The organism is Maribacter aurantiacus (assembly GCF_005780245.1).
GTDB classification, from domain to species: Bacteria; Bacteroidota; Bacteroidia; order Flavobacteriales; family Flavobacteriaceae; genus Maribacter; species Maribacter flavus.
This window is the reverse complement of the sequence record NZ_VBUK01000001.1, coordinates 57,672-519,044: the sequence shown is the minus strand read 5'-3', so window position 1 is coordinate 519,044 and position 461,373 is coordinate 57,672. Positions and strand designations below refer to the sequence as shown.

Annotated in this window: 392 protein-coding genes, 4 tRNA genes and 1 pseudogene (2 of these 397 running past the window's edge); 213 read left to right on the top strand and 184 right to left on the bottom strand. The window is 42.2% G+C overall.

Features of this window, described 5'->3' with window-relative positions; genetic code table 11:
* The 4 genes from FEK29_RS02210 to FEK29_RS02195 form a co-directional block, all read right to left on the bottom strand.
* Nucleotides 1-485, bottom strand: the 5' end (the start) of a protein-coding gene (locus FEK29_RS02210) for a DUF819 family protein (RefSeq protein WP_138256760.1). Its footprint begins 643 nt before the window's first position; only the first 485 of its 1,128 coding nucleotides appear in the window; it begins with the start codon at nt 483-485; its stop codon lies off the left edge, out of view.
* Nucleotides 486-518: 33 nt separating this feature from the next.
* On the bottom strand, nt 519-2,417 hold the full coding sequence (locus tag FEK29_RS02205; protein WP_161595301.1) for an AAA family ATPase: 1,899 nt from the start codon (nt 2,415-2,417) through the stop codon (nt 519-521).
* Between the two features lie 60 nt (nt 2,418-2,477).
* A complete protein-coding gene (rsmI, locus tag FEK29_RS02200) occupies nt 2,478-3,158 on the bottom strand; it encodes a 16S rRNA (cytidine(1402)-2'-O)-methyltransferase (protein ID WP_138256758.1) in 681 nt (226 codons plus the stop codon).
* A gap of 63 nt (nt 3,159-3,221) precedes the next feature.
* On the bottom strand, nt 3,222-3,905 hold the full coding sequence (locus tag FEK29_RS02195) for a hypothetical protein (protein ID WP_138256757.1): 684 nt from the start codon (nt 3,903-3,905) through the stop codon (nt 3,222-3,224).
* Nucleotides 3,906-4,011: 106 nt separating this feature from the next.
* Here FEK29_RS02195 and FEK29_RS02190 point away from each other — a divergent pair, with 106 nt between their 5' ends.
* The 7 genes from FEK29_RS02190 (at nt 4,012) to arfB (ending at nt 11,458) form a co-directional block, all read left to right on the top strand.
* A complete protein-coding gene (locus FEK29_RS02190; RefSeq protein ID WP_138256756.1) occupies nt 4,012-4,656 on the top strand; it encodes a thymidine kinase in 645 nt (214 codons plus the stop codon).
* The gene (gene alr / locus FEK29_RS02185; RefSeq protein WP_138256755.1) at nt 4,649-5,755 is read left to right on the top strand and encodes an alanine racemase; all 1,107 of its coding nucleotides are present in this window, start codon (nt 4,649-4,651) and stop codon (nt 5,753-5,755) included. Before FEK29_RS02190 ends, alr begins: the two co-directional genes overlap by 8 nt.
* A 78-nt stretch (nt 5,756-5,833) precedes the next feature.
* Complete coding sequence (gene mscL / locus FEK29_RS02180; RefSeq protein ID WP_125221951.1) at nt 5,834-6,241, top strand: large conductance mechanosensitive channel protein MscL; 408 nt, start codon at nt 5,834-5,836, stop codon at nt 6,239-6,241.
* Between the two features lie 285 nt (nt 6,242-6,526).
* A complete protein-coding gene (locus FEK29_RS02175; protein ID WP_138256754.1) occupies nt 6,527-7,516 on the top strand; it encodes an aspartate-semialdehyde dehydrogenase in 990 nt (329 codons plus the stop codon).
* An 89-nt stretch (nt 7,517-7,605) separates the two neighbouring features.
* The gene (locus FEK29_RS02170; protein WP_138256753.1) at nt 7,606-9,762 is read left to right on the top strand and encodes a prolyl oligopeptidase family serine peptidase; all 2,157 of its coding nucleotides are present in this window, start codon (nt 7,606-7,608) and stop codon (nt 9,760-9,762) included.
* Nucleotides 9,763-9,782: 20 nt separating this feature from the next.
* Nucleotides 9,783-10,835, top strand: a complete 1,053-nt coding sequence (locus FEK29_RS02165; RefSeq protein ID WP_317129158.1) for an ABC transporter ATP-binding protein — start codon at nt 9,783-9,785, stop codon at nt 10,833-10,835.
* Nucleotides 10,836-11,056: 221 nt separating this feature from the next.
* Nucleotides 11,057-11,458 (top strand): alternative ribosome rescue aminoacyl-tRNA hydrolase ArfB, encoded by a 402-nt coding sequence (arfB, locus tag FEK29_RS02160; protein WP_138256752.1) that lies wholly within the window; start codon nt 11,057-11,059, stop codon nt 11,456-11,458.
* A gap of 43 nt (nt 11,459-11,501) precedes the next feature.
* Here the strand turns inward: arfB and FEK29_RS02155 are convergent, their stop codons facing one another.
* The 15 genes from FEK29_RS02155 to pdxA all read right to left on the bottom strand — a co-directional run bounded on the left by FEK29_RS02155 (nt 11,502) and on the right by pdxA (nt 25,530).
* The gene (locus FEK29_RS02155; protein ID WP_138256751.1) at nt 11,502-12,830 is read right to left on the bottom strand and encodes a GntP family permease; all 1,329 of its coding nucleotides are present in this window, start codon (nt 12,828-12,830) and stop codon (nt 11,502-11,504) included.
* 1 nt (nt 12,831) lies between these two features.
* On the bottom strand, nt 12,832-14,553 hold the full coding sequence (locus tag FEK29_RS02150; RefSeq protein WP_138256750.1) for an IlvD/Edd family dehydratase: 1,722 nt from the start codon (nt 14,551-14,553) through the stop codon (nt 12,832-12,834).
* 59 nt (nt 14,554-14,612) lie between these two features.
* Nucleotides 14,613-15,008: a GreA/GreB family elongation factor gene (locus FEK29_RS02145; RefSeq protein WP_138256749.1), complete on the bottom strand. Its 396-nt coding sequence runs from the start codon at nt 15,006-15,008 to the stop codon at nt 14,613-14,615.
* A gap of 43 nt (nt 15,009-15,051) precedes the next feature.
* Nucleotides 15,052-15,648, bottom strand: coding sequence for a hypothetical protein (locus FEK29_RS02140; protein WP_138256748.1), 597 nt, complete (start codon nt 15,646-15,648; stop codon nt 15,052-15,054).
* 169 nt (nt 15,649-15,817) lie between these two features.
* Nucleotides 15,818-16,930, bottom strand: coding sequence for an NAD(P)/FAD-dependent oxidoreductase (locus tag FEK29_RS02135; RefSeq protein WP_138257324.1), 1,113 nt, complete (start codon nt 16,928-16,930; stop codon nt 15,818-15,820).
* Nucleotides 16,927-18,318: an alpha/beta hydrolase family protein gene (locus tag FEK29_RS02130; RefSeq protein ID WP_138256747.1), complete on the bottom strand. Its 1,392-nt coding sequence runs from the start codon at nt 18,316-18,318 to the stop codon at nt 16,927-16,929. The genes FEK29_RS02135 and FEK29_RS02130 overlap by 4 nt, the downstream gene beginning before the upstream one ends.
* A 63-nt stretch (nt 18,319-18,381) precedes the next feature.
* A complete protein-coding gene (locus FEK29_RS02125; RefSeq protein WP_161595300.1) occupies nt 18,382-18,786 on the bottom strand; it encodes a DUF3592 domain-containing protein in 405 nt (134 codons plus the stop codon).
* Nucleotides 18,787-18,873: 87 nt separating this feature from the next.
* Nucleotides 18,874-19,197 carry an HNH endonuclease gene (locus tag FEK29_RS02120; protein ID WP_125221941.1) on the bottom strand — a complete coding sequence of 108 codons (324 nt, stop codon included), beginning with the start codon at nt 19,195-19,197 and terminating at the stop codon, nt 18,874-18,876.
* 2 nt (nt 19,198-19,199) lie between these two features.
* On the bottom strand, nt 19,200-20,096 hold the full coding sequence (locus tag FEK29_RS02115) for a restriction endonuclease (protein WP_125221940.1): 897 nt from the start codon (nt 20,094-20,096) through the stop codon (nt 19,200-19,202).
* 328 nt (nt 20,097-20,424) lie between these two features.
* The gene (accC, locus tag FEK29_RS02110) at nt 20,425-21,777 is read right to left on the bottom strand and encodes an acetyl-CoA carboxylase biotin carboxylase subunit (RefSeq protein ID WP_138256746.1); all 1,353 of its coding nucleotides are present in this window, start codon (nt 21,775-21,777) and stop codon (nt 20,425-20,427) included.
* Nucleotides 21,778-21,860: 83 nt separating this feature from the next.
* Nucleotides 21,861-22,358 carry an acetyl-CoA carboxylase biotin carboxyl carrier protein gene (gene accB, locus FEK29_RS02105; protein ID WP_138256745.1) on the bottom strand — a complete coding sequence of 166 codons (498 nt, stop codon included), beginning with the start codon at nt 22,356-22,358 and terminating at the stop codon, nt 21,861-21,863.
* A gap of 32 nt (nt 22,359-22,390) precedes the next feature.
* Nucleotides 22,391-23,383 (bottom strand): beta-ketoacyl-ACP synthase III, encoded by a 993-nt coding sequence (locus tag FEK29_RS02100; protein WP_138256744.1) that lies wholly within the window; start codon nt 23,381-23,383, stop codon nt 22,391-22,393.
* 238 nt (nt 23,384-23,621) lie between these two features.
* Nucleotides 23,622-23,819, bottom strand: coding sequence for a 50S ribosomal protein L32 (gene rpmF / locus FEK29_RS02095; protein WP_125221936.1), 198 nt, complete (start codon nt 23,817-23,819; stop codon nt 23,622-23,624).
* Between the two features lie 8 nt (nt 23,820-23,827).
* Nucleotides 23,828-24,358 (bottom strand): YceD family protein, encoded by a 531-nt coding sequence (locus FEK29_RS02090; RefSeq protein ID WP_138256743.1) that lies wholly within the window; start codon nt 24,356-24,358, stop codon nt 23,828-23,830.
* A 119-nt stretch (nt 24,359-24,477) separates the two neighbouring features.
* Nucleotides 24,478-25,530, bottom strand: a complete 1,053-nt coding sequence (gene pdxA / locus FEK29_RS02085) for a 4-hydroxythreonine-4-phosphate dehydrogenase PdxA (protein WP_138257323.1) — start codon at nt 25,528-25,530, stop codon at nt 24,478-24,480.
* A gap of 58 nt (nt 25,531-25,588) precedes the next feature.
* Here pdxA and FEK29_RS02080 point away from each other — a divergent pair, with 58 nt between their 5' ends.
* Entirely contained in the window at nt 25,589-26,179 is a 591-nt protein-coding gene (locus tag FEK29_RS02080) for a riboflavin synthase (RefSeq protein ID WP_138256742.1), read from the top strand.
* Between the two features lie 58 nt (nt 26,180-26,237).
* Here the strand turns inward: FEK29_RS02080 and FEK29_RS02075 are convergent, their stop codons facing one another.
* From FEK29_RS02075 to FEK29_RS02060, 4 genes are read right to left on the bottom strand one after another with little or no spacing between them, the layout of a single operon-like run.
* On the bottom strand, nt 26,238-26,612 hold the full coding sequence (locus FEK29_RS02075; RefSeq protein WP_138256741.1) for a DUF2237 family protein: 375 nt from the start codon (nt 26,610-26,612) through the stop codon (nt 26,238-26,240).
* A complete protein-coding gene (locus FEK29_RS02070) occupies nt 26,597-27,166 on the bottom strand; it encodes a hypothetical protein (RefSeq protein ID WP_138256740.1) in 570 nt (189 codons plus the stop codon). Before FEK29_RS02070 ends, FEK29_RS02075 begins: the two co-directional genes overlap by 16 nt.
* Complete coding sequence (locus FEK29_RS02065; protein ID WP_138256739.1) at nt 27,163-28,248, bottom strand: acyltransferase family protein; 1,086 nt, start codon at nt 28,246-28,248, stop codon at nt 27,163-27,165. The genes FEK29_RS02070 and FEK29_RS02065 overlap by 4 nt, the downstream gene beginning before the upstream one ends.
* A gap of 10 nt (nt 28,249-28,258) precedes the next feature.
* The gene (locus FEK29_RS02060) at nt 28,259-30,067 is read right to left on the bottom strand and encodes a sodium:solute symporter family protein (protein WP_138256738.1); all 1,809 of its coding nucleotides are present in this window, start codon (nt 30,065-30,067) and stop codon (nt 28,259-28,261) included.
* 69 nt (nt 30,068-30,136) lie between these two features.
* Between FEK29_RS02060 and FEK29_RS02055 the strand changes: the two genes are divergently transcribed.
* Nucleotides 30,137-30,874 carry a sulfite exporter TauE/SafE family protein gene (locus FEK29_RS02055; protein WP_138256737.1) on the top strand — a complete coding sequence of 246 codons (738 nt, stop codon included), beginning with the start codon at nt 30,137-30,139 and terminating at the stop codon, nt 30,872-30,874.
* Between the two features lie 129 nt (nt 30,875-31,003).
* On the opposite strand, the gene FEK29_RS02050 is transcribed toward FEK29_RS02055, so the two are convergent.
* The 3 genes from FEK29_RS02050 to FEK29_RS02040 all read right to left on the bottom strand — a co-directional run bounded on the left by FEK29_RS02050 (nt 31,004) and on the right by FEK29_RS02040 (nt 36,121).
* Complete coding sequence (locus FEK29_RS02050; protein WP_138256736.1) at nt 31,004-33,619, bottom strand: M14 family metallopeptidase; 2,616 nt, start codon at nt 33,617-33,619, stop codon at nt 31,004-31,006.
* A gap of 196 nt (nt 33,620-33,815) precedes the next feature.
* Entirely contained in the window at nt 33,816-35,129 is a 1,314-nt protein-coding gene (locus tag FEK29_RS02045) for a Gfo/Idh/MocA family protein (protein WP_138256735.1), read from the bottom strand.
* 68 nt (nt 35,130-35,197) lie between these two features.
* Nucleotides 35,198-36,121: a formylglycine-generating enzyme family protein gene (locus FEK29_RS02040; protein ID WP_138256734.1), complete on the bottom strand. Its 924-nt coding sequence runs from the start codon at nt 36,119-36,121 to the stop codon at nt 35,198-35,200.
* A 188-nt stretch (nt 36,122-36,309) separates the two neighbouring features.
* Between FEK29_RS02040 and FEK29_RS02035 the strand changes: the two genes are divergently transcribed.
* The 12 genes from FEK29_RS02035 to FEK29_RS01980 all read left to right on the top strand — a co-directional run bounded on the left by FEK29_RS02035 (nt 36,310) and on the right by FEK29_RS01980 (nt 51,644).
* Nucleotides 36,310-37,611 carry a TolC family protein gene (locus tag FEK29_RS02035; RefSeq protein WP_138256733.1) on the top strand — a complete coding sequence of 434 codons (1,302 nt, stop codon included), beginning with the start codon at nt 36,310-36,312 and terminating at the stop codon, nt 37,609-37,611.
* A gap of 63 nt (nt 37,612-37,674) precedes the next feature.
* Nucleotides 37,675-38,757, top strand: coding sequence for an efflux RND transporter periplasmic adaptor subunit (locus FEK29_RS02030; protein WP_138256732.1), 1,083 nt, complete (start codon nt 37,675-37,677; stop codon nt 38,755-38,757).
* 123 nt (nt 38,758-38,880) lie between these two features.
* The gene (locus FEK29_RS02025) at nt 38,881-42,129 is read left to right on the top strand and encodes an efflux RND transporter permease subunit (RefSeq protein ID WP_138256731.1); all 3,249 of its coding nucleotides are present in this window, start codon (nt 38,881-38,883) and stop codon (nt 42,127-42,129) included.
* Between the two features lie 239 nt (nt 42,130-42,368).
* The gene (locus tag FEK29_RS02020) at nt 42,369-42,674 is read left to right on the top strand and encodes a hypothetical protein (protein ID WP_138256730.1); all 306 of its coding nucleotides are present in this window, start codon (nt 42,369-42,371) and stop codon (nt 42,672-42,674) included.
* A 188-nt stretch (nt 42,675-42,862) separates the two neighbouring features.
* Nucleotides 42,863-43,069, top strand: a complete 207-nt coding sequence (locus FEK29_RS02015; RefSeq protein ID WP_138256729.1) for a YgaP family membrane protein — start codon at nt 42,863-42,865, stop codon at nt 43,067-43,069.
* Between the two features lie 164 nt (nt 43,070-43,233).
* Nucleotides 43,234-44,790, top strand: coding sequence for an arylsulfatase (locus tag FEK29_RS02010; RefSeq protein WP_138256728.1), 1,557 nt, complete (start codon nt 43,234-43,236; stop codon nt 44,788-44,790).
* Between the two features lie 208 nt (nt 44,791-44,998).
* Nucleotides 44,999-45,802 (top strand): SH3 domain-containing protein, encoded by an 804-nt coding sequence (locus FEK29_RS02005; RefSeq protein ID WP_138256727.1) that lies wholly within the window; start codon nt 44,999-45,001, stop codon nt 45,800-45,802.
* Nucleotides 45,803-46,717: 915 nt separating this feature from the next.
* Entirely contained in the window at nt 46,718-48,124 is a 1,407-nt protein-coding gene (locus tag FEK29_RS02000) for an AGE family epimerase/isomerase (protein ID WP_138256726.1), read from the top strand.
* An 82-nt stretch (nt 48,125-48,206) separates the two neighbouring features.
* The gene (locus FEK29_RS01995) at nt 48,207-48,680 is read left to right on the top strand and encodes a (2Fe-2S)-binding protein (protein ID WP_138256725.1); all 474 of its coding nucleotides are present in this window, start codon (nt 48,207-48,209) and stop codon (nt 48,678-48,680) included.
* A 4-nt stretch (nt 48,681-48,684) separates the two neighbouring features.
* Nucleotides 48,685-50,871 (top strand): xanthine dehydrogenase family protein molybdopterin-binding subunit, encoded by a 2,187-nt coding sequence (locus FEK29_RS01990; protein ID WP_138256724.1) that lies wholly within the window; start codon nt 48,685-48,687, stop codon nt 50,869-50,871.
* A gap of 72 nt (nt 50,872-50,943) precedes the next feature.
* On the top strand, nt 50,944-51,255 hold the full coding sequence (locus tag FEK29_RS01985) for a hypothetical protein (protein ID WP_138256723.1): 312 nt from the start codon (nt 50,944-50,946) through the stop codon (nt 51,253-51,255).
* Between the two features lie 17 nt (nt 51,256-51,272).
* A complete protein-coding gene (locus FEK29_RS01980; protein ID WP_138256722.1) occupies nt 51,273-51,644 on the top strand; it encodes a hypothetical protein in 372 nt (123 codons plus the stop codon).
* 367 nt (nt 51,645-52,011) lie between these two features.
* Here the strand turns inward: FEK29_RS01980 and FEK29_RS01975 are convergent, their stop codons facing one another.
* Nucleotides 52,012-52,467: a nucleoside deaminase gene (locus FEK29_RS01975; protein ID WP_138256721.1), complete on the bottom strand. Its 456-nt coding sequence runs from the start codon at nt 52,465-52,467 to the stop codon at nt 52,012-52,014.
* Nucleotides 52,468-53,106: 639 nt separating this feature from the next.
* Here FEK29_RS01975 and FEK29_RS01970 point away from each other — a divergent pair.
* Nucleotides 53,107-54,402 carry an alpha/beta hydrolase family protein gene (locus FEK29_RS01970; protein WP_240042639.1) on the top strand — a complete coding sequence of 432 codons (1,296 nt, stop codon included), beginning with the start codon at nt 53,107-53,109 and terminating at the stop codon, nt 54,400-54,402.
* 348 nt (nt 54,403-54,750) lie between these two features.
* Here the strand turns inward: FEK29_RS01970 and FEK29_RS01965 are convergent, their stop codons facing one another.
* The 3 genes from FEK29_RS01965 to FEK29_RS01955 are packed head-to-tail and all read right to left on the bottom strand — an operon-like array spanning nt 54,751 to nt 59,993.
* Complete coding sequence (locus FEK29_RS01965) at nt 54,751-56,190, bottom strand: c-type cytochrome domain-containing protein (RefSeq protein ID WP_138256720.1); 1,440 nt, start codon at nt 56,188-56,190, stop codon at nt 54,751-54,753.
* Between the two features lie 4 nt (nt 56,191-56,194).
* Nucleotides 56,195-57,649 (bottom strand): DUF1501 domain-containing protein, encoded by a 1,455-nt coding sequence (locus tag FEK29_RS01960; protein WP_138256719.1) that lies wholly within the window; start codon nt 57,647-57,649, stop codon nt 56,195-56,197.
* Nucleotides 57,650-57,653: 4 nt separating this feature from the next.
* Nucleotides 57,654-59,993, bottom strand: a complete 2,340-nt coding sequence (locus FEK29_RS01955) for a PSD1 and planctomycete cytochrome C domain-containing protein (RefSeq protein WP_138256718.1) — start codon at nt 59,991-59,993, stop codon at nt 57,654-57,656.
* A 137-nt stretch (nt 59,994-60,130) separates the two neighbouring features.
* Here FEK29_RS01955 and FEK29_RS01950 point away from each other — a divergent pair, with 137 nt between their 5' ends.
* Both FEK29_RS01950 and FEK29_RS01945 read left to right on the top strand, forming a co-directional pair.
* A complete protein-coding gene (locus tag FEK29_RS01950) occupies nt 60,131-61,378 on the top strand; it encodes a mechanosensitive ion channel family protein (protein ID WP_138256717.1) in 1,248 nt (415 codons plus the stop codon).
* 479 nt (nt 61,379-61,857) lie between these two features.
* Nucleotides 61,858-63,171 (top strand): tyrosine-type recombinase/integrase, encoded by a 1,314-nt coding sequence (locus tag FEK29_RS01945; protein WP_138256716.1) that lies wholly within the window; start codon nt 61,858-61,860, stop codon nt 63,169-63,171.
* 150 nt (nt 63,172-63,321) lie between these two features.
* Here FEK29_RS01945 and FEK29_RS01940 read toward each other — a convergent pair whose 3' ends face one another.
* The 8 genes from FEK29_RS01940 to FEK29_RS01905 all read right to left on the bottom strand — a co-directional run bounded on the left by FEK29_RS01940 (nt 63,322) and on the right by FEK29_RS01905 (nt 78,563).
* Complete coding sequence (locus FEK29_RS01940) at nt 63,322-65,625, bottom strand: relaxase/mobilization nuclease domain-containing protein (protein ID WP_138256715.1); 2,304 nt, start codon at nt 65,623-65,625, stop codon at nt 63,322-63,324.
* A 5-nt stretch (nt 65,626-65,630) separates the two neighbouring features.
* Nucleotides 65,631-66,008 (bottom strand): plasmid mobilization protein, encoded by a 378-nt coding sequence (locus tag FEK29_RS01935; protein WP_138256714.1) that lies wholly within the window; start codon nt 66,006-66,008, stop codon nt 65,631-65,633.
* Nucleotides 66,009-66,642: 634 nt separating this feature from the next.
* Nucleotides 66,643-67,542: a carbohydrate kinase family protein gene (locus FEK29_RS01930; RefSeq protein WP_138256713.1), complete on the bottom strand. Its 900-nt coding sequence runs from the start codon at nt 67,540-67,542 to the stop codon at nt 66,643-66,645.
* A 98-nt stretch (nt 67,543-67,640) separates the two neighbouring features.
* Nucleotides 67,641-69,383 carry a RagB/SusD family nutrient uptake outer membrane protein gene (locus FEK29_RS01925; RefSeq protein ID WP_138256712.1) on the bottom strand — a complete coding sequence of 581 codons (1,743 nt, stop codon included), beginning with the start codon at nt 69,381-69,383 and terminating at the stop codon, nt 67,641-67,643.
* Nucleotides 69,384-69,398: 15 nt separating this feature from the next.
* Nucleotides 69,399-72,554 (bottom strand): SusC/RagA family TonB-linked outer membrane protein, encoded by a 3,156-nt coding sequence (locus FEK29_RS01920; RefSeq protein WP_138256711.1) that lies wholly within the window; start codon nt 72,552-72,554, stop codon nt 69,399-69,401.
* A 6-nt stretch (nt 72,555-72,560) separates the two neighbouring features.
* Nucleotides 72,561-74,180, bottom strand: a complete 1,620-nt coding sequence (locus FEK29_RS01915) for a glycoside hydrolase family 32 protein (protein ID WP_138256710.1) — start codon at nt 74,178-74,180, stop codon at nt 72,561-72,563.
* A gap of 20 nt (nt 74,181-74,200) precedes the next feature.
* The gene (locus FEK29_RS01910; protein ID WP_138256709.1) at nt 74,201-75,568 is read right to left on the bottom strand and encodes a sugar porter family MFS transporter; all 1,368 of its coding nucleotides are present in this window, start codon (nt 75,566-75,568) and stop codon (nt 74,201-74,203) included.
* Nucleotides 75,569-75,812: 244 nt separating this feature from the next.
* Nucleotides 75,813-78,563 carry a substrate-binding domain-containing protein gene (locus FEK29_RS01905; RefSeq protein WP_138256708.1) on the bottom strand — a complete coding sequence of 917 codons (2,751 nt, stop codon included), beginning with the start codon at nt 78,561-78,563 and terminating at the stop codon, nt 75,813-75,815.
* Between the two features lie 475 nt (nt 78,564-79,038).
* On the opposite strand from FEK29_RS01905, the gene FEK29_RS01900 reads away from it, so the two are divergent.
* Nucleotides 79,039-79,281: a hypothetical protein gene (locus FEK29_RS01900; RefSeq protein WP_138256707.1), complete on the top strand. Its 243-nt coding sequence runs from the start codon at nt 79,039-79,041 to the stop codon at nt 79,279-79,281.
* A gap of 309 nt (nt 79,282-79,590) precedes the next feature.
* On the opposite strand, the gene FEK29_RS01895 is transcribed toward FEK29_RS01900, so the two are convergent.
* From FEK29_RS01895 to mce, 4 genes are all read right to left on the bottom strand, one after another.
* Complete coding sequence (locus FEK29_RS01895) at nt 79,591-79,836, bottom strand: hypothetical protein (RefSeq protein ID WP_138256706.1); 246 nt, start codon at nt 79,834-79,836, stop codon at nt 79,591-79,593.
* 2 nt (nt 79,837-79,838) lie between these two features.
* Nucleotides 79,839-80,108, bottom strand: a complete 270-nt coding sequence (locus FEK29_RS18185) for a helix-turn-helix domain-containing protein (protein ID WP_138256705.1) — start codon at nt 80,106-80,108, stop codon at nt 79,839-79,841.
* 306 nt (nt 80,109-80,414) lie between these two features.
* Nucleotides 80,415-80,491, bottom strand: a tRNA-Ile gene (locus FEK29_RS01885).
* An 89-nt stretch (nt 80,492-80,580) separates the two neighbouring features.
* The gene (mce, locus tag FEK29_RS01880; RefSeq protein ID WP_138256704.1) at nt 80,581-80,982 is read right to left on the bottom strand and encodes a methylmalonyl-CoA epimerase; all 402 of its coding nucleotides are present in this window, start codon (nt 80,980-80,982) and stop codon (nt 80,581-80,583) included.
* 64 nt (nt 80,983-81,046) lie between these two features.
* Between mce and rbfA the strand changes: the two genes are divergently transcribed.
* Both rbfA and FEK29_RS01870 read left to right on the top strand, forming a co-directional pair.
* Entirely contained in the window at nt 81,047-81,439 is a 393-nt protein-coding gene (gene rbfA / locus FEK29_RS01875; RefSeq protein WP_138256703.1) for a 30S ribosome-binding factor RbfA, read from the top strand.
* A 3-nt stretch (nt 81,440-81,442) separates the two neighbouring features.
* Nucleotides 81,443-82,654 carry an ABC transporter permease gene (locus FEK29_RS01870; RefSeq protein WP_138256702.1) on the top strand — a complete coding sequence of 404 codons (1,212 nt, stop codon included), beginning with the start codon at nt 81,443-81,445 and terminating at the stop codon, nt 82,652-82,654.
* A 333-nt stretch (nt 82,655-82,987) separates the two neighbouring features.
* Here FEK29_RS01870 and dusB read toward each other — a convergent pair whose 3' ends face one another.
* Both dusB and FEK29_RS01860 read right to left on the bottom strand, forming a co-directional pair.
* Nucleotides 82,988-83,992 (bottom strand): tRNA dihydrouridine synthase DusB, encoded by a 1,005-nt coding sequence (gene dusB, locus FEK29_RS01865; protein ID WP_138256701.1) that lies wholly within the window; start codon nt 83,990-83,992, stop codon nt 82,988-82,990.
* Nucleotides 83,993-84,442: 450 nt separating this feature from the next.
* Complete coding sequence (locus tag FEK29_RS01860) at nt 84,443-85,669, bottom strand: M28 family peptidase (protein WP_138256700.1); 1,227 nt, start codon at nt 85,667-85,669, stop codon at nt 84,443-84,445.
* A 32-nt stretch (nt 85,670-85,701) separates the two neighbouring features.
* On the opposite strand from FEK29_RS01860, the gene FEK29_RS01855 reads away from it, so the two are divergent.
* From FEK29_RS01855 to FEK29_RS01840, 4 genes are read left to right on the top strand one after another with little or no spacing between them, the layout of a single operon-like run.
* A complete protein-coding gene (locus tag FEK29_RS01855) occupies nt 85,702-86,808 on the top strand; it encodes a TolB family protein (protein ID WP_138256699.1) in 1,107 nt (368 codons plus the stop codon).
* 17 nt (nt 86,809-86,825) lie between these two features.
* Complete coding sequence (locus FEK29_RS01850; RefSeq protein ID WP_138256698.1) at nt 86,826-87,587, top strand: prolipoprotein diacylglyceryl transferase; 762 nt, start codon at nt 86,826-86,828, stop codon at nt 87,585-87,587.
* Complete coding sequence (locus FEK29_RS01845; protein WP_138256697.1) at nt 87,559-88,953, top strand: radical SAM protein; 1,395 nt, start codon at nt 87,559-87,561, stop codon at nt 88,951-88,953. Before FEK29_RS01850 ends, FEK29_RS01845 begins: the two co-directional genes overlap by 29 nt.
* A complete protein-coding gene (locus tag FEK29_RS01840) occupies nt 88,950-89,162 on the top strand; it encodes a hypothetical protein (protein ID WP_138256696.1) in 213 nt (70 codons plus the stop codon). Before FEK29_RS01845 ends, FEK29_RS01840 begins: the two co-directional genes overlap by 4 nt.
* 1 nt (nt 89,163) lies before the next feature.
* Here the strand turns inward: FEK29_RS01840 and FEK29_RS01835 are convergent, their stop codons facing one another.
* Nucleotides 89,164-91,569 carry an outer membrane beta-barrel family protein gene (locus tag FEK29_RS01835; RefSeq protein ID WP_138256695.1) on the bottom strand — a complete coding sequence of 802 codons (2,406 nt, stop codon included), beginning with the start codon at nt 91,567-91,569 and terminating at the stop codon, nt 89,164-89,166.
* A gap of 102 nt (nt 91,570-91,671) precedes the next feature.
* Complete coding sequence (locus FEK29_RS01830) at nt 91,672-94,080, bottom strand: outer membrane beta-barrel family protein (RefSeq protein ID WP_240042638.1); 2,409 nt, start codon at nt 94,078-94,080, stop codon at nt 91,672-91,674.
* 207 nt (nt 94,081-94,287) lie between these two features.
* Between FEK29_RS01830 and lepA the strand changes: the two genes are divergently transcribed.
* Nucleotides 94,288-96,084 (top strand): translation elongation factor 4, encoded by a 1,797-nt coding sequence (gene lepA, locus FEK29_RS01825; RefSeq protein ID WP_138256694.1) that lies wholly within the window; start codon nt 94,288-94,290, stop codon nt 96,082-96,084.
* Here the strand turns inward: lepA and FEK29_RS01820 are convergent.
* A complete protein-coding gene (locus FEK29_RS01820) occupies nt 96,081-97,961 on the bottom strand; it encodes a cation:proton antiporter (RefSeq protein WP_138256693.1) in 1,881 nt (626 codons plus the stop codon). The two genes, lepA and FEK29_RS01820, sit on opposite strands and share 4 nt — an antisense overlap.
* 352 nt (nt 97,962-98,313) lie before the next feature.
* On the opposite strand from FEK29_RS01820, the gene FEK29_RS01815 reads away from it, so the two are divergent.
* From FEK29_RS01815 to FEK29_RS01780, 8 genes are all read left to right on the top strand, one after another.
* Nucleotides 98,314-99,738 (top strand): PAS domain S-box protein, encoded by a 1,425-nt coding sequence (locus FEK29_RS01815; RefSeq protein ID WP_138256692.1) that lies wholly within the window; start codon nt 98,314-98,316, stop codon nt 99,736-99,738.
* The gene (locus FEK29_RS01810; protein WP_205123384.1) at nt 99,698-101,752 is read left to right on the top strand and encodes a PAS domain-containing sensor histidine kinase; all 2,055 of its coding nucleotides are present in this window, start codon (nt 99,698-99,700) and stop codon (nt 101,750-101,752) included. The genes FEK29_RS01815 and FEK29_RS01810 overlap by 41 nt, the downstream gene beginning before the upstream one ends.
* An 11-nt stretch (nt 101,753-101,763) precedes the next feature.
* A complete protein-coding gene (locus FEK29_RS01805) occupies nt 101,764-102,144 on the top strand; it encodes a response regulator (RefSeq protein WP_138256690.1) in 381 nt (126 codons plus the stop codon).
* A 157-nt stretch (nt 102,145-102,301) separates the two neighbouring features.
* Nucleotides 102,302-103,165, top strand: coding sequence for an MBL fold metallo-hydrolase (locus FEK29_RS01800; protein ID WP_138256689.1), 864 nt, complete (start codon nt 102,302-102,304; stop codon nt 103,163-103,165).
* Between the two features lie 31 nt (nt 103,166-103,196).
* The gene (locus FEK29_RS01795; protein WP_138256688.1) at nt 103,197-104,828 is read left to right on the top strand and encodes a S8 family peptidase; all 1,632 of its coding nucleotides are present in this window, start codon (nt 103,197-103,199) and stop codon (nt 104,826-104,828) included.
* Between the two features lie 17 nt (nt 104,829-104,845).
* The gene (locus FEK29_RS01790) at nt 104,846-106,702 is read left to right on the top strand and encodes a M1 family metallopeptidase (RefSeq protein WP_138256687.1); all 1,857 of its coding nucleotides are present in this window, start codon (nt 104,846-104,848) and stop codon (nt 106,700-106,702) included.
* 16 nt (nt 106,703-106,718) lie between these two features.
* Nucleotides 106,719-107,123: a ribonuclease P protein component gene (gene rnpA, locus FEK29_RS01785; protein WP_138256686.1), complete on the top strand. Its 405-nt coding sequence runs from the start codon at nt 106,719-106,721 to the stop codon at nt 107,121-107,123.
* Nucleotides 107,104-108,738, top strand: a complete 1,635-nt coding sequence (locus FEK29_RS01780; RefSeq protein ID WP_138256685.1) for a S41 family peptidase — start codon at nt 107,104-107,106, stop codon at nt 108,736-108,738. Before rnpA ends, FEK29_RS01780 begins: the two co-directional genes overlap by 20 nt.
* On the opposite strand, the gene FEK29_RS01775 is transcribed toward FEK29_RS01780, so the two are convergent.
* Genes FEK29_RS01775 through FEK29_RS01765 form a run of 3 tightly spaced genes read right to left on the bottom strand, consistent with a single transcriptional unit; the run spans nt 108,739 to nt 111,623 of the window.
* A complete protein-coding gene (locus FEK29_RS01775; RefSeq protein ID WP_138256684.1) occupies nt 108,739-109,641 on the bottom strand; it encodes a 3-keto-disaccharide hydrolase in 903 nt (300 codons plus the stop codon).
* Nucleotides 109,642-109,659: 18 nt separating this feature from the next.
* Entirely contained in the window at nt 109,660-110,487 is an 828-nt protein-coding gene (locus FEK29_RS01770; RefSeq protein WP_161595299.1) for a PIG-L deacetylase family protein, read from the bottom strand.
* A 29-nt stretch (nt 110,488-110,516) separates the two neighbouring features.
* Nucleotides 110,517-111,623, bottom strand: coding sequence for an acyltransferase family protein (locus FEK29_RS01765; RefSeq protein ID WP_240042637.1), 1,107 nt, complete (start codon nt 111,621-111,623; stop codon nt 110,517-110,519).
* Nucleotides 111,624-111,714: 91 nt separating this feature from the next.
* On the opposite strand from FEK29_RS01765, the gene FEK29_RS01760 reads away from it, so the two are divergent.
* From FEK29_RS01760 to FEK29_RS01745, 4 genes are read left to right on the top strand one after another with little or no spacing between them, the layout of a single operon-like run.
* Nucleotides 111,715-113,217 (top strand): S10 family peptidase, encoded by a 1,503-nt coding sequence (locus FEK29_RS01760; protein ID WP_138256682.1) that lies wholly within the window; start codon nt 111,715-111,717, stop codon nt 113,215-113,217.
* A 4-nt stretch (nt 113,218-113,221) separates the two neighbouring features.
* A complete protein-coding gene (locus FEK29_RS01755) occupies nt 113,222-114,175 on the top strand; it encodes an MBL fold metallo-hydrolase (protein ID WP_138256681.1) in 954 nt (317 codons plus the stop codon).
* 6 nt (nt 114,176-114,181) lie between these two features.
* Entirely contained in the window at nt 114,182-115,045 is an 864-nt protein-coding gene (locus FEK29_RS01750; protein ID WP_138256680.1) for a fructosamine kinase family protein, read from the top strand.
* A gap of 33 nt (nt 115,046-115,078) precedes the next feature.
* Nucleotides 115,079-117,202, top strand: a complete 2,124-nt coding sequence (locus tag FEK29_RS01745) for a c-type cytochrome (protein ID WP_138256679.1) — start codon at nt 115,079-115,081, stop codon at nt 117,200-117,202.
* A 71-nt stretch (nt 117,203-117,273) separates the two neighbouring features.
* Here FEK29_RS01745 and FEK29_RS01740 read toward each other — a convergent pair whose 3' ends face one another.
* The 3 genes from FEK29_RS01740 to FEK29_RS01730 all read right to left on the bottom strand — a co-directional run bounded on the left by FEK29_RS01740 (nt 117,274) and on the right by FEK29_RS01730 (nt 120,507).
* Nucleotides 117,274-117,534, bottom strand: a complete 261-nt coding sequence (locus tag FEK29_RS01740; RefSeq protein ID WP_138256678.1) for a hypothetical protein — start codon at nt 117,532-117,534, stop codon at nt 117,274-117,276.
* A 112-nt stretch (nt 117,535-117,646) separates the two neighbouring features.
* Nucleotides 117,647-119,185, bottom strand: a complete 1,539-nt coding sequence (locus FEK29_RS01735) for a sulfatase family protein (protein WP_138256677.1) — start codon at nt 119,183-119,185, stop codon at nt 117,647-117,649.
* A 158-nt stretch (nt 119,186-119,343) separates the two neighbouring features.
* Nucleotides 119,344-120,507, bottom strand: a complete 1,164-nt coding sequence (locus FEK29_RS01730; protein WP_240042636.1) for a C40 family peptidase — start codon at nt 120,505-120,507, stop codon at nt 119,344-119,346.
* Nucleotides 120,508-120,903: 396 nt separating this feature from the next.
* Here FEK29_RS01730 and dcm point away from each other — a divergent pair, with 396 nt between their 5' ends.
* From dcm to FEK29_RS01715, 3 genes are read left to right on the top strand one after another with little or no spacing between them, the layout of a single operon-like run.
* Nucleotides 120,904-122,130: a DNA (cytosine-5-)-methyltransferase gene (gene dcm, locus FEK29_RS01725; protein ID WP_138256675.1), complete on the top strand. Its 1,227-nt coding sequence runs from the start codon at nt 120,904-120,906 to the stop codon at nt 122,128-122,130.
* A gap of 9 nt (nt 122,131-122,139) precedes the next feature.
* Nucleotides 122,140-122,757, top strand: coding sequence for a hypothetical protein (locus tag FEK29_RS01720; protein WP_138256674.1), 618 nt, complete (start codon nt 122,140-122,142; stop codon nt 122,755-122,757).
* Between the two features lie 60 nt (nt 122,758-122,817).
* Entirely contained in the window at nt 122,818-123,192 is a 375-nt protein-coding gene (locus tag FEK29_RS01715) for a hypothetical protein (protein WP_138256673.1), read from the top strand.
* Nucleotides 123,193-123,240: 48 nt separating this feature from the next.
* On the opposite strand, the gene FEK29_RS01710 is transcribed toward FEK29_RS01715, so the two are convergent.
* From FEK29_RS01710 to rpiB, 4 genes are all read right to left on the bottom strand, one after another.
* Nucleotides 123,241-123,681 (bottom strand): GNAT family N-acetyltransferase, encoded by a 441-nt coding sequence (locus FEK29_RS01710; protein WP_138256672.1) that lies wholly within the window; start codon nt 123,679-123,681, stop codon nt 123,241-123,243.
* The gene (locus tag FEK29_RS01705; protein ID WP_138256671.1) at nt 123,678-124,103 is read right to left on the bottom strand and encodes a PH domain-containing protein; all 426 of its coding nucleotides are present in this window, start codon (nt 124,101-124,103) and stop codon (nt 123,678-123,680) included. The genes FEK29_RS01710 and FEK29_RS01705 overlap by 4 nt, the downstream gene beginning before the upstream one ends.
* Before the next feature lie 140 nt (nt 124,104-124,243).
* A complete protein-coding gene (locus FEK29_RS01700; protein WP_138256670.1) occupies nt 124,244-125,164 on the bottom strand; it encodes a cation diffusion facilitator family transporter in 921 nt (306 codons plus the stop codon).
* Nucleotides 125,165-125,176: 12 nt separating this feature from the next.
* Complete coding sequence (rpiB, locus tag FEK29_RS01695; protein ID WP_138256669.1) at nt 125,177-125,608, bottom strand: ribose 5-phosphate isomerase B; 432 nt, start codon at nt 125,606-125,608, stop codon at nt 125,177-125,179.
* A gap of 710 nt (nt 125,609-126,318) precedes the next feature.
* Between rpiB and rnr the strand changes: the two genes are divergently transcribed.
* The 3 genes from rnr to FEK29_RS01680 all read left to right on the top strand — a co-directional run bounded on the left by rnr (nt 126,319) and on the right by FEK29_RS01680 (nt 129,935).
* Complete coding sequence (rnr, locus tag FEK29_RS01690; protein ID WP_138256668.1) at nt 126,319-128,508, top strand: ribonuclease R; 2,190 nt, start codon at nt 126,319-126,321, stop codon at nt 128,506-128,508.
* A gap of 73 nt (nt 128,509-128,581) precedes the next feature.
* Nucleotides 128,582-129,259, top strand: coding sequence for a head GIN domain-containing protein (locus tag FEK29_RS01685; protein WP_138256667.1), 678 nt, complete (start codon nt 128,582-128,584; stop codon nt 129,257-129,259).
* 7 nt (nt 129,260-129,266) lie between these two features.
* Nucleotides 129,267-129,935 (top strand): LysE family translocator, encoded by a 669-nt coding sequence (locus tag FEK29_RS01680; protein WP_138256666.1) that lies wholly within the window; start codon nt 129,267-129,269, stop codon nt 129,933-129,935.
* A gap of 44 nt (nt 129,936-129,979) precedes the next feature.
* On the opposite strand, the gene FEK29_RS01675 is transcribed toward FEK29_RS01680, so the two are convergent.
* The 5 genes from FEK29_RS01675 to FEK29_RS01655 form a co-directional block, all read right to left on the bottom strand.
* Complete coding sequence (locus FEK29_RS01675; protein WP_138256665.1) at nt 129,980-130,486, bottom strand: OmpH family outer membrane protein; 507 nt, start codon at nt 130,484-130,486, stop codon at nt 129,980-129,982.
* Between the two features lie 202 nt (nt 130,487-130,688).
* A complete protein-coding gene (locus FEK29_RS01670; protein WP_138256664.1) occupies nt 130,689-131,519 on the bottom strand; it encodes a class I SAM-dependent methyltransferase in 831 nt (276 codons plus the stop codon).
* 47 nt (nt 131,520-131,566) lie between these two features.
* On the bottom strand, nt 131,567-133,435 hold the full coding sequence (gene mnmG / locus FEK29_RS01665; protein WP_138256663.1) for a tRNA uridine-5-carboxymethylaminomethyl(34) synthesis enzyme MnmG: 1,869 nt from the start codon (nt 133,433-133,435) through the stop codon (nt 131,567-131,569).
* A 5-nt stretch (nt 133,436-133,440) separates the two neighbouring features.
* The gene (gene ybeY, locus FEK29_RS01660) at nt 133,441-133,860 is read right to left on the bottom strand and encodes an rRNA maturation RNase YbeY (protein WP_138256662.1); all 420 of its coding nucleotides are present in this window, start codon (nt 133,858-133,860) and stop codon (nt 133,441-133,443) included.
* Complete coding sequence (locus tag FEK29_RS01655) at nt 133,853-137,338, bottom strand: DUF4175 family protein (protein WP_138256661.1); 3,486 nt, start codon at nt 137,336-137,338, stop codon at nt 133,853-133,855. Before FEK29_RS01655 ends, ybeY begins: the two co-directional genes overlap by 8 nt.
* Before the next feature lie 182 nt (nt 137,339-137,520).
* Here FEK29_RS01655 and gltX point away from each other — a divergent pair, with 182 nt between their 5' ends.
* Nucleotides 137,521-139,044 carry a glutamate--tRNA ligase gene (gene gltX / locus FEK29_RS01650; protein WP_138256660.1) on the top strand — a complete coding sequence of 508 codons (1,524 nt, stop codon included), beginning with the start codon at nt 137,521-137,523 and terminating at the stop codon, nt 139,042-139,044.
* Between the two features lie 12 nt (nt 139,045-139,056).
* Here the strand turns inward: gltX and FEK29_RS01645 are convergent, their stop codons facing one another.
* The 4 genes from FEK29_RS01645 to FEK29_RS01630 form a co-directional block, all read right to left on the bottom strand.
* A complete protein-coding gene (locus tag FEK29_RS01645; protein ID WP_138256659.1) occupies nt 139,057-140,334 on the bottom strand; it encodes an alkaline phosphatase family protein in 1,278 nt (425 codons plus the stop codon).
* Nucleotides 140,335-140,418: 84 nt separating this feature from the next.
* Nucleotides 140,419-141,132 carry a sulfite exporter TauE/SafE family protein gene (locus tag FEK29_RS01640; RefSeq protein WP_240042635.1) on the bottom strand — a complete coding sequence of 238 codons (714 nt, stop codon included), beginning with the start codon at nt 141,130-141,132 and terminating at the stop codon, nt 140,419-140,421.
* A gap of 106 nt (nt 141,133-141,238) precedes the next feature.
* Nucleotides 141,239-141,874, bottom strand: coding sequence for a DUF1801 domain-containing protein (locus tag FEK29_RS01635; protein ID WP_138256657.1), 636 nt, complete (start codon nt 141,872-141,874; stop codon nt 141,239-141,241).
* 76 nt (nt 141,875-141,950) lie between these two features.
* On the bottom strand, nt 141,951-142,466 hold the full coding sequence (locus FEK29_RS01630) for a Cif family virulence factor (protein ID WP_138256656.1): 516 nt from the start codon (nt 142,464-142,466) through the stop codon (nt 141,951-141,953).
* A 303-nt stretch (nt 142,467-142,769) separates the two neighbouring features.
* On the opposite strand from FEK29_RS01630, the gene FEK29_RS01625 reads away from it, so the two are divergent.
* The gene (locus FEK29_RS01625; RefSeq protein ID WP_138256655.1) at nt 142,770-143,717 is read left to right on the top strand and encodes an SPFH domain-containing protein; all 948 of its coding nucleotides are present in this window, start codon (nt 142,770-142,772) and stop codon (nt 143,715-143,717) included.
* Nucleotides 143,718-143,869: 152 nt separating this feature from the next.
* Here FEK29_RS01625 and FEK29_RS01620 read toward each other — a convergent pair whose 3' ends face one another.
* On the bottom strand, nt 143,870-145,558 hold the full coding sequence (locus FEK29_RS01620) for a glutamine--tRNA ligase/YqeY domain fusion protein (protein WP_138256654.1): 1,689 nt from the start codon (nt 145,556-145,558) through the stop codon (nt 143,870-143,872).
* 222 nt (nt 145,559-145,780) lie between these two features.
* Between FEK29_RS01620 and FEK29_RS01615 the strand changes: the two genes are divergently transcribed.
* From FEK29_RS01615 to FEK29_RS01585, 7 genes are all read left to right on the top strand, one after another.
* Nucleotides 145,781-148,027, top strand: a complete 2,247-nt coding sequence (locus FEK29_RS01615; protein ID WP_138256653.1) for a T9SS type B sorting domain-containing protein — start codon at nt 145,781-145,783, stop codon at nt 148,025-148,027.
* 8 nt (nt 148,028-148,035) lie between these two features.
* Nucleotides 148,036-150,258 (top strand): PorP/SprF family type IX secretion system membrane protein, encoded by a 2,223-nt coding sequence (locus tag FEK29_RS01610; RefSeq protein ID WP_138256652.1) that lies wholly within the window; start codon nt 148,036-148,038, stop codon nt 150,256-150,258.
* Between the two features lie 402 nt (nt 150,259-150,660).
* Nucleotides 150,661-165,213: a T9SS type B sorting domain-containing protein gene (locus FEK29_RS01605; RefSeq protein ID WP_138256651.1), complete on the top strand. Its 14,553-nt coding sequence runs from the start codon at nt 150,661-150,663 to the stop codon at nt 165,211-165,213.
* Nucleotides 165,214-165,230: 17 nt separating this feature from the next.
* On the top strand, nt 165,231-166,187 hold the full coding sequence (locus FEK29_RS01600) for a PorP/SprF family type IX secretion system membrane protein (RefSeq protein ID WP_138256650.1): 957 nt from the start codon (nt 165,231-165,233) through the stop codon (nt 166,185-166,187).
* Between the two features lie 47 nt (nt 166,188-166,234).
* Nucleotides 166,235-166,597 (top strand): dihydroneopterin aldolase, encoded by a 363-nt coding sequence (gene folB, locus FEK29_RS01595; RefSeq protein ID WP_138256649.1) that lies wholly within the window; start codon nt 166,235-166,237, stop codon nt 166,595-166,597.
* Between the two features lie 6 nt (nt 166,598-166,603).
* Nucleotides 166,604-166,674: transfer RNA gene (locus FEK29_RS01590), tRNA-Tyr, on the top strand.
* 125 nt (nt 166,675-166,799) lie between these two features.
* Nucleotides 166,800-166,873: transfer RNA gene (locus FEK29_RS01585), tRNA-Cys, on the top strand.
* A gap of 26 nt (nt 166,874-166,899) precedes the next feature.
* On the opposite strand, the gene FEK29_RS01580 is transcribed toward FEK29_RS01585, so the two are convergent.
* Nucleotides 166,900-167,298: a DoxX family protein gene (locus FEK29_RS01580; RefSeq protein ID WP_138256648.1), complete on the bottom strand. Its 399-nt coding sequence runs from the start codon at nt 167,296-167,298 to the stop codon at nt 166,900-166,902.
* Complete coding sequence (locus tag FEK29_RS01575) at nt 167,298-168,461, bottom strand: DNA polymerase III subunit (protein ID WP_138256647.1); 1,164 nt, start codon at nt 168,459-168,461, stop codon at nt 167,298-167,300. Before FEK29_RS01575 ends, FEK29_RS01580 begins: the two co-directional genes overlap by 1 nt.
* A 114-nt stretch (nt 168,462-168,575) precedes the next feature.
* Here FEK29_RS01575 and FEK29_RS01570 point away from each other — a divergent pair, with 114 nt between their 5' ends.
* From FEK29_RS01570 to FEK29_RS01560, 3 genes are all read left to right on the top strand, one after another.
* On the top strand, nt 168,576-169,766 hold the full coding sequence (locus FEK29_RS01570; protein ID WP_138256646.1) for a phosphoglycerate kinase: 1,191 nt from the start codon (nt 168,576-168,578) through the stop codon (nt 169,764-169,766).
* Nucleotides 169,767-169,884: 118 nt separating this feature from the next.
* On the top strand, nt 169,885-171,516 hold the full coding sequence (locus FEK29_RS01565; protein WP_240042634.1) for a LysM peptidoglycan-binding domain-containing protein: 1,632 nt from the start codon (nt 169,885-169,887) through the stop codon (nt 171,514-171,516).
* A 14-nt stretch (nt 171,517-171,530) separates the two neighbouring features.
* Entirely contained in the window at nt 171,531-172,517 is a 987-nt protein-coding gene (locus FEK29_RS01560; RefSeq protein ID WP_138256645.1) for a DUF4837 family protein, read from the top strand.
* Between the two features lie 71 nt (nt 172,518-172,588).
* Here the strand turns inward: FEK29_RS01560 and FEK29_RS18035 are convergent, their stop codons facing one another.
* From FEK29_RS18035 to tatA, 3 genes are all read right to left on the bottom strand, one after another.
* The gene (locus FEK29_RS18035) at nt 172,589-172,765 is read right to left on the bottom strand and encodes a DUF6747 family protein (RefSeq protein ID WP_162850204.1); all 177 of its coding nucleotides are present in this window, start codon (nt 172,763-172,765) and stop codon (nt 172,589-172,591) included.
* Between the two features lie 241 nt (nt 172,766-173,006).
* Nucleotides 173,007-175,763 (bottom strand): OmpA family protein, encoded by a 2,757-nt coding sequence (locus tag FEK29_RS01555; protein WP_240042633.1) that lies wholly within the window; start codon nt 175,761-175,763, stop codon nt 173,007-173,009.
* A 259-nt stretch (nt 175,764-176,022) separates the two neighbouring features.
* The gene (gene tatA, locus FEK29_RS01550) at nt 176,023-176,208 is read right to left on the bottom strand and encodes a twin-arginine translocase TatA/TatE family subunit (RefSeq protein WP_138256644.1); all 186 of its coding nucleotides are present in this window, start codon (nt 176,206-176,208) and stop codon (nt 176,023-176,025) included.
* Between the two features lie 188 nt (nt 176,209-176,396).
* On the opposite strand from tatA, the gene FEK29_RS01545 reads away from it, so the two are divergent.
* The 12 genes from FEK29_RS01545 to FEK29_RS01490 all read left to right on the top strand — a co-directional run bounded on the left by FEK29_RS01545 (nt 176,397) and on the right by FEK29_RS01490 (nt 188,150).
* Nucleotides 176,397-177,266 carry a M23 family metallopeptidase gene (locus FEK29_RS01545; protein WP_138256643.1) on the top strand — a complete coding sequence of 290 codons (870 nt, stop codon included), beginning with the start codon at nt 176,397-176,399 and terminating at the stop codon, nt 177,264-177,266.
* Between the two features lie 5 nt (nt 177,267-177,271).
* Nucleotides 177,272-178,768: a GH3 auxin-responsive promoter family protein gene (locus FEK29_RS01540; protein ID WP_138256642.1), complete on the top strand. Its 1,497-nt coding sequence runs from the start codon at nt 177,272-177,274 to the stop codon at nt 178,766-178,768.
* 54 nt (nt 178,769-178,822) lie between these two features.
* A complete protein-coding gene (locus FEK29_RS01535; protein ID WP_138256641.1) occupies nt 178,823-180,502 on the top strand; it encodes a DUF6909 family protein in 1,680 nt (559 codons plus the stop codon).
* A gap of 19 nt (nt 180,503-180,521) precedes the next feature.
* Nucleotides 180,522-181,502 (top strand): hypothetical protein, encoded by a 981-nt coding sequence (locus tag FEK29_RS01530; protein WP_240042632.1) that lies wholly within the window; start codon nt 180,522-180,524, stop codon nt 181,500-181,502.
* Nucleotide 181,503: 1 nt separating this feature from the next.
* The gene (gene rfbB, locus FEK29_RS01525; RefSeq protein WP_138256639.1) at nt 181,504-182,574 is read left to right on the top strand and encodes a dTDP-glucose 4,6-dehydratase; all 1,071 of its coding nucleotides are present in this window, start codon (nt 181,504-181,506) and stop codon (nt 182,572-182,574) included.
* Nucleotides 182,575-182,583: 9 nt separating this feature from the next.
* Nucleotides 182,584-183,444 carry a glucose-1-phosphate thymidylyltransferase RfbA gene (gene rfbA, locus FEK29_RS01520; RefSeq protein ID WP_138256638.1) on the top strand — a complete coding sequence of 287 codons (861 nt, stop codon included), beginning with the start codon at nt 182,584-182,586 and terminating at the stop codon, nt 183,442-183,444.
* A gap of 324 nt (nt 183,445-183,768) precedes the next feature.
* Entirely contained in the window at nt 183,769-184,437 is a 669-nt protein-coding gene (locus FEK29_RS01515) for an acylneuraminate cytidylyltransferase family protein (protein WP_138256637.1), read from the top strand.
* The gene (locus tag FEK29_RS01510) at nt 184,434-184,901 is read left to right on the top strand and encodes a YhcH/YjgK/YiaL family protein (RefSeq protein ID WP_138256636.1); all 468 of its coding nucleotides are present in this window, start codon (nt 184,434-184,436) and stop codon (nt 184,899-184,901) included. Before FEK29_RS01515 ends, FEK29_RS01510 begins: the two co-directional genes overlap by 4 nt.
* Nucleotides 184,879-185,664 (top strand): HpcH/HpaI aldolase family protein, encoded by a 786-nt coding sequence (locus tag FEK29_RS01505; protein ID WP_138256635.1) that lies wholly within the window; start codon nt 184,879-184,881, stop codon nt 185,662-185,664. The genes FEK29_RS01510 and FEK29_RS01505 overlap by 23 nt, the downstream gene beginning before the upstream one ends.
* 1 nt (nt 185,665) lies before the next feature.
* A complete protein-coding gene (locus FEK29_RS01500; protein ID WP_138256634.1) occupies nt 185,666-186,541 on the top strand; it encodes an NAD-dependent epimerase/dehydratase family protein in 876 nt (291 codons plus the stop codon).
* 5 nt (nt 186,542-186,546) lie between these two features.
* Nucleotides 186,547-187,203 (top strand): HAD family hydrolase, encoded by a 657-nt coding sequence (locus FEK29_RS01495; RefSeq protein ID WP_138256633.1) that lies wholly within the window; start codon nt 186,547-186,549, stop codon nt 187,201-187,203.
* A 2-nt stretch (nt 187,204-187,205) separates the two neighbouring features.
* Nucleotides 187,206-188,150 carry a phosphoglycerate dehydrogenase gene (locus FEK29_RS01490; RefSeq protein WP_138256632.1) on the top strand — a complete coding sequence of 315 codons (945 nt, stop codon included), beginning with the start codon at nt 187,206-187,208 and terminating at the stop codon, nt 188,148-188,150.
* On the opposite strand, the gene FEK29_RS01485 is transcribed toward FEK29_RS01490, so the two are convergent.
* Nucleotides 188,147-189,898 carry a glycosyl hydrolase family 28-related protein gene (locus FEK29_RS01485; protein ID WP_138256631.1) on the bottom strand — a complete coding sequence of 584 codons (1,752 nt, stop codon included), beginning with the start codon at nt 189,896-189,898 and terminating at the stop codon, nt 188,147-188,149. The two genes, FEK29_RS01490 and FEK29_RS01485, sit on opposite strands and share 4 nt — an antisense overlap.
* Nucleotides 189,899-190,064: 166 nt before the next feature.
* Here FEK29_RS01485 and FEK29_RS01480 point away from each other — a divergent pair, with 166 nt between their 5' ends.
* From FEK29_RS01480 to purD, 9 genes are all read left to right on the top strand, one after another.
* Nucleotides 190,065-192,413 carry an acyltransferase family protein gene (locus FEK29_RS01480; protein WP_138256630.1) on the top strand — a complete coding sequence of 783 codons (2,349 nt, stop codon included), beginning with the start codon at nt 190,065-190,067 and terminating at the stop codon, nt 192,411-192,413.
* A gap of 30 nt (nt 192,414-192,443) precedes the next feature.
* Nucleotides 192,444-193,766, top strand: coding sequence for an MATE family efflux transporter (locus FEK29_RS01475; RefSeq protein WP_138256629.1), 1,323 nt, complete (start codon nt 192,444-192,446; stop codon nt 193,764-193,766).
* A complete protein-coding gene (locus tag FEK29_RS01470) occupies nt 193,763-194,902 on the top strand; it encodes a hypothetical protein (protein ID WP_138256628.1) in 1,140 nt (379 codons plus the stop codon). The genes FEK29_RS01475 and FEK29_RS01470 overlap by 4 nt, the downstream gene beginning before the upstream one ends.
* 5 nt (nt 194,903-194,907) lie before the next feature.
* Nucleotides 194,908-195,990 carry an EpsG family protein gene (locus FEK29_RS01465; RefSeq protein WP_138256627.1) on the top strand — a complete coding sequence of 361 codons (1,083 nt, stop codon included), beginning with the start codon at nt 194,908-194,910 and terminating at the stop codon, nt 195,988-195,990.
* Between the two features lie 5 nt (nt 195,991-195,995).
* On the top strand, nt 195,996-196,859 hold the full coding sequence (locus FEK29_RS01460; RefSeq protein ID WP_138256626.1) for a hypothetical protein: 864 nt from the start codon (nt 195,996-195,998) through the stop codon (nt 196,857-196,859).
* Between the two features lie 28 nt (nt 196,860-196,887).
* Nucleotides 196,888-198,189 (top strand): O-antigen ligase family protein, encoded by a 1,302-nt coding sequence (locus tag FEK29_RS01455; RefSeq protein WP_138256625.1) that lies wholly within the window; start codon nt 196,888-196,890, stop codon nt 198,187-198,189.
* 128 nt (nt 198,190-198,317) lie between these two features.
* Nucleotides 198,318-199,685 (top strand): sugar transferase, encoded by a 1,368-nt coding sequence (locus FEK29_RS01450; RefSeq protein WP_138256624.1) that lies wholly within the window; start codon nt 198,318-198,320, stop codon nt 199,683-199,685.
* Between the two features lie 9 nt (nt 199,686-199,694).
* Entirely contained in the window at nt 199,695-200,672 is a 978-nt protein-coding gene (locus FEK29_RS01445; protein ID WP_138256623.1) for a UDP-glucuronic acid decarboxylase family protein, read from the top strand.
* Between the two features lie 42 nt (nt 200,673-200,714).
* The gene (gene purD / locus FEK29_RS01440; RefSeq protein ID WP_138256622.1) at nt 200,715-201,986 is read left to right on the top strand and encodes a phosphoribosylamine--glycine ligase; all 1,272 of its coding nucleotides are present in this window, start codon (nt 200,715-200,717) and stop codon (nt 201,984-201,986) included.
* Nucleotides 201,987-202,039: 53 nt separating this feature from the next.
* Here the strand turns inward: purD and FEK29_RS01435 are convergent, their stop codons facing one another.
* Nucleotides 202,040-202,261, bottom strand: coding sequence for a DUF6341 family protein (locus tag FEK29_RS01435; RefSeq protein WP_138256621.1), 222 nt, complete (start codon nt 202,259-202,261; stop codon nt 202,040-202,042).
* A gap of 41 nt (nt 202,262-202,302) precedes the next feature.
* Between FEK29_RS01435 and FEK29_RS01430 the strand changes: the two genes are divergently transcribed.
* Genes FEK29_RS01430 through FEK29_RS01420 form a run of 3 tightly spaced genes read left to right on the top strand, consistent with a single transcriptional unit; the run spans nt 202,303 to nt 204,909 of the window.
* Entirely contained in the window at nt 202,303-203,241 is a 939-nt protein-coding gene (locus FEK29_RS01430) for a hypothetical protein (RefSeq protein WP_138256620.1), read from the top strand.
* A 29-nt stretch (nt 203,242-203,270) separates the two neighbouring features.
* Nucleotides 203,271-203,873 (top strand): DUF4254 domain-containing protein, encoded by a 603-nt coding sequence (locus FEK29_RS01425; RefSeq protein WP_138256619.1) that lies wholly within the window; start codon nt 203,271-203,273, stop codon nt 203,871-203,873.
* Entirely contained in the window at nt 203,860-204,909 is a 1,050-nt protein-coding gene (locus tag FEK29_RS01420; protein WP_240042631.1) for a glycosyltransferase family 9 protein, read from the top strand. Before FEK29_RS01425 ends, FEK29_RS01420 begins: the two co-directional genes overlap by 14 nt.
* On the opposite strand, the gene FEK29_RS01415 is transcribed toward FEK29_RS01420, so the two are convergent.
* The 8 genes and pseudogenes from FEK29_RS01415 to FEK29_RS01380 form a co-directional block, all read right to left on the bottom strand.
* On the bottom strand, nt 204,906-205,523 hold the full coding sequence (locus tag FEK29_RS01415) for a TetR/AcrR family transcriptional regulator (protein ID WP_138256618.1): 618 nt from the start codon (nt 205,521-205,523) through the stop codon (nt 204,906-204,908). The two genes, FEK29_RS01420 and FEK29_RS01415, sit on opposite strands and share 4 nt — an antisense overlap.
* Before the next feature lie 273 nt (nt 205,524-205,796).
* A complete protein-coding gene (gene arsS, locus FEK29_RS01410; protein WP_138256617.1) occupies nt 205,797-206,852 on the bottom strand; it encodes an arsenosugar biosynthesis radical SAM (seleno)protein ArsS in 1,056 nt (351 codons plus the stop codon).
* A 123-nt stretch (nt 206,853-206,975) separates the two neighbouring features.
* Nucleotides 206,976-207,311 carry an arsenosugar biosynthesis-associated peroxidase-like protein gene (locus FEK29_RS01405; RefSeq protein WP_138257316.1) on the bottom strand — a complete coding sequence of 112 codons (336 nt, stop codon included), beginning with the start codon at nt 207,309-207,311 and terminating at the stop codon, nt 206,976-206,978.
* Nucleotides 207,312-207,575: 264 nt separating this feature from the next.
* Nucleotides 207,576-208,184, bottom strand: a pseudogene (locus tag FEK29_RS01400) (metallophosphoesterase family protein); the annotation flags it as partial.
* The gene (locus FEK29_RS01395; RefSeq protein WP_138256616.1) at nt 208,169-209,509 is read right to left on the bottom strand and encodes a sodium:solute symporter family transporter; all 1,341 of its coding nucleotides are present in this window, start codon (nt 209,507-209,509) and stop codon (nt 208,169-208,171) included. The gene FEK29_RS01395 and the pseudogene FEK29_RS01400, both read right to left, overlap by 16 nt.
* 6 nt (nt 209,510-209,515) lie before the next feature.
* Nucleotides 209,516-210,946 (bottom strand): SusD/RagB family nutrient-binding outer membrane lipoprotein, encoded by a 1,431-nt coding sequence (locus FEK29_RS01390; RefSeq protein ID WP_240042630.1) that lies wholly within the window; start codon nt 210,944-210,946, stop codon nt 209,516-209,518.
* A gap of 148 nt (nt 210,947-211,094) precedes the next feature.
* The gene (locus FEK29_RS01385; protein ID WP_138256614.1) at nt 211,095-214,298 is read right to left on the bottom strand and encodes a SusC/RagA family TonB-linked outer membrane protein; all 3,204 of its coding nucleotides are present in this window, start codon (nt 214,296-214,298) and stop codon (nt 211,095-211,097) included.
* 59 nt (nt 214,299-214,357) lie between these two features.
* Nucleotides 214,358-215,059 carry a TIGR04282 family arsenosugar biosynthesis glycosyltransferase gene (locus FEK29_RS01380; protein ID WP_138256613.1) on the bottom strand — a complete coding sequence of 234 codons (702 nt, stop codon included), beginning with the start codon at nt 215,057-215,059 and terminating at the stop codon, nt 214,358-214,360.
* Between the two features lie 352 nt (nt 215,060-215,411).
* Here FEK29_RS01380 and FEK29_RS01375 point away from each other — a divergent pair, with 352 nt between their 5' ends.
* Both FEK29_RS01375 and FEK29_RS01370 read left to right on the top strand, forming a co-directional pair.
* Nucleotides 215,412-216,926 carry a Do family serine endopeptidase gene (locus FEK29_RS01375; RefSeq protein WP_138256612.1) on the top strand — a complete coding sequence of 505 codons (1,515 nt, stop codon included), beginning with the start codon at nt 215,412-215,414 and terminating at the stop codon, nt 216,924-216,926.
* 71 nt (nt 216,927-216,997) lie between these two features.
* Complete coding sequence (locus FEK29_RS01370) at nt 216,998-217,771, top strand: patatin-like phospholipase family protein (protein WP_138256611.1); 774 nt, start codon at nt 216,998-217,000, stop codon at nt 217,769-217,771.
* A gap of 5 nt (nt 217,772-217,776) precedes the next feature.
* Here the strand turns inward: FEK29_RS01370 and FEK29_RS01365 are convergent, their stop codons facing one another.
* Nucleotides 217,777-219,618 (bottom strand): SLC13 family permease, encoded by a 1,842-nt coding sequence (locus FEK29_RS01365; protein WP_138256610.1) that lies wholly within the window; start codon nt 219,616-219,618, stop codon nt 217,777-217,779.
* Nucleotides 219,619-219,917: 299 nt separating this feature from the next.
* Nucleotides 219,918-220,967 carry a ferredoxin--NADP reductase gene (locus tag FEK29_RS01360; RefSeq protein WP_138256609.1) on the bottom strand — a complete coding sequence of 350 codons (1,050 nt, stop codon included), beginning with the start codon at nt 220,965-220,967 and terminating at the stop codon, nt 219,918-219,920.
* 234 nt (nt 220,968-221,201) lie between these two features.
* Here FEK29_RS01360 and FEK29_RS01355 point away from each other — a divergent pair, with 234 nt between their 5' ends.
* The 23 genes from FEK29_RS01355 (at nt 221,202) to FEK29_RS01245 (ending at nt 243,409) form a co-directional block, all read left to right on the top strand.
* Complete coding sequence (locus FEK29_RS01355) at nt 221,202-221,771, top strand: outer membrane beta-barrel protein (RefSeq protein ID WP_138256608.1); 570 nt, start codon at nt 221,202-221,204, stop codon at nt 221,769-221,771.
* Between the two features lie 112 nt (nt 221,772-221,883).
* Nucleotides 221,884-222,453 (top strand): outer membrane protein, encoded by a 570-nt coding sequence (locus FEK29_RS01350; RefSeq protein ID WP_138256607.1) that lies wholly within the window; start codon nt 221,884-221,886, stop codon nt 222,451-222,453.
* Between the two features lie 298 nt (nt 222,454-222,751).
* A complete protein-coding gene (locus FEK29_RS01345; protein WP_138256606.1) occupies nt 222,752-224,221 on the top strand; it encodes a DUF5687 family protein in 1,470 nt (489 codons plus the stop codon).
* Between the two features lie 62 nt (nt 224,222-224,283).
* A complete protein-coding gene (locus tag FEK29_RS01340) occupies nt 224,284-224,979 on the top strand; it encodes an ABC transporter ATP-binding protein (protein ID WP_138256605.1) in 696 nt (231 codons plus the stop codon).
* A gap of 295 nt (nt 224,980-225,274) precedes the next feature.
* Nucleotides 225,275-227,830, top strand: a complete 2,556-nt coding sequence (porW, locus tag FEK29_RS01335) for a type IX secretion system periplasmic lipoprotein PorW/SprE (RefSeq protein ID WP_138257315.1) — start codon at nt 225,275-225,277, stop codon at nt 227,828-227,830.
* Between the two features lie 3 nt (nt 227,831-227,833).
* The gene (locus FEK29_RS01330; protein WP_138256604.1) at nt 227,834-228,268 is read left to right on the top strand and encodes a bactofilin family protein; all 435 of its coding nucleotides are present in this window, start codon (nt 227,834-227,836) and stop codon (nt 228,266-228,268) included.
* The gene (locus tag FEK29_RS01325; protein WP_138256603.1) at nt 228,246-228,470 is read left to right on the top strand and encodes an AtpZ/AtpI family protein; all 225 of its coding nucleotides are present in this window, start codon (nt 228,246-228,248) and stop codon (nt 228,468-228,470) included. Before FEK29_RS01330 ends, FEK29_RS01325 begins: the two co-directional genes overlap by 23 nt.
* Before the next feature lie 4 nt (nt 228,471-228,474).
* The gene (locus FEK29_RS01320) at nt 228,475-228,858 is read left to right on the top strand and encodes a DUF6168 family protein (protein ID WP_138256602.1); all 384 of its coding nucleotides are present in this window, start codon (nt 228,475-228,477) and stop codon (nt 228,856-228,858) included.
* Between the two features lie 94 nt (nt 228,859-228,952).
* Complete coding sequence (gene atpB, locus FEK29_RS01315; RefSeq protein WP_138256601.1) at nt 228,953-230,131, top strand: F0F1 ATP synthase subunit A; 1,179 nt, start codon at nt 228,953-228,955, stop codon at nt 230,129-230,131.
* A gap of 35 nt (nt 230,132-230,166) precedes the next feature.
* Nucleotides 230,167-230,355: an ATP synthase F0 subunit C gene (atpE, locus tag FEK29_RS01310; RefSeq protein ID WP_013993139.1), complete on the top strand. Its 189-nt coding sequence runs from the start codon at nt 230,167-230,169 to the stop codon at nt 230,353-230,355.
* 87 nt (nt 230,356-230,442) lie between these two features.
* Nucleotides 230,443-230,943 (top strand): F0F1 ATP synthase subunit B, encoded by a 501-nt coding sequence (locus FEK29_RS01305; protein ID WP_138256600.1) that lies wholly within the window; start codon nt 230,443-230,445, stop codon nt 230,941-230,943.
* A 1-nt stretch (nt 230,944) separates the two neighbouring features.
* Nucleotides 230,945-231,484 (top strand): ATP synthase F1 subunit delta, encoded by a 540-nt coding sequence (atpH, locus tag FEK29_RS01300; RefSeq protein WP_138256599.1) that lies wholly within the window; start codon nt 230,945-230,947, stop codon nt 231,482-231,484.
* 65 nt (nt 231,485-231,549) lie between these two features.
* Nucleotides 231,550-233,130 (top strand): F0F1 ATP synthase subunit alpha, encoded by a 1,581-nt coding sequence (gene atpA / locus FEK29_RS01295; RefSeq protein WP_138256598.1) that lies wholly within the window; start codon nt 231,550-231,552, stop codon nt 233,128-233,130.
* Between the two features lie 91 nt (nt 233,131-233,221).
* On the top strand, nt 233,222-234,082 hold the full coding sequence (gene atpG, locus FEK29_RS01290; protein ID WP_138256597.1) for an ATP synthase F1 subunit gamma: 861 nt from the start codon (nt 233,222-233,224) through the stop codon (nt 234,080-234,082).
* A gap of 92 nt (nt 234,083-234,174) precedes the next feature.
* The gene (locus tag FEK29_RS01285) at nt 234,175-235,419 is read left to right on the top strand and encodes a TCR/Tet family MFS transporter (protein ID WP_138256596.1); all 1,245 of its coding nucleotides are present in this window, start codon (nt 234,175-234,177) and stop codon (nt 235,417-235,419) included.
* A gap of 80 nt (nt 235,420-235,499) precedes the next feature.
* Nucleotides 235,500-236,957 (top strand): lipopolysaccharide biosynthesis protein, encoded by a 1,458-nt coding sequence (locus tag FEK29_RS01280; protein ID WP_138256595.1) that lies wholly within the window; start codon nt 235,500-235,502, stop codon nt 236,955-236,957.
* 18 nt (nt 236,958-236,975) lie between these two features.
* Nucleotides 236,976-237,410, top strand: a complete 435-nt coding sequence (gene dut, locus FEK29_RS01275) for a dUTP diphosphatase (RefSeq protein ID WP_138256594.1) — start codon at nt 236,976-236,978, stop codon at nt 237,408-237,410.
* 156 nt (nt 237,411-237,566) lie between these two features.
* A complete protein-coding gene (locus FEK29_RS01270; RefSeq protein ID WP_138256593.1) occupies nt 237,567-238,505 on the top strand; it encodes a tetratricopeptide repeat protein in 939 nt (312 codons plus the stop codon).
* Nucleotides 238,505-239,293, top strand: a complete 789-nt coding sequence (locus tag FEK29_RS01265; protein ID WP_240042628.1) for a DUF4292 domain-containing protein — start codon at nt 238,505-238,507, stop codon at nt 239,291-239,293. The genes FEK29_RS01270 and FEK29_RS01265 overlap by 1 nt, the downstream gene beginning before the upstream one ends.
* A gap of 4 nt (nt 239,294-239,297) precedes the next feature.
* Nucleotides 239,298-240,524 carry a murein hydrolase activator EnvC family protein gene (locus FEK29_RS01260; RefSeq protein WP_138256592.1) on the top strand — a complete coding sequence of 409 codons (1,227 nt, stop codon included), beginning with the start codon at nt 239,298-239,300 and terminating at the stop codon, nt 240,522-240,524.
* A 57-nt stretch (nt 240,525-240,581) separates the two neighbouring features.
* Nucleotides 240,582-240,926, top strand: coding sequence for a hypothetical protein (locus FEK29_RS01255; RefSeq protein ID WP_138256591.1), 345 nt, complete (start codon nt 240,582-240,584; stop codon nt 240,924-240,926).
* A gap of 128 nt (nt 240,927-241,054) precedes the next feature.
* The gene (locus tag FEK29_RS01250) at nt 241,055-241,888 is read left to right on the top strand and encodes an aldo/keto reductase (RefSeq protein WP_138256590.1); all 834 of its coding nucleotides are present in this window, start codon (nt 241,055-241,057) and stop codon (nt 241,886-241,888) included.
* A gap of 240 nt (nt 241,889-242,128) precedes the next feature.
* Entirely contained in the window at nt 242,129-243,409 is a 1,281-nt protein-coding gene (locus tag FEK29_RS01245) for a metal-dependent hydrolase family protein (protein ID WP_205123383.1), read from the top strand.
* 37 nt (nt 243,410-243,446) lie between these two features.
* Here the strand turns inward: FEK29_RS01245 and FEK29_RS17865 are convergent, their stop codons facing one another.
* The 3 genes from FEK29_RS17865 to FEK29_RS01235 form a co-directional block, all read right to left on the bottom strand.
* A complete protein-coding gene (locus FEK29_RS17865) occupies nt 243,447-243,620 on the bottom strand; it encodes a DUF4448 domain-containing protein (protein WP_161595297.1) in 174 nt (57 codons plus the stop codon).
* Between the two features lie 2 nt (nt 243,621-243,622).
* Nucleotides 243,623-244,393 carry an exodeoxyribonuclease III gene (locus tag FEK29_RS01240; protein ID WP_138256589.1) on the bottom strand — a complete coding sequence of 257 codons (771 nt, stop codon included), beginning with the start codon at nt 244,391-244,393 and terminating at the stop codon, nt 243,623-243,625.
* A 113-nt stretch (nt 244,394-244,506) separates the two neighbouring features.
* Nucleotides 244,507-245,805, bottom strand: a complete 1,299-nt coding sequence (locus FEK29_RS01235) for an aminopeptidase P family protein (RefSeq protein WP_138256588.1) — start codon at nt 245,803-245,805, stop codon at nt 244,507-244,509.
* 150 nt (nt 245,806-245,955) lie between these two features.
* Between FEK29_RS01235 and FEK29_RS01230 the strand changes: the two genes are divergently transcribed.
* The 8 genes from FEK29_RS01230 (at nt 245,956) to FEK29_RS01195 (ending at nt 258,327) form a co-directional block, all read left to right on the top strand.
* A complete protein-coding gene (locus tag FEK29_RS01230) occupies nt 245,956-249,117 on the top strand; it encodes a WD40/YVTN/BNR-like repeat-containing protein (RefSeq protein ID WP_138256587.1) in 3,162 nt (1,053 codons plus the stop codon).
* Nucleotides 249,118-249,139: 22 nt separating this feature from the next.
* Nucleotides 249,140-250,591, top strand: coding sequence for a M20/M25/M40 family metallo-hydrolase (locus FEK29_RS01225; RefSeq protein WP_138256586.1), 1,452 nt, complete (start codon nt 249,140-249,142; stop codon nt 250,589-250,591).
* A gap of 103 nt (nt 250,592-250,694) precedes the next feature.
* Nucleotides 250,695-252,254, top strand: coding sequence for a sulfatase family protein (locus FEK29_RS01220; protein WP_138256585.1), 1,560 nt, complete (start codon nt 250,695-250,697; stop codon nt 252,252-252,254).
* A gap of 12 nt (nt 252,255-252,266) precedes the next feature.
* Entirely contained in the window at nt 252,267-254,003 is a 1,737-nt protein-coding gene (locus FEK29_RS01215; RefSeq protein WP_138256584.1) for a M28 family peptidase, read from the top strand.
* A 75-nt stretch (nt 254,004-254,078) separates the two neighbouring features.
* Nucleotides 254,079-256,925 (top strand): VPS10 domain-containing protein, encoded by a 2,847-nt coding sequence (locus FEK29_RS01210; protein ID WP_138256583.1) that lies wholly within the window; start codon nt 254,079-254,081, stop codon nt 256,923-256,925.
* Between the two features lie 19 nt (nt 256,926-256,944).
* Entirely contained in the window at nt 256,945-257,283 is a 339-nt protein-coding gene (locus tag FEK29_RS01205) for a cupin domain-containing protein (RefSeq protein WP_138256582.1), read from the top strand.
* Nucleotides 257,284-257,296: 13 nt separating this feature from the next.
* Nucleotides 257,297-257,686, top strand: a complete 390-nt coding sequence (locus FEK29_RS01200; RefSeq protein ID WP_138256581.1) for a DUF2721 domain-containing protein — start codon at nt 257,297-257,299, stop codon at nt 257,684-257,686.
* Nucleotides 257,687-257,898: 212 nt separating this feature from the next.
* Nucleotides 257,899-258,327 carry a hypothetical protein gene (locus FEK29_RS01195; protein WP_138256580.1) on the top strand — a complete coding sequence of 143 codons (429 nt, stop codon included), beginning with the start codon at nt 257,899-257,901 and terminating at the stop codon, nt 258,325-258,327.
* A 58-nt stretch (nt 258,328-258,385) separates the two neighbouring features.
* Here the strand turns inward: FEK29_RS01195 and FEK29_RS01190 are convergent, their stop codons facing one another.
* Complete coding sequence (locus tag FEK29_RS01190; RefSeq protein WP_138256579.1) at nt 258,386-262,231, bottom strand: Ig-like domain-containing protein; 3,846 nt, start codon at nt 262,229-262,231, stop codon at nt 258,386-258,388.
* A 442-nt stretch (nt 262,232-262,673) separates the two neighbouring features.
* On the opposite strand from FEK29_RS01190, the gene FEK29_RS01185 reads away from it, so the two are divergent.
* From FEK29_RS01185 to FEK29_RS01160, 6 genes are all read left to right on the top strand, one after another.
* The gene (locus tag FEK29_RS01185) at nt 262,674-263,351 is read left to right on the top strand and encodes a succinate dehydrogenase cytochrome b subunit (RefSeq protein ID WP_138256578.1); all 678 of its coding nucleotides are present in this window, start codon (nt 262,674-262,676) and stop codon (nt 263,349-263,351) included.
* 11 nt (nt 263,352-263,362) lie between these two features.
* Nucleotides 263,363-265,360: a fumarate reductase/succinate dehydrogenase flavoprotein subunit gene (locus FEK29_RS01180; RefSeq protein WP_138256577.1), complete on the top strand. Its 1,998-nt coding sequence runs from the start codon at nt 263,363-263,365 to the stop codon at nt 265,358-265,360.
* 9 nt (nt 265,361-265,369) lie between these two features.
* Nucleotides 265,370-266,116, top strand: a complete 747-nt coding sequence (locus FEK29_RS01175) for a succinate dehydrogenase/fumarate reductase iron-sulfur subunit (RefSeq protein ID WP_138256576.1) — start codon at nt 265,370-265,372, stop codon at nt 266,114-266,116.
* 65 nt (nt 266,117-266,181) lie between these two features.
* A complete protein-coding gene (locus tag FEK29_RS01170; RefSeq protein WP_138256575.1) occupies nt 266,182-266,652 on the top strand; it encodes a very short patch repair endonuclease in 471 nt (156 codons plus the stop codon).
* Nucleotides 266,653-266,786: 134 nt separating this feature from the next.
* Nucleotides 266,787-267,332 (top strand): type 1 glutamine amidotransferase domain-containing protein, encoded by a 546-nt coding sequence (locus FEK29_RS01165; protein WP_138256574.1) that lies wholly within the window; start codon nt 266,787-266,789, stop codon nt 267,330-267,332.
* Nucleotides 267,333-267,400: 68 nt separating this feature from the next.
* Nucleotides 267,401-268,555 carry a methionine aminotransferase gene (locus FEK29_RS01160; RefSeq protein ID WP_138256573.1) on the top strand — a complete coding sequence of 385 codons (1,155 nt, stop codon included), beginning with the start codon at nt 267,401-267,403 and terminating at the stop codon, nt 268,553-268,555.
* Here the strand turns inward: FEK29_RS01160 and FEK29_RS01155 are convergent.
* The 9 genes from FEK29_RS01155 to trhO all read right to left on the bottom strand — a co-directional run bounded on the left by FEK29_RS01155 (nt 268,552) and on the right by trhO (nt 279,874).
* A complete protein-coding gene (locus FEK29_RS01155) occupies nt 268,552-269,703 on the bottom strand; it encodes a serine hydrolase domain-containing protein (protein ID WP_138256572.1) in 1,152 nt (383 codons plus the stop codon). The two genes, FEK29_RS01160 and FEK29_RS01155, sit on opposite strands and share 4 nt — an antisense overlap.
* A 111-nt stretch (nt 269,704-269,814) precedes the next feature.
* Nucleotides 269,815-270,315, bottom strand: coding sequence for a GNAT family N-acetyltransferase (locus tag FEK29_RS01150; protein WP_240042627.1), 501 nt, complete (start codon nt 270,313-270,315; stop codon nt 269,815-269,817).
* 29 nt (nt 270,316-270,344) lie between these two features.
* Entirely contained in the window at nt 270,345-272,717 is a 2,373-nt protein-coding gene (locus tag FEK29_RS01145; protein ID WP_138256570.1) for a S9 family peptidase, read from the bottom strand.
* Nucleotides 272,718-273,211: 494 nt separating this feature from the next.
* Entirely contained in the window at nt 273,212-273,868 is a 657-nt protein-coding gene (locus FEK29_RS01140; protein ID WP_138257312.1) for a CoA transferase subunit B, read from the bottom strand.
* 1 nt (nt 273,869) lies between these two features.
* Nucleotides 273,870-274,571: a CoA transferase subunit A gene (locus FEK29_RS01135; protein ID WP_138256569.1), complete on the bottom strand. Its 702-nt coding sequence runs from the start codon at nt 274,569-274,571 to the stop codon at nt 273,870-273,872.
* Nucleotides 274,572-274,683: 112 nt separating this feature from the next.
* Nucleotides 274,684-277,026 (bottom strand): penicillin-binding protein 1A, encoded by a 2,343-nt coding sequence (locus FEK29_RS01130; RefSeq protein WP_138256568.1) that lies wholly within the window; start codon nt 277,024-277,026, stop codon nt 274,684-274,686.
* 4 nt (nt 277,027-277,030) lie between these two features.
* Nucleotides 277,031-277,516: a gliding motility lipoprotein GldH gene (locus FEK29_RS01125; protein WP_138256567.1), complete on the bottom strand. Its 486-nt coding sequence runs from the start codon at nt 277,514-277,516 to the stop codon at nt 277,031-277,033.
* On the bottom strand, nt 277,509-278,690 hold the full coding sequence (locus tag FEK29_RS01120) for a PSP1 domain-containing protein (RefSeq protein WP_138256566.1): 1,182 nt from the start codon (nt 278,688-278,690) through the stop codon (nt 277,509-277,511). Before FEK29_RS01120 ends, FEK29_RS01125 begins: the two co-directional genes overlap by 8 nt.
* 143 nt (nt 278,691-278,833) lie before the next feature.
* Nucleotides 278,834-279,874 carry an oxygen-dependent tRNA uridine(34) hydroxylase TrhO gene (gene trhO, locus FEK29_RS01115; RefSeq protein WP_138256565.1) on the bottom strand — a complete coding sequence of 347 codons (1,041 nt, stop codon included), beginning with the start codon at nt 279,872-279,874 and terminating at the stop codon, nt 278,834-278,836.
* 331 nt (nt 279,875-280,205) lie between these two features.
* Between trhO and recA the strand changes: the two genes are divergently transcribed.
* From recA to FEK29_RS01095, 4 genes are all read left to right on the top strand, one after another.
* Entirely contained in the window at nt 280,206-281,213 is a 1,008-nt protein-coding gene (gene recA, locus FEK29_RS01110) for a recombinase RecA (protein ID WP_138256564.1), read from the top strand.
* 204 nt (nt 281,214-281,417) lie between these two features.
* On the top strand, nt 281,418-281,834 hold the full coding sequence (locus tag FEK29_RS01105; RefSeq protein ID WP_138256563.1) for a hypothetical protein: 417 nt from the start codon (nt 281,418-281,420) through the stop codon (nt 281,832-281,834).
* Between the two features lie 70 nt (nt 281,835-281,904).
* Nucleotides 281,905-282,468 (top strand): RNA polymerase sigma factor, encoded by a 564-nt coding sequence (locus tag FEK29_RS01100; RefSeq protein WP_138256562.1) that lies wholly within the window; start codon nt 281,905-281,907, stop codon nt 282,466-282,468.
* Nucleotides 282,469-282,505: 37 nt separating this feature from the next.
* Nucleotides 282,506-284,008, top strand: a complete 1,503-nt coding sequence (locus FEK29_RS01095; RefSeq protein ID WP_138256561.1) for a RodZ family helix-turn-helix domain-containing protein — start codon at nt 282,506-282,508, stop codon at nt 284,006-284,008.
* Nucleotides 284,009-284,019: 11 nt separating this feature from the next.
* Here the strand turns inward: FEK29_RS01095 and FEK29_RS01090 are convergent, their stop codons facing one another.
* Nucleotides 284,020-284,760: a lysophospholipid acyltransferase family protein gene (locus FEK29_RS01090; RefSeq protein ID WP_138256560.1), complete on the bottom strand. Its 741-nt coding sequence runs from the start codon at nt 284,758-284,760 to the stop codon at nt 284,020-284,022.
* A gap of 73 nt (nt 284,761-284,833) precedes the next feature.
* Between FEK29_RS01090 and trpS the strand changes: the two genes are divergently transcribed.
* A complete protein-coding gene (trpS, locus tag FEK29_RS01085; RefSeq protein WP_138256559.1) occupies nt 284,834-285,802 on the top strand; it encodes a tryptophan--tRNA ligase in 969 nt (322 codons plus the stop codon).
* Nucleotides 285,803-286,075: 273 nt separating this feature from the next.
* Here the strand turns inward: trpS and dprA are convergent, their stop codons facing one another.
* Nucleotides 286,076-287,194 carry a DNA-processing protein DprA gene (gene dprA / locus FEK29_RS01080; RefSeq protein WP_138256558.1) on the bottom strand — a complete coding sequence of 373 codons (1,119 nt, stop codon included), beginning with the start codon at nt 287,192-287,194 and terminating at the stop codon, nt 286,076-286,078.
* Between the two features lie 91 nt (nt 287,195-287,285).
* Here dprA and FEK29_RS01075 point away from each other — a divergent pair, with 91 nt between their 5' ends.
* Both FEK29_RS01075 and FEK29_RS01070 read left to right on the top strand, forming a co-directional pair.
* Nucleotides 287,286-288,248 carry an HU domain-containing protein gene (locus FEK29_RS01075; protein ID WP_138256557.1) on the top strand — a complete coding sequence of 321 codons (963 nt, stop codon included), beginning with the start codon at nt 287,286-287,288 and terminating at the stop codon, nt 288,246-288,248.
* A 58-nt stretch (nt 288,249-288,306) separates the two neighbouring features.
* A complete protein-coding gene (locus FEK29_RS01070) occupies nt 288,307-288,822 on the top strand; it encodes an acyl-CoA thioesterase (protein WP_138256556.1) in 516 nt (171 codons plus the stop codon).
* An 80-nt stretch (nt 288,823-288,902) separates the two neighbouring features.
* Here FEK29_RS01070 and FEK29_RS01065 read toward each other — a convergent pair whose 3' ends face one another.
* Nucleotides 288,903-289,328: a hypothetical protein gene (locus FEK29_RS01065; protein WP_138256555.1), complete on the bottom strand. Its 426-nt coding sequence runs from the start codon at nt 289,326-289,328 to the stop codon at nt 288,903-288,905.
* A gap of 37 nt (nt 289,329-289,365) precedes the next feature.
* Nucleotides 289,366-290,673, bottom strand: coding sequence for a branched-chain amino acid transport system II carrier protein (brnQ, locus tag FEK29_RS01060; protein ID WP_138256554.1), 1,308 nt, complete (start codon nt 290,671-290,673; stop codon nt 289,366-289,368).
* 247 nt (nt 290,674-290,920) lie between these two features.
* On the opposite strand from brnQ, the gene FEK29_RS01055 reads away from it, so the two are divergent.
* Nucleotides 290,921-291,136 (top strand): hypothetical protein, encoded by a 216-nt coding sequence (locus FEK29_RS01055; RefSeq protein WP_138256553.1) that lies wholly within the window; start codon nt 290,921-290,923, stop codon nt 291,134-291,136.
* Between the two features lie 147 nt (nt 291,137-291,283).
* On the opposite strand, the gene thiL is transcribed toward FEK29_RS01055, so the two are convergent.
* The gene (gene thiL, locus FEK29_RS01050; RefSeq protein ID WP_138256552.1) at nt 291,284-292,333 is read right to left on the bottom strand and encodes a thiamine-phosphate kinase; all 1,050 of its coding nucleotides are present in this window, start codon (nt 292,331-292,333) and stop codon (nt 291,284-291,286) included.
* A 61-nt stretch (nt 292,334-292,394) separates the two neighbouring features.
* Here thiL and FEK29_RS01045 point away from each other — a divergent pair, with 61 nt between their 5' ends.
* The 13 genes from FEK29_RS01045 to FEK29_RS00985 all read left to right on the top strand — a co-directional run bounded on the left by FEK29_RS01045 (nt 292,395) and on the right by FEK29_RS00985 (nt 304,529).
* Nucleotides 292,395-293,624 carry a choice-of-anchor B family protein gene (locus tag FEK29_RS01045; RefSeq protein ID WP_138256551.1) on the top strand — a complete coding sequence of 410 codons (1,230 nt, stop codon included), beginning with the start codon at nt 292,395-292,397 and terminating at the stop codon, nt 293,622-293,624.
* Nucleotides 293,625-293,627: 3 nt separating this feature from the next.
* A complete protein-coding gene (locus FEK29_RS01040; protein WP_138256550.1) occupies nt 293,628-294,971 on the top strand; it encodes a hypothetical protein in 1,344 nt (447 codons plus the stop codon).
* Between the two features lie 125 nt (nt 294,972-295,096).
* Nucleotides 295,097-295,426: a HesB/IscA family protein gene (locus FEK29_RS01035; RefSeq protein ID WP_138256549.1), complete on the top strand. Its 330-nt coding sequence runs from the start codon at nt 295,097-295,099 to the stop codon at nt 295,424-295,426.
* A gap of 59 nt (nt 295,427-295,485) precedes the next feature.
* Nucleotides 295,486-296,931: a Fe-S cluster assembly protein SufB gene (sufB, locus tag FEK29_RS01030; protein WP_138256548.1), complete on the top strand. Its 1,446-nt coding sequence runs from the start codon at nt 295,486-295,488 to the stop codon at nt 296,929-296,931.
* Between the two features lie 121 nt (nt 296,932-297,052).
* On the top strand, nt 297,053-297,919 hold the full coding sequence (locus FEK29_RS01025) for an N-acyl homoserine lactonase family protein (protein ID WP_138256547.1): 867 nt from the start codon (nt 297,053-297,055) through the stop codon (nt 297,917-297,919).
* 6 nt (nt 297,920-297,925) lie between these two features.
* Nucleotides 297,926-298,678 (top strand): Fe-S cluster assembly ATPase SufC, encoded by a 753-nt coding sequence (sufC, locus tag FEK29_RS01020; RefSeq protein WP_138256546.1) that lies wholly within the window; start codon nt 297,926-297,928, stop codon nt 298,676-298,678.
* Nucleotides 298,679-298,761: 83 nt separating this feature from the next.
* Entirely contained in the window at nt 298,762-300,078 is a 1,317-nt protein-coding gene (gene sufD, locus FEK29_RS01015; RefSeq protein ID WP_138256545.1) for a Fe-S cluster assembly protein SufD, read from the top strand.
* Nucleotides 300,079-300,085: 7 nt separating this feature from the next.
* On the top strand, nt 300,086-300,742 hold the full coding sequence (locus tag FEK29_RS01010; RefSeq protein ID WP_138256544.1) for a porin family protein: 657 nt from the start codon (nt 300,086-300,088) through the stop codon (nt 300,740-300,742).
* 212 nt (nt 300,743-300,954) lie between these two features.
* On the top strand, nt 300,955-302,169 hold the full coding sequence (locus FEK29_RS01005) for an aminotransferase class V-fold PLP-dependent enzyme (RefSeq protein ID WP_138257311.1): 1,215 nt from the start codon (nt 300,955-300,957) through the stop codon (nt 302,167-302,169).
* A 72-nt stretch (nt 302,170-302,241) separates the two neighbouring features.
* Nucleotides 302,242-302,664: a SufE family protein gene (locus FEK29_RS01000; RefSeq protein WP_138256543.1), complete on the top strand. Its 423-nt coding sequence runs from the start codon at nt 302,242-302,244 to the stop codon at nt 302,662-302,664.
* Between the two features lie 5 nt (nt 302,665-302,669).
* Nucleotides 302,670-303,002: an SUF system Fe-S cluster assembly protein gene (locus FEK29_RS00995; protein WP_138256542.1), complete on the top strand. Its 333-nt coding sequence runs from the start codon at nt 302,670-302,672 to the stop codon at nt 303,000-303,002.
* A gap of 23 nt (nt 303,003-303,025) precedes the next feature.
* A complete protein-coding gene (locus tag FEK29_RS00990) occupies nt 303,026-303,532 on the top strand; it encodes a DUF2480 family protein (protein WP_138256541.1) in 507 nt (168 codons plus the stop codon).
* 70 nt (nt 303,533-303,602) lie between these two features.
* Entirely contained in the window at nt 303,603-304,529 is a 927-nt protein-coding gene (locus FEK29_RS00985) for a DUF3078 domain-containing protein (RefSeq protein ID WP_138256540.1), read from the top strand.
* Nucleotides 304,530-304,794: 265 nt separating this feature from the next.
* On the opposite strand, the gene hflX is transcribed toward FEK29_RS00985, so the two are convergent.
* Nucleotides 304,795-306,009, bottom strand: coding sequence for a GTPase HflX (gene hflX, locus FEK29_RS00980; protein ID WP_138256539.1), 1,215 nt, complete (start codon nt 306,007-306,009; stop codon nt 304,795-304,797).
* 75 nt (nt 306,010-306,084) lie between these two features.
* Here hflX and FEK29_RS00975 point away from each other — a divergent pair, with 75 nt between their 5' ends.
* The 3 genes from FEK29_RS00975 to katG all read left to right on the top strand — a co-directional run bounded on the left by FEK29_RS00975 (nt 306,085) and on the right by katG (nt 311,903).
* On the top strand, nt 306,085-307,062 hold the full coding sequence (locus FEK29_RS00975) for an endonuclease/exonuclease/phosphatase family protein (protein ID WP_138256538.1): 978 nt from the start codon (nt 306,085-306,087) through the stop codon (nt 307,060-307,062).
* A gap of 158 nt (nt 307,063-307,220) precedes the next feature.
* Nucleotides 307,221-309,431, top strand: coding sequence for a S8 family serine peptidase (locus tag FEK29_RS00970; protein WP_138256537.1), 2,211 nt, complete (start codon nt 307,221-307,223; stop codon nt 309,429-309,431).
* A 219-nt stretch (nt 309,432-309,650) separates the two neighbouring features.
* Nucleotides 309,651-311,903 (top strand): catalase/peroxidase HPI, encoded by a 2,253-nt coding sequence (gene katG, locus FEK29_RS00965; protein WP_138256536.1) that lies wholly within the window; start codon nt 309,651-309,653, stop codon nt 311,901-311,903.
* Nucleotides 311,904-312,137: 234 nt separating this feature from the next.
* Here the strand turns inward: katG and FEK29_RS00960 are convergent, their stop codons facing one another.
* From FEK29_RS00960 to FEK29_RS00940, 5 genes are all read right to left on the bottom strand, one after another.
* Nucleotides 312,138-312,851, bottom strand: coding sequence for a 3'-5' exonuclease (locus FEK29_RS00960; protein WP_138256535.1), 714 nt, complete (start codon nt 312,849-312,851; stop codon nt 312,138-312,140).
* 235 nt (nt 312,852-313,086) lie between these two features.
* Entirely contained in the window at nt 313,087-313,560 is a 474-nt protein-coding gene (locus tag FEK29_RS00955) for a methylated-DNA--[protein]-cysteine S-methyltransferase (RefSeq protein WP_138256534.1), read from the bottom strand.
* A gap of 6 nt (nt 313,561-313,566) precedes the next feature.
* The gene (locus FEK29_RS00950; RefSeq protein ID WP_138256533.1) at nt 313,567-314,712 is read right to left on the bottom strand and encodes a CNNM domain-containing protein; all 1,146 of its coding nucleotides are present in this window, start codon (nt 314,710-314,712) and stop codon (nt 313,567-313,569) included.
* A gap of 88 nt (nt 314,713-314,800) precedes the next feature.
* Complete coding sequence (locus tag FEK29_RS00945; protein ID WP_138256532.1) at nt 314,801-316,096, bottom strand: serine hydrolase domain-containing protein; 1,296 nt, start codon at nt 316,094-316,096, stop codon at nt 314,801-314,803.
* Nucleotides 316,097-316,159: 63 nt separating this feature from the next.
* Nucleotides 316,160-317,119 carry a helix-turn-helix transcriptional regulator gene (locus FEK29_RS00940; protein ID WP_138257310.1) on the bottom strand — a complete coding sequence of 320 codons (960 nt, stop codon included), beginning with the start codon at nt 317,117-317,119 and terminating at the stop codon, nt 316,160-316,162.
* Between the two features lie 223 nt (nt 317,120-317,342).
* On the opposite strand from FEK29_RS00940, the gene FEK29_RS00935 reads away from it, so the two are divergent.
* Together FEK29_RS00935 and FEK29_RS00930 are read left to right on the top strand one after the other, a co-directional pair.
* Entirely contained in the window at nt 317,343-317,834 is a 492-nt protein-coding gene (locus FEK29_RS00935; protein WP_138256531.1) for a DinB family protein, read from the top strand.
* 3 nt (nt 317,835-317,837) lie between these two features.
* Complete coding sequence (locus FEK29_RS00930; RefSeq protein WP_138256530.1) at nt 317,838-318,056, top strand: hypothetical protein; 219 nt, start codon at nt 317,838-317,840, stop codon at nt 318,054-318,056.
* Nucleotides 318,057-318,191: 135 nt separating this feature from the next.
* On the opposite strand, the gene hemB is transcribed toward FEK29_RS00930, so the two are convergent.
* The 7 genes from hemB to hemA all read right to left on the bottom strand — a co-directional run bounded on the left by hemB (nt 318,192) and on the right by hemA (nt 325,518).
* Nucleotides 318,192-319,184 carry a porphobilinogen synthase gene (gene hemB, locus FEK29_RS00925; RefSeq protein ID WP_138256529.1) on the bottom strand — a complete coding sequence of 331 codons (993 nt, stop codon included), beginning with the start codon at nt 319,182-319,184 and terminating at the stop codon, nt 318,192-318,194.
* A 29-nt stretch (nt 319,185-319,213) separates the two neighbouring features.
* Nucleotides 319,214-320,002 (bottom strand): PhzF family phenazine biosynthesis protein, encoded by a 789-nt coding sequence (locus FEK29_RS00920; protein ID WP_138256528.1) that lies wholly within the window; start codon nt 320,000-320,002, stop codon nt 319,214-319,216.
* 13 nt (nt 320,003-320,015) lie between these two features.
* On the bottom strand, nt 320,016-320,921 hold the full coding sequence (gene hemF / locus FEK29_RS00915) for an oxygen-dependent coproporphyrinogen oxidase (protein WP_138256527.1): 906 nt from the start codon (nt 320,919-320,921) through the stop codon (nt 320,016-320,018).
* Nucleotides 320,911-321,453 carry a GNAT family N-acetyltransferase gene (locus tag FEK29_RS00910; protein WP_138256526.1) on the bottom strand — a complete coding sequence of 181 codons (543 nt, stop codon included), beginning with the start codon at nt 321,451-321,453 and terminating at the stop codon, nt 320,911-320,913. Before FEK29_RS00910 ends, hemF begins: the two co-directional genes overlap by 11 nt.
* A 68-nt stretch (nt 321,454-321,521) precedes the next feature.
* Nucleotides 321,522-322,553 (bottom strand): uroporphyrinogen decarboxylase, encoded by a 1,032-nt coding sequence (gene hemE / locus FEK29_RS00905; RefSeq protein ID WP_138256525.1) that lies wholly within the window; start codon nt 322,551-322,553, stop codon nt 321,522-321,524.
* 128 nt (nt 322,554-322,681) lie between these two features.
* A complete protein-coding gene (gene hemC / locus FEK29_RS00900) occupies nt 322,682-324,265 on the bottom strand; it encodes a hydroxymethylbilane synthase (RefSeq protein ID WP_138256524.1) in 1,584 nt (527 codons plus the stop codon).
* The gene (gene hemA / locus FEK29_RS00895) at nt 324,262-325,518 is read right to left on the bottom strand and encodes a glutamyl-tRNA reductase (RefSeq protein WP_138256523.1); all 1,257 of its coding nucleotides are present in this window, start codon (nt 325,516-325,518) and stop codon (nt 324,262-324,264) included. The genes hemC and hemA overlap by 4 nt, the downstream gene beginning before the upstream one ends.
* A gap of 195 nt (nt 325,519-325,713) precedes the next feature.
* On the opposite strand from hemA, the gene FEK29_RS00890 reads away from it, so the two are divergent.
* Nucleotides 325,714-326,607: a helix-turn-helix transcriptional regulator gene (locus FEK29_RS00890; RefSeq protein ID WP_138256522.1), complete on the top strand. Its 894-nt coding sequence runs from the start codon at nt 325,714-325,716 to the stop codon at nt 326,605-326,607.
* A 173-nt stretch (nt 326,608-326,780) separates the two neighbouring features.
* On the opposite strand, the gene FEK29_RS00885 is transcribed toward FEK29_RS00890, so the two are convergent.
* On the bottom strand, nt 326,781-327,620 hold the full coding sequence (locus FEK29_RS00885; RefSeq protein WP_138256521.1) for an N-acetylmuramoyl-L-alanine amidase-like domain-containing protein: 840 nt from the start codon (nt 327,618-327,620) through the stop codon (nt 326,781-326,783).
* A gap of 11 nt (nt 327,621-327,631) precedes the next feature.
* A complete protein-coding gene (locus tag FEK29_RS00880; RefSeq protein ID WP_138256520.1) occupies nt 327,632-328,699 on the bottom strand; it encodes a mechanosensitive ion channel family protein in 1,068 nt (355 codons plus the stop codon).
* Between the two features lie 162 nt (nt 328,700-328,861).
* Between FEK29_RS00880 and hemH the strand changes: the two genes are divergently transcribed.
* The 8 genes from hemH to FEK29_RS00840 all read left to right on the top strand — a co-directional run bounded on the left by hemH (nt 328,862) and on the right by FEK29_RS00840 (nt 337,430).
* Complete coding sequence (gene hemH, locus FEK29_RS00875; protein ID WP_138256519.1) at nt 328,862-329,896, top strand: ferrochelatase; 1,035 nt, start codon at nt 328,862-328,864, stop codon at nt 329,894-329,896.
* 15 nt (nt 329,897-329,911) lie between these two features.
* Nucleotides 329,912-330,706 (top strand): DUF3050 domain-containing protein, encoded by a 795-nt coding sequence (locus FEK29_RS00870; RefSeq protein ID WP_138256518.1) that lies wholly within the window; start codon nt 329,912-329,914, stop codon nt 330,704-330,706.
* A gap of 30 nt (nt 330,707-330,736) precedes the next feature.
* Complete coding sequence (locus FEK29_RS00865) at nt 330,737-332,113, top strand: MATE family efflux transporter (RefSeq protein WP_138256517.1); 1,377 nt, start codon at nt 330,737-330,739, stop codon at nt 332,111-332,113.
* 143 nt (nt 332,114-332,256) lie between these two features.
* Nucleotides 332,257-333,702 carry a C1 family peptidase gene (locus FEK29_RS00860; protein ID WP_138256516.1) on the top strand — a complete coding sequence of 482 codons (1,446 nt, stop codon included), beginning with the start codon at nt 332,257-332,259 and terminating at the stop codon, nt 333,700-333,702.
* Nucleotide 333,703: 1 nt separating this feature from the next.
* Nucleotides 333,704-334,198 (top strand): hypothetical protein, encoded by a 495-nt coding sequence (locus tag FEK29_RS00855; protein WP_138256515.1) that lies wholly within the window; start codon nt 333,704-333,706, stop codon nt 334,196-334,198.
* An 83-nt stretch (nt 334,199-334,281) separates the two neighbouring features.
* Nucleotides 334,282-335,457: a CHASE2 domain-containing protein gene (locus tag FEK29_RS00850; protein ID WP_161595296.1), complete on the top strand. Its 1,176-nt coding sequence runs from the start codon at nt 334,282-334,284 to the stop codon at nt 335,455-335,457.
* Nucleotides 335,430-336,221, top strand: a complete 792-nt coding sequence (locus tag FEK29_RS00845; RefSeq protein WP_138256513.1) for a hypothetical protein — start codon at nt 335,430-335,432, stop codon at nt 336,219-336,221. The genes FEK29_RS00850 and FEK29_RS00845 overlap by 28 nt, the downstream gene beginning before the upstream one ends.
* 12 nt (nt 336,222-336,233) lie before the next feature.
* Nucleotides 336,234-337,430 carry a CHASE2 domain-containing protein gene (locus tag FEK29_RS00840; RefSeq protein ID WP_138256512.1) on the top strand — a complete coding sequence of 399 codons (1,197 nt, stop codon included), beginning with the start codon at nt 336,234-336,236 and terminating at the stop codon, nt 337,428-337,430.
* A gap of 7 nt (nt 337,431-337,437) precedes the next feature.
* Here the strand turns inward: FEK29_RS00840 and FEK29_RS00835 are convergent, their stop codons facing one another.
* The 10 genes from FEK29_RS00835 to FEK29_RS00790 form a co-directional block, all read right to left on the bottom strand.
* Nucleotides 337,438-338,562 carry a hypothetical protein gene (locus FEK29_RS00835; RefSeq protein ID WP_240042626.1) on the bottom strand — a complete coding sequence of 375 codons (1,125 nt, stop codon included), beginning with the start codon at nt 338,560-338,562 and terminating at the stop codon, nt 337,438-337,440.
* A 20-nt stretch (nt 338,563-338,582) separates the two neighbouring features.
* A complete protein-coding gene (locus FEK29_RS00830) occupies nt 338,583-339,299 on the bottom strand; it encodes a hypothetical protein (RefSeq protein WP_138256511.1) in 717 nt (238 codons plus the stop codon).
* Nucleotides 339,300-339,303: 4 nt separating this feature from the next.
* On the bottom strand, nt 339,304-344,358 hold the full coding sequence (locus tag FEK29_RS00825; protein ID WP_138256510.1) for a T9SS type A sorting domain-containing protein: 5,055 nt from the start codon (nt 344,356-344,358) through the stop codon (nt 339,304-339,306).
* Between the two features lie 10 nt (nt 344,359-344,368).
* Nucleotides 344,369-345,769, bottom strand: a complete 1,401-nt coding sequence (locus FEK29_RS00820) for a DUF5723 family protein (RefSeq protein WP_138256509.1) — start codon at nt 345,767-345,769, stop codon at nt 344,369-344,371.
* Between the two features lie 273 nt (nt 345,770-346,042).
* A complete protein-coding gene (locus tag FEK29_RS00815; RefSeq protein ID WP_138256508.1) occupies nt 346,043-347,431 on the bottom strand; it encodes a M48 family metalloprotease in 1,389 nt (462 codons plus the stop codon).
* 196 nt (nt 347,432-347,627) lie between these two features.
* Nucleotides 347,628-348,983, bottom strand: a complete 1,356-nt coding sequence (locus FEK29_RS00810; RefSeq protein ID WP_138256507.1) for a DUF5723 family protein — start codon at nt 348,981-348,983, stop codon at nt 347,628-347,630.
* Nucleotides 348,984-349,129: 146 nt separating this feature from the next.
* Nucleotides 349,130-349,924, bottom strand: coding sequence for a hypothetical protein (locus FEK29_RS00805; RefSeq protein ID WP_138256506.1), 795 nt, complete (start codon nt 349,922-349,924; stop codon nt 349,130-349,132).
* A gap of 43 nt (nt 349,925-349,967) precedes the next feature.
* Nucleotides 349,968-350,591: a response regulator gene (locus FEK29_RS00800; RefSeq protein WP_138256505.1), complete on the bottom strand. Its 624-nt coding sequence runs from the start codon at nt 350,589-350,591 to the stop codon at nt 349,968-349,970.
* Nucleotides 350,588-352,438 (bottom strand): sensor histidine kinase, encoded by a 1,851-nt coding sequence (locus FEK29_RS00795; RefSeq protein ID WP_138256504.1) that lies wholly within the window; start codon nt 352,436-352,438, stop codon nt 350,588-350,590. Before FEK29_RS00795 ends, FEK29_RS00800 begins: the two co-directional genes overlap by 4 nt.
* 93 nt (nt 352,439-352,531) lie before the next feature.
* The gene (locus FEK29_RS00790) at nt 352,532-353,257 is read right to left on the bottom strand and encodes a hypothetical protein (protein ID WP_138256503.1); all 726 of its coding nucleotides are present in this window, start codon (nt 353,255-353,257) and stop codon (nt 352,532-352,534) included.
* Between the two features lie 227 nt (nt 353,258-353,484).
* On the opposite strand from FEK29_RS00790, the gene FEK29_RS17860 reads away from it, so the two are divergent.
* The 5 genes from FEK29_RS17860 to FEK29_RS00770 all read left to right on the top strand — a co-directional run bounded on the left by FEK29_RS17860 (nt 353,485) and on the right by FEK29_RS00770 (nt 362,225).
* The gene (locus FEK29_RS17860; protein ID WP_161595295.1) at nt 353,485-353,622 is read left to right on the top strand and encodes a hypothetical protein; all 138 of its coding nucleotides are present in this window, start codon (nt 353,485-353,487) and stop codon (nt 353,620-353,622) included.
* 240 nt (nt 353,623-353,862) lie between these two features.
* Nucleotides 353,863-354,963, top strand: coding sequence for a lactonase family protein (locus tag FEK29_RS00785; protein WP_138256502.1), 1,101 nt, complete (start codon nt 353,863-353,865; stop codon nt 354,961-354,963).
* 163 nt (nt 354,964-355,126) lie between these two features.
* Complete coding sequence (locus FEK29_RS00780) at nt 355,127-358,261, top strand: WD40/YVTN/BNR-like repeat-containing protein (RefSeq protein WP_138256501.1); 3,135 nt, start codon at nt 355,127-355,129, stop codon at nt 358,259-358,261.
* A gap of 104 nt (nt 358,262-358,365) precedes the next feature.
* Complete coding sequence (locus tag FEK29_RS00775) at nt 358,366-361,491, top strand: WD40/YVTN/BNR-like repeat-containing protein (RefSeq protein ID WP_138256500.1); 3,126 nt, start codon at nt 358,366-358,368, stop codon at nt 361,489-361,491.
* A gap of 194 nt (nt 361,492-361,685) precedes the next feature.
* On the top strand, nt 361,686-362,225 hold the full coding sequence (locus FEK29_RS00770; protein WP_138256499.1) for a CopD family protein: 540 nt from the start codon (nt 361,686-361,688) through the stop codon (nt 362,223-362,225).
* Nucleotides 362,226-362,327: 102 nt separating this feature from the next.
* Here the strand turns inward: FEK29_RS00770 and FEK29_RS00765 are convergent, their stop codons facing one another.
* Entirely contained in the window at nt 362,328-362,813 is a 486-nt protein-coding gene (locus FEK29_RS00765; RefSeq protein ID WP_138256498.1) for a YybH family protein, read from the bottom strand.
* Between the two features lie 386 nt (nt 362,814-363,199).
* Here FEK29_RS00765 and FEK29_RS00760 point away from each other — a divergent pair, with 386 nt between their 5' ends.
* From FEK29_RS00760 to FEK29_RS00745, 4 genes are read left to right on the top strand one after another with little or no spacing between them, the layout of a single operon-like run.
* Nucleotides 363,200-364,630 carry a sensor histidine kinase gene (locus FEK29_RS00760; protein ID WP_138256497.1) on the top strand — a complete coding sequence of 477 codons (1,431 nt, stop codon included), beginning with the start codon at nt 363,200-363,202 and terminating at the stop codon, nt 364,628-364,630.
* 12 nt (nt 364,631-364,642) lie between these two features.
* Nucleotides 364,643-365,425, top strand: coding sequence for an enoyl-CoA hydratase/isomerase family protein (locus FEK29_RS00755; protein ID WP_138256496.1), 783 nt, complete (start codon nt 364,643-364,645; stop codon nt 365,423-365,425).
* 16 nt (nt 365,426-365,441) lie between these two features.
* Complete coding sequence (locus FEK29_RS00750) at nt 365,442-366,992, top strand: hypothetical protein (RefSeq protein ID WP_138256495.1); 1,551 nt, start codon at nt 365,442-365,444, stop codon at nt 366,990-366,992.
* Between the two features lie 47 nt (nt 366,993-367,039).
* Complete coding sequence (locus tag FEK29_RS00745; RefSeq protein ID WP_138256494.1) at nt 367,040-368,110, top strand: PA0069 family radical SAM protein; 1,071 nt, start codon at nt 367,040-367,042, stop codon at nt 368,108-368,110.
* Between the two features lie 62 nt (nt 368,111-368,172).
* Here the strand turns inward: FEK29_RS00745 and FEK29_RS00740 are convergent, their stop codons facing one another.
* Nucleotides 368,173-368,565, bottom strand: a complete 393-nt coding sequence (locus tag FEK29_RS00740; RefSeq protein WP_138256493.1) for a winged helix-turn-helix transcriptional regulator — start codon at nt 368,563-368,565, stop codon at nt 368,173-368,175.
* Between the two features lie 105 nt (nt 368,566-368,670).
* Between FEK29_RS00740 and FEK29_RS00735 the strand changes: the two genes are divergently transcribed.
* Genes FEK29_RS00735 through FEK29_RS00720 form a run of 4 tightly spaced genes read left to right on the top strand, consistent with a single transcriptional unit; the run spans nt 368,671 to nt 371,356 of the window.
* Entirely contained in the window at nt 368,671-369,252 is a 582-nt protein-coding gene (locus FEK29_RS00735) for an NAD(P)H-dependent oxidoreductase (RefSeq protein WP_138256492.1), read from the top strand.
* 10 nt (nt 369,253-369,262) lie between these two features.
* Nucleotides 369,263-369,781: a peroxiredoxin-like family protein gene (locus tag FEK29_RS00730; protein ID WP_138256491.1), complete on the top strand. Its 519-nt coding sequence runs from the start codon at nt 369,263-369,265 to the stop codon at nt 369,779-369,781.
* Nucleotides 369,782-369,790: 9 nt separating this feature from the next.
* A complete protein-coding gene (locus FEK29_RS00725) occupies nt 369,791-370,216 on the top strand; it encodes a hotdog fold thioesterase (RefSeq protein WP_138256490.1) in 426 nt (141 codons plus the stop codon).
* Between the two features lie 6 nt (nt 370,217-370,222).
* Nucleotides 370,223-371,356: a low temperature requirement protein A gene (locus tag FEK29_RS00720; protein WP_138256489.1), complete on the top strand. Its 1,134-nt coding sequence runs from the start codon at nt 370,223-370,225 to the stop codon at nt 371,354-371,356.
* A gap of 101 nt (nt 371,357-371,457) precedes the next feature.
* Here the strand turns inward: FEK29_RS00720 and FEK29_RS00715 are convergent, their stop codons facing one another.
* The 6 genes from FEK29_RS00715 to FEK29_RS00690 form a co-directional block, all read right to left on the bottom strand.
* On the bottom strand, nt 371,458-373,209 hold the full coding sequence (locus FEK29_RS00715) for an amidohydrolase (protein WP_138256488.1): 1,752 nt from the start codon (nt 373,207-373,209) through the stop codon (nt 371,458-371,460).
* Nucleotides 373,210-373,252: 43 nt separating this feature from the next.
* A complete protein-coding gene (locus tag FEK29_RS00710) occupies nt 373,253-374,281 on the bottom strand; it encodes an alpha/beta hydrolase (RefSeq protein WP_138256487.1) in 1,029 nt (342 codons plus the stop codon).
* Between the two features lie 10 nt (nt 374,282-374,291).
* Complete coding sequence (locus FEK29_RS00705; protein ID WP_138256486.1) at nt 374,292-374,591, bottom strand: AtuA-related protein; 300 nt, start codon at nt 374,589-374,591, stop codon at nt 374,292-374,294.
* A 2-nt stretch (nt 374,592-374,593) separates the two neighbouring features.
* The gene (locus FEK29_RS00700) at nt 374,594-375,931 is read right to left on the bottom strand and encodes an acyclic terpene utilization AtuA family protein (protein WP_138256485.1); all 1,338 of its coding nucleotides are present in this window, start codon (nt 375,929-375,931) and stop codon (nt 374,594-374,596) included.
* Between the two features lies 1 nt (nt 375,932).
* A complete protein-coding gene (locus FEK29_RS00695; RefSeq protein WP_138256484.1) occupies nt 375,933-377,216 on the bottom strand; it encodes a CitMHS family transporter in 1,284 nt (427 codons plus the stop codon).
* 118 nt (nt 377,217-377,334) lie between these two features.
* A complete protein-coding gene (locus tag FEK29_RS00690) occupies nt 377,335-378,759 on the bottom strand; it encodes a Gfo/Idh/MocA family protein (RefSeq protein WP_138256483.1) in 1,425 nt (474 codons plus the stop codon).
* Between the two features lie 282 nt (nt 378,760-379,041).
* Here FEK29_RS00690 and FEK29_RS00685 point away from each other — a divergent pair, with 282 nt between their 5' ends.
* Complete coding sequence (locus tag FEK29_RS00685; protein WP_138256482.1) at nt 379,042-380,487, top strand: glycosyltransferase; 1,446 nt, start codon at nt 379,042-379,044, stop codon at nt 380,485-380,487.
* A 55-nt stretch (nt 380,488-380,542) separates the two neighbouring features.
* Here the strand turns inward: FEK29_RS00685 and FEK29_RS00680 are convergent, their stop codons facing one another.
* From FEK29_RS00680 to FEK29_RS00670, 3 genes are all read right to left on the bottom strand, one after another.
* Nucleotides 380,543-381,220: an HD domain-containing protein gene (locus tag FEK29_RS00680; protein WP_138256481.1), complete on the bottom strand. Its 678-nt coding sequence runs from the start codon at nt 381,218-381,220 to the stop codon at nt 380,543-380,545.
* 23 nt (nt 381,221-381,243) lie between these two features.
* Nucleotides 381,244-381,990 (bottom strand): lysophospholipid acyltransferase family protein, encoded by a 747-nt coding sequence (locus tag FEK29_RS00675; protein ID WP_138256480.1) that lies wholly within the window; start codon nt 381,988-381,990, stop codon nt 381,244-381,246.
* A 76-nt stretch (nt 381,991-382,066) separates the two neighbouring features.
* A complete protein-coding gene (locus FEK29_RS00670) occupies nt 382,067-382,477 on the bottom strand; it encodes a BrxA/BrxB family bacilliredoxin (RefSeq protein ID WP_138256479.1) in 411 nt (136 codons plus the stop codon).
* 131 nt (nt 382,478-382,608) lie between these two features.
* Between FEK29_RS00670 and FEK29_RS00665 the strand changes: the two genes are divergently transcribed.
* The 4 genes from FEK29_RS00665 to FEK29_RS00650 all read left to right on the top strand — a co-directional run bounded on the left by FEK29_RS00665 (nt 382,609) and on the right by FEK29_RS00650 (nt 386,165).
* Complete coding sequence (locus tag FEK29_RS00665) at nt 382,609-383,349, top strand: TerB family tellurite resistance protein (protein ID WP_138256478.1); 741 nt, start codon at nt 382,609-382,611, stop codon at nt 383,347-383,349.
* An 11-nt stretch (nt 383,350-383,360) separates the two neighbouring features.
* Entirely contained in the window at nt 383,361-383,945 is a 585-nt protein-coding gene (locus FEK29_RS00660) for a HupE/UreJ family protein (RefSeq protein ID WP_138256477.1), read from the top strand.
* A gap of 157 nt (nt 383,946-384,102) precedes the next feature.
* Nucleotides 384,103-384,534 carry a deoxycytidylate deaminase gene (locus tag FEK29_RS00655; protein ID WP_138256476.1) on the top strand — a complete coding sequence of 144 codons (432 nt, stop codon included), beginning with the start codon at nt 384,103-384,105 and terminating at the stop codon, nt 384,532-384,534.
* 5 nt (nt 384,535-384,539) lie between these two features.
* On the top strand, nt 384,540-386,165 hold the full coding sequence (locus tag FEK29_RS00650; RefSeq protein ID WP_138256475.1) for a S41 family peptidase: 1,626 nt from the start codon (nt 384,540-384,542) through the stop codon (nt 386,163-386,165).
* Here the strand turns inward: FEK29_RS00650 and FEK29_RS00645 are convergent.
* The gene (locus FEK29_RS00645; RefSeq protein WP_138256474.1) at nt 386,162-386,365 is read right to left on the bottom strand and encodes a hypothetical protein; all 204 of its coding nucleotides are present in this window, start codon (nt 386,363-386,365) and stop codon (nt 386,162-386,164) included. The two genes, FEK29_RS00650 and FEK29_RS00645, sit on opposite strands and share 4 nt — an antisense overlap.
* Before the next feature lie 35 nt (nt 386,366-386,400).
* Nucleotides 386,401-386,985, bottom strand: a complete 585-nt coding sequence (locus tag FEK29_RS00640; protein ID WP_138256473.1) for a MarC family protein — start codon at nt 386,983-386,985, stop codon at nt 386,401-386,403.
* A gap of 112 nt (nt 386,986-387,097) precedes the next feature.
* On the opposite strand from FEK29_RS00640, the gene FEK29_RS00635 reads away from it, so the two are divergent.
* Nucleotides 387,098-387,667 carry a DUF3109 family protein gene (locus FEK29_RS00635; RefSeq protein ID WP_138257308.1) on the top strand — a complete coding sequence of 190 codons (570 nt, stop codon included), beginning with the start codon at nt 387,098-387,100 and terminating at the stop codon, nt 387,665-387,667.
* Here the strand turns inward: FEK29_RS00635 and FEK29_RS00630 are convergent.
* Together FEK29_RS00630 and FEK29_RS00625 are read right to left on the bottom strand one after the other, a co-directional pair.
* Entirely contained in the window at nt 387,660-389,492 is a 1,833-nt protein-coding gene (locus FEK29_RS00630; RefSeq protein ID WP_240042625.1) for a tetratricopeptide repeat protein, read from the bottom strand. The genes FEK29_RS00635 and FEK29_RS00630 overlap by 8 nt on opposite strands.
* Before the next feature lie 162 nt (nt 389,493-389,654).
* A complete protein-coding gene (locus tag FEK29_RS00625; protein WP_138256471.1) occupies nt 389,655-390,389 on the bottom strand; it encodes a LytR/AlgR family response regulator transcription factor in 735 nt (244 codons plus the stop codon).
* A gap of 307 nt (nt 390,390-390,696) precedes the next feature.
* On the opposite strand from FEK29_RS00625, the gene FEK29_RS17855 reads away from it, so the two are divergent.
* Nucleotides 390,697-390,846, top strand: coding sequence for a hypothetical protein (locus tag FEK29_RS17855; protein WP_161595294.1), 150 nt, complete (start codon nt 390,697-390,699; stop codon nt 390,844-390,846).
* A 38-nt stretch (nt 390,847-390,884) separates the two neighbouring features.
* Nucleotides 390,885-391,361 carry a hypothetical protein gene (locus tag FEK29_RS00620; RefSeq protein WP_138256470.1) on the top strand — a complete coding sequence of 159 codons (477 nt, stop codon included), beginning with the start codon at nt 390,885-390,887 and terminating at the stop codon, nt 391,359-391,361.
* 483 nt (nt 391,362-391,844) lie between these two features.
* On the opposite strand, the gene FEK29_RS00615 is transcribed toward FEK29_RS00620, so the two are convergent.
* The 3 genes from FEK29_RS00615 to FEK29_RS00605 all read right to left on the bottom strand — a co-directional run bounded on the left by FEK29_RS00615 (nt 391,845) and on the right by FEK29_RS00605 (nt 395,357).
* The gene (locus tag FEK29_RS00615) at nt 391,845-392,762 is read right to left on the bottom strand and encodes a hydroxypyruvate isomerase family protein (protein WP_138256469.1); all 918 of its coding nucleotides are present in this window, start codon (nt 392,760-392,762) and stop codon (nt 391,845-391,847) included.
* 229 nt (nt 392,763-392,991) lie between these two features.
* Nucleotides 392,992-393,639 carry a gluconate 2-dehydrogenase subunit 3 family protein gene (locus FEK29_RS00610; RefSeq protein ID WP_138256468.1) on the bottom strand — a complete coding sequence of 216 codons (648 nt, stop codon included), beginning with the start codon at nt 393,637-393,639 and terminating at the stop codon, nt 392,992-392,994.
* Nucleotides 393,639-395,357, bottom strand: a complete 1,719-nt coding sequence (locus FEK29_RS00605) for a GMC oxidoreductase (protein ID WP_138256467.1) — start codon at nt 395,355-395,357, stop codon at nt 393,639-393,641. The genes FEK29_RS00610 and FEK29_RS00605 overlap by 1 nt, the downstream gene beginning before the upstream one ends.
* A 173-nt stretch (nt 395,358-395,530) precedes the next feature.
* Here FEK29_RS00605 and FEK29_RS00600 point away from each other — a divergent pair, with 173 nt between their 5' ends.
* Genes FEK29_RS00600 through FEK29_RS00585 form a run of 4 tightly spaced genes read left to right on the top strand, consistent with a single transcriptional unit; the run spans nt 395,531 to nt 399,408 of the window.
* The gene (locus FEK29_RS00600) at nt 395,531-396,520 is read left to right on the top strand and encodes a sugar phosphate isomerase/epimerase family protein (protein WP_138256466.1); all 990 of its coding nucleotides are present in this window, start codon (nt 395,531-395,533) and stop codon (nt 396,518-396,520) included.
* A 17-nt stretch (nt 396,521-396,537) separates the two neighbouring features.
* Nucleotides 396,538-396,981 carry a DinB family protein gene (locus FEK29_RS00595; protein ID WP_138256465.1) on the top strand — a complete coding sequence of 148 codons (444 nt, stop codon included), beginning with the start codon at nt 396,538-396,540 and terminating at the stop codon, nt 396,979-396,981.
* A gap of 6 nt (nt 396,982-396,987) precedes the next feature.
* Nucleotides 396,988-398,220, top strand: a complete 1,233-nt coding sequence (locus FEK29_RS00590; protein WP_138256464.1) for a nucleoside permease — start codon at nt 396,988-396,990, stop codon at nt 398,218-398,220.
* Nucleotides 398,221-398,268: 48 nt separating this feature from the next.
* Nucleotides 398,269-399,408: a Gfo/Idh/MocA family protein gene (locus FEK29_RS00585; RefSeq protein ID WP_138256463.1), complete on the top strand. Its 1,140-nt coding sequence runs from the start codon at nt 398,269-398,271 to the stop codon at nt 399,406-399,408.
* Between the two features lie 50 nt (nt 399,409-399,458).
* On the opposite strand, the gene FEK29_RS00580 is transcribed toward FEK29_RS00585, so the two are convergent.
* Nucleotides 399,459-399,917 carry an ASCH domain-containing protein gene (locus tag FEK29_RS00580; RefSeq protein ID WP_138256462.1) on the bottom strand — a complete coding sequence of 153 codons (459 nt, stop codon included), beginning with the start codon at nt 399,915-399,917 and terminating at the stop codon, nt 399,459-399,461.
* 108 nt (nt 399,918-400,025) lie between these two features.
* Complete coding sequence (locus tag FEK29_RS00575) at nt 400,026-401,729, bottom strand: GMC oxidoreductase (RefSeq protein WP_138256461.1); 1,704 nt, start codon at nt 401,727-401,729, stop codon at nt 400,026-400,028.
* 294 nt (nt 401,730-402,023) lie between these two features.
* Here FEK29_RS00575 and FEK29_RS00570 point away from each other — a divergent pair, with 294 nt between their 5' ends.
* The 6 genes from FEK29_RS00570 to nadD all read left to right on the top strand — a co-directional run bounded on the left by FEK29_RS00570 (nt 402,024) and on the right by nadD (nt 406,846).
* Entirely contained in the window at nt 402,024-403,076 is a 1,053-nt protein-coding gene (locus FEK29_RS00570) for a sugar phosphate isomerase/epimerase family protein (RefSeq protein WP_138256460.1), read from the top strand.
* A 17-nt stretch (nt 403,077-403,093) separates the two neighbouring features.
* Nucleotides 403,094-403,843 carry a 3-keto-disaccharide hydrolase gene (locus FEK29_RS00565; RefSeq protein WP_138256459.1) on the top strand — a complete coding sequence of 250 codons (750 nt, stop codon included), beginning with the start codon at nt 403,094-403,096 and terminating at the stop codon, nt 403,841-403,843.
* Between the two features lie 17 nt (nt 403,844-403,860).
* Complete coding sequence (locus FEK29_RS00560; RefSeq protein WP_138256458.1) at nt 403,861-404,682, top strand: 3-keto-disaccharide hydrolase; 822 nt, start codon at nt 403,861-403,863, stop codon at nt 404,680-404,682.
* A gap of 87 nt (nt 404,683-404,769) precedes the next feature.
* Entirely contained in the window at nt 404,770-405,627 is an 858-nt protein-coding gene (locus tag FEK29_RS00555; protein WP_138256457.1) for a YicC/YloC family endoribonuclease, read from the top strand.
* Nucleotides 405,627-406,211 carry a guanylate kinase gene (gene gmk / locus FEK29_RS00550; protein WP_138256456.1) on the top strand — a complete coding sequence of 195 codons (585 nt, stop codon included), beginning with the start codon at nt 405,627-405,629 and terminating at the stop codon, nt 406,209-406,211. Before FEK29_RS00555 ends, gmk begins: the two co-directional genes overlap by 1 nt.
* A gap of 50 nt (nt 406,212-406,261) precedes the next feature.
* The gene (gene nadD, locus FEK29_RS00545) at nt 406,262-406,846 is read left to right on the top strand and encodes a nicotinate (nicotinamide) nucleotide adenylyltransferase (protein WP_138256455.1); all 585 of its coding nucleotides are present in this window, start codon (nt 406,262-406,264) and stop codon (nt 406,844-406,846) included.
* Nucleotides 406,847-406,852: 6 nt separating this feature from the next.
* Here nadD and FEK29_RS00540 read toward each other — a convergent pair whose 3' ends face one another.
* The 3 genes from FEK29_RS00540 to FEK29_RS00530 all read right to left on the bottom strand — a co-directional run bounded on the left by FEK29_RS00540 (nt 406,853) and on the right by FEK29_RS00530 (nt 410,375).
* The gene (locus FEK29_RS00540; protein ID WP_240042624.1) at nt 406,853-407,590 is read right to left on the bottom strand and encodes a DUF6503 family protein; all 738 of its coding nucleotides are present in this window, start codon (nt 407,588-407,590) and stop codon (nt 406,853-406,855) included.
* Nucleotides 407,541-409,811, bottom strand: a complete 2,271-nt coding sequence (locus FEK29_RS00535; RefSeq protein ID WP_138256454.1) for an inorganic phosphate transporter — start codon at nt 409,809-409,811, stop codon at nt 407,541-407,543. Before FEK29_RS00535 ends, FEK29_RS00540 begins: the two co-directional genes overlap by 50 nt.
* Nucleotides 409,812-409,991: 180 nt before the next feature.
* Nucleotides 409,992-410,375: a carboxypeptidase-like regulatory domain-containing protein gene (locus tag FEK29_RS00530; protein WP_138256453.1), complete on the bottom strand. Its 384-nt coding sequence runs from the start codon at nt 410,373-410,375 to the stop codon at nt 409,992-409,994.
* Between the two features lie 176 nt (nt 410,376-410,551).
* On the opposite strand from FEK29_RS00530, the gene dgt reads away from it, so the two are divergent.
* Nucleotides 410,552-411,895, top strand: coding sequence for a dGTP triphosphohydrolase (gene dgt, locus FEK29_RS00525; protein ID WP_138256452.1), 1,344 nt, complete (start codon nt 410,552-410,554; stop codon nt 411,893-411,895).
* Here the strand turns inward: dgt and FEK29_RS00520 are convergent.
* Nucleotides 411,892-413,019 carry a DUF3078 domain-containing protein gene (locus FEK29_RS00520; RefSeq protein ID WP_138256451.1) on the bottom strand — a complete coding sequence of 376 codons (1,128 nt, stop codon included), beginning with the start codon at nt 413,017-413,019 and terminating at the stop codon, nt 411,892-411,894. The genes dgt and FEK29_RS00520 overlap by 4 nt on opposite strands.
* A complete protein-coding gene (locus tag FEK29_RS00515) occupies nt 413,016-414,803 on the bottom strand; it encodes a 1-deoxy-D-xylulose-5-phosphate synthase (RefSeq protein ID WP_240042623.1) in 1,788 nt (595 codons plus the stop codon). Before FEK29_RS00515 ends, FEK29_RS00520 begins: the two co-directional genes overlap by 4 nt.
* A 76-nt stretch (nt 414,804-414,879) precedes the next feature.
* Between FEK29_RS00515 and FEK29_RS00510 the strand changes: the two genes are divergently transcribed.
* Nucleotides 414,880-415,323, top strand: coding sequence for a nucleoside deaminase (locus FEK29_RS00510; RefSeq protein WP_138256450.1), 444 nt, complete (start codon nt 414,880-414,882; stop codon nt 415,321-415,323).
* A gap of 68 nt (nt 415,324-415,391) precedes the next feature.
* On the opposite strand, the gene FEK29_RS00505 is transcribed toward FEK29_RS00510, so the two are convergent.
* The 10 genes from FEK29_RS00505 to aspS all read right to left on the bottom strand — a co-directional run bounded on the left by FEK29_RS00505 (nt 415,392) and on the right by aspS (nt 423,881).
* Entirely contained in the window at nt 415,392-415,583 is a 192-nt protein-coding gene (locus FEK29_RS00505; RefSeq protein ID WP_138256449.1) for a cold-shock protein, read from the bottom strand.
* A 63-nt stretch (nt 415,584-415,646) separates the two neighbouring features.
* Nucleotides 415,647-415,922, bottom strand: a complete 276-nt coding sequence (locus FEK29_RS00500; RefSeq protein WP_138256448.1) for a hypothetical protein — start codon at nt 415,920-415,922, stop codon at nt 415,647-415,649.
* A gap of 130 nt (nt 415,923-416,052) precedes the next feature.
* Nucleotides 416,053-417,477, bottom strand: coding sequence for a M20 family peptidase (locus FEK29_RS00495; RefSeq protein ID WP_138256447.1), 1,425 nt, complete (start codon nt 417,475-417,477; stop codon nt 416,053-416,055).
* Nucleotides 417,478-417,639: 162 nt separating this feature from the next.
* Nucleotides 417,640-418,023: a nuclear transport factor 2 family protein gene (locus tag FEK29_RS00490; RefSeq protein WP_138256446.1), complete on the bottom strand. Its 384-nt coding sequence runs from the start codon at nt 418,021-418,023 to the stop codon at nt 417,640-417,642.
* A gap of 195 nt (nt 418,024-418,218) precedes the next feature.
* The gene (locus FEK29_RS00485; protein ID WP_138256445.1) at nt 418,219-418,614 is read right to left on the bottom strand and encodes a DUF1398 domain-containing protein; all 396 of its coding nucleotides are present in this window, start codon (nt 418,612-418,614) and stop codon (nt 418,219-418,221) included.
* A gap of 81 nt (nt 418,615-418,695) precedes the next feature.
* Nucleotides 418,696-419,001, bottom strand: a complete 306-nt coding sequence (locus FEK29_RS00480) for a type II toxin-antitoxin system RelE/ParE family toxin (RefSeq protein ID WP_138256444.1) — start codon at nt 418,999-419,001, stop codon at nt 418,696-418,698.
* Nucleotides 419,001-419,219 (bottom strand): hypothetical protein, encoded by a 219-nt coding sequence (locus FEK29_RS00475; protein WP_138256443.1) that lies wholly within the window; start codon nt 419,217-419,219, stop codon nt 419,001-419,003. Before FEK29_RS00475 ends, FEK29_RS00480 begins: the two co-directional genes overlap by 1 nt.
* A 254-nt stretch (nt 419,220-419,473) precedes the next feature.
* Nucleotides 419,474-419,989 carry a hypothetical protein gene (locus tag FEK29_RS00470; RefSeq protein WP_161595293.1) on the bottom strand — a complete coding sequence of 172 codons (516 nt, stop codon included), beginning with the start codon at nt 419,987-419,989 and terminating at the stop codon, nt 419,474-419,476.
* A 146-nt stretch (nt 419,990-420,135) separates the two neighbouring features.
* Entirely contained in the window at nt 420,136-421,923 is a 1,788-nt protein-coding gene (locus FEK29_RS00465) for a chloride channel protein (RefSeq protein WP_138256441.1), read from the bottom strand.
* Nucleotides 421,924-422,132: 209 nt separating this feature from the next.
* Nucleotides 422,133-423,881 (bottom strand): aspartate--tRNA ligase, encoded by a 1,749-nt coding sequence (gene aspS, locus FEK29_RS00460; RefSeq protein WP_138256440.1) that lies wholly within the window; start codon nt 423,879-423,881, stop codon nt 422,133-422,135.
* A gap of 262 nt (nt 423,882-424,143) precedes the next feature.
* Between aspS and FEK29_RS00455 the strand changes: the two genes are divergently transcribed.
* Nucleotides 424,144-424,491: a toxin-antitoxin system YwqK family antitoxin gene (locus FEK29_RS00455; RefSeq protein ID WP_138256439.1), complete on the top strand. Its 348-nt coding sequence runs from the start codon at nt 424,144-424,146 to the stop codon at nt 424,489-424,491.
* A 72-nt stretch (nt 424,492-424,563) separates the two neighbouring features.
* On the opposite strand, the gene FEK29_RS00450 is transcribed toward FEK29_RS00455, so the two are convergent.
* The 7 genes from FEK29_RS00450 to FEK29_RS00425 form a co-directional block, all read right to left on the bottom strand.
* Nucleotides 424,564-428,058: an efflux RND transporter permease subunit gene (locus tag FEK29_RS00450; RefSeq protein WP_138256438.1), complete on the bottom strand. Its 3,495-nt coding sequence runs from the start codon at nt 428,056-428,058 to the stop codon at nt 424,564-424,566.
* A gap of 6 nt (nt 428,059-428,064) precedes the next feature.
* The gene (locus FEK29_RS00445) at nt 428,065-429,228 is read right to left on the bottom strand and encodes an efflux RND transporter periplasmic adaptor subunit (protein ID WP_138256437.1); all 1,164 of its coding nucleotides are present in this window, start codon (nt 429,226-429,228) and stop codon (nt 428,065-428,067) included.
* Nucleotides 429,229-429,254: 26 nt separating this feature from the next.
* Nucleotides 429,255-430,595 (bottom strand): TolC family protein, encoded by a 1,341-nt coding sequence (locus FEK29_RS00440; RefSeq protein WP_138256436.1) that lies wholly within the window; start codon nt 430,593-430,595, stop codon nt 429,255-429,257.
* Nucleotides 430,596-431,201, bottom strand: coding sequence for a TetR/AcrR family transcriptional regulator (locus FEK29_RS00435; RefSeq protein ID WP_138256435.1), 606 nt, complete (start codon nt 431,199-431,201; stop codon nt 430,596-430,598). It lies immediately after the preceding gene.
* 82 nt (nt 431,202-431,283) lie between these two features.
* Nucleotides 431,284-431,427: a hypothetical protein gene (locus FEK29_RS17850; protein WP_161595292.1), complete on the bottom strand. Its 144-nt coding sequence runs from the start codon at nt 431,425-431,427 to the stop codon at nt 431,284-431,286.
* Nucleotides 431,405-431,839, bottom strand: coding sequence for a hypothetical protein (locus FEK29_RS00430; RefSeq protein ID WP_138256434.1), 435 nt, complete (start codon nt 431,837-431,839; stop codon nt 431,405-431,407). The genes FEK29_RS17850 and FEK29_RS00430 overlap by 23 nt, the downstream gene beginning before the upstream one ends.
* Before the next feature lie 3 nt (nt 431,840-431,842).
* Nucleotides 431,843-432,382, bottom strand: a complete 540-nt coding sequence (locus FEK29_RS00425; RefSeq protein WP_138256433.1) for an RNA polymerase sigma factor — start codon at nt 432,380-432,382, stop codon at nt 431,843-431,845.
* A 139-nt stretch (nt 432,383-432,521) separates the two neighbouring features.
* Here FEK29_RS00425 and FEK29_RS00420 point away from each other — a divergent pair, with 139 nt between their 5' ends.
* A complete protein-coding gene (locus tag FEK29_RS00420) occupies nt 432,522-433,496 on the top strand; it encodes a polyprenyl synthetase family protein (protein ID WP_138256432.1) in 975 nt (324 codons plus the stop codon).
* Between the two features lie 29 nt (nt 433,497-433,525).
* Here FEK29_RS00420 and FEK29_RS00415 read toward each other — a convergent pair whose 3' ends face one another.
* Together FEK29_RS00415 and FEK29_RS00410 are read right to left on the bottom strand one after the other, a co-directional pair.
* Nucleotides 433,526-434,674: a lycopene cyclase family protein gene (locus FEK29_RS00415; RefSeq protein WP_138256431.1), complete on the bottom strand. Its 1,149-nt coding sequence runs from the start codon at nt 434,672-434,674 to the stop codon at nt 433,526-433,528.
* A 49-nt stretch (nt 434,675-434,723) separates the two neighbouring features.
* Nucleotides 434,724-436,988: a TonB-dependent receptor gene (locus FEK29_RS00410; RefSeq protein ID WP_138256430.1), complete on the bottom strand. Its 2,265-nt coding sequence runs from the start codon at nt 436,986-436,988 to the stop codon at nt 434,724-434,726.
* Between the two features lie 102 nt (nt 436,989-437,090).
* Between FEK29_RS00410 and FEK29_RS00405 the strand changes: the two genes are divergently transcribed.
* From FEK29_RS00405 to FEK29_RS00385, 5 genes are all read left to right on the top strand, one after another.
* A complete protein-coding gene (locus FEK29_RS00405; protein ID WP_138256429.1) occupies nt 437,091-437,753 on the top strand; it encodes a metal-dependent transcriptional regulator in 663 nt (220 codons plus the stop codon).
* Nucleotides 437,754-437,763: 10 nt separating this feature from the next.
* On the top strand, nt 437,764-438,585 hold the full coding sequence (locus FEK29_RS00400; RefSeq protein WP_138256428.1) for a ZIP family metal transporter: 822 nt from the start codon (nt 437,764-437,766) through the stop codon (nt 438,583-438,585).
* Nucleotides 438,586-438,698: 113 nt separating this feature from the next.
* Nucleotides 438,699-439,142, top strand: coding sequence for a hypothetical protein (locus FEK29_RS00395; protein ID WP_138256427.1), 444 nt, complete (start codon nt 438,699-438,701; stop codon nt 439,140-439,142).
* Between the two features lie 698 nt (nt 439,143-439,840).
* Complete coding sequence (locus FEK29_RS00390) at nt 439,841-440,203, top strand: nuclear transport factor 2 family protein (RefSeq protein ID WP_138256426.1); 363 nt, start codon at nt 439,841-439,843, stop codon at nt 440,201-440,203.
* Between the two features lie 21 nt (nt 440,204-440,224).
* The gene (locus tag FEK29_RS00385) at nt 440,225-440,611 is read left to right on the top strand and encodes a DUF423 domain-containing protein (RefSeq protein ID WP_138256425.1); all 387 of its coding nucleotides are present in this window, start codon (nt 440,225-440,227) and stop codon (nt 440,609-440,611) included.
* Between the two features lie 110 nt (nt 440,612-440,721).
* On the opposite strand, the gene FEK29_RS00380 is transcribed toward FEK29_RS00385, so the two are convergent.
* The 5 genes from FEK29_RS00380 to FEK29_RS00365 form a co-directional block, all read right to left on the bottom strand.
* Nucleotides 440,722-442,239 carry a carboxypeptidase-like regulatory domain-containing protein gene (locus FEK29_RS00380; protein WP_138256424.1) on the bottom strand — a complete coding sequence of 506 codons (1,518 nt, stop codon included), beginning with the start codon at nt 442,237-442,239 and terminating at the stop codon, nt 440,722-440,724.
* Nucleotides 442,240-442,359: 120 nt separating this feature from the next.
* Nucleotides 442,360-442,509: a hypothetical protein gene (locus tag FEK29_RS18030; protein WP_162850203.1), complete on the bottom strand. Its 150-nt coding sequence runs from the start codon at nt 442,507-442,509 to the stop codon at nt 442,360-442,362.
* Nucleotides 442,509-444,728: a ferrous iron transport protein B gene (feoB, locus tag FEK29_RS00375; RefSeq protein ID WP_138256423.1), complete on the bottom strand. Its 2,220-nt coding sequence runs from the start codon at nt 444,726-444,728 to the stop codon at nt 442,509-442,511. The genes FEK29_RS18030 and feoB overlap by 1 nt, the downstream gene beginning before the upstream one ends.
* Entirely contained in the window at nt 444,725-444,970 is a 246-nt protein-coding gene (locus FEK29_RS00370; protein WP_138256422.1) for a FeoA family protein, read from the bottom strand. The genes feoB and FEK29_RS00370 overlap by 4 nt, the downstream gene beginning before the upstream one ends.
* A 271-nt stretch (nt 444,971-445,241) precedes the next feature.
* Complete coding sequence (locus FEK29_RS00365) at nt 445,242-445,910, bottom strand: SCO family protein (protein WP_138256421.1); 669 nt, start codon at nt 445,908-445,910, stop codon at nt 445,242-445,244.
* 159 nt (nt 445,911-446,069) lie between these two features.
* On the opposite strand from FEK29_RS00365, the gene rseP reads away from it, so the two are divergent.
* The 13 genes from rseP (at nt 446,070) to FEK29_RS00300 (ending at nt 455,669) form a co-directional block, all read left to right on the top strand.
* Nucleotides 446,070-447,422, top strand: a complete 1,353-nt coding sequence (rseP, locus tag FEK29_RS00360; RefSeq protein WP_138256420.1) for an RIP metalloprotease RseP — start codon at nt 446,070-446,072, stop codon at nt 447,420-447,422.
* 80 nt (nt 447,423-447,502) lie between these two features.
* Nucleotides 447,503-447,576, top strand: a tRNA-Asn gene (locus FEK29_RS00355).
* A 987-nt stretch (nt 447,577-448,563) separates the two neighbouring features.
* Nucleotides 448,564-449,235: a DUF6617 family protein gene (locus FEK29_RS00350; protein ID WP_138256419.1), complete on the top strand. Its 672-nt coding sequence runs from the start codon at nt 448,564-448,566 to the stop codon at nt 449,233-449,235.
* A gap of 113 nt (nt 449,236-449,348) precedes the next feature.
* Complete coding sequence (locus tag FEK29_RS00345; protein ID WP_138256418.1) at nt 449,349-449,639, top strand: helix-turn-helix transcriptional regulator; 291 nt, start codon at nt 449,349-449,351, stop codon at nt 449,637-449,639.
* A gap of 266 nt (nt 449,640-449,905) precedes the next feature.
* Nucleotides 449,906-450,202, top strand: a complete 297-nt coding sequence (gene mbpA / locus FEK29_RS00340) for a mobilization protein MbpA (protein ID WP_138256417.1) — start codon at nt 449,906-449,908, stop codon at nt 450,200-450,202.
* Complete coding sequence (locus FEK29_RS00335) at nt 450,199-451,062, top strand: relaxase/mobilization nuclease domain-containing protein (protein WP_138256416.1); 864 nt, start codon at nt 450,199-450,201, stop codon at nt 451,060-451,062. Before mbpA ends, FEK29_RS00335 begins: the two co-directional genes overlap by 4 nt.
* Before the next feature lie 4 nt (nt 451,063-451,066).
* Nucleotides 451,067-451,534, top strand: coding sequence for a DUF6730 family protein (locus FEK29_RS00330; RefSeq protein ID WP_138256415.1), 468 nt, complete (start codon nt 451,067-451,069; stop codon nt 451,532-451,534).
* A gap of 372 nt (nt 451,535-451,906) precedes the next feature.
* Nucleotides 451,907-453,046, top strand: a complete 1,140-nt coding sequence (locus FEK29_RS00325) for a Fic family protein (RefSeq protein WP_138256414.1) — start codon at nt 451,907-451,909, stop codon at nt 453,044-453,046.
* Between the two features lie 260 nt (nt 453,047-453,306).
* Entirely contained in the window at nt 453,307-453,741 is a 435-nt protein-coding gene (locus FEK29_RS00320) for an RrF2 family transcriptional regulator (RefSeq protein ID WP_138256413.1), read from the top strand.
* Between the two features lie 110 nt (nt 453,742-453,851).
* Nucleotides 453,852-454,145 (top strand): cupin domain-containing protein, encoded by a 294-nt coding sequence (locus tag FEK29_RS00315; protein WP_138256412.1) that lies wholly within the window; start codon nt 453,852-453,854, stop codon nt 454,143-454,145.
* A gap of 8 nt (nt 454,146-454,153) precedes the next feature.
* Nucleotides 454,154-454,891 (top strand): iron-sulfur cluster repair di-iron protein, encoded by a 738-nt coding sequence (ric, locus tag FEK29_RS00310; protein WP_193554873.1) that lies wholly within the window; start codon nt 454,154-454,156, stop codon nt 454,889-454,891.
* A 6-nt stretch (nt 454,892-454,897) separates the two neighbouring features.
* Nucleotides 454,898-455,359, top strand: coding sequence for a hemerythrin domain-containing protein (locus tag FEK29_RS00305; protein WP_138256411.1), 462 nt, complete (start codon nt 454,898-454,900; stop codon nt 455,357-455,359).
* Nucleotides 455,316-455,669 (top strand): hypothetical protein, encoded by a 354-nt coding sequence (locus tag FEK29_RS00300; protein ID WP_138256410.1) that lies wholly within the window; start codon nt 455,316-455,318, stop codon nt 455,667-455,669. The genes FEK29_RS00305 and FEK29_RS00300 overlap by 44 nt, the downstream gene beginning before the upstream one ends.
* 198 nt (nt 455,670-455,867) lie before the next feature.
* Here the strand turns inward: FEK29_RS00300 and FEK29_RS00295 are convergent, their stop codons facing one another.
* The 8 genes from FEK29_RS00295 to FEK29_RS00260 form a co-directional block, all read right to left on the bottom strand.
* Entirely contained in the window at nt 455,868-457,097 is a 1,230-nt protein-coding gene (locus tag FEK29_RS00295) for a hypothetical protein (RefSeq protein WP_138256409.1), read from the bottom strand.
* A gap of 25 nt (nt 457,098-457,122) precedes the next feature.
* On the bottom strand, nt 457,123-457,905 hold the full coding sequence (locus FEK29_RS00290) for an ABC transporter permease (protein WP_138256408.1): 783 nt from the start codon (nt 457,903-457,905) through the stop codon (nt 457,123-457,125).
* Entirely contained in the window at nt 457,898-458,608 is a 711-nt protein-coding gene (locus FEK29_RS00285; protein WP_138256407.1) for an ABC transporter ATP-binding protein, read from the bottom strand. Before FEK29_RS00285 ends, FEK29_RS00290 begins: the two co-directional genes overlap by 8 nt.
* Nucleotides 458,595-459,848: a nitrous oxide reductase family maturation protein NosD gene (locus tag FEK29_RS00280; RefSeq protein WP_138256406.1), complete on the bottom strand. Its 1,254-nt coding sequence runs from the start codon at nt 459,846-459,848 to the stop codon at nt 458,595-458,597. Before FEK29_RS00280 ends, FEK29_RS00285 begins: the two co-directional genes overlap by 14 nt.
* Before the next feature lie 99 nt (nt 459,849-459,947).
* Entirely contained in the window at nt 459,948-460,256 is a 309-nt protein-coding gene (locus FEK29_RS00275) for a cupin domain-containing protein (RefSeq protein WP_138256405.1), read from the bottom strand.
* 14 nt (nt 460,257-460,270) lie between these two features.
* Nucleotides 460,271-460,738 carry a pyridoxamine 5'-phosphate oxidase family protein gene (locus FEK29_RS00270; RefSeq protein ID WP_138256404.1) on the bottom strand — a complete coding sequence of 156 codons (468 nt, stop codon included), beginning with the start codon at nt 460,736-460,738 and terminating at the stop codon, nt 460,271-460,273.
* A gap of 2 nt (nt 460,739-460,740) precedes the next feature.
* Nucleotides 460,741-461,175: a nitrous oxide reductase accessory protein NosL gene (locus FEK29_RS00265; RefSeq protein WP_138256403.1), complete on the bottom strand. Its 435-nt coding sequence runs from the start codon at nt 461,173-461,175 to the stop codon at nt 460,741-460,743.
* Nucleotides 461,172-461,373: the end of a hypothetical protein gene (locus FEK29_RS00260; RefSeq protein ID WP_138256402.1), read on the bottom strand. 443 nt of this gene lie beyond the right edge of the window; only the last 202 of its 645 coding nucleotides appear in the window; its start codon lies off the right edge, out of view — the gene reads right to left on this strand; its stop codon occupies nt 461,172-461,174. Before FEK29_RS00260 ends, FEK29_RS00265 begins: the two co-directional genes overlap by 4 nt.

Below are 461,373 nucleotides of genomic sequence, written 5' to 3'. Positions count from 1 at the left end.
GTCAAAAAGATATTCTCCGGGCATTCCACCAACTCCTTTAATACGAGCTGACTCGTACTTCCCCCGATCCAACTGCCCACAATGGGCGGAATGCCCATCCAATAGTTTTCCGTTACCAAGGTCTTTGAAATCAACTCGGACTCTGAAAAAAGTAGCATAAGGACTATCGGGAAAACCGCTATAAAAAAAGAGCCGGCCACAAAAACAAGTATCGGCTTATAGCCTATGGACTTCAACTGACCCAAGGACAAACTGCTCATAACAGCTATGATGGCCAAGGGAATAAAATAATCCCGACTGAAATTATGGATTTCGGCTTGGGAATAGTCTACGTTAAAGGCATACGAAATAATGGCAGGGATAATGTAAGCAAGCAAAATGGCAGGAATCCAATCGAACAGTGACTTAATGTGCCTATTTTCCCATCGGTCCAAATAATAGACAGCGATTACCGTAAATCCGGAAATGACCCATGGTGCCCACATGGGTTCAATTTAAGCTATTAAATCCAACTTATTTTATTTCAAAATAAAATTATATAAGTCCGTAATTAATTTGTCCAATATTGGATTATTTAGCGTTAAATCTTCATAGCTCAAATTGCTATTAATTGTGAATTCACATAGCTTAATTTTATAGTCATTTTTTAGCGTTCCAGAATCAGCTAGAAATGCTTTTTGATTCTTTTTTTCAATACCATTTGCTTTGAATAAATTTTCATAAAAACTGCCTAAACCTAGTTTGTCATAATCAGATTTCCTAAAATCAATACTCTCCAATTTTGAGCCGCTAGCAATTTCTTTCATAAATTCTTTAATTACTTTTTTTGGAAGAAGATTCTCTATTTCTCTTAGTTCCGTATTCTGATATAAAAAGTTATTTGATTTTTCTGATAGGTTTTCTAGAGCAATTCTTCTTTGTCCTTTTTTAGTATTTCCCTTAGAATTGTCCTCATCTGCTAATAAGAATATCTTATTGGATAGTGCGAAAGAGTTTATTTTACTTCTTATTTCAGTTTCATCAGCTTCAAATTCTGCTTTGTCAAACAAATAATGTGCTATTAAATTCCCTCCATATTCAAAAAAAGCGAAGTCAATATCTTCTTTTAAATATTGTTTTTTTCTTCCTTCACAATATTTTTTTAAAAAAAATGAAAGATACTTTCGATCAGTAGGGCCCTCAACCCATAAAGAAGTATTAGCCAGAAAAACTGACGAGTTGCTTACACCTAAGAGGTCAAGGACTTCCCTATCGGGTTTTACATTATTTTTTATTTTAAATTTTTCCTTATTTTCTTTTTCGAACTGGAAAATAGAAATATTGTCAGAGTTAATAGTCAAATCTAAAAAGTGATTTGAGTGTGTTGTGAAAAAGTAAATCAAATTTTTAGAAAGTAAATATTCATCATAAAGTAAGGTTTCCAAAAATACTTTTTGCAATCCTGGATGTAAATGCGTCTCTGGCTCATCAATAAAAACCCATGTGTTTTCTTGTGCCGTGAATATTGGGAACATTAATAAGATTATAGACTGGATACCATCACCAATATCATGTATTTTCTTTTCATCATCTCCTACGTAAAAAATTAAATGCTCCTCCTTATCTAGGCTCGATATAATTTCTACATCATCTCCATGGAAAAAATATTTTGATAAGAATTTTTCAAACTTTTCAAATCCCCTGCGTTCCTCCTTTACGTTATTTCGAATTCTTAAAACTTTGTTATATAAGTCGAGACCGCTAAATATCAAATCTTCCTTAACTCCATAAAGCTTGGATACCGCTAACCGAAATATTGATGGTTCAATATTAGCACTCCTTTTGATGCTTCTCATTATTGGAAGATAGACCCTGTGTGAACCATATTTTTTTATTACGAAATCTAGTTCATCACTAAACGAACATACCAGTTCCAAAAATTCTAATTTCAAAACTAATCCTTGAAAAAAAGGATTAAGGTTTTCTAAGTTTTTACCTTCTAATTCTTTTGAAATATTTAATTTAGTCCTTTTCGCTTCTTTAAATAATTCGCCTTTGTTTCCGTAATTGTTAGTAAAGTCCCGATAAGGGTCTTTACTTAGTTGCAAGCCTTGAAAAATGCTATCAACCTCTCTGCATAATTGATTATCTAAATTAAATAAGCGCTTTCTTTTGCTATTATAAAATTCAACAATATTATCTGCGATACTTTCTAAATGTACGTGACTTTCTTTAGATGATATTTTAATAAAACTACTTTCGATTTTCAGCAGCCCTCTTAAAAAACGGCTTTTCCCCGAATTATTGGTCCCAATGAATAGGTTTATTGTAGAAAGCTTTCCGAAATTCTTTGGGTTTTCATCTAGAAGTTGATTCTCTTTGAAATAATAAACACATTCCCTATTATTGGGAGCAAACTCGGAATTTATAGCTGCCAATGTGGAGTTAAATTTAATGTACATAATGATTATTAATTGAGTAGGGAGAACTTTTGAAAGTTAGTCTTTTGATTTTTTACCCCCAACCACAATCACTATTTCTCCTTTTGGAGGCTTTTCGGTATAGTGCTTTAGTACTTCCTCGGCGGTGCCACGGACGGTTTCCTCGTACATTTTGGTAAGTTCCCTAGAAACGGAAACGGGCCTATCCGCACCAAAATATTCCACAAAATTGGTCAAGGTCTTAAGCAGTTTGTGCGGGGATTCGTAAAAAATCATCGTTCTGGTTTCTTCGGACAAAAGAGTCAGTCGGGTTTGTCTTCCTTTTTTCACGGGCAAAAAACCTTCAAAAACAAATTTATCATTGGGCAGGCCACTGTTGACCAATGCGGGCACAAAGGCCGTGGCCCCAGGCAGGCATTCCACTTCCACACCCGCTTCCACACAGGCGCGGGTCAATAAAAACCCAGGATCGGAAATGGCTGGCGTCCCCGCATCTGAAATCAAGGCAATTGTACTACCTGCCTGGATGCGCTCCACAAGTCCGGATACGGTTTTGTGCTCATTGTGCATGTGGTGACTCTGCATGGGCGTAGATACCTCCAAATGTTGTAAAAGCTTTCCGCTGGTACGGGTATCTTCGGCCAAAATCAAATCGGCCTCCTTTAAGACCCGAATGGCCCTTAAGGTGATATCCTCCAAATTGCCAATGGGCGTAGGCACAATATATAGTTTTCCCATGGTTACAAAAGTAAAGACCCAACACCAAGTGCTGGGCCTTATTGCTATAAAAATACCGTCGCTTTATAAAAATCTACGTTCTATGAGTTCCATAAACCGTATCTCATACTCTTCCTTTCCTTCCCAATTATCATAATCCGGTTTTACCATATTCTTAATGAAGGATACGGAACGCTCATGACTGTCTATCGTAGTCAATTGAGACAATACCCTGTTGTAATCCTCTGCACTGCCGTTAAAAAGATGTTTTATAAAACCGAGCTTGTTGTTAAGATCTACTTGAAGTTCCCTTGTTGCCAATCGCTCGTTCAAGGATTTAGGGGTCTCCTGTTTTTTGGAAGTTGGCGGGGGCATGAACAACTCCTTGTCGTTCTTCATCAAATCCGGTTTGGACATGAACTCCGTCAAGACTTCTTCCAAATTTTCAGTATTGGGCATTTCTGAAACCATATCCTTTATCGTTTCCATACCCGGTGTCATGATATCCTCCTCATGTGGATTGCTTTCAGGAACGGAGGTATTGGCGCGCATTACGGCATTCGCCATTTTTTCGAACTTTTCGGCAATGACGTTTTTGGAAACGTCCACCTGAATGTCGTTCAGTTCCTCTTCTATAAACTTAAGTACCGCAATCTTCTCGTAAAGTTTCTTGGCAGCTTCGTACAAGTCCGTAATATCATTTATCTCCCTGGAAGTAATGATGTCTGTGGACATTTTAATCAAATCTGCCCTTAATTTTTCCTTCATAACTACAAATTAGTTTATTCCGCGCGAAAGCCGCACCTTTTTTTAATAACTTTAAGATTCTATAAATAGAACGGAAAAACCCCTTATTTTCGTTTAAAAATACAAAATGTTTCTCGAAAATACCGTTAATCACCAGGAACAATTCGGCTGGATAGAAGTCATTGCCGGGTCCATGTTTTCGGGCAAGACCGAGGAATTGATACGCAGGCTAAAACGGGCACAGTTCGCCAAACTCAAAGTGGAGATTTTTAAGCCCATGGTGGATACCCGATACGATGACGATATGGTGGTTTCCCATGATGCCAATGAAATACGCTCCACTCCTGTACCGGCAGCCGCGAACATTCGTATTTTGGCCGACACTTGCGATGTTATTGGCATAGACGAGGCACAGTTTTTTGATGATGAAATCGTTACCGTTTGCAACGAGCTTGCAAATAAAGGGGTTCGGGTAATCGTTGCTGGGTTGGACATGGACTTCAAGGGCAACCCATTTGGACCAATGCCGGCGCTTATGGCCACGGCAGAATATGTGACCAAAGTACATGCCATCTGTACGAGAACCGGGAATTTGGCCAATTACAGTTTTCGAAAATCCAACAACGACAAGCTTGTCCTGTTAGGTGAAACGAACGAATATGAACCCCTAAGCCGTGGTGCCTTTTACAAGGCCATGTTAAAGGAAAAAGTGAAGCATATGAAGGTAGATTCTGTGGAAATCGAAAATCCCAATAGAAAACCAAATGCCTAAGGCCCTGGAGACCGTTCTGGAAATAGACTTGAAGTCCCTGGAACATAATTATCGTTTTCTTCGGTCCAAATTAAATCCGGGCACCAAATTTCTTTCGGTCGTCAAGGCCTTTGCCTATGGTAGCGATGCGGACCAAATTGCCTTGAAACTACAGGAACTGGGAACCGACTATTTTGCCGTGGCCTATGTAAAAGAAGGCGTTGCCCTGCGTAAAGCTGGGATTACGAAACCCATTTTGGTACTCCATCCCCAACCCGTTAATTTAGAAATCCTCATCGAGTTCCAGTTGGAACCCAGTATGTATTCCTTTGGGATCCTGAACCAATTCACTGCGTTATTGAATCGGAAAGAAATCAACCGATATCCGGTACATATCAAGTTCAATACCGGATTGAACCGATTGGGATTTGCGGAAAAGGACGTTGAATCCCTTTTGGAGCTATTGGAAAATAAGGATACTTTGAAAATTGTTTCCCTATTTTCCCATTTAGCCGCCACCGAAGACCCAAAGGAAGAAGCGTTCACCAGAAAGCAGATTGCCAAATTTGAAAAAATTAGTGTTGAAGTAACCAATCGGTTAAAAATTCAACCCATAAGGCATATTCTCAACACTTCTGGAATCCTGAATTATCAGGAAGCACAATACGATATGGTACGAAGCGGAATAGGCTTGTACGGTTATGGAAATGAAGCCAGATATGACGCGGAACTAAAACCCATCGCCACGCTAAAAACCATCATATCACAAATACACCATTTGAGTCCAAGCGATACCGTAGGCTATAACAGGGCTTATGTTTCAAGGTCTTCCCGTGTTTCGGCTACCTTGCCCATTGGCCATGCAGATGGTATTGGAAGACAATATGGCAAGGGCAAAACCTTTGTGTTGGTCAACGGTAAAATGGCGCCAATTATTGGAAACGTCTGTATGGATATGATTATGATCGATATTACGGATATCCCCAGTAAGGAAGGGGATGAGGTGATTCTATATGGCCCTGAGCTATCCGCCCATGAAGTGGCAAAAACCGCGAACACCATTTCCTATGAGTTGATTACAGGGATTTCACAACGGGTAAGAAGAATATATTCCAGTTAAAATTTGATTTATTTCACATTTTATTAAGAATTATTTTTTCTTACATTGCATCCTTATAAACCAATAAAACACTAAATCATGCTAAAAGAATTTAAGAATTTTATTATGACCGGAAATGTCATTGACCTGGCAGTTGCGGTTATACTTGCCGGGGCCGTTGGTCTTGTTGTCAACGGGTTTGTTTCAGATATAATGATGCCGATCGTAGGACACTTTGCCGGTGGTCTGGACTTTGCCGACATGAAAATCGTATTGGACGAAGCTGTTGTAGGTGCCGATGGAGAGGTTACAAAACCAGAAAATGCCATTATGTACGGAAAATGGGTCAACGCCATCATCAACTTGATTACCGTAGGCTTTGTACTGTTTATGATCGTTAAGGCCTACAACAAGACCAAAAAGAAAGAGGAGCCTGCTCCGGAAGCACCAAAAGGCCCAACAGCCGAGGAGTTGCTTATGGAAATTAGGGACGCCTTGAAAAAGTAATTATCCCTTTACAGGATAAACCGCTGCACCGCAGTCTAACTTTAAAAACCGTCAACATTGCTTCGCTAGCAGTTTGGCGGTATTTTTTTATCCGATAGTCAGATTTAAAAACACTCTAAAAGCTAGGGAGACAATCAATTTAGGACTTTACAAGGCTGGATTATAGGTTTTGCACAAAATGTTATTTTTGAAACTTTTTGTTATATTTTAATTATTAATTCCGAATTCCCTTGTCCAAGTTAGGGTAATACCTATTTTTGCGCGAGAATTTTAAACTAAAGAATTATGAAGGTAGCTGTAGTTGGCGCCACGGGCATGGTAGGTGAGGTGATGTTGAAGGTATTGGCCGAACGCAATTTTCCCATTAGTGAACTTTTGTTGGTCGCCTCGGAACGATCTGTAGGCAAAAAAATGCCCTATAAAGGTGAGGAATACTCCATTATTGGATTGGCTGATGCCGTGGCGGCCAAGCCGCACATCGCCATTTTCTCCGCAGGTGGGGATACCTCATTGGAATGGGCACCAAAATTCGCGGAAGCTGGAACGACCGTTGTTGACAACTCATCCGCTTGGCGTATGGACCCGGATAAAAAATTAGTGGTTCCGGAAATCAATGCCAATGTTTTAACTAGCAATGACAAAATAATTGCCAACCCAAACTGCTCTACCATACAATTGGTCATGGCACTTGCACCGCTTCACAAAAAATATAAAATGAGACGGGTCATTGTATCCACGTACCAATCGGTTTCAGGTACGGGGGTGAAGGCCGTTCAACAATTGGAGAATGAAATCGCAGGGGTAAGCGGCGAAATGGCCTACCCGTATCCCATTGGTAGAAATGCCCTTCCCCATTGTGATGTATTCCTAGAAAACGGGTATACGAAAGAGGAAATGAAGTTGGCCCGAGAGCCCCAGAAAATATTGGATGACAGAACCTTTTCGGTTACTGCGACCGCCGTACGTATTCCAACTTCCGGAGGACATTCAGAATCCGTCAATGTGGAGTTCCACAATGATTTCGATTTGAACGAAGTCAGACAAATCCTAAACGACACGCCAGGCGTTACGGTCCAGGACAACCCGGACACCAACACCTACCCCATGCCCATCTACGCGCATAATAAGGACGAAGTTTTCGTGGGTAGGATCCGTAGGGACGAAACAAATCCCAACACTTTAAACATGTGGATCGTTGCGGACAACCTTAGAAAGGGTGCGGCCACGAATGCGGTCCAAATTGCGGAATATTTGGTGGAGAAAGGTTTGGTTTAAACTCACACTATAGAATGTTAAAACCTTCAAAACACGCCCGTTTTGGAGGTTTTTTTGTGGTATTTTTAATCCAACTAATTTTAAAAACCATGCGAAAGATCCTTTTCTTTTCCTGCGCTGCCCTAGCTTTGCAAGCCTGCAAGACAGAAACAAAAAAAGAACCGATTGTTGTGAACTATCCAGAAACTGCCAAAGTCGACACCGTAGACACCTATTTTGGAACCGAGGTTAAAGACCCCTTCCGTTGGTTGGAGGATGACCGAAGTCCGGAAACCGAAGCTTGGGTCAAAAAACAGAACGAAACCACTTTTGGGTATTTGGAAAACATCCCTTACAGGAACGACCTAAAAAAACGGTTGGAAAAGCTTTGGAACTATGAAAAAGTAAGTGCCCCATTTACGGAAGGCGACTATACGTACTTCTATAAAAATAACGGGCTGCAGAACCAATATGTGGTCTATAGGAAAAAAGGGGATGCCGAAGCCGAGGTGTTCCTAGATCCCAACACCTTTTCGGAGGATGGTACCACCTCCTTGGCCGGACTGGAGTTCACCAAGGACGGATCCCTGGCAGCCTACCTTATCTCGGAAGGGGGAAGTGATTGGCGCAAGGCCATCGTGCTGCGTACGGAAACCAAGGAGGTTGTTGAGGATACTTTGGTCGATATCAAGTTCAGCGGAATTTCATGGAAAGGAAATGATGGATTTTATTATTCCAGTTACGATAAGCCCGAAGGCAGTGAGCTTTCCGCCAAAACGGACCAACACAAGGTCTACTACCATAAATTGGGAACCCCACAATCGCAGGACGAACTTATTTATGGCGGTATCCCCACGGAAAAACACCGCTATGTTGGGGCCAGTGTTACCGAAGACGAAAAATACCTGGTCATTTCAGCGTCTATTTCCACCTCGGGAAACAAATTGTTCATTCGCGATTTACAGGACCCCAACGGACTCCTGATCCCCATTGTGGATGATACGGATTCTGACAATTATATCATTGAGAATGTAGGTTCCAAACTCTACATCGTAACCAATAGAAATGCACCCAATCAAAAAATCGTTACCGTGGATGCCAAAAATCCTTCCCCGGAGAATTGGGAGGATTTTATTCCCGAAACGGAAAATGTATTGAGTCCCAATACGGGAGGCGGCTACTTCTTTGCCGAGTATATGGTAGATGCCATATCCAAAGTATTTCAGTACGATTACGAGGGTAATTTGGTGCGAGAGGTACAGCTTCCGGGTGTGGGAAGCGCCAGTGGTTTTGGCGGGAAAAAAGACGAAAAGGAATTCTATTTTTCCTTTACCAATTATAACACTCCGGGTTCATCCTATAGATACAATGTAGACACCGGGGAGTACGAGCAATATTGGAAACCGGAAATCGATTTCGATCCAGATGATTATGAATCCAAACAAGTTTTCTACGCTTCCAAGGACGGGACCAAAATCCCCATGATCATCACCCATAAAAAAGGCATCGAATTGAACGGAAAAAACCCGACCATCCTTTACGGGTATGGCGGTTTTAATGTAAGCCTTACCCCTTCGTTCAGTATCGTAAACGCCGTTTGGATGGAACAGGGCGGTGTGTATGCCGTTCCCAACCTACGAGGTGGTGGGGAATATGGCAAGAAATGGCACAATGCGGGTATCAAGACCAAAAAACAAAATGTTTTTGACGACTTCATCGCCGCTGCGGAATACCTCATCGACAACCAATATACCTCCAAGGAATATCTGGCCATCCGCGGGGGTTCCAATGGCGGACTTTTAGTAGGCGCCACCATGACCCAGCGTCCCGATTTGATGCAAGTGGCCCTGCCTGCCGTAGGGGTCATGGATATGCTTCGCTATCACACCTTTACCGCCGGAGCCGGTTGGGCCTATGACTATGGTACCTCAGAGGACAATGAGGAAATGTTCAACTATCTCAAGGGCTACTCCCCCGTTCATAATGTAAAGGAAGGAACGGCGTATCCTGCAACCTTGGTCACTACGGGCGACCATGATGACCGCGTGGTGCCTGCCCACAGCTTTAAGTTTGCCGCGGAGCTACAGGAAAAACAGGCCGGGGACAATCCAACCTTGATTAGAATCGAGACCAATGCCGGCCACGGTGCGGGAACTCCTGTGAGTAAGACCATAGAACAATATGCCGATATTTTTGGGTTTACCCTTTTCAATATGGGCTTTGAGGAACTGCCCAACCAATCCGTATTGAAGGAATTCAAGGAATAAGGGTTTAAATCAATAATTAAATGGAAAATCCGTTCTTATTTTTGGAACGGATTTTTTGTGCCCAACAGAACAGCACACTGGTTATGCTACGAATAGAAAATGTTTCTTTTGGTTATAATGCCGATACCGTACTGGAAAACATAGACCTTAGGGTCCAGCGCAGGGAACATGTGGCCCTCATAGGGGAGAGCGGGTGCGGGAAAAGCACCCTTTTAAAAATTCTATATGGCCTGATGGATTTGGAACAGGGCCAGATCTTTTGGGAAGACGAACCTGTTCTGGGACCGGCCTACAATCTGGTGCCTGGTGCCCCGTTTATGAAATACCTTTCCCAGGATTTTGACCTGATGCCCTTTACAACCGTATCGGAAAATATCAGTCAATATCTTTCCGTTTTCTATCCGAAGGAATTAAAGGAGCGTACCCAGAAACTTTTGGAGATGATCGAGCTTACCGATTTTGCCCATACCAAAGTCAAAAACCTGAGCGGGGGGCAGCAGCAGAGAGTAGCACTGGCGCGTGTATTGGCCCAAAAACCGGAAATTCTTCTTTTGGACGAACCTTTTAGCCATATAGACAACTTCTTGAAAAACAGCTTACGAAGAAACATTTTTAAGTATTTAAGGGACCACGGTATTACCTGCATTCTGGCTACCCATGATTATCAGGATGTGCTTCCTTTTACGGACAGGATAGTGGTACTAAAGGACAAGACTGTTTTGGCCAAAGGAAAACCCATGGACCTGTATGCAAACCCCAAAAGCCTATATATTGCCTCCCTGTTTGGCGAGGCCAACAGTATTTCTATCGATGTGCTCAAATCCTACGCCAACACCAAGCGAAAAATCATCGTGTATGCCCATGAGTTCCGGCTATCGGAAAATTCCGGTATCACTGTTTTCGCCAAAGAATCGTATCCTATGGGCCCTTATTATTTGATCAAAGGAGCATCCGAAGAAGGGGATACCCTATTCTTTCATTCCCCCTTTCCATTGGAACCGGAAAAGAAAGTGTATCTCAACGTTTCCATCGAAACCATAAACCAACGATTGCAAGGAGGAACGACAGTTTAACGATAAAATAGGGAAATGGGCCAATTCTCAGCAAAATTTTGCCCTTCAATAAACTAATCCGCACTTTGGACCGTTATTGGGTTCATTTACAATTAATACGAATTATGAAAAGAGTACATCTTATCCTGACCCTAGTCGTTTTTACCTTACTACTAGCACCCCTTTTTATCAACTAAGAACTCACTCCAAAGCAGTTTCTTACCTTTGTTCAAAACAGCTGATTGGACAAGGAAGGAATTTTAAAGGAACTCCAATTTAAGGCCATCCGCAGTAGCGGGCCAGGTGGACAACATGCCAATAAGGTGTCCTCCAAGGTGGAGCTGTCCTTTGATGTAGTAAATTCATCGGTTCTTTCCGAAACCGAGAAATCACGTATTTCCAAAAAACTGGGTTCCAAATTGACGAATGAAGGGGCCTTGTTATTGCAATGCGACGAATCCCGCAGTCAGCATAAGAACAAGGATTTGGTCGTTGAGCGGTTTTTTGCACTTTTGGAAGCCGCACTTAAAATTCCCAAAAAAAGAAAAGCCAGTAAGCCCTCCAAATCGGCCATAGAAAAGCGGTTGAAATCTAAGAAAGCTAATGCCGAAAAAAAAGCGAATCGGTCCAAACCGGAATTCTAGAAAACGGTTCCTAAACATATAAGAACATGTCTTTTTTTGGATGTTATGCAAACAGCATATACAAAACAAACACGGCCAACGCCCCGGTTAAGCCGAGTATTCCGCTTCCCAAGCTAAATAATCGATAGCCATTTTTTACGTTCATACCGCTCATTTGGGTAACCACCCAGAAAAAACTATCATTGGCGTGGGACACTACGGCCGATCCTGCACCGATCACAATCACCACCAAGGCTTTTTGTATCTCCGTTTCAAATCCTAGGGACGTCATCATGGGAAAAATAATCGAGGCCGAGGTCACCAACGCCACGGTGGAAGATCCCTGCGCCGATTTTATGGCAGCGGCAATGACAAAGGGCAGAAAAATACCCAAATTATATCCGCTGAGCAAATCGCCCAAGGTTTCGGCAATACCGGAATTTTGAAGAATCTTTCCAAAAATACCGCCCGCTCCTGTTATCAAGATGATAGATGCCGCATCCATAATGGCCTTACCGATCCATCCCGAGGAGGAGACCATATCGTACTCCAGCTTTTTCGGCAATAGTAAACACAGAAAAACACCTATAAGCAAAGCAATAACCGGCTCCCCGACAAAATTCAGGAAGTCGACAAAACCATTATCGATTCCTGTTCGTTCCGGGTTCAATATCGATCGTAAAACGATCAGTAAAATGGGTATAATGATGGGAATGGACGATTTCAAGGCACTTGGCTGTTCCTTGTATATCCTTTCAGAATCCGCACCCCCGATCAAGTCGGGTTCAATATAGGTTTTGGAGGCATACTTCGATGCAAATACGAGCCCTGCAATCAAAGCAATGATACTCACTGGAAAGCCAAAGGCAATGACCAAGCCCAAATCGGCCCCCAAAATACCTGCCGCCGCTATGGGACCCGGTGTTGGTGGCACCATGGTATGCGATGCCATAAGTCCCAATCCCAAGGCAATGGCCGGACCTGCAATGGAAATTTTTGCTTTTTTGGAAAGACTTTTGGATAATGGGTGCAACAATAGAAATCCACTATCCGCGAAAACGGGAATGGAAACAATATAGCCCAAGACACCCATGGCCGTGATGATTCTTTTTTTGCCGATGAACTTTAAGACCTTTTCGGCAATGGCAAAGGCGCCTCCGGTATTTTCCAAAAAAGCTCCAATGATTACGCCCAGAACGATAATCAACCCGATTTTCCCCAACGTTCCCCCAAAACCATCGTTAATGGATGTAATGATTTCTGAATAGGACATACCTGAAAACAGGCCGTAGGCCAAGGAAACGATCAAGAGTGCCATAAAGGCATGGACCTTCAATCGGGTCGTTAGGAAAATGATGGCCACAATGGCCAAAAGCAAATAAATCAGTACCATATCAGTGTAAATCCCTTTCTACCTTGGAACCGGAACCGCCGACCAGAAAATCAAGGTCGGCACCCAAATCGGCCTGCTCCACATGGTCAATATATAGTTTCACATAGCCCCTATCCGCAACAGGTTTTGGTGGAATCCATGCTTTCTTTCGTTTCGCTAATTCGGCATCGTCAATATCCAAATGCAAGGTTCTTTTGTGTACATCCAATTCTATCCAATCCCCGTTCTGTACCACGGCCAACGTTCCTCCCACTGTCGATTCCGGTGAAACGTGAAGCACTACGGTTCCGGCTGCGGTGCCGCTCATACGGCCATCGGAAATACGGACCATATCCGTAATGCCCTTGGCCAACAATTTTTTGGGCAAATCCACATTCCCCACTTCCGGCATGCCGGGATAGCCCTTGGGCCCTACTCCTTTCAGGACGATAACACTATTCTCGTCGATATCCAAATTAGGGTCATCGATACGTTCGTGGTAATCTTCCATCGTTTCAAAGACCACGGCCCTGCCACGGTGTTTCATCAGTTTGGGCGAAGCAGCCGAAGGTTTGATCACCGCGCCATTCTCACAAAGATTTCCTTTGAGTACGGCAATGCCCGATTTCTCCTGAAAAGGTTTTTCAAGCTTCGCAATAACATCGGTATCATAACAAATGGTGTCTTCATAATTTTTCGTCAGTGTTTTTCCGTTGACCGTAACCGTCTCCGGATGTAACAATGGCGTCAATTCCTTCATTACCACGGGGAGACCTCCGGCATAATAGAAATCCTCCATCAAGTATTTCCCGGAAGGTTTCATATTCACCAATAGTGGAATCTTGCTTCCAATGGTATCAAAATCCTCCAATTTTAAATCGACACCGATCCTGCGGGCTATGGCGGTAAGGTGAATTATCAAGTTAGTGGATCCTCCAACCGCTGCGTTCACAATGATGGCGTTTTCAAAGGCATTGCGCGTCAAGACTTTGGATAGGGTCAAATCCTCTTTCACCATCTCCACGATCCTGCGACCAGAAAGTTGTGCATACATTTTCTTTCTGGAATCCGCTGCGGGAATGGAGGAATACCCCGGAAGGGTCAATCCCAAGGCTTCGGTCATAGTGGCCATCGTTGATGCGGTACCCATCGTGTTACAGTGACCGATGCTCCGTGCCACACAGACTTCGGCTTCCCGAATATCGGCAGCTGAATATCCTTGGTTTTCCTGCCGTTCCTTGATCATCCAGTTCATTGATCCGGAACCTACCTTTTCTCCTCTAAAACGACCGCTTAACATGGGGCCGCCGGGTACTACAAGCGTGGGAAGATCCACACTGCAGGCTCCCATTATGGTGGACGGGGTGGTCTTGTCACAACCCGTCAACAGCACGATGCCATCCAAGGGATTGGCCCGGATGGATTCCTCTGTATCCATACTTGCCAAGTTGCGAAAGAGCATGGTTGTAGGTTTCATAATCGTTTCCCCTAGGGACATCACGGGAAACTCCATAGGCACGCCCCCAGCTTCCAAAATCCCCTTTTTAACCACTTCGGCGAAATCACGAAGTTGTCCATTACAAGGAGTTAATTCCGACCAGGTATTGCAAATACCAATGACGGGCCTACCCTCAAAATAATCATCGGGATATCCTTGGTTTCGCAACCAAGAACGGTGTACAAAACCCATCTTACCGTCATCCCCGAACCATTCAGAACTTCGAAGCTTTTTCTTTTTATCCATAGGAAAGTCGCAACAAATATTAATTTGGTGTCAAGATAGGCAAAAAATCCACGGATTATTTAGGATATCGATAAAACGGAAAAAGCGTTCCCGTTAAATAAAAAACTCTCCCCGGTAGTTTTTCCCAATAACAATTTGCCGATGGGTGTCGCCGGGGAAATACAGTAAATAGGAAGGCCTTCGGTAGTAATCGCCCCTGCGGAAATTGCAATAAAGTAATACCGATCTTCCGTTTCTACCAAGGCCCCCAAGCCTCCCATGGAGTTCAGGGAATCTAGCTGTACCCTATGGAGCAGTTCCTGCATTTTTTCACATTCGGCCAGTTGATTGCCCAGTTTTTCCCGTTCCAACTGCAACATGGCCCTTCCGGTTTCATGCTTGTCCCCGGCACTACTTTTGGTCTCAGAAGTCAAGGATTCCTGAACTTCCTGAATTTGCTTGGATATTCTGGACATACGATTGGATACAAATTCCTTGCAGTGTTCGTAGGCCCGTTTTTTAATTTCCCGATGCTTCTTCAACGTGATATAAATCGGCTAATTTATAGATCAGGAAGTTAATCATTTGGTCCGAACCTTTGCCCTCCTGCATCATTTCTTGGATGGCTTCCCTGTTTTCCCTTTTAAAATAATCCAAATCCCCGGATCTGTCGTCACTGAAGATATTCCAGGACCGTAAACCACTCAGCATGGCCCTGTGTGCCTGAAACTTGCGCTCAACCTCCTCCCTTTCCTTCTTTGAAAAATTTTCGGGGTTGTTCTGTATCTGTTTATATTCGGCAGTAATACGGGTGTCCAATTTCTCTGCTTCGGTAATGATTTTAAAGTAGGCCCTTGAAACAAGGGATTGATATTGGCTCTCGAAAGCCATTTCGTAATTTGTAGTAGATTCGTCCAAGACTTCCTCGTCATCCAAACTCGCGTAAAGTCCCACTGCTGGATCAACATTCTTGCCCTTTAGCGATTCCATCCAGGCCTGGGATTGTATCATCTCCTGCCAAACCTCATTATACCTGCGCTGATATTTGGTCTGGTTCACCGCACAGGACGAAAGCAGACAAACAAAAATTAATGCAATAAGGAAACTTCTTCCCATATAACGGAGTTCTCTTTTAAACATAAAAAAGCAAAAAGGTAGGAAGACATTATAAAGGCTTGGGGCACTTTATTCCCAGAAACGGGAACATGCAATATAGGAAGAAAATAGCATCTGCAATAGGGTGAGGGATAAGATGGATTAAAAATAGGTGTACGGTATATTTTCCTTAAAACAGGTCGCCCAATTGCCTTCCTACAGAGGTTCCAATGGCGATGCCCATACCTCCTAAGCGTACGCCACAGGCCACGTTTTCAGAAAGTGGTTTGATGATAGGCCGTTTTTGGGAACCTACGCCCATGATGCCGCTCCAACCATAATCGATCTCAACCTCTTGATGAGGCAAAATCACCGTTTGTAAGAGGTCTTTCAATTTATCCTGAACGACTTGTGTGGAACCGAATTCCATTGTTTCCTCCATATTGAAATCGAGGTTTCTTCCGCCACCAAAGAGGATTCGGTTATCGATGTTACGGAAGTAATAATAGCCCTCATCAAAATGGAAGGTACCCTTGATGGCCAGACCTGGAATAGGCTTGGTGATGATTACTTGGGCTCGGGCGGGTTGTACTTCTTCGTGCAACAATTGATTGGCAAAACCGTTCGTGGCAATCAAAAGTTTATTTGTTTTAAAGTCAAAATGTGCACAAGAAACCAAAACCGATCTTCCCAAATCTTCGATTTTTTCAACCTCGGTGGCATTCAAGATCTGTATTCCCGTTGTTTGTACTATCTGAAGCAGGGACCGCATCATATTCCCCGTATCTATTTGCCCTTCCAGCCGATGGGTGATATAGTTCTCCTGGATACCTTTGAAACGAAACCTATTGTCCGAAACTTCAAAAGGAGCTTGCTTAAAAATAGGCCTCAGCAAGGCATTGATATACTCCAATTTATCCAAGCATTGTTCGTATAAGTCGGCATCCTTTTCCAAAAACACTTCATGCCCCCCATACTTGTAATACCCGATGTTATCATCGCCCAAAAGTTCCCGAAGGGATTGGATGCCCCAATAGCGCTGTCCCACCAAGGACAATAGTTCCTCCTCGGAATGGGATTTTAGGTCGGACAGGATTTCCGAAATACTTCCAAAACAAGCAAAACCGGCGTTTTTGGTGCTGGCGCCCTGGGGCAAAACGCCCCGTTCCAAAACCAAAATGTTCGCTTTAGGATGTTTTTCGCGAAGTCGTAACGCGCAGGTCAGCCCTACGATTCCACTACCGATGATGGTGAAATCTACCTCGGACAACCACGATTTTCGTTCCCAATAGCTCAGGTTCATGGCCGTACCTGTTTTTGGATCCATAACAGCATTGTATTAAGTGCTTCCGGGGCCAGGGTCTGGGAAATCTGCCCATATTCGGTTGGAGAACCCGTAGTACTTTCCTGGAACAAATGGTTCAGCGTTGGGAGTTCCTTGATGGTCACCTGCGTATTTCCTCCACCTTCCAAGGCTTCTTGGATAGCGGTCAGATTTTCCCGTGGTGGCACCTGTACGTCCATTTCCCCGTTAATGGCCAGTACAGGACATGCCACTTCCCCTAACGTACCCGCCGGGTCATAACGGATAAAATGCAGCCACCATGGATTCAGCAACTGATCTACCCGTAATTGGGCATACGTATCTACATCAACCCCTGGGGGTTTGCTTGGTCCCGGATGTTCTTTAAAGTATTGGGTAAGGTCCGCACTTAATTGCGTCAGGTCCGTGGATTCCTTGATCATGGTAAAGACAGTCCTGTTGGCCGTTTCTATGTCCATGAGCATATTTTCACTGAGTCCGGACACTTTTCCAACGGCACGTTGCTGTAGCAAAAGCAGCTCATCACCGGGAATCCCTACCCCTGCCATGAGTACGATAAAGGCGATGTCCTTATCCCGACTCGCCACCATGGGCGCGATCATGCCCCCTTCGCTGTGGCCGACAAGCCCTATATTATTTTTATCGATTTCCTTTCTCGTCTGTAAATAGGCTATGGCAGCTTCCACGTCCTCTGAAAAATCTTCACTGGTGGCCGATTCAAAATTCCCGGTGGACAGGGCCGTGCCGCGGTCATCATAGCGGAGGACGGCAATGCCGTTACGCGTTAAATGGTCTGCCAAGACCAAAAAAGGCCGATGCCCGAACAATTCCTCGTCCCGATTTTGGGGCCCGCTGCCACTGATCAAGACCACCACGGGAAAAACGCCCTCTTTTTGGGGCAGGCTCAAGGTCCCGGCCAGCTCTATATCCGCCTTTTCGTTTCTAAAGGTGACTTCTTCCGTGTAATAGGGATAAGGCTTTACAGGTTCTTGGGGGCGCAAAACCGTTTCCTTTTGTGCAATTTCCCGGCTCAGTTCCAAAGGCATGATTTGCCCAAATTGATTAAAATCTCCGGATATAGTGCCCGCCTCGTTTAAAGTACCTTCGTAGACAATCCCCAGATTGGGCATGTTTATTTTTAATACTTGATTTTCAAAAGACGTGGAAGTCACCGGAATATCCTTCGCCCCCTGTTCTGGGCTGTCCATGGTAGCGGTATAGCCCTCGCCCTCCTCTTGAATATGAAAGACCAACCGCAATTGTATGCCCTGTACTTTTAACGTCCCATGCCAATCGCCAGTGATGTCTTGGGCGGTTATCGTGAGTGCCGAAAGGAATGAAAGTAAAAGTAAAGGGAGGGTTTTCATTAATTGATGGCCTTCTTATTTAAAGATAAATGATTGAAATAGTTTAAAAGTGAACACTGTTATCTATCCTCTTGAATATAGTAAATATCCACCTCCAATAATTAATAGAGGTGAAGCGAAAGATAGAAGTATTATAGTCCATCGATACAATCCCCAAAATGATATGATTCTTCTGTGATCACTGGTCTTGGAGTAAACTATTTTAACCTTATCCCCAACCTTGTACGGGGCTGGATTGGAACTTACTTCACTTTCAAAGGTAATTCTCTTATTAGTTCTATCTATATATTCAAAAACAGGTTTATAGGTATAACCGTCATCACTGCTGACCCTTAGTAGATCAATAACGGTGGCATTGGTTTTAATTCCATCGGCCATCAATTCTTTAGAAACACTGTATTGTTTAAAGGCAAAATAGATGAGTACAACTGAAATCAATAACAGACTTGCATATAAATATTCTATCATTTTCATGTTAGTTTAACAAAAGTTAAAACAATGGTTAGAGGTGCCTTTCCGATAACTTTCATCGGCTATAAGATTAATTATATATGTTTATTTTAATTCTGATCGTTTCTTGACAGCCTCCTTTACCACTAATGCTACTGAATTCACGTTAATATTATTTCGATTGCAGTAATCACTTTGAAACCATTCTTCCAAAGACTTGGCTCCCTTACTTGCATTACAGGACAAGCAACAAAGGGAAATATTATCTGTTCCGGTAATTCTGACATCATTTACAATATGTTCCCAAGATGGTTTATGTTTCCTTGATTCAGGTTGCTCTAAAAATTCCTGACCACAATAAACACAATTTTTATCTCTTTGCTTAACGAAATCCTCAACGTCTTTCGGTATTCCCCAACGATTTGCCATGACTAATTCTCTTCAAAAAAATCGTTATCAATTTCTTTAACTTCATAAACTGTTTTGACTTGAACTCCAACATTATATTGATGCATTAAGTCAACCAACTTTGCTCCATCAATTAAAATTATAGAATGGTGAGCTTCTCTTGCTTTTTTAATTGCCGAATCGTCAAATGTGGAAGTTGTAATAAAAACTCCTTTACTAGTGTCACCACTCATGGCACCTATAAAATTTCTTATGTCCTTTTCTCTTACCTTATTTTCATTATAGCGTTTTGCTTGGGTGTAAATTTTTTCAAGCCCTAATTTGTCTTCATTTATTATTCCGTCAATACCCCCATCATTTGATTTAGTAGTTTCAACGAAATCTCCATAACCCATTTTCTTCAGTAATATAAGTATGACCTTCTCAAAATAATAAGGATCAATTTCTTTAAGTCTTTCCAGAAGATTGGTTTTTACTTCTGTTTCAATTGAAGAAAATCCCGAATCAATTAAATCTTGAGGTGAGGCATTTTCTACGTTGACAGCGTCCAGTTCAATTTCGTTTTCTTTTTCGCTTATTACAGACTCTCGGTGATTTATAAAATCTTTATCATTTTGAAGGTCATGCAATGGTAAATTACCTTTTGCTAGTCTAGACTTACCTTTTTCGGTTATTTGAACAAATCCCCGTTGAGGATAGGAAACAAATTTGGCCATCTTCAAATATGATTTGCCCCATAGGATTCTATCAAGTAGAACATTAGCGCCAGAACTAGTCTTTTGATTAAGTAGTTCTACTGGTAAATAAGAATAATAAGTATCACGTACCCTTGATGCTAATTCACGGCTTTTTAGTGAATCGACTGAGTTTAGAATTTCTAGTATAGGAATAAAGGTTTCATGATATTTTGGTAGTTCCATATTCAAAACTTATCAAAGTGGATTACAATTCTAAGTAATAATTGATTTTATATACTTGCACCTAAGATAACCAAATCCCTATTAGAAATAGGATTACAGGTTTATGGGTAGCGGTTTTTGACGATGGTTTGACACAAATCGATTATCGATGATTCTTTAAGAGGTTGGCATTTCGCCTCCCTTCGGCTATCTCTCGACTCCCTTCGGCTACGCTCAGGGCAAGCTTCTCGGGACAAGCTTCTATTAGACCTTTTTTGTCGTTTCGACTCCGCTCAACGTCCAAAAGGTTCAAAAAAAAACTCCAACATCGCTGTTGGAGTTTTTTAATTTAATTTTCCTTGGGGGGGTCCATCTTAAAATCGTTCATAAAGGCGGTGGTATAGTTCCCCGCCAAATAATCTGGGTGGTCCATCAACTGCCTATGGAAAGGTATCGTGGTCTTTATCCCCTCGATCACAAACTCGTCCAGGGCCCTTTTCATCTTATTGATTGCCTCTTCCCGCGTCTGTGCCGTGGTAATCAATTTGGCGATCATGGAATCGTAGTTGGGCGGTATGCTATACCCACTATATACGTGGGTATCCATACGCACGCCATGGCCTCCCGGGGTGTGCAATGTTGTAATTTTTCCAGGGGAAGGCCTAAAGTTGTTATAGGGATCTTCCGCATTGATCCTACACTCAATGGAGTGTAGTTTTGGAATGTAGTTTTTACCAGAGATAGGAACTCCGGCCGCAACCAAAATCTGCTCACGGATCAAATCGTAATCGATGACCTGTTCCGTAATAGGGTGCTCCACCTGTATACGGGTGTTCATCTCCATAAAGTAGAACTTTCGGTGTTTGTCCACCAAAAACTCTACCGTACCGGCTCCTTCGTATTTGATATATTCCGCTGCCTTTACGGCCGCTTTTCCCATTTCGTCCCGGAGTTTGTCCGTCATAAAAGGAGATGGGGTTTCCTCCGTTAATTTTTGATGGCGACGCTGTACGGAACAGTCACGCTCGGACAGGTGACAGGCCTTCCCATATTGGTCGCCCACCACTTGGATTTCAATGTGTCTAGGCTCCTCGATCAGCTTTTCCATATACATCCCTCCGTTCCCAAAAGCCGCCTTGGCCTCTTTTACGGCACTTTCAAAGTGGGCCTCCATTTCGTCCTCGCTCCAAACGGCCCGCATTCCCTTACCACCACCTCCGGCAGTAGCCTTGATCATGACGGGATAGCCCATTTTCTTGGCGGTCTTCTTAGCATCGGCCAAATCCTTTAAGAGTCCGTCAGAACCAGGTACACAGGGAACCCCGGCCGCTTTCATGGTCGCCTTGGCCGTGGCCTTATCGCCCATACGGTCTATCTGTTCAGCGGAAGCCCCAATGAACTTGATATCGTGCTCCGCACATATCTTGGAGAACTTGGAGTTTTCCGAAAGGAAACCGTAGCCCGGGTGAATCGCGTCCGCATTGGTAATCTCGGCCGCTGCAATGATATTCGGTATCTTTAAATAGGATTCGCTACTGGGTGCAGGTCCTATACATACGGCCTCATCCGCAAAACGCACATGAAGGCTTTCCTCATCGGCCTTACTATAGACCGCTACCGTTTTTATACCCATTTCCTTACAGGTACGGATAACGCGCAGCGCAATTTCTCCCCTATTTGCAATCAGTATTTTTTTAAACATAACAGTTTCGAATTCCAAACTTCAAATTCCAAATTCCAAAATAGCATTTTTGGTATTTGGCACTCGATGCTTGCGGTTTAACCTTATGATGGATCTACTAAGAACAATGGTTGATCAAACTCCACTGGTGAGGAGTCATCTACCAATACCTTAACAATGGTACCGGCCACTTCAGATTCGATATCGTTGAACAACTTCATGGCCTCTATAACGCAAAGAACGTCACCGGCAGCAATCTTGTCCCCAACTTCCACAAAGGCAGGTTTGTCCGGAGATGGCTTTCTGTAGAAGGTTCCAATAATGGGCGATTTGATCGTGATGTATTTGGAATCGTCCTCTTTCTTTTCCGTTTCCTTGGCAGGGGTCGCAGGAGTAGTAGGTGCTTCTGGCTGCGTTTGTTGGGCAGCGGTAGGTGCTACGGGCGGTTGGGCCATAGGAATGGATTGTACAAACGTGGTTTCGCCACTGCCTGGGCTTCCGGTACGGATGGTGATCTTGATGTCATCCGTCTCCAATTTCACTTCACTAGCTCCCGATTTAGCTACGAACTTAATAAGGCTTTGAATTTCTTTAATATCCATAGTTGTAAATATATGTTAGTTTGGTCTCCCAATTAATAGGCCCACTTCAAATAAATGGATCCCCATGTAAATCCACCACCAAAGGCGGCAAAAACTAAATTATCTCCTTTTTTTAATTTATCCTCGTAATCACTTAACAGCAAAGGCAGCGTTGCCGATGTGGTGTTCCCGTACCGTTGAATATTCATCAATACCTTGGATTGGTCCAGCCCCATTCTATTGGCCGTGGCATCGATGATACGTTTATTGGCCTGATGCGGTACCAACCAGGATACATCGGTATCGGTTAGGTCATTGCGTTTCATGATGCGCTCCGCTACATCGGCCATATTGGAGACCGCAAACTTGAATACGGTCTTCCCGTCCTGAAAAATAAAATGCTTTCCATCCTTTACGGTCTGTTCCGTTGCGGGCATTAAGGAGCCTCCCCCTTCCATGCCCAAAAACTGACGACCAGAGCCATCGGCCCTAAGATATTCGTCCTTTAGTCCCAATCCCTCCTCATTGGGTTCGAACAGTACGGCACCCGCACCATCCCCAAAGATGATACAAGTCGTACGATCGGTGTAATCTATGATGGAGGACATTTTATCGGCCCCGATCAACAATACTTTTTTATATCGGCCAGATTCTATATACCTGGCGGCAGTGGACATCCCGAACAAAAAGCTGGAACATGCCGCCAAAAGATCATAGGCAAAAGCGTTCTTCGCACCAATTTCCGATGCTACAAAGGCCGCAGTAGAGGCGACCATACTATCCGGTGTGGCGGTGGCCACGATGACCAAATCTATTTCTGCCGGGTCCAGGTTTTTCTTTTGAAGGATCTGTTTAGCCGCCTGGATGGCCAAATAGGAAGAACCTTCCCCTTCCTCTTTTTTTAATATGCGTCGTTCCTTGATTCCCGTTCTGGTAGTAATCCACTCATCATTGGTTTCTACCATTTCTTCCAACATTTTATTGGTGAGGATAAATTGGGGAACATAGCCTCCCACAGCGGTTATGGCTGCTGTAATTTTGGTCATATTTTAATTGCTTTCGTGTGAAAAACTTTCAAAAACACGTCAAAAGTTGTGAAAATTAGTGATTTTCGCCGACTTTTTGTGGCAAAACAACCTGTTTTTGAAAAAATTAATGTGTTTGATACCGATGCACTCTTAAAAAGCCTAAAGCGGATTATTTCGGTAAACATTTGGATTATGGCTAAAAAAAACTCCCGCTTCATATGAAGTGGGAGTCGATAGTCCGTTTATAAAAGGCGCATTATGCCTCTACTTCCTCTGCTTTGTCAATCAAAACCTGGCCTCTGTAGTACAATTTACCCTCGTGCCAGTGGGCCCTATGGTACAAATGCATTTCTCCAGTGGTAGAATCTGTAGCCAATGTAGGTGCAACCGCTTTGTAATGTGTTCTTCTTTTGTCTCTCCTGGTTTTGGATGTCTTTCTTTTAGGATGTGCCATTTGTAACCTTATTTATCCGTTAATAGTTTTTTTAATTCGTCCCAACGGGGATCACTTGCCTCGTTTTCGTTTTTCTTGTCTTTTGGCTGAAGTTCCTGGAGTCGCTCCAAGGCTTCGGATTTCAACGTACCGTCCTCAATACCCGGATGCACCCTTTTTTGGGGTACGGCCAAGATAATCATCTCATAGATATACTGTGCAACGTTCACCTGATGCTCTCCGTGCGGTAAAATGAGGATTTCGTCGTCTTCATCGTCGTATTCCTCACCAAATTTTACCACGAGCTCCAAGCTCCCTTCTATAGGCTGATCGTAGGGTTCGCTGGTCATATCACAGTCAACGTTTACCGTTCCCGTCGCTTCAAAATCAAGTTCCAACATGGTACTTGTTTTGTTGAGAACAATCGTGAGGTCAACAGCTACTTCATTAAATTCGTCGTAACCAAAAGATTCAAAGAACTTGTTGTTGATTTCATACTTAAAGTCGTGTTTTCCCTGTTTCAACCCTGAAAAAGGAATAGTATACTCCTTTTGCTTCATCACGTACAACTCTTAATATTAAATCCTTACCTTAAAAGGCGGGTGCAAAGATACTATTATTTTGATAACGGGCAATAGTTATCAACTATTTATCTTCATAACTTTTTGGGTGCCAAAAACTAACGTTCGCGTTTGATGCGCTGTTTTTTCAAAACGTTTTCCGTAAGCTTCAAATACTCTGTTCTGTTCCTAAAAATCTTGATGGCCATAAATACGGCTTCCTTGAAGGAACTATGGTCTGCCTGTCCTTTGCCGGCAATTTCATACGCTGTACCGTGATCCGGAGAAGTGCGCACCTTATTGAGTCCCGCCGTAAAATTAACGCCCCTTCCAAAGGAAAGGGTCTTAAAGGGAATCAGTCCCTGGTCGTGATAGGCCGCCAATACGGCATCAAAATTCTTGTAATTATCCGAACCGAAAAAGCTGTCCGCGGAGTAGGGCCCAAAGACCAAATGTCCGTTATTGGCCATTTCTTTTATAACGGGTTTCAATACCTCCTCGTCTTCATTGCCTATCACCCCGTTGTCCCCACTATGCGGATTGATGCCCAAAAGCGCGATTTTGGGTTTCTGGATACCAAAATCCATTTTCAGGGATTTCTCGATCGTATTTACCTTATCCCGAATCAATCTGGGTATAATGGCCGATGCCACATCCTTAACAGCTACATGGTCCGTCAACAGCCCTATCTTGAGGTCGTCCGTAACCATGAACATCAAACTTTCCCCTTCCAGCTCCTGCGCGAGATAATCAGTATGACCGGGAAACTTAAAATCCTCCGCCTGAATGTTGTTCTTGTTGATGGGCGCCGTAACCAGGACATCGATATCGCCATTTTTTAAGGCGGCCACAGCGGCCTTTAGGGACTGGAGGGCGAAATCACCCCCTTCCTTGGTAGCCTGGCCAAATTGTATCTCAGGAACTTGTTTCCATACATTGACAATGTTCAGTTTTCCGTCCACGGCCTTGGAAGCCTCATGAACCCCGTTAAAGGGAATGGAAATGTTCAAAGCCTTTTGCTGGCCCGAAATGGTTTTGTTGGATGCAAAAATGATGGGAGTACAAAAATCGAGCATACGGCTGTCCTCAAAAGTCTTTAGGACCACCTCGCAGCCAATTCCGTTTAAATCCCCAATGGATATCCCCAACTTAATGTTCCCGTTTTCCTCCATTATATCTGTATCTTTGTGAGCTGATTTAGACTTCAAAATTACTTAAATTAAACGACACATGTTTACCGGAATCATTGAAACATTGGGAACAGTAACACATTTGGAATCCAAGGGTGGAAACCTTGATATCACGGTATCTTCCGGCATTACCTCTGAATTAAAAATAGACCAAAGTGTGGCGCATAATGGCGTTTGTTTGACCGTTGTGGAAATATCAGGCAATGCATATAGGGTAACCGCCATTGCAGAGACCTTGAAAAAGACCAATTTAGGCGATTTAAAGGTAGGCGACAGAGTGAATATGGAACGTGCCATGATTATGGGTTCCAGATTGGACGGGCATATCGTCCAGGGACATGTGGACCAAACTGGCGTTTGCACGAACATCCAAGAAGAAAACGGAAGTTGGATATTCTCCTTTGAATATGACCCGGCCACCGGAAACCCTACCATAGAAAAAGGATCCATTACTATTGATGGCACAAGTCTGACAGTAGTGAATTCAGGAACAAACACTTTTAATGTGGCGATAATTCCCTACACCTACGAGCATACGAGATTCAATACCTATAAAGTGGGCACGGTAGTTAATCTTGAATTTGATGTTATAGGGAAGTACGTGGCCAAGTTGATGGGGCAATCGAAGTAACAGGAATCAATTTAGGTAAATTGAAGGAAAACCTATTCAATTGGAAAACTTCATTTCGTTATTGACTTTCTACAGCGTATGCACTAAGAATTTCAAGCGAGGTAAATTTTAGTGCCTTAATATGTGTGGCTTCCAATAGTACCTTGGGTGCCTTTCCTACTTTCTCCGCCTGTAGCCAACGAGAAATGCACAGGCACCATTTATCACCTTCTTGAAGTCCGGGAAAATTCCATTGGGGAATTGGTGTAGATAGATCATTGCCCATGGACTTCGTATATTCCAAAAATTCCTTGGACATTATGGCACAAACCACATGGGTACCCACGTCCTCAACACCTGTTTTACAGAATCCGTCCCTGTAAAAACCGGTCTTGGGTTTATGGCAACAGGCAATCAGTGTTGTACCCAAAACATTTTTTAGCGAGCTTTCCATTCGTTATAAAAATTTACTACCTGATAGGGGAATTTAAATTCCTTGCTTCGGATTTTGTCGGCCAGAGGTGGACAATCGCTAAAAAATTGAATCAACAGGTTCCGTTTTAATCCTAAGAGTCCTTGGTCTGCCCTTACCAATGTAGGGTTATCCCGCTTTTTTAGATACGCGATATCCATTACCATCCCTTCACCTTGTTCCTGCAATTCAAACTTATACAGAGAAACTACTCCCTCTACTTCCAAACGAAGAAACCTGTCCTCTCCGTCCAAATTAAACGATCTGTAAATGGAATCGCCTTTTCTATAGGATTGGATGTTATCTGCTGAATATCGCTTCTTACGCCCGTTGCCCTTAAATTTGATTTTAGTAAAAATGCCTCCAAACGGACCCATTTTTCGGTCACTAACATTGCCGATCAAAGTGTCTCCTTTCAAGGTGACAACATAACCAGGGAGATACACTTCCTGCGCCTGGATTTCATTTATATTAACTGAAAAAATGAACAGAAACGATAAAAAGTAAGTTTGTCGAACCGGAAGCCGTGAAATCATACTTTGAAAAAAATCTTCCGTTGGTACAACACATATCCCAAAAAGGCGTAAAAGGCCAGAACGGTAAGTCCATATAACAAGGAAGACATTTCCATCGAAATAGCATCGTGCACATAGATTTTCTGGAACAACCAACCATGTAGGGACGTGTCGCCCACCTGAATTTGACCCATCACTTTCGCAATGAAGCTGGACAGAAAATAGATGATAATGGCATTGGCCCCGGCATATCTAAAAATACTCCCAAACTTGATTTGTTTAACATCGGTCAAATAATAAATCAAGGCCAAAATCAAATTGGCCCAACCTGCGGTAACCAACACAAAACTACTGGTCCATAAGGCCTTGTTGATAGGAAATACTAAATCCCATAAGTGCCCAATGATCAAAAGACTGCCTCCAATACCCATTAAGAGCGTTGCTTTCTTCTCCTGCTTGGAAACCAGTATCAATCCGGTAAAAATCCCCAGTAGGGAACTGACTATGGAAGGAATGGTGCTCAAAAGTCCTTCGGGGTCATAATCCGGCTTGTAATTATGCGACCCGAATACTTTAACATCCAACCAATTGGCAAAATTGTTAGGAGCCCTTTCCAAGGTTGAGGCAACGCCGTCCACAGGCACCAAGGTCATTAACAACCAATATCCTACCAAAAGTCCAATAGCGATACCAACCAAAGTTTTCCATTTAAAATTGATGAAAAGAATAGACGCGAAAAAGAAAACCACACCAATCCGTTGCAATACCCCTGGAAAACGAATATTCTCCCAAGCTTTAAAAAAAGGAAACTCGATGATAAAGGCCCCCAGAAATAGCCCCAAACCTATAAGTTTAAGGGTCCGAACGATAATTTTTTTATAGGTGTTGGAATTCACCTCTTTGTTCCGATATGAAAACACAATGCTTGTTCCCACAATAAACAAAAAGAAGGGAAATACCAGATCGGTTGGGGTATACCCGTGCCACTCGGCATGTCTAAAGGGGGCATATACGTTCGTCCAAGTACCTGGTGTGTTTACTAAAACCATTAACAAGATGGTCGCACCCCTAAAAATATCAACGGAAAGAATTCTGTTTTGCATAAGACTAAAATTAAAGGATGTTATCTTTCATTCTATTCCAAGCCTTTACCAACAGAAAGCCCGTAACCAAGGCAATACCCGTTAAGATGAGGGCACTTGTACTCCTCCCATAAATCCAATAGCCCGTTGCAAACATGATGGAATAGATAAGGACGCAACCTAAAAGCATTGCCGTAATTCCTTGGGGTACGCTCCATTTTTCGTCCTTCGCGATTTGGACTCCGTCCGTTTCTGCTTCCTGGACAATTTTTGCCCAGCCCGGACCCCCAGGCTGAATTTTCTTATAAAAAGAGCGTAGCGTTTCCTTGGATTCCGGTTTGGTCATAAATGTAGTGGCAAGCCAAATGGCCGTGGTAAGCAGTACTACAAATACATACTCGCTCCAACTTGGAAAAACTCCCGTTTCTTCGGCAAAAAGAAATGGTCCGATAACGGTTGTCTTTAAAAGAATGGAAATAATTCCAGATGCGAACATGGCAGCGATTTCGCTCCATGCATTGATACGCCACCAAAACCATCGTAATATGAATATGAGCCCGGTCCCGGCACCAAATGTCAAAAGGATGTCAAAAATCTGAAGGGCGTTTTCAAGAGCAAGTGCCAAGGCGGCGCTCAATACCATTAAGATGACCGTTGAAATTCGGCCCACGGCCACCATTTGTTTTTCGGTGGCGTTGGGATTCAATTGTTGTTTGTAAAAATCAAAAACGATGTAAGAAGAACCCCAGTTCAATTGGGTTGAAATGGTACTCATGTACGCGGCGATCAAGGAGGCCAAAACGACCCCCAAAAGACCACTTGGCAACTTCGTCAACATGGCCGAATAGGCCAAATCCTGTCCCAATTTACCTTCATCGATATTGGGAAAGGCCTCTTGGATGCTTGCAATGTCCGGGAAAACGACTAAAGAAGCCAAGGCGACCAAAATCCAAGGCCAAGGTCGTAAGGCATAGTGCATAATGTTAAAGAAGAACGTAGCTCCTATCGCATGATTCTCGTTCTTGGAAGCCAACATTCGTTGTGCGATATACCCGCCTCCACCAGGTTCGGCCCCGGGATACCAGGCGCTCCACCATTGCACCGCCAAGGGTATGATGAGCAACATTATGAGCGCTTTTTTATCGCTAAAATTCGGGAGAATATCAAGTTTCGTTTTTACCAAGTCGTTTGCCATTAAGGCCTCCACACCACCTACTTCGGGGATGTTTACCAAATAATACGCCGCTCCAATGGCACCGGACATGGCAACGAAAAACAAAAGGAAATCGGTATACACTACACCCTTAAAACCTCCAAGGGCACTAAAGGTCACGGTAATCAAGCCCGCTCCTACAACGGTTTCCCATGGTTCAAGTCCCAACATAATACCTCCAATTTTAATGGCGGCCAACGTAACGGAGGCCATGGTAATAATGTTGAACAAGGCACCTAAATATACCGCCCTGAATTTGCGCAGGAAACTTGCCGGTTTACCTCCATACCGCATTTCATAAAACTCCAAGTCTGTATTTACATTGGAACGTCTCCATAATTTGGCATACACAAAGACCGTAAGCAAACCGGTTAATAAGAAGGCCCACCATACCCAGTTTCCTGAAACACCATTGGTACGTACGATATCGGTCACGAGGTTCGGCGTATCGGTTGAAAACGTCGTGGCTACCATGGAAAGCCCAAGTAACCACCAAGGCATGGTACGCCCTGAAAGGAAAAATTCCGAAGAGTCCTTCCCTGATTTTTTGGAGACATAAATTCCTATTCCTAAAACGATAGAGAAGAAGACCACTATAAAACTGTAGTCGAGGGTGCTTAATTCCATAGTTTGGTTGTTAGTTAGCTACTAAAGATAAAATAATTTAAGATACTTTTGTGATTTGCCCGATAAACCATGGAAATCTCTTTAACGTCTTGGATTTTGGCCACGCTTGCCGCCTTTGTAATAGGCATGTCCAAGGCAGGGATTAAGGGAATCGCGGTCATCAATGTTACCTTTATGGCCTTGGCTTTTGGGGCCAAGGAATCCACGGGTATGGTAGTACCGCTCCTTATTTTGGCCGATATTTTCGCGGTCATCTACTACAACAGGCATACCCAATGGAGTTATGTCTTCAAGGTATTGCCATGGATGGTATTTGGACTGCTTATTGGGGTTATATTAGGTAAGGACCTTCCCGAAAACCTGTTTAGGATTGGCATGGCGATCATTATCATCATCACCGTAATTATGATGTATTGGTGGGATCGGAAAAAAGTGAAGACGGTTCCCACCCATTGGGCCTTTTCAGGCACTATTGGCACCCTGGCCGGTATCACCACCATGGTAGGGAATTTGGCGGGAGCCTTTTCCAATATTTATTTTTTGGCGATGCGCCTGCCCAAAAATCATTTTATAGGGACGGCAGCTTGGTTGTTTTTGATCGTTAATGTTTTAAAGTTGCCCTTTCACTTTTTTGTCTGGAAAACCATTACGTGGGAATCCCTGATACTCAATGTAAAACTATTGCCCGGCATATTCCTGGGTTTCTTTGTTGGGATTCGCATTATTAAATTGATCAATGAGGAGTTTTTCCGTAAAATGATTTTGGTGCTTACCGCACTAGGGGCGCTCTTAATTATGGTGGGATAGAATATAGAAAATCCAATTATAAAATTCCAAACCCCAAATTCAAGATTACATAAATCAAATCGGAATTCAGCTATAAAAAAGCCTGTCGAAATATCGACAGGCCTTTAAAGTTAATTTTTATAGTGTTGCCTATTCTGATGCTCCCTCGTACAAGGCATTGAAAATAAGCTTATAGGTGCCCCTGGGTTGCGCACGAAATTGGGGCCTGAATGCGAACAAAATTACATTGCCGTCACCATAGCCTACTTTCACCATGGCCGGTTTTTTAGCGATGTATTTTTCCTCGCCCATGGCCCAACCGCTCATCAACAGGTTCTTGGATGCATAGGTCGCTATTACCTCAACATTTGGGGCTGGGGCATCGGCAATTTTTTCCTCGCCACCTTCTCCTTTTTTACTTTGCTTGTCTATGGTAAACGCCCTGCTTTTATTAAAGGAAACGGACACCGTATCCTGCATGCCGAATGCCAAGGGGTGTTTGGTGTCTATGCTTGTTTTAATCAAAGATCCGGGAATAAAGAAATCCTTACTGTCCGCACCTGCGGTAGCGTCCTTAAGCGGTAATCCAAACTGTTCGATGACATAATTGCTCGCTTCGTCAAAGGCCAACAAGATGCCCCCGTTCTTTACATATTTACTAAGAGCGACCGTGCCTTCCAAACCGATACCTCCCGTAAACTTTTCCGGCATTTCCAAATTGGAATGTCCGTGTAAAATAGAACTAGGTCTTTGAGAAGGAATGATCAGCGCGTCATATTGGGATAGGTCGGCTGTTTGGATATCCCTATCGTGTAAGGTATCCATTTCAAATTCATATTCATCCATGACAAATCGTGTCCAACCCTCATCCATGTTGGCCACCCATGATTTGTAAAGTCCGATTTTAGGCAGGTGGATTTTTGTCAATCCGATTTCCGGTCTATCCGCAATTCCGATAACTTCCAAACCGTACTGGCCTGCCAATTCGGCAACGGATGCACTGCCCCCAGAAACGATATAGGAACCTGCGGGCAAGGTCGCTTTACCAATCTTTAATTCCTCCTTGGTCTTATAGGCCGTGCCACCGGCTTTTAATATTTTGTTGGTGGCCACAACAGAGGCGTTACTGTTTGCACTGAACGCAAAACCAAAGGAACCCTTACCATCCACATCGCCCTCCTTATAAGTTGCCCTATCGGCTACTTTTTCCGTGGAAGCTTCAAAAGAGTCCTTGATTTTGTCCACGGTCACACCCATTTGCATGGGCAATGTCCAACCTGCCAAATCGTATGGGGTGTCCGGTGGTCCACCTGGATATTGGAAGCGGGTAGGGTAGTTTTGTTTTTCCATCAAGTCCAACAAATAAGGCCTAAAGGCCTGTCCCCCGTAAATAATATAAGAGCCCTTTTCATATTTCTTATCGCCGATGGTAAAATTTTTGGTAGCCTTTTGGATTTCAATCCCACCCTTAAGTAGGACGTTCACCAAGTTGACAGCTTCAAAATGGTCCCATTGGTCGGTTCCAATGACATAGGCATAAGGGCCTTCTGTCTTGGCCTTTTCAATGGCCGAAGCACCCATCTTATAGATGTTGTATAGATAATTGCTTTTTCTGTCCGCAGCTAAGTCCAGCGTGGCCCAAGTAGCCGTCAACATATAATCCACAGCATCCCTAAAGTGGGACTCTCCACCCTTCCAAGGGTCTGGATACATGATGTCCGTGCCATCGGTAGGGGTTGTTCCCGCAACGGTTTTGGGTAATTTTTCTGGGTCGTAAAACCTAGGCGTAGGGGTGGTATGGCCGGTTTCGGTTAAAATACCGATCATATTGTGATAATATGGAACGGTTCTACCTCCTCCGTTCCAGAACATCGTGTAGAAATTATCTGCAATGGCACCTGGCATGTTTTCCAAGGAGAAACGTTTGGACATGGCCGAACCCACTTCACTTACCCCTGCGGTTACGGCAGGATGGATCTTTGGGTTTACCGGGTCCGCATAGGGCGGAATGGAAATCTTCGTCCATGAAGGGGAAGATTGGTGGTGGTTGTACACAATCTGTGGATACCATTCATTATATAGGATTTTGGTCACATTATAGGTTTCCGGCATGGTGTTCATGAACCAATCCCTATTGTTGTCATGACCCATATAATAATGGTATAGAATGGGAGGACGTGAGGTTTCATACGGTGTGCCCATATTCTTTCTATACCAATCAACGACAATATCCAATCCATCAGGATTCATTACGGGCATTAAAATGGTGACGACGTTCTCCCTGATTTTTTTCATTTCCGTAGTTTCTGAGGTAGCCAAGGTATAAGCCAGCTCTGAGGTCATTTGACCATGGGCCAGTTCCGTGGAATGCATACCTCCATCGACCCAAACAACCGCTTTGCCTGATTCCGATAACTGCAAGGCTTCTTCATCAGAAACGCTTACTCGGGCCAGTTTTGCACTGATATCCTTCCATTTGTCCAATTGGGAAAGGTTTTCTTCGCTGGATATGAATAGGATGTACATTTTTCTGCCCAGCACCGTAGTGCCTATTTCCTTCATTTGAACCCTATTGGAGGCAGCGGCCAATTTTCCCAGATAATCCTCTATTTGGTTATAATCCGCCAGTTTATAATCATCCCCTACCCGAAATCCATAAACATCTTCAGGGGAGGGAACATTTTGGGCCATGCTTTGGGAAATGCATGACATTAAGAGTACAATGGTCATTAAGATACCTTTGTATAAACGTGTTTTTGAAGTCATTTTTTGAATTAGTTTGATTTGAGTCAGGAATTTAAGCATTCCTCTGGAAGTATTAAAACCGAAACGCTTGGTTTGCCCTTGTTCTTCCGACTTTTTCCAAATTGGCAATTTATCATTGCGGTTTTTATCGATTTATATATAAAGAAAAACCCAAGTTTCATAAGAATCTGGGTTTGGCAAAAAGCTTTTTAAATGATTACAAAACCTTTGTCTTGCCTGGTGTCGGGATTTCATAGAATCCATCCGCTTTTGGTAGTACCGGTGGTGGGGTATCCCAGGTCATGTCATCGGGCACCAGTTGGAGCGTGGATTGCATGGCATCCTCCCACTTGATAACCTCTCCACTGTAGGTGGCCATACGGCCCATAATGGCCGTCAAGGTACTTTTTGCACCATATTCGGCATTATTAAGTTTGGTATTTTCACGAATCGCCTTGAACAATCTATTATGCTCTTCCTGATAGGGATTATGCCCAGATGAGTTTTCAAACTTCCCTATTTCGTTCCCTTCCAGATCATATAAAAAGGCAGCAGCGGCATCGTTGGTGCTTACAAAGCCCTTGGTGCCCTGAAATTGTTCCGCTACCCTATTGTAGGTGCCGGGCTGATGCCTGCACTGACTTGAAATGACAGCACCGCTGGGATAGGTAAATTCTACGAAGTGATGGTCAAAGATTTCCCCATGGTCCTTCCCCGTGCGGACTTGCCTACCGCCCATGCCCTGCGCCGAAACAGGGAATTCATCCAAAAACCAGTTGGCCACATCGATATTGTGAATGTGCTGCTCCAAAATATGATCCCCACAGAGCCAATTAAAATAGTACCAGTTGCGCATTTGGTACTCCAGCTCCGTATATTCCGGTTTTCTTGGCCGTACCCATACCCCGGCACTGTTCCAATACACCTGTCCTCCCACTAACTTACCAACCGCGCCTTTTTTAATTTCCTCCAATGCGGCCAAATAGTTTTCCTGATACCTGCGCTGCAGCCCTACTACCACTTTTAGGTTTTTGTCCTTGGCTTCCCGAGCATATTTTAGTACCTTTTGAATGCCGGGAACATCAGTAGCCACTGGTTTTTCCATAAATACATGCTTCCCATTTTCTACGGCATAGGCGAAATGGGCGGGCCTAAATCCCGGCGGTGTTGCCAAAATGACGACATCCGCAATGTCAATGGCTCTTTTATAGCCATCAAATCCTACAAATTTGTTTTTCTCCTTTACGCTGAACTTACCGGTATCCTTGTACTTCTCATACAAGTTGTTGTAACTTTCGGTGAGTCTGTCCTCAAAAGCATCGGCCATGGCCACCAGCTCAATATTATCATCTGCCTGAAGTGCTTGGTTCGCTGCACCGGAACCCCTGCCGCCACAACCTACCAGGGCTACTTTCAGTTTCTTTTCGTTAAAAATGTTGAACATTCCTCGTGTTTCCAGCGAAGGTGTCAATACCAATCCCGCGGAGGCCATGGTACTCCTTTTTACAAAATCTCTTCGTGTGTTTTGCATTTTGTTTTGTTGTTTTTATTGATGGTTCTGTTGTTACTTTATCGTGTTATACTTTGGATATGTAAAAATCAGTTGGCTTTTATCCAAAACGTATTGTCCTCTTCTATTTCGGGAACATTCATTGGTCTTACAATTCTAAACCCGACAAAGGCGGCATCCGTATTCCACCATTTGCTTTGGGGAAACTGGGGGTCGCGTACCTTCCATACCAAATCAGACCCCGTACGGACCGTTGAACCAACTTCTTTGGCCGTATCCTTAAAAGACCCTCCCCGTACAACTGTGGGATAGGGTTTTGTAATAGGATGAAATACCTGGTCCTTTGTATAGGCATCCTCAACATATTGGTCCAAGGTCCACTCGGCCACATTGCCATACATGTCATAGAGGCCCCATGGGTTGGGTCTCTTTTGTCCTACTTCGTGATAGCTCTCCCCACTATTTTCATCGAACCACGCATATTCCCCTAGATTTCCGTCATCCTCAAAAAAATAGGGTCCAGAACTTCCGGCCCTTGCGGCATATTCCCATTCGGCCTCTGTAGGCAATCGGTAATACACCCCGGTCAAGGCGGTAAGCCATTTACAGAACTGTGATGCGCCTAGCACGGTTACATTTGCCACTGGCAAGGAACCTTCGGAACCCATGCCCAATCCCATATCCACATAGGGAATCGTTGCTCCGGTAACGGCATCGATTTCAATAGTTTCGTTCTTCATGGCAGCGCCATCCAATTCCCGTTTTAAGAACTCGCGGTAAAGCTCCCAGGTAACCTCCTTGGAGGACATCCAAAAACCATTCACAGAAACCTTCCTTTGTGGATACGCATTTTTGTCTTCCGGATCGGTACTTCCCATTTGGAACGAACCGGAGGGTATCGCTACCATTTCAATTTCCAATTCACTTCCAGGCAGCCTCTGCGTATAGGCTTTTGGTTCCTGATCTACGGATACCAGCAGCATCATGGCGATAATAAGGGTGGTGATTTTCATATTTGAAGTTCCTTCCGGAGTTGGTACCTAGTAAATATATGAAATCATACTAATTCTTGATAACCATAGAAATGTCCGATTTATAAAACCACAATTGGCATCCATTTTCCTGCCATAGGGGTTCGGTAACAAATGTTACTGCACAGCTTGTTTCCCCAATCTAATTTTGTCCAAAATATATTACAACAATGAAATACCTACTAGGATATATTATTCTTTTCTCCTGCTATTTTGGGATAGGTCAAAATACCACGCCCATTACGAAGGAAGAAGTTATGACAAAAGTAATGCAGGCCAATAATACTCTTAAAATTGCCGCGCAAGATGCCCTTGCCGCCAAAGGGGATTACTTGCAGACCAATGCAGTTTTATTGCCGAACATAAGCGTTTCCCATACGGGAATCGCCACTACAAATCCCCTGATGGCCTTTGGTTCCAAATTGAACCAGCAGATCCTTACGGCGGCGGACTTCGACCCAACCCTATTGAACGACCCCAGGCAAATAGAGGACTATGCCACCAGAGTAGAAGTACAACAGCCCTTGATCAACCTGGACGGTATGTTTCAACGAAAGGCTGCCAAGGCGAAGTGGACGGCAACCGAACTACAATCGGAACGCACCGGCGATTACATGGCTCTTGAAGTCGAAAAAGCCTTTATGCAATTACAACTTGCCTATAAAACGGTGGACGTGCTGGAAAAAGCGAAGGAAACGGCTTTGGAAAACCAGCGTATTGCGGAAAACAGCTTTGCCCAGGGATACCTACAGAAGTCGGACGTATTGGCCGTTCAGGTACGGGTCACGGAAATAGACAACCAATTGCACTATGCCCAGAGCAATATCCTCAATGCCAGCAACTATTTGTCGGTTCTCATGAACGAGACCGGTACCACGGTTCTGAAACCGACGGACTCCCTCTCCGTGTCCTATTCGGACATCGATGCGGTATCGCTTTCCGAAAACCGAAAGGATATTTTGGCTATGGATTCCGCTACGGAGGCCTACAAACAAATGCACAAGGCGGACCAAATGTCCTTTCTGCCCAGATTGAATGCCTTTGGCACTTACGAAATGCATGACGATGAAGTCTTTCAGGGCGATGCCGATGGATATTTGTTCGGGGCAGAACTCAAATGGAATCTTTTTGAGGGAAGCAAACGGTTTGGAAAATCACAGAAAAGCAAGGCCGAATACGACAAGGCTAAACTACAATTGGAGCAATACAAATCTGAAAGTGCGCTGGAACTGAACAGGGCAAAACGAAATTTGGAGAACGCCCAGAATAAGTTAAGGCTTACCAAACTGGCCTTGGAACAGTCCCAAGAATCGCTACGGATCCGTACGAACCGATTTGAACAGGGCTTGGAAAAAACGACCGACCTATTAATGGCCGAAACCCAATATTCCCAAAAAACACTGGAATACTATAGGACCATTTTTGAACACAACTATGCCTTGGCATACGTGCAGTTCCTGACAAAAGAATAGGTCCCTTGCCCCCAAAGGCGAATACTAATAAAATAACACAAAACGACTAAATCATAGTTTCAAATGAAAAACAGAATATACATACAGAGCATCGTTATAACCGTGACCCTGCTATTGACCGGTTGTGGTAATGATGAAAAAACAACTGCGGCAACCAAAGGTCCTGCCATTTCGGTTACCACAAGTACCGTTACACAAAACAGCAATGACCCGTTCCTTACCGTAAGCGGCAAGGTGGAAGCGGCCAGAAGTGCGAACATCAGTACGCGTATGATGGGGTATGTGGATAAAATATACGTACAGGTTGGTGAAAAAGTGACCAACGGGCAGCTCTTGTTGAGCGTGAACAATGCGGATGTATCCGCCAAGTTGGCCCAAGTGAATGCCCATATTGCCGAGGCAACCGCCGCTTATACCTATGCCGAAAAGGATTATAACCGATTTTCCACCCTTTTTAAGGAGAACAGTGCCTCCCAAAAGGAACTGGATGACGTTACGGCCCATTACACTATGGCCAAGGCCCGATTGGAGTCGGCCAAACAAATGAAGAACGAGGTCAATGCACAAATGGGCTATGCGAACATTCGCGCTCCCTTTGGCGGCGTGGTGACCAATAAATTTATCAATGCCGGGGATATGGCAAACCCCGGAATGCCCCTTTTGGAAATAGAGGCGCCAGGAACCTACCAAGTGTTGGCCATGGTTCCGGAATCCGAAATCACTGAAATAAAAAATGATACCCCGGTAAACGTCCTTATCAAATCCTTGGGGCAAAATGTAAAGGGTAAAGTGACCGAAGTAAGTTCCTCCTCTAAAAATACGGGAGGTCAATATTTGGTAAAGGTGGTTTTGGAAAAAACGGACATTCCCATACTATCCGGAATGTATGCCACCGTACAGTTCCCTGTTACCAAAAAAACGAACAATACCGCGATTATGATACCCACCGATGCCTTGGTGATGAACGGAAGTCTCACCGGTGTCTATACCGTAAGCGAAAGTAATACGGCCCTCTTGCGATGGTTGCGATTGGGGCGCACTTTTGGCGATCAGGTAGAGGTGTTATCCGGTCTTGCGCAGGATGAAAAATACATTGTTTCAGCGGAAGGAAAACTGTACAACGGAGCAACATTGGCGATACAATAAAAGGAAACGCGTTAGGGATTGCAGTGGTTACCCCGCACCTGCCTTGGCAGGGAGGAGTAAAAACGGAAAGCCCGCCCGCCTGCCCCATTGGCAGGTGAAAACGCCCAACTAATAAAAAATAAAATGAAGGAAGGTTTAGCTGGCAAGATTGCCAAAATGTTCATAGGCAGTAAGTTAACGGTGCTACTGATGATCGTATTTATGGTCATTGGGGTATATAGCTCCTTTTTGATCCCACGGGAGGAGGAACCACAGATCGATGTGCCCATGGCCGATATTTTTGTGGGATACCCTGGGGCGAGCCCGACCGAAGTGGAGTCCAGGGTCATAAAACCCTTGGAGCAACTCATCAGTAACATTAAGGGGGTGGAATATGTGTATTCCACATCCATGAAGGAACAGGGCATGGTCATCGTGCAGTTCTATGTGGGCGAGGATATTGAGCGCTCTTTCGTAAAACTATACAACGAGATCAACAAGCACATGGACCAGATGCCACAGGGGGTGACCTTTCCCTTGGTAAAGACCCGTGCCATAGACGATGTTCCCATGTTGGGATTGACCCTTTGGAGCGAAAACTACAGCGGCTATCAATTGGGGCAAATGGCCCAGGAGCTGGAAGCGGAAATCAAAAAAGTCAACGATGTGGCGGTGACCCATAAAATTGGGGGGCAAAACCGACAATTACGCGTGGTTTTGGACAAGGACAAATTGGCCGCCAGTGGACTGGATTTCCTAAGTGTTTCCGAAATGATTAAAGGCAACAACGCCCAACTAAATTCGGGTAGTTTTGACCGAAACGATACCGAATTTTTAGTGAGCGCCGGAAAGTTTTTGGAATCGGTCACCGATGTAGAAAATTTGGTCGTGGGCGTACAACAAAATAGACCAGTCTACCTAAAACAGGTGGCAGAAATCATCGATGGTCCGGAGATACCCCAAAATTACGTGAGTCTGGGCTTTGGCCAGGCCAGTGAAAAAGCTACGGAATATCCATCTGAATATCCTGCCGTAACCATATCCGTAGCCAAAAGGAAAGGAGCGGATGCCATGAAAATTGCGGAAGTGATCGTGGATAAGGTGGACCATTTAAGGACCACCCTAATTCCCGATGATGTGCATGTGGAAATCACCCGAAACTACGGGGAAACGGCTTCCCATAAGGTGTCTGAACTCCTCTTGCACCTTATCGGATCCATCATTGCCGTGACCTTTGTGGTCATGTTGGCCATGGGATGGCGCGGTGGCTTGGTGGTATTCCTTTCGGTGCCCATTACCTTCGCCTTGACCTTGTTGAGCTATTACATGCTGGATTATACCTTGAACCGAATCACCCTTTTCGCCTTGGTGTTCGTAACAGGTATCGTGGTGGACGACTCCATCATCATTGCGGAGAATATGCACCGTCATTTTAAGATGAAGCGGCTACCCTTTAAACAGGCCGCCCTATATGCCATCAATGAAGTTGGTAACCCAACCATTTTGGCAACGTTCACCGTAATTGCCTCGGTATTGCCCATGGCCTTCGTATCTGGATTGATGGGTCCTTATATGGCGCCAATGCCTATAGGTGCATCCATCGCCATGATCTTGTCGCTCTTTGTGGCCTTGACCATCACCCCGTATTTGGGATATATCTTCCTACGTGAAAAGGACAAAAAGGAGACCGTGGAGAAAGAGGAAAAACCCTTGGAGGATACATTGATCTATAAATTTTATGACAAGTTTGAGCGCCCCTTGATCGAGCACAAGGGAAAACGTTGGATGTTCCTTGGATTCACCTTCTTTTTGCTCATAGGGTCTATGTTGCTGTTCTTTACAAAATCGGTAGCGGTAAAAATGTTGCCTTTTGACAACAAGAATGAATTTCAGGTGGTCATCGATATGCCAGAAGGTACTACTTTGGAACGTACCGGAGTCGTAGCCCAGGAAATTTCCCAATACTTGGCCACCAGGCCAGAAGTGGTAAACTATCAAAATTATGTAGGTACTTCCGCCCCCATTACCTTCAACGGTTTGGTACGGCACTACGATCTTCGTGGCGGTAGTAATATGGCGGATATTCAGGTAAACCTTATCGACAAGGGCGAACGAAGTGCCCAAAGCCATGATATTGCCAAATTGCTACGACCTGAAATACAACGCATCGCCTCAAAATACAATGCCAATGTAAAGGTGGTAGAGGTACCACCAGGACCCCCTGTACTTTCCACCATCGTGGCGGAAGTATACGGTCCGGACTACGATACCCAAATGCAAATTGCGGATAATGTTCAGGATATCTTGAAAAACACTCAAGATGTGGTAGATATCGATTGGATGGTAGAATCGGATCAAACAGAGTATCAGTTTGTCATAGATCGGGAAAAAGCCATGTTGTATGGGGTGGCCCCACAACAGATAGCCTATACCATGAATATGGCATTGAGCAATAGACCTATTGCGAATCTATATGATGAGAACGCCGTTCAGCAGGTGGGATTGGTATTGGCCTTGGATGAAAAGGAGAAATCTACCATAACGGACATTGCCCAATTGAAGGTAAAGTCGCAACAAGGGAATATGGTTCCCATTGCCGATTTGGTCGATATACAGCCCGTCACCAGTGCTAAAAGTATCTACCGTAAGAACCAGAAACGAGTGGTGTATGTCATAGCGGATATGGCCGGAGCATTGGAGAGTCCCGCCTATGCCATTTTGGGTATGGACGAGAAGTTAAAGGAAATTCCTTTGCCACAAGGCTATGAAATGAACGAGCTATACTTGGGCCAGCCCGAATATGAAGATGATTATACCGTGAAATGGGACGGTGAATGGCAGATTACCTTGGAAGTGTTCCGTGATTTGGGCATTGCCTTTATGGGGGCCATTATTCTCATCTATATTTTGATCGTGGGATGGTTCCAGAACTTTAAAGCGCCCGTGGTCATGATGGTGGCCATTCCATTGTCCTTAATCGGGATTATCCTAGGGCATTGGTTGATGGGTGCCTTCTTTACTGCGACTTCTTTTATTGGGATGATTGCCTTGGCAGGTATCATGGTGCGGAACTCGGTCTTGTTAATCGATTTTATCAACCTGCGTTTGGCCGAGGGCGTATCCTTAAAACAGGCGGCCATTGAAGCGGGCGCCGTACGTACGACCCCCATCCTATTGACAGCAGGAACGGTGGTTATCGGGGCATTCGTCATCCTTTTTGACCCTATTTTCCAAGGCCTGGCTATCTCCCTCATGGGAGGAACCATTGTCTCTACCGTATTGACATTATTGGTAGTGCCCTTGGTGTATTATATGATCGAAAAGAAGAATTATCCGGAAAGCTCCCTTACCCCCGAAGGAGGAACAACGGATGATGAGATTGACAGTATTTGATTTTCAGGGATTGGATGGTGCTTCAACTTCCAGAACGAGTGAAACCATGTAGCTGATATAAATTGGTTATAGGAAGCTGAAATGAAAACAATTGGACTTGAACTTGACATTTGAGCTTGAACTTGAAATTTGAACTTGAATTTTAACCGTATGAAATGAGCCATAACAAGTCTTGATACCAACCTTGATGGTTATTGGCGAATTGCATCTGACCTTTTATTATTATTAAATATAAACAGATGAAACTATTGATCGTCACCGTAGTGGAGGAGTTCGATACAGAAATCCTTCAAATGTTTAAAAAAGCACATATCGATAGCTATAGCGGCTCCGATATTGACGGCTATAAAAATGTTGCGCCCATGGTACGAACCGCCAGTTGGTTCCCCAGCGAAAAAGGCGGTGTGGAGTCCAGCCTTTTCTTCTCCTTTACGGAGGATGAAAATATCGACCAGCTTTTCGGCCTCATTAAGGAATTCAACAGTAAGATGGAAACCAATAACCCAATTAAAGCTGTTGTGGTCCCCATTGAAAAATCAATTTAACCCAGAATATGCATTAGGGGAGCGTCGTGAAGGTAAAAAGCGCAATAAAATAAAGTGGTTTGGAAATTTTGGCATAGCACCGCTATGGTGAAATTGAAAATACAGCGTAGCGTTTTATTTTGAAGCGATTTTTAGCTGTAACAGCTTTTCTAAAGCATAATCGGGGTTTAACCCTAAATCCAAAAAATATGATCAACAGATATATTCGTGCAATTGCCGGTACTTTTATCATCATTAGCGTACTATTGGCTCTCTATGTTAACATTAATTGGTTATGGTTCACCGTATTCGTTGGAGCCAACTTGTTGCAATCCTCTTTTACCAAATGGTGCTTGATGGAAGATATCCTTAGAAAAATTGGTATCAAGGATGCCGATAAAGGATGTGAGGCCTAAACAAAATAGTTGCCCACTAACTTCTTCTACACAAAAAAAGCTCCCCTACCTGGTCAGGGAGGGGCGTTCCGCGAGAGCGGAACGGGGAGGGTCGTTCGGCATTAATCTCCATCCAAAACAAATCCGCCAATTTTTAGTAGCTTGTAGGAAGAAAATCGAACACCATGAAACCGACCTTTTCCCTGCTTTTATGCTCCCTTTTGATACTTGGCTGTAAAGAGGAACAAACAACCGAAGCTCCCAAACCACAAAAACCAAACATAATTTACATTCTTGCCGATGACCTAGGGTACGGTGAACTAGGCGTCTATGGACAGGAAAAAATAGAAACCCCAAACATAGATGCCCTCGCCAAAAGCGGTATGCTTTTTACCCAACATTATACCAGTGCGCCGGTCTGTGCCCCGGCCCGGTACATGTTATTGACCGGAAAACATTCCGGGCATGCCTATATAAGAGGCAATGATGAGTGGGGTGTACGGGGCGATGTATGGGATTATCGGGCAATGGCCAAAGATTCTACCCTAGAGGGGCAGCGGCCCATTCCTTCCGGCACAGTCCTATTACCACAAAAACTCAAGGAAGAAGGCTATGCCACGGGCATGGTGGGGAAATGGGGCTTGGGAGCCCCGCATACGGAGTCCATTCCCACGAAAATGGGGTTCGATTTTTTCTTTGGCTATAATTGCCAAAGGCAGGCACATACATATTATCCCCTTCATTTGTATCACAATGAAAATAGGGTACATCTGCAGAACGATACCATTGCACCGTCCACCAGATTTCCAGACGGAACGGACCCCAATGACCCCGCAAGCTATGCGGATTATACCCTAAAGGACTACGCCCCTGATTTGATGTTCGACCAAATGATCAACTTTATTTCCAACCAACAGAAAGACCCGTTCTTTTTTTATTGGGCCACCCCCATTCCCCATAACCCTATTCAGGCCCCACAACGCTGGGTGGACTATTACAAGAAAAAGTTTGGTCCGGAAGAACCCTATTTGGGCGACAAGGGGTATTTTCCCCATCAAAATCCACGCGCAGGCTATGCAGCCATGATTTCCTATCTCGATGAGAATGTAGGCAAACTTATCGATCACCTTAAAAAAGAAGGTCTCTACGAGAATACACTTATTCTTTTTAGTTCCGATAATGGGGTCACCTTCACTGGAGGAACCGATGGCACTTTCTTCAACAGCTCCGGACCTTTTGGTGAGGAACGGGGCAAGGGAAAAGGCTTTGTGTATGAGGGAGGTATCCGCGTTCCAATGATCGCCAGTTGGCCGGGCCATATTCAAGCAGGTTCCAAGACGGACCATATTTCGGTACAGTATGATGTGATGGCTATGCTATCCGATTTAATCGGCTATGAAAAACCTTCGGACACGGATGGTATCAGTTTTTTACCCACGTTGTTACAGCATGAAGGACAGGAGGAGCATGAATTCCTTTTTTGGGAATTCCCGGAATACGGGGGTCAGGTCGCCATTCGGATGGGCGATTGGAAAGTGGTCCGTCAACATTTAAAGGATGACGAAAGTCCCACTTTGGAACTTTATAATCTACAAACAGACCCCGCCGAAACCGAAAATGTCGCTGCCCAGCACCCCGAAATTTTGGAAAAGGCCGCTGCCATTTTTGCTAGGGAACATACCAATGCGGAAACGGAACGGTTTCGGATTCCATTGATAGAATCGGGATTATTGGGTTCTTGATCTTGAGGGATGTGTTCATTATTTAGCCATGATCTACCCTAAAATCACTGTTAATGGTTTTATAAATACCGTAGTTCATCCACAAAACAACACGTTTCATCGATATTGTCGGCTCTTGATATTTAGCATCACGTAGGTATAAGGAACCGGGTTCATACAGACCATTAGCTAGGTCAACGTTCTTTATTTACTATTAAATTTCTTTACGATGAAAGCAAAACAGATATTGTCCATCCTTACCATACTAACCATCTGTTTGTCTACCAAGGCCCAAGAAAAAGTGCACTGTATCTATGAAGATTGTGGCTTTGAACCCGGGCAGACCGTGTACCTATTTGGCGACCAGGTACAACTACGGGAAGCGCCTACCACAAATTCCAAAGTGCTGAAAACCCTTTCCATAGGTTCGCCTTTGGTTATCCAAGAAAAGCACGAAAACTCATGGCCCTATAAAGGCGTTGACCACCCATTTTACAGGGTAACCTATAAGGGCGTAGCGGGCTATGTCCTTGGCGGACTCATTTCCTTGGAAAAAAAGGTGATAAATGATGTGGTCCATCTTTTCGGGCGGAGCAAAACGGGCGATGAGGATTATCTCTTGATACGCTCCTTAAAGAACGATGGCAGTTTTATCGAAAAATCCACCCGGTTGGCCAATGGCCAGTTCTATTTAAGTGCTTTGGGAAATAAGGGTCTCCCGAATATTGAGGGAATCCTATTTATAGATTATCTGACTGAAGCCTGTGGGGTCGAAGGCGGTGGCATTTACCTTTTTCAACAGGAAGGCGCCCTGCACCAAGTGGCCCGACTTTCCCAAACTTCCGATGCAGGGGTCTATTATTACTGGGAGGAATTCATTTTCCCCGAAGACCAATATGGCGTACCTGGAAAAATCCGCTATAAAAAGGAAATAGGGGAAAACTTTAATGAAGCGGCCGAGTGGGAAAAGATGAGCAAAGAGACCAAAATACTGGTCTGGAACAATCTTAATCTGGAGCTGGCACAGCGATAATAGCAATGATTTCGATCTAAACCTGTCATCAAGAGTGACAGGTTTTTGTTTTGTAATACCACGGTCTGTTCGTCACTTCGAGTGAATTTTTGAGGTACGAGTAAATTTGTATCGAGAAGCTTTTGGGCCCACAAGGAGCCAGTCCTGAGCGAAGGGGATGGGTTCTCGATACAACGTCTCTTACAGGACGCCACTCGAACTGACAGTAAATAATAATTGGCACCTTTCACAAATACACCGACCCTCCCCGTTTCGCTGTCGCGAAACACCCCTCCCTACTCAGGGAGGGGAGCTTTTTTTTCATGTTAAAATAGTGGAGGTATCGAGTATGAGAAATCTTTAATAATAGAAAGAGATTTCTCGTCGTCCCGATTACTATCGGGACTCTGTCGAAATGACTAACTTGAACCAAATGTCATTTCGAACCGAAACAGAGTGGAGCGTGAGAAATCTAAAATTCAAATCTATTCTTTTTGAAACCTTTTTTCGGCGATGGAAAAAGTATCGGAAAACCAATCCACTAAGTTTTACTAAAACGAAACAACGCTTCTTGGACAGAAAAGATAGTTTTTTTGGATTTCTCTTAGTCCCGACTCCTATCAAAACTCAGTGGAAATGACTAGTTAAACACAGTATGTCATTTCGAACTGAATGTAATGAATGTGAAAAATCTAGGCTTATGAAATGAGATTTCTCAGTCGCAAGCTCCTTAGAAATGACTAAAGTGAACCAAATACCGTTTCGAGCCTGTCAGACTGAGCGGCTCGCCCTGAGCGCAGCCGAAGGGAGTCGAAGTCGACTGAAAAGACCGTGAGAAACCAATAGAAAAACCTTCCATTATCTCCTGAAAAGCTACCTCCTATTTCTTTGAAAATTAATCTGTAGCTTTAGGTATAATCATTCTTGGCCTGACATATGAGTTTAAAAAACACTTTATTTCTACATAGTTCCTATGGATTTCTGATTGTATACTTTTCATTGCTATGCTTTTCCTGTAGAGAAATTCCTAGTGAGAATAAAGACCCTAAAAAAGAACTCCTCACGGCATTGGAAGCTTCATTGGATACCTTAGCGAAGGTCTGGTATCCAAAGACTGTCGATAGCACCCATGGGGGATTCTGGTCGGACTTTGATTATAAATGGGACAAGATTGGAAAGCAAAACAAGATGTTGGTGAGTCAGGCTCGGCATGTTTGGACCGCCTCCACCTTGGCAAGGTATTACAATGACCCCAAATATCAGCAAATCGCCAAACACGGATATCAGTTCTTAAGAGATCATATGTGGGATTCCCAGCACGGTGGTTTCCATACCCTGTTAGGTGTAGAAGGGGATTCCCTGAAGCTATTATCCACTGGGAAAAGCGCCTATAGCAATTCTTTCGCCATTTACGGACTGGCCACATATTACAAGGTCTCAAAAGATACAACAGCTTTGAATTTGGCAAAAAAAACCTTCCATTGGTTGGAAGAACATGCCCATGATCCAGAATATGGAGGCTATTTTGATGTGTTGCAAATGGATGGTTCCTGGATGTTAGATGTTACTGAAAATGATCTTAATTATGACAATTATATCCGGAAGAACTGGAAGGATCAAAACTCGTCGATACATCTATTGGAGAGTTTTACAGCTTTATATGAGGTATGGCCCGATGCCTTGGTAAAAGAACGGCTGGAAGAACTTTTGGTGCTGATTAGGGATACCATCACCACGGAAAAAGGCTATCTCACCCTGCACTTGCAACGGGACTGGACACCCGTTTCCTATAAAGATTCTACGGAAAGTGTCCGCAAAGAAAACTTCTTCTTGGACCATGTCTCCTTCGGTCATGATGTAGAAACCGCCTTTTTACTCTTGGAAGCCTCCCATGTGCTGGGCAAGAAAAACGATACGCTTACCATGGGGAAGGCAAAAACCATGGTAGACCATGCCTTGGATTGGGGCTGGGACAGCTCAAAAGGTGGATTTTACGAAGGGGGTTACTATTGGGGCGAAACCAATACAAGAACCATTGAAGACACCCGGAAGGTATGGTGGACGCAGGCAGAATGTCTGAACACGCTGTTGCTCATGTCCAAACTGTATCCTGAAGAACCTCGTTATTACGAGTTGTTTGAGAAACAATGGCACTATATTAACACCTATCTGATAGACCATACCTATAACGGTTGGTTTGACGCTGGTTTAGATAAAAGTCCAGAAGCGGAAAAAAAGGCCAAGGCCCAGATTTGGAAGGTAAACTATCACAATGTCAGGTCGTTGATGAACGTCATAAAAATGATGAAGGGCGAATTTGAATTGACCGATTCCCACCAATAAATGCTTTTGGAATCCTTAAAGTTTCCAGCTACCGGCCAAACGGCTTTTCTTTTTTTGCTAACTTAACGGAAACTAAATGATTATGGCTACCTATTCACTGAATATTAATGGAACCTCATATGAGGTCGATGTAGCCCAAGGCACTTCTTTACTTTGGGTATTGCGGGAACACTTGGGACTTACGGGTACTAAATATAGTTGCGGTATCGCGCAATGTGGTAGTTGCACCATCCATTTGGATGGGAATCCGGTCAGGGCCTGTGTCCTTCAAGTGGACAATGTGGCCAATGGACAGAAAATCAAGACTATAGAAGGTCTGTCTGAAAATGGTGACCATCCCTTGCAAAAGGCGTGGGTAAAAGCGCAGGCACCTCAATGTGGCTACTGCCAATCGGGGCAAATCATGCAGGCGGCCGCACTCTTGGAAAAAAATCCGAATCCGTCACGAGAAGAAATCAAAAGCCATATGAACGGGGTGCTTTGCCGTTGTGGCACCTATTTACGCATCCTAGAGGCCATAGAAATGGCCAAGGAACAAACCACTACAACTTCCTAAGGCCATGAAAAATATCAGCAAAAAAACAATAGCACCGGTAGGCCGCAGGCAGTTTCTAAAATCCTCTGGAGGAGCGGCCCTTTTTATTGGAGTTTCGGGACTATTGCCCAATTTAATCTCCTGTACGGATGCCAAAGGCATGCAAGGCCAATTCGCAAAACACGACGTCACGGCTTGGGTACGCATCACCGAAGATGGCCAGATAACCATCTACAATCCCGCGGCAGAAATGGGCCAGGGATCCATGACGGCACTTCCGGTCATTTTTGCCGAAGAAATGGATGCGGATTGGTCCAACGTGAACGTAGAATTTTCTCCCCAGGAATCGGACATTTACGGTTCCCCGGGATGGCAACCCGGCACCAAGCTTATGTTCACTGTGGGCAGCCGCACCACGAATAGCTATTATACCGTAATGCGCAAAGCGGGGGCTCAGGCCCGTTATGTGTTGCTACATTCCGCGGCAACTCATTGGAAGGTGCCCATCGAAGAATTGACTACGGGTTCCAGTACGATCATTCACGAAAAAAGCGGGCAAAAAATATCCTATGGTGACTTGGTAGCCTATTTGACCATGCCCGAAACCTTGCCCGATTTTAATGATGGGGGATTAAAGGATCCTAAAGATTTTAAATTAATCGGAAGTCAAATACCCCGTACGGAAATCCCACAAAAAGTGGACGGCAGTGCCCAGTTCGCCATCGACCTTCGTTTACCCGATATGGTCTATGGTGTTTTGGAACGGGGTGCCTTACATGGGGCCAAACCCACCCTGAACAACGAATCGGACATCCTGGCCATGGATGGTGTTTTAAAAGTTGTGCCTTTTGACTATGCTATTGGTATTGTAGCAAGTACTTTGGAGGCTGCCTTGGCAGCTAAAAAAGTTCTTGACATCACATGGAGCGATGCGCAGGCCTCCGGATTCAACTCTCAGGAAATTTACGATGTGTATGCCCAAATGGCCAGTGCCCCAAAAAAAGGAAATACCGTTAATGAAGTGGGAGATGTAAGTCAGGCGTTTCGGACGGCGGCCAAAACCTATGAAGCCGACTTCAAGAACGACTATGTCTACCACGCCCAAATGGAACCACTCAACGCGGTGGTTCAAGTAGCTGCTGATGGCCAAAGTGCCGAAGTCTGGGTAGGCAGTCAGCAGGGTCCGGATACCAAATTGGGAATCCCTGATCTGTTGGGCATTCCCCACGAAGCTGTTAACGTTCACCTGCAATATTTAGGCGGAGGCTTTGGAAGACGCAGTATGAACGATTTTGTCCTGGAATGTGGCCGCCTAGCACAGCAAATGGCACCGAAGCCTGTAAAATTGCTATGGACCCGAGAGGATGATGTCCGTTATGGAGCCTATAGACCCTTGACGTTGCAGCGGCTCAAAGTAAGTGCCGATGCCCAAGGAAACCTAAGCGGTTTCTCGCACTGTGTGGTGGGCGATGGTGGCAATCTGGTGGCCGGCGGAACCCGAAACGACCATTATGCCATCCCCAACCAATGGGTGGAATGGCGGGAAGCCTCGCATGGGGTACGTCTAAAACATTGGCGTTCCGTGGGGCATGGCCCAAATAAGTTTGCTATTGAGGCCATGATGGATGAGGTGGCCCAGGACCAGAACATAGATCCCGTGGCATTGCGAAAAAAACTGATGGCCGATTCCCCGCGCGCTCTGGCTACCTTGGAAAAAGTGGCCGAAATTTCGGAATGGGAAGCTCCCTTGCCCGAAGGTCGGGCCAAAGGCGTCGCCTTTGTGGAACATGGTTCCTTGGGAACCGGCGTATGTGAAATTTCGGTGGACCGCAACACGGGAAAAATCAACGTGCACCATTTTTGGATCGCCCTGGATGCCGGTGTGGTGGTACAACCGGACAATGTAAAGGCCCAGATGGAAGGGGGCATTATTATGGGCATCAGCTCCGTACTCAAAGAACAGATTACCTTGGTGGATGGCCAAGTACAACAAAGCAACTACGACAATTATCCACTCTTGCGCATGCAGGAAGTACCCGATAGTATTGAAACGGTGATTATTCCCACAGCAGAACATCCGGAAGGTGTGGGCGAGACCGCTACCCCCATGGTGGCCGGGGCTATTGCCAATGCCTTTTTAAAATTGACGGGCAAACGCTTGCGGCACCTACCTTTTACCCCAGACCGGGTGTTGGCGGTGTTGAATAGTTAGAGTAATGGTCTATAATATCAATAAAAGAATTTCGGAGTCAATACATATAAACCCGAAAACAACTAAAAATAAATGTCCGTAGACACCTATAGAACCTGTCAAAATTGTGGAACCGAAAATTTAAATCGGGATTATTGTAAAAACTGTGGGGAAATAATCAATATTAATTTAAAAAGAAAGCTTGAACGCCAGCAAAAGGCAAAGGAAAAGAGAGAAACCCAAAAGATAAAGAAAAAAAATAAAATAACCCTCTTTTTTGAAGACGCAAAGCAACATGAGAATATAGTCATCCGGTATACCGCCCGCTTTTTTTACTCGATTTGGATTGTGGTACTGGCCATAGGTTCTTTTTTAGCGTTGGTTTTTGGATATATTGCGGCTTAGGATTTGAAACCATTCCGATGAAGCAGGTCTTTCTAACATTTCAAAAACACTATTTTCAGGTATTTTCACTCTTTGCGGTGTTGATCTATTTGGCGCAACGCTTGGAGATATCCCTTCCAGCACTAGCAAATAATTATCTGAACGATTTCTTGTGTATGCCCATTGTGCTGAAAATTTGTTTGGAAGGGGCGCGATTTATAAAATCGGACAATAGATTGCAATTGCCCCCTATGTTGTGCTTCACAGTCACCCTGCTATTCGCTGGCTACTTCGAAGGATATCTGCCCATTATAAATGCGCGCTATACACAAGACCCTTGGGACTTACTTTGCTACGCCGCAGGAATGTGCTTGTTTTTTTGGTTAGAGCGAAGAATACGTACAGAATGATCATCATTTTGTAGACCATAGCTTGCAGGTGTCGAACGGTTACCTGATACACAAATTGACCAATATGTCATTTCGAATCGAGTATAGAAATCCAAAAAATATCGAATAAACATTCTGTCACTTCGAGTGTTTTCAAACGAACGGTAGTGAAGTCGAAAATGTATCGAGAAGCTTTCTAGTAAAAAAACTGCCTTGAGCGGCCAGTCCACAGCTTGTTCACTGAGCTGAGTCAAAATGACCCAATCACTCCCGATGTCATTTTGAACTGAATATAATGAACGTGAAAAATCTAAAATTCCATTCTATCGTTTTTGAAACCTTTATCGGCGATGGAAAAAGTATCGAACTCTAACCCTTCCCATTTCACTTAACGAGAAACACCCTTTTCCTCCCAAACCGATATGGCCTCCTTAGCCAATAGCTGCGTCATTCTAAATTCCTTGTGTCGCTGGTCGCTATCCATTTCGTAGTAACAATTGGAATACACATATCCATAATCCTTGGCATCCTGCGCAGAGGCCCCAAAATAAACGGCTTTAAACTGCGCCCAATAACAGGCTCCCAAACACATCATACAAGGTTCGCAACTGGTATATAGCACACAATCTTGTAAGCCATCCTTACCCAGTTTTTTAGCCGCAATTTGAATGGCGTGTAGCTCCGCATGCTGCGTAATGTCCTGTTCCTTTTTTACTTGGTTGTGTACGGCGCACACCACTTGATCTTTTAATACGATTACCGCCCCAAAAGCACCTCCGGTAGAAGCGCTTTTCCCCTCTTTGGCCTTTGTGATGGCCATTTGCATATAGGTCTCGTGTGTCATGGTGTTTTGTTGTTAATGATAAGTCGATTGATTGCGACTACCGTGCTCGTTCACCCGAACATGGGATATAATCTTTATTTGGAACTATCTTTCTCAGTTGATGACCAATACCTTTTTTAAGGTTTATAGAAAATATCATTTCGAATGGAAGCTGAGCCAAAAACAGGAAAGTGTGAAAAATATTAAAATATGCCGTGGGATTTCTGATTTGTCAATATTTTCAATTCTTAAGCATTTGCCTATAATATTAAACTTTACTTCTTATATCCAACGAAAATATCCCCATAATTGGGTATTTTTTAGTTTGATTCCGCATCCTTTCTTTGTTCCCGTAAAAATAGGCCCATTTCTGGATAGCAGCAATAACATATTTCGGGGGAACATTGAAATTGCGAACAGGGTGGGCCTTTACAAGATACGTGATTATCCTATAATATACCAAAGTACTTTCCTGAAGGCATCGAACCTACTAGGCCCAACATTCAAAAGCGCATCCTAAAAGCGTGCGGCTATACCGGCCATTTTAACGAAATAGCCTTATGGAATATCGTAATGTCCCAAATGCCTTGTAAATTTTGACTTGGCTGTTAGGAAACAATCAAATTTAAGTATCTTGATTACCTAACGTAAAACGCGATCATGAAAGGTAAAAAAATCTGCTCCATGCCATTTTTGGCCATATTCTTTCTTGCACTGTGTGCTGGAAAAACGCTTAACGCCCAACAAGAATTTCTATACGGTGATCTCTTACCGGATGCACCGAAACTTGCCGCACGGGGCAAACACACCGTAGGGGTCCAAACCATGGAGCTCTTCCATAAAGATCAAATTGACATCCTAAATTCTAAAGGAGGAAAGGACGTGCTTTACGATCGACCTCTGACCGTTGAAGTTTGGTATCCTGCAGCAGTAGCATCAGCCAACAACGTATTGACGACATATGAAGAAGTAATGGGCACGCGTGGGGATAGCCTGCGCCCATTGATTCCCTTTACTTTTAAAGGCAGGGCCGTTAGAGACGCAGCACCAAAAACAACGGAAGGTGCTTTTCCCTTGGTAATAGTTTCGCATGGCTATGTAGGTTCGCGCTATTTGATGACCTATCTCACAGAAAATTTAGCATCCAAAGGGTATGTAGTTGTTGCCATTGACCATACCGATTCTACTTTTAGGGACGCCAATGCGTTTTACAGTACCTTGCTGAACAGGGCCAAGGACATCACATTTGTTTTAAATGAAATGGCTGCTTTGACCAATACCCCCTTTGGGAAAATTACGGATGTAGACCGTACGGGCATAATTGGTTATTCCATGGGCGGCTATGGTGTTTTAAATGTGGGTGGTGCGGGTTATAGTGATGGTGCTGCTGGTTTCTTCGGACAAATGACAGGGGGCAGCACGGCTATCCAATCCCTTGTAGCTAGCAATCCCGATTATCAAGAATCCATTGATCCACGCATAAAGGCGGTCGTAGCCTTTGCCCCTTGGGGTATGGCGCGGGGGATTTGGCATGCTGAAGGGTTAAAAGGGTTAAAAAAACCCACTTTTTTCATTGCCGGCAGTCAGGATGATATATCCGGCTATGAAAATGGTATCAAGGCCCTATATGAAGGAGCTATCAATGCAGACCGATACCTGCTTACCTATATGAATGCAAGGCATAATGTGGCCCCAAATCCACCACCGACCGAATCCTTGGCGCCCGGACTCCACATGGATGAATATTATCGCTATGCAGATTCCTCATGGGACCAGCGTAAAATAAATAATGTTAATCAACACTTTGTCACCGCATTTCTGGGTACCCATCTAAAGGGAGAGGACCATTCCCTACTCTTGGACATTCCTAAAAACTCCAATGAGAAGGATTGGCCCGGTTTTAAACCACGCTCATCCACCGGCATGGAATTGTTACATGCACAGGGAATGGAATAGAAAAAATAGATAGTTCAATCTGATGCAAATTATAAGGTCTTGGTTTGGCTTTTTGGTCCAAAACCATTCAAGACAGTGTTCTTTACAGGTCCATTTATTGACCTAAAGTTTTGCTTAAGGGCATTTATCGCTAAAGTCGTTGATGTACCTTGACAAATAATACTCATTTTGATAAACAAAAAGAGGCTAGTTAAAGATAGGTAGACCACCTCACTTGGTGCAACAACAAAAACCTACCCTTGGTTAGCATTTTTGTTTGGTGGACTCTTCTCTTGACCAATGGCATTTGTGATGGAACATTAAAACGGGAAAGCATTTTGGTAAACAGTTTCTTATTAAAGGGCAAACTTATTGGAGACTGCTGGTATCCGTGGAATCGGTCGTTACAAAAAAGTCCTTGATCTTGGGGTCTATGCCCTTGTATACCTGAAGCGCAGGGCGCTCTTTTTGAAGGGCTTCCAGAGCCGCTTCGGAGATATTCGTATCCCAAATATAGAGTTTGGAGAGCTTCGGCAATTGCTTAAAAAATTCTACGCTCCGGTCCGTTATTCCCGTTTGGTATACCTTGAGGAGGGTCAGGTTCTGCAAATTCGTAAGCGATTGTAACTCCTCGTCCGTCAACGGGGTTCCATCAATTTCCAACCATTCCAGATTCGTACAGGAGGCGATTGTGGCCATCTCCGCAGTGCCAACAGGCAGGCCGCTCACATCCAGTTCCACGAGGTTGTTCGCTACCCGTTTTAAATCCGTTATCGGTTTGGGGTCATAGGTTGGTGGCGCATAGACGTCCACACTAAGGGCGTTGGAGTTGGCCGCCATTCTTTCAATGGTGAGATAGTCCGAGGACAGGTTCTGCAAGGTACTATCCACAACCGAGGCAAAACTCCGCCATTTTTCTTCCGGGTCCAGCGTCCTCAATTCCTGTATGAGCCCTACCAGCGGTTCCGAGGGTTCTAGCTGGTCCAGTCGTACCGTATCGGGAGCGCCCAGGGCGATCCAACGTTCCAAGATATTGATTTCGAGTTCGCTCAATGGGGTCTTCCCCTCCGGTGGCATATGGTCCTCGTCCTCTTTGGGCAGCCGTACGCGCCGTACCAACAAACTCTTTTCCAAATCTCCGGGTACCACGGCCGGGCCGTGTTCTCCCCCTTTAAAAAGTTCGTCAAGGCTTGTCATCCAGAGTTCGCCTTTTTGTTTGTTGGGATTGTGGCAGGATACGCAGGTATTGTCCAAAATACGCATCACGACATCCGAATAAATATTCGGGTTTTCGGGCATTTTATCCTGTCTTTTGCTTTGTGGAAAGGCCAAAAAATCGGCGCCATGGGTGACCATTCCCCCATAGTGGCCCGTAAACCCTATAAGTCCTATGAGTACGACCTGAACAGCTTTCTGATACACTGCACGGGATGGAAACATATTTACAAAGGCATACCATACAGCCGATAGCAAGGCCAGGGCCCCGCCCAACCATTGATGCCAAACGAGGAGATCCCCTTTTACCAAGGTGTCCTTCCCTAGAAAAAAGCCTGATATGGCCGTAATCAAGGCCGATACTACCGCAACTATTAGCAACCTTTTCGGCACATTTTTACCCGTTAGGCCCAAGAAAATGGCGATGAGCAGCAGCACAATGGGGAAATGCAGCACCAAGGGATGCCACCGTCCCAACCAGGATACCCACGCCGGCAATTCCATGTAGGATTCAAACAGCAGGCAGAAAACCAAAAAGACGGAAAGCCCCAAAATGAGGTAGTCCACCCAGCGTTTTTGCGTAGACTTTGTCATCGGGTTATGCTAAAAGGTCTTTGATGACATTCCCGGCCACGTCCGTCAGTCGAAAACGACGTCCCTGATATTTGTACGTAAGCTGTTCATGGTCCAGTCCCAAGGCATACATCAAGGTTGCATGAAAATCGTTGATATGTACCGGATTTTCAATGACATTGTACCCAAATTCATCGGTCTGACCGTAATTCAAGCCTTGCTTTATGCCCCCACCGGCCATCCAGATACTGAAGGCTCTGGGGTGGTGGTCCCTGCCATAATTGGCCGGGTCGAACTTTCCTTGGCAGTAATTGCCCCTTCCGAATTCTCCTCCCCAGATTACCAAGGTATCCTCCAACATGCCCCGTTGTTTCAGATCCAAAACCAAAGCGGCCGAGGCTTGGTCAACATCCTTCGCCTGACCCGCCATTTCGTTGGGCAGATTGCCGTGCTGGTCCCAGCCCTGATGGTATAATTGTATGAACCTCACCCCGTTCTCCGCCAATCTTCTTGCTTGAAGCGCATTGGCCGCATAGGTTCCGGGTACCTGGCAATCCTCGCCATATAGGTCGATAATGGATTTGGGTTCCTTGGAAATGTCCATGACATCGGGAACCGACATCTGCATGCGATACGCCATTTCATATTGGGCAATACGCGATTCTATCTCGTCATCGCCCGTCTCCACATGATGTAGCTTGTTCAATATGGATACCTCGTTCAAGAGGTCTCGTTTTTCCGATCGGGAAATACCCTCCGGGTCATTGAGATAGAGTACGGGGTCCTTTCCGGAACGCAACAGCACCCCTTGGTGCTTGGAATCCAAAAACCCGCTGGACCAAAGTTTTGAATAGAGCCCTTGGCTATTGCCATCTCCCCTAGAGGTCAGAACCACAAAAGAAGGCAGGTTCTTATTTTCGCTGCCCAGGCCATAACTCATCCAAGAACCCATACTGGGCCTACCGGATATCTGGCTTCCGGTCTGAAAAAAGGTGATGGCGGGATCGTGGTTGATTGCTTCGGTATGCATACTGCGGATGACCGTGATCTCATCGGCAATTTTAGCCGTATACGGAAAAAAATCACTGATCCAGGTACCACTTTGTCCATGTTGCCTGAAGTTGACGGCCGGCGGCATCAACGGAAACTTTTCCTGATTCGCCGTCATGCCCGTTAACCGTTGCCCGTTTCGGATGGATTCCGGCAAATCTTCACCCATGCGCTTGCGCAACATCGGTTTATAATCAAAGGTTTCCAATTGCGAGGGCGCCCCGGCCTGAAACAGATAGATGACCCGTTTTGCCTTGGGGGCAAAATGGGGGATGCCCAAAGGTTGTTGGGCCAACTCTTTGGAGCCGTTCTTGAACAGATCGGGAATTAATAGGGAGCCTAAGGCCAAGGAACCTATGCCCACGCTCAACTGTGAAAAAAAGTGGCGTCTATTGACCTTTAAAGGGTTTTCGTTTTTATGTTCTTCCATACGCTTACTCTTTGGTGATGGTTTCGTCCAAATTATAGATTACCTGTGCGGTGAGCATGAGTGCGGCCGTCTTTGCGGCATCGGTTTCCAGCCTGGGATATTCCCCTGCCGCAATCAATTTTTCCGCCTCTGCCTGTCGCTCCCTATATCCTTTTAAGGCATCCTGGTAATAATTGGTGAGTGCCGCCAATTCCTGCGCTTTGGGAGACCGGACTAGGATGCGCCTGAAGACATCGGTCACATATTCTTTTCCATTTGGGTCTTCATAGACCAAGTTTTGGGCTAATACCCGGGCCGCTTCCAAGATCTGCACATCGTTCTGGAGCACCAAGGCCTGTAAAGGGGTATTGGTCTTTTGCCGTCGAACTTCCGAAAAATCGCGGGTGGGCGCATCAAAAATGGTCATGTTGGGCGGTGGCAGGGTCCTTTTCCAAAAGGTGTACAGGGAGCGTCTGTAGAGGTCGGCACCCTCGTCCTGAATATAATTTGTTAGGACACCCCTGTTTCCGCCGGCATTCGTTTCCTCCCAAAGACCGGGAGGTTGGTAGGGCTTTACGCTGGGTCCCCCAATTTCCTGATTTAATAGTCCACTGGTGGCAAGGATGTAATCGCGAATCATTTCCCCGCTCATTCGAAACCTAGGGGCTCGTGCCCACCATATATTTTCGGGGTCCGAAAGTTTCAAGTCGGACCTTAACTCCGATTTTTGTTGGTAGGTAGTCGAAAGCATTATTTTTTTGAGCAGGTACTTGATGTCCCAACCGTGTTCCATGAAATCCACTGCCAGCCAGTCCAATAGTTCCGGATGCGTAGGTAGGCTCCCCTGAACCCCAAAATCCTCTACGGTTTCCACAAGGCCCTTTCCAAAAAGCATGGCCCAGATGCGGTTCACGAATACCCTGGCCGTTAATGGATGCTTTTGGTCCGTGAGCCATTGCGCGAGTCCCAGGCGGTTTTTGGGAAGGTTATCGGGAAAAGCGAATATCGATTTTGGTGTGTTTGGAAGGACGGAATCGGTGGGTTGGTCGTATTCCCCTCGGTTTAAAATATAGGTGGTCTTGGGTGCGGAATCGTTCATGACCATTACGTTGATCTTGGGGGTATCCTTCATATTGATAAAGGAAAGCACGCCATTGGTCTCCGCTGCCGAAATCTGGATAAACGGGGGGTCGGCAAAAAAAGCTTGGTTCTTGGCCTGCACGGCATCCATCTGAAGTCCCTTCTCATCCACTTGGTTGAAAAAGGCGAACATTTCAAAATAGTCCTTCTGGGAAATGGCGTCGTATTTATGGTCATGGCAACGTGCACATTCCAGCGTAAGCCCTAAAACCCCTTTTCCCAAGGTGTTGGTACGGTCCAGCACGTAATTGACCCTGTATTCCTCCTGAATGACCCCTCCCTCTTGGGTTATGGGATGATTTCTGTTGAATCCCGTCGCCAAGATCTGTTCCTTGGTGGGATTGGGCAGGAGGTCGCCCGCCAACTGCCAGGTTAAAAAGGTATCGTACGGAAGGTTCTTGTTAAAGGCATGGATGACCCAATCGCGCCACGGCCACATGGTACGATAGCTATCGTCCTGATAGCCATGGGAATCCGCATAACGTGCAACATCCAACCAGGATTGGGTCATACGCTCGCCATAGGCCGGGGAGGCCAAAAAAGTATCGATGATATGCGCTATGGTATCTTGGGAAGTCGGGGCCAAAAGTTGGGAAACCGTTTCGGGATTAGGGGGCAATCCGGTTAAATCCAAACTGATTCTCCGTAGCAAGGTCTCATTGGAAGCTTTATGGGAAGGAACCAAGTTGTGCTCTTCCAATTTTTTGAGAACAAAGGCATCGATCTCATTGTTCCCCCAAGTGCTTTTGGTTTCGGGAAGGGACGATTTTTCAGGCGGGATGTACGCCCAATGCTTTTCAAATGGAGCCCCTTGCTCGATCCATTTTTTGATGAGTTTTTTTTCATAGGCCGATAGGGACAATTTGGAATCGGCGGGAGGCATCTGTGTTGTGGGGTCCTCAGAAAGTATAGCTTGATAGGCCTTGCTCTCCCTAAGGTTTTTAGGCACAATCGCAAAGTGACCGGGCGATTCCGGTAGTTCCGATAAAGCGGATTCCTGAACGTCCAATCGCAGTCCGGCCTTGCGTTTATTGGCATCGGGACCGTGACAGGTATAGCAATTATCGGAGAGAATCGGTTTTATATGAAAATTATAATCTACCGTTTCCGGTAACGACAGGCTGGCATATTCTTCGTTTTCGAATTCAAAAAGGCCCGCTTTATAGGCATACAATCCGCCAATAATAGCTGCCAAAACCAGGGCCGTAATAACTTTGTAATTCATTTGGGATGGGTTGAAATCCGGTCGCCCTCTAAATGTAATCAATTTACCCTTAATTTCAATTACTTAGCAAGCCTCCAACAAAGGTATCGGTAGTTGATGCCCAAAAAAATAATAGGAATAATTGATACTTTTGCAGCATGGAAAAAGAAACAACCAGGCTACTATACGACTACCTGCTAAAAACCGGAATCAGCGAAACGCTTGCCGCATATCTAAACCTGATCATCCTGATGGCCGCGGTACTCGTTTTGGCATGGATTCTGGACTGGGTCATTTGGAAGTTTTTAAGGGCCTTTTCCATACGAATTGCCAGGCAATCAAAGACCAATTTCGATAATTTTTTGGTTGCCAACAGGGTGCCTAGGTACTTTGCCCATCTAGCACCAATGTTTCTCCTGTTCAAAACGGTGCCCGTCGCTTTTATAGATTTTGACTTCGCCCGAGGCATCGCCATGAAAACCCTGCAAGTAGTGTTGGTGCTCTTGGCCTTGTCGATCATCAAACGTGTGTTCAGGAGTATCAATGATTACCTAAAGACCAAACCAAGGTTTAGGGACAAGCCCCTAGATAGCTACATACAGGTATTTATGATTTTTGGCTGGTCCGTAGGTATTTTGGCGATCCTGGCAATAGTGACCAACGTACAGGTCTGGAAATTCTTTACGGCCTTGGGTGCAGGTTCGGCCATAATCCTTTTGATATTCAAGGATTCCATTTTGGGTCTTGTGGCAAGTATCCAGGTAAGTGCCAACGATATGGTACGCATAGGCGACTGGATCACTTTTGATAAATATGGAGCCGACGGGGATGTGATAGAGATCAACCTTGCCACGGTAAAGGTCCAGAATTTTGATAAGACCATTACCACGATTCCCACTTATGCCTTGATATCCGACTCGTTCAAAAACTGGCGGGGCATGCAGGAATCGGGAGGAAGACGGATCAAAAGGGCCTTGATCATCAGTCAAAAAAGTATTCGTTTTCTCTCCGATAAGGATGTGGAAGCGCTAAAAAAAATCCAATTGATACAACCGTATTTGTCCGACAGAAACGAAAAAATAATGGCCTTCAATATTGAAAATGGCCGGAACAAGGAACTGGCGATCAACGGTAGAAACCTCACCAACATTGGCGTCTTTCGCAAGTATATTACGGATTATCTGGAAACCCACTCTGCCGTAAACAAGGGCATGACCCTCATGGTAAGGCAATTGGCCCCCTCGCCTCAGGGCATCCCTTTGGAAATCTATGCCTTTAGTGCGGACAAGCGTTGGGAAAACTATGAATATGTTATGGCAGACATCTTCGATCACCTAATGGCGGCCCTTCCCTTTTTCGATTTAAAGGTTTTTGAGCTCCCGATGGATTTTGGACAGGACGTTTGAGAATCTTAACGAATTGAAGACCCAATAATACCATTCTCACCAAAAGTTCATTCCACAAAAAAAGTCCCAGCTTACGCTAAGACTTTTTGACCACTTAGTGGTCCCACCTGGGTTAGTTCGCCTTGCTCATGGACCAGAGGGAGACCACTTATGCAAATAGAAAACCTAGGGTCGCAAAACGACCCTAACTGTTTTTTCAATTTCTCAATAATGCCAAATCCCATTTGGATATTTCCAAATTGAAAAAACCCACACCTTTCGGTATGGGTTTTCTGCTTGATGTGGTCCCACCTGGGCTCGAACCAGGGACCCCCTGATTATGAGTCAGTCTCTTTATGGTCTCAAATGATTTTATATGGTCTGAAACGCCCATTTTATGGGGTTTTTAATTATCTTTAAATTCGTTTTAGACCATTCAAAACCAAAAAAAGCACGCTGAAAGCACGCTGAAAAAAATTATATGAAAATCTCTTTTTCTTATGGCAACAATTAAGGTAACCTTCGATAGACGCGCCTCTAACACGATTAAAGGTAAAAAATTTCCCTTGGTCCTACGCATCAGCCATAACCGAAAAACACGCGACATTCCTTTCAATTTGCACTTAAAGGAGAATCAATATGATTTTACCACAGGTAAAATTAAAGGTGTTATAAACGCTGTGCGCCACACTAAAAGAACAATTAAGATATATTCAGATGTGGATTTATGGCTGGATGAGCACGCTGGAGAAATAAAAAATTGGGAAATGAATCGCCTAAAATCAGAAATCGAACAACGATTCTTTAAAAAATCGCAATCCCGCACCATTTTGAATCATGGCGCAAAATATTTGAACCGACTGCGTATTGAAGGAAGGTTTTCGACTGCAAGTTCTTATGAGGATGCCTTAAAATCTTTAATTAAATATAGGCGACATTTAAAAGGTTTGGAGGATTCCAAAATCAAATCCTTATTTGAAATCAAGGATGACAAAATGATACCTTTAGAAGAATTCAAGAATTTCGATATGGAGATTAAGGCCATCGATTATGGTTTCTCGAAAGACTTCAAAGCTTACCTATTAAATCGTTACACCTCAAAAAATACTCCGGCCATATTTCTTAGAAGTCTGCAGGCCATTATGAACGATGCAAGGAAAACCTATGAAGATTTGAAAGACCACAAACCCTTGTCGAACATTAAAAAGAAAAGCCACGCAAATGCACCAACACCAATCGATTTACAGGATATCCAAAAAATCCGAAAATTAGAGTTGACACCGTATACCCCTATCTGGGACAATCGCAACTATCTACTTTTCATGTTCAATAACATGGGTATGAATTTTTTCGATATGGCCATTTTAAAACGCTTTCAATTTGTGGATAATCGTATCAAATATTTTCGCAAAAAAACACACTATGAGGGTGATTATTTCAGTGTACTTCAGAACGATGAGTCTTTGGAAATCATCAACCACTATTTAAACGGTCAAGATGATAATGAGTATCTTTTTCCAATTATCCCAAATAGTACTTCGACTGAACGTCTTTATAAGGTCAATAAAGGAAAAATTAAAATTTTCAATAAGTACGCTGGTCAAATTGCAGCTCTTGCTGGCATTGATAAAAAAATCACTACCTACACATTACGGGATACTTGGACAAACATTGGCTTGGATATGGGTATTGATATCCGAAAGATTTCATCGGGGTTGGGACATTCCAGTGTACAGGTAACGGAAAAGCACTATGGCAGAAGCGTTTCGGAAAAAATTCTGGACGAAATAAATGCCAAAATCACTTCATCATAGAGAATAACTAAACTCAAATATTATACTTTCTAACTATTAAGGTTTTAAAATCATTGTAACTGTTTGATGTTCTTTTTTATGCACCTGTATTTTTCCCCCTAACCACAAAAAATCCTGAAGCAGATTCCGTGCCATTAGTCCCTTTTGCCCCTAAAATGAAATTCCCCTATTCTTTTTTCGCTTACTGTAGTCTGTAAGTTCGTCCTTAAATCCGTTGTAACCTTCCTCCTGGTTCCCTGTCGGTTTGTCCAATAGTGAGCCGATTGCATGAACGCCCTTTCTCAATAGTCGGTTTTGCTGGATAGCGGATTTCTTTGTTGTTCTCTCTTGTATGGTTTTACGGAGTCCCTTGTCCATGTGATATCGCACTATTTCTGGATAAAGGTTGGGGTAAGCGCTTTCATCTGTCAGCATATAAGCGACCCTATCGTACTGGCCCAGTTCCATCAAATGGCCGGCCCAAAGGTTTTTCAGATTATTTCTTCTTGTTTTGATGAGATTTTCCAAAACCAGATGCTGTTGCTTTAAGGTCGTTCCCAAGTCGGGAATGGAACTTAAATAAAGACTTGTCCGCTTCGGTATCGGGTAACTTGAGTTTATGCCGGTGTAAATGGATTTGACGATAAATCCGTTCTCTCCTTTCTCAAAATAGAATCCTTTGGCATTGAAAAATGTGATATAGTCCTTTGAGGATTTCTCGAAGGATGCATGCATCCGTTCGGCATGTTTGAGGTACGCACCTAGAGCGAGGCTTTCATATCGTTGTTTATAATCTGTATTCATGCGTTCGAACAGTCCGGGAAAGACCATCGGAAGAAAAAAGGAAATCGCCGTTTGCTTGGATTTGTTGTCAGCTTCCTGCTTTATCAGCATTTCCATCATCAGATGGTTCTGGCGGACAAAGCCATCCAAAACATGCTCCTCCATGTTTTTCGGTAAGGGCAAATGCCCTAAGGGTACAGGAACGGAATATTTGTCGGAATCGGCGAACAGCAGTTTGTTATTTTGGTACCTGACCCCAAGAGCTTGGAACAGGTGCCTAACGCTCCCATCCGTTGTTCCTACATCGAAAACACCTTTTCTTACTATATCCCCTATCAAATCGAACTTGCCCTGTAGGGCTTCCTTTTCTCTTCTGGTTTCTGTTTCATGTATCCGTTGTTGGATTTGGGGAAAGTTTTCTTTTAGGTTTTTCCTAAATGTATGTATCTGCTCCCCTGACATATATTTTTCAAGGAAGCGATGTTCTTTTGATTCCATCAGGATTGGAACGATGTCCGTAAACCTGAGGGTCCCGATATGTTCCGATAGCAGTCCTTTTTGCCGTCTTGATTTCAAATGTGAATTTTGAATCGCTTCCCTTATCAGCTTTTCCTTTTCAAGTTGGAACTGTTTGCTATGAATGTTTATTTCGGTCCATGCATCGCCATTGCCGAAAATATCCAACCGCTCCTGCATCATCAGATGTTTGCCAAGCTCCCTTTCCCTGAGTACATATCCTGACTTATCATAGATGGTATACCCATCAATGGTATCCAGCTTTATATCCAGTGCGATATCCATGCCCTGATATTCCTTGAGCACTTCCTTGAGGTCGTGTGGACGGATGGTCCTAAATAAATTGTAGGTCGTCTCTATCTGTTTCAACAGCCGCTTTCGGTGCATCGGCAGCAGCTTAGACCTTTTATGGCCGTCAAAGACCTTTTGGAGTTTCGGGCCGCTCATTTGTCGGTGTACCTGGGAACCGTTGATAAACCTTGTTCGGTATCCCTGTCGGTTGTCCAGTCCAAAGGCTACCCCTACCCTTCCCGATGTGCTTTGGGTCTTGCGTATTTCAATGTGATAAGGCTTGACGAGTCTGGCAAGTTCCCCAAAACTCCTGACCTTATGTTTCTGTAGGATGCGGTTCAATACGTCCTGTATATAATATCTTGTCCCTTGGGTGTCGTCGTTTTCGGTCTTTAGTTCCGGTAATCTGAATATTGGGAGTTCATTCTCCTTTTTCGTCCTTGGGGTAGGTTCAAGGCCGTATTTCGATTCAAGATAACTGGTGGTGGCCATGCTCCTTCTCTTGCTATTGTAGAGACTCAGCAATTGTCCCTTGTCATTGACATTGGTGGTTACGATATGTACGTGCTCATGTTTGGTGTCGCTATGTCTTGTTACCATGTAGGGCTGTTCCCCGTAACCCATCTTTTCCATGTACTCCTTCGAGATTTCAAAAAAGGTTTTGTCGTCGACATGTTCGTTGTGGGGCAGGTTCAGGCTGATATGGGCATAGCGGTTCTTGGTCGCGTTGCGCTGTCCCTGAAAATGGAGCAGGCTCCCGAAAAACTTCGGGGTGATGTCCTGGGAAAAGGTGTTGCCGTAGCCGAGTACCTGCATGCCTTCTTTACCGAGGACATAGTTCATTGTTCCCCTGCAGGTTCGGCCGTAAATTATCTTGGCTATCATATCTTTTATGCTTTCATCGTAATCTCCAATAGTTCGCAGAGAAGTTCGTTGGTCCTTTTGATTTCCGCTCCCAAGTTCCCATTAGGGTTTCTTAGGTTCTTATGGTGCGCCGACTTTACCAATTGGTTGATATTGTTCCCTATCCTGTTGATATGGTATGCAAGCTCCAAAGTATCGGGTAACCTTTCCTTTTCTTCTGTTTTGCCGTTCAGGACCATTCTTCTCAGCAATGGGCTTATGACCCCTCTTTGGGTTATGTCCAGATGATAGCTTTCGCAAATGGCCGTCAACCTTTCATATTCGGCATCGTTGAACCTGAGCATTACGTTATGGTAACGCTTCTTGTTCCCCAATCGTTTTCGGCCTCTTTTCCTTTGTTCCATTTTCCATGCTCTTTTTAGCAAAACACTTCGCCAGAAGTAGCCGATTCTAAGTTACTTAGAATACACCTCGCTATCCGTTTCACGGATAAATATAACAGAAGAATTTATATTATAACTAATTTATTATCAGTTATTTATGTTGCTAAACCATATGGTTTCATATAGGAACAAATGGGGCCAAACCGATATTTTATTTGGCCTAATCTGGGATTTTGAAATCTTCGAATAATCCGTTGATGACGGTTTTGTGGGTAGGGGAAGGAAAGGTCAAGGGGCGTTGAACGCCGCTTGTTCTTTCTAGCGGACCGAGGGGGTCGGTCGACCTGTAGCGGAAGGACGACCGTTGCGGACCGGCGAAGCGTGTCCGCATGGGAGAATCGGAGCGGAAGGTCTGGCCGACTTCCGCAGGGGAGGATATAATTTAGTAAACCCGTATAAGCTCCAATAATCTATTATTGATGTTAACCAAATTGCAATAATTATTTTTAAATATAAGACATTTTGAAGGATACTAGAATAGGATGATTAGCTAAACCTATAAAAAGACCACGAATACAAAGCTTTGTTCAAAGAAATACCTTCTAGATTATAGTATAACTTAAAGGGCCTGTTTTTCAATACTAGAATTACATTCTTAAGGATTCATAAACAAAGTAATCTTTTCTTTTGAAAGAAAAGGGTTTGCTCCCTCACAACTAGCTACCATTGCACCAACTGCACATCCATAATCCAACGCCTTTTGCGGTCCTTGTTCACTGAAAAGTTTAAACAAGAGAGATGCCAAGAAAGAATCCCCGGAACCAACTGTATCAACTACCTTTATTCTATAGCCACTATTGTAATAAAAGCATTTATTTTGATATAATGTTGCACCATAAGCGCCTTTTGTTACACATATAGTTTTCGTATTAGTCTTAGTCGCAACATAAACTATGGTTTGTTCCAAAGAGTTGTATTTTGACCCTAATAAAGTTGCAATTTCGAAAAGCTCATCATCGTTAAACTTAATGAAATTAGCTTCCATCATTAAATCAACCAACAGCCTGGGATTATAATGGGGAAACCTAAGATTTGCATCCAGTACTTTATACCGAGCTTGTTTTAATAATCCTTTCAGAGTAGACCTAGAAACATTATCTCTACATACCAGTGTTCCGAATACAAAGAAATTAGAATCCCTAACCAATTTAGCATATTTATCTAAAAAAGGAATTTTATCCCAAGCTACAGGATAGGGGATATCATAAGAAGCCACTCCCTTATCATTCAAGCCCACATTTACCACCCCAGTCGGAAAATCCCCATGCTTGTAAATACAACTAGTATCTATTCCCGAATTGTTTAGATGGTTCATAATTTTTTTTCCTCTTTCGTCGTCACCAATACTACTTACAATCGATACATCCACCCCAAAAGATTGTAACCTTAGAGAAACATTTAAGGGAGCTCCCCCAATTTTAGAATAAGTTGGAAAACTATCAAAAAGGACTTCACCAAAACATACTGCTTTCATTTTGTGCACTGATTTTTTCATTTATTTTCAATTATTCTGTAATAAAAAGGCACGGGAAAGATTTTCCCGTGCCTTTCAAACTAACAAAACTAACTCAACTTATTATTGTCCTTGAAAATTTAATACCCGGGATTTTGAACATATAATCCACCAGTAAAATCAATTTCTCTTTGTGGTATTGGGTAATATTCATCTCTACCTGCTGTAAAACTAGCGTTTGCGAGAAAATCTCTTTTAGTCTTTTCTTCTGCCAAATATGCATTTAGTGTTTCCTCCGCAATTCCCCATCTTACTAAATCATACCACCTATGTCCTTCCATGGCAAACTCCAATCTTCTTTCAAACATTAAGGCCTGCCATGCATATTCCTTCGATGGAAAAGAAGCGTAAGTACCTATGTTATAAATATCAGTTGCCCCTGCATCCAAAGGCCTTTGAGTACTAGCAGCAGCACGATTTCTAACTTGATTAATTATAGGTAAGGCCTCATCCCATCGGTCTAATTGAATTAAAGCTTCTGCCTTCCAGAGGAGAACATCCGCATACCTAATAAAATCAACGTTTTTGGAAGTGCCCACAAATGGTCCTTCCTTAACATAGCACGAACAATCAGGCGCTTGCTGCTCTTTCATATTCCCGAAAAAGCCATATACTCCCGGATCTCTTGCCCAACTAAAATTATATACCATGTCTCCTGTATCATTTACCGTATTTCTATATTTATAAGGCCTTCCAGGTATTCCCACCGTATGATCAATTCTTGGGTCAACACTTAATCCACTGTCGGGGGGGGTAATTCCATTTGCATCTACGTTGGTGAAAATGTCGGAGTCATTAAACGTTTCCAATAAGGGAAGTCCGTTTCCATCAGTCCTAAATGCATTTACCATATTCTGACTGGCCAAATGAAATCCACAACAGCCATAAAGCCCTGTACCATGTGGCGAATTTAACCCAGTTACAAAACTCACCCTTCCCACAGTTGTACCATCATTAATTGAAAACTGGGCAGCCCAGATAGATTCTGGTCCATTGTCAAATCCATCCAAGAAATTTTCCCCAAAATCCGGTTGTAGACTACCGGTAACTTCATCCGCATAATCAATCACCTCCTGTAAACGTGAGGTATTTATATTCGTTACTTGATGTTGATCATTTTGCTCATAAGCTTGAAACAACCTTAATTTGGCTAAATATGCAGCAGCAGCATTTCGGTCTGCCCTGCCAACTTGATCTTGAGCTTGTGGTAGATTGTCATAGGCAAAAAGAAAATCATCAGCGATTGTATTCCATAAAGCATCATTATCTACATCATTTGAGGTCTGTGCAATTTCTTCTTGGGTTAAATTCTCGGTGATATATGGTATTTTTTTAAAAATCAACTTTAACATAAAATGCGAATGAGCTCTTAAAAAGCGTAATTCTGCTTGTCTAGTTGTTTTTTGTGCATATTCACTGTCCGGTATATCATTGATGACAGATAGTGCAAAGTTTGCCCTAGAAATCGCCTTGTAATAATCGGTCCACGTTCTAGGCGCCATCCAATCTCCCATATCTGCAATAGTGAGATTGTATTGCTCATATTTATCTACAACGTCAACATCACCTCGGCCGCCACCGCCTTTATAAGCATCGTCCGAACGTACACTACCATAAACCCATTGATGTGTTAATGGTCCAATCATTTCATCATTGGCAATTCCTGCATATGCTGCAATGACCAAAGATTCTGCATTCTCGGCGGTTGCCACGTTTTCGCTGGACAATACCCCCTCAGGTTCGTACTCTAAATAATTATCTGAACAGGCAGTGAGCGAAAGGGTTGCGCATATCACCGTTGTTATTATTTTATTATATTTCATGATTATCGCTATTTGTTAAAAGTTAATGTTCAAGCCTAGTGAATACACGGTTGGTACCGGAATACGGTTCACATCTATTCTCTCTGGATCAGCTCCAATATATCCTTTGGGGGTAAACCAAAATAAATTTTCTCCTTGCAGGTAAACTCTTAAACCGGTCATTCCTGCCATTTTTCCTATCACATCAGTTGGCAATGAGTATCCCACTTGCATATTCCTTATTTTAAAGTAAGAGTTGTTTCTAAAAATATAGTCTGAAGTATCCGTAAAGTTGTTTACCAAGGAAAGTGAAGGTATCGAAGAATCTGTATTTTGAGGGGTCCATGCATTTAACACGCCAAGACCCGCATTATCTCTACCCTGTACAAAGTTGTTCCAAAAAATATAGGAGTCAACACCTATACGACCGGCAACCCCTGAACCAAAAACAGAGAAATCAAAATTCTTGTATCCTAAATCAAGACGTATACCATATTCTAAGTCAGGTAAGGTATTACCAATAAAATCACGGTCATTGCTGTCGATTACACCATTGTTGTCAAGGTCCACAATTTTTATACCTCCCGGTCTAGCATTGCCTGTTTGCACCCCTCCGGTAGGATGGGAATCAACATCTGCCTGGCTTTGAAAAAGACCATCTGTGCGATAGCCAAAAATTGCCGTTTGTGATTGTCCAAGAATTGAATTTTGGGCCGTCCCAGGAAAGGCTGCTCTCACCTCCTCTGGTAGAAATGTAATTTCGTCCTTAAAAGCACCAAAATTAGTGGAAACACCAAGAGAGAATCCGCTTTCCCATACATTAGAATATCCTAAGTTAAATTCCCAACCTCTAGCAGCAGTTGCGGCACCGTTCAATACTCTTTGTTGACCTTCTCCAATTACAGATGCAATGGGAGGAGTAGTCAAGATATCCGTGGTCTCCCTAGTAAAATAATCAAAGGATCCGTTTATTTTATTGTTTAAAAACCCAAAATCAATACCATAGTTCCATTCTTTGGTTGTTTCCCATTTCAAATTAGGGTTAGGAGCCTGAGTTGAGACGAACCCTGAAGGCAGCGTGCCTGTATTGTTTCCATTTATATCATATGCCGTACCCACATTATAGTAAATTTCAAAAAATCCTCCTGTCAACTGAGCTTGATTTTGACCGTAACGAGACTCATATAAACCAAACCGAGCCGTATTACCAATCTCTTGGTTACCTACTTCTCCATAACCTGCCCTTAGTTTTAAATTGGAAAGTATTTCACTGTCTTTGAGAAATTCTTCCTGACTAATTCTCCAACCCAGTGTAGCTGCTGGAAAAATACCATATCTATTGTTAGCTCCAAACCTTGAGGAACCGTCTCTACGGATTGTAAAGGATGCCAAGTATTTATCATCAAATGAATAGTTTAATTTCCCAAATTGTGAAGCGAGGCTGTATTGGGTAGATATACCATTATTTGTTCTCGCACCAGTTGCGGCGGAAAGCACAAAATAAGATTCTTGTTCTACTGCAAAATCATCTGCTTGCGCAAAAATAGTATCAAAATCTTCTCTTATAGACTCAATACCCAATAGCGCTCCAAATCTGTGTTTCCCAACTTCTAAATTATAATTCAAAGTGTTTGAAAAAGTTAATGTTCTCAATTTATTGGTGTCAAAAATTAACCTGTTATTACTTCGAGTGACAAAACCGTTAAATACTTTTGGCTCTATATTTTTACGTTTGAAATCACTAAAGTCTATTCCTAAACTAGAGCGGAACTTAAGATTATCAAGTATGCTCAATTCTGCAAAAACATTGCCGAAGAAATTGTTTTTTATAGCATTGTCCCACCTGTTTAAATATTGCATTAATAGTGGGTTGTTTCTATCCGAATACCCAGCCCCCAAAGGACCTGCAAACTCTCCATTTGCATCATAAACAGGAATGGTAGGTGCAAGGGTAATGGACAAACCGGTTGTAGGCGCTCCACCAACATCACTTGCTACCAATGTTTCATTTGAAGTTGATATTTGTGTATTAACTCCAAATTTTAATCTGTCGTTAAATAAATTTGTAGTACCATTAATTTTACCAGTATATCTATCATAACCTGTAAACTTCAGCATACCTGTATTCTTTAAGTATCCAAGGTTTATTAATAAAGAAGATTTTTCTGAACCTGTGGTAACAGTAACCTCATTGTTAAATACATATCCTGTCTCGTAAACTTCGTCTTGCCAATTGGTATTACCTGAAGGTACATTTGGGTCTCCTCCTACAAAGGGCTGAACAGTAACGCTGTTTAGTATGGGATTGTTAAAGTCATTATTCCAATCGAAATTGTATATTTCACCATAACCTGCATTTGGATCTGCTCCATCATTTACGGATGCCCTCCACAAAGCTTCACCACGTTGTTGGGAACTCAACATATCATAGCGCTGTTTTCGCTCTGATTGGACAGATAAATTGGAATTGATACTAACCGTAAGTCGTTCTCCTTTAAGACCTCCTTTAGTACTTACAACGATGACCCCGTTTGCGGCTCTTGACCCATATATTGAAGAGGCCGACGCATCTTTCAATACTTGAATGGATTCGATAGTTGCAGGATTTAAACTTGCGAATACCTCTTGCCTTTTTGTTGGAACACCATCTATAATGTAAAGCGGATCATTATTCCCCAAAGTAGTAAGTCCTCTAATCAGTATCCTGCTGTTCAACCCTGTAGGGTCACCGGATTTTTCAATAAAAAGACCTCCCACCCTTCCTTGTAGTGCTTGCATGGCATTACCGGAACTTAAACTTTGACCTTCTATTGGGGCAATATCAACTACTGTAACCGCTCCGGTCAAATCTACCTTACGCTCCGTGGAATATCCTGTCAATACTACTTCATCAAGTTGTTGGGCATCTTCTTTTAGGGCAACATTTATTAGTGACTGCCCGTTCACAGGAACTTCCTGGGTGGTAAATCCAATATAGCTAAATACAAGGGTTGCATCGTCGGCTACATTGTTCAATTCATAATTACCATCAAAGTCAGTGGTTGTTCCAATTGTTGTTCCTTTAATAATTACCGAGGTTCCAGGTAAAGGAGTACCGTCATCTGAGGAAGTAACAGTACCTGTAATCCGACCTTGGGCGGACAGACCTATTGGAACAAATACCATTAAAAATAGCAAGAGTTTTAATTTCATAATTTTCTAGTTTAAGTTAAATTTAAGTTGATGTATTTCAATGTATTCGAGTTTAGATTCATCTAACGGAGCTTCAAAATAGAAACTATCGAGAGGTGCTTGTGGAAAGAATATTTCTGTCATAACGGTTTGGCCGTCGTCAAAAAACAATTCTATGGAAGTTTTATCCAGAACAATTGTACCTGACCAATCCTTTTGTGTAGAAATCCTTGGAGCTATGGCAATCCGGTCACTAAATCTGTCCGAAAAATCAGTTATCCCAGCCTTATTTCTATCTACAAAATAATTTCCCTCTGTGACGTCGTAACCAAATCGTAACTTATCCCCTTTGCTATTCGTCAATTCAAAAGTGTAAATCCCATCAACCAAATCTTCAACTTTAAAGTTAATCCGAGCACGAGTAAAATCGATAGCCTTAGAAGTAGTTAGCAAAGTCTTTCCTTCAAGTGGGACATCTGAATTTTTTAGCTTCTCAACCTCAAATTCATTTAGTTCTGGAACAGGATTCGAGACTAATCGAAACGTATTTTCACCCTTTGTCAATTCCAATGTGCGGGCTATTGTCATTGCACTTCGCCATTTTTCAGTAGGGACCTCGTTGGCATACAACCAATTGGACATCCATCCCATAAATAGCTTGCTGCCATCCTTGTTTTCAATATTGGAAAAGGTAACGCCCGCATAATCGTCACGACCATAGTCTACCCAGAAACTATGCTCTTTTTCCATCTCCTGTTTGAATGATTCGTCCAAAATAAAATCTGAACCATCAAAATCTCCTACAAAATATTGGGTAGCAGAGCCTGTATTAGGCCCTCCAGGATTAATACTCACCAACAAAACCCATTTTTTTTCTGACTTGCCAATAACAGGTAATTGAAAGAAATCCGGACATTCCCATACTCCGTCATGATTACCGATACCCTCTCCAAAACTTGTAAGTTTCTCCCATGACTTTAGGTCTTTTGAGGTGTAGAATTGTATCTCTTGGCCTGCGGCCAAAACCATTGTCCATCTTTTCCTCTCATTATCCCAGCTAACTTTTGGGTCTCTAAAATCTCTGAAACCTGGATTTTTTAAAACAGGATTATCTTCATATTTTGTCCATGTAAGTCCTTCGTCCAGCGAATAAGCGATACTTTGATTTTCCACATCTATTTCACCCGTTTTCTCTTTTTTAGGGTCGTGGCTGGTGAAAATTGCAACTATAGGTATTTTGCCATCTACTCCAAATCCTGATGTATTTTCGTGGTCTACAACAGCACTACCGGAAAAAATATAGCCCAAATCATCTGGATACAGCGCTATTGGTTGCTCTTTCCAATTGAACAAATCACTACTAACCGCATGTCCCCAATGCATAGGCCCCCATTTAGTACCATCTGGATAGTGTTGAAAATATAGGTGGTAATACCCGTTATAAAAAAACATTCCATTTGGATCGTTCATCCAACCTGTATCTGGTGAAAAATGGAAATTTGGACGGTATAACAATTCATTGGAACTGACAAGTGTATCTTGCTTATCTTCAACATTGTCGTTTCTCCTTTCCATAGAATTTTTACAAGAAGCTATCATTGAAAAAATTCCTATTACGATAGTTAATTTTAATGCTTTATTTTTCATTTTTATGGTCTTTATAATTTTCAGTTAGATTTCCCTTCATTAAAACCAATAATATTTTCGATTTTGTCCTTCCTTCCCCTTGTTAGGGTATTACTTAACTCTTCTAGCGATATACCCTTTGTTTCCGGCATTACAAAAGCCACAAACAACAATTGCAGTACCATCATAAAAGCAAAAAAAGCAAACACCGTACCTGCACCAATTGCTGTGAATAATACAGGCACCAACGAGGGAATAATGGCTGCCAAAATCCAGTGCACCGAACTACCGAACGACTGACCCGAGCCTCTTAAATGATTTGGAAAAATTTCAGAAATGAACACCCAGATTACGGTTCCCTGTCCTACAGCATGTGCAGCAATAAAGAGAAATAGAAAAATAGGCACTGCAATACTTTCCCAGTGTAGGAAAAAAGCACAAGCTACTAGTGATAGGGAAATAATGTACCCGACAGAACCTATGTACATTAGTTGTTTTCTTCCTAGCCGATCAATTAGCAAGACTCCTATAAGGGTAAAAATCATATTGGTTACCCCTATCCCAATACTGCTTAATAGAGCGGTACTTTCGCCTAAGCCTGCCTCTTCGAATATTCTAGGGGCATAATAAAGAAATGCATTGATGCCAGAAAATTGATTGAACATTGCAATTAAAAAAGCCAACATCAGTGGAAACCTATATTTCTTTATAAGTATATTTTCGTCGGAAACGTTGTTTTTGCTTTCTGTCCTAATTTCTAGCAACAATACTTCTGGATCTTGTTCAGGATTGATAAGTTGTAATACCTTTTTCGCCTCATCAGTACGCATTTTGGTCAACAACCACCTTGGACTTTTTGGAACCGTAAGTACGAACAGGGTATAAACAAATGCAGGTATGGCCTCTACGCCTATCATCCATCGCCATGCATTTTCTCCAACACCGCTTAACAAGTAATTCGATAAGAAAGCTATTAAAATGCCGAAAACTATATTAAATTGGTAAAGTCCTACCAACTTCCCACGGTCCTTTGGTGGAGCTATTTCAGAAATGTAGGCAGGAGCTGCTATGGTTGATGCACCTACTCCCAGACCACCAATAAATCTGAATATTGCGAAAGTTATAGGGTCATTTGCAAAAGCCGAACCTAATGCAGATACTGTATAGAGTATACCTATCCATAATAAAGTTTTCTTTCTCCCAATCTTATTCGTAGGAATACCACCCAAAATTGCCCCAACTACGGTTCCCCACAAGGCCATCGCCATTACAACTGTACCATGGAACATATCGGAAGATTGCCATAATGCTTGTAGTTTTTTATCGGCTCCTGAGATGACTACTGTGTCAAAGCCAAAAAGAAAACCAGCCAATGCAGCGGTAATCGACCAAATCCATATTTTTCTCATAATCGTAATTCTCTAGTGATGTCACTAAAGTATTCGCAAAAATGAAGTGTGTAATTTGATAATGTGTCAATGTGTTATGCTTTGGTTAAGAAACATATCACAAAATGTTAAGTAATTGATAATCAGTATTTTAAAATAATTTTTTAACATTATCGAGCATGTAGCAAGTATATTCATGTTACATTATGTTCGATATTGTTACTTCTAAGATGAAAAGTGTTGGAAGGAATGGTTGAACTGTAACTCAAACAGACTTACGAAACGCCGCAGGGGAAATACCGTATTTGTTTTTAAAGGCAGTAGAGAAGTAATTTGGAGAAGAAAAACCATTGGAATAAGCAATTTCTGAAACTGTTAATGAGCCATTTTCGAGCATGGTTTTAGCCTTTTCCAAGCGGATATTGCCTATGTAATCACTAATGCTTATACCCATAATTGCCTTGACCTTTCTGTATAACTGGACACGTGAGATAGTAAGATTTTCAGCCAGATTTTCAACTGAATAATCAGAATTGCCCAAATTATCATTTATCAATGTATTTAATTGGCTAATAAATTTTTGTTCTATATCCCCAAAGGAATTTATTTCTTCAATTTTATGGATGTTACTGGTAAAATAATACCTGAGTTTTTCTCTATTATAGAGCAAAGACTTAATTGACTGAATCAAAATAGAATAGCTGAATGGTTTCGTAAGATACAAATCTGCTCCGGATTGAAGTCCTTTGATATAGGATTCCTTATTGCCTAGTGCAGTTAGTATTACAGTAGGTATGTGCGATGTACGCAAATCCTTTTTTAAAATCTCGCAAATTTCGAAGCCATCTTTATCCGGAAGATTAATGTCACAAAGTATAATGTCCGGAATAGTCTCAAAAGCTTTCTCAATTGCATCCGTACCTTCTGATAAATGAATATCATACTCCAACTGTAGTTTATTTTTAAGGAACAAAGAAAGATCTTTATTGTCCTCAATTATCAAAACTGAATATTTCTCTTTGTTTTTGCTAGGAGCCTGAATTAAATAATTATCATCTATTAATTGGTCAGAAGAAAAATCGATTATATTGGAATCAACCAAATCTTGTTCCGATATGATTTCTGATTCATCTAGATGTGCTTGACCTTTGTAAAGTGATACAATAAACTCCGTACCGTGTAGAGATTCAACTTCAATATTACCTTTGTGCATCTCCACAAATTCCTTGCTCAAATGTAAACCTACGCCGGAGCTGTTTTTTCTATTATTAGAACCTTTAAAAAATGCTTGAAAAACACCATCTATTTCGTTCGAAGGTATACCAATTCCTGTGTCCTTAAAGTGAATTTTCACAATATTGGCACTTTCATCATCTTTTATATATACACCTATTTTACCATTGTCTGGTGTGAACTTAAATGCATTGGAAAGAAGATTGAAATATACCTTATCCATTAAATTTCTATCTATAAAAATATCCAAGGATTCATTATTGGAAGTTAATTTGAAATCAATATTTCTTTTCATGGCTTCCCTTTCAAAATCTTGGAATATTAATTTTGAAAAGTTGTATAAATTAGTTTTGGATGCCTTTAGATTAAAATTACGGTCTTCGATTTTTCTAAAATCAAGTAATTGATTAATTAATCTCAATAACCTATTGGAGTTATTATGTATTAACTCTATTTCGTTCCCCATTCTGGAGCCTTTTTCTTTAGCATAGTCGCTTATCGACTCTATAGAACTTAAAATTAACGTGAGGGGCGTTTTAAATTCATGAGAAAGCCCTGTGAAAAAATTTAGCTTTGCTTCATTGCTTATTTTGATCTCCTTCGCAATTTTTTCGATTTGATTCCGCTGCACGGTAACCTTTTCGTTAGTCAATTCCAGTTGCCTATTTTTCTTTCGAATTGCAAAGATGGAATAAACGCTATATACTGTAAGGCTTAGAATAATTGCCAACAATGCCATTGTAATTTTAAGAAGGTTGTTTTGCGAATAATAAAGTTCCTCTTGTAATTTTATCGCAGCCAACTGTTCTTCCATTTGATCTTGTTGATCATTTATCTTTTCAAATTGGTTGTTCATAATGTCAGCGTTCAACTCGTTGATAATAGTAGTCGAGAGAATGTTATTTTTAGGTATAGATTCGTTATCTAGGATTTTCAAAGCCAATTTAATTGCTTCATCTCCACCAGTAGGATAGAGAACCGTTGCCTTTAAAATTCCATCTTTTACCGCCTGAATTCCTCCATTAGTTCCAGCTAGACCATCTACTCCAATAAAACTAATTTCATTTTCTATTCCCAACTCGCGTGCTACCTCCCATGCACCAACTGCCATTCTATCATTATGGGCAAATACATAATCAACTTTAATATCGTTATTTAGCAGTTGTCTCAGCGATTCCTGAATAGACTCCTTCTCCCAGTCCCCTTCTATTTTCGCAACTATCTTTGCATTTTTGAATTGATTTATTACCTGTTGAAAACCCATCGTCCTTTCTTCTGCAGGAGAAGATCCGGCCATACCTCTTATTTCAATAATTCGAATTGAGTCTTTTCTATTTGAAGCGATAATTTCCTTAGCCGCATTTCTTCCTATTTCGATATTATCAGCTCCCAAATAGGCTGTATATTGTTGACCTTCAGTTTTTCTGTCTACAACCAGAACAGGAATACTGGCATTAATTGCTTTCCTAACAACCGCCGTAATGGGTTTAGATTGAATAGGCGATACAATTAGAACATCTACGCTATCTGCAATCAGCTCATCTATCTGTTTTATTTGTGTAAGCACATCATAATTAGCATCTTTAATTTGCAAATCAATTTCAGGGTTCATTGAAGCCTGCAATTCCATGGAGTTATTCATGGAACGCCTCCAATCGTCATTCGTCATAGCCTGGGAAAAACCAATATGTATTTTTTCAACGTCTTTACTTCTGTCACATGACAAAATGGAAAAAGCCAATGAAATATTGATTAAGATGAAAATATACCTGATACGTTTCATGAATTTGTGACGAGCATAAGTTTAATTAAATTGAAATTTATCCATCCTTTTCTATTAAAAGTTGAAAAAAATATTTGAAAAATTACAAATTTGGGTAAATATTCCCAATTGAATACTCTTTTAAAGTAGTGTATTTTTGAATAGTTTTATGATTAAAACTACTTCACTTCTTACAATCCCTTCTTTTTACGGTGTTAGAACTTCCGCCTGTAGATTTTTCACTAATGAGGTTTTTTAATTGTAACAATTGGTAGGTTTAAATAAACCTGTTTAACCTAAAAGAATTGTAGCAAATTGTTATAATCTTAAAGAAAAGTAATAGCAAAATTGCTATGGCCAAATACCATAAACTTTTCTATCATGAAGTACTAAAAATGTTTAAAGAACTATTTTTTAAAGTTCAAAGTAAATGATTTCCTGCAAACATAGATTTTTAGTTGCCCGATTTTTGTATTTTTATTTTTATAGAATTGATATGAGCACTTCTGAACTAAATACTACAAAAAAGGAACTCGTTAATTGGATTGAGTCTTTAAAGGATGATACGCTTGTTGGGTTGCTCAATTCTGTAAAGCTTTCCAGTGAGGGTAAATCGGGGGATTGGTGGGATGAACTGACCGAAAGTGACAGGGTCAATATTCTTGCCGGTATCAGGGATTTTGAACAAGGAGGTACAATGAGTTCAAAAGATTTTTGGAACGGTCTGGCCAATGGATAATTTTGTTCAGGTAAAGTGGACAGAAAGATCACTTTCAAATGCACTTGACATTAAGGAATTTCTTAGGGTCAAATTCAATAAAAAAGAAGTCCTTAAATTTGAGAACCTGCTAAAACAATTTGAAAATACGGTTTCGAATTTCCCGACCCTTTACCCCGAATCTAAAAGTAAAAAACTAATAAGGAGGGCCGTCATACACAAAAGAACGACAGTGTATTATGTGTTCAAAGGGAATATTGTCACTATAATCGCCATGAAAGACAATAGACAACTTAAACCAAAGTATTAAAAATCAGTAAAATTAGGTTTCTATAACCCTAAACCTTTGTTCCTTGTTTTTTTAAAACTGTTTTCTACCGATTTTTCCTGTTTCTTATCTTTTAAAAGTTTGGCTTCATCAATAAAGCACTGCATTCCCAAATGCATTGGATTATCGGGCATGATTTTTTCTTGATTCTGAATCAAAGGAGTTTTAAGGTTCAACTCTTCAGCCAAACGATAGCCTAAATTAAAGGCGCTTTTAAACTTTTCGTCAACTTTAATCTCTTCTTCCATAGTTAAAAAGTTTCACGTGCGTGTTTTTCAATGTATTCCATAATAGACACTCTGTCGTATAGAATAATCTTCTTTTGAGGCTGTGAAAACCTGACCTTTCCTTCATCCCTTAGTTTTTGAAGGGTGGTAGTCGACTTAATTTTCAAAATCGACATAGCCTCCTCACCATCAATCCATCTCTCTGGTGTGTTTGGTCTTTTCGATTCTACATGTTCAATTACTTTCCGAAACAATGCATAAAATGCTTCCTCTTGTAGACAAACAACTTGCATAATTGAAAATCGGTTGGTTTAATTATTGCTTAAGGAATATATTAAAATATATCCTAGTGGATTGAATAATTAGATAAACTGTCTAAAAAAGTCAATAAGTGGGACTGAATAATGAATGTCAATTATATTTAAACTAAGAGAGTATTGAATATGGCAAACCCGAGCCATATTGTGTTCAATATGTAAACGAAATAGTTTTAAATAAAAAGTGAAAACACCAAATCCTACATTCCAAAAAAGCACGCTGAAAGCACGCTGATGAAACAAATAAGGCAGTCACAAAGTATTGTGACTGCCTTATTTTACTGGTGGTCCCACATGGGCTCGAACCATGGACCCCCTGATTATGAGTCAGGTGCTCTAACCAGCTGAGCTATAGGACCCGCAAATTGCGGATGCAATATTACCATTTATTTTTATATGCCACAACATTTTAGGTTGCCAATTCAACCGGCCCGCAATGACCAATTGCCTATTTGATTTCTTGGCATAATTCTATCAATACACCATTTGTGGACTTAGGATGCACAAAGACTACCCACTTATTATCGGCGCCTCTTTTTGGTTCATCGCCCAAGACTTCAAAACCCTCTTGTTTTAACCGCGCTATTTCTGCACGAATATCGGCTACTTCAAAAGCCACATGGTGAATACCCTCGCCCTTTTTTGCCAAAAACTTGGCAATAGGGCCGTTATCGTTCAATGACTCCAAAAGCTCTATTTTGTTGGGGCCATTTTTAAAAAATGAGGTTCTAACACCTTCAGAGGCAACCACCTCTTCCTTATAAGGTGCTTCTCCCAACAATTTTTCGAACAGCGCATTGGAAACTTCCAAATTTTTTACGGCAATTCCTAAATGTTCAATTTTTTTCATCACTTACGGTATCTGTACCCTATAGAATAATAACAAGATACATTATTCTATGTATTTTTGCCGTATGGAAACACAAAGACAACGAAAGATCGCCGGGGTCATTCAAAAGGATATTGTAGCTATCCTTCAAAAAGCCGCTATTGAAGGGGGGCTTAGGGGTACCTTGATTTCCGTCTCCAAGGTTTCCGTTACTACGGACCTTTCCATTGCCAAGGTTTACATCAGTATATTTCCCACTGAACAGGCCAAGGAACTCTTGGAGGGTATAAAGTCCAACCAGCCATTAATCAAACATGAGCTTTCGCAACGAACCCGAAACCAATTGCGCAGGGTTCCTGAACTGTTGTTCTACTTGGACGATTCCCTGGATTATATAGAGAAAATAGAAAAGTCCTTGAAAGGGGAAGAAAACCCTATTGAAAACAGGGACTTATTACCTAGAAGAAAAAAGTCCTGATTCTTGAACTTTCCGCTCTATATAGCCAAAAGATATGTGCGCTCAAAGAGCACACAAAATGCGGTGAACATCATTAATTTTATCACTTTTCTGGTCATCGTTATTGGTTCGGCGGCACTTTTTATTGTACTTTCAGGCTTTGCTGGACTCAAAACTTTCAGCCTTTCCTTCACCAATTCCTTTGACCCGGAGCTGAAAGCACAACCCACATTCGGGAAATTTTTTTCCATTACCCCAGAACAAGAACAACGCTTGGCCGGCATCAATGGCCTGGCCCACTATTCCAAGGAAATTGAGGAAAAGGTATACCTGGAACATAAAGGAAAAAATCACATTGCCTACATTAAGGGCATCGATTCCAACTACACCAAGGTGGTAAATACAGATAGCATATTGTATTTAGGAAACTGGACCATCAACGACCAACAGGTGGTTTCAGGAATTGGTATCGCGAATATCCTTAGCGTTACCATCAATCAATTCAGAAGTCCTATGCAGATCTATGCCTTTAAGCCAGGCAAGGGATCTCTTTCCCAAGGAGGCGTTGGTGTGAGTTCTTTGTATAACCGACTTCCCGTTATCATTGGAGGTGTATATGCCGTAGAGGCCGATTTGGACAATAAATATGTTTTTGCTGACCTTTCCCTGTCCCAAGCCTTATTGGAAAAAACCGAAAACGATATTTCCGGTATCAATTTTAAATTGGAGGATGGGGCGGATGAGCAAACCGTTCGTTCCGAAATTGAGGAGGTTTTAGGGAATTCTGTCCTATTAAGGAATCGGCAGGAATTGAATAGTACCCTCTATAAAATGCTGAATACTGAAAATATGGCCACCTACCTCATCTTTACGCTGGTGTTGATCATTGCACTGTTCAATGTGGTGGGGGCAATTATCATGATGATCTTGGACAAACAACAGAATTCCAAAACCTTGTACAGTTTGGGAACTACAATAAAGGAATTGCGCAACATTTATTTTGTTCAAGGAATCTTGGTTACTGGATTTGGAGGATTGATAGGGGTGTTTCTGGGGTCGCTATTGGTATGGTCCCAGATTTTCTTTGGATGGCTTAAGATTACACCCTCTCTGGCCTATCCGGTTGAATTTCAATTGATCAATGTTTTGATCGTGTTAGCGACTATTCTGGTATTGGGCGTTATCGCTTCCAAAATAGCCAGTAGCCGAATCAATAAAAAGCTTATTTCCTCTTAGCTCCAAAAGAGAACGGCCGTAATCTTGCATTGATGGCGATATTTACAAGTATTAAAACTGACTTCTAGCCCTTTTGTTCCTGGAACTTCTGAAATTCCTTCCTTTCCCATTAAAGGAAATGGCAAAGGTCCAAAAAACACAAAGCGCTATGATGCAAACTATAAGCACATTTGTCTGATTTATGTATTCTAGCAAATCCATGTAAATAAGATGCAAAAATTTGATTTACATATACTTATATTTCGAAATGAATTGAAATCCCAGACATAAAAGTTGTTTTGAGTATGACAAACAATAAATACGGGGCCGTTCTATCCGTTCCCCCTTTGGGGGCTAGGGGGCTTGTAGTTCAAATTCGTAGTCTCCAAATTTTTCAAGCACCTCATCAAAAGTGTCAAAAACATCCACCGCATCGTCACTGGTGACCATTTTCATGCGATATTCCTTAAAATTGGGAATCCCTTTGAAATAATTGGTATAGTGCCTTCTGGTTTCAAAAACCCCTAATTTTTCACCCTTCCAGTCTATGGACATCTGCAAATGTCTTCTTGCCGCCTCTACGCGCTCCTGCATGGTGGGTGGGGCCATGTGCTCCCCCGTTCTAAAAAAGTGCTTTACCTCCCTAAAAAACCAAGGATATCCTATACTGGCCCTGCCAATCATGGCACCGTCAAGTCCGTATTCATCGCGCATTTTCATAGCGGCTTCGGGAGTGTCCACATCCCCATTTCCAAAAACGGGTATATGCATTCTTGGATTGTTCTTTACTTCCGCAATAGGTTCCCATTTTGCGTAGCCCTTATACATTTGGGCACGGGTACGCCCATGAATGGAAATGGCCTTACAGCCAACATCCTGTAAACGTTCCGCCACCTCAACGATTTTTATGGAATCCTCGTCCCAGCCTAAACGGGTTTTAACGGTAATGGGGAGTTTGGTATGTTTTACCATGGCATCCGTGAGGGAAACCATCAAGTCGATATCCTTTAAAATACCTGCTCCAGCACCTTTGGAAACTACTTTTTTGACCGGACAACCAAAATTGATGTCTATTATATCCGGATTTGATTTTTCCACAATCTCCACGGATTGCAGCATACTATCCAGGTTGGCCCCAAAAATCTGAATGCCCACAGGTCGTTCCTTTTCGTAAATGTCCAGCTTCATGACACTTTTTGCCGCGTCACGAATTAAGCCTTCCGAAGAAATGAATTCAGTAAACACAACATCGGCTCCTTGTTCTTTGCATAGAGCACGGAAAGGCGGGTCACTCACATCTTCCATGGGGGCGAGCAGTAGCGGAAAATCAGGCAGTTCTATATCGCCAATCTTGGGCATAACCAATTCATTTGAAGTGCAAAAATAGTAAAAACGGTCTTTACAAAGTATCCTAACTCGACCCTCCCCGTTCCGCTGTAGCGGAACACCCCTCCCTAACCAGGGAGGGAAGCCTATGTTAGGAATTAAACAAAATCTCATTCAACTTCGAAAAATCAAATTGAAAACCTGCAGTTGAATATGCGGTTGCCTTTCCAGAAGAATACATCGAGAAAGCTCGGGATGGAACCTGTTCCGTGAAACGGAACGGCCGAGTTTCGAGATGGGTTTTACGAAGTAAAAATTCCTGCTGGAAAGTCTTCTTTCTTTTGCTTCGTTTTCTTTGAAGAACCAAAGAAAATGAAGGTGGAAACTACTGCCATAAACCCGACCCTACCCGTTTTGCTATCGCAAAACACCCATCCCTAATAAGGAAAAGAAACTTTGAAGCAAAGACCTTTTAATTTCAACCTAAAACGAAATAGTTGCTTTGATTTTCTCGCCATTGCGATTAACGATAACTTCCGTGGCATGGCCCTTCTCAAAAATGGAAAGTGCGCGCATGTAGCTCATCATATCCGTTACGGTACTATCGCCCAATTGAATGACCACGTCTCCCTTTTGGAGTCCGGCCACGGCTGCAGGCCTGCCATCAGTAACGCCGTCTATGCGCATCCCGTTTCCATCAAATAAATAATCGGGCATTACACCCAGCGCTACTTTAAATCTTGGGGTTTCCTCACTTTCGTTTTTCGTTTTCCTAAAAGCCAGCTTTGCGTCATTGTCCAAATCATAAATGACGGAAAGGATGTAATCCGTGATCATTTCCATCCCTTCATAATTCAGTTTGTCAAAATCGTCCGAAGGCTTATGGTAATCCTCGTGTTGCCCCGTGAAAAAATGCAGTACTGGAATATCCTGTAAATAAAAAGAAGTATGGTCACTGGGGCCCACACCGGATTCGCTCAACACCAATTTGAATCCGGGGTTGTTACTGTTTAATACCTGACCCCAAATGGGGGCCGTTCCGGTGCCGCTAATGGAAAGGGTCTTGTCCTCCCGCATGCGCCCTACCATATCCATGTTGAGCATGTAATTCGCCTTTGACAAATCGATCGTGGGGTTTTTTGAGAAATAATTACTCCCCAAAAGGCCCATTTCCTCTCCGGAAAAGGCCATGATAAGGTAGTTGTGCTGGGTAATGGTATCCTTGAGTTTAGCCGCCAATTGCAACAATACGGCCACACCGCTGGCATTATCGTCCGCACCGTTATGAATGGCCTCGCCATCGGCATACAAAGAGCCTTCCCCGCCCATCCCCAAATGGTCGTAATGAGCGCCAATGATAACGGTCTTATCGGCCTTATTGTCAATATACCCTATGACATTGGTTCCGGTAATGGTGCTATCGCCATCCACAAATTGTACTTCGGCATGCGGGTCATTTTTCGGCTTGAAGCTAAAGGTCTGGAAATAGGTGCCTGCGTTGCCTTTGGGCAACAATCCTATACTCCGCATACGTTCTTCCAAATAGCGGGCCGCCTCTTTTTCGTACGGAGTACCTGTCTCACGCCCTTGTAGGCTATCGTTCGCCAAAAAGGCTACATCTTCACGTAGGGTGACCTTCTTTTGTACTTCTTGTTTGCAGGAAGTCAATACGATAAAAAAAACGGACAAAAGTAGTAGATTGCGCGACATAGCTTTTATTTTTGACAAAAATACGCATCTCCATGAGAATTTTATTTCTTTTAGGGCTTATCTGCCTTGTTTTCAGCTGTAAAAACGAAACCAAAAAGACCGAAACAACTCCCGAGCCAACCACCTCCTTAATGGCGGGAAAGGACACCTTGATCTATCCGGAAGAAAAGTATTTTAAAAGCATCCGGCAGATCACTTTTGGCGGGGACAATGCGGAAGCATATTGGAGTTGGGACGACAAACAGATGATCTTTCAATCCAACAATACGAACTGGGGACTTAATTGCGATCAAATGTTCTTGATGAACGTGGCCGATGGTATTACAGATTCCATTCCTCCCATGGTCAGCACTGGGTACGGACGTACCACCTGTGCCTATTTTTTACCGGACAACAAACATTTTGTATACGGTTCCACCCATTTGGCGGATAAGGAATGTCCTGAAGTACCGCTTCGCAAAAATGGGAACTACGTCTGGCCCGTCTATGATTCCTTTGATATTTTTGTGGCGGACCTGGAGGGAAATATCACGGCGCAATTGACGGATGAGCCCGGATATGATGCCGAGGCGACCGTTTCCCCAAAAGGCGATAAAATCGTATTTACTTCCACCCGAAGCGGCGATTTGGAACTATACACCATGAACTTGGACGGAACGGACGTAAAACAGATTACCAACGAACTGGGCTATGACGGTGGGGCTTTTTTCTCTCCGGACGGTACCAAGCTTATTTTTAGGGCATCCAGACCCAAAACCCCTGAAGCTATTAAAAAATATAAGGACCTACTGGCAGAAGGTTTGGTAGAACCAACGGAAATGGAGCTCTTTATTTGTAATGCCGATGGAAGCGATTTGAAACAATTGACCTTTTTGGGCAATGCCAACTGGAGCCCGTTCTTTCATCCTTCGGGGAAAAAGGTATTGTTCTCCAGTAACTTTGAGGCCGAAAAGGGGTTTCCTTTTAACCTCTATTTCATCGATATAGACGGTAAGAATTTGGAACGAGTAACCCATGGGGAAACGTTTGATGCCTTCCCTGTTTTTTCCAACGACGGTAAATACTTGGCCTTTTCCAGCAACCGAAATAATGGTGGCACCAGGGATACGAATCTCTTTATTGCGGAGTGGCAAGAGTAGCATTTAATTGCTTTTAAATGACCATCCCCTTTGAGCCCGTCATTTTTGGTATACATCTGAACATGCACCTCATATTGGAGTATGTTGCCTTCTTTGTAGGATTTCGTTATTATCTTTTCCTAAGGAAAAATTCCACGGACAATATATCCTCCAACAACCGACTTTCCATTATTATCGGAGCCATTTTTGGCGCCCTTTTATTCTCACGAGTGGTCGCCTTTTTGGAAAACCCCTTGCTACATTGGGAACAAGGGTGGGTTGCTATTTTGAACAATAAAACCATTATGGGCGGACTTTTTTGGGGGGTGCTTGGAGTTGAAATGGTCAAAAAAATAATCGGGGAAAAACAGTCGTCCGGCGATCTATTTACCCTCCCCATTATTTTAGGAATCATTATTGGTAGGATAGGCTGCTTTGTATCGGGTATCAAGGAGTTTACCTATGGGAAGGAAACCTCATTTTTTCTAGGAATGGATTTGGGCGATGGTGTCTATAGACATCCCATAGCCCTGTATGAAATCGTATTCCTAACAGTCCTTTTTATACTCATAAAAAAGTTCCGGAAACGACGGGAGCAATTTGAAAGTGGCATGCATTTCAAGATTTTTATGATTTGTTATTTTTCTTTTCGCTTCGGCATCGAATTTTTTAAACCGAACACCTTTTTGGTTTTGGGGTTGAGCAGCATCCAAATTTTATGTCTAATTTGCCTATTATATTACTGGAAAACTATCCGCCAATTCTTCACACATGCCCGAAGCAAAATACACCTATTATGACTATACGATAAGCCTTTGTCCAGACTGTCTTCGCAGGATCGATGCTAAAATCGTCTTTGAGGATGAAAAGGTGTATATGTTGAAAAACTGTCCGGAGCATGGGCGTTCCAAGGTGTTGATTGCCGATGACATTCCCTATTATAAGAATATAAGGAACTACAATAAAGCTTCGGAGTATCCTAAGACTTTCAATACAAAGACCCTTTACGGATGCCCCTATGATTGTGGGCTTTGTCCTGATCACGAACAACACTCCTGCTTAACGGTCATTGAGGTAACGGACCGATGCAACCTAACTTGCCCCACCTGTTACGCGGGCTCTTCCCCTAACTATGGCAGGCACAGGACCTTGGACGAGGTTAAAGCCATGTTGGACGCGATTGTAAAAAACGAAGGGGAACCGGATGTGGTTCAGCTTAGTGGCGGCGAACCTACCTTACATCCTCAGTTTTTTGAGATTTTGGATTATGCGAAAACACTGCCCATTCGGCATTTAATGGTCAACACAAACGGCATACGCATCGCCAAGGAATTTGATTTTGCGGAGCGACTTGCCACCTACATGCCGGATTTTGAAATCTACCTACAGTTCGATTCCCTGGACAATCACGTTTTACGAACTTTGAGAGGGGCAGACCTGGCGGATATCCGCCTTAAGGCATTGGAACATTTGAACCAACTCAACCTATCGACCACTTTGGTTGTTACCCTTCAAAAGGGGTTGAACGACCACGAAATGGGAAAGACCATAGATTTTGCCCTACAACAAAAATGTGTGCGCGGGGTTACCTTTCAACCCACACAGATTGCTGGGCGATTGGAAAATTTTGAGGTGGACGAAAACAGGATTACGCTTACGGAGGTTCGTAGAAAGATTTTGGAACAATCCCCTATTTTTGAGCCGTACGATCTTATCCCGGTTCCCTGCAACCCAGATGCTTTGGTCATGGCCTATGCCTTAAAAATGGGAAATGAAGTTAGTCCTTTAACACGCTACATCAACCCGGACGATTTGTTGAACGAAGGAAAAAACACCATCATCTATGAACAGGATGAACAACTACATGGAAAAATAATCGAACTGTTCAGTACGGGAAATTCTGTGGAAAAGGCATCGGAGAACCTAAAAAGCATCATGTGCTGCCTCCCGGAAATCGATGCGCCGGAACTTGGTTATGACAACCTTTTCAGAATAATCATCATGCAATTCATAGATGCCCATAACTTTGACATAAGGGCCATAAAAAAATCCTGTGTGCATATTGTGAACAAGGACAATAAAATAATCCCCTTTGAAACGATGAATCTTTTCTATAGGGACGATAAAATAAATCGGTTACAAGAACTACAAAAAGAAACACTATGAGTTTAATTCCAATGGAGGTAGGGAATTTGGATGGTTTGTTCGTGCTGATACTTCTCATCATGTTCGGTCCTGCCATACTTTTGGGCATCATTGGCGTTGTTTTGATGGGTAAAAACAAAAAGAAGTCGGGCAAAGTGTTTCTGATCTTGGCAGGTGTCTACATGTTGATCAGTCTTGGGGTTTGCGGGTCGATGATTATAGGGCTGTGATTTAGATCCTATCCCCTTCGTCCGTACTTTTTCGCTTTTGGTTGTCCCTAATTTTGTTGTTCCCAAACCTATATCTGAACCCAATATAAAATAATCGCGTCTCCCTTCTGGAAAAAGTGCTGTTGTCCTGGTTGAGATAATTACGGGTGTAGAAGAAATTTCCATCGTTAAAAACATCGTCAAAGGAAAAGGACAAAACCGCCCTTCGCTGCCAAAACGTCTTGCTAAGTGAAAGTATAAGTTGGCTTGTGGATTCCCTTCTGGAATTACCAAGTACCATTGGCGAGGAGTACCTGAAAAGAACATCCGCATATAGGGAACGATTCTTTAAGAGCGTAAAATAATTGTTGAACCTAACGTTTCCCGTCCATAAACCATTGCTTACGATCGCTCCGCTATCTATATCCCTAAAACTAGTCTGTTTATTGTAATAGGTAAGTAACAGGTAGGTATCCCAAAAACCCGTCCAACGCTTATTCATTCTAAACTCGGCACCATAAGTGACATTGGATTCCAAATTGACGCTCAAAAAACGGAGCAAATTGCTTTCATTGTCTTGGACCACTTGCTCAAAGAAATCATTGTTATCATTAAAATAATAGACTTCCAATGAATAATCCCTTTTGATGCCGTACTCCAAGGAAACATAGTTCCTAATGGCGGGCCTTAGATTTGGGTTGCCCTCTACCACCGTATTGTTGCTCTGAAAAAATTGGAATGGGTTTAAATCACTATATCTAGGCCTAGTAATCCTTCTGTAGTAACGCAAGGCCAAATTGTGCTTGTTTTTGAAATCATGTTGGGCCGAAACAGAGGGAAAAAGCTCCAAATAGGAATTTTTATTAGGCTCACTTGCCGTGTCCAGGTCTCCTATAGTCTCCGTGTATTCAGACCTAAGCCCCATGTTCAATTGCCAAGTGTCCCAATTGTTGTTGAGACTTGCATAGCCCGCCATAATCTTCTCGTCATAGTCAAAAACACCCGCCTCTGTTGGGTCAATACCCGGTTGGGTCCTATCAAAACCTGTTTGGCCAATGGTCGATTGGGAGTTAATACCGGAATACCGCATACCTGTTTCCAAGGTGGTGGTTTTTTTTATAGGGTTGTTGTAATCTACTTGGGCGCTGTAGATGGCCGTCTTTTGGTTGGATTGTGTGGTAAAATCATTATCCCCGGTAAGAATCCCGTCGCTGTCAAAAAAATCAGTATCCAAATCCTGTCCCCTGTTATATTGATAATAGGTATAATTGGAGGCCAGGGAAATTTGTTCGCCTTTCTTATTGAACTTATGGGTCCAGTCCAGATAATATGCCGAGTTAAGGGCGTCATAATCGGAATCGTTTACCGTTAGAAAACTGGATAGTAAATCACCTGAAGTATCTTCAATGAGGGTGCTGGAATCGATAAACCTATTGGCGGGAGCCGTAAACGAATTGATCGTAGAAAAACTAAGGCTGTTTTTGTCATTGACCTGATAATCGAAAAACCCATTAATATTATGTTCATTGCTCCTGGTAACGGTCCTTTGTTCGGTCGTCCATACATCCGTAATAGCTCCGGAATCGAAAAAATTGGTAATGTCCGTAAACCTTCTTAAATCCTTGCTTTTTCTAAAACTGTAGGAAAGTGAAAAATCGGTTTTCTTGCCCTTAAAAAAGTGATCGGTACCGATTATATGTTTTGGGAATACCGCCTGTGTGTATCTATTGTAGACGGACCCATTATATCCGGCAATGAGGTTTTTCTTCATTTTTATGTCTAACAAAAGTCCGCCCTCAGCACTGTATTTGGCCGGAGGATTCAAGATTACCTCCACGGATTCCACATTGTCGCCGGAACTACCCGAAAGCAGATTAACGATATCGGCTTGCGGGATGTTCACCAACCTGCCATTGATCATGACCCCAATATTGGAACTCCCTTTGATGTTGATCTTATCGTTCAGGATGATAACACCCGGGGTCTGTTTTAAAATATTCCAGATATTCCCTTGGGACAAGGAAGTATTTTCAACGTTAAAAATGAGTCGGTCCGCCAATTGCTCTATAGTAGGTTTTTTATACACGACCTCAACCTCATCCAATTGGGTCTCGGTCTGTAGAATGATCAAATCCTCTGTTCTCAAATCCGTGGAAACCTGTATGGAACGGGTTTCACTTGTATTGTCTAAATAACTCGCAGATATTAGATAGATTCCTTTCTCAACGTTGTTCAGGATAAATAGGCCCGACTCGTCCGTAGCGGCACCTTGAATCAATATCGAATCCTGATTCTTCAATAAAACGTTTGCAAAGACAAGCGGGTCTCCGTTTTGGTCCTTTACACTACCCGAAATTTCAAACTCTTGGCCGTTTATTGATATGGAAATAAGTAACATGAAGAAAAGGAGTGGTAAGGCTGGCTTCATTGGCTAATGGTAGTCGCAAGCGAATATAAAAAAGTTATTCGGAAATATCTTACAGCAAATGTTTCTATGTAAGAATATTGTATGAACAGTCGATTTTGGCACTTATTCGGAGCCAATTCGGTCCCTTTCCGCTTTTTCTATTTGGCGCTGATTATCCTCTAGACGGAAGTTTCCAAAATTATAGGTGAAAGATAGACGTACGTTTTGGGTTTCCTCTACCGCGATGTATGAATTGTCCTGATTTAAATATTTTGAGGAAAACCATGGGTTTGCCTTGCCCAGGATATCGTTGAAGTTGAGACTAAGTTCCGCCCTTCTGTTCCATAGGGATTTTTGGAGGCCCATGGTAAGGTTTGTTGTTTCGGACATGGTATAGGAACCTGCTAAAAATCCAGATAAATAGGCCAGTCCCAATTCACCCTTAAAAGTACCGTCCTTGGAAAGGGTCAAATAATTGGTTACATCTATATAATAACCGTTTATTTCATTGGTGGCAGAGAAAGCATCGCTCTCCAAGGCCAAGAAGGTTTCATCCTCATGAAAGAATGATAGATAGCTGTACACGTACCAGTTGTTGGTAATGGATTTGCCGTAATTAAAATCCAACCCGTAGGAAGTACTTTCCAATACGTTCTGTGTGATATCTCTAAGTGCTTGGTTTTCATTGTCTTGAAAGGAAAGTGTGGAGATATAATTGCCATTGTCCCGGTAATAAAAATCAAAGAAAAACTCCTGGTTCAAGGTATAGTTCAGGTTAAAGTTATTGCTGAAGTTGGGAACAAGAGTGGGGTTTCCTTCGTAAAAAATATTTTCATTGATAAAGGTTCGAAAGGGGTTCAAATCCTCATACCTGGGCCTTTGCAGTTTTCGGGAATAATCAAAGGCAAGGCTATGGGTTTCGTTAATGGTATGGAGCAGGTAAACCGACGGAAAAAGTTCAAAATACTCTAATTCGTTCACCGTGGAAAGTGCTAGTGAGTTTCCGGAACTTTGGGTATGCTCCGCCCTAAGTCCTGCCTTGAGGCTCCATTTTTCCCAATCCTTGGAAGCGCTTACGTATGCGGCATATACATTTTCATCGTACAAAAAGTTATCAGAAAGATTAGGCACAAAAACGCGTCCGTTATTTTCCGTAAAGAACTGTAAGCGACTTTCAGAATTGATCAAGGAAAGCTTCGCCCCGGTTTCAAAACTCACCGTACCCAAAAGGGTACTGTAATCCAATTGGACCGTTATGATTTCGATATCCTGATCGGCATCGGTAAAGAAGCTATAGTTTCTTATAAAATCGCCAGTAGGCAGAAAATAGTCGGAACTGGCACGTTGTGTTCTGCTTAGGTCAAAGGCGGTGTAATGTCCGTTCACCTGTAAAGTACCGTTTTCCTTAAAGGTGTGCTTGTAGGTTACATCCCCGGAAATATTGTTCTTGGTCTCGTCCAAAAAACTGGCCGTGGTAAAGGTCGAATCCAAAACGCCAATTCCATTGGTAATAACGGTGCTCTGAAAATTGTCGTATTCCCTTTTGGGGGAAAGTTGCATATTGGAGGTTAGGTTGATTTCGTTGCGGTCGTCGATCGTATAATCCAACGTAAGCCCTCCTATGTGGGTTTCAAATCTATTGGTCTTGTCAAAATCCGTATCCCAGCGGGAAAATACACCCGTATCGTTGATAAAATTGGTCCTGTTTTGCACATCCTTAAAATCCTTCCTTGGGGCATAGGCGTAGGAAGCATTTAAATTTAGCTTGTTGGTCTTGTAAAAATGAGAGGTGCCAAAATTGTATTTGGGAAAGATTCCTTGGGTGTAAATTGAACTAAAATTGCCTTTATAGCCCAATGAAATGTTTTTATTAGTAATAATGTTCAAAACTGCACCTCCTTCCGCATCGTACCGGGCCGGGGGATTGTTGATGACCTCTACGGATTTAATGTGCTGCCCTTGATAATTTTCGAGCAGGCTTCTTACTTCAGATGGTGATAATTGGACTTTCCGGTCGTTGATGTAAACCACGGCGGGCTGGTTTCGAATCTGTAGCTCGTCCTGCATGAGTATTACGCCTGGGGTCTGTTTTAGGATGTCCCAGGAATTGCTTTGGGACAATACGGTATTTTCCACATTAAAAACCAACCGGTCCACTTTTCGCTCTACCCGGGGCCGTGCCGATACAACGACAACCTCATCCAATTGCTCTGCTTGTTGTGGAATAATCAAAGCGCCAATTTTGATGTCGGACCGAATGTCCAGGGGAAGCCCTTCCGAACTTTTTCCAATATAGGAACACTGCACGATATAAAGTCCCGGGGTGATATCAGAAATCAAGAAAATGCCCGTCTCATCTGCCGAAGTGCCTTTTACCATGGTAGAATCAGTGGCCTGTAACAAAAAAACCGACGCAAAAGGGATGGTTTCGCCCAGCTCGTCCTTTACCGTTCCGGTGAGTTGGTGGGTCTGGCTTTGCGCCGCTTGGGAACCTCCTAGTAGCGCCAGGAAAAATAGCAGTAGCGGTCTCAATATTAGTTTGGGTTGAACATCAAATCTAACAAAATAATACTGTATATTTTTACGATTGGCTCTTTCCGCTTTGTTTTTAGCACAATATTGCCTATTTATTTAGTCGAAGCTTCCTAAAATCTAGATGCTATTTAGACTATATTTGCAATTACTTTTTAAACGGGTAGATTCCAAAGTTTAAAAGGAGCTATTTTTTCAATTGACGCTATGAAAAACATTCGAAATTTCTGCATCATTGCCCATATTGACCACGGTAAAAGTACCTTGGCGGACCGTCTTTTGGATTTCACGGGTTCCGTCACCGAAAGGGAAAAAAAGGAACAGCTGTTGGACAACATGGATTTGGAGCGTGAGCGTGGAATTACCATAAAAAGCCATGCCATTCAAATGGACTATGTATACAATGGAGAAAAATATGTTTTGAACCTCATAGACACCCCTGGGCATGTAGATTTCTCCTATGAAGTTTCAAGATCCATTGCGGCCTGTGAAGGCGCGCTTTTGGTGGTAGATGCCGCACAGAGCATTCAGGCCCAGACCATATCGAACCTGTATCTGGCCCTGGAAAACGATTTGGAAATCATACCGGTTTTAAACAAGGTGGACCTTCCCAGCGCAAATCCAGAGGAGGTTACGGACGATATTGTGGACCTCTTGGGCTGCGATGCGGAGGACGTAATCCCTGCCAGTGCCAAAACGGGAATTGGTATCGAGGAAATTCTAAAGGCCATCATAGAACGTATTCCGGCGCCAAAAGGAAATCCGGACGAGCCCCTTCAGGCCTTGGTGTTCGATTCTGTCTACAATCCGTTTAGGGGGGTGGAAACCTATTTTAGGATTATCAACGGGACTATCCGAAAAAATCAGAAGATAAAATTCGTGGCAACAGGTAAAAGTTATGATGCCGATGAAATTGGCACCTTAAAACTGACCCAGCATCCAAAACCCATGATAAGCGCCGGTGACGTGGGATATTTGATTACAGGTATAAAAGATGCCAGAGAGGTAAAGGTAGGCGATACTATTACCGATGCCGCCACGCCCACTAAAAATGCCATTGCCGGTTTTGAGGATGTAAAACCCATGGTTTTTGCCGGAATTTATCCGGTGGATACGGAAGATTTTGAAGAACTGCGTTCCTCCATGGAAAAGCTGCAGCTGAACGATGCATCCCTAGTTTTTACGCCGGAAAGTAGTGCGGCCCTGGGTTTCGGTTTTAGATGTGGTTTCTTGGGGATGCTTCATATGGAGATCATTCAGGAGCGACTTGAACGGGAATTTGACATGACCGTCATTACCACCGTGCCAAACGTTAGTTACCATGCCTATACCCGTAAGGACCCGGAAACCGCCATCATCGTTAACAATCCCAGTGACCTTCCCGATCCCTCTACCATAGACCGTGTGGAGGAACCTTATATTAAGGCAACCATCATTACAAAGGCGGATTTTGTAGGCAACGTAATGTCACTCTGTATTGAAAAACGAGGCCAGATTACCAACCAGACCTATTTGACGACGGAACGGGTGGAACTGAACTTCGATATGCCCTTGGCGGAAATTGTTTTCGACTTCTACGATCGTCTAAAAACGGTTTCCAAGGGATATGCCTCCTTTGATTATGCCCCCATTGGAATGCGTGCATCAAAACTGGTCCGCGTGGATATCTTACTGAACGCCCAGCCCGTAGATGCCTTGTCCGCTTTGATTCATTTTGACAATGCCGCCAACATTGGTAAAAAAATGTGCGAAAAGTTGAAGGAACTTATTCCTAGACAACAATTTGACATTCCTATACAAGCGGCCATAGGTTCCAAGATTATTTCCAGGGAAACGATCAAGGCCCTTCGTAAGGACGTAACTGCAAAATGCTATGGTGGGGATATTTCCAGAAAACGAAAGCTGTTGGAAAAACAGAAAAAGGGCAAAAAACGGATGCGCCAAGTTGGAAACGTAGAAATACCGCAACAAGCATTTATGGCCGTACTGAAACTGAACGATTAAGTTTTTATTTGTTTGTTAGGTGAATTCATTTCTTCCTCTTTTTGGAGCTCCTCTTCAACAGGAAGGGCTTTTCCAAGATATACCAGTTTTGAGCCTTCCTCGATATCCGTAAAATCTTTACTGAACGAGGAGATTATTTTGATATCGTCATCCGGAGTTTTTAGGAATAAAGGAATTATGTCAGGATCGGCCTTGGTAATTTCAATAAGTCCTTCATAATGTTCCGTGTCCTTCAATTCTATTTCGCGAATAACAGGGTTTTTTCTGGCGGTTTCGGTCAGTTTGATGAAATCGTCCGTATGGGAAAAAAGACCTTCCTTGGGGTTGTTTTCAGGGTCGTTCATTTCTTCCGAATCGACCAAGCGGAAGGAGCCATTTTCACCAAACTCACCTTTAAACTTATCAATGGCATACTTGTTTATATCAGAGTTTCCTGTTAAGGCCATAAGATAGCCCACATCGTTAAGCTCAATATAATCTCCCAAGGAATCCGAATAAATATTGGCACTAAAAGCCTCTAATCCCGCCTTACGCGCCTTGGCAACGTTCGTATCGTTATTGTCCACCAAAACCACATGCCTGTTGTTCTTCTGTAGATACTCCGCTATAAGCCTGGAAACCCGTGAGGCGCCAATGACCAAAATGCCTTCTGATTTGTAAAGGAATACACCTACCAACTTGGCAAATAATCTGGCGGTAGTCGCATTCAATAAGACCGTTCCCAAAACGATCATGAACACCAATGGCGTAATATATTCTGAGCCAGGTTCCCCTTTGGCGAGAAGCTTTGATCCAAATAAAGACGCGATACCTGCAGCCACGATACCCCTAGGACCTACCCAACTAACAAAGAGTTTTTCGTTGAACTTAAGGTTGGAACCCATGGCACTTAGGAACACCCCTAAGGGCCTGATTATAAAGACTATGGTCGCAAACAAAATCACGGTATTCCAGTTATAAATCAATTCCATATCTGAAATATTAATATTGGCAGCCAAAAGAATAAAAAGGATGGAAATTAGAAGTACACTGAGCGATTCCTTAAAATATAATAGTTCTTTTATGTTGGGCAGATTCATGTTTCCCATGACCATCCCCATGACCACTACTGCCAATAGACCGGATTCATGTGCGAACAGATCGGACTCCACAAAGACCAGCAGAACTACGGAAAGCGACACCACGTTCAATAGGTAATGTGGTATGAAATTCTTTTTTATGGCAAATGCCAAACCATGGGCAAAGGTAAAGCCAAAGGTAAAGCCAAAGAGCAAAATCTTACCGAATTCCACGAGTGCGGTCAATGTATAGGCCTGACCCTCGCCTACACTAATAAACTCAAACACCAAAACGGCCGCAAGCGCACCAATGGGGTCGATCAATATCCCCTCCCATTTTAAAACAGCGCTAACATCCTTTTTTAACGGTATATTTCTTAAAATAGGGGTGATTACCGTAGGGCCAGTAACAATAATCAAAGCCGCAAAGAGAAAAGAAATCTGCCAGCTAAGGTCAAAGATAAAATGGGCCGCCAAAGCACCCACGAAAAAGGTTACCAAACTTCCCAAGGTGATTAGCTTTGTAATAACTGGAGCCGTATTTCGTATTTCTGACCGCCTTAGCGTTAACCCTCCTTCAAATAAGATGATACTTATTGCCAAGGACACAAAGTAATAAAGCCCCTCCCCTGGGAACAACCCCTTCTGCCCATTCCAAATAGGTTCTATAAGCTTGGACCCATCTTCCGTATATAAAGTTGATAACGGGCCCACTATCAAACCGATCAAAATTAGGGGAAGAATAGCCGGTAATTTGAAGCGCCATGCTACCCACTGCGCTATAATGCCTAAGATGATAATACCTGCAAGTTCTAGCATGGAATACTTTTTTGTTAAAAATAAGAATTATACGGCAGTTGTAACAAAATGAAAATCCAATACCACAATTAAAAAAACTCAAATTTTGTTACATGAAGATATTTTTCCAAAACAAGGTAATGTATCCTTTTCGCGCAAGGAAAAAATCTTTTTGTAACATTTTACTTACGTTTTTTGATTGAAAATACAAGAATTGGAAAATGCTTTTCTATTTTTGTCCCATTGCCCCTCTCCAAAAATGATGAAAGTTCGTAAAGACCATCCCTAAATCTTACCCTTGGCCGCCTTACCGTCGCAAAGTGAATCTGTGTAAAGTTATAGTTAGTTGATGATACGTAAGTAATAGGTGCAAATGAAGTTGATATTAAAACCCTTAAAATATATTAAACTAGGGATGTCCCAGTTTTCTGGGCTTTTGGTATTTGTTTTTGTTTTTGGACTCACCACTTATTTGAGCTATCAAAGGTATCTTATTCTAAAAAGCTCCGAAGAGAATGAATTGAGAAGACAGGCTTCCCAAGTTGAAAATGAAATAAAAAGGGTATTGGAACAAGGTTTTTCAAGCACTCAAAATTTGGCATTTTTAACTGAAAACTATGGAGTTCCAGAAGATTTTCCAAAAGTTGCCAAATTGATTCTTGGGACAAATAGTAACATAGATGCGCTTGAGCTGGTTGACAGTACCGGTCTTATTACCAATGTTTATCCTTTTGAAGGAAACGAAGTTTTGGGATTTAATATTTTAAAGGACTCCATAGGTAAAGAAGGCGCTTTAAAAACAATGGAAAAAGGGGGGTACTATGTTACCGGGCCCATTAATTTAAAGCAGGGAGGTTCAGGTTTTGTTTGCCGTACCCCTATTTATGTCGAAAACCAATTTGCCGGTTTTGCCGCAGCCGTAATTAAACTTGAGTCCTTGTTGTCGGAAGTTTCCTTGAAATCTTTAGAAAATAATCCGTTTTCATATCAACTTTATAAAACTAATACGGACGGTTCCGAACAAATATTTTATGCCACAAAAGAAGTGTTTTCAAATAACGCAATGAAACACTTCATAAGTGATTACAATGGTGAATGGAAGCTATATGTGATTTCTGAAAAAAAACTGGCACTATATGGTTTTTATGTTTTAGGGGGACTTGGCCTTATTCTTTCTATTATTGCCGGCGTTTTTACCACATTTCTACTGGAGCAGCCTAGAACTTTACGAAAAATGGTTAATGAAAAAACCCACTTGCTTCAAGAAAATGAACAGAAACTTAGGGCTTTTATAGCGCAAGCTTCAGATGGTATATTTTTGGCTGATTTCCATGGAAATCTTTTGGAAGCCAACATTAAGGGCGTGGAATTATTTGGTTATCCAAAAGAGGAGCTACTTACTAAAAACCTTGTTGAATTAGCAACAAAATCCGACTTAAAAAAGGCTCCCTTGAGATTCAAAGAAATAAATAAAGGACATTCCGTTCTTACCGAAAGAAAGCTTCTTAGAAAGGACGGCTCTAGTTTCTATGGAGAAGTAAGTGCAAAAAAATTGAATGATGGCACCATCTTGGGCATCGTTAGGGACGTTACGGCCAGAAAAAAATTGGAGCATGCCGCAAATGAAAACCTCAAAAAATTTCAAAAAGCATTTAATAGCCAGACCATAGGCATGGCCATCTTTGATAATGAATTAAAATTTGCCGATGCCAATCAGTACTTTTTGGAATTGCTAGGTTTTCAGTTGAAAGAAGTAATTGGTAAAAAAATTCGAAGAACTAGGAATCATAATCGATGAGGAATCAAAGCGAAAGGAAGCCCTAGAGTCACTAAATAGTAGTGGAAAAGTATTATCAATGGAACTCATAGCCCGGCCAAAGGAAAAGGAGAAAATTTTTATTACGGCCTCAGCGGAAACGTACGAAGTAAATAAAAAAAAGTACATTCTAGCAACCTATTTGGACAGGACTGATGAAAGGAAGGCACAGAAAAAAATTGTTGCAAGTGAAAAAAAATATCGAGAGTTGACCGAGCGAATTTCTGATGCGTTCATTTCCATTGATAATCATTGGAACCTAACCTATGTTAATGCTAAGGCACAAGAGTTAATTCAAAAAAAGAAAGAGGAGCTTATAGGCAAAAATATATGGGATGTTTTTAAAAACACTATAAGTTCAAGTACGAGGGGCAAAATTGAGGGCGCTTTAAAAAAGCAGGAATATGTTCATTTGGAGCAGTTCCATCCCAGAAACAATATTTGGATTGAAAGCCATGTATATCCTTCTCCAGAGGGTCTTACTGTCTATTTTAGAGACATTACGCAACGAAAGGTTAGTGAAGAGGAAAATCAAAAACTATTGGCAGTAATTGAAAAAAGCCCTGGTTTTATAGGGTTGTCCGGTATGGATGGTGGTGGTATCTATCTTAATGAATCCGGAAGGGAACTTGTGGGCCTATCCAATGAAGACGCAATTTCCAATTATTCCATTTTGGATTTTTTTCCTGAGGACTCAAGACAGGTAATCAAAGAGGAGTACATGCCTATAATTTTCAAAAATGGTTCTTGGAGCGGGGAAGGTTACCTTAAAAGCTTTAAGGAAAACAGGAATATTCCAGCAGCACTTTCTGCCTTTCTCATTAACGACAAAAATAATAACAAGCCAATAGGCATAGGTTCCGTGGCCTTTGATCTTACAGATCAAAAGAAAACGGAACGGGAAATTCTTGAGCTCCAAAATAAAATGAACGCTGCCATTCGCATTGGAAAGATTGGGTATTGGAACTGGAATTTTGAAAAGGATATTATCGATTGGTCTGAGAGGATGTACGAAATATATGATGTTGAACCCGGAAGAAAAATAGATGTTGCCTTTACTAAAACATTAATACATCCAGATGACCTTGTCATGCATGATACAATTATTGACACCAAAATTTCGCAAAGGGATAATAGTTCTTTCTCCTACAGAATAATACATAGGGATAAATCCATAAAATATGTAAAAGTCCAAATGGAAGTGACAACGGACGCTAGTGGCAAAGTTATAGCTTCTCAAGGAACCGCGGTGGACATTACTGAGGCCAAGGAATTCGAAAAAAGGCTTGAAAACCAAAATGCAGAACTGAAAAAGACCAACTCTGAGTTGGATAGTTTTGTCTATAGTGCCTCACATGAACTTCGTGCTCCTCTCGCTTCCATAATGGGCCTACTGGACATAATAAAAAAAGAAAAGGGGGAACCGGAAACAATTAATAGATTGGAGATGATGGAGAACTCCGTAATGCGTCTAGATGCGTTTATTGAAGATATAATTTCCTATTCCAGAAATAAACATATGTCATTGAAATGTGAAAAAGTGAATTTTAAGGAAATTATTGACAAAGCTTTGCAAGATTTATGGTATCTTAAAAACACTAAAAAAATTCACATATCTACCAATTTAAAGACTGATTGTGAGTTTTTTTCAGACCGTAGAAGTATAGCCGTATTGATCAGTAATTTCTTGTCGAATGCCATAAAGTACCATGACAAAACAAAAACCACACCGTCTATTTGGATTGACGTGAATACTAACGAAGAAAAGGCGGTAATTGAAATTAAGGATAACGGGATAGGTATAAAGAAAAAGAGCCAAGAAAAAATATATGATATGTTTTACAGGGACTCAACCGATGAAATGGGCTCGGGAATAGGGCTATTCATTGTAAAGGAAATTATAAACAAGTTGGATGGAACCATTGAACTGGATTCCAAACCTAAGATTGGAACGACTTTCACCCTTACCTTGCCAAATACATATCCTAATAACTAAATTCTACCGCCATGAAGGTATTATTGATAGATGATTCTGAAATAGACAACTATATAAACAAAGCGATAATATCAAAATCCAAACTTATAACAGAGGTTGAGGTCAAAACTTCGGGTTTAAAGGCGCTTAATTATTTAAAGGAATTGGAGGGTAATCTGGAGGAATTTCCAGACGTGATTTTTTTGGACATCAGAATGCCGGAAATGGACGGTTTTGAGTTCATAGAACAATATAAAAACTTGCCTACAGAAACCAAGGGCAAATGCCGGGTGTTCATGTTGAGCTCTTCTATAAACCCTAAGGATCTGGAAAGATCACAAAGTTTTCTAGAAATTGAAAAGCACTTGGCCAAACCTTTGGCACATCATTCCTTGGAGGATTTGTTGCTCTAATTGTATGTAGCATTAAAAAAATCGACTTTTTACTGTCCACAAATACCTCCATAATAATCCAAGATTTGGAAATTTTGCGTTAAAAACTCTTAAACAAAATGCTTTTCCACAGCATTTTGACTATTTTTCGAGATTTATTCCGTTACCTGAAACGTTCATGAGTCTATACCCTGTTGAGACTGGAAATTTTAAGTTGGACGGTGGTGCCATGTTTGGAGTGGTACCAAAAACCCTGTGGCAAAGAACAAACCCTGCAGACGCGAACAATCTGATTGACATGGCCGCAAGAAGCCTTCTGATTCAAAATGGGGAACGAATTATTCTTGTCGATACAGGTCTTGGCAACAAACAATCCGAAAAGTTTTTTGGCCACTACCACCTTTGGGGCGATTTTACCTTGGATAAATCACTGCGTGATATTGGTCTTTCCAAAGAGGATATTACCGATGTTTTCCTAACCCATTTGCATTTTGATCATTGTGGCGGATGTATTCAATGGAACAAGGACAGGACAGGGTATGAACCGGCATTTAAGAACGCCAAGTTTTGGACCAATAAGGAACATTGGGAGTGGGCCGTAAAGCCAAATGCCCGGGAAAAGGCATCTTTTTTGGCCGAAAACCTAATGCCCATGGAAGAAAGCGGGCAATTGAGCTTCATAGAAACCTCAAGGGATTCGGTCTTTCATGAAAATTCAGAATTAGGTTTTGGCATCTATTTTGTAAATGGGCACACAGAAAAGCAAATGTTGCCAAAAATCGAGTATAAAGAAAAAACAATTGTGTTTGTGGCGGATTTACTGCCTACCATAGGCCATATCCCTTTGCCCTATGTTATGGGTTATGATACAAGGCCTTTACTTACACTCACCGAAAAAGAAAAATTCCTCAATGAGGCTGCGGAAAAAAACTATTTTCTTTTCTTTGAACACGATGCGCATAACCAGCTCTGTACGGTCAAAAAAACCGAAAAAGGCGTTAGGTTAGATCAAGCCTTTACTTTCAAGGAAATTTTCAATTAAAGAACCAAAATTAAATTAACAACTATTTTATATGATACGTACAATCACTAAATCGCTCTTGGTATTTTCTTTTGTCGCACTATTGGGTTGCGGTGGTACGGGAGGCCTTATTTTAACTCCTGTGGAGAACATTGATGCCGTTCCCTTAAAGATTTCGGAACTGACCGAAGCGGAGAAGAAAAATTGGGGCCATTTGGACCTTGCAAGTGATACCATTCCCGGGATGAGCGTAGACAAAGCGTATGCTGAAATCATCAAAAACAAAAAAGGGAAAAAAATCATAGTGGCCGTTCTGGACTCTGGTATCGATTTGGACCACGAAGACCTGGATGGGGTACTATGGACAAATTCCGATGAAAAACCCGGCAACAACAAGGACGATGACAATAATGGATATGTGGATGATATCCACGGATATAATTTCTTGGGAGAATCCTACAACGAGCAATTGGAATATGTGCGAATGTTGCGCCTGAACATTGGCGACCAAACAACCTTGGTCAAGGCAAAAGCCAAATTGGACGAGGAATATTCCTCCGCACAACAGAACAAGGATCGATATGAACAAATCCTTCAGGCCGTTAAAAATGCTGACAAGGAGGTTAAGGCCTTTTTGGGCAAGGAATCCTATACAAAAGAGGATGTTATGGGTATGGAGGCATCCACGGAGGCCATGCAGCGTAACAAATCGGTTTTATTACAAATGTACTCTTTCAAGGAATCCATTCCAGAAGTGATAGAGGAATTGGAGGATGGCATCACCTATTTTACGGAGCAACTGAACTACAACCTTAACAAGGATTTTGATGGCAGGAAAATTGTGGGCGACAACCCCTATGATTACAATGACACGGATTATGGAAATGGAAACCCCAACAATCGTGTAGACGATGAAAGCCATGGTACCCATGTTGCCGGAATTATCGCCGCGGAAAGAAACAATGGCCTTGGTGCGAACGGAGTTGCCAACAATGTGGAAATAATGAGCATTAGGGCCGTCCCTAATGGGGATGAGTATGACAAGGATATCGCAAGGGGCATACGTTATGCCGTGGATAACGGAGCCAAAATCATTAACGGAAGCTTTGGAAAATCCTTCTCGCCAAATGCACAATGGGTCTATGACGCCATTAAATACGCTGCGGACAACGATGTGCTTTTCGTGCATGCCGCAGGAAACGATGGGGCCAACTTGGACGATCCCGCCAATCCAAACTATCCCAACGATCAGATAAACAATGGGGCGGAATTTGCCGACAATGTGATTACGGTAGGCGCCTTGGATCCTAAATATGGGTCGGAATTGGTCGCCTCCTACTCCAACTATGGCAAAATTAATGTGGATATCTTTGCCCCTGGTACGGATGTCTATTCTACCTATCCTAACAACGAATACGAATATTCACCAGGCACCTCCATGGCGGCACCAGCAGTTTCAGGGGTGGCGGCCTTGGTCTGGTCACAATATCCCGATCTAAGCGCAAAACAGGTGAAGAAAATTATTTTAAATTCCGGGCTTCCCGTAAAGACCAAAGTCGTTCTAGGGGGAGACAACACCAAAAGTGCCAGCTTGGCGGAGATATCCACTTCGGGAAAGATGGTAAACGCCTATAATGCCCTGATTATGGCCAGCAAGGTGAGCAATGGTCAACTACAACTATAAAATTGAATTTTAGTAAAATGAAGAAAATAATTCTAGCCGTTTTAATTGGAGGGTTTTTGAGCTCCTCATATGCCCAAAACCGCACAAATTATTGGCAGCAACATGTAGACTATACCATGGATGTAAACATGGACGTTGAAAATTACCAATATACTGGAACCCAAAAACTCGTGTATACCAACAACTCCCCAGATGCCCTGGACCGTGTGTTTTACCACTTGTATTTCAACGCGTTCCAACCGGGTAGCGAAATGGACATACGACTTCAAAACATCCAAGATCCGGATAGAAGAATGATAACAGAGGACAAGAAAAGTAGGATTGCCGGTCTTTCCGAAAGTGAAATTGGATACCTACATGTTGAATCCTTGACCCAAGACGGGGCGAACGTAAGTTTCCAGGAAGAAGGTACCGTTCTGGTCGTGGACTTGGCAAAGCCGATTCCCTCCGGAGGTAAAACAACATTCGAAATGACATTTAAAGGTCAGGTTCCGGTTCAGATCAGAAGGTCGGGGCGCAATAATGCCGATGGAGTTGCCCTATCCATGAGCCAATGGTATCCAAAACTTGCGGAATACGATTTTGAGGGATGGCATGCCGATCCCTATATCGCAAGGGAGTTCCACGGTGTTTGGGGCGATTTTGATGTAAAGCTCACTTTGGACAAGGACTATGTAGTAGGGGGAACGGGATATTTACAAAATCCGCAGGAAATAGGACATGGCTATGAAGCACCTGGGAGTTCCGTAAAAAAACAAAAGGGAAAGACCCTTACCTGGCATTTTAAGGCGCCCATGGTCCATGATTTTATGTGGGCGGCGGATCCAGAGTATGTGCACGACACGTTACAAATGGTAGATGGTCCAACCCTTCATTTTTTCTATAAAAACGACCCTAAATTTTTGGAGACATGGAAAGCGGTACAGCCCATGACAGAAAAAGCCATGAACTTCTTCAACAGGAATATAGGCGAATACCCATACGAGCAATACTCGGTCATCCAAGGCGGGGATGGGGGCATGGAATACGCCATGGCCACCTTGATTACAGGTGGCGACAAGCCAGGAAGTGTCATAGGAACCATGATCCATGAATTGGCACACTCATGGTTTCAGCATGTGCTGGCCACCAATGAGTCAAAACATGAATGGATGGACGAAGGTTTCACATCGTTTATTTCTGCGTTATGCAGTAATGAGATCAGGGAACAAAACAAGGAAAACCCGTTCGAAAACTCATACAAAGGTTATTACAATCTAGCTCTTTCGGGCAAGGAACAGCCAATGAGCACACATGCGGACCGCTATGACCTTAATTTCGCCTACGGGATATCGGCCTATAGTAAAGGGGCCGTTTTTCTTGCCCAATTGGGGTATGTTATGGGTCAGGATAAGTTAATGGAAACCCTTCGGAAGTATTATGAGGAATTTAAATTCAAGCATCCGGTGCCCAACGACATCAAAAGAACCGCGGAAAAGGTATCGGGGATGGAATTGGATTGGTACCTGACGGATTGGACGCAGACCACCAATACCATAGATTACGGTATCAAGACCGTAGAACCGGAAGGTGAAGGCACTAAAATCATCATGGAAAGAATTGGATTGATGCCAATGCCCATCGATGTTTTATTGGTCTACAACGATGGTAGTAGGGAAACGTTCTACGCACCCTTGCGCATGATGCGAGGCGAAAAGGAAAATCCATATCCACAAATTGAAAGAACTGTGTTGCCAGATTGGCCATGGGCGTTTCCCACTTATGATTTTACCATCAACAGACCTATTTCAGACATTCAAGCGGTGGTGATAGATCCTTCCCAGCTTATGGCGGATATAAACGAGGAAAACAATGTCTGGCAAGCTGAAGAATAAGGCTCAGTGTTAAAAAATGGACCTACCCCAACAAAAAAAAGACCTTTCCTTTGGTAAAAGAGAAAAGCTAAAGAGCCAAAAGCGCATAGGCCAACTCTTTACCGAAGGAAAAAGTCTCTCCTCTTTCCCGCTAAAACTTATTTTTCTGGAAGATGCACATCAAGAAGTTCCTATAAAAGCTGCCGTGACCGTTCCAAAAAAAAACTTCAAAAGTGCCGTTCATCGAAATAAAATCAAAAGACTGCTACGAGAATCCTACAGATTGAACAAAGGCCTTGTTTTTAACAATACACAAGGAAACTTTGCGTTCTTATTTTTATACCTTGGAAAGGAAATGCCCGCTTTTGTGGACATAGAGTCCAAAATGAAGTCATTATTGGAGAAATTTAATGCCCGGATTCATGCAAAAACTAGTACGTAAAAAAGTTATAGTTCCCGTTCTAGCCCTTACTTTTCTTATCGTTGGAAGTAGTTTTAAAAGCGATTTTTTTGAAATAGCGAAGCAAATAGAAATTTTCACCACGCTTTTCAAGGAACTTAATATGAACTATGTGGACGAGACAAATCCTGCGGAACTTATGGACACCGCCATCAAGAACATGTTGGAGGATTTGGACCCCTACACCAAATTTTTAAACGAACAGGACGTAGAATCCTACCGGATCAATAATGCTGGCGAATATTCCGGCATTGGTGCATTGGTACGTACGTACAAGGATAGGCTGTTGATTGTTGAACCGCATCAGGGATATCCTGCGGACAAGGCCGGTTTAAAGGCCGGGGACCAGATCATTCAAATTGGGGACATAAAGGTGGCAGATTTTGAGGACAACGCTAGCGAGCTTCTTAAAGGTTCCGAAGGTTCCACCGTTGACATTATTTACAAGCGACAAGGAAAAATAAACAGCACCACCATAGTACGTGGTGGCATTGAAGTAGATGCCGTACCGTTCTACAAAATGATCAATAAAAAGACCGGGTACATCGTTTTATCAAAATTCAACGCCAAGGCCACGGACCAAACAAAAAGTGCCTTGCTCGACCTCAAAGGAAAAGGGGCCGAAAAAATAGTATTGGACTTGCGCGACAATCCGGGAGGGCTGCTGTCAGAGGCCATAAACGTAACGAATTTATTTGTCCCCAAAGGCGAATTGGTGGTGACCACAAAATCCAAAGTAAAGAAATTCAATAGGGAATACCGCACAAGCAACCAACCCGTGGATACCGAAATTCCCTTGGTGGTCTTGGTAAATGGGAGCAGTGCCTCTGCCAGTGAGATCGTTTCAGGTAGCTTACAGGATCTGGACCGTGCTGTGATCATGGGGGCCCGTAGTTTTGGGAAAGGATTGGTGCAAAGACCCTTAAAACTGACCTATGGCACCCAGTTAAAGGTGACCATTTCCAGGTACTACACGGCATCCGGACGTTGTATCCAGTCCTTGGATTATTGGAACCGTGACGAAAACGGCAATGCCATCAGAAATACCCAATTCAACGATTTCACGACCAGGAACGGAAGAAAGGTTCAGGACGGAGGTGGCGTCCTGCCCGATGTTGAAATCGCAGCGGTAAAAACGAACGACCTAACCATGGCCTTGCTGCAAAACAATGTCATTTTCGACTATGCTACGGATTACTATTTTAGCAATAAAGTAGCAGATGTAGCGGATTTTCAATTCTCAAATTCAGATTTTAACGACTTTAAGGCCTTTGTAAGGGAAAGCGATTTTTCCTTTGAGACCAAAGCGGAAAAGGCAATTACCGAAGCGCTTTCCGGTCCGGAAAACGATTTCTTGGGTCAAGAAGTAAAGGATAGTTACAAGACCTTATTGGCCAATATTCAAAAGGGCAAGATCAATGCCCTGGACAAGTATCAAAAAGAAATCCAGAAAAATTTAGAGGACGAAATTATCAAGCGCTATTTTTATCGTGATGGGCTATATCAATACTATCTGTCCCATGACGACGCCATATTAGCGGCATCGGAACTACTGGAAAATTCCTCAAAATACAACAGCATCCTAGGAAATAGGTAATTATCGGAATTCACAACTATTCGGGTCCGGCTCAATATAGTACGGCTTATAGTTGACGGCCTTAGGGTTCATACAGCCCTTTAAGCTCCTGATTTTTATGTTGCGGAAATCTATCGGCTGACCTTCACTTTGTAAGGCTATAAAACCTTCCTTCAAGGGTGTTCCCGGTTTAAAGATATCCGGGTCGTACCGATTGACGACACCTCCACCCATTTGCGGTTTTGAATATTCCAATACGGTTTTGCCATTGATGATATGCCTCACCAATGAATCACCAAAGACCATTAGTTCCGCTTTCACCCATTGGTCCCCAAAATAGGTGTCAGATGACGAATCAACGCAATGGTTGGGGTCTAGGGCTCCCTGGTAAAAAATATCGGTTCCTGGAGAGCACATATTACCCGTAGGCCGCACTTTTCCTTTCTCCACGCCCGCTAAAAATTGCATTTCTACGGAAATGGGCCAATCCTGTTCCTTGGGCATGGTCCTAGGGTCTTGGGAGTGGAACATGACACCACTGTTCAAAAGGGTATAGTCCGGAGCACCCGGAAATAGGTCTCCCACAAAACGATATTCCATGGATAGGTGAAAATAGGAATATGGTTGGTCATAATATAGGTGTCCAAAGCGATCATTGAACAAACCTTCATATTGGTCGTATCTGACCTTTATGATGCTATCCTCCACCCTAAAAGTATCCCCATAGTTGTCAAAAACGTCATAATGGTGGATTTTGGTGGTCCAACCGGTCAAATCTTTTCCATTAAAAAGGGTAGTCCATCCGGTTTCGGTAGTTTCTTGTGAAATAACACCGGTATTAACTGTCAACAAAATAGCCAAAACCAGTTTCGTTTCCCAGTCTATAAAATAAGTAAACAACCGTTCTATCTTGGAAATATCCATTTCTTGGATTTTGGTTCGTTATTCAAAAACCGAGTCGGAATCGGATTTTGGGGCTTCAAACTTTCGTAGGTAAACGAATTTTCCGTTTTTTGACTTACGGTCCATAAAATCGGCTTCCGTCAGCATGGGGTCGATTTGGCTGTAATGGCATCGGTAGGATTTAGCGGCCATTTCCAGATCTTCATCGGTGTAGGAAACTTTCGTTCTTAAATATTTGCTTGCCTGCCCTCTCAGGACTTTTCCATCGGCATCATCGATGTTGTTCAACGGTGTTCCATAAAAGTACAGGGACATGGGCCTTTGCCAATCCTTGCTTAAATACACCTGTGTAACAGAAGCGCCTACAAGTCTGTGGTCCATGTGCGTGGAACCGCCATCAGGGCCCCATGTGATGATGGCGTCGGGCTTGGTTTTTTCTACAATATCGCTTAATTGTTTCACCATTTCCCGGGCATGGGGAACGTGCCCGTCATATCCTTCGCTTGCCTTAAGTTGATCATGAAAATTCAAGTGCGTCAGTTCAACACCTAGCAATTCCGCGGCGCATCTCATCTCTTCCCTTCGTGTAACCACCAGTTCGTCCCCGGCCTTATGGTCATGGAAATCATTGGTGCCGTACCTCCCGTCAGTAACCACCACCAAATGCACCTTGGCACCTTCCCTGGCATATTTTGCCAATATGGGGGATATGGTACTTTCATCGTCAGGGTGGGCAAAAACCGCCAAAAGGGTCTTTCCTTCATAAGGATTTTGTGCCCAAGAACTAGTCCCCGCCAGTAAAATGACAAGCAACACATATAGCCTTTGTCTTAGCATTTGAATTGTGGATAGTTGATGCTTTTGCATGATAGATGTTTTTTGGTTCCTGCCCGTTTCTAAACTTTGAAATAAATCCTTCGCTTGTCCAGATAATACGTGATATACCATAAAAATAGGAGAATTAACAATGATTCCAAAACCAATATCCAATCCTTATACGCCTCTAGGGCATGAAAAAGACCTGTGTTCCAAAGAATATCGAACTCCCGGAATATCAAATGACCAAAGGTCTCGGCGAACAGATAGATGAAAATGGAGTTGGTGCCAACGACCGCAAAAAATCGAAGCCAGTTTTTCTTATACCCTTTCACATCAATGGTCCAATAAAAAAAGGCAAGTGCTAAAATTGAAATTCCGCCAGATGCCAAGGTAAACGATGAGGTCGCAATACGTTTGATAATCGGTGTAATTTCAAAAAAGCCGAGTGCAAAACCTAGAACGGTAGCCAACACCCCCCAAAGAACAAAGTTCCTGACTTTCTTGGTTTGGGCAGTAGGGTTTAGCAATAGTTGACCACACACAACGCCCCAGATGGTATGGGCGGCAGTTGGAAGAAAATTTATGAACACCCAATATCCGCCGTTCACCTTTCCCATCACCAATAGGTCGACCCAAGAGCCGAATGTTTCATGACCTTGGGCATAGGGAGCATTTGGGTTATAAGATCTGTATAAAATTTCCGTCAGCACTAATAGAAAAATTGAAAACCCTATTTGAAAGGTGGCGCTTTTACGCATAATGGCGTAGGCAATCAGGATAGTAAACGCCAACTGTACCAAAACATTCCATAGTTCCCATACCGGACCATGGCTGTAGACACAGTGCAACAACACCCCAAATAAGAACAGCTTTAGGCATCGCATGGCGATGTGCCTATTCAATTCGGGACGGTTTCCGGATACCAATCGCTTTTTAAAGGAAAATGGCATGGCCACCCCAACGATAAACATAAAAAAGGGTTGTACAAGGTCCCAAAAACGAAGGCCGTTCCAAGGATGATGCTGTAATTGAAGTGCTAATGGATACAAGGTGGACCCCTCCGTTAAACGGGCGAAGCTTTCATGGAAACCCGCAGCTTCGGCAATCAAAAGGAACATGATAAGCCCTCTGTAAACATCCAAGGAGTACAGCCGATGTGACAAAGGTTTGGCGAATTGCAACATACAATTCAGTGGTTAGGTTTGGCCCGGAAATGTACAACAATTTTTAAATGAAATGATTACCTTTCAAATACCATTTAAGAGCCCGACATTTATGCATAAAATAGTACTTTTTCTCTTGTTTTTTATTTCAGGTCCCACCCTTCATTCCCAATCCGATGGCCAAGAACAAGACCAGAAACCCATTCCGGATGCCAAGAGTTTTGAAACCCTCCATCAAGGGGTGTTTGGAGGAAAGACCATCAATTATACAGCAACGGCCAAGGAAACCTTTTTGACCAACAAAGCAGGCGACTCCATAGCCACATTTTGGTCCGTAGCCTATACCAAAAACCCAATTGGTGATGTAACAAAGAGACCGGTTACCTTTATCTTCAATGGTGGGCCAGGTTCCGCTTCCCTATGGCTACACATGGGCCTTTTTGGGCCCAAAATCATAAAAGTGGATTCAGAAGCCAAGAAGGACGATGGTGCCGCTCCTTATAATCTTGTGGCCAATGAACATGGCCTTTTGGACCTAACCGATCTTGTATTTATAGATCCCGTAGGCACGGGGTTTAGCAGGATTGTAGGCAAAGGCAAGGGTAAGGACTTTTACGGACTCAACGAGGATGTTGCCTCATTTGCCCAATTTATTAGAAAATGGGTCACGGATAACGGGCGCTGGTTCTCTCCCAAATATTTGGCAGGTGAAAGTTACGGTACCACCAGGGCGGCCTATTTGGGAAAGGCCCTGGAGGGATCTGGACAGAACATGGCCCTTAATGGTATGATCCTTATTTCCCAGGCTTTGGATTATGCGGGCTCTACTTCTATCCATTATAACATCACCTCCTACATCACCTATTTGCCGAGTATGGCCGCCACCGCTTGGTACCATAAAAAAGCAGGAGAAGGTAAAACTTTGGAAGCCTTTATTGAGGAGTGTAGGGAATTTACCTATGGCGATTATACCAAGGCCCTGTACAAGGGAAATCTGTTGAACAATGCCGAAAAGGATAAAATCGCCGAAAAGCTCAGTTATTTTACAGGGCTGGACAAAGACTACATCCTTAGGTCCAACCTGCGCGTTCTTGTGGAACGATTTCAGAAAAAACTTTTGGAGGACCAAGGTTTGGCGATTGGACGTTTGGACGGAAGGTTCATGGGCGACGAGGCTGACGATGTTGCCGAAAGGCCTCATTTAGGTGATCCGGCAAGCTACCAAATTAGTGCGGCCTATACCGCAGGTATCAACCATTATTTTTCGACCGATTTAAAAATTGACATGGACCGGCCTTATATTACCTCCGGAGGTGGCGAAGGATGGCGATGGCGCACCGCACCCGATGATGCCTATTGGGAGCCAATGCCCGTGAACACGGCCCCCTTTCTAGGAGAAACGATGAGGCGCAACCCAGAAATGAAGGTAATGGTCGCCAATGGTTACTATGACCTTATCACACCATTTTTTGATGCCGAATATACCTTTGCCCGAAACGGCATTGTGACAGAAAGGGTTTCCATGAACTATTATGAGGCCGGCCATATGATGTACACCCATGAGCCCGATCTAAAAAAACTGTCGGAGGATATTCGGGCATTTTTAACCCAATAAAAGGTTGAAATTTGGTTTTTTTCATATCGCCCTGTTTATTCTTCTGCCCCAACTGAACTTAGGGCAGCATTCGTTTGTCACCAATGACAAGGAAGGCGTGGAAGTATTCGTTTTGGGAACGGCCCAGGACGGGGGAAGTCCGCACATAGGCTGTGAAAAAGAATGTTGTGCGCAACTTTTTGATAAAGGTGGTCATTCCAGAAAAGTCGTTTCCCTGGGTATCATCGATTTTGAATATAACAAAACGGTTCTTATCGAGGCCACTCCAGACCTGCCTGTCCAAATAAAGGCATTGCGCGAAATGGCGCCTTTCAGGCAAAACGATTACCCAGACGGTATCTTTCTCACCCATGCCCATATTGGGCATTACGGCGGTCTCATGTATTTGGGCAAGGAAGCAGCAAACACCACCAATATTACGGTATATGCCATGCCCAGAATGCATCGGTTTTTGACAGAAAATGGGCCTTGGGGACAATTGGTCGCAAATAACAACATAAGACTTGTTCCAACAGAAAATGAAAAACCGGTTCAAATATCCGAGCAATTGACTATCGTTCCTTTTGTAGTTCCGCATCGGGACGAGTATTCAGAGACCGTAGGATATAAGGTTATCGGTCCGAACAGAACCTTGTTGTTTATTCCGGATGTAGACAAATGGGAAAAGTGGGAAAAGGACATTCGGGAAGAAATCAAAGCTGTGGACTATGCCTTTATAGACGCCACATTTTTTGATGCCGAAGAAATCGATTACAGGGACATTTCAGAAATTCCCCATCCCTTTGTCATTGAAAGCATGGAGGCATTCAAGGATTTTTCCCGGTCCGAAAGAAACAAGATCTACTTCATTCATTTCAACCATACGAACCCTTTGTTGATACCCGATGCTCCGCAAACAAAAAAAGTGTTGCGGGAAGGTTTTCAAATAGCAAGAAAGGGCATGGCCCTAAAATTATAAACGGGTTTGGACAAGGAATTGATTGCATATCTAAACTACTTACTTTGCACAAAAATAGAGCGGGTTTCCCCCATTTCGGGAGGGGACATCTCTAGGGCCTTTCTTTTGGAATCCGAAACCGAAAAATTCTTCTGCAAAATAAACGGGCAAAACAAGGCCCTTGCAATGTTCCATGCCGAAAAAAATGGGCTCCAGGAACTCTTGAAAACCAATACGATCGCCGCCCCACGTTGCTTTCATGTAGAACCCTATGAAGCAGGTGCTTTTTTCATGATGGAATATGTGGAAAGTAGAAACCCCAAAGTTGAAGATATGTCCGTTTTTGGCCGCCAACTGGCCCAATTACATCAATTATCCAATAGCCGGACATTTGGGTGGGAGGAAAACAATTTCATCGGCAGTTTGGATCAATCCAACAGTAGACATTTGGATTGGACTTCGTTTTATGTGCAAGAAAGACTCCTTCCTCAGCTACATTTGGCGTTTGAGAAGGGACGCTTGGCGAAAACCGATATCCCTTCAAGAGAAAAAATGGTTGCGGTGTGCAACAACTTGTTTCCCAACGTAAAACCCTCTTTGTTACATGGCGATTTGTGGAGCGGCAATTTTTTGATTTCAAAGGAAGGTATTCCGTTTTTAATAGACCCGGCCATCTATTATGGCCATCATGAGGTGGATATTGCCATGACCCGTCTTTTTGGCGGTTTTGGGGATTCCTTTTACAATTCGTATCGTGAAATCATTCCTCCCGAACCTGGTGAAGAAGAACGAACGGATTTGTATCAATTGTACTATCTCCTTGTCCACCTCAACTTTTTTGGCGCTTCCTATAAGCCTCCTGTAAAAAGAATTTTGTCCGCCTATTTTTAGGATTTGGCTACCTTTAAAACAAACATTTATATTATGAAGTCGCTCAAAATAATCGGTCTATTGCTTCTGATATTGGGAATAGGTTCCTGTGAAGAAAATAAAAAGGAAGCACCTGCTCAAAAAGAGTATACTACTTGGTCCTCCTATTTGGGCGATGCGGGAAGGACCCATTTTTCCACATTGTCGCAGATTACCAAAGAAAATGTTGCATCCCTCAAAGTGGCTTGGACGTATGAATCTGAAGATTGGGGGCAAATGCAGATGAATCCTATCGTTGTAGATTCCATGCTCTATGGGGTTACGGCCGCACTTCGGGTAGTGGCGCTCCATGCCGGGACGGGAGAAGAAATCTGGCAGTTTGGGGATTCCGTTAAAGTGTGGCATTCCACAAGCAGGGGCGTATCCTATTGGTCAAAAGGTGAGGATAAACGAATACTGTGTACTCGAGGTGCTTTCCTTTTCGCTCTGGATGCCTTGACCGGCAAACCCATCCCGACTTTTGGTTCGGGCGGAAAGGTGGATTTACGTTCCGGAATGCCTAAAAGCGCCGAAAACAAGTTCGTCATTTCCAATGCCCCGGGCACTGTTTTTAAGGATTTGATCGTCATGCCGCTTCGGGTATCCGAAGGGGTAGGAGCCGCTCCCGGGGATATTATGGCCTTTAATGTAATTACGGGCAAACTTGAATGGTCCTTTCACACCATTCCATATCCCGGGGAATTTGGCCACGAAACATGGGAAGATTCCACGGCTTACAAGAGTTCCATTGTGGGCGGTGCCAACAACTGGGCAGGTATGGCGGTGGACGAGGAAGCCGAAATCATTTATGTGCCCACGGGCTCCGCTGCTCCCGACTTTTACGGAGGTGTCCGGCTTGGACAGAACTTGTTTTCCAACTCGCTCTTGGCCTTAAATGCCAATACGGGAGAAAGGCTTTGGCACTTTCAGTTTACCCGTCACGATATTTGGGACCGTGACCCGCCCGCTCCGCCCAACCTGTTGATGGTGGAACGGGAGGGTAAAAAAATTCCCGCTGTGGCCCAAGTGACCAAACAAGGGTATGTGTATGTCTTTAACCGAATGACCGGAGAGCCCTTTTTTGACATTGAAGAAGTGCCCGTGCCCAAATCAATGTTGGAGGGCGAAGAAGCCTGGCCCACCCAACCGATACCCGTGCGTCCAAAACCCTTTGCACGGCAATCCCAAGACCTAACGGAAGCGGACATCAGCCCTTTTGCCGAAAACAAGGAAGTGTTGGCTTCAAAATTTAAATCTGCAAACAAAAGTCAGTATGCACCTCCAAATACAGAACCCGTTTTATTACTGCCCGGTTACGATGGGGCGGCAGAATGGGGCGGGGCCTCCGCGGATCCCGAAGACGGAATTCTATACGTGAACTCCAATGAGATGGCCTGGATACTACTTATGAACAAAAATACCGGCGATGGTACTGGGGGCCCTTTGGGCGAGGCCACTTATCAAAAATACTGTGTTACCTGTCACCAACCCGACAGAAAAGGATATGCCGCAAGTGGTTTTCCCAGTTTGCTCGACCTGCAGCTCCGAAAAAACAAAAACGAAGTGGCCGAGATAATTACCAACGGAAAGGGCATGATGACAGGTTTTCCCCAGCTTTCAAAAGAGGAAATGGAGGCCCTGCTCGCCTTTCTATTCGATGAGGAAATAAAACATTCCGTTGCTTCGGAAAATGTGCCCCAAGATACCGTTCAGGAACGTTACAAACATGCCGGATACACCAAGTTTTTGGACAGCAAAGGACTGCCGGGGATTTCACCGCCCTGGGGTACGATGCATGCCATCGATTTGAATACCGGCAACTTTAAATGGTCCATCCCCTTTGGCAATACCCCGGAGTTGGGGGAAGAGGGTATAGGAACCGGGACTGAAAATTATGGCGGTGCCGTGGTGACCAAAAACGGACTGCTGTTCATTGCGGCAACACGGGATGGTTATTTTAGGGTTTTCGATAAAGAAAATGGGGGGCTTCTTTGGGAATATGAATTACCCGCGCCAGCATTCGCCACACCGGCCATGTATGCATTTAAAGGAAAACAGTACATTGCCATCGCTTGTGGCGGAGAGAAATTGGGAACCAAAAAGGGGAATAAAATAATCGCTTTTGCCTTGCCTGAGTAGGTTGAAGAACAATGGCCCCACAAATCTTTTCATATCTGTTCGTCCGTTATATGATAATACCAATTCAACATTCAATCCCATCCAATAAAATGTTTCTTTTCCCGCATTACTTCAAAATAAAAAAGTTCCGCAACTAAGGCTGCGCAACGTTTTTCTTTATTGTAATCCAAAAAAATATTCCATTTTCTTTGGCAGGTTTTAAAAATTGAATTGGTATAAAGTATTCCTAGAACTAATAAAGTATGCCCCGTGCTTTTGCGCAAGACCGCCTTTCGTGAACTTGCAAGCACTATGCCGCCTTTTCCAATTTTTTGAAAAGCGACAAAGCCCATTACATTATCAGAGGTTCCTGTAAAAGATTCTCAGACGATTGCCAGGATAAGGTGTTCGCAACAGGTGGTAAGGGTGGTTTATAGAGAAAAAATTGGATGTCGGCCACTTTTTCTATTCCAGGCAGCTTCTATCCTTAAAGCCTCCGCCGTCTCGTACAAGTTGTTTATACGCTTGGATTTCTGCGGATATATCCTTGTTTTCCATTTGATAATTTGGGGTATACAGGACCTCGTCCCAGTAATTGGTTTGGGGTTCCCTGGCGCGTAGGTCACCCGTGTTTTCCATCCATCCTATCAAATGTTTTCGCAGGAGGTTCAGTGCCGAGGCGTACTTTGGGTTATTGGCTTCGTTCCTTAGATTGTAAGGGTCCTTTTCAAGGATATAAAGTTCTTCCGGTGGTCGTTTCCCAAAAGCCAATTCAAAATAAGTATCCTTTTCTGGATTCCCACCGCCTTGCATGATTAAATATTTGGTGATGGAATTGTCCACATCGCCATACTGCCCTACGGATTGATGTACTGTGGGATCCCCGGCCGGCCATCGGTCCGGTTCAAAATTTTGGATATATAAATATTCATGGGTGCGCACGGCTCTCGACGGATAACTTAGATTGCCCTTGCGCACATTGGCGTGTCGCTCTCGTTCCAAGAAGACCATATCTCTGCCAGCCTTCGTAGCTTCCGTATCAAATAACGGCAACAGTGAATTCCCGCTGAATTCAGCCTGTTGGGGCAATCCTGCGGCTTGTACAAAGGTGGGCGCAAAATCTACGAAGTTGACAAACTCCTTGATACGCAAACCTCCCTCTATGTGCCCTTTCCAGTACATGGCCAAGGGCATACGGGTGCCATAGTCGTACAGGTTGGCCTTGGCCCTGGGAAAAGGCATACCATTATCGCTGGTCATGACAATAAGGGTGTTTTTCAGAAGCCCCTCTCGTTCAAGTTTGGTGAGTATATTGCCGCACTCCCTATCAAAACGCTCCACTTCGTAATAATAATCCAAGATATCGTTCCGCACGCAGGAAACATCCGGCAAAAACTCGGGCACGGACACCCTGTTTACGTCCATCCCTGTTTTTGCCCCTGCATTGGTTTCATAGTCCCGGTGCGGGTCTTGGCTTCCAAACCAAAAGGCAAAGGGCCTGTCCTTGCCTTTAACCTCCAAAAATGCATCAAAATCTTCATAATCCTTTCCCGCCGGGTTATTGCTGTAACCCCCGGCCTCGAAGTCTCCGGGACCCCACCCTTTTCTGCTTTTTCCCGTATGGTAGCCAGAATCCTCCAACATACGCATCCAGTTGGTGAACTTGGACGGTATCACCGACCAAAGATTTCCGGCACTTTCCAGTTGGTGGGGATATTTTCCCAACAAAATGCTTGCCCGCGATGGGGAGCAGGAAGGTGCCGCGCAATAGGCATTTTCAAAAACGGCCCCGTTTTTTGCCAATCCATCAAAGGTAGGGGTACGCACCACGGCATCACCGTAAACCCCGGCATGGGGATAAGACCAATCATCGGCAATCATAAAGACAATATTGGGCGGTTTCGCCTCTACGGATTTCTGGGAATAACCCAAAAAAAGTGTGAAAAACAAGATTGCGTACAATACAATTGAACATCTGTTGGATTTCGTTTGCGAAGGATTCATTGGTCTACAGTTTTGAACAGTTATCGGTCAACAAGGCTAACTATTAATGTTTCAAGGGGAATCATCTCCTCTGGTCGTTCCACTAAATATACAAAACCTAGAACCCATTTCTCCGTAATGTTCTTCGGTCTAGAAAAATATTGTTTAAAAATATTCTCTCAATCCTTGAACAGCGGTGTTTGGGCCAAATCTATCAATAGGGCGTCCTGTTCCTTAAAAACACGTTTCGTTCGTAGATACCTGTTTAGGTTATATTCGTCATAGTTGTCTGCGTCCCTGTCAATACTGCTGATTCGGATTCTGTCCGAAGCATGGATAAATTCATTGTTACCGATCCACATGCCCACATGTACCACTTTTTCGGCCGTGGAATCCGTGGCTTTCCTTCCAAAAAACAACAAATCCCCTTTTTGAAGCTGGTCAAAGCTTTTTGTAGAATCAATAGGAAACCCCGCATGCACTTGCTGTGAGGCGTCCCTTGGGATGATTACCCCGTTCAAAAAATAGATGGTTTTGGTAAAGCCGCTGCAATCCATACCCTTGGTAGACGTACCGCCCCAAAGATAAGGTACGCCCATGAGGGTTTTGGAAGTGGCCACAAGGGATTCCTCACTCCTGTCCAGAGTGCCCAACCAAGTATCATAAGGTGATGCCTCTTCCTTTTTTACGAAGCCTTCCCGGCCATCGGGGAAACGAACCGAATAAAAATCAAGTCCTTCTCCAGTTGCTTCCAAAATGCTGCCAGCGACCAGATCGGACACCCGTGTTTGGGCATCGATGCCCGAAAAAACATGCCCATAGGTATTCGTATAAATAATCTTTTTCAGGTCTGTCCAAGCCTCCAATTCGGCATCGGTCATTACCGAAATTTCGCCGGAATTTACCCAGGCCAAGTATTTATCAGGGGTTTGAATATAGTACCATCCTCCTTCCTTTTTCCAAACTTTTACCGGGGTTCCCAAAGTGGCCTGTGTGGAAAGCTCCGCCGAGTGCTTGGGCTCGCTTCGAAGGTTGGCGACGGAATTTGTCACCAAGGCAACGTATTTGCCCTCCAAACTAGCGTCCGGTAGGATTTTTATGCTATCGGTATATACCACACCCGCTTCGTTCAATTTTTCTTTAAGCGCAAGAACCGCATCGGGAAGGTTGCTTTCGCCAATGAGCCTCCATCCATCCGCAGAATGCTTGCCTTCAATGTTGAAAAGGGCAACCCTTTTATCGGGTGCATATTCCTTTTGGATTGCTTTGACGTAAACGGATAAATCGTCGTTTATGGCTTCTTTTCTGTTGCATGCAATGGTCAGCAGAAAAAAAATTATCAAGAATTTAGGGAAGTGATGCATCTGTTTTTTTTGTAAAAGTAAAGAATCCCGTCTTTTTTACTTGAAATAGTACTTGGATCTCATGGTATAATTTGGTTACATTAGCCCAAACAAAGCGTGAAAGAAGTTTTTATATTAGAAATGTCCGCTTAAAGACGTAAGACCGCTTCGCTATTAGACGTAAGATACCAGACTCTTTTATGGTAACACGAAAATTAAATACTAATATGGTTAGCTTGACGGTATCCTATAAAAAAATTTGGCTTGTGGGAAAAGTAAGGGTACGGCGTTGACAGAAACGCAAAGTTGCGAAATAAAAAAGGTTGTTGAGGTTGCTGGTCTTTTTTTTCGGGCAACAGTGTTTTTAAATATAAATGTTTGACAAAAGGTAATGGTGTGAACAAATTACGAGTAATAGAGCTTTTTGCCGGGGTTGGCGGCTTTCGTCTGGGATTGGAGCAAACCGGAAATTTTGAGGTTGTATGGAGCAATCAGTGGGAGCCTAGCACCAAGACCCAGCATGCCTCCTTGGTGTACGAAGCCAAGTTTGGAACTGAAAATCATGTAAACTCGGATATTTCTGAAGTGCCAACGGATACTATTCCCGATGCCGATGTATTGGTAGGCGGATTTCCTTGTCAGGATTATTCCGTAGCGACCACCTTACAAAACTCCAAGGGGTTAATCGGAAAAAAAGGGGTGTTGTGGTGGAGCATCCATCGGATTTTATCCGAAAAAAAACGCCCGCCCAAATACCTGTTTTTAGAGAATGTGGACCGTTTGCTGAAATCTCCCTCCAACCAACGAGGGCGGGATTTTGCCATCATGCTCAAGAGTTTGGAGGAACTGGGCTATGCAGTAGAATGGCGCGTTATCAATGCGGCGGATTATGGAATGCCCCAGCGGCGAAGGCGCATTTTTTTTCTGGGCTATCATAAAAGCAGTGAAATGTATAAAAAACTGAAAAAATCGGGTGTCGAAACATGGATGCTTCAGGAAGGTGTTTTGGCCGATGCCTTTCCTGCCCACGTGGACTCGGCCAAGTCCCAAGAGTTTCTTATTGAAGGTGATTTGGTCTCGCTGTCCGAAAACTTTAACAAGGACCAAAAACTGTCGCCTTTTGAAAATACAGGGGTCTTTGTGGAAGGAAAAGTCACCACCTCAAAGACCAAGGCGGATTACGATGGTGTAAAAATGGTCCTTGGGGATGTCCTTCAAAAAGACGCTGTTCCAAGGGAATATTATATTGATGAGCATGATTTGGACAAATGGGCCTATTTAAAAGGGGCCAAAAAAGAGGTTCGTACCGCTAAAAACGGGTTTAGCTATAATTACAGTGAAGGCGCCATGGTGTTCCCCGATGCCTTGGACAATGCCTCCAGAACCATCATTACCGGGGAGGGAGGAAAAAGTCCGTCGCGATTTAAACATGTGGTTCAAACCTCCAAAGGCCTGCGCCGTCTGACGCCCATGGAATTGGAACGCTTGAACATGTTCCCGGACAATCATACCCTATTGAAGGGTATTAGCGACACGAAACGCGCCTTCTTTATGGGGAACGCCTTGGTGGTTGGGATAGTCTCCAAAATAGGTGCGGTCCTTTTTGAAAAAATAAATCCGTAAATCCTTTTTGTGAAGAGTACTTTTACATATGATCTAAGAAAAGAAAAAAGACTCTCGGAATTGTTGGACACCTATTATTCAAAAGGGTTGAGACACTACGATTTTGAACGCATCCAAAACCTACGGGAACAATTACGGGGCGTTGATGTAATCTTAAAACATAGAAAAACCCAAGAAACCTTTCTGGTGGATGAAAAGGCCCAATTGGATTATATCAACGAGGACCTACCCACCTTTGCCTTTGAACTCCATTATCTTAAAAACGGTACACTAAAAGATGGGTGGCTTTTTGATTCTAGCAAAAAAACCGATTTCTATACTTTGGTGACTGCCATTTACGAAGACGAACCCGCCAAGTATACCTCGTGCAAGGTCACCTTTGTGAACCGAAGCAAATTGGTGGCATTTTTGGAGGCAAAGGGTGTGACAAGACATTCATTGTTGGATTATTATCAAAATGGTACGGTTCCTCATGGAAAGATGGAGATACAGGAATTAAACCCAAAAACGGCCGGTTATTTGTACCATTCCAAAAACAATAAGGCGGAACAACCCTTCAACCTGATTCTAAAGTTGGATTACCTGCTTTCCAACGGAATTGCCAAAAATCTGTCCCGAATTGGTTAAAAACCTGTTAATCAGCTTTTAATATTTGGATTTCTGCCCTATTTTATTATTTTAGAAGGTATGATAAAATTAGATAAGTCAGAGAACACGGAATTTCTAGAGAAATCCATACATCATTTGGAGGCCACGGGCTTCGAGAACATCAAGGCAGATTTGGAAGGCTACGAAAAGCCTAAATCCTATAGTAGAAAGGGTGCCGACGAAAAAATTACGCCAGACATCGTTGCCATTAAAAACGGGCGAAAGTACTTTTTCGACATCAGCCTAAAATCCGAAAAGCCAAGACTTTTAAAAACCAAATGGTTGTTCTTGGATACTTTGAGCAGGATGAAATCCAACCGATTTAGAATCATTACAACTAGGGGTCATTATAAGTTTACAGACACCATGTTGGAAGATATAAACCTTAGTAATAAGGAACCGATCAAGATTTAAACATCAAAATACGGTACTTAGAAAATATCGGCACGTGTTTGCGTGCCTTTAATTTTTAACCATAGAAACATGCGGAATGCCATCTTCCAAATACTCGGGTCCTTCCGCTTTAAAGCCCAATGAATTGTAAAATTTCAACAAGTAGGTCTGTGCAGAAATTCGAATGGTTTTTGTGCCCAATTCTTCCTCTACAGCCTTTATGGACGCTTCCATGATAAGCTTGCCATACCCATATTTTCGTTGATCCTGTTTGACCACTACCCTACCAATGCTTGCCTCGGCAAAGTAATCGCCCGGTGCGAATACACGGGTATAGGCAACGATTTCACCATCCTTTTTTCCTATCACGTGAATGGCCTTTGCATCCTTCCCATCCAAATCTTGGTACACGCAGTCCTGTTCCACGACAAACACCTCACTACGCAGCTGTAATATTGCATAGAGTTCAGACGTATCCAATTCGTTGAATCTTTTTATGGATGTGTTCATGGGTTTACGTAGTCTTTTATAGTTGGATTTATTACCACCAAATCTTTTACGAAATTTTCCTTTTCCTTGGGAGATAGCACTAAAACTCCAAATTTATCATAGGTAAGTTGTATTCTATCCAAAGATGCCGCAGGGGCGGAAAAAATGTTTTTTGTCTTTTTTACAGATGTTATTCTTGAAATATCTAGGTGCTTTCTATACACGAAACCGCTTTTTACATACAATATATCGGCATCAATGGCATATTCCGTATGCAGCAGCAGATACGAAATAAACAGGCATACAGCGAGAAAGATACCGGAAGTCGTCAGTATGCCGGACGTATCTTCGCCCTTCACGATCATGGATACTATAATACCTAGAAAAAGGAGCATCGGAACAGCTAAAAGCCCCCAGCTAATTTTGGATTTATAGATTTTCATTAAAAAGAAAGTTTATAGTAAACCATTGTACAAACCTATAAAAATCAGAAAATTACTCTTTAAATTCTTAAAAATAGCTGATTTAAGTAAGTCAAGGATAATTAAACACATTGACAATGCCAATATCCCAAATTATCGAGTCAATCCTGAACGATTACATGTTTCGAATCGCATTTACCAAATTCTGGTTGGATGTTGATATGGTTGATGCCGTGGGTATGGTAGAGTTCTTCCTCTATCTCCTCAAGAATCGTGTCGAACTCCGATAATTTTATATCCTCCAAAAAATCGATATGGGCTTCCAAATGCACTTCATCTTCGTTCAACTGCCAAATATGCACGTGGTGCACATTTTTTACAGGTTTAATTTTCAATATGGTATCAACAATATGCTGTACCTGTATGGTGTTGGGCGTGAACAGCATCAATACCCGGGTAGAATCCTTTAAAAGGTCAAAGCCCATAAATATGAGATACACAGCGATGATAAATGTCAACAATGGGTCCACCCAATAGATTTCGTAGAACTTCATCAACAGACCACCGATTAGCACCGCTACGGAAGCCAACATATCCGTAAGCAAATGCAAATAGGCGGATTTCATGTTCATATTTTTATCCGAATCCTTTTTTATGAGCAGCACACTGAAACCATTGGCGGCGATACCCAACAAAGACAGCCAAATGACCAGACTGGATTCCACTTCTTCCGGATTTATAAATCGCTCGATAGCTTCCTTTATCAACAGAACCGCAACAACGATCAATGTGGCGGAATTTACAAAAGCGGCAATGATTTCGGCCCTTTTATAGCCAAATGTCTTCGTGGTCGATGCTTTTTTTTTGGAAAGAACGTTCGCTATATAACTAACGATGAGCGATAATACATCACTAAAGTTGTGCAGCGCATCGGATAATAAAGCAAGACTTCCCGATATAATTCCCCCTACCACTTGTGAAGCGGTAATGAGAATATTCAGTAAAATTGAAATTATGAGGTTCCTGCCTTCCACCTTTGGATGGGAATGTCCGTGTGCGTGATGATGGTGACCGTGGCCCATAAAAGTAAGCTACTAAATACAAGGAATCTTTTCGATCCTTCGTTCGTGACGACCACCGGCGAAAGGCGTTTTTAGAAAAACTTCCACCATTTCCAACGCTTGTTGTAAGGCTATATACCGTGCAGGTAGGCTTAAGACGTTCGCATTATTGTGTTCCCTGGCCAATTCCACAATTTCCTTGTTCCAGCACAACGCGGCCCTGACCTTTTGATGTTTGTTCGCGGTCATGGAAGCCCCGTTGCCACTACCGCAGATAATAATTCCATAATCCACGTTGCCATCTTCCACCTCTTGGGCGACCGGATGTACGAAATCTGGATAATCTACGCTATCGGAACCATCTGTTCCAAAATTGACGACTTCAATATCCATCGAACGCAGTAGACCTATGACGGCAAGTTTATAATCGGTACCTGCATGGTCGTTTCCTATAGCTATTTTCATGTGTTTATAATTAGGTTAATAGCTTGATTTTTAAAAATTTACCTTGGAAGAGGTATTTAACTTACCATAAAAAATCCCTAGATGAGGGTTTCGCGTGTAAGTCTTATATGTTTTTAAGCGTTGGGGGAACGTTAAAACGCTTCTAAAGGTACAACTTCCACATGGTGACCACAAAAAATGATCCGTTTACAACATAGATTTTCAAAAATTGTCAGAAGGGTGTTCATTCGTGTGTATATTTCACAATTTAGACACTCATAAGTTGTTGAAAAAAAAGCAAATTAAAATTTGTATGGAATTTTAATAATGCACAATACAATCATTCCTAAGAAAACGCGAAAAAAACTATTAGAAAGTATTCCCCGTTTTTCAAAACTATCCGTCTTGTAATTAACATTAAATTTACATTAACTTATCAAAAAATGAATGTTGAAATGGGTTATAAACTCATTTTAATAACTTTTTTAATAGCCTGATTTTTAGATTTCTTGAGTACTCATTATATGTCAATAACTATTCGTATCTAATAAAGTCAAGTATTTTTAAAAATAGTTTTACCCCTTATTAACACCCTATCATAATCATCATTTTATTTTTAAAAGATTAAAGAAAAAGATAATTATATACTTAATGTTGATAACAACTATGATTGTGATATAACACGTGCTAGTGGATTATAATTCGTAATTTTCCAACAAACAGAAACTTTAATGTCGAAAAAAAATAAGAAGAGTAGAAATCACAGGAAGAACGAAATTACCAAAGGGATTTTTACTGTTTTGGAGAATGAACCAAGCAAAAGTTTCAACTACAAACAAATTGCCGCAAAAATAGGAATTACCGATGCCCATGATAGGAATACATTGATTCAGAGATTAGCCCAATTAAAGGAAAAAAAACGCATTCGGGAAGTTGCTAGGGGTAGTTATCAAGTATTGGAAGATGTTAAGACCTATCATACCGGCACCGTGGATGTAACCGGACGAGGGAACGCCTATATTGTTGTGGAAGGGATGGACGACGATGTTTTTGTCCCTTTTAATAAGTTGAACAAGGCTTTTCATAAAGATGTGGTGGAAGTGTATATCTATCCAAGGAAGAAAAGCAAAAAACTGGAAGGTGAGATCGTTCGTGTTTTGGAGCGTCATAAAAGCACCTTTGTAGGTGTGGTGGACATGCAAAAAACCTTTGCCTTTGTGCGTCCCTCCGATTTTAGAATGTATACGGATATCTTCATTACCAAAGAAAATCTTAATGGATCCAAGGATGGGGAGAAGGTAATTGTGGAACTTTTGGATTGGCCTGATGGTGTGGATTCTCCCTATGGTAAGATTACCGAAATTTTGGGGATTCCCGGTGAGCACAATACGGAAATACATTCCATCTTGGCGGAATACGGGCTACCCTATGAATTTCCTATAGAGGTACAACGTTTTGCCGATGGACTGGATACTACCATCAAAAAAGAGGAGATTGCCAAACGAAGGGATATGCGAGACGTATTGACCTTTACGATAGACCCTAAGGATGCCAAAGATTTTGATGACGCACTTTCTTTTACCGTTTTGGAAAACGGGAACTATGAAATTGGGATTCATATAGCCGATGTTTCTCATTACCTGGAGGTGGATACTATTCTTGATGATGAGGCATATGATAGGGCCACTTCGGTCTACTTGGTGGATCGCGTGGTGCCTATGTTGCCTGAGGTGCTCTCTAATAATGCCTGTTCGTTGCGTCCCAATGAGGAAAAATATACGTTTTCTGCAATTTTTGAATTGGATAATACTGCTGTTATCAAAAATCAATGGTTTGGCCGTACCGTAATCAATTCGAACGAACGTTTTGCGTACGAGGAAGCCCAACATATTATTGAAAGCGGTTCAGGACACATTCCAGAACATGTGTCAATTCGTGGTAAGGCCTATCAGGTTGGTGAGGATGTGGTTAAGGCTACGTTGACCATGGACAAACTGGCAAGGATCATGCGAAAGAAGCGCATGAAACAAGGGGCCATTTCTTTTGATAAGGTAGAGGTTCGCTTTAATTTGAATGAAAATAATGAACCTATTGGGGTATATTTTAAGGAAGCCAAGGATGCCAATAAACTCATTGAGGAATTTATGTTATTGGCAAATAGAAAGGTAGCGGAGTTCATTGGAAAACAGAAACCCAAGAAAACATTTGTGTATAGGGTACATGATGACCCGGATGAGGACAAGCTGATTGCGTTGAACGGTATTATCTCCAGGTTTGGTCATAAGCTAAATTTTAAGGATAAGAAATCCATTAGTGCGTCGTTGAACCAATTATTGGAAGATGTAAAAGGTCAAAAGGAGCAGAATTTAGTCGATACACTTGCTATTCGTAGCATGAGTAAAGCGGTTTATACGGTTGATAATATAGGACATTACGGATTGGCCTTTGATTATTATACCCATTTTACCTCACCTATCAGAAGATATCCGGATGTTATGGTGCACCGCTTATTGCAGCATTATTTGGATGGAGGGAATACGGTTAAGGCCGATATATATGAGCAGAAGTGTAAACATTCTTCCGATATGGAGGCACTGGCGGCCAATGCAGAAAGGGATTCCATAAAGTACATGCAGATCAAGTTCATGGAAGACCATAAGGACCAAGAATTTTTAGGTGTCATCAGTGGTGTGACGGAGTGGGGAATTTATGTGGAGATTATCGAGAACAAATGTGAAGGTATGGTGCGCATCAGGGACATAAAAGGAGATTATTATATCTTTGATGAGAAGCAATATGCCATAATTGGAGAACGGACCAAGAAAATGTATCAATTGGGAGACGAGGTCGTTGTTATGGTAAAGAGTACCGATTTGATTAAGAGACACTTGGATTTTTCTTTATTAGGGAAGAATGGATAGCTTTTTGGAATGAATTTTGTTTCATGGAATTGCTTAAAATCAATTTCCGTTTATCGGGTATGAAACCTTAAAAATGAAGCACTTAATTTTAATCTTAAGTATTTTTCTGGGTAACGCCTTAGGGGCACAGGATAGCAAGGTATCTGTTGGCCTGGGTAAGTTCGCCGAGGTGAAGGGTTTTGACGGGATTTCTATTAAGCTTATTCGGTCTTCTGAAAACAAGGCCGTTATTTCAGGTGAGAATACGGAGAAAGTAGCTATTGTAAATAATGATGGTATTCTGAAGATTCGCATGCAGATTACCAAGTTCTTTAGTGGTTATAAGACTTTTGTCGATTTGTATTACACAGAAGATATTATGGTCATCGATGTCAACGAGGATGCTAGGATTATTTCAGAGGGTACGATTGTTCAGGATGTTTTGGAATTGAAGTCCCAAGAAGGAGGAGAGGTGAATGTTTCAACAGAGGTGGAGCAACTTTTGATAAAATCGGTTTCAGGAGGTATTGTCAAAGCAACAGGTGTTGCAAATTTGCAGGATGTTCAAATTAACACAGGAGGCGTTTACGAAGGTAAAGCTCTTAAGACCAAATTCTCTACTGTCAATGTGAATGCAGGTTCTAGAGCAGAAATTTATGCGAGCGATTATGTTAAGGCTGCTGTGAAGGCTGGCGGCGAAGTACTCGTATATGGGAATCCACCTAAATTAGAAGAGAAGACTGTTTTTGGTGGAAGTATAAAAAGGATGTAATATTTATATGTGGGAAGATATACAGGCAGCTATTCCATTGGGCTTTATTTTAAGCTTTATGATTGGACCTGTATTCTTTGTACTGCTTGAGACAAGTGCCATCAAGGGCTTTCGTGCTGCTCTGGTATTCGATTTGGGAGTAATAGTAGCGGACATTCTTTTCATCACCATAGCCTATTTCAGTAGTTACCAATTGCTTGAGAATCTAAGCAATCAACCAGGTCTTTACGTTTTTGGCGGTGTTATCCTTTTGGTATATGGGATAACTATTTTTTTTAAACACGGTTCAAGGAATAGTTCGAAAATTCCGATTAAATCTAAGCGAAGTGACTATCTAGGTCTCATTGTGAAAGGCTTTCTTTTAAATTTTATAAATATTGGTGTACTTGTATTTTGGTTGGGAGTTATAATAATCGTGGGACCAAGCTTGGATAATGAACCTTCCCGAATTAGAGTATTTTTTACCACAATGATACTTTCCTATTTTATTACGGATTTATTTAAAATTTTGTTGGCCAAGCAGTTAAAAAGGAAATTAACGGGTACTCGTATTCGCTTGATCAAGAAAGGTATTGGAATTATACTTATTGTTTGCGGAATCGTATTGATAATAAAGGGTTTCCTTCCAAACGATAGATTTAATATTGAATCAAGGATAGAGAATATTAGCTATTAAAAAGGCCACATATTAGTGGCCTTTTTAATTGGTTTTCTAATGAATTATTTTTTGTACTTGTTATTTAGGATGGTTATGATTTCAGTTGTGATGTCATGGGTTTCTTTTCCATAGAGAACACTACCCCCTTCTCCGCCTCCTAGTATATAGCTGTAACCATTTGCTTTACCATAAGCCTGTATTTCCTTTTTTACTTTGGAAACAATGCTATCCATTTCTGTTTGTCCCTGAATTTGTAATTGTTGGTCTTCCATTTGGAGTTGTTGTCCCATTTGTTGACCTCTTTGTTGAAATTGGGCATATTCTTGTTGTGCAGCGTTTTGTGTCATGCTTTGGGCTCTTGTTTGAAATTCCGTAGCTTCTGCTTGAAATTTTTGGGATATACTATCACGCTTTTTACCAAGAGCTTCTGCTTTTTCTTTGTATTTTGTTTCTATATCAATTTTTTCTTGATATTCATTCATAAGTTTTACGTTGTCTACAAACGCAATTTTTTCTTGTGTACAGGAAAGGATGGTAAGGAGTGTTATTCCAAGGATTAATTTTTTCATTTTTGTTTTTATTAATTTGTGGCAAAAGTAAGAAAGCTTTGTTAATATATTGAGTATAGTTATTTCTTATGAAAATCTTACTTTTTATTGGTTTATATTATTGTATACACCACATTTTAAGCTATTTTAAGACCTTTTTTAATATAGGGTATGGTATAATCCTTATTTACTTTTATTTCTCCTTGTGCGAATCGCTATTTAGTTATTTAGCTTTTTTAAGAATATATATATGGGAAGAATATTCTTTACTTAGTAAACCTTTGATGTTTGATACCAATCCTATTAAAAAAGCCATTAAATAATTATTATTACCGCTTTTGTACTTTTCGGAAAGTAGGGACACATAAAAGGAATCGAAAAGCATTGGTTTTGTTTGAACTAGTTTCAGTTTGTATGGTTTAAAAAGTCTTTTTATTGATTCCTTGGAGAAGTGCCATAAATGTCTTGGAGTGTCGTATGCTGCCCAGAATTGTTTGTAGTGTTTGGCGTCATAGGATTTGTAATTTGGTACCGCTATTACTAAGTATCCATTCTGTTTTACTTTTTTTTGAATATTGTTTATTTCGTTTTCTAAATCCGGAAGATGTTCAAGTACATGCCATAATGTGATAACATCAAATTTTTCCTCTGGTATATCCGCTAGTGATTCCTTTAGGGTTACTTCTTTTGTGAGTGCTTTTAGTCTTGCTTGCTGGTTTGGTTCTACCCCGTAGATTTTCCAACCATTTTTTTTGGCGGATTTTAAAAAGTCACCTGTACCTGCTCCAATATCTAGGATTGTTTTTTCAGTAGTGCTTAGTTTTTCGATTAAACCAACTTTTTTATTTAAACTATAATGTTTTATAAATTGATAGATTTTATCTATTATATTTTTCTTTTGATCAGTATGTGAAATATAGTCTGGATGGTCGTAATAAGTATCTAGATTTTTGGGTACTGGATATGTTTGGAGCATATCCAGTTCGGTTATGTATTCTAAATGAAATTCCTCCTGGGTATTAAAGTAATCCTTTGTGGTGAGATATCTTGACATATATTTTTAAGGATTTTATGGATCGTTCCACGTGGAACAATTGGACTTTACCTACCAAGGTATACTAATAGAACACTAATATCACTCGGTGTAACACCACTGATTCTGGATGCTTGTGATATAGTGACTGGTTTTATGGCTGATAGTTTTTCCCGGGCTTCAAAGGATAAGGATTTTAATTTCTTATAATCAAAATTATCAGGAATTTTTACAGATTCAAGTCGGTTTAGTTTATCGGCATTTACTTTTTCCTTTTCAATATAACCCGAGTACTTAACTTGAATTTCTGCCTGTTCGAGTACTTCATTGTCCAAGTTATTAGAACTAACAAATTCTGACACAGATTCCAGTGTAAGCATATGTTGCATGGTTACTTTTGGTCGTGAGAACAATTTGAACATTTTATCTGATTGTTTTATTGGAGCCGATTGCACCTCCTCAAGAATGGGATTCATTTGTTCTGGTAGTACACTGGTATTTTTAAAAAAACTAACAAAAGCTTCCGATTTCTCTAGTTTTTCTTCCATTCTTTTTAACCTATCTTCTTTTGCCAATCCTAATTCATATCCTTTAGGGGTCAGTCTTAAATCGGCATTATCTTGTCTTAATAAGGTCCTGTATTCTGCTCGCGAAGTGAACATTCTATAAGGTTCTTCCGTTCCTTTTGTGATAAGGTCGTCTATCAACACCCCTATGTACGCCTCATCGCGTTGTAGTGTAAAAGTGTCTTTTTCGTTTATTTTCAAATGTGCATTGATACCTGCCATTAGGCCTTGCGAGGCAGCTTCCTCATACCCTGTGGTGCCATTGATCTGACCTGCAAAATAAAGGTTCTCTATCAATTTTGTTTCCAAGGTGTGCTTTAATTGCGTTGGTGGAAAATAATCATATTCTATGGCATAACCTGGACGGAAGAATTTGACATTTTCAAAACCTTTGACGGACCGTAATGCTTTAAATTGTACATCTTCCGGTAATGAGGTTGAAAATCCATTTACATATATTTCAACAGTGTCCCATCCTTCAGGCTCTATAAACATTTGATGTGATTCCTTATCGGCAAATCTATTTATCTTATCCTCTATGGACGGACAGTATCTCGGGCCAATACTCTTTATCCTTCCATTGAACATGGGAGATCTATCAAAACCTTCACGTAGCAAGTCGTGAACTAGGGCACTGGTATGGGTCATGTGACAGTCTCTTTGTTTTTTTAATACAGGTGTGTTTAAATAGGAGAACTTTTCGGGTTTGTCGTCACCGGGTTGGGGAATCATTTTTGAATAGTCCAAGGACCTTCCATCTACTCTTGGAGGGGTACCGGTCTTCATGCGCCCGCTGTCAAATCCCAAATCTACCAATTGCTCGGTAATGCCTGTTGCAGCCTTTTCTCCGGCCCTTCCACCTCCAAACTGTTTTTCCCCAATATGGATCAATCCGTTTAAAAACGTACCATTGGTAAGTATGACGGATTTTCCCCTTATTTCGATACCAAGGGATGTTTTAACGCCAACTACTTTGTTTTTTTCTAGAAGGAGTCCTGTAACCATTTCTTGATAAAAGTCGACATTGGGTGTTCTTTCAAGTGCTAGGCGCCATTCTTCTGCAAACCGCATCCTGTCGCTTTGGGCCCGAGGACTCCACATGGCCGGACCTTTGGATTTGTTCAACATTTTAAATTGAATGGCCGATTTATCCGTTATAATTCCGGAATAACCTCCCAAAGCATCTATTTCTCGAACAATTTGGCCTTTGGCGATTCCGCCCATGGCAGGGTTGCAGGACATTTGTCCAATTGTTTGTAGGTTCATGGTAACTAGGAGTGTTTTTGAACCCATATTCGCCGCCGCGGCAGTTGCCTCTGCTCCTGCATGGCCTCCTCCTACTACAATAACGTCGTAAATTTCTCCAAACATAATTTCTACTGTTCCACGTGGAACATTTTTATTTTTTCCTCTTCTTTTAAGCGCATTTCTTTTTTGTGCTCCTCTTTCTTGTCCTTGTATCCGGCTAAATGAAGTATACCATGGGACATTACACGTAAAAGTTCGTTTTCAAAAGTTACTTGGTAGCTTACAGCATTTTCCTGGACACGTTCTGTAGATATGTATATATCTGCCGACATGGTTTTCCCCGTGGTATAATCAAAGGTTATAATATCGGTAAGGGTGTCGTGCCGTAAATATTTTTGATTGATTTCCAACAAATAGCTGTCGTCGCAAAAAATATAATTAAGGTCGCCTATAGAATACCCTTCAGTCGTAACAATCTTTGAAACCCAGTTCCTGTATTTTTCTGTATTGGAAAGTCTAAATTCCGTCTCAAAATGAAATTCAATCATTGCCCTTGAAATACTCTTTTACCTTGTTTTGAAAATTTTGGCGCAAAGGTAAGGCTTGTCTATTTAAAATTTCTATCTCGTTACGATAATTATCTAGTAATGAGGGTTTGGTGGTTATGGGATTGGTGAAGTCCTTTTTGTTGCTGTTACTTTCCCGCTCTGTTTTTTTTCCTTGTTTTAAAGAAGCGTTTTCTAGTTTCAACAATTCGTATTGTATGGTGTTGGCTTTGCTTAGAGTACGTTGCGTAATACCATTTTCGAGAAGATCGTTCTGAAAATCTTCCATTTGGCGAATAAGTTTTTCCCCCAATATGCGATCGCCTTCATAAATGAGGTTTTCCAACTGGCGTTCCAATTCTTGTTTGATGCGTTGTTGCTCCTGATAAATTTCATAGATTTCCTTTAGCTCGCTTTCGCTCAAACCACCGTTGCCTTGAGAATTTCCGGACCCTTGGTTTTGCCCATTGGTACCGTTTTCACCCTCCCCGGACTGACCACCTTCTCCTTGCCCACTTCCCTCCTTTCCATTATTCCCTTGTTCTCCTTGCTCTCCATTTTGTCCCTGATTGCCCTGTTCTCCTCCTTGGTTTCCTTCCTTACCTTGATTACCCTGTTGATTCCCTTCCTGTCCTGATTGACCCTGGCTACCAGACTCCCCCATTTTTTCCCCAAGGGACTGTTGTTGTTTAATGATGTCCGGAAGCTGAAATCCTCCCTGGCTTTGACCGCTTCCCTGGCCCATTTGCATGCTTTGCTGCATGTTTTCAAGCACATGTGCCAAAAAATCAGCGAGACTGTTCGATGCTGTAAGCACGTATTTCTGATAGGATACTCCTTGGTATATTTGTCCTTCCGCGACGCTTTCCAAGGACTTGTCAATGTTGTAATAGACCTCTGTAATTTGCTCGTTCACAAATTCCGAAAGCTCTGCTTGGCGCAACGAAAGCGCAAACAAACTATCATCCACATGTTCAAAAAGACTGCGTAGCTCGTTTTGGCTACGAACAGTTTCGGAATAATGGGAAATATCTTCCCTGTCCTGTTCGCTCAGTTTATCATAGAGACTTTCCTGTTTGAACGAGAAAATGATGAGGTTGTCCAAAATCTGGCGCAGCATTTCAGCATCCTCTGCCACGGAATCACTGCCGGAAGACCCACTCATGGACGACTGTCCGAGCTCTTCACTCATTTCCTTCATTTTTTGTGCAGCCGATTTTTGATTTAGCTTGGTTTTATTGGCACTTTGTTCCATGCCTTCGTTATCCGACTTTTCTTTCGACTCTTCGTGGTTTTGAATTTCCTCCAACGCCTTATTTTGGTTTTCTTGGATTCCCGATTCCTTCGCCTTGTCGATTTTGAGTTCTATTGGTTTTTTCAGATCGGCATTGTCCTTTTTCAGTTCGTCGAATTCTTTTGCGATTCTATCAAATTCCTCGTTCAATATTTCCTGTTCCTGTTTTGGGGATTCCTTGGCAATTTCTTCTTCGGCAAGCGCCTGCTGTCTTTCTGAAAGTTTTTCCAAATCGCTTGCCAATTGTGCGGCCTTTTCGGTAACGTAGTAGCGTTTTGTCAGCTCCACCAATTGTTCAAGGCTACGCTCGGAGTTTTGCTGTTTTTTGCCCAGTTCCTCCAAACGTTGTGTCAATTCCTCTTTGTTGATTTTATCCGCAATCTTATTGAGTTCTTCCAGAAGTTTTTGGTTCTTCTTGGCCTCCATTTCCTGCCGCTCCAAACGCTCCTGCAATAACTGGTTCAATTTATCTTCCTTCGCCCCTTTTTCCAGATTTTCCTTTAGTTCCCGGCTAAATTTCTCCATCAATTGCTCCTGTCGCTCCTGTTTTTCCAAAAAATCGGATACCTGACGTTGGTCATTAAAATCCAATCGGTTTTTTTCTTTCTGTAAAGCGTTGATTTCCTTTAGGTTGTCACGCTGCTCGGCCGCCTTTTCCAAGGATTTGTCCAAGTTGTTAATCAGTGACTGTTGAGACTCCAACTCTTTGTTTTTCAGTTGGTTATCGTCTAAAATTTCTTGGGAGAACACAGTGCTTTTAACCGATTTTCCACCATGGATGGCATCATTGTCCGTAACCTTAAAATAGAATGCATATTTCTTGCCCTTCTCCAAATTCAGCCCAGAGGGGAACGTATAGTAGAATGGATGAAAACTGGATTGTGGTCCGCTCAGCTCAAGAATGTTCTCCTCTTGCTCGCTTCCTTGTTCATAGTAGACCAGTTCAATCTTTCTAAGTCCATAATCATCCGTGGCCTCCCCGGAGTAGTAGGAGATATTCGGTTCAAGGGAGTCCAAGACCTGCTCCACTTTCACCGTTGGATACGCATCCTTGATCACCTGAAAGGAATAATTTAGGGTCTCATATTCCCGTATGTTGGCATTGGATGTGGCCAATTGATAGTCCCAATTCGCATAGATTCTTTTGGAAAGGCTGAAATCGTCCCCGTTATTGTTAAACAGCAAAGAAGTATCCTTTGCAACCAGTTTAATTTCCTCGGTGTCCTGGCCTTTAATCTCCCAGGTTATTTTGGTTCCTTCGGGTATTATGGCGGTTCCGGTACTTTTTATGACCTCTGGAAGTTTATTGATGTATGCAGGATACTCCAATCGCATGTTAAAATCCGATATGGCCGGCGCCTTCAAGGCTACCAAATCATATTCCCTGGATTGTATTCCACTACCTTTGAACATGAATCGCCCCGATGTGATGGGCGGCGACAAGGTATACTGAAATACCCCATTTTCCTCCTGTAACAGGATTTCCTTGCCTTGAAAAACAACATACACATTTTCCGGTTTTAGCGAGCCTTCCGTTGCCACTTGGAAGGTGAAGGGCATACTTTCTATGACCTGTAATTGTGTATTCAACAATTCGAACCTAAAAGGCGCGGGAGGTTCATAGGCCATATTGTAATTGACTACACGGGAATAACTTCCAAAAAAGGAACTCCAATTGCCTGAAATCCACAACAGCCCAATAATCAACAAGGGCAACAGGGCAAACTTTACATATTTCAAAGGTTCCTTGGTGTTAATGGCCCTTTGAAAGGGAATCGTTTTCAGTTGTTCAGAACGCTGTTCGATACTTGCCAACAAAAGTTCGGATTTTTCCGTATTATCGGCCAAATCCAAAAGGTTGTACAATTTGTCGCCCACTTCCGGGAAATGTTTTCCGATCATGAGGGAGGCGTCCTTTGGCGCGATGCCCTTTTTTAGTTTGAAAAGATAGAACAGGGGAATTCCAATATATCGGTATAAAAGGAAAAGCTCTACGGCCAAAAAGATAAGAAACAAGGCGAGCCGCCAGGTCGAATTCAACCACAGGGCAAACTCAACACCTACTACCGCTAAAAAAAACAGCAGCCCAAAAGCAAAAAAGAGGATAACCCCCTTGATCAATTTTTGGGTATAATGGGCTTTAATGAAATCGTTTAATTTTCCTAATATGAGATCGTAAAACTGCAATGGCAAAGGATTTTTATACCAAGATATACCCTTTTGGTTTTTAAGGACAGAAAAAATATGTTAAAAGGCACTTAATCCGAGACTTAACGATACTAAATCGAGAACGGGAAGCCTCCATAAAATTATTTCCACCATCAAAATGAGCCCTTTCCCTTCAGCATCCCTTTTTATACCTTTGTCAAATGACACAGAAAGTTAGAGTACGATTTGCGCCAAGTCCCACGGGACCTTTGCATATAGGCGGGGTTAGGACCGCTTTGTTCAATTACCTGTTTGCCAAAAAACACAAAGGCGATTTTATCCTCCGTATTGAGGACACGGACCAGAACAGGTTCGTAGAAGGTGCGGAGCAATATATTGTAGATTCGCTGAACTGGTGCGGCATTCCTTTTGACGAGGGACCGTCTTCCCCAACCGCCAAGGGCAATACCTTTGGGAAATATGGTCCATACAGGCAGAGCGAACGTAAACATTTATACAAAAAATTCGCCCAGGACCTCATTGAAAAGGGCATGGCCTATTATGCCTTTGATACGGCCGAGAAGTTGGATTTTCACCGAAAGGACCATGAGGAAAAAGGCAAGACCTTCATCTACAATTGGCATAACCGACTCAAATTGGACAATTCCCTCTCCATGATGCCCGAAGACGTACAAAGAAGAATAGATGCCGGGGAAGACTACGTCATACGCTTTTTGACCCCGCCCGATGAGAAACTACATTTGACGGACATCATCCGTGGTGATATAGAAATCGACACAAACACCCTTGACGATAAGGTGCTTTTTAAAAGCGATGGGATGCCTACCTACCATTTGGCCAATATTGTGGACGACCATCTCATGGAAATCAGCCATGTGATACGGGGCGAGGAATGGCTACCCTCTTTGGCGCTGCACCAACAATTGTACGATGCTTTTGGTTGGAAGGCACCTCAATTTGCGCATTTGCCTCTCATCATGAAACCTGTTGGAAAGGGCAAATTGAGCAAGCGGGATGGTGAGAAGGGAGGTTTTCCCGTTTTTCCGCTGTCTTGGAACGAATCTGTGGGATACAGGGAGGCAGGCTATTTTCCGGAAGCCGTGGTGAATTTTTTGGTCTTACTGGGCTGGAACCCAGGAACGGAACAGGAGTTGTTTACGTTGGAAGAATTGGTGGATTCCTTCTCCTTGGAAAGGGTGAACAAATCGGGAGCACGGTTCGACCCGGACAAAACCAAATGGTATAATCAGCAGTATATGCATCAAAAAGACGATGCAACATTGGCCGAAGCCTTTCTATTACATTTAAAAGAAAAGGGAATCACATCAACAACCAATGATTATGTCCAGAAAGTAGTTTCCCTGATCAAGGATCGCGCCACGTTTGTTTCGGATTTCTGGGAATTGGGCGATTACTTTTTCGTTGCGCCTACCAACTACGATGAAAAGGCGGTTAAAAAGCAATGGAAGAACGACACCCAAGAAATCATGCAAAACTTGGCAAGTTTTATGAATGGCATAGCCGATTTTTCTTCAGAGAATGTGGAATTGGAGGTGAAAAAATGGATTTCTGAAAAGGAACTATCCTTTGGAAAGGTGATGCCTCCGTTACGCCTGGTTTTGGTTGGGGACATGAAAGGCCCGCATATTTTCGACATCATGGCGTTGATCGGCAAAGAAGAAAGCATGGAGCGGATAAACAAGGCGATTTCGGCACTCGCCTAGCCTATTTTTAAGCTATTTCAGAACCTCCTGAACTGCAGTTAGGTTTCCGTTTATATCTTTAGGAACGGGCAAACCAAGGATTTTGCATACCAAAGGGTATATGTGAATGTTCTTAAAAGAAGCGATTTCCAATCCGCTTTTAAAACTAGGGCCTTGCGCATAGAATATCCCGTGCATTTCCTTATGTGCTGGGTCGTAGCCATGTACTCCAAAGGACGTTTTGGATTTGGAAATGACGTTGTCTATTTTTTCCCGTTTCGCAAAATAATAGCCAAAATTGGGCACAACCTGAATTTCTCCCCAATCGGGATTTTTGGGAACATATTCAAACCCCGGGGTTTCCGTTGTTTTGTATACCTTAAAATGGTTTTCTTTCTGGCTCAGATCCGCTAGTATATTTTCAAGATTGTTGGGGTCTTTCAGATGAAGATTGCCAATGGCCCCGTTATCCACCACCGTGTATAGGGAATCGTTTACAATTGGCTCTATTGGAATGTATCGCTCTTTGGTCACTTCCGCCATACCATGGTCGGACACAATGATCAGGTCCACGGGCAGACCCGTTGCTTGAATGCCTTCATAAAGCTTTCGTAGGTTTAAATCCAAGGCCATCAAGACAGGTTCCAGTTCATCATCGGCATTGGGTCCAAACGAATGGCCCACATCGTCCATATCGGAAAAATACATCGTGATCAAATGGGGCCGTTGGGCATCGGGCAAGGAGAGCCAATCAAGCACTTGGGATACCCGCTCCTCGTTTTTTATGGACGCATCGTACTTTTTGTAGTAGGTAGGCCAGATACCTTGTATATTGGCTTCCGAACCCACAAAAAAATAGCTGGCGGAAACCATTCCTGATTTTGCCGCCTGTACCCAAAGCGGTGTGCCGTTATAAAACGACCCGTCTTCCACAAATTCCCGTTTACCAATGCGGTACGTTTTGTCCTTTTTATGGCTGTAAAAGGAATTTCCAAGCAGCCCGTGCTTATCGGGGTACATCCCGGTGGCTATGGTATAATGGTTTGGGAAGGTCTTTGTGGGAAATGATGGAATCAACGAAGAGGCCTTGACACCATTTTCTATGAATTTATGTAAGAACGGAGGGCGAAATCGTTCCACATAGTCCCACCGAAAACCATCCAGGGAAACCAGGACCACATAGGGCCGTTCCACGGATGAACTGGAATTTTCCGTTGGTGCCGATATAGTTTTTGAACCGCTTTTACAAGCCGACAACAATAAAAAGCCAAGGCAAAGCAGGATGCTCAGAATCCGTTTTAATTGGGACATTCGTGCAAGATTAAAGATATGCGTCGCCTAAAATAGTCCATCCGCAAAGCGGGACAAAAAGAAAAATGTTTTTGTTTTTAACGATTAGTTCGTTTTGACCAAAACGTTCACCAAGGTAACCACACCTATCAACAAGATTAAGAGCAAGGAAATGGTCTTGAACTTATCCTGTTCTATAAAATGAAGAATACGTTTTCCCAAATACGTGCCCGATATCCCAATGACCAACAAGAAAGGCAGGTATATGAGATGTTCCTTTTGAATGTACCCATTGTTGAAGTAGACAAAGGTTCTTGTAAAATCGATAAAAAAATCAATAAATGCAGAGGTCGCTATAAAGACACTTTTCTCCAGATTGAAAGCCGCCATGGTAAGCCCTCTGATGGCCCCCCCGGTTCCCAATAGCCCGGCCGAAAATCCGGATAGAACACCACCGGTAATGGCATTTTTCCTATTCGGATTGATTACCAAATCCTTTTTGACCAGAAACAAAAGGCTCAAACCAACCAGGAACAGGGCGAGTACAATTTCCAAGATGAAACTATCCACTATTTTGGTCATGTAGCCACCAATAATGACAAAGATTACCGATGGAACCCCTATGTTTATCAGCAGTTTTTTGTCCAGTCCCTTTTTGAACAGCACGATTTTACTAACGTTACTGAACAAATGGAACAGGGCCGTGAGCCCCAGCACAAAATGAAAATCGAAAAAGAAATTGCCCATGGGCACAAAAAAGACGGAAGACCCAAAGCCACCAATGGTGCCCACAATTTCGGCGACTAGGGTGAGGAGCAAAAAGAGATAGTTTAATTTATTCACGACTAAGACTGCGAGTTCCTACAAAAGCCTACAATTTAATGGATTATGTAGAATATCTAATAAGAAGCGAAACAACTTTTTCTCAAAGATACTTATGTGACCCATCACAGGAAGGCATTTTTTTGGAATGGCCGCAAACACAATCGTGCAGGCCCTTACCATCAAAGATGCGTGAACGGTATTTTTCGATTCTGGAAGTTCTGGTGGCCGATTGCTTTGCGCCTGAAAAGAACAACATATATCCCTTTTGCCTACCGGGTGTGAGGCTTTGAAAGGCATTTTGGAATTCGGCATCCTGTTGAAAGGCGACTTCCAATTCGTCGGGAAGCTCCAGTTCGTCGGGGGTGTTGAATTCGACCTTCTGTCCCGACTTTTCAACTTCGATCGCCTCAAAAACATAGGCTTTTATAACGGGTTTTAACCGATGGATTTCGGCCGTATCGGTAAATGGGACTATTCTTCCGGATTGCGTGTTTTCGCCTTGTTGTTTCAAAATACCTTCGGAATCTTTGAGGAGCACACCCTTGAAAAAACTCAAACAACAAAAGTCCTTGAACGCACCCAGAATAACTACATTTTTGCCCTTAATGGTATAGCAGGGTGCACGCCACTTAAAGGTTTCTTCAAGACCACAGGAAAGCACCATTTCCCGTAATAATTGAAGTTCATGGGACCATTTTTCTTGTTTTGAAATAAATTCAGAAACGTTGTTATCCAAAATATTAATGGCTTAAAGGCATGTACAAATAGTTCTGGTTTCCGTTGCAAACCGTATTGAAAGTACAAAATTTAGATTACTCTACCTGCGAAGACGCCAATTCCCGGTACAATTTCCATTCTCCGTTAACCTTTTTCAGAAGTACCAGAAAGGTATCGCCCATTTCATGAACGGTACCGGTTTCATCCGTGTAAAAAGTTCGGCTAACCCCAAAATCATAGGCCATGGTATCGGATAGGATGACGGTTTCCTTTGGGCTCATGATGATACTGTCATAACGGAACTTGTTACCGTGTTGTTCCCTAAGTTTTCTATAGGCGTTCCAATCTTCACTCCCCGGCCCTATGGAAATAAGGTCCTTGGTCACGAAACTTCCTAGATCGCCATAGCGCTTTTCTCGTACGGTCTTTTGAAAGGAATCCCGCATATCCTCGATCTTATCAAGCTCGGCTTGTACATCGATTTTAGGAACGGCTTGATCCGTTTCCGCAATAGCTGAAGTACTGTCCTTACAAGACCCTAAGAGAATAAAAACGGTGGTCAACAGAAGAAGGAACGCAGCGAGTGGGGCTTGGAACGGGCAATTTTTCATTTTGTCGGTTTTTAAATACTTAATAAGATAAGAAAACAAGAATGATATGAATAGAATACTTTACAAACCGCTAGGATTTCCGTGTAACCGGTCCAGAAACAAAACGCACCACAATTATAAAACGAAGGGTATTTTTTAAGGTTCTCCCCATGTCTTTTATGGGAACTGGTCTATAAAGCGATGAAAGCAAGGCTGCGCAAAAAAGTACTGCCGAATGAAATTTGTAACAAAACGAACACTAAGGGTACTCATAAAAAGATACGATTTCGTACATTCATCCAAATTAACTTTAAACAGGGAATCATGGGAAACTTTATTTTAATACCGATTGTAATAATTATTGGGCTGGTACTATTTTCTCTAGCTTTTATCGTAAAACAACAAACGGCCGCAGTTATTGAAACCTTTGGAAGGTTTAGCAGCATCAGGCATTCTGGGTTACAATTTAAAATACCCTTCGTGCAGCGCATTGCCGGAAGATTGAGCTTAAAAATCCAGCAATTGGACGTTATCATAGAAACGAAAACCTTGGACGACGTTTTTGTACGGCTAAAGGTTTCCGTGCAATACATGGTCATCAAGGACAAGGTCTATGACGCGTTCTACAAATTGGATTACCCGCATGAACAGATAACTTCCTATGTTTTTGATGTGGTACGTGCCGAAGTGCCCAAAATGAAACTGGACGATGTCTTTGTAAAAAAGGACGATATAGCACTTGCGGTAAAGGCAGAACTTAACGACGCCATGCTTGAATATGGATTTGACATCATAAAGACTTTGGTAACGGATATTGACCCAGACCCACAGGTGAAAGCAGCCATGAACCGAATCAACGCTTCCGAACGGGAAAAAATCGCAGCCCAATTTGAGGGTGATGCCGCCCGAATCCTTATCGTTGAAAAGGCCAAGGCAGAAGCGGAGAGCAAGCGATTACAAGGGCAGGGTATTGCAGACCAGCGACGTGAAATTGCACGGGGTCTAGAGGAATCTGTGGAGGTGTTGAACAAGGTGGGCATCAACTCCCAAGAAGCCTCCGCTTTGATTGTGGTGACTCAACATTACGACACATTGCAAAGCATCGGGGAAGAAACGAATACCAATTTGATATTATTGCCCAATTCGCCTCAAGCCGGTAGCGATATGTTGAACAACATGGTCGCTTCCTTTACGGCCAGTAATATGATCGGGGAGCAGATGAAAAAAAGTAAGGACACCAAGACTATTGATAAGGGCAGAGCAAAAGAGTAAATCTAAAAGGCGCGGTAGATTAATCACCGCGCCTTTTAATTTAAATATACCACTTGATTTAATCTTATTCATACACGCTTTGGACCAGTATTGGAATTATTGGTGCACTGGATTTGGAATTTTTAATTCTTACGTGTTTGTGTGTGGTTGATTTACTCCGCTTTCTGCTGGATCTTGGCCCAAGAATCCCGAAGCCCAACAGTCCTATTAAACACAAGTTCTTCTTCAGTAGAATCTTTGTCCACACAAAAATAACCCATACGCTGAAACTGAAAGCGATCACCAATCTTCGCCTCTTTCAAACTTGGCTCCACAAATCCCGTAATGACCTCTAGGGAATTTGGATTTATAAAATCCATAAAATCCTTGTCCTTTTGGGTATCTGGACTTTCATGCGTAAACAAGCGGTCATACAATCGTATTTCAGACGGAACGGCATGCGGTATGGACACCCAATGCAAGGTTCCCTTGACCTTTCTTAGGCTTTCTGGGTTGGCGCTTCCACTTTTGCTTTTGGGGTCATACGTACATTGCACCTCAACAATATTCCCATCGGTATCTTTGGTGCAACTTTCGGCCTTTATAATATAGGCGTTTTTCAAGCGCACTTCGCCGCCCAACTTCAAGCGGAAAAACTTTTTGTTGGCCTCCTCCTTAAAGTCGTCCTTCTCAATATATAATTCCCTTGAAAAAGGAACTTGCCTAAAGCCTAACGATTCGTCCTCCGGACTGTTTTCTGCCTCCAGCCATTCTTCGGGGCCCTCTGGATAATTGGTGATGACCACCTTTAAGGGGTCTAGAACACCCATGACCCTGGGGGTCGTTCTGTTTAGGTCTTCGCGTACATGGAATTCCAAGAGGGAAACATCGATTAGATTGTCCCTTTTTGCGATTCCTATGGTATCGGCAAAATTTCGGATGGACTCAGGCGTATACCCCCTTCTTCGCATCCCGGAGATGGTAGGCATTCTGGGGTCGTCCCATCCTGTGACTACTTTTTCGGCGACCAATTGTGCTAGCTTTCGCTTACTTACTACAGTATGGCTTAGGTTTCTTCTGGCGAATTCACGCTGTTTTGGTCGTAACATTTTGGGATCGTACACTTGGTCCAAAAACCAATCATATAGCTCTCTATGGGGCAAAAATTCCAAGGTGCAAAGGGAATGGGAAACTTGCTCTATGTAGTCGCTTTCACCATGCGTCCAGTCATACATGGGATAAATACACCAATCGGTATTCGTTCTGTGGTGCGCTCTGTGCAGGATTCTGTACATGATTGGATCCCGCATAAGCATATTGGTATGGGCCATATCGATTTTCGCCCTCAGCACATGCGAACCTTCCTTGTGTGCCCCGCTTTTCATCTCTTCAAACAGGGATAGGTTTTCGGCAACGCTTCTGTTTCGAAAGGGACTATTTGTTCCGGGTTGTGTTGGGGTGCCCTTTTGCACCGCCATTTCTTCGGAAGTCTGACTGTCCACATAGGCCTTGCCATCCTTGATGAGCTGAACCGCCCAATCATACAACTGCTGGAAATAATCGGAAGCATACCGTTCGGTATCCCATTCAAAACCAAGCCAGGAAACATCCTTTTTGATGGCGTCTACGAACTCTTGCTCCTCCTTGGCCGGATTGGTATCGTCAAACCTAAGGTTTACAGGGGATTGATACCGAAGGCCTAAACCAAAATTTAGACAAATGGAACTCGCGTGGCCTATGTGTAGGTAGCCATTGGGTTCGGGAGGAAACCGAAAGCGTAAATCGCTCTTGGAGTAACCATTTTCCAGATCTTCCTCTATGATCTGTTCAATAAAATTCAAAGACTTCGATGTCTCGCTCATGTTGTATTTTTTCAAGCTACAAAAGTAGCAAAATTGCCGCAAAACCTAAGATTAAAAAAGGTTCACCTTGTACAAAATGCGTTTCACAACAAAAATGAATCGGCCTACAACAATAAATACCCTACGCGCGTTATTTGTGTCATATTTGTTTTGAGTACCAAAGGTTTAAAGTGTTTGACCTACAACATCACTATCATTTGGGGCACAAAACCACACATCACTATGAAACAAAATTACAAATCTTACTACTTGACCACCCTCCTTGTGTTCTTGGGTTTCCTACAGCTTTCTGCCCAGGCCATTATCATCAATGCACCTGAACCTGCGGACAATCCCAATCTTGCCGGTAATTCCGTTTGGGGGTATATCTGCGCAGGTAATGGGGGCTTTAACGAATACTTTGTGAACGTTACTTGGGCAGGCACGGCCAATGCCGGCAACGAGTTCATCTTGGAACTATCAGATGCCAGCGGCAGCTTTTCAGCACCTACTGAATTGGTTACGGTAACGGATAAAAATACCGTGAACGACTTTGATGTAAGTTTTTCCATTCCTACGGACACTCGAGGTCTTAACTATAAAATGCGGGTTCGAAGTACCGATCCGGTAAAGATTGGAACAGAATCCCCTGCTTACAACATGTTCTACATGGACATCACCAACAACCTGAACATTAGCGAACTTGGGGACGGTGTACCCCCGGGAAGTGTTTGTGCTACAGGGCCAATTACACTTCAGGTAGATAATATTCCGAATCCTGAAACCTACCAGTATATTTGGTATAGAAGCGGAACCTTACTTACAGGAGAAACTGGCCATACCTTGACCGTTTCCCAAAGTGGTATGTACAACGCCTATGTGGATTATGGCCCCAATTGTACGGGTTCCGGAAATACGGATTCCAACATTGTGGATGTTACCATTGGTGGTACAGGTTCTGGTATTGCAATTAATCCACCAAGCAAAACGATACTCTGTCCAACGGATTCCGAAATATTGTCCATTGACCAAACCGATGCGGCTTGGAGCTATCAGTGGTATAAGAACGATGTTGCCATTATGGGCGCCATCGGAACTACCTATACCGTTAATGGAGGTGTTGCGGGATTTGAAGGGGATTATGCGGTTGAGATTTCAGGGACAGGTATCTGTACCGAGCGTTCCGCTCCTGTTACGATGAGCAATCCGGGCTCATATTCAATTACTAGGGTCAACCCGGAAAACGTGGTCTTGCTTCCAACGATACCTCAGACCTTATCCGTCGTTACCGATGCAAGTTCACCAACCTACAAATGGTTTAAAAACGGCGGTGAGATCGCGGGTGAAACTACCAGCACATTGAACGTTACCGAGGGAGGCAACTACTATGCCCAGGTTACCGAAACAGGGGGAAGTTGCGGCAGCACTAGCAAAAACTCGGAAACTACGGTGGTGGTTACACCGGCGTCTTTTGAATTGGTATTGGATTATGCAGGAAATTATACTTCCTGTGTTTCTACAAGTATAGTGCTGGAGGTCGCGACGATTAATGCGGTTGCTTCGGATGGAACAAAAACAGACGTCACGGAAGATCTTAGGAATGCCTTTGCCTATCAGTGGCAAAAGGACGGGTCTACCATATCCGGTCAGACAGGGAATTCCATCAGCATCGCCTCCAATTTGGAAAATGGAAGTTATACAGTGAACGCAACTATCGATACATACAACGAAACATCAAATGCCTTAGCCGTGCAATTATTGACCGGTGATACAGTTACTATTAGTAGTACAGGCACGGTCTATTGTAGCGCTAGTGATTTGATAACCTTGAGTGCTTCCTTGGATTTGGCCACTGAATCGTTTGAATGGCAATTGGACGGGAGTATGATAAGCACTACGAATACGAACCTAAATGTTAGCGCAACGGGAACATACCGTTTGGTTTTGAATCGTGACGGATGTGAATTGATTTCTAATGAAGTTACGATATCTCCTTTGGACGAAAACCTAATCAGTTTGGAGCCGGCCGGTAACATGGTCATTCCAGAGGGAACTACCAGGACGATTACTGCTTCCGGCGGAACAGCCTATAGATGGATGGATCCCAACAACACGGAAATTAGTACTTCGGACAGCGCTGCCATTACCGAACCAGGAACGTACACGCTGATTGCAAGTATTGGGAATTGTGATATTGTGAGGCAGTTTGAAGTGTCCATATTGGATACGTTCAAAGTACCCAATGTCATTACCGTAAACGGTGACGGAATCAATGACCAATGGGTAATACCCAATTCCTACTCCAATAGGCCCGATGTAAACGTAATCATATACAATGGCCAAGGAGAAGAGGTGTTAAATGAGTTTGACTATAAAAATAATTGGCCCCAGACCTCAACGGCATTTACCAAGCAGAACATGGTGTTTTATTATAAGATTCGAAATGCCAACGAGGTGCTGAAACAGGGCACAATCACTGTAATACGCTAAAACCAAACATGCTACCTAAAACACGTATACTACTATTATTTGTACTTCTTGCCCTTGGGTTTTCTAAGGCCCAAGCGCAGGAAGACAATCCTTATTTTGGGTACGAGGTACCTTCCCAAAACCTGTTGAAATACAATCGGTTTTTGATAAACCCAACATTTTCTACGGTACGGGAAGACAAATCGTACATCAATTTATTGCACAGGAACCAATCGGTACAATTTGACGATAACAACCAAAACTATTTCTTGAGTTATAGTGGTAGGATCAGCGACCGTACCGGTTTAGGATTGAGTTTGTATACCCAGCGTTTGGGGGCATTGAGTAACTATGGTGTTTTGGCAAACTACGCCTACGGAGTAAAACTGAGCGATAAAAGCAATTTTACCTTTGGGGCCAATCTTTCCTATTACAATAGTGGTTTTGACGAAGGCCGTGCAACAACGGTAGAGGAAGATCCATTTTTGGCGGGATTCCAGGACCAGAACCTCTTATCCTTTCAACCGGGATTTAACCTATCCTACGGAAATTTTGATATTGGTGCCTTTGCAGAAAACCTATTCGATTATAATTTAAAAACAAGTGAATCCCTTACGGATTTTAGTGAGAAAACCTATTCCGGACACCTGCAATATACCCATCAGTTTAAAAATAGTTCTGGAATTCTGGAAGCGGGGCGTTTGATGCCGTTGGCAAGGGTTCGAATGGATGGAGAAGAGGATAACATCACCTTAGGGGGAAGCTTAATTTTGGACCTTCCAAAAATAGGTTGGATCCAAGGTGGTTATGATAGTTTTTATGGAGCTGCGGCCGGGGTAGGGTTTAATCTGAACCAACGGATTTCTTTGGGGTATACCATGGAAAAAGGCTTGTCCAACAACTTTGACAATTTTGGACTTACCCATGAAATTTCCTTTGCCTATTCCTTCACACCGAACCTTACGGAGGATAGGGTCATGTTGGAAGATGATTTTGAAGACGAATTGGTTAAAAATGATTTAGAACCGGAGAACATTGCTACGAATGATGAGATTGAGGAGCTGAAAAGGAAATTGGCCGAAAACGATGCCATTATTGAAGAGTTGATGTTTCGGCAGGATTCCTTGGAGGCTAATAGACAGGCAGACCTGGAACGAAGGTTCAATATGGTTATGAAAATGGTTAGGAACGAAACCAATGGCGAACGTCCCGATTTGGAACGCAGGGCCGAAGAAATCTTCAGGGGTGACGAATCCGATGTAAAATTGGCATCGGCACAAAATACTCGGGAGCGAGAAATAAAACCAGCAGAAAATACCAATCGGAATACATCGGCCCAAAACGCCTTGGCCACCAATGTAAATGCCGCTTCAAAAGCCATGGATGATGTGACAAAAAGCAACAATTCGTTAGAAGAGAAAAGTACATCCAATGCCATAGCGAATACCGAGGTGTCCAGAACAAACCGACCAAAGCAGGAAATCAGTCGGGAAGAAACCAAAAAAGACGTGCTGGCATATACCCCTCCACAGAAAAATAGGGTAAACCAGGAACAGGAAAAAACAGTGGTTCTGGAACGGGTGAAAAGCAGAAAGTTCAATGACCTGCCCAATGTAACCGATGGTTACTATGTGGTGGCAAATGTTTACAAGGGTGGTCAGTATCTGGACAAATTCTTGAATAGTTTGGATGCCAAAGGAATAAAGTCGGATTATATTGACAACCCCAACAATGGATTGAAATACGTGTATTTACAGCGCTATGACACTTTTGAGGAAGCAGTTGCCGCCCACGATTCAAATTTCAACGGAGCCTATGACGGCAAGACTTGGATCATGAACGTTGAGAACAGGTACACCAACGAAGCCTATGTGAACAATGTAAACAAGTTAAGGGAGAAATCTTCCAAATACGATAAGGACGTACTTCGTAAAAATGTAGTACAACAGGATAGATTGGCTGCCAACGGTACGGAACCTGAAAACTACGAAATTGATGGTATCGGGTCCGGTTACTATATCATCGCCAATGTTTTTGCAAATCCAAAAAACGCCAATAGGTTTGTGGCGCTTTTAAATTCCTACGGACTCAGCGCCAGCTATTTTATCAATCCCAAAAATAATTGGAGGTATGTTTACTTAAAAAAACATGACTCCTGGACAAATGCCCTAATATCCTATTATTCTAAATTGAACGATGCCTATGATGAAAAAATGTGGATTATGAGGGTTACCCCCGGGCAAGTGGCATAGTTAAAAGAAAAACACAATTAAATGGACCAAGAAATTTTTCTTGGTCTTTTTTTTGGAACAAAATTTAACGGCGAAAGCCATCTGTTTTCAGTAAAGGAGAATTCTCAATCGGAAGGATTTAAACCATTCCTAAACTAAGAATAGTTTTTTTCTATACCCACCAAAGAAACCTCGTTTAAACCTGATTTTTCTTAAAATTTCTAGATGTTCCATGGGTCATAAATACCATAAAACAGGGAGATCTCATTTCACATACCCTCTGCAAACCACTTTTCACAACATATAGCTTTCAGACCACAACAATAAATTTCAAACCTTCCTAGTATGGACAATCTTTGTTATTGGCATATTCTGTAGTGATTTGTAATTGAATCCCTCGAAGTGCTTTTAGAACATAGTGCTATGACCAAACAAACTACCTTTTTGGAGTTTACCGTTCCAAATATTAATATTAGAATCTCTTTATTGAGGGTTTCATTGTTTCTGATTTTTTTGGTAATCGGAACTTTTTCAACTTTTGCACAGGTAAAGAACAATTTTGAGGTAAGGTATTCCGCGGATATTAGGGGTGAACTAACCTTTGCAGGCAACAATATTGTCAATAGACAAACCCAAGAGGAAACAAGACAGGAGTGGCAATTCATTAATGGAAGATGGAGAAGGGTAACGGTTACGATACCCGCTACTTCCCCAAACGACCCGTATAATTTGACTGGTAGTTCGTCTGAGTACAATGATAACTTAGACATGCAATACATTGACGTGGATAGCGACCCTAGTACATTTAGTTCTAGTAGTGCAATTTTAACGGTTCCAGATCCTACATGTTCCTTAATTCGATATGCAGGTTTATATTGGTCCGCTGTATATGTAAATCCAGATCGTAGTAATATTGATCAGATTAGGTTTAGGGTACCGGGCGGTGCTTACCAAGACATTACCGCCGATGAAATTTTATTCGACGGGAACGGTGATGCAGATTTTGGTTATTACAGTCCATATGCAGCATACAGGGATGTAACGAGTATACTTACTGCATTACCGGATCCAAACGGAGAATATACGGTGGCAAATGTTAGGGCCAGTTTGGGAGGTGGTATTTCTGGCGGTATTTCTGGTGGTTGGAAATTGGTTGTAGTTTATGAGAATCCAAATCTTCCCGGCAGTAGATATATCACCACTTTTGATGGATACGCAGGAATTGCATCTGGACAAACTGTTGATATACCGGTAAGTGGGTTCACCAGTTTACCGGCTCCTTTTCCTGTAAACGCCAAAATTGGTGTTGCTGCTTTGGAAGGGGATAATAGGATATCAGGCGATGGATTGGCTATCGATGCCTTTGGTGGTGGCGTCTTTACACCTTTATCCAATACATTAAACCCAGCTACAAACTTTTTCAACTCAAATATTACTCGTTACGACGCATTGGTTACAGATAGAACCCCCAATAGTATCAATACCTTGGGTTGGGACATAGATCTTTTTGAGATAAACAATCAATTCAACAATGTCATACCAAACGATGCCACTAGTGCCGTATTGAGGGCAAGTTCCTCTCAGGACAAATATGATATCTTTTTTACGTCGTTCGATATAGAAATTATCGCTCCAAATATTGTTTTGGAAAAACGGGTTAACACTCCTGGCGGTGTGGACATTACCGGTCAGGGAGTTAATTTGGGCCAAGTTTTGGATTATGTACTATCCTTTCAAAATATTGGGAATGATGATGCGGACAATTATACCATTCGAGATGTCCTACCAATAAATGTTTCTCCGCCTGACGGCAGAACAGACTTTATACCATCTGATTTTGCGTTACCTCCAGGGGTAACTTACGTATATACACCTGCTTCAAGAGAAGTTATTTTTTCGATTCCAAATAATCTGGTAGAAGAGGATGGACCTGAATATTCTATTAGAATGCGGGTTCAGGTTGCAGAAAACTGTTTCGATTTTATTGATGCATGTTCGGATTTGATTCAGAATTTGGCCTACTCCTCGTATCAAGGAGTTGAAAATACCGCTATGGTTACAGATGACCCCAGTGTAACGGACTTCAATGCTTGTGGTTTTGTGGTTCCTGGAGCCACAAACTTCCTATTGGATGACCTTTCGGACTGTAATTTTCAACGCACCGTAGAACTATGTGGAAGTTCGGCCATATTGAATGCCGGAGATGGCTTTGACGAATATGTATGGGTAAGGGACGATAACGGAAACAATCAATTTGACGCGACCGATACGGTCATTACCGATGGTGACCCGGATAATGACCCAAGCACTATCGTTGTTACGCAGGTGGGTACTTATATTGTGGACAAGATAGTAGCAGACCCTTGTAAGGGGTTCAAGGAAATCATTACGGTCACTCCCTATGGAGCAGGTTTGATACCCAACCCTATAATTGAGTTGATGAACGCCGTCAATAATGATACGGATCCTTACAACGATATCGCCGGTGAAATTGTTCAATGCAGTGTGGACAATGCCATGTTGCCCAAGTTGTTTCTATGTGGCGCTGCGGACACAAAGGAGTTACAAATTAACATTATTGATGCACAATCCATTGTTTGGGAACAGCTGGACGAAGGAAGCTGCAGCCCTTCTGGGGACGATTGTGCCAATAGGGCCTTGACCTGTACCTGGAACCAAGTGGCAACCGGCAATACCTATACGGCGAATACGGAAGGCCAGTTCAGGCTTTCTGTCACCTATCAAAATGGGTGTACCAGTCGCTTCTACTTCAACGTATTTAGAAACAACTTGGACATCCAGTATACCAAGGAAGACATCATCTGTGCCAATCCCGGAAACATCACGATCACCAATTTGGGGAATGGCTATGGATACCAATTGGTAAATGACGATACAGATACCGTCGTGATTCCTTTCAGTGCCAACAATGGGCCTAGTTTTGATTTCAACGCGGGTGAAAATGGCAGTTATGTGGTGGAGGTTACCCAGTTGGACCTAAATGGAGATCCTATTGACAATGCCTGTATTTTTAGGACTCCGGTCATTGGAGTTTTGGATAGGGACGTAACTTTTGATGTATCCCATACGGACCCCAATTGTATATCACAGGGAAGTATCAACATTCAAATTAACAATGCCGAGCCCAATTATGAATATGAACTTCGTTTGGACGATGGTTCCAACGGTGGTCTAGGGACCTTGATCGATGATGAAACCGCGCAGATAGACAATGATTTTACCTTTTCCGGCCTGAATGCAGGAAACTATATTGTTATTGCCCGTACCCAAGATGGTTGTACCCATTCGGAGCAGGTAACCCTTGTCGACGGCAATGATTTGGAAATAGAGGCGCGGGTCTCACAACACATCACCTGTAGGGAAGGAAATATTCTCATGAGCTCCACTGGGGGCCAAACACCCCATAGATACGCTATTTGGTCCTATGAGGACGAAACGGGTACTATGGTTACCTCCTACCCAACACCCCAGGATATACCTGCGACCGAATTCCAGTCCAGCCAAATCTTCGATATCTACAATCCCGGTGATTACACCTTCGTGGTGGTAGATCGAAACAATTGTTTTGCATTTTCTAACACGGTTACTATTGAATTTAGACCGGCAGCCGAATTTTCAGGCACTACCATAGAAGATCAAGCTTGTTTTGGCGACGCTTCGGGGTCCATACAGATGAATCTTTTGGACGATAATGGCTACCAACTTACATATTATCTTTTTGATTTTGATATTCCACAAATTGACGTAATCAACGATAATTTTGACATTAATGATGCGATTGCCGCCAATGCTTCGGGCTATTTTGGAAATTTGATGCCAGGCGATTATACCATTGTGGTCAATATGCGTAAAGGAAGCGCTGCCTGTAACTATCCGTATTACCATACGATTAGTGGTCCCGCAAATGCTTTATACGCCGAATCGGCATTGGTACAAGATTATAGCTGTTTACTGGATGGCATTATAGAGGCCCAGAATGTATCCGGAGGAACGGCACCTTACAGCTATAGCATCGATGGAATAAACTTTATTCCGGATACGACACCAAACGCACATCGGTTTGAAAATTTAACCGCCGGTACCTATACCGTATCGGTTAGGGATGCTGCGGGATGTGTATATGCCACAACTCCAATAATCATCGACCCAACGGACCCTCCAACGGATATTACGGTTGTTGAATCCCAAATAACCTGTCCAAGTGGTACGGTAGATTTACAGGTTACCTCAATTGGGGGGACCGCTCCTTTGACCATTCAGATTGTTGCCCCTTCAACGATAGCACCGGATGCCACACTAGGAAATACAGCCGACTTTAACGGTTTGGCCCCGGATACGTATACCATTAGGGTAACGGATGCCGATGGTTGCTTTTACGAAGAAAACCATACCATAGCACCTATTGTACCCATTACCATGAGCGGTATCACGGTAACTCCTGTTTCCTGTTTTGGTGCGACCGATGGAACGGTACAGTTCAACGTCAATTATCAAACCGGACAAAATTTCACCTATACCGTAACCGGACCTTCCGGAACTGTTGCTACGGGAGGGGTTCAGGCCACAATAAACCTTCCTAACCTGGGCTCGGGCAATTACACCTTGGACATTTTGGATACGGATACCAATTGTACGTACAATACGACCCATACCTTGGAAGGACCTCCATCGGCATTGACGGTAGCTGCACCTATGGTAACGCAACCCACGTGTTTGGACGATGGTAGTGTAATCGTTGCTGCATCGGGTGGATGGGGAAGCTATGAATATACCCTTTATAATCCGGATACCTCGCTATTCGGCACCAATACGAATGGCGTATTTAATGGATTGACCCAAGGAGGCACCTATACGGGCACCGTTACGGATGCCAACAATTGTGCGGTACCCTTTACTTTTGATATAAACCCGGCAACCGCTCCTGTACTGGCAGTAACGCCCAATGATTTCTGTTATGACGATGCGGTTGGATTGACGTTAACAGCCAATGTTACATCAGGAGGCGATGGTAATTTTGAATATAACATCAACGGAGGTGGTTATAGCACATCAAATCTGTTTACAGGCCTTGCTCCTGGAACGTACACCATCAATGTTAGGGATGGAAATAGCTGTACGGATACCCAAACGATAACAATCGATCCAGAACTAAGTGTGATTGCAAGCGCAGGGAATATTGCTGCTTGTGCTACGGACACAGAAATTGATATTACGGCCGCCGGGGGCGACGGAAATTATGTATATGCCGTTGTTGTTGATGGGGTAACCCCAACTGACGGAGATTTCGCAGCTATAAATCCTGTAACAGTAAATGCACCAGGGGATTATGATGTGTATGTTCGAGATAACAACGGAATCACAGGATACTGTGAAGCCAGCTATGACATCAATATTGTTCAAGATGCTCCATTGACCCTTTCAGTATCCAACACACCAATTCTTTGTAGTGGAGAAAACCAAGCAACCATAACCATTGTGGCAAGTGGTGGGGAAGCTCCTTATCGTTATAGTATAAATAACGGAGCAACCTATCAAACAACCAATACCTTTAATAACCTGGGCACGGGGAATTACACGGTTCGGGTACGGGATGCCAATAATTGCGAGGTAAGTCAGTTATATTCGATTACGGAACCTTTTACCTTGTCCGCTTCCGCTGCCGTTACCCAGTTGATCGAATGTAATCCAAGTGCCGGTGCTGAGGTAAGGATTACCAATGTACTAGGAGGAACGGCACCATATTCCTACAGTTTTGACGGAGGATTGTCCTATGGGGCGAATGCCATTGATTATTTATTGGCAGGTACACATACGCTATACGTGCAAGATGCCAACGGTTGTACTTACCCAATGTCCGTAACAATTGATCCGGCACCAACACCTCCCAATGTTACCTTGACCCCAACGGTCGATTACTCCTGTGATGGAACGGGTATCGTAACCATAGGAACGGACGATCCTAGCTTGGATTACACGTATAGCTTGAATGGGACGCCAAATACACCTGCAGATTCGAATATTTTCACCAATGTTCCTGTCGGCACCCATACGATTTCGGTAGATTATATCAGTAATGTGGCTCCTTCTCCGAGTGTTTTATTACGTGAGGATTTTGGTGTTGGTGCGCCAACCAGCATTACGGAAATAGACCCATTATTCTGTTTTGAACCTCAAGACGGAAGCCCAAGTAGTTGTCCTAGCTTTGGTACGGACACCCATATACAGGACGGGGAGTATTCTGTGGCAAATACCATTGTGAACCCTTATACATGGTTGGTACCCAACGAACAATCCGGAAACCCAAATGGTAGATACCTTGCTATAAATATTGGTGGGGTCGCCGGTGTAAATGGTATTGTTTATGCCAAAAGGGGAATCGAAGTGGTTCCAAATAGGGACATTACCATTTCCATTGATGTTTTTAATCTCAAATTTGTTGGTTCTACAGGGGCTGATGCCAATCTGGATGTTCAACTGGTAAACTCATCGGGCACGGTCATAGCAAGCATACCCACAGGTAATATTCCAAAGAGTACGGATCCCGATATCTGGGAAAATTACAACATCACATTAAATCCAGGTGCGGAGACAAATTTGGATATAGTAATAAGGACCATTGGAACTGCAACTGCAGGAAACGATGTTGTTATCGATAATATCGTCGCGACACAACTTCCGGAACAATGTCCACAAACGGTAACCATAGATGTAACCGTTGAACCGGGCAACGCATTTGAGGCCTCCATTGTTTCTGCCATGAATGTTACCTGTAATGGCGATACGGATGGCTCCATTACTTTTGACGTAGATAATTTTGGTACTGGTGGTTTTGAATATAGTTTGGATAACTTCACTACGATATTGGGAAGCTCCACAACCTCTCCACAGATCATTTCCGGTCTTTCCGCGGGGAATTATACAATTTCTATCAGGGATGTGGATAACCCCATTGCAGGTTGTACGGTTATTTTAAATCAGGCCATCAACGAACCGACCCCTGTGATAGCTTCGGCAACGATAAATAGTCAGGCTACTTGTACGGATGGCGGAGTGATCATTGCATCGGCTACGGGTGGCACCCCCAACTACAGCTATCAACTGGAAGATGGTGTCGGAGGCATTATTGCAGGTTTTGATTTTGCCACCAATGGCAGCAATACCACTTTCAGCGGACTTATCCCGGGCGATTATTTGGTGCGTGTGCGTGATATAAACAATTGCGAGGATGTAATCGATGCCCCGCTCACCATAAACCCAACGGACCCAATCGTGTTTACGGCAGAACCCACAACCTGTTATAGCGGAAACAACGATGGTGAAATTGTTGTGAACGTTACCAGTGGAAATGGCGGATATCAGTTTAGGATAAACGGCGGCCCCTGGTTGGCTCCAACACCAACAACCGCCACTACATATACTTTTGGCAATCTTTCCGCAGGTTCTTTTGATATTGAAGTAAGGGATGCCCTAGGATGTCCTTTGGCACCCAATACCCAAACGTTAACGATAAATCCCCAATTAACTGCCAATGCGGTTCTAACGAGCGATTTAACATGTTTGATGGATGCATCCGTTACGATAAATGCTAATGGAGGTTCAGGAACATACGTATATGAATGGTCCAATGATGGGGGAACCACCTATTCCAATTCGAACTTTGCCGGGAACGTATTTACGACCAACCTATTTGGGAACTTTGTATTTAGGGTCACGGATACCTCTGCGCCCGTAAATTGTGTGGTGGTAACCAATCCTATTACGATTACGGAAGCGCAAACTCCTGTAATTGCCAATGTAGTTCCAACGGATATATTATGTAATGGTGAAAGCACGGGCTCCTTGGATGTTCAAATAGATACTTCCGTGGGCGTACCTCCTTATGTAGTCAATGTAGAGGAAACTTCTGGCCCTACCAATTATGGAACCCAGACCACAGGTTTACCAGCGGGCAATTATGAGGTGACCATTACGGACAGTAAAGGTTGTGTTTCCGCTCCATTTCCGGTAACCATTTCTGAACCTAGCCCTATTGTTTATACTACCTCAGACGTGCCAATTACTTGTGATGCTGGTTTGGGAACCACAAATCCCGGTGAAATTTCCATTTCAGGGGTTTCGGGTGGAACGGCGGAGTATACCTATATTTTAACGGGTAATAATGGGATTCCTACACAAACCCATATCACAACACCGGGTACAAGAGACCATACTTTTACGGTATTGGAATTCGGTATTTATCAAATTGATGTAGTGGATGCCAACGGTTGTGCTTCCTACACGACCGAAATCATAGCCTCACCACCCAATGACCTGGATATTGATGTATCTACGGCCACGGTTGATTGTTTGGTAGGGGGAACGGCCGTAGTATCTGTTGGTGCTGCCGTAGGAAGTGGGAACTACGAATTTGCCATTTTGGAAACGTATTCGGCTCCTTATTCCAGTAGCTATCAGGCTCCGGATGTTCTTGGAGGCTTTACTTCAACGTTTACCGGACTTACACCTGGCATCACGTATACTTTTGTGGTTTTCGATTTGACCACCAATTGTTATTATTTTGAGGAGGCCGCTGCACCCATCAACACGCCATCATCCATGGTGGCTACGCTTGACGCTGTTAATAACGTAAGTTGTACAGGTTCCGCAGATGGTAACATATCCTTTACTTTTTCTGGGTTTGATGTTGCTGCTACCGATGTACAATATGAAGTTTTCAACAGGCAATCCAACATAACAACCGGGTATATGGGTACATCCAGTGTAAACCCACCCAGTTCCGTTACGGTAAGCAATTTTGCGACCTTGCCTCCAGGGGAATACTATTTATTGCTTACGGAAGTGGGCGGACCCAACAACGGTTGTTCCGTAGATGGAGGTACTTTTACGATACGAGAATCCGCCTTTGCGCTGGATTTGGATGTCGCCTCTCCACAAAACGACAATTGTAACCTCAACGCGGGCATCATTACCGCAGCGGGACGAAACGGAACGGCTCCGTATGAATATCAATATTTACTGGATACCGCCCCTGCTCCTTTGGCAACTGATGCGGGATGGATAAATAACACCACAGCAAATGTAGAAGCCGGTGATTATATCGTGTATGTTAAGGATGCTTATGGTTGTATTTTCCAAAGGCCTATCACGGTATTGGAAGATCCAAGTCCAATAATTAGTTTGAGTATTGTTGATGAATGTGCCGATGAGGGAATGTTCCAAGTAAGTGTAACCTTGGATAATCCATTGGTAGCTTCGGCCCCTTTCCAGATAAGGGTGAATGGAAATGCCTTCCAAAACTTTACCTTTGATGTCAGCAACCAATACTTGGTAACAGGCCTTAGCTCTGGTTTGGCACAAACTATAGAGGTTAGGGATGTAAATGGATGTTCAGTAACTGAAACATTTGATATTCAACCACCCTTACAGTTCAATGCTACGTTGACAACCTTATTGGATTGTGAGGTAGTTCCTGCCAACAATGCGGAAATCACGATCAATGTGACCGCGGGATCTGGTTCCTACGATTATGAAATTGATGGCCCCGGAGCAGTGGACCAATCAAGAACAGCAATGGGCGGTTCAAGTATCACATGGACAGGTGCCAGTATTGACGGCAACTATACTGTAACGGTATATGATACAAGTACGGCGATACCCAATTGTTTGGGCAGCATCGTGGTCAATGTTCCGCCAGCGGTACTACCAAACATTAGTGTTTCCAGTTTTACGGATGTTACTTGTAACGGGGCCCATGACGGATCCATAACCGTAACGAGTACGGATGTGGGCACCGGACCTTATTCCTATGAAATAATTTCCGGACCTGGAAGCAGTGCCACATTCCCTATTGCACCAACGACCAGTACGGCCACAAGGGCCACGTTCCAAGGGTTGGAAGGTTTGATTGCTCCAGGAATCACCTACACCATTAGGGTTACTGCAGCCAATGGTTGTTCAATGGACATCACTCAGGCAATTACAGAGCCTGAAATCATCACCAATGTGAATGCATCGGTGGTTGAATTTGCCTGTACGGTTGGAAACAACGAAAACAACGCAACGATTACCATAGATACTTCGGCAATTACAGGTGGTTCAGGAACTTACGTGAGGTATGAATTTATAGAAGAGGACGACCCGAACACGGCACCCATAGAGGCTCCGGTAGTTGTTCAATCTGGAACGAATCCCGTGTACACTGAAACCGATTTTGCTGGTGGAAGCTATACCATTAATGTGTACGATAGCAACGGCTGTTTAGGCTCCACGACTGCCATTGTAAATCCGTTTGACGAATTGATATCCGCTTCGGTCAGCATCACGAATACGGTTACATGTACCCCAGGAAACGATGGTGAGTTGACCATGAGCGTGGCATCTACCTTGGGCGACCCATCGAGATTTGAATATAGTATAGACAACGGTTTAAACTATCAAGCATCCAATGTTTTTGGAGGTTTGGCAGCAGGGCCCTACACCATTTTGGCAAGGCATATAGATACAGGATGTATCATCTCTTCATCTGAAACCTTGTTGGAACCTAATACTTTTACAATTAATGTTGCCAAGACAAGCGATGTGGTTTGTTATGGAACATCAACAGGTGCGGTCAACTTTGAATTGGTAGATGCAACTTATCCGGGAGGCTTTACTTGGACAGTTTACGATACCAACGGAACCTTGGCAAATACAGCCGATGATATTTCCGTGGTAACGGGTAATGAGGCCACGAACGGTCCAACAGCCGACATCAATTTACCGGCAGGAAGTTATTACGTATCCATTTCACAGGACAACAATCCATTCTGTGTAAACACAGAAGCTTTTACCATTGCAGGGCCTAGCATGGCCATTAGCGGAGCAATTGCCACTACGGACATTACGTGTGTTCCAGGTAATGATGGCATCATAGAAATCATAAATGTTGCTGGGGGATGGGGAGGTTATGCCTATTACATTGGTGTAGCAGCTCCAAGTGCTCCATCAGACTATTTGGTATCTCCTTCTTTAGGAGGTCTATCTGCAGGAACGTACCAGGCTTGGGTAAGGGATGCCCAAGGTTGTGAGCAATTGATAGACAACACTATTGTGTTGGTAGATCCTACCCCAATAACTGCCAGCTTACAGGTAAATCAGGAAAACTGTACCAATTTGGAAGGTGAGATTGAAGTATTGGCATCAGGAGGCCAAGGGTCCAACTTTACCTATCAGTTGGTATTGAACGGTTCTAACTTCCGTGCTTCCCAGAATACGCCTATATTCTCTGGATTGGGCGCCGGCAACTACGAGGTAATGGTTACCGATCAGTGGGGATGTAGCGCGACAACCCCGGCCGTTTTACTGTACGAGGAAATGAATTTGTCAACGACCGTAGACAAGCCAATCGACTGTACCCTTAATCCAGGTGGCGAAATCACAGTTGGTGTAACGGGGGGTTCCACAAACCTAGAGTTTGTTATGACCACACCATCAGGTACAATAGTCACCCAATCAACAGGTATTTTTACAAATCTAACTGAAATTGGAATTTACAATTTTGTAGTTAGGGACTTGGATACTACGAATCCCGTATGTCAGAAAAGTATCTCACAAGCGCTAGTTGCTCCAATAACGCCCGTTTTATTGGATGCTACCATAATCGACGTAAGCTGTGAAGGAGGTAGTGACGGTAGTTTAAGGGCTATTTTAGACCCAACTACCGATGGAAATCCTAACTATCAATATGAATTGATTGGGGTAAGTGCTGGAGCTCCAAATAGACCATTACAAAGCAGCCCTTTGTTTGATAACCTACCGGCAGGAGACTACCAAGTGAGAGTGGTGTCCGGACTAGGTTGTGAAGACATCAAGAACGAAACGATAACGGAACCACAACCTTTGGTCATTAGTGCTTCTGCTACCACATTTGATTGTGCTCCGGATAACAGCATCAATACGGCTGTGGTAACTATTACTGTGGAAGATGGTGCCGCGACCCCTGGGGTTCTTTCGGGAACGGGGCCATACTTATACAGCTTAAATGGTATTACCTATCAATCAGCCAATACATTCAATATCGCTGATAACGGGACGGTGCAAAATATCACGGTCTATGTTAGGGATGCCAATGGATGTATCGCAACGGATATCGTCACCATTCAGCCAATCAATAGATTTACGGCATCGGTTTCTACAGATGTGGACATCACGTGTACAAATGATGAAACGGTTACCATTACGGTTTCGGACAATGGATTGGCGCATACGTATACGTACGAGTTATTGCCTATTGGCAATACAAATGCAGTACAAACAGGATCTACGGCCACATCGGCTACTTTTGATCTATTGACAACGGGTTCATACACATTTAGGGTAACCGATGTGGACACAGGATGTTATTTTGATACGCCCGCCTATAATGTAGAACCGTATGACTTCATTAGGGCTACAGCCACTGCAGTTACTCCGGTTACATGTTTTGGGGATTCCAATGGTGAATTGGAAATAAACATCACAGGGTATACTGGGAACTATAATTATCGAATATTCGATGCTGCAGGTAACCCTGTTGGTGGAGTGGTGAGTACGGATACGTCCGTTAACCCTAGGGTTGTAGGAGGTCTTTCCGGTGGTAATTATTACGTCACCATTACAGAAACGGATGTTCCTTTCTGTTCTGAAGACACCAATATGGTCACCATCGCTTCTCCAGATATGGCACTTACGGCTGCCGTGGACATACTAGCGCAGCCAACATGTACCAACGATAGGGGCGAAATTCGTGTAGTTCCAGAAGGTGGGTTTGGACCATATACCATTTCCATCACCAATGGAACCGATACGTTTACTGAAAACAATGTGTATGCAAATGTGTTCAACGGTCTTTCCGCGGGTACCTATGACATTACGGTAACGGACCAAGCAGGTTGTCCTTACACGGACTCTGTGGTACTTGACCCTGCCACACCCATAGTTGCAAATGCCACTCCATTAGTGACCAATTTGGCATGTTATGGCGATATGGGCGCTACGGTTACCGCAAATATAACGGTTGCCGGAGGAAGCGGTTCTTATGAATATATCTTGAACTATATTGATGAGGACGGAACGACGATTCTTTTCTCTACGGCGTCGCAACTAAGCCCCAATTTCAACGATTTGGGAGCAGGCATCTATAGTATAACGGTTACTGATGGCTGGGAATGTGACGTGACTACCAACACGGTAGAAATCATAGAACCTACTCCGGTAAGAGCTCAATTGATACGGACCGATCCATTGACCTGTGCTACCGGTGCGGAGTTTGAACTTACCGCTACAGGAGGAAGTGGAAGCTACGAGTACAGTGCGGACGGTATCACATTTATGCCTATGACAAGCAATCCAATGGGATTACCTGCAACTGGAACACTAGGAGCGGGCACCTACCAGTACTTTGTAAGGGATGCTATCAACGGTTGTGATGCAGTTCAATCGAATGCAATTACGGAAGACATGATCGACCCATTGGTGCTGTTGGTGGACCAATCTGCTGCCTATATCAATTGTACGGGCGAAAGTACAGCCATTATCTATGCCGATGCTTTTGGAGGGCTTGGCAACTATCAGTTCGAGTTGTTTACCGATGCTTCCTTAAGCGTTGCCTCAAGAATTGCCGGTCCAACATCCATTCGCGAATTTAGAAATCTGCCTGCAGGCACGTATTATGTCTCTGTGACAAGTGAGGATTGTACCACGTTGCCAGAGGAGGTTATCATTACGGAACCTGTTCCATTGACCTATGTTGATGAGGTAATCAATGTAACTTGTGAAGGGGAAGGAAATGGTAGTATAACGGTAACGCTTTCCGGGGGTGCTGGAGGATATCAATACGCGATTTCCCCCAACTTGAACCAGTTCGACACCGTGAATACGTTTACAGATTTGGAACCGGGAGATTACATCATAATCGCCCAAGATCAGAATGGATGTTTCGAGTATTTGGAGTATACGATTACCGAACCATCTATGTTAATGGTGAATGCTACCACTACTCCTGAAATTTGCGTGGACAGTCAGGATGGAACGATTTCATTGAACATCACGGGAGGTACAGCTCCATATAGCACGGCGTTGAATTCCAACGATGATGCGGATTTTGTTCAGGGCAGAATCGACTTTACGGATATGGCCGCCGGCAACTATTTGATTTTCGTTAGGGATGCCAATGGCTGTGAAACCAATGTGGTCGTGGATATAGAACCAGGTGTAAATCTTAACGCCACGGTTGAACCTGTTTATGTGTGTACGGGAGACCTTCCGGACAATTACGTGAACATCACCTTGGAGGATGAAAGCCTCATTGGGGATGTGATGTACGCATTGGATAGTACGGATGCTTCTGCGCTGCAACTCAACCCAGACTTTAGGAACATTGCTCCAGGAAACCACTATATCACCATTGCGCATTCAAATGGCTGTTTGGTTACGGTAGACTTCACCATTGAAAGTTTTGAACCTTTGACCCTGCTACTTGAACAACGAAGCCTAAACGAGATAACGGCAATTGCCGAGGGAGGTAGTCCAGAATACACCTATTATTTTGATGGTGTTGACAATGGAAACGACAATACGTTCTACATTATGAGGACGGATACCTACGAGGTTAGGGTAGTGGACCAAAACGGATGTGAGATGATTGCCAGCATCTTCATGGAATTCATTGACGTCGATATTCCTAACTTCTTTACTCCGGATGGTGATGGTGAAAACGACTTCTGGATTCCAAAAAATATTCAGCAATTCCCGGATATACTAATAAAGATTTATGACCGTTATGGTAGAGTGGTTTCCAGACAGGCCCATGATGCCAAGGGATGGGATGGAAGATACGAAGGCAAGGAATTACCAACCGGAGATTACTGGTACGTCATTCAATTGAACGGGGAGGAAGATAGTAGGGAATTTGTTGGCCATTTCACTTTATATAGATAAAACTTAACCTAAATACTATGTTTAAGAGATTATTGACCTTAGCACTTATCACAAGCGCCTTATATGTAAGAGGTCAAGAACTTAATTCCCCACAGCTCTCCCAGTATCTGGCGGATAACCCGTTTGTATTGGCCCCCACCTATGCAGGGATTGGAGACCATGTTAAGATACGGCTCAATGGTTTGGCACAATGGGTAGGCATAAAGGATGCTCCCAGGACACAATCCTTGGCCGCTGATATGCGGATTGGGGAAAAATCCGGGGTGGGCGTGTTTCTATATAACGATTCAAACGGATATACCAAGCAAAGGGGCGCCAGGGTTTCTTTTGCCCATCACCTAACTTTGGACAGGTATGAGGACGAGTTTCTATCCTTTGGCCTTTCCTATAATTTCAACCAGTTCAACATCGATATCGATCAGTTCAATCTTATCGACTTTCCCGATAATGGAATCGTAAACAACAGGCAAACGACCAACCACAATTTTGATGTGGGCGTTTTGTATCGATATGACAAGTTTTACTTTGCGGCGAATGCCTCCAACCTATTGGACAAGGATCCAAGAGACCTTACGTTTGATATAGACGAGCCCAATGAATTGAGAAACTATTATGTGTATACAGGCTACAGATATACCAAAAGTAGGACAAGTAATTTGGAAATTGAGCCCTCTATGTTGTTCAAGATTTTTGAAAGTGATGGCAGGTCCGAAACGGATTTGAACGTAAAGTTCAGATGGTACGATTTTGAGGATTACTACTACGCAGGGGTTACATACAGGTTCTTGAACGACCAGATAGGAAACCCGCTCTATATAGCCCCGATACTAGGGTTAAAGAAAAGCAACTTTTATTTTGGATACTCCTATCAGATAATCTTGAACGAGATTTTGGGCTATAGTACAGGTACCCATGTCGTTACCATAGGTGTGGATCTATTCCAAGGTATCAGCAATTGCAGGTGTACCTATTGATTTACCCATCTTTGTTTTAAGTTTGTAATCTAATCAATAATTGGATCATGGGGATTATTAGGGTAGATAACATTAGAGTGTATTCATACCATGGATGTCTTTCGGAAGAAACAAAAATCGGAAGTGATTATTTGGTAAATGTTGAGGTCAAGGCAGACCTTTCCAAAGCCATCGTATCCGATGCACTGAAGGACACCGTGGATTACGTTCATATAAACCGTATAGTGGTGGAGGAAATGGGCATTCCCTCCAAACTTCTGGAACATGTGGCCAAAAGAATAGGGGGCCGTATTTTTAAGGAACTCCCAATGGTCAAAAAATCGAGAATTTCAGTTGCCAAGGTAAACCCGCCCATAAACGGCGATGTGCAAAAGGTGCTGGTAGAATTATCGCTGAAGAGAGGAAAGTAGGATAATGGCATTGTGGCCGAACGGGAAGGCGAAACTCCTGTAAGGGTTTTATAGAGGTTCGAATCCATTCGATGCCTCAAAAGCTGAATAAATTCTGATAGAACCATGATAGAGCGGCAATGGGTCTATTATTTCAAACAAACTTCGTTTCCTTTAAAACAAAAGGATTATTTTTTACTAAATTTGCAATCATTTTAAAAAGGGCATCGTGGCCGAGTGGCTAGGCAGAGCTCTGCAAAAGCTTGTACAGCGGTTCGAATCCGCTCGATGCCTCCAAAACCTCCTATTCTTGGGAGGTTTTTTTAGTTCTGGAGCAGAAACAACAGAAAAACGGTGGGCATGAGATATATCACTATCGTCCTGGCACCGTCATAGTCCTTTGCCACCCGTTGCCCTAACAGCAGCATCAAAAGGGTGATACAGCCCAAAAGAGCCCCCCAAAAAGCCATGGATGTATTTTGGGAACTTAGGATTCCATAAATGCCCATTAATGAGGCAATCCCCGTAATTAGTTCCAGCGCTAGGATAAACCCCACTAGTAAAGGAACGGAATTCCTGAACGGCGTTTTTAAAAAGTGACCTTTTAACCATCCTATATTGCCCTTCCAATCGAATATTTTATCGGCCCCGCTTTGTAAAAAGGTCAAGGCCAAAAAAAGAAGCAAAATGAGCTCAGAAGCGTATTCCTGTATCGTTTCCATCAAGAAGGTATTTTAGTCGGTTTTTTATGAAGTAGCCTTGTAAGGCGAATGGATAGGTCCGTAAATATAATCTTCGCATTGCCATTTCTTTCCACGTGAAATATGGCATCTTCCAGTTCTTTGGTTATTTCCAGGATATTGTTTTCATGCACAAAGGGCGCGAATTTTTCCAACTGGAAGCCATCGGCATGAATCTTCATATAGGCCAGTTCGTGCACCCCGTAATTCAATAGCAGCGCCTGGCGCATTACCATAATGCAATAGTGTAGGAACTTTTTTTGGGTCTCCCTTCCGGTTTTCGCCAATTCATCGCTCCATAATAGTAATTCGTGTATTGCGGCTTTGTTTCCTTTCGCTTTAAAGGCACTGCGCACCCATTGCACGAACCACTTTTCGAACACCAGATCTTCCGAGTCCTTGTTCAAAAGGTCAAGTGCCTTGTTGAAGTTTCCATTGGCTTCGTGGGCGATTTGCATCGCCTCTTGTTGGGATGCCCCTTTTTTGAGAAGCGCATCGGCGATAACGTCCTCTGCCAAAGGTGGAAAATGCAAAATCTGGCATCTGGAACGTATTGTCTGTAGAATTTGCTCCTCATCCTGGCAAAGTAAAAGAAAGACCGTTTTTTCCGGTGGTTCCTCTACCAACTTCAAAAGTTTGTTCGATGCGGCGGTGTTCAATTTTTCGGCCATCCAAACGATCATGACCTTAAAACCGCCTTCATAGGATTTGAGGGATAGCTTTTTTACGATTTCCTTGGCCTCGTCCACCCCGATCTGGCCCTGCTTTTTTTCAATATCTATCAATCGGTACCAATCAAATAGGTTTCCATAGGGTTGCTCGGCCAAAAACTCCCGCCACTCCTTGCTAAAATTGTCACTTACGGCATGTTTTTTAGCCTGCTCCGTATTGGCAACGGGATAGACGAAATGTACATCTGGGTGGGCAAAGGAACTGAACTTTAGATTGCAGGCGGCGTTGCCGCCCTCATTTTCGCCATTTTGGTTGCCACATATCAAATATTGGGCATAGGCCAAAGCCATGGGCAAGGTGCCGGACCCCTCGGGGCCTACGAACAATTGCGCATGGGGAATCCTTCCGGCATCAGCACTAGATGTGAGATGGTTCTTTATATGGGGGAGCCCTAAAACGTCCTTGAATAGCATGGCTTCAAATATAATTGTTTTTGGAGCAGGAAAGAATAGCCATAATTTCTTGGGGAAGGTTTTAACGATACCTATTAATGGTTACATTTGCCTTTCAATTTAAAGTACCATTCAATGAAAGTATTAGACGGCCACAATTTTGAGAATAAAAAGGCTTTGATCAGGGTTGACTTTAATGTACCCTTGAACGAAAAGTTTGAAGTAACGGATGCCAACAGGATCGAAGCGGCCAAACCAACCATCATTAAGGTATTGGAAGATGGAGGCAGCGCGATTCTTATGAGCCATCTTGGTCGGCCCGATGGCAAAAGAAATCCGGACATGTCCTTGAAGCATATTTGTGCCAAGGTTTCCGAAGTAATTGGAGTTTCAGTTAAGTTTGTGGACGACTGTATTGGTGAAAAAGCGGAAAAGGCCGCCCAAGAACTAAAAAGCGGGGAGGTGCTGTTGTTGGAGAACCTCAGGTATTACAGTGAAGAGGAGAAGGGTGACGAGGCTTTTGCGGAAAAACTTTCAAAATTGGGCGATGTCTACATAAACGATGCCTTTGGTACTGCCCATAGGGCACACGCCTCAACAACGATTGTTGCCAAGTTCTTTCCAGGGGCAAAATGTTTTGGGTACTTATTGGCCAAGGAAATCGACGCCATCGAAAAAGTAATGCAGACGGGTGAAAAGCCTGTATTGGCGATTTTGGGAGGGGCCAAGGTTTCGTCCAAAATCACGATCATAGAGAACATATTGGATAAGGTGGATGACCTTATCATAGGCGGGGGTATGACCTATACCTTCGTAAAGGCACAAGGTGGCAGCGTTGGCGATTCCATTTGCGAGGACGATAAAATGGAACTGGCCATGGATATCCTAAAGCAGGCAAAGGAAAAGGGCGTAAACGTGCATTTGCCTGTAGACGTAATCGCTGCGGATGATTTCAGTCCAAACGCGAAAACCAAGGTTCTGGATGTAGACAACATACCCAATGGTTGGCAAGGTTTGGATGCCGGTCCCAAAACGCTGGAAAACTTCAAAAAAGTGATTTTGGGCGCTAAAACGATTCTATGGAACGGTCCCGTAGGTGTTTTTGAAATGGATGCCTTTGCCAAGGGAACCATAGCTGTTGGAAATTTCATTGATGAGGCTACCCAAAATGGTGCATTTTCACTTGTGGGAGGGGGCGATTCCGTTGCCGCAGTCAAGCAATTTGGCTTTGAGGAAAAGGTAAGCTACGTTTCCACGGGAGGAGGGGCCATGTTGGAAAGCCTGGAAGGAAGGACATTGCCAGGAATCGCTGCAATAAACGAGTAGACAGGGCGTTATCGATTAACGGAGTTTAACGGGTTAATCTACATTTTAAGAAAGAAAATTTTATTCTAAAGGAAAAATGTACGATTTTCGTTAGTCCCGCTAAGAAAATTTTCGCTCTATGAACAAGTTGCACATCCGTAGTTTTTTTCTTGTTGGTTTTTTTGCGTTTCCAATGTTTTTATTGGCACAGCAAAAAGATTCCGTAAACCTTCAAAACAAGAAGGCAATTGTCACAAACCAGATTGAAAATGATTCCGCCACGTTACAGGCGGAACAGGTTATAGACCTTTCGGCGGTGGATTCCATCCCGGATAATGACTTTATCTTGGTGAAGTCAGACCAAACCCAGAGGTATGACCTCAAGGACCAATCCGAGGCTGCAAAGTACGATAGTCTTTGGATGAAGGAACTTATTGCCAATGCCCCTCTGTTTGAGGCCATCTATGAGGACGTAACGACTTTGGAGCCGGATTCGACCTATGTGCTGGATTTGAATACGGATACATTAAAACTCAGGTTGGAAAAATTAAACCAAAAAACCCCTTTTAATGTTGCTTACAATCCCTCCCTTGAAAATGTAATCAAATCATTTTTGACAAGAAGAAGAGGGCTTATGCAGCGAATGTTGACCGCGAGCCAGTTTTACTTTCCCTTATTCGAGCAAGAAATGGACAATCACAATATTCCTTTAGAAATGAAGTATTTGTCCATTGTTGAATCTGCCTTGAACCCAAAAGCAAGGTCCAGGGTGGGTGCCACGGGTTTATGGCAATTTATGTACGGAACGGGAAAAATGTACAATTTGGACGTAACAAGTTATGTAGACGAACGCAGTGACCCTATTAAATCTACTAAGGCAGCTTGTCAATATTTGTCCAAACTCTATGAAATTTTTCAGGATTGGGATTTGGCGCTCGCCGCCTATAATTCGGGACCAGGGAATGTCAACAAGGCCATAAGAAGATCTGGCGGATATAAGAATTATTGGAACATTCGAAGCTATTTGCCCAGGGAGACAGCGGGCTATGTACCGGCATTCTTGGCCACCATGTATATTTTTGAATATGCGAAAGAGCATGGTCTAAAGGGGCAAAAGGTGGACAGGCCGTATTTTGAGACCGACACAGTACACGTAAAAAGCCTCATTACGTTCGACCAGATAGCTGAGTTGGTAGGTATTGACAAAGAAGAACTAAAGATTTTAAATCCGTCCTATAAATTGAATGCCATTCCTTATGTGGAAGGAAAGAACTACACCCTTCGTTTGCCCAGAAGCCATATGGGCAAGTTTGTGGCCAATGAGGAGGCTATTTATGCCCATGTGGAAAAGGAGCTTAACAGCAAGGAAAGTCCATTGCAGGAGCTTGTAAAGCAGGCCGAGGAGGGAGAAGTGGTCTATAGGGTACGGAGTGGTGATTATCTTGGTAAGATCGCGGAGCGTTATGGCGTTGGTGTGAGCCAAATAAAAAGATGGAACGGCTTAAGGAGCAATAATCTTAGGATTGGCCAGCGATTGATCATTTTTCCCAAAAAACAGCCCGTTGCCGCTGTAAAACCAAAGAACACCCCTTCAAAAGGTTCAATATCGAGCAACATAAAAGTACACGAAGTTCGCAGTGGGGATTCCCTATGGACGATTTCCAAAAAATATCCTGGAGTTAGTATCGAAAATTTACGAGAATGGAACGGTATTAGTGGTAATAATCTAAAACCGGGCACAAAATTGAAACTGTGCGATTGTTCATCGTAAATTAGATATGTAAAATGAAGAAAATCAGAACACTATTTTTATTGACCATCTTGATCTTTGCTTCCTGCAAGGAGAATAAGCAACAGGATTATTTACCGGAATCCATTGGCGCCTATAATACCCTTACGGTCGTAATCAATAACGATCTTTGGAAAAGTGAGGTAGGGGACAATATCAGAAGACATTTTGCCGCTCCCGCATTGGGCTTATCTTGGGACGAAGCCCAATTCAGCATCACACAAATACCCCATCAGATATTCTCGGGTTCTGTACGGAACACAAGGTCCGTTTTATATGTCATGGAAGACTCCCTGGACCTTGCCCACATGAAGAGTAACATGTATGCCAAACCGCAGTTGATTGGTGTGGTCAAAGGAAGAAACCACCAAGAGATCATTGATAATTTAAATGAAAAGGCCCCCGAATTTATAACCGATTATAAAGCGTTAGAAATAGCGGAAGCACAAAAGAAATTTTTGAAGTCCTTAAGCAAGGAAAAGGCCTTGCAGGAAAAGTTGGGCATCAACTTGAATGTACCCTCCGTTTATAAAGTTGGAAGGGAAGAGGAGAATTTTGTATGGATCGATAGGCAAATTCAAAAAGGGAACATGAACATTATTGCCTACAGCGTTCCCTGGGATACATTTTCAAACGACTCGACCTTTGTCCAGGACATTGTACGCATGCGCGATTCCATTGGAAACCTGTTTATTCCAGGTGAGGATATCCCCGGAAAAAACAATCATATGATTACGGAAAAGGCGTTTTCACCCTATGTTTTTCCCGCGGAAGTCGCCGGAAGGAAAGCCGCAGAGGTTAGGGGGAGGTGGGAAATGTCCGCATATCCTATGGCAGGCCCGTTCCTGACCTATATCATAAACGACAAGCCAAACAACAGAAAACTGGTATTGGAAGGCTTTACCTTTGCCCCGGCGACCGAAAAACGGGATTATATGTTCGAGCTGGAGGCGATTTTAAAGACCGTAAAATTCAATGAGTAGAAAACATTCTTGATGCATAAAAAAGGGCCCACATTTTGCGGGCCCTTTTTTGCTTAAATATTTATTCTCACTTAAAGATTACTAAACGAAAAACCTGTAGATATTCTAAATATCAATGCATACAACGCCAATGCAATTAGGATAAAACATGCCCAAGAAAACACCTTAAAATAGTGTTCCAGAATATAACTTTTCCAGTTTCTAAAGGCTTCAATATAAATTTCCTTGATAAGTAAAAGATTCCCCATAATCATAGTTTTTTTAAGTTACAGAGCTAAAGTTCTAAAACCGTAGGCATATTTCTAAAAAGATCAGACTAAGGGATAAAAAAGTCTGCAAACAAAAAGGGATATTTTAAAAAATCTATGAATTACCTGTATTATCGTTCAATTGAAATGTATTCGTTTGAGGTAGCAATACGCTTCGACACATTAAAAAAGGCATAAACCCTCAGGTTTCTGCCTTTTTTATTCTTTATGTAAATGGATTTTACAAATCTACAATGATGAATTCAGATCTACGGTTCAAGTAGTGCCTTTCTTCCGTACAACGGACACTGCCGTTACATTCGTTCAACAGTCTTTCCTCGCCGTACCCTATGGCACTTTGGATTCTTTCCGGAGCAATACCTTTGGATATGATATATTCCCGCGTGGATTTGGCCCTTCTATCCGAGAGATACTTGTTGTAGACATCGCTACCCCTTGAGTCGGTATGTGATTCTATCTTGATGACCATTTGGGGATACTCGTTCATCACGCTAACAAGCTTGTCCAATTCTTTGGCGGCATCGGGGCGTATGTAAGATTTGTCAAAATCGAAATGGATCATTTCCGTCTTAAGTTTTCGAATACCGTCCTCAACGGCAATCATTTCCTTAAGTTTTCTCATTTGAATATTGACATTTATGGTGTCGTTATTTGCCGTGGCAACTTCCCTTTCATCATTAAAATAGGAATTGCGCGTGGTCTTGAGGGTGTATTTGGTGTTGGCATCCAAATCCTCGAACATAAAACTCCCATCCTCGCCGGCCTCAACCTCCTTCAGTTTCAAATTGTTCTCGTCCAGTAATTCTACCAACGCCCTAGGCATAACATCGCCGGTTACGAGTTCTGTCACTACTCCGGCGATGGCATTTTTCACCACGGGAACCTCCTCTATTTTTAGAGTCTTAAAGGAATAGATGTCGTCAAATCCTTTGCCTCCGTCCCTATTGGATGCAAAATAACCCATTTGTTTTTCCTCATTTACGATAAACGAGAAATCGTCCTTATTACTGTTGATGGGTTTGCCCAAGTTCTTGACCTCCGCAAATCCACCATCCTCGTCAAAAGCCGCCTCATATACATCTAAACCGCCCATTCCTACATAGCCATCTGAAGAAAAATATAGTTTTTCCCCGTTCGCGAAGGGGAACATCTCCCTTTTTGCCGTATTAATGCCTGGACCTAAGTTTCTAGGCTCCGAGAAGGAACCGTCCTCCATGAGGTCCACTACGAATATATCTGTTTCACCAATGCTTCCGGGCATATCGGAAACGAAGTACATTTTCCTGCCATCCGGACTAAGCACGGGGTGACCTGTTGAATAGGAGTCGCTGTTGAAAGGTACTTCGGTAGCTTCGGCCCATTGACCATCGACCTTAACCGATTTATAGATTTTCAAGTGGTTGATTCCCTTACTGTCTCTACGCAGCTTTTTGCCATAATTGTTCCTCGTAAAGAACATGGTGTTGTTATCTGGGGTAAAGGTAACTGCCGCCTCATGGTATTTGGTGTTGATTTTCTTGTTGAACTTTATGGCATCACGAAGTTCTTGCGTTTCCTCGTTCAATTTGGCGGTATAGAGGTCCAAATAGGGTTGGTTGTCCCATTTATACCGTCTGGTCGTAAATACGGACGAATCCTTTGCAGAGGCGAATACAACCTTGTCCTGCTCTAAAAATGCAGGGGAGAAGTCGCTATACTCAGAATTGATGCCAAGGTTCTTTATATCAAATTTTGGTTCAGCATTTATTAGTCGGTCCAAAATTTGCTCCCTTTGGTTAGCTGAAACGGTGGCGTTGCCAAGTTGGGCCTCATATTTTTTATTGTAAAGTCGCATCAATCTTTTGGACCTGGCATAGTTTCCGGTACCTTTTAGGGAGTGTGCATACCTAAAAATATTATCGGCGGACATTTGATCCCCATAAGTCTCATACATGGTATTGTACCATTTGTAGGCCTGCTCCATATTTGTGTTGAAATAATGGGCATCGGCAATCTTCTGAAGTACCTCGTAAGATTGCTCGGTTTTATTGTTTTCGAGAGCCGTTTCGTAGAGTTTGGCAGCTTCGGCATACCACATTTTATCGAAATAGGCATCGGCCCTTTTTATAATCATGCTTTTATTAGGGTCCGATTCAATGGATTTGGAGCCGGGGTTGTCCTGGAATTCCTCTTCCATGACGGCCAAATCGGATTTCGTAGCCTGTTCCTGTATCATATCATAGGTCACGTCTTCCGGTTCAAGGGGTCTCACCAAAATCTCCTTCTTAGATTCCCTTAATTGAGAAGTGTTCGTTTTGGATTGGTTGGTATTGGTCTCGGCACTTGCAACACTACTTTCCTGCAATCCAGAAACGGCTTCCTTATACTCGTCAATTTTATCCTGATTGGTATAATATACGGCAGCGGTTTTAGTCGCCGCTCCGTTGGAGCTAACAGCATCGGAGTAAATGATGTTACCGCCCTCTGGCAACCTTTTTTCCAAAAGGTCTTTTTCACTGGCAATGACGCTATTGTCAAAGGAGTTATCGATTACCATGTTAAGTATCCAAACATTATCGTCGTATTTTCCATCAAAATCCGACTTACAATCCGCAATTGCTTTTTGCCAGGAGCTATAATGATTTAGGTATAAATAGTAAAGCTTGTTCTTGGGATTTTTGATATAGCCGGCATTGAATCCCTTTTTATTAAGTTTCTTTACCTGTTTGTCCAATTTGTTATCCTTGCTGAAAACACCTGCAATCACATAATAGCCATTCGAGAATCCATCGATATCCGTCAGGGTTCTTTGAGGAATATTGTTTGCCCTTGCGGCATTGAAAAACCTCTCATCGTCAGTTCTGTCTATCGTATAGAATTTTTGATCTGTAGTATTGTTTGAAGCCCCGGTATTGGATGATGCCAGTCCTGTCTGAAAGTCCTGTGCTCCCATAGAAAGGGAAAATAGAAATACACAAATGGATAAAATATATTTCATGCTTTAAAAATCATTTTCGAAAATCGTTCACAAACCAGTTGTCTAATAACAGGTTTTGGACGGATTTATTTTCGAAAATACTTTTAAAGGCAATAATGGATTATTTTTTGTTGTGAAAGGGGTGTTTTTTGTCGTGTAGCCTAAATAAATGCGTGGGTCCAAAGAAGTTTCAACAACATATTTAATGATTAAAGATCCAACAAAAAAAGGGCGTTAACCGCAATTGGATAACGCCCTTTCAGTGTATTCGAATGTATGTTTATTCCTTTTTTTCTTTTTCAGGGGACTCGTCCTCTTTGGAAGCATCCTTAAATTCCTTGATTCCGCTGCCAAGGCCACGCATAAGCTCGGGAATTTTTTTACCACCGAAAAGCAAAAGAACTACCAAAACAACTATTGCTATCTGCCATGGGCCTATTGCCAAGAATATATTCGCTACTGTCATAATACAAAGTCTTTAATGGATAACAAATGTAGTAAAAACTAGTTTACCTAACTAGAATATTAACGTTAAGCAATGAAAGGTTGAAATCAGTATCAAATAATCTTACGGAAATTGCATAGCGACTTTAGGCGTTGCTTATTTTTAGGTTTAACGTACTAGTTTACATTTCTAAGTTTATCTTTGTTCAGATGGCCAAAAAAGTAAAAAGAAGAAAGGAAATAAAGCGCAAGCTGCTCCACAAGTACCGTTTGGTAATACTGAACGAAAGTACTTTTGAGGAAAAAATATCTTTCAAGTTGAGCCGATTGAACGTTTTTGTAACGGCATCCATCTTCATGATTGCCCTTATTGGCCTTACCATCCTCCTCATTGCATTTACCCCTTTAAGGGAATATATACCAGGATACTCCTCCACCGCCCTAAAAAGACAGGCCACAGAGCTTACCTATAAGACGGACTCCCTTGTAAGAACCCTTAATTATACCAATAGGTATTTAGATAATATCCGTATGGTTTTGAAGGGCGATATTGAGAACAATGAAATCAACAGGGATTCCTTGTACGAACAATATAAGCTGGACCCCGCATCCGTAGACCTTTCGCCCATTAAGGAGGATTCCCTTTTAAGGGCTGAAGTTGCCCTTGAGGACAAATACAATCTATTTGAAAGGGACACCAATAGGAAAAATCTAGTCCTTTTTCCTCCTGTTACAGGAACAGTCTCCATGGGATATGATTTGGAAAGTAAGCATTACGCCGTGGATATTGTCGCACCCATTGATACCCCTGTAAAGGCCGTGGCCAATGGCACCGTTATATTTTCGGAATGGACGGCGGATACGGGTTATGTTATAATCCTGGAACACCAGGATGGTCTTTTGAGCGTTTATAAGCACAATGGATCGCTGGCCAAATTCCAAGGAACGGTAGTGCGCGGGGGTGAGGTGATCGCATCTGTTGGGAATACGGGTGAATTGACCACGGGCCCACATTTGCATTTTGAGCTTTGGGATGACGGAAATCCTGTTGACCCCCAGAATTTTATCGACTTTAATTAGTTATCATGTCCTTAAAAGCCTTTGCCGCCAAGATTTTCGCCAAAAGAATTGTGGCCAAGACCCAAAAATGGGTCCAAAATCCGCACAAAACCCAGCAAAGGGTCTTTAAGGAACTGGTAGCCAAAGGGGCAGGCACAAAATTTGGGCAGGACCATGATTTTAATAGTATCAGCACGCATCAGGACTTTGTTCAAAGGGTGCCCGTTAGGGACTATGAAGAACTAAAATCCTATGTACATGGGGTTGTGGATGGAGAGCCGGACATTTTGTGGTCCGGGAAACCGCTTTATTTTGCGAAGACTTCGGGAACCACTTCTGGCGCTAAATACATACCCATCACCAAAGAATCCATAAAGCACCAAGTAGAGGCATCCAGAAATGCCATTCTCAGTTATATCGATGAAACGGGCAGGGCCGATTTTGTGGACGGAAAAATGATTTTCTTACAGGGAAGCCCGGAGCTTACCGAAAAGAACGGTATCAAATTAGGCAGGCTTTCCGGGATTTCCGCGCATTATGTACCCAATTATCTTCAGAAAAACCGATTACCAAGCTGGGAGACCAACTGCATCGAGGATTGGGAGACCAAAGTGAATACCATAGTTGAGGAAACAAAGGACGAGGATATGACCGTAATTGCGGGTATTCCTTCCTGGGTACAAATGTATTTCGAGAAACTGAAGGAAAAAACCAATCGGAATATTGGAGACCTGTTTCCCAATTTTGAACTCTTTATTTATGGCGGGGTCAACTACGAACCCTATAGAAAAAAGTTTGAGGAGCTCATTGGCAGGAAGGTGGCCAGTATAGAATTGTTTCCGGCCAGTGAAGGTTTTTTTGCCTATCAGGAATCCCAAAAAGATAAGGGCATGTTGTTGCTCCTGGATTCCGGGATATTCTACGAGTTTATCAGGGTTGATGATTTCCATAAAGAGGAGGGCAAACGATTGACCATAGAACAAGTTGAAAAAGATGTGGATTATGTAATGATTATATCCACCAATGCAGGGCTTTGGGCATACAACCTTGGAGATACCGTTCGGTTTGTTTCATTGAGGCCATACAAGGTCATTGTTTCCGGAAGGGTCAAGCATTTTATTTCGGCCTTTGGGGAACATGTTATCGCTAAGGAGGTTGAGGAAGCGATGCAAAAGGCAATGAATGCTACGGATGCCAAAATGAACGAGTTTACTGTTGCGCCCCAAATTACCCCAGAGAACGAAGAACTACCCTATCATGAATGGTTCGTGGAATTTGAAAAGGAACCTTCGGACATAAATACCTTCAAGAGAATTCTGGACGAATCCTTACAGCAACAGAACAGCTATTATTTCGATCTGATAGAAGGGAAGGTCCTTCAGCCTTTAAAAATAACGCCAATCAAGAAAAATGGGTTCAAGGAATACATGAAGTCCATGGGGAAACTGGGAGGTCAGAACAAGGTGCAGCGTTTGGCGAACGACCGAAGCGTAGCCGATAAATTGAAGGAATTCATCGCCTGAAAATACGGCGATATCAATACCAAATAATAATTGTAGTTTTGCGGGAAATCTCTTATGGGCAAAACAGTCACAACAACCAGGGCACAGGAATCCACCAATGCCATTGAGCGCATGTACATCACCATGCGCCACCTTTTTAACAGGGGCTTTTATAAACCGACCGGTGTTTCGGGCGAAGCCTTAAAAAATGCCCTTTTACTCATTCGTCCAGAAATATATGGAACACTAGGGGAGGAAAAGGCGGAACTCAACGGTCTTCTGTACGTTCTGGAAAGACTTCCCGAAGGAATTGAACAATGTAGGTTCATCAACTTGACTTCAGACGAAGGATATGGAATTTCGCACATAGACCCAATAATCCCCCCAAAAAGAAGACGAAACTGCTACCGAATAGACGATGAGCAGATGAATGTTGAGATTACCCGGGGCAGATCGGATATCTATGACATTCTTACCCATTTAACTTTTTTGTTCATTGAGTCCGAAAAAATATGCAAGAAGGTCCTGATACCGGAATCCAATAAGACCATCAGGGATTGGACAAAACTGGAAGCCTTTCTTAAAAAGGAAGCGTTGGAACAATCTGAAAAGGAGATTGCCCTGATACATACGGCCAATATTTTGGGAAGGTCCTTTGGAGAAGTATTGCATGTTTACAATAAATTGTCAACTGAAACCGACCCAGAGCGATTTTTGCGTATAATATATTGGTTGGGAAAATTGGCCATAGAGGAGGAACTTACGGGAGAGAAGCGTTCCATAACCTTTAGCGCGCTACTGAGGGAGCGATTGGGACATCACATCCATGGGGAACGATGGGCCAACCACATTAAAGGAATCCTAGAAGAACATGGTCTCTTGGAAAGGCCGATACATATTATCTCCGCCAACATGCATAGTGTCATGAACTCCTTCTTCGCGACCAACGCCCTTAAAGAGGAGTTTCCCAATGCCAGCAAACTGGAAATTTATGAAGCCTTGAGCGCTTCGGGTAACGAGGCCTTACGCTTGAAGGTACGTGAATTTGCAGAGGCCAATGGCATGATATCCATTGCGGATTCATCGGGCACCAATATTGACGTTCAAATATTTGATACGGGGATGTTCAATAAGAACGTCTGTTGCTATAATTTTCCAAGTACAGGTGAAGAAGAAAAACCTGTTATATTTGTGATGGACTATGCCTTTGGAGAACAGGCTTTTGAAACCATAGATGAGTTTCTGAAACCTTATGAAATGAATGAGAAAGAAGTTTTTTTGAATGTGGTTTCCGTCTCTATAATGGGTAAGGCCGGAATTTTGGAAGGGGGCAAGGGAGATATCATGATACCTTCTGCACATATTTTTGAAGGAACGGCGGACAATTATCCTTTTAACAATGAATTGTGCAGCGAGGACTTTAAGGGGAACGGTCTAAAAGTGTTTGAAGGGGCCATGGTAACCGTTTTAGGGACTTCGCTCCAGAACAAGGACATCCTGAAGTTTTTTCATGAGTCCACGTGGAACGTTATAGGATTGGAAATGGAAGGGGTACATTATCAAAAGGCGATACAATCGGCCTCGAAAATTAGAAAGAGCATACGGGAAGATGTAAAGGTGCGCTATGCCTATTATGCTTCGGACAATCCTTTGGAGACAGGAAGTACTTTGGCTTCGGGTGGATTGGGAACGACCGGTGTTAAGCCTACCTATTTGATTACAGATCGTATTTTAAAGCAAATATTCAACACATAACATGGCGGAAAATCAATCAATGAAAAATCAGGACAGTTCCGATGAAATCGACTTGGGGCAGTTATTCCAGCTTATAGGAAAAGGGTTTGATTCTTTATTTAAATTAATTCTACGGGTATTTGTCTATTTAAAAAGAAATATTTTTATACTGATTGGTTTAGCTGCTGTAGGTTTTGCGGTTGGATATGGACTGAACCAAATAGTATCCAAAAGGCAGAAAACCGATGTTATCGTAAAACCACAGTTGGAAAGTAAAAATTATCTATATGATGTCATTGATGAAATACAAGCAAATATAGATGCAAAGGATAGCAGTTTTTTTGAGTCAATAGGAATCGAAGAAGTTGATTTTGCAGGATTGGAAATTACCGTGAATAGGGTTATTGAAGAGGGTGCTTCTGATAGGGACATGCAATATCTTGAACTATTGCAAAGTTTTGAAAATACCGACGCCATTGCTGATATCGTTAGGGCAGAACTGGAAAATAAAAGTTCGTTTAACCATCGTATAACCTTTTATTACAAAAACGAAGAGTTAGGGGTTCAATTTGCAAAAAAAGTGATGGAATATATAAATTCCAGCACGTATTTTGATGAGGTTCTTACGATATCCAGAAATAATGCTAGAGGAAGGATAGAGCAGAATGAACTTTTGTTGGACCAGGTTGATAAAATCATTACAAATTATACCAACAACTTAGCCTCCAGGAACAATGCTGTTTCCAGTGAACGCATAATTTTGGACAATCAGGAACAAGTAAATATTGCCGATCTTTTTGAATACAAGAATCTTCTAATAAGGGATATTGAAATAAAAAAGTTGGAATTGGCAGAGCAGACGGAACCTATAAGTATTATCAATTTTGGAAAATCCCATGAGGTTCAAAAATCTTTTTTCGGAAAAAATCTTGTCCTCATTCCTTCAATTCTGATCGTTGTCTTCCTTTTTGTTTCATTCTTAGTTTACCTGAACCAGAAATCAAAAACCTTAATTTTATGAAATGCCTATAAGCCATGGACAAAATCACACTGTTTTAATTACGGGGGGGGCAGGTTTTATTGGTTCCCACGTTGTAAGAAAAATGGTTATGGCTTATCCTGGCTACCTGATTGTCAATTTGGATAAGTTAACGTATGCAGGCAATCTTGAAAACCTAAAGGATGTTGAAAACTATCCCAATTATAGATTTATCAAGGGAGATATAGCTGATGGGTACTTTATTAATGACCTTTTCTCAAATTGGAATTTTGACGGGGTTATTCACCTTGCGGCAGAATCTCATGTGGATAGGTCTATAGAAGAACCATTGGAATTTGTAAAAACAAATGTTCTTGGGACCGTAAATCTTTTGAATGCGTCCATACAGAATTGGAAAAAAAATTATGAAAGAAAACGATTTTATCATATCAGCACTGATGAAGTATACGGATCATTAGGTGATACTGGATTTTTCTCTGAAAAAACCTCATATAAACCTAATTCTCCCTACTCGGCTTCTAAAGCAAGTTCTGATCATTTTGTAAGATCATATGGGGAAACCTATGGGCTGCCATATGTAATTTCAAATTGTTCCAATAATTACGGACCTTATCAATTTCCCGAAAAACTGATACCACTTTTTATTAATAACATTATCCAAAACAAACCTTTGCCAGTCTACGGAAATGGAAAAAACACAAGGGATTGGCTTTTCGTAGAAGACCATGCAAACGCTATTGACCTGGTATACCACAAGGGAATAAATAAAGAATCTTACAACATTGGAGGTTTTAATGAACGGCAAAATATAGATTTGGTAAAATTGCTTTGCAGTTTGATGGACAAAAGACTTTTTAGAAATGAAGGGGAGTCTGAAAAATTAATAACTTTTGTAAAGGATAGGCCGGGGCATGATTTGAGATATGCAATTGATGCAACAAAAATCAATAAAAAATTGGGCTGGAAATCCTCCGTAACATTGGAAGAAGGACTAGAAATGACTATAGATTGGTATTTGGCAAATGATGATTGGCTTAATCATGTAAACTCTGGAGAATACCAAGATTACTACAAAATGCGCTATAAGCAATAGAAAGTTGCAATGAAAGGAATTATTTTAGCAGGTGGTTCAGGTACAAGACTTTATCCTTTGACTTTGTCCGTTAGCAAGCAATTGATGCCTGTGTACAACAAACCCATGATTTATTATCCTCTTTCAACCTTGATCAGTTCTGGTATTAGGGAAATACTGATTATTACGACCCATAAAGATTTACACCTGCTCCAAAACTTGTTGGGTAACGGTTCTAATCTTGGTTGTTCTTTTAAATATGCAGTTCAAGAGAAACCCAATGGAATAGCCGAGGCATTCATATTAGGGGCTGATTTTATAGGGAATGAAAAGGTAGCGCTTATTTTGGGAGACAATATTTTTTATGGCACAGGATTATCAACTCTTCTCAAAGCAAATAACAATCCCGAAGGAGGTATTATTTTCGCGTATCAGGTGGGCGATCCAGAACGATACGGGGTAATCGAATTCGACATAGAAGGAAAAGCTATAAGTATTGAGGAAAAGCCAAACAAACCTAAATCAAATTATGCGGTTCCTGGAATTTATTTTTATGATAATGAGGTTGTTAAAATTGCTAAAAGTGTTACACCAAGCAATAGGGGGGAGTTGGAGATTACAGATATAAATAAGGAATATCTAAAAAAAGGGAGGTTACATGTGATTGTCATGGACCGAGGCACGGCATGGTTGGACACCGGGACCTTTACATCTTTAATGCAGGCTTCACAGTTTGTTCAGGTGATTGAAAATAGACAGGGTTTAAAAATAGGGTGTATCGAGGAGGAAGCTTATAAACAAGGTTTTATTAGTGCGGAACAATTGAAAAAATTAGCAATACCTCTGCTTAAAAGCGGATACGGTCAATATTTAATGAGTTTGATACCATAATGTATTAAAAAAATACTACAAAGTGTATTTTCAATGTTTTCGCAAGATTTTCATGGATTTTGGTAATAAAGCATAGGAATTTAAGTCACCATAGTATCAAAAATAAGTCGTTTAAGTGTTTATAATAGGTAATCCTTGTAATTGATATTTCATTTCTGAAACCCTCAACTATTTTAATTTTCATCATACATAAAACAATATGATTAAGAACTTTATGAATCCCCAAATTTTAATATGGATATTAAAAGGGCCAAGATGTTGATAAGATAAGCCTATGAAATAAAGAATAATAGTATTTTTGAACAAAGCTAATACTAATAAGAAATGAAAGTAGTCGCATTATTGCCAATGAAAGGAAACTCTGAAAGGGTTCCCAACAAAAACCTCAAAAATTTTAGCGGAGCTCCATTATACCACAAAATACTTAATAGCTTATTAGCTTCCAATTATATTGAGCAAGTTGTGATAAATACGGACAGTGAGGATATCAAAAAGGATATTGAATACAATTATTCGAACAAAGTATTGGTGCTGGATAGGCCAGAAGAGCTTATTGGAGATATGGTTTCGATGAACAAGATAATTGAGTATGATATTAATAAGGTAGATGCTGATTATTACCTACAGACTCACAGTACCAACCCATTATTAAAGACTGAGACAATTGATGATGCCATCGAGACTATGATGAGAAGGAAAGATGGATTCGATTCTATTTTTTCCGTCACAAGGATACAAACAAGGCTTTATGGTTCTGATGGAACACCATTGAACCACGACCCAGTGGAGTTAATTAGAACACAAGATTTGCCGCCTATATATGAAGAAAATTCCAATATGTATATTTTTTCAAAGGAATCTTTTGAAAATGCAGGAGGGAAGCGTATTGGTAAATCCCCTATTATGTTCGAAATTGATAAGATAGAGGCAATTGATATTGATGAACTACATGATTTTATCATGGCAGAAACCTTATATAAAACACTTAGATGATTTTTGGAAACATTGAGGACTGGAGGTATTATTTTGGAAAATCCGAAGTTTTTAATGAGATTTTCCAAGAATTACCAAAAATATCAACAAGTACGGGTAATGGGGAATATAGACTAAACAACCAAATCTATTACAAAGTCATGAGTTATGACACGCATGTGAGCCCATCCGTTATAGAATCGCATAAGAGGGAAGTGGATGTTCAGATAATACTAATGGGCAAGGAGCGTATCAAAGTCTTTGATGAAGATGCCGTTAAAGTAACGGTACCCTATAAGGAGGAAAACGACTGTCAGTTTTATTCCATTGAAAAACAGTCTTTTACTGAGTTTGACTTAGTGCCTGGAAAAATGGCTGTCTTTTTCCCGAAAGACATCCATGCATGCCAATATGCGGTGGAAGATAAGGTTGAAACTATAAAGAAAATCGTATTTAAAGTAGATGAAGAACTTTTTACACACTAAGAGTAATTTAAAGGAAAAACTTAAAAAAAGGCAGGTTTCATTTGGTTCATGGCTTACCATACCACACCCTTCCATAGTGGAAATCATGTCATCTGCGGGTTTTGAATGGCTTACCATAGACATAGAACATTCTGCTATTGACATCTCCACATTACAAAATTTAGTCGCCCATGTCCAGGCTAATAAAATGGAAGCTTTGGTTAGGGTAAGCAAGAATGAGGAGGTTATTATTAAACGGGTTATGGATGCGGGTGCAAATGGGGTAATTGTGCCTATGGTAAAAAATGCTGAAGAGGCAAGACAAGCAGTTTCTTGGGTAAAATACCCACCCTTGGGGTCTCGTGGAGTAGGGCTTTCAAGGGCACAGCATTATGGACTTGCTTTTAATGAATACAATAAGTGGGTACAAGAGGAAGCTGTAGTAATAGCTCAAATAGAACATATTGAGGGTGTTAATAATCTTTCAGAAATTCTAGATGTTGAAGGAATAGATGGGATAATTGTTGGGCCATATGATTTGTCTGCGTCTATGGGTAAACCTGGAATGTTCTACGATGATGACGTCAAAGAGGTCCTTGCCAGAATAGACAAGATAACCTTGGAAAAATCGCGGAGTCTTGGTTTCCATGTTATCGAATCCGATTATAAAAAGGTAATGGATAAAATAAAGATGCAATATAACTTTCTTGCCTTTAGTCTTGATTTCTTTTTTCTTGGCGACAAGGCTAGGGAACAAATGGATTTATTAAGGGATAAATTATAGAATGAAAGAAATTCTTGTTTTTGGCGGGTTTGGGTTTCTTGGTCACTACTTGGTCAAAGAACTTTTAAGGAGACAGTATAGTGTTACGGTCGCGGATATTGCTGAAAATGAAGAATTAATTGATCAGGTTACGCATCATTACTGTGATATTTCAGACCGGAACCAAGTTTCCAGTATTTTTAAAGGGCAGCAATTCGATATTGTTTACAACTTGGCCGGTTTTGCCAATCTAGACAATGCCATAAAGCACCCAATCAAAACAATGAATCTTAATGTACTTGGAAACATGTACATATTGGAGGAGTGTGTTAAACAGAAAGTAGGCAGATTTATTTATGCAAGTAGTGCTTATGCCATGAGCAATAAGGGGTCATTCTATGGAGTTAGTAAATTGGCATCGGAAAAAATAATTGAGGAATACCATAAGAAATACAATTTGCCTTTTGTCATATTACGTTACGGTTCCGTGTATTCGGAGAGGCCGTATGATAATAATTATATATACAATTTGGTCAAAAAGGCAGTTAAGGAAAAACGCATAGACCACCATGGAGACGGTAATGAAATAAGGGAATACATTCATGCAGCTGATGCCGCTAAACTATCAGTGGACGTTATTGAATCCGATTCCTTTTCAAACCTACATGTAATTCTTACTGGAACGGAACGCATGAAGCGTTTGGAACTTTTTCAAATGATCAATGAAATTCTAAATAACCAAGTAGAGGTGAATTGTAACGACTCCGGCTATCAAAATCACTACAAATTTACTCCGTACTCCTTTGAACCCAGTGTTAGTAAAAAGCTTACTGCCAATCCTCACATTGACATGGGCCAGGGCCTATTGGAATGTATAAGGGCGGTTCACAATGAATAGGGAAAATGGCGCTTAAGAATATTTTTTTTGATTTTGATGGAGTACTTGCAGAGTCAGTTGGTGCCAAAACAGAAGCTTTTAAGGAAATGTATTTGCCGCACGGTGAGGATATTGCCAACATGGTAGTCGATTATCATATACATCATGGTGGTATTTCCAGGTTTGAAAAGTTCAAGTATTGGGAAAAGACCTTTTTCGGAAAAGAACTTAGTGAAGAAGATGTCCATAAAATGGCCCAAAAATTCTCAAGTTTGGTTTTGGAAAAGGTGGTCATGTCCAAACCGGTTCAGGATTCTATTTGGTTTTTGGAGAAATACTACCAAAAATTAAGCTTTTGGGTAATTACAGGCACTCCTTCAAATGAAATCGAAATTATCGCATCAAGAAGGAATATGTTACATTTTTTTGAAGGATTGCATGGGTCTCCAGAAAACAAAAGACATTGGACGGAATATTTAATTAAAAAACACGGGCTAAACAGAGAAGAGACCCTTTTCTTGGGCGATGCAACTACGGATTTGGATGCGGCCCAATATTCCAAGCTTCACTTTGCTCTGAGGGACAATGAAGAAAACGAAGGCATGTTCAAGGATTATAACGGGCCTCGTTTTAGTAACTTTAGGGAATTGGAACAACTTTTGGTAGATAAAAATTTGTTGTAAGAATGAAAGTACTGCTTACCTCCACATCATTTCAGGATACTCCTGGAAAGCATCAGGAACTATTGAAAGAACAAGGTTATGATTTGGACACCCTGCGTGGACCTATTTCAGAAGGGCAATTGTTGCCCATCATAGGTAATTACGATGCCGTGATATGTGGGGACGATGAGTATACCGAGGCTGTCATTAAAAAAGGGGTGGAGGGAAACCTAAAATATATTTCAAAGTATGGGGTTGGACTTGACCGAATAGATTTGGAAGCGGCAAAGAAATATGGTATTCCGGTTACCAATTGTCCCGGTGTGAATCAAGTTTCCGTGTCGGAGCATGTATTGGCACTCCTTTTTACATTCGAGAAAAATGTGCATTTACAATATAATTCTACCAATACAGGTAGCTGGAAGCGTTGGGTTGGTCATGAAATCCAGGGCAAGACCATAGGGATAGTAGGTCTGGGCGCCATTGGCAAGGAACTCTCGAAAAAGGCGAATGCCTTGGGAATGAAAGTCGTGGCATGCGATCTTTATAGAAATCAGGAGTTTTTAGATCAAAATCCGTACATCTCCTTTGAAAAGGATATCAACGAAATTTATAAAAATGCGGATATCATCAGTCTTCATTTGCCGCATACCCCACAATCGGAACACCTTATTAGCGAAGAAGTCGTTCAGAACAAATTTAAAAGAAAACCGATATTGATTAATACCTCTAGAGGAATGTTGGTAGATTCAAAGGCGATTCTAAAGGGCTTAAAAGAAGGCAAATTGAGAGGATACCTCACTGATGTATTGGCACACGAACCTATGTTGGACAACGAGATTTTAAAAGGGGCCGAAAATGTAATAATAACTCCTCACGTAGGGTCCAGAACCTTTCAAAGCGTGGAAAGGCAGGGAACAATGGCCGTTCAAAACCTGATGAAATTAATCGATTCAGGAAAGGATTAGTTTCCTGTTGGAGTATATTTTGATATGATTTGCCATTGCGCCCCGTCATAAAGAAGGGTAACCGTTTCACCATCCTTCAAATTCAGGACTTTTTTATTTTCAATGTTAGAGGTACTGGAATTTATCTCCAATAAATTTCCAGTGGTACCGGAATTTTTGATCAGCAGTTCTCTTCTAATTTCTTCCTCCGAAGGGCTTATTGCAACCAAACGTTTACCATCATTAGTATTTACAATAATATTCCTGGATTTTTTGTCAGTTTTTACATTCGATGAGGTTATAGTTGTTCCAAATTTTATTCCTGAGATTTCCGTAATACCATTAGGAGCTGAAATGTGGTCTCCAATTTTTGGATTTGTTGTCATACTGTAGGAACTCCCGTTACCAAAACCTTGAATACTGGGCTTTCCGTTAAATGTTCCAATACCAATTTTCCCCTCTTTAAGGTTGCCAAATATGCCTTGGTAACTTTCCATGTAATGCCTATTGTTGGCTTTTCCACTTTCTGAACCCAATCCTAAAAATTGCCTGCCATAACCTCTACCTTCCCTTAACTTAGGGTCCAGCACCAAGTTGGTGGCCGGATCTTCAACAATGAAATTTTGTTTGACCCCACTATATTTGGAATTTAAAATCTCCGCATTGATAACATTTTTTCCAACTTTTATACCAGTAAGTATTCTGTCGTTCGCACGAATAAAGCTTTCGTTGAAAATGAAGGTATAAGTGTTTTCAACTTCTACTGCATTTTGATCTTTATGTGCACTATGCCCTCCCGTGATAAAGGGACTGTAGAAGGCGATAATATCATTGTCGAACTTTTCATTTAAGTCACTAGTTATTTTTATTTGTGGCTTGTCCTCATTTCTTCCATTTCCCTCTAGAAAAGTGGAAAAGGAGGTAAAATTGGTCAGGTCTTCCAAGATAAGCCCTTCGTCATAGCACCCCTGGATGACTCCACCAAAAAATTTCAACCCCGTAGATGAATTTATATCGCTATTGGTAAACTTGGCGCCCACCTTACAGTTCTCGACCTTAAAATTTCTGAAGTCCGTGTTTGTGGCATTCCTGCCCAAGATTCCAAATTTAGAGGCATTGTAAATAAAGAAGGAGTCAAAACTTGGGGTATAGCAATTAAGAAGACTTAACCCTATTCCTCCACCCTCAATAATTATGTTTGAAATACCGCTATTTCGATTTACCTGATTTAAATGGATAGCAGTAGCCTCTGAATGAAATTGATTGATGAAAAGATCTTTGATCTTTAGGTCGAATTTTTCATTTTCAGACCCAAAATCCATGAATGTCCCACTTCCTGTAAAGTCTAAATAGGTTTTTCCTACGCCGTCCCCAATAATTTCCACGCCTATATCGGAGGATATACCCCGCTCAAATCTCCAATGTCCCGCAGGAATATAGACTTTGCCAACATAGATATCCCATTTATCATCAGTCCTTAATTCCGTACTGGTGACAATGGCGGCATCTATAGCAGCCTGGAGCGCATTTGAGTTGTCATCAGACTCCAAGGAGGCCCCAAAGTCTTCAATATTAAATAATGCGGGCCTAATAAGGTCTTTGTGCTCCTGTGACGTGCTGTTTATCTTTTCATAAGGGATGCTGCTTAGACCTAGGACTCTTTTTAGACTTTCGTACCGAAAAACAAAAAGCGCCAATAAAAAACCTACGATTACCGATAACAGGATTATAACACCATATTTACCAAACTTACCAGACATTATTGCCATATAAAATTCATTTTAAAAACGGGGAAAGTACGAAAATTAGGATTAAAATAAATAAAGGCATCAAAGGAAGCCTGTAAGGTTTTCTCTACCTTTGCTCACAAAATGCTAACCACTTCATATCTAGGGCTACTTTCCATAAAGAACATAAAATTTCAATTAATATTTAATGAATTATAGAAAGGATATCGATGGTCTAAGGGCCATAGCTGTTTTAGTCGTCATTTTTTGTCATCTTGGAATGGGACTTTTTAAGGGGGGATTTTTAGGGGTGGATGTTTTCTTCGTGATTTCTGGCTTTCTAATAACCTATAATATCACTCAAAAGCTCAATGAGAATAAATTTTCGTTTAAAAAGTTCTATTTGAACAGAGTAAAAAGGATTGCCCCCGTTCTCATTGTCATTTTGGTTTTGTTGACCGTATTCAATCTTTTGGTGTTGCTTCCTCAGCCTCTAAAGAACTATTTGGAGTTTTTACCATATGCTTCCATAGGTTTGGGAAATTATGCCGCGGCAAATCTTAATTCTGGATATTTTGATGCTGTTTCAGAGCGATATCAACTGCTTCATACTTGGTCCCTGGGAGTTGAGGAACAATTTTATCTTTTTGTTCCCTTATTGTTTTTCTTGTTGTGGAAAATTAGAAACCAAAAGTATCGGAATGGGGTAATCGTTCTTATTTACATACTATCCATAGCTGTAAGTGTGTATTTTGTGCGGTTCACGGAACAAAGTAAAAGCAACTATTATCTATTGCATACCCGTTTTTTTGAAATATTCACAGGTTCAATGCTGGCGGTGTTTTATCACAAGGGGCTGCCGGTCATAAATTCCAAAAAAGGACTTGGACTTCTATATATCATTTCATTAGGTGGCATGCTTCTCTTTTCATACGTTTTTGATGGCACCAGCCTTTGGCCCGGTCTAAATGCCTTTTGGATTTCCTTGTTAACAATTTTAATTATTTTTTTGGGAAAGGAAGAAAACGCAACTTCTTGGGGAAAGCAATTCTTGGAATATCCTGCTATGCGTTTTATAGGCAAAATATCTTACAGTCTTTATCTATGGCATTGGATAATTATTGCTACTCTTGTTGAAATTGGATATGATGTCAATCATTTTAGCCTATTGACAAAGCTTTTGCTCTTGTGCGTTATCATGATTCCACTCTCATATCTCAGTTGGAAATATATTGAAAACGTATTTAGGTACCGATTGGTTTTTAATTTTTCCGCCTCTTTAGTTTCCTGGGTATTGGTGCCTTTACTCCTAGCTGTGGGGTTGTATAAATATCAAGAACTGCATCCGGATACTTTCTATCCTAAATCTGAAATTGATGCCACCACCTATCAATTTAGTTCCAAAATTACGCCACACCTTAAAGTCGACAACCCAATGACAAAGGAAGTGCGGGCGAAACATGCTGGAGTAGAATATCTATTAGGAGATTATAATATGAGAAGGAGGCAATTAGAAAGAGATTTAACGATTTCAGATGCAGAGGTGTTGGTTCTAGCGAATTCCCATTTTCATGCATTTAAGAACTTTATAAATAATCAATTAAAAGACAAGGGACTTATTGGTCATGTAATGCACGAAAACACGGGTTTCGTTTATGCTTTTGAGGATGCCAAGAGACGCTATCAAGCTTTACTAAAAGGCAAACGTTTTGTAGTTATTTGGGTTAAATTGGATAATATCAAACTAAACGGTACCAAAATGAAATGGGAAAAATGGATTTTAGAAGAGGCTCTTGCTCATGGAGTACAACCTATTTTTTATGTTCCCGGTATTGAAATGGCCTCCGAAAACGAAGCAAGAAAAAACATATATCAAAATATATTGTTTGGAAAATCCGCAAACGACGGTGACAATTTAAATAAGTTATTTGGAGACATACCCACCCTGGAGTACACTTCAACTTTATTTGAAGATTATGGGGATTCGGTTAGGTGGGTAGATTTTAAACCGCTTATGTGTTATGACAGCACTTGCAAGCTTTGGCTGAATGACACCTTTGCCCTTTTTGACAAGCATCATATAACTAGGCAATTTGGCTATGAGCTAGGCCGTGAATTCGATTTTAAATACGATAACATCTTTGAAGAAGATTGGAAACAACCCCCTCTCATGTTCAATGAAGAGTTATTGGAATATGATTGGGTCAGGGAAGAAAACAATAATGAAATATACCATCAAGAGCAGGGTTACACTATAAAAATTGACCTTGCCGATAGGACATATCAAATAAATAAAGAGTATAGTGAACAGGATTTTGGAAGCATGTTTTTTGTCCATGTTTATCCTGAAGATATTAATATGCTTCCGGAGCATCGAAAAAGACACAAGTTTGATAATCTAGATGCAAAAGGAGAGGCAATAATTTCCTTTATTGAAAAGGATACATTTTTCTATGGAAAAAACAAATTACCGGATTACAAAATCAAAAGCATACATTTGGGTCATTTTAAACCTAAAGGGGATAGGTTTTTTGACAAGACTTTTGATATTCCCTAAAAAAACCAAAATTTTAAAAGGTAGAATCTGATGTCCAATGTCGCCTATTCTTCGAAAAAAGTATTCAAAAAGGCACTCTTCAACATAGGTTTTCAGGTAGTTCCAATTGCGGCCGCATTAATACTTACTCCCTATTTGATTGAAAACATGGGTAAGGACTTTTGGGCGAAGTATTCAACTGGAATAAGTCTTGTATTTTTGTCCAATTATTTTTCTTTTGGTATAGGCCCTACATTGAATAGACGGGTTTCAAAGATAATTGGGTTGAAACAAAACTATAGAATTCAGGCGGAACTTAGAGAATGCGTGTCCTTTTCATACCTTCTTGGACTTGCCTTTTTCATACTGCTTCAAGCTGTTTTGTATGCCTCCTACATTTCTGAAAGCTTTAGTATTTTGAGAACTGACCAGGATTACGTTTTTTATAGTATCGTACTCTGTGTATTTTTTCTGTCCTTTCTTATTATACCCTATAAATCCTTGTTGGAGTCGTTCAGTGATTTTTATTTTTTGGCGATAGCAAGGGCCATCACTGCTGCGATGTTGTTCCTAGTGCCTTTCTTATACATTTCTTTGTTTGATGTTTCTCTTACAGGTATTTCCACCACCTTGCTTTTCATATATGTCATTTTGTATCTACTCTATTTTGTAAGGGCCAAAAGTTATGAAGGCAAACTCTCGTTTAAAATGATATCCCCGGTAAACTGGGAAATGGCCAAAGGTCTATTTAGGTTTGAGCTAGGCTTTCTTAAAGAGACCATCTGGTTCAGTATTTTTTTTGCAACCTCAGCCATAGTCCTTTTTTTTGACAGGTTTTATTACCCCTTATTTTTTGATACCCGTACGATTTCTGACCATGTTACCTTACTGGACCTTTTCAATAGGGTTGCGATAGTAACGGGGACCATTTCACTGGTTTATTTTTCGGCAATTTCTGTCTGGTATCAAGAAAATAATTTACGTAGGGTCACAGCGAACTTAAAGTTACAGTTAATTGGGGTAGGGTTGTTATTTTTTGTAATTGCCTTGGTTTCATATTTCTTTTTGGATACAATTTTGCTTTGGTGGCTGAAATCTAGTTATTCAAATTTCATTGAATCCAATGGTTTCCGTTTACTTATTGGGACATTACTTGTAAACTATACCATATTGCTGATAAGGCCATTACAGGCAATAGGTGAAATTAAGCAGGTCAGTGTCTGGTTAATGAGCTCAACCCTTTTGTATTTAATAATAGTTTTGTTTTTGGGCGCTTTTTATTTGATAGATTATCATTTCGTGGCATTCATTACCAAGGCTTTGATAGATGTAATTATTCTTGTAACATTGTTGAGGAGAAAAAAGATATTATGAAGGACAAGGCATTTATATATGAAGTCCATTATTCCAATTTCAACAGATATGTTATTCCATTAGCGGAATACCTGGTTCATAATTCCATAGCCAAGGAAGTTATATTGGTATATGATACGTTTACCAAAAGCGAAAAGATTCAAATATCACAGGATTCAAGAATCAGCCTTTCACCAGTTAAAAATGTTTACAGGGAGAATAAGGGTAAGGATAATACCAACACCTTTTTTTTCAACTATAGTTATAGGATAACCGACCTTTATTGGACCTATAAATTCAAGAAAATAGGAGTTTGTACGTATCAGTTGCAACATGGTATGTATGCTGAATTTCTAGAGCGAAGCTTTCTGGGATACTTCTCGGCAATCAACAGAAAAATGACCTATTTGCGATATCTTTTTAGTTTTTTGGTCAAAGGAAGATTTTCCATTTTTCTGTATTTGTTCAATAAGGACTTCACAAAGTCTTTTAAAATCAATGAATATATTGAGAACAATAAGAGAAACAAGATAAGCCCCTTGTTATCAGACCATGTTTTTGTGTGGGGCGATTATTGGAAGGAGTGGTTTATTAAGAATCACTATTATGTGGCCCTTGACAGTTTTACCACTGTTGGAAACCCTGATTTCCATACCTTCATAAAAGGAAAAAATCAAACAAAACAACCGGAAAAAATCTGCTATATCGCCCAAACTTTTGTGGAGGACGGGCGTATGGAAAAATCTGTCTATAAGGGAATTATAGACAAACTTTCCAATGCAGTGAAAGACAGATTGATAATAAAGTTGCACCCAAGGTCCGATAGGACTATTTTCGAAACGGTGGTGCGCAATAAAGGTGTTTTAACCTATGATTTTCCCATTACTGGATTTTATGTAGGACACTATTCCTCCTTATTGGCATTGGCCATCAATGAGGACAGCAAAGTATACCTGTTGGAGGTTAATGGAGAAGAAATACCCCATTATTTTAGGAATACCGTGGATCATGTTTTTACCTCTATGGAGGACTTGTCCCGTGCAATTCTTGAAAATAATAAAAGCGAAAGGACTTCAAACATCTCATATTACTTTAAGAATATGGAGGAGCATCCATTTTCCATAATTGGGAACAAGCTGACCGAAAGAGTTAAATAGTTTCTATGGAAATATATAAACCTATAGTATTACAATCTATTTCGTTATTGTGCCTATTGGTTTTTTTGCTTTTTTCTAAGCTTAAGCGCTCAACCTCCTTAAAAGCCATTTCGCTTCTTTTAATTTTACTCTGTGTTTTGGCGATCTTCATAAATAGGGATTACGGAGCAAATATAGATTTGCCTCTTTACATGGATTTTTATAAATATAATGTCGTTTTTGCTGATATTTTTATCTCTAAAACGGCATGGAAGGGAGATTTCCTCTTTTTTGCATTGATGCCCTTATCACATTTGATGGGCTTTTCCAAGGAAGATTACATTACATTTCAGCTCGTATTGAGCATAGGACTTACGTTTTTGGCCTATTTTTATTTTTTTAAGGATACCAGGGCTATGATGTTTTTGGCACTCTTCTTTATGCTGAATAGTTCCTCCTTTTACTTGATTCAGGGAAATGTAATTAGACAGGGATTATCTTCTTCCCTGCTTCTTTTAAGTCTTTGCGTGCTGCCCGGTATTCGAACAAACCTTTTTAAGATTATGGCATTTTTTAGCCATAAAGGAAGTGTGTTTTCTTTTCTGACAGGTTTTTTGAATTTTAAAACTAATATTAGGGCAGTTATTTTGATTATTGGGGTTTTGGCTGGCTATTTTTCCATTTTTGTTCATCTCTTGAAGTTGTTTCCCTTGCCACAATTTGTAATTACAAAACTGGAGTTTTATTCCACTTTTGAAAGGGCCTCTTCAAATTCTATTATAAAACTTGGCCTTTTAGTACTTTTTAATATTTTATTTTTATTCTTACGGAATAGGAAAGGGAATTATGAAAAAGCATATACACTTTTTTTTTCCTTTTCATTGGCCGCATTATTGCTCTTTCGGTTTGACGGGATGTTCTCAAGGTTAATCCTGTATACTGACATTTTTGTGCCGATATTAACGGTTGGGGTAATCCAAAGATTCAGTTCCAAAAAAAATAGAGCCATAGCGACAGTAATTTGTGTTGTATTAAGTCTGGCGTACTCCGTTTATGTATTCAACCACGAATCCATTCTCTTTAATATAGGTAAATACTTTTCGGTGTAAATAAGATGAGAATAAAGATTTCACAAATAGTATTTCTTGTATTGGTATTTGGATTCTTCATTGGTTGCCAACGGAGGATGGATTCAAAAAATAAATTCATAAACGATTTCTTAATCGAAAACGGGAAACAACTATATAAGAGCGAAATGAAGAGAACCAAGTTGGACTATTTACCATCATCTCAACAACTCGTTTATAGTTTTTGGAAAAAAGAGGTTTTTGAGGATAATGGCGAGTTATTTCTTCATCTATACCCAGAGGACTCGCTGGCTCTGCCAGAGAGCAGATATAAATATGGTTTTTTGAATATCGCCATAGGGGAAGGCGATATTCAAAATGTGGATTCGGCTTATTTCTATATTTTAAAAGACCTTTCCGTATATGGCAAAATTAATAGGGTGGTAACGGGCCAATATATTGGAAATAAAAGAACGTGGGAGGTAGATGAAATAGTTAATTTAAATAGTTCGAATAGTAGTATAAAGCTGAATGGAATAAAAAGCCCAAAGGTTGAAAATTCAGGTTCCGGATTCATGGAAAGATTATTAAGCGAAAACTCCTTCATTCGGCATGTGGACAGCGAGACAAAAGTAAACTGTTTCATAAGCTCCAACAAAGACATACTCTATTTGAGTAACTTGAATCCAAGTTTTTTAGAGGGTAATTTTGAATTTAGGTTCTATAAGTTTGACAGGGCTGTTGAAAACATAGTGGACAGGAAAAGTGTAAGCAAAATCAGAACATATTGTCCTGAAAAAATGCCATGTTTTGCTTCCTTAACACTTCCAAAAAATATTGACAAAATAAGTTTTGTCAGTTTGGAAAATATTGAAAGCAAGGCACTATTCAGTATAGGACTGGAACAATAAAACATTTAAAACACCACAAAGGTCTTAAATGGTCAACTATCTGGGTCATATAAAGAAAATAGATATATATAGTCTTGCTTTAGGACTTTGTATAGGCATACTGCCTTGGAGCGAAAAATGGAATACTGTATCTATTATTCTCTTAGCCTTACTGTTGTTTTTCAATCTTTTTTGGTTAAAGACAAAAGTCAACTTTAATATCGGGAAATTTTTAGCGGCAAGTGCACTTTTCTGGATTTCTTTGATCTGGCTACTTAATACCGATGATAATATTACCGGATGGAAGTATATGGAACGGATATCCTCATCCTTGGTTTTTCCAGTGGTTTTTTCATTGACCCTAGCGGGATTAAAAATTGGAATTCGTAGAGTATTGTTCATCTTTATGGGGTCATGTATGTTACGATACTTATTTTTCTTGGCCCAATTTATAGATTGGGAATTGGTTTATATATTGGATTATTGGAAAGAAGTCCTTATTCAGTTCAACCAAATTGCTTTGACCGAAGCACTTCATCCTTCATATTTCACCTTGTATTTGGGTTTTTGCGTGCTTGCCTCCTTTTATTTCCTAAGCAAGGCACCAAGTTTCAAAAGGCGCACAGGGTGGTTCATTCTTCTATTGATTTATTTTTTGATGGTTGTGTCATTAGGGGCCAAAATGCCTTTAGTGGCCTGTGTTTTCGCAATTTTGACCGGAGTATTGTACAATTTGTATCGAATTAAAAGCGGGCGGATCAAGTATGTGGCACTGGTGTTCTCAAGCTTATTGATAGTGGCTCTCTTTCTGCTAAAAGTGCCCAATGGCATCCTACAGGATGTGGACAACTATTACAGGTTCTACAAAGGAGAAGAAATGGACAGGACATTGGATTATGAACAATATGGCACAAGCTACTCCTTTGAGACTTGGTCCAAGACCAATAGAATATATATTTGGAAGTCTTCAGCAGAGTTATTCAAAAACAATTTTTTGTTTGGGGTGGGGACCGGGGATATTCAGAATGAACTGAACAATCAATATTTGATGGACGGACAGGAGTATTTGGCAAAACGAAATACCAATACACACAATCAATTTTTGGATTTTTTGATCAAGTTTGGAATTTTGGGTTTTTTGGGGGTTATAATTTTCTTATGGTATTTTATAAAATATGCTTTGTCAGGTACGGACGGTTTTTACCTTATGTTTCTCGTTTTTGTTTTATTATGTATGCTCACGGAAAATATTCTTAATAGGCAACTTGGAATCGTTTTTTTCTTTTTCTTCAACAGTCTTTTTTTGTTCAGGAAGGAAAAGCCTGTATGCATTTCCAATTCAAAAAACTAAAGAGGCTTTTTTCGATTTTAACACACTTGGATTACCTGTTTGGAAACCATTTAAAAGTTATAAAAATAGACTTAACTTTGAGCAGGTTACCAAATAAGGGGACAAAGACTAGAAAGTAACGTACAACCATGCCAAAGCCACTTATATTTAATACCAAGGAAAGGAAAACTATACTTGTTTTAGGGGATCTTTTTATTATTGGCTCGGCATTGAACGTTTTCATGAACGATGCCCTTGATGTCAAGGTAGAAAATATTTTATTCAGGATCATTTTTTACATTTCGGGCACTCTGTTTTTCTTCTTGTTGTCCTATGTGTTGAACTTCTATAATCTTGAACGGCCCTTCAAGACAAGATTGATTCTATCCCAATCTTTTTTCATAGTAGGCTCTTTTGTCTTAACAATATTTATAGGGACCGTTCTTTTTTTTGATGCGAGCTTTTGGAGGATTCCCTTGATAATATTTCTATTCCTCACCCCTTTGGAAATATTTTTGTGGAGGTATTTCTTTGGGAATTTATTCAAGGTAATTCCCGCTATTAGGAATGTCATGTACGTATTTGATAAAGAAATCGATGATGACCATCAGAAATACATAGATCAGATAGATGGTGACGGAATGGAAAGCTATTATAAAACCAGGCTTACCTATTCCATAGACAACGTAACTATTTTAGAAAGAAAGAAGTTTATGGATGCCATGGACAAGATAGACTCTTTTATTCTTAATATTCCTAGCTATGATCAGCTATCACCGAGGTTTGAAAAAATGTTGATTGAGGCTATATTAAAAGGTAAGGAAGTGCTATCATTTACAACCTTCTATGAGAATATTTACGAAGCGCTACCCTTAAAATCACATAATGATAGCTTTTATGAGTTACTTCAATTGAAAAACGGTAAGATAAGATACCTTGAAGCCCTGTTCACCTTTATAGTGAATTGGCTATTTATACTCGTAGTAGGAGCAATTTTCATATTCTTTCTTCCTATTGTATTTGTACTTAATCTCTTTTTTAATCGGGGACCTTTATTCTACACACAAAAGAGAGTAGGCCAATACGGAAAGGAATTCAGTATATTCAAGTTTCGGTCTATGGTGGTAGATGCCGAATCTACCGGTGCTAAGATGGCTGCCAAAAATGATGCAAGAATTACTCCTTTCGGAAAGATTTTAAGAATGTTCAGGATAGACGAATTACCACAACTAATTTCTATTATAAAGGGTGACATGCAATTAATAGGCCCTAGGCCTGAGCGTAAAATTTTTGTTGATAAACTCAATGAGATTACGCCATTTTATAGTGCTAGGCACCTCATAAAGCCTGGTATTACTGGTTGGGCCCAAGTAAAATACAAGTATGGAGAAAATTTGGAAGATTCAATAAGAAAACTAGAATACGACATGTATTATATTAAAAACAAGTCAATAACTCTGGACATCAGGATAATTTTTAAAACGATTACTACAGTATTGTTTTCAAGAGGTATTTAATAGCTTTCAATGAATAAAATCCTAATAACGGGCGCGGCCGGATTTCTTGGTTCACATTTATGTGACAGATTTATTAATGAAGGTTTTCATGTCATTGGCATGGATAACTTGATTACGGGAGATCTGGATAACATAAAGCACTTATTTCCATTGGAGAATTTTGAGTTCCATCACCATGATGTTACCAAGTTCGTGCATGTTTCGGGCAAATTGGATTATATTTTGCATTTTGCCTCGCCCGCCAGTCCTATCGACTATCTTAAAATCCCTATCAAAACCTTAAAGGTAGGTTCGTTGGGTACGCTGAACCTATTGGGCCTTGCCAAGGAGAAAGGGGCAAGAATATTGGTGGCTTCCACTTCGGAGGTGTACGGGGATCCATTGGTGCATCCACAGACCGAGGAATACAATGGCAATGTGAGTCCGGTAGGCCCTAGGGGAGTTTACGATGAGGCCAAGCGCTTCATGGAGTCCATTACCATGGCTTACCACAGACACCACGGATTGGAAACAAGGATTGTCCGTATTTTTAATACCTACGGTTCCAGAATGCGGTTGAATGATGGTAGGGTGGTACCGGCATTTATGGGTCAGGCCTTGCGAGGGGAAGATTTGACCGTATTTGGTGATGGTTCGCAAACTCGGTCCTTCTGTTATATCGATGATCAGGTTGAAGGAATATACCGATTGTTATTCAGCGATTATCCGGACCCTGTGAATATTGGGAATCCACACGAAACAACCATTAAGGAGTTTGCTGAGGAAATTATTGCCCTGACGGGAACAAATCAGAAGATTATTTATAAACCACTTCCAAAGGATGACCCCACCCAACGCCAGCCGGATATCACAAAAGCAAAGGAGATTTTGGGCTGGGAGCCTAAGGTAAGTCGGTCTGAAGGCCTAAAAATCGTATATGATTATTTTAAATCCCTTTCTCCTAAGGAGTTGCAGAAAAAGGAGCATCGGGATTTTTCTTCCAAATAGTTTATTTACGCATCAAAGCTTACTTTTGCCAAAAGCATACTCATGAACATTTTAATTCTTGGATCTGGGGGCCGTGAACACGCATTCGCTTGGAAGTTGTCCCAAAGCGATCATTTATCAAAGCTCTACATTGCCCCTGGAAATGCGGGCACCTCCAATTTAGGTGAAAACATACCAATTGGTGTAAACGGTTTTGATAAAATCAAAGAGGTCGTGCTGGAAAAGGAAATCGACTTGGTGATTGTTGGACCGGAAGACCCCTTGGTAAATGGGGTCCATGATTTCTTTTTGGAGGATGCCCAATTGAGGCATGTGCCCGTTATCGGGCCACAAAAAATGGCCGCCCAACTAGAGGGTAGTAAAGAGTTTGCCAAGGAGTTTATGATGCGTCATAATATTCCAACGGCCAAATACCAAAGTTTTACTTCGGAGACCTTGAACGAGGGATATGAATTTTTGGAGCGACTTGCCCCTCCCTATGTTTTAAAGGCCGATGGTCTCGCTGCCGGAAAGGGAGTGGTCATTCTTAAGGATTTGGAAGAAGCAAAATTGGAATTGAAATCCATGTTGGTCGATGCCAAATTTGGAAGCGCCAGCACCACCGTTGTCATAGAGGAGTTCTTGGACGGCATAGAATTAAGTGTTTTTGTACTTACCGATGGATCAAACTACAAGGTGTTGCCCACGGCCAAGGATTATAAAAGAATCGGTGAAGGCGATACAGGACTCAATACAGGCGGTATGGGTGCAATTTCCCCCGTTCCTTTCGCCGATGATACTTTTATGGGCAAGATACACGACCAAATTGTTAAACCTACCGTAGAAGGCCTTAAAATGGACAAGCTTCCTTACAAGGGTTTTATTTTTATCGGTTTGATAAAAGTTGGCGATGATCCCAAGGTAATCGAATACAACGTTCGTATGGGTGATCCGGAAACCGAAGTTGTATTGCCTCGAATCCAAAATGATTTTGTGGAGTTGATGGATGCCGTGGCAAAAGGAAAATTAAACGATGTAGCGCTTAAAATCGATGCACGTGCCGCCACTACGGTGATGACGGTTTCGGGCGGATATCCTGGTGCTTACGAAAAAGGAAAAGAGATAAGCGGGATTGACGCGATTGAGGAATCCATTGTTTTCCATGCGGGCACCACCCTTAAAGAGGGTAAAATACTTACAAATGGCGGAAGGGTCTTGGCGGTAACTTCCTATGGAGAGTCGTTTAAGGAAGCTTTGGCGATTTCCTACAAAAACGTTCAAAAGATACAATTTGAGGGAATGAATTACCGGCGGGATATAGGGTTTGACCTATAAAAAAATCGGCGTTTTCCAATTTGGAAAACGCCGATTTTTTTAAGTGTTTATCTTTAAAGATACGAGTGGGAAGAAATCGACTTATCCTCTTCACCGTTATCGTTGTACTTTTTCAGCTCCAACATCCAATACACAAATGCCGCGAATCCTATCAACATAAATATCCAGTTTAAAATATTGGATAGGGTCCAGCTTTCCATAAAACGCAATGCATCGAATGGTGCAAAAAGTACATTGACGAACAAATCCTCGATACCGTAAAAAAATGACTTCATCTTATTCCTATATTTACAGGGCAAAAGTATAAAAATCATCCATGATTTCAAGCATTTTTGGTAAAACAAAACCGGTAAACTTTGTCATACTGTTCAGTTTTATCTTTTTGTTGTATCCCATTACGCTATTTTTTATACTAAATCGGGATTTAACCACCTTACAACCGATTAAGGAACTTATCGTATTGGCCGTCTTGATATTCAGCGTTTTCATTATAGATTTCATAGTAAAACGCAACAAGCTAACGAAGAACAATTCGTATGCCATCCTATTTTTTACCTTATTGCTAATGCTCTTCCCAAATACCCTAGGGGATTCAAACGCCATATTTTGCAACTTTTTTTTGCTTTTGGCCATGCGTCGAATCCTTAGCATCAAATCCCTTAAGAACATTAAACTGAAGATTTTTGATGCAAGCTTATGGATATTGATCGGTAGTCTTTTTTATGAATGGGCCATAGTCTATTTGGCCCTAGTGCTTTCGGCCATATTTATCTATGAGCCTAAAAACCTAAGAAACTGGCTCGTAATTCTTTCCTCGGTAGTTTGTTTCGTTTTAATACTGGGTGGTTTTTTATCGGTTTTTGAACGCTTGGATTGGCTTCAGGAACATTATAGATTTCATATAGACTTTAAGAACATGTTTGCTTTTGATTTAGGGTCAAGCGTAAAAATCGGTTTGTACATTTTAACGAATTTGGTACTCATTATTTGGGCCTTCTTAAAATTGGGAAAGGCGGGAGTTGGACGGATCATCATGATCAGGTTGGTAGTACAATCCTTCGTGTTGGGTTTGTTGGTAAACCTTTTGGTCCTTTCAAAGGACAACTATGCATTGTTAATTACGTTCTTCCCATCGGTTATTTTGATTACAAATTATGTGCAATCCATTAAGCGCGAAAAATTCAGGGAGATCTTTCTTATAGCCAGCTTCTTAATTCCTATTTCATTTTTTTTGGGTAGGCTTCTGATTTCCTGATATAAGGTATCTTTGTCAAAAATTCAATTATGTTCAGTGACTTTGCCATAAAGGTATTCGAGGAAAGTATTGAGAAGTATCATGAAAAGGACGATGTGTATCAGGTCTTTGAAAACCCCTATCCAAAAAACGATATAGCACATTTGCTGTACCGAAAGAATTGGATCGATACCGTACAATGGCATTATGAGGATATCATCCGTGACCCACAAATAGAACCGCTCCAAGCTTTGGATCTGAAGCGAAAAATCGATGCCAGCAATCAGGACAGAACGGACCTTGTTGAATATATTGACAGTTATTTCCTAGATAAATACCGTTCGGTAGAAATTAAGAGAAACGCCACGATCAATACGGAAAGTCCGGCGTGGGCCGTGGACAGGCTCTCCATTCTCGCCTTGAAAATTTACCACATGCAGGAGGAGGTGAACAGGGAGGATGCATCCAAGGAACATCTAAAAAAGTGTCAGGATAAATTGGACATTCTATTGGAGCAGCGCAGAGATCTTTCCACGGCCATAGACCAGTTATTGAAAGATATAGAGGAAGGTAACAAATATATGAAAGTGTACAAGCAGATGAAGATGTACAATGATGAGGAACTAAATCCCATCCTACGTGGCCAAAAGTAAGATACGTCATATGCTGGTGATCAGGCTATCAGCCATGGGTGATGTAGCCATGACGGTTCCTGTACTTCTTGCTTTGACCGAAAAATACCCCGATGTAAAAATCACCTTCCTTACCAAACCATTTTTTGCGCCCATTGTTTCTGAAATTCCCAATATAAAAGTTTTCATTGCCGATGTGAAAGGAGCACACAAAGGAGTTTTAGGACTCTGGAAACTTTTTAAACAATTAAAAAGTTTGGATGTGGATGCCGTGGCCGATATACATAACGTCCTGCGGAGTTATGTACTAAAAGTTTTTTTTAGGTTTTCTGGAGTACCATTTGAGCAGCTGGATAAGGGTAGAAAGGAGAAAAGGGAATTGACATCGGGAAAAAACAAGGAATTAAAGCCCCTAAAACCGATGTATCAACGCTATCAATCGGTTTTCGAAAGACTCGGCTTTCACTTCCCCATATACAAAGACCATGTTCTAAAGAGCCGAAACATTACCGCTGAATTTGCCTGTGATATTTTTTCCGAGGCAAAAAAGGTAATTGGTATAGCACCCTTTGCCGCATTCCCGGGTAAAATCTATCCGCTCGATTTTATGGAGACCTTAATAGCCGATTTAAGTGCCATTGAGGATGTAAAAATTGTCCTTTTTGGAGGCGGTCAAAACGAACGGACAATTTTGGAGGGTTGGGAAGGAAAATTTGCCAATTGTATTTCCGCCGCAGGAAAAATATCATTTAAAGAAGAGCTGGAACTCATCAGTAACTTGGATGTAATGATTTCCATGGACAGCGGTAACGGACATCTGGCTGCCATGTATGGGGTTTCCGTTATTACACTTTGGGGGGTAACACACCCTGTCGCAGGTTTTGTGCCATTTGGTCAACCGGAAGAAAATCAAATCACTTCAGATAGAAAAAAATATCCGTTGATACCTACCTCCGTGTATGGAAATAAAATACCGCCAGGCTACGAACTGGTAATGGAAACACTAGCACCTGAACAAATAGTTACGAGAGCCCTACAAATACTTGAAAAGGTCTAAACCGCTACCTTCTTAGGCTCCAATGATTTTAAGTACATTTTCAATTGACTCATAAAACGGTATTTTCTGGCACTAGGTGCTGCGCCTACCATCAATGTTCTTATACCAAAATAAGAACTCATCAAATACGTAGCGGCGGCTTCACAATCCACATGCCGGTCAATATGACCGTTGAACTTTCCTTTTTGAAGGGTAGAGACCAAATTTACCTCCCAAATTGATAGGATTTCGTTTAAATGCTTCATAATTACCTCGTTCCTACCGCGAAACTCCGTAAGGAAGTTATTGAGGACGCAGCCAAAGTCCATTTCATTGTGAACGGCCGTTTCAAGAGCTTCTTCAAAACATGAATTGATGGATTGCAGTGGGTTGCTAAAACCTTCTATGGGCTCTATAAGGCAACTATATACTTTTCTAGAAAGTAAATTCTGTATGATTTGAACAAAAAAGTCCTCTTTGGATTCAAAATGATAATAAAAGGCCCCTTTGGAAAGCGAAAGTTTATTTAAGATGTCGTCAACACTGGTAGCATAATATCCATTTGCATAAAAAAGTTCTAATCCAGCAGCTTGCATTCGGTGCATCGTAGCCATGCGTTTTAATGTTTTGTCCATGATTTCAAGATTTGGGTTTATCCGACCGTTTGGTCTGTACAAAGAACCGACCGATACTTGGAGAAATTCGATTCTTTGGATATGATGAAGAAAAAAATCGGCGAAAGTTCAAAATCCCGATGAATTACTACTTTTCTGAAAATGAAAACCGACCACTTGGTCGGTTTATGTGTACACTTTTAAGGATTAACAACGTGTTCCATGACATAGTTCATGTCTGATACCACCAAAGTAGAATAAAAATTCCCCTCCTTTGGAGGGGTTAGGGGAGGCTTAAGCCACAGTTCCCTGACAGCTACTACCGGCACCGGCCGTACAGCCATAACAGTGTTGGGAAATGATGATGTTTCTATCGTTAAGAATATCCTCATTATAGTCCTTAATGTGTTTGACTTTACTGGCTACCTTTAAATTTAACATTTGGTTAAAATCGCAGTCATACAACCAACCGTCCCAACTTACGGATATGGTGTTCCTACACATAACATTGGTCACCGCAACGGGATTGTAAGCCTCCACAAGGGCGTACATATAATCCTCATAGTTTTCCGAAGCAATCAAATAATCCAAAAATCGGGCGATAGGAAGATTGGTGATAGCAAAAAGATTATGGAACTGTATACCAAAGTCCTCTTTCAGCGCTTTTTTAAAGTCCTTCTCCATTGCGGCCTGGTCTCCTGGCAGGTAGGCTCCGGATGGATTATAGACCAAGTCCAAGCGCAAGTCACTATCTGGCATCCCATAGCCTCGTTCGTTCAACTCCTGAAGCGCTTTTATCGATTTATCAAAAACACCGTCCCCGCGTTGTTTATCCGTTTTTCCGCGGGACCAGTGCGGCATGGAGGAAATGACGTGTACATTGTGCTTTTTAAAGAAATCGGGCAGGTCATGATATTTTTTGTTGGCCCTAATAATCGTCAAATTGGAACGTACAATAAAATCCTTGATTCCTGCTTTTGCGGCCTCCTCTACAAACCACCTGAAATCAGGATTCATTTCAGGCGCGCCACCTGTTAAATCCAACGTATGTGCCCCCGTATTTTTAATCACTTCCAAACATTGTTGCATGGTCTCGCGTGTCATGATTTCCTTGCGGTCCGGACCTGCATCCACATGGCAGTGCTCACAGACCTGGTTACACATATATCCAACATTGATCTGCAGTATTTCCAATTTCTTGGGGCGTAGAGGAAACTGACCAATTTGATCGATTTTATCCTTAAAATAGGGGAGTTCCCCATCGGCAAAAATACCTCCGTTAAGGATTTCCAGTTGGCGATTGTTCTGCGCCAGTTCGTTTCCTGTAGCTTTTAATGATTTTGTAGCCATTTCTTTAGAAATTAGTATTTAGTATCAAGTATTCAGGATTGTCCACATAATAATGCTCAATCCCAAATAAGTATTTTTTAGTAGGTTTTGTATCAATACTTCCCCCTTTGGTGGACAGGGGGATTACATCGATAACTTGTTGTATTTGTTCATCATTTGCACTCCATGCACCAAGGTAGCACCACTTTCTATAGCTGCTCCAACATGTACGGCTTCCATCATCTCTTCTTTGGTAATTCCTTTTTGAAGGCCATCCTTGGTATAGGCATCTATACAATAGGGACATTTTACGACATGGGAAACGGCCAAGGCAATCAGGGATTTTTCCCTGGCGCTCAAGGCCCCTTCATCAAATACCTTTCCATAGTAATCAAAGAACTTGGTTCCTAGTTCTTCGCTCCATTCGGTTATTTTACCAAACTTTCTTAAATCTTTTGGGTCATAATACGAGTCTGCCATTTTATGCTGTGTTTTGGATTGAATGTTTTGTTTATTTAAATCGATAGTAAATGAAATGGGAATTCCTTGTCCCATTTTCTCTATTTCCGGAAGAATTTCCATATTATCCCATATTCCGGATGCTAAGGTGTCCGCATATTCCTCTGGCAAATGGTTTTGATACATAAGCCGTTGAGCGGTCTGGAAATCATATTCAAAGGATTCATGGGAGAAAGACATAGTACCATCAATATCCTCCATAAGAACATACCAAACCCTTGGGGTGCCATCATTCGCGGGCATCCCTATAACCCCGGGATTAATCCATAATTTTCCTTTTATGCTTTGATAAAAAGGAAGCCCACAATGTCCTGCAATTATCACTTGACTGTTGGTGGCTTCAAAACACCTTTCCTTACTTACCTGTGCGTTGGATTTAAATATGAATTCTGAAACATCGCCATAATTGCCGTGGACTACCGTTACTTTTTTACCCGCATATTCAAAGCTAATATTTTCGGGTATCGTGCCGATCCATTTCAGGGATTCTTCGGACAACTTCATTTTTGTATATGGAAACCACATTTTGGAAAAACTGTCACAGCGTCCACCTGCCTTAAAATCGCAACCGCAGTCCTCACTGTCGTTGGCCAGCTGTAGTTCTACATTACCGGCAATACTCAAAGCCCCCCAATTTTTGAAGGCTTGTACCGTTTCTTCGGGTTGGGCACAGTATCCCGTAATGTCACCCGTACATATACAGTTCTGTGGGGGTATACCTTCTTTTTTGGCTATTGAAATTAGCTTTTCCAAGGCTTGTAGGTTGCTATAAACGCCGCCAAACAGCAGTAGTTTACCTTCCTTATTTCCTATGTCCCTTATTTTTTGATCCATGAGGGTATAAAATATAAAAATGTACAACAAAGAATGCCCCAGACGTTGATCCAAAGCAAATCGGCATAGTTCCCTTCCGTTAAAATTAATTGCTCAGGAAAGCGTTGAAAAACAAGCAATAAACCAAAAAGCAATCCGCAGATAACGCTCAGGTGAAAACTAATTTTAGGGGCCTTTCCTTTCCAAAAGATAAATACGGGCGTCAATCCTATGACCATGGTGCCGCTTATGGTGGTAGCCGATAAAATTTCGGCATCCAAAAAAACGGGTATCGTACCCAAAAAGGCGATAAAAACCATTGACCACCTTCCTATACTAAGCGTTTTCCCGAGTTTTAGGTCTACAGCAATCAGTTTTGAGAAGGAAGAAAAGGTAGAATCCAATGTAGAAGCCGCTGAAGTGATCATGATGAAATTGATGACCAACAAGGTAATTATCCCAAAGGCTTTGCCCACTTCAACAGCGGCCTGTCCAACTAGGCCTTCGGACTGCGCATATATCCCAATAAAACTAAAAAGGACTATGCATAGGGCGCCAAGAAAACTGGCTCCTAGAAAACTTCTTAAAGTCACCTTAGGCTCGCTAATGAACCCCCTGTCCGTTAGAACAGGATCGTGAAAGGGATAACTAAAGGATTGAATTATCGCGGCAAACAATAGGTTTAGTCCCGTTTCAAAGGACCATATACCTGAACTGACTGTGTCCTTTACTGTAAAATCGGTCTTAGGTCCGTATATGGTAAGAAGTATTATCCCTAGTAATAGGGTGAACAAGGCCATTTGTACGACATCGGTAAAAATGGAACTGCTCATGCCACCCTTGATAACATAGGCCAATGTTAGCAAGGTAAAAATCAGGATACTCCAGTAATACGGACTCGACCCAGCTTCCCCAAAATAGGACCCAATGACCATGGTATTGCTCCAAACTTCATTGAACAATCGAATGGCAATCAACATAGAAAACAGGGAAACCGCTCTTTTTCCAAACTTGGAGGTCAAGAAATGATGGATACTGGTATATTTTGCTTTTACCCTCATTTGGTATATAATGAAACCCGCAACGGCAAAGGACACATAGTAACCCGCATAGGCAATCCCACCAACGATACCAAATTCCAAACCTAGGTTAGCGGCATTGGTTATGCTTTTGGCAAAAATCCATGAGATGATCAAACTGCCCATAAGGACAAATGTATTGGGCGTGCCCCTTTTTTGAAACGCATTAAAAAACTGATTGGTATCTTTTGCGTATGGGGAAAGAAGAAACAGTACCAAACTAGATACTAGAATCAATCCCCACTGCCAAAATACTAGGTCGCTCATTTTAGATTATTCTTGGTCCCACCACACATTTACATTGATACTATTGCCATCCGTGTTGTTGGCGGCCGTGGTATAATTTTGGTTGTTCAACGCTTCTTCCTCCGCCGGGTAGGGCATTCTTACGGGAATTAGGTCATCGTTTAAACTGGCCGATATCGTTTTGAGTTGGGGAAAACCGGTTCTTCTATATTCGATCCAACCCTCATAGCCGTTGACCATATTGGCGATCCATTTTTGGGTGATGATATTCTCCAAGGGGTCGCCATTTTCCATTGCCCCGGTTCCTGAAAGATAATCGCTTGGCAACTCCACCTGCCAATAGTCGAATGCTTGGGACACACCAATTTCATACAGGTTCTGGGCATCGGCAGAAATTAAACCCTTTTGTGCCGCTTCCGCCAATAGGAAATACGTTTCCATACTGGTCATAAAATTGGCATCCAATAAGCCTGTATTTTCCCGGAATATGGTACCCGCCAAAGAGTAATCGGCCAAGGTAACCGTAGTGGAGGACGCATCGATACCATTCAATAGACCATTATATTCATTACCCGTTTCACTACTGGCAAAGGGTCTGAACAGCCTTGATATACGAGCATCTTCCAAATCGATAAGGATTTCCTCCATGGTTTCGGACATGACAATATTGTTGAAGTCGCCAATTCGCAACCTTGCCAACCTAAAATTGTTGGGTTCCCCATCGGTAAAACTAAAAATGGCATTTAGGCTATTTTCGCTGATGAAATTTCCTTCGGAAAACAGGGTTTGTAATTCGTTTGAAACATCCATTTTTGAGGAGACGCGCATGAGATATTTAATCTTTAGTGAATTGGCAAAACGCACCCAGCTATCCAAGTCTCCGCTGAACAGGATATCACCCTCCAGAGCGATATTTCCATCATACGCCTGGATAGCCGCTATTCCCTTGGTTAGATTATCGAAAATTCCATTTTCCGCCATATAAATATCCTGCTGTGCATCGTAGACGGGCGTGACGGTACCTTGATTTCCCTTAAAAGCTTCAGAATAAGGAACATCCCCAAAAAGATCTGTCAAGGCAGCGGCCATGTAGGCCTTCATGATACGTGCCGGCCCTTCGTAAACCCTAAAGGAAGGATTTTCAAGGGAGTGGTTTAAAATCAGTTCATTATCCCTTAGATTTTGATAGAATATGGGCCAGGGATTACCCCCTAGTTGGGGCGATTTTAAGTTATGCCTATCAAAAAGGTTAAAATCCAAGGCCGTAGTATATTGCCCTAAAAGATTGCCCGCCGTAAAGCCTTCGTAGGACATTTGCTCCCCGTAATCATAAATTACCTGCCTCAACAATAAACTGGGCTGTACATTTACGGGTGCATTTGGATTTGTATTGATATCCTCAAAATCTTGGGTACAGGAGGTGGTAAATACAAGTGCTAATACACCTATCAAGCTCAAGAAAAAACCCCGACTGTTCCTTTTTTTGTCAACTTTGCTTGAATTAAAAGGAAGGGAAATAGCCTTATTACTTGTCCAAACGTCGAAAAGTATGACATGGAGGCCAAATAAGTTGTTAACTAGTATGTTAAATATAATTTTCATTTTTTTAAAAATTAAATCCTGCTTTTATTCCAATACTTCTTGAAGTGGCATAGGACATATCCTCTACACCACTAATAAATCCCTGTCCTTGTAAGGCGAATTGCTCGGGGTCGAAGTGCGGATTCTCGGTTAGGGCAAAAAGGTTTCTTCCGATTAAGGATAGGTTTAGGGTTGCGTTTTGGTTAAAAAGGGAAAGGTCGGTAAATGTATAGCCCAAAGAAAACTGCCGTAGTTTTAGAAAAGAGGCATCATAGGTATTATTTTCCTCGTGGTTTCGGTCGTAAAATTGGCGATAGTAACTCTCAGCCGAAACCGCTACCGTATTAGCTTCATAGACAGGGTTTTCAGACGTTCCAATATTTACGACCCCTTGGGGCACGATTCCTTCTTCTGGCCGAAAGGCGGTCTCTACCAATTGACCTCCCACATTTCCCAGGGCCCTGGTTCTCGATACGATGATACCACCCTGGCGCCAGTCGAATAGAAAGCCAAGGTTCCAATTTTTGTATTGGAACTGGTTATTAAACCCTAGCATGAAATCCGGATTATAGTTTCCCAGTTTTTGAAGTTCATTATCAGGGATGTAACGTCCTTCATCCGTAAGAATAAAATCTCCGTTTTCATTTTTTAAATAACCGGTACCATAAAGGTCCCCAATGCGTCCCCCTTCTTCAACCTGCAAAAATACCGTTTGGTTTTGACTGTCATAGATTCTTGAGTAGGCCAATGTCAAACGCCCTTCATCTTGGGGCAAGTCCTCTACAATGGCGCGGTTGGTGCTAAAATTCAAAGTGCTGTTCCACTTGAAATTATTGGATAGGACGGGTGAAATTCCCCCGATAATTTCCACCCCAGTGGACCGAACACTTCCCGCATTTACAACCTGTTGAGTATATCCAGAGGATATGCCAATAGGCAAGGAAAGAATTTGGTCTTCGGTTAAGGAAATGTAGTAGGATATATCCATACTTAGCCGATCACCAAAAAATCGAATATCGGCACCAACCTCCCAAGAAGAGGTACGTTCCGGTTGTAGATTGGGATTGGCAATTGTATTTTGATCGCTAAAGGTAGGTTGACCATTGAAAGGCGTCTGGGCAACGAAGGCCCCAGTCGTTTGATAGGGGTTTGTGTCATTACCTACTTGGGCCCAACTGGCCCTCAATTTTGCAAAGGATACTAAATTGGGCAGTTGCACTACTTCAGAAATAATAAAACTGGAAGATACGGAAGGATAGAAAAACGAGGTGTTCTCTACCGAAAATGGAGTGGCCAAGGCACTGGACCAGTCGTTTCTTCCGGTGAAGTTCAAAAAGAGGAAATCCCTATACCCCAACTTCATCAAGCCATAAAAACTGTTAATTCGCTTGTTCGATTCAAATTCAAAGACTTCTACTGGGGAGGCCGCGTTCGATAGCCTAAAAATTCCCGGTTGCGCCAAACTAGTGGTCTGTGATTGAGAAGTAAAGGCCTTTTGGTCCAACCGGTTTCCACCTACACTAACATTAAGGCTTACATCTTTAAAACGATTGGTATAATTTAAAAGAAAATCAGTGTTTATCTCCCTAAACAACACATCGTGTTCTGCATACCCACCATTTTGAAATCGGTTAGAGCTAAAGGCACGTCGTAACTGTCTTAGTTCGCTTGAATAATCCATGCCCGAACGAATCGAAGCGGTCAAATGCTCCGTGATATCATAACTTGCCGAAATATTCCCGAACACTCGGTCTCTATTGAAAGAGTTTCTATTTTCGGACATAGTAAAAAATGGATTATCAAAATAGGTATAGTTGAAAGAGTATTGCTGAACGTCTTCTAATCCGGGTTGCCAATAATTTCGTAAGCTATCCATGTTCAGGGATCTTGGCCCCCAACCTACCAAGGAATAATTAACGTTTTCGGAACCGTAACCATTTGATGGTCGGTTATCACTTTTAGAATTCACATAATTGATGGTCGAGTTAACCCTTATTTTATCCGTAGGTCTAAATGTCAAACGCGTATTTATTGTCTGCCTATCCAGGTTTACCCCAGGAATAATCGATTCACTACGTAAATCGGTAAAGGAAAGTCGGTAGCTACCTTTTTGAAAGGTTGAACCAACCGCTATGTTATTGATAAAGGTAGTTCCCGTTCTGTAAAAATCCTTAAGGTTATCTGGATGTGAAACAAATGGGGTGGGCGTAATAGGCAGACCACTATAAAGTGCAGTGTCGCCACCTCGCACCACGGTTCCATCGGGCAAAGTAACTGGGCTATCAAATTGGGGAATAAGGTTGCCTACGTCCAAACGAGGTCCCCAACTATAGGATATTAAATCATTGGTGCCACCTCCAAGTCCATCTACAAAGGCAAATTGTCCCGCATTGCCCTGTCCATACTCATTTTGAAAATCGGGCAATTGAAAGGCTGTATCCACGAAAAAGCTGGTATTATAGCTAATACCAAGACCTGTACTGTTTCTACCTCTTTTGGTTTCTATGACAATGACCCCATTGGAAGCCCGGGTGCCATATAATGCAGCTGCACTCGGACCCTTCAGCACGGATACTTCTGCAATATCGTCCGGATTGACTTCCATGGCACCATTTCCAAAATCGATTTCCTGAAAGCCCGCAGCCGCTTCGTTGGTAAAGTTAAAAACCGAGTTATTGTTAATGGGTACTCCGTCTACGATGAAAAGTGGGTTGTTATTGGAGAAGGAAGCTTCTCCCCGTATGGTAATTTTTGAGGTGGAACCTACTCCTGTAGGTCCTTGGCTAATGGTAACTCCTGCCAATTTACCTGTAAGGTTATCCAAAAAATTGACCGATTTAACTTCGGTAACGCCCTTAGCGTCCAAACTTTGGACCACATAACCCAATTCCTTGGTCTCTCTTTTTAATCCAAGTGCCGTTAGGACCACTTCGTCCAATTGTTCGGAGGATTCCAATAAGGCAATATCAATGACCAAGGCACCATCTATGGGAACTATTTGCGTTTCATATCCAATAGCTGAAAATTCCAGGATGGCATTTTCGTTCAATTTGGAAAGTTCGTAGAAACCTTTTTCATTTGTCGTAGTTCCTTTGTTGGTACCAGATATCAGAACATTCACATAAGGAATGGGTGCTCCTGACACATCAGATACAGTGCCCGATACGCTCTCTTGGGCAAAGTTTATGGCGGTCATGAAAAATAGCATGACCCACAATATATATTTCATGTTTTGTTGGTGGTGTTAGTTTAACTTTTCACAAAGGTTTTAGACCTTTCGTGTACATATTATTGGATATGTACTAACACTGGGGACCCCTTATTATATGGGTTTTGGAGTAAGACCGAGACATAACACTTTTCCGCTAGAAGTAAAAATTGTTGTTTGACCGAAAGACAAAGGGCAAAAAGTTTTTGTATTGAAACGGAGATGGACCTGATGTAGTTGACCAAGGAAAGAACATCCTTAACGGTATCGATGTCCCTAAAGGTCGGTAATTGAAATATGGGACAAGAGGTTTCCTGTAGGGTGTCCAAAAGCGACTTTAGCAGGTTACATTTTTGCCACGGCATACTCTGGAACTTCTCCTTGTTAAAATCTGCTTTATGTATGCCCATTAGATAGAAACCACCGTCCAAGGAAGGACCAATTACGGTCTTGCCATCGGCCAAGGCCTTGGCCGCGGTCGTAATGTGTGCCGTTTGTAGATGGGGAGTGTCGTTTCCTACCGTAATTACCTTGTCAAACCCTTTGTCAAAGACATTTTGAACCGCGTTGGAAAATCGTTCCCCAAATGAAAAGCCATTTTGATGTTTTTCCGATATATGGAAGTAGGTCAATTTTGATTGCTTGACTTTCTGGATAACCGTATTGGTCAAGGAGTCGAACAGTACCTCGCCCCTTTGAAGGGGTTTGTATCGCATTTCTTCCTGGGAAGAGTTGGCAAAAATAAGAACGGCGGTACTGCGCATTAAGGATTCGGTTATCATTCTTTTTTAAACATACGACAAAAAAATCCAAGGGTTTTGTTTTGTCTAACATTTTACTGAAATTAAATCAAGTCAAAATGTCAGATACCGACCCTTTAGTCGGTAATAACCAATTTACAACTCAATTTGGAATAGATGGCAGCCTTCAAACTTTAATAAAGAGTCGACGAAAAGTACGTTCCTTTCAATTTTTTTGATGCTTTTTCCTAAAATCAGACTAAACAGTCTAAAAAAGAACTTAAAAGGCATTCAAATTTTAAAAATTTTTTAGCAATCACAGGGTTTTAAATGGCACGGGAATTGAACATATAGGGACGTACTAAAAAATAATATAATTATAATCAGAAATAATATGGATACAAACAAATCAAACAAAGGCAGTTTAAAAGTATACCTCTTTTCTGCCGCTATCGCCTTGGCAGTGAGCCTAGGTGTTATAGGAATCAACAAGTTAAATGACAAAGAGGAAATTAAGGGTGTGACTACGGTAGAAACGGTACAAGGAAAGCATGTGCTTTATACCGCTGACGACGAAGGCAACATTAAACCGTTGGATTTTACGGATACTTCCAAAAAAGTATTGGATGCGGTAGTGCACATCAAATCCACCCAGTCCTCTCCCAGTTATGGAAATCAAGGCAGGGAACTTCCAGATCCCTTTAAGGAATTTTTCGGCGATATGTTCAAAGGACAAAGTCCCGAAGGGATGCGCTCCCAACCTAGAATCGGGACCGGATCTGGAGTTATCATAAACGATCAGGGCTATATCATTACGAACAACCATGTAATCGATAATGCCGATGAGGTTGAGGTTACCCTTTATAATAATGAATCCTATAAGGCAACGGTTATTGGAACCGACCCAACTACAGATTTGGCCTTGTTACAGATCGATGCCGATAATTTGAGTACCATGTCTTTGGTAAATTCCGACGATGTTGAGGTTGGTGAATGGGTTTTGGCCGTTGGTAACCCAATGGGTCTTAATTCTACCGTAACTGCCGGTATCGTTAGTGCCAAGGCAAGAAGTATCAATATCAATCAAGACAAGTTTGCCGTAGAAAGTTTTATCCAGACCGATGCTGCCATCAACCCTGGAAACAGTGGTGGGGCCTTGGTAAATCTAGATGGTAATCTTGTTGGGATAAATACGGCAATCGCCAGTAGAACCGGAACCTATACCGGATATGGTTTTGCGGTACCTAGTAATATTGTCACAAAAGTAGTGGAGGACCTTTTGAAATATGGAGCGGTGCAACGAGGTATGTTGGGCGTGACCATAAGGACTATGGATAGCAACCTGGCCAAGGAAAAGAAGGTAGACTTCACTAAAGGGGTATGGATTGAGCAGGTTGGTGAGAACAGTGCCGCGGATAAGGCCGGAATCGAGTCAGGTGACATTATTCTAGAAGTGAACGGGGAGGAAACTACTACATCCCCCAGATTGCAGGAAATCATTGCCAGTAAAAGACCAGGAGATGAAGTAAATCTACTTGTCAATAGAGATGGTACCGAAAAGGAATTCAAAGTAATCCTTGAAAATGTCAACGGAACAACCAAGCTTGTGAAAAAGGAGAAAAAGGAAATATTGAACCTCCTTGGAGCCGATTTTGAAAACTTGGATAAGGATTTGGCCGAGAAACTCGACTTGGATGGCGGTGTACAGGTGAACAAGCTGTATCCAGGAAAAATCAAGAAGGAAACCCAAATGCGGGAAGGTTTTATAATAACCCATATAGATGGCAAACGTGTTCGCAATGTTGAAGATGTTGCCGAAATTTTGGAAAACAAAAAAGGCGGGGTAATGATTGAAGGCGTCTATGAAGATGGAAGTAAATATTATTATGCCTTTGGATTGGATTCGTAAACTAGTGGTATTTGGTTAACTTTAATGCCGTATGATACAATTTGCTTCATACGGCATTTTTTTGAAATAATATGAAATCCCTTTCAACGAAGAAAATCGGTTTGGTGCTCTCTGGCGGTGGGGTACGGGGAATGGCCCATATTGGTGTCATTAAGGCCATGCAGGAGTTTGGTCTGGAGGCCCAATTGGTAGCGGGAAGTAGTGTAGGGGCCCTAGTAGGCGCCTTATATGCCAATGGAACCCCTATTATGGACATGTTGCGTTTCTTTAAGGAAACTCCGCTGTTCAAATATAACTTTATTTCTATAGGTAAACCGGGCCTATTGGATACCGATAGGTATGAATCCGTTTTTAAGACCTATTTTCCGCACAATACCTTTGAAAGGCTGAAAAAGGAGTTGCACGTAGTGGCCACCAACCTGGAAAAAGGAGAGGAACTTTTTATTAGTCAAGGGGAACTGATCAAGCCTTTGTTGGCTTCGGCGGCCTTGCCACCCGTTTTTAGTCCGGTGTCCTATAAAGGAAGTTTGTATGCAGATGGAGGCATTATGAACAATTTTCCCTTGGAACCGGTTCGGGATAAGGTAGATTTTGTCATAGGTAGCAATGTATCCATCGTAGCGGAGCTGAATAAGAAGAATCTCACCAATTCCTTGCAATTGACGGGTAGGGTCACCGGATTGATGATCTATGCCATCAATCGGGAGAAAATAAAAAAATGCGACCTGGTAATCGAACCGAAATCCTTGGAACATATAGGTATTCTGGACCGTAAAGGAATCGAAAAGGCCTATGCCATAGGATATGAAAGTGCTTGTAAACAATTGGAAACCCTTGGTTCTTAAACCACTTACAGCATAGCACTTAAGAGCAAGGTGCCCAGGACAAGTAGCACCAAGGAAATGATTCCTCCCAGAATTAGAAAGTGCTTAAACTTATAAATTCCCATGCTATAGATCAAGGCGTTGGTTTGATACCCTAAAGGCGTAAAAAAGCTAAAATTAGCTGCAAACATCACACAAAGAATAAAGGGTTTTACATCCAGTTCCAGTCCCTTGGCCAAGGAAATGGCAATGGGGGCCATTATAATGGCCGTGGCATTGTTGGAGACTACGCCGCTCAACAACATGGTTGTCAAAAACAACATTCCTATAATTATCATTGGCTTTTGTCCTTCCATTAAGTTCAGGAGGCCTTCGGTCAACCATGCATCCGCCCCGGAGTTGGTCATTGCAATTCCCAAGGGAATCATACCCGCCAACAGAAAGATGATCTGCCAATTTATTTTTTCATAGATTTTGTTCAATTCAATGCATTTGAATAGTAGCATGGCGATGGTGCCGGCTATAACACTGGTCATGATTTCGAATACGCCGGTTGCAGCTAGAATTATGGTAATTATTAATATAAAGAGCGAGAGATTCCGTTTAAGGGGTGTGGAAGGCATACCTCCATCAAACTGATTTAAGACTGCAAGATTATTGCTGTTTTCAAAATTTTGGATGTAGGATGTATCGGTTTGAATCAGTAATCGGTCACCAACCTTGAGCTTTGTAATCGTTTTGTTACTAAGATGCAGCTTATTTTTAAGATTCGTAAGGGATTTTCTTTTGTTCACGGCGATGGGGATGGCTCTTGGAAAGATCATTTTTTTAAGTGATTCAAGGGTATTCCCCAAAAATCGTGAGCCCGGTAGCAGCAGCAATTCCAGCAAGACGGTATTGGAGACTTTCTCTTCAGGATCTTGTTTTTGATCATCGACCTTTTCTATGGACGTCCCTTTTGAGAAGCTACTCGTTAGGTTTTCATCGACTTCCAGGTCAAAATAGCCTTCGCCCCGCATCTTTTGGAGGTTCTCCAAACTGCAATGCAACAAAATCACATCCCCTTGCTGAATCTCAAATTCTGGATTGGAAAGGTTCATTTCATAATTTTTCCTGGATACCCGAAGCACCGTAATTTCTGGCTCCTTGTACATAAAGGATTCTTTTAATGGAGTGCCTATAAGCGGTGAATCCGTATCCACTTTTAGGGTGAGCAGGTATTTGTTGAGATTAAATTTTTGGGAAAGTCCATCTTTTTCCCCTTCGGGTAGAAAGGAATAAAAAAGGACGATAATGCCGATCGATGTGCCCAAAAAAATGAGGCCAATCTTGGAAAACTCAAAAAAACCCAAGGTTTCGCCCGTATAGCGCATAAAGATGTTGTTGACGATTAGGTTTGTGGAAGTCCCCATGAGCGTACAGCTTCCACCAAGAATACTTGCGAAGGAAATAGGCAAAAGCAATTTGCCCGGCATTAACCCGTACTTGTCCTTTAGTTCGGCGACTATTTTAATGAAAACGATGACCACGGCCGTTGAGCTTATAAAGGCCGATACGCCGCCAGATAATATCATGATGACCATCAACACGAGCAAGGCCGGCCAGTTTTTTAAAACTTTTAGTCCTTTGGCAAACCAAGAAATGACCCCATTCTCCTCTAGACCTATGGCCAATATCATAAGACAAAGAATGGTGATTACCGCTTTGTTGGAAAATCCGCTGACCGCCTCCTCCGGACTCACCAAACCTGTTAACAAAAGGGCCCCAATGATAAAAAAGGAGATTTTATCCATGGGGAAAACCTCAAGGGCAAAGAGAATGATCAATGCACCTATAATTACAAATACCGTAATGATTTCCCAAGTCATATTTAAAGGTAGAAATTGATTAAAGGTAACGCAAGGGTACGTGCAAATTAGCTCGAACCATAGTATTACGAATTCAATTGAAAAAAAATAGAAAGAGAAACTGGATTATAGAAAACAAATTTTGGGCTACCTAGGTATTTTGCATCGAAAGGAATTCATTATACATAGGGTATTCATTGCGATTTGGAAACTGCTCAACTACTGCCTAAAGGCAGATCTAGATACTATTGAAATAGATAATTGACCTAAACGGGGAGTACTGTTTTTATTCTCTCACTTTGTGTAGCTAGTTAAGGCTCCTATACATCATCATAATCTACATTAAGAGTAGGTGTGGTAGGATGTGCCTGACAGGTAAGTATAAAGCCTTCGGCAATTTCACTGTCCGTTAAAATTTGGTTCATGGCCATTTCTGCCTTACCCTCTTTGATTTTGGCGATGCAACTACTGCAGACGCCCCCTTGACAGGAATAGGGAGCATCGATGTTTTCCTTTAGGACCGCATCCAACACGGTCATTTTTTTGTCCATTGTAAGTTGAAATTCCTCATCATCCAAGGTAACTGTCAACGCGGTTTGCCCATCGGGAAGACTGGGCAGTTCCTCCTTTATTTCCGTTGCCGTGAATAGCTCAAAGTGGATTTTCTCATTTGGGATATCATTGTCCAACAAGGTATCCTTTACGTTCTCAATCATTTCATGCGGTCCACATAGATAGTAGCTGTCGAAATCCAAATTGGCGTGTTTGTTTTTAAGGGCATAATTGACCGTGGAGGTATCGATTCGTCCAAAAAGCGCCCTATCCTCGCGGGTCTGACTGTTGATAAAATATACAAAAAACCGATTGGAATAATCCAATTGGAGTTTTACCAAATCCGTGTAAAACATGGTTTCCTCGTAGGATTTATTACCATATACCAATACAAAAGTATTTTTTGGATTTCCATCCAATACGGATTTGGCAATGCTCATGATAGGGGTAATACCACTACCCGCGGCAAAGGCCGCCACATTTTGAGGATTTCCGGAAGGTTTATAGGAAAACCTACCTTCGGGCGGCATGACTTCCAAGGTGTCGCCTACCTTTAATTTCGTATTGGCATAATGTGAAAAACCGCCATTATCCACCTTTTTTATACCGATGGTAATATGGTCTTTCTTGGGGGAAGAACTGATGGAGTAGGCCCTACGCAGCTCCTTGCCCTTAATTTCCTTTTTTATGGTTATGTATTGTCCGGCGGTGAATAGGAAGGTCTGCACCAAGTCCTTTGGGATTTCAAATGTGACGGCCACGGAATTGGGGGTTAGTTTTTTGATGTTTTTAACGGTCAATGCATAAAAATCTGCCATAATTATCCAATCTAGAAATAAAATGCAAAATTACGGAAAGACAGGGCGATATAAAATTGGAAAGTGAAAAAAGTACTTATTTCGAATACCCAGGGGAATAAGATAGGTTAAAGAATTATGGTTTATGAAATTTTACAAAAAACCTTATGTCGAATTTTCTTACTTTTTAAGGTGTAGTTGTTGTGAACAAAACTCAAAGCTTATATATTCACAGGATTTAAATATTTTAATTCTATGAAACTTAAACCAGCCTTTTATCTGTTTATTCTATGTTTAGGGGTCTTTGCCCATGCTCAAGATCGCAAATTCAGTACTACTTTGGGTTATCCCATAGCGGTAGGGGACAATTTTTTAAAATCCTATACAGGAATTATTGACGTTGGGGCACAAGTTCGTTTTTTAAAAGCAGGGCCGGTTCATATTGGAATTTCAGGTAACGCTAATTTTTTTAATAGAAATAATACATTGAGCACTTTTTCGTACAAAGAACAGGTGATACTGGTACAGCCAAGGGTATTTGGTGAGTTGAATTCGAAAGTTTTGCTGGGTTTTCGTCCATTTTTGGGTGCTGGCTATTCGTTTATGACCTCCAAGTTTAAGGCAAACAGTAACCAAACCCCAGATTCTAGCGATAATACCGGAGGGGTGAATATAAACATAGGCTCCGCCTATGATATTACCAATAGGTTCTTTGTATTTGTGTCCTTTGACTATATAAATGTATCAAGGGACAATCCAAACATCGATAACAGTTTTTTTAATATCGCGAACATATTAAAATTCGGAGCAGGGATTAGGTTTTAGTATAACGTTTAAAATATACCTTAGCTCCACCTATATTAGGCTCAGTAGTAGTCAAACCGCCGAGATAAATACAAAAAAAATAACGAAAATAATCAACTTTAATCAACCTCTCATGAGACAACAAGCAACCCTTTTTCTAATCATGTTTTTTGCAAGTCTATCTACCAGTGCCCAAGACGGAGAATTCAGTGCAACTTTGGGATACCCTATACCATTTGGAGAAAATTTTGTGAGCCAAAATTATACAGGAGTTGTAGATTTAGGCCTTCAATACCGTTTTGCAAATCTGGAAGTATTGAGGCTTGGAGGGTCCATTAATGGGAGTTACTATGTTTTTCCTGGTAACCCTGCACCTCGGACTGATAAGGTAAATGCTATTTTCATTCAACCAAGGATTTTTGGTGAATTAAAACTTCCAGGGTTGCAGAAATTTAGGCCGGACCTGGGAATTGGCTACTCCTTTACAACCTTTAGCGCCAAACTTGATGGTTCCAATGGCGAGAATTTTAAGGAAAAGTATGGGGGTATAAATGCAAATGCAGGGTTTAATTATTTTATTACTGATAGATTTTTCACTCATGCGCACTATGACTTTTTAAAACTTTCAAGGGATGATGTTCCGGAGACCAGACAAAATACCACAATACATCAAATTAAATTTGGTATAGGACTAAGCTTTTAACGTTGTATTGAATAGCTCTGCGAAGTATGTTGCTTTATGGATAAATGAAAAGCTACAGTAGGTTGCTACAACAATTACCCTATAATACATAGGGCCGGGACGGCGCCTACAAAGGGCAACCCTTGCCTTCTTCGGATTACTGGTTTCGATTCGTTTACAACCAAGACTAGGTCTATACGGGAAATTTTACCTTGAAAGGGTGATATTGTTATTTGAATTAAGCTATAAAATATTCCGTTTTTTGTAACATTTTCCTTTTTTGGTTTACTTATGAACCAAACAACAACATCCAACCCTTATGTTTAAACGATTTGCTTCCCTGCAATGGAAATCCTTTTTTAGGTCGGCCAATTTTGGCAAAAGCCTTGCCGTAAAGATTCTCATGGGCTTTTTCGCAGTCTACATGCTTGTTGTATTGGCAGCTTCTGGTGCTGGGATGTATTTTATACTCAGAAAAGCCGTACCGGACCAAAGTCCTATGTGGACCTTGAGTCAGTATCTGATTTACTGGGTACTGATTGAACTGTTTTTGCGGTATTTCATGCAGAAACTTCCCGTGATGGACATTAAGCCCTTTTTGACCACACCCGTTAAAAAGAGCTCCATAGCGCACTATATTTTAGGTCGTTCTGCGGCCTCCATGTACAATTTATTGTCGCTTTTCTTCTTTGTGCCATTTTGCATTGTTCTTCTATTTCAAGGATATTCTGGAATCAATGTATTCCTTTGGCTGATAGCCATTATGGCGATTGTGTTGAGCATCAATTACCTAAACCTTCTTATAAACAAAAGTGATAAAGCACTAGCTGTTATAGGAGGTATCATTGTAATATCTTATGCCTTGGATTATTTTGGGATTTTCTCTGTGAAGGAGGTGTTTGGCCCTATATTTCATGGGTTGTACGCGTATCCTATAACAGTTTTGGTTCCGTTGGTCTTAGCGGTTTTCATCTATTACATCAACTATAAGTTTCTCCATGATAAGATATACTTGGACTCCACTTTAAAACCTAAAAAGGTACAGGCCAATACCAGTGATTTGGCCTGGACAAAGCGTTTTGGGGATTTGGGAACCTTTCTTCAACTGGATTTAAAAATGATTTGGCGGAACAAACGAACAAAATCCCAGGTTTGGATATCCCTTTTGTTTGTGTTTTATGGCCTCATATTCTATACCCAGGAAATTTATGCCAACATGATGCCCATGAAAGCCTTTTTGGGCGTTTTTATGACCGGTATTTTCCTGAGTAATTTCGGACAGTTTATCCCAGCTTGGGACAGTAGTTATTACAGCATGATGATGTCCCAAAATATACCGTTGCGAAAGTACTTGGAGTCGAAGGCATTGTTGATTTCGGTCAGTGTGATTTTTATGTTCTTGCTTACCATACCCTATGCTTATTTTGGGTGGGAGGCCTTGGCCATCAACTTTGGATGCGCGCTATACAATTTAGGCGTAAATATCCCTGTCATTTTATTTTTTGGATCGTTCAATAAAAAAAGAATCGAATTGGATCAGAGTCCGTTTGGGAACATGCAAGGGACGAGCGCCAATCAGTTTTTGATTATGGTTCCCGTGCTTATTGTTCCAATACTCATATTCAGTCTTTTCTATTACCTCTTTTCGGTGACAGTGGGTGTCACAGTGCTGTGCGTCCTCGGACTCATCGGTTTGGTCCTTAAAAATACCCTTATGGATAAGGTCACAGTACAGTACCGAAAAAAGAAATATGGCATGATTGCCGGATTTAAGGAGAAAAATAGTTAGTCTTTTGGACGCTGGACGCTGGATGTGAAACCTGAAACTTGAAACTTGAAACCAAAAAACCCATGATAACAGTACAAAATTTAAGCAAGAAATACGGCACTCAGACCGTTTTGAACATAGAAAATCTCGAAATCCCAACAGGACAAAGCTTTGGATTGGTTGGAAACAATGGTGCGGGTAAAACCACCTTTTTCAGCTTGTTGTTGGATTTGATACAACCTACTACAGGACATATTGAGAACAATGGGATACAGGTAAACGTAAGTGAAGATTGGAAACCTATCACTTCCTCTTTTATCGATGAGACTTTTTTGATAGGGTATTTGACGCCGGAAGAGTATTTCTACTTTATCGGGGATTTACGCGGACAGAACAAGGCCGATGTCGATGCATTGTTGGCACAGTTCGAGGATTTTTTCCATGGAGAAATCTTGGGGCAAAAGAAGTACCTACGGGACCTTTCCAAGGGTAACCAAAAAAAAGCGGGTATTGTAGCTTCTTTTATTGGAAATCCGCAAGTGGTTATCTTGGACGAGCCTTTTGCCAATCTCGACCCTACCACGCAAATCCGTTTGAAGGGCATCATCAAGGACTTGGCCGCCAAGGAGGACGTTACGGTCTTGGTGTCCAGCCATGATTTGATCCATGTGACCGAAGTCTGCGAGCGTATTGTGGTATTGAACAAGGGCCAAGTGGTCAAGGACATCAAAACCTCTACAGAAACCTTAAGGGAATTGGAGGCGTTTTTTGCGGGATAATCTAAACCTGACAGGTCTAAAGAGTAAAACCGACGCTTCAGTCGGTTTTTTGTTTTTATCGAGTCCCTATTCTTGAAACGGATTCCGATATTGTTCCAAATAGCATCGGCAAAAGACCTTTTTTCCTTTTAAAATCGGTATAAAATTCTAAGAAACAAACTGGATAGTCGGTAAATCATCGGCCCCTGAAATTAATATCGGCCCATAATCTCCAAAACAAAGTGGCCATTTGTCGATGAAGCGTATAATAATATGGATGTTTTTCAGTTATGCATACATACGTAGACCGTCTATCTTGAACTACAGAAACAAACTTTTTTTATCGCTTATTCTAGGAACCGTACTCTTCAATGCCTGTTCCACGAAAAAGGACGCCTTTATAAATCGCAATTGGCACGCCTTGAATACCAAGTACAATACTCTGTACAACGGCAATATCGCTTTTGAAGAGGGTAGGGCCACGTTGAACGATTCCTACAAGGACGATTATTGGGAAATACTGCCCATAGAGCGTTTGGAGGTATCGGGAGAGGTTAAATTGGATTCGGAGGATAACAACCCAAATTTTATCATTGCCGAGGAAAAGGCGACCAAGGCCATCCAGAAGCATAGCATGGACATCAAGGACGAGGAACGCAATCCGCAGACCGATGAGGCCTTTTTGTTGTTGGGCAAGGCCCGCTATTTTGATGAACGTTACATCCCGGCATTGGAATCCTTTAATTATATCCTCAACAAATACACGGAAAGCAATAAGCTGAACGAAGCCAGTATTTGGAGGGAAAAGGTAAATATCAGGCTCGAAAATGAGGAGCTGGCCATCAAGAACCTAAAGCGGTTGATGAAGTTTGAGACCCTAAAGGACCAGGAATATGCGGATGCCCGGGCCATGCTCGCACAGGCCTACATCAACCTGAACGCGCCGGATACGGCCATTCAACAATTAAAGGTGGCCTCCTATTACACCAAAAAGAATCCGGAGAAAGGCCGGTATTATTACATCATTGGGCAATTGTACAATCAGTTGGGCTATAAGGACAGTGCCAATTACGCATTTGATAAGGTGATCGACCTCAATAGAAAATCGCCTAGGGTGTATATGATCAATGCCGAAATCCAAAAAATAAGGAATACGGCCATCACTTCCGAAAATCAGGAGGAAATGCTGGAGTATTTGTCGGAATTGGAGGAGAACCGGGAAAACAGGCCATTTCTGGACAAAATCTACCGGCAAATTGCCGAATTCCATTTGGAACAAGGCTCCGATAGTCTGGCGTTGGCCTATTTCAACAAATCGCTCCGGGCTACGCAGAACGAGCCAAAACTGAACGCTCTCAACTATGAGAATTTGGCAGAATACAATTTCGACAAAAATCAGTACAAAAATGCCGGGGACTATTATGATAGTGTGCTTGTGAATTTGGATGAAAACACCAAAAAGTACCGCACCATCAAAAAGAAATTGGACAACCTTGAGGACGTGATAAAATATGAGGATATTGTTCAGTATACCGATAGTGTCATAACCATCTACGAAATGCCCATAGAAGACCGAATCGCCTATTTTGAAAAGCATATAGCCGATTTACAAGCGGCCAAGGAAGCGGCACAGAAAAAGGAACGGGACAAGTTGACCGATGGTTTTGCGACCTTCGCCAAATCTAAGGGAGGCAAGGAGAACCAAGGTAAATTTTACTTTTACAATATTACCAGTCTGGGATACGGCCAGAACGATTTTAAGAACCGATGGGGCAATAGGGAACTGGCCGATGACTGGCGTTGGTCCAACAAGGCGGTTTCCAATATATCCGAAGCTACGGGAGAGGCCATAGCGGCAAATAACGACCCTGATGCTGCCGTTACAGAGGATGAAAAGTTCTCGTTGGACTTTTATATGGATAGGGTTCCCAAGGAGGAAACGGTAATAGATAGCCTTAAAACGGAACGAAATTTTGCCAATTATCAGTTAGGGCTTATTTATAAGGAAAAGTTCAATGAAAACCTGTTGGCTGCAGAAAAGCTTGAAAATGTGCTGGCGTCCAATCCGGAAGAGCGTTTGATACTTCCCTCCAAATACAATTTGTATAAAATCTACGAGGCTGAGAACAGTCCGTTGATGGCTTCCATGAAGGCGGATATCATTGCAAACCATGCCGGTTCCCGTTATGCGGAGATATTATTGAACCCACAGGCAGAGCTTGCCGATGATAGTGACAGTCCGGAAAACAGGTACCAACTTTTGTTCAAAAAATTTCAGGACCAACAGTTTTTACAGGTCATTACCGGTTCGGAGGAGAATATAAATCGGTTTACTGGAGACCCCATCGTGCCAAAGTTCGAAATGTTGAAGGCCAATGCCATTGGTAGGTTGCAGGGATTTGAAGAATTTAAGGAAGCCCTCAACTATGTGGCGCTTACCTATCCAAACAGCCCCGAAGGCAAAAAGGCGGAACAGATGGTGGCGGAGCAACTTCCCAAACTGGAACCCACGGAATTTTCGCCTGAAACGGGCTCCACGGGAACATCGAACTGGAAAGTGGTCTTTCCGTTCAAGAGGAGCAATAATGACAAGGCGTTGAAATTGATGGTGCTCTTGGAAAAGTCCATTGTAGATTTAAAATACAAGAACATCGTATCCAAGGACATATACAATCTGGAAGACCAATTTGTGGTGGTCCACGGTTTCAAATCCAAGGACTTTGCATTGGGCTATTCGGAACTTTTAAAAAACAATAAGGATTACCGGGTGGCTGATGAGAATTTCGTAATTTTATCGGACAACTATAAAATAATCCAAGTACATAAGAATTTAGAGGCATACAGAAATACACTTTTAACCCCAAAACCTTGAACAATGTTTTCAGATAAACAAAAACCTAGAACTATGAGCGAAATAGGAGGACAACCAAACAGAATCGAAAAGAATACGAAAATAAAAGGGGATATCATCTCCGAAGCGGATTTCCGGATTGACGGCAAGCTGGATGGCAATGTGAAGACTTCCGGCAAGGTGGTCATTGGAAAGGATGGGTATATCCATGGTAAGGTGGAATGTGTAAATGCCGATATAGAAGGCAGTTTCAATGGGGAGCTTTTGGTGTCCGACCTACTTTCCCTAAAATCTTCCGCAGTAATTGAAGGAACGGTATCCGTTTCCAAATTGGCCGTAGAGCCCGGGGCTACTTTCAACGCTTCCTGTACCATGGGCGGAGGAAAGGCCGGAGCTAGCAATTCTGGAAGTTTTAAACCTTCCATGAACACAAAAAATGAGCCAGCAAAAGCCTCGTAACGATTCCAATTTATTGCGCACCGCGGCAAGTCTTTCCGGGATTGCCATACAAATGGGCGCAACCATATATTTGGGGAATTTATTGGGCGCCTGGCTGGATGAAAAATTTCAAAAAACCTTTTTAGAGGACACCATTACCTTACTTGCCGTATTTTTGTCCATATATCTGGTCATTAAAAAGGTGATGTCCTTAAATAAATAGGCAATTGTTCAGAAAGATTCTTTTATATACGATCGTGTTCACTATGGTGGGCACGATTTCTTTTTTGGGCCAAACGGTTTTGATGGATTTGGAAACTGACTTTTTACAGTTGTTGGAACAGTCCTATATATTCCATTTTTTCTTCTCTTTACTGTTGGTAATTGCCTTTCAAATCCTTTCAAAAAATCAAAAAGTCTTTGAACAATTGGGTTTTTTGTATATAGGGATGTTAGTTTTCAAGATTGTGGTTTTTACCGCTATGTTCTTTCCGCAACTCATGGGAGATCAACCACTTCCCCATTTTTACAGGGCTATGATGCTACTTCCTATTATTATATTCTTGACTTTGGAAGTGATTTTTGTTTCAAAAATCATGCGTGAAAAATAAGGTCGAATTTTAAGCCTTTAAAATTCTTTGTATTACATCTAGATTGACTACTTTTGCGCAAATTTTCAGGAGCATAATTTTTGATAAAGAAATAATGAAGGAAGTTTCCAAAGTGATAAGAAATCTAGTATTGTTTACGGCAATAGTAAGTTCACTCCAAAGTTTTGCGTTCTCCGAAGGTCAAGATGAAGGTGCTGTTGACACGAAAGAGGAAGTATCGGAATATATAAATCACCACATCAAGGACTCCCACGACTTCCATTTGTTCTCCTATACAAACGCTGAAGGCGAAAGAAAACACGTAGGTTTTCCGTTACCCGTAATCGTTTGGTCCAGTAATGGCTTGGCTACTTTTATGTCCTCTGAATTTCATCACGATGACAATGGCGAGGTAATCGTGGAAAAAAACGGTTCCAAATTTGTAAAACTGCACAGTAAAATTTACGAGTTGGAAGCTGGTGCCACATCGGTAAACCTGGATGAGAGCCATCACGCGACCAATGCACACAAGGTGTTGGATTTTTCCATTACTAAAAGTGTTGTTGGAATTCTATTGGTTGGGTTGTTCATGTTGTGGGCCTTCTCCTCTTTGGCTAGACAGTATAAAAACAAAAGCGTACCCACAGGTTTTGGCCGTGTATTGGAACCTTTGGTCATTTATGTTAGGGACGAGATTGCCAAGCCAAACATCGGTGAAAAAAAATACAGACAGTTTACGGGGTATCTACTTACCGTATTCTTTTTTATATGGATATTGAACCTATTGGGGCTTACGCCTTTTGGGTTTAATGTTACGGGACAGTTGGCAGTTACTGCAGCTTTGGCTATTCTCACGTTAATAATATATACATTTAGTGGAAACAAGGACTACTGGATGCACATGTTGTGGATGCCCGGGGTTCCGGTTTTGATTAGACCGGTTCTGGCCATCATCGAATTGGCAGGTGCCTTTTTGATCAAACCTTTTTCATTATTGGTCCGATTGTTTGCGAATATATCTGCCGGGCACATTGTGGTAATGAGCTTGATAGCCATTATGTTCACCCTTAAGGATAGTTTGGGAGTGGCAGGTGCTACCGGACTTTCATTGATACTGTCGTTTTTCATAACCCTTATCGAGGTATTGGTCGCCTTTTTACAGGCCTATATTTTTACGATGCTTTCTGCATTGTTCATTGGGATGGCGGTGGCCGAACATGATCATGAACACCATCATGACGCTAACGGCCATGAAATTCCGGACGAGGAAGATGTAAGGGCGGATTTTATTTAAGAGTGTTTTTAATTTAATATATAAATCAGTTTACTATGTACAATTTAATTGGAGCAGGTTTGATCGTAATTGGAGCAGGTATTGGACTTGGTCAGATTGGTGGTAAGGCAATGGAAGGTATTGCCCGTCAACCAGAAGCGACCGGTAAAATCCAAACTGCGATGATCATCATCGCTGCACTTTTGGAAGGTTTGGCATTCGGTGCCTTGTTCTTAGGAAAATAAGAACGTTAAGCCAAAAAGCATTTTCCTGCAACGGTTGGTTGCAGGAAGTGTTTTTTAATCATTGATTCGTATAAAAATTCAAAATAAATGGAAACATTAATAAACGATTTTTCACCAGGTCTATTTGTCGTACAGACCATTTTATTGTTAGGACTGATATTCCTATTGGTGAGATTTGCTTGGAAACCTATTCTTAACTCGCTTAATGAAAGAGAGAATGGTATCCAAGAAGCATTGGCTGCTGCAGAAAGGGCCAAGGCAGAAATGCAAAATCTTCAAGCCGATAACGATAGAATGTTACAGGAGGCCCGTGCGGAGCGTGAGGCGATGTTGAAGGAGGCCCGTGAAATTAAGGAAAAAATGATCTCGGATTCCAAGGAGCAGGCGAAGGTTGAGGGCGATAAAATGATCAAGCAGGCGCAGGAGACCATTGAAAGCGAAAAGAAGGCGGCAGTGGCGGAGCTAAAAAGTCAGGTGGCTGAACTTTCGGTTTCCATAGCGGAAAAAGTAATCAAGGAGGAGCTATCCGGTAAGGATAAGCAATTGCAGTTGGTTGAGAAGATGCTGGGTGACATCAAATTGAATTAAAATGAGTGATTCTAGAGCGGCGGTACGATACGCCAAGGCCATATTGGATTTAGCGGTAGAGAACAAGGCTACGGATGCCGTGGAAAAGGACATGCGTTCCGTGGTTAGTACTGTTTCCGATAGTAAAGAGCTTCGGGATATGCTTTCCAATCCGGTGATTTCCGGTTCGGCCAAAAAGGACGTTCTCAAGGAAGTTTTCAAAGGTTGCCATGCCATTTCCCAAGGGCTGATGAACATGTTGGTGGAGAACAAAAGGGTTTCCTTGTTGAACGAAGTCGCATTAAAGTATATCATTCTAAACGAATCGCTGAAAGGAAAGGACGTGGCCTATGTAACCACGACGGTTCCAATGACGGCAGATTTGGAAAAGCAGTTGTTGAAACAGGTGGCGTCCATTACAGGTAAGGAAGTGACCTTAGAAAATAAAATCGATGAGAGTATCATTGGTGGTTTTATTTTAAGGGTAGGGGATTTGCAATACGACGCAAGCGTTTCCAACAAACTAAACAATCTAAAAAGAGAATTTACAAACAGTCTATAATTATATTCCAGCAATGGAATTTACCCGGAGTCTAGTCGACGGGATTATCTTAAACAGGAACAAAAATGGCAGGAGTAAAAGCCGCTGAAGTATCGGCAATTTTAAAGAAACAATTATCAGGATTTGATGCAACCGCTACTTTGGACGAAGTAGGAACCGTATTGCAAGTTGGTGATGGTATCGCTAGGGTCTATGGTTTGGCAAACGCCCAATATGGGGAATTGGTGGAGTTTGAAGGCGGTTTGGAAGGAATCGTTTTGAACTTGGAAGAGGATAATGTGGGTGTTGTATTGCTAGGGCCTTCCAAAGCCGTAGGTGAAGGAGCGACCGTAAAGAGAACACAACGTATCGCCTCCATCAATGTAGGTGAAGGCATTGTGGGCCGTGTGGTGGACACCTTGGGAAATCCGATCGATGGTAAAGGACCTATTTCTGGAGAAACCTATGAAATGCCATTGGAGCGTAAGGCACCCGGGGTTATCTATAGGGAGCCCGTAACGGAACCGATGCAATCCGGTATCAAGGCCATCGACGCGATGATTCCAGTGGGTAGAGGTCAGCGTGAGTTGGTAATCGGTGACCGTCAGACCGGTAAGACTACGGTTTGTATCGATACCATTTTGAACCAGAAAGAGTTTTACGACGCTGGTGAGCCTGTTTATTGTATCTACGTAGCTGTGGGCCAAAAAGCTTCTACTGTAGCTGGAATTGCCCAGACATTGGAGGATAGAGGTGCCATGGCGTATACTACGATTGTTGCCGCGAATGCCTCAGATCCTGCACCTATGCAGGTATATGCTCCCTTTGCAGGTGCATCCATCGGGGAATATTTTAGGGATACAGGTCGTCCTGCTTTGATTATTTATGATGATTTGTCCAAGCAAGCTGTCGCCTATCGTGAAGTTTCCTTGTTGTTGAGAAGACCACCGGGACGTGAGGCCTATCCAGGGGACGTTTTCTACCTGCACTCAAGGTTGCTGGAGCGTGCCGCTAAGATTATAAATGACGATAGCATTGCCAAGAATATGAACGATTTACCGGAGGTATTAAAACCGATGGTAAAGGGAGGTGGTTCTTTAACGGCCTTACCGATTATCGAAACACAGGCGGGTGACGTATCGGCCTATATTCCAACCAACGTAATTTCCATTACGGACGGACAGATATTCTTGGAGCAGGATTTGTTCAACCAAGGGGTTAGACCAGCGATCAACGTGGGTATTTCCGTATCGCGTGTGGGTGGTAACGCACAGATCAAATCCATGAAAAAAGTGGCCGGTACCTTGAAATTGGACCAGGCACAGTTCCGTGAATTGGAAGCGTTTGCCAAGTTTGGTTCCGATTTGGATGCGGCTACGTTGAACGTAATCGAAAAAGGACGTAGGAACGTGGAGATATTGAAGCAAGCCCAGAACGATCCTTTTACCGTTGAAGATCAAATTGCGATTATTTACGCCGGTTCCAAGAACTTGCTACGCGATGTTCCCGTTGATAAGGTAAAGGAGTTTGAGCGTGACTATTTGGAGTTCTTGAACGCCAAGCATAGGGACGTATTGGATACCTTAAAAGCAGGTAAACTGACCGATGAGGTTACGGATACGCTTGCAACGGTTTGTAAAGAGCTTTCAGCGAAATATAAGAAGTAAATTAAGAATGCTGAATGGTGAGTAAATACGAATTTTGGTTGCAATAGTCAAAAACTCATAACTCTGAATTCAGAATTTAGAACTTTAAGGAATGGCCAATTTAAAGGAAATACGTAACAGGATTACATCGGTGTCTTCAACGATGCAGATAACCAGTGCCATGAAAATGGTATCTGCCGCAAAGTTGAAAAAGGCACAGGATGCAATTACCGCCATGAGACCCTATGCGGATAAACTAACGGAGCTGCTTCAGAATCTTAGTGCTAGCTTGGAAGGTGACTCTGGTAGTGTATATGCGAGCAATAGGGCGGTCAATAAGGTCTTGGTGGTTTCCATTACATCCAACCGTGGTCTTTGTGGTGCCTTTAACTCGAATATCTTAAAACAGAGCGTTAATCTTGTAGAAAACGTTTATATAGGTAAGCAAGTCGACTTTGTTGCAATCGGAAAAAAGGCGAATGATTATCTAAAAAAGCGTTACAATGTGATTTCAAATCACAATGGGATATTTGACGATTTGACCTTTGATAATGTTTCGGAAATCGCCGAGGATTTAATGGAAAAGTTTGCCAAAGGGGAGTATGACCGCATGGATATCGTGTACAACAAATTCAAGAATGCGGCTACCCAGTTGGTCATGACGGAACAATTCTTACCGATTATTCCTGCGGAAGGTGAGGAAGGAAGTAATTCAGACTATATGTTCGAACCTTCCAAAGCCGAAATCGTGGAGCAATTGATTCCTAAATCCCTGAAAACACAGTTGTACAAAGCGATAAGGGATTCCTTTGCCAGTGAGCACGGTGCTCGAATGACGGCCATGCACAAGGCGACCGACAATGCCAAGGAATTGCGGGACCAATTGAAATTGACGTATAACAAGGCAAGACAAGCGGCTATTACCAATGAAATCCTTGAAATTGTTGGTGGGGCCGAGGCTTTGAACAACTAATTAGACATATCCAGTATATTTAAAACCCCTTCGGAAACGTAGGGGTTTTTATTTGCCATCAGGAAGACTTTTTTCCGACTTTTGTTCCTTCTATGAAATCAAGAAAATCGGCCCTACTCTTTATTTTCGTCACCATTTTGGTGGATGTTATAGGAATTGGCATCATTCTCCCCATTATCCCAGATTTGATCATGGAATTAACTGGCGAGGGGACGGCCATGGCCGTAATCTATGGGATGTGGTTGACCACGGCATTCGCAGGGATGCAATTTTTGTTTTCGCCCGTTTTAGGCGAGATTTCGGACAAGTTTGGAAGGCGCCCCATTCTTTTGCTGGCATTGCTAGGTTTAAGTATCGATTACCTGATCCATGCCTGGGCACCAAGTATTACCTGGTTGTTCTTGGGAAGGTTTTTGGCCGGTATTACCGGTGCTAGTTTTACGGTGGCATCGGCCTATATTGCAGATGTCAGTACCAAGGAGAACAAGGCTAAGAACTTTGGATTGATCGGTGCCGCTTTTGGTCTGGGTTTTATCATTGGTCCGGGCGTGGGCGGCTTTTTCGGGGAGATCGACATCCGCCTACCCTTTTACATCGCCGCGGGACTGACCTTTGCGAATTTTCTGTTCGGATTGTTTTTTGTGCCCGAATCCCTAACACCGGAAAATAGAAGGGCTATCAATCTTACAAAGATGATTCCCGGGGTCTCCTTATTTGCCCTTCGGAAGTATAAAGGGGTACTTCTGCTCATTTTTGCTTTCTTTCTGGCGAATTTGGCCGGTCAGGCCCTACCCTCCACATGGTCTTACTACGGAATTGAACGCTATAATTGGAGTCCCAAGGAAATAGGGGTATCCTTGATGGTAGTAGGGCTTTTGGTGGCCATCGTTCAAGGTGTATTGGTAGGTGTCCTGGTCAAAAAGTTTGGAAAGCGATTTGTGGTCACGGTCGGTTTTTTACTTTGGACCGTAGGCATGTTCTTCTTTTCCCTGGCATCGGAACCATGGATGTTATATGCCTTTTTAATCCCGTATGCCTTGGGCGGGGTTGCCGGTCCAACGGTACAAGGAATCATTTCCAACCAAGTTTCCGAAAAGGAACAGGGAAACCTCCAAGGTTCCATCACAGGTCTTGTGAGCATTACCGCCATTCTTGGTCAGTTGGTTTTCTCGCCCGTATTCTACTTTTTTATCCGTCCCGGCGGAGGAATCTACTATCCCGGTGCACCCTATACATTGGCCGCCTTTTTCTTGTTGGTGGCGTTTTTAATGGCATTTATTGCCATGAAACGACTGGAACTCTCGGACGAGCAGGCCCCGGTTCAAGTTGAGGATTGAACAAATGTGTTGATTGGGGGGAAATCCAACTTTGTATAACGAAGGTAAATAGGTACATTTAACACTTCAATCTAAGTTGCTTGAATCCGCTTAAAAAACTTTTTAAACAAACGGCGATTTATGGCTTGGCAACCGTGCTCCCGCGGATGTTGTCCTTCCTTTTGGTTCCCATTTATACCTCGGTCATGCCACCGGGAACGTATGGAGAAGTGACCCTTATTTTTACTTGGTTTGCCATCTTCAATATTTTCTTGGCCTATGGTATGGAAACCGCTTTTTTTAGGTTTTACAAGGATTCAGAGAACAAAAAGAAGGTTGTCTCAACGTCCTTGCTATCGTTGGGGGGTTCCTCGTTCTTATTTCTTTTGATCGGTCTGTTATTTAAAAAGACAATTGCCGCTGCCATCAATATAGAGGCCCAGTACATGAACTACGTGCTATGTATCCTAGTATTGGATGCCCTGGTAATCATTCCCTTTGCTTGGTTGAGGGCGAATGAAAAACCCATGCGATATGCCATGGTAAAGACGCTTAACGTAGCGCTGAACTTGGGGTTAAATCTGTTTTTTCTTTTAGTTCTCCCATCGTTGGCAGTTGAGAATGGGGCCGGTTTCTTCAACAAATTGTACGTGCAGGATTATGAGATATCCTACATACTGATTTCCAATCTACTTGCCAGCGCGGTTACACTGTTGCTTATGATACGGGTATACCTTAGAAGGCCGTATATTTTTGATGTGGATTTATGGAAACGGATGTTGATCTATGCTATGCCGGTAATGGTCGCTGGTATTGCCTTTACAATAAATGAGGTTTTTGATAAGTATTTGTTATCGGAATTATTACCGCCCGATATTGCCAAAAGTGAAATGGGAAAATATGCGGCCTGCTATAAATTGGCCTTGTTCATGACGCTTTTTGCTACCGCATTTCGATTAGGAATAGAGCCCTTTTTCTTTAGCCATTCGGACACTAAAAATCCTCAGAAGGCCTATGCACAGATTACCAACTACTTTGTGGTATTGGGGAGTATTATTCTGTTGACCGTAGTTGTATTTGCCGATGTTTTAAAACAACTCTTTATCCAGGACACTTCATATTGGGATGCCATGTCCGTAGTGCCGATCATAATCCTGGCCAGTTTTTTCTTGGGTATTTACCACAACCTCTCTGTCTGGTACAAAGTAACGGATCGAACCAAGTTTGGGGCCTATATTTCAATGATCGGAGCCGTTCTCACCATCATCATAAATGTTGCCTTGATACAATACTTTAGCTATGTGGCTTCTGCCGTGGCGACTTTGGTCGCATATGCATCTATGATGTTAATGTCCTTTTATTTTGGGCGTATGTACTATCCCATACCCTATAATTTCAGAAAAATTATATTTTACTTAGGAGTTTCCATACTGTTTTCAATTATATCCTTCTATATCTTTGATAGAAATTTATTTGTAGGGATTCCTTTATTGTTGATTTTCTTGGGATTGGTGTACAAAATGGAAATCGAGAATTTGAAAAAGGTATTTGTCAAATAAGAGTAGCGAACAATAAAAATGAAGATTAGGATAATCAACAAATCAGAACATGAGCTGCCCCATTACGAAACCGAGGCTTCGGCAGGAATGGACCTCAGGGCCAATATCGCAGAACCAATTACCCTAAAACCGTTGGATAGGGCCATTATTAAAACAGGCCTGTTTATAGAGTTGCCCATAGGTTATGAGGCCCAAGTACGCCCAAGAAGCGGTTTGGCGGCCAAAAAGGGAATTACCGTGTTGAATGCCCCTGGCACGATAGATGCGGATTATAGGGGGGAAGTCGGTGTTATTTTGGTGAATTTATCAAACACAGATTTTACCATTGAAAACGGGGAGCGTATTGCCCAGATGGTTATCGCCAAACATGAGCGCGCCGAATGGGAGGTAGTAGAAGAACTATCCGAAACCCTTAGGGGAGCCGGTGGCTTTGGCAGTACCGGAGTAAAATAGAACTACGAATGAAACGAGCATTAAAAAATTTTAAAAATTTCTTCATAAAAGGGAATTTTTAAAATTTTTAATGAGAGAACGAGTACAGCGAGTGGTTGCACACGTTCTTAATTTTATAATTCATTTATTATCAAATAATTATTAAAATTTAAACGTTTGAAAAAGACAGTCCCAATGCTACTACTTTTTTTAGGAGCAACGCTTTCCCCAGGGATTGTTTTGTCCCAAGAGGAAGGTCCCATCACCGAGGAGGAGAGTGCGGAAGTATCAATTGAGGAGTATTCAGATGAATTTCAGCAATATTTTTTTGAAGGTCTAAAACAAAAGGGCATTCAAAATTACGATAAGGCCATAAACGCATTTTTAAAGTGCAAGAATTTGGAACCGGAAAAGGAAGTTGTTTCCTTTGAACTCGCCAAATCCTATTTGTTGGACAAGCAGTATATCAATGCCCAGGAATATGCGCAGGAAGCCGTTTTGGAGGATCCGGAAAATTATTGGTATGCCAACACCTTGGCAGAGAGTTTGCAGGCCCAAAACACTACCGTGAGCACCATAAAAGAACAGATTCCTTGGAATAATCGGGAATTAAAATCGAACCTGGCCACTATTTATTATGAACTGGGAAACTATCAAGAAGCCAAGAGCATATTGATGGAATTGGAGAAAACGGTAAAAACCGAGTACCTTCAATCCAAAATAAACGATTCCATTGCAAAGCAGCGAACTATAACGAACAAGATTGACATATCTGAAAACAAGAACGGGGATGCCGGCGATTTGGGTACGTTTGAAAAGCGGATACAGGACTTGATAAACGCATCCAGGGATGCCAAAACACTGCTAGAGCTTACGGAGGAGGCTCTTGAAAAGTATCCCCTACAGCCCTTTTTATACTATGCGAATGGAGTAGCCCTTAAAATGGGCAACACCCTCAACGAGGCAAAGGAAGCCTTGGAGACGGCCTTGGATTATCTAATAGACGACCCGGTATTGGAGAATAAAATCTACAAGGAGCTTTCAGAGGTGTACGGTGCCATGGGGAATACGGAAAAGGCAGACGAATATTTGAACAAGGTGAAACCCGGATTTTAATGATGCAATTGAGTTTACGAACATATTTAAGAATGGCTACGGTATGTAGTTTCGCGCTTATTGTCTTTTCTTGTAAAAGTGCCAAGGTAATTTCCGATGGTTCCATGGATGATCGGCTATCGGCAAAGTCCGTCGTAAAGGCCCACTACCAAAATAAGTTGGAATTCAGGACCCTTACGGGAAGGGTCAAAATCGATTATTCCGATGGGGAGGATGAACAAAGCGTATCCGTAAGTCTACGGATGGAAAAGGATAAGGGCATATGGATCAGCGCTCCCTTAGGAATCGTAAAGGCATATATCACTCCGGATAGGGTATCCTTTTACAACAAAATGGACAATGAATATTTTGATGGTGATTTCTCCTATTTGAGCAAGCTTTTGGGAACCGAGGTGGATTACTCCATCCTTCAAAACATGTTGTTGGGACAGGCCCTTTTTGACTTAAGAAATGACAAGTTTGACCTTTCAATAGGTAAGGATAACTATCGTTTGACCCCAAAAACTGCCGGTGCGCTTTACAAGACCCTGTTCCAAATCGAGCCCAAGAACTTTAAGATGGACCTACAGCAATTGTCACAGCCCCTGAAAAAGCGCTTGTTGGAAATCAAATATGAAAACTACCAACTTGTGGGGAAGGTAGCCATACCCAATGAGGTATCCATTTTGGCGATAGAAGAAAACAACGAGAACCGGATTCTTTTGGAATATAGAAACATAGAATTGAATCGTGACGTCAATTTTCCTTATAATATACCGAAAGGTTTTAAAGAAATCGTCTTGGAGTAGCGTAATGGTAGCAAAACAACATTGCAGTATCTTTTTTCTTCTTTTGCTATGGGGAGCACCTCTTTTATGGTCGCAAACCACCGAGCAAAAGGCCTTGGAGGAAAAGCGGGAACAACTACAGAACGAAATCCGGGAAATCAATAGATTATTGTTATCCGAAAAAAAGGAAAGGGGCACGGTCCTGGACCAGATGGAGGCCCTCGATAAAAAAATTACCGTCCGTCAACAATTGATTCGGGTTACGAACCAACAGGCCAATTTACTGAATAGACAGATCAACACCAACATACGGAACATCAGTAAGCTCAAGGGAGAGCTACAGGAAATAAAGGAGGAATATGCCAGGATGATCCAAAAATCCTATCAGAACAAATCCAAGCAGAACAGATTGATGTTCCTATTGTCCTCAGAAAGCTTTTATCAGGCATTTAAAAGGCTTCAATACATGAAGCAGTACACGGACTATAGAAAGGAGCAGGGAGCACAGATTTTGGCCAAAACGGAGGAGTTAACGCGTTTGAACATGGATCTGAACGAGGAGCGCAAGGTTAAGGAGGTACTGTTGGCCCAGAACACCAAGGCCAAAGACCAATTGTTCGCGGAGATACAGGAGCAGAAAGAACTATTGGGAACCATCCGACAGAACGAAAGCAAATATGCCAAGGCGATTGATGAGAAAAAAAGGGAGGCCCGCAAAATAGACCAACAGATAGAAAATCTGATACGGTCGGCCATCGCCGCCTCCAACAAAGAAGCTGGTAAAACCACTACCAGTGCCAGTAAATTCGTGTTGACACCGGAGGCGACCCTAGTGGCCAACAATTTTTCGGCGAATAAAGGAAAATTAATTTGGCCCGTTGAGAAGGGCATTAAAAGTCAGGGTTTTGGTATATACAACGATGCCGTATACCCTGGAATAAAACACCAAAGCAACGGGGTCATCATAGCCACAGATCCTGGATCTAAGGCAAGGGCCATATTTGAAGGCGAGGTTATCGCCATTTTGGCAGTGCCTGGCGGAAACAAGGGAGTTCAGGTAAAGCACGGTAATTTTATAAGTACGTACTATAATTTGTCCGAACTTTATGTAAAAAAAGGAGATAAGGTGAAAATAAAGGATGAATTGGGAACCATATATACCAATCGGTCAAATGGCCAGACCCGACTAAAATTTTACCTCTACCAAGACACGGATAGGTTGAATCCAGAGGAATGGGTATACCGGTTGTAAGTGTTGGGTATCTAGTACTATGTAGATAAAAATTAGCATCTATTAGTTGGATAAAGAATGAAAAAATTACTTGTCAACGTATTCGCGCTAATCGGACTTATGAGTTTGATTTTAAACGCTTTTAAATTCTTTCAAGCAGAAAGGCTGACTAATCAATATTGGAAGAACTGTGAAAAAATAGAAGTCGGAATGACTTTAAATCAGGCTCGAGAAATTATTGGGGATTTAAAATATCAATATTGGACCCAAGATAAAAAATCAGCGGAAATAATTGTTATAGAATATGATGACAAATTAAAATACACCTTGGAATATGATATGGTGTTCGCTGGATCGGATAATATGCGATTAGAGTTTGACCCAAATACGTTAATTGTGACCGACATATTTTGCGGGGAGTAAAAAAAACTTTGTTCAATACAAGATTAGGTTAGCAAAATGTTGTTTTATTGATTTTTATTCTAAAAATTGAACAACCAACAACTCCTGCCCTGAGCGGAGTCGAAGGGAACAACCAAAAAACGAATCATATGAAAATTACGGACATTTCAGGGGGAGTTGAATTACGAAACGGGGTTTTTATGCCTTATTTAGGTTTGGGAACTTACCAAGCCGATAACGACCAAGAGGTCATAGATTCGGTAAAGGATGCCTTGGATTTGGGGTACAGGCATATCGATACGGCTTCGGTGTACAAGAATGAAGAAGGTGTGGGCAGGGGAATCAAGGAAAGTTCCGTAGCCAGGGAGGATATTTTTCTGGTGACCAAAGTTTGGAACAGCGAGCAGGGGTATAACACTACGCTACAGTCGTTTGAAGATAGTATCAACCGCTTGCAGGTGGATTATCTCGACCTATTTCTGGTGCATTGGCCGGTTCAGGGGAAATACAAGGATACTTGGAGGGCTTTGGAGTATTTATACGAAACTAAAAAGGTTAGGGCGATCGGGGTCAGTAACTTTTTGCGGCATCACTTGGATGACTTATTAACTGACTGCAACATTGTACCTATGGTGAATCAAATGGAATTTCACCCGTATTTGGTGCAGCAAGAGCTTTTGGATTTTTGTGCTGAAAATACCATTCAGTATGAAGCATGGTCTCCCTTCATGCAAGGGAAACTATTCCAATTGGATTTTTATAAGGAATTGAGCGACAAGTATAACAAATCGGCTGCCCAAATCATCCTGCGATGGAACCTACAGAAAGGGGTGGTCACCATACCAAAATCGGTACATAAAAAGCGTATCGCCTCCAATGCGGATATTTTCGACTTTGAACTTTCCAATGAGGACATGGCCTTTTTGGATAGTCTGGACAGGGATGAACGCAGTGGCCCACATCCGGATCATTTTGATTTTTAAGCCATAATAGTGTAGGATTTTTACACTTTGTTTCATTTTCATTTATTAGCCCGATTCGTGCAAATCGGAAGTTTTTGTATTCCAAGCAATAGGGAAGTGTATTTGCTGAGCTTTCTATTTTTCATAGCTACCCACCCAAACTTCGAAATATGACCTTATTGTAGCATTACGCGTATTTAATTTAAAAATAGGGATGATGAAAATTGTATCTTTCTTACCTGTACCAACATTACGAGAATAATGAATAGTATCCGTCTATCTTTCGTTTTTATCTTTTTATGTTTCACCATTGCCTGGGCACAGGAAACAACGGCCTTAATTTGTGGAAATCTTATCACGGCAAAAGATACACATGTTCAAGCCGATGCCGTAATTCTTATAAAGGGGGATCGAATAGTTGAAGTGGGCACCATGGACTTGCTAAAAGCGGGATATACCGTTATAGATTTAAGTGAATATACCGTATTACCAGGAATGATAGATGCCCACACCCACCCTTTAATTTACGGCAGTGAATACCAAACCAATCACTTAAAGGGTTCCTCGGCTTTTAACGCATTAAGGGGATTAAAGACGGTACAGGAATGGCTGGAAGCTGGTTGGACCACGATAAGGATTGCCGGTGATGCCGATACCAAATATGCACATTTTGAGATCCGCAATGCTATAAATGCCGGCCTGTTCAAAGGACCACGCATTTTTGGTGCCGGACACTATATTTCAGTAACCGGAGGGGGAGGGGATATAAATTATATTTCCAACGAACAATCCGTTATCCCTGATGGTCTCATTGTGGATGGCAAGGATGAAATGCGGAAGGCCATTAGACAAGAAATCAAGAATGGGAGCGACTGGATCAAACTTTTGGTCACGGGAGCTTTTATGTCTACAGGAGACAACCCAAGGAACGTACATTTTAGTGATGAGGAACTTAAAACGGCGGTAGAGGAAGCCGGCCAAAGGGATGTTCCGGTCATGATGCACGCACATGCCAAAGAGGGGATTGTTAAAGCAATAAAATTTGGGGCAAGATCCATAGAGCATGGGACCTTTTTGGATGCTGAAACGATAGACTTGTTTTTGGAGTACGACACCTATCTAGTACCAACTTTGACGGTTGGCACCTATTTTCGCTTAAAGGACCCCGGGAATGTGGCACTGACAAAAACGCAACGTTCCCAAAAGGAATTTAGGGAAGCCAGAATGAAGGTACTTGGGGAGGCCCATAAGAGAGGGGTAAAGCTGGGTATTGGTTCGGACAATGTGGGATTTCCCGGTAACTTTGCGGCCAATGAGTTTCACGAATTTGTAAAGTTTGGCATGACTCCTATGGAAGCCATTATTGCCGGGACCAAAGTAAATGCGGAGCTTTTGAAAATGGACGATAGTATAGGAACTATTGAGGTAGGTAAATACGCCGATATTATTGCTACCAAAAAGAATCCGCTGGAAGATATTACAGAATTACAGCGTGTACAATTTGTAATGAAAGGCGGCGAGATAATAAAGTCTACCGAGTAAATAAGTCGCACTTTTTTTAAATCATCCTGTACATATATCAAGAATCTCTCCGCTTTTTGGAGTAGTAATAAAACAAATAGGCCACCAAAATTAGGATGACAAAAGGTAGATAGGTGCCAATGGCCACACCAATCTCATACGAGCGATCAGGGGCCTCCTGGATTTTCTTTTCGATTTCCGAAACGTCCTGTAAAAACAATAGGAGTCCCATATCTATAGTGCTATTTCCAAACTAATCGGGCAGTGATCGCTTCCCATGATCTGGTCATGTATTTCGGCCGAGGTTACCTTGGACCATAAAGATTCACTGACCAAAAAATAATCGATACGCCAACCCACGTTTCTGCTTCTGGCTCCGCCGCGCATGCTCCAGAACGTATATTTGTCAAACGTATCCGGGTGCAAAGCCCTAAAACTGTCAACTAGGTTCAAGGTTTTGAGCATGTGGTCAAACCCATCGATTTCCACTTGGGTAAAACCTGCCGTTTTGTTGTAATTGGATTTGGGATTGGCCAAATCATTTTCAGTGTGGGCCACGTTAAAATCGCCCGTAATGATCAAAGGTTTCTTTTCTGACAGGTTTTGAAGGTATTCCGTGAAATCAGTATCCCAGCCTGACCGATAATCCAGCCGTTTGAGTCCATTACCGCTGTTTGGCACATAGACATTGACCAAATAGAAGTCGGGGTACTCCGCATAGGAAATCCTGCCTTCCATATCATGGTCCGCAATACCCATATTGCTGCCAAAAGAAATGGGCTCTTGTTTTGATAGTATCCCTGTGCCTGAATATCCTTTCTTTTCGGCACTATTGGTGTATAAAGTATAGTCGGTAATTTCGGCCAAGGCCTCTGCCACTTGGTCATCCTGGGCCTTGGTTTCCTGGATACAAAAAACATCGGCATTAAAACTGGACACAACATCCTCAAAGCCTTTTTTTACGGAAGCCCTTATGCCATTGACGTTCCACGATACTAATTTCATAATCTTTACTTATTAAATTCTTTCTAGTTTTTGAGGAATTAAAAACCTCTTATTTTAAATCATTTTGAAACAAATCATCCTACATGCAAATGGGTACTACCATTTTTGGGAAGTTAGAGAGGGCTATTCATCAACTCCTCAATTTCCTCAATTTCAATAGGAATATTGCGCATTAAATTAAAGGGATCCCCTTTTTCTTGGATGACCACATCGTCCTCCAAACGAATGCCCATTTTTTCATCGGGGATATAAATTCCCGGTTCTACGGTAAATACCATATTGGCCTTCATGGGAGTCTTCAGTTCCCCATAGTCATGCGTATTCAACCCAATATGGTGACTGGTGCCGTGCATAAAGTATTTTTTATAGGCGGGCCAATCCGGATTTTCATTTTGAACATCGGCTTTATCCAAAAGACCCAAGCCCAAAAGTTCAGAAGTCATCAATTTACCGCATTCCTTATGGTATTCCGCCCAAAGGGTTCCGGGAACCAACATTTTGGTCGCATCGTTTTTCACCCTTAGTACGGCGTTGTAGACCTCCTTTTGCCGTTTCGTGAAACGGCCGTTAACGGGGATGGTCCGGGTAAGGTCGCTGGAGTAGTTGGCATACTCCGCCGCTACGTCCATCAACAACATATCGCCATCCTTACAGGCTTTATTATTTTCCAAATAGTGAAGTACGTTGGCATTGTTGCCCGAGGCGATGATCGGCGGATAGGCAAATCCTTTGGAACGGTTCCGTATAAATTCGTGCAATAGCTCCGCCTCCACTTCATACTCCATAACCCCAGGCTTTACAAAGCCCAACAACCTACGGAAGCCTTTTTCGGTGATGTTGCAGGCCATTTGTATCAGTTCCAATTCCTCCGGTTCCTTGATCCCACGGATTTCCTGAAGAATCGGGTTGCTCTTTGCCACTTGGTGCGCAGGGAATTTTTGCTGGCAGGCCAGTATAAATCGGTCTTCCCTGGTCTGCGTTTCAACTGCCTGCCTGTAGTGTTCGTTGGTGTTGAAATAGATAGTATCTGCTTCGGTCATCAGATCAAAAAAAACTTTGTCAAATTCCTTTAGCCAGTAAATGGTTTCTATCCCCGATACGTCGGTTGCCTTTTCCTTGGTCAACTTTGCACCTTCCCAAATGGCGATGTGCTCATTGGTTTCCCTTACGAATAGAATTTCCCGGTGTTTTTTGTCCATGGCATCCGGAAATAATAACAAAATAGTTTCCTCTTGATCGGCCCCGCTCAGATAAAAAATATCCCGATGTTGCTCAAAGGGCATGACACTATCGGCACTTATGGGGTAAATGTCGTTGGAATTAAAGACCGCAATGCTCTTGGGACGCATGCGGGCCATAAATTTCTCTCGGTTTTTTATAAATAGGGCGTTGGGAATTTGTTCGTATTTCATGAAGTCTATGATTTTGCCATAAAATTAAGCAATAGCCACTGTTTTCTTAAGAAATGAACCACATATTTACCACAATTACACCCTTTTTAAAGGGCTATTTTAGACAACAATTGGCTAACTTGTACACCATACCATAACAAACCAATTGTCATGAAAATCCGGTATTTTTTGCTTGTATTACTTCTTTTAAATTTTGTTTCGATTTTTCCCCAAACAGACCCCGCTGTTTTTGGGAACCTACGGTTTCGTTTTATAGGACCGGAAGGCAACCGTACCATTGCCATGGCGGGGGTGGCGGGAGACCCCATGACCACCTATATCGGTGCGGCCTCCGGCGGATTATGGAAAACCTCCGATGGCGGTATTAGCTGGAACCCCATTTTTGATGCTCAGAACGTTTCATCCATTGGCTCGGTGGCCATTACCCCAACAAATCCAGATATCATTTGGGTGGGCACGGGTGAAACCTTTGTGATTCGGCCCGCCCATGCCATGGGTGATGGCATCTATAAATCCGAGGATGGTGGAAAGACCTGGATAAACATGGGCCTTGAGAAAACGGGGCGCATTGGGCGCATTCTTGTGCATCCTACCAATCCGGACATTGTATATGCAGCTGCCCTTGGACATACCTACGGACCACAGCAGGAACGAGGGGTATTTAAAACCACGGATGGCGGTAAGACTTGGGAACGCATCTTTTTTGTGGACGAAAACACCGGGGCTGCCGAACTGGCCATGGACCCGAAAAATCCAGACCGACTCCTAGTAGGCATGTGGTCCATACATATCAATACTTGGGGCTTGAACAGCGGTGGGCCGGGAGGAGGAGTTTACAGGACCTTGAATGGCGGGGATACTTGGGAGGCCTTGTCCAAAAACGGTTTGCCCGGAGGTGAAGACCATCCCGTTGGTAAAACGGCGGTGGCCATTTCACATTCCAGTCCGAATATTGTGTATGCCCTTTTTGAAATCGAGAGTCCGGCACTTTATCGCTCCGAAGACTTTGGTGACTCTTGGACCCTACAGACCCGAAACCATGACATTGCAGAACGTGCCCCTTATTATACGCGTATGGCCGTTTCAACTGCAGACCCTAATGAACTCTATTTTGCCAGTGTTAAATTCAGCATTTCCAAGGATGGCGGTAAGACCATTGAAAGTGGTTACAGTGCCGGAGGCGATAACCATGATATCTGGGTGGACCCCACCAATGCGGACCGACTCATGGTGGCCCATGATGGGGGTGCCAGTATCAGTATGAATCATGGAAAAACCTTTCAGCGGATCGTGCTTCCAATAGCTCAAATGTACCATGTAGCCGTTGATGATAAAATTCCATACAATGTCTATGGAAACCGCCAGGATGGATATTCCTATATGGGGCCCAGCAATAGCAAACAGGGGTATATACCTCTGGGCCTTTGGAAGGGCGTAGGCGGTTGCGAAAGCGGTTTTGCCCAACCCGATCCTTTTGACAACGACATTGTTTGGTCCGGTTGTTATGATGGGGGACTGCAACGTTACAATGTTAAAACAGGACACGCCCGTGATGTACGGGTTTGGCCAGAGGCAGGCTACGGTTGGGAACCGGGAAAATTGAAATACCGCTGGCATTGGAATTTTCCATTGGCCTTTTCGCCCCATACAAAACATAGGGTCTACGTGGGCAGCCAATATGTACATAAAAGTGATGACGGCGGACAAAGTTGGCAAGTGATCAGTCCGGACCTTACCTTGAACGATAAGACCCATCAACAAAATTCAGGGGGTATCGCCGTTGACAACCTTATGACCTTTGATGGGTCGGTTTTGTTCAGCATTGTGGAGTCAACATTGGAACCTGGCCTTATTTGGACCGGTAGCAATGACGGACAGGTACAGCTCACCAAAGATGGAGGAACCACTTGGACCAATGTAACCTCCAATATTCCTGACCTTCCCAAATGGGGCACCATTGCCAACATAGAAGCATCCCGATATAAAAAGGGAAGTGCTTATATCACGGTAGACCTGCATCAAATGGGGGACTTTGACCCGTATGTTTACAAAACCGAGGATTATGGGCAGACCTGGAAGTTAATAAGCGATACAGTGCCAAAATCTGTCCATAGCTTTGCCCATGTTATCAAAGAAGACCCCAAAAGGGAAGGAATGCTCTACTTGGGAGTTGATAACGGACTTTATATAAGCCATGATGATGGTGAACATTGGATGCGTTTGCGCAACAATCTGCCACCTGCACCCGTGTATTGGTTGGAAATCCAAGAACGGTTTGATGATCTTGTGGTGGGTACGTATGGAAGAGGCTATTATATCATGGACAATATTTCCCCTTTACGGGAATACGATATGGATGCAAAGGATAAGGAGGCCCATCTTTTCAGTCTTAGACCGGTATATCGTTTCCAAGATGTTCAAAGCATCAAAACCGATGGTCCTAGCTTAAATTCCGGTACTAACCCTGCCTATGGTGCGGAAATCAATTACTTCTTAAAGGATAGTACCGATCAAAAAATCGAAATACAGATTTTGACCATGGAAGATGAAGTAGTCCGCACCTTGGAAGGAAAAAACAAACCAGGCGTCAATAGGGTCATGTGGAACCTACGCTATGAACCCACATATAAACCAAAACTTCAGACCTCCCCACCAGGAAGGCCATGGGTCCAGCTCAATGGTGAAGGATGGCGCCCCTTGGTCACTTGGGACCTTGATTTAATGCGTGGACAATACGGTCCCAAAGTAGTACCCGATAACTATAAGGTAAAACTGGTTATTGGCAACAAAGAATATAGTAGGGAACTGGAGGTTTTAAAAGACCCGAGTACTGAAGGTAATCTCAAAGACATTCAAAAACAAGTAGCCTTTTCCTTGGAACTTCGCGATGCGATGAACTTGGCCGTAACCATGATCAATGATATTGAAGCGATACGGGCAGAGCTCAATGATATCATCCCAAAGTTAAGCCGCTCAGCGGACCGAAAAAAAGCCGAGGAACTACGCGCCATGGCCATTGCCATAGCTGGCAGCCTTTATGACATCCATCTGACAGGGGCCCGTGAAGATGCCTTTAGATCTCCCATAAAGCTTTATGGTAGGCTGAGTGCTTTGGCCAGTGACATCGGTGGGTTTGGTGCAGATTTTAAACCTACGGACCAACAACAGGAAGTGTATGCCATTTTTAATGAACGTCTTAAAGAGGTAGATGCCAAGTTTAAGAAATTCATAACCGTGGAAGTGGAGCAATTGAATTCCCGATTGAAACAAAGCGAACTACAAATACAACATACCCAAAAGATAAAATCATAAATTAAATTCAACTAGCAGACCTATGAAAAAACAACTCTTTATTGTTTTAACAGCCATTTTAGCCGTCTCTTGCGGCGAAACGAAAAAAGCAGAAACACAGGCAGAACTATTTGCCCGCATAGATTCCGAAATCAAGCAAAACGCAAAAGGCTACAGTACGTTAAAGGAAGCTTCCGAAACTATTGGTCACCGACTTACAGGTTCCGAAAACGGTGCCAAGGCAGAGGAATACACCTATAATAAGTTCAAGGAATATGGTTTTGAGGATGTGGAATATCAATCTTTTGAAGTAGAGGCTTGGTCCAGGGGAACCGTATCCGTCACTATAAATGAAGAACCTGTCAAGGCGGTGACGCTAGGACATTCACCCGTGGAAGCCATGGTATCGGGAGAAATCGTGGACATGGGCAACGGCCTAGAAGTAGATTATGCGGCAAAACCCGATGCCGTAAAGGACAAAATTGCCTTGGTGTATATTAGTATTTTGGAAGGAAGTCCGGAGGGATTGAGCAATCTGCACCGAAGTGAAAAAACTGCCTTAGCAATTAAATACGGTGCCAAGGGAATTATCATCATCAACCAAGTGGACAATGGGGTGCTATTAACTGGAACCGCCTCCGTAACCGGGGAACTGATTCCCATTCCGGCCGTTTGTATCGGCAAGGAAGATGGTATGGCCTTAAAAGAAACGCTGAAAGAAGGAACCGCGTCCGCCACAATTGAAATGACGAATAACAGCGACATGATCAGTGCCAGGAACGTGGTAGCTACCCTCCCGGGAAGTGAGATACCCAATGAAATCATCGTCATTGGCGGCCATTTGGATTCGTGGGATTTGGCCACAGGAGCCATAGATAACGGCATTGGATCCTTTGCGGTATTGGATATTGCCCGTGCGTTTAAGGCCAATAACCTTCAGCCAAAAAGAACGGTAAAATTCGTCATGTTCATGGGTGAGGAACAAGGCCTTTTTGGTTCCAGACACATGGTGGCAGAAGCCCTGAAAGAAGGCACTATGGACCAAATAAAGTATATGATGAACTTGGACATGGCAGGCAATCCCATTGGTATGAATGCTGGTGGAAAGTTAGATAACGAGGCTTTTTTCACCAATCTAGGTGCCGCAATCCAACAACAGGACAGCATCTATAAAAATGAATTTTCAAACCGTTCCGGATTGCATAGCGACCACCAACCTTTCATGTTGGAAGGGGTGCCTATTTTGTCCGTCCACAGCAACTTGGACCGTTCTATTTATGGCTGTTACCATTCCGATTGCGACGATTTTGACCTAGTAAACGAGGAACATATGACCAATACTTCCCGTTTTGGCACCATGATGTTATATGGCTTGGCCAATGCGGAAACGCTGCCCGCCACCAAAATGGACAGTGAGACCACCAAGGAGTTTATGATCAAAAACGACCTAAAGGAAAAATTGATCATTGGAGGCGATTGGAAATGGGAGGAGTAGCATAGAATAAGCCCAAGTTCAATTTTCAAATTCAAATTCAAATTCAATTCATCTGACAGCTGGGCATGAATTTAAGAGGAGAAAAAAACAAAATCACCTAAGCATGAAAAATCGACAACTTCTTATAGTTGCAATTTTGGTAATGAGCCTTTTCTCCTGCAAAGACGATGCTGCTACCACCAGTGAAATGACGAGTGCTGATGGTTCAAAACCCAATATCGTTATTATTTATATGGACGATTTGGGCTTTGGTGAGCTTAGTGCCTATGGGGCTACGGAATTGAAAACTCCAAATATGGATGCATTGGCCAATGGCGGACTACGATTTACGAATGGTTATGCCACCTCGGCTACCTGTACGCCCAGTAGATATGCCTTGTTGACCGGGGTGTATCCTTGGCGGAATAAAAATGCAAAAATCCTTCCGGGGTCCGCTTCCTTGATTATTGATACGGCCCAAACCACACTACCAAAGCTTTTGAGAAACGAGGGCTATGCTACTGGGATTGTTGGTAAGTGGCACCTTGGCCTAGGTGCCGCGGAAATCAACTGGAACGAGACCATACGTCCGGGGCCTAATGAGGTAGGTTTTGACTACAGTAATATTTTGGCCGCCACCCAAGATAGGGTACCTACGGTCTATATCAAAAACGGGAATGTCGTGAATCTGGACCCCAATGACCCCATTCAAGTCAGTTATGAAAAGAATTTTGAGGGTGAACCTACTGGGTTGGACAATCCCGAAAGGCTAAAAATGAAATGGCACCATGGGCATAATAACAGCATTGTTAATGACATTCCGCGAATAGGCTTTATGAAGGGTGGGGAAGCCGCCAAATGGGTCGATGAGGATATGGCCGATTATTTTCTGGCGGATGCCCAAACCTATGTCAAAAAAAATAAGGACCGACCCTTTTTTCTATACTACGCCCTACAACAGCCCCACGTTCCAAGAACGCCCCACCCAAGGTTCGTTGGAAAATCAGGAATGGGACCTAGAGGCGATGTGATTTTGGAAGCGGATTGGGTCATAGGGGAGTTCATAAAAACCTTGGAAAAGGAAGGTTTGTTGGAAAATACCCTGATCGTTTTTTCCAGTGATAACGGCCCCGTGGTAAACGACGGTTATTACGACGAAGCTGTTGAAAAATTGGGTCATCATAAACCTGCCGGTCCCCTGCGTGGCGGAAAATATAGTTTGTTCGAAGCGGGAACCCGAGTACCGTTCATTACCTACTGGAAGGGAACCATAGCTCCGGGTGTTTCCAATGCTATGGTATCCCAATTGGATCTTTTTGCTTCGTTGGCCTCTTTAGTAAATAGTGATACCACAACGGAGGATAGCAAAAACCTGATGGCCGTATTGTTGGGAAAGAGCGAATCTGGCCGGGACGAGTTGGTACTGGAGGCTACTTCCAGAACGGCTTTTCGAAAAGGGGATTGGGCGATGATTCCCCCATACAATGGTCCAGTAATAAATGATTTGGTGGATATTGAATTGGGAAATGACAGTGTATATCAGTTGTATAATTTACAGGACGATATAGGGCAACAAAATAATTTGGCAGAAAGCCATCCAGAGAAACTACAGGAACTTATCGATTCCTATCGGGCCATCCTTAAAAATAGCGATACAGATACAGAAAAACTTCAGTTGGATTAAAGGTCTCCTCATATGTCACAGTTCCTAGAAAAAACGTGCATCCTCCGTTTCTTTTATGCACTATTGCTGGTGATACCCTTACATCTACACTCACAGAACAAGGAGGGTGAAAAATATGAATATTTTGATTTGGTCCGACCAAAGTTCGATGGGAAATTGGCCTATGAAACTACGGACTATGTAGCGCAATACTGGAGGGTCCCTGGAAATACCGGGTTCAACAATAGTGTGAAATGGATAGCCAAGGAACTTGAAAAAGCCGGATATGTACTGGAATCCAAAGCCGATGCCAATGACCGATTGACCTACAGGATCGAATCCCGCCCCATGAAAGACCCAACTTGGGAACCTGTTTCCGCACTTTTGGAAATTTTGGGCCAAACCGATCCAATTTTGGTCTCCACTTTAAACAGGAACATGACCTATCTCAACTCCGTTTCTACACCAAAGGAAGGCATAACGGCGGAAGTGGTCCCAATTGGAGCCAAGGAGGATATACCTAACCTCGACTTGAAAAGCAAGGTTGTTTTTATGGAATTCGGACTCAATTGTATCTACCAGGAGTTATTGGACAAAGGGGTTTTGGGCGTTTTGACCTATAACAATCCAACCTACCTACAACCGGAAAAGAATATCACCTCCATACAGTTTAGAAGCCTACCTCCGCAAGCCGATACCAAATTCTGGGGAATCGCCCTGTCCTTTGAAGCCAAGGAAAGACTAAAGTCAGCGTTTAAAAGAGGGGAAACGATGGTCAAGGTAAACATTCAAACTAAAATATATGAAGCTGAGGAGCTTACAGTAATCGCCAATATAAAAGGAAGTAAAAAACCTTCCGAACGACTGGTTTTCAGTGCCCATATCCAGGAACCGGGCGCCAATGACAATGCCAGCGGTGTTGGGGCGCAGCTAGAAATGGCTTCCGTTGCGGCGAACCTTATCGATTCTGGTCCAATCGACTACGAGCGTACCATGACCTTTCTTTGGGGCGATGAAATATCGTCCACCCACCGATACATTCAAGAGGACAAAACAAGGGCGCAAGGAATCAAATGGGGCATAAGTCTGGACATGGTAGGCGAAAATACGAATATCACAGGAGGCTCCTTTTTAATAGAAAAAATGCCGGATCCAAGTGCTATCTGGACGCGCGGAAATGACAAGCACACAGAATGGGGTGGCGAAGTTCTTTCTCTAAAGGACATGAGACCCCATTATCTCAATGATTTTATCATCCATAATTTTCGACAGCAAGGAGAATTCGCAAACTGGGAAGTGAATACCAATCCTTTTGAAGGAGGGAGTGACCATACTCCCTTTTTAAAAGCCAACATTCCAGGACTATTATTATGGCATTTTACGGATCAGTTTTATCATACCGATAATGACAGAATAGACAAAGTATCCCAAAAGACCTTACAAAATGTGGGCACGGCGGCACTGGCCAGCAGTCTACAATTGGTCAATGCCGATGAAAAAACCGCACTGTGGATTTTAAGCATATTGGAAAAAGAATCCTTTGAGCGATTGGAAAACGAGTTTGAACAAAGTCAAGTGGCGATTGAAAAAGGTTCCAATTTCAAGTTTGAGAAACAGATTTTATCGGCATGGGAGGAATGGTATAACAAAGCCTATGGTTCCGTAATCGATATAGATGATTCCCCAAAAACAAAATCGGCAATAGCCCAAAAACAGTCGAATTTGAAATCATATTACAACAAACTGATCGGAAGGCTTAAGAATCAATAAATACTTCTGTTGGTCCAACGGGACTTTGAACAAAGTTTTAGTAACTTTCCAAAACCCTATAATTTATAATCTACCATGAAAATAGTACCCTTCTTTCTTCTATTGGGATTCAGGATGCTAACGGCCCAGATTTCCCCCTCCGATCAAACCGAGGTTTTGAAATCCTTGGAAAAAAAGGCCCAAATGGGTCAAGCTTCCTTGGTAAAAAACATCCCTTTGAAGAATATTGGACCTTCCATTATGAGTGGGCGTGTGGTGGACGTGGCAGTAAATCCAAAATCGCCTATTGAATTTTATGTGGCCTATGCTTCGGGTGGACTTTGGTATACGAACAATAACGGGACGACCTTTACCCCAATTATGGACAATACCCCAACACAGAACATTGGGGACATTGCCGTGCATTGGGAATCGGGGACAATCTATGTCGGGACCGGCGAGAACAACGCCTCTCGCTCGACCTATGCCGGCATCGGTATTTTAAAATCAACGGACCAAGGAAAAACTTGGTCGAATATGGGATTGCCAGATTCGCATCATATCGGTCGCATCCTAATAAATCCCGATAATCCAAACGACGTAGTGGTTGGCGTGGTAGGGCATTTATATTCCACCAATGCGGAAAGGGGTCTTTATAAATCTGCCGATGGAGGCAAAACATGGAAAAAAACCTTATTTGTGGGCGATGACACGGGTATTATTGATGTGGCCCATGCTCCCAAAAACTTTAATATCATGTATGCGGCCGCGTGGCAAAAAGATCGCAAGGCTTGGGATTTTTTGAGCAACGGCAATTTATCGGGCATTTATAAAAGTACCGATGCCGGAACGAGTTGGAAAAAAATAACCACGCCCCAAAGTGGGTTTCCTACCGGTGAGGGAGTGGGTAGAATCGGCCTTGCCGTATACGATGACAACACCGTTTATGCCGTGCATGACAATCAGTTCAGGAGAGCAAAACAGGATAACGATGTCAAGGAAAAGGAAGGACTTCAAAAGGAAGATTTCAAGGCTATGGATACGGAGGCGTTTTTGAAATTATCGGACAAACAACTCAACGATTTTCTAAAAACAAATAATTTTCAGGAAAAATACCGTGCCGAAAACGTAAAACAAATGGTGCGCAGTGGTGCCGTAAAACCGGCAGACCTTGCTTCCTACTTGGAAGATGCCAATGCATTGCTCTTTGATACGCCCGTCATTGGAGCGGAGGTATATAAGAGCATGGACGGCGGTGTTAGTTGGAAAAAACAGAACCAGGATTACATTGACGGACTATACTACAGTTACGGGTATTACTTTGCCCAAATCAATGTGGACCCATCCAATGTGGATAAAATCTATTTGGCGGGTGTACCCCTTTTAAAATCGAACGACGGCGGAAAAACCTACATGGCGGTCAATGAGGATAACGTACATTCAGACCATCACGCTTTGTGGATAAACCCAGATAGGTCCGGGCATCTGATCAATGGGAATGATGGCGGCCTCAACATTTCCTACGATGATGGGGAGAGCTGGATAAAGAACAACTCCCCGATCGTGGGTCAGTTCTATGCCATAAATGTGGATAATCAAGAACCGTACAATGTATATGGCGGTCTTCAGGACAACGGCGTTTGGATGGGGCCCCATAATGCGGAGGAGAATAGGGAATGGTACCAGTCCGGGCAATACCCTTGGAAATCCATTTTGGGCGGTGACGGTATGCAGGTGCAAATAGACAGTAGGAACCCAAATATCGTGTATACGGGATTTCAGTTTGGTAATTACTTCCGATTGGATTTGGAGACCGGAAAAAGGAACTATATCCAACCAAAGCACGAATTGGGAGAATCGCCCTACCGATTCAATTGGCAAACACCAATACTACTTTCCTCGCACAACCAGGATATTCTGTATTTGGGCGGAAACAAGTTGCACCGGTCTTTAGATCAAGGCGATACTTGGGAAACCATTTCACCGGACCTGACAATGGGAGGAAAAAGGGGGAACGTGGCCTATGGTACCTTGACCACCATTTCTGAATCGCCATTTAAGTTTGGACTGATATATACCGGCAGCGATGATGGATTGGTGCAGGTAAGTACGAACGGAGGCGGTAGCTGGGATTTGATTTCAGGGTCTTTTCCCAAGGATTTGTGGGTGAGTAGGGTAGCGGCATCAAAACATAAAAAGGAACGCGTTTATGTTACATTGAACGGATATCGTTGGGATGATTTTACACCCTATATCTATGTGAGCGAGGACTACGGAAAAACATGGAAATCCATCGCCAATACTATTCCAACTTCTTCGGTTAACGTCATTTTGGAAGATCCGGAAAATGAAAATCTGCTTTTTGTTGGAACGGATAATGGCCTGTATGTTTCGTTTGACAGGGGCGGTTCCTGGGAGGTTTTCGATAACGGACTTCCCTACGTGGCGGTGCATGATCTGGTCATACAGGAAAAGGCAAAACACCTATTGGTGGGTACGCACGGGCGAAGTATTTATAAGGCCAATATTTCAACCTTACAGCAAATGACACCCCGGGCCTTGGAGAGTAAATTGAAACTTTTTGAACTTACCGATATCAAACATTCCAGCAGATGGGGCAACCCTAGAAGCTCCTGGTCAAGAGCGCAAACCCCAGGCTTGGACATCACCTTTTATACCACAAAGAAAGGCCCTTTTAAGGCCATCGTCCTGAGCGAGGACGATATTGTGGTAAGCGAGACCGAGATAAACGGGGATAAGGGTTTCAATATTCTGTCCTTTGATGTAGCCTTCTCTAAAATCGGAAAAGACAATTACTTGAAACAACATAAAACAAAGCTATCGGAAGCAGAAGATGGAAAAACATATCTGCCCAAAGGAACTTACGTGGTTAAGATTTCCGGCAATGGCATTACAGAATCAACCACATTTAAGATAGACTAACTTTTATTCAATTAAACCTGTGAAAATAGTAGATTGGAATACACTGCCAGAACTAGGGTTGAGCCATAATCAACATATCAAGAAAAAGACCTTGGTTTCAAAAGGGGAAATACCTCACCTCATGATGTTTGGTACTGCAGTTTTTAAACCAGGAGACAAAGTGGATTTTCATCTACACGAAACCATGTTCGAGGTGTTCTTCATTCAAATTGGTAAAGTCATTTTTGAGGTAAATGGCGAAAAACATATTTTAACAAAAGGAAAGTGTATCATCATTGAGCCCGGTGAACTTCATGCACAATCAAACCCCTTTGATGAGGACGTTAGTTGGTCATATTTTGGAATATCGATTGATTAAAACAAAATACTAAATGGAACTAACTTTAGGAATTCCCGCATTACTTTTTCCGGCCATATCTTTGACCATGTTGGCCTATAACGCCCGTTATTTGGCCATTGCGGCGCTGATACGTCAATTGCACCAAAAGTTCGAGGAGACGGGGTCAAAATCCGTAGGCTTACAGGTTAAAAAGCTACAAAAACGACTGACAATAATCAAGAACATGCAGGCTACGGCCATCTTTAGCTTTTTGCTGGCCGTCATTACCATGTCTTTGATCTACGTCCAGCTCACGTTTTGGGCAAATCTTGTCTTCGGCATCAGTCTGCTTGCACTCATGATTTCCTTGATACTTTCCTTTATTGAGGTGCAACTTTCTACCAAGGCTTTGGAGATTCAGCTCAAGAACATGGAAAACTGAATATCACCCTATTTGCAGGGCATTTCTGACCTTTTATTTCAATTATAAACCGTACATTTAGAGGTGTTTGTCCAAATGATACACTGATTAAAATAAGTTAAGGTTACAATGGCTGCCTGCCGAGATTTCCCGATAACTATCATGTTGGTTAATTTTCTACCCTGCGCTGCGATAAGTCCAGACTTGACCTATAAAACAAAAAACTTGAAAGTATGAAACGTGTTAAGGATCTTCCATACTTCAAAAAAATACGGGAGGTAAGGGAGTTTGAATTCGGGGTTTTCTATTATTTTGATGGTCTGGTCATTTCGGAAATAAAGGAAGGAGTTGTTTTTGACTGGAATATGGCCAAGAGGGCAGTAGCGGCCGCCAAGGAAATTTTCGGGGAGGAGACCCCTATTGCCTACATCTCCAATCGTATAAACAGTTATACGGTGGTTCCTACGGAATGGTTAAAATTTTACAAGAACAGACATCAGTTGTCCTATTACAGTGTGGTGGGTTCCACACAAGGTAGTTTTGCGAGCATCGTTTTGGAGAAAATGTTCTTTAAGGAATCACTACGGCAATTCAATGATTTGGAAGCCGCCGTTGCGTGGAGTTTGGACCGAATTAAAGAGAAAAAGGAGACTTTGTCCTAAAACCCAATAAAAAAGGCCTTTAACATGTAAAGGCCTTATGAGTTCACTTTGTTGTTTTTTAATTGATAATCAGTGTTTTACCCTCATAACCGTCCGCGGATTCGAACAAGAGGTAATATACCCCTGATGGATATTCCGATACGGAAAACTGATTTACAGCAGGATGGTTCGCAGGGTAGCTTACCGTTTTCAATAACTGGTTACCGGGCCCATAAAGACTGACTACCACAGCTTTGCCCATATATCCGGATAGGTCTATGTTGAAAGTATCCGTCACTGGCATAGGGTACAGCTTTATAGAACTGGTATTTGGAGCTATTACCTTGACAAGCATCGTGGCGTGATAGCCACCGTCCTCGGTAACAACGGATACATCCATCTCACCTACGGCATTGGCCGTCACCAATCCTGAATCGGGATCAACAGAAACAATGGATGGGTCATTCGAGAACCAACGTACATTTTTGTTCGTTGCATTATCCGGTTCAACGATGGCGCTCAGCAAGAACGTCTCCCCTTCATTTAAGGTCAATGTCTTTGGCGACACCAACACATTGTAAACTGCAATGTTGGGAGCGGTACCTCCGGTAACCTTTATCAAGGCACTGGCTTTGAAACCACCATCGTTCGTAGTAACTGTGACATCGATCTCACCCGCCCCATTGGCGATTACCAGACCTGTTGTGGCATCAATTGAGGCAATACTAGGGTCGTTGGAAATCCAACTAACGCTTTGGTCCGTCGCATTGGCAGGTTCTGTAATCGCATTCAACTGAAAGGTCTCCCCAACCTTTAGGCTGACTTGACTGGGTGATGTCAATACGTTATAAACGGAAATTGGGTTTTGGGGAGTGCCGGCCACCTTAACCAAGGCACTGGCCTTGTACCCGCCATCATTGGTCGTCACGGTTACATCTATTTCACCGGGACCCACTGCGGTTACCATACCTGTTGTGGCATCAATGGATGCAATACTAGGGTCGTTTGAAATCCAACTAACGCCTTGGTCCGTTGCATTGGCCGGTTCCGTAATGGCGTTCAATTGGAAGGTTTCACCAACCTGTAGGTTGACAACGTTTGGTGATGTCAGTACATTGTATACTGGAATGTTGATTGTCACCTCTCCAAAGACTTCTACCTCCGCTAAGGAAAGAATTTTATTGTTTCCCGGTAAATATACCATTAGATATCTACCACTGGTGTTGACATTGGTAAAGAATTGCGAGGGTTCAGCATTGGCCGTTCCCACTTCGGTATAGTCGGCTGGATTGTTGCTCGGCGTGTTTCCAACCAAGAGTTTGGCACCGCTCAGACGCTCGTAACAGCAATCGGTTCGATTGTACATATTGATTTTGTTGATGGTATATTCCCTACCTAAGTCTACCCTCCACCATGGATTGTTGGAAGTGGCCGTATGCGTTACGGAACCATTGGAATAGAGGCCGCTTCTGTTTCCGTCAACCGCCTTTGCAGCATCCCCTCCAAAATCGTTACTTGACTGTACTGCTGGTTTGTTCAAGGCCAGATTCAATTCGTTAGGTCCCGTATTCGAACCCAATTGGCGTATCCAAGCTTCCAATAGGGCAACGCCATTCGCATCAATTTTGTTTTTGGCAATGGGAGGCATGGCAATGCCTTCCTGTAGGCTATTGGCTCGCAGGTAAATTATGGATTTCTCCGGAGAACCTTGTCGCAAAATGGCTTCATCGGGGATGCCCAAGGAATTGAAAATTCCCGCATCCAAAAGACCTGTTTGTTCCAGGTTCAGTACCATCCTCATATCAAAATCCGCCCGAACATCGGAACCGGCCTGGTGGCAATAGGCGCAATTAAGGTCCAGGTAGGAACGTGCCTTTTCATCCAAGGAGGCGTTTGCATCGGTCAAAGCTTTATATGTTAAAAGGTAGTTTGTATTGGCATCCGTGATCGTTTGGTCCAATATGCCCAAATGGCTCAAGGTGACCAATTGATTGGCGGTTCTACCCGTTCTTGGATATCTTAAATCCTTGTTGAGGTATCTCGTACGTGTGCCAATGGTCCCACCGGTGCTCGGATTATGGCAGGTAACGCAGTCGCTTCTTCTGGGGTAGGTCCAGACTTGGGCTTCTGTTGTTCCATCGGCCCTTTTCATGTTCAAGGTTTCATCCAAACCGGATGTCAATAGCACCGCATCGGTCTGGGCCTCGTTCCATTTATAGGTAACATAATAAAACTGACCGTTGGCCGCCTTGACCGAAAAACGGGTCTCCAAACGTTTGGTAACCAATGGGTTATTTTCATCCAAGGGCATTTCAAAATGCTTTATCAGCACAGATCCAATGGGGAAATCCCAATTTCCGTTTTCGGAATAATTGATCTGTTCCTCTTGTGTATCGTGCGTGCCGTCATTAGGGATTCCCAACCATCTTTTTTTGAGGGCACCATCGGACCAAAAAGACTCGATCAATTCATAGGGGAAGATTCCTTGTGAGGGTGACAGCGTGGATAGATCGCTGAAGGCTCCCGTTGCGCTCAAAGTCTGGGGCAAGGTCTCTTCGAATGATTTTTTGGTGGAAAGTTTAAAAAGCGTGGACACGCCCTGTTTCAGGATATACAGTTCTCCCTGTTTGTCCTCCCCAAAGGATATGATGTTGGTGGAACTAAAATTACCCAACTGTTCATAGGTTCCGTTGGAAGTATTCACGGCCCAGATTTCCTCGCCAACACCATAATCGGCACAAATATACTTACCCTTTAGTTCCGGGATTTCCTCGCCCCTATACACGAATCCGCCAATAACGGCATTCGCCTGGGATCTGGGGAAAGCTACCAAGGGTTCTTCATGCGGCATGTTCCCGTAAAGACCGGATACACAAAAAGTGCTCCTGAAAAGACCCTCGTATAGTGGCCAGCCATAATTTTTTCCTTTTTTGACCACATTGATTTCCTCGTGGCGGCCTCCGCCTATTTCGCCCATGTACAAATCCCCCGTAGCCCTGTCCTTTGTCATCCTGTGGGGATTACGATGCCCCATGGAATAGTATTCCTCAAAGCGTGCACCGTTGGGGCTTAGAAAGGGATTGTCATTGGGTATCCAATATCCTACCCCGGTAATCTCATCTGAAAATCCATGGTCTTGGGGCATGGTCCTAATGGGCGCATGGCTGCGGGCAGGGTTCCTATCCACATCCAAGCGGAGTACGCCCCCGTCCAAGTTGTTTACAATGTCCTGCGACTTTTTAAAGGCAGTTTGATCCCCGGTGGTGAGATATAAATAGCCATCGTCCCCAAAGAGAAGTCCGCCCCCTCTGTGTGTGGTTCCGTACATTCTAAGCTTCAACATAACCTGTTCCGAACTTTCATTCACGGTCATGGTAGTAGGATTCATGGTATATCTGGATAGAATCAAAAAATTGCCCCAATACTCCTCGCTATTGCAGCTTTGGGTGGTATACATATTTGGGAAATTATTCCCATTACGGTCCTTAGTGGTGTAATATGTATAGAAGTAATTGTTCCCTGCGGTACCAAATTGCGGGTGAAAAGTAAAGCCTAAAAAGCCTCCGTCCCAAACTACACCTACCTTATTACTTAAATCCAGAAGTATGTTTTTTTGGGATACTTCAGGGTCCTTGTCAAACCAAAATATCTTTCCGTCCCTTTGCCCGACTACAATTTTAGCCGATGTTGGGAGTTCATTAAAAGTCAAGGGCGAGTCAAAGGTCAGATTGGTGTACACTGGTGCATACGGCAAACCGTTCGAGTTGGGTACGGCCGCTGGAAAATTGAAGTTTAGGTAACGTCCAAGAGGTTCGGGAGCATCTAGCCCTGATCCGATAAAAAAGGGAGCCGCACTTAATAGTAAAAGTGCTAAGGCGGCAAGTATGGTAATTTTTCTTTTGGTAGATCGTAAAGCTATTTTCATATAGTGATTGGTCTGGATGAACTGTCGAAATAAAAGAAAGCAGCTAAAAACACAACTTGTTTTTCGACTAAGCGATGGTATTTTAGACCAATTCAAAGTGTTGTTGGTAATTCTTACACGAAGGGATAGGGTTTACATATAGTTCTGATTATCAATATTTTTAAAGACTTTATCGATTGGTTGTTCTTCAAGTCTTCTAAAATCGATAATTATTCAAATCAAGTATCTGGTAGTTTGATTATACTAGATTTTTAGGTGAACCGTTATAAAAAACCATCAATCTGTTTAAGTTATAAACCCATATAAACCCTGTTTTTTAGATCGTACTTAAACAGTCTATAAAACATTCTTAAAATGGGTCTAAATAAGCACACTTAGACTCTTGAAAACTTGTTAATAACTGCCCCGTGCAGTAAATTTGTACAAATTAAAAAAGCAACCAATGAGCGGATTTTTTAAATCTTCAATCGGTAGAAAATATGCGATGGCGCTTTCGGCCCTTTTCCTTATGGTTTTTCTACTACAGCATTTTGCCATCAATATTTTATCGGTTTTTAGTCCGGATGTCTTTAACGAAGCTTCCCATTTTATGGGCACCTTTTGGGCGGTTCAATTCGTTCTTCAGCCCATACTTATTTTTGGCGTAATCTTCCATTTTGTAATGGGATTCATCTTGGAAATCAAAAACAACAAGGCAAGGCAAAAGAGCTACGTCAAGAATAACGGCAATGCAAACTCCACTTGGATGAGTAGAAACATGTTGTTGAGCGGTGCGGTCGTATTGGCATTTTTGGTGTTACACTTTATAGATTTCTGGATTCCCGAAATAAACGTTAAATACGTTCAAGGAGACATGTCCGGTCTTTTACCAAGCGGGGAAGGTTTTAGATATTACGAGGAATTGGTCCATAAATTTGAAAATCCATTGCGCGTTGGAGCCTATGTATTGGCCTTTGTGCTATTGAGCCTGCATCTGCTTCACGGGTTTAGTTCGGCATTCCAATCCATTGGCGCCAATTCCATTTACAAGAAAAGTATGAAAGGTTTGGCTCAGGTGTATGCTATAGGTCTACCTGTAGGATTTATTTTCATTGCACTTTACCATCATTTCACCCATTAAAAACAGCTAATATGGCATTAGATTCAAAAATACCTGAAGGCCCATTGGCCGATAAATGGACCAACCATAAAAACAAAATAAACCTTGTCAACCCTGCGAACAAACGTAATATCGATGTTATCGTAGTGGGTACAGGCTTGGCGGGAGGATCCGCCGCGGCAACTTTGGCGGAATTGGGATACAACGTAAAGGCATTCTGCTTTCAAGATTCACCACGTAGGGCACATTCCATTGCCGCACAGGGCGGGATCAACGCCGCGAAAAATTATCAGGGCGATGGCGACTCTACTTACCGACTGTTTTACGACACGGTTAAAGGCGGGGATTACCGCTCGCGCGAGGCAAACGTTTATCGTCTGGCCGAAGTATCCGCAAATATCATTGATCAATGTGTGGCCCAAGGGGTGCCATTTGCCAGGGAGTATGGAGGTTTATTGGACAACCGTTCTTTTGGGGGCGTTTTGGTATCGCGAACGTTTTATGCTGCGGGCCAAACCGGACAGCAATTGTTGTTAGGGGCGTATTCCGCTATGAACCGACAAATTGGTAGGGGGAAGATAAAGATGTACAACCGGCATGAAATGTTGGATGTAGTCATCGTTGATGGTAAGGCCAGGGGTATCATTGCCAGGGATTTGGTTTCCGGCAAGATAGAAAGGCATTCCGCCCATGCAGTGGTTTTGGGTACTGGCGGTTATGGAAATGTATTTTATTTATCAACCAATGCCATGGGCAGTAATGTTACCGCTGCTTGGAAGGCGCATAAGCGAGGGGCCTTTTTTGCAAACCCATGTTATACCCAAATACACCCAACTTGTATCCCTGTTTCAGGAGACCATCAATCCAAGCTTACCTTGATGTCAGAATCATTACGAAATGACGGTAGGATCTGGGTGCCCAAGAAATTGGAGGATGCCGAAGCGATACGAGCTGGGAAACTTAAACCAACGAAGATTGCAGAGGAGGACCGTGACTACTATCTGGAAAGACGTTACCCGGCTTTCGGTAATTTGGTACCTAGGGATGTAGCATCTAGGGCGGCCAAAGAACGTTGCGATGCCGGATACGGTGTAAATGCCACCGGTGAGGCCGTGTATTTGGATTTTGCCGATGCCTTCATGCGCTATGGTAGGGAACAGGCCTTGGTGAAAGGATTGGACGTAAATGATGATGTCCTCGTTAAGAAATTGGGTCAGGAAGTCGTGAAGACCAAATATGGAAACCTGTTCCAGATGTACGAAAAAATCGTGGATGAAAACCCATACGAGACCCCAATGATGATCTATCCCGCGGTGCATTATACCATGGGCGGTATTTGGGTGGACTATAACCTGATGACGACCATACCCGGTTGTTATGCAATTGGGGAGGCGAACTTCTCCGATCATGGTGCCAATAGATTGGGAGCGTCCGCATTGATGCAGGGTCTGGCAGACGGTTATTTTGTACTACCATATACCATTGGCGATTATTTGGCAAATGACATCCGTACAGGACCTATCCCAACGGACACGAAGGAGTTTGATGAAGCTGAGAAATCGGTTCGGGATAACATCGATCACTTGATCAACAACAAGGGAAAATATCCAGTAGATTACTTCCATAAGAAACTGGGTAAAATCATGTGGAACAAATGTGGTATGTCCAGAAATGAAGCCGATTTAAAATCGGCCATCAATGAAATTGCGGAACTACGTGCCGAATTCTGGAAAGATGTTTTGGTACCCGGTTCTGCGGACGAATACAACGAGGAACTTGCCAAGGCGGGACGCGTTGCGGATTTCTTGGAGTTGGGAGAATTGTTCGCTAAGGACGCCCTGCAAAGGGAAGAGTCCGCAGGGGGTCACTTTAGGGAGGAATATCAGACTCCGGAAGGTGAGGCCAAAAGAAGAAAGGAGTTCCAGTATGTTTCCGCTTGGGAATATAAAGGAGAACCAAAAGACGCCGTTTTACACAAGGAAGATTTGGTGTACGAGAATATTGAAGTTAAGGAACGAAGTTATAAATAAAGAAAAGCTATGAATTTAACATTGAAAATTTGGCGTCAAAAAAACGCTAATGATAAAGGAAAGATGGTTGATTATAAAATCAGCGATGTTTCCCCCGATATGTCCTTTTTGGAAATGCTGGACGTGTTAAATAGCCAGCTAATTTCAAAGGGAGAGGAGCCCGTAGCTTTTGACCATGATTGTAGGGAAGGAATCTGTGGGTCATGTTCCTTGTACATTAACGGCGAGGCCCACGGACCGGATAGAGGAATTACCACGTGCCAATTGCATATGCGCAAATTCAAGGATGGTGATACCATTTATATTGAACCGTTCAGGGCGACGGCCTTTCCGGTCATCAAGGATTTGATCGTTGACAGAAGTGCCTTTGACCGTATCCAAAATGCGGGCGGATTTATATCCGTAAACACCTCCGGTAATACCATAGATGCCAACGCCATTCCTATAAACAAACACGATGCGGACGATGCCTTTAGTGCCGCCACATGTATTGGGTGCGGTGCCTGTGTTGCAAGCTGCAAAAATTCCTCCGCCATGTTGTTCGTTGGTGCCAAGGTTTCCCAATATGCCCTGTTGCCGCAAGGTAGGGTGGAGGCCGTTGACCGGGTAAAGAACATGGTCGCACAAATGGATTTGGAAGGTTTTGGAAACTGTACCAATACGGGTGCATGTGAAGTAGAATGTCCGAAAGGAATATCCCTGGAGAATATTGCCCGTATGAACCGTGAGTACTTGTTCGCGAACGTTAAGGGTTAATTTCCAGATCATAAAGTTTTTGTAAATCCCATTTCATTCGAAATGGGATTTTTTATTTTTAATGGATGTCCAAAAAATATTCCGAAGAAAGAATTAAAGTCCCCAGATTTAACGAGGAATCCGGATTCTACACCACCCCCCAACGCTCGAAGATTATGAGTAAGATCAGGGGAAAGGACACAAAACCAGAAATGGCCTTTAGAAGGGCCTTGTATGCGGCCGGATATCGATATAGGGTAGACTACAAAAAACTCATTGGAAAGCCGGATATCGCCCTAAAAAAATATAAAACGGTCATTTTCATAGATGGGGAATATTGGCATGGCGAAAACTGGGAGGAACGCAAACCCAAGATCAAGACCAACCGCGATTTTTGGATAGCTAAAATAGAACGCAATATGCAGCGTGACCAAGAGGTAAATCAGGAATTGGACCGCTTGGGCTATACCGTATTTAGGTTTTGGGAACGCGAGGTCAAAAAGGAGCTGGACCGATGCCTTCAAGAAGTCCTTCAACATCTTGCATCAGTTCACTAAAAATCCTAGCCTTTGTCCGTTTAAGAGAGCTTTAACCTTCAGCAGTCCTAATTTAATAAGGCATTAACGGAGATTTTCCTTTCCTATTATTATATTCTTCTAGTGATAGATTATTAACTTAAAAAATGAATATAATGAAGAGGATAGCAATTTTAGCAACACATGGATTTGAAGAAAGTGAATTGAAATCACCTAAAGAAGCCATGGAAAAAGAAGGCTTTAAAGTGGACATCATAAGTCCGGAAAACGGAAAAATAAAAAGCTGGGCCAATGGCAACTGGTCAAACAGTTACGATGTGGACAGAAATCTTTCCGAGGTAAAAGCATCGGATTATAATGCTTTGGTATTGCCCGGAGGTGTAATGAATCCAGATACCCTAAGAAGAAACGAAGATGCCTTGGTTTTGGTTAGGGATTTCTTTAGCATGAAAAAGCCAGTGGCGGCAATATGCCATGCCCCCCAAATTTTGATCAGTGCCGATGTCGTAAAAGGAAGAACCTTGACTTCTTTCAGTTCCATAAAGGATGATCTCATCAACGCTGGAGCCAAATGGGAAGATAAAGAAGTTGTTGTGGATGAAGGTTTTGTAACCAGTAGAAATCCACAGGATTTACCTGCCTTTAACTCAAAAGTAATTGAGGAAATAAAGGAAGGTAAACATGAAGCGCAACATGCTTAATTTTTTAGTTTAGTTGTTTGGAAAGGCCCGGGTTTCTTCTCGGGCTTTTTTGGTTTATTTTTATGATTATGAATATCGATACGAAAAACAGTTCCAAACTGCCCAATGTAAAAACTACCATATTTACGACCGTAGGGAATTTGGCTCGAAAACATAAGGCCCTTGACCTGTCCCAAGGGTTTCCAAATTTTGAGGCGGACCCGAATCTTATTTCCTTGGTGAACAATGCCATGATGGAGGGACACAACCAATATGCCCCCATGCAAGGGTATTTTGGCCTTAGGGAGGTTATTTCTGAAAAAATTCAAACACTTCATGGTCATCAATACCATCCGGAAAATGAGTTGACCATTACGGTGGGCGCTACCCAGGCCATTTATACGGCCATATCGGCATTTGTGCATGTAGGAGATGAGGTAATCGTACTAAAACCTGCCTATGACTGCTATGAACCGGCCATTCTCGTCAATGGGGGCAAACCGGTCTTCCTCCAATTGGATGCCCCGGATTATAGCATAGACTGGGAAGCCTTCAAAGCCAAAATCACCAAAAAAACTAAAATGTTGATAATCAATACACCGCATAATCCCAGTGGAAAAATACTTTCCCAAAACGATATGCTATGTTTACAGGAAATTCTTAAGGATACGAATATTTTGGTATTGAGCGATGAGGTGTACGAACATATTGTATTTGACGGACAACAGCACCAGAGCGTATCCAGATTTCCGGATTTGGTGCAGCGTAGCTTTGTCTGCGCCTCCTTTGGCAAGACCTTTCATGTTACCGGCTGGAAAATGGGTTATTGTGCCGCTCCAAAAGCCCTGATGGAAGAATTTAGAAAAGTGCACCAATTTGCCGTCTTCTGTGTTGACCATCCCGTACAGCGGGCTTTTGCAGAATACTTAAAAACCCCCGAACACTATCTTGGGCTCAATGATTTTTATCAAAGGAAGCGAGATCTATTCCTAAAGGGTCTTGCCGATAGCAAATTTAAGTTCATCCCCTCGCAAGGCACCTATTTCCAACTGTTGGACTATACCCAAATTACCCAAGAATCGGACGAGGACTTTGCCAAAAAACTGATTCTCGAGCATAAATTGGCAAGTATTCCCATATCCTCGTTTAACGTAAACGACAGGGATGATAAAGTACTCCGATTTTGCTTTGCGAAAAAGGAGGAAACGTTGGAAAGGGCTGTGGAAATTTTGTCCTCACTTTAGTTTATTGCCTGATTTAATTTGGACATGAATTCCCCGATTTTATTGGGCTCCAACCAACGGGTGACGACGACCATATCATTTTCAGGGTCTATGACGATAAAATTTCCGCCAAAACCAGCGGCGTAGTATATGTTTTGCGACAATCCCTCCCAATGCCTATCCCCTTTTTTATTCAACCACCACAAATAGCCGTAATTGCTATTTGGAACGGAGGGTGTTATGGCTTTCTCGATCCACTCCTTACTAATCAATTGTTCGTTTTTCCATTTGCCATTGTTCAGGAACAGCAAGCCAAAACGGGCCATATCTTCCGTATTGATGAACATTCCTCCTCCTGAATGGCCACCGCCTGTCACGGATTTCATATTAATACCATCGATTTCCGTCCACGCATGGTCGTATCCATGCCATCTCCAGGTTGTGCTCGCCTCAATCGCATCCATGATATTTTCCTTCAAAACTTGGGGAAGCGGTTTTCGCCATACATGGGTAAGGGCATAGGCTAGTACGTTGACACGTACATCGTTATATTCCATGAACGTACCGGGCTCCTTGGGTTTTTCAAATTTCCAGTCATCGATATCACCTTCTCGCGGTGGCCGGTCCGCCCAATCCTTTCCACCCCATAATTCACCGGACCAAGCCGAATTCTGTTGTAATAGATGTTCCCAGGTGATTTTGGAATTGTGTTCCCCTTCAAAGGTACCGTCCCAAATATAATCACCGGCCTTATCCTGTGTTGTGGAGATCAATCCTTGGTCCCATGCAAGTCCGGCCATGGTACTTAAAAAGCTTTTGGTGACGCTAAAGGTCATATCCACCCTTTTTACATCGCCCCACTGTGCTATTACATAGCCATTCTTAAGAATCATTCCCGCAGGACCGCCCCGTTTTTTGGTAGGACCCGATATCTCATGGAAAGGCTCCCTTTCAAAACCCTTTAATATAGCGATCCTTAAATCTCGGGAACCGGTATATTCGTTCGCTTCGGCAAAGTCTACGACCGCTTTTAGTCTTTTGGTATTGACTTTATATTCCGTTGGATTTTTTTGTTCCCAAAGGGCATTTCGCTCCGGAAAGTAATATTCCTGGGCGTTTAACATACCGCATAATGATAGGGTGAGCAAGGTGTACAATAATTTTTTCATACGCTTAAGTTAAGGTAACATATGGATTTTTAAACATTTCCTTTTGTGAATGTATTTAGTTAATGATAGTAAATACCTTAATGAGGTTTTCATCTTACATTAACTTTGTTTTTAAAAGTCGAAACGCATGAGCCAATCCGTTTGCTCGTCCTGTCCAATAAAGTAGGGATGTGTCCCAAATTTATAGAATCCATGACGTTCATAAAAAGCGATGGCACGGGGGTTTTTCTCCCAAACGCCCAACCACAAAAATGATTTTTCGTTTCCTTTGACCCAATCCTTTATCCAATCCAAAATCCGCTTCCCCAATTGTTTTCCCTGGAAGGCTTTAAGGACATAGATACGTTCCAGTTCCATTGAACCCTCTTGTTTTATATCCGTTTGGGCATCGCCTTCGTTCAATTTAAAATAGGCCGCCAAAACACCCTCGAAATACACAAAATAAAAATTCATTTTAGGGTTGTCAAGTTCCTTCCCAAGCTGTGTTCTTGAAAAGGCCTTGTCCAAATATACATTGAAATCCTCGGGATTGTTCTGAGCTTGAAAAGCATCGGAAAAAGTAGTTCTGGAAATGGTCATTAATTCCTTTAATTCCGAAGGTCGACACGGCATAAATTCTATTTTGGGAATATTCGGCATTTCTAATCCGTTAAAGTTTCCTCGAACAATTTGAATATGCGTTTATACTCATCGGTCCAGCTACTAGGTTCCACAAAACCGTGGCGTTCCACAGGATATACGGCCATTTCCCAGTTTTCCTTGCCCAGTTCTATGAGCCGTTGGGATAATCGGACCATATCTTGAAAATGCACGTTGTCATCCACCATTCCGTGTAAAATAAGCAATTTACCTTCTAGACCTTCCGCAAAATAGATAGGGGAACTCCGTTTATAGGCCAGACTGTCCGCTACCGGCGTATTCAGAATATGCGCGGTATACGAGTGGTTATAGGCCGCCCAATCGCCCACAGAGCGTATGGCCGCTCCGGCACTAAAGGTTTCCGGTGCGTTGAACATGCCCATTAAGGTTATAAATCCGCCGTAGGAGCCACCATAGATACCGATTTTATCCGGATCAACCCCGTAATTCTTTACCAAGTAGTTGGCGCCATCCACTTGGTCTGACAGGTCCTTGCCACCCATGTGACGGTATATGCCCGTCCGCCAATCCCTACCGTAACCGGCACTGCCGCGGTAATCGATGTCCAAGACGGTATAGCCATTGTCCACCAATAGATTGTGGAACATATATTCACGGTAATAGGAGCTCCACCATTTATGGGCATTCTGTAAATAGCCTGCACCGTGCACGAAAATTACGGCCGCGTTATTCTTGACTTCCAACTTGGGGGTGTACAACCTTGCGTGAACCATGGCACCGTCAGAGGCCGAAAACGTAATAACCTTTGGATCCTTCCAATCATAGGAATTGAATGCTTTCGTATTGGAATTTGTGATGGTCGTAGGTTCGCTTGTATCTCCAAACAGCGGATTGCCTTGGAGGTACAGCTCTGTGGGCTTGTTGGAGTAGGAATGTAGAATGGCCATCTGTGTTTCATCTGGTGAAAGCGTTACGTCGTTTCTGCCTTCCCATTGGGTCAATTGTTCCATTCTGCCCCCTTTTAGGGGCATGGTATAAAACTGGCGGTCGCCTGGATGGTTCTTATTTACCGTAAAATACCAGCGTTTTTTATCCTTGGAGATAAAGGGGTCATAAACTTCAAAATTGCCCGAGGTCAAGGCCTTTTTGTTCTTGCCGTTCATATCCATGGTATACAGGTGGGAATAGCCTGTTTTTTCGGATTTATACCAAATACTTTTTCCGTCGGGCATCCAACCCAGGTCGCCCCCATCAAACCACCCAGTAATGCCGGGGCCCGCAATCCAAGCCTCGTCATGTTGCCGGTCAAGGAGTTCTATTTTTCCCGTTTTGGCATCCAAAAGCACCAACCATCGGTTTTTATAATTGCTGGCCTGAATGTCCAAAATGGCCTTTTCACCCTCAGGATGCCATGTAGGACTGGGTATCCTTCCAATGGGGTTTTCGTTTTGATATGTCTTGTCCGGGTAATCCTGCATGAATTCCGGAACATCGTTCAGCCCTTCCAGGCTATCCAAAACAACGTTATATTGGGTACGTTTCTTAGTGTCGTACACGAACATTTCATAGGTTGGAAGTTCGTCGCCTACCTTGGTCCGGGTGGTTTGTTCTTCCGTATACCCGGATTCCGTCACAAAATGGGGTACCATCGTGCTTTTGTTTTTAGGGGAATCCATCAGCACAAAGCTAATATAGCGCCCATTAGGGGAAATGGTTTGGTTGATGACCTGTTTCTTTCCTGTTGCTATGGGCAGGGGTTCAAGGGCTTCCATTTTTTTGGTAATTTGCTCGCCTAACTCCTTTTTTTCCTTCCGTTGGCGTAAAACACCAAAAAGCTCCAATTGATCTTGGTACAGCCATTCATCCTTCTCGCTCCGTTTGGAGTCTTCCGCAACTTGTTCCACAAAATCAGTAAGCTGTTCCAAAACCCCATTGTCCATATCCCAAGAAAAAACATTGGACCCGTTGACAAAAGCCACTTTTTTGCCATTTTCTGTAAAGTGCGGATTGGATTCCCTTTCCTTGGTTTTGGTGATGGCCAAGGATTTGCCCGTGGCATTATCCAATAGGAAAATGTTCCCGTTTTTAGTATAGACCGATTTATTTAGCGTGGGATGGTCCACCTTTTGTGTTGCGGGAAGTTTTTGCGCTTCAAGGAAACCGACTTTTTCAATGTTTTTGGAATTTAAATTATAGCTATAAAGCGAATCGCTATAGGCCATTTCTGGATTCCAATCGAAATAGATGGCGGATTGGTCGGTCGCCCATAAGACATTGGAAGGCCGGTGCCCGATAAAGTCATCGCCTTTCATGATATCCTCAATTTTTAATCTGGAGGTATTCGAAGCTTGCGCGGCTACGTCCACTAAGTGCCCTAGAAATAGGGTGCAAAAGACAAAAAAGTACTTTGTCATAGAAACTGAATTTAATTCTCAAAGAAGAGTAAGATGATAAAGCAATAAAAATAGGAATAATTAGCAGGGTAGGGCTGGCAATTTATAATTAAGATTTGGATGTAAATTGTCCAATACTATTTCCAATTCAAAAGTGAGCTAATTTAATGGTTCATTTTTCAATTAGAAACAAAAAAAAAGCAACCTGGGGGAGTTGCTCTTTACAGTTAATTTCATTTGCTTTTGACCTAAAGCATGAAAAGCTTTTTCGTCAAACGTACAAAACCACTAAAAAAATCATTATGGTATACTTGCACTTTTTCTTCTCTCGGAATGTAATTCTGGGTATCCATCTTCGGTTAAGTTTTACTTTTACTTTGGGTTAAAAAATATCAGTGACGTAAATATAGGTACAAAGAGAAGCTGTTTGTGAATTATTGTTGTGAAGTTATCCAAGAATGTTGTGAATAAATCAAGGTATTTGATTTATCCGATGAAATGCAATGGTTGTAGTGTTAGTCCAATTTCATTTCAGGAATGTCCCCGGACACGATAAGTGTACCTTCCGTAGCCTGTTTTATTTCTTCCACGGATACTCCTGGCGCACGTTCCAACAGGATAAAACCTTCTGGGCCTATTTCCAGTACCGCAAGGTTCGTCACAATTTTTTTTACACACTTTACGCCCGTGAGCGGTAGGGTGCATCTTTTTAATAATTTGGATTCCCCGGCCCTATTTGTATGCATCATCGCCACGATAATATCTTCTGCGGATGACACCAAATCCATCGCTCCTCCCATTCCTTTGACCATTTTACCCGGTATTTTCCAATTGGCAATATCCCCGTTTTCAGCAACTTCCATAGCCCCTAAAATGGTAAGGTCTACATGTTTGCCCCGTATCATGGAAAAACTGGTGGCCGAATCGAAAAAGGAGGCACCGGGCAAGGTTGTAATGGTTTGTTTACCTGCATTTATAATATCTGCATCCTCTTCACCTTCAAAAGGAAACGGGCCCATTCCCAATACGCCATTTTCGCTCTGAAATTCTACACTAATATCGTCACGTACAAAGTTTGCCACCAGTGTAGGTATACCGATACCGAGGTTCACGTAATAACCGTCCTTTACTTCTTTGGCGATACGTTTTGCAATTCCGTTTTTATCTAACATTTTAATTTCTTTTTCGTACGGTTCGTTGTTCGATTCTTTTCTCATAACCTTCTCCTTTGAAGATTCTTTGGACAAAAATCCCCGGAACATGTATTTGATTGGGGTCCAAAGACCCGGCGGGTACCAGTTCCTCTACTTCGGCTACTGTGATTTTTGCCGCACCACACATAACCGGATTAAAATTTCGGGCCGTTCCCTTAAAAATGAGGTTGCCGGCCTCATCGCCCTTCCATGCCTTGACGAAGGAAAAATCGGCTTTGAAAGCTTCCTCAAGCACATACATTTTTCCATTGAACTCCCTAGTTTCTTTGCCTTCCGCGACTTCGGTGCCGTAGCCTGCCGGAGTGAAAAAAGCTGGAAATCCACCTTGTGCGGCCCTACATTTTTCTGCCAAGGTCCCTTGGGGGGTCAGTTCCACCTCCAATTCCCCACTAAGCATTTGCCGTTCAAATTCGTCGTTTTCGCCCACGTAGGAGGAAATCATTTTTTTTATCTGACGCTTTTGAAGTAAAAGCCCTAAACCAAAGTCATCTACACCTGCGTTGTTTGAAATGCAGGTGATGTCCTTTATGCCCAATCGAACCAATTCTTCTATGGCCTTCTCCGGAATTCCGCATAATCCGAATCCGCCGAGCATAAATGTCATGCCATTTTGAACCCCGGCAAGCGCGTCCGATACTTTTGAAACCGTTTTTCTAATCATATCTGTACATTAAATGTCATATTACTAAAATAACGCTTTTAGATTGAACAAAATAAAAAAGCCTCGGTGTATACCGAAGCTTTTTTTAAAATTTTGCAATATTTGACGTATATCAAAAATCCAAATCTTCAAGATCATCCTCAATCTCAATATCCTTCTGTTGGTCTTCAATAAATTGGGTACAATCTGTGACAATGGTCATATCTTCCGGTTTTTCAAAATCTTCCTTCGATACGCCCAATTCCTCGTTCGCATAATTCTTTTTCATATACAATCCCCAAATGGGCAATGCCATGGAGGCTCCTTGGCCATAAAGTATATTTTTAAAATGGATGGAACGCTCTTCACCACCTACCCAAACACCGGTAACCAAATTAGGCACCATACCCATAAACCACCCGTCACTGTTGTTTTGGGTGGTACCCGTTTTCCCGGCAATGGGGTTGGTGAGCTCATATGGGTATCCCGTAATAATCTCTTTATACACCGTATTATTCTTGTTGTAAGCATGTCTCAGGCGCGTACCTGAACCACCTTGGGTTACCCCTTTCATCAAATCGATCATGGCATAGGAAACTTCCTTGCTCAGCACATCTTTCGTCTCTGGAACATACTCATACAATACGGTCCCGTTTTTATCCTCGATTCGGGTTACCATAACTGGTTTTACATAGACCCCTTGATTGGCAAAGGCTCCATACGCCCCAACCATATCATAAATATTGGCATCCAAGGTACCCAGGGCGATGGAAGGAACTTCCGGAACTTCTCCGGACATTCCTAGGTTTTTGGCAATGGACACGACCGATTTTGGCCCCACCTTATCTATTAATTGTGCGGTTACGGTATTAACGGAATTTGCCAAAGCGTGCTTTAAGGTCATTTCCTTACCCGTGTACTTAAAATCGGAATTTCTTGGGCACCAAGCCTCCATGTTTCCATGTTTGCCCGCCTCAATGCAATATTGTGTATCCGGTAGTTTTTCACAGGGTGAAAGTCGGAGTTGATCTATAGCGGCGGCATAGACAAATGGCTTGAACGTAGAACCTACCTGCCGGGCGCCTTGTATTACGTTATCGTATTGAAAATGCTTGTAATTTATACCCCCAACCCAAGCCTTCACATGGCCTGTCTGAGGCTCCATGGACATCATCGCCGCCCTTAAAAAGGTTTTATAATACCTGATGGAATCCAAAGGGGTCATGACGGTATCCTTTTCGCGGGTATCGCTCTTCCAATCAAATACGGTCATTTCGGTTTTTTTGGTGAAGGAATTCCTGATTTCCTCTTCTGATTTGCCCGCTGCCTTCATCTCTCTCCAGCGATCGGAATTTTTCATGGCACGCTCCATGATTGACTCCGTTTCCTCTGGGGTGATATCGGAGAAAGGCGTAGTTGTATTTCGTTCCTTGGTGTTTTGATTGAAAAACTCGGCCTGAAGGTTCGCCATATGGGCGTATACGGCCTCTTCCGCATTGGCCTGCATCTTGGAATCGATCGTGGTGTATATTTTCAATCCATCCAGATAGATGTTCCATTTATCACGTTCACCGGCCAAGGCAGGTTTGGGATTTTCATCGATCCAATCTTTCATAAAACGCTGCAAGTACATCCTGAAATATGTGGCCAAACCTTCCCTATGGTTCTCCGGATTGTAGTTGATGTCCATTTTTAGGGCCTGCAAGGAATCCTTTTCCTGCTCGGTGATATAATCGTATTTGGCCATCTGGGCCAGGACAACGTTTCTTCGGGTTTTGACCATTTCCTCCCTTCGAAGTGGATTGAAAAGCGAAGAATTTTTGAACATACCAACCAACATGGCAGATTCCTCTATTTTCAGATCCTTGGGCTCCTTTCCAAAATAGATACGTGCTGCGGAACGAATACCATCGGCATTGTTTCCAAAATCATAAATGTTGAAGTACATGCTTATGATTTCCTCCTTGGTATAGCTTCTCTCCAACCGTGTGGCCAATACCCATTCCTTTATTTTTTGTTTGATTGCGTCCAGTTTACTTCTGGAGCGGACCCCCACAAAAAGCTGCCGCGCCAATTGTTGGCTAATGGTACTTGCGCCACCTTTGGTTCCCAAAAAGAAGAAGGCACGTACGGTGCCCCTAAAATCGATTCCGGAATGGTCCTGAAACCTGGCATCCTCCGTGGCTACCAAGGCGTTGACCAAATTCTCCGGCAGATCCTTATATTTTACATCGGTACGGTTATCGTCCAAATAAAATTTCCCCAACAACTCGCCATCTGAAGAAATTATCTGGGATGCTAGATTAGTTTGCGGGTTTTCCAAATATTCGTAGGGCGGTAGTTCTCCAAAAAATCCCCATGCGGCGGAAAGAAAAATAAGTGCGACAAATGCCACACCAGAAACGAACAGTATCCAGAACCATTTGATATATTTTGAAAAACCGGAGTTGCCTTTCTTTTCTGTCGCTTTTGCCATGAGCTTAGGGATTACTTTTTGTTATTTCAAAACCTACGTCTGTAATGCCTTCCAGGGAAATCACCCCTTGAACATTTCCGTTTTTTCGCATCGCGTGCGAAACTTCTAAAGTATATACGCCAGAATTGGGAAAAACGATGTTTTCCTTATACCATAATTTGTTCTCCTTCAAACTCCCGGAACCTTTTCCGAGCCAAGTACCGTCCGGCAGTGCCATGGTATATTCGAGGGTGTCCTGTAGCACCTCGCCTTCCGGGGTGTTCAATGCCGTAATTAAAAAAAGATTGCTATAGGGAAAGGTATCGTCGTTACGAACATTGATGAAGATATCGTATTGCTGTAGGGTTTCCAATTCAGAAAACCTGAACTCCAAAACATCATCTTTGTTCCAAACGGCCCCATTGAGACTTTTATACTCGGTTGCGACCACATTGGTATTGCATGAATGGAGTAGGAATATGGCAAACACCAAAAAAAGACAGTTACGCATTTTTTTTGCTCCTATTTCGTTTTCTATTTTTATTCGTGTTCTTTTTTCTGCTCCTGTTTCTGTTGCCTTTTGAATTTTTCTTCGGTCTATCAAAACGGGTAAGGCTATCTTGCCCCACTACATTTTCAAAAACTACCTTATCCTCCACAATATTGTCCGCCGCATAAATTTCAAGGCTAGGAACTTTTTCTTTTTTCTTGTTTTTTTCGATGATCTCGTTCACCTGGTCCTTGGAGAGGACATGCCAATTGGCCGGTTCATCCTTGTATGAAAACCAAAGCAGTTCCTTGAAAATATCCGTTTTTTGACAGAAGGCCAATCCCTTTTCCGTAATCAGTTTGGTGTCCTGTGGCGGAAAGTCCTTTAGGGCATCTAGGTAGACGTCCAGCTCATAATTAAGGCAGCATTTCAGTTTACCGCATTGTCCCGCCAATTTTTGGGGATTTAACGAGAGCTGTTGATAACGTGCGGCAGAGGTACTTACCGACCTGAAATCCGTTAACCAGGTGGAACAGCACAATTCCCTTCCGCAAGACCCGATACCCCCCAAACGTTGGGCTTCTTGCCTATAGCCTATTTGCCGCATTTCGATACGGATACCAAAGGCCTTGGCCATATCCTTGATCAATTGACGAAAATCAACCCGGTCCTCTGCGGTATAATAAAAAGTTGCTTTGGACCCATCGCCTTGAAATTCCACGTCTGAAATCTTCATCTGCAGTTTTAGGATGATCGCGATTTCCCTAGACCGTTTTTTTATTTCCTCTTCCCGGTTACGGCACTTCTGCCAGATATCGATGTCCTTTTGCGTGGCCTTTCTGTATACTTTGGGAATTTCCTCTTTGGAAGGGTCTATTTTTTTACGTTTCATTTGCACACGGACCAGTTCGCCCGTGAGGGTCACCATGCCAACGTCATGACCCGACTGTGCCTGAGTGGCCACCACATCCCCAATGGATAAGGATAGGTTTTCCGTATTTCTAAAGAATTCCTTTCTACTGTTTTTAAATCGTACCTCCACATACTCAAATTGACGCTCTCCGTTGGGAAGCGACATGTTTGAAAGCCAATCAAAAACAGTTAATTTATTGCAACCATCTGTACCGCAAGTACCGTTATTCTTGCATCCCTTTGGTTGTCCATCCTTGCCGGTAGAACAACTACTACAACCCATATTTTATATATTGATTTGGCCCAATCCCAAAAGATTTGCCAAACTAGGTTCATAAAAAATCTTCTTGTAAAGATAATGAAAATCTATGCGAAAAAAAGAGCACTTAATTTACCCTGATCTTGATATGTGGATTTTCAGTAGACCTAAACAGATTGCTTTTTAAACTTGAGAACCTCTGAGCGCCCTTTTTTAAAGATTTTGTTACTTACCACTTTCCCTTTTCTCAGCGCCTTTTGTTCTTCGTAAGGCAATGCATGTATCTCCTTACAATGGTCCGAACAACAATCGTTCATTTTTTCGGCACATTTTTTACATTGAATGAACAGAAGGTGACAGGCCTCATTGGCACAGTTTACATGGTCATCGCAGGGTTCCCCACATTGATGGCATTGGGAAATGATATCATCGCTGATGCGTTCGCCCCTTCTATGGTCGAACACAAAGTTTTTGCCCAAAAATTTGTTCTCCAGTTTCAGTTGTTCTACTTGTCTGGTGTACTCGATTATACCCCCTTCCAGTTGGTAGACCTGTTTGAAACCTTTGTGTTTGTAATAGGCACTGGCCTTTTCGCAACGGATGCCTCCGGTACAGTACATGACCAATTTCTTGTCTTCTTTGTGGTCCTGAAGGTCCTTTTCGATGATATCCAAGGAATCCCTAAACGTATCCACATCTGGCGTGATGGCATTCTTAAAATGACCTATTTCGCTTTCATAATGATTTCTCATGTCTACCAAGACGGTATCGGGGTCTTCTATGAGCTCATTGAATTTCTCCGCATTCACGTGAACTCCTTTGTTGGTTACATCGAAGGTGGCGTCGTTAAGGCCATCGGCCAGGATCTTATGCCGTACCTTGACCTTTAATTTCAAAAAGGACATATTGTCCTGTTCTATTGCGATGTTCAATCGCACATTTTCCAAAAAGGTAATACTATCCAAAAAATCCTTGAATCGCCCAAAGTTCTCTGCGGGAACGGACAATTGGGCGTTGATGCCTTCATGGGCTACGTAAATTCGGCCCAAGACATCCATTTCGTTCCAATGAATGAACAAATGATTTCTAAAAATGACAGGATTGCCAATGTGTGCATATTTATAGAAAGAAATGGTCAGGCGATCCTGACCGGCCTCTTCAATGAGGGCCGCCCTTTCCTTTGCACTTAAGGTATTGTACAGTTGCATGCTATACGAATAGTTAAGTTAACAAATTTTGAAGGGCAAAGATATAAAATCCTGTAGGAAGGTCGGTTACCTATTCCGCATAAAAAAAGCCCCGAATAATTCGAGGCTCTTCGTTCGGCCATCCCTGCTTTTCCTCTTCACAGCATTGTTTGAGTTAGTTTCTATCAAGAAATGGCCATCAAAACCAGTGACACTAAAACCAACCAACAAAACATGTTTTGCCAGTTTGCTTTTTAACTAGATAAGAAAAGTTGCAAATGGTTGCGTTCAAAAACCGAATATTCTTTTTTAAGAAAAGAAACACTAATTTAGCGTTCCTAAAAAACACACAATGAGTTCCGAAAAAGAAGCCAAATTAAAAGCCCTGAAACTGACCCTTGATAAACTGGATAAGACCTATGGAAAAGGCGCCGTAATGAAAATGGGTGACAGTGTTGTTGAAGATGTAGAGGTAATTCCGTCAGGATCCCTGGGACTTGACATTGCCCTGGGGGTTGGAGGTTATCCCCGCGGAAGGGTTATTGAGATATATGGGCCTGAATCTTCGGGAAAGACCACCTTGACATTACATGCCATTGCCGAGGCACAGAAAAAAGGTGGAATTGCGGCCTTTATTGATGCGGAACACGCGTTCGACCGTTTTTATGCCAAAAAGCTGGGGGTGGATATCGATAATCTCATCATATCCCAACCGGACAACGGTGAGCAGGCCTTGGAAATCGCCGATAATTTGATTCGTTCCGGAGCGATTGATATTGTAATCGTGGATTCCGTGGCAGCTTTGACGCCCAAGAGCGAGATCGAAGGCGAAATGGGCGATTCAAAAATGGGATTGCATGCGAGATTGATGTCACAGGCACTACGTAAATTAACAAGTTCGATAAGCAAGACCCATTGTACGGTGATTTTCATCAACCAGCTACGGGAGAAAATTGGGGTGATGTTCGGTAACCCTGAAACAACAACAGGGGGTAATGCCCTAAAATTCTATGCTTCGGTCCGATTGGACATTAGACGTTCTACACAGATAAAAGATACGGACGGAAACATTCAAGGTAACAAGACCAGGGTAAAAGTGGTCAAGAACAAGGTAGCGCCTCCATTCAGGACCACCGAGTTCGACATCATGTACGGCGAGGGAATCTCCAAGGTAGGAGAAATCATTGACCTTGGCGTGGAGTACGAAATCATTAAGAAAAGTGGTTCCTGGTTCAGTTACGGCGATACCAAACTAGGGCAGGGTAGGGATGCAGTCAAAACACTTTTAATGGACAATCCTGAATTACTGGATGAATTGGACGGCAAAATTCGTGAAGCCCTCAACGCGGTCAACAACTAAACTCGGTTGTAAGGTATCTATGGGGTTTTAGATCCGAAAAGAGTTTCTCGATTTACTGTAGGATTTCAAAAATATTGCCAGAACCAACAAGTTCAATCCTTTTGTCCCATTATCTTATTAAATCAAATCCCTCATTAATTAGTGGGGGATACTACGCAACCTTTAGGGGGTATTTTCATCTTTCTTATAAAAGAAATTGTAACGATGATTAAAAAATATACCCTAGTGGTTGCGTTTTTCGCTTTGGTATTGGGAAGTTGTTCCCTAGAAGATGATGAACCCAACTTTAATTTTAAGGCATTGCGCATAGAAAGTGCGGAATTACCGGAATCCTTCAATTTGAACGAAACCTATCAGATAAAGGTAACCTATTTATTGCCAGATGGTTGTACGCAATATGAAGGTTTTGATGTGACCAGGGAAGATACGACCGTAAGAAATGTAGTTGCCATAGGTGTTGCAATGACAGATTTGGTATCTTGTACCCAAGCGGTTATCCAAGAGGAGGCATCCTTTAACTTTATAGTTAAATATGACCAACCCTATACTTTTAGGTTCTATCAGGGGGAGAATAGTGATGGCGAACCTGAGTTTTTGGAGGTAGAGGTACCCGTCAACTAAAAGAACATTTTCGGAGTACCCTTAGGTGCCAATAAATCTCGGATTTCGAGTAAAAATACAACCAACTAATTTGTCGCAGGAAGAACTGGTACATAGATGTAAGAAAGGCGAACGCAAGGCCCAAGAGCTATTGTATAGGCAATACGCTGGAGTACTCTTTGGTATCTGTTTGAAGTATTCCCGCAATAAAACGGAAGCAGAGGACAACCTGCATGATAGTTTTATGACCATTTACGATAAAATTGGACAGTACGAATCCAAAGGGTCTTTTGAAGGTTGGATAAAGCGAATTACGATAAATACGGTATTGCAGAAATACAGACAGCAGGAGTATTTAAGCGTAGTCAATGAGAATATTCCAGACGAGGTAATCGTAGAGTCCAATTATGCGGATATAGGGCTTCCATCCTTATTGGGTTATATACAGGAACTGCCCAATAAATATAGGACAACCTTCAACTTGTATGTGCTGGACGGTTATAGCCATAAAGAAATCAGTCAGATGTTGGGAACCACAGTGGGCACCTCCAAGTCCAATTTGGCCCGCGCTAGACTGTTGTTGAAGGAAAAGATAGAAAGTAAACTGTCACAATCCATTATTGGGTTGGTGATTATTATAGGTAATTGTTTTTGATTCCATAGGGAATCCGTAGAAATATGAGTTTTGAAAAATGAGTAAGAAGCATTTAGACGAATTGTTCCAGGAAAGATTCAAAGGATTTGAGGAAACACCTGATGAAAAGGTCTGGTCTGCCATAGAAGCGTCTTTGGACAAAAAAAGGAAAAAGAGGATATTTCCCTTGTGGTGGCAACTGGCCGGAGTAGCGGCAGTCCTTATCGTTGGACTGCTACTGTTTAATTCGTTTAACAACGAGGTTTCTCCGGACACCCATACCATAACAGATACGGAACAAACGGATGAAACCCCTCAATTATCAAAAGACCCTATACAGACAAAAAACGAAAATGGGCGTGAAACCGAAATGAATAGAAGTGCCGAATCCAAAGATGGTTCTAACACTATAGATGAAACTTCCGTGGCGGACACGGATACTGAATTGAATGGTACTATCTCAACCAATAAAGTCGTTAATTCTGCGGACGCCCAATCCAACATTCACTCCGGCCGATCCTATAGTGAAGCCACAAAACAGGATGGCCAGCAGATTACAAAGAATACAGGTATTGCCGAGCAATCTTTGACTAAAAAGGACGGGCAAAATACGAAAGTCGCTTCGGTTTATACTACGCAATCCAACGATACTGAAGAAAATGGTACCAGCGAAGATGCTGTTAGTGGAACGGGTGAAGTAGTTTTGAGAAATGAAACTATAGTCGCCGCGGAGGAAAATGAGAACCCTGAAACCAAGGGTGTTGACGAAAAAAAATCCCTTTATGAAGAAATTCAGGCCATGGAGGAGGAAGAAAAAGTCGCGTCCAGAACATCGGGGAATAGATGGTCTGCGGGACCTAGTATCGCTCCCGTGTATTTTGATGCTATTGGAACGGGGTCTCCAGTAAGTCCCATGTTCAGTACAAATTCCAAATCCGGTAATGTCAATATGAGCTATGGGCTATCGGTAGCGTATGAAATCAGTCCAAAACTATCGGTACGTTCCGGGGTACATAAGGTGGATTATGGGTATAATACCAACGATGTGTTTTTTACATCTTCCCTTTCGGCCTTTAGCGAAAACCGCATCGCGAATATAAATTATGCGGAAACCGCTGAAAACATTGTGGTCTCGGCGAGCAACGCCACCTTGAACGTGGATAGCAAATCCTTTGACGTATCTGCTCGTTCTGCCAATAGATCCGGTGTCATGGCACAACAATTAGGCTATTTGGAAGTTCCCGTGGAGGTAAGTTATGCGTTGGTAAATAATAAATTCGGTGTACATGTGATCGGCGGGGTGAGTTCCCTGTTTCTTGTGGACAACGACGTAGATTTGACTTCTGGTAATCTTACCACCCAGATCGGGGAGGCCAACAATGTCAACGACCTTAACTTCAGTGCCAATTTTGGAATTGGTTTGGGGTATCAATTTTCACAAAGATTGAAATTGAACGTAGAGCCGGTGTTTAAGTATCAGCTAAACACTTTTTCCAATGTGGATGGTACCTTTAACCCATATACGATTGGGGTGTATAGTGGCATCAGCTTTAAGTTTTAAAAGAAAACATATCACATTGAGGAAAGTAGGTCTTGATAAATAACATTCCTAACCTCCTCCCGCAAGGTTCCCTTGTCCTCTTCGGATAAAATACCTGTTTCAAAGAACTCGTGGACCCTGGCCCTTACCAAGCCCGGCCCTCCACTAAAAAAGGTGAAGGAAAAACGCTTTTTATTGTCATGAAAGGTAATGGGTACCAAAGGTATTTTATGGGCAATGGCCATTTTAAAGGCCCCGTCCTTAAAGGTATCCAGGATGATGCTTTCGTCATCTGGCACACCGCCTTCCGGAAAAATACAGATGCTAAGGCCTTGATTAAGTCGCCGCTGTGCCCTTCTGTAGACGCCCGTCCTACTTTGGGTACTGTCGCGATCCACCATAATGCAGACTCTTTTATAAAAAAAGCCGAAAACAGGGATTTTTACCAATTCCTTTTTTCCTACGAATACAAAAGGGTTTTTGCTCACGTAAAGCATCAGCATGATATCCAACATACTGGTATGGTTGGCAACCAGCATGTAGCTTTTCCCTAGCTTCATTTTTTGGTCATAGGTGACCATTGGAGGGCATCCCATGCCATATAAGATGGGTTTCGCCCAAAGGTTTCTGGCCATCCAAAAGAATTTTGGGTACCATTCCTCCTTGGAGGCGAACAAAAGCAAGAAAGGGAAAAACAAAAATATTGGAACGGCCACAAGCACGTAAAACCAACTCCGGTAGAGCGTTTGACCAATGCGCACGAATAGTACCATGCATCAAAAATAGCGATTCTACCCTTGTTTTTTTCTATTTGTTTTACCTTTGTCGCCTTATAGAATTTAGCAAATGGCAAGAATTTTAACAGGTATCCAAAGTACCGGCACGCCCCATTTAGGAAATATCCTTGGGGCCATTATACCGGCCATAGAAATGGCGAGCGACCCAAAGAATGAATCGTTTTTGTTTATTGCAGATATGCATTCCCTTACCCAGATTAAGAATGCCGAGGTCCTGCGTGAAAATACCTATGCCATAGCCGCTGCCTGGTTGTCTTTTGGCCTAGATATCAATAAAACCGTTTTTTATAGACAGAGCGATGTTCCCCAGGTTACCGAGCTATCTTGGTACCTGAGCTGTTTTTTCCCCTATCAAAGACTTACACTGGCACATTCCTTTAAGGACAAGGCCGATAGGTTGGAGGACGTAAATGCCGGATTGTTCACGTATCCGATGCTCATGGCTGCGGATATTTTGCTGTATGACGCCCACATCGTCCCAGTTGGAAAGGACCAATTACAGCATATTGAAATGACACGGGACGTAGCGCACCGATTTCACGCGCAGTTGGGAGAGACCTTTGTGGTTCCCGAAGGAAAAGTACAGGAAGAGACCATGTACGTTCCGGGGACCGATGGTGCCAAAATGAGTAAAAGCAGGGGGAATCTTATCAATTTGTTTCAGCCCGATAAAAAACTGCGCAAACAAATAATGGGCATCCAAACCGATAGTACCCCTATGGAAGATCCAAAGGACCCAACTAGGGACAATGTGTTCGCCCTCTATAAATTAATGGCTTCCAAGTCCCAAATTGAAGAGATGACCGCGAACTATCTGGGAGGCAATTATGGATATGGGCATGCCAAACAGGCCTTGTACGAACTGCTTCTGAACAAGTTTGAGGAACCCCGGGAAAAATTCGAGTACTTTATGAACCATTTGAACGAAGTTGACGAAGCTTTAGCCTTGGGAGCCGAAAAGGCCAAAAAAGTGGCGGACGGCGTTTTGGCCAGGGTTCGGGAAAAGTTGGGGTATTAGGTCCACTTACTCCCCTCGATACATTAACAGTGCTCAGCACGGGCGGAGGAGAATTTGTTCCTTACTTTTTGTAATTGGGCCTCCCGAACTTTTAAAAGATAAAAGCACCAAAAATTTAAGTAAACCGACCAGCTGGTCGGTTTTGTGTTTTATGAAGCATTAAATTTTTTGGAATAGAACGGTAAGGCTCCGTTCTTTATCGGTGAATGGCGTAAAGCCCGTCCATTTTAATTTGGGTCCCAATGCAGACAAACCGTGTGGTCTGTAAAAATCCTACACCGCCTCGAACAATTTACCCGGCAAGGGCCGTATGACCCCTTTCATTTCCATGGAAAGTAAGGTTGCAGAGGTCTTAAAAATGGGCAATTGGCAATCGAACGCGATGCTGTCCAGCAATTGTTTTCCCTCCTGTTGTAAGTAGGAATAAATTCTTTGTTCTATTTCGTCCAGATCAATGAATAATTGCTTTTGAACGGCTTTGGCATGGGTTTCCTGGAGGTCCCAGTTCAAAAGATAGATCAAATCTGCCGCTGAGGTCAACATCTGGGCCTTTTGTTGCTTGATGAGGTTGTTGCAGCCAACGCTGTATTTATCCGTACTTCTTCCCGGAAGGGCGAACACGTCGCGGTTATAACTGTTCGCGATATCTGCTGTGACCAGACTTCCTCCTTTTTCGGCAGATTCCACCACAACGGTCGCTTCGCTCATCCCGGCGATAATCCTGTTGCGTTTTAGGAAATTTTCCCGTTCCGGAATGCTGGTGCTCCAGAATTCCGTAAAGAACCCACCATTATGCAGGACATCGGCTTGATATTTCTTGTGCACTTTTGGGTAAATCTGGTTTAGGCCATGTGCCAAACAGCCTATGGTCTGCAAGCCTTGATTAATGGCTTCGCGCTGAATGCAGATGTCCACACCGTAGGCGAACCCGCTTACGATTACGGGATTTAGCGGCATCAAATCGGCAATGAACTGTTCGCAAAAGGCGGTACCGTAACTGGTAATGTTCCGCGTCCCCACCACACTAATGATTTTTCGGCCTTCCAAATCGATATTTCCCTGCTTGAATAGAAGTATCGGGCTATCGATACAATTGCGCAGATGCCTGGGATATTCGGTATCTTCAAAATAGGCGACCTCTATTTCATTATCCAGGATAAACTGGTATTCCTTTTCGGCATCGGAATGGTTCGCGGCATCGTACAGGTGTTTTAGGGTGTAGGTGCCAATACCATCGATCTTTAATAGCTGGTTTTGTTTCTGCCTGAAAATTTCCTGCGGACTTCCGCAATGGGCAATCAATCTTTTGGCAATGACATCGCCAATATTGGGTACGTTCTGCAAGCGTAATATTGCAATCAACTCATCCGCAGTATGTTGTATAAAGCTCATTTTTTATCCACCAGGGATTACAAATATAATGTTAATAAAAAGTTATGTCCGTAATTTTGTGAAGCCCTATTTTTTTTGATATTTGCCAACGATGGTCGTAGAGCACTATATAAGCGAATTACTATATCGATACAATTGTGTGGTGGTGCCCAACTTTGGGGCCTTCCTTACACAGCATACCTCCGCGCGTATCAACGACATTACCAATACCTTTTTTGCCCCCGCCAAGTCCATATCTTTCAACGAGCAATTGATTTCGAACGACGGTCTGCTGGTTTCGTACATCGCCGAAGCTGAAAAATCCTCTTTTGAGGATATTCTGTCCAAAATAGAAACGATTACTAAACAGTGGAAAAGTACTTTGAACGCCGGGGAAAAACTGAGTCTTAAGAATATTGGCCTATTGTGGAACAATGCCGAAAACAGGATTCAGTTCCAACCTTATTACGAAGTCAATTACCTTACCTCTTCCTTTGGATTGTCATCGTTTAAGTCGATTCCCGTGACACGGGAAGTACTTAAAGAGGAGGTAGAAGCCATTGAAGAAAAGATTCCCTTTATCATTAGCCCGGAAAAAAGGGAAAAAACCCGTTTTAGGCCGTATTTGAAATATGCCGCAATTTTGTTGTTGGCCATTTCCGCCGGGTTTACGGGCTATCAGGTGTTCAACAACGGATTCCAATCCCAGCAGGTAGTTAGGGAAGATGCGAAAAAGGAAGTTGAAAGACAGATACAGGAAGCTACTTTTTTCAACACCGCTCCTTTGGAACTTCCCACGGTGAGCGTAGATGCCGTTTCCACGGCCGCCGTTAAGGTAGATGAAACCGCCAAACACCATATTGTGGCCGGAGCCTTTCGGGTCAAGGCGAATGCCGACAGAAAAATCGCTTCCCTACAGAGCAAAGGGTACAAGGCCGCATATTACGGTACCAATGCCTATGGACTTCACGTGGTTACCTATGATCGATTTACAGATCCCAAGGAGGCCCTGACCGAATTACGTCGCATCAAGCGTACCGAGTCCAAGGATGCCTGGCTGCTTTCCGAAAAATAACCGGCTTATTTTCCCTTAGAATTTTTGTTGCTCGTATCTTTGCGGAAAATTTTCGTCTATGACACCGAAAACGCCTTCAGAATCGAGAACAACCATGACCGATATGGTCCTGCCCAGTGAGACCAATGCCCTCCAGAACCTTTTTGGCGGGGAACTGTTGGCACGTATGGACCGTGCGGCAAGTATTGCCGCTGGCAGGCATAGTAGGAGGATTACGGTAACCGCCTCGGTCAACCATGTCGCCTTTAATTTGGCGGTGCCCTTGGGGAGCGTTGTTACGGTGGAAGCGGCCGTTTCACGGGCCTATACGACATCCATGGAAGTCTATATAGATGTATGGATCGAGGACCGTTACAACGGAAAGAGAACCAAGGCCAATGAGGCCATTTATACCTTTGTGGCGGTGGATGAAACCGGAAAACCTACCGAAGTACCGCCCTTACAACCGGAAACCGATCTGGAAAAGGAACGCTATGCCGGCGCACTGCGTAGAAAACAGTTGAGCTTGGTCTTGGCAGGCAAAATGAAGCCCAACGAGGCTACGGAGCTAAAGGCACTGTTTATTCAGGGGTAGCATCAAATAGCGATAGTTGTGGTTGCTGAAGGGAATTAATAGAACTGGTTTTAAGATTAGTTCTTTGTCGTCGGTAGTTTTTATTTTTTATTTAGTTTCTCGAAGTATTTTTTGCGTAATAGCTTATTGAGGTCTCTTTTTATCGTGTCAGTCTTTGAAATGAGAACAAAATAATCAAAATCCGATTCAGGTTCCTTGAACAAAGAATCTCCAACAGTTAGCTTTTCATGAATGAAAAAAGGGACCTCTTTTTCCCATTTGTTGTCAATTAATATAGGTCTTGTCCGTCCTTTAGTTCTTTCCAAGAGTAAACTCGTTATATTACCTGAATATGAGTCGTTATGGCATTTATAATACTCTTTTTCTAAATAGCTAAGAGAGTTTTGTTGAATTAGTGCAATTGAAATTATCATTAGGAAAATCGGTATAAAAACAATGGCCAGACTTTTTCTTATTGTTCTTTCCTGTTTTTCCAACTCTTTTGATTTTCTATTTTCATATTTCAAATCACCCAAACCGTTTTTATGTGTATAACTTACTTACTTATTCTTCGTTTATTTTTGATTCTCCCCAAAACCCAATAGCGTTTACTATCAGAAAAACCACCAAAGCTGGCAACACCCAACCTAGGCTATACTGTTGTAGGGGTATCCATTCGAGTATTACCCCTTTGGGGGCCAGGGGGCTTCCAATAGAGGCTAGAAAATCCGGGATACTACAAACAATGGTCGTCCACACGACCGCTTTAAATACTTTTGGAGATGCATATTTTTCGGGAAGGACGTTCAGTAAAATGAGTACAATGGTATTGGGATAGATGATCATCAAGGCCGGTAAGGCCACGGCAATAATGTAGGAAACATCGAACTGCCCCATGACAACTCCCAACAGGCACCCGGTAATGGCGGTTATGAGATAGGCTTTTTGGGAATTGTGAAATCGGGAGCGGATAAAATCCGAGGTTCCCGTAACGATGCCCACGGCCGTAGTGAAGCACGCTAAGGCCACAAGGATACTTAGAAACAGATTGCCAATGGAACCCAAGGACAAGGTGGCCATCCCGGATAAAAGTCCGGTGCGGGAGATATCGTCCTCAAAAGCATTATGTACTAGGGCACCTGAAAGGATAAGGCCAGTGTATATCAAAAACAATCCTAGTCCTGCCAGCCAACCGGCGCTACCGATCAGGGCTTTTTTTTCCGCATAGGAAGCCTGCTTTTGGTTGATGTTGATGGAAACGATGATAACCCCTCCCACCACTACGGCCCCAATGGCATCAAAGGTCTGGTAGCCTTCCAGAATGCTGTTCGTGAAAGGGTTCCCAAAAGCGGTATCCGGGAATTGGTATTCAAATGAAAACGTAATAACACCAATAATGGCAATCAGGATCAGTAGGATGGCGGGAGTTAGCAGTTTTCCCACGATGTCCAATATTTTGGAGCGGTTCATTACAAAAACGAATACTAGGGCAAAATAGAGGATGCTGGTAAGCAAGGGTGGAGTCTCAAAGAACGGGGCAATGGCCATTTCATGGGTCACGGAGGCCGTTCTGGGAGAGGGTAGGCTGATGGATATCGCATAGACCACCAAGGAATAGCCCAGGCTAAAGGCGGGCGATACCTTTTTGCCAAAGTCGAAAATAGTGCCTTGCAACCTGGCGTGGGCCAGAATTCCAAGCAAGGGAATCAACACGGCCGAAGCACAAAAACCCAGTGTAACCAACCCCCATAAATCCCCGGATTTAAAACCCAGTTGCGGGGGCAAAATGAGATTGCCCGCACCAAAAAATAGGGAGAACAGGGCAAAGGCCGTGACCCAAGTGGCCTTTGTTCGAAATGTTTTTGGAATCATGATGGGAAGATAGGCCAAAAACGGGAATCACCTTTCCAAAAAACAAGACCTATAAAATTTTAAGGTTGACCACATTTTTGGGCAGGCTCACAACAAATTATGGTTCAGGCGATTAAAAAGTCATACCTTGACAATAATTATTGAAAACAGGACGTTTTCTTAAGGCAACAAACAAAACGACATATAAAACCAGCATTGTTTCCGATTCCCCAAATCGAACCAAATGTGAACCTAAAAATCCTACGGCATGAAAAAACTTTTCTGCATCATTTTTGGACATCACTACGCAGTTTCCAAAAAAGTGACATCCCATATCAAGGAGTACAAATGTATCCACTGCAACAAAGAGGTCACCACGGACGTAAGTGGTAACTTATCTATATTAACCCCAGAATTGCAGGATATTAATAAAACCTTGGAACGTATTTACCAATATAGACACAGCGAACATCAGGTAGCCTAATCCTGAAGCGAAAATATACCCGGTTTTGGAACCTTAGTTTTCAAAACCCCACAGAATTCCTGGAAATTAAGTACGCATTTTTAATCTTACCTGTCGTATGCCCCACAACGGTTAAGGAAAGAACAGCGCTTTTTTTTCAGGATTTTTTTATTGGGATTGAAACGAATTCCAACCCTGTGCCTTCAAAGGAATCAACGTTTCCGCACGGGTTACGAGATTCGCTCCTTGCGATTTGTCCGTCATATGGCCAATGACCGTTAGGTGGGGATTTCCCTTTATTTTTGGAAAATCGGCCTGGTCAATGGTAAACAGAAGTTCATAGTCCTCACCCCCGCTCAAGGCGATCATGGTACCGTCCATCTTAAATTCCTCACAGGTAGAAATGACCGTAGGGTCCAGTGGAATTTTATTTTCGTAGAGGGCACATCCTACACCGCTATTTTTACATAAATGCAATATTTCCGAGGAAAGGCCATCGCTTATGTCGATCATGGAGGTAGGTTTTACCTTCAATTTGGCCAATAGTTCCACGATATCCTTTCGGGCCTCTGGTTTTAGTTGGCGTTCCACGATATAGGAATACGGCTCCAGATCCGGCTGGTTGTTCGGGTTTACCTTAAAGACTTCCTTCTCTCGTTCCAAAACTTGCAGTCCCATGTAGGCACCGCCCAGATCGCCGGTAACCACCAATAGGTCGTTTTCCTTGGCCCCGGAGCGGTAGGCTATGCTTTCTTTCGATGCTTCGCCAAGGGCCGTCACACTGATCAACATGCCCGTTTTGGACGAAGTGGTATCGCCACCGATCATATCCACGCCATAGGTCTCACAGGCCAATTGGATGCCAGCGTAGAATTCTTCCAAGGCTTCCAAGGGAAATCTGTTTGAGACCGCTAGGGAAACCGTAATCTGGGTTGCTTTGGCGTTCATGGCATAGATGTCGGACAGGTTTACCATGACCGATTTATATCCCAAATGTTTCAAGGGCATGTAGCTAAGGTCAAAGTGCACGCCTTCCACCAGTAAATCCGTAGAAAGCACCACTTTTTTATCCTTAAAATCAAGTACTGCGGCATCGTCGCCAACGCCTTTGATCGTTGAAGGATGTTTTATTGTAAAATGTTGGGTCAGGTGATCGATCAGGCCAAACTCGCCCAATTTTTCCAAGGAGGTTCTTTCTTTGTTCTTGTCTTCTAGCATTTTGCAAAAGTAAACAGGATATTTTATATCGTATATTTACGAATGGAATAATTTTATACCTATGAGGTTTGCACTATTGATCATTGCGATTACGGTATTGTCCGCCTGTTCCAAGGAGGACGAAGGGCCCGTGGACGGACAAGGAAACATCCAGCAGCCTGTGGAAACCTCTTTCACACCTTGCGAAAACGGATTGGCCGGGGAGTATCCTTGCAAGGGGTACGATTTGTTGGGACACATGGCCGTGGCCGATTTTAACGCTCAGGAAGCCAACGATATTTGGGGCTGGACGGATGCTTCCACAGGTAAGGAATACGCCTTGATGGGACTGGACAATGGAACCGCTTTTATCGATATTACCGATACCGAAAGCCTGGTTTATTTGGGCAAGTTGCCCACCGCTACCGTTGCAAGTCCCTGGAGGGATATCAAAGTCATGGGGAATTTCGCCTACATTGTGGCGGAAGCATCGGGGCACGGCGTACAGGTTTTTGACCTTACCAAATTGCGCGATACGGGAGGAATTCCCAAGGTGTTTGAAGCTGATGGCCGTTACACTGGTATCGGAAATGCCCATAATATCGTCATCAATGAAAATTCAGGATTTGCCTACCCTGTAGGTACGGATCGAAACGATGCCTTTAACGGAGGCGTCCACTTTCTGGACCTTACAACCCCAACGGAGCCCTTGGCTGCCGGAGGCTGGGGGACGAATGGCTATACCCATGATGCCCAGGTGGTTACCTATAACGGTCCAGATACCGATTACTCCGGTGCGGAACTATTTGTTGGGGCCAATGAGACGCAGATTGTGTTGGTTGATATAACGGACAAAGGGAATCCCGTGGAAATCGCTACGCTTCCCTATCCGAATATCGGCTATACCCACCAGGGCTGGTTTACGGAAGACCAGCGTTATTTTATTTTGGGCGATGAGCTGGATGAGATCAATTCGGGTTTTAGGTCCCGCACCTTGATTTTTGACATGTCGGACCTGGACAATCCCGTGTTGCATGATACATATCTGGGACCAACAAGTGCCATTGACCATAACGGTTATGTGATGGGGGATGAATTCTTTTTGGCCAACTACACGGCCGGGGTGCGGGTTTTGGATATTTCAGATGTGGATGCCAGAAATATTTCAGAGGTGGGTTTCTTTGACACTTATCCTCTGGACGATGAAACTAAATTTGACGGGGTTTGGAGTGTATACCCCTACTTTGAAAGCGGTAAAATTGTGGTAAGCGATATCAGTAATGGCTTTTTCGTTATCAAAAAATCCGAGTAGTCTATGTCCAGATACCTTTGGTACATAGGTGCCCTTTTGATTTTTTCCTGTTCCACGGATCTGGGCAACGAACCGTTGTCCGTATCTGAAAGCAATTTTGAGGGGAAAGTGGAATACATTAAAAATTTTGGCGGAAGTGGCGAGGATACCGGTCAGGCCATCATACAGACTTCCGATGGTGGTTATGCCATTTTGGGCTTTACCAATAGCGTGGATGGCGGTATTTTGGACAAGGAATTGGAGGTAAACGATTATTGGCTTTTGAAGTTGGATGCCAATGGAAACCTGCAATGGAACAAGACCTATGGCGGTTCCAAGGATGACCGGGGCCAAAGCTTGGTCCAGACTTTTGATGGAGGCTTTGCCCTCACCGGATACGCCATGAGCGATGACGGGGACGGTTCCGTAAACAAGGGTTTTCATGATAATTGGATTTTGAAGCTCAATGCTTCGGGTGAAGTTGAATGGGAAAAAAGTTTCGGATTTTCGGGGCATGACCATTCCTACGATATTCTACAAACCGCTGATGGAGGCTTCTTTTTTACCGGTTTTTTGGATATCACTTCCGCCCGGGCGGATGGAAATACCGAAAAGTTCAATACCCTTACCCGTCATGGTGTGGGCGAGTTCTGGGGTACCAAAATTGATGATAAAGGCTCGTTGCAATGGCGGGGATACTTTGGGGGCACCAACAATGATAGGTCCCACGCGGTTGTGCCTTCGGAGGATGGCGGATTTGTAATGGCCGGTTTTTCTGAAAGTGATGATTTTGACATCAGCAGTACCCGGGGGAGTTATGATTTTTGGCTGGTGAAGGTGGACGCTTTGGGGAATTTTGTTTGGGAACGCTCTTTTGGGGGAACGGGTATAGAAATTTCCTATGACATTGCCAATACCATGGATGGGGGCTATGTAGTTGCCGGGAATACCTTTAGTACCGATGGCGACATTGGAGAGAATAAAGGCGAATCAGATATTTGGTTGGTCAAGGTCGATGCTTCAGGAAAACTGGTTTGGGAACGTACCTACGGCGGCAGCGGTTTTGATGCGGCGCAGGCCGTAATTGCCAGTAAGGATGGAGGTTATTATGTATTGGGCAACTCCAAAAGCACCGATCAGGACGCGACGGAAAACGCAGGGGAGAACGATATTTGGCTTATCAAGACCGATGGGTCCGGTAATTTGGTTTGGCAAAAATCCTTTGGAGGGTCCAGTATCGATTTTGGTTTCGATTTGGTAGAAAGTGCGGACGGGAGCATTGTGTTGGTGGGGGAGACCATCAGTCCGGATTTTCTTGAAATTTCCAACAAGGGAAAATCGGATTTGGTCCTTGTCAAACTTCGATAATCCAGGACCTTGAACACATAGAGAATACCTATAGTTTTATACGTTATAATAATGTTATGCTCTATTGTAAATAGGTGGCAATGAAGTATATTTGTAGACTATTTATAATTAATCCATTTTAAGATATGATACAAGTATCGGAAACGGCAAAAAAGAAGGTGATTACCCTCATGGAAGAAGAGGGTTTTGACGCTTCTAAGGATTTTGTTAGGGTGGGTGTGAAGAGCGGTGGCTGCAGTGGACTGTCCTACGAGCTCAATTTTGACAACAAAATGGATGAAACGGACAAGGTTTTTGAGGATAACGATGTCCGTATCATTGTGGACAAAAAGAGTTTCCTATATTTAGTGGGTACAACCTTGGAATACTCCGGGGGTCTCAATGGTAAGGGCTTCGTCTTTAACAACCCCAATGCGCAACGTACCTGCGGTTGTGGCGAAAGCTTTTCACTGTGATTTGAAAATTTGATAATTAGCCAATTGAATGAATTTTCAAATTGGCAAATTGAAAGGATATGGCATATACTGAAGAAGAATTAAAAAAGGAACTTGAAACCAAGGAATACGAATATGGTTTCTATACGGATATAGAATCGGATACCCTTCCCGTGGGTCTTAATGAGGAAATTATTATTGCGATTTCCAAAAAGAAGGACGAGCCGGACTGGATGACCCAATGGCGTTTGGACGCCTATAGGGCATGGCTAGAGATGGAGGAGCCGGAATGGGCGAACGTCCGTTATAAAAAACCTGATTTCCAAGCTATTTCCTACTATTCGGCCCCCAACAAAAAGCCTAAATACAATAGTTTGGACGAGGTAGATCCAGAGTTGTTGGAAACCTTCAAAAAGTTGGGGATTTCCATTGACGAACAGAAGAAATTGGCCGGTGTGGCTGTGGATATCGTGATGGATTCCGTATCCGTAGCGACAACCTTCAAAAAGACCTTGGCCGAAAAAGGTATAATTTTTTGCTCCATTTCAGAAGCGATACAAGAGCATCCAGAATTGGTCAAGAAGTACATGGGAACCGTGGTTCCAAAGAAAGATAATTTCTACGCCGCTTTGAATTCTGCCGTGTTTTCGGATGGTAGCTTTTGTTATATCCCCAAAGGGGTTAAATGCCCCATGGAACTTTCCACCTATTTCAGGATCAATCAAGCCGGTACGGGTCAGTTCGAAAGGACTTTGGTCATCGCCGATGAGGGAAGTTATGTTAGTTATCTGGAAGGTTGTACCGCGCCATCAAGGGATGAAAATCAATTGCACGCGGCCGTGGTGGAGCTTATCGCTTTGGACAACGCCGAAATTAAATACTCAACGGTACAAAACTGGTTCCCTGGAGACAAGGAAGGTAAGGGGGGTGTTTTCAACTTCGTTACAAAACGAGGACTTTGCGAGAAGAACGCCAAGATTTCCTGGACCCAAGTGGAAACGGGGTCGGCAGTTACTTGGAAATATCCATCCTGTGTATTGAAAGGGGATAACTCCATAGGGGAATTTTATTCCATTGCGGTCACCAACAACTTTCAACAGGCGGATACAGGTACCAAAATGGTCCATTTGGGCAAGAATACTAAGAGTACCATCATTTCCAAAGGGATTTCCGCAGGTAAATCACAGAATAGTTATAGAGGTCTGGTACAGATCAACAGCCGTGCGGACAATGCTCGGAATTTTTCGCAGTGCGATTCCCTGTTGATGGGCAACGAGTGTGGGGCACATACGTTCCCCTACATCGAGGCGAAGAACAAGTCGGCCCAAATTGAGCATGAGGCAACCACTAGTAAAATTGGGGAAGACCAGATTTTTTATTGTAACCAAAGGGGAATCGATACGGAAAAGGCAATTGCCCTGATTGTAAACGGATTCAGTAAGGAAGTTCTTAACAAATTACCTATGGAGTTTGCGGTAGAGGCACAAAAATTATTGGAAATAAGTTTGGAAGGTTCCGTTGGTTAGAATCGTACGCATTCCATCCATTCCGACTTTTCTGCGATGGAATAAGTCTATTTAATAGATGTGTACAGTTTATTTGAAATCGAATTGAACAATAGAAATACACTAATCAAATTACATTAAAATGAAGAGATACATACTTCTTTCCTTGGTCGCCATGGTGGCATTTTCATGCAAGGAGATAAAAAAGGAAGAAAAAACGGAGGTTGTTGAAGAAGTAGCCCCAGAAATAAAGCTGTATACCTTGGATGGAGGTACCATCATGGTAAACAATCTTCAATTATTTTCACAGGATACTACCTACCAGGGCCAAACAAAGGAGTTCGCGGATCCCTTCTATGTTGTGGTACATCCCAAAGGAACCTTGATGTGGGATGCCGGCCTTCCGGAAATGTTGGTAGGACAACCTGCTTATACAGACGATGCCGGGGCATTTACCGTATCTAGACAGGATAGTGTTGTAAACCAATTGAAGAAAATTGGATTAACACCAGATGACATCGATTATATAGCACTTTCCCATACCCATTTTGATCATAGCGGTCATGCCAATGCCATTAAAAATGCCACATGGTTGGTACAAGGTCCGGAATATGATTTTGTCACCAGCGAAGATGTCAAGAATAGTGGTGAAGGCATCTATGAGGCGATACAGCAATTGGATAAGATTAAGAAACTAGAAGGTGATTATGATGTTTTCGGCGATGGAAGTGTCATTATAAAATCCATGCCCGGCCATACACCAGGGCATCAGGTCCTGTTTCTGGACCTGCCGGAAAACGGACCCACACTATTGTCTGGAGATTTATATCATCTATACGAAAATAGGGAGCACAGACGAGTCCCTAGCTTTAACTATGATGTGGAAGAAACACTGGCAAGCATGGAAGATTTTGAAACATTTGTAAAGGAAATGGGCGCTAAGGTGTACGTACAACATCAAAAGGACGATTTTAATAAAATGCCAAAGGCACCTGAATTTTTAAAGTAACAGACTATGTTGAAAATTAAAAACCTGCATGCGCAGGTAGATGACAAGGAGATATTAAAGGGAATAAACCTGGAAATAAAGGCCGGCGAGGTCCATGCGATCATGGGGCCCAATGGTTCTGGGAAAAGTACCTTGGCAGAAGTAATAGCCGGTAAGGAAGAGTTTGAGGTCACTGAAGGATTCGTGGAATTGGACGGTGAGGATTTGGAGGATGTGGCTCCGGAGGAAAGGGCGCATAAGGGAATCTTTCTTTCCTTTCAATATCCCGTGGAAATTCCTGGCGTATCGGTTACCAATTTCATGAAGACTGCTATTAACGAATCCAGAAAGGCAAAGGGCTTGGAAGATATGCCAGCGAACGAGATGCTGAAATTGATCCGTGAGAAATCGGAATTGTTGGAAATAGACCGCAAGTTTTTGTCCCGCTCCTTGAACGAAGGATTTTCAGGAGGGGAGAAGAAACGAAATGAGATTTTTCAAATGGCCATGTTGGAGCCAAAAGTGGCAATTTTGGACGAAACCGATTCCGGATTGGACATTGATGCGTTGCGAATAGTGGCAAACGGGGTTAACAAATTAAAAAGTAAGGACAACGCGGTATTGGTTATCACCCATTATCAAAGATTGTTGGATTACATCGTGCCCGATTTTGTCCATGTTTTGCACGATGGTAAAATCGTAAAGTCCGGAGGCAAGGAATTGGCCTTGGAACTGGAGGAAAAGGGATACGATTGGTTAAAGCAGGAAGCTGCCATTTAAGGTAAAAAGTACAAGGTATTAAGTACGAGGTGGAAAATATCAAAAACTAACCACTTTATACTAACTACTCAATACTAAAAAATATGGATTTAAAAGATAAATTGATTTCTTCCTTTATGGCGTTCGAGAATAACGTGGATGTGGAGCATCCCGTTCACGACGTACGTACGGAAGCTATAAAGAATTTTGAAAAAAAAGGTTTTCCCACCAAAAAGGAGGAAGCGTGGAAGTACACATCCTTGAATAGTCTTCAGAAAATAGACTTTAGCATCTTCCCAAAAGAGGAGAATGCCTTGGAGTATAAGGATGTCAAAAAATATTTTCTACACGAGATAGATACCTATAAAATCGTTTTTATAGATGGTATCTATAGTTCCTACCTTTCGGAGACCACCCATGACGGTGTGGACATCTGTTTAATGAGCGCAGCGTTGACAAAACCCATGTACCAGCCCGTAATCGATGTTTACTTTAATAAAGTAGCGTCCAAGGATGAGTCCTTGACGACCTTGAACACTGCGTTCAGTAGGGAAGGGGCGTATATCTATATCCCTAAGAACAAGATGCCTAGGAAACCTATTGAAATCCTACATTTTGCCACAGGTAACGAAGCCTCTTTGATGTTGCAGCCAAGAAATCTGATCATTGTGGAGGAGAATGCCGAGGTGCAGATTATTGAACGGCACCAAAGCTTAACAGGCAATGAAGTATTGACCAATTCCGTGACTGAAATTTTTGCAGCGGAAAACGGTATAGTGGACTATTATAAAATTCAGAACGATGCACCTACGGCTTCTTTAATAGATAATACCTATATCGACCAAAAGGATAAGAGTGTGGTAAGGGTGCATACCTTTTCTTTCGGAGGGAAATTGACACGAAATAACCTGAATTTCTATCAGAATGGGGAGTACATAGACTCCACTATGAAAGGCGTTACCATTTTGGGCGATAAACAACATGTGGACCACCATACTTTGGTACACCATATAGAGCCCAATTGCGAAAGCCATCAGGATTATAAAGGAATTTATGGTGACAGTTCCACTGGGGTCTTCAATGGTAAGATTATAGTGGATAAAATAGCCCAGAAGACCAATGCCTTCCAACAGAACAACAATATTTTGGTCAGTGATAAGGCGACCATCAATACCAAGCCGCAATTGGAGATTTTTGCCGATGACGTAAAATGCTCCCACGGATGTACCATTGGGCAATTGGATGAAGATGCCTTGTTCTATCTACAGACTCGTGGAATACCCCAAAAAGAGGCACGTGCCCTATTGATGTACGCCTTTGCGAACAACGTATTGGCAACGGTTCGGATTCCGGAACTCAAAACACGGATCAATAAATTAATAGCGAATAAATTAGGGGTGAACCTAGGGTTCGACTTATAGAAGTGCTATGAAACATACTAATAGATATTTAAGGGCCATTATTACAATGGCCCTTTTTTTATTGTCAGACCTAGGTGTAAAGGCACAAGAGGCACATTTTGGGTTAAAAGGGGGACTCAATTATTCTTCCATTGTAGGTGACCTTACGGATGGGCTAAAGTTTAGATTTTCAGGTCACGGTGGCATTTTTATGGAAATTGATTTCTCCGATACATTTAAGTTGCAGCCAGAGCTTATGTATTCATCCCAGGGATTTCAATATAGTACGGATCTGGCCGCCATCCAGACAAATGGTGCTGTTGGCGAAGAGAACGATTTTAGAACCAACGTTCAATTAAACTTCATTACGATACCTATTTTGGGAAAGTTTGCGCTAAATGACCGTATAGACCTGGAGTTTGGACCTCAATTTGGATTTTTGCTCAATCAGGTAACAAAAATCAAGGATTTGGACCAGAATATAAATGCAGAAAGAAGGGCTGTGATTTCTGGGGATTTTCAATTGGATTATGGCGCGGCCGTGGGACTAGGACTTATATTAAACGACAATTTCTCCATATCCCCAAGGTTTTATATCGGGCTTCGAAATAGGTTGAATGCCTTGCAAGGAGCACAGAACTATAACGCTTCCATACAATTATCGTTGAATTATTTATTTAAGTGATTTGCACTATAAAATTGGAGTTTTTCTAGTAATCTAAGGTTAATGTGAAATAGTCTTTAATCAAAATGTAAAGTTTTATCTGCATGATTGCAAAGGGGATAAACATATTTATAAGTCCGAATGGGTTTTAGCTTTTTATTAATAAACTTTCAAATCTTCAAATACCCTATATGTCTTGGCTATCGGGTATCTTTGTATATCAATACATCGATATGTTGGATATAAATAAGATACGCGAAGATTTTCCCATCCTAAAGAGAAAGGTCAATGACAGGCCTTTGGTGTATTTGGACAATGCGGCGACCTCCCAGACCCCAAAACAGGTCATTGAAGCCATCGTGGATTATTATGAAAACTACAATGCCAACATCCACAGAGGCGTTCACACCCTTTCACAGGAGGCAACGGATAAGTACGAGCAGGCCAGAATAAAAATCCAGAAGCATTTTAATGCGGCCAAACCCTATGAAATAATTTTTACCTCGGGAACAACGCATAGCATCAACTTGGTCGCCAACGGGTTTGCTGCGTTATTGGAAGACGGCGATGAAATCATAGTCTCTGCCATGGAGCATCATTCCAACATTGTGCCATGGCAAATGTTGTGCGAGCGAACAGGGACCATTTTGAAGGTTATTCCAATGAACATGGAAGGGGATTTGATGATGGAGGAATATGAAAAAATGTTGTCCAACAAAACCAAAGTGGTCTTTTGTAACCATGTATCGAATGCCTTGGGAACCATTAATCCTATAGATGAAATAATTAAGAAGGCCCATGGTGTGGGTGCCGCAGTATTGATAGACGGGGCCCAGGCCGCACCCCATATTGTCGCCGATATGCAAGCGTTGGATGTGGATTTTTACACATGTTCCGCCCACAAAATATGCGGCCCTACCGGAGTAGGTATGCTTTATGGTAAAGAGGAATGGTTGAATAAACTACCGCCCTATCAAGGGGGTGGGGAAATGATTGCCGAAGTGACCTTCGAAAAAACCACCTACGCCGATCTCCCCCATAAGTTTGAAGCGGGCACCCCAAATATTTGTGGAGGCATCGCTTTTGGTGCGGCACTGGATTACATGCACCAAATAGGATTTAAGAATATAGAGGAATATGAGGCCGAATTACTGGCTTATGCCACCAGTGAGCTTCTGAAAATAGAGGGACTCAAAATATATGGTACGGCACAACGCAAGACCTCGGTCATCTCCTTCAATATCGAGGGGGTACATCCCTATGATATTGGCACTATTTTGGACAAATTGGGCATCGCCGTACGAACCGGCCATCATTGTGCCCAACCCATCATGGATTTTTATAAAATTCCGGGTACGGTAAGGGCCAGCTTTAGTTTTTATAATACTATGGCCGAAGTAGATACTTTGGTCGAAGGTGTACAAAGGGCCCGAAACATGTTGTTGTAAGGCAATTTGTTAGAGTAAGACTAAACTTTTGATTACCAAGAATTCCTATTGTATTTTTGTAGAAAACAATACATGCAGGTAAAAGAAATACAGGAAGAAATTATAGACGAGTTTTCCATGTTTGATGACTGGATGCAGCGTTATGAATATATGATAGAATTGGGCAAGTCGTTACCTTTGATTGAAGATGCCTATAAGACCGATGACAATATCATCAAAGGTTGCCAGAGTAAGGTGTGGGTGCATGCAGAATTGCAGGATGATAAATTGGTGTTCACAGCGGACAGCGATGCCATTATCACCAAAGGAATCATCGCCATTTTGATACGTGCATTCAGCAACCAAAAACCTAAGGATATCATTGAGGCTGACACCGATTTTATAGATAAAATAGGACTTAAGGAACATTTATCGCCCACAAGGGCCAACGGACTGGTGAGTATGATCAAGCAGTTGAAACTCTATGCAGTGGCCTATCAAACCCAAATAAAGTAATAGATATGAACGAAGAAGTAGTAGGAACGGATACCTCAGAATTGGGGGAGAAAATCGTAAAGGTGCTCAAGACCATTTACGATCCTGAGATTCCTGTGGATATATATGAATTGGGACTAATTTATGATGTACTGGTCAATGAGGACAACGAGGTTAAAATATTGATGACCTTGACTTCCCCCAACTGTCCGGTCGCCGAAACACTTCCAGTGGAGGTGGAGGAAAAGGTAAAATCCTTGGATGCCATCAAGGACGCCGAGGTAGAGATTACCTTCGACCCTCCATGGACCCAAGATTTGATGAGCGAAGAGGCTAAGTTGGAACTGGGATTGTTATAAATTTCGGCCAAATAAGGAATGGTATGGCAGAGGAAATCATCAATCGGGTCGCTAACAGCAAACTGTTCACTTTCAACCTGGAAGACCATTATCCTACCGGTGAACGGAAACTTTTGGACATAAAGTACTGGTTGTACGAAGGCATTATTCTGAGGGAAAAAGAGTTTAGGACAGCTCTGGAGGAGTATGATTGGAGCCAATACCAGGACTGTTATGTGGCGCTAACTTGTTCCAGTGATGCCATTGTGCCCGGATGGGCGTTTATGTTGATTACGACCAAATTACAACCGATCGCCAAAAGAATTGTACAGGGTTCACTGGAGGATTTGGAGACCGCACTTTACTACGATGTCATAAATACTTTGGACCTTTCCCCATACCAAGATATGCCTATAATTGTAAAGGGTTGTAGTAAAAGACCGGTTCCCCCGAACGCCTACATTTTTTTGACACAAAAACTGCAGAAAGTGGCCAAGTCCATCATGTACGGGGAAGCCTGTTCTTCTGTACCCCTTTTCAAGCGTAAATAATCAGTCAATTTCTATATCTAAAAAGTGACTATTCGTAAATTTGGTGTCTAATTGAAATAAACACTAAATCATGAAAAACACTTTCTTAGTTACATTCCTTCTTTTGGGATGCGCTTTTGGATTTGCACAGACCGAAGCGGAATTAAAAGCGGAGATGGCCCCTAAAAAGGATTCCATTGCCGCTATTCAGGGTAGGGTAGACGCCATTCAGGCAAAAATTGACGCACTTCCGGGCTGGAAAAAAGGTGCTTTTGGTACCATAGGAGCCAACTTGACCAATTTCAACAACTGGTATGCCCAAGGTTCTCCCAACAACTCTTCCGGAAATATTGGTGTTACCGTAAACGGATTCGCAAACCTAAAGCAGGAGAAGTTTTTTTGGAGAAACTCCATGAACGTAAATCTTGCCTGGGTTAAGTTCGATGACAAGGATGACCCCAGCGATGATGACAGCTTCAGACAGGCATCGGACGTATTTACAATCTCCTCCTTGTACGGTCAAAAATTGAGCGAAAAATTCGCCATATCCGGTTTGGGCGAGTACAGAACCACCTTATTGAGCAATTTCAACGATCCTGGATATTTGGATTTGGGAGTTGGTGCTACATGGACCCCAATTACGGATTTGGTAGTGGTCATCCATCCCTTGAACTACAACTTTGTGTTTAGCAAGAACGACGCTGTTTTTGAGTCTTCTTTGGGAGCCAAGATCGTGGCGGATTACACCAGAAAAATAGGTGCCGTTAACTTTAAGACCAATCTTTCTATGTTCCAAAGCTACAAAAGCGGTGACTTGTCCAATTACACATGGATCAATTCCTTTGGCTATACGCTTTGGAATGGCATTGGACTCGGTTTTGAGTTCGGTCTAAGGAATAACAAGCAAGAGGCCCTAAACTATGCCTTGAACCAAACACCGGCAACGGCTACTTCCTTTGATGACGTGGAGAACGATCTACAGACGTATGTGCTGTTTGGTCTTAACTACGCTTTCTAAGAAAAGACTAGTATTATTAAAATAAAAAGCCCTCCTTTTTAGGAGGGCTTTTTGGTTAAGTAGGTATCGTAAAACTTGGGGTTTTTACTTTTAGCTTAAGAAGTTAAATACTGATTTGGGGTCAACACTATCACTTAAACACAGAGTAAAGGTACGGCCTAGATTCAATTTGTACCGCATTTATGTTGTGAACCCAATCCAAAATGTGGTGTAAAATATGAGAGGTTTGATTTGATCGATGAACGACACCAAAGTCTTTAAATGGCTATTGGTATTCGTCCAAATTCTCCGGATAAAGGAAATTATTGTAGGGAAAACGTGTCACATGTATGTCCCTGACCTCCTGGTACACCCGTTTTCTGAATTCATCCAGATTTTCTTTATTTAAGGCGGAAATGAACAAGGCCCTATCGCCCACTTTTTCCATCCAAGTGCGTTTCCATTCCTCAATGGTAAAATGTCTGGAGGTTTTTTCGGTCATGAGATCATCTTCGGCAATAACCTCATTCGTATATTGATCAATTTTATTAAAGACCATAATGGTCTTTTTCTCGGAGCTTTTGATATCCGTAAGGATTTCGTTGACCGAATGGATATGTTCCTCAAATTGGGGATGGGAAATGTCAACGATATGCAGTAGAAGGTCGGCCTCACGTACCTCGTCCAAAGTACTTTTAAAGCTTTCTACCAGTTGGGTAGGGAGTTTGCGAATGAACCCTACGGTGTCGCTTAGTAAAAAGGGAAGATTGCCCAATACCACTTTTCTAACTGTGGTATCCAACGTGGCAAAAAGTTTATTTTCCGCAAAAACCTCGCTTTTGCTGATGACGTTCATTAGGGTGGATTTGCCTACATTGGTATATCCTACCAAAGCGACACGCACCAAGGAGCCTCGGTTCCCTCGTTGGGTCTCCATTTGTCGGTCAATCTTTTCGAGTTTCTTTTTGAGCAAGGTGATTCGGTCGCGGACGATACGTCTATCCGTCTCAATTTCCGTTTCACCCGGACCTCGCATCCCGATACCCCCTTTTTGCCTTTCCAAGTGGGTCCACAGACCGGTGAGGCGGGGCAATAGATATTCATACTGTGCCAACTCTACCTGCGTTCTTGCATAACTGGTTTGAGCCCGTTGGGCAAAGATGTCCAAAATAAGGCTGGTACGGTCTATAATTTTGCACCGCAATTGTTTTTCTATGTTCCGCTGTTGGGCAGGGCTAAGCTCATCGTCAAAAATGACGGAACCAATTTCGTTTTCTTCCACAAAACGTTCTACCTCTTCCATTTTCCCGCTGCCAATAAGTGTTTTTGGATTGGGGACGTCCACTTTTTGGACAAAACGTTTTATGACCTCCCCACCCGCCGTGTAGGTAAGGAACTCCAATTCATCTAGATACTCCGTTACTTTCTCTTCGTTTTGTTCCCTATTGATGATTCCAATAAGGACTGCCTTTTCGTACTCTATGGTCTTCTTCTCTAACATATATATGCAAAGTGCAAAATTACGGAAAACCGCCTATGCTATTTTAGTAATTTTATGGCCCCTTAAAAAAAGGACATGCGATTTCCATTCTTCAAAAAGAAAACTTCCAAACATTTATATACCATTGCCTTCTACAATTTGGAGAATCTTTTTGACCCTAAGAACAATGTCCGTACGTTGGATGAAGATTTTACCCCGGACGGATATAAGAACTGGACCCAGAAGAAGTATCGCAAGAAATTATCCGGTCTAGCCAAGACCATATTTGGCATAGGACAATTCGCAAATCCATATCCACCCGTAATAGTAGGCGTTGCCGAAGTTGAGAATCGCTCTGTCTTAAAGGACCTGATTGAAACGGAGCCTCTAGAGGATGTGGATTATGATTTTGTACACTATGAATCTCCCGATGAACGGGGAATCGACACAGGGCTCATTTACCGCAAAAAATATTTTAAGGTGCTCACCTCCGGAGCAATTCCACTTATAATCAGCAATCCAGATGGAGAACGTGATACTACCAGAGATATACTCTATGTCTGCGGACTACTGAACGGCGAGAAAATACACCTGTTCGTAAACCATTGGCCTTCAAGAAGGGAGGGTGTGGAAAGCACCGAATATAAGAGAATTGCCGCAGCCGAGGTTATAAAAAGAAAGATGGTCGCTATTCAAAGGGATGAAACCGACCCTAAGTATATCGTAATGGGCGATTTCAATGACGACCCCTCGTCCAGTAGCATCCAGTCCCTTTTACAAAATACGGGGTTGCACAACCCGATGGAAAGCCTTCATATACCCAAATCCCGGGGTAGCGCCAGTTATAAAAAAACCTGGAGTCTTTTTGACCAAATACTACTCTCCCATAGATTCTATAAATATGAAAAGGGAAGCCATAGTTTTGACACCGCCAATATCTTTGACCAGGATTTTCTAAAGGAACTAAAGGGAAAATATAAGGGTAATCCTTTTAGGACCTTTGTAGGAAGGAAATACCTGGGCGGTTATAGCGATCATTTTCCCGTATATATCGTTTTAAAGTTGAACAAGTAAAAAGAAGGAATAACCTTACAAACATCAAAAAAAGATACTTTCACAACACCCTTTTTAAAACTACTATGTAGTTCATCGAATTTATGGATGTACCGAATTTCCCGATTCGAGTCATTCAATAATATTGTAGTCCAAATCTTACATAATTTATTTATGTTATGGACTATAGATATTATTTTTTCCATAGGGGCGTAAAGATTTCGCTTCTCTTTTTTCTTGTTTTTGGAAGCCTACGAATGGCTGCGCAATCAAAGGAATTTAAGTCCTTAATTAAGCAGGAATATGATTTTTCCAAATTTGGTTCCATGCAAGTTGACCTTGAATTCGATTATGAAGCCAATAGGTCCAAGATTTTGGCTATGGCCAAAGCGAATAAACTGAAAATAAAAGAGGTTTTGCCCGACGGTAAAAAGGTGGAATTACAGGAAATTGGTCAGGATGGAAGCCCCATTTATTATGAAACTTATGCAGATAATGCCAGCCAAGCTTCCAGGGCTTCTGCACTGCATAGCAATGGACTATTAAATTTGGATCTGGACGGTTTGGGAATGCAGGTAGGGGTTTGGGATGCGGGAGTTGCGCTGACCTCCCACCAAGAATTTGATGATCGGGCAATTATTTATGACGAAAGCACCGAAATCGATGCGCATGCTACCATGGTCACGGGAAGTTTGATTTCCTCAGGGATAAAGAGGGATGCCCAGGGAGTTGCCTATAGGGCACATGTGCTTTCCCATGATTGGACTCGGGACAAGATCGAGGTTGCGGCCGCCGCTGCAAACGGTCTATTGTTATCCAATCATTCCTACGGCATAAAATCGGACCGAGTACCGGATTGGTATTTTGGTTCCTATATCAAGGTAGCCCAGGACTGGGACAATATCATGTTCAACGCCCCCTACTATCTTATGGTAACGGCGGCGGGGAATGCACGGCATAGTGGGGATAACGAATTCCCTATTTTTGGAAATAGTGAAGATGGTTTCGATTTGCTCTTGGGATTTACCGTGGCCAAAAACGGGATTACTGTGGCGGGATCCAATACTAGAATCGATACAAGGGGAAACTTAAAAGAAGCATCGGTATCGTCCTATAGCAGCTATGGCCCAGTAGACGATGGAAGAATAAAACCGGATTTGGCCGGAGACGGATCTTCCATTGTTTCAACCGATGCGAAAGGAGATACCAGCTATGATGTATCCTCGGGTACTTCCATGGCAACACCAGGCGTCACAGGTGCCCTATTGTTACTGCAACAGTATAACGAACAACTTTATGGCTCTTATTTAAAGGCCGCCACCCTAAAAGGCTTGGCTTTGCATACCGCGGATGACGTGGATGCTCCGGGTCCGGATTATAAGATGGGATGGGGCGTGATGAATGCAAAAAAGGCTGCAGAGCTATTGTTTCAAAAGGATTTTAGTACCCATGTTTCGGAAAGTACCTTGGCATCGGGAGAAACATTTGAATTTACGATTAAGGCAACTGCTGGCGAGACACTTACGGCTTCCATTTCATGGACCGATCCTGCATCGGAATATATAAATCGGGGAACGTTGAACGATGGCACACCCGCACTCGTGAACGATTTGGACATCAGAATAACCCAAAACGGAAGAACCTTTCTTCCTTGGAAGTTGAATCCCAAAAACCCAAATGCTCCAGCTGAACAAGGCGATAATGCGGTAGATCCATTTGAGAAAATTGAAATACCCAATGCTCAAGGCACGTATACCATAGTTGTTTCCCATAAAGGAGGGTTATTGCAGGATGAGCAGGACTTTTCCTTGATAGTTTCGGGGGCTTCCTTTACAGAATGTAGTTTGGAGGCACCCGTGGGATTGGCACTGGCAAACGCACTTGAAAAAGAAATTTCCTTGGAATGGGACGAAATTGCGGATGGTCTCTATGAAATCCAGTACAGAAACGAAAAGGATGATGCGTGGATTTCAGACTTTACCACGACCCATTCAAAGGCCCTATCAGGTTTGGTTCAGAACGAAGCCTACATAGTGCGGGTTAGGACCTTTTGCTCCCAAAATATGGCCTCGGAATTTGGCATGGAATACAGGTTTACCTTCGAAGGAAGCAACACCATGGTAGGGCCCTTGGATGTATTCCAGACTCATAGTACGGACCAAGGCATCAACTTTTCCGTATATCCCAATCCTGCAATAAACCAAATAAGCCTTCTGACCGAATTAGGTGATTCAGCGATGTATCGAATTATCTCTTCTGCCGGAATAGAATTAAAAGTAGGTCAGGTAAACACCGGGCCTATTCAGGTGGCCGACCTTGCCACAGGAATGTACATCCTTCAAGTTAAGGATGGTGACACATACAAAAGTACCAAATTCTATAAAAATTAAGTTTTTAATTCGTCCGGTATTCCCCCGGAACCAATTCATTTTTCCTATTATTCGGACCCGACATGCCAAATGCATGTCGGGTCTTTTTTCTAGATATCTGGAGGACCTCCTGCATAGACAAAATCGATATTGAAATAAGTCAAAACAAGAAAATAGCTATTCATTTCAGGCCCTAATTTGGTACCTTTACGGTTACTGGAACTTAAAAACTTAGAGACAATGGATACTAGTAAAAATCCCCATGGAGAAGCATGGGACGTGAACGATTCAGAAGCCGCCGCTTGCCCATTTTTGAACGGGCAAATGAACCAATCTGCAGGCGGAGGAACCACTAACAGGGATTGGTGGCCCAATATGTTGAACCTGAACATTTTGAGGTTGCATTCTTCCAAGTCGGACCCCATGGATCCTGACTTCAACTATGCCGAGGAATTCAAAAAATTGGATTTGGCGGCCATCAAAAAGGATTTGACCGATCTAATGACCGACAGTCAGGATTGGTGGCCAGCGGATTATGGACACTATGGCCCCTTCTTCATTAGGATGACCTGGCATGCCGCGGGAACTTACAGAATATCCGATGGACGAGGGGGCGGAAGTACCGGTAATCAACGTTTTGCACCTTTGAACAGTTGGCCGGATAACGCAAACTTGGACAAGGCCAGATTGTTATTATGGCCCATCAAACAAAAATACGGGAAACAGATTTCCTGGGCAGATTTGTTGATATTGGCCGGAAACGTGGCCCACGAGTCCATGGGACTTAAGATGTTCGGTTTTGGCGGTGGCCGTGAGGATATCTGGCAGCCTGAAGAGGACATTTATTGGGGTTCCGAGACCGAATGGTTGGGCAATAAGGAGCGGTATGATTCTGATGGCAACAAACTGGAAAATCCCTTGGGAGCTGCCCACATGGGGCTTATTTATGTGAATCCGGAAGGGCACAATGCCAATCCAGATCCGATGGAAGCGGCACATTATATCCGTGAAACCTTTGGTAGAATGGCGATGGACGATTATGAGACTGTAGCCTTGATTGCCGGGGGACATACATTTGGTAAAACGCACGGTGCTGCCAAGGATTCCGAATTTTTGGAGCCAGAACCAGCTGGTGCGGACATCACCATGCAGAGTATGGGATGGAAAAACAACTTCAATAGTGGTGTAGGTGCGGATACGATTACTAGTGGACTGGAAGGTGCTTGGAGCCAGACTCCTACAAAGTGGAGCCATAATTACTTTAAAAACCTATTTGGGTTTGAGTGGGAATTGACAAAAAGTCCCGCAGGGGCATGGCAGTACAAGCCCGTAGGCGATGCTGGTGCAGGTACCGTTCCAGATGCGCATATTGAAGGGAAGACCCATCAACCTTTTATGTTGGTGACGGATATGTCCTTACGTATGGACCCTGCTTACGAAAAGATATCCAGACACTTTTTGGAAAATCCGGATGAGTTTGCGGATGCCTATGCAAGAGCGTGGTTTAAATTAACGCACAGGGACATGGGGCCGTTGGATAGATATTTAGGGCCCGAAGTTCCAGAAGAGGTTCTTTTATGGCAAGATCCCGTTCCTGCGGTAGACCATGAGTTGGTAAATGATTCCGATATCGCTGAATTGAAGAAAAACATTTTGGCTTCTGGATTGTCATTGTCCAGTATGGTTTCAGCCGCGTGGGGAGCAGCTTCTATTTACAGGGATTCTGATAAAAGAGGTGGTGCCAATGGCGGACGTATCCGTTTGGCTCCACAGAAGAACTGGAAAGCCAACAATCCAACCCAACTGGCAGAGGTCATCGATACCTTGGAGCGTATCCAAAAAGAATTCAACGATGCCCAATCTGGAAACAAAAAAGTTTCCTTTGCAGACTTGGTTGTATTGGCTGGAACCGCTGCCGTAGAAAAGGCGGCGCACAATGCCGGTCATGAAGTAACCGTGCCATTCGCTCCAGGAAGAACGGATGCATCCCAAGAAAATACCGATGTTGAGGCATTCGAAGCCTTGGAACCATTGGCTGATGGATTCAGGAACTTTACCAAAGGAAAGTATTCCGTTAAAGGCGAGGAATTGTTGGTGGACAGGGCGAATCTATTAACCCTTACACCGCCCGAAATGACGGTATTGGTAGGAGGTATGCGTGCTTTAGGTGCAAATTCTGACGGTTCCAATCACGGTATTTTTACCGATAAGAAGGACCAGCTGACCAATGATTTCTTCGTAAACCTATTGAATATGGGAACTACTTGGAAGTCTATTTCGGATGATGATTCCCTGTTTGAAGGAACCGACCGTAAAACGGGTGCCAAGAAGTGGACAGGTACGCGTGTGGATTTGATTTTTGGATCTAACTCGGAATTGAGGGCCCTAGCTGAGGTATATGCCACCTCCGATGCCAAAGAGAAGTTTGTAAAGGACTTTGTAAAGGCATGGACCAAAGTGATGAACTTGGACAGGTTTGACTTGAAAAAGTAATTCAGACTAACTCAATTATTTATTTAATAGGGCAGCCGATCGGCTGCCCTGTTTTATTTGCAAAAGTTAGAATTTAATAAATTACACCCATATCAATCCAACCGATGTTTACTGATTTAAATATCGTTCGTAAGCCAGATTACGGTGTCTTATTTTGACATTGAGAAGGATTTAAAAAATAAGCAAACCACCAAATACCAACAAGCAACTTTCCTCTTTGGAGGTTAGGGGGCCTTACACCTTCCTTATCTGATAATCCTCCAACAGCGGCTCGTTTCGTAATCTTAAGAAGACTTGGGCGGTGGTAACCACATCCAACTCACAATATTCAATGATGCGGTCCAGGTTTTTCTCTTCGTAGAAGACGTCCCGCACCATACTGCCATCAATGTCTTCCTTAGGTGAGGAGATTCCTAAAATATTGGCCATTAGTTTTAAGGAGGTATAATGTTTGTAATCCCCAAATTTCCAAAGGTCCATGGTATCCAAATGGGGCACTTCCCAGGGTTTCTTTCCAAAAAGGTCCAGTTTCCAAGGTAGGGAGATACCATTAATGATCATCCGGCGGGCGATATAGGGAAAATCGAACTCCTTACCATTGTGGGCGCAGAGGAGGTGTTTGGCTTCGCTGAAATGCCCGTTCAAAAGGTTTTTGAAATCCTTTAAAAGTTTGGATTCATCCCCGTGAAACGTGGTAACCCTAAATTGGAGGGTTTCGCCCTGCATTTTAAAATACCCTACGGAAATACAGATGATTTTGCCAAACTCTGCCCAAATACCGGCCCGATCATAAAATTCCTCGGCGGTAAACTCTTCCTTTCGTTGGTATTTGGATTTTTGCTCCCAGAGTTCTTGTTTCGCGTCGTCCAATTCTTGGAACTGTTCTTTTTCCGGGACGGTTTCGATATCCAAAAATAGGATGTGTTCCAAATTCAGTTTGTGTAACATACTCAGGCATAACGGTTAGCCCTTCCAAGTTAGGATAATATTTTAATTTCAATAAGATTAATCTTATCAAAGAGGTAAAATTTAGGGAACCGACCAAGTAGTCTTTTTTAGGTTTAGAAAAAATTAATACGATATGGTAAAAATAGATTTACATCCAATTCAATCGGTGTTTTACCTTGAAATAGAAATTATTACTTGAATGAAAATAGCTAATAGACCGATTGGTTTGTAAAATTTAAAAAAGTGTCTGCTGTTTAACAGGGTTTTCATGTTCCAGTAGCCATTTTTTACGGTGTAGGCCGCCGGCGTAGCCGGTAAGGGAACCATCACTACCAATGACCCTATGACATGGAACCACGATCCACAAGGGATTTTTTCCATTTGCTGAGGCCACGGCCCTAATGGCCTTTACATCGCCCAAGGTTTTGCTCAAGTCCAAGTAGGTAACCGTCTTACCATAGGGAATATCCTGCAAGGCCTTCCAAACGGATTTTTGAAAATCGGTTCCGGATGGGTTCAGGGACAAATCGAATTGTGTTCTTGAGCCTTCAAAGTATTCCTTTAATTGATAGGCGGCTTCTTCCAGGTCTGGAGGAATGATATCGGTAAGTGTTTCATCGGTATCCAAAACAGTGATGGAGGTGAGTCCGTTTGTATCTCCTTCCAACTTTGCAATTCCCAAAGGTGTTTGGATAAAGGCAGTTTCCATGTATGGTTATTCTTCTTTTTCTTTGGTAGCGTCCTCCGCAACGGGATTCTTTTCAATGACACCACTTTGTTTGGCCCTATTTTCCCAATTTTTACGGGCCAGCAATTGTAGGTCTGCCACATTATCGCTCTCGTCCATAATTTCGAGCCCTAGAAGCGTCTCAATAACGTCTTCCATGGTCACAAGTCCACTTACGGAGCCGTATTCGTCCATTACTAGGGCAATGTGTTCCCTTTTGTTTACGAACGTGTCGAAGAGTTTTGGAATGGGTGTATCACGCTTTGTCAATAGGATATCACGCTTTATCTCTACCAGGGGCAATTCCCCGTTTTTATGGATGATTTCCTCGTAGACATTGTCCTTTAGGACAAAACCGGTAATGTTGTCCACCTTTTCCTCAAAAATTGGAATTCTGGAAAAGCGCAACTTTGGATTTTCCTCAAAAAAGGATTGAATGGTTTGATTGGAGGAAGCAATTTTCATTACGGCCCTGGGTGTCATAATATCCTTCACCTGAACTTCTTCAAAACGTAACAGGTTTTTTATGATGGTCGATTCCGACTTCTGGAAGACACCTTCCTCATGGGCCATATCCGTCATAGCGGTAAAATCCTCCCTGCTCAGCACACTGCCGTGATGGCCCTTGCCACCAACCAATTTGGTAAAGAGTTGTAACAACCAAAGCAAACCGGTGTATTTTAGAACAAGCACCATGGCCTTTAACGCTTTTGCGGTAAAATTTGCCAGTTGCTTCCAATAGGTAGCGCCAATGGTCTTGGGTATAATTTCTGAGGCGACTAATATCAAAATGGTCATAATCGTAGAGACTACCCCCACCATAAGATCCTCGGTAAATTCAATTCCAGCTATGGAACGCGTGGTACTTCCATACATTTCCGCATAGGCTACTTTTGCCTGTACCCCCACCAAAATGGCACCAACCGTATGGGCAATGGTGTTAAGGGTAAGTATGGCTATGAGGGGTTTGTCCACATCCTGTTTCAGTTCTTCTAGCGTAATGGCATAGGTTTTTCCTTCCCTCTTTTTTACGTTCACAAAAGTTGGGGTGATACTCAACAGTACAGCTTCCAGAATGGAGCACAGAAATGAGAAAAAAATGGATATAACAGCGTAAAAAATGAGCAATCCCATACAATAGTTTTGAGAGCCTAAGATACCAATTTAATCCTGTTGCACATAGCTCAAAAGGAAAGGAACATTGTTTTTAAGTTGGCTGATGTTATAGTTGTAGGGTCTTGTAAAAAACCTGTTGTACGGCCGATCTTATGTTTAAGTCGTACAGTGCCCTATGTTCCCTGGTAGGGTATACCCTGTTTGAAAGAAAAATATATACCAGTTTGTTTACGGGGTCCGCCCAGACAAAAGCTCCTGTAAACCCGCTATGTCCAAAGCTTTCCGCACTTACTTCAGGCGCAGGGTAGGCATCCTTTAGGGCCAAGGTATCGTTTCCTAACAAGGGTTTGTCAAACCCCAAACCCCGTCTGTTTTCATTTTCAGGATATTGTACTTTGATAAATTCCTTGACCACGGCTTCGGGTAAAATTTGGTTTCCTCCGTATTCGCCATACCGCGCATAAAGCAGCATAATTTTGGCCAAATCCTCTGCGGTTCCAAACAATCCGGCGTTTCCTGAAATGCCTCCCAATAAAGATGCGTTTTCATCATGCACCCATCCTTGGGTCAAAGTGTGTCGGTATAGGGTGTCCATTTCGGTAGGAACGATGCGATTCGGAAAATTTTTAGTGGAAGGCAAAAAACCCATGGTGCTGGCCCCAATGGGTCTATAGAAATTATCCTCGATATATTTATCATAGGGAACACCGGTCAAATCTGTGATTATTTTCGGAAAAATAAGGAAGGTCAGTCCAGAATACCGATACCTTTTTTCTTCCGACACCTTGGAGCGGTTTATCATCCGATACATTTTTCGGTTGAACCTACTTTTTACATAGATATCCCCAAAGGCTTGTTTGTCAAATCGGTGACTTCTGGATTTCCGTAGGAACCTACTTTTAAACCGACCGTTCTTTTTCAATGTTTCGTTCAAAAAGACGATATAGGGTTCCAGTCCTGCCTGATGTGCCAATATTTCCCTAAGGGTGATATCTTTCTTATCTTTCCGTCGCTTCCAAGGTTTCCAATAAGTGCCAAAAGGCACATCCAAATCCAATTTTCCTTCCCCCACCAATTTCATGATGGCCGGAAGCGGGCCGGATAATTTGGTAACCGAGGCCAGATCGTACAAATCATCCAAAGCCACAGGTTGAAGGCTGTCATAGGTGTGAAATCCAAAGGCTTCATGAAATAGGACAGTGTCATTCTTGGCAACCAAGACTTGAGCTCCCGGAAAGGCCTTGTTTTTTATACCGTTGGTTATAATCGAATCTACTTGCTTGTAAACCAGTTGATAATCAAATGGATTCGTATCTGCTTTGAGATTGCCAACGGGTTGATTTTGTCCAAAACCCAGCTTTGGGCAAATCGCAATAAAAAGAAAGAAAACGGTTTTAGACATAATGGTTTTGTTGGTATTTCAAATATAACCTTTGGATTCCATAGGATATTTGTTTGGAGAAATTTATTTCAGTCCTTCCTGTGTTCGGAAAAGAATTTCAGAAACTCTTTTTTTTAGGGAATCAGGCTCCAATATCTGGGCAAAGTCTCCAAAGGATAGAAACCATCGGGAAAAATAATTCTGTACATCATCCACCATAAAGGTCATCTCCACGTGATTTCCCTTGATGGTTTCCGAAACAAAACCTTGATGTTTTTTACTGGCTCCTAAGTATTTACTTATTTTCTTGTCTACAAGAATCCGTACCTTGGTTTTATCTCTGATTTCGCTTTGCTTCCGCAATTCTTCCAGTGTTTTGTGCTGTAAATCAAATGGATTAGGGGTCCGGCTGATTTTGAGTATTCTATCGGTCCTAAATTGCCTGTAGTCTTTTCGTAGATGGCAATACCCCGTTACATACCAATAAGTATTTTCGTTGAAAACACCAATCGGTTCTATGGTGCGCTCCGATGGCAACTCAGCTTCCAAGGCCGTATACTTTAAAAAAACCTTTTTCTTTTCAGCAATACTTTCAAAGAGAATTTCAAGGGCATCCGGTATGTTAGCATTGAACAAGGGTTGGTTCGGAAATATGGCCACTTGCGATTCCAAGGCTTCTACCCACTTTTTTTCACGTCCACGAAGGACCGATTTTACCTTGAACATGGCAGATTCGTAATAGGCACCCAAGGATTTATCGGTAAACTGCTGCATCAACTTTTCAGCGGCCACAAAACTGCCGGCCTCCTCTCGTGTAAACATGACAGGGGGCAAACTATAGCCCTCCATGATGGAATAGCCTACACCCGCTTCGCTTGCAATTGGCACTCCCGAAGCTTCCAGGGTGCGAATATCCCTATAGATGGTCCGTTGGCTTACCCCAAATCGGTCTGCAAGGTCCTGTGCCCTTACAATACGTTTGGATTGCAGCTGGATGAATATCGCCACAATCCTATCAAAACGTTTTACGGTGTCCATTCCCATAAGCAATAGGCCTTTCCTCCAAATATAGGACAAGATTTTATTGTCAAAAGCCATTTATCGTCCATTTTTAGCATTCTTTTGAATCGAAATTAGGCCTTGGGAGTGACAGCGGTTTGTCAGGAATGAAATATTTTTTCATTTTGAAATTCCTACTGACAAAGGGTTGTCATTCGCCCCATTTACTTTTGTTGTCAATATCAATAATCATTAAATATCAGACAGTATGGAAAACATTAAGGAAAGAACAGCGAATGTTATTACACCCAATCAGTTTTTGGAGCACTGGCAAGGACACAGAATACTTACCCGAAAGGTAATCGAAGCGTTTCCTGAAGACCAATTGTTCAATTATAGTATAGGGGGAATGCGTCCCTTTGCCGATATGGTCATGGAACTTTTAGGTATTGCGGAACCTGGCCTACGGGAGATAGTCACAGGGGAAACCACACAGCTAACGGAACATTTTGAACATGGTCACAGTAAAAACAACCTATTGAAGGCATGGGACAGCGCGACGGAGAATATAGATACCTTGTGGACAAAAATGGAGGATGTCGATTTTCATAAAGAAATACTCTCATTCGGGCAATTTCCAGGAACCGTACAATCTTCCTTGTTCTATTTTCTGGAGAATGAAATACATCACAGAGCCCAGGGATATGTGTATTTGCGTTCCTTGGGAATAGAACCACCTATGTTTTACGACAGAAACTAGAAAATGCATAGGGTGTTGGTTTTTAGGACATCGGTTCGAAAGCGGGGCAAGGTTCGGTACCTTGCTCCTTACCTGAACAATTTGATTAATGACCACGGACGATGGAACTTTGACCTGGAGGATTGCGATAACATTTTAAGGGTCGAGACCCAAAATCCCAAAGCGGTGGATGTGAGCGGATTATTGCAAAAGCACGGATTCTTATGCGAGGAACTCAATTGAAAAAAATGGACCTGTCTGGTTTACAAAACCGGACAGGTCTAAATCATTAAAGTACCCTGACCACACCGTTGCAAGCCTTCGATTCCCAGGTCGAAAGAAGCTTTCTTTCTGGTAGGCGCTCAGTGTAAGGGCTGCTTATTTGTTCAATAGTTTCACAACATCTTTGGCAAAATAACTGGCAATGATGTTGGCACCGGCGCGTTTGATGGCTGTCAATTGTTCCATCATCACGGCATCATGGTCCAGCCAGCCTTTTTCTGCCGCAGCCTTTACCATGGCATATTCGCCAGAGACCTGATATACTGCTACGGGCACCTCCACTTCATTTTTTATTTCACGAACGATATCCAAATAGCAAAGTCCGGGTTTTACCATAACGATGTCCGCACCTTCATCAATATCTTGTTGGGTTTCCTTGATGGCTTCAAACCGATTGGCATAATCCATCTGATAGGTCTTTTTATCCTTGGGTACATTCTGGATGTCGACGGGTGCGGAATCCAAGGCATCCCTAAACGGACCGTAAAAGGCACTGGCGTATTTGGCACTGTAGCTCATAATGCCCGTGTTGATGTAGCCCTCATCATCCAACGCTTCCCGGATGCTTAGAATCCTGCCATCCATCATATCACTGGGAGCGACAAAGTCGGCACCGGCTTTGGCATGGGAAACACTCATTTCGGCAAGCACTTCCACGGTTTCATCGTTCAAAATCTGCCCGATGGCGACAATTCCGTCATGCCCATAGGCGGAGTACGGATCAAGGGCCACATCGGTCATGACCAACATGTCCGGACAGGCACTTTTGACGGTTTTAATGGCCAACTGCATAAGGCCGTTGTCGCTTACCGCTTCAGTCCCGGCATTGTCCTTGAGATTATCAGGCACCTTTACGAACAACAGTACGGAACAAAGTCCTAGATTCCATAGTTCTTTCACCTCTTTTTCAAGGTTGTCCAAACTCAACCGAAAGTAATTGGGCATCGATGGAATTTCCTCTTTAATGCTGTTTCCTTCCACTACGAATAGCGGGACCAAAAAATCATCCGGACTAATAATAGTCTCCCTGACCAATCTTCTTATGGCTTCATTCGTGCGTAATCTTCTGTTTCTAATGAGTGGGTACATGGTCTATTTTTTGTTGTGATAAATATAAGTTAAAAGGTGATTTCACCGATTAGATAACAAACCGCCTGTCCCGAAATTTTCAACCGGTCTCCTAAATATTCGCAGGTTAAATCGCCACCGCGGGCAGAAAGCTGTTTCGCCGTCATCAATGTTTTTCCGAGACGAGGGGACCAATAAGGCGTAAGCGTTGTATGCGCCGATCCGGTGACGGGATCTTCCGGTATACCACATTGAGGAGCAAAGAAACGTGATACAAAATCGACCGAATCTCCTTTGGCCGACGCAATGACACCCCTGCAATCCAATTGGTCCAATAAATGGAAGTTTGGTTTCAGTGCCTCGATGTCCTCTTGGGTTTCATAAATCAATAAATAGTCCGTTTTGCCTTTAAAGGTTTCCAAGGGTTCTTTACCTATGGCTGTATTGATCTGGTCATTATTGGCTACGGATACCAAATCGTCCGTTGGAAAGTCCATCGTCATCCATCCATCAAGGCCTTTAGTGACGGTTAGCTCGCCACTTCTAGGAGATAAAAACCGAATGGTATTTTCTTTGTGATTGTAAAAGTTAAAAAGCACAAAAGCGGTTGCCAAGGTAGCGTGTCCGCATAGGTCCACCTCCAATTCTGGGGTAAACCAGCGCAATTCATATCCTTTTTCGATGGTAACGGCAAAAGCCGTTTCGGCGAGATTGTTTTCTGCAGCAATATTTTGCATGGTTTCATCCGGCAACCATTTTTCCAAAATGCAAACGGCCGCAGGATTACCACCAAACAGTTTATTGGTAAATGCATCGATTTGATATAACTTCTGTTTCATGGTCTATTCTTTTTTAGGAAACCCAGTCTCTTGGTTGCTTCAAAACGTTGATCAACTTTTCTTCTTCACTCCCAGCTTCCGGATGATGATCGTACCTCCATTGCACATGTGGTGGAAGACTCATCAAGATACTTTCTATACGACCGTTGGTGCGTAATCCAAACAAGGTTCCTTTGTCATGGACCAAATTGAATTCCACATAACGGCCCCGTCTAATTTCCTGCCAATCCCTTTGTTCTTTGGTGTAAGGAAGGTCTTTTCGTTTTGTAACAATCGGTATATAACCGTCCAAAAAACTTTTTCCTACTTCGGTGACGAAATTGTACCAGTCTTCCATGGACCTACTTTCGGTCTTCTTACAATAGTCAAAAAACAATCCTCCTATACCGCGGGCTTCATCCCTGTGGGAATTCCAGAAATATTCATCGCATTTCTTTTTATAAGTTGGATAGAACGAAGGGTCGTGTTTGTCGCATGCGGCTTTACAAACCTTATGAAAGTGTTCCGCATCCTCTTCAAATACATAATAGGGTGTCAAATCTTGTCCCCCTCCAAACCACTGGTCCACAATCTTACCGTCTTTGTCGTACATTTCAAAGTAGCGCCAATTGGCATGAACGGTGGGCACCATTGGGTTTTTGGGGTGTAGTACGAGGCTAAGTCCACAGGCGAAGAAATCGGCCTCCTGTACCCCAAAATACGCTTGCATGCTTTTGGGTAATTCGCCATGAACGCCCGAAATATTGACGCCGCCTTTTTCGAAGACATCCCCATTTTCGATGACACGTGTCCGTCCGCCTCCGCCTTCGGGCCGTTCCCAGTTATCTTCATGAAACTTGGCCTTCCCTTCAATGGATTCCAAGGCATGCGTTATGGTATCCTGTAGATGGTGTATATACTCAAAAAATTTATCCTTCATAAGCTTTCACATATAATTCCATATCCATAGGTTGCATGGCTGGTGGCTGATGTTCTTTGGGCAAGGTTTCCTTCCACGTATACCCACACTTTTCTGCGATGCGTATACTTGCGGGATTCGACTTATGTACAATGATGCGTAATGTTCTTAGGCCGTGTTCCTTGAATGCCCAAGCCGTTATCTCTTTGACGGCCATGGTGGTTATTCCAATACCTTCGTGCTGATACCCGATACAATAGGCAATTTCGGCCTCCTTTTTATCAAAATCCAGATTTTTTACAAAGAGCAAACCCGCTAGGCTTCTATCGATGGTATTTTTTATCACGAACACAAATTCGGTCTTGTTATTAAAATCCTTAATTTTTTGGTCGACGAATAATTTGGAAAGCTCCGGGGTCAGATTTTCGGTCAGGGTTTGAGGGAAATAGGTTTTAAGTCTTGAAGTATTTACGGTTACAAAATCACAGATTCTCCATGCGTATTTTTCATGGATGGGCGTTATTTCAAAAGTACCGTTCGCGATGGGAATCATTCCTTAAAAGTACGAAGTCTTTGGCCCTTTGAAAAGGTAAAGCGCAAGGTTTGGAAAAATTAAATGGTTCAGTGCGCCAATTTATATTCTTTTACGGCATCTATGAAAGCCTTTGCATTTTCCACCGGAACATTGGGAAGGATTCCGTGTCCTAAATTCACAACATACCTGTCCTTGCCAAATTCATTGATCATTTGCGTGACCATTTTTTTGATTTCCGATGGTGGGGATAACAATCTGGCAGGGTCGAAATTCCCTTGTAAGGTTATTTTTCCTCCCGTAAGATATCGGGCATTTTGCGCGGAACAGGTCCAATCCACACCAAGGGCCGATGCACCCGATTGTGACATTTCCTTAAGTGCGAACCAGCATCCTTTACCAAAAACGATTACGGGAGTATCTTCTTTAAGCGCATCTACGATTTGTTGAATGTATTTCCAAGAAAACTCCTGATAGTCCGTGGGGGAAAGCATACCGCCCCAGGAGTCGAACACCTGTACGACATTTACTCCGGCCTTTACCTTAGCCTTTAAATAGGCAATGGTTGTATCCGTTATCTTTTGAAGCAATTCATGGGCGGCCACGGGTTGCGTAAAACAGAACTCCTTGGCCTTGTCAAAGGTCTTACTACCTTGTCCCTGTACACAATAGCAGAGGATGGTCCAGGGAGAACCGGCAAAACCGATTAGGGGCACTTCGTCGTTCAATTTTTCTTTGGTGGCGGTAATGGCCTGCATCACATAATCCAGGGCGTCTTCAACATCCGGTACGATTACCTCGTTTACATCCTTTTGGTTCCTAATGGGATTTGGCAGATAAGGTCCAAAATTGGGCTTCATCTGAACCTCGATGTTCATTGCCTGTGGAATCACTAAGATATCGCTAAAAAGAATGGCGGCATCCATCCCAAACCTTCGTATGGGCTGCACGGTAATTTCAGAAGCCAGTTCCGGGGTCTGGCATCTAGTGAAAAAATCGTATTTCTCCTTGATTTCCATAAATTCCGGTAAGTACCTTCCTGCTTGGCGCATCATCCAAACCGGCGGTCTTTCTACCGTTTCCCCTTTTAGGGCCCTAAGGAATAAATCGTTCTTTATCATATGTGGGTTTTGGCTGTTAGTTGTTGGTTGTTCGTTTTTCGTTGTTGGTTGATGGTTAATGGTTGTTCCTTATTGCTAAGCAATTTTTTTTTGAGCTTGTTTCTTGCTCTTGAACTTGTATTTTCTAACTACAAACCACTATAATCGCCATTCACCAACTCAATAACACTTTCTACATCTGGGATATTGGCAACTTTCACTTCCTTGAAATGTTTCCGGGCTTCGGTTGCCGTGGTTTCCCCGATACAATAAGCAACATGATGTGGTTTGTTTTTTAAAAGATAGCTTTCTATGGTTGAAGGACTGTAAAAAAGAATTCCCTCAACGGATTCAGGGATAGCCTTGCCTGCTAGTTTGGTTTTATAGGCCTCCACTTTGTTTACAATGATGTTGTTTTCTTCTAAAATAGAAGGCAGGTCCTCCAAGCTAAGGTTTCCATGAAAATAGGTCACTTGGGTGCCATCCATATATTCAACAAGGTAGTTGGCCAAATCGGTGGCGCTGTTCTCCACATGGACCACGGGTCCTATTTTTCTCTCAATCAACCTTTTTGTCTTTCTGCCTACGCAGTAAATGGAATCAAATTGAAGTTCAGCCGGACTGCAATTTGTAAGTAGGCTCTCCACGGCATTCTTACTGGTGAAGACGATGTTCCCTAGGTTCTTTTTTAGAGTAATCGGCGATATTCTATTGGGGCTTATTTTGATAAAATCCTCGGAATCTACCCGTATGCCCGAATTGAATTTCTGCAGTTGCGCTTCCGTCAATTTTTTGGTAGAAAACACGTTGGTTTTTAGGTGAGCTCCCTGCAATTCGTTCATTAAACGCCTTCCTCCGCGGCTCAAAATACTTTTGGCTGCATCAATACCCAAATTCTCATGCTTTCCGAGTGGGGCCGTTAAGGCAGCTTCCAATTTTTGGGAGCCATCAATGGTCAGAAGGACCCCTTTTAGGTTTACTTTTTCTTCTTTGTCAATATAGGCCAGGGCCCCGATGGGTGCTGAACAGCCACCTTCCAATTCCCGAAGGAAATCGCGTTCCAATTTGGTACATATTTCGGTCTCCCTATGGTTGAGTTCGGCACATATTTCACGAACCTCCAAATCATTTTCCATGGCTACCACCATAATGGCGCCCTGTGCTGGGGCCGGCACCATCCATGTGAGTCCGATCGTGTTTTTAGGTTCCAAGCCAATGCGTTCCAATCCCGCGGCGGCAAAAATGGCTCCGTTCCAGTCGTTTTTGTTCAGTTTTTCCAAACGGCTATTGACATTTCCCCGTAAATCCACTACCGTATGGGTTGGGTATCGGTTCAACCATTGAGCTTTTCTTCGTAAGCTTCCGGTAGCGATAATGCCATCGGGAGAACCCAAAAATTCCTCATTGTTCTTGAAGGCCAAAATGTCCATATAGTTGGCTCTTTTAAGAACGGCAGCCTGGACGATGCCTTTTGGGAGCATAGTAGGTACATCCTTCATGGAATGTACCGCAATGTCGATTTCACCGTTCAGCATGGCCACGTCCAAAGTCTTGGTGAAGATGCCCGTAATGCCCAATTCGTACAATGGCTTGTCTAGAACAAGGTCGCCCGTGGATTTTACGGGGACCAGTTTTACGGTATGTCCTAAAGCTTCCAATTGATCTTTTACGGTAGTGGCTTGCCATAGTGCCAATTCACTATCGCGTGTGCCTATGCGGATTGTTCTACTCATTCTGTCTCCAGCTCTAATTGAAACACTTTTTGGATAAGGGCTAGGCTAGAATCGGAATCGATAGTGTCGTCCTTAAGGTGGTTTGCGAATTGCTTGGTGATTTTTTGGATTATCCTATTGGATATCATATCGGCCTGTACGGCATCAAAATTCGATGTCTTTTTGGATTGATAGTCCAGTTCCTCATCCTTCATGGTCTTTAGTTTCATTTTTAGGGCCTTTATGACCGGCGCAAATTTACGGGTCTCCAGCCATTGGATGAAATCCTCCTTAACATCCTCAATGATTGCTTCGGCCTCTGGTATAAAAAGTTTACGCTTTTCCAAGGTTTCGTCCGTCATCTGTGACAGCTGGTCCAAATGCACCAAGGAGACGTTATCCAGTTCCATGACATTGTCATCCACGTTTTTGGGAACGGACAGGTCAAGGATCAATAATGGATTTTTGGTATAGATGAGTTCCTTGCAAACGGTGGGTTTTTGGGCTCCCGTAGCAACTACAAGGACGTCTGTTTTTCTGATTTCGGCCTGCAGTTCGCCATAATCCTTTACCGTGAGGTTGAATTTCCCACCTACTTTATCCGCTGTTTCCTTGGTTCTGTTGATCAAGGTAATATGCGGATTTTTGGTATGCTTGATGAGGTTTTCGCAGGTATTCCTACCAATTTTGCCGGTGCCGAAAAGTAGGATGTTCTTTTCCGAAATATTCTCAACGTTGTTCAAAATATATTGTACCGATGCAAACGCCACCGAAGTCGCCCCGGACGATATTTCCGTTTCGTTTTTTATACGCTTACTGGCTTGGATGACCGAGTTGACCAACCGTTCCAGGAACGGATTGGCAATATCCACTTTTTTGGAGCGGTTAAAACTTTGCTTTAATTGGCTAATTATCTCAAAATCCCCTAAAATCTGGCTGTCCAGTCCCGTACCTACACGAAAAAGATGGGAAATGGCCTCCTTGTTCTTATAGACATAGGCTACTTCTTGAAATTCCTCCACACTTCCCTTGGAAAAACTGCACAACAATTTTATCAATTGGTAGGGGTGCTGGGCGAAACCGTGAAGTTCCGTCCTATTGCAGGTAGAAGTTACCAACAGGCCATCAATGCCTTCTTCCTTCGCCTTTACCAATAGCGCGGTCATGGATGCATCGTCCAAACTGAATTTTCCCCTAACCTCGGCATCGGCCTTTTTGTAGTTTAGGCCAATGGTATAGAATGAGCTATGTTTTGAAATATGGTATGCCTTCATAGTTGCGGGGACAAAAATAGAACCATAGGATAAATAAAAATAACGCTAGAGGAACTATAAGCATCGGCAGAAGTGATTTTAGATAAAATACAACATAAATCGGCCCAAAACCCTTAATTTTACAACGTCTAACGGAAACCCTACGACGATATTGTTTAGATAGATTCTAAATAAAGTAAATTGATAAGCCGTACTATGGAAAGTAAAAACATCGCCAAAGGTTCATTTGAGGAACTGTTGATAGAGAATAGCTTTTACGTACTTAAAATCCAGAATAATACTTCTGAAAGTAAGCAAGTTACGCGGGAAATAAATAGGAGTTATATTCAGTTCCATTTCTGTTTGAAGGGCGGCGGTAAGTTCGTTTTCAATCAAGGGAACTATGCTTTGGAGGTATCTGAAGAGAACTCGTTATTGTTGTACAATACCCAATTGGATTTGCCTTTGAACCTTATGTTGGCACCAAATTCCTGGATGGTTTCTGTGGTGATGAGCATACGAAAGTTCCACTCCCTTTTTTCCGATGAGGCGAGTTACATTCCCTTCCTTAGTGAGGAGAACCAGGAAAAAAAATATTACGCCCAAGAGCCGGTATCGCCCCCTATTGCCGTGGTTCTAAGTCAGATAATTAACTACAATCTGCACCCTACTATTAAAAACCTGTATCTGAAAGGAAAAATTTACGAGTTGATAGCCTTGTACTTCAATAAGAATACCGATGCCGATGTAGAACAGTGTCCATTCCTGATAGACGAGGACAACGTAAAACGCATTAGAAAGGCGAAGGAAATCATCATCTCCAACATGGCGGAACCTCCCACCTTGACAGAGCTTGCCAAGGAAATAGGATTGAGCCTAAAACGATTGAAGGAAGGTTTTAAACAGATTTATGGGGACTCGGTATATAGTTTCCTGTTCGATTATAAAATGGAGCACGCCAGAAAACTCCTGGAATCCGGTCAGTACAATGTAAACGAAATCGGGCTAAAAATTGGGTACAGTACCTCCAGCCATTTTATCGCCGCTTTTAAGAAAAAGTATGGTACTACACCCAAGAAATATGTGATGGCGTTGGCGAGTAGTTCGTAGTTATTTAAGTCATTCTGACGAAGTACATAGTACTGAGGAAGAATCTCTTCTAGAAACGGATGCTTCGTTTTTCTCAGCATGACAAGTTGTTGTGTCGGTAATTTTCAGGGTTGATTGATGGAGACTTAGTATAGGAATTACTGATTTTAAACCGAAAGGTATTTATGAGAAAGCTATAACGGCCTCGCCACCATAATACCTGTATTCCCCTTGACTTTTTTCAAATATTCCGCCAACGGTTTTTCCGAAACTTCCACTTCCATAGAACCTGTAGAGGCGTGGAGAAGATGGATTCTGCCATCCGCTTCCCGCGTGGTAATTCCGGTATGGGTAACGTCCAGGCCATTGATTGACGTTGCAAGGGCAATGATATCCCCGGATTGTATCAAATGCTCGTTTTTCGCAATCTGGTCTTGGGCCAGGACACAAATGGGCCGACTATTCAGAAACTTTTCGGAAGCCTTTATCTTTTCGAAATTGCTATCGTCTGCCAAAAAGGGATAGAGATCGCGATGTTCGCTCATAAAGTTGATGTCCTTGGTAATTTCTGCGCCTCCAATTTCACCGGTGATATCCTGTAGTAGGCCTTTTTTGGCATTGTTGGCGATCCACTCGGAAAAATAGTGGAGACGGGAAGCGTATCCGTCCAAATAGCCATCTTTATACCGAATGGTTTCTAGGGTTTCTATGAAATTCTCAAATGAGGTTTTGTCCTCTTTCAACATCAACGAAAATGCAAGCACATTTTCCACAAAAGTGGTGCAATCCAGCCCTTGTAAGTTGACCACCAAGGTTTCCGTTTCCCCAATTTCAAGGGTTTTGGCCACATAGGGAGTTTTAAGGAAGGTTTTGCCTATGGCTACCATGGTCTGTCCAAAATCAGGTTTTTCCAAATCTTGAACCTGTTCAATCTTGGAAATCACGGCCTCTTTGTCCAATGGGGAACAGGTAACGGTTTGTGCCTCCGTATGGAAGCATATAAGAAGTAGGCTTAACAATAAGATGTTTCTCATGATGCTTTAATTTACTTTGAAGAATCCGACTCAAGATTTCCCATCAAAACTCTATTATGTACAATACTCTCTGGATACTTCTCCTGAAGGAAAGTTATTAATTTTTCCCGTACATGTACCCTCAAATCCCATGCCGTTGGCGAATCCTTGGCACTCATCAGCGCCCTAATCTCTACATAATTCGCTTTGCTGTCGGTTACCTGTAGTACGTTTACTTCCTTATCCCATAAATCGGTATTTTCCAAAATGCGCGTCAGCTCTGCACGCAATGCATCAAAAGGGACCTTGTAATCCGTGTATAAAAAAACGGTTCCCAAAATATCTGAAGAAGTTTTGGTCCAGTTTTGGAAAGGTTTTTCAATGAAATAGGGGGTGGGAACTATGAGTCGGCGTTTATTCCAGATTTTCACCACTACATAGGTCAGGGTTATTTCCTCAATACGTCCCCATTCGCCTTCTACAATGACCACATCGTCCAATTTTATAGGTTGTGCAATGGCGATTTGTATGCCCGCCAAAACAGTGCCGATCAATTTTTGGGCGGAAAAACCAATAATGATTCCGGCCACTCCTGCCGATGCAAAAATACTAAGCCCCAATTCCCTGATTTCCTGAAAACTCATAAGGGCGGCACCAACGGCCAGAATGATGACTATGAAAATGACGATGCGCTCCAGAATATTGAATTGGGTATAGATTTTTCGGGCCTTAAGATTATCGGTCGTGTTTACATCATAATTGTGGATGATGAGTTGTTTCATCACTTTTAATATCCCAATGATTAACCAGGTCATGGCAAAGATGAACAACAGGGTACTGGCCTTTTTGAACCAATATGCTTCATCGGTCAAACCAAAAAGTTGTCGGAAGGAATGCATCCGAATAATGATGGAAATAAATATTAGGAAAATAGGAAGGGCGACACGCTTCATAACACCTTCGGGCAATAGATATTTGGGGTCTTTTCCTAACCTTCGAAGTACGAAAAGTGTACTCCAATAAAGTATAACAAAGGTGGCCAGCGCTATCCCCAAATACATCATCGACTCCCTAGGAATATCCTTAAAAAGTGTATCCATTCGTTCTTTGTTTACTTACAACATACTAAATTTTGATGGGCTATGAAATTAATTGAATGGAAATTGATTGGGTTTATGGTAGAATAGAAAACTATTGGCGTAAATTAAAATAGCATCGGTTTCCAAGTCGTATTTTTGCAATTAAAAAAAATAATGAGAAGCATGAAAGGAGTATTATTGGTTAATCTGGGTTCTCCAGATAGTCCAACCCCCAAGGATGTAAAACCCTATTTGGACGAGTTTCTTATGGACGAACGCGTCATAGATGTTCCAAAAGTGTTGCGGAATATCATCGTGCGGGGAATCATTTTGCAAACCCGACCTAAAAAATCGGCCGAGGCCTATTCAAAAATTTGGTGGGAAGAAGGTTCCCCATTGATCGTACTCTCGGAACGCTTTACGGAAAAAGTGCGTCAACAATCCCAGATACCCGTAGCACTGGGTATGCGCTATGGAAGCATGACCATTAAAAACGCGCTTCAAGAGCTTAAGAACAAGGGTGTGGACGAGGTTTTGTTGGTGCCCTTATATCCACATTATGCTATGTCTTCCTATGAAACCGTGGTAGTAAAGGCGTTGGAAGTAAAGGATGCCTTTTTTCCTGAACTAAAAATTACCACCTTACCGGCATTTTATAAAAATACCGACTATATCCGAGTCCTTTCGGATTCCATTAAGGAAGGTTTGAAGGATTTTGAGTACGACCATATTCTGTTTTCCTACCATGGGATACCGGAGCGGCACATCCGAAAATCAGACCCGACAAAGTTTCATTGTAAAATTGACGGTTCTTGCTGCCATACCAATTCCGTGGCCCATCATACCTGTTACAGGCATCAATGTTATAAAATGACCGAGTTGGTACGTACCCAAATGAACCTTCCGGAGGAAAAGGTGAGCGTATCCTTCCAATCGCGTTTACCCAACGATCCTTGGTTAAAACCCTACACGGATTTTGAGTTTGAACGATTTGCAAAGGAAGGCAAGAAGAAACTGGCCGTGGTTACACCTGCCTTTGTGGCGGATTGTTTGGAAACCTTGGAGGAAATAGCCATGGAAGGGAAACATCAATTTATGGAAGCCGGGGGAGAAAGCTACAAGCACATCCCATGCTTAAATGACAACGATGCTTGGGTTTCCTTGATGGCACAATGGATTGAAACATGGGAAAAGGATGGGGTACTCCCACACCATTAAATTAGTTAAAAAGGTATGAGCAAAATAAACATAGAAAAAATAGAAAAGGCCTTGGAACCTTTAAGGACTGCCTTAAAAAATCATCAGTTATATAATGAGTTGACTACCATAGCGGACGTACGGATTTTCATGGATGGACATGTGTATGCGGTATGGGATTTCATGTCCCTTCTAAAGGCCCTACAAATAAATCTAACGTGCGTGACCACCCCTTGGATTCCATCAAAGAATACGAATACGGCCCGGTTTATCAACGAAATCGTCTTGGAGGAAGAGACCGATAGGGACCAGGCCGGAAATTACAAGAGCCATTTTGAGATGTACCTGGAAGCCATGCAGGAAGTGGATGCCGATACGAACACTGTTGAAGCCTTTATTGATACGGTTAAAAAATCGGGCGATATCCAAACAAGTATCTTTCAATCAGAATTGCCGGATGCCGTCAAGGAATTTATGCAATTTACTTTTGATGTAATAGCGGAAGGCAAAGCCCACAAAATTGCGGCGGCCTTCACCTTTGGAAGGGAGGAACTTATACCAGATATGTTCCTAAAGATCATCGAGTCTAACGAAAAGGCACCTCTATTCCCCAAGTTGGAGTATTATCTAAAAAGACATATAGAACTGGATGGCGATGAACACGGTCCGCTTTCGTTGAAGATGATCATGGAACTTTGCGGAAATGACCCTCATAAATGGGATGAGGTACTGGAAGTTTCCCAAAGGGCCCTGGAGCGAAGGATTCAGTTATGGGATGGCATAACGGATGGAATTCTGAGCGAAAGGACCTCCACAGCTACGGTGGTTTAATACCATTTTTAATTCAAAAGACATCGGCCTATGGCCAAATTCACTTCGGAAGAATTGGGCAAGCAGCCTATTGGAAAGCTATTGGTTGGGCAGGCAGTGCCGGCCAGTATAGGAATTCTTGTGATGTCCTTGAACGTTTTGGTCGATTCCATTTTCGTGGGCAACTGGATCGGCTCCATTGCCATTGCGGCCATTAATGTCGTTCTTCCGGTTTCGTTCTTTATAGGGGCCTTGGGAATGGCCATTGGGGTTGGAGGTTCCAGTATCATCTCTAGGGCCCTTGGCGCCGAAAATAAGGAAAAGGCCTTTACGACTTTCGGAAACCAAATCACCCTTACCCTGATTATAACCATTACCATGGTCATTGTCGGCCTCACTTTTATTGAGTCCATCATTCCCGCTTTTGGGGGAAAAGGAGCAATATACGATCCGGCCAAGGTGTATTATACCATTGTGCTGTACGGAGTTCCTTTTTTGGCACTTTGCATGATGGGGAATACCGTTATTAGGGCCGAAGGCAAACCCAAATTTGCCATGATCGCCATGATTATTCCTTCCGTAGGTAACCTCTTGATGGACTATGTCTTTATCTATGTTTTTGATTGGGGGATGGCAGGCGCTGCCTGGGCCACTACGGTCGGCTACATACTGTGCTTTCTATATGTTGGCTACTTTTTCTTTTCCCGGCATTCCGAAATGAAAATCCAATGGAAACATTTGGGATTGGATGTACCGGTGGTAAGCGAAATAGGATCCTTAGGCTTTGTAACCTTGGCAAGGCAGGCTGTGGTGAGTATTATTTATCTGATAATGAACAATATATTGTTCGCATTGGGCGGTGAGGCGATGGTGGCGGTGTATGCCATTATTGGCAGAATGTTGATGTTTGCCTTATTTCCGGTATTTGGGGTTACCCAAGCATTTTTGCCCATTGCAGGATTTAATTATGGTGCCAGAAAATACCATAGGGTACGAAAGACCATCAATACGGCAATTACCTACGCCTCTCTTTTAGCGACCGTAGTTTTCATAGGGCTCATGATTTTTCCCGAAGCAATTACGGCACTTTTCCTGAGCGATAACCCGGACATGTCCGCCCAAGATTTGGAAACCAATGCCTTTGTTTTGGAAAATGCCCCAAATGCAATGCGTTGGGTATTTGCGGCAACCCCGATCATAGCCTTGCAGCTTATTGGTGCAGCCTATTTTCAGGCTATAGGCAAGGCCGTTCCCGCCTTATTATTGACACTTTCCAGACAAGGTTTTTTCTTCATTCCCTTGATTCTGGTTCTTCCAAAATTGTATGGCGAACTAGGCGTTTGGATTTCTTTTCCCATCGCCGATGTGCTGGCGACCTTCGTTACCGGTTATTTTTTGAGAAGGGAAATCAAGAGGACCTTGGTGTAGGTGATGTCTTTACACCAGTATACTAAAGAATTATACTACAAAGGCGTTCAAACTATCCAATTTATCTATAAATACCCAATAAACGGTACTTAGGGCTTCTTAAAAAAATAGTATATTGTCCTCATAACCAATTAGATATTGAAATGAGAAATCTCACCTTGCTCTTATTTTTTATTTCTGTATTAGGGTACTCACAAACCCAACGTAGTACAGGACTCTTATTTGATGATGAAGCTTATGAAAATACACCCGTAAAAGCAAAAAATGTTGCTTTCCAAGATGTGGTAACTGAATTCACTTCCTCTACTTTAAAAAGCTTTGTCCCTCCCATAAAAAACCAAGGAGGATATAGTACTTGTGTAGGATGGGCAACGGCATACTATGGAAGGACAATCTTGGAATCCCGATTGTATGATGTACAAGATTCCCTTTCAATTGCCAAAGGTACTTTTGCACCTGTATTCACCTACCTACATTCAAATGTTGAAAATGATTATAACTGTCAGGGAGGTGCCTATATAGGTAAAGCCATGGAAGCCATGGTGGAAAAGGGTGTGCCGTACTACGAGGATTATAGTGTTATGTGTGATACGGAGATACCGGAAAATCTGTATGGCTCTGCCGAGCGATTCAAGATAAAGGATTTTGCAAGAATATTTGGTTCCGATGAGTCGGAGGAGTTTAAAGTAGATGGTGTAAAACGTTCACTTCTAAATGGAAATCCCGTGGTTATCGGGTTTATGGTAGATAATGCATTTCAAAGTGCCAAGAATGTTTATGTCCCTGATAATTTGGGGACAACCGGGGGGCATGCCATGTGTGTAATTGGATATGACGATGATAAGTATGGCGGTTCTTTTGAAATCGTGAATAGTTGGGGGCCTACATGGGGAAATGATGGATTCATGTGGATCAGGTATTCAGATTTTGCCGAGTATACAAGATATGCCTTTGAAATGATACCCTTAAAGGTCAAAAAAGAGGAAAAACAGATTTTGGCGGGAGAGGTCGACTTTATCCTTAGAAGTAACGAACCTATGAACGTACGCAATGAAAAGGGCGAATATACCGGATCCGTATTTGGTGCTCAGGATGTGGTCATTGAAAAAGAGGATGAAAGTATTGGAGATTATATTACGGAAGATGTTTATAGTACCGGAACTAGGTATCGTATGGTAACTAAAGTAAATCAACCCGCTTATGTATATGTTTTTGGGATGGATTCAGATAATGAGTTTTCCCCTTTATTTCCCCATAAGGATTCAATAAGCCCCTTTATAAATTCCGATAAGTCCGAAGTTATATTGCCTGCGGCGCCAAAAGGAGCTAAGGCCTATGCGAGATTAAGCAAGGATGTGGAAAAGGAATATACCATAGTTGTTTTTTCTTTGGAAAAAATAGACATGAAGGAGGTGCAATCCAAACTTCAAGAATTGGATGGTACGTTATTAGATCGATTGTACGTGATTTTTGATGACAAGCTAATCAAAAAAGAAGCGATGAAGTTGAGTAAGGATAAAATGAGTTTTAAAGCGGAATTCGATAAAGGTTCATTGGCGATGATGATATTGGATATTAAAAGGTCCTAGAATGCAAAAACTAGCTCTTTTGATGGTCGTTCTATTGATGTATTCCTGTATGTCTTCGCAGAAGTCGGAGAAAAGCAAGGGCTCCGGTACGATAGAAAGTACAAAAATAAAGGCCTTGATCAACCCGGAAAGATTCGGTAAAATTGAAAATGCCAATACAGTCATTAGAATTGATTTGGTCAAAACGCTTATCGAAGGAACTGAAAATGAATATTACAATCAGCTAAAAGTACTGGACACTTTGAATGTCAACAGTGCTCAGGAATTAAAACAAGTGCTCATTGACGATACCAACTATGTTTGGGACCTACAGAATTCAAATTCATCTTTTGATCCTCAGCAGCAGTTCATATTAAAAAACAATGATGAACAGTTGACCATACTGCTTGATGAAAATGAAAATAAAATCGCCTTTATGGACCTTTTTGGAAGAAAGGTAATCAGCGTTACCTCGGGTTTTCCTTTTTTTCGTAAAAATTTATCGGATAAAAAATAAATCAAAGGAGTCCATAAAGAAACCTCTTAATTGTTTTCTACATGAAGGATTCAAATAAAAAAAGGTATTTCTATAACTTTTTTATGAGGAACAAGAGTTTGTTCAAAGAGGCATTTTTGTGTATGATTTTCGCCTTTACCGTGTTGGGCATAGTCTCTTGGATAGGTGTTAGCCTTAATTTTTTTAGTCCATTTAAAAATGCGTTTAAGGATTTTAGTTATTTGGATATGTACTATGCTGAAAAGCTAGAAACGAATGATCCAAATATAAATGAGAACATCATTTTGGTCAATGTTGATAGGCGCAATAGAAAGGAGCTGGCAGGGATGCTACAAAAGATACAGGAATCCCAACCAAGAGTAATCGGTGTCGACGTCATATTCAAAGATTTGGAAGATCCCGTATGGGATCGTTTTCTTTCGGAATTTCTTAAAAGTGAAAACATAGTCGCAGCCTATGTTCTAAATGATGATAAAAGAATAGTCTCAAATAAAAACATACTTGAAGAAGGAGTTGCATCAGGATACTCGAATTTCAATTTTGATGATGAATCCGCAGTAATAAGAAATTTTAGGGGTGTCTATAAAAAAAACGATACCATCTTGGAAGCTTTTGGAACGGCGGTATCGAAGAAATTTAGGGCGCCTGATTGGGACATAGGGATGGATAACTTTCTCTCAATCGACAGGCCCATCAATTATACCGGAAACAGGGATTTCTTTCTCGTATTGGAATATGATGAAATAATGAACGATGAGTTTTCTCATTTGATGAAGGACAAAATAGTTATGGTAGGATACTTGGGTAATCCCATTCAACATCGATTTGATTTGGAGGACAAACATTTTACCCCGATGAATCCCAGATTTGTGGGGAAAAGTCCGCCAGATACCTTTGGGCTGGTCATTCACGCGAATATTGTCCAAATGATTATTGAAGGTAATTTTATAAAAGTAGTTCCCAATTGGATACGTATCCTGTTAACGGTCCTGTTGACGTACATGGCCCTTTGTTACTTTATTTGGCTGAATAAAAGACAGTTGGCCAGTTATATACTTAGGTTGAATATAGTTCAACTATTTTTTATCGTATTTTTTGTCTGGGTGGCCTTGTTGCTTTTCAGGCAAAAACTACTATTTAAAACAGCTTCCATAACCGCGGTCATTGTTTTTAGTATTGGTCTGATAGGATTTTACAAAAAGTTGGCACATTATTTATATAAACGATTTAAATGGCAAGGATTCTTTTTTCACGATTGATTTTCATCATTTTTTGCGTAGTATATACTGCCGAAGGCTTTGGGCAGGAAAGCTATTATATATATCAAAAAACGGGAGAACCTTTGTTTTCTTCGGATAAAAAGGCCATTAGGGGCGTATATTTTGAGACTTTGGATACCTTGAGACTTTCGGATGATGAAAAGGTTACCCTTGTAAACCAAACAGGGGAGATTTTTGCTTTGTCAGGCCCAAATGCGTATGTTTTTCAGGATATTTCGAAAAACAAGGTGCAATTAGACCAAACTTCGTTTACAAGAAAGTATTTTACGTATGTGTGGACGCAGTTCACAAACCGCCGAAAAAGTAAGCAGGAAGCCGGGGTAGTGTATAGGGAAGATAGAACGATCATCAAACATTTTCCAGTGGATAGTGCCAAATTATATCAGCCCAGTATATTTTTCCGGTGGGAGAACAATTCAGAAGCCGATTTGGTTTATCTTTTTCTAAAACAGCGTGATGGCCACCATATTACCAAAATAGGAACCGCTTCAGATTCTATGCTACTTTATGTGGACAATAATCTTTTGAAAAAGGGAAGACAATATGAATGGGCCATTAGTCTGGAGCCATTTCCCAGTTTGAAGGACATAAAATACAACACACTTACTTTGTTGGATGATGAGACTTTTCAGGAATTGAAAAAGGAAATGGATGTCTTGATTAAAACGTTTACCTTATTGGGATATCCAGAGGCCAAGATTAAGGAAGCTATCTGTGCGGATTATAAATTTTGCCCCTATTAAACAAAGGCCTACATGGATTCCGAACTTGTACCGAAACGTTCTAAAAGAAAATTATTATGGAGGGATGCCTTTTTAAGCACCCTTCTTTCCTTGATAACCTGTATTTTGTTATCACTACTCTTTGTAAACCTAAACTTTTTTAATCCCCTTAAAAAGGCCTTGGAGGATTTTAGTTTTTTGGATATTTACTATAGTGAGCAAATGCATCCCTATTTGGAGATGGATTCTAATATTGTTTTAATCAATATCGAGCACGAAAACCGGGAGACTATTTTGGAAGGGTTGCAAAATGTGCTCGACGAAAATCCAGCAGTCATTGGTTTTGATGTAATGTTGCAACATTTAGATAAATCAAAGACCGATACCCTTTTGGCCCGAGTACTCAATGATAAAAAAGTAATATCGAGCTATATTTTAAAGAAAAGTCAGTTCTTTTTAAATCATCCGTTTTTCGTGCGTGATGGTAAACAGGGCTATGTCAACTACAATTTTGGCTACCAGGATGCCGTAGTTCGTGAATTTACCCCCACCTATGTATTTCAGGAAAATACTTTTGAGGCATTTCCCGTGGCCGTAGCCAGGTCGTATATGAGTACCGACGAATGGTATGCCAGAGGATATCCCAAAAAATTGTCGAAACCCATATTGATAAACTATAAGAGTGATTACTTGGGATTTGTCCATTTTCCGCTAAAGGATTTTCTATCGATTCCCGATAAAAAAATGGTGAAAGACAAAATTGTTTTGTTCGGTTATTTGGGCAGCCCTACCGGAAACCCCTTTGATGTGGAAGACAAACACTTTACCCCTTTGAACAAGGTAACGGCCGGTAAAAGCATTCCGGATATGTATGGTATGGTCATACACGCCAATATTATTTCCATGATCCTATACAATACTTTTTTATATGAAGTTCCTTTGTTTTGGATTGTTATACTGACCTTTTTCCTCAGCTTTCTGGCCAGTGCCTACTTCATTTGGCTGGACACGAAATTAAAGATCAGTTATAGGACCGTACGCAAAGCCATTTTATTCGTGTTTACCGTACTCTTTGTTTGGTTGACCATCGCCCTATTTAAAAATGGGATTGTCATCAAGTCCGCTCCCATTATTGCCGTGACCCTTTTTAGTGCCGGATTTGTAAAGTTTTATAAGCATTTGGTAAAGTATATCAATACTAAGACGGTATTCAACTCTTATTACAGGTAAAAGTGGATTATTTTTCCCGTGCTACTTGAACAATCTCTTTTTGAAACCGAAGGTCATTTTTCAAAATCGCAAAGAAGTCGGATATGTAATTGTGTGCCGTTTCATAGCTCTTGGCTTCTTTGAATAGGGATTTGTGCACGTCCAGTATTTTTAGGATTTCCGATTCTTTCGAAAGAAAATTCGAGCGGGTATCTTCAAAAAGGGTGGGATTCCGTTTGAAACCCCGGTACTGGCGTTCAGTTACTTTATCAATATCCAAAGGAGTATTGTTTATATTGGATACAACGGCATAGGAAGCATTCACTAGACCGCTCATGTCAAAATCATAAGGTACGGGATAGCTTTTGCCTTCTTTAAAAATCAGTTTTTGGTTGTGACTATAGGCTGTGGAGAAATCCGTATTCCCGATCATAAACTGAAAGAAGGCATTGATGATAGAGATGGTCTCCTCTTGGTTTAAGGGGTGCACAAAGCGTTTAAGCACTTTAGCATCATGACGTTTGGCCACCACCTTGTCATCCTCGATAAGGATGGTAAGCAAGGTATGGTTTTTTGGTTTTCGGGTGGCCCAAGCTTCCTCACCGTTATAAAGGTCCTGGTTGGAGACATTTAGAAACACGGCCAAGGGGTGTAGTTCATCTTTTTCACCACGTGTATCTGTATAATCCAAGGTTGCCAGACGGGTCTTAAAATGTATAGGGGATAGCACTTCGTACATTTTATAGGCCAAGTACTCCTTGAGTATGTCGTCGTTACTACGGTCTTCCAGAAGGCAGGGCAGTGCTATTTTTATGTTTTTATAATTCTCGAAGGGCGTATTCTGGGTACCGCCCCGTTTAAAATAGACTTTTAATGGCGTAAAATAGCAAGTGTTCTTTCTAAAATTTCCCCGTGCCCTCAGGGATACGGGAACGGTATCCCAAGTTTCACCTTGCTTGTATAGTAAATAGGTATGAATGCCCTTTTCCTTATTCGTCTCCTTTTTTATTTGCTTGTTGGTGTAGGAGAGTTGGATAGGGAGGAGATGTTTATTTTTAAAAAGTTCAGGAACATTTGTACTTGATTGGCCAAAACTAAAACTTATTACACAAAAAAAGAGACTTATATTTCTAATGTTTTCTAATATAGACATATGTTTGAATTTCCAATAACCTAATAGGAAAACCTAGAATAGGTATTTACACTATTATCAATTCCATTTTCGGTCTTGATTGTTTCCAATCTGATTATATAATCCCCTAGTTCTATACCGCTCTTCAAAATACTTTCTTCTTTGCTATCTGTTTCAAATCTGGTATCACCTCGTTTGGTGTAGTTTAATTGTGTTACATCTTCAATGATTGATCCTGCGTCTATTTTATCACTTAAGGATATTATATAGCTCAGGTTTTCCTGATCTTCATTTTCATTACTCCAAGTCACATAAAAGGAATTTGCTCTATTTTCTACTGTAATCTCAGAAGGTGACGGCAGAATATCCAATATAGGTTCAGATTCACTAAAAAAGCCTTGTTGAGTAGTGGGGATTTCTTCGCCAGAGTTTAGTCTTCCAATAATTGACCATAGATAATTCTTACCCCTTTCCAAGGTAATTATCGTATCCAGTTTTGTACCACTTACATTATAATTGGAAGTTGAATTATCATCTTCCCTTATCAATTGTATACTAAATTCTTCGAAACCTGTTTCACTGTCTACGGACCAAGAAAACGGTATTTCTAAGCGATTGTTTGTGGTTGAAACCCCTCCTTCACATAAACCATCTGGTTCAATTAGGGTAATGGAATTATCTTTAGGAATAAATTCACCCTCACAGGAGACAAAAATGAGAGCTAGTATTACGAGTATGGAGGAATATCTAGATTTCATCTACTTAATTTTTAATTAATTTAAGGGTATTGATAACTTTGTCCTCGGAAATGATTTTACAGAAGTAAGTTCCAATGGATAATGATTCAACATTCACTACCCAATTTGATGATTTTTGATTCAATCTTTCGAAAGTAGCTACAACTTTGCCTGTAGTATCGTAGAAAATTAATTTTAAGTTATTTGTGCTTGATAATCCATCAAGGTGAATTATGCTTTCTGTCGGATTTGGAAAAAACTTGAATTCGTTAAAGATAATTTCATGATCGATTATTCCTTGGCATTGAGTTTCCCCTCTAATTTGGATTGAATTTTTTCCTATTTGTAAAGGAAGGTTAAATTCTTGAGGCCCATCATTTTCAAATCGATGATTATAGCTTTTATCATTTATTATGACTTCATAGAATTTACTTCCTGATACTTTCAGACTTGCTTCCTTTTTCTCCGAATTAACCATTGAGGATAAAAGCTGAGTAGAATTTAAGTTCTCCCGAATAGTTAAGTTAAAGGAAGGTGGATAAATATCATCCCTTCCCTTAGCTTGAAGTTTTACTGTATAATTACCAGCTTCAAGCTTTTCGAATAAAACTAAAGGGGTTACAATTCCATTTTGTAAATCTGCTGAACCAACCTCTTGAGAATTATTAAATAATTCTACATTAAAATCAAATGGGGAATTATTTACCATGGCAATTTTCCCCTCACTGACCTCTGGGCATGTGGCACTATAGACAAAGGCACTTAAGTCGCTTGGATTCAGATTTTCGGTGTTTTGTTCTTTGCTAATTATATTTACGGAACCGGATAAAGTGTAATTTTCTGGATTTAAATTATATCCAATTCCAGTTTTTAAATTTATAGTCACTGTTTCATTAGGCTCTATTTCCCCATCATCTGTAACGACCTCAACATAAATATATCCGATACTTTCACTTTTTTTTATGGTAACATATTTATTCAAATCATTGGTAATATCTCTTTTTCCAGGACCATTTCCATCATAAATTCTATAATCATCACCCTCTATTGCGAAATCTAGTTCATTTGTTATTTCAAAATATACTTTAATATCTTCAGCTGCACTAGCGGAATTACCATTTGAGAAAAGCTGTATTTCAAAAACACCGGAATTAGGACTTCTAGTGCTATCTTCATACAAAGTTTCATTTGGAACACTAAGATTAACATCGTAATCGCCAACGTCTTCATCGGTTATATCAATTTCTACAAAGCTATTTCCATTGTCTATAGAATAACCAAATCCATCAAGGAGTTCAATGATTACCGTTTCTGTGCCTTCAGGTTCTTCCTCTCCTACTGGTTCATTTATGGGAATAATTCTAAAGACTGCTTCGGTAGGACTAGAATTGGAATCTAAATAGATTACCCCTTTCTTAGACTTCGTGGAGATGTTTTCCTCAAAAATCTCAAAGTCATTATTAGATTCTATTCTATAATCAACACCAAAAGTGGCAGTGGAATTTTTAGTTAAAATAAAGCTGAAACTAATATCTTCTTGGTTTGTGATTTCTAGTGTATTTAATTTTATTTTCACTTCAACAAAATCGCTAGGATCTTCCTCATTCATGGTGGCTTTCGTGGCTTCAATACTCGCTGGAATTGCATCAATAATTTCAAAATCAAAACTGACCGTTTCATTCGAAGAATCTCTGTCTTTGGGCCCTACGTATTCATAATTTGAGTTATCAGGTGGACTAAAGGATATTCTAAAACTCTTGGGGCTGCTGTAGTCACCTTGTTCAACACGCATGTTTAAAAAATTGTCGATTTGGTCAATCTTTACAGATCTGGGAATATTTTCTAAAGTATTTGTGTTTAAGGTAAAACTGCCATCTCCGTAGTTAGCACGTGTACTTGTATTGGATGAGAATTCCGCATTAAGGATTTCAATGTTCAATAGATATGGAAGAGCGTCTTGCACTCCCTTTTCTGCATCAAAGCTGAATAGTATATCCTCCCCTTCTTCTACTTGAAAGAAATAGCAACAATCTTCGCCACCAAAATCACGTCTTTGTACATTTCCAATAAAGTCTGTTATTATATCAAATGGGCTGTTTTCATCCAATACCTTTATTAAAAAAGTATCTTGAGGATGTACTAGGTCCAAAGGCGATGTAACGGGTAAAAGAATTAAATTAAAGTAATTGGGTTCCAAATCATTTACATCTATTTCCTCAAGATAGGTAAGCTCAATTATTGCTGTTGAGTCATTGGGTTTAATAATAAAGCTTTGTGGTAGAGGATTTGGACTGATATCATTAAAATCTATCGGGTTTGCTAATTGATTATCGGTGTTATCGAAATCAATAGGGATAATAATATCAGCTCCTGTATTGTTCTTATAGTAGGTTTCATCAGGGTATTTTAAAGCTATTTCAAACTTATCCGCAATTCCGCTGTTTTCTCGACCACCAATATTAGTCAATGAGGTAATAATTCGACCTTCAATATCATTTTCAACTATGGTAAAACGCATTCTATATGGAGCAGAGGGATTTGAAGCGTTTTGAATCGAGATTAAAGATTCATCAAAACCATTTTCTTTGAATTGTATGGTAAATTCTTTGTTTGACTCAAAGATTTCGTTATCATCTAGCGTAATATTAATTTGAATTTCAAACTCATTGGATGTATCTACTGTAAAATTCAGTTCTTGGTTATCAAAGGGTAAATTGTTCCCATCACCGTCAACTAGTTGAACATTGTCCTCTGTAATACCAGAAACACTCCAAGGCAAGCTAAAGGGAAAACCATTGGCGCCTTCGGAGGAAATATCATTTAAGGTTATTTCCAAACTAGATCCTTCAACAACCTCAAAAAGTTCAACAGGGAATTCACCTTCTAAATCATACCCAAGGGTAGTAGCACCCAGTACTTTGGTATCTAAAGTCAATGACGGTGGCTCACTCGAGATATTATCCTTTATGGTCACCTCAAAACTCGTAGGCCCCTCTATGCTAAACAGTGACGGATCTGGTGAAGAAATGGTTATGGTGTAGGTTTCATCACCTTCCGTTACGCCATCATTTATGGCCAAAATAGTAATGCCACCATCAGGGTTGGCAGAAGATACAGTAAATGGGGTCGTAGGTAAGGTGGCATTTCCGTTAAAGGTAAAGTCTTCCGTGCCAGGGTTTCCATTCAAAGTAAATTGAATGTTGGGTGTATATTGTGTATCATTGGGAGCCGTGGGGCCACTATCAAAATTCAAGGTAAAACTATTGCCTTCGGTAATTTCGATTGCAGGCGGGTTTCCAGTAGTACCTAGGATGCTTACAGTTACGGTAAAGGGTTGTAGGTTGCAATTTATTGAATAAGATGTCCCGGTATCTATAGACCAAGCCCTTTGTGCAAAATCAAGGTTGCTAACTTGTATGCAAGTTAAGTTTGGATTGCCAGTGGCATCAAAATCAAACAGGTTTTGATCTACTGTACTTAAATCCAAAGCGGACAATACATTGTTTTCCACAAAGAGTTCTGACAAGGTAGTTGTAGTAGGTAATGAGATAGTAGCTAGATCATTGTCGCCGGCATAGACACTTCCAATTACGTTGTTATTGGAAAGGTCTAAAGTGGTCATGGAATTTCCTCTAACGTCCAAAATAAAAAGCTGAATATTTTGGCTTACATTTAAAGTGGGTAAATTGGCATATGAAACGTTCAAGGATTCTAGATTGGTCAAGGCATCCAAATTGGCCAAGGTCGTTAGATTGGGGCAATTATTAGCCAATAATGTTTCAATGGAAGTGGATTCATTAAGCTGGATGGTTCCAAAATTATTATCACTTATATCCAAATAGGTAACATTGGGGACGCCACCAAAACTGATGGTGGACCCGGGAGACCCAATACCATTGTTTTGAAGTTCCAACCTTGTTACGTTCGTTAAAAATTGACCATTGGGTGGGCTATTTTGGAACCGAATTGGCTTACCGCCCAAATTACAGTTGTTTGCACGTATTTCAACCAAACTTAGATTCTGTAATCGTAGCTCATCTAAATTGTTGTCACTAACATTTAAAATTTCCAATGAGGAGAAATCCTCAAGACCGGATAAATCGCTAATATCCTGTCCAGAAATATCCAAGGAAAGTCTACTAGAAATATCAGAGGTTAGTATAAGGCCATTTGGGGGTCCACCTTCGGAATCAATTCCCTGGGCTATTAAGGCTAGTTCAAAATTGGTGTCAGGTATAAAAGTATATCCACAATTTTCACTATAAGTGGTTGCGGCATCTTTAACCCAGTTTCCCAGTAGGGTTTGTTGTTCGGAATAAGTTACATCATCCACCTGGATGCAAGCTAGATTTGTGTTGCCATTCAGTTCAACAGATGTGAGTAGATTATTTGCCCCGTTTTGTAAGTTAACAAAAGTCAAGGATCCATTATCACTATTCAATCTTGTCAACTTAGTATTCTGTGATAAATCTAACGTGGTAATCTGTGATTCGTATGTATCCAAAGTCTCTAGTGAGGATAAAGACTTAACATCCACGTTTGTCAAAGGGTTAATCGCTAAACTGAGATCCACCAAATTTGGAACACCACTTAAGTCAATATCGGTAATTTGATTATCAGCTAGCTGTAATGAGGTTATACTACTCTTTCCTAAAAGATTAATAGTAGAGAACAAATTTCCCCTAGTAACTATGGTTAGATTTGTTATAAGGTTATTTTGAGAAATATTCACACTCGGTAAATTGGGTACATTAACTATTATTATTTCTTCTAATAATAAGTTAGCACTGAAATCAATTTCTTGTAATGTTGCAGATTGATTGTTTGTAAGGGTAAAGGCAGTTAAATTGGAAAAAGCCTCCAAACCTTGGAAATTTGTAATATTATAACCAGTTAATTGTAACTGCTGAATATCGGATACATCAGCAGTCAATATTTGACCATCCGCCGGCCCTCCCTCCGAGTCATATCCCTCTGCAATCAAGGCATTTTCAAAATTGGCGTCAGGTATAGCCGTATATTGACCATAAGACCAGGTCGGGACAAGTAGTATACTAAAGAGTAGTAATAGTCTTTTCATTCTAACAGTATTAAAAAACCTCTTCCAAAACAGGCAGGCTGATTCCAAAATAAACGTGATTTAAAGGTTTACCGGTAGCTACGTTGGCCAGGGCAGCGCAACCGGCCGTGATGTATTTATACCGAACCGCCAATCCAACATGGATACTCCCGGTTTCCATCACATACGCAAGAGGGATACTTGCACTAAAATCCGAGGTTTCATACCGGGGAGCCAGTGTAGCCATACCAAATCTAGTATTTGTAAATTCGTCGTCTTTGGAGGTCAGTGCCTGCACATAGTTGAGGTTTACATAGTATTTATTGTCATTCAGGACTAGGTAGTCCGCATTGATGTTTAAGCTCATGGGAAGCGCAAACGTGACGCTGCCCTGTTGAATCCTTTCATCCTGTGGAGTATGGGTATTTGCACCATCCAAGGTTTGGAACAGTTCTTCTGTATTGTCCGGTTCAATTGAGCTACCTTCAAATTTAAACAACCTCTTTCGTATGTCCTTTTCTTCTTTTCCGTACTCAATACCTCCAATATCCAAAACAGCCGCGCTTAACCGTAACTTGTATGTGTTAACGGTTGCACTGCTATTCCTGGCGCCAACCCGGTTAGTCTCTCTTGGACGCCACTCGTAAACTAGGCCAATATCCCCACCTATTCCCTGTCCATTATAATCAAACCCAATCGCATGAGTAAAAAAAGCTTTAGTTTCAGCTGTTGTGTTAGAAGGGAGTGATTGGGTAGCAGTATTCAAGTAAGTTAGTTGATTGATTCCGGTAATATTTCCATTTTCATTGGTAGAAATGCTACCTCGAATTTCGGTACCGCGTCTACCGGCCAAATATTTAATGGTACCACCAATTTTTAAAAAGTGATAGTTACCCCTAATGGCGGCAAAAGCATAGTTGATACCAAATTCGTCCCATTGGTGGGTGGTATTGTTGAAGTTGGATGTATTTATGGATATGGAGTCGTTATAATCAGGATTGGTTAGCCGTGCCCAAAGCCCTCCATTGTAGCCTTGGTAATCCGTATAGGAACGGGAACGCCATAAAAATGCAGCGGCATGTCTGGGAGAAAAACCCCAAAGCACTGAGGGCAGCATAATATCCTGATCTACGGCAGAATTGTTCTCATTGCTCGCATTCCCCTCGTTTTCGGAAAATTTTAGGGCATTAAACCCATTTGGTTGTTGGTTGATGTCCTGAAAATCGGTTCCGCTAATGTCCGTAGGGTTGAAAAAGTGATAGGACATACCGTTGATATGATATCGGTATTTGGATTCTACACTGTTGGCCGGATTTTGTACAACGTTGTAGATACCACCATAGTTGTCAAAAACGGTGCCGTGGCCAAATTGGGCAAGTGCCAGAAATGGTAAAAAAAGTATAAATGATAAAATAAAGTGGTCTCTCTGCATTTTGGTTGGTGGTTTAAAGGTCCTTATGGACAAAAGGGGGGATTTTCAAGATAGAAAATTTTCATGGGTTTTGTCTCCGTTAAATAGCTTTTTGTCGACAAAAAGATAGGTTTATCGATAAAATCAAATATAACAGGTAAGGCCAAATGAAGAAATACCCATTATTGGGTATAATTTGGAATGAGGAGATTGATAATCAATTGATTGTAAAGAAGGAAAGTATTGGGTAGACTTAAAGAAAAGACCTACAAAATATCGCTTTTTCAAGTATTGTTAGAACTGAATATCCGTTATTTTTCGATCCTGATATATACCTTCTTCGGTTTGGGGAATGTCACTTTTTAAGGGAACCAGACTTGCTTTAATCTCGGTAGGAAATTGTAGCCCGTTAAACTCTTTATAATGTCCATACACTATTTTCCGTTCGATGTTTTCCTTCTCCTTGAGATTTCCTTTTTTAAAAGATTCAATCAGTTCTTTTTCTACGATGGCATACAGCAATCCCGTGGCCGTTTGATAATAATAGCTTTTTTCTACGGTCACACGTTTCCCCTTTTTTTGTAGGTCACCAAATTCCAGGCGTTCCTCGGGCAGTTTGAGTTCAAAACATTCGATGCCGTCGATTCTTTCCCTTCCGTCGTAGGTCGCTACCTCTGGATTGGACAGTAAAACAAAGTCTTCAAAAAAATTGCTCAAGCTTGGCTCAATGTCCTTTTTAAACTCATAGTCATCTTGTTTTTCTGTACCTATGCGGGGAGCACCTTGGTTCCATTTTTCCTTATCTGAAAATTTCCATAATAACGAGTCGTTTTCCACTTTGTAATTCTCACTGTAATCCCGTCCCTCCAAGGGCTTGTTTACCAAGATGATATTTGGGTTCAGCACATATTCATGTTCAAATTCATTGGATACGGCATTTAAGCTTTGACCAATTTTTTCGGTAATTTTTTCGCTAAATTTTAGTTCCCTTATTTGGCCTAGTTCCTTTTGACCTCCAACTGACTTATAATACCTGTTAATAATATGTTCTGGAAGAATATCCCGATCCGGGGTATTTTCATTTAACAGAACCGTTCTTTGGGTTGGATTATTGATCCTGTTCCATCCTTCTTTTATGGCTTCCAAACGTTCCGCCCTTCCGGGATGGGTGCTAGAGGCTTTTTCAGGATAGTTTTTGAACATGCTTTGCGCTTCCTCAAGCGTACTTCCCATACGTGCCATGGTAGACCCGGCAAACCGGTCTGCACTGATCTCATACCTGTGATTGCTCCCCACATTGTTCAAAGAATGATAGTTTAAAAGATGACCCACCTCATGGGCCAAAACCCCTATGGAAGCCCAATCCGTACGGGAACTGTTCTTCATTTTGGAAAGCCAAATGGGGTCATATAGGATATATGGGTCTTTTTTACCACTATTGTCTTCTTGTATACTGGCCAATGCGTTTTGAATATTTGGGCATTGCCTAATTTTAAAGGTTCTGTTTAAGCCCATCTGGGCCATGATTTCGTCCACGATAGCTTCGGCTTCGGGGTCGGCTTGATAGCTTTGGTTGCCAAAGCAATTTTCATCCACTTCTTCGTATACAATATCCTGTTGGAAACCCTGACCAACAGCTGATTGGTAGAACCATAAGAACAATAGTAAAGTGAGATATTTCAAACCTTTAAAATTTGGTTAATAGCTTGATGCTTAAAGAGGTATATAACGTACCCTAACAAATCCCTAAATGTGGGTTTCATACTATTTTTAAGACTTAGAGTTGTAAAATACTAAATTTTGTCAATTGTTTAAAATGGATGGTGCGTACAGTGCTTTTTAATTGAATTTGGTAAATAAAATGCGTACCAATTGTAGGTTATTGTTTTTTTGATTTGAAATCTTTACTCTTTTTTTTGTGGTACACAGGTATTTTAAGTCCAAGGAATATGTCTGCCAATTGGGCATTATTGCCTAGGTTGGAAAATAAACTTCCAGAACCTATCAAAAGCGGACCCAATCGCAACCCTAAGCCTATTGAGGTTCCACTTAACTTACTATTGGAAATGGGCAGGTAGGCTCCAAAAATCCTGGATTCATACCTTGGTGTTAGCGTAATGAGATTCAAAGGGTTGTTATTAAAAGTGGCATTCATATCCAACAAACCTTGGTTTATATTTAGGTTCAGATACCATTGCTTGGTTAACCAGTAATCAACGTTTAAATTAATGGTGGCAGGTAGTTTCCAGGCTTGGTCATTTACAAGGGTTTGTGGAACAACCTGATCCTCAATGGCCGATATGAAATCTTCTTCTAGATCTTGGGCAGCAAATGTTGCGTTAATTTGATAGGTGGAACTCTCTGTATTGCGATAGGTTATTTTTCCAATATCCAAAAAAGATAGGCCCATTCTTAGTTTATATTGATTGAATCCCCTAGGATTATCGCCATTGGAAGGAGCTAAGGATGAGGGGGTTCTAAACTCGTAAACAACGCCAAAATCAAAACCATACCCTGATGAAAGGTTGTCAAAATAGTCAACATCCCCCTCAGTTTCCGTGGCACTAAAGGCATAGGAAAGGTCACCGTTTAGGGACAACTCTTCGATACTGGAATCGTACTGGCCATTAAGCTGCGTACTGCTACCTTGAATAGCCCCTCCGCCAAGAAGGTATTTTAAAGAAATCCCTCCTTTTAACCTATGGTATTTTTTTTGTAGCAGTATTGAGCCATAGGATAGGCCTATTTCAGCCCATGCGTGTGTGGTAAAATCCATATTGTTCGCAACAAAATCAAAGTCCTGGTTGGCAAATCCATCATAAACACTTTCAAAAAGAGTACCGTTAATATTGTTTATGTTTCCAATGGCCCTTATTCTTGTAAATAGTGCAAGTCCGTTTTTCTCATTAAGTGAAAATTGTATGGAAGGCCCCAATACATCCAAGTTTATCAAAAAGTTATTAGTATCGGAAGCAAGTCTCTCCAAACTATCAAAACTATCATTTTCAATAAAAGAAGTGATATTCCCCAAGGTTAAGGGGGTGTAATCAGTACTTGCTATACTATTGATGGAAAAAAGGTTGAGTTCCCACTTAGTACGGCTGTCCGCAAGGCTACCCGGATTGATAATGGTGTTATGTATTCCGCTAAAATTATCTGTAAAAAGACCGCTATAGGATTGGCCGAAGGTTTTACTCCAAAGTATAAATAAGAATAGAATATACGCGTATTTCATAAGGTTATCCAAGAGTTTGGTTATGATCAAAAATAGAAGGCGGGCATACCTGATTCAATACCTAGTAAAGGGTATATATAGTTCTCCTTAGTATCGATTTGAAGGAGTAAGTAAGTTTCTTTGAAGCCAGTTGAAGAAAAACTTGGTCATTCGCCAAGTGCCCGTATCAAAAATTTGGAAATATTGTTCTGGTTACTTTGATAAAGTTCAAGATATCGGTCCCAATTTTGGGTCTTTGCATTGATTTCCCGTACCCTTACCTGAACGGTCTGCAGTACTTTCATTTTTGGTATTACCTGATAGTTTATTTCTGGAATTTCCCTTTTTTCTCCATCGATGAACTGTTCGTCCAAAAGAATGGGATTAATGTGGAATTCCTGGGCCTTATCATCCTCGTCAAAATAATAAAAACCAATGTCCAGAATATAGTTTATTCGGTTGCCTGGTCCACTTAGTTTACACAAGGAATGATTGAGTTCGTAGGATTTTAGGCCTAGATAATAATAACCTTCTACATTTTTTACGGTACCTAGGTCAAAGACAAATCGATTGATTACTTCCTGTCCCCCAAATTCGTTGAGACCAGATTGTTGGAAGACCATATTTTGCTCAGAATCTAGTTTTTTAAAACTTCCGGAATTCTCAAAAAAGGAATAACTGGCAAAATATTCTTTATTGAAATTATCAGGATTATAGAATAATTTGGAAGCCCCATCAACCAACAAGGGTATCAGTTTGACGGCCAATGCACCCAGAGCCAGCCCAAAGGTTTCCTTAGTATCCGTTGATTCCGCTTTAAATAAGAGCTCTCGTTTAATCTCTTTGAAATCGGTCTTTACAACCTCTTGGTTTTTCAGTGCATAGTACGTTTCAACTTGGGAATACCCGGAAACATGGGCAATCATAAAAATGGTTAGAATGTACAATGACCTGATAATCATTTTTTTTGAGTATTTCAATTATCTTTAAAAATAGGGGAAAAGATTAAAATTCATACTTTTTTTCCAAGGCGTACCTCAATAACTCTCCTTTTCCCTGGATTTCTAATATGCGCATCATGTTTTTTCTATGGGTATCAACGGTGTGTATGCCAATAAAAAGTTCATCCGCAATTTCCCTTGAGGTCTTTCCTTGTGCGATCAAGGATAATATTTCTTTTTGTCTTTTGGTCAACAGACCTTTGCTGGAGGCCTTTTTTTGATTTTCGGCAAATGAGAGATCAATATTGCCATCATAATAGGTACCGCCATTGGCAACGGTCAAAATTGCCTCCAAGACTTGGTTAAGGGAAGCGTTTTTAAGAATATATCCGGTTGCGCCGGCATGCAACATTTTTTTTACGGCCCCCTCTTGGTCGAACATGGTAAAGGCCAAAACGGTAATATGGGGGTACTCCGCTTTAATAATTTTTGTTGCTTCAATCCCGTCCATAATGGGCATTCTAATGTCGGTAATTATAACATTAGGATTTCTTTTCCGTACCACCTCCAATAACTCCTGCCCGTTATTGGCAGTGCCTACAATCTGGATATTTTCCTCGTATTTAAGAAGTAGCTCCAAGCCATCTATCAACGACTGATGATCTTCAGCAATTGCTAACCGTATCATATGGGTATATCAATAATTATGGTCGAACCTTTGCCTGGTTCAGATTCTATATGAAAAGTGCCCTCCAAATGGGATATTCGTTTGTCAATGCTTTTGAGGCCCATGCCATCCTTACTTTTCTTTATGGATTTTGGGTCAAAACCTATTCCGTTATCTTCGACTAAAATGTTTAGTAAATCACCGTGGTTGGTGAGGTGAATGTTTGCCATTGTGGCCTTGGCATGTTTAATGATATTGGTCATCAATTCTTGGATAATTCTGAACAGGTTGAGTTCCAAGCTATTTTCAAGCCTATTGTCCAAACCAAAATCCTGTACCGATACCGCTATTCTATTTGATTGCGAAATTTTATCAGCCATTTGATTAACAGCTCTTAATAGTCCTTGTTTCGCAATGACCCCGGAATTTTTTTCATGGGCGATAGCCCGTATTTTTTGATAGGCCTCTTCCAATAGTTCATTTGTCTTATTATAAAGTTCTTGCTTGTTACTTACTGATTTTTCTTGCAAGGAGTTGAAATGAAGTTTTACGTTTGCCATCAATCCACCTAAATCATCATGAAGGTCATGGGCGATGCGTTGCCGCTCTTTTTCCTGCCCTTCTATCATGGCATCAATAGTAGCAAGTTCTTGGTCCTTTAGAAGTGTTGCTACTTTCTGTTCCTCCAATATTTTTCCCTGCTCAGCGAGCAATTGTTTGCGCTTAGTGTTTTTATAGGTAAGCACACCAATGACCGACCCAAAAAGAAGGGCCAGTCCAAGCCCCAAGGTCCAAATTTTTATTTTTTTGTTTTGGGCATCCAATTCGAGCTTGTCTAGCTTGAGTTTGTCGGTTTGGTTTTGGACGGTTAAAATGGAAGATTCTAAGGTGTTGTTCTTATAGCCCAATTCATATTCTATATCCACTGATTTTCTAAGGTAATAATAGGCAGAATCATACTGATTTTCTTTTTGGTAAATTAAAGAAGTGAGACGGTCATTGTAAAAGGAATCCCTTAAACCTTTTGAAAGACCTTTTGCGATTTGAAGGTAATTTTTGGATTTTTCCAATTTGTTGTTTTGCATATTTATAGCAGCAAGTTGCCACGCGATATCACCACGTAGAATTTTTAAGAAGTTATTTTTTGCGGCCAAACTATCTGCTTTTAAGAAAAAATCTTCAGATTTTTCAAAATCTCCCTCAATTTTATAGTAGATTCCTTTTTCGTAATAATATTTAGGATAAAAAGCATGTGACTCGGGAATTTTTGTAAAAATGGAGTCCAGTTTATCGAAGTAGTGGTAATACTGACTGTCTATTGAGTTTATATCATCATCCGCTTTTGAAAAAAAAATCAAACTGTAAAGAATGACCAATACCTCATCAGTAAGGTCTGACTTTAGTTCGATGAAGCGCTCTAGGAATGGAATATATTGCTTACTTCCTATAAAAATTTCAAATCGGAATAAATCCAATAAAGCTATAAGTGCCGCTTTGGTCAAAATAGGATTGTCAAGTTCGTCACTTAGCTTTAGCGCTTCGGAAAAATTTATATATGCTTGTAGATTGTCTTGTTTGGAGGCATAGGTTTGTTGGTAGCCTGCGATGAGCCGCTTGACGAATCTTATTTCCTTAGGGTCCGTGTAGTCCAATTTCACTGGTGATTGATCCGGGTTTTTGGAAGACATTAAATCTAGCAACGTAGAGAGTGAAACTCTCAATTCACCATTATCAAAAATTTCAACTAGCTCTTTGGCACCTATATAGTCTTGATTTTTTAACAATACAAAAAAGTCGTCTGTATTGACTGCGAACAACCATGTAAAATTGATTAGGTAAGCTATAAGAAATGCAAAGATTCTTTTCACACGTTTAAATTTAAGGTAACAGATAGATTTTTAAGCATTTCCTTTTGTGAAAGTATTGAGTTTGTCATAAAAACCCCCTTTATGACGGTTTCATTAAAATAGAATTTTATTAAAACTTTCTTTACATCTTTTACCTGGTAACCCAAATGGTATTTCATTGTTTGCACCTAGTTCCGTTTCCTTTTCTTTATCATAATCTTCCTTAAGTACTACGTGTCTGCCATCCTTATAAAAGAACTCAAAATCGAAAGCTTTGCCATTATCGGGTTTACAAGCAATTCGACCATCGTCCATAAGGATAGCGTTACCGTTCTTGTCAAGTTCTGGAAACATAGGGTTTAAATAACGTTCGGAATGTAGATAGCTGCCCTGTTCAAAATGGATATTCTCCAAGTCTTTCTCACTAAGTGAGAAGGTCTGTTGATCGGACAAGGCTCGTGTGTACACTTTAAACGTAATGGTGTTTTTATCATAATTTGAATCGACCACAACGGAATCTATTCCTATAAAGTAAGTAGGTTTATAATTGACAATCTCAAATTCAATATTCTTTAAGGTTCTATACTGGGGGCCTAAAGAGGAATTTTCAATTTCGATGGAGGCATATATTCCATAATTGGTCTGATAATTCTGCCCCGCCATTAAAAGTTGTTTTCGGGTATCATTCAAATCCATGGTTGAACTATATTCCTGTAGTCCAGTTACTTTTTTGACTATAACTTCATTACTTCCCTTAAATTTCTGCCCCACAAGAGGATGAAAACTAAGACTTAAAAGAAGGAAAGTAATTAGAAGAGGGAATTTTTGAATTGTTTTCATTTTTTGTATAGTTTTTTGTTTGGCTTTCAAAGATTATAATAACCAACAAAGTAGGGTATACCGGATAGTGGGGATATTTCCAAAAGATAGGAATTTAATCGGATATTGGTTTATCAATAGTGACTTTGCAATCAACATTTTAATGAATAAGCATCTGGTTTGTCTAGAAAAAAGGTATGGTTAGTGACCTTAACCAACATTCTGGGTCTAAAAAGTAAATATCCCCCATGATGTACTTTATTTTGGTTCTGGTTACCTTCGTTTTGTTGATTTTTGTGGTACTTGCCATCATTGATTTAAGAAAATCGACCAAGGAATATCGCGAGTATAAAAATCAAAGCACCAATACTGGAACAAGGCTTTAGACTTAACCCTTTCTAAGATTCATTAAAAGTCTCTACATTTAGGTGAATTTAATTTACCCAATGAAATGAGCTATAACATGTCTTGATACTCACCAAGATGTCCCGATAGCTATCGGGATGGTGAAATCGAGGATTCATGAACGCTCATGGTAGACAAACTGAAATGATGTGAATAATTACACCCGCATGAACGAGGCAGTCGGGCAGGTCTGACTTATGAAAAATAATACAAATAAACAGATGAATAGATGGAGTACATCTATGGTATGCTTAGGCATACTATTTATGGGCTGCAAAACGAATTCGGAACACATGACCTATGATTTATATGTAGGCACCTATACGGAAGGGGATAGCAATGGTATTTATCAACTGAAATTCAATGCGAATACTGGGGCCTTAACCAACAAGCAATTGGCCGCTACCATAGAAAACCCCTCATTCATCAAATTTTCTCCGGATAATTCTATACTTTATTCGGTACTTGAGACCGATACCTTCGAGGATACCTCCGGTGGGGTAATAGCCTATGAACTTTTGGATGGCAAGCTAATTGAAAAAGGGGCCATGGCTACAGTAGGAGCCCATCCTTGTCATATTGCCGTTTCAGATGATGGCCATTATTTGGCCGCTTCGAGCTACACAGGAGGCAATGCCACCATTTTCAGCTTGGACGATATCGGTGGGTTAAAGAAAAATCCACAGGTCATTGACCTCCAAAGTTTGGATACTTTAAAGTCATCCCACACACACTCTGCCGCCTTTACAAAGGAAGGGTTATTTATAGCCGATTTAGGCCTGGATGCCGTGAAGCGATTTTCTTTAAAGGCAGGAAAGTTTGAACCAAATAATCAGCCATCCATTGATTTACCCAATGGTGCTGGGCCAAGACACTTCACCTTTGGTCAGGACGGGAAATTCCTGTATACCATAAATGAATTGAATTCTACCATCACGGTTTTTGAAAGAAATGGCTCAAATTACAGTGAAAAGGAAACCCATACTACTCTGTCCCATGATTTTAATGGAAAAAGTTACTGTGCCGATATCCATTTGTCCCCCGATGGCAATTTCCTATATGGATCCAATAGGGGTGAGCAGACCATCGTCATTTTTAAAGTGGACCAAGCGACAGGTTCCTTGAGCCTTGTGGGTAGGGAGTCCGTTCATGGGGATTGGCCGCGTAATTTCACATTGGACCCAACAGGGAAGTATCTGTTGGTTGCCAATCAAAAGAGCAGCAATATTGTTGTATTTAAAAGAGACCTGGAGCTAGGCACTTTAGCATTCTTGGAAGAAATTGATCTGTCCAATCCCGTTTGTTTGGAGTTTCTGGATTAATATTTACATAGGCCACGTTCCTAAAAAATATCCATTCTTATGTTATTGAATTTTATAAGCTTGGAAAAAAACCATAAGCCCCAAATTCATTATTGTCTTTTTTAAATGGGTGTATTAAAAGCTTTTCTTTAAATTTAGGGTTGACTAATTCAAAGAACTGAAAATGAAATCCAAGTACTCTTTTATGGGCCTCGTGGCCCTTTTCCTATTGCTACTGCCCAGTACAACAGAGGCACAACGTAGAAGTAAATCCAATAGCGCAACTGTTTCCTATCCAGAGGAATTGTACTCCAGCCTTGAATATCGGGGTATAGGGCCTTATCGCGGTGGTAGATCGGCTGCCGTTACCGGCGTGCCGGGAGAACCCAACCTTTACTATTTTGGAGCCACGGGTGGAGGGGTCTGGAAGACCTTGGATGGCGGTCGAACCTGGGAAAATATTTCCGATGGATATTTTGGCGGAAGTATCGGTGCTGTGGAGGTGGCAAAAAGCGACCCGAATGTAATCTACGTGGGCGGTGGCGAAAAGACCCTAAGGGGAAACGTTTCTTCAGGTTATGGCATTTGGAGAACCGTAGACGGCGGTAAAACCTGGGAAAAGGCCGGTTTGGAAAAGAGTAGGCACGTGCCTAGGATCAGGGTACATCCCACGGATTACAATACGGTATACGCCGCAGTATTGGGGGATATCTACAAACCGACAAAAGAAAGGGGCATCTACAAAAGTACCGATGGTGGCGACACTTGGAGACAAGTACTTTTCGTAAACGAACAGGCCGGTGCGGTGGATTTGACCTTCGACCCAAACAACCCAAGAATTTTGTACGCTTCTACGTGGCGTGCCCAAAGAACCCCATACAGTCTAAGTAGTGGAGGGGAAGGATCCGCCCTATGGAAAAGTACGGACAGTGGTGAAACTTGGAACGAGATATCCAAGAACGAAGGTTTTCCAAAGGATACCTTGGGAATCATTGGGGTAGCGGTTTCGCCCAAGAATTCAGAAAGGGTTTGGGCCATTGTCGAAAATAAGGAAAAGGGCGGTTTGTACCGTTCCGAAGACGGTGGTAAAAAATGGTCCTTGGTCAATAGCGACCGAAACCTGAGACAACGTGCCTGGTACTATACCCGTGTCTATGCGGATACCCAGGATGAAGATGTAGTGTATGTTCTGAACGTAAGCTATCACAAATCCATGGATGGGGGAAAAACATTCAAATCCTTCAATGCCCCGCATGGAGACCATCATGATCTTTGGATTTCTCCAGAAAATGGCCAGCGGATGATTATTGGGGATGATGGGGGTGCCCAAATTTCCTATGACGGAGGGGAGACCTGGAGTACCTATTACAACCAGCCTACAGCTCAATACTATCGGGTGACTACGGACAACCATTTTCCATACCGAATTTATGTAGCGCAACAGGATAATTCCACACTTCGTGTAAATCATAGAAGTGATGGTTCCGCTATTACTGAGGACGATTGGGAGGAAACCGCCGGTGGGGAATCCGCCTGGATTGCCGTAGACCCGGAGAATGATGATATTGTTTACGGTGGTAGCTACGATGGCTTCCTTACCCGCGTGAACCATGAAAAAGGCACCGTTAGGGGCATCAATGTATGGCCGGACAACCCCATGGGTGCAGGGGCGGAGGCGATGAAATATCGTTTTCAGTGGAATTTCCCCATTTTGTTCAGTAGGCATGATCCCAACAAATTATACACTTTTTCCAACCATGTACACATGACCACGAATGAAGGTCAGAGTTGGGAAGTGTTGAGTGGGGATCTTACCAGGAACGACCCAACAAAATTAGGTTCCAGTGGTGGGCCAATTACACAAGACAATACCAGTGTAGAGTACTATTGTACCATTTTCACTGCCAATGAAAGCCCATTAAAGGAAGGCTTGTTGTGGGTAGGTAGTGATGACGGATTGATCCATGTGTCCAAAAACGGGGGCGAGACTTGGGAAAATGTTACCCCTTCCAATATGCCGGAGTGGAACATGATCAATAGCATAGAACCTTCCGCTTTTGATGAGGGCACCTGTTATGTGGCCGCTACCCGATATAAATTGGGCGATTTTCAGCCCTATTTATATAAGACAACGGATTATGGCCAAACATGGACCAAGATTACCAACGGTATCAATGAGGAACACTTTACCCGTGTATTACGGGAAGACCCCAAAAGAAAAGGCTTGCTATATGCTGGAACGGAAACTGGAATGTACATTTCCTTTGATGATGGGTCCAACTGGAAACCCTTCCAGATGAACCTGCCCATCGTGCCCATTACGGATCTGACCATCAAGGACAATAATTTAATTGTGGCCACCCAGGGTCGCAGTCTATGGATCATCGATGATTTAACGGTACTACATCAATTGGATGAAAGCAAGAAATCATCGGAACATATTCTGTATAAACCCAAGGATTCCTATCGTACGAAAGGTAGGGCTTCCAACAGTATTTCCAAGACCTCCGGACAAAACCACCCTAATGGCGTGGTGACCCATTTTTATTTAAAGAATCTCAGCGAAAAGGATAGTGTACATCTAACCTATACCTCCATGGCAGGTGATACCTTGGCCACGTACAATAATTTCTCTAAGGAAAAGGACCAAAAACTAGAGGTGAAAAAAGGTGGGAATACCTTTGTGTGGGACACTCGGGGTAAGGGTGCCAAATTGTTGGACGGTATGATACTTTGGTGGGCCAATTTGGATGGGCCAAAAGCGGTTCCCGGTAACTACAAGGTACATTTGAATGTCAATGGGAATTCCAGTATGCAGGAGTTCAAAATTGTCCCAGATCCAAGGGCAGAGGCATCGGTAGCCGATATGCAAAAACAGTATGACTTTATTACCGATATCAACACGACCATAGATAAGGCCCACAAGTCCATTGAAAAGATCAGGAACGTAACGGCCCAATTGGATGCATTTACTAAGCAGTATGCAGATAACGAATCCACTAAGGAACTTATCGAAAAGGCCAAAAAGATGAAGGAAAGTTTGGGCGAGGTGGAGAAGGCCTTATACCAGACCAAGAATAGGAGTCGGCAAGATCCATTGAACTTCCCCATTAAGTTGACCAACAAATTGGGACATTTGAACAGTTTGGTGGCGATTGACGACTTTCCTCCCACGGAACAAGATATTGAAGTTAAGAACGAGCTTACGGCCGCTATCAACAAGGAATTGGACAAGTTTGATGCGGTGATGTCGAATGAGCTCAAAGCGTTCAATAAATCCTTTAACGATTTGAACCTGAACTATTTGTTTGTTGAGTAATATGAGGTGTTATTCTATTAATCTGTCACTTCTAGCGGCCTGTGCTGAACGCAGTTGAAGGGGAGTCGAGAAGTTAAAAAAGGCATCAAAAAACTAGAAATTAAATGAAAGGATTACTTGTAATTTTATTCACCCTTGGAGCAATGGGAACCTTTGCCCAATCGGCTAATGAGTATTTTAAACCCATGAAATACCGTAACATAGGACCCTTTAGAGGTGGGCGTTCGGTTACGGCAAGCGGGGTTATCGGTGACCCCATGACCTATTACATGGGCACCACCGGGGGTGGACTTTGGAAGACCGAGACCGCCGGTCAGAAATGGGAAAACATCTCCGATGGTTATTTCAAAACAGGTTCCGTAGGCGCCGTAGCGGTTTCAAAATCGAACCCCAACATTCTATACTGCGGTATGGGCGAGCACGCTCCTAGGGGAGTGATGACGTCTTACGGAGATGGTGTGTATAAATCCACCGATGCCGGGAAGACATGGCAACATGTAGGATTGGAAAAGACGCAGCATATCTCGCGTATCATCATTCATCCAACCAATCCGGATATTGTCTATGTAGCCGCCCAGGGAGCACTTTTTGAAGGGAATCCTGAAAGGGGTATTTATAAGTCCGTCGATGGTGGGAAAACTTGGAAAAATACCCTTTTCGTGAACAATTTGACCGGTGCGGCAGAACTTTCTATGGATGCCAATTATCCTGAAATTATGTATGCCGCCATGTGGGAGCACCAACGCAAACCCAATATGGTAATCAGTGGCGGGGAAGGCAGCGGACTCTACAAATCCACCGATGCCGGGGAGACCTGGAAAAAAATCCACGAAGGACTTCCGGAGGAAAAAGGGAAAATGGCCATAGCCGTTAGCCCTGCCAATTCTAATAAGGTGTATGCATTGATAGAAAGCGATTCCAATGCGGACAAGGGCGGACTTTTCGTCTCCAACGATGCAGGGGAATCCTGGTCCATGGTGAGCGGGGATAATAGACTGGTACAACGTGCCTGGTATTACATTGAAGTTTTTGCCGACCCCAATGATGAAGATACCGTGTATGTGTTGAGTGCGGCCATGTTCCGTTCCGAAGACGGTGGGAAGACTTGGGAAACCATTGATGTACCGCATGGGGATACGCACGATTTGTGGATAAACCCTGATAATTCCAAAAATATGGTGATGGCCGATGATGGAGGGGCTACCATTACCTTTGATTATGGTAAAACTTGGTCGGCGCAGGACAATATGCCAACAGCGCAGTTTTATAGAATAAGTGTCGATAACCTGTTCCCATACAATATCTACGGCGGGCAGCAGGACAATACCTCGGTGCGAATTGCCAGCTTGTCCCTTGGCAGAGGCGGTATAACGGAGGAGGATTGGACCTATTCTGCCGGAGGTGAAAGTGCCTTTTTGGCCTTTGATCCAGATAACCCAAGATACGTGCTTGGTGGCAGTTATTTGGGAACTATCGAAGTGCTTGATACGGAAACCAAAAGTTCCACGAATATCATGGCCGCCCCCATTCAGTATTTGGGAAGGGAAGCTAGGAACATGAAATATCTGTACAACTGGAACGCCCCGATCATTGGTTCCATCCACGAACCTGGTACGTATTATCATGGCGCGCAATTGGTTTTACGCACACGTGATATGGGGCTTACCTGGGAAGAAATCTCTCCTGATCTAACACGCGATATCGATGCCAAGCAAGGTAACGGTGGCGGACCTTACACCAACGAAGCTGTTGGGGCGGAAAACTACGGAACCTTGGCCTATATGATAGAATCGCCGCATGAAAAGGGAGTGTTCTGGACGGGAAGTGACGATGGATTGGTACACATTACAAAAAACGGTGGGGAAACCTGGGACAATGTAACCCCTAAAGGATTGAACGAATGCTTGATCAATGCCATTGAGGTATCGCCCCATGACCCCGCTACGGCATACATCGCCACCACCCGATACAAGTTCAACGACTACACACCGGCCCTTTACAAAACAACCGACTATGGAAAAACCTGGACCAATATTAGTACTGGTATCCCTTACGGGGCCTTTACAAGGGTGGTTCGGGAAGATGAAAATAGGAAAGATTTATTGTATGCGGGTACGGAACTCGGTATGTACATCTCTTGGAACGGAGGCAAAACATGGGAGCCCTTTCAGTTGAATTTACCGGTAACCCCTGTGTTGGATTTAAAGGTGCATAGAGGGGATTTAATCGTGGCGACCTCGGGACGATCTTTCTGGATTTTGGACAATATCAATACCATTAGCCAGTATGAACCAACCAAAAAGGGCCTGAAATTTTTGAAACCAAATGCGGCCTACGCAGGATCTTGGGGAAGTCCCATGAGCAGCAATGCCAAGGAGGTTACTGCCACGGATGCCTTTGACGGGGTCAATCCGGCGAACGGTATGGTGCTGTATTACGAATTGCCAAAATTGAATGATTCCACCAAGCTTACCATGGAAATCAAGGATTCCAAAGGGAAATTGATTCGCAGTTTTAGTTCGGAAAAGGATAAAGACTATATACCACATAACGGTGGGGGAGCCCCTCCGGCCCCTGTATTGCCAAAAAATGAAGGCTTGAATCGGTTTGTATGGGATATGGGCCATTCGATCGTTCCAGGAATTCCAGGCGTGTATATAGAGGCCAACTTTAGGGGACACCAGGCAATTCCTGGAATGTATACCATAACACTTACTATGGACGGGCAGACGGTAACCACGCAAGGTGAGATCAAACCGATTCCAACCATTGAAATGAAACCGGGACAATTTGAGGAGTACGATGGGTTAATGAGCGAAATGGAACAGAAGATTACCGAGATGCATAAAATGGTCAATACCCTTTTTGAGGTTCAGAAAGACCTAAAGGAAGTGTTGAAGGAAATCGAGGATGAAACCTTAAAATCAAAAGGTGAAGCACTGTTGGAAAAAATGAAGGCGTGGGATGCCGATATGGTCCAAAGAAAGTCGCAGGCCTATGACGATGTGGAGAATTTCCCCAACAAATTTACGGCGGAATATCTATTTCTCTTGAATCAGACCAGCGGTAGTATTCCACGGGTAAACAAATCCAATATGGATAGAAAACAGGAATTGGATAAGCATTGGATACCTTTAAAGGCCAGAGGAGAAGCCTTGCTAAATACAGATATTCCGGCGTATAACAAAGCACTTTGGGAAGCGGGTATTGGGGCTTTAAATCCGAAGTAGTTTATTAATTGTTCTTTCTTTTTGAACGTTTCAGGTTTTGTTTTGTAACCGTTTTATTAGTGAGTTAGTTGGATAGTGATATAGTGAGTTAGTGGGATGGTGAGTTAGTGAAATCCTTGTGGAAATAATAAGTGATTGAACTTGAACTTGACTCTTGTGTTTGAATTTGATTTTGTATTTGAGTTTAATAGAATATGACCGAATATTATAATTATATAAAAGCCCTGCACCTGATTTTCGTGATTACGTGGTTCGCGGGGCTTTTTTATATCCCAAGATTGTTCATTTATCATATTGAAGCGCAACAAAAACCAGTGGTAGAGCGAGAAATATTGAGCACCCAGTTTAAGTTGATGGAAAAGAGGCTATGGTATATCATCACGTGGCCATCGGCGGTCTTGGCTACTTTGTTTGCCATTTGGTTATTGATCTTAATGCCCCAGTGGTTGCAACAACCTTGGATGCTTATTAAATTGGGGTTTGTACTGTTGCTGATTGTGTATCACTTAAAAAATCACCTCATATTTAAAAGATTCCAGCAGGATGATATCAAATACTCCTCAAATTACATGCGTATATGGAATGAAGGGGCTACACTTATCCTATTTGCAGTGGTCTTTCTGGTTATATTGAAAGGTACTTTTAACTGGATTTTTGGCGTAGTCGGAATCATTGTTTTGGGAATCCTTTTGATGCTGGGAATCAAGCTCTATAAGCGAATACGTCAAAAATGACATTTCCTATGTTAAAAGACGACCTATAATTACTTTGAAGGGTGCTTATTATTCCTGTTACTGGATATACCTTTTCAAAATTGAAATATACCGCTTTCGAAATTAATTTTCGTTCCAAATGTCATGTGTGGTCAACCATGAACCATCTGACTGTCGTCTTAAAATATTTAAATATTTGGAGGAAGTTGTTATAGTTTCCCCACCTTTCTTCGGTGTCGCTTTGACAATAGCTTCACCTCGGCCATAGGCCATGTTTCCTGAAACCTCCACTTCCTCGTAGTAACTATCCAATTCAAGGTTAAAATTATCAAAAAGACCTTGATAATATGCCTCTATCGATTCTTGTCCAATCTGTACATTTTTATTAGGTGCCATGAGTATAGCATCTAAAGTAAAATAAGAAGCAATTGTCTTAGCATCCGATTGATTAAAAGCTTTAGCCCTTTCTTTGCTCAAATTTTCAATCTCAACAATTGCTTTGCTATGTTCGTTTTGAGCAAAAATTGAGGTAAAGACAAGTAAGCTCAAAATATGAGTAAGTTTTTTTCTCAATGTTTTTTGAGTTATAATTACCCTTTTTGATGACATATTATTACGATTTCATTTGGTTATTAATTCATTTACAATCTTAAAACTCTTTTCTGAAAAACTCGAATGTATTCTGATAATTGGAGCTTATCAAATGTCTCTTTAAAAATATAAACAATAACACATGGATGGAATTATATATGGAATAATTCGAATTTTAGCTTACAATCTTCAATCAATACGATGTACGAACTATCTTAGGTTTTCTGTACCTAGTGAATTGGTTGTAATTCTTATTTGAATTTATTTTTTCCGTTTGGCTTTAACTTGAGATTTGCGCTTGAACTTGATTTTGAACCCGCTTTGGTGCGATATTTGCTAACTTTGAACGAAATGCCCAGCTTTTGTTAAGTAGATTTTCTTTACGGTCGCGCATCTTCGTATCAATGATATTATTGGTACTGATCGCTTCCGTGCTTATATTGGCCGTTACCATCTATCAGTTTAGGGAAATCAACAGGGATTACCATGAAAACAGAATGGAGCGGAAGGAAGAGCAGATTAGGCAGAGCATCGACTTGACCATTCAAAAGACCACCTATCCTGTCACTACGGAGAATCTTGGTCTCATTTTCAAGGAGGAAATTTATGAGATTGCCGTGGTGCAGAACATGAATTTCAACATTTATAGTTTGGAGGGTGAATTGATCAAAAGCTCACGACCAAAATTTGAGAACGACCCTATTTCCCTTTGTTTAGATCCGGAAATCCTAAATCAGCTCGATGCCAGCGTAGATAAAAGATATGTGGAGCGCAACAAGGCGGCCGGCGACCAGTACCAGGCTTCCTATACGTATATCGCAGACCGACAATTCAAGCCTATCGGGATTTTGAATCTGCCTTATTTTGAGGATAATTCATTCAATGACAAGGAGTTGAACGAGTTTTTGACCCGTTTGGGAGGGGTCTATTTTCTAATGTTCCTTTTGGCCATCGGACTGGCCTACTTCATTTCAAAATATATCACCAGGTCCCTGGAAACGATCAGTGATATGATGGAGCGTACGGACCTTACCCGCAGGAACGAGAAAATCCATTTGGAAAAGCCCGGGGAGGAAATAGAGAAATTGATTTCCTCCTATAATGCCATGATCGATGAATTAAGCCTGAGTGCGGCAAAATTGGCAAAAAGCGAGCGGGAACAGGCCTGGCGCGAAATGGCCAAGCAGGTGGCCCATGAAATTAAAAACCCTTTGACGCCCATGCGCCTGAGCGTTCAAAGTTTTCAGCGAAAGTTCGACCCCAACGACCCTGATATTGCCGAAAAGGTGACGGAATATTCCAAGACGCTTATTCAACAGATCGATACCATGAGCAGCATTGCTTCGGCCTTTTCAAGTTTTGCGGAAATGCCGGCGCAGCAGAACGAAACCCTCAACGTGGTAAAAATCGTGAAACTGGCCCTGGATATCTTCAATGAGGAGTACATCCACTTTATTGCCGAGGAAGAGGAAATCATCGCAAAATTGGATCGCACCCAGTTGATACGCGTGGTAACCAATTTGGTAAAGAATGCCATACAGGCCATACCGGAGGAACATGACTCCCCCAGGATTTTGGTTTCGGTTGCCGTAGACGGGGAAATGGTAAAAATTTCCGTGGCGGATAATGGCATCGGTATAGGAAAGGAAGTAGAAGACAAGATTTTCGAACCCAAGTTCACCACCAAGACTAGTGGAATGGGGCTGGGCCTAGGTATGGTTAAGAACATCGTGGAAACCTATAAAGGAACCATAAATTTCACGTCCCAACCCGGGAAAGGCACGGTTTTTTGTGTTAAATTCCCTAGGGTAGCAAGTATGAGAACCATAAAATAAAAAGCAAGGAATATGTCTTACGAAACGATACTCGTTACAATTGAAGAATCGGTTGCGACCATCACCATCAATCGGCCAAAAAAGTTAAATGCCTTGAACCGGGAGACCATTCAAGAACTGCATGAGGCCATAGCGGAACTTGAGGAGGATGCTGATGTAAAGGTGCTTATCATAACCGGTAGCGGTGATAAGGCCTTTGTGGCAGGTGCCGATATATCCGAGTTCGCCGATTTTTCGGTTAAAAAAGGAAAAAAATTGGCCGCCAAAGGGCAGGAACTGTTGTTCGACTTTGTGGAGAATCTTTCCAAACCGGTCATCGCCGCGGTAAACGGTTTTGCCTTGGGCGGCGGGTTGGAACTGGCCATGGCCTGTCATTTTAGGGTAGCAAGCGATAACGCAAAAATGGGCCTTCCAGAGGTGTCCCTTGGCGTGATTCCAGGTTATGGGGGTACCCAGCGCCTTCCCCAACTGGTAGGGAAGGGAAGGGCCATGGAAATGATTATGACAGCAGGAATGATTTCTGCTGATCAGGCAAAAAATTACGGCTTGGTAAACCATGTCGTACCCCAAGAGGAACTACTACCTTTATGCCACAAATTGGCCGAAAAGATCTGTAATAATTCCTCCGTCGCCATATCCCATGCAATAAAAGCGGTAAATGCGGGTTTTATGAATACTGTTAACGGCTACGAGCAGGAAATTGAGGCTTTTGGGGCATGTTTTGGAACGGATGATTTTGCGGAGGGGACCTCGGCATTTTTAGAAAAAAGAAAAGCTGATTTTCCGGGTTCGTAGGTAAAGCGAACCGACCATGTTTAGAAAAATTTTCCTAGTACTTTTTTTGGCGACCCTAAACCTTTCCGTTGCCCAAAAGGCCGATGTTGCGTATAACATTGGCGAAAAATATAATGACAAGTACAAGTATTCCAATCTATTGGCCATTGCGGACGATGGCCAGGGCGGAACGGTCATCGTTAGGGCCTACTACACGGGAATCGTGCTAAAACCAAAGGGGTATTTCATTGAACATTACAATGAGGATTTGGAACTGCTTTCCGAATTTAACTATAAGCTGAAAAATGCCAATTTTGTGGATGCCTATATCAAGAACGGTCAGGCATACTTACTTTTTCTGGAATACAATTACGACAGAATGGCCTATGAATATCAAGTTCATAGAAGTCCGTATACGGATTATCAGTTCACCAAGGAGACTATTTTGACCATCCCATCGGATCCCGTGGCGGAGCCGCTGGACAGGAATTACTACAATAGGAATTTCTCATCGGGGTTCACTACATCGGTGTTGTTTAACAATGAGAAATCGGCCTTTGCCATCACTACCCATTTTAAAAAGGGTAAGAACAACCAGCACTATATCCATGTTTTTGATGCCGGACTGAACAAATTGATGGAACATGATTTTTCGGCAGAAGTAGAGGAAAAAAATTACGCTTTTGAGACAATCACCTTCTCGGAAGACCTTAGCAATGTATACTTGGTAGGAAAGGCCTATTTCAAGAAAAAACGTTTCAATGCCACGGAGCGCAAGTTCCAATATGAAATGGTACGCGTTTCCAGTACTGGGGGTACAACGCAGTCGTTTTACACGCCGGGCAAGTTTCCAGAGGCCCTGAAACCTATTTTTAAGGGCAAGGAATTATTGTGTCTAGGTTTCTATGCCGATAGAAAAGATAACCGTTACAACGGTATCTCCTACTTTAAAATGAATCCGAATACCTTGGAAATCGAAAGTCAAAAGTTCAATCCGTTCTCAGAACAGTTCATGATGGACAAATTTGGTAGGGAAGACGATAAGACGTTGAAAAACTTGGTATTCAAAGGAATGAGCATAACATCCAAGGGTAATATTTTGTTTAATGCCGAAGAGTATTTCACCAGTACCAGTACCCAGGCAAACAGCAGTGGTGGTAGGGTGTTGGTCACCAGATATCACCACAACGACATTGTAAGTGCCAAACTGAGCGGGGAGGGCGACTTGATCTGGGCCAGAAACATCAACAAGACCGAAGTTACCCAAGGCGATGGGGCCTACGCCTCGTACAGTTCCCTCACCAAGGACGATACTACCTACTTTTTTATCAGTACCTCGTCCGAAAACCCACAGCAGTTAAGTGACGAACGCATCATGTTTAAACAGGGTTTGAGCAGGAACAGGAACGTGTTTTTGATCAAGTTGGATGAAAATGGCCGCATGAACTATGAAAAGGTCATCGACGATACCGATGCCCGCTTGCCCCTAATGGTTTCCAAACCCTATATTGACAAATTGCATGACGAGCTCCTATTCTATGCGAAACGCGGCTCCAAAAAACAATTGGTACAAGTAGCTGTTAAATAATCTCTTTTAATGGATTTATTCCATATTTTTGGAATAAATCCATTAAAATGAACAATTCCCCTATAAAAGGAAGAGGGGCACAGGAAAATACGCCCAACAAATTCCTTCAATATAGTTATGAGACTCGGGACGATTTTCTGGAGTTCTGCCGATTGGAAGGTGAGCCGGCGGATAAAAATAAAACCCAGTACATTCCTATTTTTCCAAAGACGATCGTCAACGAGGTAACGAGTCCCGATGTTGGGATGATGTATTCCATGAATCCCTATCAAGGGTGCGAACATGGCTGTGTCTATTGCTATGCAAGAAATAGCCACGAATACTGGGGCTACAGCGCCGGGTTGGATTTTGAACGAAAGATTCTCGTTAAAAAAGATGCCCCTAAATTGTTGGAGGCAAAGCTAAAAAGTACATCCTGGAAGGCGAGTACCATTGTTCTTTCCGGCAATACGGATTGCTATCAGCCTGCGGAAGAGGAATTCAAATTAACGCGGGCCTGTTTGGAGGTCTTTTTGAAATACCGGCATCCCGTGGGAATCATCACCAAAAATGCTTTGATTTTAAGGGATTTGGACCTTCTAAAGGAATTGAACAACTACGGACTGATTGGGGTGAATGTTTCTGTAACCTCATTAAGGGAGGAAACCCGGCGGATTTTGGAACCGAGAACCGCCTCCATTCCCAAAAGGCTGAAGGCTATAAAAGTTCTGTCCGATAACGGCATACCGGTCAATGCGATGTTGGCACCCATCATTCCGGGAATCAATAGCCATGAAATCATCGATTTGGCCAAAGCAGTTTCGGAAAATGGCGCAGTATCCTTCGCCTTTACGGTGGTGCGATTGAACGGTGCCATTGGCGGTATCTTTACCGATTGGATCCGCAAGACCCTACCCGATAGGGCGGACAAGGTACTCAACCAAATCAAGGAATGTCACGGAGGTACCCTAAACGATAGTCGCTTTGGGGTCCGGAGTAAGGGTGAAGGAAAAATCGCCACCCAAATCCACGATATGGTCAGGTTGGCCAAGCAGAAATACTTTAAGGACAAAAAGTTCCCGGTTTTTAATACCGAATTGCATGCGCAATACAAGACTGGACAATTGAGTCTTTTCTAAGGATTATGGAGAATAGGGTAATAGGAATTCTATATCTATATTGAACGAAAAGAACTTGTTTTTTACCTCAGTTCGTTGTTGTACGCTGGCTTTTTCCCATTTTCTATTATTCTACATTGTTCAAATTCCATTTCGGGATAAGCTTCATTTGCCCAATCACTTAGCATTCTTAAAACGGGCAAAAGTCCAACTGCTTTTTCGGTTAATGAATATTCAACTCTTGGTGGAATTTCAGCAAAAGACTGTCTTAAAAGTAGTCCATCGTTTTCTAATTCTTTCAGCTGATTAGTCAGCACCTTTTTTGAGATTGTAGGGATTAGAGTATTCAGCATTCCAAATCGCATGGAGCCATTAGATAGTAAGTATAAAATAATCGGTTTCCATTTATTGCCAATGATGTTCATTGTATGCACAAGGGAACAAGCATTCGGGTTGTCTATATATTTTCTTGCCATTGGTTACTTTTTGGTTACCACTATTTGTTCAAATCGAAACATTATAGTTTCTTTTTTAAACTAATATTAGTTTCTTTGCGAAACAAATATAATTAAAATTTTAAAATGAAAAATATTTTTATAATCAACGGTCATCAGAAATATCCATTTTCCGAAGGAAAATTAAACGCAACTTTAACTGAAAAAGCGGAAAACTACTTTAAGAGCAATGGTTACAATATCAAGAAAACGACAATGGAAGACAATTATGATGTCAATGAAGAAATCGAAAAATTCAAATGGGCAGATGTGGTCTTTTTTCAAACACCATTAAACTGGATGGGAGTAAGCTGGTCGTTTAAGAAATACATAGACGAAGTGTTTTCGATGGGTATGATGGGCGAAATGTCTGATGGTGATGGCAGAAGTAAAGAAGCACCGAAGAAGAATTACGGATTAGGTGGAAAGTTAAACGGAAAGTATATGATGTCTGTGACTGCAAATGCGCCTAAAGAAGCTTTTAATAATCCAGAGGAACTATTTTTTAATGGAATGAGTGAAGATGAGCTTTTAAAACCAATGCATCTTAATTTTAAATGGTTTGGTTTTGAACCATTGCCAACATTTATGGCATATGATGTCATGAAAAATCCAGAAATAGAGAATGATTTTATTCGTTTTGAAAATCATTTGAAAGCAAACTTTTAAAGTATTAATTATGAATAGACCAACGCCAAAACAGACAGCACCAGATTTACAATTTCCATTATTGGATGGAAATCAATGGCATTTAGAAGACCAAAAACCAGACAATTTTACTTTAGTTGTTTTTTATCGAGGCTTACATTGTCCTATTTGTAAAAAGTACTTACAACAGTTACAAGAATTGTTGCCTGAATTTGAGCAAAGAGGCGGTAATGTCGTAGCAGTAAGTATGGATACTGAAAAGAGAGCAAGACTTTCTCGTCAAAAGTGGGAATTGCCTAATCTTACTTTAGGTCATAGCTTATCAGAACAAACAGCAAGAGATTGGGCTTTGTATTTAAGTGCAGGTGTAAAAGATGGTGAACCAAGTGAGTTTAGTGAACCAGGATTATTTTTAATCGACAATAATAACCAAGTTTATTATTCAGCTATAAACAGTAACCCTTGGGGAAGACCATATTTGCCTTCTTTTGTAAAAGCAGTAGATTACATTGTTACGGCACATTATCCAGCTCGTGGAGAAATGTTATAACTCTACATTATGAATGCAACAACAAAAGAAAGACTGATTCGCCTTGCAGAAGAGGAAATTCCAATTCATAAACATTTTGGTTTAAAAGTTGATACCGTTGAAAAGGATTTCATAAGAGTACGAGTGCCTTTTAGAAAAGATTTGGTTGGAGATATCCGAACCAATCATTGGCATGGAGGAATTATTGCTACAATTTTAGATTCCGTTGGTGGTGCTATTGGCATTGCTAATTTCAATTCGCCAGAAGATAAACTATCAACAATAGACTTGAGAGTAGATTATTTGAGATTTGCAGATGGAAAAGATTTAATTTTTGAAGGGAAGTTGGTCAGAATGGGAAACCGAATTATGGTGACCAAAATGAAAGCTTTTCAGGAGAAAATATTAATAGCAGAAGGTAAAGGAGTATATAATTTTATACGTGCTAAAAATTAGTTTCTATTGAAGAAAACGTTTAAATATTTAGATCAACATCGTCATGCTACCTGGTTGGAGCTTTTTTTTGATTTGGTTTTTGTGTCCAGTATAGGCATTGTTACGCATCAACTTGCACATACCCATCATAATCATATAGATCCTAATCAAATTTGGATGTTCCCTCTACAATTCCTGTCGATTTGGTGGATTTGGACACTACATACCTTATTCGCTAATCGTTTTGATACAGACAGTAGATACCATAGAATTTCAAGTTTGGCTATTATGTTTTTAATGATAACCATGACGGCATTTCTAGGTAGTGATTTATTTGAAAACTATGCGTTGTTTATTGGGTTTTATGCAGTTATTCAAATAATTATTGCAGGTTTGTATATTAATTCTATTAAAGCACTTAATGAGTCAAAAGAGTATGCTAATAAATGCGGATTAATAATAATTATTGGAACAATTATTACTGGCACCTCATTTCTTTTACCTGATCCTTACAAAGAAATTATCTTAGTTTTAGGAATTGTCTTTGAAATGATAGCTTTTATCCTTGCAAGCAAAAACAGTAATGTACCTACAGTACATAAAGAGCATTTAGTTGAAAGAATTGGTCTTCTTTCCATTATACTCTTGGGTGAATCTATTATTAGTTTAACAACAGCCTTAAGAGATATTAATTGGGATGCATTGAGTGTCATTGCTGCCGTAACTGGATTTATAATGATAGGATTAATCTGGTGGATTTATTATGATAGCTTTCATGTAATGGAAAGATTAAAAGCAATGAAAAATGGTTTTACTCTTATTTATTCTCACTTCTTTCTTGCCATGGGGTTTGTAATATTAGCGAATGTCATCAAACATGCTATTTTGAATGATTTATACCAAAACGATTTTAGGGTACTGGCAATAGTAGGAATGTGTTTCTTTTATTTAGGAAAACAAACCATATACTTTAAATTTTTACCACCTTTCAGAAAACCAATAGTTATCAATACACTTATTTGTGTTTTTATAACAGTGGGTTCAACGTTCCTTCCAAAAATAGAATATGCACTTATAGGAATAACAATTGGAATGTTATACTACACAATAGGTAATTTTAAATTTACATTGACAAAGGACGTGTCGAGGTTTTTGGATTAATAATGATTTGAAATAGTCTTTTAGCTTGCGTACAACGCCGCGCTATGAGGAGTCCGGCGAAATTTATAGAAATATAGTGAAAACCTGTTACGATGATTCCGTTATCTGGCAGCTTTTGTGTAAACCACCTGCCCATTAAAAATGGTCATTTCCACCTGGGTGTCCAATAAATTATCTTCTGGTACGGTCATTAGATTTTGGTCAAAAATGGTAAAGTCGGCCAGTTTTCCTTCGGTAATGGAACCTTTAATGCCTTCTTCAAAGGCACCATAGGCGGCATCGAGGGTATAGGATCGTAATGCTTGTTCCCGGGTCATTTTCTGTCCAGGTTCATAGCCTCCTTCAGGGTTCCCTTCTAGGGTTTTCCGTGTAACACTGGCATAATAGCTGGCAATAGGGTTCAGGGGTTCTACGGGAACATCTGTACCGTTAACTACCGGAATCCCACTTTTTAACAGGGCTTGCCACATATAGGCACCCTCCTTGATACGTTTTTCTCCCAAACGGTCTATCGCCCACGGACGATCAGAGGACAAGTGAATGGCCTGCATGGCGGGTATGACCCCAAGTTCCGCAAACCTTGGAATGTCGTCCGGGTGTAGGTGTTGGGCATGTTCAATCCGAAATCTATTGTCATTGACCATCTGCGGTTTTTCCTTAAAAGCCGCTTCGTACCGGTCCAAAATTTCCCGATTGGCGCGATCCCCAATGGCGTGGGAACACATTTGAAAGCCATGTTCCAGACCCTTTAGGGACGTTTCCTTCACAAATTCCATGGGCAAGGTCTCATGACCAAAATGATCGGGCCGATCCGAGTAGGGTTCCAACAACCAGGCCCCTCTAGATCCCAAGGCCCCATCACAATTCAGTTTAATGGAACGTATCGTAAAAAGATGTTCAGGATCTACGCTGGGTCCCTTTTCATACCATTCGTTGAGTAGTTCTTTGTCCCAACCCGTCAGCATGGCGTACATACGTATGCCCATTTTACCTTCGGCTTTCATGTTGTTGTAAAGTGCGATGGTTTCCCTCCCAATACCGGCGTCGTGGAAACCGGTAATACCATTTCGGTGACAGGCCGCTACGGCCAATTCAAAGGCCTGAATGTCTTTTTCCGGAGTATTTTCCGGGATGTGTTGGGTGATAAGGGTCATTGCGCGCTCGTTAAAAACCCCTGTTGGGAGGCCCAAATCATCCACGATGACCTCGCCACCTTCCACGGAAAGGGCGTCCATGTTTTCGGTGCCCATCAATTGAAGTCCGGCCAATTCCATTGCTTTAGCATTGGCAAAACCGGCATGTCCGCTGGCATGTCTTAGGTAGACAGGGTTATCTGGTGAAACGGCACTGAGTGCTTCATGGGTGGGGAAACCCAAAACGCTGTTTTCAGGGAGTTGGTCCCATTTGCTTTGGTGCCAGCCCCGTCCCGTAATCCACTCACCGGGTTGTGCTTTTTGGACCGCATCGGCAACGGCATCGATAATTTCCTGAAAGCTTTTGGTGTTGATAAGGTCGAGATTAAGTTCATTGTAGCCGAGACCCATAAAATGTCCGTGCCCTTCGATCAGTCCGGGTGTCATGGTCTTACCCTCCAAATCGATTACTTGGGTTTCTGGGCCTTTTAGTTTTTCGGCATTTTCCAAACTACCGGAAAACAGGATTTTGTTATCAAGGGTGACCACGGCTTCCACCACGGGATTCAGGGAATCCATGGTGTAAATGGGGCCACCGTGGATTAATAGGGTGCCGGTTTGTTTCTTTTCGGTTGTACAAGAAAGTACGACCAGGGCAATGATGGCATAGCTGATAAGGACAATCCGTTTTTGAAAGGCAAGCAACAATAGTTTTCTCATGATAGTCAAATTAGTTAATCGGTTGGTTATCAACCTACATGTATTATTCAAAATCAAGATAATAATCAAAGAAAGGTAACATTTGTTGCGGAATTCGGCCATCTTCTGTATAGATATTGTTCGTATGGTTGCCAATATATTCTTCGGCAAAATGTTTTACACCTACGTTTTCCAAGCGCTGACTGAACATTTTACATTGTATGGTAAAACGTTCCCCGGCATTTCTTCCCCAATCGAATTTTATGGCCCTAAGCGCATTGAGATTTTCCATATATTCATCGATCATATGAACGGGCATTTCGGAATACCATTTTTGTAGCACTTCGGGATTGGCAGCAATTTCGTCATTTACATATTCAAAAGGTAAATCAAAATAAAATGGCGGTTTATTGGGGTTTGGGGACCATGACCTTCCGAACGCCATAATGACTTTTCCAAAATAGGATTTTGAAAGATCTTCTATGGTTTTCATTTTGGAAAATTCAACATAAGTATTGCTGTTCGGTCCATATTCCCTTACAATGGTCAGTGCTCCAGGACTCAGCGCATAAACGGTTTGAAAAATATCCGGGTGTTTCATGGCGATTTTTAAAGCACCGTATCCCCCCATACTATGTCCGGTAATTCCTCGGCTACCGGGTTTGGCCAAGGTTCGATAGTTCTTATCCATATAAGAGACCAAATCATAGGCGGTAAAATCTTCCCAGTTTCCAAAAACTCCCGTGTTCGAGTAAAAGCTTCCGTCATAGGTGGTCCGCTGATCGGGTATTACAAGAATAAAGGGGTCAATCTTTTCGGCAGCGATGGCATAATCCAAAAGGTCTTTCATGTAATCCATTAGACTATTGTCGTTCAAAAAACCGTGTAAAAAATAGATTACGGGATATCTGGTTTCTGAACCGTCATAATTTGGTGGCAAATAAACGGACACCTTTCTGGTTGGGTTCTCGCCGAAATCATTCTCCAGGTTCTTCGAATAAATAGAGTCTAAGACCACTTTTCCTTGGAATACCTCTTGAGCGGATAGCAAACCTGTTAGCGATAGAAATACAATGACCAATATTTTTTTCATAATCTGTGTTTTAAAAAGGTATGTCCATTAGATAGGCCCCAAGCGTTTTTCCGTGTTTGTCCAGGGAGGTTGACGAAGTCACCCCACCTCCAAGGGCATCGTGCATTACAAAATTAAGAGCGCCAAGTTGAGGTAAATCATATCTTTTGACCTTACCCAGTACCTGTTTCCCAAACCATTTCTTAATAAATTCCGGAGTTAATTTTTCCGAAACCATACTAAAATGTTTTGGATCATAGACGGTAACCGAAACATTACTGATGTTTCCTTTGTCCCCGGTTCTCACATGGGCAATTTCCCATAGTTTCATGGCTATGTAGTTTTATAAAGTACGTTAATTTCAAAATCATCCTTGGGAACTAAAATGGAGACAATGGAAATAATCTCATCCACCTTTTTTGTAGCTCCGCCCCCACCATAAGGCCCATTGGTGTATAAGGTTTCTACTTCATTGGCAATGAACTGGGCCTCTTCTTTCGTGTTTGTTTTCCCTGCTACCCTTAATCGAACTTCATTGATATCTTCTGGCATGGCACCTTTATCAAATAAGGAATTTATACCGATAAGATCACATCGTACTTCTGAGATAGGGAAGGACAGGTTTTCCAACCTTTTTTCTACGATTTCTTTTGCCAAAAGGGCACGGGCAATACAATTGGGACCTCCGTAACTTATTTGGCCCTCACCTATGAATCCATTAAGGTAACCAACGCTTACTTTATAAGTTTCCGTGGCCGGTTTTCCTGAGGCACCGGAAAATCCAATGCTATCTTTTTGTATCTCTTTGAAGGTCACTTTAGAAAAATCAGCCGTGCAATCCGGTGTTAGGTAGTTTTCCGGATCATGGATTTCATACAGTAATTGTTCTGTGCAGGTGGCCGTGGTGACCATGCCCCCAGCCTCTTCCAATTTAGTGACAAAACCCTCACCAGCCTCGTTGACTTCTACTATGGGAAATCCCAATTTCCACAGATTGGGAACTTCCTTCACCCCGGGATCCGCAAAATAACCTCCGGTGACTTGTCCGGCACATTCCAATAAATGGCCTATCATGGTTCCGATACCCATTTTTTCCCAATCTGTTTTTTCCCATCCAAATTCATAAAGCAAGGGTGCCAGGAATAGGGAAGGGTCGGCAACCCTGCCCGTGATGATAATGTCCGCATCGTTTCTTAAAGCCTCAAGAATACCATCAGAACCCAAATAGGCGTTTGCCGATAATAAATTCTTATTTATTTCGGATAATGGCTTACCAGTTTCAATAACCGTGTTGGAAGTGTAGTTATGGATTTTATCCGTAATGTCATCCCCGAGAACCGCAGCTACTTTCAGATTTTTAAGTCCCAATGTAGTAGCCAATTTTGCAACCTCTTCCATGGCTTTTATTGGATTGGCTGCGCCCATATTGGTAATGACCTTGATTTTGTATTTATGGGCCAATGGAAGGACTTTTTCCATGCGATAGAGAAGAAGGTCATTATAGCCTTTTTCAGGATCGGACTTTTTGGCTTTTTGGGCCAGGGCGATGGTTCTTTCCGCAAGGCCTTCAAAACAGATATAATCTAGATGGCCATGCTTCATTAATTCAAGGGCCGGTTCCAAACGATCTCCGGCATACCCAGCTCCGCTTCCTATTCTAATCTTTTTCATGCTACCAGCTTATTGCTCCAATCATTAGGGATAAAACTAAGATAACCATGGTCACCAAAAATGCCAATGGTATGGTTTTTTTCTGATGATCCCCCAATTCTATGCCCGTGAGTCCAATTAATAGATATGTAGAGCCCGTAAGCGGACTTACCGGAAACCCTGTCGTCATTTGACCGATAATCGAGGCCCTTCCTACCTCAATGGCCTCCACACCAAAGTGGGATGCCGTGGTGGACAATAAGGGCAGTATTCCAAAATAATAGGAATCCGGATCAAACAACAGACTGGCAGGCATGGATAATACACCGGTTATGACGGCCAAGTGACTACCTATGGTATCTGGAATGTAGGTTACTGCACTTTCTGCCATGGCATTTATCATCCCTGAACCTTTTAATATTCCCGTAAAACATCCTGCAGCAAATAATATACTGGCCATTAAAAGAGCTGCCTTTGCATGTGCGTTGATTCGCTCGCCCTGCTCCTTTGGATTTGGGTAATTTACTAGTAAGGATATAGAAAACGCTATCATAAAAATAATATGCGGCGGGGCGATTCCACTGATCAAAACTCCCACTGCGACCAATACAAGGGCAATATTGAAATAATATAGCCTTGGGCGTTCCAGTTTGGTATCTGTTTCTTGTTCCAGTGCTATGACATCAATATCAGCACCTATATTCATACGTTCCCTTTTGCCAAGAATATAGGCGATAGCCAAAACGGTCAAAAGGCCTCCAATAACGGGAATCAATAATGGGTTAAATAATTCGGTAACGTTTACCTCCAAAGCTGTGGCTGCCCGTATGGTTGGTCCACCCCAAGGTAGGATATTCATTGTGCCCGCGGCCAACGCGGCTATGGTGGCCAAGTTGGTTCTCTTCATTTGTAAAGTGTCATACAAAGGAAGGAGTGCCGGAATGGTCACCAAAAACGTTACGGCGCCCGAGCCATCCAAATGAACGGCCATGGCCAATAATGCGGTAGCCACGGCAACCCGGGACGGATTGTTCCCGGCAAATTTCAGTAGGGCCCTTATAAGGGGTTTAAAGGTTCCCGCATCGGTCAATATACCAAAGAATAGAATGGCAAAAATGAACATGACCCCAGTGGGAGCGATGGACTTTAAACCATCGGTTATAAAAGTTGCTATTTCCGTAGTAAAACCACCCAAAAGGGCCGTTATGATGGGAACTATAATCAGGGCAACCACAGCAGCCATTTTCTTGCTCATGACAAGAAACAAAAGAGCAACTATGGTTAAAAGACCCAGCCAGGCAAGCATGTAAGATTAAGTATTAAGTTGGTTTACGTTTTTAAATATAGGCATTTGGACCGTTTAAAAAGTAAAAGGCCAGGAATTAGACCCTAGCCCTTATATTCATTTTTTGATTATAAGCTGCTTAGCTTAATTCCCATCCCTTTCGGTAACTTCCTTTTACCCATTCGTTCGCTTTTTCCCAATTGGTTACGAGCATGTTGTCGCCATCCCAAAGGATTTTTCGTCGACCTGGATATTCAAAAGGGTCCCAGTCTCCCAATTTTTTGCCTTCCTTCAGTTTCTTATATTGGAAGGCCTTAATGGCCAAATTACCCATGAGAACTGCTTCTGTCAAAGGTCCGGAGCGTTCAAAGTCAGAAGAGGTTTCCACTCCTTCCAAACATCCTTCCACAAAATTTCTTTGGTGGCCGCCCGTATCCCCAGGAATACGTTTTAAATAGGGTTTTGGAGGTGTCAACAATTCCATGGTCGTTGAGGGCAATAATCGTGCGTTTCTAGAATAGGTATCACAGACCAAAATTCCTCGGGTACCGTAGAAAATGCTTCCACCACCGTTATCTCCAATCGTTTCTCCATCCTTCAATTCATCCGGTAAATCAGGGAGTAATCCACCATCATACCAGTTCAAGGCGATATCGCCATGTTCTGGCGTGTTGAATTTTAATCGTACAATGGACGAAGCAGGACAGGATTCGCTGTAATCTGCCTCCACAAAATCACCCACCCAATTCGTGGTGCAACTTGCTTCGGCTTCGGTTGGATAACCAAGTCCCAAAACACTAAATGGGGTTTCCATAATGTGACAGCCCATATCGCCCAAGGCACCTGTTCCAAAATCCCAAAAACCTCTCCATTTAAAGGGTAGATAGGCATCATTATAATCCCTCATTTGGGCGGTGCCCAACCAAAGGTCCCAATCCAGACCCTTGGGAATACGGTCTTTTCCTTGGGGAACGGGAACACCCTGTGGCCAAACGGGTCGGTTTGTCCAACAATCTACCTTATACACTTTTCCAATAATTCCGGAATCTATCCATTCCTTGGCTTCGCGACTGCCATCACTGGAAGCGCCTTGGTTTCCCATTTGTGTAACGATTCCGTTTTCCCTGGCCACTTGGGTCATTAATCGCGCCTCATTGATATTGTGGGTCAACGGTTTTTCAACATAGGCATGCTTTTTTGCCCTCATAAAAGGCAGGGCAATAGATGCATGCATATGGTCCGGTGTGGCTACCATAATGGCATCCATATCGTTCAGATGCTTGTCATAGACAGTTCTAAAATCCTTATACCTTTTAACATCGGGGAAATTGGCATAGGTTTCCGCTGCCCTTCTATCATCGACATCGCAAAAGGAAACAAATTTCACTTTTTGAGTTTCATTGAGCCCCTGGATTACACCGGCCCCACGTCCACCAACACCAAATGCACCCAAATAAAGGGTATCACTTGGAGGCACATGGGTTTTTCCCATTACAAAACTGGGAACAATACTAAATGCGGTCGAGGCAGCAACCGTATTTTTTATAAACTTTCTTCTTTGCATGATAAAATAAAATTTGACTGAGCTAGGAAGGTACAAAAAATTGACTTTTTATATAAACCAATCGGATTTTATTAAACCAATAAAATTTAGTCTTTAATTTTTAGGTATTCACAATGCAACCAAGTAGGATTTCAATGTTGTGGATGTCGTTTAAATAAGGCGAAAACCATCACAGATTCTTAGCTAAAAGTTAAAGAATCCCATTTTGCATAAATATATCATAATGGATAATCCATAAGGGGTTTGTAGCCGTATAACAACAAGAACAAATCAAGAACACAAATGAAATCTGAAAATACTTTTACACCTGAATTGAACGCTACCAAACAGTCCGATACCAGACCGAGTATCAAGAACGGATTCTTATTGAAAACCAGACTCCAATCCTTTATCCAAAATGCCAATGCATGGGGGGTCTTTGTAATGGGTAGCACCTTTGTCCTTATGATCGCTTCCATCTATGTAATGTATGTGTTGCAGTCCGATTACGACCAGTTTAATCAAGACCGATTGAGTACTACTTTTGGTATGATTTTTATGGTCATCGCTACCGGACTCTTTGCTTTTAAAGCCGGATTTTTTGTCTATACCTTGTACCGATATTTTCGTTATAAGGCAATAGAATCCGTATCCAATGAGGAATTGCCCACATGTACCGTAATCGTTCCTGCGTATAATGAGGGAAAACAGGTATACGCCACTTTGATCAGCCTGGCGAACAGTGATTACCCTGTTGAAAAACTACAATTGCTATCCATTGATGATGGCAGTAAGGACGATACTTGGAATTGGATGCAGGAAGCCAAAAGAGTTCTAGGGGATAGGGTCGTTATCTACCAACAACCTAAGAATATGGGTAAAAGACATGCATTGTACCGCGGATTCAACGAGGGAACTGGAGAGGTTTTCGTAACCGTGGATAGTGATTCCATCGTTAAAAAGGACACGCTTAGGAATTTGGTAAGTCCGTTCGTGACGAATGAGAAATGTGGGGCGGTAGCGGGCAACATTAGAGTGTTGAATAATGAAAAGGCTTTAATTCCAAAGATGTTGGACGTGAGCTTTGTGTTGAGTTTTGAATTTGTAAGATCTGCGGAAAGTAGCTTAAATTCTGTGTTGTGTACTCCGGGAGCATTGGCCGCATATAGAAGGACCGCTGTATTCGCCTGTCTGGATGCCTGGATAAACCAGACCTTTATGGGACAACCTTCGGACATAGGCGAGGACAGGGCCATGACCAATATGATTTTGAAGCAGGGGTACCATGTGCTATTTCAAAGAAATGCCTATGCCTATACCAATGTTCCCGAAAAATATAAGGGGCTTTACAAGATGTTCATCCGTTGGGGTAGGAGCAATGTTAGGGAGAATATAGAAATGTCCAAGTATGTTTTTACAAACTTTAGGGAAGGTTCCAAAGCGGGCACTAGACTATTGTTTTTTAGCCAGGCGACCAAGATTGTAATGAGTTATCCTTTCTTGTTGTTCATGTTGTACTTTGTGGTAACACATCCGCTGTTGTTTGTAGCATCCACACTAACAAGCATTTTGGTTTTGTCCACATTCCCGGTCATATTCTATGCAAAGCGATATAATTTCATGGAATCCTTTTGGGCCTATTCGTATAGTGTTATGTACACCTTTGGGTTGTTTTGGATTACCCCATATGCCATAGCCACAGCCAACAGAAGAGGATGGTTGACCCGCGGTTTGGCAGAAAAGAAATAAGTAATAGAGAATTTGAGGATATTTGGAAAGGAGCCCGTCTTAACGGGCTCCTTTTTTATGGATTGGACTTCGCCGATAATGGATTCCATTCTTTATAAAACTGCTCAAGGTAGTCTAACATGTATTGATGCCTCTCAGCTGCCAGTTTTTTCCCGGTTTCAGTATTCATTTTATCCTTCAGAAGAAGCAATTTTTCATAAAAATGATTGATAGTGGGCGCCTTGGATTTTTTGTATGCTTCCTTGGTCAGCTTTAGATTGGGTGGAATGTCAGGATTGTAGAGTTCCCTATTTTTAAATCCGCCATAATTGAAAGCCCTTGCTATACCAATGGCCCCAATGGCATCCAAACGGTCAGCATCCTGTACTACCTGTAGTTCCTTTGAAACGAATGCTTTCTTTTTGGAAGTACCTAAGCTGTTTTTAAAGGAAATATGTTTAATGATTTTTACGACATGACCAACGACCTTTTTTTTGACCTTTAGCGATTGTAGAAAATCCGAAGCCATTTGCGGACCCATGTTTTCATCGCCATCGTGAAATTTTGCATCGGCTATATCATGCAAAAGGGCCCCAAGGCTTACCACAAGAATGTCCACATCCTCGTCCTTGGCAATGAACATCGCATTTTGGAACACCCGTTTAATATGGAACCAGTCATGTCCGCCTTCCGCATTTTGTAACGTTTCCTTGACAAAGGTTATGGTCTCCTCAACGATTTCCGTATTGCTCATTTAAAAGGGTTTTATTGAAAACCTCATGGACTTGTCCTGAAGTGTTTTATACCGGAAACTACCGCAGCTTCCGCCTTGGCGAGCAAACCGTCATAGTCCCCGTCGTTTTCAAAAGGTTCGTGAACGTCAAAGGACACTTTTGCGCCCAAGCCCATGGGGAATTTACCAAATCGGACCAATTTCCATGAATTGTTAATGCTAATAGGAACGATCAATGCAGATGGCGCCTTTTTCATCAGCATTTTTAGCCCCATGGGTTTAAAAGGTTTTGGATGGCCGTCCCTACTTCTGGTACCTTCCGGAAAAATAACGGCTGCCCGGTTGTGTTTTTCAATATATGCCCCCAGTTTGCCAATTTCCATCAACGAAGCCTTGGCATCTTTCCTATCGATCAAAACGGAACCTCCGTGCCTTAAATTGAAGGAAACACTGGGAATACCTTTGCCAAGTTCCTTCTTGCTCACAAACTTGGGGTGGTGCTTTCGCATATACCAGATAATGGGAGGGATGTCGTACATACTCTGGTGGTTGGTAACGATAATCAAAGGCCTATCCGTGGGTATGGTATAGGGATTCGTGAATCTGTAGGTGGTTCCAAGAATATTTGTGGAACGCATTAGAAACCAGTTGAGCAGACTGACCGTTTTTTTAATGCCAGGGTACCCAAAAAGTTTTAACCCCAACCAAAGTATGGGATGAAAAATAACCAATATCAACCCAAAGGCTATAAAGAAAAAGGGGGTGACAAAGTAGGATAGCGTTTTTTGCATGCTACAAAAATAAAAAACCGCTCTGGTAAGAGCGGTGATTCCGTATTAAAATAAGAGCTCGTTAGAAGGATTTGTTCTAACAGAATTCGTTATAGGCCTGTACTAAGTTTTCCGCGATCATTTCCGCAGGTCTTCCTTCAATATGATGACGTTCTATCATATGGACCAGTTCTCCGTCCTTGAACAAGGCCATGGATGGTGAAGATGGAGGAAATGGGACCATCAAGTTTCTGGCAGCATTGACAGCTTCCGTGTCCACACCGGCAAAAACGGTAACCGTATGGTCCGGCGTTTTGGCGTTCTGTAAGCTCATTTTTGCAGCGGGCCTGGCATTGGCAGCGGCACATCCACACACAGAATTTACGACTACCAAGGTAGTTCCTTGTTGTTTGATGGCATTTTCGACAGCTTCGGCCGTATATAATTCTTCAAACCCGGCCGAAGCCAAGTCGTCTCTCATAGGTTTTACTAATTCCGCAGGATACATAGTATTATTTTTTTTAAAATCCGAAATACAAATATAACCAATTTGATATATTTCCTTGGTCACCTTAACGTTTCCTTAGTCATCCGTATTCTGCCTAAAATCATATCTTTGGAAATTATCAAAAGATTGGAATGATTAAATGGATCGGGGCCTTCATAGGCTTTTTTTTAAGGGGATTTGTTGGGGCCATTTTGGGCTTTTTTGTGGGTAGCGCCCTGGACAGTCTCTTTGGCTCGGGTACTGGTAGGGCACAGAGCGTATTTAGTGATTTTACGAGACCTAACGTTTCACCGGCAGATTTTGAACTGAACTTACTTTCATTGTGCTCCATTGTCATAAAGGCCGATGGTCAGGTAAGCCAACAGGAAATGGACTACGTACGGCAATACTTTGTGGGTACCTATGGAAAAGAGAAGGCGAATGCCATTTTTAGGACCTTCAATGATATCAACAAGAAAAGGGAGATTTCCGCACAGCGAATAAGCAGTTTTTTGGCGCAAAGGACGCGTTATGAAGTCCGGCTGCAGTTGCTTCATTTTTTGTTCGGTATCGCCCAGGCCGATGGAAACGTAAGCACGCCCGAAATCAACAAAATCAGGGAAATTGCCGGTTATCTACGGGTTTCCCGGCAAGACTTTGAAAGCATCATGGCGATGTTCATCAAATCTGCAGACAATGCCTACAAAATCTTGGAAATTGAAAAAACCGCGTCCAACGAGGAGGTTAAAAAGGCCTACAGGAATATGGCCAAAAAATACCATCCGGACAGGGTAAATACCCAGGACGAAGCTATAAAAAAAGGCGCCGAAGAAAAGTTCAAACAGGTTCAGCTTGCCTATGAGACTATTCAGAAGGAAAGGGGAATCAATTAAAAATAGAAGCTATGGTAAATTTTTGGTTTTATGTTGAAATGGGTCTCAATCATGTATTGGACCTTAGTGCCTATGACCATATTTTGTTTTTATCGGCCTTGGCAATACCGTTTACCTTCAAAAGTTGGAAAAAGGTATTGGTTTTGGCTACTGTTTTTACGGTCACCCATTGCCTGTCCCTGATGCTTTCCGTTTTTGAGGTGGTGGTAGTGAAAGTGTCCCTGATCGAGTTCTTGATTCCGGTGACCATTTTTCTGACCGCGTTGTTCAACATTGTATATCAACGGCGAATACAGGAACACAATAGCATTTTGTTACATGTTTTGGCGACGGCGTTCTTTGGTCTCATCCATGGTTTTGGATTTTCCAATTATTTTAAAATGTTGATTTCGGGGGAAGAGGAAAAATGGATCCCATTGTTGGGTTTTGCTACCGGAATTGAAATTTCACAGGTAATCATCGTACTATTGGTATTATGCTTGGCATACGTTTGTCAGTCCTTGTTTAAGGTGAGGCCATCCATTTTTGTAGTAGTGGCGAGTGCAATTGTGTTGTTAATCACAATACCCTTGTTGTATTCAACGTTTCCTTGGTAAGGAGGTCGAAGCTATCTGGGTCCGAACGGAAATTCGAGTCTTTTGGTTAAGTCCAAATAACAAATATTGAGGAAAAGTTAAAATTGTCACCATACCTTTGTAAAGGTATTTAAAGCGGGTATCTTAGACAATCCAAGCATTTTTTGCTTCCGGTTACATGAACAAATCGAAACAGGAAAAATACGATAGGGCCTACCTTAGAATGGCCAAGGAGTGGGGCAAACTCTCCTATTGCAAGCGAAAACAGGTGGGGGCCATTATCGTAAAGGATAGAATGATCATTTCCGATGGATATAACGGCACTCCAACCGGTTTTGAGAATTACTGCGAGGACGAAGAAGGCTACACGAAGTGGTATGTGCTCCACGCGGAGGCGAATGCCATTTTAAAGGTAGCTTCGTCAACACAGAGCTGTCAGGGCGCTACCTTATACATAACGTTATCGCCCTGTAGGGAATGCAGCAAATTGATACATCAATCTGGCATAAAACGTGTAGTATATCAAATAGCGTACAAGGACGATTCTGGCCTAAGTTTTTTGAAAAGGGCGGGAGTGGAACTTGAATTTATGCCACAAATAGAGGATTGACATTAATGAAGAATAAGTATACATATCTATTGCCCACCATAATCGCCTTGGCCTTGGCCATTGGTATTTTTGTAGGTGGTAAACTTAACTTCAACGATACGCCCGAGAAATTATTCACAACCAATTCCAAAAAGGACAAGTTAAATAGGCTGATCGATTATATCGACTACGAATATGTGGACGATGTCAATACGGACAGCATTGTTGACGTAACCGTAAACAGCATCTTGGAGAAGTTGGACCCCCATTCCGTGTATATCCCTGAAAAGGAGATGACCCGTGTTTCAGAGAATATGAAAGGGGATTTTGTAGGTATTGGCATCAATTTTTATCCTTACAGGGACACCATATCGGTAATACGCGCAGTAAAGGACGGCCCCAGTTTTGCCAAGGGAATAAAGCCTGGAGACCGTATCCTTATGGCGGACAACGACACGCTCTATGGAAAGAACATGCCCAGTGATCTTATCGTTCAAAAACTAAAGGGCAAGGACGGTACGCCCGTCAAATTGAAAGTATATCGAAAGTCAGAGGATAGAATGTTCGATGTTACGGTAACCAGGGGTGTAGTACCGATCAAAAGTGTGGAATCCTTTTATATGCTTACGGACGATATTGGGTATATCAAAGTGATCCGTTTTGCGGAATCTACATACGACGAATTTAAATCGGCCTTGAAACAGTTACAAAAAGAAGGGGCCCATAAATTGGTCCTGGATTTGAGGGACAATCCTGGAGGATACCTGAACATTGCCGAACAGATGGCGGATGAATTTTTGGAGGACAACAAACTAATATTGTTCACTAAGAACAAAAAGGGAAAAATAGACAAGACCTATGCAACCCGCAGGGGCAGTTTTGAGGATAAACCGGTCTACGTCCTAATCAACGAACGTTCCGCTTCGGCCAGTGAAATTGTTGCAGGGGCGTTACAGGATAATGACATAGGCACCATTGTAGGGAGAAGATCCTTTGGGAAGGGCTTGGTACAGCGGGAAATGGCCTTGGGGGATGGTTCCGCGGTTCGCTTGACCGTATCCCGATATTATACGCCCACAGGTAGGAGCATCCAGAAAAGCTATGCCAACGGAAGTAAGGACTATTACGAACGATTTACAGAAAGATACCATAGCGGGGAGATGGTTTCCGTGGACAGTATCAAGGTGGCCGACTCCCTAAAATTTACCACACCCAAAGGAAAGGTGGTTTATGGAGGAGGAGGTATAATACCCGATGAATTTGTTCCCATTGGCACCAATGAGGAAGAAGCCGTAGAAAGTATGGATAGTTTAGGGTTTTTATCCTTTTTTGTATTCGAACATCTTGATGAAAACCGGGAACTATATGCGGACTATACGGCTGAAGAATTTTTCAGATATTTTAGGGTGGACGATATCCTTTTTGAAAAGTTTGTGGATTATTCTTTGGAGCGAAACCTCAAAATGAATTTTTATGATTTTGAGGATAACATAAAGCTTTATCTAAAGGCCTCCCTGGCGGAGCAACTGTTCGATGCCAATATGCATGCCAAAATAAAAAGCGTGGAAGATCCCATGTTGTTAAAGGTGTTGGAACTGGACAACCCTACCATACAACAAGGGGAGGCCGAAGCTATAGAATCCCAAAATTAATCCTCGTTAAGTTTCTTCTGGATTTTTTTGCTTGTATAGAAGATGAGTATCAGGACAATGGCACACAAGGATGCCATAACGCCAATAATGGCCACGACACTATTGCCTTCAAAAGGATTCTCAAAATCAATCAAGGTTACGTTGTATGCAATCAACGCAACTGCACATATCACCAGTATTATCGATAAAGTCTTGTTCATTTTAATCACTTAAGACATTAAAAATACACTAATTTCTATTGATTGAAAAGCTCGTTTATATTGGCGGCAAAGAGCTTAACGGCAATGGCCATTAGAATAACTCCAAATACCTTTCGAATAACATTGAGACCTCCCTTGCCCAAGACTCTTTCGAGTTTGACAGAGGATTTGAGGACCAAATAGACAAAAATGACATTGACAATAATCGATACGATGATATTCTCAACGTAGTATTCCGCCCTTAGGGAAAGTAGTGAGGTCAGGGTACCTGCACCTGCAATTAAGGGAAAGGCAATAGGCACAATGGAGGCACTTTCAGGTTGATCGTCCTTATAAATGGAGATGCCCAAAATCATTTCGATCGCCAAAAAGAAAATAATAAAGGCACCAGCTACGGCAAAGGAATTTACATCTATTCCAATTAGATTGAGGATTTCCTCACCAAGAAAAAGAAAGGCAACCATAATACAGGCGGCCACTATCGATGCCTTTTCAGATTGGATGTGTCCCACTTTTTTGCGGAGTCCAATAATGATAGGAATACTTCCCAATATGTCGATAACGGCAAACAATACCATACTGGCCGTGGCGATTTCCCTAAAGTCAAAATGAAAGGTCATTTCTCAAAATTTTTTGCAAATCTACGCTTATTAATAGGTCTTTGGATGTTATAAAATTGATAATGTTTAAAGGACGATGTAAATGCCGTATCTTTCCGCCCAAAATTTTCACATGTTCCAATTAGGCAAAACAATCGTCTCCGAAGAAATCATTGAAAACGACTTCGTTTGCAACCTAAATGCTTGCAAGGGTGCTTGTTGTGTGGACGGTGATGCCGGTGCACCATTGGAAGATAAGGAAACGGAGATTCTAGTGGACATCTATGATAAGGTGAAGCCTTTTTTGAGACTGGAAGGAATTGCGGTTATTGAAAGTGAAGGAGCTTTCATAAAAGGCGATGACGGGGAATGGGAGACACCGCTAATAAACGGAAGTGAATGCGCCTACGTCACCTTTGATGAAAGAAATATAGCAAAATGCGGTATTGAAGAGGCCTACAACCAAGGTAAGATCAAATGGAAGAAGCCCATTTCATGTCATTTGTATCCGGTGCGGATCCGGGAATACACGGCCCTAACTGCGGTGAACTACCATAAATGGCAGATCTGTGATCCTGCCTGTACGCTGGGCGCCGAATTGAAAGTTCCCATTTACAAGTTCGTAAAAGAAGCATTGATCCGCAAGTTTGGGAAGCAATGGTACGATGAGTTGGAAGAAGTAGCTACGGAACACCTCAAATAGTTGGGATGTGCAGTAATATCTTGGTACCCGAAGGATTGTTCTCGGTATCATAGATGTCGATAATTTCCACTTGGAAAGAGTTTTGGTAGTCCTTGGAAAAGTTGGCCAATCGCTCTTTGGTTATATCAATACCTACCGATTTTCTTTTTAGCACTTTACGTTCCTTGATTTTTTCGGCGGCATCGCGACCTACCCCATCATCGGTAATGGCAATCCTAATAAATCCTTCCCTGCCCTTCATTACGTCCAACTGAATGTTTTTTTCACCTTCCTTAGAGGATAATCCGTGCCACAAGGCGTTTTCCAGAAATGGCTGAAGGATTAAGGATGGAATTTTTACATTGTGTACGTCAATATCATCCGCAATGTTAACTTTAAAAATTATCTCGTTCGAGAAACGGATATTTTCAATGTTCATATAGAGTTCCACGGTCTCCAGCTCTTCGGCCAAGGATATTTCCCGCTGGGAGGAGGCTTCCAAAATTTTCCGTACCAATTTGGAGAATTTGTTCAAGTAATGGACGGCATTTTTCTTTTCGTTGTTTATGATATACAACTTAATGGAATTCAACGAGTTGAATAGAAAATGCGGATTCATTTGACTACGTAACATCGTCTGTTCCAGAGTGAGTAGTTTCTTTTCACTACTCAATTGGTATTGTCTATACAGGATATAAAGAATTCCGGCAGCAAGCGCCAAACCAATAAAGGTGATGAGCAACATGGTCCTATTTTTCCGTAAGGTAATGGCCTGGTTTTTTACTTCTTCTTCCAAGGATTTTAGCTGGTCATTTTGCTTTTCCGCCTCATATCGTACTATCATGTCGTTCACATACCTAACGTTCAAGTTATTGGTAACCTGTTCCTCGTATTTTTTGGACTCCTTATAATAATTCATGGCCTTTTTGAAGTCGTCCTTTTTCATCCATAATTCGGATAAAAATTTATTGGCCTCCGCTATTTCCGATGGAAAATTGTACGCCTTGGCAATTTTTAGCCCTTCGAGCAAATAGGATTCGGCCTGGTTGTAATCGCCTGTGTTCAGATTGGCCCAACCCAAATTATTTAGAATCGTGGCTATTATTTCCTGGTCTCCCAAGGCATTTGCCCTCTTTAAGGAAGACTGGAGCAGGGCAAGAGCCTCGTCCATTCTATCCATATGTACATATACATGGGCAATGCTATAGTTGCATATGATTTTCCCTTTTTCTGAGTTTATTTCTTCATTGTAGGAAAGCGATTTTTGAAAGTTTTCCAAGGCGGGTTCCAACTTTCCCTGTGCTTCATAGCACTCCCCAACATTTTGATGATTTATGGCCAACCCAAGTTTGTTTCCTAGCTCTTTCTCCAATTGCATGGATTCCTTGAACTTTTGAATTGCCAGTTCGTATTGTTCCAAAAGTTGATAAATGTTACCAATGGAGTTTAAGGAAACATTGATACTTCTTTTAAGTCCTATGGACCTATCCTCCGGTTTAATAGTTTCTGCAAGTTCCAATGCTTCTTGGCTGTAATCAAGTGCGGATTTGATGGCCTCCGTGCGCCTGTAAGCCACACTAATCATATTAAGACTGTAGATTCTAAACTCTATGTTTTCTGCTTGAATCGAGAGTTTAAGAGCTTCTTGAAAAAGGGCAAGTGCTTTTGGATAGTTTGAGATATCCCTATACACCCTTCCTATTTGATTTATGGCATATAGTTCTGCTTCTGGATAGTTGTTTTTCTTGGACGCTTCAATAACGAATCTCATAGATAAGGTATCTTTCCGGAACTCCCGTAAAAGGCTGTCTATTTCCGCATAGGTCCTTGGTGTTGCTGCTATCAATTGGGTTACCTTTTGCTTTAGAGAATCCGAAGCATCCTGTGATATAACAACATGTAACGATAGTACAATACCATAAAAAAGGATAAACCTTCTTATAAATAAAGAAGGTTTCAAGTATGCTGAATCGCAATGATTTTTAAAAAGGTTTAAAATCATGTAAACTTATAACAAATCAAGAAAATCCGATTTCTTTTGTCTGGAAACAGGTATCTTATGATTGGATTTTAAGACCACATATCCGTCCGTCTTAAGAAATTCCTTAATCTTATTTAGGTTGATGATATAGGAATTATGAATTCTGAAAAAGCATTCTTCGGGCAACAGTTGGTTTACTTCCTTTAATTTTTTGGTAAGTACGATTTTCTGTCCGTCGGTTAAGAATATTGTACTGTAATTTCCGTCGGATTCGGCATACAAAATTTCATCGCTTTCCAAAAAGAGTAACTTGCCGTCCGTGTTCAAGGTAATTCTTTTGTTCGTGGACCTCGCATTAAAATTGATAAGGATGCTTTCCAACTTCTCGGCCGTTAAATTCTTTGAGTTGAACTTTTTTATCTTGGTAATGGTTTCCTCCAAATCATCGGAATCAATAGGCTTTAATAAATAGTCAATGGCCTCGTTCTTAAGTGCCTTAATGGCATATTGGTTGTAAGCGGTAGTGATGACGACCGGAAAGTTCTTATTAGTTAGCTTTTGGATGAATTGAAAACCATCCATTGTTGGCATTTCAATATCTAGGAAAAGACAGTCTGGTGTATTTCTTTCCAAATAATCCAGTGCCTCAAAAGGATTTGTAAATGATGCCATTACATGAATTTCCTCACTAAAGTTCGTTAGTTCCCAGGTAAGACTTTGGAGCGCCTTTATTTCATCGTCGACGATTACAGCTTCTAACATATTTACACTTTACGGTACGGGGAAGTTAATCAAAATTAGTACTTAGAGTATACACTCATTGGTAATTTGTATCAATGGATAATTTTTCAGTATAACTGGTAAAAATTGTAAAATCAGTCGTTTACGGGGTAAAAATCAAGTTAAACTGTAAGAAAATAAATACAAAGAGTAATTTTTTTTGGAACCCCTAAAATCCTGCCTTCCGTTTATACAAAAAAGAATGCAGTTTATACATGTTGCCCACGGCAAGGCTATTCTTGTCATAAATTCGTAGTGGATAATTGTGCAACTTGTAAATTAACTGATTATGAAAAGATGCTTGCTTATGTTCGGGATATTATTGGTGGTCGTAATTGTAGCATCTATACTGGAACACAAAAATTCAGAAGAGGTTTTGAACGAAAAATTGGCCATAGGACAAAATGCAGCTAAAACGATAGTTAATGCCCGTAATTAGATATTGGGAAAAGGATGTATCGTATTATCATTAAAATAGTGAAATATGTTTCTTTGGGAATAATGCCCTTTGTTCTGATTTCTAATGCTGGGGATAATAATGATCATGGCTCAGGTGAAGTTATTAATCACGATTTGATTTCAACCCAACTTAATTTTGGTTTTCAAAGCGAAAAATCTGAGACAGGAACTATTATGAATAGTTTGAATCTTGTATTTACGGATACTAGGGATAACGGTAGGATGGAACTTGTTATGAGAATCCCCAATAGCGACACTAAATTGTATAACGGTGAATATCAAGTTGGCAAAGTGGATGGTTTCCTGAATGGTTTCGAGGGTATTTTTGGATTCTTTACTCATAATGATTATGGAGAAAAGCCATTTTTTGCGAATAGCGGTATAGTACGGATTTTAAGTTTGGAAGATAATCGGATTCAGGGTTATATGGATGTAACCTTGGTCAACGATTATGGGAAAAAAATTAGGATTTCGGATACGTTTCGAAATTATTAGCAATATACGACCCTAGGAATATTCTATTCCGGTCAATGTTTTGAGCGCCAATCGTAATGGCAACGCAGAAGTGTTGCATTACAGGTCTAATATTAGGTTTCGGGGGAACTACCTAGATTAGCACTTGGTGGGCATTTTCATATTATGAAGCATTGAGGGTCGTATTTTTAGATTTTATTCTGTATTAAAGATGACCGGGGAATGAATTCCCCGGTTTTCCTTTTTGTAAAAAAGTAAGGCCAAAACATAAGTATTGGAATCAAAGCTTGTACCTTTTTTTAAGATAGGAACAACTTATTTTGGAAATACATAATAAGGCGCAGTAAACGACAAGTAAATACAAATAGGAATGCATACCAACTATAACGAAAATGTAATATAAATCTTACATTTTATTATGGTTGCTCATCGAAAAAAAGAAATTTTTACTTGATTTTTAAAGGTCAAGCAGGAAGTCAAAAAGGTAGCCACTAGCGTACAAAATCATAGAAATCGATCAACACTTTTGTAGGCTTCGATTACCGCTGTCTCCCCTTCCTTGCCAGACATTGAATTTCCGTGCTCCATTCCCAATACCCCGTCAAAACCTTTTTCATATATGAATTTAAAGACATTTTTATAGTTGATTTCACCTGTTGTAGGCTCATTTCTACCTGGATTATCCCCAATTTGTATGTAGGCTATTTCGTCCCAGGTAAGGTCCATATTATGAATTAAGTTCCCTTCTGTTTTTTGCATATGATAAATATCGAAGAGAATTTTGCAAGAGGGGCTATCTACGGCTTTACATATCATATAGGTTTGATCCGAGTTCTGTAAATATAGGTCTGGGGAATCTGACAGTGGCTCCAATACCATTACAAGACCATGGGGTTCAAAAATCTCCGCGGCACGCTTCAAAGCCTCAATAACGTTCGCATCCTGCACCCCAATGGGCAGTTTTCTTTCAAATGCACCAGGAACCACGGTCATCCATTTGGCATTTACCCTTTTGGCGACCTCAACGGCACGTTTGCAACCATCCAAGAAAATATCCAAATGCTGCTGTTTACCCGCTGCCAAGGTATTTGCCATATTACCGCCTTTATCCACTACAAATACACCCATGGTCATTCCCCTTTTGGCGAGGGTTTCTCCAATGCTCGTTTGCATGGCTACATCCCGACTCATTAGACCATTATCCTCAAAAGCCGTAAACCCTTGATCTGCCATAAAGTTTAATTGATCGATGAGGTTTTCGCCGGCATGTTGTTTGAACATACCAAAATGAGGGGCATATTTAAGGTTGAAAGTAGTGGCAGAAGTCTTCTTATTCTTTTCGGATGCATACGTAACTACCCCTCCCAGTGTAATAACTCCACTGGAAAGGGCCGTATTTTTAACAAAATCCCTTCTTTTCATTTGTTGGTACTGATTGATTTAAAAAGGTTGGATGCAATTATCCACATCATTTCCTATTGTCTTTATATGGGTTCATGAACCTTTGATTTCGCCAATGATAATCTAGTTATAAAGATTTTTTTGGCTTATTCCAGACGTTCAAAATTAATTCAAAAGACTGATTATCAGATATTTACTCTTGCAGAGGTATTTCACTTATCATAACAAAACCCTCGATGAGGGTTTCATCTTATAGGGACCAGGCTTTTCCTTCTGTCAATTCTTGGACATCCCCGCAAGAAATATACTCCCCGGGTACGGGAAGGTAGGCCATTACTTCCTCACCAACATATTCGGAAGTTTTATAGCCCCAAATTGCGAGACCGCGCAAGTTATTGGCAAATGCGAATCTTGAGGTTTCATCATCTATGGTAGCCTCTTTTCCTTCAGCCACGGCCTCCGTATAGGAGGTAATGGACTCGAACATTTTGGCCTCGTCTTCCTTGCTGTATTTCAATGAACTCGCCAACACCGGTTCTAAGTCTTCGGCCGTGAGGTCTTCCACTGTTGATTTACCTGAATCCTGTAGGGCTTTGTCGGTAAATTTACCCATAGCCATTCTAAGGAAATCCTGTTGGTCTTTTTCCATGACGTCCATAGCAAACTTGTCGATGAAAACATCCACTTGAAGTTCTGAAGCTGATGGGGTATCCGTCTTTGGAAGGATGATATCTACCAATTTGGTTAGTGTCCCTCCTTCGGCAGGGGTAAAAAATTCAGGTGTCCAGGTGGCCACCGGTTCCCCCTTACAACTTTGCATGATACTTAACAGCGTGGGTGTTGCCACGGTATAACCCATGGCAAGGCCCATATTTTTGAGTGCTTTTCTTCTATCCATTATATATTTCCTTTTTTAAGTTCTTCGGCGGCATGATTGGCGGCCCTTGCCGTAAATGCCATATAGGTCAAGGAAGGGTTGACACAACTTGCGGAGGTCATAAAGGACCCATCCGTTACATAGACATTGGGTACGGCATGTATGGCATTGTTTCCATTAAGTACCGATGTTTTTGGGTCTCTACCCATTCTTGCGGTACCCATTTCATGAATACCGAGCCCTATGGCATGGGATTCCTTATTGTCATGTCCTACAACATCCCTAAGACCTGCTTTCTCCAACATTTCTACGGCAGATTCCTGCATGTCCTTACGCATGTTGTATTCATTTTCCTTAAACTCGGCATCGAAAGTTACCGTTGGGAGTCCCCATTGGTCTTTTTTATCGTAGTCCAAGGTGAACCTGTTTTCCTCATAGGGTAAGATTTCACCAAAACCACCAATGCCAAAAGTCCATCCGCCTGGTTTGGTAATGGCTTCTTTTAAGCTTTTACCGTGTGACATTTCCGCGATCACTTCTTCCCAGTTTCCACGGCTGGCACCACCTTGGTATCCAAAACCGCGCTTGTAGTCGGTACGATCGGAATCACCTCCCAAGTTTCTGAATCTTGGAATATATACACCATTGGGTTTTCTGCCTTTATAGTATTTGTCATCAAAACCATCGAATTTTCCCGATGCACCCACACCAAGATGGTGATCCATGATATTTCTACCCAGCTGGTCTGAGTCATTGCCCATACCATTGGGGAATCTATCCGATTTGGATTGCATTAAAATAGAGGTAGAGGCTATGGCCGAGGCACAAAGGAAAATAACCTTCGCCTTAAATTCATGGGCCTCTTTGGTTACCCTATCAATTACTTTTACACCCGTAGCTCTTTTGGTATCCGGGTCGTACATAATCTCATGAACGATGGAATCAGGTCTTAAAGTCATATTTCCTGTGGCTTCGGCGGCTGGTAGGGTAGATGATAAGCTACTGAAATAGGCACCAAAAGGACAACCCCGTATACATCTATTCCTAAATTGGCATTTTGACCTACCGTCGAAATTTTTAGTGCCTGTAATGTGTGCGACCCTTCCCGAAGTAATGACACGTCCATCAAAATTTTCGGCTACCTTTTCCCTAACATGCTGTTCCACACAGTTCAGTTCCATCATAGGAAGGAAATCACTGTCCGGTAATTGTGGAAGATTAAGGGCTTCCCCACTCACACCAATAAAATTCTCCACTTTGGAGTACCAAGGTGCTATATCCTTATAACGAACGGGCCAGTCTATCGCAATGCCTTCCCGTTGATTGGCAGTAAAGTCGATATCGCTCCAGCGATAACTCTGTCTACCCCATTGAAGGGAACGTCCCCCAAGGTGATAACCGCGCATCCAATCAAATCGTTTGGTCTCATTGTAGGGGTGCTCAAGGTCGTTTACAAACCACATGTGGCTTGCCTGGCTGGTAGTGTAGCCAGTCCTGTGCTGCTTTGGTTGCTGTGCAATAATCTCTTTGGTAGCTACGCCTCCATTTGGAAAATCCCAGGGATCCATGTTCGCGGTCTCATAGTCCTCAATATGTTTCACCATCCTACCCCTCTCAAGAACCAAGGTTTTCAATCCATTTTCACAAAGCTCCTTTGCGGCCCAACCGCCGCTAATACCAGTACCAACAACAATCGCATCGTACGATTCCTGTTCTTCGTTATAATAAAATTTACTCATAGAAATTGTTTATTCCCTAAATTTATTAAATATTAAATTAATTCTATACATTTAAAACTTAATCTTATTGAGAATCTCTTACTACATCGTTGTAGGATATAGGAAGAATACAACCTTGACCCTTGGGAACTAAATTAAAATCAAATACATAACCAAAAAACATCCACGGATTCATGAAAAGAAGAAATTTTATCAGCAAGACCACGGCAGCTGGGGTAGGAGTCACTTTCTTTGGGGCCTATGCTTGCAAAGAGACAAAGAAAGAAGAAGGTAAGACTGGGGAAGTTGAGGAGACAACACCGGCAGCACCATTTTTTGAGCTTTCCTTGGCACAGTGGTCCATTCATAGAATGATTAGGGAAAATGGGGTAGACCCCTATACCTTTGCCGAAAAGGCCAAAAACTGGGGCTTCAAAGGCTTGGAATATGTAAGTCAATTGTACAATCCTGAACTTTCCCATGCGGATTACTCAGAAGAGGCCATGGCCGCCTTCGTTGAAAAGAGTAATGCAGAAGCCCAGAAGCACGGAATGAAAAACGTGCTTATTATGATAGATGGTCAAGGCAATTTAGCCGTGAATGACGAGGCCGAACGTAATGAAACGGTGGAGAAACATAAAAAATGGGTGGATGCCGCCGCCGCTATGGGATGCCACGCCATTCGCGTTAATCTCAATGGAAGTAATGTCCCAGAGGAATGGATAGAGAATTCCGTAGACGGATTGACCAAATTGGCCACATACGCAAAGGACAAGAATATAAATATATTGGTGGAAAATCATGGGGGACTTTCTTCCAATGGAGAGCTTCACGCACAAGTCATGGAAAAAGTGAACATGGAGAACGTGGGTACCTTGCCAGATTTTGGGAACTTCTGTATAACCAGAAAACCGGATAGTTGGGAGTGTGAAGTGTCCTACGATAAATACAAGGGTGTAAAGGAACTGATGCCGTACGCCAAGGCGGTAAGCGCAAAATCAAATGTTTTTGATGCCGATGGCAATGAGGAAAACATAGATTATGTTAAAATGCTACAAATGGTAAAGGATAATGGCTATACCGGTTTTGTTGGGGTAGAATATGAGGGGAACGTACTCAGTGAGGAGGAAGGCATTATCGCTACCAGGGACTTACTTATAAAGGCAGCTCAAAAAGTTGTTTAATTCTATGTTTCTCAAAAATGAAGGCATTTTTTAATGAGCTTTTTGATTACAACTATTATTGTAATAAAAGGATAATCGAACAATGCATTGCGATGCAGCGGGTTCCTGAAAACACTCAAAAGCTTTTTAGTCATATTTTGAACGCCCATCACGGATGGAATGCTAGAATCCTAGGGAGTAAGCCTGAGTTTAATTCCTGGGATATTCATAATTGCAAGGATTGGGGGGATATCCATTACGAAAATCAAAGAAATTCCTTTGAGATCGTTACCAATACCGATAGTTTTGAGAAACGCATCGACTACGAAAATTCAGAAGGTAGATTGTTTACCAATACCATAAAGGATATCCTGTTCCATATCATCAACCATTCTACCAATCATAGGGGACAGATTGCAGTTGATTTCAGGAACAATGGCTTGGAGCCTTTGGTCTTGGACTATGTGTTCTATAAAAGATAGGTTGCTATGAACTTGGGAGTAAGAATGCAGCTTTGTCTAATGATGTTCCTTGAATTCTTCATTTGGGGAGGCTGGTTCGTAACCTTGGGTACTTTTCTTGGAAATAATGTTAATGCGACCGATAGCGAAATTGCATTGGCGTTCTCTACACAGTCATGGGGCGCGATCATAGCTCCTTTTGTCATTGGTTTGATCGCCGATAGATTTTTTAATGCCGAAAAAATATTGGGCCTTCTGCATTTAATAGGTGCCGGCCTTCTGTTCTTAATGTATAAAACTACCTCTTTTGAGGTTTTTTACCCCTATGTATTGGGCTATATGATTTTGTATATGCCTACGCTGGCCCTTGTAAATTCCGTTTCCTTTAACCAAATGTCGAATCCGGCCAAGGAGTTCTCATTGATAAGGGTTTTTGGTACCATGGGCTGGATTATGGCAGGTGTACTTATCAGTTACTTTTTTAAATGGGATTCCACGGGCGGTATTATGCAGGGTATGCTAAAAAATACCTTTTTAATGACTTCCATAGCCTCGATTTTTCTCGGGGTTTTTAGTTTTACTTTGCCCAAAACACCCCCAAAGGCGAAGAGTAACGGTGATAAACCATCACTCAGGGAAATTTTGGGTCTGGATGCTTTGGGCCTTTTTAAGGATAGGAATTTTTTGATCTTTTTCATATCCTCTATTCTAATTTGTATTCCATTGGCATTCTATTACCAAAATGCAAATCCCTTTTTGGTCGAGGTGGGAATGGAGAGTCCCACCGGTAAAATGACCTTGGGACAACTTTCGGAAATCCTATTTCTGTTGTTATTACCTGTTTTCTTTACCCGCTTCGGATTTAAGAATACGATTATAGTGGCGATGTTGGCTTGGTTTGTTCGCTATTTACTTTTTGCCTTTGGTGATGTTGGCGAACGTGAGTTCATGTTGCTTATTGGGATTGCCTTACATGGAATCTGTTATGATTTTTTCTTTGTTTCTGGACAAATATATACGGATGGCAAAGCGGGACCCAAATATAAAAGCTCCGCCCAAGGATTGATTACCTTGGCCACCTATGGGGTTGGAATGCTGATAGGATTTTGGATTGCAGGGGTAATATCCAATAAATACTTGTTGAGTGATGGGATGCATATTTGGGATAGCATTTGGCTATACCCGGCCGGTTTTGCCCTGGTTGTGTCTATTTTGTTCGCTCTTTTGTTCAAATCGGAAAAAATCGACTATCAATCTTAGATTTTTTACATAAATTGAAAATCTTAAAACTTAAAATACGATTACAACATGCCAAAGAAAATTAGATTAGGAATTTTAGGAGGAGGAGGAGATTCTCTTATTGGGGTATTGCATAGGGTAGCTTCCCACATCAATGACAATTATCAGATTACAGGAGCGGTTTTTAACCCGAATTATGAAGACAACGTGGCGTTCGCCAAGGAAATAGACATTCCCTTGGACAGAGTTTACAAGGATTTTGACACTTTGGTAGAAGAGGAAATGAAACTGCCTGAAGATGAGCGTATCCAGGTTTGCTCCGTATTGACCCCAAACTTCCTGCACTTTCCAATGGCAAAAAAATTATTGGACAATGGTTTTCACGTAATCTGTGAAAAGCCAATGACCACTACTTTGGAAGAGGCAAAGATACTCCTGGAGGCCCAACAAAAATCGGGAACAGTATTTGCGTTAACACATACCTATACCGGATATCCCATGGTACGCCAAATGAGGGAAATGATCAAGGCAGGGGCCTTAGGAAGAATTCATAAGGTCGATGCAAGGTACTATCAGGGATGGATCAATGCAATTATCCATGATAAGGAGAAACGAAATTCTGTTTGGCGTTTGGACCCTAAAAAAGCGGGTATCAGCTCTTGCATGGGCGATATTGGGGTACATGCCTTTAATATGGTGGAGTACACTACAGGGCTTAAGGTAAAATCCGTTTTGTGCGATTTTAACTATTTATACGATGATAACCAAATGGATGTGGATGGTACCGTCTTGATTAGAATGGGGGACCATGTAAAAGGGGTGATTCGAGGAAGCCAGGTGGCTACCGGCGAGGAAAATGGCTTGGCCATTCGCATATATGGTGAAAAAGGCGCATTTGTATGGGAACAGGAAAATCCTAATTTCTTGTACAAGATGAGCGATACGGAACCTGTACAGGTTTACAAACCAGGTCACGCCTATAATACCGAGCTGTCCTTGGATGGCACTAAATTACCTCCAGGACACCCGGAAGGAATTTTTGATTCCATGGCAAATATCTATCTGGGTGCTGCTAGGGCCATCCGTGGTGAAAAATATAACGATGGTGAATTCCCAACGATCATCGATGGGGTACGTGGTATGGATTTCATCCTGTCTACTGTGGAATCCAACAAAAATGGAAGTACTTGGGTGAATTTAGAGGATTAATTAATAAACCCATTTAAAAAAGGACCGGCTACTCACCGGTCCTTTTTGCTTTAAAATATTCTTTCGAATTCCTGACATATCAAGATCATGCTTTCCCTTGGGACACGCCCAAAAGGTTCCAGTTCCCGTGTGTAATAATCCCAATGAACTTTTTTCCAATAGTCCAGACTTTTGTCACCTTCTCCCTCCAACTGGGCATAGGCGGCATCGATACTGAAATAGGGTTTTAACTTGACGGAAGTTAACTTTATGATACATTGGGCCTCGCCCTTCCAATTGGTCACTACTTTAAAATCCCCAATTTTTGGCAAGGGTTCGTTTCTGTACTGAAGTCCCAAAAGGGAGTCCGTCGTGGCCTTTTTTATTCCTTTTTTAACAAGGTCCGCACATAAATCGGCATCTTGTTGGTTATCGCAAAAATGAATTACCTGTGGGGCTTCGTGGAAGGCATCTTCCAAGTGCTTGTCCAAGTAATCTCCCCACATGTTCCTAGCTGAGGCATTTTCCATAATCTAAAGCTAATGGTTGGTTAGCATACAAATGCTAAAGAACTGGCATAAAATTTAAAAGTGCAATTAAATCGATACATTTTATTCCTTTCCCGATTACTGTTCCGCTTATGAAAAAGTGCCCGACTTAAATTCCTTCGCCGCATGGTTTGCGGCACGGGCCGTAAAAGCCATATAGGTTAAGCTGGGATTTACACAGCTGGAGGACGACATAAAGGCACCGTCCGTTACATATACATTTGGAACAAGGTGCACCTGGTTATGCTTGTTTACAATGGAATTTTTTGGACTATGTCCCATTCGGGCACCACCCATTTCATGTATGCCCAAACCGGGACCAGTCTCTTCGTCATAGGCTTGTACATCCTTAAAACCGGCGGCCTTGAACATCGCCACAATTTGCTTTTTAATATCCTCCCTCATATTGTATTCGTTTTCCTTGAACTCAACGTCAAAGGCCAATTGTGGCAGGCCCCATTTATCCTTTTCAGTGGGGCTTAGAGTTACCCTATTATCTTCATAGGGTAGGAATTCCCCAAAGCCGGTAGCCCCTATAGTCCATTTACCTGGTTTTAGGACTTGGTCCTTGAGCTCTTTTCCATAGTTGAGTTCAGCGATGGCTTCCGTCCAATCTCCCCTGCTGGCCCTACCTTGATAACCAAAACCCCTTAGATATTCATTTCTCCCGGTACTTTCGTCCAAGTTTACAAACCTTGGAATATAAAATCCAGAAGGCTGTCTTCCTTTATAATACCTATCCAAATAACCATCCACTTTTGCGGTCGCCCCTAATTTATAATGGTGGTCCATGATGCCTCTTCCCAAAGCATCGGAATCATTGCCCAATCCGTTGGGAAAACGTTCGGATTTCGATTGAAGCAATATTCCTACGGAGGCCATGGCCGAGGCACATAAAAAGATGACCTTTGCCTTAAACTCCAGTTTTTCATGGGTTTCGGAATCTATAACCTTCACGCCGGTGGCCAACTTTGTTGTATCGTCATATATGACCTCATATACAATTGAGTTAGGTCTCAATGTCATATTTCCTGTCCTTTCCGCAGCAGGTAATGTGGAGGAGTTACTGCTAAAATATCCGCCAAAGGGGCATCCCCTAGAACAGCGGTCTCTGTTTTGACAGGTATTACGTCCTTCAAATTTGGCCTCCGGATCCGTAATATGAGCCGCCCTACCTATGGTAACTAGTCGTCCATCCTCAAATTTTTCTGCCGTTGCTTTTTGAAAGGCCTCCTCTACACAATTCAGTTTCATGGCAGGTTGGTAGATGCCGTCCGGCAATTGCTTGAGGCCTAAATTTTGACCACTTACCCCAATATATTTTTCCACTTTATCATACCAAGGCGCAATGTCGTTGTATCGCACCGGCCAATCCACGCCAATATTCTCCTTTTTATTGGCTTCAAAATCGATATCACTCCAGCGATAGCTCTGTCTACCCCATGTAAGAGATCTTCCACCTACCTGATAGCCCCGTATCCAATCGAACCGTTTGGTCTCTACATAGGGATGTTCCAAATCGTTTACAAAAAAATGCTTGTTATCATCCTTTGGCGCCCAATTAACCCTACTTTGCACGTGGTACTTTTTTTGATCGTCCGCGGAAAGCTCCCCTTTATAAGGAAAATCCCAAGGGTCGTCGTTCATGGTCGAATAGTCCTTAATGTGTTCCACCATGCGTCCCCTTTCCAGGACCAAGGTCTTTAGGCCATTTTCGGTAAGTTCCTTTGCTGCCCAGCCGCCGCTAATTCCTGTGCCAACCACAATAGCATCGTATGTTTCGTTTTGATTCATTCTGATATTTTTATCTTATTTTATCGGTATTTGCTATATTTATGACTTGACTATTGGCAAAAATGGAAATAGTGAATTGATTCTCTAAATATAAGATTAATTCATTTACGTCTAGTAACAAGATAAACAACAGGTTAACAACGAAATCTTAGGTTAAGTAGGGAAATTGGCCATTATCTACGATAAATTTCATCGAGATGGGTAAAGTGAGAATTTATTAAAAATATAGAAAAAACAGTAATCAAGGTATTGAATAATTACATCTAACCGCTTAAAAACAATTAAAGATAAGAGATGAAAACAATTAAAGGACCAGGAGTATTTTTAGCACAATTTGTAGATAGCAAAGCACCGTTCAATTCCTTGGATGGATTATGTAAATGGGCTGCGGATTTAGGTTACAAAGGCATTCAAATACCCACGTGGGAAAGTTTTCTCATTGATTTGGACAAGGCGGCAGAGAGCCAGGACTATTGTGACGAGCTCAGGGGCAAGATAAATTCCTATGGTTTGGAAATCACGGAACTTTCCACGCACCTACAAGGACAGTTAGTGGCAGTGCACCCCGCATATGATTTGATGTTCGACTCCTTTGCGCCAAAAAATCTACATAACAATCCCAAGGCCAGAACGGAATGGGCCATTGAAACGGTAAAAAAAGCCGCTACCGCCAGTAGAAGGCTGGGCCTAACGTCCCATGCCACGTTTTCAGGCTCGCTGCTATGGCATACCATGCACCCATGGCCACAAAGGCCGGCAGGACTTGTAGAGATGGGCTTTGAAGAGTTGGCCAAAAGGTGGATGCCCATATTGAACCACTTTGACAAGGAAGGTGTGGATGTCTGTTATGAGATACACCCAGGTGAAGACCTTCATGATGGCGACACCTTTGAACGCTTTTTGGAAGCGACGAATAATCACAAACGCGTAAATATTCTTTACGATCCGAGTCACTTCGTGCTCCAGCAATTGGATTATATTCAGTACATCGATTTTTACCATGAATTCATAAAATCCTTTCATGTAAAGGATTCCGAGTTTAACCCAACGGGAAAGAAAGGAGCCTTTGGCGGTTATAACGATTGGGGCAACCGCGCGGGAAGATACCGTTCATTAGGCGATGGCCAAATCGACTTCAAGACCATATTTTCCAAGTTGACACAGTATGGCTGTGATGTATGGGCCGTAATGGAATGGGAATGCTGCATTAAAAGTCCGGAACAGGGAGCGCGGGAAGGTGCCGTTTTCATTAAGGACCACATCATTGAGGCAACACAAAAAACATTTGACGATTTTGCCGGTGCCGAAACCGATGAACAAATGTTAAAAAACATTTTAGGACTTTAATCATAAAAACTGAACTTATGAAAAATATATTTAAAATAGCTTTTCTTGTAATGCTTGTACTAGGTTGCAAGGAGGCAAAAAAGGAGGCCGAGGAAACCAAGGAAATGGTGGAGGAAACTACAATGTCTTCAAAGGCCGATGAATGGACAACGTTATTCGATGGGGAATCCTTCAACGGTTGGCATGAATACCTAAAGGAGGATGTATCCGATAACTGGAAGATTGAGGACGGCGCTATGGTCTTTTATCCGCCGGAAACCAGGGAAAATGGAAATCAGTTCAACTTAGTTTCAGACGGTAGTTATACTGATTTTGTCCTGTCCATGGATTGGAAAATCGCCCAAAATGGGAATAGCGGCGTAATGTGGGGCGTGAAGGAAATCGATAGTCTGGGGCAACCCTATCTTACAGGCCCAGAGATCCAGGTATTGGACAATGAAGGACACCCCGATGGTAAGAACGGAACCAGCCATCAATCCGGGGCATTGTACGATATGGTATCGCCTATGAAAGATATGACAAAGCCCGTCGGCGAGTGGAATACCATGGTCATTACCATAAACCATAAAACCAATGAGGGAAGGGTTGAATTGAACGGGGAAACCGTGGTGGAATTTCCAGTGAACGACCCGGAATGGGGCGAAATGGTGGCCAATTCCAAATTTGCGGATTGGGAACATTTCGCAAAATACCCTACCGGTAAAATAGCGCTACAAGATCATGGTGATGGAGTGGCCTATAAAAACATCAAAATAAAGGAGCTTTAACACCAAGAACAATAATTATGAAGAGAATCTATAGTGTCGGATTGTTATTTTCGCTAGTATTCACCGCCTGCCAGGAAAAGGTACAGGAAGTTGCCAAGGAATCCGCAACGGAAATAAAAGATGAAGTTATCGTACATGAGGAATACAGTGGTACCGAGCCTACCACTCCTGAGGAAACGGAGTTCTACGAACCTAAGGTTCCAGTGGTAAACCCCTCTTCCCAAAATGGTGCGCCCAGTGATGCCATAATTTTGTTTGATGGCAGCGGTTTTGACAATTGGATTTCCGCTAAGGACAGCACTGCAGCAAAATGGCATTTGAATGACGATGGTAGTATGACCGTTAACGATAAAACAGGTGACATCCAAACCAAACAAAATTTTGGGGACATTCAACTCCATATTGAATGGAAATCGCCGCTACCTGTTCAACGGGAAGGGCAAAACAGGGGTAATAGTGGTATTTTCCTAAACGGTCTGTACGAGGTTCAGGTATTGGATAATAACGATAATCCAACCTATGTAAACGGACAGGTAGCGTCCATCTACAAACAGCATGTGCCTTTGGCCATGGCTTCCGTGCCTACAGGGGAATGGAATACCTATGATATCATTTACCATGCCCCGGAGTTCAATGAAGAAGGTGGTAAAATTAAGTCTGGTACCATGACGGTTATCCATAATGGTGTTCTGGTTCAGGACCATATTGAGATCAAAGGAACTACACCTTATATTGGGTGGCCCAAGAACCCTGCCCACGGTAAAGGTCCTATAATTTTACAGGATCATGGGGACGATAGCCGCGTAAGTTATCGCAATATTTGGGTCAGGGAACTTTAAGTATTTGAGCTCGGCTTTGCAACGCTCGTGAAGGGCATCTCAATACCCGTTCAAAAAAGGTATCTTTGCCCCAACTAAATTCGATTTATGATTCAATCCATGACTGGATTCGGGAAGCATGTTGTACAGCTTCCAACTAAGAAAATTACGGTAGAAATTAAATCCTTGAACAGCAAGAGTATCGATTTAAATGCTCGGATGCCGTCTGCCTATAGGGAAAAGGAGTTGGAGCTTAGAAAGCTGATCGCGAACTCCCTGCAACGTGGTAAAGTCGATTTTAACCTCTATGTGGAGATCACGGGCGATGAGGCTTCAGGCCAGGTCAACGAGAACGTTGTTAGGCAGTACATGAAGCAACTGAAGTCCATTGCTGACGGGCAAGATATTCAGTTGTTGGAAATGGCCCTAAAGTTGCCCGATGCCATGCGAACGGATAGGGACGATATTGATGATGAGGAATACCAGGCAATTTTAGGAGCCTTGGATGGGGCCTTGGCTGAAATCAATACCTTCAGGTCTGAGGAAGGGAGTGTCCTTGAAAAGGACTTTTTGGAACGAATAGCGGCATTACAGGAGTTGTTGGAAAAAGTCGTGGCCATGGACCCTGAAAGGCAGGCCAATGTGCGGGAGCGATTGGAAAAGGCCGTACAGGATATCAAGGTGGAGGTAGATGCGAATCGTTTTGAACAGGAACTCATCTATTACTTGGAGAAGTACGATATAACCGAGGAAAAGGTACGCTTGGCCAACCATTTGGATTATTTTGAAAAAACCTTGATGTCCAGTGACAGCAATGGTAAAAAGCTGGGTTTTATCTCCCAAGAGATAGGGCGTGAGATCAATACCATTGGTTCCAAGGCCAATTACGCCCCCATGCAACAGTTAGTGGTCCAAATGAAGGACGAATTGGAAAAAATCAAGGAACAGATGCTAAACGTTTTATAATGGAAGGAGGAAAGCTCATTATTTTTTCGGCGCCGTCCGGAAGTGGAAAAACGACCATCGTACGTCATCTTTTGGGAATCCCAGAACTGAATTTGGCATTTTCCGTATCGGCTACGTCCAGGCCCAGAAGGGGAAAGGAAAAAAATAAGGAGCACTACTATTTCATGACGGTATCGGAGTTCAAGAACCATATCAAGAACGATGATTTTTTGGAGTGGGAGGAAGTCTATCGCGACAATTTTTATGGCACCTTAAAAAGCGAGGTGGAACGATTATGGGCCCAGGGCAAGAACGTTATTTTTGATATAGACGTTGTTGGGGGGCTCCGTATCAAAAAGAAATTTCCGGACCGCACCTTGGCCGTTTTCGTAAAGCCGCCCAGTGTGGACGAGCTTAAGATACGCTTGAAAAAAAGAAGTACGGAGAGCGATGATAAAATCAATATGCGCATCGCCAAAGCATCGGTAGAATTGGCCACCGCACCTCAATTCGATAAGATCATCAAAAACTACGATTTAAAAGTGGCCCTAAAGGAAGCGGAGGAACTGGTCGCTGATTTTGTAGGGGTTAAGAATAAGGAGTAGTGCGTTTTCACAGCTTTTTTTCTTCTTAATAGTATTAGCTCGGTAAGCCGATGAAAAGGATAGGACTGTATTTTGGTACTTTCAACCCGATACACATCGGTCATTTGGTCATTGCGAACCATATGGTGGAGTTTTCCGATCTGGATGAGGTTTGGTTTGTGGTAACCCCTCAAAGTCCTTTTAAAGTGAAGAAATCGCTTCTGGATAACCACCATAGATACCAAATGGTGTTGGAGGCTACGGAAGACTATCCAAAGTTAAAACCTTCCAAGATAGAGTTTGGACTTCCCCAACCCAATTATACGGTCAATACCTTGGTCCATTTATCCGAAAAATATCCTGAGGGACATCAATTTTGCCTGATAATGGGGGAGGATAACCTAAAGAGTTTCCACAAGTGGAAGAACTATGATGCCATTTTGGAGGGATATGATTTATATGTCTATCCAAGGATTTCGAAGGGAGAGATGGGATCCAAATTTAAGGAGCATCCCAAAATACATAGGGTAAATGCTCCAATTATGGAAATTTCTTCAACCTTCATTCGCAGGGAACACAAGAAAGGAAAGAACATCAAACCTATGTTACCGGCTGCCGTTTGGAAGTATATGGATGAGATGAATTTTTATAGATAGCAGCGGTTAATCCAAAGCGTATGCTTTTACAAGGTCGTCCGTTCCTAAATATTTATCATTCGTATTATAGTACCATGCCCTTATTTTGGGTATTTTTATGTCGTTGACGGTAATTTCTTCCGATAATAGGATGTACTCACCGTCGTTTTTGGATTCATCGTGGAAGAATTGATAGACTTCCATCTTGTAATTGGTTGGGTCAAAATAAAAGTACCAAGTATCGCTCCCTACTTCTTCGTCGTATTTTACTTTTAAAACCAGATACTCTTTTCCCTTAAATGATTTTTTGCCCACTTTGGGGTCTATAAGGGTCCCAGGATCTTTTAATTTCATGGGCAGGCCATAGAGATAGGTGTAGTAATCCTTCATTTTAAGAGCCCGCTCACACGTAATCTGAAGACTATCCCGGTACGTGTCGGCAATAACGGGACTGTTGTTCAGCAATAGTTCACATTCGCCCTTGTCTATGATATAATCAACCGTATAATTTCCTTTTCGTACGGACGATTTAAAATATTGGCCGGGTAGGTTCAATTCCAACTGTGTCCTACGCGTTTCCGCATCTGGGGTTGACATGAGAATGGCCATTTTTCCCTTAAAACTTTTCCAATTTCCATTGGGATCGTGGTAGGCAATGGCCTTTTCCAACAATTTGGGTCCGGTCAGTTCTTCTTGGGCACTGCTTTGAAGAATGTTAAAGAAAAGTACTGGAAGAAACCACTTTAGAATTTGAATACTTTTCATAGGTCTCTATTAAGTTCATAATGGCGGTCAATAAATCCTTGGTCTCCAGCAAAAGGCTAAAGTAGAGGGCGGTGTTTTTAGGGCTGGATTCGTCCGATCGGGTGCGTTCTACCTGCTTGGCAATTTTAGCATCGAGTTTGTTGAGCAGCTCCTGTTTATTCATGAGAAGCGGTGTCAATTTTTCAAACCTTTTGTTCTCAAAAATATCCTGAATGCTTTTGAATAGGTCTTCCACATACGACTCGGTTTCCTTTAGGTCCTTTATTTGGTTAAACCGAAGTCTTTTATGGTTGTTATGGACATGCTTGTATCCCGCTTTGGAAATATACTCCAAGGATTGTGTCATATCCTGTAAATAACTCAGAGCGGTGATGTAAAAGTTACTTGTTCCTACACTGGATTCGTCCAAATTCTTGATAAAATAGAAAATGTTATTTCGTAGGTCCTCAACCTCCTTGTCCAGTTTATTGATGCCTTTTTTTCCTTTTTTAAGGGTGTCTATGTCGTGTTTTGCCAGTCCGTCGATACTTTGGGTATAGATTTTATTGCCCCTTTTCATCGAAAGGGCAATGTTTGAGGAACTTTCCTCTATCAATCCAATAATCGTATTGCTTTCTGCACGCTGTAGTTTTTCCTCCAATTTGGTTTCCTTTATTTTTTTGGAATGGGAGAGGTAGTTTTTACCTATGAGCAGGAAAGCCAAAATCAATAGGGCACCAATGGCAATAAGGCCACCAAGGTGTATTATGTAAGCAATTATGGCCGCGGCCGTGAAGGCGCTAAACGCGGTAAAGAACCATCCGCCAATAACATTGAGCACACCTGCGACCCTGTAGACGGCGCTCTCCGGTCCCCAAGCCCTGTCGGCCAAGGAAGACCCCATAGCCACCATGAAAGTCACATAGGTGGTGGACAAGGGCAATTTCATGGAGGTTGCCAAGGAAATCAATACACTGGCCACCATTAAGTTGACCGAAGCCCGTACCAAATCAAAAGCAGGTTGGTCCTTTACCTTGCTCTTTGGAATGTATACGTACGGTTTTTGGAATTGCTTGTCGATTCTTTCCTGGATACTTTTCGGTATAATTCCACTTAGATTTTCGGAAGCGACAATCGTGTATTTTACGATATTCCTGGAAAGGAAATTGGGTTCAAATCGTTCGTCTCCTTCATCCTGTCTGGATAGGTCAACACTGGTTTTTACCACACTTTTGGCTTTGGATGAAAACCAAAGGGTAATAATCATGACAACCCCTGACAAAAGCAGGAGGTAGGTTGGGGTCTGTACGGCCGCAGAGAGTCCTTTCATGTTGAACTCGGTAGGAAGGATTCCGGAGCTTTTCCAGCTAGTGAACGATTCCAATGCCGCCAAGGGCACCCCAATAAAATTGACCAAATCATTACCGGCAAAAGCCATTGCCAATGCAAAGGTGCCCAAAATGATAATGATTGTGTAAATGTTCCATTTCAAAAAGGCGGAAACCACATAGGAAACCAAGGTCCAAAACGCAATATTGATTGCAATAAATAAAGACGCTTGGGTAGCGATGAACTGGTTTATAGCCTCAGGAAGGATGGAAGTTCCACTAAGACCTTTGACCAGAATAAAATAAATGATTCCCGTAATAGCCAAACCACCAAATATAGCCCCGTACCATTTGGGTTTTTCATGGAATTTAAAGGAAATAAGGATACGGCTGAAAAACTGAACGATAGCGCCAATGGTAAAAGCCACAACAACGGATAGCAGTATGCCCAAGATGATTTCCGTGGCCTTATCTGTATTTATGTAATTCGCCAAATCTGAAAAACTTCCTTCATCGGCATATATTTTTACCAAGGAGATGGCAACGGCGGCACCCAACAATTCAAATACAATGGAAACCGTAGTGGACGTGGGCATGCCCAAGGTATTGAAGAAATCCAAAAGCAGGATGTCCGTAATCATTACAGCCATGAAAACGATCATTATTTCCGCAAATACGAACTCGCCGGGATTAAAAATGCCTTTTCTGGCGACTTCCATCATACCGCTCGAGGAAATGGCGCCAAAAGCTATCCCTACACTGGCTACGATCATGATTGTCCTGAAGGAAATGGCCTTACTCCCGATGGCCGAATTCAAAAAGTTGACCGCATCATTACTTACTCCAACCACCAGATCTGTTATTGCCAAAACGGCCAAAGCAATGATCATGAAGAGGTATATGTTTTCTCCCATCTAAAAATTAAATAAATGCAAAAATGATATTATAAATCGTCAATGAGGTTAATATAAGGTTATGAAGCAGGTGGGAATCAAACCGTAAATGCCCGTCTTTTTGTTATTGAAGATGAAAATAGGAAATAAATCCGTAATAGTCGGAAAATTGACCAAATAGTATTTTGAAGTCCTTCGGTATCAATAATTGGGTTCGATAGACTGGTCCGATGTCATTTTTTCGGAAGTTTCGGCCATTACAGGAATGGTCAATGTCTTGGCTTTTAGCGACTCCAGAATTTCCAGTTGCTCGTCTTCTTTTATTTTAATGGGAACTTCCAAGGATTCATACCCTAAAAAGTTGATTTCCATTATGTATTCGCCAGGGGCCACATCTGTAATCTCGAAATTTCCATTGAAATTTGTCTGATCAGACCAATCGGTATTTTTCAATGAGACCGATGCCATAAGCAAAGGCTCGTTGAACATTTCGCTGTCCAGAATTTTTCCGCGAACGGATCCTGTCGCCTGTGCATACATTAGGGTCGTGAAAAGTCCGGCAATCGCAAAAAATAATACTCTCATTTATCAATAGTTTATTTGCCTGCAAATAAAAACATGCAAGGTTAACTTAAGGTTATGTGCTGGTTATCTATTTATTTTATTAAGGTTAAGATATTGGTTGATTTCCGTCCCGTTTTATTTTCTTTTCATCGTTCTACATCACAAAAAATGTATCTTGCGTGGATTAAACAAGCATCATGAATTGGGAGCAATTACTGTCCTTGCGCAGGAAGGGCGATGTCAATAAACGCATCAGGAATGAACAGAACGAGACCCGTTTGGGCTTTGATGTAGATTATGACCGAATCATTTTCTCCGCAGCTTTTAGAAGCTTACAGGACAAAACCCAGGTGATTCCGTTGTCCAAAACCGACTTTGTACATACCCGATTGACGCATAGCTTGGAAGTTTCCGTTGTGGGCAGGAGCCTAGGCAGGTTGGCCGGTCAAAAAATTTTGGAGAAACACCCGCACTTAAGCGAAATCCACGGATATAAGTTTAATGATTTTGGGGCGATCGTCGCCGCGGCCGCTTTGGCCCATGATATAGGCAATCCTCCTTTTGGACATAGCGGGGAAAAGGCCATTGGCGAGTATTTCAAGAACGGTAATGGGCGTATTTTCAAGGAGCACCTACGTCCAAAGGAATACCAGGACATCATTGATTTTGAAGGGAATGCCAATGGCTTTAAATTATTGACCCAGGATAGGGAAGGTGTTTCTGGCGGCCTTCGTTTGAGCTACGCGACCTTAGGGGCCTTTATGAAATATCCTAAGGAATCCTTGCCCAAGAAACCTACAAAACATATTTCCGATAAAAAGTTTGGTTTTTTCCAGTCGGAAAAGGAAGCCTTTATGGACGTTGCCCAAGATTTGGGACTGAACCAAACTAGAAATGGATCTGATGTTTCTTTTGCCAGGCATCCCTTGACGTATTTGGTGGAAGCGGCAGACGATATTTGTTATACGATTATCGATTTTGAGGACGGTATCAATTTGGGATTGATTTCGGAGGATTTTGCCTTGGAATATCTGATAAAATTGGTCAAGGATTCCATAAATACCAAAAAGTATAATACCCTTAAGTATAAGGAAGACCGCATCAGTTACTTAAGGGCCTTGGCCATAAACACGCTCATTCAGGATGCCGTATCCATTTTTATGGACAATGAGGAGAATATACTCTATGGTATCATGGATACTTCTCTCATGGATAAAAGCAAATACGACGCTCAAATTAAGGATATTATTAGCTTGAGTGTAGAGAAGGTTTACAAGGCTCAGGAAGTTATTGAAAAAGAGATTGCCGGATATAAGATCATTGCCGATATCCTAGAGGTATATACCGATGCCCTGGTTAAAAAAAGGAACCTTACGGCATCCAATTACCATCACTTGTTGCTGGAGACCTTGCCGGAATTTTACAGAAGGACGGACCTTTCCCTTTATGAAATACTGCTGAATACCTGTTGCTATGTTGCTAGTCTGTCGGACAGTTCCGCCGTGCATATCCATAACAAAATAACGGGAAAACAGCTTTAGAAGTCAACAGCCACTCCCACACCCAGCACTTGTTTGAACTGTATTTTGGGTATGCCGGGATCCACAACGATACCTGCATCGTTTTGGATTTCGTCAAACAGGATGTCATCGTCATAGATGATATGTGTGCCCAAGGTGGTAAGAATGTATTTGTTCACCCTCATTTTTATGTTCAGTTCCCAATCCACGTCCACATTACCAAAACTCTTTAGATAATCGGTATAGAGGTTTAACCGACTATTGGCGTCGATGTTTGTGGCAATATTGAAGTCCCATTTGTGCGTAATCAGAATTCCAAGCTCCAACCGGTGGTTTTCCCCGGGTGTAATTACATTGCCATTTGCATCCAAAATGGCCTTTTCCACACCAAAGGAACCTCTGTCTGCCAAATCCTGATCAAGGACAAAGGTGGATTTTTGGGTGATGGGCGACATGTAAAGATTGAACTTCTGGTTTTTGCTGATATAGGAAGTACCGGCACCGAAAAAGAAATATCCGGGAGCCATAAAACGTGATATGGGATTGTCCCTATCCGGATATTTATAACCGTTCGAAAATTGGGTATTGAAGTTAAGCTGCACGGAATAATACCAATTGCTGATGGTGTCCCTCCTGTAGCCAACGTTTGAGCTTAGTCGGATCACATCCTCGGTCTTTCGTATTTGACGTCCTTCCTGGGCGTTGAGGCCATACCGAAGTTCAACGATATTGTCCCACTTAAAATACCGGAACTTATAGTCCCGTACGAGCTTTAAAAAACTCAGCCCACTAATGGCATTGTCACCACCCGCATTCCAATTGACAAAAGCCACCTCGCTCAAGTTGATGCCCAACAGGTTTTCCTTCGTCCAAAAAGATGGTACGCGAAAAGGGTCGTACTTGTCCTTTAATGCCTTTGTGCGTTTAAAGGAGATAACCGGGTTCATCAAATTCACCCCCCTAGGTACATGTCTTATTTTCTCCTGTGTCTTGCGGATGACGATTGTGTCCACCACCGTTGTATCGATTACAACGGTATCTGCAACTATGGGGGATGGTATCGTATCCTGGGAATAGGCGGTAACAGAAATGAAAAATACTATATAGTATAATACTTTGAATTTATGGAAAAAAACGTCTTTCATAAAAGTCTCTCAATATAGGTTCGTATTGATTGAATATCGATTTGTGCCAATTGGTATAATTCTTCTTGGGTGCCGTGTGGTATGAATACATCGGGGATGCCAAAGACTTTTATTTCTTTTGGACAGCCCAAATCGTTTGCCACTTCAAGGATACCACTTCCAAAACCACCTATGGCCGATCCATCCTCTACCGTTATGATGTGCCCATAATTTTTTAGTATTTGATGGATGCGTTTCGTGTCCAAAGGTTTGATAAACGGAAAGTGGTAATGACCTACGCTTTGGTCGTTCGTGATTTCTTTTAGCACCTGTGTAATGCTGTTGCCTATAGTGCCCGTACTGAGGATGGCAAGGTTCGTTCCTTTTTTCAATTCAAGGGCCGTACCGATTTCCATTTCTTCAAAGGGCCGCTCCCAATCCAACAATACGCCTCTCCCACGCGGATACCGAATGGCAATGGGGTTTTCCAATCCCAATTGGGCAGTATACATGATGTTGCGCAGCTCCACTTCGTTCAATGGGGCGCATAGGACCATGTTGGGAATACATCGCAAGTAGGCAATATCAAAGGCTCCGTGGTGCGTAGGACCATCCTGACCTACCAAACCTGCCCTGTCCAAACAAAAAATGACCGGTATATTTTGGAGGGCCACATCGTGGATGATCTGATCATAGGCACGTTGTAGGAACGTGGAATATACATTGCAAAAGGGGATGAGTCCCGCTGCCGCCATTCCCGCTGCCATGGTAACGGCGTGTTGTTCCGCAATACCTACATCAAAGGCCCGATCCGGGATGGCTTCCATCATATATTTTAACGAACTTCCCGTGGGCATGGCCGGAGTGATTCCCACGATCCTTTCGTTGGCGTTGGCAAGTGCAACCAAGGTATGCCCAAACACATCCTGATATTTTAAAGGCTCCGGTCTATCACTCTTTTTGAGCAGTTCTCCCGTATTTTTATCGAACTTGCCAGGGGCATGATAGGTTACCTGATTTTCTTCGGCTTTTTGCAGCCCCCTTCCTTTTATTGTGATAACGTGGAGCAATTTAGGGCCAGGAAGGCTTTTTAAGCGCTCCAGTTCCTGTATCAATGCGTTTAGGTCATGTCCGTCCATAGGACCCGAGTAATTGAAATTGAGACATTCAAAAATGTTCTCGTCCTTAGCGGTTCCCTTTTTTACATTGGTCAGGTATTTTTTTAATGCACCTACGCTGGGGTCTATGCCTATGGCGTTGTCATTGAGGACAATAAGGATATTGGTGTCCGTAACCCCGGCATGATTCAGCCCTTCAAAGGCCATACCACTGGCAATGGAAGCATCACCAATTACGGCAATGTGCTGTCTCTGGTGTTCTTCCTTTAATTTGGATGCCAAGGCCATTCCCAATATGGCGGATATGGAAGTGGAGCTATGTCCCGTCCCAAAGGCATCATATTCACTTTCGCCCATTTTTGGAAAACCACTAATGCCGTTGAGTTGTCTGTTGGTCCCGAATATCTCTTTTCTGCCCGTAAGGATTTTATGTCCGTATGCCTGATGTCCCACGTCCCAGATCAATTTATCCGTTGGGGTATTGAAAACATAATGCAGTGCCACGGTGAGTTCCACCACGCCCAAACTGGCGCCCAGATGCCCTTCCTTGGTCGCCACGATGTCGATAATGAATTCCCTAAGTTCCCGGACCACTTGGGCCAATTGGTCCTTGGACAGCTTTTTAAGGTCCTTTGGGGCGTTGATATGTGCTAAGAGTGTGTCCAATTGGGATTTAATTCGTGGCAAAAATACTTCTTTTAAACGCCAAAACAATTGTTTTTAAATAGTAGTGGCCCTGTATATCTTATTGTATTTTTGAAATATGATCGCACCTTTTGATGATTCCTATTTCATGAAAAAGGCCCTGCAGGAGGCCGAGCATGCCTTTGAACAGGACGAGATTCCCGTGGGAGCCGTTGTCGTAATCCAGGACCGGATCATTGCCCGGGCCCATAACCTTACGGAAAAACTGCACGATGTTACGGCCCATGCGGAAATGCAGGCCATAACCGCCGCTGCCAATTTTCTGGGGGGAAAGTACCTTAGGGATTGTACCCTGTACGTTACCTTGGAACCTTGCCAAATGTGCGGTGGCGCACTTTTTTGGAGCCAAATCTCAAAAATTGTTTATGCGGCATCGGACCCAAAACGGGGATTTAGGGCCATGGGTACGCATTTACACCCAAAAACAGAGGTGGTAGGAGGTATTTTGGAGTACGAGGCATCTGAACTTTTACATCGGTTTTTCGAAAAAAAAAGGAAGTAGTCGATATGAACGTATAAAAAAACCACGCAATGCGTGGTTCCGGTTCCTGCAAAATGTAATACTTATGATTAGAGAACGGTCACCTGTCCCGCTACTATGCCTTTTCTGCCTTCTTGTTCAACGTATTCTACTTTGTCTCCTTCCCTGATCTCTTTTCCGTTAAGAGCGGTCGCGTGGACAAAAATGTCCTTTCCCGTGTCGTCGTTGGTAATAAACCCATAACCTTTGGATTCATTGAAAAATTTTACTTTGCCAGTCATTACAATAAAAATTAGGTAATTAATATCCTAAAAATAGCAAATTTTAGGTCACTTAGGAGATAATTAGTCTTTTTTATCCTTTGGAAATCTTTGATTTTCAGTGTTTTTTGTCGATTTCCCCTGCATTTTCCGAATGTTTTCCTCGGTCAGCATATAGTCGTTCATTTTTTTGCCCCTACTTTCCTTGATCAAGAACAGCGGCATGGCCACCAAAAAAAGCCCTACCGTGCCACCGCCAATAAACTTGTGCGCCGTTGCCTCTTGCGAATCCTCCAGATTGAATCCGTAAACGATACATCCAAAGGAAGCCAGTACGATAAGTAAAATCAGGTACCGCATGGCACAAAGTTAGGAAATATGGAATGGAATCCATCGGGTTTACCAAAACACAGGTTTGCAGCAAATCGGTACAAAATCCCTATTGGCATGCTAAGGTTCGTTAGGATAAAAATCGTCGGATCAAAAAACCTTACTTGAAATTCTTGATAAGCTGGTAGGAAAATGAAATGATTTCCCTGTAGTTATCCTTGCTGATTTTTTCGTCTATTCCGTGAAAACGCGACATGCTATCCGGTCCCAACCTAATGGGATAAAAACGGTACACATCCTCCGCGATTTCGTAAAAATACCGTGCATCCGTACCTCCCCCCACCAATCCAGGTACTACTACGCTGTTCGAGAATTGGGTACGTATGGTCTGTTCCAGAATTTTATAGGCATTTGAATCTATGCTGGATACTTCTGAAGGATTGGTCAAAAACCCCACAGGTTCTACCCTGATCTTATCGGAAATGGTGTTTTCAATATGTTCCTGTACCGATGCTATCGTCTCACCGGGCAAAATCCTAAAGTTGATGGTCGCTTCCGCTACCGTGGGGATTACGTTGTTCTTAACGCCGCCGCTTACAATGGTAGGGGCCGTAGTGGTGTGGGCGTTCAATGCCTCCAGTATGGGGTCCTTGAACAGCCAAGGGTTTGCGAAGGCCATTCTTTTAAAGAACGGGAGTTCTGCCCCCATATATTCAAGCTGGTAGTCGATAGGTTTTACTAGTTTATAGGGTAATTGATTGCTTTCCAAGTCTACAATTGCCTGAGCGAGCATTCCTATTGTGTTCTCTTTTGGAGGTTGGGAGCTATGGCCACCGTTGGTCTCTACGATCAACCGAAAGGAGGCAAATCCCTTTTCGGCCAGGTTGACCATGGCTACGGTTTCAATACCGGGAACTAGGTTCTCCGCCAAAAATCCGCCTTCATCCAAGGCCATGGCCGCGGTAACGCCTTTCGATTTTAAATGCTTTGCGATTTCGGCGGCACCTTTGCTGCCCCCAACTTCCTCATCGTGCCCAAAGGCCAAATATATCGTCTGGGAGGGTACAAAGGACTCCTCCAGCAGTTTTTCCACGGCCTCCATAAGACCGATCAAAGTGCCCTTGTCGTCCAAGGTGCCACGGCCAATGACGTGGGTATCCGTAATCGTACCGGCAAAAGGCCCTGCCTCCCAGTCCGCGAGTGTGGGCTGGTCCACGGGAACCACATCTTGGTGCGACATTAAAATAAGCGGCTTCTTGGAAGCATCGGAGCCTTTCCAGGTGTATAGCAGGCTATAGGTATTTATTTTCTCAAGGGAAAGATTTTTATGCACTAGGGGAAAGGTTTCTTCCAAATACCTGTGAAAGCCAAAAAAGGCGGTCGAGTCCGGAATGGCGTCCTCGCTAAAGGAAATGGTCTCGTATTGCAGTCCCTTCGAAAGGTTTTGAAAGATATCATCTGGGAGCTCTATAGTTTCGGCAGTGCCTGGGGCCACTTGTTTGGAGCCCATTTGTAGGGTGTTAAAGACCAAAATGCTTGCAATGACAATCAGTATCAGCAGTAAAAACAGTAGTATTTTTTTCATAAGGTGGTGGTTGTTTAGGGGGAATGTTCGGCCCGTTTAAATGTAAGCATTTCTATCGGTTCAAAATATACCGTGTTTTTTTTTGATGCCCGACTTTGCATACAAATACAGCCGAAGCAAAGAGAACGCTTCGTGACAACTATCCAATGTAGGGTAAACCGATTAAATCTGGTGTATGGGAACGACGTATGACCGAATGGATTTTACCGTGGAAGCCTTGGCACTGGTAAACTCATAAAAATCCGAGAAACCGAACCTATTGTCATCCTCAATCAACATTTCGCCATGTACGGCAGCTTCTTTTCCGTGCGTCACGATCCCGTGTATGGTAAGCTCCTTCGTTTTATTGGTGCCCATTTCCTCCAAAGCCGATTTAAATGCTTCCTTTCCTTGTATTGGGATATCGCCCACCAAGGTCCAAACGACATCCGTAGCCATAAACTGCATGGCCTTCTCAAGATCATAGGCCGCAAAGTATTGGGTGAGTTGTTTTACCAATTCCCTTTTTGGTGAATTTCCGCAATCGGGTTTACAGTATATATCCATACCTTTAAAATTAGGTCAATAGCTTGATTCTTAAAAATCTCCTTTTGCAAGCGGTATTTCGCTTATTATACAAATCCCTCGCTAGCGCAAGCGTCACGCTTGTGTTGGGGTTAGTTGTATATTAGGTTTAGGCACGAGCAAGATGCTCGCGCCAGCGCGGGGGAATCATTTTTTGGCACGTACAGATACTGATTCTTATTGGGCAATGGGTATGGCTTCCACTAGAACTGCATTTCCGGCTTTATCATAATAGGTGCAGGTCAATTTTAGAAGGTCTACAATCCATTTTTCAACACCTGTTTCCGCACAATGGTTGCAAAAGGCAACATAATCCATTTCCCCTTTCTGGTGCGATGAAAGGTATTGGGCAAATTGTTCTTTTTGGAAAGCCTCCGCAATAGCCAAAGGGTCGTATTTTGGTTCCGAGCGGGTTTGAAACCCATTTTTGCCAAAATAGTGGGTGTGGCTATCGGTAACCCAAGTTTCGAAGGAAACGACCCCAAGTTGCTTAATTTCCTGAATATATTTTGGGAAGTCGGCTCCTGTTTTGACGTTCGCGTGGGCTAGTTCTATTTGTGCTAGGGTGAACATAGTGGGCAAATGTTTGTCGAATTTTCTTGGTAAAGTATACAGGAATGGATTTTAACTCAGTTCTTTGTTTTTCTTTCGTTCTTATTTCAATTGCTGTTTTAGTTTATTAGGGTCTTGTCTTGTGTCAAACAATGTGATAACTTCTATTTCTTTTTGTTTAAAATTTACACGGTAGAAAAAAGTCGTATGTTTTGTGACAACACATTTATAGATTCCCCCAAATTCCCTTGATTTTTTGCAGCTTTCAGGATATTCTGATATCTGTTCGATTTTTGCTGTCAATTTATCTAGAAAATCTTTTTTAACCTTATAACCCCATTCCTCCAATAAATATTCGGTAAGTCTTTTCAATTTGTATTCGGCAAGTTCCGAAATGAAAACTTCCATCAAGAAATCTTTTTAAGCACGTCTTTAAACGAAGTCCGTTTTCCATTATCCAACTGTTCGATTCCTTTTTTGATTTCCGCTTGCTCAGATTCGGTCAATTCATTCCAAAAGTCCGATTTCTCATTATTTATGAAGTCGGTTACTTTTTTGATAAAGTTGTCATTGTCGATATTCAATATCATTTTGACAAGTTCTATTTTAGATGTTTTGATGTCCATTTTGATACCTTTCTTTCAAATTTACTGAAATTTCACAACTCCATCGGAATTTTGTGAATGAAGCACAACGGTTCTCGGCTATGATTTCGTTGTGGCTGGCGGCTAGCGAGCGACGGCGTTGGCCGGTGCGATTTTCCAGCGAGCCAAGACCGCAGGACGAAATCATTCCCTTAGTTATTTGTTTTCTTAAAAATAGGGAATTTAGTTCAAGGCAGGAGGGAACAATGAATTATAGTCAGTGTTGGCAGCTGTTTTTATTTTCCATTTAAACAGCTTATTTCGATGCTGTTCCGTAGAGGGGATGTAGATATTTTTCTCCCTCCGATAAATTCTCCAGTTTTCTGATTATAGATATCATAGGTTTTTTCTCCGTCCATATTTATTTCCAGAATGGATTTATCTCTGATTTTATTATGTAATATTTTTTGCCCAGCTTCTCCATTATACAATATAATTAAAGCCAAACTATCTTGAACTTTTATAAAATACCTTTTTTCCAAATTACTTTTTCTATTTCCTTCCTTTTTAAAAGGTTCAAATAATGGAAAATATTCTTTTTTATTTGATTCAATAACCTTTAAGCATACTAGATAATGATTGTAGTTATTTTCCGTAACGCTTATGACCTCTCCTTTAAGTTTTAGGTCAAAATCATTAATGAATTTTACTTTTCCACTGTCCAAAAAACAGGCTTTGCATAAAAAAAGGATTAGCGTAAATGATAAGATTTTGATTGTCTTTTTATCGGTCATTTTTGAAATAGCTGCCAACTTGTTTATATGGATGTAAAATACATCTATATACCCCAATAAAGGTATAAAACAGATGAACGCTGCAATAGATTAAAGTCAAGGTTGGTCTGTGGAAACTAGTTTAAATAGGTGTATACCAAATTTGCCGAACTAAGACTAAAACCTTAGTTCCCCGTAAAGTTAATGAGTTCCCTACGGTAGGCCGTCAACAATTTGGACTTGGAGACAAAGCCCAGATATTTGCCGTCCTTGACCACGGGCAGGTTCCATGCCCCGCTATCCTGGAACTTTTGCATGATCGCCTGCATCTTGTCCTGCCCGTAAAAGATGATTTCCGGGGGCTTTTGCATAAAGGTGATGACCTTGGTGCTTTTGTATAGGGTGGTATCGAACATAAACTCCCGTATATCGTCCAGCAGGATAATGCCCACCAAGGCTTCTTGGCTATCCACTACGGGGAAGATATTTCGGGTAGACTTGGCCACGGATTCATGGAGCATTTCGCCCAAGGTCATGTGTTGGTCCACCTTTTTAAAGTTCATCTCAATGAGGTCGTCCAACTGCATGAGTGTCAGCACGGCCTTGTCCTTGTTATGGGTGAGGAGGTCGCCGCGTTCGGCAAGTTCCCGGGTATAGATCGTATAGTCTATGGTGTTTTTTGTAATCAGGTAGGAGATGGATGCCGTAATCATCAGTGGAACGAAGAGACCGTAGCCTCCTGTGATTTCCGCAATGAGGAAAATCGCTGTAAGGGGCGCGTGCAACACCCCGGCGATGAGTCCGGCCATGCCAATGAGCGTAAAATTACTCTCCGAAACCGAGAAGCCCAATCCCAGATTGTTAATGACCTTCGCCACCACGTTGCCCAAGGCACTTCCCATCACCATGGTGGGTATGAAGATTCCCCCCGCGCCGCCGGCCGCCAAGGTAGTGGTCATGGCCACGGCCTTGAAAATGGTAATACCGAACAATAGGGCGATGACCACCCAAATATTGTCCAGGAAGGCGTCAAAAGGTGTCTTTCCAAGGGCCTGTATATGGTCGCCGAGCAATAGGTTGTTTATAAAGCTGAAACCTTCCCCGTAAAGTGGTGGAATCATGTACAGCATGATGCCTATGGCGAGTCCGCCCACCAGGAGTCGGTATTTGGGACTTTTTAGCGGTTTGAACAAGTGCAGGATGCCAAAGTACATTTTGGTAAAATAGATGGAGGCTACTCCCGTCCCAATCCCCAGAACGATGTAAAAAAGCGTATCCTTCACCGCAAAGGCACGTGAAATATTGAAGGTGAACAATACCTCGTTGCCCAAAAAGAAGTAGGAGGTAAGCACCCCCGAAATGGATGCCAATAGCAGGGGCAGCATGGAGATCATGGTAAGGTCCATGCTAAAGACTTCTACCGCGAATATGATGGCCGCGATGGGCGATTGAAATATGGAGGCGATGGCACCTGCCGATGCACAGGCGATCAATAACGAGCGGGTCTTGGCACTGATGTGGAACAATCGGCCCAAATTGGAGCTAATGGCCGCTCCCGAAGCTACGGCGGGCCCCAAAAGTCCAACCGACCCTCCAAAACCAACGGTCAGGGGTGCGGCCACCAGTTGGGTCAGAATCTGTTTTCGGTCAATGATGCCTTTCTTTTTGGAAAGGGAGAACAGGATGGAGGACACGGCGTGTTTCAAGCGTTCCTTGTGCACAAACTTAACGTAGAGATATACCAAGGTCAACCCGATAATCGGCAGTATAAAATACAATTGGTTACTGGAGAAGATGATGCCTCGTTCCAGGGAGGCCTCAATAAAATAGGTGATGTTTTTTAGTGTGACCGATGCCAGGCCCGCCAACAGCCCTACTACAACGCTGAGGATGTAGATGAAGGTCTTTTCGGAAATATGCTTGTACCTCCAAATGAGCAAACGCTTTAAGAATGATTTGTTTTGGGTTGGCATAGTAATACCTTGAATTGAAGGAACGTTCAAAGGTATTTAAATAGTGTTTAATTCCGATACTTGTTTTTAAGCACAGTTCATTCTAAGTGGAGCGCAGCGGAACGAAGAATCCGTTGTGTGTCTAGTACTCCCAACAATGACCTGAATTTCTTTGGGAATTTGTTCCAACAATAGATACTTCACTGCGTTCAGGATGACAATCGTGTCTGTTAAAGATACAACTTCAAATGCAATTCCTCCAACTGCGCATTGTCAATGGGGGCAGGAGCATCGATCATAACGTCCCTACCGCTGTTGTTTTTAGGGAAAGCAATAAAATCACGGATGGTTTCCTGTCCGCCTAAAATGGCTACCAATCGGTCCAAGCCAAAGGCGATTCCCCCATGGGGCGGTGCACCATACTGGAAGGCATCCATCAAAAACCCGAACTGTGCCTTGGCCTCCTCTGGGGTAAATCCTAAATGCTTGAACATAATAGATTGGGTCTCCTTGTCATGGATACGAATGGAACCTCCTCCAATTTCGTTCCCGTTCAACACCAAATCGTAGGCATTGGCGCGGACCGCCGCCGGGTCTGAATCCAACAACTCCAATTGCCCCGGTTTTGGGGAGGTGAATGGATGGTGCATGGCATGGTAATGTCCGGTTTCCTCATCCAGTTCCAACAACGGGAAATCAACGACCCATAAAGGTGCAAACTCATTGGATTTCCGCAAGCCTAATTGTTGTGCCAATTCCATACGGAGGGCACTCAATTGGGTACGTGTTTTATGTGTTTCCCCAGATAGTACGCAAATCAAATCTCCTGGATTGGCGCCCGTCACTTTAGCCCATTTGGCAAGGTCCTCTTGGTCGTAAAACTTGTCTACAGATGATTTGTAGCTACCATCTTCGTTGCAACGGCAGTAGACCATTCCCAATGCCCCAACTTGTGGTCTTTTGACCCAGTCAATCAGCTGGTCTATTTCCTTTCTGGTATAGGCGTTTCCACCGGGCACGGCTATACCAACGACCAGTTCGGCATTGTTGAATACATTAAAGTCTTTATGTTGGGCCACCTCGTTCAATTCCCCGAATTCCATCCCAAAACGGATGTCCGGTTTATCGTTCCCATATTTTTCCATGGCCTCGTCATAGGTAATTCGGGGGAAGGTATCTACTTCCACCCCGTTGATTTCCTTTAAAAGGTAACGGGTCAGTCCCTCAAAGACGTTCAAAATATCTTCCTGCTCCACAAAGGCCATTTCACAATCTATCTGAGTAAACTCCGGTTGTCTATCCGCCCTGAGGTCTTCGTCCCTAAAACACTTTACGATCTGGAAATATTTGTCCATGCCGCCCACCATTAATAATTGCTTAAAGGTCTGTGGGGACTGCGGAAGGGCATAGAACTGACCTTCGTTCATACGGCTGGGCACTACGAAATCACGTGCGCCCTCTGGGGTGGATTTTATCAAATAGGGAGTCTCTACCTCTATAAATCCTTGTTGCGAAAGGTACTTTCGCACCTCCATGGTAACCTTGCTTCGAAAGATGAGGTTGTTTTTTACCGGATTTCGGCGAATGTCCAGATATCTGTATTTCATGCGAAGATCCTCACCGCCATCCGTATCGTTCTCGATGGTAAAAGGTGGAGTTTTGGAGGTGTTAAGTACAGTTAGTTCCTTTACCAGTACCTCAATATTCCCTGTAGGGATCTTATCGTTTTTGGAAGCCCTTTCAATGACCGATCCCTTTACTTGGATAACGAATTCCCTACCTAGGTTTCGGGCGTTTTCCAAGAGTTCTGCAGAAGTGCGGTCCTGATCAAATACCAATTGGGTAATCCCATATCGGTCGCGTAGGTCCACCCAAACCACAAATCCCTTGTCACGGGTCTTGTGCACCCAACCGGACAAAACAACATCGGTATTTATATGTGAATCCCTTAATTCCCCACAGGTATGGCTTCTGTACATAAGTATCGGTTTATAAAAGAAAGGGCAAATTTAAGAAGTCTTTGTTGATTAGAAATTTATTTATTCCATCCCTTTTTTAAAATGTAAGGAAGGGTATAATTGTTAAAGTTAACATTGTAAGTATCTAAAAAACAGACGTCTATCGTTTAAATGTAAATTTAATGTTAAGTAAATGTTACCTAAATATTGATTTATGGTAAAATAATGCTACATTTGTAACGTTAATGTTATGTTGAAGATACTTATTTAAAAATATAAACAGATGAAACGTTTACTAATAATCGCCATTTTAGCACTTTCCTTTGGTGTAAATGCGCAACAGATAGCTCCCAAGTTTGAAAAAGTAGGTGATCAGGTAAAAGCGACCTATTTTCATGCCAATGGGGAAATTTCCCAACAAGGTTTTTTCCTGAACGAAAAATTACAGGGAGAATGGATTATGTACGATACCAAAGGCGAAAAAATTGCCATGGGTAACTACGATAAAGGTGTTAAGACCGGTAAGTGGTTGTTTTGGGAAGGTGAAATTGTTAAAGAAGTTAGTTTTGACAACAACAAAATCGCCAGTGTAGAAAAAATGAATGTGAAGGAGTCCGTCGTGACCAACTAGTGTCTCCTTTTAAAAAAATAAAAAGCCCGATACTTTTGTATCGGGCTTTTTTGTTGCGTGCCATTTATAATACTATTCAGAAATCATTGTCTCTTTTTTATCTTCTGTTGAACGAAGACCCCTTAACTTGATTTTAATTCGGTAAACGATATTGAACAATACCGGTACAATGATCAAGGTCAAGAAGGTGGCTACCAATAGGCCGAAAATAACCGTCCATGCCAAGGGTCCCCAGAACACCACGTTATCCCCACCAATGTAAATATGCGGGTTAAACTCTGAAAAGAGGGCAAAGAAATCGATATTCAAACCAATGGCCAAAGGGATCAATCCCAACACGGTGGTAATAGCGGTCAAGATTACGGGGCGCAAACGTGCCTTACCTCCCTTAACGATGGCTTCGGTAGCTTCGGGCAAGGTCAAAAGGTCCTTGTCGTCCATGCCCAATTTTACCTTTTTTCGGTCTACCAAAATCTGGGTATAATCCAGCAGTACCACGCCGTTGTTCACCACAATACCTGCCAAGGATATAATTCCCATCATGGTCATCATAATCACAAAGGACCAACCGGTAATCATCAATCCACCAAACACTCCAATAAAGCTTAGGAAAATGGCGATCATAATAATTAAGGGTTTTGAAATCCCCCCAAATTGGAATATCAATATCAACATGATGAGTCCAAGTCCGGAGAAAAAGGCACCAATCAAGAACATCTGTTGCTTGTTCTGTTCCTCGATCTCCCCGGTGTAATCCACTTTTATATTTTCCGGCATGCCCTCAAACTGCTTCATTTCCTCCTGGATCTGGGCAACGATGGCCGCGGCGTTCCCCCCGGCTTTTAACCCCGAGTAAACGGTAACCACGCGGTTGCCATCACGGTGTTTGATCGCACTGAAACCGGAAGTATTGGTTTCCTTGGCAACGGCGGAGATGGGAACTTCCTTGATCTGTCCGCTTGCGGGATCCCTAAAAATGATGTTCTGGTTGAACAGCGCACTTTTATTATATCTAAGATTTTCGTTGAAACGAACATTGATGTCGTAATCCTCCCCGTCTTCCTTATAGACCCCGGCCTTTTCGCCAAAAAGCGATCGGCGCAATTGGTTCCCTACCTGGCCCACGGCCACGCCCAGTTCCCCGGCCTTTTCACGGTCCACGTTCACGCGCATGGCTGGCTTGCTCTTGTTGACATCGATTTTCAGTTCCTCGATACCTTCAATGTTCTTGGTGTTTAAGAAATTTCGAATGTCCTCTGCAGTGCTTATCAACTGATCGTAATCCCTGCCTTCCAATTCAATGTTGATGGGAGGGCCCGCTGGCGGACCGTTGGCTTCTTTTTCAACGGATATGGCTACACCGGGATAAATTCCCGCTACGGCCTCCTGAACCTTGGCACGGATATCCTCCGTATTCACGCCGTCACGGTATTTGAATTCCGCAAAGTTTACGGTCACTTTGCCTTTGTGCGGCATTTCTGCGGACGAACCACCGTCCGTCAAGGGGTTTCCAGCACCTTCCCCCACTACCGATACGGCCGAGGTTACGATGAAGTTCTCCCCGTTCTTTTTGTAGGCCGGGTCGTCCATAAGTCCGTAGACCTGTTTTTCGACTTCCTTGGTAATCTCGTTGGTTTTTTCGATCGCCGTGCCTTCTGGGTATTCTATGTAGACATAGATTTCATTGGGAATGTTGTCCGGGAAAAATTCCACCTTGGTCCTGCCGGTGCCCAACGACACGCCAAAGAGCATGAATACCGCAATCAACAAAAGAAAGGTGAGGCCAAAATACCAGTACACGTTTTTGCCCCGTAAAGCATGCTCTAGACGTCTCTCGTACCAATCCTCAAAACGGGACATAGTGTTCTTTTGAAATCTCTGCGCAGCTCCCTTAATTACATATTTGTAGACCCAAAACATGATTCCGGTTAAGATCAATACTGAACCCAATCCGCGCATGGCTCCACCAAAAATCAATATTAGGGCACCAAACCCACCTAAGATGATGCTCAAACGGATCAACTGTTTTTTGGTAAGTTCCTTTTCACTGGTATTCATGAATTGGGACACCAACATGGAGTTCATAAAAATGGCCACAACCAAGGATGATCCCAATACTACGGATAGCGTTATAGGAAAATACTTCATGAACTGACCAAAGATTCCGGGCCATAGTCCTAGCGGAACGAAGGCCGCTACCGTGGTTGCCGTTGAAATAATAATGGGATAGGCGATTTCACCAATACCCTTTTTGGCAGCCTCTATTTTGGGCATACCCTCGTCCATGAGTCGGTATACGTTTTCCACCACCACAATACCATTGTCCACCAACATACCCAGTCCCATGATCATCCCAAAAAGGATCATGGTGTTGAGGGTGTATCCCAAGGATGAAAGAATCATAAAGGACATGAACATGGACATTGGGATGGCGAATCCAACGAAAAGGGCGTTTCTGAACCCAAGGAAGAACATCAATACGGTGACCACCAGAATGATTCCGAAAATGATATTGTTCACCAGGTCGTCCACTTGGTTTAAGGTTCTTGTGGAGGAGTCGTTGGCGATGGATATGTGCAGATCTGCCGGAAAGTAGTTTTGCTGCTCCTGTTTTACGATTTCCCTGATCTTGTCCGCGGCTGAAATGGCGTTCCTTCCGGCACGTTTCTTCACGTCCAACATCACCACATTATCCCCAAATTCCCGGGCATACGTAGTTTTGTCCTTTTCCTCAAAGGTAACCTGTGCTATGTCCTTTAAATAAACCGCACCGTTTTCTGATTTTACCACAAAGTTGTTCAGGTCACTTGGATTTTCGATCTCCCCCAAAACCCGGATCGTTCTTCGTTGTCCACTGGCCTTTAAATTTCCGGCGGATATGGTCATGTTTCCGTTACCGATGGCATTCAATACATCCTGAAAGCTGATCTTGGCGGCCATCATTTTGTAGATGTCCACGGCTACCTCCACCTCTTTTTCCTGGGCCCCGCGTATATCGGCCTTTTTGATTTCCGGAAGGTCCTCTATTTCATCCTGAAGATATTCGGCAAATTCCTTCAAACGCTCCACCGGATAGTCCCCGGTAAAATTGATGTTCATGATGGGTACTTCCTCTGAAAAATTCAGGTCGAACACATTTGGTTCTACTTTGGCACCGTTGAACGTGGGCCAGTCCTCACTGGCTTTCTCAGAATCCACTTCGTCCTTTACGTTCTGTTTGGCCTGTTCCACGGTAATTTCCTCATCGAATTCCACCGTAATGATGGCATAGTCCTCTTGGGAAGTGGAAACAATTTCTACGACGTTGCTCACGTTTTTGAGTCGGTCCTCCAAGGGATCCGTTATCAATCGTTCAATATCCTCCGCGGTATTCCCGGGGTAGGGGGTGCTGATGTAGACCTTGGTCTCCACGATTTCCGGGAAATCCTCCCTTGGCATCGCCATATATGCCGAAAAGCCCAGCCATAGGAAAATGGCGATCATCACATAGATGACCGATGGGTTGTCAATGGCCCAGGAGGACAGCTTAAACTCCTTGTCGGCGTTTTTCTTTACTTTATCGCTCATGGAAACTTACTTTTGAATTTTTACTTTTTGGCCGTCCTTTACACTTCTGGCACCTTCCTTGATTACTTGATCCCCCGCTTCCAGACCGGATAATACCTCTGCTTGTCCCTTTTGGGTTTTGCCAATGGTAATTATGGTTCTTTTCACGACCGCTTCATTTTCAGAATCGGGATTACCTGCTACGAAAACATATTGATCACCTTCCGCGTTTTCTGAAATAATGCTAGAAGGTATCAGGATGGCATTCTCGCTGGTGTAATCGTTAAGGTTTACCTTGGCGGTGAGGTTTGGTTTGATCTGTCCGTCCTTGTTGGGGACCGGTATTTCTACGCTAAAAGATCGGTTGGCGGGATTGATAAAGTTTCCTGTTTCCCTGATTTCCGTTTGGATGCTGTCACCCAAAACCGGGAAATATACCAAGGCCTCCTTGCCTTTTGATATAGCGCCCAGATACGTTTCTGGGACATCGACCTCTATGAACATATCGGAAAGGTTTACAATGCGAAATACTTCCGAACCCGGACCGGGTGCAACCACGGTTCCCTGATCTTTGATAACATCGTCAATGATACCGGAAAAAGGAGCCCTGATGGACGATTTCCCCAATTGGCTTTCCGCTTGTTTTACGGCATCCTGTCTGGCCTCGAATTCGGCCTTCGCCGATAGGTATTCGATTTCAGAACCTATCTGTTGGTCCCACAGCCTTTTCCTTCTTTCAAATGTGGTCTTGGCCAGTTCTGCCTGCGTCTTTAACTGGGAAAGCTGGCTTCCCATGCCGCCATCGTCTATGGTCGCCAATAACTGCCCCTTGTTTACGCGCTGCCCTTCCTTCACGTATACTTTTTGCAAGGTACCCGCCATTTCTGGATAGATAAGCACGTTCTGTTTGGTGCTTACATCGCCCTGAAGTTCCAAGTAGTGATTGAATACTTGGGGGTTTGCTTCGATCGTATTGACCAAGGGTAGTTTTTCTTCCGTACCAAATTTCAATATGGCGGAATCCAACTGTGCCAATTGGCTTTCCAGTTCTTTTTGTTGGGTTACCAGCTCGTTCTTTTTGGCCCGTATCGCTTCCAGATCACCCTTTTCTATAACACCCGTTACGGATTGGTTTTCGCCCCCGCAGGATGCTAGTCCTAGTGAAATGGCCAGAAAAAGTAGTTTTTTCATAATACTATGTTTAATTGATTGATTGCTTAAGATTGTTTGTTTAGAATGATTTCCAGTTCCGTTTTCTTATTGATGACGTCCACCATGAATTGTAGGTATTCCTGTTGGGCCGTATACAATTGCGTCTGCGCCTGCCTTAGCTCAAAACTACTGGCGAGACCTTCCGTATATTTGATTTGGTTCTTGTTTTCTATACGCTCGGCAAGTGCCAGGTTTTCCTTGGAGGTCTGGTATTGTTCAATGGCCAATACGTAGTTGCTTTTGGCATTTTCTAATTGTAGACGTATTTGTTGTTCTGCCTCCGTTAACTGCGTCTTTGCCTTTTCCATAGCGATTTTAGCTCGTTGGGTGCTTGCACTTCGCTTTAAGGAACTAAAAATGGGGATGCTTAGATCAATGCCAAAGGAAGAAAACTCGAAATAGTCCTGGCCCCTATCAAAAAAAGTAAATTGATCCCCAAAGGAAAGCGCACCGTAGCTTACAAAACCATTTAGGGTGGGCAGGGCCCGGCTTCTGGCCAATTTCCATTCAAAATACCGCTGTTCGTTGAGGTTGAGGGCAATTTTATAGTCCACGTTTTCTTCAAGGTTCAGATCGGTTTCCATGATTCCCAAGTCGATTTGTTCTTCGGTGAGGTTTTCCAAATCCTCCTTTAGTTGGGTTGGGGCATCCAGATCCAGTCCCATGACCACGTTCAGCATCTGCAGGGTAATATCTTCCAATCGTACCGCGTTCTTCAACTGGTTTTCAATGGATGACAATGTTATTTTTAGCTGGTCCACGCTTTCTTCATCACTAAGTCCGTTCTCAAACAGTTTGCTGGTCTCATAGAGATTTTTGTCCAAGGTTTCCTTGTTTCGCTGTAGAATTGCGACGCTCTCTTTCGCCAAAAGGACATTTCCATAGGATTCTACCACCGCTTTACGAACTTCTTGGGCCGTTTTTTCATTGTTATTGGCACTGTAACGTAAAAAGGCCTTGGTCGCCTGCACGCCTACAATATAGGAGCCGTCAAAGATTTTCTGGCGTAGTGTAGCAGAGGCATTTACCTGCTGGGGTTGCCCAAAGACCACCTCCACAAAGGTTCCAGGTTCACCACCGGCAATTTCGCCCGGCAACTGCACTACTTGTTGTATCAATTGGTTTTGGTAATTGACCGCACCTGATATTTGCGGCAACCCGTCCGCAATGGTTTCCCATTTTTGTTTTTGGGCATCGATGAGGTCCCTATCGGCATTGATGGCACTATAGTTGTTTTCGAGTGCAAAGGCAATGGCCTCCTCCAAGGTAAAGCTATAGGTTTCTTCCTGCCCATGGCCCAATATGAAGGCCATGAGCGTAATTAAAATGATTAGTTGATTGCGCATTTATTGTTGATTTGAATTGATGATTTCGTTTAATTTTTGTCGGCCTTCCGGGGAAACGATACCTCTTAAGTGATATTCCAAATAGGTTTCCATCAAGAATATGGGGGAAAAACGATCTAAGGGGAACATAACTTGGTCTTTTATACTGTTCATACCGGCAAAGTAGATGCGGGCAATGAACTCAACATCCAAGTTGGGTCTATAGAGCCCCATTTCCATACCCCTTTGAATATTTGAAGTGACACAGTGCTGCATCATTTCAAATTGCATATCCTTGAGTTTCATGTAGATTTTAGGATAGTACTTCATTAACTGGTATTGGGGGGATGTCTTCTCGTCTTTAAGATGGCCAAGGACATACTTTTTTATTTCAAAGAGTTCTTCGATAGGGTCTTTTTCCAACTCGGTTATTTCGTTGATTCCATCACTCATGGAACAGAATTTGCCCATGACACAATCTTCGACCAAGGCAGTTTTGTTGCTGTACTCTGAATAAATGGTCTTTTTGGAGATGCCCATGGTATTTGCTATATCGTCCATGGTGACACTCTTGAACCCATAGTTCAGGAACATATCCGTTGCCGTTTCCCTTATTTTCTCTTTCATGATAGGGGACAAATGTAGGGCAGGAAACTTTAAAAACCGAAAAAGTTTCCAAAGTTTTACAATTTATTAACAAACGGTGGATTCAATGGTTCGTGGCTGGTAGGAAGCGGGGTTCAGTGAGATTCGCTTCTTGTTCCTCCATCCTGGGCGTATCCACATTCAAGCTCCAAAAAAAGGCTTTGTTCAAAAAGTGATATTTTTTTCTAGGGCTGGCTTCCTTCTTCATTTTGTTCCTTTTTTAGTCGATTTACGAAGTTTTTATAGGCAAGTTCTCCCTCTTCCTTCCAAAAGGCATCGTAATGCTCCCATTCTGTAAAATCCCTTCGCATGGGTCTGCATCGGTTTTTGAAAAATTCTTTTTTCCTGGATTTTTTCCTTTTGTCATGGCTGCCCCCGCCACCTCCAAATCCAAAAATTATTTTGGACAATAACAGAATACCCAAGGCCTGCCAGTAGCCCACCGTAGGTAATCCGAATAAATATGGCATCAACCAGTTCCACAAGTACATAACTACGTAACCCACCAAAAATGCAATTCCTATACCCAGCAGTACAAAAAAGAAGATTTTCACTACTTTTTTTACCGATTCCTTTACAGTGTTTTCCACCTGTTTTTCAATGTTTTTGCTTGTTTCCATAACTCATGTGTTTATTTTTTCCGATTTTAATTTTTTCAACAAAATGGACAGGGCCCTATGTCTTCTTGACATCAGTGTTCCAAGTGATATACCGGTCTGGTTCGCTATTTCCTTGTAGGTGTATCCTTCAAAGTCCACCGCGATGATGATGTCCCTGTAGACCGGTTTCAGCGCTGCAATGGCTTCTTTCAGCTTCTCCTTCAATTGTTCTGGATAGGTCTCCTGAAAGTCATCCTGGAACAGACTCGTGAATTCCGTCCATAGAATTTCCAGGGTTTCCCCATCATCTACCCGTTCTTTTTTCGTGCGCATGATATCAATGATCCTATTCCTGATCGCGTTGTAAACAAAACCGCCTATATTGTGAATGGGCAAGGCGTCCAAAGGCCTGGAGAAAATCCGTAGTGCAACATCCTGAATAATATCCTCCGCGTCACTTTCTGCCGTGTGCCTTATTTTGGAGCGCACATAGCCCTTCAGCGAACTGTATTCTTCCTCAAAGAACTCGGTTAGGTTGTTATTCTGTTGTTTTCTTGAAACCACTGATGGTTTTTCTTTAGGTCTTCACTAGTAGAGACGACGGTTTTAGAAAGTATTGCGTTTTTTTGGAATATTTTCTTTTAACATCTGACGTATTTGTTCGCTTTTTGTAACAATGGATGTATTTTTGAAAAAAAACTGCATGCAATCCATCGATTTTTATAGGTCGGAATTCCTTTCTTATATGGAGTCCAAATTTGTGTTAAAGGAACCTGTAAATCTTTACGAACCCATCAATTACATACTAAAATTAGGAGGGAAACGCCTTCGCCCAGTTTTGGCATTACTAACGGCCGAAATTTTTGACGGGTCCTATAAAAATGCCCTCGATGCCGCCCTGGCCATAGAAGTCTTCCATAATTTTTCCTTGGTACATGACGATATCATGGATGCCGCACCCGTACGCAGGGGCCAGGCGACCGTACATGAAAAATGGGATACCAATACCGGGATATTATCGGGCGATGCCATGCTCATCTGTGCCTACCAACTTTTTGAAAATTATCCACCGGATACGTTTCGGGATTTGGCAAAACTCTTCAGTACAACGGCCCTGCAGGTCTGCGAGGGGCAGCAGTATGATGTTGATTTCGAGTCCAGGGAAGATGTAACGCTTCCGGAGTATCTAAGAATGATCGAATACAAAACGGCCGTTCTGGTCGCCGCCGCCATGAAAATGGGAGGTATCGTGGCGCATACCAGCCCACGGAACCAGGAACATATTTACAATTTTGGGTTGAACCTAGGCATCGCCTTTCAGCTTCAGGACGACTATTTGGACGTATTTGGGGACCCTGAGACCTTTGGAAAACAGGTAGGAGGGGATATCATCGAGAATAAAAAGACAATTCTCTTCATTAAGGCCTTGGAATCCGGTTCAGGATCGATTAAAAAGGAACTTTTGGATCTGTATTCCATTCAGCCCGGGGACCCAACGGATAAAATCGAGGCCGTAAAGACCATATTCAGGGAGAGCGGAGCTGCGGAATCCACCCAAAATGCCATTGAATCCTTCACCCAAAAAGCCTTTCTTATTTTGAACGATTTGGATATAGCCGATTCCAAAAAGGCCATTCTCAAACGGTTTGGAGAGAACCTGATGCGCCGTACGGTTTAATCCAAATTTTTCTATTGCATATTCCGGGTTTAAAAAAGTCGTTTAAAGATTGCCTTGATGAAGGGTATGTTGGGGCACCCGGAGATAAATTGGAGCTCTTCCCCAAAACTCGTCTCTTCGTCCAGAAACTTGAAGATCAGTTCTGGTTTTCTTTTTTTGAAGAGGCTGGTGAAAATTTCATGCCCTATCGCATTATTGTTATAAAGCACGTCCAGAAGCAACAGATCGTAGAACCAAAATCGTTTTTTTTGCCCTAGGGCGTGTATAGTGTTGTCCGACTTCAAATTGGACACCAACAACGGAATTTTCTTGGAAGACCCCATAAAGGTGTAGCCTGTACTGGGTTTGGCCCATCCGCCCGCGGTTCCAATACGTGTAATCCTACCAGAATTGCGTTGGGTAAAATCATGGCAGGTCATGGGGATACTTCCCTGTTCCTGCTCCAGGATTTCGAAAGTATCGCATTGTAGATCGGTACGGATGTAGTCCCTAAGGGCCGCCTCATAGTCGGGTTTTGGCAGCACCTCTTTGGAGAAGAGCGTGTACTCTACGAGGGCCTCGTCTTCCTTGAAAGGCAGTACGTACATAAAGCGGGTATTTCCCTTTTGTGGCACGGAAAAGTCCATGTAGGTTGCCTTTTCCACGTGAAAAACGGGCTTGGGGGTTTTGATGACCCATCCCACAAAGTGTTGTTGAAGCAGGGGGTATTTTCTATCGGCCTCCAGCATTTCATAATGAAACCGACTGTCAAAAACCTGATGGCACGTATATTGGGTTTCTTGGGTATGGACCATAACCGAACTTTCCGATTCCTTTACTTCCACAACCGATTCTTGTTGAAAACGGATATTGGGATACCCTTCAAGCTTTTTAAAATAATGTGCGTAGAAATCGATGCCACGTACCATTTTATAGGAGTAGGGGGCAATGTCATAGCTTTTGGAAAAATCCTGCCCCTTGAAAATAATCTGCTTCCATTTTTTATACAAGATGTCATCAAATGCTCCATCGCCCTTTTCCCAAAAACACCAGGTACGATCGTTACTCTTTTTGGCGTCCCTATCCAAAAGGAGGATGGACTTTTGGGCAAAAAACGAATCCTTGCCCAAGGCATCGGCCAAAAGTAGTCCAGAAGCACCTGCTCCAATGATGATGTAATCGTAGTCCAATTTGGCCATACCCAAAAATAGGGATTTCCGTATCCAACTTTCAAAATTCTACTGGGTATTAATTTATCCGGTACCGCAGACCCAGAAATCCCCGTATGCCCTGATTGGGACCATAGACATACGAAGGGTCAAAGGTAAGGGCATTGGGATTGTTGGGTGTGGCAACGGGAATACCGTTGGAATCGAACACCACCTCGCGGTCGAAGGGGTCGTTGGCACGGGCGATGATAAAGGGATTGCCTCGGTTTGGTGTCCAGTCCAACAAATTTTTAATTCCGCCATAGATTTCCATATCCTTAAGTCCCTTGTATGTAAATTGAACGTTCTGTATGCTCCAAAGTGGGGAATAATCGCTTCGTGGGTCCGTTTCGCCCAAGGTGGGAAGTCGCATAGGGCCATACAGATTTCCGGTATAGTCCACCGTTAGTTTTAAATTTTGAAACGTATAGCCCAAGTTCCAAGTGCCGGTGTAGCTTTCCGTAAGTATCTGCCTGGTTTTTACACCATTTTCCGTTTGGCTGACATCCTGAAACGTTGCACCGAGCAAAAACTTGAATCCATTTGGAAAGACTACATCCAAATTGGCACTTATTCCTTGGGATTCCGAAAAACCGTCCAGATTGTCATAGATGATTTGGTTGGGATTGGTATCGTAATCAGGTAGGATGGCATTGCTGAATCGGGTATAGAAGGCCGATGCGTCCAAGCTTGCGAACGTACCATTGGAACCATATATCTTTTTAAGATAGTTCAGGTTCACATTGACGGAACGTTCCGGTTCCAAAGCTTCGGTTACGATAACGTCCCGGGCGCCGGTCAATGCGGCATGGTCTTCCGTGAATAAATTCACTACCCGGAACCCCGTACCGGCGTTTAGGCGTAGTATATCGTTATCCGTTATCTTAAACCGGTAGGCAGTCCTGGGCGTGTAAATCGCCCCGTGCCGATTGTCATAATCGTATCGGAGTCCCATTAAAAGGGAATGTTTGTTGGCCAAGGCCACTTCGTCCTGTAGGAATAGGCTGGGAATCCAAACCTCGTCCGCAAGGGGTGTTGCCGGAGTGTTGTCGTTATAAAAATTGTATCGGAGGGACGTGCCCACCAAAAGATCGTGCCTACCCACTTTTTTGTCCCAGGTCATTTGGGCAAAACCAATGCGCTGATCTGCCAAATATGGGGTATCCCCGTACACCGAATTCTGACTGTGGTCATTGTACGAAAAGGAGAACAACACTTTTTCCTCCAGGGGTAGCTGATATTTCCCCAAAATTTCCCATCGGCTGGTGTAGATACTCTCACCATATATTTCATCTCCCCCACGAAACTCCGGGGTCCATTGCAGCTCCCCGCCCCATCGGTCTTCATAAAAATAGCGGCCGGCCAGTGAAAATATTCGGTTATCCTTTCGTTGAAAACCCCACTTTTGGAATACGGAGATACGGTCCTGAATCGTTAAATCGGTAAAATTATCCCCGTTGTTATCCACCAGCTGATCAAAATTGAAATAGTTGAGGCCTAGTAGCACGTTCGCTTTTTTCCCTACGTCTATTTTGGCACCCACATCCAGATTGTATTCGCCCCATCCGGTCAAAAAGGTATCTGCGGCGAAATCCGGGGCTTCCAAATTGTTTTTGGTGATGATATTGATTAATCCCCCAACGGCCTCGCTACCATATAAACTGGAGGCAGGCCCTTTGACGATTTCGATCTGTTCGATCAGGGAGTTAGGGATTCCCATAAGGCCATAAACCGTTCCAAGGCCGCTTACAATGGGCATGCCATCGATCAACACCAGGGTATACGGACCTTCCAATCCGTTGATGTGGATATCACCCGTATTGCAGACATTACAGTTTATTTGCGGCCGAACCCCATTGACGTTCTGCAAGGCCTCGAAAATGTTTGCCGTTGGGTTTTGTTTCAGAAAAGTAGGACTATAGACCTCCACAGGAACCGGGCTTTCGGAACGGCTCACGGCTTTAAGGGTACCTGTAACCACCATTTCATCTAGGCTTTCCGCCACTGGGGCCATTTCTATATCGAATAACAGTTGCTGGTTTTTTACAATTGAAATTCGTTGTTCAAAAGGGGCATATCCCATAATGGAGGCGATAAGGGTATACGTTCCGGCATCCACATTGTTAAGGGAATAATTCCCAAATTCATCGGTAGCACTTCCGATTTTGGTGTTTTTTAAATAGATGTTTGCAAAAGGAATCGCCTGCCCCTCAGATGAAACATGGCCCGATACAGTAGCTTCCTGTGTCCATGTCCTAAGACAAAACAACATTAGAAGAATACAGCAAACATATCTAATACACATAAGTCAAAATATTATTTTAACAATTACTAAAAATAAATTTAGACAAAACTAAATATTTGTTTTTGGATATAAAAATGTAATTTAGCAGGATATAAAAAAATAATGACCCTTTCAGAAGAAGATTATATAAAGACCATTTATCATTTGAGCGGAGGGCAGGAAGCTTCCATTTCCACGAACGCCATTGCGGACCAAATGGATACCAAACCATCTTCCGTAACGGATATGATCAAAAAACTATCCGAGAAGAACATGGTGAACTACAGGAAGTACAAAGGGGTTTCCTTAACGGAAAAGGGTAGGCTTACGGCGCTTTCCATTGTTAGAAAGCACCGGTTGTGGGAGGTCTTTTTGGTGGATAAACTGGATTTCGCATGGGACGAGGTCCATGAAGTAGCGGAGCAGTTGGAGCATATAAAAAGTGACAAGCTCATTGATAAATTGGACACCTATTTAGGAAACCCTAGGGTAGATCCGCACGGCGACCCTATTCCATCCAAAGATGGGGAGTTTAAAAAGTCGGTCAAAAAATTGGTCAGTGAACTTCCCGTTGGTTCCGAAGGTGTTTGTGTGGGGGTCAATGATTCCTCCGTCGCTTTTTTGAAATTTTTGGACAAGAACCAAATATCCTTGGGAGATACCTTAAAAATTGTGGAGCGGGAGGATTTTGATGGTTCCATGAGTATCCTGATTAACAAAAGGGAAATGAGGATATCGGACCAAATAGCCTCTAACCTCTATTTGGAAGTATTGGAAAAGAACTAAACGAACGTATATGGATGCTGTTATCACCTATTTTGAATCGATAAACCCTGTGTTGGCTGCCTTGTATGCCACCTTGTTCACATGGATTCTTACGGCGGCAGGAGCCTCCTTTGTCTTTCTTTTCAAGACCATGAACAGGGCCGTGCTGGACGGTATGCTTGGCTTTACTGGGGGCGTTATGGTCGCCGCCAGTTTTTGGAGCTTGTTGGCCCCGGGTATCGAAATGAGTCCGGGCGAGGGCTTTGTAAAAGTAATACCCGCCGCAGTGGGCTTTTTATTGGGGGCTGCATTTATTTTTGGTTTGGATAAAATTCTACCCCATTTGCATATCAATTTTAAGGAAAGCGAGGCCGAAGGTGTAAATACCCCTTGGCATAGGACAACCTTGCTCACCTTGGCCATTACCCTGCACAACATTCCGGAAGGTTTGGCCGTGGGCGTACTGTTCGGAGGTGTTGCCGCGGGTTTTGAGGGCGCTTCCATTGGTGGGGCCGTCGCCCTTGCCTTGGGAATAGGGCTTCAAAATTTCCCGGAAGGTTTTGCAGTGGCCATGCCCTTGCGTAGGCACGGACTTAGCCGGACGAAGAGTTTTCTATTCGGACAGGCCTCTGCTATTGTAGAGCCCATTGCAGGCGTTTTGGGTGCCTGGGCGGTACTTACGTTTCAACCCATTCTGCCCTACGCACTTTCCTTTGCGGCAGGAGCCATGATATTCGTGGTCGTGGAAGAGGTTATACCGGAAACACAACAGGATAAGTATACGGATATCGCAACCATGGGCTTTATAGGTGGCTTTATCATCATGATGACGCTGGATGTTGGATTGGGATAAACCGATCTTTCATAGTGGGGCCAAAATAATTTTTCAGGAAATACGCAGTTATAGTTAGTGAACTTTCGACTTGAGTAACGGCGAATTCGTAATGACCCTAACAGCTTAAAAATATGGATTCAAAAAAGAGACATTGGTTTTGGAACTTGATATTGGTCCTTACCATCACACTTTGCGTCTCCGCCTTAATGGTTCACTATAAAAACTGGGTCAAGACCGCACCGGACCATATACGCCTGCTTTCCGGGTTTTATGTGGAGAACGTAGCCTACTCCGACTTGGACAGTGTGGTTTTCGTGGAGCGAATTCCGCCCATGATCCGTTTGAATGGATTTTCCGCCCTTGAGAAGGAAAAGGGCATCTTTCAGGAATTTAAGGATTCCTTGACGGATAAAAAAATCCATGTCTTTGTGGATAATATTTCCCAGCCCAAAATTAAATTGGTCTACAAGGATTCCCTAAAACTCTATTTCAACCTTAAGGATTCCCTGGAAACTGATGTACTGTTCAATCAACTTCAGCAGAAAATACCTGCCATGGGCATGGAACCCAATTAAGGATAACCCGTTGTGCATTTTAAAATTTTATACAAAATATCAGTTTGGGTGCTTGATTTTTAATTTTTACCAACGAAAATCAAGTGTATCGAGAACCTATGGGCCATAAAAATGTTCTCGATACAATTTTTCTTCATTGCATTGCGAAAAATCACTACCAATGACATAATTCTTAACATAAAAAATTGCCGGATATTTAGATTGCATCTATACTCGTGGCTTTCCCTTCATTTTTTTCTTGATAAAAAAACGAAGCAAAAAAATCAAGTTGAAAATAGGCAATTGCTGCGCACCATTCACTATCGGGTTTACATTCGTTGTGCTTGCGCACCGCACTTCCAACCCTTCGTTCATTATCGCTGATTTTCAACGGACACTACAAACTCTAATTTATAAATATAGAACCACCATTGAAATCTACACACTCCGTTCAAAAAAATGTCATTCACATTTCAACGAAAATTTTTTCCAATGGCTCGAACTGACCCTTTTATCAGGGTAACAGGTTCAAAATGCACAACGGTTTAAGGATATTGCTTCTTTTAGGTAGTTCGATTTATGACAAAAGCAAAAACTTAGTAGCTCAATATCCTGAGGCTAGCACATTATTCGTATTTTTAGTCCTGCCTTTTAATTTATATTAAGGATTAATTCCCAGCACAAAGGGAAGGGGTAATTAGTAGTAAAATCCGAACTTTATGACAACCCAGGATATTGCCAATAAACTGGTATCTTACTGTAGACAAGGGGACTTTGAAAAACCGTATCAAGAGCTATACAGCCCAAAAATTATAAGTATAGAAAACGATGGTACTAAAGAAGGAGCCCGTGTGGAAGGTTTTGAAGGAATACAGCAAAAAGGGGAGTGGTGGCAGGAGAATTTTGAAGTTCATAGTACCGAGGTTTCTGAGCCTATTGTGGCAGATAATTGGTTCTCTGTAAGGTTTGAAATGGATACGACCCATAAGCCATCCGGTCAACGGTCCAAAACCTCCGAAATCGCAGTATATCAGATTCACGACGGTAAAATAGTGAAAGAGCAGTTTTTCTATGATGAATAGCAATTATCAAGGTGTCCCTTTATGGTTTTGTTAGCTCAAGTAATAGGTGCTTTTTTTGGACTGTTGGGAATCATCCTGGGTGCCTTTGGTGCGCATCGGTTGAAAAAAACCTTTACCCAGGATCAATTGGCCAGTTTTGAGACCGGGGTCAAATATCAAATGTACCATGCCCTGGTCCTCTTGATGATCGGGTTTAATTACAATCTGGAAACCAAGGCAGAACAGTATATGGTGCTCAGTTTTATTCTGGGAACCCTACTGTTTTCCTTCAGTATTTATGGATTGTGCGTGAGCGCATCCAAAGAAAGAAAATTAAAATTTCTGGGACCTATTACTCCGCTTGGAGGCTTGTTGCTGGTCTTGGGTTGGGCATTGCTTTTCTATTCCTTTATTGATACGTTGATTTGATCATTGAAGTTTCCTGAAGGTCTTTCTTGCCCGTGCCGTTCAGGCGGGCGGAGCGGTGTTGATTTTGATATCCCTATGACTTTCTTCAGGGTAGTTCATGCGTTCGTGGATCATTCGTTTTCAACTTGTGAGGTAAACTCCTTGATCGCCATATTGGGCTCCATAATGGTATGGCCTTTCCAAAAATCAGGGTCGTACTTGGGCATGTATTGGGGAAGGACGTCGTTCTTTTCAGTGAATGCATTGAACTGCGCCTCAGAGATAGATTCAGTATCGAACACCACCACCTCGTATTTGTTCCTTCCGTTGAAGGCGGCATCAATTTTCAAATGGAGTTCGTTCTGCTTCCTTCGCCCTTTAACATTTTTGTTCTTCTCAATGATCTTCACCGGTCGTTTAAATCCAACCCGGTTTCCTTTGGTAATTTCATAGTAGCGGAGGCTGTACGTTCCATCGGCATCCTTATCAAAAAGTATACTGCCCTTTGCCAGGTACTCATTTAGGGAAATGCCCAAGAGGTTGAATTTTCTCAGCGGCTCCACATTTTCAAAATCCATCTTTATAAGCGCAAAGTCATTGGCGTCTATATAGAGTTTCCCTTTAAATTCTTCTGATCGCTTCGGTTTAAAATCAATGACATATAATGGTTTGTCCCCAATGTAAGTGAAGTCCTCCAGGATTAGGTCGTATCGGTTGGACTTCCACAGTACGTTATAGTCCGTATTCTTAAAAATGGGCAGGTTGGTGTATAGGTTGGCCAAGGTGCTGCGTTTGTAGTTGGCGAAGAACTTTTTGCGCTCCGTTGTTTTTTCAAGTTCCTTGTTGAGCGATTCCACTTCACTGGAATCCACCTCCTGGTCAAAGAGTTCCTCGGCATCGATTTTGGTTCCGAACAGGCCTGATTTTACCTTGAAATAGCTATCGGTCTTTACGTTCTTTTTGATGATCTCATTGAACCGTTCCTCCAGGTTTTCCATATCTAAGCGGCTATTCTTATCATAAAGTTCGGAGGCCTTTATCAGGTCCAATTTCTGTTCATCCTGGTCCTCTGATCCATAGAGATCTCCCAATACTTCCGTATAATAGGTATCGTTTGATGGGATGGATTTTAGAACACTGTCCAGAAATTGCTTGTTCAAAGCGGGAATGGTGGATTCCTTGATGGTATAGTTGGATTTTTCAATGTAATTTCTGTATGATTCCCTTAGGAACAGACGCTTTTTGGTAAAACTGTTTATATAATTTTTGCCGATGTTTTCTTCGACCAATTCCAGAATTTCCTCCGGCGTGTAGTCCTTGTTTGAAACGATCACTTCCTTGAGTTCTATGGCTTTTGGGCTCAAAAGTATAGCCTTGCCCGTAAATTGGTTCAAAGGCTTCCCTATGGATTCATAACCAATGCATGAAATGAAAAGTGAGTCCGTTTCTTTGATGCTTTCGGACATCAAAAAACTGAATTTCCCTTCTTCATTGGTAATGACCCCATTTTTGTTCAAGATGATGGTAGCATAAGGCACAGGTTGTAAGGTGGTACTGTCCAGTACCGTGGAGCTTATGTTCTGTGAGAACAGTAAGGTGCTAAAGAGTAGGGTAAGACTAGAAATGGCAAAGGTCCGTGTTCTGTACATTGGATGATGGAATGGAGTACAAACTAAATAATCGAAATGAACAAAACCTTGTCCTTTTGGATAGTATTGTGAAAGATTTATTGATTTTTTAACAACATCTCGTCGAGCGGGCGCCCAGGTTTAATGACATCCACAATCGTCCTGTCCACAGGCTTTACTGGATTTTTTACCAACGGAAAACAGTCGTTTGGGCAACACAAATTTATAGGCGAGGTATCCAACCGAAATGAGTAGGGTTATATAGACCAATATGTGTTGTACTATTTCCATTACTTTAAGATTTGATAGGCAATCAGCGCCATAATATAGGCAAAAAGACTCATAAATACCAGCTGAAAGGTAGGCCATTTCCAAGAATTGGTTTCCCTTTTCACAATGGCTAGGGTACTCATGCATTGCATGGCGAAGGCGTAGAACAGCAATAGAGATATCCCTGATGCCAAATTGAACAAAGGTTCCTTGGTTACCGGATTCACTTCTGCCGCCATGCGGTTCTTTATGGTTTCCTCCTCGTCATTGCCCACACTGTAGATGGTGGCCAAGGTACCAACGAAAACTTCCCTGGCGGCAAAGGAGGTCAGAACGGCGATTCCTATTTTCCAATCATACCCTAGGGGTTCCACCACAGGCTCAATGGCCTTGCCCATATAGCCCATGTATGAATGTTCCAATTTGTAACTGGCTATTTCTTGATTTAGGGCCCTACCTTCCAAGGTGGATTCCATAGTTTGGATAGAGTCCTGTATCACGTTGGGGTCCATCCCGCTATCTACCAAGGATGCGCGGTACTGTTCCAGGTTGTTCTTGATGTAGGTTTCACTGTAGGTAGAATAGCCTTCTTGAGAAACTCGTTTTTCTATAATCGATTCGGCATTATTGAAATCATCGGAAAACCCATTGGAGCCCAAGAACCAAAGAATGATGGAAATGGCAAGGATGATTTTACCCGCTCCAAAGACAAAGCTCTTGGTCTTTTCCAAAACGGTATAGCCCACATTTTTCAATAGTGGCAGCTTATAATTAGGCAGTTCAATCACAAAAAACGATCTACTCTTGATCTTTAGAATTTTGTTAAGAGCCATGGCCGATACAATCGCGGCCACAAAGCCAAGAATGTACAAAAGCATCAAGGTAAGTGCCTTAAAGCTTAATCCAAGAAAATTACCTTCTGGGATCACCAGGGCGATGATGATCAAGTAAACGGGCAATCGCGCGGAACAAGTGGTAAAGGGCGTCACCAAAATGGTAATCAACCGTTCCTTCCAGTTTTCGATCGTCCTGGTGGCCATGACCGCGGGAATGGCGCAGGCAGTCCCAGAAATTAAGGGCACAACACTTTTTCCACTAAGGCCAAAGGGTCTCATAATACGGTCCATAAGGAACACCACCCTGCTCATATATCCTGTTTCTTCCAAAAGGGAGATGAACAGGAACAAAAAAGCGATCTGGGGGATAAAAATGACGATACCGCCAATGCCGGCGAGGACGCCTTCTGCAATAAGGTTGGTAAACACTCCCGGTGGTAAGGTATCCTTTACCCATTCCGTAGCCGAGGCAAAAAAACCATCTATCATATCCATGGGGTATTCGCTCCAACCATAGATGGCTTGGAAGATGGTGAGAAGAATAATGAAGAAGATGAGATATCCAAAAACCTTATGGGTAAGGATTTTGTCCAAGGTAGCCCTAAAACCTTTGGCGGCGTTCCTATCTACCTTGTAGGTTTCCTTTAAAATGCCATTGATGAACTGATACCTTAGGATGGTTTCCTTTTGCTGCAACCGTTTTAATTCGGATTTCGTTTTTGTGCTAAAGGAAGAGGCGTCCTTGATCAGCTTTTTCTCTATGGGCATGAAGTTGACGTCCTGGGTAATGACCAGCCACAATTTATAGATGTCCTCCTTGGGGAAGGTTTTTTTTAGCTTGTCAAAATACTCCGGGTCAATTACCGTTGTGTCCACATTGGGTGCCTTGGAAAGACTTTTATAATCCGCAATAAGTTCCTTTAACTGTTCTATGCCCAAACCTTTTCGGGTACTCACAAGGGCTATCCTTGCATTGAGTTTTTCCTCTAAAAGGGGAATGTCTATACTGATACCTTTTCGGGCCATACGATCGGCCATGTTGATGACCAAAATAGCGGGAATCTTCAGGTCCTTGATCTGGGTAAAAAGCAGCAGGTTCCGTTTGAGGTTTTCTACATCGGATATAACAAGGGCCACATCCGGATGGTCCTTATCGTTCTTGTTGAGAAGCAGTTCAACGGCAACGCTCTCGTCCAAGGAAGTAGTGTTCAAACTATAGGTGCCCGGTAAGTCAATGATGTGTGCACGTACGCCCCTGGGTAGTTTGCAGATGCCTTCCTTTTTTTCGACCGTAATACCAGGGTAGTTCCCTACCTTTTGGTTGAGTCCGGTCAATTGATTGAAAACAGAGGTCTTTCCTGTATTGGGATTTCCAATGAGCGCTACGTTGATCTGTTTGCTCATGGCTGCCTATCTTCCTCAATGATCTCCAAAGCGATCTGTTCCGCAATTATGCGCCTAATGGCAATATGGGAGCCGTTGACATTGATATAGATGGGGTCTTTTAGGGGAGCTACCTGTACCAGTTCCACTTCGTTACCGGGCAAGCAACCTAATTCCAGTAACTTAATGGGCAACAAATCCTCCGTGAACTCCTTGATAATCCCTTTTTGACCTCGCTTTAAGCGTGCAACCGTTGTCTCCAATTCTTATTTAGATTCAGTATAATTAAGCAAAAATAAGGTAAATTTTAGGATAAGCAAGTATTAAGAGCCTGTTTAAATTTCCATCCATTGTTTTTCTATGTACCTTTTTGCGAATAATTTGGTTAAAATCTCATCAAGTAGCGCTGCTATTATCTTCGATTTTGACTTATTCTGCCCCAAAAATGGGCTGTACAAAAAATCAATCATACAAATTTTAAAAGGCTCTAAGGGCGATATATCTTTAAGGGAATTATCGAACAAGGTTTTAAGTCTACTCCTTGTAACTGGATTTTAGCACTTGCAGGTCTTCCAATAACCTTTCTACTTCTTCGACCTTGGTACCGTCATAAAACCCGCGTATACGCTTTTTCTTGTCCACCAGGATAAAATTTTCCGTATGGATCATGTCAAAAGGGCCGCCGTCTCCATCAGTCTTAACGGCCAAATAGGATTTGCGTGCCAGTTCATAGATTTGCTTTTTATCGCCCGTTACCAAATTCCATTTGGAATCGTCCACGCCTTTTTCAAGGGCGTACTTTTTTAGCTGTGCCACGGAATCTATCTGAGGAGTAACGGAGTGCGAAAGCAACAGGACATCATCACCGATTTTGTCCTGGATGGACGCCATGTTCTTGGTCATGATCGGGCAAATGGTAGGGCAGGTGGTAAAGAAAAAATCGGCTATATAAATCTTATCCTTGTAATCCTCTTGGGTGATGGTATCCCCGTTTTGGTTTACCAGGGCGAAATCTGCAATGGTATGGTATTTTCTAACATGCTGTATTTCGGCTGCCACCAATTCACTGTTCACCATGGCAGGGGTGTAGACAGGGAGGATTTTTTTAGGCTGTAAGGCGTTATAAAATAGGTAAATGATGACCCCCGAAACGAAAAGCATGACCACGCCAAAAATCTTGAACTTACTAAAAAAGGAGCCCATATTTTTTTGTGCAAAGGTACGCCAGCACGGGATTCCGTTCAAATTTTTAGCCCCTATTGAAGCCAAAATATTCTTAAAATGGAGGGTGTATACCGAGTTTCTTTTTTTTAGACCTCGTAAAACTGTACTTTTGTCCGATTTAATTTTTAGAAGACGTAAATGAGCCCCATCGCTATAAAGACTATCCAATTTTTTTTAAGCCTTTCCTTGTTGATCGTACTTCATGAACTTGGACATTTTATACCCGCCAAATTGTTCAAGACACGGGTAGAGAAATTTTACCTCTTTTTTGATGTTAAGTTTTCCCTTTTCAAAAAGAAAATAGGGGAGACCGTTTATGGCATTGGGTGGCTTCCGTTGGGAGGCTATGTAAAAATCGCCGGTATGATAGACGAAAGTATGGATACCGAGGCGATGAAGGAGGAACCCAAACCCTGGGAATTTCGTAGCAAACCGGCCTGGCAACGTTTGATAATTATGTTGGGCGGGGTAACCGTGAATTTTATTCTAGCGGTTATTATTTACATAGGCATGGCCTATTCCTATGGCGAGGAGTACATTCCTGCCGATAGTTTAAAGGATGGTTTTTTGGTGACCGAAAAGCATATTGGCGATGAATTAGGGATACAGACTGGGGATTTGATTACCGCTGTGGATGGGGAAAAAGTGGAGAAGTTCAGTTCCCTTCCCTTGGAAATCATCAATGGAAATACCATTACGATTCAAAGGGATGGAAGAACCTTTGACCAGGAAATTCCGGTTGACTTTATCGCTACCTTATTGGAAGACGAGGACAAGGCGCGGTTTTTAAGTTTACGAACGCCATTTGTGATTCGCGATGTATCAGAGGATTCTCCCAACACCGACATCGGTCTTCAAAAGAATGATGCCGTTATTGCCATCAATGGAAATGAAGTGGCCTACCAAGATGAGGTGGCGCCCTATTTGGAACAAAACAAAGGCGGCACCATACAGCTCACGGTAAAGCGAGGGGATGAAACTTTCCCTGTGGAGGCAAAGGTTACGGAAGATGGAAAACTGGGGGTTATGCTGGGCCTGGATACCTATGAGGACTATGCCAACATGGGGTATTTTAAAATTGAAAGAATAAAGTATTCCTTTCTAGAATCCATTCCCGCGGGTATTGAAAAAGGAGTGAGTACCCTTAGCGGTTATGTAAAGCAGATGAAGAAAATATTCAACCCTTCTACGGGAGCCTACAAGGGAGTTGGTGGTTTTGCGGCCATTGGAGGCCTCTTCCCCAATGGTTGGGACTGGCCCGCTTTTTGGAGTGCCACGGCCTTTATTTCCATTATTTTGGCTTTTATGAATATACTGCCCATTCCCGCATTGGATGGAGGACACGTCATGTTTTTATTGTACGAAATGATTACGGGCAGAAAGCCGAGCGACAAGTTTTTGGAATATGCCCAAATGACCGGATTCTTTCTGCTGATTGCACTATTGTTGTTCGCCAATGGGAACGATTTATACAAATGGTTGTTTAAATAGAAAAACAACTTTTTTTTGTTTGGCAAAGTTTAAAAAACATTTATATTTGCACCCGCTTTAAAGGATAAAGTACGGTATTTTCCTCCTTAGCTCAGTTGGTTAGAGCATCTGACTGTTAATCAGAGGGTCCTTGGTTCGAGCCCAAGAGGAGGAGCTTAACAATAGCAAGCCATTCAAGAGATTGAATGGTTTTCTTGTTTTTAGCGGGTACAACATAGGTACAACATTTTTGATGTAATGGATTACGGAATGTTTATGTACTTATTAACGCGATAATTATTAATCTCTTTCGTATTAACTTATAATTCTATACTTAACCTTTTCCCATAAAAACTTTTCTAATTTCCTATGGGTAGGGTTGAGGGACGAAAAATATTAATTGCTACTTTTTTCATAAGTTTAAGCAAATCCTATCGATATCCTGTTGCCCTGTGCGGCTCCGTGGCTCTTTTGCTAGGATTTTTTTCATCATGCTGAAAAGTAATAGTTGCCCCTCGTGGCCATTCCCAAAGACCGGAAGCATAGACTCAAAGTCAGATTAAAAATTCCTTTATTCATGCCAAGTGTATTGTTTTCTAAGAAATTCATCGGTCGCTACGCTCGGTCAGGTTCTTTAATTTTAAGGATTATTCCGTTGTGGAAACATTTAAGCCGCCTCGTCTTCCAATGCGGGGCATTTTTTTTGCTTCATTGTTTCAGCGAGTCTAAACCAATAGAAATCGCCGAGCTAAAACATTTAAAGCGTCCTTTGCGGGCCGCTTTTTTCATTTACTTTTATTTGGGGAAAGGTTTCTCATAAGAGAATTCCTAAGATGCTATGTTTGGATAAAAATTCCTTATTGAAAAGTTTAATTTCTAAAAAAATATTGAGGCCTTGTCAATCTCCGGAAGTCGGCCAGACCATACAATCCAATTATTCCATGCGGACACGCTGAGCCGGTCCGCAACGGTCGTCTTTCCGCTGCAGGTTGCCTGACCTCCTCGGTCGGCTCGAAAGAACAAGCGGCTTAGAACGCCCCTTGACCTTTCCTTTCCCTTGCCACAAAAAAAAGGGTACTTCTGTCCAATTTATAACTCAGGTTATCGAAAATGAAAAACGACATAAGTTCTTTTAACTATCTTGAAATCAATCTATAGCATAGTGAATCGGATAATAAACCATATCGCCAATTGGCTCATGGCCTTTAATGATAAGAAAATGAAGGTCCGTGAGGACTTTAATTCCTATATGAAAAGGGGTAATAACCTTATTATATTTGGGCTGGTTCTTTTTGGGATATATTTTCTGTATATGGCATTCGACCTATACAGGGATTATGGGAAAATCTGGTTGGCATCCTTTCCTATAATTTTATTTGGTATTGCTGTATTCGTTGCTTTAATTAAAAATGCCTATAGGGACAAACTGAAAAACCGCCAAAGGAATTCTTCTATACGACTTGTTGGTTTTAATATGGATTTCAATCAACCTATTCTTGCCCAAATATATAGTTCCTTGATTCGGTATGAATTTTTGGACGAAAACCTGAATCGGTTTGAAGACTTCTATAATGTAATGATATTCGATTTTGATGAACATGAATCCGTACTACATTTCAATTGCACGCAAGCCGAGTTGAAATTCATTCTTGAAAAATTTAAGGTCTTCAAGCGAGGACTACATCTCTCCACTTTTGAACGCTCTGGGAAAATCTACAATAAAGGCGAATTGATTTCGGCTAAAAAACTATCTAAAAGTTATAATAAAAACCCGGTAACTCGAGAAACGGAAGATCTTATAGATTCGTTTTTTGGCTTTTTGGGGGATAATTAAATAATTTTTGGGGGGTATATCCTCTTTTTCCCTTTGCATCGGCTTTCACCTGTTTTCTTTGTCTCGATGATTTGTAATACGAACCGGCCTTGGTAGGCCTTAAAACCGAGAACATGGAAAAGGATGAAAACATGGTGGAACTCTTAAGGGATATCAAAGGGTTGTTGTCCCAACAGAAAAAGATAATGACTGTGGATGACCTTTCCAGATATACTGGATTGTCCAAAAGTAAAATCTACAAACTTACCCAACAGCGCTTGATTCCCACGGGAGGGAATAAGCATATACGACAAAAATTCTTTGATAAGGATACCATTGACGCATGGCTCATGGGAGCACCCAACATTTCTGATGATTTTTTGGAAATGGAGTTTGACAGACAGCTATTAAAAAATAGGAAGTGATTATTGAAAAATGCGAATTTATTACTGCATCTAACTATTGAAAGGTTTGTGGATAGGGAGAAAAAAGAGAAGTGGGAAGATTCCTTCAATGATTCGTCTGAGTGAGAATTCAAGATGTGTCATTGTCATGACAAATCTTGCTTTTGCTCCCGCCGGTCGCAAAAGAAAAGGAACTGGCAATCAGGTTTTGGATATATTTTTTAAAGTAGCGTATTCATTGGGATCATTTTAAAAATACAAAGCATCAATACGTAGAAACACCAAAGGTGAAAAAGGAATTCGTACAATTTAGATGTTCCATTTATGAGAAGAAACTGCTTAGGGTCAAGGCGGACAGGAGCGGACTTTCAATAAGTGAATATTGCAGACGTGCCGCTTTTGATGATCGTATCATTGAGCGATTGACACAGGAACAAATAGCGTTGTATAAAATGCTCACCCGTTATGAAACCAACTTTAAACGCATTGGCAATATGTACCGGAAACGCAACCCAAGATTGTCTGAAGAAGTGATAAAGTTGTCAAACGAGATACGTACCCACCTTTTGAGTTTTAGAAAATGATAGGCTTGGGAAAATCCATATCACATACTAAAGTTTCCATAAGTTATGGATGGAATCAGGAAAAGGAAGCCGTAGTGGTCTACAGGCAACATCTTTCCGGAGAGACCCCCATGGAGATTACCCAGGAGTTCAAAATCATACAATCCCAAAACCAGAAATGCAAAAGGAATACTTTGAGTTTTGTATTGAGTCCCACCATAGAAGATGGTAGGGAATTAAAATCAACAGAATTAAAGAAAATAACCGAACGGTTCGTTCAAGAAATGGGATTACACGAACAACAAGCAATTGCATTTGTGCACCGAAATAGGAGCCACATCCATATTCATTTATATGTGAACCGTATAAATTTTGAGGGAAATGCTTATAAGGACAACTACATTGGAAAACGGAGCCAACTCGCTGCCGAAAAAGTGGCCAGGCAACTGGGAATGACAACCGTCAGGGAGGTTCAACAACAAGAACTGAACATGGTTAAGGATGTACGGGCGGAAATAAAACAGATCCATGAACAAGTAATGTCGGAAATGGGACCAAGGGATTTTGACCAGTATATCATATATATGAAACAGCGGGATGTGGAAGTGGTTCCGAGCATCAACAAACATAACCAACTTCAAGGATTTCGTTTCGAGCATAAAAGAGAAAACCTAAAAGGCAGCCATGTACACCGCTCCATGTCCATTAGGAAAATAGCCGAGCAGATCGGTTTCGACCAAAGGGAGGTGCAACAGATTGTGAATGACAATTCGATGTACCTACTCGGAAAGACCGTAAGGGTATCGTCAAATTTGGCTATGGCCCTCGCAAAGAAGGTCATCAAATTGACCGTGAAAAAATCAATTGGACTAGGAATGTAATACTATGACAAAGTTGGACGAAATCATGGAAGTGCTTACCCAAGAAATATCCGGGTTCACTAATTCCATTGCCAAACTTGAGGAACTTTCAGAAAAGCTTAAAAACCTGAAATTAGAAACGGATACCTCTAGGTTGGAATCAAGGATAAACGATTTTTTAAGATGGCAGAGGAGTTCGGTCGAGTCCTATGAAAATCGAATGGAAGAAGTATTGAAAACGATAGAGAAATCGAGATGGGCTCCTAAATGGGAAAATGCCCTGCTTTATATTGCGATTAGTTTCAATGCTATGGCTTTTGCTTACTTGGGATATTATTTTATCAATTACGAGTTAAAGGTGCGTGATTCTATTAAAATGGCCCGAGAAGAGGGGCATGGCAATGCAAGAGATTATTTCAGGGAACATCCTATAATTCTTAAAGATTTTGAAAAATGGTCAAAAAAAAGGGATAGCATCCCTAATCGAGAGTAGGGGTGCACCATTTTGAATTTCTCTTGCGTATTTATCTTTGCGCACGCCAAAGAAATCCCTTACTCCCATACTTATTGGGGCTGAACAAAGTTTGAGGTAGGATTTGGGACGGACTTCCCCTAAAAGAATATATTATCGAATGTAGAATTCTTGAGTTTATTCGTTCAGTAGGAATTTATACCCTAACGTACATTTTCATGGCTAAGATGAGAAAGTAAAAACATTCAAAATGTAACGATTTTTCCGGTGAAAATACTTTAACAGCAAATCCACTATTTAAGAAAAACAGTTTAAAAATTAAATAACAATTAGATTGATTAAGAAAAAAGCTATTTTTGTTAAATAGTAACTTTGTAATTGAAGGGAGTATACATGAAAACATTCAAAGCGGGCAAATCAATAAGTCAAGGATATTATAAAAGCTTCCAGCCCAATCCAATCAATAAGGAGTGGCTAGTGGATGATATGGAAGTGCTTTCGCTTTTAAGTAAGGCAGATCGTCATTTAGGCCGACTGGATATGTATTCGGAATATGTCAATATTGAGTTATTCATTAGCATGCACATTGCCAAAGAAGCTACCCAGTCCTCAAAAATAGAGGGCACACAAACGAATATGGAAGAAGCCTTTTTGAATGAAGACGAAATTTCGGTCGAAAAGCGGGATGATTGGGAAGAGGTGCAAAACTACATTGCTGCAATGAACGAGGCGGTGAAAATGCTTCACAGATTGCCTTTTTCATCAAGGCTTATAAAACAAACCCACAAGATTCTTTTGCAAGGTGTACGGGGACAAAATAAATTACCAGGCGAATATAGGACCAGCCAAAATTGGATCGGGGGAGCTACAATAAACGATGCCGTATTCATTCCACCCGTTCATACATCTATCAATGAATTGATTTCCGATATAGAGAAATTTGCAAATGATGAACTGAACCATCTTCCCGACCTCTTAAAAATTGCTCTTATTCACTATCAGTTTGAGACTATTCACCCCTTTTTGGATGGTAACGGTAGGGTAGGTAGGTTATTGATTACCCTGTACCTAGTAAGTAAAGGAATTTTAAAACAGCCCATTCTTTACCTTTCCGATTTTTTTGAAAAAAACAGGACACTTTACTACGACAATTTAATGCGGGTTAGAACCCATAATGACCTTTCCCAATGGTTTAAATTTTTCCTTTCCGGTGTCATTGAAACTGCCAAATCTGGTGTAACGACCTTCGATAGCATTATGCAATTGCAAAAAACGCTTGAAATCAAACTGAAAACTTTAGGAGGTAGAGGTGTAGATGCCCGTAAGGTGATTGAGAGCCTCTATACCCGTCCGGTCATAGATGTACATAGGGTGGAAAGTATCATTGAAAAATCCAATGTTTCTGCCTACAAGCTCATAAAATCCATGGAAGAGTTGGAAATTCTACATGAAATAACCGGGTCGCAAAGGGACAGGCTTTATATTTTTAAGGATTATATCGATTTGTTCAAGGGAAACCCATTACCAAGGTGACAGTCTTTAATAAAATGGTGGTTCTGTGTTTGAATTCATAACTAAATTCGTCAACTCTCCTGATAACCTTTTTATTCGGCATAGATGGTAAAGGGTCACCATTCGTTTTGTTCATGGGTTAAAATCACTATGTACAACTTTGTTTCATTCGCCGACTTTAGATTTTATAGCCTTAAAGAACTTTGATAAAAATTTAATCGGATATATTTATCCGAATTAAAAATTACCTTATCTTTGTGTTCAGTTAACCCTCAATCAAGATGTTTTCAAAAGCTTGTGAATATGGTATTAGGGCAGCTACCTATATCGCTATGCAATCGATAGATGGACGCAGGGTAAGTCTTAACGAGATTTCCGGTGAAATTGGTTCACCTACGGCCTTTACTGCAAAGATATTGCAACAACTGAGCCGTAATGGTATAATTGACGCCACTAAGGGTGCAAACGGGGGCTACGGAATGTCAAGTACCGACATCAAAAAAACAACCTTGAGTCAAATCGTATTCGCAATTGACGGAGACAACATATACGCTGGCTGTGGGTTGGGCCTAAAAGAATGCAATGCCGAGGAACCCTGCCCCGTGCACGACAAGTTTGTGTTTATACGTGACAATCTGCGACAAATGCTTGAAAGCACCAGTCTCTATGAAATGACATTGGGTCTGGCAACCGGATTGACCTATTTGAAACGCTAAAAAATTTTGAAAATAAATCGGATAAAAATATCCGAATAAAGGATTGTCGCGAACCAAAGCTTTCCGGTAACGACAGGCCGATAAAAAAGGGAAGCCAAAAAACTAAAATTATGGAAGTACTGGATAGACCCAAATTGACCCATTTGAATATAGGGAAAAGGAATAAAATACTAAAAGTAGAAGGTTCTACGGGCTCAAAGATGCCCATTCACACCTGCTCGCACGAGGCTATTATCTTGGTACAACAGGGAGAAGCACTTTTGCAAATGTCAGATGGTGAAAAAATTTTGAAAACCGAAGATTCTTTCATTATCCCTGCCCAAAAGGAACATGCATTGAAAATCAAGAAAAATTTTAGGGCGCTAGTCGTTATGGCCGTAAACGCCGAAATCAATTTTATTTAAACTATACTATGGAAAATACATTGGACAATATTATGGAAAAGACTGTAGGCCAAATCGTTGCCGACGATTACCGCACCGCACAGGTGTTTAAGAATCATAAAATCGATTTTTGCTGCAAGGGAAACCGCAGCGTGGACGAAGTGGCCGAAAAGCACAAGCTCGATGTCAACGAACTGATGGGCGAACTGGAAGCGGTTCAGCGACAGACTTCGGACGATACCACCGATTTCAAATCGTGGCCATTGGATCTTTTGGTCGATTATATCGAAAAGAAGCACCACCGCTATGTAGAAACCAACATTCCTGTCTTGAAACAATATCTGGCCAAACTCTGCAAAGTGCACGGTGAACGCCACCCCGTATTGCTTGAAATCAATGAACATTTCAATGCATCGGCTGGCGAACTTGCCATGCACATGAAAAAGGAGGAACTGGTGCTATTTCCTTGGGTACGTAAGATGGTAAAGGCCGAACATCAAAAGGAGCCCCTTGAAAGACCCCATTTTAGCACGGTCAAAAACCCCATAGCCACGATGATGCAGGAGCACGACAACGAGGGCGAGCGTTTCCGTACCATTGCCAAACTTACAAATGATTATTCACCTCCTGCTGATGCCTGCAACACCTACCGTGTCACATTTTCTTTGTTAAAGGAGTTTGAGGAGGATTTGCATCGCCACATCCATTTAGAGAACAATATCCTTTTTCCCAAAGCGGAGTTTTTGGAACGAACACTCATTTCCTAGAACCAAATGAAACTTAGGCCCATAAAACGAAGAAAAGAACTGCAACCGCTGAGCCGCGACCACCACTACGGCCTGTTGCTCTGTTGGAAAATCAGAACGGGCTTTTTAAAAGGTGTGGAGCCAGAACGGATAAAGAACTATGCAGACTGGTTTCATAGCGCCCATCTGGTTCCACATTTTAAGTTGGAAGAAGCACTAGTCTTCCCTATTCTCAATAATAATCACAGAATGGTCAAAAAAGCTATTACACAGCATAGAAGATTTCATCGACTCTTTGGCCAAACTGAAGACATTTCAAAGTCGTTGAGCCTAATCGAGAAGGAGCTGGAAAAACATATCCGTTTTGAAGAACGGGTGCTTTTCAACGAAATCCAAAAAATCGCGACTGAAAAACAATTGGAAACCATTTTAAAATTACACACCGATGAAAAATTCATTGACAATACAAGTGACCCATTCTGGAACTGATACTACGAAAAGAAAAAGCGTACTCTCAATATTTTACAACAGCTTGTTGGCTGAGTTTAAGAAAAACCAATCAGGTTATTCCGCTCTTGCCATTATAGGGCAAAGCTGTCTGGGTTCTGCAGCCGTTATGCTCTTATTGATGCATGAAATGCACATTTTGATCAAGATGGGCCTTGTATTTTTGGTAACATTGTTCTGCTTGCTTTTCAATGCATCAGTTTTGGTACAATTGAAACCGAAGGCCTCTTTCAACCTTTTGATAATGAGCGTTTTTTTTAGTTTTACCGTCATTTTGGCAAACCTAATCTGAGGTTATTGAAAATCTTGATACTTTGGTTCAAAGTGTCTTTTGAAAAAATGATTATTATAAATATAGCCCTAGTATTTTATTGAGCTACTTTATCCAAGTCACTTGTTTTCACCATTCAAGTTCTACGCTACTTAAGTATAATATTCTTCCATGCATAACAATGATTACATATTTTCAATTATGAGTAGTCCATTGATTTCAGGTTGAGGGTTTGCCTGCCTTTCGATGTGTCAAAGGTTTTTTTATATTTCTAAATAACAGTAAGGCGATGGTAACTGCGAACAATAGACTCGCAACGGCCAAGACCAACAGATAATGCCTAAAAATGGAAATGCCCTGCCAGGCAGCGATACCCTTATATATAATAAGAATTTCAGTGGCAAGGAAGGCAAGGAAATACAATTTGAAAATGGCCCTGTCTATTTGCATCAACTTAAAGTAATCCAAGAATAGAAATATGGCAATCGTTATCACTCCCAAGAACGTCCAATGTAGGTATCCTATGGTAAAATCTAAGATCGTTGCCGCCAAATTGGCAAAGTAGGGGAAGGAGGTAAGCAATTGTAATACTATTTTTATTAGAAATAAGCATAGAACGGTTTTCATAAGATTCCACTGGGGCTTGGAAAACACTTTTTCTATTTGGTGTATCCGTCCGAAAGAAAGAAGGGCAAAAAATCCAAATAATTGAAGGAATGCACCAATGCCTCCAAGGATATAGAAAGCTATTGGAGGATGTGTCCAAAGGGCGGACAGAAAAAAGGATAGTATAATTCCAATATTGAAATATCGGAAAAAGTCCTTGAATTTTTTTTTGGGGACGGTAATTTTATTTTCTTCCAACAAATAGATGTATAGTCCCAGCAGTGCTAGAATCATCCAACCATTATATTGAAAATGTAAATAGAAATAGATGGCCAGTCTATACCATATTGAACCATTGCCCATAGTATTCATAATTGCTCCCAGTGCCCAAGGGCCGATACTTGAAAGAATCATGTACCATAATGCCCATCTCAAGCAAGTAAAGGAATACCTCTGTTTGATAGTCTTTTTGCTAGAGCTCTCGAAAAGCCATAAAAATGCATAAGAGGCAAACAGGAACAAGGTCGAAAAAATGATGGAGAACAGCGCATAACCCTGAAACGGGAAGGAAAATAGCATCCCTGCCAAAGTAAATTGCGTAAACCAAAAAATCTTTCTGTATTTCCTTTCGTTCAATGGACTTTGGATGAATAATTTGTATATCAGGGTCGTAAGGGCGAGGTATACCCAGCCCAAAAGAGCGATATGTGAATGCGTGTGGACAAAGTATTTATAGTTGACCGGTATTTCAATAACAGGGAACAGTCGCAGTACGCCGCCCAAAAGGGCGGCCAAAAGGAAATAGACTCCGGCACCTGCAATATGTTTGCGTAGTGGTTCCAAATCAATTACATGTACATTTTAAATGTTAAAAATCTTTACGTTTTGACTTATGTGATAGCCTCAAGACTGGTAAAATTGTCCACAACGACAACATCGCGATAGAGATTACAAGTCCAATATTGTTTCCAAAAAATTGCTTGAATACTGCTCCCGTATAGCCTAACAATGCCGATATGTCCAGTTTCAGCAAAATCAAAATACGGGAAAGGTCTATGGGATTTAATATGGTAGCGGCAAGTGAAAACGTATCCAAGGGATACTCCTTAAAAACTACAAGGGACATCAAGAAAATGCCATCGTAGATTACCGCTAAAAACAGCCATAAAAGCACTGCGTAACCAAATCCCTTGATTCTGTTTTCGTTGGAGAGAGCAATATTGAAAGACAGTGCCGTGAAGATAAAAGTTAAGAAACCGCCTGTAACCAATAGCAACGTAAAATCAAAAATGGCATCACTTTGAAAGAGTCCATATAGGATAAAGGGTATTCCAAGACCCATGATCAGGCTGAGGGCCAAAGAACCCGCTACACCAAGATATTGCCCTAAAAAAATAGAGGACCGTTTTATAGGTTGGGCCAGTAAAAGCTCTGTAAACTCTTTGGAATTATAATAGTACATGACCCCAAAAATAGTGCCTATCAAGGGTACTAAAACGATGATGATATTCATCAATGTGATCACCGCCTTTGACACATCGTTGTTAAGGAACAAGAGTACAAATCCCAATAAAAGATAAAATAAAAAATAGACGTAGCTCCATCGACTACGAATTAGGTCAAAAAAGCTATATTTCAATATTTTAAGCATGGTCCGTTGTAGTAGTTATGGCCGCAATGGCGTGTTCTAAATCGGTTTGTTTGGTCTTGGCCTTTAATTCTTCAACACTTCCTTTGAAGTAAATTTTGCCTTCCAAAATATACACAATGGTGTCGGCTATTTCGGCAACGAACTGCATGATGTGTGAAGTGATTAAAATGGTCTTTCCCTTTATTTTTTCTTCTTGTATCAGTCTCTTGAGATGTATCAAGGATGCCGGGTCGAGCCCCGTGGTGGGTTCGTCCAAAATAATGAGCGTACTATCGAACATAAAGGTCAAAACAATGTTCACTTTTTGTTTGGTACCCCCTGAAAGCGTTGAGAGTTTTTTATCCAAAAAGGGTTCAAGTTTGAACATTTTTATCAGTCTATCCTCGTCTGCGGACCGACGTCTTAAATCCTTGATCATTCGAATAAGCTCTCGAACCCTAAGGTTTCCCGGAAAATTGGCAATTTGGGGAAGGTAGTCGATGCCTTCTCGATATTTCCAGGTCTTTTTAATCGAATTTCCAGCAACTATAATGTTTCCTTTATTTGGAATGACCATACCCAATATGCTTTTGATCAAGGTCGTCTTACCAGAACCGTTTGGGCCCAGTATTGCAAAGATGCCACCTTCCTTGATTTCAAGGTCAATACCTGAAAGTACTTGGTTTTTGCCAAATTTCTTATGTAAATCCTTAATTTCTATCATATTGTCTTTTCATTAATGGGTTGGCATCCATAAGATTGTCCGGGGTGAATATAGGCGATACCTTTTCAGAAAAATCGATAATGTCCATGAAAAGGCTGCGGAGCAATACAATGGTCTCCGGCGTTCTATTCACGATATAGGAGAATAATTTTACCGGGCGGTAGGGCACATCACCAATACCATCTTTATTCAGATCATAGCCCGTATAATCGCTCCAATAATTTTGTTCAAAGGTGTTGTCGTTCAATTTGCTGTTGTATGAGATGTCGAACGAGTTGTACAGAAAATTGTTTTGGGAAAACGTGTTGGCATAACAGGCACCCAATACTTTTACGGCCCATCCGTTGGAAACGAAATCATTCTTTGTATAAGTAATACGGTTAGATCCTTCAATATTAATCCCAATGGTATTTTCCTCAAAAATATTATCCTTGATTTCGGCATCGTTTATCTCTTTCAATAGCATCCCATAGGATGCCGTGCCCCAGTTCTTTCGGAAGTTGTTTTTGTACATTTTTATGCGTTTGGAGAACATCACGGCCACGCCCGCACCGTTGTTTTCAAAAGTATTGTTGGTATACACATCATCGTTTGAGAACATAAAATGAAGACCATATCTCAAATTGTCCGTACTGGTATTATTGTTGATGGTTATGTTATCCGAGAATTCCAGATAAATACCATCTCGAACGCCCCGTACAATATTTCTGTCCACTTCCACATTGTGTGAATGCCAAAGTTGAATGCCATTTCCAGAATTATACTCGTCTATGGCATCACCAATGATTTTGTTATGGAAGATTCTGCCTTGACTGCTCTTTTCCAAATAAATACCGAAGAACAATTTTTCCAAGACAACATTTTGAATCAAGAAATGTTCACTCTTTACAACTCGTATGGCAGCATAATCTGACGTGTAGCTTGTTCCAACATTGATAATGAAAAGACCATCCAATGTAACATGATCGGAAATTATACGGATTATCTCTCCCTTGTCCTCTCCATCAATAATTGGATAGTCTTGGCCCAATAATGTCAATGGTTTGTCTATAAGAATATTGAATTCCTTGTAAACTCCCTTATTTATTAATAACGTATCATACTCCATTGCTACCGAGACACCTTCTGTAATGGTAGTTATTTCGCAGTCGGCGCAAATGGGAATCGTATTTGCGAAGGAGCGTTGTACGGTAAGCACGAGGCAGAACACTATGAATAGGATATTAGTATATGCACTCATAATTTGTATTATTACTGCTGTAGGACGTTTTATGGTTATTTAATGGTTCAGGATATAAACAGTTGAATATTTGCCGCAATCTTTGGTGTTAAGACCCAATCAATGAGGTCTAATAATCAGAAATTTGGAATTTTTCGTGGCCTTTACCCAGTGCTTTTCTTCTTTTTTGAACCTTATAGTCTCCTGTTCACCTATAATAAATTCCTTGCCTTTAATATGAAAGGCTATACATCCTTCAAGTACAATCAATTGAGCATCGGTAGGGGAAACATGTTCTGGGAAAACAACGCCCTTTTCTAAAGAAATACTCAAAATTTCGATAGCTTCCGTAGCTACTAACCGATGTATTTGAAGTTTCGAAAAAGGTTGGTTTTTAATGGTTCTATCAATGAGAAAATATTCTTCCATTTTTCTGATTTTATTTAAGAATTGTCCGTTATGGATTTTCCAGTTATCTCGTTCAAGACGATTGAATATACTACGGGCATTTCCGCTTCCTGCAACTTGGTTGAAAAATGGCTTAGAAAAGACGGCCGTTCGGCGTTTTTCTTTTCTATGGTTCCCTGCACGCCGTCAACAAAACGTTTTAAGCTATCTTTTGCCTCGTTACCTGTAAGTTCCTCAAAAATACCGTGTACCTGTACTGATTTCCAATTTTTAAAAGATTCAATGTGGTCCACTTGAAAGGATACCTTGTTGTACATTCTAAGTGCATTGATTCTATGCCCGTTAGTTGCGAAACAAAGGATACGTTCCTTATATCTGTCAAAATAATAGGTTGAAGGAACTACATGTGGTACATTGTCAGCAATGTAGGCAATACGTCCAATATAATTGTCTTCTAAAACCCCCTTACAATCAATTACTTTTAAATTTACAAGACTTCCCATAATCAAAGATCAAAACGGTTTTTAATTTCTGTCCAAGTAAATAGTTCTCCCCCCTGTTCGGTCTGTATCTCCCGTGCGGCCCCGATCGTGCCAAAGGCACTTAGATATTCCCCCATAGGACTAGGTATATTCTTACTTATTAAATAGGTGGCTTTGCTAGCATCTAGCATACTACCTGGGTCATTATAATCGTTCACCAGGAAAAGGTTCACTGTTTCCTCATTTATTTCCTTCAATTGGTTCAGCATACATTCGGCAGCATCAAAGCTATAGGTTCTACCTTTTTTGGTCACATACTGGGCGGCATGTTGTTTGTCCACTATGGTCATTTTACAATAATGACAACCTTCGGTTCCATATTCCAATACTTTGGGAGTACCAGAGCATCCCCAGATTAGATATGTCAAAGTAAGTAGGGTTATAATGTTCTTTTTCATGTGGTAGCATAGTTTTTAATTTCGCTTTCTTTGTTTTTTGGTTCCTTCTTCCAGCCTAGGTAAAACGCCACCAGAGTGAGTGTCATACCAATAAACATCATCCAAGCCCCTGTTGCTGGCAGAGAGGTGACATCGAAGTTGAGCATTTTGGCGTGGCCAAAAAGAGGCGGTTTATAGCTCATGGGTGTACCATCAGGA

Coding starts and splice junctions, on each gene's coding strand:
- folB (WP_138256649.1), top strand. CDS start 166,235: ATGGGGATTATTAGGGTAGATAACATTAGAGTGTATTCATACCATGGA.
- hemB (WP_138256529.1), bottom strand. CDS start 319,184: ATGTACCCACTCATTAGAAACAGAAGATTACGCACGAATGAAGCCATA.
- FEK29_RS01475 (WP_138256629.1), top strand. CDS start 192,444: ATGTCCAATGTCGCCTATTCTTCGAAAAAAGTATTCAAAAAGGCACTC.
- FEK29_RS01770 (WP_161595299.1), bottom strand. CDS start 110,487: ATGCAAAAGCATCAACTATCCACAATTCAAATGCTAAGACAAAGGCTA.
- FEK29_RS00410 (WP_138256430.1), bottom strand. CDS start 436,988: ATGTGTATTAGATATGTTTGCTGTATTCTTCTAATGTTGTTTTGTCTT.
- FEK29_RS01625 (WP_138256655.1), top strand. CDS start 142,770: ATGGGAAACTTTATTTTAATACCGATTGTAATAATTATTGGGCTGGTA.
- FEK29_RS01985 (WP_138256723.1), top strand. CDS start 50,944: ATGTCCGTAGACACCTATAGAACCTGTCAAAATTGTGGAACCGAAAAT.
- FEK29_RS00330 (WP_138256415.1), top strand. CDS start 451,067: ATGACAAAGTTGGACGAAATCATGGAAGTGCTTACCCAAGAAATATCC.
- FEK29_RS01535 (WP_138256641.1), top strand. CDS start 178,823: ATGGGCAAAACAGTCACAACAACCAGGGCACAGGAATCCACCAATGCC.
- FEK29_RS00365 (WP_138256421.1), bottom strand. CDS start 445,910: ATGGGCTCCTTTTTTAGTAAGTTCAAGATTTTTGGCGTGGTCATGCTT.
- FEK29_RS01200 (WP_138256581.1), top strand. CDS start 257,297: ATGGAACTAACTTTAGGAATTCCCGCATTACTTTTTCCGGCCATATCT.
- rnpA (WP_138256686.1), top strand. CDS start 106,719: ATGGACCTACCCCAACAAAAAAAAGACCTTTCCTTTGGTAAAAGAGAA.
- FEK29_RS02155 (WP_138256751.1), bottom strand. CDS start 12,830: ATGGTACTGATTTATTTGCTTTTGGCCATTGTGGCCATCATTTTCCTA.
- FEK29_RS01580 (WP_138256648.1), bottom strand. CDS start 167,298: ATGGAAACGATACAGGAATACGCTTCTGAGCTCATTTTGCTTCTTTTT.
- katG (WP_138256536.1), top strand. CDS start 309,651: ATGGATACTAGTAAAAATCCCCATGGAGAAGCATGGGACGTGAACGAT.
- FEK29_RS00325 (WP_138256414.1), top strand. CDS start 451,907: ATGAAAACATTCAAAGCGGGCAAATCAATAAGTCAAGGATATTATAAA.
- FEK29_RS01360 (WP_138256609.1), bottom strand. CDS start 220,967: ATGGCAGATTTTTATGCATTGACCGTTAAAAACATCAAAAAACTAACC.
- FEK29_RS01735 (WP_138256677.1), bottom strand. CDS start 119,185: ATGAATCCTTCGCAAACGAAATCCAACAGATGTTCAATTGTATTGTAC.
- FEK29_RS02055 (WP_138256737.1), top strand. CDS start 30,137: ATGGAAATCTCTTTAACGTCTTGGATTTTGGCCACGCTTGCCGCCTTT.
- FEK29_RS00455 (WP_138256439.1), top strand. CDS start 424,144: ATGAAACGTTTACTAATAATCGCCATTTTAGCACTTTCCTTTGGTGTA.
- feoB (WP_138256423.1), bottom strand. CDS start 444,728: ATGAGCAAACAGATCAACGTAGCGCTCATTGGAAATCCCAATACAGGA.
- FEK29_RS01210 (WP_138256583.1), top strand. CDS start 254,079: ATGAAAATAGTACCCTTCTTTCTTCTATTGGGATTCAGGATGCTAACG.
- FEK29_RS01510 (WP_138256636.1), top strand. CDS start 184,434: ATGATTTTTGGAAACATTGAGGACTGGAGGTATTATTTTGGAAAATCC.
- rfbB (WP_138256639.1), top strand. CDS start 181,504: ATGCCTATAAGCCATGGACAAAATCACACTGTTTTAATTACGGGGGGG.
- FEK29_RS02000 (WP_138256726.1), top strand. CDS start 46,718: ATGAGTTTAAAAAACACTTTATTTCTACATAGTTCCTATGGATTTCTG.
- FEK29_RS01135 (WP_138256569.1), bottom strand. CDS start 274,571: ATGATTAGAAAAACGGTTTCAAAAGTATCGGACGCGCTTGCCGGGGTT.
- atpA (WP_138256598.1), top strand. CDS start 231,550: ATGGCAGGAGTAAAAGCCGCTGAAGTATCGGCAATTTTAAAGAAACAA.
- FEK29_RS02175 (WP_138256754.1), top strand. CDS start 6,527: ATGAAGGTAGCTGTAGTTGGCGCCACGGGCATGGTAGGTGAGGTGATG.
- FEK29_RS01925 (WP_138256712.1), bottom strand. CDS start 69,383: ATGAAATATAATAAAATAATAACAACGGTGATATGCGCAACCCTTTCG.
- FEK29_RS00805 (WP_138256506.1), bottom strand. CDS start 349,924: ATGATTATCAGGTCATTGTACATTCTAACCATTTTTATGATTGCCCAT.
- FEK29_RS01495 (WP_138256633.1), top strand. CDS start 186,547: ATGGCGCTTAAGAATATTTTTTTTGATTTTGATGGAGTACTTGCAGAG.
- FEK29_RS00555 (WP_138256457.1), top strand. CDS start 404,770: ATGATTCAATCCATGACTGGATTCGGGAAGCATGTTGTACAGCTTCCA.
- FEK29_RS01545 (WP_138256643.1), top strand. CDS start 176,397: ATGGCCAAAAAAGTAAAAAGAAGAAAGGAAATAAAGCGCAAGCTGCTC.
- FEK29_RS00990 (WP_138256541.1), top strand. CDS start 303,026: ATGGCAGAGGAAATCATCAATCGGGTCGCTAACAGCAAACTGTTCACT.
- FEK29_RS01935 (WP_138256714.1), bottom strand. CDS start 66,008: ATGGAACAAAGGAAAAGAGGCCGAAAACGATTGGGGAACAAGAAGCGT.
- sufD (WP_138256545.1), top strand. CDS start 298,762: ATGGATTTAAAAGATAAATTGATTTCTTCCTTTATGGCGTTCGAGAAT.
- FEK29_RS01965 (WP_138256720.1), bottom strand. CDS start 56,190: ATGACAAAGTCTACGCAAAAACGCTGGGTGGACTACCTCATTTTGGGG.
- FEK29_RS00725 (WP_138256490.1), top strand. CDS start 369,791: ATGAATGCAACAACAAAAGAAAGACTGATTCGCCTTGCAGAAGAGGAA.
- FEK29_RS00850 (WP_161595296.1), top strand. CDS start 334,282: ATGAGGAACAAGAGTTTGTTCAAAGAGGCATTTTTGTGTATGATTTTC.
- FEK29_RS00950 (WP_138256533.1), bottom strand. CDS start 314,712: ATGGGATTGCTCATTTTTTACGCTGTTATATCCATTTTTTTCTCATTT.
- FEK29_RS01190 (WP_138256579.1), bottom strand. CDS start 262,231: ATGAAAATAGCTTTACGATCTACCAAAAGAAAAATTACCATACTTGCC.
- FEK29_RS00420 (WP_138256432.1), top strand. CDS start 432,522: ATGCAATCCATCGATTTTTATAGGTCGGAATTCCTTTCTTATATGGAG.
- FEK29_RS00800 (WP_138256505.1), bottom strand. CDS start 350,591: ATGATACGGTTAGCAATTGCTGAAGATCATCAGTCGTTGATAGATGGC.
- FEK29_RS01380 (WP_138256613.1), bottom strand. CDS start 215,059: ATGATAACCGAATCCTTAATGCGCAGTACCGCCGTTCTTATTTTTGCC.
- mce (WP_138256704.1), bottom strand. CDS start 80,982: ATGAAAAAAATTGAACATTTAGGAATTGCCGTAAAAAATTTGGAAGTT.
- FEK29_RS01630 (WP_138256656.1), bottom strand. CDS start 142,466: ATGAAAAATTGCCCGTTCCAAGCCCCACTCGCTGCGTTCCTTCTTCTG.
- FEK29_RS00635 (WP_138257308.1), top strand. CDS start 387,098: ATGTTCCAATTAGGCAAAACAATCGTCTCCGAAGAAATCATTGAAAAC.
- tatA (WP_138256644.1), bottom strand. CDS start 176,208: ATGACAGTAGCGAATATATTCTTGGCAATAGGCCCATGGCAGATAGCA.
- FEK29_RS02015 (WP_138256729.1), top strand. CDS start 42,863: ATGATCAACAGATATATTCGTGCAATTGCCGGTACTTTTATCATCATT.
- FEK29_RS02050 (WP_138256736.1), bottom strand. CDS start 33,619: ATGACTTCAAAAACACGTTTATACAAAGGTATCTTAATGACCATTGTA.
- FEK29_RS01920 (WP_138256711.1), bottom strand. CDS start 72,554: ATGAAATTAAAACTCTTGCTATTTTTAATGGTATTTGTTCCAATAGGT.
- FEK29_RS01835 (WP_138256695.1), bottom strand. CDS start 91,569: ATGAAGCCAGCCTTACCACTCCTTTTCTTCATGTTACTTATTTCCATA.
- FEK29_RS01195 (WP_138256580.1), top strand. CDS start 257,899: ATGAAACGTGTTAAGGATCTTCCATACTTCAAAAAAATACGGGAGGTA.
- FEK29_RS01140 (WP_138257312.1), bottom strand. CDS start 273,868: ATGTTAGATAAAAACGGAATTGCAAAACGTATCGCCAAAGAAGTAAAG.
- FEK29_RS01915 (WP_138256710.1), bottom strand. CDS start 74,180: ATGAAAAATAAAGCATTAAAATTAACTATCGTAATAGGAATTTTTTCA.
- FEK29_RS02020 (WP_138256730.1), top strand. CDS start 42,369: ATGAAACTATTGATCGTCACCGTAGTGGAGGAGTTCGATACAGAAATC.
- FEK29_RS02060 (WP_138256738.1), bottom strand. CDS start 30,067: ATGGAATTAAGCACCCTCGACTACAGTTTTATAGTGGTCTTCTTCTCT.
- FEK29_RS00315 (WP_138256412.1), top strand. CDS start 453,852: ATGGAAGTACTGGATAGACCCAAATTGACCCATTTGAATATAGGGAAA.
- FEK29_RS00705 (WP_138256486.1), bottom strand. CDS start 374,591: ATGAAACTATGGGAAATTGCCCATGTGAGAACCGGGGACAAAGGAAAC.
- FEK29_RS01960 (WP_138256719.1), bottom strand. CDS start 57,649: ATGGAAGAACATAAAAACGAAAACCCTTTAAAGGTCAATAGACGCCAC.
- FEK29_RS17855 (WP_161595294.1), top strand. CDS start 390,697: ATGAAAAGATGCTTGCTTATGTTCGGGATATTATTGGTGGTCGTAATT.
- FEK29_RS01685 (WP_138256667.1), top strand. CDS start 128,582: ATGAAGCACTTAATTTTAATCTTAAGTATTTTTCTGGGTAACGCCTTA.
- FEK29_RS01105 (WP_138256563.1), top strand. CDS start 281,418: ATGATTAAAAAATATACCCTAGTGGTTGCGTTTTTCGCTTTGGTATTG.
- FEK29_RS00580 (WP_138256462.1), bottom strand. CDS start 399,917: ATGGAAAATGCCTCAGCTAGGAACATGTGGGGAGATTACTTGGACAAG.
- FEK29_RS01975 (WP_138256721.1), bottom strand. CDS start 52,467: ATGACACACGAGACCTATATGCAAATGGCCATCACAAAGGCCAAAGAG.
- FEK29_RS01760 (WP_138256682.1), top strand. CDS start 111,715: ATGCATAAAATAGTACTTTTTCTCTTGTTTTTTATTTCAGGTCCCACC.
- FEK29_RS01860 (WP_138256700.1), bottom strand. CDS start 85,669: ATGTCGCGCAATCTACTACTTTTGTCCGTTTTTTTTATCGTATTGACT.
- FEK29_RS01995 (WP_138256725.1), top strand. CDS start 48,207: ATGGCTACCTATTCACTGAATATTAATGGAACCTCATATGAGGTCGAT.
- FEK29_RS00660 (WP_138256477.1), top strand. CDS start 383,361: ATGGTAAATTTTTGGTTTTATGTTGAAATGGGTCTCAATCATGTATTG.
- FEK29_RS01900 (WP_138256707.1), top strand. CDS start 79,039: ATGAGCACTTCTGAACTAAATACTACAAAAAAGGAACTCGTTAATTGG.
- FEK29_RS17865 (WP_161595297.1), bottom strand. CDS start 243,620: ATGGGACTCCTATTGTTTTTACAGGACGTTTCGGAAATCGAAAAGAAA.
- FEK29_RS01430 (WP_138256620.1), top strand. CDS start 202,303: ATGATTTCAAGCATTTTTGGTAAAACAAAACCGGTAAACTTTGTCATA.
- FEK29_RS01715 (WP_138256673.1), top strand. CDS start 122,818: ATGATAAAATTAGATAAGTCAGAGAACACGGAATTTCTAGAGAAATCC.
- FEK29_RS01145 (WP_138256570.1), bottom strand. CDS start 272,717: ATGACAAAGTACTTTTTTGTCTTTTGCACCCTATTTCTAGGGCACTTA.
- FEK29_RS01160 (WP_138256573.1), top strand. CDS start 267,401: ATGAATATCGATACGAAAAACAGTTCCAAACTGCCCAATGTAAAAACT.
- FEK29_RS01220 (WP_138256585.1), top strand. CDS start 250,695: ATGAAAAATCGACAACTTCTTATAGTTGCAATTTTGGTAATGAGCCTT.
- FEK29_RS02005 (WP_138256727.1), top strand. CDS start 44,999: ATGAAAGCAAAACAGATATTGTCCATCCTTACCATACTAACCATCTGT.
- FEK29_RS00510 (WP_138256450.1), top strand. CDS start 414,880: ATGATCGCACCTTTTGATGATTCCTATTTCATGAAAAAGGCCCTGCAG.
- FEK29_RS01560 (WP_138256645.1), top strand. CDS start 171,531: ATGAAGAAAATCAGAACACTATTTTTATTGACCATCTTGATCTTTGCT.
- FEK29_RS01605 (WP_138256651.1), top strand. CDS start 150,661: ATGACCAAACAAACTACCTTTTTGGAGTTTACCGTTCCAAATATTAAT.
- FEK29_RS00590 (WP_138256464.1), top strand. CDS start 396,988: ATGAACTTGGGAGTAAGAATGCAGCTTTGTCTAATGATGTTCCTTGAA.
- FEK29_RS00840 (WP_138256512.1), top strand. CDS start 336,234: ATGGATTCCGAACTTGTACCGAAACGTTCTAAAAGAAAATTATTATGG.
- FEK29_RS01570 (WP_138256646.1), top strand. CDS start 168,576: ATGAAAGTATTAGACGGCCACAATTTTGAGAATAAAAAGGCTTTGATC.
- FEK29_RS01330 (WP_138256604.1), top strand. CDS start 227,834: ATGTTTTCAGATAAACAAAAACCTAGAACTATGAGCGAAATAGGAGGA.
- FEK29_RS01090 (WP_138256560.1), bottom strand. CDS start 284,760: ATGGTACTATTCGTGCGCATTGGTCAAACGCTCTACCGGAGTTGGTTT.
- FEK29_RS01175 (WP_138256576.1), top strand. CDS start 265,370: ATGAATTTAACATTGAAAATTTGGCGTCAAAAAAACGCTAATGATAAA.
- FEK29_RS00440 (WP_138256436.1), bottom strand. CDS start 430,595: ATGCGCAATCAACTAATCATTTTAATTACGCTCATGGCCTTCATATTG.
- FEK29_RS01170 (WP_138256575.1), top strand. CDS start 266,182: ATGTCCAAAAAATATTCCGAAGAAAGAATTAAAGTCCCCAGATTTAAC.
- FEK29_RS00345 (WP_138256418.1), top strand. CDS start 449,349: ATGGAAAAGGATGAAAACATGGTGGAACTCTTAAGGGATATCAAAGGG.
- FEK29_RS01425 (WP_138256619.1), top strand. CDS start 203,271: ATGTTCAGTGACTTTGCCATAAAGGTATTCGAGGAAAGTATTGAGAAG.
- FEK29_RS00860 (WP_138256516.1), top strand. CDS start 332,257: ATGAGAAATCTCACCTTGCTCTTATTTTTTATTTCTGTATTAGGGTAC.
- FEK29_RS01025 (WP_138256547.1), top strand. CDS start 297,053: ATGAAGAGATACATACTTCTTTCCTTGGTCGCCATGGTGGCATTTTCA.
- FEK29_RS01700 (WP_138256670.1), bottom strand. CDS start 125,164: ATGGGCCACGGTCACCATCATCACGCACACGGACATTCCCATCCAAAG.
- FEK29_RS01035 (WP_138256549.1), top strand. CDS start 295,097: ATGATACAAGTATCGGAAACGGCAAAAAAGAAGGTGATTACCCTCATG.
- FEK29_RS01775 (WP_138256684.1), bottom strand. CDS start 109,641: ATGGATATTTCCAAGATAGAACGGTTGTTTACTTATTTTATAGACTGG.
- FEK29_RS02135 (WP_138257324.1), bottom strand. CDS start 16,930: ATGAACCTGAGCTATTGGGAACGAAAATCGTGGTTGTCCGAGGTAGAT.
- FEK29_RS00780 (WP_138256501.1), top strand. CDS start 355,127: ATGAAATCCAAGTACTCTTTTATGGGCCTCGTGGCCCTTTTCCTATTG.
- alr (WP_138256755.1), top strand. CDS start 4,649: ATGCCTAAGGCCCTGGAGACCGTTCTGGAAATAGACTTGAAGTCCCTG.
- FEK29_RS00305 (WP_138256411.1), top strand. CDS start 454,898: ATGAAACTTAGGCCCATAAAACGAAGAAAAGAACTGCAACCGCTGAGC.
- FEK29_RS01615 (WP_138256653.1), top strand. CDS start 145,781: ATGAAACAAAATTACAAATCTTACTACTTGACCACCCTCCTTGTGTTC.
- FEK29_RS00615 (WP_138256469.1), bottom strand. CDS start 392,762: ATGAAAAGAAGGGATTTTGTTAAAAATACGGCCCTTTCCAGTGGAGTT.
- FEK29_RS00975 (WP_138256538.1), top strand. CDS start 306,085: ATGCGATTTCCATTCTTCAAAAAGAAAACTTCCAAACATTTATATACC.
- FEK29_RS01345 (WP_138256606.1), top strand. CDS start 222,752: ATGTTTAAACGATTTGCTTCCCTGCAATGGAAATCCTTTTTTAGGTCG.
- FEK29_RS02025 (WP_138256731.1), top strand. CDS start 38,881: ATGAAGGAAGGTTTAGCTGGCAAGATTGCCAAAATGTTCATAGGCAGT.
- FEK29_RS00760 (WP_138256497.1), top strand. CDS start 363,200: ATGATATTATTGGTACTGATCGCTTCCGTGCTTATATTGGCCGTTACC.
- FEK29_RS00495 (WP_138256447.1), bottom strand. CDS start 417,477: ATGAAAAAAATACTACTGTTTTTACTGCTGATACTGATTGTCATTGCA.
- FEK29_RS01130 (WP_138256568.1), bottom strand. CDS start 277,026: ATGGCAAAAGCGACAGAAAAGAAAGGCAACTCCGGTTTTTCAAAATAT.
- FEK29_RS01555 (WP_240042633.1), bottom strand. CDS start 175,763: ATGAAATATATTTTATCCATTTGTGTATTTCTATTTTCCCTTTCTATG.
- FEK29_RS00645 (WP_138256474.1), bottom strand. CDS start 386,365: ATGAACAAGACTTTATCGATAATACTGGTGATATGTGCAGTTGCGTTG.
- FEK29_RS00755 (WP_138256496.1), top strand. CDS start 364,643: ATGTCTTACGAAACGATACTCGTTACAATTGAAGAATCGGTTGCGACC.
- FEK29_RS01225 (WP_138256586.1), top strand. CDS start 249,140: ATGAAAAAACAACTCTTTATTGTTTTAACAGCCATTTTAGCCGTCTCT.
- FEK29_RS01180 (WP_138256577.1), top strand. CDS start 263,363: ATGGCATTAGATTCAAAAATACCTGAAGGCCCATTGGCCGATAAATGG.
- hemE (WP_138256525.1), bottom strand. CDS start 322,553: ATGATAAAGAACGATTTATTCCTTAGGGCCCTAAAAGGGGAAACGGTA.
- ybeY (WP_138256662.1), bottom strand. CDS start 133,860: ATGATTGAATTTCATTTTGAGACGGAATTTAGACTTTCCAATACAGAA.
- FEK29_RS00560 (WP_138256458.1), top strand. CDS start 403,861: ATGAAGAGAATCTATAGTGTCGGATTGTTATTTTCGCTAGTATTCACC.
- FEK29_RS01260 (WP_138256592.1), top strand. CDS start 239,298: ATGGTAGCAAAACAACATTGCAGTATCTTTTTTCTTCTTTTGCTATGG.
- FEK29_RS00600 (WP_138256466.1), top strand. CDS start 395,531: ATGAAAAGAAGAAATTTTATCAGCAAGACCACGGCAGCTGGGGTAGGA.
- FEK29_RS00520 (WP_138256451.1), bottom strand. CDS start 413,019: ATGAAAGACGTTTTTTTCCATAAATTCAAAGTATTATACTATATAGTA.
- FEK29_RS02065 (WP_138256739.1), bottom strand. CDS start 28,248: ATGCAAAACAGAATTCTTTCCGTTGATATTTTTAGGGGTGCGACCATC.
- FEK29_RS00505 (WP_138256449.1), bottom strand. CDS start 415,583: ATGACTGGCAAAGTAAAATTTTTCAATGAATCCAAAGGTTATGGGTTT.
- FEK29_RS01395 (WP_138256616.1), bottom strand. CDS start 209,509: ATGAGCGACCTAGTATTTTGGCAGTGGGGATTGATTCTAGTATCTAGT.
- FEK29_RS01075 (WP_138256557.1), top strand. CDS start 287,286: ATGGTCGTAGAGCACTATATAAGCGAATTACTATATCGATACAATTGT.
- FEK29_RS01185 (WP_138256578.1), top strand. CDS start 262,674: ATGAGCGGATTTTTTAAATCTTCAATCGGTAGAAAATATGCGATGGCG.
- FEK29_RS00320 (WP_138256413.1), top strand. CDS start 453,307: ATGTTTTCAAAAGCTTGTGAATATGGTATTAGGGCAGCTACCTATATC.
- FEK29_RS00810 (WP_138256507.1), bottom strand. CDS start 348,983: ATGAAATACGCGTATATTCTATTCTTATTTATACTTTGGAGTAAAACC.
- FEK29_RS01515 (WP_138256637.1), top strand. CDS start 183,769: ATGAAAGTAGTCGCATTATTGCCAATGAAAGGAAACTCTGAAAGGGTT.
- FEK29_RS02190 (WP_138256756.1), top strand. CDS start 4,012: ATGTTTCTCGAAAATACCGTTAATCACCAGGAACAATTCGGCTGGATA.
- FEK29_RS01230 (WP_138256587.1), top strand. CDS start 245,956: ATGAAAATCCGGTATTTTTTGCTTGTATTACTTCTTTTAAATTTTGTT.
- FEK29_RS01780 (WP_138256685.1), top strand. CDS start 107,104: ATGCAAAAACTAGTACGTAAAAAAGTTATAGTTCCCGTTCTAGCCCTT.
- FEK29_RS01680 (WP_138256666.1), top strand. CDS start 129,267: ATGTGGGAAGATATACAGGCAGCTATTCCATTGGGCTTTATTTTAAGC.
- FEK29_RS01005 (WP_138257311.1), top strand. CDS start 300,955: ATGTTGGATATAAATAAGATACGCGAAGATTTTCCCATCCTAAAGAGA.
- FEK29_RS02075 (WP_138256741.1), bottom strand. CDS start 26,612: ATGGAAAGCTCGCTAAAAAATGTTTTGGGTACAACACTGATTGCCTGT.
- FEK29_RS01255 (WP_138256591.1), top strand. CDS start 240,582: ATGAAAAAATTACTTGTCAACGTATTCGCGCTAATCGGACTTATGAGT.
- FEK29_RS00820 (WP_138256509.1), bottom strand. CDS start 345,769: ATGCAGAGAGACCACTTTATTTTATCATTTATACTTTTTTTACCATTT.
- rpiB (WP_138256669.1), bottom strand. CDS start 125,608: ATGAAAATAGCTATAGGAAACGACCATGCAGGTACCGATTATAAACTT.
- nadD (WP_138256455.1), top strand. CDS start 406,262: ATGAAAAGGATAGGACTGTATTTTGGTACTTTCAACCCGATACACATC.
- FEK29_RS02120 (WP_125221941.1), bottom strand. CDS start 19,197: ATGGCAAATCGTTGGGGAATACCGAAAGACGTTGAGGATTTCGTTAAG.
- FEK29_RS00765 (WP_138256498.1), bottom strand. CDS start 362,813: ATGTCATCAAAAAGGGTAATTATAACTCAAAAAACATTGAGAAAAAAA.
- FEK29_RS01795 (WP_138256688.1), top strand. CDS start 103,197: ATGATACGTACAATCACTAAATCGCTCTTGGTATTTTCTTTTGTCGCA.
- FEK29_RS00685 (WP_138256482.1), top strand. CDS start 379,042: ATGAAATCTGAAAATACTTTTACACCTGAATTGAACGCTACCAAACAG.
- FEK29_RS00575 (WP_138256461.1), bottom strand. CDS start 401,729: ATGAATCAAAACGAAACATACGATGCTATTGTGGTTGGCACAGGAATT.
- FEK29_RS00665 (WP_138256478.1), top strand. CDS start 382,609: ATGATTAAATGGATCGGGGCCTTCATAGGCTTTTTTTTAAGGGGATTT.
- FEK29_RS01980 (WP_138256722.1), top strand. CDS start 51,273: ATGAAGCAGGTCTTTCTAACATTTCAAAAACACTATTTTCAGGTATTT.
- FEK29_RS02145 (WP_138256749.1), bottom strand. CDS start 15,008: ATGTCCAGAATATCCAAGCAAATTCAGGAAGTTCAGGAATCCTTGACT.
- FEK29_RS01740 (WP_138256678.1), bottom strand. CDS start 117,534: ATGGGCTTTGTCGCTTTTCAAAAAATTGGAAAAGGCGGCATAGTGCTT.
- FEK29_RS02115 (WP_125221940.1), bottom strand. CDS start 20,096: ATGGAACTACCAAAATATCATGAAACCTTTATTCCTATACTAGAAATT.
- FEK29_RS01575 (WP_138256647.1), bottom strand. CDS start 168,461: ATGCTATTCAAGGACGTTTTAGGGCTCCCCCATATAAAGAACCATCTC.
- FEK29_RS01455 (WP_138256625.1), top strand. CDS start 196,888: ATGGTCAACTATCTGGGTCATATAAAGAAAATAGATATATATAGTCTT.
- FEK29_RS00845 (WP_138256513.1), top strand. CDS start 335,430: ATGGCAAGGATTCTTTTTTCACGATTGATTTTCATCATTTTTTGCGTA.
- FEK29_RS00770 (WP_138256499.1), top strand. CDS start 361,686: ATGACCGAATATTATAATTATATAAAAGCCCTGCACCTGATTTTCGTG.
- FEK29_RS18185 (WP_138256705.1), bottom strand. CDS start 80,108: ATGCAAGTTGTTTGTCTACAAGAGGAAGCATTTTATGCATTGTTTCGG.
- mscL (WP_125221951.1), top strand. CDS start 5,834: ATGCTAAAAGAATTTAAGAATTTTATTATGACCGGAAATGTCATTGAC.
- FEK29_RS01790 (WP_138256687.1), top strand. CDS start 104,846: ATGAAGAAAATAATTCTAGCCGTTTTAATTGGAGGGTTTTTGAGCTCC.
- FEK29_RS00605 (WP_138256467.1), bottom strand. CDS start 395,357: ATGAGTAAATTTTATTATAACGAAGAACAGGAATCGTACGATGCGATT.
- FEK29_RS00680 (WP_138256481.1), bottom strand. CDS start 381,220: ATGAGCAATACGGAAATCGTTGAGGAGACCATAACCTTTGTCAAGGAA.
- FEK29_RS00945 (WP_138256532.1), bottom strand. CDS start 316,096: ATGTCTAAAACCGTTTTCTTTCTTTTTATTGCGATTTGCCCAAAGCTG.
- FEK29_RS02010 (WP_138256728.1), top strand. CDS start 43,234: ATGAAACCGACCTTTTCCCTGCTTTTATGCTCCCTTTTGATACTTGGC.
- FEK29_RS00275 (WP_138256405.1), bottom strand. CDS start 460,256: ATGGAAGAATATTTTCTCATTGATAGAACCATTAAAAACCAACCTTTT.
- FEK29_RS01460 (WP_138256626.1), top strand. CDS start 195,996: ATGAGAATAAAGATTTCACAAATAGTATTTCTTGTATTGGTATTTGGA.
- accC (WP_138256746.1), bottom strand. CDS start 21,777: ATGTTTAAAAAAATACTGATTGCAAATAGGGGAGAAATTGCGCTGCGC.
- FEK29_RS02080 (WP_138256742.1), top strand. CDS start 25,589: ATGTTTACCGGAATCATTGAAACATTGGGAACAGTAACACATTTGGAA.
- FEK29_RS01540 (WP_138256642.1), top strand. CDS start 177,272: ATGTCCTTAAAAGCCTTTGCCGCCAAGATTTTCGCCAAAAGAATTGTG.
- FEK29_RS01895 (WP_138256706.1), bottom strand. CDS start 79,836: ATGGAAGAAGAGATTAAAGTTGACGAAAAGTTTAAAAGCGCCTTTAAT.
- FEK29_RS01945 (WP_138256716.1), top strand. CDS start 61,858: ATGGCAACAATTAAGGTAACCTTCGATAGACGCGCCTCTAACACGATT.
- FEK29_RS00730 (WP_138256491.1), top strand. CDS start 369,263: ATGAATAGACCAACGCCAAAACAGACAGCACCAGATTTACAATTTCCA.
- FEK29_RS01670 (WP_138256664.1), bottom strand. CDS start 131,519: ATGTCAAGATATCTCACCACAAAGGATTACTTTAATACCCAGGAGGAA.
- FEK29_RS00715 (WP_138256488.1), bottom strand. CDS start 373,209: ATGAGAAAACTATTGTTGCTTGCCTTTCAAAAACGGATTGTCCTTATC.
- FEK29_RS01500 (WP_138256634.1), top strand. CDS start 185,666: ATGAAAGAAATTCTTGTTTTTGGCGGGTTTGGGTTTCTTGGTCACTAC.
- dusB (WP_138256701.1), bottom strand. CDS start 83,992: ATGCCCAAGATTGGCGATATAGAACTGCCTGATTTTCCGCTACTGCTC.
- FEK29_RS00785 (WP_138256502.1), top strand. CDS start 353,863: ATGAATAGATGGAGTACATCTATGGTATGCTTAGGCATACTATTTATG.
- FEK29_RS02165 (WP_317129158.1), top strand. CDS start 9,783: ATGGAAAATCCGTTCTTATTTTTGGAACGGATTTTTTGTGCCCAACAG.
- FEK29_RS00430 (WP_138256434.1), bottom strand. CDS start 431,839: ATGGAAACAAGCAAAAACATTGAAAAACAGGTGGAAAACACTGTAAAG.
- FEK29_RS00830 (WP_138256511.1), bottom strand. CDS start 339,299: ATGAAATCTAGATATTCCTCCATACTCGTAATACTAGCTCTCATTTTT.
- FEK29_RS02140 (WP_138256748.1), bottom strand. CDS start 15,648: ATGGGAAGAAGTTTCCTTATTGCATTAATTTTTGTTTGTCTGCTTTCG.
- FEK29_RS00700 (WP_138256485.1), bottom strand. CDS start 375,931: ATGAAAAAGATTAGAATAGGAAGCGGAGCTGGGTATGCCGGAGATCGT.
- aspS (WP_138256440.1), bottom strand. CDS start 423,881: ATGTACAGAAGCCATACCTGTGGGGAATTAAGGGATTCACATATAAAT.
- rbfA (WP_138256703.1), top strand. CDS start 81,047: ATGGAAACACAAAGACAACGAAAGATCGCCGGGGTCATTCAAAAGGAT.
- FEK29_RS01465 (WP_138256627.1), top strand. CDS start 194,908: ATGGAAATATATAAACCTATAGTATTACAATCTATTTCGTTATTGTGC.
- FEK29_RS01350 (WP_138256607.1), top strand. CDS start 221,884: ATGAGACAACAAGCAACCCTTTTTCTAATCATGTTTTTTGCAAGTCTA.
- FEK29_RS00435 (WP_138256435.1), bottom strand. CDS start 431,201: ATGAAAGAGAAAATAAGGGAAACGGCAACGGATATGTTCCTGAACTAT.
- FEK29_RS00445 (WP_138256437.1), bottom strand. CDS start 429,228: ATGAAAAAACTACTTTTTCTGGCCATTTCACTAGGACTAGCATCCTGC.
- gmk (WP_138256456.1), top strand. CDS start 405,627: ATGGAAGGAGGAAAGCTCATTATTTTTTCGGCGCCGTCCGGAAGTGGA.
- FEK29_RS00335 (WP_138256416.1), top strand. CDS start 450,199: ATGATAGGCTTGGGAAAATCCATATCACATACTAAAGTTTCCATAAGT.
- FEK29_RS02170 (WP_138256753.1), top strand. CDS start 7,606: ATGCGAAAGATCCTTTTCTTTTCCTGCGCTGCCCTAGCTTTGCAAGCC.
- FEK29_RS02195 (WP_138256757.1), bottom strand. CDS start 3,905: ATGAAGGAAAAATTAAGGGCAGATTTGATTAAAATGTCCACAGACATC.
- FEK29_RS01910 (WP_138256709.1), bottom strand. CDS start 75,568: ATGAGAAAAATATGGATTTGGTCGATTACCGCTGCATTGGCTGGTTTT.
- FEK29_RS00625 (WP_138256471.1), bottom strand. CDS start 390,389: ATGTTAGAAGCTGTAATCGTCGACGATGAAATAAAGGCGCTCCAAAGT.
- FEK29_RS01370 (WP_138256611.1), top strand. CDS start 216,998: ATGAAATCCCTTTCAACGAAGAAAATCGGTTTGGTGCTCTCTGGCGGT.
- FEK29_RS00640 (WP_138256473.1), bottom strand. CDS start 386,985: ATGACCTTTCATTTTGACTTTAGGGAAATCGCCACGGCCAGTATGGTA.
- FEK29_RS00880 (WP_138256520.1), bottom strand. CDS start 328,699: ATGGATACACTTTTTAAGGATATTCCTAGGGAGTCGATGATGTATTTG.
- FEK29_RS02125 (WP_161595300.1), bottom strand. CDS start 18,786: ATGATAGAATATTTATATGCAAGTCTGTTATTGATTTCAGTTGTACTC.
- FEK29_RS01480 (WP_138256630.1), top strand. CDS start 190,065: ATGAATTATAGAAAGGATATCGATGGTCTAAGGGCCATAGCTGTTTTA.
- FEK29_RS01095 (WP_138256561.1), top strand. CDS start 282,506: ATGAGTAAGAAGCATTTAGACGAATTGTTCCAGGAAAGATTCAAAGGA.
- hemC (WP_138256524.1), bottom strand. CDS start 324,265: ATGAGTAGAACAATCCGCATAGGCACACGCGATAGTGAATTGGCACTA.
- atpB (WP_138256601.1), top strand. CDS start 228,953: ATGAAGGAAGTTTCCAAAGTGATAAGAAATCTAGTATTGTTTACGGCA.
- FEK29_RS00970 (WP_138256537.1), top strand. CDS start 307,221: ATGGACTATAGATATTATTTTTTCCATAGGGGCGTAAAGATTTCGCTT.
- FEK29_RS18030 (WP_162850203.1), bottom strand. CDS start 442,509: ATGGAAATAGTACAACACATATTGGTCTATATAACCCTACTCATTTCG.
- FEK29_RS00675 (WP_138256480.1), bottom strand. CDS start 381,990: ATGCAAAAAACGCTATCCTACTTTGTCACCCCCTTTTTCTTTATAGCC.
- brnQ (WP_138256554.1), bottom strand. CDS start 290,673: ATGATTCCAAAAACATTTCGAACAAAGGCCACTTGGGTCACGGCCTTT.
- FEK29_RS00790 (WP_138256503.1), bottom strand. CDS start 353,257: ATGAAAACAATTCAAAAATTCCCTCTTCTAATTACTTTCCTTCTTTTA.
- FEK29_RS00855 (WP_138256515.1), top strand. CDS start 333,704: ATGCAAAAACTAGCTCTTTTGATGGTCGTTCTATTGATGTATTCCTGT.
- FEK29_RS02040 (WP_138256734.1), bottom strand. CDS start 36,121: ATGAAAATCACCACCCTTATTATCGCCATGATGCTGCTGGTATCCGTA.
- atpH (WP_138256599.1), top strand. CDS start 230,945: ATGAGTGATTCTAGAGCGGCGGTACGATACGCCAAGGCCATATTGGAT.
- atpE (WP_013993139.1), top strand. CDS start 230,167: ATGTACAATTTAATTGGAGCAGGTTTGATCGTAATTGGAGCAGGTATT.
- FEK29_RS01600 (WP_138256650.1), top strand. CDS start 165,231: ATGTTTAAGAGATTATTGACCTTAGCACTTATCACAAGCGCCTTATAT.
- FEK29_RS01905 (WP_138256708.1), bottom strand. CDS start 78,563: ATGAAACGTATCAGGTATATTTTCATCTTAATCAATATTTCATTGGCT.
- FEK29_RS00865 (WP_138256517.1), top strand. CDS start 330,737: ATGGCCAAATTCACTTCGGAAGAATTGGGCAAGCAGCCTATTGGAAAG.
- ric (WP_193554873.1), top strand. CDS start 454,154: ATGGAAAATACATTGGACAATATTATGGAAAAGACTGTAGGCCAAATC.
- FEK29_RS00775 (WP_138256500.1), top strand. CDS start 358,366: ATGAAAGGATTACTTGTAATTTTATTCACCCTTGGAGCAATGGGAACC.
- FEK29_RS00940 (WP_138257310.1), bottom strand. CDS start 317,119: ATGGGAATGGACACCGTAAAACGTTTTGATAGGATTGTGGCGATATTC.
- FEK29_RS01125 (WP_138256567.1), bottom strand. CDS start 277,516: ATGCGTAACTGTCTTTTTTTGGTGTTTGCCATATTCCTACTCCATTCA.
- FEK29_RS02100 (WP_138256744.1), bottom strand. CDS start 23,383: ATGACCAAAATTACAGCAGCCATAACCGCTGTGGGAGGCTATGTTCCC.
- rfbA (WP_138256638.1), top strand. CDS start 182,584: ATGAAAGGAATTATTTTAGCAGGTGGTTCAGGTACAAGACTTTATCCT.
- FEK29_RS01485 (WP_138256631.1), bottom strand. CDS start 189,898: ATGGCAATAATGTCTGGTAAGTTTGGTAAATATGGTGTTATAATCCTG.
- FEK29_RS01150 (WP_240042627.1), bottom strand. CDS start 270,315: ATGCCGTGTCGACCTTCGGAATTAAAGGAATTAATGACCATTTCCAGA.
- FEK29_RS01435 (WP_138256621.1), bottom strand. CDS start 202,261: ATGAAGTCATTTTTTTACGGTATCGAGGATTTGTTCGTCAATGTACTT.
- arsS (WP_138256617.1), bottom strand. CDS start 206,852: ATGGCTACAAAATCATTAAAAGCTACAGGAAACGAACTGGCGCAGAAC.
- FEK29_RS00885 (WP_138256521.1), bottom strand. CDS start 327,620: ATGAGAAACATCTTATTGTTAAGCCTACTTCTTATATGCTTCCATACG.
- FEK29_RS00585 (WP_138256463.1), top strand. CDS start 398,269: ATGCCAAAGAAAATTAGATTAGGAATTTTAGGAGGAGGAGGAGATTCT.
- FEK29_RS01245 (WP_205123383.1), top strand. CDS start 242,129: ATGAATAGTATCCGTCTATCTTTCGTTTTTATCTTTTTATGTTTCACC.
- rnr (WP_138256668.1), top strand. CDS start 126,319: ATGTCGAAAAAAAATAAGAAGAGTAGAAATCACAGGAAGAACGAAATT.
- purD (WP_138256622.1), top strand. CDS start 200,715: ATGAACATTTTAATTCTTGGATCTGGGGGCCGTGAACACGCATTCGCT.
- FEK29_RS01815 (WP_138256692.1), top strand. CDS start 98,314: ATGAAGTTGATATTAAAACCCTTAAAATATATTAAACTAGGGATGTCC.
- FEK29_RS00920 (WP_138256528.1), bottom strand. CDS start 320,002: ATGAAACAGAAGTTATATCAAATCGATGCATTTACCAATAAACTGTTT.
- FEK29_RS00565 (WP_138256459.1), top strand. CDS start 403,094: ATGAAAAATATATTTAAAATAGCTTTTCTTGTAATGCTTGTACTAGGT.
- FEK29_RS01820 (WP_138256693.1), bottom strand. CDS start 97,961: ATGCTAGAACTTGCAGGTATTATCATCTTAGGCATTATAGCGCAGTGG.
- hemA (WP_138256523.1), bottom strand. CDS start 325,518: ATGAAGGCATACCATATTTCAAAACATAGCTCATTCTATACCATTGGC.
- FEK29_RS00695 (WP_138256484.1), bottom strand. CDS start 377,216: ATGCTTGCCTGGCTGGGTCTTTTAACCATAGTTGCTCTTTTGTTTCTT.
- FEK29_RS01845 (WP_138256697.1), top strand. CDS start 87,559: ATGCCCGAAGCAAAATACACCTATTATGACTATACGATAAGCCTTTGT.
- FEK29_RS01055 (WP_138256553.1), top strand. CDS start 290,921: ATGAAAAAACTTTTCTGCATCATTTTTGGACATCACTACGCAGTTTCC.
- FEK29_RS01990 (WP_138256724.1), top strand. CDS start 48,685: ATGAAAAATATCAGCAAAAAAACAATAGCACCGGTAGGCCGCAGGCAG.
- FEK29_RS01940 (WP_138256715.1), bottom strand. CDS start 65,625: ATGATAGCCAAGATAATTTACGGCCGAACCTGCAGGGGAACAATGAAC.
- FEK29_RS01385 (WP_138256614.1), bottom strand. CDS start 214,298: ATGAAATATATATTGTGGGTCATGCTATTTTTCATGACCGCCATAAAC.
- FEK29_RS00465 (WP_138256441.1), bottom strand. CDS start 421,923: ATGCCAACCCAAAACAAATCATTCTTAAAGCGTTTGCTCATTTGGAGG.
- sufC (WP_138256546.1), top strand. CDS start 297,926: ATGTTGAAAATTAAAAACCTGCATGCGCAGGTAGATGACAAGGAGATA.
- FEK29_RS01405 (WP_138257316.1), bottom strand. CDS start 207,311: ATGGCAGACTCGTATTATGACCCAAAAGATTTAAGAAAGTTTGGTAAA.
- FEK29_RS01450 (WP_138256624.1), top strand. CDS start 198,318: ATGCCAAAGCCACTTATATTTAATACCAAGGAAAGGAAAACTATACTT.
- atpG (WP_138256597.1), top strand. CDS start 233,222: ATGGCCAATTTAAAGGAAATACGTAACAGGATTACATCGGTGTCTTCA.
- FEK29_RS01155 (WP_138256572.1), bottom strand. CDS start 269,703: ATGAAAAAATTATTGTACACCTTGCTCACCCTATCATTATGCGGTATG.
- FEK29_RS01240 (WP_138256589.1), bottom strand. CDS start 244,393: ATGAAATTAGTATCGTGGAACGTCAATGGCATAAGGGCTTCCGTAAAA.
- accB (WP_138256745.1), bottom strand. CDS start 22,358: ATGGATATTAAAGAAATTCAAAGCCTTATTAAGTTCGTAGCTAAATCG.
- FEK29_RS01120 (WP_138256566.1), bottom strand. CDS start 278,690: ATGGGTTGTAGTAGTTGTTCTACCGGCAAGGATGGACAACCAAAGGGA.
- FEK29_RS00735 (WP_138256492.1), top strand. CDS start 368,671: ATGAAAAATATTTTTATAATCAACGGTCATCAGAAATATCCATTTTCC.
- FEK29_RS01305 (WP_138256600.1), top strand. CDS start 230,443: ATGGAAACATTAATAAACGATTTTTCACCAGGTCTATTTGTCGTACAG.
- FEK29_RS00380 (WP_138256424.1), bottom strand. CDS start 442,239: ATGTACAGAACACGGACCTTTGCCATTTCTAGTCTTACCCTACTCTTT.
- hemF (WP_138256527.1), bottom strand. CDS start 320,921: ATGAAGGATAAATTTTTTGAGTATATACACCATCTACAGGATACCATA.
- FEK29_RS01745 (WP_138256679.1), top strand. CDS start 115,079: ATGAAGTCGCTCAAAATAATCGGTCTATTGCTTCTGATATTGGGAATA.
- FEK29_RS00740 (WP_138256493.1), bottom strand. CDS start 368,565: ATGGCAAGAAAATATATAGACAACCCGAATGCTTGTTCCCTTGTGCAT.
- FEK29_RS00400 (WP_138256428.1), top strand. CDS start 437,764: ATGGATGCTGTTATCACCTATTTTGAATCGATAAACCCTGTGTTGGCT.
- FEK29_RS00890 (WP_138256522.1), top strand. CDS start 325,714: ATGGAAAGTAAAAACATCGCCAAAGGTTCATTTGAGGAACTGTTGATA.
- FEK29_RS01610 (WP_138256652.1), top strand. CDS start 148,036: ATGCTACCTAAAACACGTATACTACTATTATTTGTACTTCTTGCCCTT.
- FEK29_RS01470 (WP_138256628.1), top strand. CDS start 193,763: ATGAAGGACAAGGCATTTATATATGAAGTCCATTATTCCAATTTCAAC.
- FEK29_RS18035 (WP_162850204.1), bottom strand. CDS start 172,765: ATGGGGAATCTTTTACTTATCAAGGAAATTTATATTGAAGCCTTTAGA.
- thiL (WP_138256552.1), bottom strand. CDS start 292,333: ATGCTAGAAGACAAGAACAAAGAAAGAACCTCCTTGGAAAAATTGGGC.
- FEK29_RS01710 (WP_138256672.1), bottom strand. CDS start 123,681: ATGAACACATCCATAAAAAGATTCAACGAATTGGATACGTCTGAACTC.
- rsmI (WP_138256758.1), bottom strand. CDS start 3,158: ATGGGAAAACTATATATTGTGCCTACGCCCATTGGCAATTTGGAGGAT.
- pdxA (WP_138257323.1), bottom strand. CDS start 25,530: ATGGAGGAAAACGGGAACATTAAGTTGGGGATATCCATTGGGGATTTA.
- FEK29_RS01800 (WP_138256689.1), top strand. CDS start 102,302: ATGAGTCTATACCCTGTTGAGACTGGAAATTTTAAGTTGGACGGTGGT.
- FEK29_RS02130 (WP_138256747.1), bottom strand. CDS start 18,318: ATGAAAACCCTCCCTTTACTTTTACTTTCATTCCTTTCGGCACTCACG.
- FEK29_RS00655 (WP_138256476.1), top strand. CDS start 384,103: ATGAACAAATCGAAACAGGAAAAATACGATAGGGCCTACCTTAGAATG.
- FEK29_RS01855 (WP_138256699.1), top strand. CDS start 85,702: ATGAGAATTTTATTTCTTTTAGGGCTTATCTGCCTTGTTTTCAGCTGT.
- FEK29_RS01365 (WP_138256610.1), bottom strand. CDS start 219,618: ATGACTTGGGAAATCATTACGGTATTTGTAATTATAGGTGCATTGATC.
- FEK29_RS00870 (WP_138256518.1), top strand. CDS start 329,912: ATGAGCAAAATAAACATAGAAAAAATAGAAAAGGCCTTGGAACCTTTA.
- FEK29_RS00535 (WP_138256454.1), bottom strand. CDS start 409,811: ATGGGAGAAAACATATACCTCTTCATGATCATTGCTTTGGCCGTTTTG.
- FEK29_RS00910 (WP_138256526.1), bottom strand. CDS start 321,453: ATGATTCCCATCGCGAACGGTACTTTTGAAATAACGCCCATCCATGAA.
- FEK29_RS01930 (WP_138256713.1), bottom strand. CDS start 67,542: ATGAAAAAATCAGTGCACAAAATGAAAGCAGTATGTTTTGGTGAAGTC.
- FEK29_RS01070 (WP_138256556.1), top strand. CDS start 288,307: ATGACACCGAAAACGCCTTCAGAATCGAGAACAACCATGACCGATATG.
- FEK29_RS00835 (WP_240042626.1), bottom strand. CDS start 338,562: ATGTCTATATTAGAAAACATTAGAAATATAAGTCTCTTTTTTTGTGTA.
- FEK29_RS02150 (WP_138256750.1), bottom strand. CDS start 14,553: ATGGATAAAAAGAAAAAGCTTCGAAGTTCTGAATGGTTCGGGGATGAC.
- FEK29_RS00985 (WP_138256540.1), top strand. CDS start 303,603: ATGAAAAACACTTTCTTAGTTACATTCCTTCTTTTGGGATGCGCTTTT.
- FEK29_RS01000 (WP_138256543.1), top strand. CDS start 302,242: ATGCAGGTAAAAGAAATACAGGAAGAAATTATAGACGAGTTTTCCATG.
- FEK29_RS17860 (WP_161595295.1), top strand. CDS start 353,485: ATGATGTACTTTATTTTGGTTCTGGTTACCTTCGTTTTGTTGATTTTT.
- FEK29_RS00265 (WP_138256403.1), bottom strand. CDS start 461,175: ATGAAAAAGAACATTATAACCCTACTTACTTTGACATATCTAATCTGG.
- FEK29_RS00650 (WP_138256475.1), top strand. CDS start 384,540: ATGAAGAATAAGTATACATATCTATTGCCCACCATAATCGCCTTGGCC.
- hflX (WP_138256539.1), bottom strand. CDS start 306,009: ATGTTAGAGAAGAAGACCATAGAGTACGAAAAGGCAGTCCTTATTGGA.
- FEK29_RS00935 (WP_138256531.1), top strand. CDS start 317,343: ATGGAAAACATTAAGGAAAGAACAGCGAATGTTATTACACCCAATCAG.
- FEK29_RS01490 (WP_138256632.1), top strand. CDS start 187,206: ATGAAAGTACTGCTTACCTCCACATCATTTCAGGATACTCCTGGAAAG.
- FEK29_RS01215 (WP_138256584.1), top strand. CDS start 252,267: ATGTCACAGTTCCTAGAAAAAACGTGCATCCTCCGTTTCTTTTATGCA.
- FEK29_RS00995 (WP_138256542.1), top strand. CDS start 302,670: ATGAACGAAGAAGTAGTAGGAACGGATACCTCAGAATTGGGGGAGAAA.
- FEK29_RS00405 (WP_138256429.1), top strand. CDS start 437,091: ATGACCCTTTCAGAAGAAGATTATATAAAGACCATTTATCATTTGAGC.
- FEK29_RS01565 (WP_240042634.1), top strand. CDS start 169,885: ATGAACAAGTTGCACATCCGTAGTTTTTTTCTTGTTGGTTTTTTTGCG.
- FEK29_RS01765 (WP_240042637.1), bottom strand. CDS start 111,623: ATGTTGCAATTCGCCAAACCTTTGTCACATCGGCTGTACTCCTTGGAT.
- FEK29_RS01285 (WP_138256596.1), top strand. CDS start 234,175: ATGAAATCAAGAAAATCGGCCCTACTCTTTATTTTCGTCACCATTTTG.
- FEK29_RS01645 (WP_138256659.1), bottom strand. CDS start 140,334: ATGTCCCAATTAAAACGGATTCTGAGCATCCTGCTTTGCCTTGGCTTT.
- FEK29_RS01235 (WP_138256588.1), bottom strand. CDS start 245,805: ATGAAATACGAACAAATTCCCAACGCCCTATTTATAAAAAACCGAGAG.
- FEK29_RS00825 (WP_138256510.1), bottom strand. CDS start 344,358: ATGAAAAGACTATTACTACTCTTTAGTATACTACTTGTCCCGACCTGG.
- FEK29_RS00480 (WP_138256444.1), bottom strand. CDS start 419,001: ATGGAAGTTTTCATTTCGGAACTTGCCGAATACAAATTGAAAAGACTT.
- FEK29_RS01970 (WP_240042639.1), top strand. CDS start 53,107: ATGAAAGGTAAAAAAATCTGCTCCATGCCATTTTTGGCCATATTCTTT.
- mnmG (WP_138256663.1), bottom strand. CDS start 133,435: ATGTTTGGAGAAATTTACGACGTTATTGTAGTAGGAGGAGGCCATGCA.
- FEK29_RS00960 (WP_138256535.1), bottom strand. CDS start 312,851: ATGTTACACAAACTGAATTTGGAACACATCCTATTTTTGGATATCGAA.
- FEK29_RS01505 (WP_138256635.1), top strand. CDS start 184,879: ATGAAGAACTTTTTACACACTAAGAGTAATTTAAAGGAAAAACTTAAA.
- FEK29_RS01950 (WP_138256717.1), top strand. CDS start 60,131: ATGGAAAAAGAAACAACCAGGCTACTATACGACTACCTGCTAAAAACC.
- FEK29_RS00290 (WP_138256408.1), bottom strand. CDS start 457,905: ATGCTTAAAATATTGAAATATAGCTTTTTTGACCTAATTCGTAGTCGA.
- FEK29_RS01250 (WP_138256590.1), top strand. CDS start 241,055: ATGAAAATTACGGACATTTCAGGGGGAGTTGAATTACGAAACGGGGTT.
- FEK29_RS00540 (WP_240042624.1), bottom strand. CDS start 407,590: ATGAAAAGTATTCAAATTCTAAAGTGGTTTCTTCCAGTACTTTTCTTT.
- FEK29_RS01355 (WP_138256608.1), top strand. CDS start 221,202: ATGAAACTTAAACCAGCCTTTTATCTGTTTATTCTATGTTTAGGGGTC.
- FEK29_RS00530 (WP_138256453.1), bottom strand. CDS start 410,375: ATGAGAGTATTATTTTTTGCGATTGCCGGACTTTTCACGACCCTAATG.
- FEK29_RS01040 (WP_138256550.1), top strand. CDS start 293,628: ATGTCCAGATACCTTTGGTACATAGGTGCCCTTTTGATTTTTTCCTGT.
- FEK29_RS00450 (WP_138256438.1), bottom strand. CDS start 428,058: ATGAGCGATAAAGTAAAGAAAAACGCCGACAAGGAGTTTAAGCTGTCC.
- FEK29_RS01045 (WP_138256551.1), top strand. CDS start 292,395: ATGAGGTTTGCACTATTGATCATTGCGATTACGGTATTGTCCGCCTGT.
- FEK29_RS00475 (WP_138256443.1), bottom strand. CDS start 419,219: ATGGACATCAAAACATCTAAAATAGAACTTGTCAAAATGATATTGAAT.
- FEK29_RS00390 (WP_138256426.1), top strand. CDS start 439,841: ATGACAACCCAGGATATTGCCAATAAACTGGTATCTTACTGTAGACAA.
- rpmF (WP_125221936.1), bottom strand. CDS start 23,819: ATGGCACATCCTAAAAGAAAGACATCCAAAACCAGGAGAGACAAAAGA.
- FEK29_RS02030 (WP_138256732.1), top strand. CDS start 37,675: ATGAAAAACAGAATATACATACAGAGCATCGTTATAACCGTGACCCTG.
- FEK29_RS01840 (WP_138256696.1), top strand. CDS start 88,950: ATGAGTTTAATTCCAATGGAGGTAGGGAATTTGGATGGTTTGTTCGTG.
- FEK29_RS00415 (WP_138256431.1), bottom strand. CDS start 434,674: ATGGCCAAATTGGACTACGATTACATCATCATTGGAGCAGGTGCTTCT.
- lepA (WP_138256694.1), top strand. CDS start 94,288: ATGAAAAACATTCGAAATTTCTGCATCATTGCCCATATTGACCACGGT.
- trhO (WP_138256565.1), bottom strand. CDS start 279,874: ATGCAACTGTACAATACCTTAAGTGCAAAGGAAAGGGCGGCCCTCATT.
- FEK29_RS00930 (WP_138256530.1), top strand. CDS start 317,838: ATGCATAGGGTGTTGGTTTTTAGGACATCGGTTCGAAAGCGGGGCAAG.
- FEK29_RS00670 (WP_138256479.1), bottom strand. CDS start 382,477: ATGTATCCTGCGGAATTAGTAAAACCTATGAGAGACGACTTGGCTTCG.
- FEK29_RS00610 (WP_138256468.1), bottom strand. CDS start 393,639: ATGGATAGAAGAAAAGCACTCAAAAATATGGGCCTTGCCATGGGTTAT.
- FEK29_RS01415 (WP_138256618.1), bottom strand. CDS start 205,523: ATGGACAAAACATTAAAACGCATGGCTACGATGCACCGAATGCAAGCT.
- FEK29_RS00690 (WP_138256483.1), bottom strand. CDS start 378,759: ATGCAAAGAAGAAAGTTTATAAAAAATACGGTTGCTGCCTCGACCGCA.
- rseP (WP_138256420.1), top strand. CDS start 446,070: ATGAGCCCCATCGCTATAAAGACTATCCAATTTTTTTTAAGCCTTTCC.
- dgt (WP_138256452.1), top strand. CDS start 410,552: ATGAATTGGGAGCAATTACTGTCCTTGCGCAGGAAGGGCGATGTCAAT.
- FEK29_RS00285 (WP_138256407.1), bottom strand. CDS start 458,608: ATGATAGAAATTAAGGATTTACATAAGAAATTTGGCAAAAACCAAGTA.
- FEK29_RS01620 (WP_138256654.1), bottom strand. CDS start 145,558: ATGAGCGAGACATCGAAGTCTTTGAATTTTATTGAACAGATCATAGAG.
- dprA (WP_138256558.1), bottom strand. CDS start 287,194: ATGAGCTTTATACAACATACTGCGGATGAGTTGATTGCAATATTACGC.
- FEK29_RS00270 (WP_138256404.1), bottom strand. CDS start 460,738: ATGGGAAGTCTTGTAAATTTAAAAGTAATTGATTGTAAGGGGGTTTTA.
- FEK29_RS01955 (WP_138256718.1), bottom strand. CDS start 59,993: ATGAATTACAAAGTTATTACGGCCCTGGTTTTGGCAGCTATTATTGGC.
- FEK29_RS02035 (WP_138256733.1), top strand. CDS start 36,310: ATGAAATACCTACTAGGATATATTATTCTTTTCTCCTGCTATTTTGGG.
- FEK29_RS00710 (WP_138256487.1), bottom strand. CDS start 374,281: ATGAAAAAAATATTGGTCATTGTATTTCTATCGCTAACAGGTTTGCTA.
- FEK29_RS01445 (WP_138256623.1), top strand. CDS start 199,695: ATGAATAAAATCCTAATAACGGGCGCGGCCGGATTTCTTGGTTCACAT.
- FEK29_RS00385 (WP_138256425.1), top strand. CDS start 440,225: ATGGTTTTGTTAGCTCAAGTAATAGGTGCTTTTTTTGGACTGTTGGGA.
- FEK29_RS17850 (WP_161595292.1), bottom strand. CDS start 431,427: ATGAAGAAGGAAGCCAGCCCTAGAAAAAAATATCACTTTTTGAACAAA.
- FEK29_RS00955 (WP_138256534.1), bottom strand. CDS start 313,560: ATGGAAACTGCCTTTATCCAAACACCTTTGGGAATTGCAAAGTTGGAA.
- FEK29_RS01325 (WP_138256603.1), top strand. CDS start 228,246: ATGAGCCAGCAAAAGCCTCGTAACGATTCCAATTTATTGCGCACCGCG.
- FEK29_RS01705 (WP_138256671.1), bottom strand. CDS start 124,103: ATGAAAATCTATAAATCCAAAATTAGCTGGGGGCTTTTAGCTGTTCCG.
- hemH (WP_138256519.1), top strand. CDS start 328,862: ATGAAAGGAGTATTATTGGTTAATCTGGGTTCTCCAGATAGTCCAACC.
- FEK29_RS02045 (WP_138256735.1), bottom strand. CDS start 35,129: ATGCAAAACACACGAAGAGATTTTGTAAAAAGGAGTACCATGGCCTCC.
- FEK29_RS00485 (WP_138256445.1), bottom strand. CDS start 418,614: ATGTTCACCCTAGCACAAATAGAACTAGCCCACGCGAACGTCAAAACA.
- gltX (WP_138256660.1), top strand. CDS start 137,521: ATGACACAGAAAGTTAGAGTACGATTTGCGCCAAGTCCCACGGGACCT.
- FEK29_RS00280 (WP_138256406.1), bottom strand. CDS start 459,848: ATGAGTGCATATACTAATATCCTATTCATAGTGTTCTGCCTCGTGCTT.
- FEK29_RS02070 (WP_138256740.1), bottom strand. CDS start 27,166: ATGATTTCACGGCTTCCGGTTCGACAAACTTACTTTTTATCGTTTCTG.
- recA (WP_138256564.1), top strand. CDS start 280,206: ATGAGTTCCGAAAAAGAAGCCAAATTAAAAGCCCTGAAACTGACCCTT.
- FEK29_RS01010 (WP_138256544.1), top strand. CDS start 300,086: ATGAAACATACTAATAGATATTTAAGGGCCATTATTACAATGGCCCTT.
- FEK29_RS01530 (WP_240042632.1), top strand. CDS start 180,522: ATGAAAAATCAGGACAGTTCCGATGAAATCGACTTGGGGCAGTTATTC.
- FEK29_RS01850 (WP_138256698.1), top strand. CDS start 86,826: ATGACCATCCCCTTTGAGCCCGTCATTTTTGGTATACATCTGAACATG.
- dut (WP_138256594.1), top strand. CDS start 236,976: ATGAAGATTAGGATAATCAACAAATCAGAACATGAGCTGCCCCATTAC.
- FEK29_RS01265 (WP_240042628.1), top strand. CDS start 238,505: ATGATGCAATTGAGTTTACGAACATATTTAAGAATGGCTACGGTATGT.
- FEK29_RS00570 (WP_138256460.1), top strand. CDS start 402,024: ATGAAAACAATTAAAGGACCAGGAGTATTTTTAGCACAATTTGTAGAT.
- FEK29_RS00395 (WP_138256427.1), top strand. CDS start 438,699: ATGGATTCAAAAAAGAGACATTGGTTTTGGAACTTGATATTGGTCCTT.
- FEK29_RS01375 (WP_138256612.1), top strand. CDS start 215,412: ATGGATACAAACAAATCAAACAAAGGCAGTTTAAAAGTATACCTCTTT.
- FEK29_RS00490 (WP_138256446.1), bottom strand. CDS start 418,023: ATGGATATATACTGTAAACCCGATTGCGGAAATTCACCAAAAAGGGAA.
- sufB (WP_138256548.1), top strand. CDS start 295,486: ATGGCATATACTGAAGAAGAATTAAAAAAGGAACTTGAAACCAAGGAA.
- FEK29_RS00300 (WP_138256410.1), top strand. CDS start 455,316: ATGAAAAATTCATTGACAATACAAGTGACCCATTCTGGAACTGATACT.
- FEK29_RS02090 (WP_138256743.1), bottom strand. CDS start 24,358: ATGAAGCAAAAGGAGTATACTATTCCTTTTTCAGGGTTGAAACAGGGA.
- FEK29_RS00595 (WP_138256465.1), top strand. CDS start 396,538: ATGAAGGCATTTTTTAATGAGCTTTTTGATTACAACTATTATTGTAAT.
- trpS (WP_138256559.1), top strand. CDS start 284,834: ATGGCAAGAATTTTAACAGGTATCCAAAGTACCGGCACGCCCCATTTA.
- FEK29_RS01340 (WP_138256605.1), top strand. CDS start 224,284: ATGATAACAGTACAAAATTTAAGCAAGAAATACGGCACTCAGACCGTT.
- FEK29_RS01675 (WP_138256665.1), bottom strand. CDS start 130,486: ATGAAAAAATTAATCCTTGGAATAACACTCCTTACCATCCTTTCCTGT.
- FEK29_RS00750 (WP_138256495.1), top strand. CDS start 365,442: ATGTTTAGAAAAATTTTCCTAGTACTTTTTTTGGCGACCCTAAACCTT.
- FEK29_RS01165 (WP_138256574.1), top strand. CDS start 266,787: ATGAAGAGGATAGCAATTTTAGCAACACATGGATTTGAAGAAAGTGAA.
- FEK29_RS00500 (WP_138256448.1), bottom strand. CDS start 415,922: ATGCGGTACCTGATTTTACTTATCGTACTGGCTTCCTTTGGATGTATC.
- FEK29_RS01805 (WP_138256690.1), top strand. CDS start 101,764: ATGAAGGTATTATTGATAGATGATTCTGAAATAGACAACTATATAAAC.
- FEK29_RS00745 (WP_138256494.1), top strand. CDS start 367,040: ATGAACAATTCCCCTATAAAAGGAAGAGGGGCACAGGAAAATACGCCC.